The organism is Thalassotalea coralli (assembly GCF_055786205.1).
Genome location: NZ_JBVVBK010000003.1, coordinates 1 through 461,373, shown reverse-complemented (window position 1 = coordinate 461,373; position 461,373 = coordinate 1). Strand labels below are relative to the sequence as shown.

The window sequence follows — 461,373 nt, the reverse complement described above, 5'->3', positions numbered from 1 at the left end:
TCAGTCATTGATATGTTCCATATTCATTAGCGCTTGGCTAATGGCTTTGTTATTGGCGCCATTACTCAAAAATATTTTTCTTATGTCATACTGCTGAGCGAGTTCAGCAATGCGTTTACTAATTACTAGCCAATTAGCATGCTTTAACCAGTAGTTTTTATCATTACCTAATTGCTGAATTAGGTGCCTTAGCATTTCACCACTGGTAATAACTATGGTATTAATCTGGCTATTTAGCCAAATTTTGCTGCTATCTGCGTTAAAGTCTAGCCAATATCGTTGATAACTTTCAAGATAATTCACATTTGCATTACGACTTTTTAGGGTCTCGGCTAACGTTTCTCTGCCACCATTACCGCGAATGATGAGAATATTCTGTTCTGCCACCTGCTCATTACTGAGTTGTGATAACGCGAGCAAACCTTCGCTGTTGTGCTGTTCTGGCGCGATTGCTTCAATGCCCAGAGATAACAGTGCTTGTTGAGTCTTATTACCAACTGCCAGAATTGTTTTAGCGTTGCTACACCAGTGGGCAAGTGGTGTTATCTGATGTGCAAATTCAACAGCCGCTTTACTGACAAAAATTATGATCTTAGGAGGGTGTTGTAAAAGAATATTTTGTAACTGTTCACTACTGCCACATGCTTTGTAACTCAATAACGGTTGTTTTACAAAGTCGAGTTTGTTTGCTGCCAGTAGCTCACAAAGTTGTGTGGCAGCAGGTTCAGGCCGGGTAACGAGAACAACAGGTTTATTGTTCATAAACCTGTTTTAAAATCTCATCAGCGCCTAATGAAAGTAGCTTGTTGGCTAATGATTCACCGAGCTTCTCAGCGTTGCTTACTGAGCCTATTACTTCTTGTTCGATAATGGTTGAACCATCTGTTGCGCCTACTAAGCCACGCAAATGAATTTCTTCACCGTTAATGACAGCATAACTGCCAATTGGCACCTGACAGCCACCCTCGAGTTTTTTATTCATTGCTCTTTCTGCAAGTACGCGATGGCGTGTTTCTTGACATTCTAATGGCGCGAGTAAGGCAAGAGTTTCTTTGTCATCTAAGCGACATTCAATGCCAACAGCACCTTGACCGTTTGCCGGTAATATCACTTCTGGCTCGATAAACTGTTTAATGCGCTCTGGCATTTCTAAACGAATTAAACCAGCAGCAGCGAGAATAATCGCGTCATAATCGCCATTGTCTAACTTGGCTAAGCGAGTGTTCACGTTACCGCGTAAATCGCGAATATCTAGATCAGGGCGCATCGCTTTTAATTGACATTGGCGACGTAAACTTGAGGTGCCAACGATAGCACCCTGTGGTAAAGCGTCCAGAGAATCATGGTGGTTTGAAACAAACGCATCTCTCGGATCTTCTCTAGGACAAATGACAGACAGACCTAATCCTTCTGGAAAATCTACCGGTACATCTTTCATAGAGTGAACGGCAATATCTGCTCTATCTTCTAACATAGCGACTTCTAGTTCTTTAACAAACAGTCCCTTGCCGCCGACTTTTGCAAGCGGCGTGTCTAGAATGATATCGCCCTTAGTGGTCATGGGAACAAGTTCAACAACTATGCCTTGATGATGTTTTTCAAGTTGTGCTTTTACATACTCTGCTTGCCATAGAGCAAGCGCGCTTTTACGTGTCGCAATGCGAATTTTTGCTTGTGCCATTGAGGTACTCTGTTTTGCTATTCTGTTAATTGGATATTAGCTTCTGCTTGGTCTGATACAGCGCTAGAAATAAACTGCCAGAACTCACCGCCGCCGCGCTTATCCATCCAAACATCGTTTTCGAAGTGGAAATGATGGCCGTTGTACTTCGTTGCTACCCAAATTTCATGCAATGGTGCTTGCTTGTTAACAATGATCTTTGAGCCATTTTTAAAGGCTAACGTTAACATGCCACCAACGCCTTCATAGTCGATATCAACGCCACAATCTTCGATGGCTTCTTCTAACTGAAGAAGTAATTCATCAGCCATTAGATTGTATTGCGTGTCATTCATCTTAGTTTCCTTAAATTTTTTTGGTGAAAACCCATGATTCTATTGTATTTGATGGTCAATAGATTATAAAACGTCTATCATGGGAAAAAAATCGATTTGATCAAAAATGCGTAAACAATATTCTATCATTGTGACAGGTTTATTCAGTGTTTTTTTACTGGCAAGCTGTGGCATGCCAGGGCCTTTGTATCAGGAAGAACAAAAAGAAAATAAACAAACCGAGAATTCTACTCAAGACGCTAGCCACCAACAGGAAGAAAAGTAAGTGGATCATTTTAATCGCAAAGCAACAGCGTTATACGCAGAAGAGTGTGCTGTTGCCGATTTAGCTAATCAGTTTGGCACGCCTTTATTTATTTACTCAAGAGCGACAATAGAGCGTCATTGGCATGCCTTTAATGGTGCGGCTGGTGATAGGCCTCATCTGGTGTGTTACGCGGTAAAAGCCAATAGTAATTTGGCGGTGCTTAATATCATGGCTCGTTTAGGTTCTGGCTTTGATATCGTCTCGAAGGGTGAGTTAGCCCGCGTTATCCAAGCTGGCGGTGACCCTAAAAAAGTAGTGTTTTCTGGCGTTGGTAAAAAATCTGATGAAATTGCTTACGCGTTAGATAAAGGCATTTATTGTTTCAATGTTGAATCTGAAGCGGAACTAGATCGCATCCAACACGTGGCAGCGGAAAAAGATATGGTTGCCCCTGTATCTTTGCGTGTTAATCCAGATGTAGACGCAGGAACTCACCCTTATATTTCGACGGGATTAAAAGAGAATAAGTTCGGTGTCAGCTTCCAAGAAGCTGAAGCGATTTATCAACGAGCAGCCAACATGCCTAATGTTGCGGTTAAAGGCGTAGACTGCCATATTGGCTCTCAACTTACCGAAGTGTCGCCGTTTCTTGATGCGCTAGATCGCGTGCTTGCCTTAGTCGATAGGCTAGCAGAGCAAGGAATTAAGCTCTCTCATGTTGATGTTGGCGGTGGTTTAGGTGTTCGGTATCAAGATGAAACTCCACCGCATCCTAAAGAGTATGCAGCGGCAATTGCCGAGAAAATGGCTGATCGCGACTTAACGTTAATTTATGAGCCAGGTCGTGCCATTATGGCTAATGCTGGCATATTGGTTACTGAAGTAGAATTTCTAAAAACCAATGAAGGTCGACATTTTGCCATTGTTGATGCGGCGATGAATGATTTAATACGTCCTTCTCTTTATCAAGCGTGGCAAGAAATCATTCCTGTGACTGAACGTCAAGATACGGAAAAACAGGCATACGACATTGTTGGCCCTGTATGCGAAACAGGTGACTTTCTAGGTAAAGACAGACAGCTTGCCATCGAAGCAGGTGACTTGCTCGCTGTTCGTTCATCTGGGGCGTATGGCTTTACCATGAGTTCAAACTACAACAGTCGTCCTAGAGCTGCAGAAGTGTTAGTGGATAACGATCAAGCTTATTTAGTGCGAGAGCGTGAATCTTTAGCAAGTTTATGGCAAGGTGAAACGGTTTTACCCTAAGTGATATCAGCAGAATGTTAATGAATTTTTCGAAAATGCATGGGTTAGGCAACGACTTTTTGGTGTTGGACAATGTCACTCAAAATGTTTATTTGCCTAACGATCAAATTAAGCAACTTGCTGATCGCAATTTTGGCGTCGGCTTTGACCAATTGTTAGTGGTTGAGCCGCCTTACGATCCCGATTTAGATTTTCACTACCGAATTTTCAATGCCGACGGTAGTGAAGTGAGCCAATGTGGTAATGGTGCCCGTTGTTTTGCCAAATTTGTTAAAATGAAAGGCTTGATTGGCCGCAACAAAATTCGAGTGTCAACCCATTCAGGCAAAATGACCTTGTACATAGAGCGTGATGGCAACGTTACTGTGAATATGCCAGTGCCACAAACAGAGCCACATAAAATTCCTTTTAATGCTCAAAAAGCAGAAGGCACTTATATCTTGCGCAGTGACGAAGACACTGTGCTTTGCGGTGCTGTGTCTTTAGGTAACCCACATTGCGTAATTACGGTGGATGATATCACTACGGCACCATTAGATACCTTAGGCGCTCGACTCTCAACGCATGAGCGATTTCCACAAGGCGCTAATGTCGGCTTTATGGAGGTGGTAGCGCCTGATTACGTAAAACTACGCGTATATGAGCGTGGTGCAGCAGAAACATTAGCCTGTGGTAGTGGTGCATGTGCTGCTGTCGTTGTAGGGCAAATTCAAAAAAAATTAGCAAAACAAGTTACCGTAGAACTTCCTGGCGGAAAATTGCGCCTGTTTTGGAAAGGCCCGGGGAATCCTGTAAAAATGACCGGCCCTGCGGTGCATGTCTTTGATGGACAAATACACATATGAGTGAACAAGAACAACCCATGACAACCTTAACCTCAGACGAGGATATTTCGTTAACAGACGAAATCGTTTTAACCTACCTGCAAGACAACCCTGAATTTTTTAATCGTCAGCCTGCATTGGTGGAAAAACTTCGTATATCAGACATACAGCGCGGAACAGTGTCTTTGGTAGAACGCCAACAGCAATTATTACGAAATAAAGTAGCGACACTTGAAGAAGAAATTACACAACTCATGTCTGTTGCCAATAGCAACGAGCAATTATTTATGCTGTACAGTGATTTGTATTTGCGCCTTATTGATTGCCAGTCTTCGGAAGAGCTATTTGATTGCCTTTTTAAAGCGACAACCGAATTGCTTTCCTTAAAAGATATGAAGCTATGGTTAGCGGCGCCGAGTCAATCTGCGCATTCTATTATTGTAAATAATGACTGTAGTAACGTGCTAAAAAATAGACTGGAAGATGATAATTTCTATTTTGGTCGTCTGCAGCAAAAAGAACAGCAAGCGATATTTGACGATGTGTGTGAAGGTTCGGTCATCTTAATTAAGTTGACCCACCTTGACGATACTTTAGGCTTTTTAGCGATCAGCAGTCGTGATGCCGATCATTTTGACCCAAGAATGGATACCTTATTAATCAGTCAATTTCGCAAGCTTGTTGCTAAGCTTATCGCAAGATTAACTGCGTAAAATAAAGTTCTTCTAGATACACTGTGGTGCAATGAAATTAAGATTCTTTCGTCAATTAAAGCCGATTAAAGCGATTAGCTTTGATCTCGATGATACCTTGTATCATAACGCGCCAGTCATGCTTATTACTGACGCTAAAATGGAGGCTTATTTCGCTGAACTGTTGCCAGCTCAACATGCGCCTTACGATTATCACTTTTGGTTTGCTTTTCGTCAGCAAGCACTCGAAGCAAAGCCTGTGCTAGTGCATGATGTCGGTGCACTAAGAGAGCACAGTTACTTTTTAGGTGCTAGATTTTTGGGCATGGAAGAAAAGCAAGCGAAGCAGTTTGCGACTCAAGCATTGGCTTATTTTGTTAAGGTTCGTAGTGACTTTTCTGTACCTAGCGCAGTACATGACTTACTGACCAAGCTTGCGGAAAAGTGGCCATTATTGGCGATTTCAAATGGTAACGTCGATACTAAAGCGATTGGTTTAGATAAATACTTTTCTGTGATTTTACATGCCGGCCCTGATGGCAAACAAAAACCAGATCCAGAGATGTTTGCTAAAGCTTGTCAGCAGTTAAACATCGTCCCTCATGAGCTATTGCATGTTGGTGATTGTGGCGCAAACGATATTATCGGTGCTATTCGGTTTGGCTGTCAAAGTGCTTGGGTGTCAACTTATGATGTTGGTCGACCAATTAGCGTATTACCAACAGTAGAATTAGATGAAGTAACCGCCTTGGCGCGTTTACTGTAAAAAGAGACTTTTAGTTATGGATGTGTCCGAATTACTGGACTCGTTAAACGATAAACAGCGTGAAGCGGTAGCGGCACCTGTTCAGAATATGCTAGTACTGGCGGGAGCTGGTAGTGGTAAAACACGTGTGTTGGTGCAGAGAATTGCTTGGTTAATGCAAGTTGAAGGCGTGTCACCTCATAGTATCTTAGCGGTAACTTTTACCAATAAAGCAGCCGCAGAAATGCGCAGCCGTGTCGAACAAATCGTTGGTGGCAATGTGCACGGTATGTGGATTGGTACATTCCATGGCTTAGCCCATAGATTACTGCGCATGCACTTTCAAGAAGCTAAGCTACCGCAAAGTTTTCAGGTGTTAGATTCAGATGATCAACTGCGCTTAGTTAAGCGTGTGATTCGCTCGTTGAATTTAGATGAGAAGCGTTGGCCGGCAAAACAACTACAGTGGTATATCAACGGCAAAAAAGACGAAGGTTTAAGACCTCATCATATTGATACGCAGTTTGATCCAACAGAGCAAACTTTTGTTCAGGTTTATCAAGCGTATCAAGACGCTTGCGATTTAGCTGGCTTAGTTGATTTTGCAGAGCTTTTATTACGTGCGCATGAACTGTGGTTGAATCACCCAATATTACTCGAGCATTATCAGCAACGCTTTTCTCATGTATTAGTCGATGAATTCCAAGATACCAACGCTATCCAATATGCTTGGCTGAATATGCTGGGTAAAGAGCGCAGCCATGTCATGATAGTCGGTGATGATGACCAATCTATTTACGGCTGGCGTGGCGCCAAAATCGAAAACATACAACGTTTTCTCGATGACTTTCCGAATGCACAAACGATTCGCTTAGAACAAAACTATCGCTCTACAGGTAATATTCTTAAAGCAGCGAATAAACTGATTGGCAATAACAATAATCGTTTGGGTAAAGACTTATGGACTGAAGATGAACCCGGCGAGAAAATCTCTATATATACAGCGTTTAATGAAATAGACGAAGCACGTTATATAGCGAACCGTATTGAACAATGGCGCAAAGATAATGGCGATTTAGACGATGTAGCGATTTTGTATCGTAGCAACGCACAATCGCGTCTATTGGAAGAAGCGTTATTACAAACACAAATACCCTATCGTATTTATGGTGGCTTGCGATTCTTCGAACGCCAAGAAATTAAAGATGCGTTGGCTTATTTGCGTATTATCAATAATCGTGATGATGATGCAGCTTTTGAGCGTATTGTGAATACACCAGCAAGGGGTATTGGTAATACAACCTTATCCTTGGTAAGAGATGCAGCGCGCAGTTTACAGCTGACATTATGGCAAACGTGTCATAAATTATTGAAAGATGGTGAATTAAAAGGCAGAAGTGCTAAAGTTATTCAACAATTTGTCGATTTAATAGACCAGCTTGAAGATGACTCAGGTAATCTAGATTTAGACCAACAAGCTAATTTTGTGATAAAACAAAGTGGCTTGAAGGCAATGTATCAGGCAGAGAAGGGAGAGCGTGCAGAGGCGCGAATCGAAAACTTAAATGAACTTGTCACTGCGTGTCAGACATTTGAGCAAGAGCCTGAACTTGAAGAAGAGCAGACAAAACTTACCGCGTTTTTAACTCATGCAGCGCTAGAGTCTGGCGAAAGCCAAGCTGATGAGTATGAGAGTGCTGTGCAATTAATGACAATGCACTCAGCAAAAGGTTTAGAGTTTAAGCTAGTATTTATAGCTGGCCTTGAAGAAGGTATGTTTCCGTCACAGCAATCGATGGAAGAAGTCGGTCGTTTAGAAGAAGAGCGTCGCTTGTGCTATGTTGGTATGACGCGAGCAATGGAAAAGCTGTATTTATGTAGAGCAGAAAGCCGTCGTTTGTATGGACAAGAAAAGTACCATCCGGCAAGCCGCTTTTTGCGAGAACTACCTGAAGAATGTGTTGAAGAAATTCGCATGCAAAATCAAGTGTCTAGGCCAGCGTCGACTGGAAGGTTTGCCAATACGATTACCTTAGATACTTTTGAAGATTCAGGATTTAAGTTGGGACAATCTGTATTTCATCAAAAATTTGGTGAGGGTGTAGTCCTTAATTACGAAGGAAATGGTGCGCAAAGCAGAATTCAGGTAAATTTTGCTGAAGCAGGTAGCAAATGGCTGGTAGTCGCCTATGCTAATTTAAAGGCGTTGTAATTTTTAGAGAGCGTATATGACAAAAAAGTTGTTAGTGGTTGAAGATAGCAAAGCCATTGCTAGTGTTATTAAGCAAATTGGCAAAGCTTTGGGCTATGAGGTTTCAATCGCAGCGAGCTTAGCGGAAGTTGAAAGTATCTTGCAAGGAGGTACTAAATTTTTTGCTGCAACGATAGATTATGCGCTCCCCGACGCTGAAAATGGTGAGGCAATTGAAACTGTATTGTCTCATGGCATTCCGGGCGTTGTCATGACAGGTAAAATGGATGAAAAGACACGCGCTCAGATTCTAGCTCAGCCTGTTATCGATTATATTCCTAAAGAAAATAGCCAAGCCTTTATGTATTTGAAACGCATCTTGTATTGGCAACAGGCAAACAGTGGCACTGGTGTACTAGTTGTTGACGACTCTCGGTCAGCACGAAATCATATTGTAGAACTTCTAAAGCGTCGTAACTTTACATTATATGTGGCAGATACTGGCGAAGCTGCATTAGAAATATTGCGTAAACATGAAGACATTAAACTTGTGATTACCGATATGGAAATGCCTGGCATGGACGGTATCGAGTTAACTAACGAGATACGTAAAACCTTTAGCCGCGATAAAATGACGATTATGGGCATTTCTGGTGCTGCCAACCCTATGTTATCAGCTCGATTTATTAAAAACGGTGCGGATGATTTTCTACATAAACCTTTCTGCCCGGAAGAGTTTTACTGTCGAATGATGCAAAATATTGAAAACTTGAGCAATATTGAGCAAATTCAAAAAGCTGCGAACACAGATTATTTAACGGAATTACCAAATAGGCGTGCATTTTTTGCTGACGCGCAACAGTGTATTCTAACCTATGCTAAGAACGGTGTTTCTTATGGCCTAGCGATGATTGACATTGATTTCTTTAAGAAAATTAATGACGATTACGGTCACGACGCAGGTGACTACATTCTAAAAGTACTAGCGGCCTATATGCGCAAACACCTACCGAATGCGTTGTTAGCACGTTTTGGTGGCGAAGAGTTTGCTGTGTTGTTACCTGGTATAGATAACGATCAAATATATGCTCGACTAGACGATTTCAGAAGAGAGTTATCAGTCAATCAGCTCAAGTATGAACAACACCAGATAAACTTCACGGTTAGTATCGGTGTACTCTTTAATAGTGCGGAAAAACTAGAAGCCCAGCTAAATCAAGCTGATGCAGCACTATATCAATCTAAAGAAAATGGGCGAAACCAAATAACTGTCGTTGAGTAAACTATAGCCGAGTAAACGCTAGCCAAAAAATAAGGTACTGAGTTAAAAGGTAAACTCTGCTGATACCTGAAACCAGCGCCCAGTTTGTGGGTAAGGGTGTAACGTGCTGCCGCCTTGCTCTAGCGCGCTGTCAAACAAGTTATCAATTCTTAAATTTAACGACATGGTATCGTTATGCTTATATCTTAGGTTGGTATTCACTAGCCATCCCTGTCCTACATAGTGATAAGGATCTTGATAATTAACGCCTTCATTAGGAAACGGGTCTGTTACTTTTTGACCATCTTGTTGAATGACGATTGGTGAAAATTGCTTGCCAATGTAGCGAATTGCAAGATGTAAGTTAAAGGCTTCTGATAATGATTTGTCGGCAATGAAATTGGCCGTCCACTTAGGCACATTACTAATATTCCCTTTATGGACACCTATTTTCTCACTACTGTCTGATTGACGGTATGTAGCATTAAAACGAATATTTAATTCCGGTGTTAAGTAGCTAAATTCTTGTTCCAAACCAAAAGACGTTAATCTTCCCGCATTACTATAATTATTTTCAGTGGCGTAGTTATCGCGAAAAATAACATCATCTGAAATGTCGTAAAAAAAGTTGCTAGTGACTTGGATATTGTGCTCAGGAAATACCCACGTTGGCGATAACTGCCATGACGCAAAGTGCTCTGGCTTTAAGTTATCTGCCCCTTTGAAAGAAGCTAGGTTGGAAAAGCGATTCCAATACGTCGCATCTACGAATGCTTGTGAGTAGCTTAATTTTATATTGAGGTTTTTATTGGTGTAAATTAAACCAAGCCTAGGGCTAATCTGGTCAACATTGTCAGTTGCTTTTCGGTTTTTGTGATCATATCTGATACCAATATTAGTATGCCATTTATCGGTCAATACTCGTTTGTATTGTGCAAACAATGATGTTTGACTTTCTGACCCGTTTGGCAGCATGTTGTTATCAAAGGTATTAATCTCATAACTATTTATACCAATCGGAAATCTGTCTTTATAGACTTTGTAATATTCCAGTTGTGAGCCTAATAGTAAATCGCCCCCCCATTGTTGTTGTTCCATTGTGGCAAATAAACCATAAGACAAATCTTTCCAAGAAGGACCACCGTATGTAGGTGCATTTGGATCGATTACAACGGCTGTTTTCACTTGGTTGGTATCAAAATAGGTTCTAAACTCTGTCTTCCAATCCGCTAGCTTACCGTTGACCTTGAAATTGACATGGGTGGATTGATGACCAAATCCAGGCCCCCAGCCTTCTATTTTATCGAATCTTTCATAGGGGTAGGGTTCACCACTTAATCCTGCGGCAGAAAATGGTTCAATATAATGGGCTCTGCGTGCATTGACAAAAAGCTCGCCCCAAGGCGATTGCCAATTGAAGCCCACATCATAAGGAGACTTGTCTTTAATTCCTGAAATAATGGCGCTATTTTTTGTTTGAGGTACCGCAGCATAAACGTCTTCTGGTGCAAAGCTGTGTACTTCGCCATCTGCAGAAAAAGTATTTGCCCAAAATAACACTTGGTGGTTATCAGATTGCCAGCTAGAGACTATAGAACCGCCCTTTTGGCCATAGTTGCCTAAAGTTAACTTTACTTTGTCACCCGTTAATTCTTCTGGCTTTTTTAGAATGATATTTATCGTTGCCGTTAAAGATACATTTCCATATAGGGCGGAAGCTGGCCCTCTTAGCACTTCGATTTGTGCAACTTTATCTAGGGAAATACTATGATCAGGAGCAGCCATTGAATAACTGCGACCATTTAATCTGTGGCCGTTGATCAAGATCAGTATTTTTTGCTGAGCAGAGGTAAATATGCCTCTTGCGGCGATATTAACTTCATTTTGGTCTTCGATATTGGTAAAGCCAGGAACGTAAGTTAGTAGTAAGTCTTTGAGCGTATCGGCGCCACTTTGCTGGATCATCTGCTCTGTAATCACGGAAACAGGGACAGGCGTTTCTGCGACGGTTTCTTCAGATAAAGATGCGACGGTTACTTTAGTGTCAATAAGTTGCTGTAAAGAAAAGTTAAGAAAATCGTCCCCTGATACTTCATAATTATCAAGGGGTTCAGTAGCAAAGCTCCGCAAAGAGAATAACAATATCAGGAGACTAAATGCTACAGACTTAAAAGGCATTTATTGAGAACCACGTTTAACATATGATTTCAGACTAAACTATGGGAGATCTAAGGTCAAATTTACAGGTGATTTCTTTGAAAAAAAAACGTAAAGTAATCGAATATTAATTCAATGAGTTAGCAAGTGTATGGAGACGATAAAACGCCTAAAAATCACGTACATTGTTTTAACTATGCTTTTTGCTGTTATGTTTGGTTCGCTCTCTCATGCACAACAACTCAATAGCGAGCAAGTTAAAACGGCTTACTTATATAATTTTTTAAAGCATGTTTCTTTTGCAAACGAAGCTAATAAAGATGTTTACACAATTGGGATATATCAAGATGAAGCCTTTTTTAATATCGTCAGCAAAGAGCTTTCCCAAAGACGCGTAAAAAATAAACCTATCACCGTAATCTCAGTTCAAACGACCGCTCAAGCTAAGCAAGCTGATATGGTATTTGTTTCTGTTAATCAAGAACAAGATATCGCACTGATTGCGTCAGACTTGCGCAAAACCAATACGTTATTAGTGACTTTTAATAGTGTTGATAAGCATAACATTATGCTTAATTTGTTTTTGAATCAGGCCTCTTCAGCCATCATGTTTGAAGTTAACAAGTCTAATATCGTTTATGAAGGCATCACGATGTCAAAAGAACTCTTGTTACTTGGTGGTACAGAGATCGAAGTGGCAGAGCTTTATCGTGAAACAGAGCTGGCGATGCAAAAAATGCGTAAACGTGAGGCAGAGTTAAATAAAGATTTGCGAGAGCAAGACAGGCTATTAAAAGAAACCTCAGCTAGTTTGCAGCGACTAAATAACCAGTTATCAGAGCGCCAGCGTGTCGCAGAACAACGACAAGTAGAGTTGTTAGCATTAAAGAAAGATATCGATCGCCAAAAACAAGCCATCGAGGTAAAAGAGCAACAACTATCAGACACCATTGCTCAACTTGCGAAAGCAAAAGAAGACTTCGTCCAGCAGCAGCAATCGGTTGCTGCTAAAGAACGAGAAAATATGGATATGGAAGAACGTATTGCCTATAACCGAGATGTTATTGACAATCAAAAAGCACAAATTGACCAACAAGGCTTACAGCTTGACCAAAAAAATGTGGAGCTGGAAGAGCGTTCTGAGTTAATTAAACAACAACAGTTTTATCTTATGGTGTTAGCCATCGGGGTTGCTGTCGTCGTCTTCTTTGCGATTTTACTTATTTGGTTGTTTGTAAAGAACAAGCGCACTACGCGTAAGCTGAGTAAAACGCTGACCAACTTGAAAAGCATGCAAGATCAATTGGTGCAGTCAGAGAAACTAGCCTCGCTTGGAAAACTAACCGCAGGTGTTGCACACGAAATTAATACCCCGTTGGGTATTGCAGTAACAGCCACGAGTTCTGCGCTGGAAAGCACTAAAGAAATCAAAAACAATTTTGAGACGAATAATTTAACCAAGTCTGGCATGTCGAGATACTTTACCGCGATTGAGCAAGCAGCAGATTTAAATATGTCCTCGCTTGAACGCGTCATAGAATTGCTTAATAACTTTAAGCAGGTTGCCGCTGATCAGGTGGTAGGTGAAGAGCGCGATATAAACTTAACTAACTATATCAATGAAATTATGCGTACTTTATCGGCAGAGTTAAAACGCCATAAAGTGACTTACCAGTATCTAGGCGATACCGACATTGAAATCTCAACGATTCCTGGCGCTCTAGCGCAAGTCATTACCAACTTAGTGACCAACTCCCTTAGACATGGCTTTGAAGGCAAAGATAAGGGCCTCATTTCCATCGAAGTGCATAAGCACCCGCTAAATGTTGAAATCGTTTACTCTGACGATGGTATAGGAATGGAGCAAGAGGTGTTGCGAAATATTTTTGAACCATTCTTCACCACAAAGCGAAACAGTGGCGGTACTGGTTTAGGCATGAATATCGTGTTTAACATTATCAGTCAGAAGCTTCAGGGTGATATTGCTATCGATAGCCAGCCAAACCAAGGTGCAAAATTCACCTTAACCTTGCCTTACGCCATCGATAACAAGTCTTAATATTAACCTTTTGCTTTGCTGTGTTGGTGATATCGATAAGAGTCCCAGCTATAGAGCATGAGTGCAGTCCAAATAAAAGCGAAAGTGATCAGCTTTTCTATGACAATATCTTCGTTATAGGCCCATGTTGCCAAGAAAAACATAAATGTTGGACCTATGTATTGAAAAAAGCCTAATGTCGCTAAGTTTAAGCGTTTAGTGGCAGCAGTGAAGCAAAGTAAAGGTGCTGTAGTCACGATACCTGCAAACATAAGTAACACGTTAGTATTTATCGTGTTGTTCAACAGGTTGCTAGTATCGGTTTGTAAATGAAAAACCCAAAAATAAAGGGCAACAGGCAGCATCAGTAAAGACTCAACAAGCAGCGCACACAAAGAATCGATTGAAACTTGTTTACGCAATAAACCATAAATGGCAAAAGAGCCTGCAAGTGCCAGCGAGACGATAGGCAGCTTACCTAATGCTATTACTTGAACCGCAACGCCTACTAATGCGAGCAATACCGCCAGCTGTTGCCACTTCCTTAATCTTTCTCCTAAGAAAATCATGGCTAAAGCTACGGTAAACAAAGGGTTAATGTAATAACCTAAGCTTGCATCCAACAGAAGATCATTATTAACAGCCCAAATAAACATAAACCAATTAAACGCTAAGAAGCAGGCGCTAAGAGCAAGACGAGCCACTAATTTTTTATCTGCCACTATGGCAACAAAGGTTTTCCACTTTTTAGAAACGACTATGATCAAGCCAAGAAAAAGACAAGACCAAATAATACGGTGAACCATGATTTCACTCGCGCTGGCAAAATCGACGAGTTTAAAATATACGGGGGCTATACCCCACATAAAATAAGCGGCAAAAGCATTCGCAGCGCCCTTGCGTTGTTCTTGTATCATGGCTTTTGATGGTTAGCGAGAAAGGGCGCATGTTAGCATGATTAGCTGACTTTAGATAATGACCACACATTAAAAGAAAAAGTTATTTTTCTGTGGCCATTGCGGTAAAATGCACGCCTATTTCATTTGAGTTTGCTGTCATATTGTCTTCTTCTTCACCGCAACATCTATTAGCGCAATTAAATCAATACTTTGGCTACCAGTCCTTTAGAACTGGCCAAGAGAAGGTTATTGAAAGTGCATTAAATGGAAGAGATAGTTTAGTCTTGATGCCTACGGGTGGCGGTAAGTCTTTGTGTTATCAATTGCCCGCCGCTATTCTTGAAGGTATTACTATTGTTGTTTCACCGCTAATTGCTTTGATGAAAGATCAAGTGGATGGATTAACGCGGCAAGGTATCCCTGCGGCCTTTGTTAACTCGTCACTATCACAGCAGCAAATCCATGAAGTTTTTCAGCGATTAGCGAGTGGTAATATTAAACTTCTTTATGTTGCGCCAGAGCGTTTAACCAATCACTACTTTTTAGAGGGGCTTCGTGGGCTTGATATAAAGTTGTTTGCGATTGACGAAGCTCATTGTATATCTCAATGGGGTCACGATTTTAGACCTGCTTATACTCGACTCAATGTGATTAAACAGTACTTTCCTCATGTACCTGTTATGGCCTTAACCGCAACGGCTGATGTAACTACGCGACAAGATATGTTGCAGCAGCTTGCGCTAAATGACCCTTATATCCATTTAGACAGCTTCGATCGCCCGAATATTCGTTTAACTATGGCTGAAAAGTATCAGGGAACAGCACAGTTAGCGCGATACATTCAAAAACGTGGTACTGACAGTGGAATTGTTTATTGCAGCAGTCGCTGGCAAGTTGAAAAACTGAGTAAGTCGTTAGGTGAAAAAGGCATTAATTGTGCAGCGTATCACGCGGGCCTAGAGTTGGAGATCCGCAATCACGTACAAGAGAATTTTGCCAAAGATAACATTCAAGTTGTTGTTGCAACCGTTGCCTTTGGTCTAGGTATCAATAAGCTTAATGTACGATTTGTGGTGCACTATGAGCCTCCTAGAACGTTAGAATCCTATTATCAGGAAATTGGTCGAGCTGGGCGAGACGGTCTTGAGGCTGAGGCGCTATATCTACATGACGATAAAGACGTACAGCGTATACAAAAGCGAATTGAAGAAAACGAGAATGAACATAAACGAGAAGTTGAAAGTCAGCGTTTTCAATCGGTTGCCGATTTTATTGAAGCACAAACCTGTCGCCGTAAGCTTGTTTTAAATTATTTTGCTGAATTTACCGATAAGACTTGCGGCAACTGTGATATCTGCTTAGATCCTCCCAGTCAATTTGACGGTCTAAAAGTCGCTCAGATGGTGCTATCTTGCGTTTATCGTGTAGAACAAAATGCCCCTGCGCAATATGTTGTCGACGTACTTAGGGGGGTAAGTTCAGATAAAATAAAGCAACAAAAACATGATACGTTATCGACTTTCGCTTTAGGTAAAGATAAAACGCCAGGCTATTGGCACGATATCATTCGCCAGTTGGTGCATTTAGGCTATTTACAGCAAGATATTAGTCAAAAGAGTAATTTAAAGCTCACCCAAGCCGCGCATGCTGTTTTAACGGGTAAAAGCGAATTAATGCTAGCAACACCAAGGTTGCAAAAAGCCAGTTACTGGCGTCGAGACAAGTCAAGTGGTCAATATGATCGCGCATTGTTTAGTAAGCTAAGAGAATTAAGAAAACAAATCGCTGATCAAGAAGATATTCCACCTTATATTGTTTTTAATGATGCGACTTTATCTGAGCTAGCACGCTTTAAACCAACAACGGCTAGGGAAATGTTGAATATTAATGGGATAGGTGCAACCAAATTAGAGCGCTACGGAAAAGCTTTTATCGAGTTAATTGCCGAACAGCAATAGTGATACAAACAAAAAACGCTCCTACAGGAGCGTTTTTTAATAAGAGATGTGCTTATTTTAAGCCTGCATAGAATGCAGATAAATCAGCCATATCTTGCTCAGATAAAGGCATTGCCATACCTGACATTACTGGATCTTTACGAGCGCCAGATTTGAAGTCTTTTAATTGCTTAAGTAAGTAAGCTTCTTTTTGACCTGCAAGGTTTGGATACATTGGAATAGCTGAAACACCATTAGCACCGTGACATGCTGCACATGTCGCTGCTTTTGCTTTGCCCTTTTCTGCATCACCAGCAGCGAACGCTGACGAAGTCATTATCATAGCAGCAATGGCGAATGTAACTTTTTTCATATCGACATCTCTCTTAAAATAAATTGATTAATTAATATAGCCTGTAACGATTATATGCAAAAAGCTATAACCTGTCTGTTTTTTTTGTATTATATGTCTTAGAAATACGGTATTTATTGGGTCTAGATCAATTGAAGGTTAATTTTTCCATCGAAAGTCGTAGCATCGTAGAAGAAAACATTTTACTGATACACTCTAGAGAATGGTTTCAGGAAGATATACAAGCACTTGCTGACTATATTTTTACGACATTTCACGAGATTAACAAAGGTGAACATACCTTAGGCGCTGACCGAGAAAGTTATCAATGCAGTTGGCACAATGCTTATTTTACGTTGTCATTTGAGTATTATAGCCAATCGATATGGTTTAGTAGTACTGATCAACACGCACTCGAACAGTTACCTAAATTGAACCTCTACATTAGTGAAACGTTAGCGAAATAAAGTAATGAAAATCTTAGTTAGTGGCTGTTTACTCGGCGAAAAAGTACGTTACGATGGCGGTCATCAACAAATGATGGATACGACATTTGCGCTCTGGCGAAAACGAGATTGGTTAGTGTCTTTGTGCCCCGAAGTCGCTGGCGGGCTTGGCATTCCTAGACCACCTGCTGAACAACAAGCCGATGGGCGTATTATTACCATTTGTGGCGTTGATGTTACACGAGCATTTAATAAAGGTGCAGAGCAGGCTTTACGTATTTGCCAGAATTTAAATATTGAGTATGCTTTGCTCAAGGAGTCAAGCCCCTCATGTGGCAGTACCACTATTTACAATGGTGACTTTGCTGGCGTGAAAATCGCCGGAATGGGAGTAACAGCGCAATTGCTTAGTGAACACGGCATAAAGGTTTTTTCAGAAAAGACATTTGCTGAGTTGGTAAAAGCAGTAGAACAAAAAGGCCATTAAGCCGTTGTGGGTTGTTTAGTTGGCGACAGCCACTTGGTTCTGACTATCACGCTGTAAATCAGTAACCATGGTGCGCGTATAGTTAATTACTGCATCCACATTTTGTGCAAGCGTAAAGTCGTTTACACCTAATGAAATGGTCATTTTGGGTAAGCGAACGCCTGATTTACTTGAAACAAAACGAAGCTTCTCAACACCTTGTCGAATTTTTTCTGCGATTTCAACAGCAACGCCGCGTTCTACTTCAGGTAGCAATATCAAAAATTCGTCATGACTTGATCTAACAGGTAAGCCACTGCCATCAACATAGCTACCCACTTTATTGGCGATTTTGCTCAATAATACGTCACCAAGAAGCTGACCGAATTTTTCCGTAACTATTGGCATTTGGTCAACGGTCGCGACAATCGCCGAGATTTGTTTGTTTGGATCGTCTTTTGTCCACGCATCTAAATGTTTGTTGAGTGCCTTGCGATTATAAAGACCTGTTAGTGGATCTAGGTAAATCTCATTTTGAACTTTAGTCAGCTCTTCTTGTAGCGCCTTTGATTGCTTTTGCGTCACTGCAAGTTGCTTTGCAAGCTGTTTTTGTTTTTGCTTAAAAGAACGAGAAGCTTTTTCTATCTGATCTACGGCATTACTGACACGAGCTTTATCTTCAGATCTAAGAGCACTTAAATTCGAGTCTATCTTATTGACTAAGCCGTCCGCATAATTCGCTGATTGCTTACCATGATGTTGAGAGTGCTCTAGGACTTTATCAAGGTCCGACACCAGCTCGTCACGAAAACTACTCTGATTTAATACATAAAGTTGGTATAGCTCGGTAAAAAAGAAGCTATCAAGTTTTCTGCCGAGAGAGAGTTGTTGTTTTATTTGAGCGATAAGCTGGATGTTTTTACCGACAGCATATTCATAGCTTACGGCGAAGTTTATTGGAGAAGCAGGGAGGTGCCAAACTTGCAATTGCTGTAATGCAATTGCCGATAGTTTTTCGGCTTTGTCGATGGAATCATGATACTTCACAATGTCCAATTCCCCTTAATACAGAACGACTTCATTATTTTTATTTTCAATCTATTCTCTAGCAAAATTAAGTAAAGCGCTAGAAAAATTACAGATTAATTGTAACTAATTAGTATTCCTCGATCTTTTTTTTGATATGAATAGAAAATGTGCCATAACGGCGGGTTTCTATGGGATATTTATTTATAAGATTAACGAGGACAAGGGAAGCACGCAAAGTTACTGCTAAAAACCATACTACAACAGCGGAGCGCCTCAGAAGACAAGCCCCCACTATGTCTAAATTCGGTAGTCCCGCTGCCATAGGTCGCCCCTTAGACCGGAAACTTTGCGTCCCTGATTTTCATCAGGTTTGCCCTTATCGAGCTTTAGAAGCTCAAATTCATTATAAGCAGATAAAGTAACTTGTAAACCATAAAATTTCTTTATATGGTAAGTTTTCGTGAATATGTTATGCCTTTTTCAGTTCTTACCAAGGAAGTAAAACCTCAATGATGCGCCATATACTATTGATATTTCTATTTTTATTTCTTGTGTCTTACAAGAGTGTGGCGGAAATTCCTGATGTACAAAAAATTAAACAATTAATTGGTCAAATTGAAGCTTTGTACACGATGGACCCTGAAACCTTAGAAAATATTGAGGTAGTAGATACTGCACAGCAGGTTGTTGCCCATCGAGAATTTTTTAGCGCGGATGTTTTAGCGAAGATGTTCACATTGTTATCTGATGCTGCCGCTAACAAAGGCGAGCTTACTCAAGCGATGCAGTTTTCCCAGGATGGACTTGCCCTTATCAATATAGAAAGCGACATTAAATTGCGCTTAATGTTGCAGGCAGCCGCTGGTTTTTATTATCAGGGAAAATTCCAACTAGCTCTAGAAACTGCACAACAAGCAGTGGAGATCGCCGGAAAAAGTGAATCGGCAGTGTTGCTAATAAAGTCGTTAGGTTATCGCGCCATGGCGAGCAGCTTAACTGGTCAACACCAAGAAGCGATGGCTGATATTGATAAAGTTGAAGCGTTATTAAGGGAAACGCGAGAGTTTTCAGATCATATCCAACTGATAAATGTACTTGCCAGTGCTCGATATTATATCGGCGACAATGCTACTGCCGTCGATTTATACACGAAAGTACTTAAACTTAGGTTTGAACTTGCTAGGTTAAGCAATCTAGACCAAACCTACTATCATTTAGCCCGTTCGTATTTGGAGCTTGAACAGCTCGATGATGCCTATAGCGCCTTTTTAGAAGCGTTAAACTACGCGGAACAAAAGCATGCGAGTATTCCTATCGCTTATGCTCAGTCTGGCTTAGGAAAAGTTCTGTTTAAAAAAGGCAAATATCAACAAGCAAAGTCCTTTTTTCAGCAAGCAGAAAGAACACTAAGCCAGCACAATTTAGCGCAGCCCTATTTGATGAGTATTGTAGATCTCGCCAAAGTTCACCATGAACTAGGAGATAAAGATGGAGCTTACAATTATTTAGCGCAAGCGGAAGAACAATTGGAAATGACAGAGCTAAGTAAACAACACCTAGATTTGCTGTTTTTGTTAGCTCAAAAGTATCAAGAGCAAAACAAACTTGAGCTTGCGTTACATTATTATCTTAATTTTATACAGTTAAATCAGAAGTATGATTTTCAGCCAGCAAAGTCAGAATCATTGTCATTTGTCGAAGGCTCTAGAAAAAAGGGACGAGATTTTTCTCTGCAGTTAGCGAGCCAGTCAACACTTGATCATCAATATCAATTGAAATTTGTTCAGCAAAGTAAAATCATAACGGTTCTTGTTACTCTGCTGCTATTGACCGTGGCTTTATGTGGTTGGTTAGGGTTTCGACTTCGAGCTCAGAGATTGAATGGGGTTTATGATGAAATTGAACCTCCAGCAAACATATTGGCAAGCGCTACACAGACAAAACGTATTTATCAAAGACAATTCAAAATGGCTCGCCACTATGAATACCCATTGGCGGTTGGATATTTTGCCATAGAAAATTGGCATGAACTTTCTTTTCAATTTAGTAAGAAAGTAGTGAATGAAGTGCAGTCAGTAATCGCGACATTAATCAACAGCCAATTTGATGAATATGTACAAGCAGGGATCATTAACGATGGCGAATATTTGTTATTAGCACCTCATCAGTCTCCTGCGCGTTTAGAACAAAGCTGTGAGCAAATTGCGCAGGCTATTAAGGTGCAATTTTTCGCAAATTTGGGTGAGTTTTCGTTAAAAGTCAGTTACGATTGCCAAGCACCAACAGTGCAAGATATTGACCCATACATATTCTTGTCTAGATTAAGCGAATCCACTCGCGGTGAAAAAAGTAGTAGTCAGTTATAGGTATATTCATGATTTTTTCTTTAGTCATTATTGTTCTTTTTGTTGTAGTAAGTATTTACTTTTACTTCAAAGCGGAAAATATGCACCAACAAGTGATTAAACTCACCCGTGAATTAAGACAAGCTAAAGAAGAGAATAAGCTTTTAGCCGACGCCATTAACACTACATCAAATAGACAAGAAGAGTATTTAAGAAATCGCTTTAAGTTAGTAAGAGAGAGACATGGTCAGACTGGACCTGTTGAGCTTTTTACGCCATTTGTCAGTAATTACGGCACGATTTATCGTGAAACTGTTAAAGGGCAAGGTCAACTACACAAAATAACTCAGCAAATATTTGAAGGCTATCACAAGGGTAGCTACCGTAAATTTACGGGTTATGTTGGCAGCCTTGATGCGCAAATTAAACGCGCATGGAGTGCTAATAACCTAAATGGCTTATTAGCGTTTACTGATGCAGTTTTTTATCACTTAGAACAACTTGAAGCACAAGCAAGCTAGCATGAGATCATGCTAGCAATAACTTAGTCCTTTTTCTTAAGCAAATCTCGTAGACTAGCAACGCCTTGCTTAGCTGTGGCTTGTTTTTGTTCTTGCGTTTTTGTGGCGCCTTTACTTTCCCAGTTCAAATCATCTTGCGGTAATTCGTGTAAAAATCGGCTGGTTTCGGTCCGCGCAATTTCACCGAACTGGCGACGCTCTCTCGCATAGGTAAAAGTGAGTTCCCTTTGAGCACGTGTTACACCTACGTAAGCTAATCGTCTTTCTTCTTCGACATTACCTTCATCTATACTGGTTTGATGAGGCAATAAGCCCTCTTCCATGCCTATAAGGTAAACGTATGGAAACTCGAGGCCTTTTGATGCATGTAGCGTCATTAACTGCACTTGGTCAGCAAATTCTTCTTCTTCGCCACGCTCCATCATATCTCTAAGGGTCAGTCGGGTAACCACTTGTGGTAGCGTCATTGGCTCTTCATCGTCAGAGCCTTCTAGCATTTGCGTTACCCAACTAAATAACTCTGTGACGTTTTTCATACGCATTTCTGCTGCTTTGGCGCTAGCAGAGGTATCGTATAGCCAATCTTCGTAGTTAATTTCTCGGATCATCGAGCGCAGCACCGCCGCAGTATCACCGCGTTCTGCATTGTCGCCTGTTTCTACAAGCCAGCGAGTAAAGGCTTGCATTTTCTCTAATCCCCGACCTTTTAAATGTTCTTCAAGGCCATACTCGAAGCTGGCGGCAAACATACTAATTTGACGCTTGTTGGCATAGGTACCTAGCTTTTCCAATGTCGCAGGGCCCAGCTCCCTTTTCGGGACATTGACAATGCGTAAAAAGGCATTGTCATCGTCTGGGTTCACCAAAATACGCAAATAAGCCATAACGTCTTTGATTTCTGCGCGTGAAAAGAATGACGTGCCACCACTAATTTTGTATGGAATACGGTTAGTCATTAAGGCCTTTTCGAGTAAGCGAGACTGGTGGTTACCTCGGTATAAAATGGCGTAATCTTTGTAGTGACTGCGATTTAAGAAGCGATGACCAATTAAGTCACCCACGACTCGCTCTACTTCATGTTCTTCGTTTTTACTTTGAATCACTCTAAGCTCTACGCCGTAATCTAGTTCACTAAACAGTGACTTATCATAAACATGCGGGTTATTGGCAATGAGTATATTGGCGCATTTTAATATTCGGCCACTGGAGCGATAATTTTGTTCAAGTTTGATCAGCTTTAGCGTTGGGTAATCTTCACCTAGTAATACTAAGTTCTGTGGCTTCGCACCTCGCCAAGAATAGATAGATTGGTCATCATCACCAACCACAGTGAGTCTGCCACGACCTGCAGTTAGAAGTTTTACTAACTCGTATTGACTGGTGTTGGTGTCTTGATATTCATCTACTAACATGTAGCGAATCTTATTGCGCCAGCGATCTCTAACTTCTTCGTAATTCTTTAACAACAAGGTTGGGATTAGAATTAGATCATCAAAATCAAGAGCATTGAAAGCTTTCATGTGCTGATGATAGCGCTGATAGAACTCGGCATAGAGCTTAGTATCTGCATCTACCGCTTGCTTTAATGCGCCATCAGGTAATAACAAATCATTTTTCCAGTTGGAAATCATGGTTTGTAATTTATTCAGCAAATCTTTATCGCCATCGAGTTCTTCTTGGGTGAGCTCTTTTAACAATGATAACGTATCTTGGTCATCGAACAGAGTAAAACCCGGTTTATAGCCAAGGGTTTTTAGTTCTCTACGCACTATTTCCAGGCCTAGCGAGTGGAAGGTACACACAGTTAACCCGCGAGTTAAGTCGCGGCCAAGCATTTTGGTAACACGCTCTTTCATTTCGCGTGCGGCCTTATTGGTGAAGGTTACCGCTGCAATATTACGTGCGCTGTAGTCACATTTTTGGATGAGGTAAGCAATTTTTTGACAAATAACCCCAGTTTTTCCGCTACCCGCGCCGGCTAATACTAAGCAGGGGCCGCTAACGTATTTAACTGCTTCTTCTTGTCTGGGATTGAGTCTCATAAATACCGCGTTTTCTTTAAACTGATGACTTTAAATAAAGGTGGCGATTTTAGCGTGTTTTTAACGTTGGCAAAACTGCTAAATAGATTACAATAGCAATATACAACCTCAATAGGTGAAAACATGATCAACGCGAAAAAAATTGAAGATATTGCAAAGCAAGTTACTGATGCGATTCCTCCAGGGTTAAAGAATTTAGCTAACGACTTTGAAGATAAAACCAAAACGGTAATTCAGCGTAAATTATCTGAGTTGGACGTGGTCTCTCGAGAAGAGTTTGATGTGCAAACACAAGTGTTGTTAAAGACACGCGAAAAGCTAGTGGAATTAGAAGCAAAAGTAGCGCAATTAGAAGCAAAAATATCGTCTGACGACACTACTGACGCTTAATACTTCATCTAAAGTCAATATGAACAAAAAACCCGAGTCATGCTCGGGTTTTTTACTTTTAGTCATTCAATAGTGATTGCTTTTTAACTTTTTTATCTCTGGCCGTAAAAGTAATTTGTGGGATTTCGTTGCCGTACACCCACTTATCAAAAAACTCCGTTAGATCTTGAGCTGATACTTGCTCGAACACTTTTTTCAAATCCTGAGTGGAGACTGATTTACCTTGGTACTGAACCGAGTACTGCTTAAGCGCTTGCCAAAATAATGTGTCGCCCAGTTGCTCTCTTAATAAATAAAACATTAGCGCACCTTTGCTGTAAGCCATGGTGCGGTTGATATCTTTTTCAGCAATTACGCTTTTAAAGGCAACGGGCGCTACGCGATCTTGTTGTACTGCTTTTTTGACACGATTTAGCGCCACTTCAAGCTCGTTATGATAAGCATCGTCACCAAACAAATGCTGTTTATAAGCAGCAACGATGAAAACTACTAAGCCTTCGTTTAGCCAAAAATGTGAAAAATTGCTGCTTGTTACGCTGTTTCCCCACCATTCGTGAGCGAGTTCATGGGTGATAAACCAATTTTCATACTTGTTTTTTAATAAGGTATGAACAAACTTTTCGCCAACTAGACTAAAATTCGATGCTTCTTGTGCCATAGACCCTTCAACAACCACAAAGCGATAACGGTTTTCTAATCTAAATCCCGATTTTTCTTGTAAAAATGCGTTTATGTCGGCGGTATTAGCAAAGGCTCTGCGAATGTGGTTTTCCGTCAGTGCTTCATTATCGCGATAGAGGACAGATATTTGAGATTCAGGAGTATCAAACGTTACTTCTTGGAAAGGACCTAGGGCAAAGCCAAACGTATAAGTGGGCATTGGCGTTTTTTGTTGCCACTGTGAAACTGTTCTATTTTTGCTGATAGATTGCTGAGAGAGTAGATGGCCATTACCTACCGATGTCATATTTGACGGGTGAGTGAGTGTTAGCTCGAAGCTTGCCTTGTCTGAAATGTCTTTATGGGCGACTAACCAATAGTTGGTGTGGTACACGGTAAACATGTGATCAGCATAGAACTTTGCCCCTTTTTTTGGGCTGGCTTGATAACTAACGTTTAAGTTATAGCGTTTCCCTACTGCTAAAGGCTGAGCAAAGGAAATGGTAAATGTGTCTTGTTCGATAGTAAAATTAACTGGAGAGCCGTTTAGTGACGCCGCAGATATCGTTTTGTATTTTGCTGAAAATGAAAGTTTAGACAATGGCTGGTGCTGCGGTGAAAAGCTGATGCTAACGTCACCACTTATTGTCTTATTGGCAAGGTTGGGCTCTAATTGAGCATGGTAGTGGATAAAGTCTACGTTTGAAGTATAAATAGTGTCAGCCGAATATACTTTCGCGCAAAAACTACTTAGAAAAAGACTTACTAATAGTACTCTAATGAACATCATCACAGTTACTACCTTTGTTCAACGTCTGTTAACCAGCTTTTTAATGGCTTTACCCATACATCGATTGGCTGATAAAACGCGCCATGATCTTTTCCTGTCGTAATACTAATTTCTTGAAAGGACGTCACTGTTTTGTCATTTTTTTGAGTCAAATCTCCACAAGAGCCAACGGAGTCTGTTGTTTCAAAGATTGAATAGATGTGTCCGTAAATTGAGATGCCTTTGCGTGACGATAAATTGCTTGTGCAGGCGGCGATAATAACAAAGTTAAGAGCAGAATTTTTTAACTCATTGGAAGCAAGCACGGTAATAAATCCACCGCGAGAAAATCCAATTAAGGAAATGTTACGAGCAGGCACGCCTCTGTCTATTAAATATGTGACCTGTCCACTAAGCTGCTTAGCGTATTCGAGAGGGTTGGTATTTTTCGGGCGATGATAGGCGATAAGATTATACTTGGGATCTGAGAGTGCTTTTACGACCGCAGGGAAATCATAAACCCCCCAACTTGTGTGTTCAGGTCTTGGGTTGTCACCTTCAACAATAAGGCCGTGCGAATAAAAGACGAATTTTTCGGCTGGGTTAATATGTTCAGGTAGTTCAGTATAAACCTTTGCAGACTGACTCTTTTCAAACGCCTTATTTGAAAAGCTAATGATTAACAGACTTAACAATATAAATAGATGTTTACTCATGTTTGTTTATAAATCCTTTTCGGTATTCAATTTTTACTAAGCGCTTTTAAAAAGTAGTGATAGTAGCGCATCAATCATTAGGCTGTGAAGGTAGATGAACAACAAACTCAGTGCCGATCTCACAGCTAACGACACTAATTTCGCCACCCATATGTTTAACCAGTTCTTTTACCAAGGTTAATCCTAACCCTGTGCCCTTGGATGTTCTGGTGAGTTCATTGCCTACTCGGTAAAATAGATCAAAAATCCTGGAGAGCTCTTGCGATGCTATGCCGATGCCATAATCTCTTACTTTTATGGCAACTTCCTGACTCGAACAATCAATAATTGATATATCTACTTGGCGCTTTTCCTGTTTAGCAGAATATTTAATAGCATTATCAACTAGGTTTATTATGACTTGCGTAAGGGCATCTTTATCGATATTGAGAAGTCGATTATCTAGGCTAGTGTCGAGGTGTAAGTTCAAGGCAAAATCACTTTGCTTGAACAGAGCTTCCGTCTTAGCGTGAATAAAGTCGGGTAATTCGTTTATTGGAAATGGTTGTAAATTGATATTCACCTGATTACGACTAATATTGGCTGCTTGCAGGACGTTATCAATTAATCGCGTTAAACGATCGGTTTCTTCATTAATGTATTGATAATATTGCGACTGTTTGTCGTCATCTAGCCAACCTTGTTGCAACACTTCACTGTACATTTTAATGGAAGTCAGTGGCGTTTTAAGTTCATGGCTAACGGCTGAAATAAACCCCTGTTGTCTTTCCATTAGTTGCAATTGTTTTACCACTAATTGGTAGAATGCGAATAAACCTAGCGAAATGGCGATGAGTAGCATAACCGATAAGAAGGTGATAAAACGACGGCCTTCTTGCTTGGGAAGATCTTGATAACTAAAAATCAGTATTATCTTATCGAGTGGTGACGATAGCCGATATGTGCCAAGTACTTTGTCATAATACCCTTGTGAAGTTTTTGGGGTATCAATGAGCAAAGTGTCTTGATGATAGGCCGCTAGCTGCGCAAAATTTGCTATGGAAGAGCGCTCAAAACGCTTGGTAATAATGTCGTTCAAAAATAGCACTGGATCAAGGACGCCTCCTTGTATAATACGAGCGCCATTTTGCCAAACTTGGCGATAAAACAAAAAATGTCCACTAGGCAGCATCGTCACTTGGTATGCTTGTGGTTCTTTAGATGCAAAGTCAGTAAATTGAACATTGTTCACCTTACTTTGGTTGATGGCATTGTCTTCTGAACGAGCGGGCAAACGAGGCCTAGGGGCTTTAGGGGCTTTGAAGGTAGCAACTAGTTGTTGATGTGCTTTTGAGGTATTTTTACTGGTGGCGTTAGGTACTTTAGATATCTCTGACGTTTGCTTCGCATTTCGCTCTAATTGCCCCTGAAAAGCAAGCAATTGAGTAGCGCTGTAGTGATCAATTAAGTCATTTCTTTTAAGTAAATTGAATAGGTTTTCGATTCGCTTTACTTTGGCGGCGATATCCGCTTCAGATAAACCATAAGACAACGCTTGTTCTTTTGAGTTGGGCAGTAAAGGAGAGCTAAATTCACTGTTACCACTGATCTGAAAATAACCCAGTAATCCAGGCAAATTTTCTTCTCTTGGTGAACCGCTTGAGTACCCTAAACGGGTATGCACATGATCAAATAAATAGAAGGTTTCGAGCAGTGTTTTTTCTATATCTTGGTGTAGCTCAGCGGTTGCTGATCTGTATTGATTAAGCGCATCATCTTGCATGTTTCTCAGCGCATTATGGCTGATAAGAACAAGAGGAATGGCGATAATCAGAAAAAATGCGATTAGCAGGGCACGCAGGCGGGGACGGGTAAGCTTATTGCCGGATAAACCTTTGGTGGATATTGCAGCGCGTTGCTTTGGGTTGAGAATATTTTTCGTCATGTTTGCGGCTTGGTGTCGATTAGTTGCTGGCGTGAAGTTTGTAACCTGCACCGCGGACTGTTACGAGGAATGTTGGAGCTTTTGGATCTACTTCGATTTTACGTCGTATTCTGGCAATATGAATATCGACGGTGCGTGTTTCTATTTGTAAGTCCTCTGAATACCCCCAAACAACTGATAGCAACTCTTCTCTTGAAACGGGTCTGTGTTTGTTTTCATACAAGTAAGCGATAACTTCGACTTCACGTTTAGTAAAGGTTTGTACTCCGTGACTTGTCTCAGCGCTCAAGTTTACGAGGTCAACAGAATATTCATCGTTTAATTTGATAACTTGCGTTTGACTTGTTTCAGGCATCGTTCGTTTGAGAACCGCTTTAATGCGCAAAATCAGCTGGGTAATTGAAAAGGGTTTAGCGACATAATCATCGGCACCTAACTGCAGCCCTGTGATGATATCTTCATCGGAGGACTTTGCTGTTAGCATGATGATGGCTTGTGATTTATCAGTTTCTCTAATTTTTCCACAAATATCGAAACCATTGATGCCTGGTAACATAACATCAAGGAGTATCAAATCGTATTGACCTGAAAGCGCCTTCTGTAAGCCCGTTTCGCCTTCATCGGCATAATCTACTTGAAAACCGTGATAAATAAGCACGTCAATCAAACCAACACGAATGGCTTCTTCATCTTCGACAATAAGAATTGAGGGGACTTTATTCATACGGCGCTGTTAGCTTCCAAGCTGTGTGTCTTAATTTACTCACTATAACCTTATTTAAATTTCTGTTAGGTAACAAGTTTGTAAACTCTGAGTGGGCAAAAGTTTACAAAACCTTGCCTAATTGTTCAGACAAGCAGGCGCTAAGCTAAACAAACTGTTTAAACATTACTACTAAATATGAATAAGAGGTTTGTTATGAAAGAAGCGTCATCATTAAAACGTTTATTGTCGGTATGGATAATTATTTTCCCCGCTACTCTATGTAGCATTGCCAACGCAGATTCCCTCGCGCATTTATCCGACAATTTGCCTGCTAAAGAGCTAGTACAGAAAAAAATTGTTAAGTCCCTTAAAGTCGCAGAACAAGTGAAAACAGCACGTCCTGATAGGAAAGAAAAAGTCACACTTCCTAATAAGCCTTCTATTTCTGTCGCATTAGCTCAACAAGAAGGAGCTTAGTGATGAAGTACCTTTATTGGACGATTTGTTTACTTACGTTTTGTTGTTCACCGTGGGCAAGCGAAAGTGACTCGTTAGATCCTGATGTAAAAAACATTATTGATGTTTGGTTAGAAGCACAACTTGATTATGAAAAGATTCCCTATCTTTCTGCTAGTTACACAAACGACCAAGCTATTATGTGGCATGGAATTTATGGTCATATAGATCAAGAACAGATGATTGCGGCAACAGAAAAAACGAATGCGAGTATCTGTTCTACGACCAAAGTATTTACTGCTACAGCGGTGATGAAACTCATTGATCAAGGCAAGCTGAGTTTGGACGACAAACTATCTGATATTTTGCCAACATTTTCTATTCAAGGAAAAAGCATTGCTGATATTACCGTAAGAACGCTGTTAACCCATACCTCCGGATTGCCGAGAGATACAGAACACGCCTATTGGAGTGGGCCTAGCCATGATTTCCCAGCAAAAGAAGATTTCTATCAAAGTGTCGCAGGGCAGACGCGCCTGGGGGGGATAGATACTAAGGTTCAATACAGTAATATTGGCTATGCGTTGTTAGGCTTGATAATAGAAGAAGTCGCTAAAACTTCTTACAAACAATATATTGAAGATGAAATATTCACACCATTGGCAATGAATAACTCAGTGGTGGAAATGCCTAGGTCTCAGTACGGGACGACCCATGCTATTGGTTATTCAGCGCAAAAGCGTGATGGTAATAGAACTCCTGCTAGCTTTTATCAAACGCGAGTTATGCAGCCTGCAGCAGGGATCTCTAGCAACGCATTTGATTTAGCAAAATATGCAACCTGGCACTTTCGGGCATCTGAAAGTAAGTTAACCGATGTTATTAGCGCATCGACACTCAATAAAATGTATCAACTTGGCCACCATGAACTTGTCACTAATCGCGGTATTGGTTTTATGATTAACAAAGATAAGCAAGGTGATACGTGGGCAATGCACGGCGGCATATGTCCGGGTTATACGTCTTTCATGTCAATGAACGTTTCGAAAAAAGAAGCGTATTCATTTGTTGTATCAGCAAATAAAGTGAGAGCTATCGCATATATAAATAACCTAAAAGCAATTATCTCGCGCGCTAAAGCAATTGAGGAAGACCCAGCCGTAGATGTTGACTTAATGCAATATCAAGGTTTTTATGATTTACATCCATGGAACAGTGAGTACTACATTGGCAAATGGGGTAGTGGACTGGTGTTATTGTATTTACCTGTGGATTCGATTAAGTACGCGATGCATCAATATCGCAACACAGGTGTAGATACTTTTCAGCGTATTGAAAATGGTGTTTTGACCAATGAAACTATCGTGTTTCAACGAGATGAAAACGGTAAGATAGTTGCAGTTAACAACGAAGGTGGGCTTCACCTTAAGAAGAGCTAAGGGACGTTGTCGATTAAAGGATAAAAAAATGCCCGATTGAGAAGTCGGGCAAGGGTGGCATAACTGATGGGGAGGTTATGCCTTGGTTGGAAACCAAACTTGTTTAGAACCTATGAATATTGGTTATTTTTCTTTCATGTTCCATAAAATGCCTTGGTCGCTTCCCATAACGGTAGTTGGCATTTTGCCATCCCACTGCTGAGCTTTTACGTATTCAACTAGCACCTTACTTTCTTGAATAGCCTGAGCTTTACTCTTCATCGCTTCTGCTTCGGCTAAACCTTTTAAACGTATTGCTTCTGCTTCTGCTCTTGCTTCTGTTAGTGTCGCGTAGGCTGAACCATCTGCACGGGCTTTTTCAGCGTCACGTTGGGCTTCTGCTGTGTTAACTTCACGTTGTGCTTCTAGCTTTTGACGCTCTAATCTATGCTCTTCAGCAGCGGCTAAATTCTTTTCTGTCTGTTTTGTTTCGATACTTTGTAAGTACTTAGGCGGCAACACTAAATTTTCTATTTGAACACTGTCTAGCTTCACTGGAAACTCTGTCATTTCAGCCAGAAGTGTTTCTTCAATTTTTTGAATCACTTGACCACGGTTTTGTACGATTTGTTCTGCTTTAAAGCGCGCTAAGGCGTCTTTTGTCGCAGAGCGCAATCTAGGGTCCAAAATACGGTTTTCAAATTGATCTAAGCCACCGTAGTTTTTGTAAAGGTTGAACGCATCTGAGCGAATAACGGTCCAGTTCACTGATACATCAGCATTTACTGGCATTTGCTCGAAGGTAGAGGCTTTTAATGATTCAGCATTTTTACGTGTACGAATTTCCAATTCTTCAACGCTATCTGCTAAAGGAACTTTTGTGTGTAAGCCTGGATTAACTTGTGTTGTTGCTTCACCGAAACGTTTGACAATGCCTACATGGCCTTCGTCTATGGTGTAAAAAGTATTCCATAGTGTAATAGCGACAACAGCACCGATACCAACTTTGGTAAATAGCTTTCCTATCGTCTTGCTGTCTAACTCAGGGGTTTCATTTGACGTGCTTAATCCGTTCTTGATCATATTCTCTCCGTCACTGGCTTTATCATTATTGTAAGACATAATATGTCACTGTTTGACATTTTATGTCAATAACTAATTTTCATTAGATATAAAAAAAGCCGCTATTGATAAGCGGCTCTTCATCCTGTTATTGGTTAAGGCTATGCTAAAAAGCTTTGATAGGCTTGGTTTGTTGTTTCTTCGTGCCATTCATAGCCTAAGTCTTTTAGGTGACTAAAAAAGCTGAGTTCGTCTTGCTCGCCCACTTCAAAGCCCGCTAACACTTGGCCAAATGCTGCACCATGGTTACGATAGTGGAATAGACTGATATTCCAGCGCTCGCCTAACGTATCTAAAAATCGCTCTAATGCCCCCGGATATTCAGGAAATTGGAAACGGAAAATACGCTCTTGATGCTTCGACTTGTTTTGCCCGCCTATCATGTAGCGCACATGAAGTTTTGCCAGCTCATTATCGGTAAAATCTTCCACTTGAAAGCCCTGGCTTTCTAAGTGAGCTTTTACGCTGGCTCGCTCTTCATCACCCGTTAAGCGAATACCAACAAACACAGTGGCTTGTTGGCCGTCTTTATGTGTTGCTTGACGATAGTTGAACTCGGTAATTGCACGACCTTGTAAGGTGTGACAAAAACGGCGGAAACTACCTTTTTCTTCCGGAATAGAAACTGCAAATACTGCTTCTTTACGCTCGCCTAATTCACAGCGCTCTGAAACATAACGCAACGTATGAAAATTCATGTTAGCGCCTGATAATACCGCCGCTAATGTTTCATCACCTTTACTGGTTTGACAATATTTTTGAAGGCCAGCTAATGACAGAGCACCAGCGGGCTCAGCGATAACACGAGTATGCTCAAAAATATCTTTTATCGACGCGCAAATCTCGTCTGTAGTTACGGTTATAACGTCATCGCAGTACTGTTTGATAAGATCAAAAGTGTGTTCGCCAATACGCTTGACAGCGACACCGTCAGCAAATAACCCCACCTGATCTAAATCGACAGGCGTGCCAGCGTCCATTGCTACTTTTAAACAGGCAGAGTCTTCTGCTTCTACACCGATTACACGGATGCTTGGTTGCAGCTGCTTAAGGTAAACCGCCATACCGGCTAATAGGCCACCGCCACCGACAGGAATAAACACTGCATCGCAGTTAGCTTGCTGTTGTAATAACTCTTTCGCTACTGTGCCTTGACCTGCGATAACGTCGATATCATCAAAAGGATGAATTAGCGTTTTATTTTGCTCTTTGGCAAACTCGATCGACGCTGAGGCTGCTTCGTTGAAGCTTTTACCCACTAAGCGTACTTCAGCGCCTAAGCGTTTTACGTTGTCGACTTTTATATCAGGTGTGGTAATCGGCATAAAAATCGTCGCCGCAATGTTTAAGCGATTTGCGGCAAGCGCTAACCCTTGTGCATGATTACCAGCCGATGCTGCGACAACACCATTGTCACTTTGATCTTTTGGCAAGTTGGCGAGCTTGTTATAAGCGCCGCGTAACTTAAATGAATGCACAGGTTGTTGATCTTCACGTTTGAGTAAAACGTTATTGCCCAAACGTGCCGATAGCTTTTTCAATGGCGTTAATTCTGTCTCTCGTGCCACTTCATAAACAGGCGCGAGCAATATTCGACGTAAATAGTCTAATGCCTGCCCTTGAGTTGCTTGAGAAAGCAATAGCTCTTGTTGCTCTGCATTAGTCATCACTTTCACCATCTAACAAGGCGCGATTACGCACTGCGCCTTTGTCTGCACTAGTTGCCAACATGGCGTAGTTTTTCAGTGCGTAGCTGATTGGACGCACACGATCTTTTGGTTGCCATTTGTTTGGCTTGGCGTTCATTGCTGCTTTACGTGCTGCTAATTCTTCGTCAGAAATTCTTAGCTCGATAGAGCGGTTTGGAATATCGATATCGATAATATCGCCTTGTTCAACAAGGCCGATAACGCCGCCACTTGCTGCTTCTGGAGAAACGTGACCGATTGATAAGCCTGATGTTCCACCTGAGAATCGACCATCAGTTAACAACGCACACGCCTTACCTAACCCCATAGATTTTAGGTACGTAGTCGGGTAAAGCATTTCTTGCATACCTGGACCACCTTTAGGCCCTTCGTAGCGAATAACCACTACTTCACCTGCAACGACAGAGCCGTTAAGAATGCCTTCAACAGCGTCATCTTGGCTTTCAAAAACGTGAGCTGGACCACTAAAGGTTAAGTTGTCGTCGGCAACACCTGCCGTTTTTACAACACAACCGTCCGCAGCAATGTTACCTGATAATACCGCTAAGCCACCTTCCGTTGAAAAGGCGTTGTCGATTGAGCGAATACACCCTTCTGCTCTGTCATCATCTAAGGTGTCCCAACGACAATCTTGGCTAAAGGCTTTTGTCGTGCGAATGCCAGCAGGACCCGCGCGATAAAACTTCTTAACGTCCTCGTCTTCTGTCACTTTAATATCGTATTGAGCGATATGCTCAGCCAACGAAGTACCCAATACGTTGGTAACATCGGTATGAAGTAAATTAGCACGTGCTAACTCGCCTAAAATACCGATTACACCGCCCGCTCGGTGAACATCTTCCATGTGATATTTTTGTGTTGATGGTGCCACTTTACAAAGCTGTGGCACTTCACGAGAAAGTTTATCCATATCTGCCATGGTGTAATCAATTTCGGCTTCTTGTGCCATGGCTAACAAATGTAAGATGGTATTAGTAGAGCCACCCATTGCGATATCCAAACACATAGCATTGTGGATCGCTTTTTTATTGGCGATATTGCGAGGTAGAGCACTTTCATCATCGTTTTGGTAATAGCGCTTGGTTAAATCGACAATTTCTTTACCGGCTTTTAAGAATAATTGTTCACGGTCAGCGTGAGTTGCTAGCATTGAACCATTACCAGGTAAGGCTAAACCTAAAGCTTCTGCAAGACAGTTCATCGAATTAGCGGTGAACATACCAGAACATGAGCCACAAGTAGGGCAAGCTGAACGTTCAACTTGTTTGCTTTGCTCGTCTGAAACCGTTGGATCGGCACCTTGGATCATGGCATCAACTAAATCAAGTTTGATGATTTGATCTGAAAGCTTAGTTTTACCGGCTTCCATTGGGCCGCCAGAAACAAAAATAACAGGGATGTTAAGGCGCATTGCTGCCATTAACATGCCTGGAGTGATTTTGTCACAGTTTGAGATACACACCATAGCATCAGCACAGTGAGCATTAACCATGTATTCAACAGAGTCGGCGATTAAATCACGCGATGGCAGGCTGTAAAGCATACCGCTATGACCCATAGCGATACCATCATCAACGGCGATAGTATTGAATTCTTTGGCAACACCACCCGCTTCTTCAATCGCACCAGCAACCAATTGACCCATGTCTTTAAGGTGAACGTGACCAGGAACAAATTGGGTGAAAGAGTTCACTACGGCAATAATAGGTTTGCCAAAATCTCCGTCGGTCATTCCTGTTGCACGCCAAAGGGCACGTGCGCCCGCCATGTTACGGCCTTGAGTTGAAGTTGCTGAGCGAAGTTTAGGCATAGTATTTTCCGTCTATGAATAATTGAATTTCTTTGTCATAGCAGGCGTTTTCACCTGCTATAGCCTAGAAACTCAGTTAGCAAAGAATCAGCCTTTGCTAACCGTTAGCTAATAGTTACTCTACTGGCTCTAACCAGTTGTCATCGATTTCAGTATTACCATTGAACATACCGAAGAATGCTTCTTGTAATGCTTTAGTAATTGGGCCTCTAGAACCTGTACCTACAGGTAAGCCGTCTACTGTACGAACAGGAACAACTTCTGTTGCGGTACCTGTCATGAAGAATTCATCAGCAAGGTATAAAGACTCACGAGAAATTGGCTCTTCACGTACTTCATAGCCTAAGTTACGCGCTAACTTGATTACGGTATCGCGTGTTAAGCCCGGTAAAATAGACGCTGTGCTAAATGGTGTGTAGATCACGCCTTTACGTACTAAGAATAAGTTCTGGCCTGCACCTTCACTTACCATGTTGTTAACGTCTAACGCGATACCTTCAGTGTAACCATGGCGACCTGCTTCCATTGAAATTAACTGTGAAGACAAGTAGTTACCACCAGCTTTAGCTGCTGTAGGCATAGTATTTGGTGCTAAACGGTTCCAGCTAGAAACACCTACTTCAACACCATTTTCAATCGCTTCCGCGCCTAAGTATGCTTCCCAAGAGAAAGCGGCAACCATTAGATCAGCATCTGCATCTGCAGGTGGACGAAGACCCATACCGACATCACCTAAAAACGCTAGTGGACGAAGGTATGCTGCTTTTAGACCGTTTTTCGCAACTGCGTCTTTACATGCTTGCATGACTTCCTCACGTGTATAAGGGATATTCATGCGATAAACTTTTGCTGAATCGAATAAGCGATCAATGTGTTCTTCTAGGCGGAAGATACACGTTCCTTTATGCGTTTCGTAGGCGCGAATGCCTTCGAAAACAGATGAACCGTAATGCAACGCGTGGCTCATCACATGTACGGTAGCGTCTTTCCAAGGGATTAGACTACCGTTAAACCAAATGAGTTCTGCACTTACTTTTGCCATGATTTTTTCCTAGTTAGTTTTCAGTATTGAGTCTTGGTCAATACCTTAGTTATTGGGTGCTTAATGCAAATAAATTCGCGCTTTCATGTCGCGTCTTACTATTGTCTACTTTGACACCTTTAATGTCGATGAGTTTGTTGATCTGATCGACCAGTAATTCAATAGGTCGATCACTACTAACTTGTAGTACAATTGTCGCAATTTGCGTACCTGTATTTACTTCAGCGGTTAAGCCGTTAATTAAGAAGCCGCGATAGCGAGTCACTTGCAAAATACGCTCTAAGACAACTTGTTTGTCATCAGTTGTGATAACTAGTTGATAATAATTCATTATTTTGTACTCTCCATCATTTTGTCGTTAGCAGTTTCTGGTGGAACTAACGGCCATACATTGTCTAAAGCGTCGATGCATACATGTAATAAATAGGCACCGTCGTGATCTAACATTTCGTCGATTGCTTCACTTACTTGTGACTTCTCAACAATCTGCTTTGCTTTGATGTTGAATGAGCGAGCCAACATTAAGAAGTCTGGGTTATCGGATAAGTCGGTTTCGCTTAAGCGACCATCAAAGAATAAGTCTTGCCATTGCCTTACCATGCCTAGCTTCTCGTTATCGATCAGCAAGATTTTAACAGGCAAGTTGAAGCGCTTAATTGTGCCTAGTTCCTGAATGTTCATCATGAAAGAACCGTCGCCTGTTACTGCGATAACCATGTCATGAGGTCGACTTACTTGCGCACCGATTGCTGCTGGTAAGCCAAAGCCCATAGTACCCATTCCGCCGCTAGTTAAGAAGTTACAAGGATCGGCAAATTCCATGTGTTGAGCAGCCCACATTTGGTGTTGGCCGACATCTGTCGTTACACAAGTGTTATCAGGCATTTTGTCGCTAATTTCTTTAAGCACGGCTGGCGCGTATATACCTTTACCTGGGTGGTTATATTGCCAACCAAATTCATGTTTCATACCAGCTACTTTTTCTTGCCATTGAGCAATATCTAGTTCACGTGAAAGTAGCGGTACGTTAACCTTTAAATCACCTAGAATGGCGGCGTCAGCAAAACGGCGCTTGTTTATTTCAGCGGTGTCAATGTCAAAATGAATAACTTTCGCGTGCGGGGCAAATTCGTTTAGCTTGCCTGTTACACGGTCATCAAAACGAGCACCTACCGCAACTAACAAATCACATTCCTGGACTGCTAAATTGGCAGCCTTTGTGCCGTGCATTCCTAGCATGCCTAAGTAAAAATCATCGTCTGGATTAATCGCACCTAAGCCTTTTAATGTTGAAACACTTGGCATCCCTGTTTGCTTGGCGAAATCACGTACTTCATCGATGGCGTTTGCCATACCCACGCCACCACCAACGTATAAAATTGGCTTTTTGGCACCCTTAAGGACATCAATTGCTTTCGTCACGTCTGCTGGCGGCAGCACAACTTTGTTGGTGATGTTGTCGTAAGTTATTCCTTGTTTTTCAACCGCGGCAAGTTGAACGTCTTTTGGAATATCTACCAATACTGGGCCTTGGCGTCCTTCTAAGGCGATAGCGAATGCTTTGTGTAGCACCTTTTCTAGCTCTTCAACATCACGCACTTGAAATGAATGCTTGGTACACGCTAACGACAAGCCAAATACATCGATTTCTTGGAACGCGTCAGAGCCCATCGCTTTTGTTGGTACTTGACCGGTAATGGCAACCATTGGAATGGAGTCGGCAAGTGCATCAGCAAGCCCTGTGATCAGGTTGGTTGCACCTGGACCAGAAGTCGCCATACAGACACCAATTTTGCCTGTTGCACGAGCGTAACCGATAGCTGAAAATGCTGCGCCTTGTTCGTGTCGAACTAAATAGTGGTTGATGTCGCTATCATACAAGGCGTCATAGATGGGCATAATTGCGCCACCTGGATAACCAAATACGTGTTCAACGCCGTGCTGTTTAAGTACATCGAACAATAAAGAACCGCCAGTATATAAATTGTCACTTGCCATGATTTTTTCTTTAAGATTCCGCTAGTTACGCAGTATCTTTACTCCTTAAGTTAATGATTACCTTTACGTTTAGGTAAGCTTGCCGCCATATACGAAAAACCCCCCGGTCCTTTCGGAGCGGGGGGTTTGTATATTGTATTCGAGTTTAAATTTAGCTCAACAAACGCCCCCGCGATGATTTAATAATCACCACGACGAGAATGTTAATAATCACTAAGCTAAATTGACGCATGTATTTCGTTAAACTCAAAATGTTAATTTTTTGTTAGGCATTTGCCTGTCTTATTAAATTAGTATCATAGCTCTAATTCTTAGTGCAAGCTTTTTTATTAGAGTTTTTTTAGGCTACGGATAGCATTTGGTTATATCACTAAAACTAAACTACCGACGCTATTGATTTTTAACGGTATTTTAAAAAAGTAAATATGATTAGATTGGCAAGTTGTAGATTCAGTGACTACACTGAGAAACAATCAGACTATTTGAAATGGATTTTAATGATGTCTTTAGCCACAGTGTATAGCCGTGCCCGCATTGGGCTCGAAGCTCCGTTAGTCACCGTAGAGGTGCATTTAGCCAATGGCCTTCCCGCCTTTAATATCGTTGGTTTACCAGAAACAAGTGTACGCGAATCTAAAGATCGCGTGCGAAGTGCGATTATTAATTGCGGATTTGAATTTCCGGCAAAACGTATCACGATAAATTTAGGGCCAGCAGATTTACCGAAAGAAGGTGGTCGATTTGACTTGCCGATTGCTGTTGGCATTCTCGCCGCATCAGGACAGATTCCTACAGAAGATTTGAACAAATATGAGCTGGCTGGAGAGCTTGCTTTATCTGGTGAACTAAGGCCGATATTAGGTGAAATCCCTTTAGCAATTGCTTGCCAAAATGCACAACGGACGTTACTTGTGCCAGAGAAAAATGGCCGCTTGGCAAGTTGGGTTGAAGGCGCAAAAGTCATAGGTATGGCGCACTTAGCACAATTGTATCCTCATCTAATGAAGCAAAATACCCTAAGTTTTGTTGAGCAAGTTGACCATATTTCTTTAGCGCAGAATGCTTACCCAGATATGCAGGATGTTGTTGGTCAACCACTGGCAAAACGAGCATTAGAAATAGCGGCTAGTGGTGGTCACAATATATTAATGGTGGGGCCGCCAGGCACGGGAAAAACCATGTTAGCCAGCCGGTTGCCAGGTATCTTACCTAGGCTTACGGAGCAAGAAGCCATCAAGGTTGCAGCGGTGCAGTCTATCTGCCCTCAAGCTGAACAAGAGCTATCCGGCTTAACTCGACCATTTCGCGCGCCTCATCACACTGCTTCGGCAGCTGCGCTAGTAGGTGGTGGTACTGTCCCTAAACCTGGTGAAGTATCACTTGCTCATCACGGTGTGCTTTTCCTCGATGAACTCCCAGAGTTTGATCGTAAAGTATTAGATGTATTGCGTGAACCGATGGAAGCCGGCGAGGTGACGATTTCTCGAGCGCAAAGCAAACAAACCTACCCTGCTAACTTTCAGTTGGTGGCAGCGATGAACCCTTCGCCCACTGGATATTACAATGATAACCGCAGTACGCCAGAGCAAGTGCTTAAATACTTAAATCGCTTGTCTGGGCCTTTTTTGGATCGTATTGATATTCAAATTGAAGTGGCAAGACTACCTCGAGGAGCTTGGAGCCATGCGGATGCGTCAAGTGAGTCAACGCAGCAAGTGAGAGAAAGAGTAGAAGCGTGTCGACAAATGCAATATCAACGACAAGGGAAACCTAATGCGGAGTTAACCAGTGCTGAGGTTAGAGAATTCTGCTCGATGACCAACGAGGACAACGAGTTTCTTGAACTTGCGATTGAGAAACTTGGCATGTCCACTAGAGCGCATCATAAAATGATAAAAATTGCGCGTACTATAGCAGACATGGCGGGTAACAAGTCGATTGAGCATCATCATTTAATTGAAGCCTTGTCATATCGTGCCATGGACAGAATTCTTAGGCATTTAACTGAATCGGTCGCAGTTTAGTGAGATAGAATCTCAACGACTTTATCTTGAAAAGGATGATGTAAACGAAAAAGAGCTTGAGCATGGCGGTTGCTTAACGTCAGTGTTTCAAGCGCTAAATTAAGAAAATTATCAGGCAATTTTGGCTAATCCCGAACTCGAATGTTTTATTGCGTCAGGTAGTTCAAGTATCTGATCTGCTATAGTTTTCATTTCTTCGTTGTGAGAAATAAGAATGATGGTTTTATGGCCTTTGAGTTTGCCAATCAAATCGAAAATGTATTGTTCATTGTTAGTATCTAAGGCAGATGTTGCTTCATCTAACACTAAAATCGGAGCATCGCATAATAACGCTCGCGCAATAGCGATGCGTTGCTTTTGTCCGCCACTTAGTGTCGCTCCTGCTCGGCCAACTTTTGTGTCAAACCCTTCTGGAAAATCTGAAATAAATTGGTATGCGCCGGCAAGTCTACATACTTGTTCAATTTGCTCATCGCTGGCGTCCAGCTTGGCAAACTTTATATTGTCTTTGATCGATCCTGCTAAAAGCTGAATCTCTTGTGGAACAAAAGAAAACAGGCCTCGTTGTTCCGATAAAGATAAGTTATTACTGGGAAGCCCGCTAAATTGAATATCGCCTTTATCTGGCTTTAACAAGCCTGATAATAGTTTTACTACCGTTGATTTTCCGGCGCCACTTTGGCCTGAAATAGCAAAAGTGGAACCTGGTGAAATATCGAAATTGAGTGAATCGATGACCGTATCGCCTGTTTCATAAGTAAAGGTTAAGTCTGTCACGCGAATGCCTACAGGTTTTGACGACGTAACAGGAGCAACAGGAGTGTGCTGTTCTGTGTCTAAATCTAGAATCTCGAACACACGTTCTGTTGAGCCTTTCGCACGAATATAACTGTTGTAACCACTTGATAAGCCGTCAATGCTTTGAGTAAGAAACTGAGAATACATTAAAAATGCCACTAACGTGCCTGCGGTGACTTCACCATGAGTAATTAATGTTGCAGCAAACCAAACGACGATAACACTGGAAATTGAGGTGATATAAGCGATAACTGAGCTAAAGGCTGCGTCTTTGTGGCGCGCTTCTTTCGCCGCATCTAAAAACTTATTAATGTCTTTTTGATATAACGCATTTTGATGAGACTCTCTGGAAAACAATTTGATGGTTTCAATCGAATGTAATGTTTCTTGCAATGTCGCATTACTTTTAGCAATTGTGTCTTGTACACGTTTCGATATTTGATAAAAGGTATTGGAAAATGCGCCAGTGATAAGCGCAGATAATGGCGCTAATACCAGCACCACTAGTGCTAACTTCCAGTTCATGTAAGCCATTACCGTGATAGCTCCAATAAATTGAATAACACTTATAATGGAGGACGTTAACACTGACGTTAGTATGTTACGGATCGCTGAAATATCGTTATTGCAGCGAGACATAAGTTCGCCTATCGAGGTGTCATTGAAAAAACTTAGCGGCAGTTTTTGGAAGTGATTAAATACTTGAACATTGGTCTTAGCAACAATTTTATCGCCGGTCATTTGCAGCAGTAATTGCCCAGCCAAACCAATGACGACCTTCAGTAGATAAACAAATAATAGCAACCCAGCAACAAAAGATATCGACCAAGACAACTCGATACCGGAAGCGATATCTATCATGGTTTTAATACCATAAGGCAATAACATTTGCATCGCACTGGATACTATTAGCACGATTGTACTGAGTAAAATTGCAGGTAGAAATTCTCTACCTGCAAAGTTGATCATCTTTATCATAATGCGCTCGTTATTCTGATAAAGGAATTAGGTCATCTAACATAAATGGCGCTGGTGTATCATTGATATACCTGTGCATCATCCATGCAACCCCCGCACTACCCGTGCCGTAATCACAACTTATACGACTGGCAGACTCGCCAGGGAAAGCGATCCCCTGTTCACGCTCTAATGCGAACAACATAGTGCCAGAGAATAAACGGTTGATGGCTTTGTCAGCAATAACTTCCCAGCGATCGTGCTTACGCAAATCCATGTAAAAATCGGTAATACCACTACAGCCAAAGAAATATCCTGAGAAAATCGTGTACTTACGATTGCAATCGATATGAATTGAGTCGATCAGATCAGCGTATTTTTCGTTATGGGTAACTTCCCAATAACGTAAAAGCACCTTACCAATTCCCGAGCTACCCCAACTCCAATATGGTGTGTAGCTTGGCGTGGTATCACGAGCAACCCAAGTTAAACCGTCTTCTTCGTTGTAATAGCCGTTATCGATAACCCAATCTAGTGCTTTTTCACCTGTGGTTAAATAGGTTTTATCGCCTGTTGCTTTGTATAGGTAAAGTAAGAACATGGCGATACCGGCAATACCATGGCCATACGAGCTAGATTTTCTAGCTTGCGATACCCAATAAAAGCCTGCGTCATCCTCTTGTTTCGCTGCTAGTAGTGTTTGCCCGATATTTACGGCAGCATCTAAGTATTTGTCTTGGTTGAGTGTTTTCCAAAACTTCAAGAAAGTTAGACCAACACCTGACAACCCGTTATAGACGCTGTAAGAACTTGTAGGTAAATCAATTTCCATCAGATAATCGATAACCCGAGTTGCTAGCTTCTCATTACCTAGTTCTAACCAACCCCAAGCGATGCCGGCAAAGCCGTCAAATAAGCCAATAGTCAAGGTGTCTCTTGGCGCTAATGTCTGGGTTTCCATCCAATCTAATGCTGCATAATTGTCATACTTACCAGTAATTTGTTTAATGGTTAAAGCGACACCCATAGCGCCATAGCCAATACTTACTGGGTTTGATTCGAATATTTCTGGATCAGAAGGAAACAGCCTGTCTTCTCTATCAAGAGAAATGTTCGCTTCTGTGTAAGAGACAACCTTCTCGAGGATTTGCGGAATGGTGTTTTTATCAAAGTTACCCGTTTGAATAGCAAAAGGCAAAGCTGTAATGTCGTTTGATAGCAAGGCTTTAGCTTCAGCCATCGAAGGTCTATTTTCGGGCTCTTTGGACATAAGTTTAGCGATTAAGCTAGAAATTTCGTCTGGTGTACCTATATCGCTTTTTAGTTCTTGTAAGTATCTTTCGTGAGCAGCTCTATCTAAGCTCAGAATATTATTCATTGGGAACAAGCCAGACATTAATAGTGCACCAATTGCATAGGCGTCATCAGCGTAATCAGCGGCATTCATGCCTTGATAAGATTCAGAGGCGAAACCTGGCGTATGAATACTTGTTGGTAGGTCAATTCCTTTTTGGTATGCAGACTCAAAATCGATCAGTTTTACGTCCATCTCTTCGATGGATTCGCCAATGATCATTACATTGCCGGCAGACAAATCACCGAAAATGATATTGTGCTCATGAACGGTAGCAATTCGGTCGATAAGAAGCTTGGCGACCTTGATATAAATATCCCAGAACTTTTGCCAATCTTCTTCGCTTGGTTGGGTTTTCAACGTTAAATAAATATTTGCAAAAAAAGAGCGAAAATCGATGCTATCGCCTAGGAACTCCTGCACCATGTAGGCATGCTCCCAGTCTAAAAAGAAGTCGACAGGCTTGGCAGTCACTTCCGTATCTTTCAACATGTTTAATAAACGGTGTTCTTTTTTCACTAACTGCACGGCATCTAAACCCGTTAACGTGATATTGGTATAAGGCCTACCTTCCTTAATAACCACTTCTTTGTTGGTACCCCTTTGGGTCGCTTTGTACACACCACCTGCATTACTAAACGTTAATGCACTTTCGATAACATATTCACCATCTTTTAGTGAGAGCTCATCACCTTCCTGTGCTGTGTCATCGTCTTCAAATGGGTCTTCTATGCCTTCAGGAAGATTAAATACTGCCTCTCGTTTGTCTTCAACAAAGTCACCGTCTGGGCCTTGAATTACATGTTTCGCTTCTCCATCACCAAGGTCTTTCTTTATGGCAATAATGCCGCCGTAGCGATAGTAAATGATCTTGCTATTCTTATAGCGTTTATCAGATAGAATATAAGGGCCCCAGTAGCCAAGTGTTGCACAATAGAGCTCTTCAATAATCTCTTTAAACTCAGCTTCATTTTCGGGGTATATGGTAAAAAATTTACCAGCAGAGCCACGATCAAAGCTCTTACCATTAAACAAGCCAAACAAGTTATGATCAGCAACAAACTTGAATGCTACTTTGTGCTTTATCAATACTCGAGCAACTGTATCGGCAATTGCCGCGGCATGTGCTGGCGTAGCAGAGACGTGAATTTTCCATCCTTGAATAGGTAGTTCTTTGTTTTTAAAAGTACAGCGCCACCAATAACGATACCTTTCCAGCACTGTATCTTCCGTTGCTAATTTCTCGACGACATTATAAAAATCTTCTTTGTTTGGTTGGTATTTCTCAATATCATCATAAAACTCGCGATCAGCTATGGTGAATAGAGTTTTATCTTTTATCACTAATTCAGACATTTCTAGATATCCTTATTGTTTGAAAGTTGATTAAAAGTGAGTTGTTGGTAAACGCTTACTTTTAATCAACCTTAAATTATTCGCTTTACTTCGCCTCAAATATTGGCTTGCGACACTAAGTTATTAAAATAGAGCGCCACTTTAGTAGCGCTATACAGATACTGAAAAGTTACTGCACAGCATCAGGAGTTTGTATATTGCCTTGTCAAATGCATTAACAAGCTTTGAAATCTGCACCTAACACCGGCTTATCAGGTGCAGACTCAGAGCTTTGTACAATCATTAAACTGCCACAATGTCTCTGCCAGGTTGGCCACCTGAACAGCCTGAGAAGCTAGCGGAAGAGCAGCCGCCACAGCCTGCCCAGCTACATGAACTCGTACCTGGAGCGCCTTGAAGCTCATCGCTACTTGCTAACGATTGTAAATTTAGAACGCGATTCATGACTTATACCGCCACAATGTTTTGGCCAGGTTGACCACCTGAACAGCCAGAGAAGCTTGCTGATGAACAGCCGCCACAACCTGCCCAGCTGCATGAACTCGCACCACCGGCACCTTCAACCCCATCGCTTTTATCTAAAGCTTGTAAATTTAATACGCGATTCATGATTTATACCGCCACAATGTTTTGGCCAGGCTGGCCAATTGAACAACCAGTTGCACTTGCAGAAGAACAACCACCACAGCCAGCATAGCTACAAGAACTACCGCCACGAACGCCTTCTAGGCCATCTCTATTTTCTAGAGCTTGTAAATTTAATACGCGATTCATGATTTATACCGCCACAATGTTTTGGCCAGGTTGGCCGATTGAACAACCAGTTGCACTTGCAGAAGAACAACCACCACAACCAGCATAGCTACAAGAACTGCCGCCACGAACGCCTTCTAGCGCATCACCAAACTCTAAAGATTGTAAATTTAATACTCGATTCATTATTCTCTCCTTGTTGAATAATTGTTTTTTAAATGTAAACGCCATGTATATTTCATGGCTGATTACAGAGCAGCGAGAACTGTACCAATCTGAGATTTTTATCTGAAAAAATGTTGCAAAGTGAGAAAAATAGAGGGCGGTAGCGAAGTGGGGGAATAAAATATACACTTGAATTGTGTTGTAAAACTGATCTGTTAGTGTTGCAAAAATGATAATAAAGGTGTCGCAAAATGCATCCATGTCTCATTTTGAAACACATAAATGGAGCGCAAAACTGCAAAAGTGAAAAACTAACGTGATTGGCTGCCTTAATACCAAGTTGCCAATACGTTTTCAGAAACTGTTGCAAAATTGAATAAGTAGGTTTGTCTCAAATAAGCACCAGTAGGCTCATTGTTTAGCTATATAGGCAGAATGGAAGCCAATTTCATCGGTACCTCTTTAGTGTGGTAATGATGATGAGTCTTTATAGGGATAGTTTTGGCTAACTAGAAGCTGTTAATAGAACAAACAAGTATAGCTAATTAACAATAAGGGACAAATGCCAATAAGAAACAAGCTGTGCATATCTGAGGTATTTTGAACTGTCGCAAAATGCGACAAGTTGCATTTTTGCGACACTTTTTTCGTTCACTTGTGCGAATCGCAATAGGGGTAATGAGCTATTTTGGGTGCTAACTTTCTGATTTTAAATGAATTGATGGTGATGGCATCATCCATGCTTTATTCCAATACAGTTTGTTAGATTAAGCAGATGTGAACTATGGATAGAGTAAAAACAAAAAAAGAAATTTTGGCAGCGAAAGGTGCCATTATCGGCAAATACTTATTCGTGCCAGTCGCTTTATTTTCTATTGGATATTGGTTTGTTAATAAGGGGCCAGTAGCCAATGATGTTACTTTTGAGCAGTTAAAAGTGGTTCAGCCTAAGCAAGCAGCGATAAATGAAAACATTTCAATTAGAGCTGTTGTTGAAGCGATGGACTCTTATTACGTTGACACCACAGAAGCAGGTAAGGTTGAGCAAGTTTTTGCAGAAGAAGGTGACTTTGTGAAAAAAGGGCAAAAGTTAATAGGCTTGACCAATACGGCACTGATGCTAAACGTTATTTCAAGAGAAGCTTTAGTAACAGAACAGCTTAACAACTTACGCAATACTCGCATATTAATTGATGAAGGCCGTCTCAATATAAAAAGGGAAATTAGTGAGCTTAATTACCAAAAAAATGATTTGCAAAGCAATATAAAGCGCCTCAAAGCACTGGTTCCTGAGGGTTACGTTTCCGATAAAGACATTGAAGACTTAACGAACAAATTAACCTACACAGAAGAAAGAATAGCGATTAGTAAAGAAAGAGAAAAAAGTATCAATTTACTACGCGATTCCCAGCTTGAGCAATTAGAGGCAAACACTAAGCGATTGAAAAGTAACTTAGAAGTCGTAAAACAGTCGTTGCAAGCGATGACTATTAAAGCACCGCAAAGTGGTTACTTAACAAATTTTAAAGTGATGCAAGGTGAATTTGTTAATAGAGGGACGCGCGTTGGCAAAATTGATGATTTTAGCTTAGTGAAATTAAAGTCATCGATTGATGAATTTTATTTAAGTGATATTAAGGTTGGTAACCCTGCAACGATCAACATTGACGGTCTGCAGTATAAGCTCAAAGTGAGCAAAGTTTACCCCAATGTTATCAATGGGCAGTTTGAAGCCGACCTTAAATTCGCTGAAGAGTTACCAGAGAACTTATTACCAGGGCAATCCTTTGTCACCAACATAGTATTAGGAACGAGTGAGCCGGTAATGACGATACCAAATGACAAATATCTACAAGATTCATTTGGTAAATGGGTGTTTGTTATGGATGCAGAACAAGACATCACCAAGAAAAATATCGTTGTAGGCCGCAAGTCGTCAACATTAGTAGAAGTCGTTCGTGGACTGTCACCACATGACAACATTATTACCAATCACTATGAGTATTTAACTGAATATCAAAAGGGAGTGAACTAATCATGCTTATTTTAAAAAACGTTTCCAGATCTTTTTCAACGCTAGAAACTGAGACAACAGCATTGCAAGATGTTTCACTCACGATCAATGCAGGTGAATTCGTAGCAATCACAGGACCTTCAGGCTGCGGTAAATCAACTTTACTGAATATTATTGGCTTACTTGATAGACCTAGTAGTGGTGATTTATGCATTAAAGGCGACGTTATCCACACGAAAAAATCGTCGGAAATTACTAAGCTTCGTCAACAGCATTTTGGCTATATTTTTCAGAGCTTTAACTTAATAGACGAGATCTCAGTATATAAAAATGTTGAGTTACCTTTGATTTATTTAAATATAAATAAAAAGGAGCGACAGCAACGCGTCGAGAAGGTTTTGCAGCAGACTAATATGCTAGCAAGGCAACACCATTACCCTAAACAATTATCTGGAGGCCAACAGCAACGTGTCGCCGTTGCTCGAGCGTTGGTGGCACAACCGTCTATTATTTTGGCTGATGAGCCGACAGGTAATCTGGATTCTCAAAATGGCTACGAAATCATGGATTTATTATGTGACTTAAACGAACAAGGCGCGACCATCATTATGGTGACCCACTCTGAAAGTCACGCTTCTTATGCCGATAGGATCATTCAAGTAAATGACGGTAGGATTATTCAAGTAAATGCCGGCAGAAACTTTGAAGAAAACGTTATTCTAAAGGAAGCCGTCAATGTTTAACTTAGCTCTTTTACAAAATTATTTATCGGTGCTGGGGTCGAATACAAGAAAGTACTACTTTCAATTTATGTTGGTAGTGATTGGCTTAGCTACTGGTATTTTTTCTGCAGCCACCATCTTGTATTACACCTTGCATGAGCTTAGTTATGATAAGCAATTTAATGATACTCAAAGCATTTTCAGGGTTGCTATTGATTTACCTGAGATAGACTTGGGCAGAGAAGGTATCGCGTTAACTCCGGCGGGGTTAAAGCCATTTATAAATGACATAACAGGATCACAGCATACCATTGCTCGTGCTTTACCGATTAATTCTTTTATCCGACTTTATCATGGGCAGAATAGATTAACTTTCCCTAAGGTAGTTGCCGCAGATCAAGAATTTACCGAGATTTTTGAACTACCCATCATTAAAGGAGAGTTTAAACTTTCATCGCCCGGCACTATGGTGATTTCAGAATCTCTCGCTAATAAAATCTTTAATAGTACTGATGTCCTAGGTAAAACTTTTACTTTAGAAAGCGAAGTAGTGGTAACTGTTACCGGAGTCATGGCAGACCTGCCAAATAATACCCATTTAAGCTTCGACGCTATTATCTCAATGATAACCGTGAAAAGCGTTGTTCCTAATATGCTAGACGGCTTTAGAGGAGGTAATTTTTACACTTACGTAAAAACCAATGGCGATATCGATTTACCTGATTTTGTTGAGCGAGTTAATGAACGCTTAACTGATGCTATGCAGGTAAAAGTCGACACCATTATTCAACCTTTATCAAGCATTCACTTAAATTCACATATGCTCGGTGAAATGAAAACGAATGGCGATAAAAGACTACTGTATTTGCTAAATTTGATCACGATAATGCTATTAGTTATTACCACTGTTAACTTCTACAACACTAATTCTGCCTTTTATTCTTCTAGGCTAAAAGAGTTGTCGGTAAGGAAGGCTATTGGCGCTTCAGATGCACAAATATTTATTCAGTTATTAGTAGAGTCTGTTTGCATTATTACCGTCGCGGTTTTAGTGTCAGCGGTGGTTTTTGAAATGCTAGCCGGTAAATTAGAGAGCCTATTAAATATATCGTTAGTGATTAACTTACAGCTAGTAGCTTCGGTGGTCATTATTGCTACCCTTCTTAATGTACTTGGTAATTTAGTCCCTATGTATAAAGCGTCTAAAACTGACGTTCATTTAGGATTAAAAGGTATTCTAGATAGCCGGTTTAGAAGACAGGACTTTTCAAGAATACTGTTAGTGTGTTTGCAAAGCTTTTTTACCGTAATTTTATTGGTATTGAGTTTTGTAATGTATGAACAGAGCAATTTACTAGCAAATAAAAACTTAGGCTACGATAAATCAGGCGTACTTATCACGCCAGATATCACCGCAGACGAGTATCAGCAACGTTTTTTGTCTTTTAAAACGCGCGCCATGCAACTGCCAAATGTTGAGCATGTTGCAGTAGCTGAGCAATTTCCTACCATGCCATTTAACAACAGCACTTCTGCGATCAGTATTTCAGGCTTACCGAATACTAATTTAGACAAAGTACCTATGGTGGGCATTGGTGTTGATTTTATTGAAACGCTAAATATCAATATTGTTGCTGGACGCTCATTTTCTGATATGTATGTCGCCGATGAATACAGAGAAGATGACCTTGGACAAGCTCATTTTGGTGTCTTGGTTTCCAGTGCCTTTGTTGAACAAGCCGGTTGGTTAATGCCAAGTGAAGCACTTAACAAAACGCTCACTTGGAATGGTGTTGTTGCTCGAGTGGTAGGCGTGTTTGATTATGTTGAATTTAACAACAGTGTTACCGCGAAAACGCCTATTATTTTAGGTCATTCATACAATGTGTTGGCGCGTTGGTCAGTGGGTATTAAGTTGTCTCCAGAAGCCTCTGATCACGAAGTAAAACAACTACAATCCTTGTTTAATGAAACGTTTGAATACCCAAATGCAAATTTTCAGTCGCTTGAATCTTTACATGCAAGTCAGTATCAGAATTTTTTCAGACAATTAGATGCAACGCTAATGTTAACGCTGCTTGTTATCGTGTTGACCTTCTTCGGCATGTTTAGCTTAGCCAAATTTGCCTGCGAAAAAAGTGTGAAAGAAATTGCTGTAAGGCAAATTCTAGGCGCGAAACTATTCAATATTATTGGCTTACTTTCTTTTCGATATTTTTTTCCTGTCGTTATCTCAGCATTTATTGCTTTACCAATTGCTTGGCAAGCAGGCGGTACCTGGTTAAAAGCCTTTGATTTCGGAGGAAGGGTTAGTGGAGGGCAGCTTTTTCTCGCTTTGTTCTCTACCTTATTCATCACAGTAGTGACCGTGTGTTGGGTGATTATTAACGCAAATAATAAGCAACCGGTTGATGTGTTGAAAAACGATTAGGAGTAAAAGAAATGACAGAACTACTCGAATTTATCAAAGCTGAGCCGTGGTTATTAGTGGCAATGCCATTAGTTCAGTTGCTAACACTAGCGGTTTTGTTATATCTTTTGGTTATAGTTCTAAGGGAAATTTGTGGTGTTTTGAAATACATAACGGCGCACTTATTCCGTTTCTTAGGGCGTCGACGTAGGGATAATAACATAAGCAATAAGGATCAACTTTGTGAGAAGTGCTAGTAAAAACTCTCGTATTTTAGTTGCAGATGATAACGAAGATATATTAATTGCGACTCAAGTATTATTAACCAACCACTTTAAAGAAGTAACTACGGTTAACGAAGCGAGCGATATTATGAAGCAGCTTCACAAAGATGCTTATGCCATTGTGTTGCTTGATATGAACTTTGCGCAAGGTGCTGTCGATGGCGAAGAAGGCTTAAATTTGTTAAGGCAAATTAAAGCTTCTTTTCCTCAAGTGCAAGTTGTCTTAATGACAGCTTACGCCGGTGTGAATATTGCGGTAGAAGCAATGAAGCTAGGCGCGTCTGACTTTATTGTAAAGCCTTGGCATAACGAACGCCTTCTTGCGACCTTGTTTTCGGCATTAGAGTCACATCAGCAAAATCAGAAAATCCAAATACTAAAAGAAACCCAAAAAACCTTAATGTCGGACGCTAGAAAAGGATTTGATTTGCTGATTGGTGAAAGTCAGTCGATGCTTGAGCTTAAAGACATGATTGCCGATTGTGCTAATACTGACGCGAGCATTTTAATTACTGGTGAAAGCGGCACAGGTAAAGAGGTTGTGGCAAATTGTGTTCATGAAGAATCGCTGCGCTCTGCTGAATCCTTTATTAGCGTCGATATGGGGGCGATCACCGACTCTTTATTTGAAAGCGAGATGTTTGGCCATGTAAAAGGTGCGTTTAGTGGCGCATACGCCAACAAGGTGGGGCGGTTCGTCTCGGCTAATCACGGCACACTATTTTTAGATGAATTAGGCAATTTGCCTTATGCTTCGCAAGTAAAATTACTACGTGTTCTGCAGGAGCGCACGGTAACTCCAGTAGGTGGTAAGGAAAGCTATGATATCGATATTCGCCTGATATCGGCCACTAATGAAAATTTACAACAAGCCATTAATGGCGGTGAGTTTCGACAAGATTTACTCTATAGAATTAATACCATAGAACTACACTTACCTCCTCTTCGAGAAAGAAAAGAAGATATTCCGCTGCTAGCAGAGCATTTCCTTAATCTATACGCACAGAAATATAAAAAGCCGACTTTGTCGTTAAGTAATGAAGCTAAATATCAGCTACACGATTGGCGCTGGCCGGGTAATGTGAGGGAATTACAGCATATGCTCGAAAGAGCAGTCATCTTATCGAAAAATGAGTTAATGGACTTTTCTCGTATGCTCGCTTTAAGTGAAGGTAGTGATTATGAATCGTCAGAAACCGCAGATATGGTGATGCCAGCAGCTGAATTTACTTCGTTACAAGAAGCGGAAAAACAAACGATTATAAATGCACTTAATCAAACAAATAGCAATATTTGTAAGGCAGCAAAAATGCTAGGTATTAATCGCTCCTCACTTTATCGAAAGAAATTAAAGCATGGCATTGAGTAAATCATTTTCTTGTATCGTTTTTTTTAGTCTGGCTTGTTTTACAGCGAGCTTTTTTGAATATCAAGTGACTGAGTACATCGCCTATTTGGGCTTGTTCCTTACTTTGTTATATACAGCTAGTATTATGAATCAACCACATCTCAGGTTACCGCAGCCGGCAATCGCTAACGAAGTAAATCTTGCGGTTAGAACACATATGCCAGACGGCGCATTATCGGTGCAATCGTTAAATGAAATTTACGCAACGCTGGCGAACAAATTTAAATTTGCTTTTCTGGTGGTGGATGAAGCCGGTCGAGTCGTTCAGTCGAATAAAATGTGTACCACTTTATTTTCCATAGCAAAAATCACCCGAATTAGACAGTTTAATCATGTCAGCCAAGATGTTTTAGCGCTGATTAATGAAGGCAAAGAGCAAGCGAAAATATGCTCTATTCACGCCAATAACGTTACGAGCCAAGCCCTCGTTCAGTTAGTTAATCTGACCATGGAAGGGCAAGCGTATCGCATTGTCATTGTTAGTGATATTCATCAGTTTATCGAGCAGCGACAACATGACTCTTGGGAAAGAGTTATCAAAATTATTGCTCATGAAGTGATGAATAGCCTCGGGCCAATGATTTCGTTAGCTCAATCGGCACAACAATCATTTGATAGTGAAAAAGGCGAAGAAAAAAGTACGGCAGAAATAGCCATTGAAGTGATCAAACGTCGTGCAGAAGGCTTACAGCTTTTCGTCGAAGGTTTTAGAGGGCTCACTCAATTGCCTGAGCCTAAAATTGCATCGGTTGATTTATACCAATTGCTTTCGGAGCTAGCAGACAACAGAACGACTGCAATTGACGTTATTAAAGAACGAAATGTTAAATCAGCAATGGTACACACTGATGCTAGCATGTTGGAGCAGGTGCTAATAAACCTGATAAAAAATGCCGAAGATGCTACCAGTGAATGTGAAAACCCCACAATTAAACTGGTGCTTTATCGCCCCAGCTTAAAACAACTAAATATTGATGTAATCGATAACGGTATTGGTATTCGGCCAGATGTAATCGACAATTTGTTTATTCCTTTTTATACCTCAAAAAAAGAAGGCTCTGGCATAGGTTTAGCGTTATCCAAGCAAATTTGTTACTTGCTAGGGGTTAATTTGAGTGTGACATCATTATTGAAAGAACAAACTACATTTACGTTAAGTTTTGAATACGTGACCCATTAACTTGCGTCATTACTAAGGTTATTAACACAACAAGGAGAAAGTCGTGAAAATACTGAGAGCTTCTAAAGTGTTAGCGTTGTTAGCTGTCTGCGCTAGTGTTTTACTCTTGAATTCAGCCAATGCTACTTCAGAGTATCAAGAAGGAGTACATTTCAAACAAATTCCAGGTGCTAAATTTCAGCAAGATACTGTAGAAGAGTTCTTTTCATTCTACTGTCCAGCCTGTTTTCGTGCTGAAGGGGCAGTAAAAGAAATTAAAGCTAACTTACCCGCCAACCTTACTTTTGTCAGAAGACATGTCAATGGTATGCCTGGTATCCCTATTGCGATGCAAAATGATTTGTCTAAGTTTTTAATTGCCTCTAGAGCGATTAACCAAGAAGAAGCTTTTGTTAAGTCGATTTTTACGCAAATTCACGTTCAAAAAGACAAAGACTTTTCTGGTGAAAAATTGCAGCAGTTATTGAAGGTTAATGCCATCGATACTGAGTCATTTAATAAAGCATTAGTTGAGCAGGGAGTGGAGTCAACACACGATAATCAATTAAAGCGCTTAAAGCAGATGCGCGAAGGCGGCTTTGGCGGTGTACCCGCATTTGTTGTTAATGGTAAATATCAGCTACTGACACATAACATTGCTGGCTTGGAAGATTTTACGGCATTAATTAGCTATCTATCTAAAAAAGACAGCTAATCGTCAGCAATGGCATGGAAAAAGGCGTCTACCAGGGGTTGAGACTTTTGTTGATTTAGGCAAATAATACCTAGCTCAAAAGGCTCTATTTCCCCTACGCCAGTTAAATACTGTACGCGATCTTTTACTGGGCTATTCTCTACCACTACTTTTGGTGCAATTCCTACACCACAGCCCAAGGCAACCATACTGACCAAAGCTTCGTGACCCGAAACACTAGCATAAATATTAGCTTTGCCTTGTTGTCTGCGGCGAAACCAATAGTCAAAGCGTTTTCGCGCAACGCCATGTTCAGGCAAAATCATGGGAACATTGGACCAATTAATCACTGGCTCGTTAACCAATTCTTTTACATGGCATGGGCGGCTTGGGGCGATCACGGCAAGTGGTATATTGGCAATAGGCTGGAAAAAAATTTGTCTTGATAAAGCATCAGGCTTAACGGCGATAGCTAAGTCAGCACCTTGTTCACTCACGTGAGTGATGGCGTCTGCGGCATCGCCTGTACTTAAGACGATTTCCACTAATGGATGCTGCTGACGAAAAGCATCGAGCAATGGCGGAAGGTGACTGTAGGCCGCGGTAACCGAGCAAAAAATCGTTAGCTTACCTTGCAATTGCTCTTGTTTATCATTCAAGCTCACTTGCAGCTGCTGCCAATTTGATAACTGTTGCTCAGCATATAGTTGGAACTTCTTACCAGCTTCCGTTAACACCACCGAGCGATTATCTCGCACCAATAGCTTACAACCGACTTCATCTTCTAAACGTTGTATAGCTCGACTTAACGTAGAGGTACTCACGTAATGCAAATCAGCACACTTACCAAAGTGAAGTTGCTCAGCAAGGGTTAAAAACATCTTTAGTGATTTATGGTCCACGAGAAACTCCTGTCAGTTAAGGTTAATGAATGTGTGTTGCATAATTTGCAATATTATGATGCAAATATATCATTTTAAGCAATAGGACTTTTCTATTATCATGCCTTCATCAAAAATTCACGATACTTGATTAGAGTGTCAGGTATCGATTGCTTGAGGAAAAACAAATGGCAAATTACTTTAATACATTAAGTTTGCGCGAAAAGTTAGCGCAATTAGGCAAGTGTCGCTTCATGAAGCGTGAAGAGTTCAGCGATGGCTGTAACTTCATCAAAGATTGGAACATTGTTATCGTTGGTTGTGGTGCTCAAGGCCTTAACCAAGGTTTAAACATGCGTGATTCTGGCCTAAACATTTCTTATGCATTACGTGATTCTGCTATCGCTGAAAAGCGTCAATCTTGGCAGTGGGCAACTGAAAATGGTTTTACTGTTGGTAACTATCAAGAGCTTATTCCTCAAGCTGACTTAGTACTAAACTTAACGCCAGACAAGCAACACACGTCAGCAGTTAATGCTGTAATGCCATTAATGAAGCACGGCGCAACGTTAGCATACTCTCACGGTTTCAATATCGTTGAAGAAGGCATGCAGATTCGCCCAGACATCACAGTTGTTATGGTTGCGCCTAAGTGTCCAGGTACTGAAGTACGTGAAGAGTACAAGCGTGGCTTTGGTGTTCCAACTCTTATCGCGGTTCACCCAGAAAATGATCCTCAAGGCAATGGTTTAGCGATTGCAAAAGCATACGCTTCAGCTACTGGTGGCGATCGTGCCGGTGTACTTGAGTCATCGTTTATTGCTGAAGTTAAGTCTGACCTAATGGGTGAGCAAACTATTCTTTGCGGTATGTTACAAACAGCCGCGGTACTTGGTCACAAGCACTTAGTTGCTCAAGGCATTGATGCGGCATATGCACGTAAGCTTCTTCAGTACGGCATCGAAGTTGTCACTGAAGGTTTGAAGCACGGTGGCATCACTAACATGATGGACCGTTTATCAAACCCTGCAAAAATCCGTGCCTTTGATATGGCTGAAGAATTAAAAGACATTTTACGTCCTTTATTTGAAAAGCACATGGATGACATCATCGATGGCGTTTTCTCTTCAACTATGATGGAAGATTGGGCTAACGGCGACGCTAACTTATACAAATGGCGTGAACAAACGGCTGAAACAAGCTTCGAAAAAGCACCAGATTGCGACACTGAAATCACAGAGCAAGAGTACTACGACAAAGGTATTTTCGTTGTAGCCATGGTGAAATCAGGTGTTGAATTAGCGTTCGAATCTATGGTTGCTGCTGGTATTATCGAAGAGTCGGCTTACTACGAGTCACTTCATGAGACACCACTAATTGCTAACTGTATTGCACGTAATAAGCTTTATGAAATGAACGTAGTAATTTCAGATACAGCGGAATACGGTAACTACTTATTTACTCACGCTGCACAGCCTATGCTAGAAGAGTTTGTTAGCAAGCTTAGCTTAGAAGACTTAGGTGAAGGCTTAAAAGATACTGCTAATGGCGTAGATAACGTTCGTTTAATCGAAGTGAATGAAGCCATTCGTAGCCACAGTGTAGAAGCGGTAGGTAAAGAGCTTCGTGGTTACATGACTGACATGAAACGTATTGTTGAGTCAGAACTATAACAAATTATCTCTCATATCTTTCTGAAATTAAAAAGCCGATTCGATGAATCGGCTTTTTTTATTGGTTTTGTAGTGTTACTTATTCGCTTTGTTAGGCTTAGCAACAAAGGTTTTGTTAACTATTTTCCATTCACCGTTAAGTTGATGCATCACTAAATAGTCAATGTAATGGGTTTTTGGCGTATAAAAATTTAATTTAACCATCGCCATATTATCGTCAACGATATCAACGGAAATGATATCTGCTTTCCATTCGTCCTTAGTTGCTTGTTTGAAGTAACCAGCAAACTCTTTAAGTGGTACCACTTTCAGTATTTGTTCGCCTGTTTCCTTGTCCTTTCTGAGCATTTTGATGTGACCATGCTTAAAATCGAATGCTTTCTCTAGTAATGCTTGATCAGCATTAGCTGCTCCTTTGAAATAGCTGTAAGCAGTATCAACTACGCGTTGATATTGATCGCTAGTGGTTGCTTTAGCAAAGGCAAATGGTGTGGATAAACAACACATCAAGGTAGCTACTACGCTCAGTTTGCTGAATTTTCTCATGGTATTTTCCTGTTAGATTTATTATCGCCTAATAGCATTAGATAAAATTTAAGAAAACTCAAAGGAATGAACAAATTGATTTGTAAGCAGCTTTGTCAGAAGCAGTGTGAAAAAAACCGATACCACAGGGTAGTATGATATCGGTTAAGGGGTGCTAAGGGTGCCTTAGCGAAACAGGAGTGTTTATAAGTTAGAAAGCTATTTGGTAACCGACAGTTAGCATACTGTCCATTTCCATCTGAACACCATTGGCATCTTGATCAATAGGCACAAGGTATTCAAGCGCTAAGCGATGTTTGCCAGCAACGACGGTATTCACGCCTACTGCGGCGTTTAGCAGGGTGCCACCATAGTTGTCTGGATTTGCAGTAGTGACGGGAGCCATAATATGCTTATCTATACCGTCGATACTGTCTTTGTCTTGATATTGAATACGGCCAGAAAGGCTGAAAGCATCAGAGATGCGATGAGAGTACCAAGCGGTAGCTGCCAAGGTGTCGCCAAGTGTATAGTCATGGTTGTTTTCACCTAAGTAATGGCTATACATAACTTGTGCACCAGCATTGTTATTACTGCCATAGTAGTTGTATGTTAGGCCTAGTTCTAGACCATTAGAGCCACTGCCTAGTTGCATACCGTAAGGCAGGCGCATTTCCATCTGCATATTCATTGGTGTTAATGCGGTACCTTTCTCGTCGGTAGAGCCTGTCGGTATAATCCAGTTGGCATTTAAATGCCATATGTTTTTACCGTCGTCTGAAAGGCGATACAGCAGACCTAGCTTGGTATCTGCTAAACCTGAACTACTCGTTGAAAACTCGCCAAGTGTTTCCGTGCCCATACCGCCTTTGTATGTTAATAAATCCATATCTTTATCAAGAAAATTAACCATCGCCATTAAGGTAATATCATTGGTTGGCGCATACATCATGCCGAACATGTGCATGTTAGTGGTCATATCTTGAGGAACTACGCGCACTGTTGGTGGCGACATAGGTGGATTAGCAAAAGGGTTGGCTACAGTAGTGGCAATTTCATTGTTAGTGATACTGTCGCTACCTTGAAGATTACCTGACATGTTCATATGCATCCAGCGATAAGAAAACATCATTTCGCCTTGCTTGTGCATATGGTCGCCCATCACGCCAATAGGGGCATGTTTTTCTGGCGCTACATAACTGTGGTTACTATCAGCTGAAGCTGAGAACGTACAAGCTAAAGTGATGAGAGATAAGGCTGCGCTGGTAATACGTGTATTCATTATTAATCCCGATTCGTTTAATTGTTTACAAGCTAGAGGCCGTTTTTTTTGTACCAATTTGCTTGCAATACCCACAGACAAATAAGTGCCCGTAAGACAGATGTAGTGTTAAAAAATAGTGTTAACTGTGGAAACTAAACGGTTAATGGAGGTGCACGTGCAGAGCAGCTTGATAGCTTGAGTCTGGTATGATTTTCAGCGAGCGAAAATAAAGCGTTTTGAGTAAATTCTGGGGAAGTAATTGATGATGAAAAGGCAATGTGAGTGTCTTGAGGAGAATCGTTAAGCACACATAAAGTACATTGCATTTGTACTTTAATTTCTTGCTGAGAATCATCTTCAGGTGGTTCAACAAAAATAACCTTGCCAGTTTGATAAAACTGAGACATGGAAACCCATTTAACACCATTTCCGGTACAAACAGGGGCTAAATCAGGGTTACTTAGGCTGGAATGACCTACCATTTGCCAAGCGTTCGCTGGCGCCATCACTGTAAATAAGTGAGCGACAAGAAGCCAAATAAGGGCAATGATATGACTAGGTTTCGTATTGCGCATTTAGGTTTGCGTCATTCCATGAACGTTATTATTCGCATATATACAGTGACAAAAATTTCTAGTTTGCGCAACGGTTTTAGTAACGCATCAAAAGAAAGCGCGTCGTTAATTGTTCTAAATCAAACGACGCGGTATTGCATAAGAGAGTTAGTCTCTTATTTGTCCATCACCGATAACAATAAACTTTTCAGTGGTAAGTGACGCTAATCCCATAGGTCCGTAGGCGTGCAGTTTACTAGTAGAAATACCTATTTCAGAGCCTAAGCCTAACTGTCCGCCATCAGAAAAGCGAGAAGAGGCGTTTGTCATGACCACAGAGGCATTAATTTGGCGCAAGAATGCCTGACAACGACTGGTGTCTTGACTAACAATAACTTCTGTATGATCTGAGGTATATTGATGAATATGAGCCACAGCATCATCAAAGCCTTCCACAACTTTCACAGCAATTTCTTGGGCTAAATATTCGGCATGGTAATCTTCGTCACTAGCTAAGCTCGCTGAATCAAAAAACGGCAAGCTCTTTTCACAAGCATGCACGGTGACTTTTTCCGGTGCAATCTCAGTGGAAAATGCTTGGTTAATTTTAGGCAGTATTTGCTTAGCAATATCTTGATGTATTAGTACAGTTTCCAGCGCATTACAGGCACTTGGTCGTTGCGTTTTACCGTTTAGTAAAATGGCGAGCGCTTTCTCTTCATCGGCAAACTTATCGATAAACAGATGGCAAACCCCTTTAAAGTGTTGAATAACAGGAATACGGCTGTTATTGGTCACATAGCGAATAAGGCCTTCCCCACCGCGAGGAATAACAAGATCTATGCTGTCGTTTAAGGTCAGCATATTTTCAATCACTTCACGACTGGTGTCAGGGACAATACACACCATGTTTGGATTTAAACCTTTATGCTCTATGGCGTCGTGTAAACACTGCGCGATAGCTCGGTTACTGTGAATAGCTTCAGAGCCGCCACGCAAAATAACGCCGTTTCCAGACTTTAAACACAAGGCAGCAGCTTCAGCGGTAACGTTTGGTCTTGCTTCGTAAATCATGGCAACAACACCTAGTGGAATGCGCATTTTTCCCACTTGAATACCGTTAGGTCGGGTAGCGATATTTGCTATGTCGCCAACAGGGTCTGTTAGTCCCGCAATTTCTCTAATGGCATTGGCAATATCTTGAATTCGCTGAGGATTAAGTAATAAGCGATCAACCATCGCATTGGCCAATTGCTTTTCTTTGGCAGATTGAATATCCATAGCGTTGGCGCTGAGAATAGCGTCAACCTGGTTATCGATACGATCAGCGATGGCGTGTAATAAGTCGTTTTTCTGAGCACTGTTAAGTTGTGCTGTTTGTCGTGCAGCGATTTTGGTATTGACGGCTGCTTGGGCAATATTAAATGAAGACATGTCTAATCCTTTTTACTAAATAACGACTAAGTCGTCTCGATGCACAATGACTTTGCTAGGGCAATATCCCAGCTTAAGAGTAATTTCATCGCTTTTAAGGCCTTTGATGCGATCTAACTCGCTAGCACCATATTGACTGATGCCTTTGGCAATAACCTGATTTGTTAGTTGCGAAACAATGTCAATAGATTCACCTGCCGCGAATTTACCGTTAACTGACACTATTCCTGAAGGCAGTAATGAAGCACCTTGTTGGCAAAGTGCGGACTCTGCGCCTTTATCCACGGAAATACTGCCGTGGCTTTTTAAGGTGTGCTTGAGCCAATGCTTTTTCGCTCGAGTTTTGCCTTGTTTGGCGACGAAATAAGTTCCGGGATTTTCACTTCTTAATAGTGCATCAAATCCTTCGCTTTTTGTGCCATTGATAATGTAGGTATCTATGCCATTTTCTGTCGCCTTTTGCGCAGCCTGTAATTTAGTGGTCATGCCGCCAGTGGCAATGTGATTTTTAGTTGCACCTGCCATGGCGAAAATATCATCATTAATCTCACTAATTTCAGGCACAAGCTTAGCATCTGGGTTTTCGCGAGGATCTTGTTCGTAAACGCCGTCGACATCACTCAAGATAAACAAACAGTCAGCTTCACTCACCATGGCAACTAGTGCCGCAAGGTTGTCGTTGTCACCTACTTTTAGCTCTTCTGTTGCAACGGTATCGTTTTCATTAACGATAGGTAAGATGTTGTTATCTAGCAAAATACGCAATGTATTTTTAATATTGATGTAGCGTTGTCTATCCTTTAAATCGCCATGAGTAATTAACAATTGACTACATGGTGCATCAAAGAATCGCTGCCAATTGGCCATCATTTTCATTTGGCCGACAGAGGCCATCGCTTGTTTAGTGGGGATTGAGGGATTGGGAGAGCCATGTTTAACGAGTTGTCGTCCTGCAGCAACACTGCCTGAAGAGACAAGGATGATATCTTTGCCAGCAAGCTGACACTCAGTAATAAACCGTGCAATGGCTAAAATATATTTACCACTACACCCTTTGGCATCTGGTGAAACCAGTGCGCTGCCAATTTTAATTACAGCACGTGAAAAGTTCATTTTTTCCCCCTAATTAATCCTCCACCAGAATGCCTTGAAAACGATAGATAACGCAACATTTATATAACAATTCCTTAGACAAGATCGCTATTTTTATACGTTTTAAGCAATAAGGCGCGCTAAATAGCATTTAGCAAGCGCTAAAAAGTGCGTGTTTGACCTCTATTATCGGGAGAAAAATGAAAATGGTGGCAAAGTAACCACAAATAAAAAGTTGCTGAAAGCCTGAGCAATTCCCTTTATTATAGAGACAAGAACAACACAACTTGATTATTGGTCATGCTCAGTTTTTTGCCAGCGCCTTTGCTGGGGTTTTTATCTTTTTTAATTTATACCGTTAATACCTTGTTTTGGATTATTCCAATTATTATCTTTTCTTTACTAAAGGCTTTGGTGCCATTGGACGGTTGGCGAAAAGTTTTTAGCTATTTACTTGATAGAATGGCCAGCAATTGGGTAGCAATTAATACGGTTAATCAGAAGATTTTCTACAAAACGAAAATTAAGGTAACGGGCCTTGAAAAGCTTGAGAAAAAGCAATGGTATTTAGTTGTTGCTAATCATCAATCTTGGGTTGATATTTTGGTTTTACAGCGAGTATTACGTGGAAAAATACCTTTCTTAAAGTTCTTTTTAAAGAAAGAGCTCATTTATGTACCTTTTCTTGGTATCGCTTGGTGGGCACTCGATTTCCCCTTTATGAAGCGCTACAGTCAAGCATATTTAAAGAAAAATCCTCACTTAAAAGGTAAGGATATGGAAACAACGCGTAAGGCGTGTGAAAAGTTTAAACACAAGCCTGTCAGCATTATGAACTTTATTGAAGGTACGCGTTTTACTGACGAAAAGCACAGTAAACAAAACTCACCTTTTAAGCACCTGTTGAAACCTAAAGCAGGTGGTATTGGTTTTGTTATGACGGCAATGGGCGATCAACTAAATAAGGTACTTGATGTAACGATCTACTATCCTGACACGACACCAAGCTTTCTAGATTTTATTTGTGGCCGAACAGCACAAATCGAGGTTATTATCGACATTAAAGACATAGACGATAGCCTTAAAGGTGACTACATGTCAGATCGAAACTTCAAGATTAGTTTTCAAAAGTGGGTTAATCAACTGTGGCTAGATAAAGACACCTTGCTAGAAGAACTAAAAACTAACAGCAAAGATTAACACGAAAGCGCACAGAGCAATAACATGGAAAACAGATAAGGAATACTTATGATAGCGTGGATAAAAGAGTTCTTAGTCAATTATGGCGTTGGTGCTCAATATTTGGACTTAGCTACGCTATCGATAGGCTTTCTTATTATTTTGTTGGCTGCACTAACCAGCTTTATTATTGTTAATCGTTATGTACTCACTCAAGTTGAAAACTTGGTGAAGTTATCTAGAAATACCTTAGATGACATGATCTTAGATCATAAAGTATTTAGCCGTTTATCCAGTTTAGTTCCTTTGTTGGTGATATGGTTTTTATTGCCTCACCTACTGCTAGATAACACCATAACCCACACTTTAACCATTGTACTGGTCAAAATCGCAATTACCTTTCAAGTCGCGAGAGTATTAGATGCGCTATTGAATGTGATCAAAGCTGCGTATCGACAGCAAGCACGAGAGCGGTACCTGCCATTAAACTCTGCCATTCAAGTCATCAAGTTAATGATTTACTTGGTTGCTAGCATTCTCGCGATTTCTTACGTACTCGATAAGTCACCTATATATTTGCTTAGTGGTTTAGGTGCATTAACTGCCGTTTTATTATTGGTATTTCAAGATACCATCAAAGGGTTTGTCGCCAGTATTCAAATATCCGTTAATCGCATGGTAGCTCCTGGAGACTGGATCGAAATACCACAATACGGCGCTGATGGAGATGTGATGGAGATCGGTCTTACCACTGTTAAAGTTCAAAACTTCGACCGCACTATTACTACTGTGCCTACCTATGCACTTATTAGTGGCTCGTTTCGCAATTGGCGTGGTATGTATGCGTCAGGCGCAAGGCGCATTAAGCGTTGTATGACCGTTGATGTTGCCAGTATTCGCTTCTACAGCGCTCAGGATGTTCAAGCGTTAAGCCACGTAAAATTAATTTCTGGCTATTTATCCGGTAAACAGGCCGATATCGAAAGCTTCCATCAGCAACATGCTATCGATAGTGAAGATCAGCTAAATAGTCGTCAGCTTACTAATATTGGAACGTTTCGCGCCTATATTGAAGCGTATTTGCGCCAACATCCAGATGTAAATCAAGAGATGACTTGTATGGTTCGTCAGTTAAAAGCCACTGCGACAGGCTTACCTTTAGAGTTATACTTCTTCTCAAGAGTGCAGGATTGGGTGCAATATGAAGGCATACAAGCGGATATTTTCGATCACTTATATGCCATGGCGAAAGTTTTCGATGTACGTATTTTTCAGCACCCAAGTGGTGAAGATTGGCGACATAGAAACTAGAGTTACTTATTCACTAAAACTTAGCCGCTTTTACATTAGTCGTTTTTCTCAATCGGAATTGGTTAGCGCTGGCGAATTACACCTTCCTGCATAGTGCTAGCCACTAAATTGCCTTCTCTATCAAATATTTGTCCTTTCACTAGGCCGCGGCCACTTGTGGTGGTTGGACTGTCCATGACGTAAAGTAGCCAATCATCAAACCTAAAGGGACGGTGGAACCACATGGCATGGTCAATCGTGGCAATTTGAAAATTCGGTTGCCAATGGCTGACACCATGACTAAACAACGCAGTCGGCAAAAAGTGAAAATCTGAGGTGTAGGCCAGCATATATTGATGAATACCGGTATCATCCGGTAAATCGCCATTAGCTTTGATCCACATGTGGCAAATTGGCTCTGATTGTTCCGGCTTGATCCAGTTGTATTGTTCCACAGGTCTTAATTCAATAGGCTTTTCAGCCAAGAATTTCCCACGAACGTTCTCGGGAATGTATTGCTGATTGTCGAAGATAAAATCAGTAAATGAGGGAATACCGTCAGGTCCGGCAACTTCAGGCATAGTTGGCTGGTGTTCAAAGCCTTCTTCAGCTTGTTGAAAAGATGCTGTCATGTAAAAAATGGATTTACCATGTTGTATGGCTTTTACACGGCGGGTACTAAAGCTTTTACCATCACGAATGTTTTCAACTTCATATACTACGGGGTGTGTCGCATCACCTGGTCGTAAAAAATAAGAGTGTAAGGAATGTACATGGCGTAAGGGATCAACAGTTTCTTGTGCCGCAGATAAGGCTTGTCCCATTACTTGGCCGCCAAACAAAGCGCGAAAACCTAAGTCTTGGCTTTGACCACGAAACAGTCCTTGCTCTATCTTTTCTAACGTAAGTAGGCTGAGTAAATCATCGAGAACTTGACTCATATTGTTGTGATCTCTTTGTAGAATAATGGCGTAAGTATAATAGATGAGAGCAGTTGTTAAAAGGAACTGGATCTACCAGTTATTTTTACTGAGAATTACTCAGACAATGTGTTGAATTATTAACCTTATTCATATATCTTCGAGTGTGGTTACGTAATTTGATTTAATAACTCATTAACAAAACAAGGAGTCCATGTGTACGCAGTATCTGAAAGAGAAGTATTGCTAGAGCGACGTCATTATGATGCAGAGCAAGAAGCCTTGTGGGACAAATTGTCGTTGGCTCAAAAGTTTGCTGCTAGTAGTTTAAATCAATTCGGTTATGATTTAGCGTTTATTCGTAACAGTAAAGCAGGAAGCATCGCTGTGCTTATTTGTAATGGCAGTGCAGCAACCATATCGGAAGATGGCGAAATAGATACATCACCAGAATTAAAAGTGCGCGTTATGTAGTGCTTAAAAGAATCCAATAAAAAACCCGGCTAATGCCGGGTTTTTTAATTCGAGAAGAAAAATTACTTAATTTTTGCTTCTTTGTACATTACATGCTTGCGAGCTTTTGGATCAAATTTTTTGATTTCCATCTTCTCAGGCATTGTCTTTTTATTCTTGTCAGTAGTATAAAAATGACCAGTGCCAGCACTTGAAACTAAACGAATTTTATCACGCATGATTTATTCCTTAGATTTTTTCGCCACGGGCACGAATATCAGCTAATACTGCATCAATGCCTTTCTTATCGATAATACGCATTCCTTTCGGAGTTAAGCGTAATTTTACGAAACGGTTTTCGCTCTCAACCCAAAAACGGTGAGATTGTAAGTTTGGTAAGAAACGACGACGTGTCGCGTTTCTTGCGTGAGAACGGTTGTTCCCAACTACTGGTTTCTTGCCGGTTACTTGGCAAACTCTAGACATGTGAGTCACTCCAAAATTAATTTCAGCTCGAGCTATGTTTCCCCAAAGGCCGTCGCCATGGGATCCTGAAAAAGGTGGCATATTATAGAGAAACTGCTTAATGAAATCTAGCTTTAATATTAAACAAGTGGATTTTAGTTGAAAAAATCTAGTAAATCATACGCTTAAACTAGCTTTTGTCGCAAAGGATCCGTTTGATCTTTGTCTAACTCTCGAACGTTTTGTCGCCGTAATGGCGTAAAATCGAACAGCTTTAGTTAGTTTTTGACTCTAATAACTTCGTCAATTTAGCTTGTTGCTCTTCGGCACATAACTCGTTAATTAAGATGCGAATAATATGCGATTTTGCTAGTTGGGTCTCTTGCGCTAATTCTTGCAATTGTGCAATTGCCGTTTCACTTAACGTAAAGGTTGCGTGGCGGAAAGGCTTAGTTTGCTTGTCTTTCTGCTCACTTAACTCTTTTGCTGCAGCTAGTGCTTGAGGTAATTCGACAGATTTGCCTCGTTCTTGACTTACTAACTGCGGCGATCCTTTAGCGTAGTTCTCTGCGTCACTGATAAAGTCATCAACACTAAACGCTTTCTTTTTCTTTTTGTTATTGTCGTCCTTGGATTTTTTAAGATCAGTTAAACTCATGAGAGTTATCCGGTTTCATTGCTAATAATTCTTCTGCAATATTAATAATTTCTTGTGCGGCTTTGCCATCAGGCTCAATTTCTAATACAGAAGAGCCTTTTTCTTCACTGTCATCGTAAATATTGCGGTTGTAGGTCACGGAATTTAACACATTGATACCGTATGAGCTACACACGTCTTTGGCTTCTAATATACGGTTTGCTTGCGTTGGCAGTGCAGGACATTGGGTAACAACAAATGAAGCAAGCATTTTTGGGTTGACCATTTTACAGGTGCTTAGCATGTCTTCCATATGAGGAACGGTTTTCAAATCGCGGCGTTTTGGGCGTAGCGGAATCACTACATGGTCAGCAACAGACATGGCTGCGCGTAGCGCTAAGTTATCCTGACCACCACAATCAACAATAACGTAATCGTAGTGCTGATTTAAGCTCAATAAATCATTTCTAATTTTGCCATAGAGTTGAATGCAATTTATTGCGGGTAACGAGGGGTCCGTGTTGCGTGCTTGAATCCAATCGGAGGTGGTACGTTGTGGATCACAGTCAACCATCAACACAATTGCTTGTTTGTGTTTTGCAAAATAAACGGCAAGATTTTGTGCTAAACAGCTTTTACCGCTGCCACCTTTCTCACCACCAACCAAAATCATCATACTGCCAATTCCTTCTATATACTGCTAAAAGTGACGTTTAAAAATTGTACGATCTTTAAGTATAGATTAATTTTAATATTTTACTCGTCGAGTCTCAGCGCAATTTCAAACCAACCATTTTCTTGTTTGAGACAACGAATCACCTGCCCACGTAAAGTACGGCTTTTGGGCTCTGCTGCCTTGAAAATAATTTCTGCTTTCGTGTGTAAAGGAATAGCGTGATCACAATCTAAGCGAACGCCTCCTTTGGAGAAATCTAAACAGGCAATTTTCTTCTTTAAGACATTACCTGAATCGTCTTGCCATTGAATATCGATTAATTCCTTTTCCATATCCAACCGCATTGATTGTCGTCTATCTTCATGTTGCTCAGCATTTGACGTCATGGCTGTTACCTCAAATTCCATGTAATAAGAATAAAATTAACCGTCAAACCTAATAGTTGCAAGAAATTAGTCAAAATTTAATCAGCATTGGTTTGTTTAATGAACGCCATGTATGGTTAGATAAGGCCATGTTCGGCGAAGGAATAACAGTGACTGCCAGCAACAATGATGTGATCGAGTATGGTGACATCTATTAACGCTAAAGCAGATACCAGCTGTTGAGTAATTTGTTTGTCAGCGTTACTGGGCTCGCAAATACCAGAAGGGTGGTTGTGGGTTAGAATGACGCTATTAGCTTGAACAGCTATCACCTTTTCAACAACCACTCTAGGGTAAACAGATGCAGCGTTAATCGTGCCATAAAATAATGGGGCATATTCAATAATATGGTGCTGATTATTAAGTAATAATAGCGCAAAAACTTCGCGAGTTTCTTGGCGAAGTTGTCCGGTTAAATAGGCTTTGCAAGCATTGGAACTGGTTAATTCGTGCCCCTTAGGCAACTCTTCACTAAGATATCGCTTGGTCATTTCTAAACATGCTTGTAGCTGAACATATTTGGCTTGGCCTAAGCCCTTTATTTGACAAATTTGTTGTTGATTGGCTTGGTAAATACCAACGATGCCGCCAAACTCGTTTAAGAGCTTTCGAGCCAGTTCTATAGCACTACAACCGGGTATGCCTGTTCGTAAAAAAATGGCTAATAGCTCTGCATCGCTAAGACTGGCTGCACCTTTATCAATAAGTTTTTCTCGTGGGCGTTCCGATAGTGGGATATTTGCTAGCATGTTCGCATTCCTTGCGTAATGTTGTCCTAAATCCGGCAATAGTGATATTCTTTGCCTCAGACTACTAAAGATAGACAGACTTAATTGTTATGCCAAAACTTGTCGGTAAAAATATTGTGCTGGGTGTTACAGGCGGGATCGCCGCATATAAAACACCTGAGCTTGTTCGACGTTTAAAAGATCAGGGTGCCAATATTCGTGTGGTGATGACATCTGGCGCTCAAGCGTTTGTTACACCGTTAAGTTTACAAGCGGTTTCTGGCAATAGTGTATCGGATGATTTATTAGATCGAGACGCAGAGCTAGCCATGGGGCATATCGAATTAGCAAAGTGGGCTGACCTTTTGTTAATCGCTCCGGCAAGTGCTAATACCATGGTAAAACTTGCCCACGGTATGGCCAATGATCTGTTATCCACTATCGCTTTAGCCACGGCTGCTCCGATTGCAGTCGCACCTGCAATGAACCAACAAATGTGGCACGCAAAGCCAACGCAAGCCAATCTCGGCATACTAAAATCTTTTGGTATGCATATCTGGGGACCTGGTGCAGGTGAACAGGCGTGTGGAGATGTGGGCTTAGGGCGCATGTTAGATGTAGACGATCTGGTTACCTTAACGACAGAGTTTTTTAGCGGCAGTGTTCAAGAATCTCATCCATTATCTTCTTCACTAAAAGGGCAAAAGTGGGTAATTACCGCTGGACCTACACGTGAAGCTATCGATCCTGTTCGCTATATTTCTAATCATAGCTCAGGAAAAATGGGCTACGCTATTGCTGAGCAGGCGTCACTTATGGGGGCTGATGTCACTATTGTTTCTGGCCCAGTATCACTGCCGACACCGCAGGGTTGTGCACGCATCGATGTGGATAGTGCCGAAAATATGCACCGACAGGCTTTAACAAAAGCTGAAGAGGCAACGGTATTTGTCGCTTGTGCTGCGGTTGCCGATTTTAGGCCTGCAACAGTTGCCGAGCAGAAAATGAAGAAACAATCGGGTGAAGATGAAATGACCATCACTTTGGTTAAAAACCCCGATATCGTTGCCGATGTTGCGCGTATGGCCAATAAGCCATTTACTGTTGGCTTTGCTGCTGAAACGCAAGACGTTGAGCAATATGCCAAAGCAAAACTAGCGCGAAAAGGCTTAGATCTCATTGCCGCAAATGATGTGGCTAAACCGGGTCAAGGCTTTAATAGTGACGAGAATGCGTTAACTGTTTTTTCCGCGACAAAGGCTATGCCAATTAGCTTAGCGAGTAAGTCTGAGGTTGCGAAAAAGCTCATTGATATTATCTCGTCGCAATATGATGAAAGTCGTGGTGAATAACGTTACAATCATTGCCCATTCGTTGTCTATTTCAATAAAACAATAATCAGAGAAAGTCATATATGTCTGCAAATGGAAAACCTAATCGTAAGCAACAAATTCTTGAATGTTTAGCATTAATGCTGCAATCAAGCCCTGGTCAGCGCATAACTACCGCTAAATTAGCTGAACAAGTAGGTGTTTCAGAAGCGGCGCTTTATCGCCACTTCCCTTCAAAAGCACGAATGTTTGAAGGATTAATTGAGTTTATTGAAGAGTCTATTTTTTCTCGCGTTAACCTCATTCTCACTGATCACAAAGAAGCATTAGTGCGTTGCCACCATATTCTTCACGTTTTATTGGTATTTGCAGAGCGCAATCCCGGTATGTGTCGTATTCTTTCAGGTGACGCGTTAATGGGTGAAAATGAACGATTACGTGCGCGTGTTAATCAGTTCTTTGAAAAGTTAGAGTCGCAATTTAAGCAAGTACTTAGAGAGCGTAAATTGCGAGAAGGTAAGGGCTTTGAAATCAACGAGCAAGCGCTTGCCAATATTCTTGTTGCCTTTGCTGAAGGAAAAATTAGCCAATATGTGCGCTCTGGTTTTGAGAAAAAGCCAAGTGACGCGTTCAACGAGCAATGGCAATTTTTAATGGCGAGTAAGTAACGCTATTTAGCTAAATATACGGGCTCTTTCATTCCTCTCTAGAGATGCTGAGCTCGTTAAACCCATTTCTAAAGGCCATTAGGTCATTGTTAAATTAACCATTTCACAGAGTTTCTCATGTCTCAATTAAATCAACTTACACCACAACCATTATGGCAATTATTTGGACAAATTTGTTCAATTCCGCACCCCTCTAAACACGAACAACAGTTATCTGAGTGGGTACAAGCGTGGGCGAAAGAATTAGGCTTATATGTTGATGAAGACGATGTCGGTAATCTACTGATTAGAAAGCCAGCAACAAAAGGCATGGAAAACCGCAAAGGCGTTGTATTACAAGCACATTTAGACATGGTGCCGCAAAAGAATAATGACAAAGACCATGACTTTACTAAGGACCCAATTGAAGCTTATGTTGATGGAAAGTGGGTGACAGCCAATGGTACAACTTTAGGTGCAGATAATGGTATTGGCATGGCGTCTGCGTTAGCGGTTTTAGCGAGTGATGATGTGGCTCATGGGCCGTTAGAAGTATTGCTGACTATCGATGAAGAAGCGGGCATGACAGGCGCTTTTGGCCTTAAACCTGATTGGTTTGAAGGTGAGTTGCTGATTAACACGGATTCAGAGCAAGAAGGCGAAGTGTATATGGGTTGTGCTGGCGGTATTGACGGCAGCGCAAAGTTTGCACTTGAGTTAGAAGAAGTACCAGCTGATTACCAATCGCTATTTTTAACGGTTTCTGGGCTTAAAGGCGGTCACTCTGGCGTTGATATCCATACCGGCCGTGCAAACGCGAATAAGCTATTGATTCGTTTTCTTTTTGAAGCAAACCAACAATATGCTTTCAACCTAACAGAGCTTAATGGTGGCAGTTTACGCAATGCTATTCCGCGTGATGCAAGTGCTTGCCTTGTGATTGCTGCTGATAAAGTAGAAGCGTTTAAACAAGATTTTTCTGATTATTTAGCACAAGTTCGCGCTAACTTACATGCTATCGAAACTGACATTGTTATGGAATGTATTCCAGCAGAAACATTCGAAATGTGTTGGTCTAAAGACAGTCAAACAAATGTGCTAAGCGGTTTGCAGGCATGTCCAAACGGTGTTATTCGCATGAGTGACGATATCGAAGGCGTGGTTGAAACGTCTTTGAACTTAGGTGTTATGCGTACTAAAGGAAATAAGTTTGAAGCACTTACTTTGATCCGAAGCTTGCACGACGATGGTCGTAAAGAGACTGAATCTTCTGTGTTGGCGGCGTTTTCATTAGCAGGCGCAAATGTCACGTTTAGTGGTGCTTACCCTGGTTGGAAACCAGATCCAGATTCGAAACTAATGCAAACCGTCCGTGATACTTACCAGTCACTGTTTGGCAAGATTCCTGAAATCATGGTGATTCATGCCGGTTTAGAGTGCGGACTATTTAAAACAGCTTACCCAAACTGGGATATGGTCTCTTTTGGTCCTACGATCAAATTCCCACACTCGCCAGATGAAAAGGTAGAAATCGCTACTGTAGATATGTATTGGCAGCTACTTGTTGGTGTATTGGCGGCAATACCTGAAAAATAAAAGCTCGAATGGATCAAATAAATGGAGATTAGACCTTAGTCTAATCTCCATTTATTATTTTAGGGCGTATACTTAAATTGGGGAAAGTTTAGGAAACCTGATTATGATCCAGCCACAACAAATTATAATAGCTGATGATCACCCGTTATTTAGGCAAGCGTTGCTAGATACGCTGAAAGTTCAATTAACGCACACTGATTGGCGAGAAGCGGAAACCATAGAAGCGCTAGAGCAACAGTTACATCAATGTCCTGAGGCAGACTTGTTGTTACTGGACCTTCATATACCGGGAGCTCACGGCTTTAATACTTTAATCCATGTGAGAAATCATTATCCACAGATTCCTGTGGTAGTGGTATCAGCGCATGAAGACAATGAAACTATCGGTAAAGCGATGGAGTATGGCGCGTCTGGTTTTGTGCCTAAATCGACACCGGTAAAAGAAATCTTTAGTGCTATTCAGCATGTTCTAGGCGGCGAAGTTTGGTTGCCTTCAAGCTACACACCAAGCACAACTCCATCAGAAAGTGACGGTGATATTGGCGAACGTGTCGCAAGTTTAACCCAGCAGCAATATCGAATATTGATGATGTTTGCCCAAGGTATGTTAAACAAGCAAATCGCTTATGATTTAAATGTGTCAGAGGCGACAATAAAAGCGCACGCTACGGCGATTTTTAGAAAACTGAACGTTCGTAACCGCACGCAAGCGGTTATCGCGATTAGTCAGTTAGATTTGGCAGAGTTGCAAATCGCTTGAAAGGAACAAGAGTAAAACAATATAAAAAGGCGAAGTAATGACTTCGCCTTTTTTGTGTTCATGTCACTAATCATCTAATGAATAGTTAGCTTGAAGTTTTTGGGCTAAAAGTGCGCTCATCATGGCTCGCAGCGCAGCAGGTTTAACAAGCTTTCGCAAATAACCGACATCGGCATCATCGGTTTTTTGTTCCATATTCTCGTCAGTTGTGGCGGTGATCAAAATAGCAGGCAAGTAGCGGTTGCTTTGCTCGCGTAAGTTGGCGATTAAATCTAGCCCGTTTAGATTATCTTCCAGCTGATAATCCACTAACAAAATCTCAATATCAGCTTGATGTTGTTCAAACATGACCAACGCTTCTTTGTATGAATCAGCTGCGATGACATTACAGTGCCACGCCGTTAGCAGCTCGATCATGCCATGTAATACATCAGGGTCGTTATCTATGCACATCACGGTAATATCGTGAAAACCAATTGCTTTAGGCGCTGCAGCAATCGCTTGGTTTTGATGTGGCGCAACACGAGGTAACTCAATGGAAAATTTACAACCTCTGTTAGGTTCAGATTCAAGGTGTAATGGATGCGCGAGTATTTGGCTTAGGCTTTGAGTAATACTTAAACCAAGGCCTAACCCTCGGCCGCTATTAGACGATTGAGGAGCACTCAATTGGGTAAACTGTTCAAAGACAAAATCCTGCTTTTCTTGTGGAATACCCGGACCATTGTCTAACACTTGTATTTGAATAGTGTCCTTTTTGCTTCTTGCACCCAGCAGAACAATCCCTGGGCTTGCGTAACGAAACGCATTGCCAACTAGGTTTTGCAAGATCCTGTGGAGCATATGGCGATCAGATTTTACCCACACATGGGTATCGACAACGCGAAAATCGACGCCGCGTTCTTTGGCCATTTCTGAAAATTCATTGGCAAGTTCATTAAAGAGTGCTTGAAGCGGGAATTCACTTTGTTGTGCACGTAAATTACCACTTTCTATGCGGGCAATTTCGCCTAAATCAGATAGTAAGTCGTTAGCAACTTTCAATGAGTGATCGATGTTCGCCACTTGTCGTTGTTGATCAGCCGTTAAATTATTTTGACTCGATAGCGCCGAGGTAAACAGACGTGCCGCTTCTAATGGTTGCATCAGGTCATGACTACACGCTTTTAAATACTGACTTTTCTTGATATGCGCTTGCTCTGCCTTTTCACGAGCTAAGGCCAAAGCATCGTTAGTTTGCGCTAGTTTTTGCGTCCGCTCTCGAATGATGGCTTCTAAATCGACGTTTTCGGCTTTTAATACTTGCTCTGCTTGACGATACGCGGTGATATCCGAAAAAACCATGACAAAGCCGCCATCAGGTAATGGGTTGCCCTCTATGCGAATTACACGCCCGTCTTGATGCACTCGTTCTGAACTGTGAGGGCTACCTTTTCTCAGGTAGTCAATGCGCTTTTGCACTTGCTGTTCAATATCTCCGTCACCAATAAGCCCTCTATCGATGTTGTAGCGGATTAAGCTTTCAATAGGTGCGCCTTTGTAGAGAATACGTTCGGGGTAGCGAAATATATCGACGTATTTGTTGTTCCACGCCACGAGGTTTAGGTCTTTATCGACAATGGATATACCTTCACTGGCGTTTTCAATCGCGCTTTGTAATAGGTTTTCGATATCTTGTTGGCGTTGATTCGACGCGTCTTCTACTAATACTGCGAGCTGATCAAATGCGATATCTTTGCCATCGAGGGCGGAAGACAGCACTAGTTGAGCAGAAGAGCTGCCCATGACACTGGTTAAGGTATTTTCGGTGTGAAGCAAGAGTTGTTGGTTGTGTTCCTCAACAGAAATTTGTTCAAATTCATTGTTGTTAGTAAATGAGTTGAAGCTATCTTTCGCCTTGTTTGCGCCGATAAAACGCGATACTAGTAATTCAAGCTCACGCACTTGGATTTTTCGAGAGCGTTTTGTTTGTTTAAAAGAGGCTTTTGATTCTTGCTCAGCAAAAAGTGATGCCTGCACACGCTCTTGCACACTTTGACGACTAATTAAGGATACAGTCCATAGAACAAAAATGTTGATGGCTAAACTAAGCAAGTTTACTGTACTGGTAGATGGTAAGTAGCCATCAATAAATGGCTGATTGTAAGCAGAAAATTGCGGTAAGAAGTTTAAAACTAACCACAAGGAAAAGCCTACCAGTATACCGGCATATACGCCCGTTAAGCTGGCTTTTCGCCAGTAAAAAGCTGCTACTAATGCTGGCGTTAATTGGGCAAAAGCACCAAATGCTACTTCCCCTAATGAGGCTAAAGTATCTGGAGAGGCTAATAAAAATACGCTATAGCCCAACAAAATTACAAATAACACCAGTATCTTACGTATATTTAGTAAACTATGGCGGAATCCCGCATAGTCTGTTTGTGCCTTGTTTGATGATTTAAATAGCCAAGGGAAGACAATTTCATTACTAAGCATTGTGCTTAAGGCGATAGCTGAGATGATAACCATCGAACTTGCCGCCGAGATCGCCCCTAAAAAGGCAATGAGTGTTAGCCAAGTTTGTTGTTCTACCCAAGGTAAAAAGAGTACGTAGGTGTCGGCTGGTACAGTATCGCCCAATAACAAGTGGCCTGCTAATCCTAAAGGCACAGCAAACAGCGCAAATACTAAAAGGTATAAAGGAAATATGCGGCGACTAAGTTTGGCATCTTTTTCATCTTGTAGCTCAACAACCATCACTTGAAATTGGCGTGGTAACGCTAAGAATGCCGCCATCACAATAATCAACATCGCTAGCATTGAAAGCAAACTTGGCGTCGTAAAGTTCTCATAAAGGGTGATGTTGGCGTCAGATTGTTGCCAAATTTGTTGTGGCGAATCAAACAGCACAAAACAAACAAATAAACCGACTGCCAAGAAAGCGATAAGCTTCACTAAACTTTCAAAGGCAATGGCTAATACCACCCCTGGGTGTCTTTCTGTTACGTCGATATTGCGAATGCCAAACATAATAGTAAACACCGCAAGAGCAATACTGACGATAAGGCCAAAGCCCCAAGTGCTAACCACATGCATAGATTGTAACTGCTGAAATGAATAGACAATGGCTTTTAGTTGCAGCGCTATGTATGGCATGGTGCCAACTAAGGCCACAATGGTAACCACCACCGCAAGACTATGTGATTTACCGTATCGAGCGGCCAGCAAATCAGCAATAGACGTTAAATTAAGGCGCAAGCTCGTGCGAATTATTCGCGTGATAAAGGGCCAGAAAAATATGAACAGGATCATTGGCCCCAAATAAATGGGCAGATGAGAAAGAAAGTTACTGGCAGCTTGGCCTGTGGTCCCCAAAAAACTCCACGACGTACAATACACGCCCAAGGACAAAGCATAGATGATACTTTGCCCTTTCTTGGCGATACGATGGCGGTATTTATCTCCCAAATAAGCGATAAGGAAAAGTATGCCAATATAACCAACGCTTATTAGAGTGAGTTGCCAATTTGGAAACATAGAATGTGACGCGCTTTTTTGCTTAACCTAGGTCATACGGTTTCAAAATTCGATAGTAAAATCAATTAGATTTTTGTCTAATATTGATGGTATTGCGCTATAGTTAATAAACTCAGGATAATTCAGGGATGGTCGCCATGATCCGCAAAGCAAAAAAAGAAGATATGACCGCGATTAGCGAGATATATAACTACTATGTCGCTACGTCTATTGCCACTTTTGATACTAAGCCGAGTCCCCCACAAAAGTTGCTGCTTAAATATGCCAATATTATCGAACATGGCTTGCCTTGGTTGGTGGTTGAAGAGCATGGAAAAATTCTTGGATATTGCTATGCCTCTCCTTGGAAAGAGCGACCTGCTTATCAGTATTCAGTCGAAGTAAGTGTTTACATTGCCCCTCATTCTGAACGACAAGGGTGGGCATCTCGTTTGTATACGGAAATGTTTGCGTTACTGAGTGAAACGTCAATTCATACGGTTATTGCGGGCATTTCATTACCCAATGAAGCCAGCGTAAAACTACATGAAGGCTTTGGTATGAAAAAAGTGGCGCATTTTGAGCAGGTAGGGTTTAAGTTTAGTGAGTGGGTAGATGTAGGCTATTGGCAAAAGATACTTCCCCAATAACCTACGCCTTTGTAGGTATAGATAATCGACAACCGCAAGCGCTAGTCTTCATACATGTTTCTCTCATGAGGAATGTCGCTTAGGTATTGCACAAATTCTACTTCGAAACCATTTGGGTCGATAAAATAGAGATTGTTTCTAAACTTGGCGTCGCTTCCTGTTTGGCTAGGCGTAAAACCAGCATTGTGCATTCTTGTAGCTAAGCCGTCTAAGTCGTTAATCACGAAAGCAAAATGGGATAAGCCAAGTTGGTTACTTTGTAAATCCCGGATTTTATCTTGCCCGCTATCGTTAAAGGTTAAATAGTGCTTATCATCACCAAAATGAACCCATTTTCTTGGGATGCCATACCAGTTGCTATCGCCGCCACCGCGAACCTGCCAATGTGGAAAGGCAGCTTGATAAAACGCTAATGTTTCGTCTAAGTCTTTTACTACTAAATTAAGATGTTCTAAGTACATAATATTCTCCTTTTATGAATTTGGGTTAATCTGTATAAGCCGTCCTATTTCATGGTCATGGCTTGATTAAACAAAGCTAAATACTTGGCAAAAAAGTCACTTAAGTCTTGGTTATTTTCAGTGTTTGTTGATTGATTGTTCATGGTTAACTCTCCTTTTTGTTAGTATGTGAAAACTATAAAACCTCAAGTTCACTTGAGGTAAAGAGTTTTTTTCAATTTATCTAAATTAATTTTTATCTCTATGTATTTATTAGGAAAATATTAGAAAGTTAGCGTTTTAGGCGTTGTGGATAATAAGATAGCCAAAGAAAGTCGTAGATAAAAAAACATAAAAAAAGCATAAAAAAAACCTGCGCTCGATAGTGAGGATAAGCGCAGGTTTGGAAGAAAACTGTGTTTAAAATGGAATGAAAAACTCGTTATTGAATGACCTGAGCGTGATGACACGCAGTGCTAGTTAATAGCGGAATATATTCCATTTCAATTGAATCGACATCGATAGACAAACCAATGGTTTTACAAAGTTGAGTTTCATAAAAAGCTTGTTGTGCTTTTTGCGCACTGGCTAAATTATTCCAGTGAACAATATCAATAAAACTTCCGTCTTCCTGCTGGCACAAGGAGCGGTGAATCATGCCTTCTTGGTTTGATAAAAACTGGTTCATGTCAGGACCGGAAGCCATAAACTCTTCAACCGACGCATCTTTGTCTAAATGAAAACGCACTATTTCTATTACTTTTTCCATGTTTTACTCTCTCGCGAATCAAAAATAAAAACAGCTTAAAACCTCAACCTATATTGAGGTAAAGCACTTTTTTACCTAAACTAAAAAAACTTATTTTTGATGTTACTCAAGGTCAAAAGACGCTATGTCGAAAACGATTGAAGATGCCAAGTTAAGTGTTGGACAAGTTGCTAAACGTGCCGGAGTGAAGGTTTCTACTTTGCACTTTTACGAGGATAAAGGCTTGATTCGAAGCTGGCGTAACAGTGGCAACCAAAGGCGCTACAAACCGGAAGTATTAAGACGTATCGCGGTGATAAAAGCGGCGCAAAAAATGGGCATTAGTTTAGAAGAAGTTAAACAAGCCTTTGCCAGTTTACCTAATAATCGCACCCCAACCACTGACGACTGGGATATGTTAGCAAAAGGCTGGCGTACTCTACTTGAAAAGCGCATTGCTTACCTAGAAAGGCTTAATGGCTTAATCACTGGCTGTATCGGCTGCGGCTGTTTGTCGATGAAAAGCTGCCCTATGTACAACCCAGAAGATGAACTTGCAAAACAAGGTGATGGCGCAGTTATATTAGAAAGGCAGTAGTTTGGGTTTATTTTAACTGCTCATAGTTTTGATTAATGTTGTGGGAGGATTTAGGCTTCTTTCGATAGGCGGATATGAGCTGTTGATTTCTCGGCGAGAAGCTAATTAATCGGGGTCTGTCCCCTTGGACTCGGTAAAGCAGTCATAGAAGGAGAATCAGCTGGAAGAAGGTTATATTGGCTGACGAGGTAAATTATGATTTATGACATATTAAGCCAAGAAGAAAGCTCATGGAGCTTTCTTCTTGTAGGAGGAATGGTTCTTCTATTTATTTCCCTTACGCTCTTTTCAAGATTTAAAAAACCAAATACTTCTGACAAGCTTCGTAATCTGGCTCCAGTAAGTGCTATTTGGGCAGTAATTTTTATAGGCGGATACTTTTTAAATGAACTTGGTAACGGAGAATTAAATGCCTTAAAAAAATTGTTTAATTCAGGCCAACACGAAACTATGCAAGGTGAGGTAAGTTTTTTAACAACTGAGGAAGACGAGAAAAGTAAACTTGATATCTTTCAAATAGGGAAGGATAAAATAATTAGAATTAGTCCTAACCGAGCAGTTCCTAAGAAGGGCTGTTGGAAAGGATTTATAACAGAAAATAAAGAGTTAAAGAACAGAGTTGTGAAAATTGACTTTATTAATTTTCCTAAATGGGATTCACTTCCTTACAGGCTTGGTGGAGAGAAAATCGATCAGCCCTGCATATTGCGCATTGAATTAGTAAAATAAAAAGTAAAAAGGAACGGGACAATTAAAAAGTTTCCGAAACATTTGGCAATGCGATAGGAAACTAGCTTAAACTTCCGCTTCTGGCACTTATGCGACACTCAAATCAGCGTTAATCCAAATTCACCTAACAAGTAGAGCACATTGAAATAATTTAATTGCAGTTTATCGCCACATGGCTTTATTCATACCGACTTAAATAGTGTTTCAGTGACTTTTCGTCAGTGACTTCAAAGTGAATATCCGTGGTAGCAAATTCAGAGATGCGATCTAAGCGAAATTGTCTATAATCTTGGCGCAATAAGCAAAAAGCTACTAGCGTCCATTTACCACCCCAATACACTAATCCTAATGGTTCCAGGTCTCTATCGGTAATATCGTCGTTAGCATCCGAGTAACCGATCTTAATTTGGCGCTTCGTTTCGATGGCATTACGTACTTGATACGCTCGGTTGGCAATGAATTCATCGCGAAAATAATCGGGTACCAGCAATACTTCATCGTTACTTTTTGCCTTTACTCGTTCAGGCAAAACAGACGTAATTTTTTCTAAGGCGGATACAGCGCTTTTCGATAACATGGAATCGCCCCAACCGTGCACCATTTTAGAACCTAGCATTAAGGCGAGTAGTTCTTCTTCGGTAAACATCAGTGGGGGCAATTCAAACGATTTATCTAAGCGATAGCCTATGCCAGCTTCCCCTTCAATAGGAACCCCCGACAATATTAAGGCTTGTACATCGCGATAAACCGTGCGTTCGGAAACTTCCAATGCTTCAGCGAGCTGTTTTGCAGTAAAAGCAAGGCGACGACCTCGTAATAAAGTAATTATTTGAAATAATCGCTCTGCTTTTCGCATGTTTTAATCCTAGCGTTTATGCCGTAGTCACTGTTAGTGGTTAGCTGTTATTTTCAGATTCAGTGCAACTGCTTGTTAATACATTAACGTGTTCTAATTTTACTGAGTTAGCGTCAATGTATTGTCCGAATGTTTTGCAAATGGCTGACTCATAAAAAGCTTTTTGTCCGGCTTTTGCTTTATCCATATCTTCCCAATAAACGATATCAATAAAACTGCCATCTTCTTGCTGGCACAATGAACGATATAGCATGCCTTCTTGCTCGGAAAGGAAAGCCATCATTTCAGGGTTAGTTGTTAGAAAGTCTTCTTTGGTCACGCCTTTTTCTAGGGTAAAGTGTACTAGTTCAACTACGTTTGTCATCTTAATTCTCCTTAATCATATTATTGCTATCGATTGATAGCGGTTTTTATTCGTTGCCTTGCAACGTGGAGAACATCATAAAGTGGGGCTACTGACAGCATAGTGTCAGTAGTGTTTGCTTTTCTTGAAAAAATTATTCAGATAAACCAGCAAACTGGCTTATCTGAATGTGAAAAATTGCTATTCTTTCAATGCTCCTTTAAGCGGCTGCCAAGGTTCACCGTTAAAAAAGTGACGAAGCAATTCTTTTTGGCTTGGGGTCATGGAGCGTGTGATTGGCATATAAAGAGTTGTTGCTAAATACGTGTCATTTATCCGCGTTTCTATTGCTTGCGAAGTCGCTCTGATAGTGCCTTCGTCATTCAACGGGATACGCATATTCATGGCTGGAAAGGTGACGTAATAATATCGCAACGCATACTCGTATGCTTGTGACCAGTTAATCGTTGACCCTGCAGGTATGCCAAAATCTGTTTTAGGGTATTTACGAACATTCAAAAAATATGATCCGCCTTGACTACTCGTTAATAGTAGCGTCGTAAAGCCAAACTTGGACGCGTCACCGTTGTCTTTTATTGTAAAGCTAAATGACGAAGCTTGTTGAGCGACAACTACCGTTTCTGGAAAGTTTAGGAATTCTCCATCGGGAAGCGAGCCAGTTTGTGTCGGCGTAACAGATAACTCAATGTTTCCTCCAGGTTCATCAAATAGCGGAGTGGGTTTGCCAAGCACCGCTATTTGTAAGTCTACGTTGTAGCTACCATTGTGGTTATCAATGTAGATATTTCTTGCATCACCAAAAATTCGTATTAAGTTTTCCTTTGCAGAAAATTGTGTTTCGTTATTTGGCAACAGTGGTGGAATTGTCAGTTGATTGCCTTGAGCTGGGAGGGTTACCGAGTTTTCTCCTGTGATGGTTACCAAGTTGGATGAAACCTCGTCCGTATTTACACCTAGCGGAATATCGAGAATACCGCCATACAAATAGTAATCACTAGGTCTCGCGTCAAATGTAATCGAGGCGCTGCCAGCAGATAACGTGTTAACACCATAATCTACGTTAGCTTCAATAGGGTAATCAGAATTAAACTGCTTACGGTCTTCTCTAAAATAAGCCTTAGGATAAAGTTGCAGTGCGTCTAACGACATCATTTGATTATCATAATCGACGTCAAAATACCCAACTAAGCCAGTCGTCGCCATGACTAATTCTCTGCCAGTAGCATCTGTTTCAGGTTCACCAGGAAAGTGAGGCGCTAACGTGCCAACTACGCGGCCAACACTGGGGTTTGAAGGGTTTTGGTTATCTTTGTATGCTGCAACTAACTCATCTGTGGTTAGCATAGGAAACATTTCAAACATTTGAAAACGTAACGTAATACCATCCATATTATCAGCATCTAGCAGCGCAGCGATTGACGGATCGGAGCGATCTGCTGCAATGACGCTATCTTTACTAAAGGTAACTTGAAATGTGCCACTTGCCCACGCCGATCCTGGACCGTCGGGATCGCGGTAATACTGTCGCATAATTAAGTTTTGATTTACTTCTTCAGAACCACCACTTGATTCTTTGCTCAGTGAAAATACCGAACGACTAAAGGCAACCACATCTTGAACTATGTGTAGTTTTGGGTTGCTGGGCGAGCCAATCATAATACCGCCAATAAATATTTGCGTAGAAATAGAAGCGGTTGGATCAAGATCTACCATAACAGAGCTCATGTAAGGGCCTGCGCCACTTACTGGATCAACAGAACCTAGTAAATAGATAGGTTGTTCAACGATATCTGCGTTGGTGGTTACTGCACCAGGAGCGCCGCTACTAGAGACAACTGTTTTGTCAAAGGTTACTTGATGGTCTCCATAATAATTCCAACCGCCACCCGTGTAATATTCAGGGCGACTTGAAGTTTTTGATGGCGACTTCATTAGCGCGATAATTTGGTCATCTGTTAGGTTTTTACCGCCTTTTCCTACTTCTGCTCGTGCCACGTCGATTAAGTCGCTAGTTTCTCCATTTGCTATTGTCGTGACACTGTCAGAATTGTTCGCGACACAAACGTTGGTTTGAATGCCACCCCAAAAATTTATTCGTGGTCCATTTAAAATACTCATTTTGCGTTTCCTTACTCAGTATCACTAGTTGCTGTTGTTTGGTTTTTGTTCGATGCGTGCTTTTTCGGCGATTGAGCGTGTAAAAATAGGTATGAATAGTCTGAACGAGCATTTGTACCAATGCCACTTGCTATTTGATGGCACGCCATGCAGCTGCTCGTCGTTTGGATATAGCTTTCCATGGTGGTATTTGCAGATATGTTAGGTGTTGGTGTGCCCAATGGGTTGCCAGGGTTGTTAGGATCATTGGCGCGCTGAGTCGTTACTAACTGATAATATTTAGGAAACTCACTGCTAAACTTCGATTGAAATTTGGTATTGATCTGGGCGGTACTCGTAGATATAGGGGTTAACCGCGTGAGGGGATCAGGTGTTTTAAACGTTGAGTTTGGTTTTGGAGTACAAGGCAAGCCGTGGTTTGCGCATGGTGATTGGTTGGGGTTAGAGGCTTTATCATCATAGTAAGATGCAAATGGAGCGTTTGGATCGACATTATCGATTTGTTCAAATGTCGCCCAAACCCATTGCGGAAAGTTTTGAGCTTTATTGATAATGTGTAAGCCAACTAGACCAAGTGTTGCTGCCTTATAGGTACCAAGTGGACGGCCATTATCATCAAATTGTTCTACTTGGGCAGCCATTGTCAGGTATCGGCTACTGTCATCTTCAGGCTCTAAAATTCGCCAACTTGCTTTGATTTCAGCAGATTGCCAAGGGAAACTCATTTGTCCAAAAGATTTCACCGTATCGGCATTGTAAAGGCCATTGGTAACAATGTAGTCATATGATATTTCGTTAGAGGCGATTTGGTAGTAAGTTGGGTTTTTTCGTTGGTCTATAAGCCAGCCACCTACCGGTTGAAGAATAGTAGATTCTTCGGGGTCGGCCGCTAGCGCTTGTTGTGCTTGAAGAGCAAGTTTACTATTAGCTGCTATCTTTATTTGCGCATTTGGTGCCCATCCGCTATTCCAGTTTCCTGGATTTTGAGCGTTTGGCAGAAAAACTTGCTCGGTTGTTTTCCATGATTGCCACACCCTAGGACCGCTGCTAGCTAAATCCTGATTGCAATTAGCTTTACCTCGTTCAGCTGTGCTTGCGACCCAATTAAGCGCTAAAAACATATGCCAACTATAGTCGTCAAATTGACTTTGACTTGAGCCTGCATTTGGCGCTTGTTGTGGAAAGTTACAATACTGCGAATTAGCTACTTTATGCGCTTTACCTTTCTGATTATCTGTTGATTTTTTTGGGGGGGTAGCTTGGCTACAAGCAGCCAAAAACAAACAAATTATCCCTAATTTCTTTTGCATACGATTGTCCTTATCTACGTGTATGTTCAGTACATGAATGATTATTATGTGTGTACCTCCTAAAAAGGTTAGTTTCAATTGTATAATTAGTAAACAATAATTTAACAATTATTATAAGTTGTTAAACCCATGGGCTTAGATCCCATAATGCAGGGCTCTACTTTTATTGCTAAAGTGTTGGCTCATTAAGATATTATTTACCATTGCGATGACAAAAGAAGAAGCAGTTTTAATAGGGAAATGGCAGGTTGATGTTGAAAACTTGCGCTTAAAAAGTCAGCAACAATATCAACATTTAGATATTAAATTGATGCAGCTACTGTTGTTTTTGTTTGCAAACCGAGATCGAGTAGTATCGCGCAATGAATTACTTGATGAGCTTTGGCAAAATCAAATTGTCGCTGACGATGTTCTTAATGTAGCGATTAGTAGTTTGCGTAAGGCGTTAGGTGATGATGCTAGAGCACCTACTTATATTAAAACCGTGCCAAGAAAAGGTTATCAGCTGATAGCACCGATTGAAGCAGTGCCCCCGAAACATCAACCTTTTGCCGTTAATTGGTATGTTGTGCTTGCATTATTCTTCGCTTTTTTAATCGTTTTTTGGGTAACGTTCGATAGTGAAAGTAGTGGTGAACTTGTCGCTTCCGAAACGATTGTGCCTCAACGAATAGCAGTGTTACCGTTTGACTATTATGCAGTAGATAAAGAACGAGAATATATTGCCGAAGGTGTTACACAAACTCTAATTAATCGCCTAGCTCAGTTTGCCAATTTACACGTAGTTTCTCATGCATCTAGCATGCAATTGAAAGCGTCTGAGAAATCAATTGCAGATATCGCTCAAGAACTTAATGTTGATTTAGTTTTAAAGGGGAGTGTGCAATTAGAGGGCGATCAAGTCCAACTATCGGCACAACTGATTAGCACTGAAAATAATGTTCAACTTTGGAGTGAAGCAAAGCAATTCAAACTGCATGATTTATTTGTCAGTCAAAACGTTTTCTCTGCCACGATTGCGAACACGTTGCAAGATGTCTCCAACGGCAGCTCTAAACTCGTTAGAGAAAAAAGCGACCCGATCCCTGTCGCCGCTTATGATAGCTTCTTACGCGGACAGTATTATCATTATCAGGGCGATAGTGATCTGGCCATTGCCGCTTTTGAAAAAGCAATCAAGTTACACCCTAATTACGCATTAGCGTATGCACACTTGTCTCACAACTATTTTCTACGAGCGTATCAACATCGCGAACAAGCGAACCAGATAATTGAAAAAGCAAGCATGTTAGCTGCGAAAGCGCGCCAAATCGACGAATACCCTGCCTATGTACAACTTGTGTCGGCGCTCAGCTATCAATATCTAGAGATGAATTACCAACTAGCTGGGCAATATTTTCAGCGAGCCTTTCAACGAAATAATCAAGATTTACTCTTGTTAGAGTGGTACGTAGATTATCTATTGATGACCACACAGTTTGATCAGGCTGAAGAAATTGCCAAACATATGGTGGCGGTTAGTCCTCTGGCATACAATAAAGTGCGAGCCTTTGAAGTCTTTTATTACCGCGGAGACTATGTAGGTGCTGAGAAAGAGCTTGCCAAAAAAGCGGCTTTGTTACCTGTAAAGCGTGCTCAGGATTTGTATGTTTGGCTAGCGCTAGCAAGCGGCAATGAGAAAGCATTAGGCGAACATATGCCTAAGTTATTAGTCGCGCTTGAAAGGCAAGAGCTGAGTGAGGGGTTTGTTGAAAAACTAAATGCCGATGGACAACAGCAAGCGCTGGGCTTTGTTTTAGAATCGGTTTCTTCTTTTACTCGCTATGACAAAGCGAAATTGTATGCATGGGCTGGCGACAAGGAAAAAGCGATTGCTTTATTGCAAGCGTTAGTGGAAGAAGGAGATTTTACGGTGAGACATTTGGCGGTTGAGCCTGCCTTTGTCGGGTTAGCCGAACACCCAGACTTTGTCACACTAACAGAAAGCTTGAATCTTTAAATTCCATATTTTTCAAAATATTACATCTTAATTAGAAGTTTTTAGATCTAATTAAGGACTTTTTATTGCTGACTTCATTAGTGTTGAGCAAGCGCTAAAGCGTATCAATTACTAAAAACACTTTTTTGAAAATACTGTAAAAAGGACGATGCAATGAAAACACTTCTTTTATCTATTTTACCTTTTGTCGTAACTATGGTTACGGCAACGAATGTTAATGCTCAAAACTATGGTAGTAATCAATTAACAGCACAAGCTGGTGTGGCAGTTAATATTCAGCCATTTAAGTTAGTGTTACCTGCTAGCTGTGAAGTGCAAGTAAAGTTAATGCGGTTAGAATTAAACCCTGAAAAATTCTCTGTGGGTTACTCATGTAAAAATGCGAAAAATGGTAGCTACTATATGGACTTTCGTTTGAATAATTCTGATATAGAGGCTGATTTTGCTAAAAACGGCGACAAGGTAAAAATCAGCAAAACACACTTCAATGGATATACCCTGTTTGACATTGAAGATAACAGTATGGGGGATAAACCTTTTTTCTTCTCGTCGTTTTGTACAGAGAATATTTGCTTAGATTTAGTGGGCGATTACGAACCCTATGTAAAAGCGTCTATTATCGCGCAATTAAAGGGAGCGCAGTAAGGGCAGCTTAGGTTAATTAACTGTCTGGCTATAAAACTCAGCAATATATTTCCCACCCTTTATTTCACCGATAAAACGTAGTTTGTATTTATCGCCTTTCGTTGATAAAAATTCAGCGAGAGGTGTTTCTCGGTGCCAATAATACGGGCTATCTTTCATACCTAATCGATAGGCTGTCGGGTTGTTTTGCTTGTCCACTAAGAATAGCGTGGCAGTATCGAGAGGGAAGGTAGAGTTTACCGTAGAAATGCCATTTTTATGGCTAACATTAATTTCAAAATCGCCCGATCTTAACACGCACTTTTCACGCATGACATCGCAATGGCCATATGGCGAAAGCTCAAATAAACGCATTTCGTTAGCCTGATCTTCGATATAGAAATCAGACAGTATGTAGCCACCCAAAATAAGGAAAGGGGCAAGGAAGAAAGCGAGTTTTGTATGGCGATTCATAAGCGTCCTATTTCTTTAATATGGTTAGAGTTTTAATAAGTTTTAGGATAATAAAGGCTCTAATAGATACTATTAGAGCCTTTAGATTCACCCGTTTACGAGACTCAATTAGTGGTCATGTGCTGCCGCAATTTCACCGTGAGGTGTACGGAAGTTTGTAACCAAATCTTGAATTTCTTGTGGTGCTGGTTCTGTTAATTTCAGTACGATGAACGCGACACCGAAGTTAACTAATGCACCCACTGCACCGAAGGCGTTTGGTGAAATACCTAGGAACCAGTTTGCTTCCATACCGCCTAAGAACGATGTACCAGGGATAAACATAATACCTTTGTGTTGGAATACGTATAACATGGTTACACCAATACCAGAACACATCCCCCAGATAGCCGCCTTGCTATTCATCTTCTTAGAGAAGATACCCATCATTAACACAGGGAAGATACTCGATGCTGCTAAACCAAAGGCCAACGCAACGGTTCCTGCGGCAAAGTCTGGTGGGTTCAAGCCTAAGTAACCTGCCATTAATATCGACAATGTCATAACCACCCTACTGGCGAGCAATTCATTTTTCTCCGACATGTCTGGCATTAATACCCCTTTCATTAAGTCATGGGAAACAGCGGATGAAATTGCTAGTAATAAACCGGCCGCCGTTGATAATGCTGCGGCTAAACCACCTGCTGCCACTAATGCGATTACCCAGTTAGGTAAGTTAGCAATTGAAGGGTTCGCTAATACCATGATATCGCGGTCAACTTTTACCATTTCATTGGTTTCAGCATCTGCAGTGTATTGTACTTTGCCGTCGCCATTTTTATCTTCAAACTTCAATAAGCCTGTGTTTTCCCAATCTTTAAACCATTGAGGACGCTCAGCATATTCAAGGTTTTGACCAGCAACAGGTTCAATGGTGTTCATCAAGTTAAAGCGAGCCATAGCGCCAACTGCCGGAGCTACTGTGTAAAGTAACGCAATAAACACTAATGCATACCCAGCAGACTGACGAGCAGCTTTTACTGAAGGTACAGTAAAGAAACGCATAATTACGTGTGGTAAACCAGCTGTACCAATCATTAATGACATGGTATAGGCAAACATTTCGACGCCGCCGAGGGTGGATGTTGTGTATTCCTTAAAGCCTAAGTCTGTTACTACCATATCTAATTTATCTAGTAGATAAACGCCGCTACCATCAGCTAAGGTAGAACCTAAACCTAATTGTGGAATTGGGTTACCTGTTAATTGTAGTGAGATGAAAATTGCTGGAATTGTGTAAGCGGTAATTAATACCACGTATTGAGCGATTTGCGTGTAAGTAATACCTTTCATGCCACCTAAGGTTGCATAGAAAAATACAACGGCCATACCCCAGTACAAACCTGTGTCATATTCAACTTCTAAGAAGCGAGAGAATGCAACACCAACACCTTTCATTTGACCGATGATGTAAGTGACTGACGCAATAATTAAACATACCACGGCAATAATACGAGCCGTTCTTGAATAGAATCGGTCACCAATAAACTCAGGCACAGTAAATTTACCGTGCTTACGCATGTATGGCGCTAAACACATGGCAAGTAATACGTAACCGCCTGTCCAACCCATAAGGAAAACCGAGCCGCCGTATCCTAAAAAGGCAATTAAACCCGCCATAGAAAGGAAAGAAGCTGCACTCATCCAGTCGGCACCGATGGCCATACCGTTTTGCAATGGCGTAATACCACCACCTGCAGCGTAGAATTCACTTGTTGAGCCAGCGCGCGCCCACCAAGCTAAAAAGAAATATAATCCGAAGGTACCGCCAACGGCGATATAGGTATAGAGTTTTAACTCATCCATTATTCGTCCTCCACATTATATTTTTTGTCTAAGTCGTTCATTTTCTTGCCGTACCAGAAAATTAAAGCAACGAACGTATAAATAGAGCCTTGTTGTGCAAACCAGAAACCTAGTTTGTACCCACCTAGACGTATTTCATTTAACGGTTCTACGAGTAATAGCCCGAAACCAAATGACACCACGAACCAGATAGCAAGACAGATCATAATAAGGCGAAGATTTTCTTGCCAATAATTCAGCTTGTCTTCCATTATATTCTCCTAGCATTGAGCCTTTAGCTCACTCATGCGCTTTTAATAGCGCTTAATGTTTACCTGTTGTTTATCGGGCTAGCCCCTAATTAGGTCGCCTGTTTTGTACGCTGTTCTTGTACAGTGTGGCTTGTACTTTTTTGGTTTTGCCACATAGGAAACTCTAACTAATTACCACACTAGCAAGTAAATTCTGTTCAAGGTATTACACTTTAGTCTAGAGGGGCGGTTTTATGCTTGACCTAAAATGGCAAAGTCTTCTACAGTCAGCATAGACACACAGATTGAGAGATATCTATGGACAACGAACTCGCTGATATTATTAGTTTTATTGGAAGTATCCCGCCTTTTGATCACCTGCCCCAAGAACGGGTAATTCAGCTAACACGTGCCATCGAAATTTGTTATCTCAATGTTGGTACTAAGCTCCCCCCCGACATGCACGATAATTTTATTTATATTGTGAGAAAGGGCGTATTGGTATATCACAATCAGCACGGCGGCTTGATAGGAAAATATGGAGAAGGTGACATATGTACCGTTTTTTGCTCTGCCTACCAAGATGAACCTATAAGTGTTGAAACAGGCGAAGATACCCTACTTTATGCAATTAATTACCTCGAACTTGTCGCGATCACGAAAAGTGATGTTGTAAGCAATTTCTTCGAACAAAGTGCCGAACAACGTTTGCAACAAAAGGTGAGTAAGGTAAACGAAGAAGCGGTTTTAGCCTCTTCATTAATGAATACTGATATTAGTCAGTTTTACCATTCGCCTGTTGCTACTATTGAGCAAGCTGCCAGTATTCAACAAGCTGCACAGCAAATGACAGAGTTAGGTCATTCAAGTTTAGTGGTGGTAGACAAGCCACAAAAAACAGAGCCTGTAGGCATTATTACCGATAAAGACATTAGACGTCGCTGCGTCGCAAAAGGGTTAAGTTTCGATAGCCCAGTAAGTGACATTATGACGGCCAATATGCTGTCAATTGCCAGTGATGCTCGTGCCTATGATGCGCTAATGTTGATGACAGCCAAACGCATTCATCACTTACCAGTTTTGAAACATGGGCAGTTACATGCCATGGTAACTATCACGGATTTGATGAATCACGAAAGTCAAAATGCGGTAAATATTACCCACTTGATTCGCAAAGCTTCAGATATAGCGGCGCTTAAAGATATCAGTGGTATGTTGCCTAAACTACAAATGCGTATGGCAAAAATTGGTACTACTGCCGATCATGTCGGTAAAAGTATCAGCGCCATTACTAGCGCCTTTACTATTCGGCTGATCGAACTTGCAGAGGATAAACTTGGGCAAGCACCGGTACCTTATGCGTGGCTAGCAGCAGGCTCGCAAGCAAGACAGGAGCAATTTGCCCACTCAGATCAAGACAACGCATTAATTATTAGCGACTCAATGAAACCAGAAGATGACACATGGTTTGCTGAGTTAGCCAAATTTGTTAGTGATGGTTTGGCGGAGTGTGGGTTTATCTATTGCCCAGGCGATATTATGGCTACCAATAAGCAGTGGCGACAGCCCCAGAAAATGTGGCATCAGTATTTTGCCACTTGGATAGATACCCCAAGCCCGCAAGCGCTGCTCAATGCCAGTGTTTTTTTCGATTTAACGACAGTTCACGGTGATGAATCTTTGTTGAACGAGGTGCGCACTAAAATGCTCGCGAAAACCAAAGGCAACACGCTGTTTTTGGCGCATCTTTCTAAAAATGCGCTGCTCAATAGGCCGCCATTAGGTTTCTTCCGAGATTTTGTACTAAGTAAGAACGGTGAGAATGAAAAAATACTAAATATTAAAGAAAATGGCATAGCGCTTATTGTCGATCTTGCCCGTATTTACGCGTTAGCAGAGGGCATAAATTCGGTAAATACCTTAGAGCGTTTAACACAAGTTGCGGGTACAAGGTCGCTTACTAAAGCTTCTGCGAATAGCTTAACTGACGCGTTGGCGTTTTTATCGTTACTTCGCATGAATCATCAGGCAAGCCGGATTAAGAGCCAGCAAGCGCCTAATAATGAATTACCCATTACCTCTATTTCTCGTTTAGAGCGAGAGCATTTAAAAGATGCATTTAAAGTAATTAAAACGCTACAAGATGCACGACAAACTAGCTATTCCTAATGTCTTTTTTTAACCACTTAAAACACAAGTTCAAAGGTGTAGAGCGAGAGAAACAAAAGCTATTGTCGAGCATTCAAGCACAATCAATTCAACAAAATCAGCACCCGCATCACGTAGATAAAAGCTGTCTGATCGAGTATTTATCTGCACCTTTACCAAACTTAGACACGCCAATAAATGAAATCCCTTTACTGGCATTAGATTTTGAAACCACAGGGTTGGACGCCAAAGGCGATAAATTACTGAGTGTTGGTTTTTGCCAACTTGATCACCGAAGTATTAAGCTGGCAACTTCATATCATCAAGTAATCAACACTCAAGCTAAGCTTAAAGCTGACAATGTTGCTATTCATCAAATTACTGACGATCAACGCGAACAAGGCGAGCCATTACAAACAGTAGTGGAGCACTTGCTTTCATATTTTGCAGGCAGAGTAGCACTGGTTCATTACCATCATATTGAGGTGCAATTTTTAGCTGAAGCCTGCCAATTACTATATGGTGTTCAACCACCATTTATGTGGATTGATACCATGCTAATTGCTAAGCGAAAGTTAGATAACCGAGATGTCGGTTACGACCCGTCACAACTCAGGCTCGCGGCACAGCGCCAAGCCTTTGATTTACCCCCATATGCTGGGCACAATGCCTTGAACGATGCCATTGCCACTGCTGAGCTATATTTAGCTCAAACTAACAAAGAGATTAGCCAGTTAGTATTGGCGGATTTGTTGGTTTAGTTTATTTTCCTCACATATTTTTATATGTTCGATGCTTTTATCTTTAGGGCATATTTATTACTTATAGTCGATTTCTTAGATAGAAAAAAATCGAGAAATTTGATACAAATAGAGCAACTTGCAAACTTAGCTTGCTCACTGTTCGCCTACTTTTTACTAAGGGAGTTGTTTAAAGTCTGATGGAAATTCGTAATATTTCTTGGGAGCAAACGATCTCACTTCGACAACGTGTATTATGGCCTACCAAGCCACCTCAATTTTGTCATGTTGAAGGTGATCAAGAAGCACTGCATTTTGGTGCTTATATTAATAATGAACTCGTTTGTGTTGCTTCGGTATATTTAAAGTTGGGTAAAGCTCGACTGCGTAAATTTGCGACTAATCCTGAATATCAGGGTCAAGGGATAGGTTCGAAAGTACTGGAGTATATTCTTAGCTCGCTTAAAGATACTGGCGTAGAAACTTTCTGGTGTGATGCTAGAGAGTCAGCTTTAGGGTTCTATCAACGTTTTGGCATGCAAGCAGATGGCGATCGTTTTTATAAATCAGAAGTTGCTTATTTTAAAATGGAACTTTCTTTATAGTAAATTTAGACACGCATATAACAAGCCAATACAGTAATGGGACTGCTAACGCTTTGCTCATGCCCGGCTCTGTCACACAAGTTTAGCTAAGCATTTATTAGCCCTTATTGGGGCGTTATACGGGGTTGGAATAGTCGGTGAATATCGAAGTAAATTTGGTTAGCTCGTTTACAGTTAATGAAAAGGGAGGAAACCCTGCAGGAGTTGTCTTAAATGCTGATAAGCTTTCGGAAAGTCAAAAATTAAAAATCGCGCAAACTGTAGGCTACTCGGAAACGGCTTTTGTTTCGAGCGACAAGGACGCGGACTTCGAAGTTTCTTTTTACACAACAACTGAAGAAGTCGATTTTTGTGGTCATGCCACTTTAGCTACATTTTCTACATTGTTTGAAAAGCATATTTTAACCGCGGGCTCTTATATTCAAAAAACGAAAGCAGGAATGCTTTCAGTACACATAGAGCCAAATGGCAAAGTCGTTATGGAGCAACAATTGCCTCAAAAAATAAAGTGTTTTTCCTATCAAGAAGTCGCAAATGTTATTGGCTTAGAAAGTCATGTATTAGAAAACACTAAGCTGCCTATTGAAGTTATTTCAACGGGTCTTCCTGATGTGATTATTCCTGTTTCAAAGGGGTATTTAGATCTAATAGAACCAGATGATGAACTAATTGCAGCCTTCTGCAAAAAGCATAACGTTATAGGTTTTCATGTTTTTGAGCTTTGTGAGTCTGACAAAAAGCTTACAGCCAGCTGTCGTAATTTTGCTCCATTGTTTGGTATATCAGAAGAAGCAGCTACGGGTAGCTCAAGTGGCGCTTTAGCATGTTATCTTACAGAGCATCTAGCTTTAGGTGGTGATTATATTTTTGAACAAGGTAGAGCTATGAATTCCACTTCCATAATTACAGCAGCTGTTAGCTCTAATAATTCTATGGTGACGAAAGTAAAAGTCGGCGGTTTTGCAACTAACATAGGTAAGATGCAAGTTCCTGTATAACAAAGCAATTATGTGAATGGAGTCACCTTTGGCATCAGTCCCCACAAATAAAGAAGAATTGGAACAAGCCATACAACTAGCGTTTGACAAAATTCTTGTCGACTATTGGAGTATTCCTGAGGAGCTAACTAGAACTATCGGAGTAGAAGGCAATATCAAAGGAACAAAAATAAGTGTTAGTGACACACTTGCCTATCTAATTGGTTGGGGAAAGCTAGTCCTTAAATGGAATAAACTTACAGCAACTAACCAAGCTGTAGACTTTCCAGAGACTGGTTATAAATGGAATGAATTAGGGAAATTGGCGCAAAGTTTCCACTTAGAATATCACGACTGGAACTACAATGATTTAATCTCCGAGTTTAAAGTAACAACAAATGATGTCTTGTCGCTGATTGGCTCATTAAGTGAGCATGAACTCTACGGTGTCGCTTGGTATGAAAAGTATACACTGGGCAAGATGATCCAATTTAATACTTCATCGCCAATGAAAAACATGCGTGCTAAAGTAAGAAAGTTTAAGAAGAGCTATGGCATAAAGTAAAAACTCATATAACAAGCCATTGCAGTAACGTTACAGCTGACAGTTTACTCCGCTTCACAACGCTAGCAAACTGTTTTCAGCTCCTTGAATGTGGCGTTATATTACTCGTCTAACATTGTGCTCTATAAGGAATTAGTAAATGGATTTTGAAGAATTAAGTAATGATGAAAGAACTTGGGGGGCGTTTTGCCATTTAGCAGGATTCCTTTGTTTTGTTTTTCCTTTTGGTAATATTATTGGCACAATAAGTTTGTGGCTGTTAAAAAGGAAAGAGTCTGATTTTATTAATCAGGTGGGTAAGGAAGCTGTAAACTTTCAAATTTTCTGCGCTGTCATTGTGATTATTTGCACTCTTTCATGGCAATTTGTTATTGGTATGGTGATAGCAATTTTCTTCTTAATTTTTGCTGTATTTGAGATTGTAATAGCGGCTCTTAAAGCCAACCAAGGTCAAGTTTATCGTTACAAATACTCACTAAGACTTATAAAGTAATATAACAAGCCAATTAAGTGCGGGACTGCTAACGCTTGATTCGGCTCCGCTTCGCATTTAGCCAAGCAATATCCGCCCTGTATAGCGGCGTTAAGCATTAAGGAAGAATATGTTCAAGTTTAAGGAATTGAGCTTAATTACGGCGTTAATAGCTTTTATATTATGTCTCACTTTATTGTTTATTCCCGAAGTGATTTTCAGTTTATTTAACATTCAAGAGCATAGCTCTGCATTTTTTATCGGCAGAAGAGCTGCAATGCTATTTTTGGGGATTTCAATCATTGCTTGGCTTGGTCGCAATGCCTTACATTCTGAATCAAGACAGGCGATTAGTTTAGGAATGGCTGTCTCAATGTTTGCTCTAGCTCTTTTAGGCGCGCTGGAATATTTTCGTGGTTTTGCGGGCTTGGGGATATCATTAGCCATTGTTACAGAAATTGCACTTGGTGCTGCATATTTTAATGTATGGGTTAGTCATAAAAACGTCTAATAAGAGACTATAAAGAGCTAAAACTATTGGCTTTTTCTCCATCGTCGCTAAAATTAGGTAAGCATTTTATGCCCTTTAATATGGGATTACACAAGGAGTATGGTGTTGATTGAAAGTATTCTAGCTTTATCTGGTTTCGTTGCTACGGTTTGGATTTCGTTAGGTGTTTTTATTGCCGCTAAATACTACCCTAACTACAGTCATTCAAATCAATTTTGCAGTGAGTTGGGTGCAGCAGGAAGTCCTACTGAAAAGTTATCTCCAAGAATAAATAACTATCCTTTAGGTTTTATCTTTTGCTTGTTTGGCTGGTATGTTACGCAACTACCTAATTCTAATACAATTTTAGTGATTGTTGGCTGGTTGGTTGTTCTTCATGGTGTTGGCACTTGGGTAGCAGGTTATTTTCCTATGGATAAAGACCCATATACCACAACGCCTAGCTTTAGTTGCAATGTGCACTCTTGGGCGGGTCTTATCATGTTGCTTTCACTTCTTGTTGCCCCTGTGCTTGTGGCTTTTAGCCCTGATTCTTCATTTATTCCATTTTGGTTCAGAATGTTTTCCTTGCTAACGGTTATAGCGTCAGTTTTTTATTTAGTGAAGTTAGCCAAAGCCTATAAGGCAAGAGAAAATGCAGGTTTATATCAACGTATTTCTTATTGGATAAAGCTTGTTTGGTTAAGTGTGTTTTCTTTTCTATTGGTTCAAATGTAAACCGAAATCTTTGATAGGAAGGCCTTTATGTGCCTTCTTCTCTTCTACAACTGCTCTATTGAAGACATTGTCGACCCAAGCCATTTCTATATGGTGATAAAGCTTGGTGATCTTTTCTCTTTTAGCTTTTAAAAATCTATAGCAGCCAACTCAGAATAATTGCAGTTTATAATTGATGTGCTACATTATGTAGCATATTGTATGTTTGTTGCTGACGTAGGTTTATGGGTATTGTAAAAATTTCAGATGAATTGCATGAAGAAGTGCGTAAAAACAGTGCGGTAATGGAGCGTTCCATTAATTCTCAGGCAGAGTTTTGGATGAAAATTGGCAGAATTGCTGAGCAAAACCCTACCTTGACTTATGAACAGATTATTGAGCGTGAAAAGAAGAAGCAAAATATTGACGTTATACAGTTAGTAAATGACTAACTTTCGATTTGAAGCAAATCTGGGGATGTGAGGCTATGGAAGAAATTCACATAAAAAATACCGAAGAAATCGCGTTAATGCGTGAATCTGGGCGTTTACTTGCTGAGGTATTTCACCGATTAGACGCTTTTGTTGAAGCAGGTGTTTCTACATTAGCGATAAACGATTTTGTTGATAACGTTATTGTAAACGAGCTACATGCGCGGCCAGCTAGTTTAGGCCAATACGATTATCAATACGTTTTAAATTCATCTATTAATGAGGTGGTGTGCCATGGCGTACCAACACCTGCTCGAAAGCTAAAACAAGGCGATATCGTTAATATTGATATTACGCTAGAGAAAAATGGTTTTATTGCAGACAGTAGTAAAATGTATTGCGTTGGAAAAGTAACGCCACTTGCGCAAAAGCTAGTCGATGTCACCTATGAAGCCATGTTTAAAGGTATCGCTGTTGTTAAACCGAATGTCACGTTGGGTGATATTGGCTATGCGATTCAGCAACACGCTGAAAAACATGGTTATAGTGTCGTTCGAGAATATTGTGGTCATGGTATTGGTAGGGAAATGCACGAAGCCCCGCAAGTGTTGCATTACGGCCAGCCAAATACCGGTCTAAAGTTGAAAGAGGGCATGGTTTTCACCATTGAGCCTATGATCAACCAGGGTACACATAAAACAAAAACCAAAAAGGATGGCTGGACAGTAGTTACACGCGACAAAAAGCTTTCCGCGCAGTGGGAACATACTGTTTTAGTAACCGCTGATGGCTTTGAAGTGTTAACGCTAAGGCAGGAAGAGCTAAATCCAACAAAGTAGCCTTTTATAAATTATTTACTCCTCTTTTTGTACTTTGGTGCTGGTTTTACTAATAAAACAGCCACACCAAACAATCTCTGACTATACTTAGCTTTAGTGTAGAAGTTAAAGGCGGTTTTGAGCGAATGGAAGCAAATTATGAGGCGGTTACTAAAGGGCCAATTTCAACCTTAAATGTCGAGTCAGCACGATTCGCTTTAGACCAGCATTCTCTTGTCTCTGTTGCTGATATTGACGGCACAATTGTTTACGCTAATGACAAGTTCTGTGAAGTTAGTGGCTATTCATTACATGAACTACTTGGTCGAAAGCACAATATTCTCAATTCTGGCGAACAAGATAAAAGCTATTGGAAAAATATGCATGATACAGTGCTGTCGGGCGCTGTGTGGCATGATGAAGTGAGAAACAGGGCGAAAGATGGTAGTTTTTATTGGGTTGATACGACTGTTGTACCCAATTATAACGAAAACAAGGTTGTCATTGGCTTTACTTCAATCAGAACTGATATTACAAAACAGAAAAAAACAATTGAGCAATTAGCATTCGCTAACCAGCAAGTTGAGTCAGCAAAATTCGCGTTAGATCAGCACTCACTTGTGTCGATAACTGATTTGGAAGGCAATATTCAATATGTTAATGATAAGTTCGTCAAAGTAAGTGGCTACGCAAAAGAAGAATTAATTGGCCGAAAACACAATATTCTTAATTCAGGAAATAAACCTAAGTCTTACTGGCAGCATATGCACGGTACTGTTTTGTCGGGAAATGTTTGGCATGATGAAGTGAGAAACCGAGCAAAAGACGGCAGCTATTATTGGGTCGATACAACCATAGTACCTAACTACAATTCAAAAAGTGAGATCATCGGGTTTACCTCTATTCGTACGGATATTACCGAGCAAAAAGAGCACTTAAATCAAATAGCAATTGCTAAACAACAAGCGGAAGCCGCCAAGTTTGCGCTTGATCAGCACTCTTTAGTTTCTATTACGGATCTTGAGGGCAAGATACTTTACGTAAACGATTTGTTTGTGAAAATTAGTGGTTATTCAGAACAAGAGTTACTAGGCCGAAAACACAATATCCTCAATTCAGGCAATCAATCAAAAGCATACTGGCAGAAAATGCACGGTACTGTTTTGTCAGGAAAAGTTTGGCGAGATGAAGTGCGAAATCGCGCCAAAGACGGCAGTTATTATTGGGTGGACACCACCATAGTCCCTAACTTCAATACGAAGAACGAGATAACTGGTTTTACCTCAATAAGAACCGACATAACTGAGCAGAAAGAAAATATTGAGCAAATAGGTATTGCTAAGAAGCAAGCGGAATCGGCAAATCAAGCCAAAGAAGAATTTTTGGCTAATATGAGTCATGAGATCAGAACACCGATGAATGGTGTTTATGCTTCTCTGCAGTTGTTAAATCGTTATGAACTTAGCTCAGAGCAAAAAGAGTTGGTAGAACAGTCGCTATTCTCTACAGAATGTTTGTTAACTATTATTAATGACATTTTAGATTTCTCGAAAATTGAATCGGGCAAACTGACATTGGAAAATGTTAGCTTTAGCATCCGCAATACCGTTGAATCTGTGATGAGCGACTTAATGCCAACTATCGACGAAGATAACGTAACGCTATCTTATAACTGTGAAAAGCAAGTTGCAGACTGCTGGCAGGGAGATCCCGTTAGAACAAAGCAGATTTTATTAAATTTGTTGTCTAATGCTGCCAAGTTTACAGAACGAGGGAAGATTTCAGTCGTTGTCTCTCCACTGTGTAATCAACAACCAGAAAGTGGATTGTCTATCCAAGTTACAGATACTGGCATAGGCATGTCTCGTGAAGTAATAGAAGATGTTTTTAAGCGCTTTTCACAAGCTGATATGTCGACAACGCGTAAATACGGTGGTACTGGTCTAGGAATGGCAATAACACTGTCACTAATTAAGCTAATGGAAGGTGATATATCGGTTAAAAGTGAAGAAGGCATTGGCACTCAATTTACGGTTTGTTTACCATTAAAACTTGGTAATGAACAAGAACTGTCTCAATTCAGCAGCGAGTTAGTTTTGTGTCCTGTATTGAAAGGTGTAACAGTGATGGTTGCAGATGATAATCGTATCAACAGGGCAATTATCAAAAAAGCATTAATGCCAACCCAAGCCTCGTTAGTAGAAGTGGAAAATGGTCAACAAGCGTTGGAGAAAGGGTTAGAGTTAAGACCAGCAATAATACTTATGGATATTCAAATGCCTGTTATGGATGGCATAACCGCTTTTCAATTATTAAGACAGAATGGGTTTACCGGAACCGTTATTGCTTTTACGGCGAATGTCTTAAAGCGTGATATTGAAATATACCTTGAGCAAGGCTTCGATAGCTGTATTTCGAAGCCAATTAATATAGATCACTTATATCAATTGTTGAGCAAAATAACTGACCTTTAACCACTTTTTAATGAATCAATTAGTTTTAATGATCGTTTGACACTAACTTTAAGGTTTGATTGATATCACTGACTTGGTTGGCAACGTCTTTTGAGATGTTATCTGCTAAATCACGCGATTGACCCACTTCACTGTTTACGCTTTCCATTGCTTGTTCAAACTCAGCAAAGTGGCGGCGTTGTTGATTGATTTGCTCAAGGGATTCTTCAGCAACATTCGCGGACGTGATGGCTTTGTCTACAACGCTCTCTGCGTTTTCTTTTAGCAAGCCTGCAATTTCTTTTTGCTGGCTAGACGCTTTTTCGATACCAAAAATGTTTTCTTCTAGTGTTTGGCTAGCTTGGTTAAGCTGCTCTAAGCGACTGCTCACTTGATTTAGTGATTCTTGGGTTTTACCGGCTAGTTGGCGAACTTCGTCCGCAACAACTGAGAAGCCTCGACCATGCTCTCCGGCACGCGCAGCTTCAATTGCTGCATTCAATGCCAACAAATTAGTTTGGTCGGCTATCGAGCTTATTACGTCAACAATAGAGCCAACACTTTCTACAGATTGCGCTAAAGAAGAAATCGCTTCTTTACCTGCGTTGGCAGCAACATTCGTTTGCTCACTGGCTTGCAGCACTTCGGTCACTTGATACTGGCTGTCGTTCATCGCTTGTTGTGTGGCTTGCGCATTCTCAACCACCTGATGCGATAAGGTATTTACGTTATCAGTGACTTGCGAAAGTGCCGCCATTATTTCATCAACCACCACTAAATGGTCGCTGGTTGAAGACGATGAATTTAGAATGTTTTTTGCTTGGCTTTCCATGGTTTGCATGGCGTTTGAAACCAAGTTTAGCTGCGTGGCTTTTTCTTTATCTTCTTCAGCAAGTTTGTTTACCATTTGGTTAAAGCTGTGAGAAATTTCACCAAGTTCTGTTTTTAGTGGAATACCGGTAATGTTATCTACTCGGCCCTCGTTTACTAAGGTAACGAAACTATCTCTAAGCTTGCGTAACGGGTTAAGTACGACACTGCGCGTTAGCCAGTAATTTGCGGCTAAAAATATTATGAGAAAAGCAAGTAAGCCGACTACAACCCATTTGAGCTGAGAGTTCACTTTATCTTGCTCGTCAGCGATAGCTTGTTCGCCTGACATAATAATACTCTCGAGGTCGTCGACTTGATTAGTGAGTAGCGAAAGCCCTTGTTGGCGCTGGCGCTGCAGTTTTAACGTATTGTTTAACTCGCCTTGGTAGCGATTAATTAATGATTGCAGATCAGATAAAGCTTCAGCACTAATATCTTCTTTATCGTCTTCGTCATCGAAGAAGTCATCTTCGTCATCCTCAGATGCTAAGAAAATTGCTAATTCTGGAAATGAGTCAAACTGACGAGACAGGCTAGAGAGCTCACGAACGGCTAGGTTTAACGAATCGCTGCCTAGCTGTTGTCGGGCAAACATGGTTTCGCGTGCATCAACCAGATCAGCTAAGGCTTTAGCCACTTGGCTGGTTAATAATAAATACTGTACGCGCTGTTGGTCATTGAGCTCGGTGCTTTGACCTGCATATTTTGCTAAATCTTTGTTGATCGCCGCGATTTCGCGTTCACCATTTCGAAGTAAGGCTAACGGGTCGCCACTGAGTTTACCCATAGCGCGATATTTGGTTTGAATATCGCCTTTTAATTGTGTTGCCTGTACTTCTATCGCCTCCGTTAAAGAAGCAATACCAAGTAGCTTAGCGTGATTAATAATGTCGTCGAGCATGGCTTCAGCTTCATTTAATAAGCTGGCATCACCCGTTCGTAAGTATTGACCCACAGTACGGTTGAATTTAACTGAGGTAAGTGATTTTAGCTGTTGATATTCATTGTACTGAGCACGGCTAGTGGTAAGGGAGTCGCCTACCTTATACATGGTGGCAAGGAAAATAGCTGCAAAAGCACTAATGGCAATTACTGAACCACGGGAGAAACTCGATACACGCACAAATACACCTTATTTTAATTATCATTTAGCTGGCGTGCATTTTGGTGAGCTAATGTGACAGTCTCGTGAAGCTAATGTTACAGTTTTGTGTCAACTTGGACTGATGTGTTAGAAACAAGAATAAGTTCAATAACTAATAGAAGTGTAAAGTCAGACTAGCTGGTAAAGCTATGTTGTCTGACTTTACGGTTGGGACATTACAGTTTAATGAAGGTATTTTGACAAAAAGCTGTTGTTATCGAGCGCAATGTGTTTTTTTACAAAGCGATACAAGCTTTTATCTTGATCTTGTTTAATCGGTTCAATGCCGCCCCCTAAATAGTGTCCTAAGCTTGCTTCCATGAGAAACATATAAGCTTCTACTGTCATTTTAGATTCAGGAGAGTGCATCGCTAGCGGGTCAACAAACAAGGTAATAGGTTTGTTTTGTTGCTTTGCTTTGATGGCATAGTTTTTTACATCGGCAATAAATACGCGTCGGTCGTAATACCCCGCCCACATCAGTAAAGGCGTCTTTAACTGATCAATATGTGCCTCCGGCGACTGCTCAAATGTGTTGGCATAAGCTTCTTTGTCATTCCAATCGACAACTAACTCTTTCATAAAGTGATCTTTAAACTCACCGAACACTTTCTTTTTAAAGCGATAGAAATACTTAGCAGAGCGACCAACATGGCTGGGAGGTGCGCCGGCAAAACCTACCTTAAACACGTCAGGCTCAAAGGTTAACGCTGTTAATGTGCTAAACCCGCCAAATGAATGCCCAGCAATACCTAATTTGTCTTTATCGCCTATACCGTTATTAAGTAAGAAATAAACGGAGTCCATAATGTCAAAGTGCGTGGTGCCGTAACCAAAGTCGTTTTTGGTACCTGCCATAAGGGATTTACCAAACCCGGTTGACGCTCGAAAATTTGGTTGGAAAACGACATAGCCCCGATTAGCTAGAAAAATGGCATGGAGGTTTAACTCTGCGTCGTCCCTAGACCACGGTCCGCCATGAGGAAATACCACTAGAGGCGAGTTTTTAATGTTTTGTCCTCTAGGTAAAGTTAAATAGCCTTGCAACATAAACCCATCTCTTGCTGGGTAGTGTACGGCAAATCGAGGTGCTAAATAATTATCATCAATGATTGGGCGTTTACTATTCGCGGCTTTTGTTTCTTCCTGCAGAATTGGCGTAAGCGTTTGGCTTTTAAGCTCGTATAGGTAATAGTTGCTAACCACACTGTGCTGATGGGTGCTCACAAGCCAGTAGCCATTTTCTTGCTGTTCTTTAACTGTTAGGTGTGAAGGTATTTGCACAAAGTAAGAGTTGTCGTTAAACAGTGTTTTAAGCTTTTTAGCATGATCCTGTGCATATGGTTGGATAGCCTCTGGTCGATTAACATCATCATAATAATTCGCTAGCACCGGCAACCATTTAGCGTTTTGCCAAGAAAACTGAATGGTCGTTAAATCGGAAACATTTTTAGGGTCTTGATGAATGACCTGATGCCCGCCTTCTAAATTAACGTTTACTAATTGATATTTATCAGACCAACGGTTGGTTATCATTAGTAAGGATTGCTGTTGTCGATCATAATTAATGATCTGACAACCGTCATCCCAGTCACATTGCCATATACGCTTTTTATTGCCTTTGGCAATATCATAAATGAATTGTTCGCCTTTGTGATTTTCAGCTTGGTTGTAGATACGCATCAAAGAAGGCTTGCCTTGTTTATCTACCTCGAACCAGTTAAAGGTGTCTTTAGTACGGTAAATTTCGTTAGATTCACCTGAGAACGTTAAACGTTCGACGTAAAATGACTCGTCAATTTCATCCCAGCGTTTTAAAAGCACAGCGTTTTCTTGGCTATCGTCCATACCAAGCCATTTTTCATGTTTGGTGCGGTTAATGCTGCCAATAATAATAGGAGGCTGTTTTTTTGAAATGTCGCTAACGGCTATTTGGTTTCCAGCTTCTAAAAGCAACATCTTGCTATCGTTTGACCAACCAGTGTTTCGAATATCACGATAGGTAAATAACTTTTCATGGCTATGTTCTTTAATCTTGTATAGCCAAATACTATTGATTTTTTTGTCTCGACTGCCTTCCTTTACACGGTATATTAGCTTAGTGCCGTCAGGTGATAGCTGGACACCAAAAACGGCAGACGAATATAAGTATTGGTTGCGACTAATTAAAGGTGCAGGGCTTAACTTCTCGGCTTTTTCAACTTGTGTTTTTAGCCAAGCAGCAGGAGTTTCTTGCATTTCAGCAAAGGCGCTGTTTGTCAAAAACAGGGTGCAAAATGCTAGCCTTAGTAAAAAGGAGTGCTTCATTGCGGTTATCCTTAGTTTGTCTTACTAGGCAGTTTCCTGCCTAGAAGAATACAAATCGTATGTGTTGGGTTACGGAGTTAGCTTATGTTGTAGACTCTGCCAACGTGGGTGAACTTGAACCATTGGCTTGCTGTGTCAGTTTCTTAGGCTTGATGATTAAATGTCGCCAAGGCACTAGCATCAGGAAGCTGACTAAGCCAATAAAACTGAACAGCAATATCATGGTAAGCCAAAACAGCTTGTCACTAGCAGATGCTTTGCGTTTAGTTTGTATCCAGAAAACCGTCACTAAGCTAATGAGCATTAAAATAGCCATACCAATGTAAACGTCTTGATGGAATCTGTGTTGAAGCAGTTCATTCACAGTATAATGTTCACGATCTTCAGGGTGCTTAGACAGACCATCAATCCAGGTAAAAATTAGTCCCATACCAATTGGCGATGCAGCAATTTCTTGATTAGACACGAATGGTGGCAGAGGTCGATATTGCTTAAACGATTTTTCTGTGACGAGAATTTGTTCGCCACTGTGTTTTGCATAGACAAGACCTATCCCTGGCTTTTCTCTACCAAAATAGTCCGCGCTGGGAAACGTCACTAAATAACCGTCTAATAAATCGAAATATGATAAATACTGAAGATTATTCAACGCCCTTGGCGCCTGGATACGCATTTGTGGTTCAATTTCGATATTAAGTTGCTCAAAGGCCTGACGGTTGAATAAATAAATTGCTTTGTTTGACGTCATTGCAACCAGCCCTGAATGTTCTGAATACTGAGCGTATTGAGTATAAAACTCACCTTCAGGAAGTTGGTGCTTTAATTCGAAGTATTTGTCGTCAAAATCAACCGTGTAAAGCTTAGTAAAGGTACGAACATATTTATTTCCCCATTGGATCGGAACTTCATTAAACCTTTGCTTATCGCTAAGTTGGGCAAGTGACGTTGCTGTTTCAATAAATCCTTCAGGTGTTAAGTACCCTACAACTTCCCCTGTACGTTGGTGCTTGCCGATATATACACCTTCATTGTGTGAGAAAAACCATTTGGTTTTGTTTTTCTTGTCCACAATAGCGTAGCTTTCATACCCTTCATCCATATGAAAGATTTGGCCTTTCGTTTTTGGGAAATCAAAACGAGCTTTTACTGAATCTTCTTGCGCATTTTTCACTTGCTTTAACAACATTGCTTTATCAGGGTAGTTATTCTCGTCAACGACAAGTTCGACTAATTCTTCACCGTCAACGTGCCATAAAATTGAGTAATAATCTGTCAATTGCTCTTTTGGGTAGCTATCAGGGTGTTTATCGACGATAAATAGCGGAATATGGTAAAAAATCATTTGGCTAAATAGCGCAAGGAAGCACAAGAATGTGTGGCTAGCTATCACTGCGACAAATAGTGTTTTCTTATCGGTAAAATCTTTCGATAAGTTCACTTTGAAAGATTCTTTTGCCAAGTACCAAACAATAGCTAAGCAAATGACATCTTTAAATAGGGTAGTTTCCGGCAAGACTGGATCTGTGGCAATCATGAAGTACAGTAAACCAATTGCGGCGAATGCGATCCAGCTTGGGTTTAAAATGGTGTAAACACCAATAAAATAGCTCACTAGCGCTAACATAGTGATGTGAATAACAAACAAATAATGCCTGCCTTCGACTATATCGACATTACCGAGATCTAAGCCAACAAATAACGCTAAGAACGGCAAGGTGATTGCTATGGTGATTACGGCAATAGCCGCGCCAGTAATTGAGTAAAATATCTTTTTGGGTTCAATTGGTCGATGGATCAAAAAGGTCCATTGGCTTGGCTTTTTATATAAGTACATTTGATAAATGCCAAAGCTCAATCCTAATAATATGGAAAGTAAGATAAATATATCTACTTCCATCTGTTTCGCCATGATAGGCGTAATACTTGAATAGTAAGCCAGAATTACCAGCACTAAAAAGCCGATAAACATTGCTGGTTTACGAAATCGTGCTAATTCATTTGAGAATAAATCAGACATTAGCATGCTCCTTGGTCACCACTTGGTGACGTTGAGAAGATTTGTTCGCTGGAACAAAAGATAAAACCATTTGTTTTGTCGCATTCCAATTAAGTAGCATTAGCGCTAGTAAGCCAGGAATACCACAAATTAATCCTAATATTGCCCACAAGGTTTGCTGTTTGCTTGAAAGCTGGATATGTCGCGCGACGATAAAACTTAATAGCGCTGACGCTAACAACAAAGATATAGCCAGTGTTTGTACACTACTCGGAATGTCGCGCTGCCAAAAGAATTGATACGGCGCGTAAGGTTCACCTTGTACATGCAAGTTAGAAGTAAATATGCCAGCGAAAACATTCATCACAATTGGCGACAATAACCATGATTGATACGTAATAGGCATGGCGACGTGTGGTTCAGTAAAGGCATACTCTACTAAAGATTCACCTGACTTTTCGTCGCGGTCAGCGAAAATTACGCTAGCACCTGGTTGGTTATAGCCAAAGTAATGGTTATCGAAATAGCCAAGAATGTAGCCACTCATGACTTCTGAAATGACAACTTGTTCATAACGCATTAAATCGTTTGGGTGTTGGATAACATGTTCAGGAACAATGGTTTTCGAACTGAGATTAAAATCTATGGTGTCGAAAAAGTAGGTTGCTTTATTTGACTGAATCACGACTTTATCAAACATAGTTTTCATGTTTTTAACGAAAAATTCGCCCGCTGGCAGTGCAAACTTAGTTACTACCTTTTCGTGTTCAAAATCTATGGTGTAAAGAGTGTCAGCACTTTGAATAAACTTGTTACTCAAAATAGCAGGTACTTGCGTAAATTTGTCTGACGCTTTTACAGTTTGCTCTGGATTAAAGAAGCCATTTGCACCTATGTATTTTTCTATGGTATCTGCTTGGTTATTGCGGCCGACAAACACCATATCTTTGTGAGAGAACACCCATAGTCGATTGTTCGTTTCATCTACCATGGCATAACGTTGAGGCTTCTCTTTAAAAAATAGTTGTTGGCGAGTTGGTGCGTTAAATGTGTGTTTGCGAGTAAAGTTGTACTTCGATAGCGCAAGTTCTTGGGTTATGGTGGTTGCTTTAGGATTTGTACTTTGCTCAAGCAATTGTTCGAAGGCATCGGGTAAGTCTTTACTTCTAAAATTCTGGTAACTGTTAAGCTCGAAGTTCTTACTCGGATGAGTAGAAAATATTGCTAAACCCGTATGATATATAGTGCCTTGTACCATTAATAAGACTATTAATAACGCAGGCTGCAAGGCGAGTACACTTGCCACGGTAAAAACGCTGGTTTGGCTAACGTTTTCAGGATTTACTTTAAAGCAATAGCGTGACAACGCAAACGACGAGATAACAAAGAATAAGTCTACGCTAAGTTCAATTTCTAATGGCAGTGGTGTTTCATGGGTCACGTAAAACATTAACCACAAAGCGGCAAAGCTTGCTTTTGCTGGCGAAAAAACGCCGTAACTGCCTAAGAAATAACCCGTTAGCGCGATGCAAGTTATGTGAACTACTGTCCAATAGTATCTGGCATCAACGACGCTAGTGGTAAACACATCATAAAAGCCAAATATTAAAAATATAGGTAATGCGACTACAAAGATAAGAGCCATAACGTGAGCACCGCTAATTGCTAAATGAATATTACCAGTTGAAATAGGGCGATGGACTAGATACATCCAATGATTTTTGCGACGAATGAGTGAGTTGGCGACAACGCCAAAAGCTGCACCAGCAAGAGTCGCTAATCCAACAAGCACCAAAAATTTAATAGGATGTGGAGCAAGTGCTGGAAATACTTTGGTCATCACAGCCCAAACGATCATATGAGCAAGAAATCCTAGTATAGTGACCTTGCGATAACGTTTTAATTCGTTGATAAATAGATCAAACATCATCAGCTCCTTAGGCCGCTTTGCCTGCGCCACGATGATTTTGTGCAAGCACAGAGCTGATCGCTTTATCTAGGCTAATAGGCGCGAGAATAGGATCGTCTGCACCAAGTGTTGATAAGAACTGACGAAAATCTTGTTCGTTCGCATCTGCTGTGATGATGTGATACTGGTCTTCAATGTATTTAATAGACAACACGCTTGGCAATTTTTCCAGCTCTGCAGTCGAGCCCGGAATATCGCAAATCCAATAACTGATGCGCTGACAAAAATCATCAGGGCTAGCCATGTATTTCACTTGTCCTGCTTCAACGATTATTAAGTTATCAGCAACACGCTCAATCTCTTCCATTTGATGTGAACAGTAGATGATTGTCATGTTTTCATCGGTTTCAGTGTGCATTAATGCTTCTAAGAAAGCCTGTTTTGCAACAACGTCTAAACCCAGGGTTGGTTCATCAAGGATCAATACGTCAGGTGCTTGTGCTAATGCCATTGATAGGTTTAAGCCAGCACGTTCGCCGCGCGAAAGTTCAGAGACCTTTTGAAAGGGTTGAACATCGAAATTTGCAATAACATTTTCGTAAATATCTTGTCGCCATTTCGGGTACAAGTTACGTTGCATGTTAGTCACTTGCTCAGCTGTCATCCAAGTAGGTAAGGTATGTTCTTCGTTAACAAAGCCTATACGTCCTCTGTGCTCTGGCGTTAATGTTTGGCTATCTGTATCGAGAATTTTACTCGAGCCGGAGGTTGGCGCATCTAAGCCAAGCAGTAATCTAAACAGCGTAGATTTACCGGCACCATTAGCACCAATAAACGCGTGTATACCACCTCTAGGAATGGATAGCGTTAAATCGAGCAACGCGGTTTTGCGTCCAAAACACTTGGTCAGGTTTTGTGTCTCAATGATATAATCCGTCATGGTTATCTCTCACATTATTTATGTGGCAACTTGGTCAATTCGCTTACCAAGTGCTGGGTCAATTGCTCTGTTGAATAATCGAGATACATCACATCGTTGATAAAACGGGCCGTTGCCTCATTTAAACGACTCTTTTGTTCTTCTTCACTCAACATTTGTTTGGGCTCTGACACAAAAATCCCAAGACCTTTGCGCGACTCTAATAGCCCTTGAACTGTTAATTCGCCATAAGCTTTTGCAACCGTATTAGCGTTAATTCCCAACTGCATTGCTAAAGCACGCACGCTCGGTAATTTCGCTTCTGGTTGTAAACTGCCTGTGGCAATTTCTTTGCGAATACCATCGACAATTTGTCGAAAAATAGGTCGGGCGTCCCCGGTCACTATTTGGATCGCAATAGCAGATGTTTTTGCCATTATATTAAATCACTAGTGTACTATCTGTACTAGTACACTAGATACAGTGGTACACAAAGTCAAGCATTAGATCTGAGTAGATCACCAAGGTTGTTTGTAAGTTGTTGAATATTAAGGATTTAAAATTTTTTGTTTTTGGTGTTAATTTTTGGAATTAGGGTAGTACACCCCTAGTGTACTAGTTAGGTGTACTAGTTAGGTGTACTAGTTAGGTGTACTAGTTAGGTGTACTAGTTAATGACAGCAGGCTTTGTTGTGTTTTTGTAATCGCCAATAGTTATAAGGCCAAGGGGTTAAAAAACCTGCGAGTAACATAAGGGGAATGGCAGTCCACGTAAGCATAGCCCCGCCAGTGAGCAAGTAATCGGTAATATTCATGGCGAGTTCCATTGCTAGCATCGAAATAAAGCTCATGCCCATTGCGGTTTTTAAAGCTGCTGAGAACATAAAGCCACCTCGCATTAAGATGATGGTTTCTAAAATAATACTGGTTAGCAAGCCATTAAACATCGCTAATGCCATTACTTGCCAGGTCGTCAGTGAATGCTCAATCATCTGAAAGTAGCCAATTGTGCCAAAGTCACCGATTGCACACCCTAACAAGCACCATTTAGTGTTATTGGCACTTTTTAGCCAATTGATTTTGTTAGTCCAAAAACTCATGTTATCTCCTTGTTTGAAGCTAACACGATCATAGGGTTAAGTAACTTAGAAGCCGTTATACAATTTTGGTTGTTTGTTACAGTGTTTTGACTTTGTCTAACGACATTCTGGGTAGATTGGCAAAATCGTGCCTAAACTGGGACAAAGTGAGACCAGTGTGCTTTTTAAATTGAGCGCTTAAATGAGCGACGCTACTAAAACCTAAATCGTAAGCAATTTCTGAAAAAGCGAGTTGCTGATACGCGACCAATTCTTTCACTTTTTCTATTCGAACTGATAAATAGTATTGCTCGATAGATATGCTTTCAACACTAGAAAAGAGTCTACTTAAGTGATGGTAATCTTTGGCAACATGCAGTGAAATATGTTGAGAAAGCGTTCTGTTTTCATTGAAAACTCGTCGGTCAAGGTAAGCTAAACAGGCTTGTTTAATCGCTTCAATCAGCTTTAATTTATTGTCATCTAACAAAGCTAATCCGGTTTCATTTAGCGCTTTACTCAAACTTGCGGTTTGCTCTTTGGTAAGAGGATGTTCTAAGGCGACTTCGCCAAGATTTATCGCTAAAGGATTAAGGTTTAACTGCTTAAAAATGCCTTGAACAACCAAGGTACATCGATGGCAAACCATGTTTTTAATCATCAGTTTAATCATACGTAATAACCTTGGTTTTTATTCAGAACTACCTATTCATGAAGCCCATTTAGTTTTTCGGTATTCCCTGATTTACATAAACATCAAAGCGATTTTTCTTCATTTTGATTTGCGTTGATGGTTTTTTATCAGCTAGAAACTCAGCATAATTGGGGCGCTTTACTACTACACGATATTTAGCCAAATTCAGTGCTGGTGCTAACAGTTGGTCACTGTCGTTATCTTCACCCACCAACGATTGAAAAACGCGCATTTCTTTTTTAACGGCGGCAGACTTTTCACGGTGAGGGTACATAGGATCTAAGTAAACTACATCCGCATCACCTTCGATACAGGCTGTCATATCATCAATACTTGAGATATGTTTTACGGACATATGACGAGTGATTTCGCTTACTTCGGTATGTAACTGAGCACGTTCCAAGCCATCCGTTAAAAGCGCAGCGACAACAGGGTGGCGCTCTAACAGGGTGACTTCGCAGCCCAAACTCGCTAAGACAAATGCGTCTCGGCCTAGCCCAGCAGTACCGTCAACGACACTTGGGGTAAATCCATGCTTTAAACCGACTGCTTTTGCAATGTCTTGTCCTCTGCCACCACCAAATTTTCGGCGATGCGCGACAGCACCTTCAACAAAGTCGACTTTAATTGCCCCTAATTTGGGTTCATCGACTTTAATGAGTTCTAGCACTTGCATGTTTACTTGCAGCACAAACTTAAGTTCTGGATGACTAGACAAAGACGCAATGTCACCAATATAGGTAAATTGCCATTTTTGTGCGATTGCCCTAGCCTTATCAACATCTGAATTGTCGACGTAAGCAACGGCTATATGGTGTAAGTTCGAGGCGGTGGTTTGCGTCATCTTGTAAAGGTTTCCGATTAAAATGTCGTTATTACGTCACTTGAATGTGATTATCACCCGTTGCAAAGGCAATGAGTCGGCTCAATTGCCCTAACGACATACCTGAATCTTGCTGCCAATGATTAAAGCAATTTTGAATGGTCGATAAGCTCGCTTTTGTTTGCAAACCACCTTGAATTAATTCGTGGGCGCGGAAGTAGCCTTCGACATCACGAGATAACAAAAAGGTATCTTTTCCAAGTGTACGTAATGCGTATGGGCCGGTGTTACCACCTAAGCGTTGACCATTTTTTTTCAGCCATTGCCAAAGACCGATAATATCGTTTGACGGCCAATTAGCAATAAACTCAGCGAAGGTTTGACTGTCACTTTGCTGCTCGAAAATCATCTGTGCGTTAGCTTTAATGGTTTTTACTTTATTAAAGTTGCGAATAATCTTTGGATCGGCCGCTTTTCGTTCGAGCATTTCCTCTGGCATCATCAGAATTTTTTCAATATCGAAGTTGAAAAAGGTTTCCTCAAAATCAGGCCACTTTTGCTCGACAACACGCCAAACAAAACCAGATTGGAAAATTTTCTTGGTGAACGCTGACAAAATCCTATCGTCAGTGAGCTCAGCAACCAAGGCGTCAGTTTCCTTTCCACCAAGCAAAAGATTTAGCGCATCAACGCCGCCCTTACGTTTGGCAGCACGTTGATATATGGCGTCAAAAGTTTCCATCTAAATTCGTCGTCTCATTCAATATGTGTCTATCTCCAATATAGTAACCTATATCAACTGCATCCTCTATGCTCACTACTAAGCAACATAAGAGAAAGCTAAACTGGATACATGACGTTTATTTTCCAACTTGTTACGATCTGTCAACCTTGTGAGAGATCACAATCAATATTTACTTAACTTTTTTAATGCTTTTTGGGCTTTTCTTTTCATGCTCTTACTGGTTGCCAACACCAACAGCTCGTTAAAAGCGTTAATTGCATCGGTTGTTTGTTTTGCTTTCACGAGTAATTGAGCATAAAGCTCTAAGCTTTCTAGATATTCATTATCCTTAACACTACTGTGTGCAAGCAATCGTTTACCCGCGGTAATTCCTTGTTCTAATGACAATTCACCATTGTCACTAAATAGAACACTATACCAACAGGCAGCATCCCACTTCAGATAGGCTTCCATTATCGGGGTGGGTAACATGCAGGTTTGATAAAACAATTCTCCTGCCTTATTTTTATCCCCAAATGTCCATAATAGTTGTGCTGCTCGCTCAACTATCTCTGGATTATTTTTGTATTGTTGAGCAATATCAACCGCATAACCAAGCGCTTCTTTCTCTTTTTTGGTGTTTTGCAGTAAGTCCATATAGGCGATTCGAGCAAACTGAGAATCACCTTTTAAAAGCCTTGCTACAATAGGTGCTTGTTTATCGCTATCACCGCCCATCATACTGGGCTGCCCATAGGCTTTGGCTGCTTCCATTTGATATCTAGCATTGTCAGGTGCGAGTTTAGCCGCTTGAGTCATCGCTTTAACATAATGGCTATATATCGACATTTTGGAAAACATCGAACTGTTTTTTGCGATGGTTTGCCATAAGTTTCCCGCCCAATATTGCACTTTCGCATTGTTCGGATGTGCTTTTGTTAAAGCCTCTAAAGTATCAGATGCATCATCTTCATCATGTTGAACTTTCATCGCGACCACTAATAATTGTTCGTCTGCATTGAGGGGTCTGCTGAGCTGTTCTAGTGAAGCTTTTACGGATTGATAATCTCGCTGATAGTACAGTTCCTCTAATACTTGTTGATCAGTGATTCGATGTTCTTTGGAGGTTGCCCATACTGGTTGCGACATAAAAAAGGTGGAAAAGCCAACGGTGAAAAAAGCGAGTGTAAACCCATGAATAAGTTTCATCATGTGCTCCTGTGTATTCAATGAGTGAATGATTAAATGTTTTTGTAGCGGGAGCTAGAATACTCCCGCTGGTGTTTTCAAAGGGACTAGTTGATAGTGAAAATGTTGTCTGACAAGTTCCTGTCTATTCTGCGCAATTTCGGATCAATCTGAACATGCGTAGGTTGTTTGTCAGAGTAAATCGTGACTTCACTGCGATTTTGGTTGAACTTCACTTTTTCAATGATTAATGCGTTGCTATCGTCATACATTGGGTAGCCGTCATAAAGGGCAACATCGATATATTCATTGATGGATGTTGTTTGCTCTTCGTTAGTTTTCAAGTCTAATTCGAATTTCAACGTACTGACATCAATAGTGGTCATAAACTTGCTATTCGCTTTGTTTGACACCTGCTGTGATTTTGCATCATGTATCTCAAAGCTATGGAATATCACTCGCTTAAACAAATCATCTATATATTCTAGTTGCTCATTAGTTGCTTGCTGATTAAAGGCTGCTAATACATCTAATGTTGTCGCTTTGTAAGGGTATCCTTTATCAGTTAACAGTTGCTTTAACGCTTTGTTAATCTTGTCTTCACCTAAGATGTCCAATAAAGCATACATACTGTGTTGACCTTTACCGTAAAATAAGTGAGCGTCGTGCCCCATGCTATATAACGGTTGTTCGATGTCAGACATGTATGGACGAACTTTCAAATAGAAATCCAACGATTGGTTCACCAGATCGAAAGCGGCTGTTTCTCCATAAACATGATTCAACATAACAAGCTCGGTATATTTAGCTAAGGTTTCTGTCACCATTGGAGCACCAGCAATGTAATGTGGCTCTAAATAATCGCCCCAGTATTGATGAGCAAATTCATGTGAAATTCCGCGTAATTGAGGGTTAAATTCCGCAATATCTACATGTCTGCTATCTAGGTTAAACATTCTATTTTCTACACCCACGTACATTCCTGGTTGTGAACTGCCGAATGATTGCATTGCTGAAAAATAGGGAATTTCCACAACAGCATAACGTTTACCCTTATAAGGCATATAATGTTCAGCGAAATAGTCCATTGACTGCATTAAGGCGGCTAAAATCATTTCGTTGTCTTGATTATGCTCAGGCGCATGATACACCGTTAATTCAACACCATTATAACTTTTCGTTTCGGTGATAAATTCAGCTGAAACGACAGCTAACTGTGCTTGAATTGGCTCATCAGACTGATAGTGAAAGAACTGACGTCCTTTATTAACCCAGGTCTTTTTAGGCGTTCCAACTGTGACTACCGTTTGCGGTATTGTGGTTGAAATGACAGCATCAAACATCAACTTATCGTGTGCTTCAACGTGCATATGTTTTTCTGGCATAGTGCGCGTTAATGTTGGTAAATCATGCTCTTTACGATGTTCTGCATCTGTTAATACATAGCTTTCGTTAAAGCCAAATTGTGGTATCACATCTTCAACTTCAATATAACTGCCGCCTTCTGTTACATAGTGTTCACCATCTAAGTCGCCAAACGCGTTATGTGTTGCTGTCACAGAATATTCAACAGAGGTTTTTTTCTGAGGCGCTAAAGGTGTTGTAAACGTAAACAACATGGTTTGATGTTCATGATCATGGTTGGTTAATTTCGCACCTGCTAACGTTACATGGTATTTCACATGGCTTTGACGTAACACCGATACCAATACTTCACTAATCGGCTGATCAGACTGGTTTTCAATGGTGTAGCTACCTCGTATTTCATAGCTTCGGCTCTCAGGAAAAATATCCATTGCTAGCTTAACGTCAATAATTGTAGGGGCTGATTTACCTTGATATGACTGGTATTGTTTTTCGTAGTCTGCCATTAATGCAATCTTCTGTTCCTCAGTCATAAAGATATTAAAAACATTTTTCTGGTAAAAAATATAACCAGCACTCGTGATAAAAACCATCGTTAAGCTTGCTAAAAGAACGCGAGACTTTGTTGTTAAAGTTTCTGCTGTAACTGTACTTCCACGCTGCCAGTATTTAACGGTGATAACACCTAAAATGCCTGTCAATGAAAGCCAGTAGATATTGTACCAATGAGCAGCTTGTGCATGATAAATCGTGTCAGCCATGTCCGAGAACATGAAATAAGGCTGATAAGCAAATACTGTTAATGGATGGTCAAGTAACAAGCCTTTAGCTACGCCATTTAGTACAAATACACCAACACCTAATAACAAGCCAATTGCTTTTACCTTGGCAAAACGTTGCAAAAATAGCGTTAATAAAGCTGCCATTAGCATAGGAACGCCACTATAGTAGAACAATAATAGATACTGTTGAGGTTTAATATCTAAGTAACCTTGAGATAATTGGAATGCAATCGCTGAGATGATGCTTACCAATATTAAAGTAAAACCTATAGCAAGCACGGCTGCTAATTTTGCAATATAAAACGTAAAGTTTTGCGTGGGTGTGCAATCAACTAATGGTGCGATTTTTACTAAGCGTTCGTTCCAATAAAGTTCGACAGTAAAGAAAATCACCACTAACATGCCAATCTTGGCTAATGGTTCTTGTAACCAACCTAAAATCAAAGCCGTTTGAGGCAAGAATGCTTGACCTCCAGCGATTGGGCCATCAAATACACTGTTAATTAAATTGCCCAAAGTAAAGGCGATAGTAGTGATTAACAGCACAATGAATACCTTGCCACGTGTGGCAGTTATGTACTCTATATTGAATTTTGACCAGGTTACGGACCAATTGATTTGGCTAAAATCAATCACAGATTTTAGGCTGGTATAGGACGAAAAACGCTTATTTTTAGGCTCAGGTGCAACAGGTAAATCTCGGTCTTTCTTTTTCGTCTTTATTTTATGTTCAGCTCTAAAACTGAATACTCTATAAGTAAAAACAAATAAACTCAGGCTTATTGCTAGCCATAAAATGCGGTTGAACAACAATGTGCCTGTTAGCGATGGCATAAATGTATTGCGTTGTTCAGCACTCCAATAAGCAGATTGTTCTGCAAAAGCGATAAGACCATAAGGTTCAATTAATGAAGCAAAGCCATATCCCTCTGACAATACGGATGATGTTGCCATTAAAGGGGAATTGCCAAATATCGATCCCACAATGTATATCACGTACAGTACGATGCCAGATACAAATACCGTGATCATACTTTTACTTAACATTGCTGCGGCAAATACTATCGATGTACATAAAAATACGGAAGGTACGATAAACAGCAAATAATTGCTGATGTAGTAATTTAATTGAAATGGACCTACCAATTCAGCCTCTAAAAACAAAGGCGTAATCATCATGCCGATAAGTGCCATGAACAATATCGCACATGTAGCAATAGCAATGCTGAAGTATCTACTTGCTAAGTACTTAAATTTGTCAATTGGTGTGGTGAAAATTAGTGGCTCCATTTTGTATTGATTGTCTCGCAAAACGGTAGCCGACGCTAAGACACAAGTAACAAAAATGATATTAGGTGCAATAAACAATAATGTTTGGCTTATAGCGTGTGCTGAATTTGCAAAAACTAAAGCAGAGCCACGCTGCGTAGTGATCAACACGGCCATCCATATCATGGCAATTGAAGCTGCCCAAAAGCCGCCTTGCTTGATTTGTTGTTTTAATTCAAAGGGTAATAACTTAAGCAACATTTTGGTCTCCTTGATTTACAGGGCCAATTCCACGAGCTTTATTTAATGTAGAAAAGTAAACATCTTCTAAATCTGGAGTAATGGGTTTGAATCCAATTTCTGGTTGGAATTCACTTTCAACGATTAATTGCGTTTTGCCTGTAATTAATCGCTCAGATAAAACGTTGAATTTAGTACGGTATTCTTTTGCTTCCGCTCTATTAACCATTTTTGACCAAACACGACCATCTAATGAGCGTATTAACGTTGCAGGCTTTCCGTGCAATTGAATTTGACCATCGATTAGAATTGCCATGTTTGGACAAAGTTGACTAACATCTTCAACAATATGTGTTGATAAAATAACTACAATGTTTTCGCTGATCTCACACAATAAATTATGAAAACGGTTTCGCTCTTGCGGGTCTAATCCTGCGGTTGGTTCATCAACAATGATAAGTTTTGGGTCACCCAGAAGGGCTTGTGCAATACCAAAGCGCTGTTTCATACCGCCTGAATACGTTGCAACGTCATTGTGACGTTTGTCGTATAGATTGGTTAAATGCAACAGACTTTCTATTTGTGCTTTACGTTGCTCTTTATCAACGATACCTTTTAATAATGCTAAATGATTTAACAATTCGTAGCAGCTAGCTTTCGGGTATACACCAAATTCCTGCGGTAAATAGCCTAAACACTCACGTAATATATTGGGATTTTTAATAATGTCTTTATTATCGAAACTAATTTGCCCGTGAGAAGGTTGTTGTAACGTTGCAATCGTGCGCATCAGAGATGATTTTCCAGCCCCATTTGGACCAAGTAAACCGAATAAACCCGGCTCTATGTCCAATGAAACTGATTTTAGCGCTTGAACTCCATTGTCATAAGTCTTTGATAAATTTCTAATAGTTAACATACATCCTTCCAAGGTGTTTTCTGTTTTTCTGTATAGTACAATCGCTAAAAATTAAATAAATAATGAAATGACGAACGACGTTTAAACATTGTCGAACGACGAATTTCGTTAAAAAGAAGGCTATTTTGAACGTTTGGTTAAAGAGTATTGCGCTAGTTTTTGGTTATGGCGTTAGCCTATATCTTATTTACCTTGTTACAAATCCAGAGGTACTGATTGTATTTTTAACCATTAGCTTGATGTTACCGCTCATTTATTTGATACAAGATAGAGCAAAGCAAAAACAATACATTGATCATTTACATCAAGAAACACTCAAAGCTGAACTTAGTTTACTAAAAAGCCAAATTAATCCACACTTTTTCTTTAATACTTTGAATAACTTATATGGCCTAGCAATTGAAAAGTCAGATTTGACTGAAGAGGTCATTTATCGCTTGTCTCAAATGATGCGCTTTACCATTTATGATGGCCGAAAACATACCGTTTTGGTGGAAGATGAAATCGCATATTTGGAAAACTTCATTGAATTAAACCAATTGCGCCACCAACACAGATTGGATATCCAGTTTAAACGAAATATCACCAATGCTCAGCAACGTATTCCACCATTGTTATTCATTAATTTGCTGGAAAACGCCTTCAAACATGGTGTTGATACCTTAACTGATGGTCAGTATATTCATTTTTGTCTTACGACTAAGCCGGAATTGATAGAATTTACTATTGAAAATAACTTCGATAAAACGGTATTAGAGAAAAATAAAAAGCAACGAATAAGTGGTGGCCTGGGTTTAGATAATTTAAAACGTAGACTTTTTTTACTTTTTCCCGACAAACACCATATTGAAACAAGTGTTACCGATAGCACTTATAAAACGACGGTTTCGATAGACTTAACATAAGTGGATTACCTAAACGGAATATCTAAATGGACAAGATAGACGGATAAATTTGATGAATTATTTGATCATCGACGATGAGCCAGCCGCACATAAATTGATCACTCGATTTGCCCAAGCCCATTCGACATTAAACTTGGTAGGGTCGTGTTTTAATGCCATGCAAGCTGAACAATTGGTGCAATCGAATCAGGTAGATGTGATTTTTCTAGATATCAATATGCCGAAAATGACAGGTTTTGAATTTCTAACTGCACTAAAACAACCACCACAAATTGTTGTTATTTCAGCACACCAAGAGTATGCATTGGAAAGCTATGAATATGAAATAACTGATTATTTACTTAAACCATTTAATGCTGAACGGTTTGCAAAAACGGTTCAAAAGGTAACCGATAAACAAGCCTTGATTGAAAGTCACATACAAAGCGAGAGCGGTAGCAATGCTTTGCAAGAAAGTATCTTTATTAAGGATGATAAAAAACATCATCAAGTGGCATTAAATGAATTGCTTTACGTCAAAGCAAATGGAAATTACACCTCTGTGTATTTAAAAGGCACTCAGTTACTAAGCCAAATGAAAATCTCTGATTTTGAGCAATTATTACCTGAGGAACATTTTTCTCGCGTACATCGTTCATACATAGTTGCCCATCATGCATTGACATTAATCAAGGCCAGTGAAGTTCATATTAATGACGTTGTTGTACCGGTAGGGCGGGTATACAAAGAAAAAGTATCTCAATTAGTTAACAAGTGATAAAGCTCGATTGAATCCTGAGGGTTTTATATTGCACGAATAACTCTTGCTAACTAAGCCAAAAGCCTCTGTTTCTCTGTCGATTGAGCATTTAACCTTAGCCCAATCGACTTTGAATTCATTACAAATCCTAGGCGTTAATACCGCTATGGCGAAGCAAGGCATCTATCTGAGGTTCACGTCCTCTAAAGGCTGCGAATAATTCACTTGGCTCTTGTGAACCACCCTTTTCGAGAATGTTTTCTAAGAAAGATTTACCTGTTTCTTCATTGAAAACACCTTCTTCTTCAAAGCGAGAAAATGCATCTGACGAAAGTACTTCTGCCCATTTGTAGCTGTAGTAACCAGCTGCATAACCACCAGCGAAAATGTGGCCAAAGCTGTGTTGGAAACGGTTAAATGGTACGGTTTCAACTACAGCGTAATCGTCGCGTACTTTGTTTAGAATTTGCTGCACGTAGTCTTTGTTTTCAGCGCCTTCTTGATAGGCTAAATGCATGTTAAAGTCGAATAAACCGAACTCAAGTTGACGCAGCATTTGCATTGCCGATTGAAAGTTCTTGGCGGCTAGCATTTTGTTGAGCATTTCTTCCGGTAATGGTTCACCCGTTTCGTAATGACTGGATAAAAATGCTAACGCTTCAGGTTGGTAACACCAGTTTTCTAAAAACTGGCTTGGTAATTCAACCGCGTCCCACGGCACGCCATCGATACCAGAAACACCTGAAACATCAATTTGCGTAAGCATATGATGAATGCCGTGACCAAACTCATGGAATAAGGTGACAACTTCATCATGGGTAAATAGTGCAGGCTTGTCGCCCACAGGTCCGTTGAAATTACAAGTTAAGTAAGCCACTGGATTTTGCAGCTCGCCGTTTGCACGAATACGACGGCCTTGGCAATCGTCCATCCAAGCACCACCACGCTTTTTGGCGCGTGCGTATAAGTCTAAGAAGAAGCTACCGCGTAATTCACCATTTTTGTCGTGAATTTCGTAGAAATGAACATCTTCGTGCCATGTATCGATATCTTTTACTTCAGACACTGTCATGCCGAATAAACGCTGAACTACTTCAAATAGCCCCTCAACGGCTTTGTCTTTAGGAAAGTACGGACGTAGTTCTTCATCTGAAATTGCATAGCGGTTTTGTTTAAGCTTTTCGCTGTAATAAGGTAAATCCCATGGCTTAAGGTTTTCAGCTTGAAATTCTTCTTTAGCAAAAGCTTTTACTTCGTCTAAATCTTGTTGGCCTTGTGCCTTAGATTTTTGTGCGAGATCTTTTAAGAAGCCCGTTACTTGGTCAGTTGAATCTGCCATTTTTGTAGCTAGAGATTTTTCAGCATAGTTAGCAAAATCTAATAGCTGAGCTAGTTCGTGGCGAAGAGCTAGTGTCTCATTGATAATGTCGCTGTTATCGAATTCACCTGCGTTAGGTCCTTGATCAGACGCACGGGTTACGTAACCGCGATAAAGCTTTTCTCTTAGTTCGCGGTTATCGCAATAAGTCATTACCGGTAAGTAGCTTGGAATATCTAAGGTAAACAACCAACCTTGTTTTTCCTGTGCTTCTGCTTGCTGTTTTGCCGCAGCAATGGCTGATTCAGGAAGGCCTGAAAGTTCGCTTTCTTCTTTAATTAATACGGTATAAGCGTGAGTTGCATCTAATACATTGTTACTAAACTTAGAGGCTAGCTCAGAAAGGCGGCTAACAATTTCACCGTAGCGCGCTTTTTTATCATCTGCCAATGCGATACCACATAGTTTAAAGTCGCGTAGCGCATTAGTGATGAGCTTTTGTTGGCCAGTATTTAACGTTGTAAACTCTTCACTTTCAGAAAGGGCAACATAGGCCTTGTATAAGCCTTCGTGTTGACCGACAAAGGTGCTGTATTCTGACAAAATAGGAAGGCATGCATCATGGGCATCACGTAACTCATCGTTACTGACCACGGAGTTCATGTGAGAAACCGGAGACCATAGTTTACCGAGTTTATCTTCGGCTTCCTCAACAGGCGTTATTAAACCTTGCCAACTAAAGTCGCCAGCAGCCAAGACTTTCTCGATAGTGTCTTTACAGTGGGCAATAGCTTCTTCTACAGCAGGCTTTACATGCTCAGGTTTGATTTTTGAAAACTGGGGTAACGTGGATTCTTGTAATAGTGGATTTTCACTCATGGCGTCTTGCTACTTTCCTTATTAGAGATGATAGTAGATGTATGGTTAAGCTAAGCTTATTCAAGGTTAGTATGCAGGAAAGATCGCACTTTTGCTTGAAAGCTTAAGAAATAATCCGCATATCGTAGTGAAACAACGGGCAAAAATAGGGTAAAGCTCATGACTCAACATTTTGATTTTATTGCCATTGGTGGTGGTAGTGGCGGTATCGCTTCAGCTAATCGCGCGGCAAAGTTAGGTAAAAAAGCGGCGGTAGTAGAAGCGAAATACATTGGCGGCACCTGTGTTAACGTGGGTTGTGTTCCGAAAAAAGCCATGTGGTATGCAGGACAAATTGCTGATGCTGTGCATTACAGTCATGACTACGGGTTTAACCTTTCTGCCGGAGAATTTGATTGGTCACGATTGGTGAAAAATCGCGAGGCATATATAGAGCGCATTCATGCTGCTTATGGTCGTGGCTTTGAGTCAAACGGTGTTACTGTGATCAATGGTTTTGCTAAATTCGTTAACCGCAATACGATTGAAGTGAATGGCGAGCAATACACTGCAGATCACATTGTTATCGCTACAGGTGGTCGCCCGAGTGTTCCTAGTATCCCTGGTGCAGAATACGGCATTGATTCAGATGGTTTTTTTGCCTTAGAAGCACAACCAAAATCAGTGGCTGTTATTGGCGCAGGTTATATTGCCGTTGAACTTGCTGGCGTGTTACATGCCCTAGGAAGTGAATCTCACTTGCTTGTCCGTAAAGAAAAGCCACTGCGCAATTTCGATGAAATGCTGTCAGATACGTTAGTGGAACAAATGGCTAAGCATGGTCCGACTTTACACAACAACAGTGTACCAACGTCTATTGAAAAACACAGTGATGGCAGTTTAACGGTGCATTTAGAAAACGGTAATTCTGTTGGCCCTGTCGAATCTGTTATTTGGGCGATTGGTCGAGCTCCGGCTACAGACAATATTAATATTGAAGCAACGGGTATTGAGTTAGATGAGCGTGGCTATATTCCAACGGATAAATACCAAAATACTGATGTAGAGGGTGTTTACGCGGTAGGTGATAATACTGGTCGTGTACAGCTAACGCCTGTAGCAGTCGCTGCCGGAAGAAGATTGTGTGAGCGCTTATTTAATAACAAACCGTATGAACATTTAGATTATGAAAATGTGGCTACAGTGGTTTTCAGCCACCCTGTTATTGGCACGATTGGCTTAACTGAAAAAGAAGCGATTGAGCAATACGGTGAAGATCAAGTGAAAGTCTATACCTCACAATTTACCGCGCTATACCAAGCAATGACCGAAGACTATCGTGACCCTACGCGCATGAAATTAATCTGTGTCGGTAAAGAAGAAAAGATTGTTGGTTTGCACTCTATTGGTTTTGGTAGTGACGAGTTACTTCAAGGTTTCTCTGTGGCAATGAAGATGGGGGCAACCAAAGCAGACTTTGATAATACGGTGGCGATCCACCCGACATCTGCTGAAGAATTTGTAACTATGACCTAGTTCATAAATATCATTGTGTTAAGCGCCATATCAAAGAGTATGGCGCACCTGTTTTACTACTTAATACTTCCTCGCTTTCTCAAATTTAATCTACTTTCTACGACCTGCCGTTAACTAAATGGTCAATGTTACGTTTGTAAAAAAAATATAAATAAATAACGATTTATTAACACTGTTCAAACAATGTAAATTTTTATCAACCATATAGTCAAAAATATATTGATAATGAGAATTGTTTTCATTAAGATCCGCGCAAAATTAAAAGGATACATGATGAAAACTAACAAAGTCACCCTCTTGCTTTCGGCAGCGATCCTCGTCGGTTGTGGAGGAAGCTCAAATTCGAATACTGCACCGGTATTTAACAATTCTAATTATCAGATTCAATTAGATGAAGATAACAGCACAACCCTTCAAGTAAGCGCTAACGATAAAGATTCAGGTGATACTGTTTCTTATAGCTTAGCTAACGCGTCGGCGAATGCTGTTGTTGAAATCAACACATCGACGGGTTTAATCAGCTACACACCTCATGCAAATTTCAATGGCTCTGATAGCTTTGAAATCAGTGCGTCTGATGGTGAAGCTAATGCTTCAACAACGATAAATGTGACGGTAAATGCCGTAAACGACGCGCCAACGTTAACTGTTAACGAAATTATTGTTTCTGGTGGTGAGATTAAAAAAGGCACAATTCAAGCACAAGACGTGGAAGACGACACGCTAACGTATAGCATTGAAGAAACGACTGAAAATGGTCAGTTAGACATTGACGCAGCAACAGGTGAGGTTACGTATACGCCTACTGGTCTAGTAAATTTAAATGATACTTTTACTCTAAAAGTTACTGATGGCCAAGGCGGAGAATTAGTTAAAGCGTTAGCTATTAAAGCGAGTTTAGCGACGAATACCGACCGTGCTTACTACTATTATGCGAGTGAAGATTCACGCTTGAAACAAGCTGAAAATCTTATTCGAACGGTTAGCGATGACGTTAATCAAGGCTTAATCTTTGGCAATTTGGCGACTGGTTATGCAGAAGCTGGTTTAGTAAATGAAGTGGCTAAATTAGTGACTGAAGAACAGATTGTTCGCGCCGAGCAACGAGCACGCGCTTTATTGGGCGTTTCGCTGATCTATAACCAATTAGGCCTTGTCGATACAGGGGATGAATATAGAGCGTTAGCCAGTAACTTATATGCCGAATATGTTGCATCAAAGGGTATTAATGCATTTGATGCTGCCGACGCGACTTTCTTCACCAACTTAGCTGGTAGTTATAGCCAAGTAGACAACACTGAACAAGCCAACCAAACTTTAGCTATTTTAGACACTTTATTTGCTTCGGCACTTGATGGCAACGCGACAACAGCTGCATTAAGAACCTTCTTTGCTTATAGCGGTTTGGTAGAGTCGGCTATTGAAAACTGGCAAGAGTCACTCACCCAAGCTGATTATGACTTAGCACATAGCATGACAGTGCGATTGTACGGTTACGCAAATTTAATCAGCCATCGTTATGTTAGTAATGATCGAAATGGTAACGAAGGCAAGGAATACCACAGTACACGCCAAGTCGCGTTATCTGAAGTTGTTAATGCATTCATGGAGCTAAACGACTTTGATAATGCAAAAGAAGCATTACACGACGTTTTTGCTTTACATGGCGTTGTTGGAGTAGATGAAGATTATCCAAGAACACCTAGTCCTTATGCGGAAGTAACTAAAGTTGAGTATGAGTATGGCTTATATGGTGTCATTGAAGAATTCGTTGTACTTTATCCTGACACGACATTGGATAAGTATTTAACAGGTTTTCCGGAAGGTAGCTTTTGGGCGTTGTTTGCTGAAGAAGATGCGGCAGATGCTCGCTTGATGGCAAATGTTCGTAACATGGACGATAAAGACGCGGCACTTGAATTGGTAATTGCGGAAAAAGATCCTGAAAACTTAAGAAATCATTTTACTAATCTAGTCGCTTTCAATTCTGCTAATCCAGGTGGCGCTATCCATTTGCGTAAGCAAGGTGAGTACGAGGCTGCAGGAAAGTTTTTAGCAGAAGCACTTAACTTGCTAAAAACAGATGAATACGTTGCAGAAAACTTATCTATAGAACCATTCGTAACTGGTCAAACTGGTTGTCAAATCGTTGTAGAAGAATACTTAGCACTTTATAACATTACGCAAAATGATGCGTTTAAAACGCAAGCGCAATCCTCAGTTGACACTTGTATCGAAATTGCTGCGTCACATTACGGCGATGGTGTAGACGGTACAGACGTTTCTATTGAGGAGGCTATTCACGCAAATTCAAGGTTCTTAGCGTTTGCCAATCAATTAAATATCGAAGATAAAATTGAATCGATTTTATCTGTAGTCGAAGAAAACGTTAAAAAAATCAATGAAAATGATTTTGAAGAGATTTTTACCAAACTTCGAGGCACAGGTATTGCGTTGGCTAACGGTCATAAATTCACGCAAGCCCAAGGCTACTACAACCGTGCGATTGAGCAACTAAACAAGTTTGAAGCAATACTTCCAGTTGAAGAACAAGGTCAGGAAACAAATGCATTTTTTGACAGTGGTCAAAGCTCGTCGAGCGATTACAGTGACTTCTTAACTATTATTGAAAGAAACGCGGGTACTTTGGATAACTATGTTGAAATAAAAGCTACTGCCTATCAGACATGGCTTGACGTTATTGAAAGTAGAACAGCTACTTTAGCAACTCAAGCAGAGCAACAAAAACTCACTTTTTTACCGTTCTACGCAAGTCAGTATATTCGTCTTGGAAAATTTGACGAAGCGTTAGCTATTTCAAATGACTCGGTCTTTGGCGTAGTCGAAAAAGACGCAATAATAACAGCTGTTGCTACTGGCTTAAGTTCGCATGATGATTTTAAACAAACCTTAGTTGCATCAGTAGATACTGACGGTGACGGAAAAGCTAACTTCTTTTTAGAAGCTGCTAGTGACCAAGCTATAGCTAACTCAGGGATAATGTTAGACGAAGATAGTGATAATGATGGCGTGAATGATGCGGAAGACGCATTCCCGCTAGATGCTACGAAACAGTAATATGAATCGTACTTTCATTACGAGCGTGGTCAGCCTAGCGCTGGCTGCGCCGATACTTTTTGCCCAAGAATCTGACATTAATCAAGCGCAGAAACGCGCAGATAAACCTGTTAAATGTACAGACAAATCAGAAGAAAACTGCAAAGATAACATTGAGCATATTGAAGTACTCGGTCGTTATATAACACCAATTTCCTCTAGCGCTGAAGGGGTGTATACCCTAGATAAAGATTTGCTAGAAGCCTATCGCTATGGCAATGGTAACTTGAATGACATTATTGCTATATTACCGGGTGTGCAATTTGGTGAATCAGCGTATGCCGCCAATCAAGTTTCAAACATTAAGCCAAGCGAAGTGTCTATTTCTGGCGCGCAAGGTTTTCAATCTGGTTACCAAGTCGATGGCGTTGGGAATAACAGTAAACTAAACTCGCAAACAGGTAATATTGATAGAAATTTAGCATTGGATGTCTCTGGTCACAGCCAAGAGTCGTTTGTTAATGTGAAGATTCTCGATCAAATTGCTGTTTACGACAGTAATATTCCTGCCAAATACGGCCAGTTCTCAGGCGGTCTTGTTCTTGCCGAAACTAAAAACGCTGGCAATAAAACGCGTTTTGGATTGAGTTACCGGCAAACTGCTGATGACTTCGTGCAGTACCATACCTTCTATAGCCCTAAATTTAGCGGTGATGACATATTAGATACTGCGACTTTCACTAAAAAAGACTTCAGTGCTTACATTGAGATACCCATTACAGATAGCAGTGGTTTAATTGCTCAAGTACAAGCATTAACGTCGTCTGAGTCGTTGAATCAATTGGGCACTATCAGAGAGCAAGAGCAAACAAATTACAATGGATTGATAAAGTACCACATTGATATTTCACCTAACGATGAGCTGAGCTTTCGTTATTTGAACGCACCGTACAAAGGTAACTACTTTAACGTTGATGCTATCGATAGTGACTATGAAATTACCGGTGGTGGACAATCGTTTATGTCGAATTGGCTCGCCTCGCGAGACTGGGGAGATTTCGCCACACAAATTGCTTGGCGTGCGAGTGAAAATTCTAAATCGACTAGCAACACCTGGTATGTATGGGCTAACGTTCCTGGAAAGTCTTGGGGAAGTTATGATGGCTCTGCAACCAGCTTATCTGGTGGCTATGGCGATATAGAGAAAACACAAGATACTTTCAGCTTAACTCAAGACGTTGATTTTACTCCTTGGTCGTTAAAGTCTATTGAGCACAATGTTTCAGTGGGCTATCAAATTGAAAAGCAAACCACTGTTTTTGACCGCTTAGAAGACGCTATTTTTTACAATGGTGCCGTAATATCGCCACAAGTTAACTGTGGGGGCTACATACTTGATTGTATTGAGACGAGCTTTCTTCGCTCAATAGAGGAAATTGAAGCTGAACTTGGCCGACCTTTAGATTTAACTCAGGCTGAGGATTTTCAGCTATACCAAGCAAACTTAATCTCAACGGGTCAGTATTTTCAGTCTCGCCAAGTATCTCCAAAAGCAAGAGTAGAAGCGGAAATTACTTATTTCTCAGTTTACGCAGAAGATGTAATGGACATCGACGACCTACAGCTAACGGTAGGGTTGAGATACGATTACAATGATTTTTTTAAAAACCATAACGTTGCACCTAGAATTCGGGCAAGTTACGAACTTTTTGATCAACACCAGATAATCGCTGGAGCTAACAGGTATTACGAAAGTGATATGGCTAACTACAAGTTAAATCAAGCCATGCAACCTGTTCAAAATGAAGTGCGCTCATCATGGAATAACACGCCGCAGAAGTGGCAAGCTGCCTTGGTGACGTCTGGGTATCGCTACGAATACCAGGATACAAAAACGCCGTTTAGCGATGAATTTGTCGCTGCTTATAGACTGCCTTTATTAGGAGGTATGCTCGAAGCTAAGTGGATACAAAGAGAAAGCAAAGACAGCATTAACAGAATAAAGGGCTATAACGAAGCTGGTGAAGCTATTCTTTATGCCGGTAACGATGGTAGCAGTCAATATCGGCGCTGGTCTTTGTCATGGATGGCGCAATTTGCCAATCAACACGTTGAATTCAACATATCCAAGGCGAGTAATAAAACCAATCGCAGAAGCTTTGACGGTAATACAACGATCGAAAGCAGTGATGATCATACAAACGATGAAACACTCAATTATAGCTACAATGATGACGAATTAGTTTATCTTCGAGTTGACGCGAATGACGAAAAAGGTGAGCTTAAATCGACATATTCACTAGTGACTCGACACGATATCAACCTAGAAAAGCAAGACGCGAATCGCCCTATTGTTGCCAATCTTAGTTGGGGGGGAGATTGGGGAAACTGGCATTTATCTGCTTATGCTCGCTTCAATGGTAAGCAAGACGCTATTTACCCTACTGGACAAACACAAAGTTTAAATGAAGCTGACAGCATCTGTACCGGATGCTTAACAGCTAAACGCGAATATCCTGTCTACCGTCTTGCTGAACGGCCAAGTTTTTGGCTATTAAGCGGCAGTGTTAAATACGATTGGCACTTCACAAGTCAATCTAAAATCACCTTGAGTTTTGACGGTGAAAATTTATTAAATAAACGTACCTATCAAGTGAGCCCTTTTACCACAGGTTTAGAGCTGGGGAGACGGTTTTGGTTAGGTATTCATTATGATTATTAGGAGATAAACATGAGTATAGTTTTAGCAGCATCTATTGGCCTAGGCCAATTGTGTTATGACGCAAAAAAAGACATTCACGCCGATGATTTTATAAAAGAAGCAAATTATTACTCTGCGCCTTTGATGGCTGCTAGAGAAGACAAATCGTCAATTTGCTTACCAATAAAGTCTGAAAAACAATTAGAAGAAGCAAAGAAAATGGTACTAATGGATTCTACGCAAGAAACCTTAACCATTATTGCTGGTTAGGCTTTGTTTGTACAAATGAAACAGCTAGTACACTGTTCATTTGCGATTATTCTATCGCTATTTTTTATAAGTTGTCACAGCAGTGCCCAAAGCGCTGCTGAACTTCGCAAAATATACAGCCAACCTCAAGATAAGTGGCCTAAAGCTAACTTCGAAAAAGATATCGAGGTAAGAGAAATTGGCTTGTTGGATTCAGTTGAATTTCCAACAAATAATCCTTTTAGTTTTGAAAAACTCGATTTAGGTGAGAAGCTATTTCACGATGGTAATTTGTCTCGAACCAAGCAAATTGCTTGTGCTTCTTGTCACGAACCTGAGTTAGGCTGGGGTGATGGTAGACGTACATCTTTTGGTCATGATCGACAGCGTGGTAAGAGAAATGCCCCCACCATTGAAAATATTGCCTTTAGCACACATTTCTTTTGGGATGGCAGAGCGAAAACGCTTGAGCAACAGGCGTTAATGCCCATTCAAGACCCGCTAGAAATGAACTTTACGCTTCCTGAATTGGTGAAGAGGTTGGGTAACAGTGCAGCTTATCGCGAGGCGTTCAAAAAGGCTTTTGGTGATGAAACAATAACACCTAAACGTATCGCTATGGCACTAGCAACCTATCAGCGCACAATTACTTCTAGACTGAGTGCTTTTGACAGGTTTTTACTGGCATCTGAGCAAAAAGATGAGCGGTTTAAACGGATTTACGCCAATGCCATGTCGGATAAAGCGATAACGGGCATGCACCTGTTTCGAACCAAAGCGGGATGTATGAATTGTCATCATGGCCCCACCTTTTCCGATAACAAATTTCACAATATTGGGTTGACCTACTATCAACGAGAATATGAAGACTTAGGCCAATACAATGTAACGAAAAATACCGACGATGTTGGTAAGTTTAAAACGCCTAGTTTAAGAGGGGTAATGAACAGTAAGCCGTGGATGCATAACGGTCTATTTTCCGAAATGCGCGGTATATTGAATTTCTACAATGCTGGAGGAGCAAAATATATCAAGAAAGAGGAAGACCCTATGTCGCCTCATACGTCTGAGTTATTGAAGCCTTTAGCCCTTAATCAACAAGAAATTGATGCGCTTGTAGCATTTCTTGAAGCTATTTCAGGGCCACCGTCAGCGGGGCCTAATCGCGAATTCTTAAGAAGATAATTCTTTGTACTCAAAAAGAAACGAAGTCACTTACATGACTTCGTTTTGCTTACAAGGGATTGTCATTAAATTTTGAATCGATTCAATTTATCGATTAACTCTTGAGATTCGTGCTCAATATCGTTGTTTAGTTTAGAAGTAGATGTTGCCAATTGTGCTGAGTTGTCGGAAATATCAGAAATATTAATGACGTTTTGCGCCACTTCTTGTGCCATAACCGATTGTTCTTCTACCGATGCTGCTATTTGGATGGTTAACTCGGTAATACTGTTTGCAGCATCGTTTGCTTGCTCAAACAAATTGGCAGTTTCTAAGCTTTTCTCTAAGCAGGTTGATGCTAAGTCTTTCCCTTTATCCATAGTGTTCACGGCATTTTTAGCTTCAGCTTGTAACCTGTGAACCAACTCTTGAATATCGACAGTTGAGGTTTGTGTACGCTGTGCTAATGATCTGACTTCATCGGCTACAACGGCAAACCCTCGGCCACTTTCACCGGCACGAGCCGCCTCAATTGCGGCGTTTAAAGCAAGTAAATTAGTTTGTTCTGCAATGCTTTGAATGGTTTCTAACACAGAATCAATACTGTTTGTTTCAATGACTAAGCTTTCAATAACTTTCGATGCATCGTGAATCTGTTGAGTAAGTTGAGAAATATCGTCTTTTGTTGCTAATGCACCTTGGGTACCGTCAGTAACTTTGGATTTTACGTTATCGGTAAACGTTGATGCTTGCTGCGCATTTTGGCTAATTTCTTTAGTGGCTATGCTGAGTTGTTCTATGGCGCTAGCAACAGTGTCGGTTTCTGCTTGCTGAGTTTTAAAGTTATCTACCGTTTCATGCACCGCGATACTCGCAGATTTAGAAGATTCAGATAATTGATTTCCTTGATCGATAATGCTCTTGATCAGGCTTTGTTGTGTTGAAAGATAATGGTTAAAAGCCCTTGCTGCATCGCCCGTTTCGTCGCGATTCTTGTCATCAAGCCTAAATGTTAAGTCGCCGTCACCTTGTGAAGCTTGCTCTAAACCTTGCTGAAGCTTCACTATTGGTTGAGTAATAGCTCTTGCGATTATTAGCGGTAAAATCGCACCTATTAATACCGCAATAATAAACAAATACATGATAGTTTTGGTAGCATCAAGTTCGTGTTCTTCTGCTTTTAATGCGGAATCCAGTGTGAAATTGTGAATTTCTGAAAGGAGTTTAATTAAGTCCGATTCAATTTCTTTTTCATGAGCTTCAACTCTAGAAATTTCGTCTGAAATAGCGCTGACAGATTGAGTATTTACTTTGGATAATGCGCTATCCATTTCATCGCTGAGGCCGAGATAGTTACGTTCAATGTTTGTTAGTAGTCTAAGGTTTTCAAGCAATTTTTCTTTGGTTGCTGGATCTGAAATTTTATTGGTGATATCGCCAATAAAGCGTTTAGTGTCGTTAAAATGCTGCGTTATTTTTTTCGTTTTGTCAGTAACAGCCGAATTTAATTGATTGAATTCTGCTTTGGCTGTATCGCCTTTTAATTCAGCCAATGCAGCCTTGAACAACGCTTTTTCAAAAAGTATGGCCTGTTGTAGCTGTAACTCAGTTATTTCCGTTATTTTGCCTGTTGATGGTATATCGGCTTCTGCAATAGCCACCAATTCTTGACCTATATTATTCATCTGGATAGACGCGTATAGGCCAGTAATTAGCATTAAACTAAGCTGTATTAAGCCTAAACAATAGACTTTATGAGAAATTTTTAATTTACTTAACATGCGATCCTCAAAGGAATAAACCAATAAAACGAGCTTAAATACCTATGCATTCCGTGCAGATTCTTAAACCGAAATAAATTACTACGGTAAAAGGTGAGAAAAAACCGAGAGTTATGTGAACTTTGAAAGGTTTCTATTTCCGAAAACTCAACAAACAATTAACAATTATAGTCATAAAGCGTTAAGTTAATATGAAAAAGAGTAAAATTTTAGAAATATTTTAATAATTTTCTGTAGTTAGCGCTGAATGATTACGCTCAAAAACTAAAACTTGCCTTGATTTAGGCTTTCTTTGAAATAGAACTCTTACTCTTCCTGTCTTATTCAGACGCGCTTATTCATTTCAAATCAATCTAGCAGAGAATTAAGTGGTATCTATGCGATTAACTATAATATTGAAATTTTGCCTGATAGTGGGCTTAAGTCTTTCACTGAGTGAAGGGTATGCTTCGTCTTTGAAGTCAAATTATCAGAGGCCAGCTTCTATCCCTTTTCCCGCTGATAACCCCTATACAGTGGAAAAAGCGGCATTAGGTAAGATGTTGTTTTTTGACCCGCGTTTAAGTAAAAATCGCAATATGACTTGTGCAACTTGCCATAATCCAAGCTTTGGTTGGGAAGATGCAACAAAAACGTCGGTTGGTGCACAAAACTCAGCCTTAGATCGCCATTCTCCTACCATTCTTAATCAAGCATGGGGCAAGTCGTTCTTTTGGGATGGGCGCGCAGCAACGTTAGAAGAGCAAGCAAAAGGGCCTATTGAAAGTAACGTGGAAATGAATCTGCCAATAGGCGAAGCCGTTACTAGGTTAAAGCAAGTTGAAAGCTACCAAAAATGGTTCCGTCGAGTGTTCGGCGATTCGGGCATAAACGCAGACAATATTACTAAAGCAATTGCTACTTTTGAACGTACGGTAGTATCTGGTCAAGCACCTTTTGATTTGTGGGTTGAGGGTGACGAGTCTGCTATTTCAGCATCCGCTAAGAGAGGGTTTGATTTATTTAACGGTAAGGCGCAATGCTCTACTTGTCATTCAGGTTGGAACTTTACCGATCATAAGTTTCACGATATCGGCTTGAATAGCCCAGATAAGGGCCTAGCGGCACGTACGGGAAATTCTCGTGATGATTTTGCCTTTAAAACGCCGAGCTTACGCAACATAAAGCAACGTGCACCCTACATGCATGACGGCTCTATGGAGACATTGACTCAAGTTATTGTTCACTATGTTGGTGGTGGCATTCAACGAAAAAGTTTATCACCTCTGATTAATCCTGTGCCTTTGAATAGTCAGGAAATTCGTGATCTTGAAGCATTCTTGTTAACTCTTACCGGTAAAGATACTGCGGTAAGTTTACCGACCTTACCTTACTAGGAGAAATGACGATGACCATTAAGCAAAAGTTGCTGTTTAGCTTCATTCTTTTAGTGAGTGTGTTTTCTGCAGTCAGTTTATATCTTACCTTTGCTTTAAAAGCGCAAGGTGAGCAAACTATATACGCTTTCAATCAGCCTTTAGAAGCGGTAAATGACAGTAGAGCCGCCGCAGAAACGTTTCGCATGGCGACTAATTTTGCCGATGAAGTGTTAGCTTTTACTTACCCACAAGACAGTAGTCAGGTTTCTCAACAGTTTGCGGAGTTTGAACAAAATTTTGAGCAACAAATTCAGTCTGCGAAAAATAACAAACTCACCAGTGATGCAACAGAACAAACGACGGCTATTATGGAAAACGGTTTAGATTGGTTTTCAAAAGTAAGTGCTCACTTGACAGGAAGTTCTAAGAATAACCTGGTTGATTTGCGCATTCTTAAACGACAAGGTGACGATATTCAGCATCAGTTGGTGACGTTAGCGCAAAATACTCGAGATACAGCACGTCGTATGGCTGAAGAAGTCACCGCTGATATTCAAAAACAAATGGCGGCAGTTTTTAGTCTACTCGCTATTATCGCCATTGGTTCGATCGTCGCTGTATTTTTCTTAACCTCGAATTTGCTAAAACCCGTTAAAGGATTAAAAGAGGCTGTTGTTGAATTATCTCGTGGCGATGGTGACTTAACGCGTCGATTAGATGTGAGCAGAAACGATGAAATTGGTCAGCTGTCTAATGAGTTCAATCAGTTTATTGAAAAGGTGCATCATACCGTTGACGAAATTGCTGGTTCTGTGAATGAATCTACCGCTCATATCGCTCAATTTTCGGAAATTTCTGAACAAACACAGAAAGGCACTGCGCAGCAAAAAACTGAAATTGAAAGTATTAGCTCAGCAATGGAGCAAGTGGTTTTATCTGTGGCATCTGTGAATGAATCAACTAATCAAGCAGAAGGCCAAGCAAATAGTATTTATGATGACACCCAAAGTGGCGTTGAATTGGTTCGTACCAGTTTTGATGAAATGACCCACTTAAATACGCTGATAGATCAAACCAGCCACGCAATCAATGAGCTGAGTCAATCATGTAATGAAATCGGCTCAGTATTAGACGTGATCGAATCTATTACCGAGCAAACGAATCTTCTTGCCCTTAACGCTGCCATCGAGGCGGCTCGAGCGGGTGAAGCGGGTCGAGGCTTTTCAGTTGTTGCTGACGAAGTGAGAAGCTTAGCGATGAAAACACAAGAGTCGACGCTAAACATTCAAGCCACCATTACCCAAGTGCAGCAACAAGCAGTAGACGCTAAAGAACTCATGGATAAAGGACAAGCAGGCGCAAGATCGTGTGCTGATAATAATCATGAGCTCAGTAATGCCCTTGAGCAGATCTTGGCAAGCGCTAGCCAAATTCGTGAAACTAACCAACTGGTTGTCGATCACACACAACAGCAAGACTGTGCTATTACTCATATGAATGAATCGTTGCGAAGCATTGTTTCTATTGCAGATAATACCGCACAAGGCAGTATTCAGCTGCAAGACAATAGCCTTGCTGCTATTTCTTCTATGGAGAAAGTTGAACGTACTGTTGCGGGCTTTAAGGTTTAGGTGTGCATCGGTTACTAAATTAGGGGGAATTCTTGCTCATTCATTTGCAGGATCAGGAATCGCTACTTTTGTGATGGAAAACTTAAAACTTACCCCTTCTTTTTCATTGGAAAAGCACTGGATTGAACCTCGGTGTTTTTCCACGATTCTTTTTGCTGTCGAAAGGCCAAGCCCCGTTCCTTTAATGGTGTCATTGGAATGCAATCTTACTAAAGGATCAAACACTCGGTGTTGTTCTTTGTCAGGAATGCCAATGCCATTGTCTTTAACGCAAAATTGCCAATAACCTTCGAAGGACTTGGCGGTAATAGTAATAACTGGTGCCTGTTCGCAATAGGTCATGGCGTTATCGATCAGTATTTGAAATAGCTGAATAACAAAGCTCGGAATTGCATGGATGACAGGCATGGACTCTACAGAAATCTGCGCATTTTTTTGTTCAATTTTATTGTTTAAGGTTGCTTGGACAATAGCGATGCACTTTTGCACGTCAGTTGATTCAAATACGGGAAGAATCAATTCGAGCTTAGTGTAAGCAACCAGTGCTTTAATGAGTTCGCTCATTTGTGTCGCGGTATCTCGCATTAACTTAACTTTTAGCTGCGCGTCTTGTGGAAGTTCAGTTTGGTATTTCTTTATTAAGATGTCAGCCATCGAGCGAATCGCATTGGCTGGTTGCTTTAGATCGTGAGCGAGTACCCGGGCAAATTGTTCTAATTCATGCTTTTGTGTCGCTATTCTTTGCTCGAGGCTCGCTGAGTTGATGGCGCTATCAACAGCTTTCTCCAACGAGAATGCAGTTAAATCGCCTTTAATTAGATAGTCTGATGCGCCCTGTTTTAAAGATTCAACGGCAATTCGTTCGTTCCCTTGCCCAGTTAACATGATGACAGGGATAAAAGGGTACATTTCTTTAATAACAGATAATGTACTTACCCCATCAGAGCCAGGTAATGAATAATCGAGCAAGATGGCATCGGGTGAAAGCGATTGCAGAAGTGCCAAACCCGATTCTCCGCAGCTTGCTTCGCTAATGTGCCATTTAGACTCGCTTTTGTTTAGTAACCGTTTGTAAAAATATCTATCGTCTTCTGAGTCATCAATCAGTAATACGCTTCGTTCAAACATTACCTAGTCTTCCTTAGGTAAAACAGCAATTTGAAACCAGTATTCTTTCAATTTTTGAATAGCATTGAAAAATGCTTCTAAACGAACAGGTTTTTGAATATAAGTGTTAGCGCCTAGTTCATAACAGGACTCAATATCTTTGGTGTCGTTAGAAGTCGTTAATACGATGACTGGTATATTGATTAATCTAGGGTTTGACTTAATTTCCTGTAAAACCTGGCGACCGTCGATTCCTGGTAAATTAAGATCAAGTAAGATAATGGCGGGTTTTAAATGTTCAGCCCCCCAAGGTTGATTTAAATAGCTCAGCGCCTCTTGACCATCTTCACAGCGTTTAATGGGATTACTCAGATTACCGTCTTTCTTGAAGGCTCGCATGGTGGCGTAGAAGTCATCATCGCTGTCTTCGACGATTAAAATTAATTTATCATTCATTGTTATTGTCGCTCCTTATTGACAGTAAAATAAAAACAGGTTCCCTTGTTTAGTTCAGATTCAAACCATATTTCACCGTGATGCTGTTCCACTATTTTCTTGGCAAACGTCAAACCAGCTCCCGTACCCTCACCGAACTTTTTGCTGCTATTGAGTCGCTTAAATATTCGATATACGTCCGTTTTAAATTGTTCATGAATACCTATACCGTTGTCTTTGACGAAGAAAGCACCATTTTTTGTGTATTCATCAAAACCGATATGAATCTGTTTATTGCTTGATGTGTTGTATTTATAGGCATTGGTAATTAAGTTATAGAAGAGTTCTTCTAAGCGCACTTTGTCACCGTAAATAGTAGGGAGAGTGTTTAAAGTAACAGTTACATGCTGTGCAACAATCGCTTCATTTAACCTGTTTAAAACTTGAGATACCAAATCATTCATATTGACCTCAACGTAGGCATGTTTTTCTCTTCCTAATCTGGAGTAATACATGAGTTCTGAAATAAGTTGTTCCATTCGGCCACTTAAATAAACTAGGCGATTAAGTTTATAAATACCTTCTTCATCAAGTAGAGAAGTATAGTCTTCTAGTAGAAATTGTGCGTGGTTTTGAATGGCTCTAAGTGGCTCCTTTAAGTCGTGAGAAGCGATATAGGCAAAACTATCCAGTTCCTCATTCGAGCGTTTGAGATCAGTGATTAGTTTTTCTTTCTCCTGCTCCAGCGTTAATTGCAAGGTTATGTCGCGAATGACACCACAGAAATACTCTTGATCGTTGATATGAAAACTACTGACACCAAGATCCATAGGGAAAATTTCACCAGACATTCGTTTTCCTTCAACCCTACGTCCTTTTCCTATGATTTTTGCTTCGCGCGTCGACAAAAAATTCAACAGATAATCATCGTGTTCGCTTTGATAGGGTTCAGGCATTAGTATTTTAATGTTCTCGCCAATAAGCTCTTCTCGCTGATAGCCAAAAATAACTAACACTGCGTCATTAATGGTGCGAATGACCCCTTGCGTATCAATGGTAATAATGCCGTCAATCGCATTATTTAAAGTCGCCCTATACTCGGCTTCTTTAATACGCAGGCTTCTCTCTGAGTATGAATATCTCAAGGCAAAAAATAGCGAGAGACCCGCCAGAGCTGAAATTGAAATAGCTAGAATTAAAGAGGCAGTAGGAATAATAGAATTCTCGGCAAAGGCAGTATTTGACTTTGGCCACACCAACAACTCCCACGCGACACCGTATTGAATAAAATGTGAACGAGCTCCTGTTTTTTCATTGTAGGGGACATTGTGTTGAGCTTTCTCAAACATTAGTGCTTCATTTGAATAGACACGAATATTGAAGTTATCGGTGAGTTTAGTGGGTAACAAACTCTCCATCATTTCTTCGATACCAAAAACGCCAAGAATAAAGCCTTCGAATTTATCGTCATAAACGATCGGAAAGTAAGCCAAAAACCCTTTACCACCTTGTACGAGGTCTATGGGTTTCGATATGGTGTGTGTGTTAGTTAAACGAGCTTTATCTAAAGCCTCTTTTCTGTGTTTTTCGAAGGTTAGATTGAGATCAACCGCGGCTTCATTGCCACGAAGTGGCACCACCCATTTTACAATGTACTGTGTATTTACCCATTCAACGGCTCGCAGTCCTGCATTGTCATTTACATAATTTTGCGCATCGAGTTTCCACTCTTCAAATGGCGGGCCTTGGCGTGCTATCCAACGATTTCGCATGCGCTCTAGCGCTTTTAGAATACTTGGTAGTGAATTGAGAAATTGGTGGCGAATAAGCTCAGATTTGGCGGCGGCGGTGTTTTGAATGAGCTTTTGTTCTTGTTGTTGGGATAATTGCCAAAGCCATATGGATGCGCTTATAGCGCAGAGTATAGAGATAAAAACAAAGATCACAGAAACAATAAATTGTCGATTATTGCTGTTCTTAGTTTTATCTGCCACGTTTAATTCCCTTTAAATCAGCCAGTTACTTTTTTCTTATATTGTTACAATAGACAATGTCAGTTATGCCTACTGTTTTTCTCTCCATGTACTACTCTTAATATAAGCAATTGAAGGTGTGATATGTCAAGAAATCGCCTTCACATGTTTATACTGAAAGGGAGTTTGGAAGATATGAATGTCTTACTCGTTGACGATAAACAAATGGACAGAGAGTTGGTCAAAGAGGCTTTATATTCCTCTGGCCGTTCATTTGACATTACCGAAGTAAGTAACGCACAGGATGGCCTTTCTTGTTTAAATTCTGAAGACTTCGATGTTGTTTTGCTCGACTACCAAATGCCGTATATGACTGGTTTAGAGTTGCTGAGTAAAATAAAGAACACAGAGGCAAGCAGAAGAGCTACCGTTGTGGTTATCAGTAACAATCGCGATGAAGAGTTAATGATTTCCTGCATTAACGAAGGAGCGCAAGACTTTTTGTTGAAAGATGAGATCTCTTCTTCTCATTTAGTGCGCTGTATCAAGCAATCTCAAAGGCGCTTAGCACTAGAAAACAAACTCACAGAAAGTTATCACCAAGTAAAAACCTTGGCCGAGAAAGATCAGCTGACGGGTTTGTCTAATCGGCATTACTTTGAACAAGTGCTTTCGTCTTTACTGGCAAACCCTAGAGGCATTAATGGCTTTATTGTCGTCATGCTACTCGATCTAGATGGTTTTAAGATGATTAATGATAGCCTTGGTCATTGTGCGGGAGACGAAATTTTAAAAGAGTTTGCCGACAGGATCAGGCACAGATTTAGAGAAAGCAGACTGTTTGCTCGGTTAGGTGGCGATGAATTCGCTTTTGTTTTCACTGGTATCAGCGAGCCTTTTGGTGCATTCAAAATAGCAAATCGCATTCTAGATAGCTTCGAAAAACCGTTTCTCATAGATGATCACCATATTCCTTGCTCAGCAAGTATTGGCATTACAGTAACCTCTGCCAATGATGGCAATGTTCATGATTTAATTAAACGTGCAGATATTGCCATGTATCACGCCAAAGGTTCGGGGAAAAACAAAGCGTGTTTATATGAAGAATGCTTAGAGAATGAATTTTTAAAAAGCTATAACATAGAAAACGAGTTAAGAAGCGCGATTAAAGAGCAAGAATTTGAATTGCATTATCAACCGATTTTTGAGTGTGACACTCGTCAATTGCAAGGATTAGAAGCACTGGTACGCTGGCCTAGTGCTAAAACATCGAAAAACCCTGAAGAGTTTATTCAAGTGGCGGAAAAAACGCGATTGATTGAGCCATTAGGAAGGTGGATTGTGACTCAAGCTTTTCGTCAGTTTGCGCAGTTAAGAACACAAATCGAGATCACCGATATTCATTTGTCGATAAATTTGTCCCCACTACAAATTCACGATTTGAACTTACCCACTTATATCAAAGAACAAGCTGAATTAAACAAAATTCCTTTGTCGCAAGTGATAGTCGAAGTGACCGAAACTGCGTTGCTCGAGAACAACGATGGCACGCTAGAAACGCTAAAAGCTATTAAGGCAATGAATTGTCATATTGCATTAGATGATTTTGGCACAGGCTTTTCGTCAATATCTCACTTACTCAATTATCCTATCGATATTGTTAAGTTCGATAAATCATTAGTGGAGAGAATTTTAGAAGATGATAAAGCCAAGTTAATGTTAAAAGGGTTAGCGCAGATGTTACATTCTCTTGAAATTACAACAGTTGCAGAGGGCGTGGAGCTTATTGACCATATACAAATTTGTGAAGAGATAAATATTTCTCGATTGCAAGGGTATTACCTCGGTATGCCAATGTCGTATGAGAAATGCTTAACCGAACTAACGAAGAAAAAGAAAGCGCATTGATTTTCATAAAGTAATCAAAAAAAACGCCGCATTATTCGCGGCGTTTTAACAGGCAGAGTTAATTGCCTACATTTCTATTTCCCTACCCCTGAGTTACCTTCAGACATTTTCTCCATGACCTGATCTATGCTGAAACTCGCAGGTTTTTGTCTTGGCGGGAATTCTCTGAATGTCGTTAAAAATTGACCAACATACTGCTGTGCGGGTACTAATAAGAACACTCTATCGATCATCCAGTCGTAATAGGTATTTGAGGTGACGTGCGCACGCTCGTAAGGATCGCGACGCAGATTAAAAATAAGTGGAACACGCAAAGGAGTCCAAGGCTCAATCCAAGCGCGTAATGTATCTGGGCGCTCTTGTTCCATAAATATCATTTTCCAGTCTTGATAACGCAGTGCGGTTAGTTCACCTGTATCAGAAAAATAGAAAATTTCATTACGAGGCCCTTTGTCTGTCTTACCGGTTAAAAACGGTAAAAAGTTATAACCATCTAAATGTACTTTATAAGAGCGATTAATAGAACGTACACCACCTTTTTTAAGGCGCTCCTTAATGTCAGGCGCACCAGCAGCAGCTAAATAGGTTGGAAGCCAGTCCATGTGATGCATAATTTCGTTTGAAACACTTCCTGCTTTGATTTTTCCTGGCCAGCGCACCATTGATGGAACTCGCCATCCACCTTCCCAGTTTGTATTCTTTTCGCCAAAGAAAGGAGTGCTAGCAGCGTCAGGCCAAGTATTCATATGAGGGCCATTGTCAGTTGAATAATGAACAATGGTGTTGTCAGCAATACCTAACTCATCTAGCTTCGCAAGTAACTGGCCTACATGGCGATCATGTTCAACCATACCGTCACCATATTCGTCCTGACCAGAAATGCCTCTTAGTTCAGGCTTAACATGGGTACGAAAATGCATACGCGTGCCATTCCACCAAACGTAAAAAGGTTTCTTAGCTTTATGAGCTTTATCAATGAACTTTAAAGCTTTGGCAATTGATTCATCATCAACGATTTCCATTCTTTTTTTCGTCAATGGTCCAGTGTCTTTGATCGTGCCATCTGAAAAAGAGTTAATAACGCCACGCGGCCCATACTTCTTACGAAATGCTGGGTTTTTAGGGTAATCTTCATTTTCTGGTTCTTCTTCAGCATTTAAATGGTAAAGGTTGCCAAAAAACTCATCAAACCCATGATTAGTCGGAAGGTGTTCATCTTTGTCACCTAAATGATTTTTACCAAATTGCCCTGTCGAATAGCCATAAGCTTTAAGTAAGCCAGCAATAGTCGGGTCTTCAATTTGTAGCCCCAAATCAGCACCGGGTAAGCCAACTTTACTTAAGCCGGTTCGATATACTGATTGACCTGTAATATAAGATGATCGACCAGCAGTACAAGATTGCTCGCCATAATAATCGGTGAATATCATGCCTTCATTGGCAATGCGATCGATATTGGGTGTTCGGTACCCCATTAAGCCCATGGTATAGGCACTAATATTTGATTGCCCTATATCATCCCCCCAGATGACCAATATATTTGGTTTGTCAGTAGCAAATGCACTACTACTAATGAGCAATAAACTAACGGTAAACCAACTCAGTAAAGATTGGATTTTCATTGTTTTCTCCATGTTATGAAAGGACGTCGAATGACCGTTTAAGTATTAGTAGTAAAATAGAGAGATCGCAAACAATAGATAATTAGAAGAGGATTTGTACTGTAACATCGAGGCTTTTTAAGGTTTGAACAACCCGTAACAAATAATTGAACGAGAATCTTGCGCTATTGTCGAAAAAGAATAATATACAGTTATTAACAGATATTAATGCTGAAAAAGCAATGCATTAAGCGATGTAGATTATGACAGATATCCGCTCATTTTTAATAAGCAATGACGTTGGTGACGAAGTATGTATTTCCAACTTTGGTGCGAGAATTATTCAGTGGTATACCGAAGTTGCTGGCGACGAACGTAACATAGTACTTGGCTATTCTTCGTTAGCTGATTATCAAGAAGACCCTTTCTACTTGGGGGCAATTGTTGGGCCTTATGCGAATCGAATCGCGAAGGCTAAAATCAATATTCATGGTGAAGAAATCGAGCTGACTGCCAACGAAGGGAGCAATCAACTCCACGGTGGTCCAAATGCACTCAGTCACATGTTGTGGGATTTAGTTGAGCAGCAAGAAAATTCAATTGCCTTAAGTTGCACGCTAGAGGATGGCCACAATGGCTATCCAGGCGCTGTTACTTTTAATGTCACATACTTGCTATCAAATGATAGTGAATTACAAATTCACATGAATGCGACAACGGAAAAAGCAACCGTTATCGGCCCAACTTCGCATCCGTACTTTAATCTTGCTGGCGTAGAGCAAGATGCTGCCAATCATTTACTCAATCTAAATGCCGACTACTATACAGAGGTTGATGAACGCAACATTCCAACGGGTAATATATTACCTGTAGAGGAAACTCGTTTTGATTTTCGAAAGCCGCGCATTTTAGGGGACGAAGAGCGAGACAAAATAGATCACAACTTCGTTATTAACCAACGAGACGGCTGGCAAGGTATTCTTATTAGCCCAGATAAGCAATTGCAACTTCATGTCAGTAGTAATTACCCAGGTTTGCAAGTGTATACCGGTGATTACTTAGATGGGCGATTTTCGCCGAGACAGGGTATTTGTTTAGAACCGCAATATTATCCAAATAGCCCTAATCAAGATGGCTTTCCTTTTGTATTAACTACGCCAGAGCAACCGTTTTCAGCGCGAATTCATTATCGCTTAGTTAAGCCTCATGACAAATCGACAGAGGCTAAAGATGAATCGGACGTTGATACTACAGAGCTTCAAGACTAAAAAGATAAACAATCTTTTAGCTCGCCACCAAACCTCAAAAAACGGCAATGGTTAGTTGAACATTGCCGTTTTTATTGTGCTTTAAGTCTTTACATAACTTTTCACTTGATGACGTTAGCTTACTTTCTGTTCGCTACAATTAATCTCACTTAAAAAACTGAATTCATTTTGGTTAAAACGAAAAGTGAGGAAATACCATGACTAAAATTACATTACCGTTCTGCTTCGCTATGTTGGCTTTAGTTACCTTTGTGTCTGCGCCTATCAAAGTGTTAGCAAAAGATCAGGGTACAAATTATCAAGAACGAATTGAGCAAGCCAAACAACGACTTAATCTGACTAGTGAACAAGAAAGCGACATTGCACCAATCCTAGAACAAAGTGGCAAACAACGAATCGCTTTGTTAGAGCAACATGGCCTAACACGCTCAGCCAAAGGTGAAAAAAAGCGTCCATCTTTTAGCCAGATGATGGCAATGAAAGAAGATATGGAAAAATTAAATGCAGAAACGAGGGAGCAGCTTGCTTCCATTTTAACTGACGAGCAACTGGAAGAGTGGGACAAAATTCAGCAGGAAAACAAAGAAAAAATGCGTAAAAAAATGCGAAACCGTTAGTGAGAATCTACGATGGAAATGGCTAGTGAACTTGGAAATTTTATCTTCCTCATCGGCTTATTATTGTTAGTTATCCTTGAGGCTATTTGGTTAATCTTGCTGAAAAAACAAAGCTTTCCTTGGCAAGAAGCTAGCGCTAACTTCGGTGTTGCCGTGCTTAAGCGACTAGTGGATTTAGCGACTTATGGAGCGGCTGCGGGTGTATTGTTTTGGGCTTATGAATATCGTCTCTTTACCATTGAAATAAACAGCGTATTTGTTGGTGTAATTTACTTTTTCTTCTTTGAGTTGGTTTATTATTGGCACCATAGGTGGGCACACGAAATCAGATGGATGTGGGCAACGCATAGTGTTCATCACTCCTCAGAGCATATGAATTTATCCGTTTCTGCTCGACTTGGCTTTACCGGACTTATTTCGGGTAGCGTGTTGGTGTTTTTGCCGCTTGTGTTTGTAGGCTTTCATCCATTGTTGGTGATGTTAACCTTGGCGGTAAGCTTGTTTTATCAGGTCTTTTTACATACGGAACTTGTCGGAAAACTTGGTCCATTAGAATGGCTGTTAAATACACCGTCGCATCACAGAGTGCACCATGGTTCGAATAGACAATATTTAAACAAAAACTATGGTGGTGTGTTAATTATATTTGATCGACTATTTGGTACCTTTGCTGAAGAGCAAGAATCGGTAGTATACGGCTTAACCGTGCCGATAAACACGCAAAACCCATTAAAAATTTCACTAAGTGAATGGTTGAATATTTTTAAAGATGTCAGACAAGCAGCAACGATTTCACATGCTGTTGGTTATATGTTTGCACAACCAGGCTGGCGCCCTAAAAAGGGGGATAATGAGCATAAGTCCTAACCCTCCATTTCAATATGTCTGGATGTAGCAGCATTGCGAATCAAAATCGCTCTGGGTAGACTAGGGCGATTATTTTTCGCTGTATCCTGTGAGCCTTTCTTGCTGCCGCTTATTTATCACGACAATTACTCATGCCCGTTCCCTGAAAATCACCGCTTTGTGATGTCAAAATTCGTGCGCTTGTATCAATATCTACAAAAAAATGGCTACGTAAAAAGTAACATCGTAAGGCCGAAGAAAGCATCGATTGATTGTTTAGCAACAACGCATGATAAAGCGTACTTGCAAGCAATGTTTTCAGATTCACTCGATGCTAAAGTTTGGCGTCGTGTAGGGCTGCCTTGGAGTGAAGGGCTCATTGAGCGTACGATGACAGCACCTAATGGTACGTTGTTAACTGCCAGAGCTGCGTTAAAGAAGGGGCTTGCTTGCCATTTGGCTGGCGGAACTCATCACGCCCATTATGATTTTGGCTCAGGCTTTTGCATGGTTAATGATCTTGCTTATGCGGCCAAACAGCTGCTTGATGAAGGGCGGGTGAATAAAGTGCTTATATTTGATTTAGATGTTCATCAAGGGGACGGAACGGCAAGTATTCTTGCTGATGAACCTCGCGCTTACACTTGCTCTATTCATTGCCAGAAAAACTTTCCATTTCGAAAAAGCGATAGTGATCTTGACGTGGGTTTGCCCATTGGTATGCAAGATCAAGAATACTTGGCGGTAGTTAACGATACTTTAGCTCAGCTTATTAGTGAGCAGAAGCCAGACATAGTGTTATATGACGCCGGCGCCGATGTTTGGCAACATGATGAACTTGGTCATTTAGACATTAGCTGGCAAGGTGTTAAAGCGCGAGATGAGCAAGTTATTGCTCAATGTATTAACGCCAATACTCCTGTGGCAACGGTTATTGGTGGCGGTTATGACAAAGATCATAATCGCTTGGCTGAACGTCATGCGATTGTCGTTGAAGCGGCGTATGCCATGTGGAAAAAATACGCTTAATGAAGCAAATTACTGAAAGTAAAATTTGAAACTTTCATTGTTACTTTAGAGTAAAAAGTCAAAAATAGCCGCTAACAAAGACAGAATCACGCTTATGATTTTTAGTTATTTGAACCTTTAATATTTCTTTAAAAATATTTTAATATTCCGCTGGTAATGGCAGAAAATTCTGGTAATCTCTTTTACCCCCAATGAGGAAATTAGATGCTTTTTTGTTCAGCTTTCGGATGCTGTTTAATCATTTATCCACATTGGCCAAAATTAATAATAAAAACAATATTTAAAGGATTAATTCTTACCTTTTTGTATATAAAACAATAGTTTGTGTATTTGTATTTACCATAATTTCGTTTTGGGATTTGTGGGGTTTTTTGATGTTTTTAACAAACTTATCCACAGGTTGACCTTCGCTAAGTTACTCAATATCAGGTAAAAAATTAAGGTACAACGACTTACTCACCAAATGCTGTGCTCAGCTAGACCATTTAAGAGAAAACATCTCGTCATATACTTTTAGGGCGCTAGTTTGTGTTAGTCGCCGTTTTGGCCTTGAGCCTGCTCAATGTCGCACATAATTGCAACAAGCTGTTTAAAAGATATTTAAATCGCGCTAATTCTTTTATTCAACGCTAGAGTGTCTTTGCTGAATATGTCATCCTTAGCAAAATTTTAAATAACAACCTAAAGTGTCATGACTAGCTCTACTCTCTCACCTCTAATTCTCGTTGACGGCTCATCATATTTGTTTCGTGCTTATCATGTGCCTTACCTTCAGGCATTGTCGACAGCAGATGGCCAACCAACAGGGGCTATTACTGGCGTGCTAAATATGATTCGTAGTCTTAAAAAAGATTACCCTAACGGCAATATTGTTGTGGTTTTTGATGCGAAAGGAAAAACCTTTAGAAACGATATGTACCCTGAGTACAAAGCCAATCGACCACCAATGCCTGATGATTTGCGCACACAAATTGCACCACTTCATGAAATAATTGCAGCCATGGGTTTACCATTGCTCGTAATCGAAGGTGTAGAGGCCGATGATGTGATCGGCACCTTGTCAGAACAGGCTTCAAAGTTAGGCATTGAAACGGTAATCTCAACGGGTGATAAAGATATGGCGCAGCTGGTAAATCCTCATGTGCGCTTAATTAACACCATGACCAATGTCGAAATGGATGAAGCCGGTGTTATCGAAAAATTTGGTGTTCGCGCAGATCAGATCATTGATTATCTTGCCTTGATGGGAGACAAGGTTGATAACATTCCTGGTGTTGAGAAGTGTGGACCAAAAACTGCGGTAAAATGGTTAACGCAACACGAAACCCTAGAGCAAGTTATCGCTACCGCTGATCAAGTAAAAGGTAAGATCGGTGAAAACCTAAGAAATGCCTTAGAGCAATTACCGCTTTCTAAGGAGCTTGCCACGATTAAGTTAGATGTAGAACTTGATGAGCCTGTTGAGGCGCTTCAGCCGAAGGAAGCCGATAAAGAAAAGCTGACTGAGTTGTACACTAAATTTGAATTACGTCGATTGTTGCAGGACCTAAATAAAGGCGAGCAAAGCCAAGAACAAGCTTCGGACGCTTCAGAAGATACTACACCAACAGTTGCTGCACCTGAAAAGTGTGAATATCACACTGTGTTTACTAAAGAAGAATTTGCAGCGCTTAAAGCCAAATTAACCGAAGCAGATTATTTTGCCTTTGATACGGAAACCACCAGTATTGACTACATGCAAGCTGAGCTCGTTGGTATGTCATTTGCGGTAGAAGCCGGTCAAGCATACTACATTCCACTTACCCATGATTATGAAGGTGCGCCAGAGCAGTTAGATCGCGATTGGGTCTTGGCTGAACTTAAACCATTATTAGAAAGTACAGAGGTAGTAAAGGTCGGTCAAAATCTTAAATACGATGCTAACGTACTGAGTCATTATGATGTAGAAGTAAAGGGTATCGGCTTCGACACCATGATTGAATCATACTGTTTTAACAGCGTTGCCACACGCCACAATATGGATGCTTTGGCTGAAAAATACTTAGACTACAAAACCGTACATTTTGAAGATATTGCAGGCAAAGGTAAGAAGCAGTTAACCTTTAATCAAATCGATATTGAAAAAGCAGCTCATTACGCGGCAGAAGATGCCGATATTACCTTGCGCTTGCATCAGGCAATTTTTCCACAACTAGAGAAGTTGAAAGGTCAACTATCGGTCTTTCATGAAATAGAGATGCCATTACTACCCGTGTTAGCGCGCATGGAACAACATGGTGTATTGGTAGATAGCGACTTATTAAATGAACAAAGTCATGCCATTGGTATGCGTTTACAAGAATTAGAAGTAGAAGCTCATAATATTGCTGGGCAAAGCTTTAATTTAAGTTCACCTAAACAGCTTCAACAAATTCTATTTGAAGACCTTAAAATTCCGGTTATCAAGAAAACGCCAAAAGGTGCGCCTTCTACAGCAGAAGAAGTGTTGCAGGAGTTAGCGTTAGACTACCCACTTCCAAAAGTGATTTTGGAAAACCGTGGCCTAAGTAAATTAAAGTCTACTTATACAGACAAATTACCGTTAATGGTGTCGCCGAAAACCGGTCGTGTCCATACTTCTTACAATCAAACGGTTGCTGCGACAGGTCGATTATCGTCAACCGATCCTAACTTACAGAATATTCCAATTCGCAGCGAAGAGGGTCGTAAGATTCGCCAAGCCTTTATTGCTCCAGAAAACCACAAAGTTGTTGCCATTGATTACTCGCAAATCGAACTGCGCATTATGGCGCATTTATCAGCTGATCCCGGTTTAGTGGCGGCATTTAGCGAAGGTAAAGACGTTCATAGAGCAACGGCAGCAGAGATTTTTGCAGTAGACCTTGATGATGTCACCAGCGATCAACGTCGCAGTGCTAAAGCGATTAATTTCGGTTTAATTTATGGCATGTCAGCTTTTGGCTTATCAAAGCAACTGGGCATTATGCGTAATCAAGCGCAAGAATATATGGATAAGTACTTTGAACGTTACCCTGGTGTACTAAAGTACATGGAAGAAACGCGTGAGCAGGCAAGCAGCCAAGGTTACGTTGAAACCTTATTTGGCCGTCGATTGTATTTACCAGATATTAAATCTAAAAATGCGATGCGTCGTAAAGGTGCAGAACGCGCTGCTATAAACGCACCGATGCAAGGTACAGCTGCCGATATTATTAAGAAAGCTATGTTAGCTGTTGATGCCTGGATTGAAGAGCAAGGCGATGCTCGTGTCAAAATGACGATGCAAGTACACGATGAGCTTATCTTTGAAATTCATGAAGACATTGTTGATAGCACAGTAGAAAAGCTGGTCGATATTATGAATAAAGCGGTTGAGCTTGATGTGCCGTTAATTGCCGAAGCGGGTTTAGGTGAAAACTGGCAACAGGCGCATTAGAGTTAAACAAAAATTGTTCAATTTAATTGAAAGTTTTTTGAACAATTCCCTGTCTCATTAAATAGCATTACTACACAGCGTAGTATTTGTTCCCTTTACTGTAATGCTTCCGGTTGTTTGGCCTCTTCGTAAGTAGAGGCCATTTTTTTCTCTTTTGTTTACACGCTTTGCTATTTTATGAAATTTTATTACAAAAAACTTGTGTAACTAGAGTTATTACTCTATACTGCTCGCATTCGTTGGAGACAACGTTTTTAAAAGTTTTAGATTCTAGCTTTCCTCAATAGCTGACGAGCCGACACTAAGTTGTCGGCTTTTTTTTACCCTAAAAATGTAATTTAATTACACACATCAATATAAGGTCATTTATTCCTAGGATAGCGAATAAAATAAAAACCCACTGGTGTGCAGTGGGCTTTCAGCATCTAGTTGGCGGCTATTCATCTACCGGGTCGATAATTGGCGTTATCGGTTTAGGCTTACTCCTGCCCGATTTACGTAACGCGTCTCGTAGCACATATTCGATTTGTGCATTCAAGCTTCTTAATTCATCGTCAGCCCATTGTTGCATAGCGCCCAGAATCTCTTCATTGATCCGTAAAGGGTATGCTTTTTTAGCCATGATATTCTCTCAAAAATTCGTTGATAACCTGAATAGAAACGCAAAAGAGAGCCAAAGGCTCTCTTTTGTCATTAGTATAAGCTACCAGTGTTAACAACAGGTTGTGCAGCTTCATCACTACATAATACTACAAGTAGATTACTGACCATAGCGGCTTTACGTTCGCTGTCTAATTCGACAATGTCACGTTCAGATAAATTATGTAGCGCCATTTCTACCATGCCAACGGCACCTTCTACCACTTTTTGTCTTGCCGCGATAATTGCCATTGCTTGTTGGCGTCTTAGCATAGCATTGGCAATTTCCGGCGCATAAGCTAAGTGACTGATACGTGCTTCAATAACTTTTACACCAGCTTTGTCTAAACGTTCTTGTACTTCATTTTTCAACGCTTCACTGATTTCCACTGGGCTACTTCTCAATGAAATCTCTTCGTCTTCATGATTATCATAAGCATAGCTAGTGGCCAAATTACGCAATGCAGACTCACTTTGAATGGAAACGAAGTCTTCGTAATCATCAACTTGGAAAATAGCTTCTGCTGTATCAACCACTTCCCATACGATAACCGCAGCAATTTCTATCGGGTTACCTGATTTATCATTGACTTTAAGCTTGCCACTTTCAAAGTTACGAACACGCATAGATACGTTTGATTTACTGTAAAATGGGTTTGCCCAACGAAGTCCTGGACTGTGTACTGTACCGACATATTTACCAAATAACTGCAGTACTTTTGCTTCTTTTGGATTGACCATAAAAAAACCAAACCAGCAAATAAATACCACGATGAAAACCAATACACCTAGGGCAACCATCAAACCAGAGCTAGCTTTTATGCTCATGATCGTGCCATAACCACTAAGTGCTTGAAGAAACAATAAAACAAAGATAAATCCAATCCCATTAGGGGCTTTTACTTCTTTTTCAGTAAACATAATACTCTCCATGAATATCAATCAGTGTGATATCACTATGATATCATTTTGTGGTTTTTGCAAGCTTTTTTGTCAACCTTGTTGAACAATCATTCGATAAACTAACGTAAATGAGAGGTTAAGTAGCGTTTAAATTTAGTGGTGTTTTGTCTATGCTAATTTGAACAAAAATAAAAATTTATGAGGCATACATGAGAATCAAATCGCCGCTTTTGGCAAGTTTAGTTTTTGCGGGAGGAGCGCTAGTGCAAGCCAGCACATTTGCGAGCACACCTGATACCGAAAAAGGTCATCAATATCCAAAAACAGAAAAAGGCTCAACAATTGATATTTACTTTGGTAACAAAGTTGCTGACCCTTACCGCTGGCTTGAAGATGACATGAGTGATGAAACCGCTAAGTGGGTTAAAGATCAAAATAAAGTGACTTTTGATTACTTAGACAACATTCCATATCGTGAGCAATTAAAAGATCGTTTAGCTGAAATGTGGAACTACGAAAAAGTAGGGGCCCCATTTACACGTGGCAAATACACTTACTTTTATCGCAATAACGGCCTACAAAACCAATACGTGGTTTATCGTCAATTAGGCAATGGTGAGCCAGAAGTTTTCTTAGATCCAAACACTTTCAGTGAAGACGGTACGACGTCATTGTCTACGTTATCGTTTTCAAAAGATGGCTCGATCGCTGCATATGCCATTTCTGAAGGTGGTAGTGATTGGCGAAAAGTGATGGTGATGGACGTTGAAACCAAGAAAATCATCGAAGAGCCATTAGTTGATGTTAAATTCTCTGGTATTTCTTGGTTTGGTAACGAAGGCTTCTATTATTCAAGCTATGACAAACCAAAAGGCAGCGAGCTTTCTGCTAAAACCGATCAGCATAAACTCTACTACCATAAGCTAGGTACTAAACAATCAGAAGATACTCTAGTTTTCGGTGGCACAGCAGCTGAAAAGCATCGTTATGTTGGCGGTCGTGTAACAGAAGATGATAAATACCTATTAATCAGTGGCTCCGTTTCCACCTCTGGTAACCGTTTGTTCATCAAGGATTTAACCAAGAAAGATGCCAAGTTAGTGACCATTTTAGATGACACCAACTCTGATACTTACTTGTTAGATAACCTTGATAGCAAACTATATTTTGTTACCAACTTAAATGCGCCTAACAAGAAAATTGTTACGGTAGACGCAAAAGATCCTAAACCTGCCAACTGGCAAGACTTTATCGCGGAAACTGAACATGTACTATCGCCGAGTAAAGGTGGTGGCTACATATTCGCAGAATACATGGTTGATGCCATTTCAAAGGTGAGTCAGTACGATTACCAGGGTAAAAAAGTACGTGACGTAAAACTGCCGGGCGTTGGCAGCTCAAGCGGTTTTTCTGGCCGTAAAGAAGACAAAACTTTGTTCTATAGCTTCACTAATTACAAAACGCCTTCAACGATTTACTCGTTTGAAGTAGATAATGGTAAAGCGGATGTCTTTAGAAAATCTGGCGCAAAGTTCGACAGCGATCTATATGAATCAAAGCAGGTTTTTTACACTTCGAAAGACGGTACGAAAGTACCTATGATTATTACGTATAAAAAAGGCATTAAGCTTAACGGCAAGAACCCAACTATTTTGTATGGTTACGGTGGCTTTAACGTGAGCTTAACGCCAAGCTTTAGTGTGACTCGTGCAGTTTGGTTAGAGCAAGGTGGCGTTTACGCTGTGGCTAACTTACGTGGTGGCGGTGAATACGGTAAAAAATGGCACAAAGCGGGTACTCAAATGCAAAAACAAAATGTATTTGACGACTTCATTGCTGCTGCAGAGTATCTCATTGATGAAAAATACACGTCTTCTGATTACTTAGCGATTAATGGCGGCTCTAATGGCGGTTTATTAGTTGGTGCGGTAATGACGCAGCGTCCAGAGTTAGTGCGTGTTGCGCTGCCTGCTGTAGGTGTTTTAGATATGTTGAGATATCACACTTTCACAGCTGGAGCGGGTTGGGCGTACGACTATGGCACAGCAGAACAAAGTGAAGAGATGTTCAATTACCTCAAAGGTTACTCGCCAATTCACAACGTGAAAAAAGGGGTAAAATACCCTGCGACTTTGATTACCACAGGCGATCATGACGACCGCGTTGTTCCTGCACATTCCTTTAAATTTGCCGCTGAGTTGCAAGACAAACAGTCAGGTGAATTACCAACGATGATCCGTATTGAAACTAATGCCGGTCATGGTGCAGGTACGCCAGTTGCTAAAACTATCGAGCAATATGCAGACATTTTTGGCTTTACGTTATTCAACATGGGCTTTGAAGCCTTACCTAATTCACAGTAATTACGGTTGAATGAAAACTGGTCGGCACAACTTGCTGGCCAGTTTTTTCACAATACCTTTCCACATTTAGCCCATTTATCCTACTTTCTAGCGCAACTACTAGAAAATGTATGTCATATCCGTTAAATTTTTGTAACAAAAAATAGCAGCTAGTGATGTTTGCTTCGCAAAATAAGCGCTACTATTTCACGTTGGGAGATCGTTCTTAGAACGAAATTAAAAATACATAATTTGCCTCATGGGAACGCAAATTACTTGTTGGAGAAAAATAATGAAGTTACTCAAGGCACTGGTTGCTTGTAGCGCCTTGCTTTTGGCAAGTCATGCGTCTGCTACCAAAGTCGACGACGTTAAAAGCTTCACCCTGAAAAATGGGATGAAGATCATGGTATTGGAAGATCACTCTATTCCAAATGCCAATATGTACTTATTTTGGAAAGTTGGTTCACGCAACGAGTACCCTGGCATAACTGGCTTAGCACACTTTTTTGAACACATGATGTTTAACGGTGCGAAAAAATACGGCCCGAAAATGTTCGACAGAACCATGGAAGCAGCTGGTGGCGCAAACAACGCTTACGCGACTGAGAACTTAACGGTTTACACAGATTGGTTCCCTGCATCTGCCATTGAAACTATGTTCGACCTAGAAGCTGATCGTATTGCTCATTTGGCCATTGACGAGTCTATGGTTGAAAGTGAGCGCGGAGTCGTCATGTCTGAGCGCAGCACTGGCTTAGAAAACTCGAATTACCGTACTATTTCTGAAGAAGTAAAAAATGCGGCATTTCGTGCACATCCATACAGCTGGTCAGTTATTGGTCACGAATCAGATATTGAAAACTGGACCATGGATGATTTGCGTAAATTCCACAAAACGTATTATGCGCCAAATAATGCTGTTGTTGTTATTGCCGGTGATGTAACCGTTGAACAAGTAAAGAAATTAGCGAAGAAGTACTTCGAACCAATTCCAGCACAGCCTGAGCCACGCAAAGTTCATACTATTGAGCCAGAGCAAAAAGGTGAGCGTCGTGTTTACGTAAGAAAAGAATCTGTTACTACGCCTAATATTTTAATGGGCTTTCACATTCCTGAAAACAGACACCCTGACTACTATGCGTTAGATATTTTGTCAGATATTTTAACGTCAGGTAACAGTTCTCGTATGGAGTCTAGCCTAGTAAACGGTGAGCAAATCGCGAGTACGGTATTTAGTTACGTGCCTGAAACGATAGATCCTAACCTTTTCTACATCTACGGCGTTGCCGCGAAAGATGTTTCAGCGCAGCAATTAGAAAAAGGTATTATCAAGCAAATCAACAAAGTCATTAAAGAAGGTGTTACTGAGCGTGAATTACAAAAAGTGAAAAACGCTAAGCTAGTAAACTTCTATCGCACCATGTCTACCATCAACGGTAAAGCCAACACTATTGGCAGTTATGAAATGTACTTCGGCGATTATAAAAAACTATTTAATGCGCCTGAGTATTACAGCAAAGTAACCGCAGCCGATGTACAGGAAGTTGCGAAAAAATACTTAAGAAAAGCAAACCGCACTGTTGGTGTTTTATCATCTGAAGAGGACTCTACTGATGAAGATCTTTAATGTTTTAGCTGCATGTTGTTTATTAGCTACAAGTAGTGCTTCTTGGGCAGGTTATAAGCTGCCAACATATGAAAAAGTAACGTTAGACAATGGTTTAACTTTGTATTTAATGGAGCAAAATGAAGTTCCATTGATAGATGTAAACGTGGTAATCAAAGTTGGCGCTATCGACGATGGTACAGCAGCTGGTCTTAGCTACTTTACTGCACGTAATTTATCGTTAGGGACAAAATCTTTAGATAAAGCTACCTTTGACGAAACTGTCGATTTTGTTGGTGCCGATATTTCTACATCAGCCAACTATGAATTTAGTAGCGTTTCAGCATCATTTGCAAAAAAAGACAGTGATGAAATTCTACCAATCCTGCGTGATGTGGTATTGAACCCTCGCTTTGACGAAACCGAATTTGGTAAGTTGAAAACGCGTCACTTACTTAATTTAACGCAAAGTAAAGAGAGCCCACGTGCGGTTATCAACAATTACTATAACCGTTTGTTGTTCGGTAATGCAGGCTACGGTGTTGCGCCTCAAGGTAATCAAGATTCAATCGAGAAACTCACGTTAGATCAAGTAAAAGCACATCATGCAAAATGGTATGCAGCAAACAACGCCGCGGTTATCGTGGTGGGTGACTTTGATGCCGCTAACATGAAAAAGCGTATGGAAAAGCTATTTGGTAGCTGGAAAGCAAGTAAAGCACCATTAAAACAAGCGACGTTAACTAAAGCCAAACCGGCGAAAAAATCTAACCTAGTATTAGTTGATAAAGGCGATGCGCGCGAATCAACTTTCTTAATCGGCGGCAAAGGCATTACCCGTAGTAACCCTGATAGCGTTGGTATTTCGGTAATCAACACCATTTTAGGTGGTCGTTTCACTTCATGGTTAAATGATGAATTACGCGTAAATGCTGGTTTAACTTATGGGGCTCGTAGTCGCTTCAACTCGTTCAGTAAAGACGGTACTTTCTCTGTTTACTCGTACACGAAAACTTCAACCACCATTGAAACAATTGACCTAGCGTTAGAGACGTATCAGCGTTTATGGAACAAAGGTATTGATGAAAAAACATTAGCTTCAGCAAAAGCCTATGTAAAAGGTCAATTCCCACCAAAGTATGAAACATCTGGCGCGTTAGCTAATTTGCTATCAAACATGTATGGCTACGACTTCGATGAAGCGTATATCAATACCTTTGAACAGCAAGTGGATTCGTTAACGGTAGAAAAAACTAAATCGCTGATTAAAAAATATTTCCCTAAAGAAAACTTACAATTTGTTGTGGTAGGCAATGCCAATGACATTCGCGATCAAGTGAAAAAGTATGGTGATATTTCGGAAGTTAACATTAAAGATGTTGGCTTTAATATTAAATAAATAGAAGGAAGCATAAACGTTGAAAAATTGGACTTTACCGGTGTTACTGGCATGCGCTACGGCTGCGTGTCAGCAAACCTCCACAGATTCGACTACGTCAGCAGCAAGTAAGACAGAACAGTCTGCAATTGCTGGTGTAAACTTGGTTGAGCAAGTAAAAGCGCAGCCGGGTAAAACGGTTATTCCTTATCGTAAGTATGAGTTAGATAACGGGTTAACGGTTATTCTTCATGAAGATAATTCAGACCCGCTAGTGCATGTTGATGTTACTTATCATGTCGGCTCAGGTAGAGAAGATATTGGCAAGTCAGGTTTTGCTCACTTTTTTGAACACATGATGTTCCAAGGCTCAGAAAACGTAGCAGACGAACAACACTTTAAATTAGTGACTGAAGCAGGTGGTACCATGAACGGTACCACTAACTCAGACCGTACTAACTACTTCCAAACAGTACCGGCAAACCAACTTGAGAAAATGCTTTGGCTAGAAGCCGATCGCATGGGCTTTTTGGTAGATGCTGTTACGCAGGAAAAGTTTGAAGTACAACGTGAAACAGTGAAGAACGAACGTGGACAACGTATTGATAACCGCCCTTATGGTCGTTTAAATGAGCGTGTTTCTGAAGCGCTTTATCCAGTAAACCATCCATATTCTTGGCCGGTTATTGGTTACATGGAAGATTTAAATCGTGTAGATGTTAACGATCTTAAAGCTTTCTTCTTGCGCTGGTACGGTCCAAACAATGCTACTGTTACTATTGGTGGTGATATTGACGTTGAACAAACACTGACACTAGTGAAAAAGTACTTCGGCTCTATCCCTCGTGGTCCAGAAGTTGGTATGCCTGAGAAAACAGCAGTAACGCTTGATGCCGACCGCTATATTTCGATGGAAGATAATGTTCACTTACCATTAGTTTACATGTCTTACCCAACAGTATCAGTTCGTCATGAAGACGAAGCGCCATTAGATGTGCTTTCAAGTATTTTAGGTGGCGGTAAAACCTCATTGCTCTATAAGAACTTGGTGAAAAACCAATTAGCAGTACAAGCGTCAGTAAGCCACCCGTGTGCTGAGCTTGCTTGTACGTTTAACTTGTTAGCTTTACCTCATCCAGCGTCAGGTAAGAACTTAGCCGATATCGAGAAGATTATTCGCGATACCTTGGTAGAGTTTGAAACTCGTGGCGTACAAGATGATGATTTAGCGCAAGTAAAAGCAGATATGGAAGCTGGTTTTATCTTTGGCTTACAAAGTGTTTCAGGAAAAGTTAGTGCATTAGCAGCCAATGAAACTTTTACTGGTAACCCTAATTACATTGAGCAAGATATCGCACGTTATAACAATGTAACTAAAGCCGATGTTATGCGTGTTTATAATCAATACATCAAAGATAAGCACGCGGTTATCATGAGTGTTGTTCCTAAAGGTAAGTTAGATCTTATCGCTGCCAAAGATAATTTCACACCACCGAAGCGCGATCTTGATTCTGTTGTTAAGGTAACGGCAAACGATCTTAAAGTGCGTAAAGCAACAGATAACTTTGACCGCAGCGTAATCCCTACAGCAGGCGCCAACAAGGCGGTTGGTGTGCCAGATATGTGGCGCAAGTCGCTTGGTAACGGTATTAAAGTGTTAGCTGCACAGAGCACAGAAACACCAACAACTTCTATGTTGCTCAAGATCCCAGCCGGTAACTACTATGTTGATAAAGATAAAGCAGGTTTAGTGAGTTTATTGGCGCGTACGCTAAATGAGTCAACAACTAAACGTAGCGCAGAAGATATGAGTAAAGAGCTAGACAAACTAGGTGCGTCTGTTTATATCTCTGCAAGCGACAAATACCTTAACGTTAGCATTAATACCCTAACGAAAAACATTGATGCGACATTAGCCTTGGTGAATGAGAAATTGATGTCTCCTGCCTTTGTTGAGTCTGAATTTGCGCGTAACAAAAGTAATGCTATTCAAGGCGCTATTAATGGTAAAAAAGATGCTGGCTACTTAGCTTCAACGGCTTACTATCAATTGCTTCACGCCGATAACATTGCCGCTAAGCCAAGTGGTGGTAGCGAAGAAACACTAGCCAATATTACCCTTGAAGACGTTAAAGCTTTCTACAATGCGCAAGTTAAGCCTGCCAATAGTCAGCTAATTGTTGTGTCTGATATGGATCAAGCACAGGTTGAAAAAACCATTAGTGTTTTTGAACCGTGGAAAGGTAAAGGTAAAGCGTTAGATCTTGAGCTAGCCATGCCTGAAACCAAAATGGGTGTTATTTACTTAGTGAATAAAGATGACGCGGCACAGTCTGCTATTCGTATTGGTAAGCGCTCGATGACTCGTGATATTACAGGTGAGTTCTATAAGTCTTACTTAATGAACTTCCCGTTAGGTGGCGCATTTAACAGCCGAATTAACCTTAATCTACGTGAAGACAAAGGTTATACCTACGGTGCTCGTTCATACTTTAGTGCTGATAAGCTAGCAGGATTCTACACGGCGTCTGCAGAAGTTCGCGCTGATGCTACTGATAAATCAATTGTTGAGTTTGTTAAAGAAATTGAGAACTACAGCAAAAATGGTATCACAGCAGAAGAGTTAGCTTTCATGCGTAACGCGATTAATCAAAAAGATGCGTTAAAGTATGAAACACCTCGCGCTAAATTGAGCTTCTTAGCGCAGATTTTAGAGCATGATTTATCGCCAAGCTTTGTTAAAGAGCGCAGTGACATCGTTGCTAGTATTTCTGCTGACGAGATTAATGCACTAGCTAAGAAACACTTAAACTTAGACGAGATGTTGATGGTAGTTGTTGGCGACGCCAAAACACTTAAACCTCAGTTAGAAGAGCTAGGTTATAAAGTTATTAATCACGAAATTTAAACATTTGTGATAAAAAGCCCCGCCTTTTGGTGGGGCTTTTTTTATGAGCAAAGGAAATTATTAGGAAATAGACCATTACTCTTGTAAGACATTTGCCATTATAACTCCGTGTTAACGATGAATTAACTGGTAATACCTCTGAAAATAGTCAAGAGTTACAGATTGTTACATTTACTAATCAATAATTGTACGATAAGTGTGCAAAATTTTGCTTGTCCTCCCCTCTGAGTCAGGTAAAGTATATGCAGCTGTTAACACTACAGCGCTAAAAAAAGGACAGTAATATTCAGGTATGGAAGCTGATTATTCTATTTTTCTTTTTTAATATGGATGGTTTACTTAGCATCAGGATGATGACTAAAAGAGTCCGGGAGGACGTTAAAGGATAGCTCAAGAAAGTGTCAGGAAGACCGAGAAATACAAAGTAAAGGGAAGCTAGAAACAAAAATCGGGAACATTTGTCAGACAACAGGGACTGTAATTTAGGTTAGGATAACCAGATAAGATTAGGAACATAATATACTTGCTGAGAACAGCAACTATCATTTCCGGAAACGGTGGCATTGCCACCGTTTTTTCTTTTTGGCGATTTAAAAATAATTTCGCTAACTAAAAACCTTCAACTAAAGTAAAATACACATCATTGTTAGTAATTGAGTATTGCGTTTATGACCCGCAAGAAAAAATCCAGAAATCCAAATAGTGCTCCTATTACGCTTTCTAAGGCAGAGCGTAAAAAGCTGGCAGAAATGAAAGAAAAGCGCGTAAGAAAGCCTACCGGTAAAAAGCCAGGTAATCGCCAACAAGAAGGTGCCCAGAAAAAATCGACGACAAATACGTCGAATAAAGCAAAAGATCCAAGAATTGGCAGTAAAAAGCCAATTGAATTAGGCGCACCAATCAAAGCTCAAGCACAGCAGAAGAAAAAGCCAGTTAAACAAGCTGAAAAATCGTCACCGATAGCGAAAATTCGCGTTGTGGAAACCACGCAAAGTGTTGATGCTATTAGCGAGCAAATAGAGGCTATTGAAAACAATGCCGAGTTACAGGCGGTTGTAGAAAAGCAAGAAGCTGGACAAGCGTTAACAGAAGCGGAAGTGGACGTGTTCAACGAATTGATGGAGCAGTATCATCAGTTGCAAGAACAGCTGCTTGAGCTTCAAAGCGATGAAGAAGGTGAAGACGAATATCCAGCAGGCGATTTAGACGATGACGCCTTGTGGGATAAACTAGACGCAGACTTTGACGTATTTGACCCTGATAAAGAGTAAATCCCATCATGAGTACAACTTGGATGATGCTTATCATCGCTGGCGCACTAATTATTGCCGGCTTAGCTTTTTACGCAGGGCGTTTATTGTTTCAAGTAAAAGCTCAACAAAAAAAACGTGAACAAGCCCAACAAGAACATCAAAAAAAACTAGCGGCGCACGACGTTAAGGTGCTCGATAGTGTGGTGATTATCGTGCGTGCAATGAAAGAAGAGCAATGTGATATTTCAGAGGGCTGTTGGCGTTTAAGTGTGTTATTAGATTCATTGAAAACTAGCGAAAATTTGAGTCTTGAATTTCCTGCAATTTTTGAGCTATATCAGCGTATTAGTCATATGCCGATATTAGAGGAGCGTAAAAAGCTCGCTAAAAAAGAGCGAATGAAATTAGATTTAGAGCGCACTAAAATCGAAAACGAATTGTACAGCGATGTTTTTGCTAATTTAGACTTGCTGCACAACTATGCTGAAGAGAGACTAACTGCGTTAAAGCAGTAACCTCTTTTCTCTTCTTAGGTTACAAATAAATACCAAAAGGTTGCGTTTGATCAACAAAGAGCTGACGCAAATGTAATAAAATTGTTCGGTGATTGATGACTAGGAAATTTCATGCAAGCCGAACAGTTTTTTGACCCTACACTTCTGAGCAAATACAACACCAGTGGCCCACGGTATACCTCTTACCCTACTGCGTTAGAGTTTCAGTCGGGTTTTACTAGTGCTGCTTTGGCGTCGGCGATTCAAGCGTCACCCAACCGTGAACTGTCGCTATATGTTCACATTCCGTTTTGTCATTCGCTTTGCTATTACTGCGGCTGTAATAAAGTGGTCACTCGTCATCGTGACAAAGCCGATATCTATCTAGATTATCTAGAAAAAGAAGTATTATCGCGTGCTTCGCTTTTTAAAGATTACACCGTTAAACAGCTGCATTGGGGCGGCGGGACACCAAGTTTCTTAACCAAAGAACAAATTACCCATTTAACTCAGTTGTTAAAAAGCCATTTTAACTTTGCCGAAGATGCTGAGATGGGTATCGAAATAGACCCTAGAGAAATTGAGTTAGACTTGGCAGATCACTTATGGAGTTTGGGTTTCAATCGTTTGAGCTTAGGCGTTCAAGATATCGACGAGAAAGTTCAAGAAGCGATAAACCGCGTACAATCGACCGAATTCTTAGCTGAATTTATCGCTCATGCTAAAACCGTGGGTTTTAATTCTATCAATGTCGACTTAATTTACGGCTTACCGCATCAAACACAGGAAACTTTTGGCAGAACCTTAGCACAAGCGAAAGCAATGGATGTCGATAGAATTTCGCTGTTTAGTTATGCTCACTTGCCGTCTCGCTTTGCCGCTCAGCGTAAACTGAGAGATGAGTGGTTGCCAAATGCCGCACAAAAATTTGCGTTAATGAAGCAAGCGATAGAAACGTTATGTGACTATGGTTACGACTTTATCGGTATGGATCATTTCGCTAAACCAACGGATGAACTAGCCATTGCTCAGAAAAATGGAACGCTACATAGAAATTTCCAAGGATATACCACTCACGGAAACTGCGACTTACTAGGCTTAGGTGTATCTTCTATTAGCGCTATTGGTAATTGCTACAGCCAGAACGAAAAAGACCTAAAAACCTATTATCAAGCCATCGACGATAAAGCACATGCAATCGACAAAGGCGTAACGTTAAGTGAAGATGATTTAATTCGTGGCGATGTTATTCGCGAACTTATGTGTAACATGCATCTAAACAAAGCTGAGATTGAAACTAGGTACGGTATTCAATTTGACCAGTACTTTAGCGAAGAGCTGGAGATGCTAAGGTGTTTTGTTGAAGATGGTATCGTAACCTTAACTGAAGACACTATTCACGTCTCGCAGCGCGCCCGTTTGTTAATTCGCATCATTTGCATGACGTTTGATGCTTATATGAAGCAGCACTTAAATCAGCAGCGTTTTTCACGCGTTATTTAGCTTAAGGCTCGATACTCATTAGATGCTGTGAGCTATAACGCTAGATAAAACCAAGGTTAATAGTTTGCTCGCCACTGGTAAACGTCATGGCGGGCTTACCGTTTACAGCATTTTCTTTCGCTAAATCAACCCACTGATAATAAACATTGCGGTGTACTTTTGCCGTTAAATTGCGCCTTACAGTCACTTCTAACGTACCATCATCATTTAAGATGACCGGGTGCTGTAAATCGAGTAAAAAAGCATCATCTAAATTAGTGGCCACCGCCATGGTTGTATTTGTATCGTCACTCCACTCCCATTGTGAGAGGACAAAAGGGCAGTCATCTACCTGTATTTTTACTTTCTCTACAGGGGTTACTAAAAAGTATTCATCCCCTTCGCGTTTCAAAACAGAGGCAAACAACTTTACCAAAGCAATTCGTTTAAATGGCGTGCCATTATAAAACCAACTGCCATCACTTTTTATTTGCAGGTCAATCTCACCGCAATATGCCGGATCCCATAAGTCAACAGGAGGTAAGGCTGGCTTCCCCTCTTTGTTTAACGAAGAAAGTTGCTCCATTAATTTGTCTAAAGCCATGACGGATCCTCGTAAATATCAATTGCTCTAATTCTAACAAATATTTTCACTTTTTTGATGATAATCCTTGTCAGCATTTCCAATGTGCATTAGAATTCGCGCACTTCGTTGGTATTACTAACGAACGTTTCTCAGTGGTGGCATTAGCTCAGTTGGTAGAGCCCTGGATTGTGATTCCAGTTGTCGTGGGTTCAAGTCCCATATGCCACCCCACTTTTCTCTCTGAAATTCTTATGTTCACGGATTAACATAGCTTTGGTGGCACCACGGCAGGAATCACTGTGTGATTCTGCAAATACCCGTTAGCGCGCGTTCAAGACCCAAGTGCCACCGCGTTTTTCTATCTAAAAATCATTATATGCATAGCGAGCCATTTTCATCTTCGTTAAATAAAACTCTTGGTTTCTCCGAGCCAATATTACGTTGAAGATTGTATAAATTGTTGCTAACGTACTAAAAATATTAAATAAAAATTAGCGTGAAGTGACTAGGTACAAAATATTTTATTTGGTGTTAATGAGAATTCACGCTAATACGCTGTTATACGTTTCTATTGAATGGTGTAAGTTCGGTGTCTGAAGAAGCAATTGAAATAGCGAAGAAGTTGCTGAAAAGCGATGACGATTACTTAAATAATGTAATTAAACTTTTGCGTATTGGTAATAATAAATATGGTCAATGCTGGGATACGGAATATCATATCTTTGGTGAAATAGCTTCTGAAACAGATCATTTGCCGCTAAATCATGTTAGGTCAAAATGTTCAAAAGAGTTTCTAGTTAGAGCTGACAAAGAGTTAGTTGAAACTATCGAATATTATCGAGATTATGTTTTCAAAGCCTGTAACATCATAATAAGTAGCAAAAACGTATAACAAGTCGCTCAATGGGACAAATATCAGTTGGCTTTTGTTCCTGCGTCACTTATTTTAGCCAACTAATATTTGCCCCTTAGCGGGGCGTTATATGAATCTTGGTATGGTTGAAGTCATCATCGTAATTTTCGTTGGTTTTATCTTGATAAAAGCGGTTCGTCATTCGCGAAAAGTTAACAAAGATTTCTCTCAACTTGATAAACAGCAAAAAGATGAGTTGGTTGAATTAGTCAATTCCAATCCAAAAAAGTATTTCCTGTCAGGTGGTTCATATACGAAACTACCTAAGCCGTTAGCAATCATCGGAAATATTCTAGCTATTTGTGTAATTTTGTTTTTTGTGGTCTTATTTATCGCATCACTTTCATAGCGTTATTGGTTTAAATTCATATAACAAGTCAATTAAGTGCGGGACTGCTAAAGCTTGGCTCAGTTCCGCTACGCTACACAAGTATAGCCAAGCGTAATCAGCCCCTTATTGGGGCGTTAGTTGCCTATGGAGAGTCATGAGAAATTTTATAATCTGTGTGCTTTTATTTTTTTGTTCTTCAGTCGCTTTAAGCGACATTGAGTTACTTGCTAAGGCCGCACAAACGACAGATTATTTGAATTTCAATCCTGATTCCAAAGAAGAATTCAATACAAAATCAGAATATCTGGGTGAGTTAAGCGGAAAATTTAAACTCTATAATCATACGTATTACTTTAATAATAATTCTAGAGCTGGTCATAGGTTAGTAATTCTGTCGAAATCTGGTGAACTGATAGGTATGTATGCAGTTAATGACTGGGCTACTTCTGTAAAAGACAAGTGTGTATATTTCCCATTTGAGGAAGACTCTGGAAATAAGATTTGCTTAAACAATGGCTCTTTTCCCGAACAGGCTTGGATCGATGGTGAGCTGCCGCTACTGTTTAAATAGGCAACTAACAAGTCAATCAAGTGAGCGACAAAAATCAATTGGCTTGTAGCTCGTTCCTCGCTAAAGTATAACCAATTGATTTTATGCCTCTTATTGAGGCGTTATGTTTTTTGGATAGTTATGACTCAAATCAATAGTAATGGAATGGTTAAAAAGCAAAGTAGATTAGAAGTAATTCTCAATATTTTAGGCTTTCTTTGCTTTATAGTAATAGCCAACCTTTTTCCTTCTGGCTATCCAATTATCCAAGAGGATAGCTTGGTAGGATTTTGGCTTATTCCTGCGGCTTTTTTATTCGCTTTAAGAAATATTGAAATTTTTATAGAAGACGGAAAAAATGTGCCTCAATATTTAATTATTTTTATAGTTAAAATAGGACATGGTGTATGGATCGGCTTGTCTTTTGGCACAGTATTAATCTTAAATGCTTGGTACGCTAATCCGAATGGTGAAACATTTGAACCATTATTAATAGCTGTAACATTAAGCGCTGGTTCTACATCTTATGTTATTAACGAATTAAGAAAATTAATAAAAAAAACATAACAAGCCAATCAAGCACGGGACTGCTAACAGCTTGCTCGGTTCCGCTTCGCTTCACAGTTTAGCAAGCTATTACCATCCCCTTATTGGGGCGTTAGCTAGCACATGAGACCTCTATATAAATTCTTGATCATTGTTGAGGCCATAATTGGGTTTGGTCCTCTAGTCTTATTGTTAGGGTTTGGCTTGATCACTATTCCCATTTCAATCATGGGTATTTTAGATGGTTATTATGGCGCACTGATTATGCTACTAATAGAGGTCGGCGGCTTTTTAGGTATGTTCGCGTTTATCTCCGTTTTGATGCATATATTAGAGCCTAATAAGTATTTTTTATCTTTTATTAAATTACGTTTATTTATAATTTGCGGCTTTTGCTCAATTTTGGGATTTGTGTTTATGTCAGGTATAAATATAGAGCTTATTTGGCTTTTAATACCTGTAGTTGTAGCCGCACATTTTATTTATTTAGGCCGCAAATATGTGTTTTCTGCTAGCTAACAAGTTACTCAAAAGGACGCAAAACGCTTGGCTTGCGCTCCTTCGTCGCTAATTTTAGCCAAGCATTTATGCGCCCATTGGTAAGGCGTTAGCTGTACAAGGAAATCATGAGTAACATCAAGTTTCACTCAAAATGGGAAGCAGAAATTGAAACCGAAGAAGTGGTCAATTCAGGAACTTGGTATTACCAAAACGAAATCCCATATACTGCGAAATTGATTAAGCAAAAATGGAACTATAAAAGTACTGATTTGCCAATTCTGGATGAAATACTTGAAGCACCATTTTGTGACTACATTGATTACTCTATTAGTGATGAAGGTGTTTTGTACTTTTGGCGTTTTGAAACTAATGGAAATAAGAGTTCTAGCCCTGTTTTTCCAACGTATTTCCTAGCAAGAGACTATATAAATACTTATGGTTATAAATACGAATTGGATAAGAGTTAAGTACAGCTAACAAGCAACTTAAGCGGGACAAATAAAGCTTGGCTTTTGTCACTGCGTTCCAAATTATAGCCAAGCATTAATTTGCCCCTTAGTGGGGCGTTGTATTGCAGGAGAGTTATGCGAAGCCTTTTAATCTTGTTGCTTTTTCCCTTTCTAAGTTTGGCTTCTTCGGTTTCAATTTCGTCCAAAACTTTAACCCCTGAACAAGCAAATGAGTTGGGTATATATAGGTTAACGTCGGAAAATGTTCAAAGTAATTGGATCGTTTTAGTTTATCCAAACAAAACAATGAAAGCTGAATTATCGGAAGTCATTGTTACATTGAGTGAGGATGGGAAGCTTATAACCACTTTTCCTGTCCAAGTTAGAAATTTTGAAATTTCTCCATTAAAAAGGCTTGATGTGGTTCTAGAGGAAAAAACTAAGCGTAATATGGAAGTTTCATTTACTTATGGCGCAATCAACTATGTCATTGAAAATGTAATGGAATTAAAGGGTATTGAATACAATGAGTTTGTTAAGCAATATAACAAGCGCATTAAGTGAAGGGACTGCTAAAGCTTGGCTCGGTTCCGCTCCGCTACACAGTTTAGCCAAGCATTATCAGCCCCTTATTGGGGCGTTAGGTGCCTAGAGTATTTATGATGCTTGACCAGTTAAAGACTAGATATAAGTTGCTTACTCACATGATTTCCTTATTTTGTGTTTTACCTAGTTTTTATGGGATGTATAAGCTACAACCACTTTGGGAGTATTTAGAATCTGAATACTCGAGAGGTGTAGTTGGAATCGTTTTTCTGGTATGTATAATCTTTCTTTTTATCGTAAATACCATTGCTGTGTTTTTTTGCTACAGGGAAATATTGAAGTTTTTCTACCCATTATCTAATAAGCAGTTTTGGGATTTAGCCTGGTGTAGATGGTATCCTAGTAATTGGTTTCAATAAGCACCTAACAAGCGCATTAAGCACGGGACTGCTAACAGTTTGCTCGGTTTCGCTCCGCTTCACATTTTAGCAAACTATTAACCAGCCCCTTATGCGGGCGTTAGGTAGTTACTGGTGTTCGAGTTCTGTATTCAAAAATCCTATACGAGTGATGAGTTGCTTGTATCATTCTTTTCAGACTCAAAAGATAATGAGTTTAGAGAAGCTCTAAAAATGATTATGGAACCGCACGGATTTAGTTGTAGGTTTGATGAATATCATATCTACATTGATATGTGCCGTGGCGACAGAAAGTTAAAGCATTTAACTATTTCATCTGATGAATGGTGTGTTTTTGGTGAAACTAATACATGGGGCAACAATGTAGAGTTGAACCATGAATTAATAAATTGGCTGAAAGCGAAACTACTTAATAGTGGTTATTTCAAGCTTAGAGATAAAACTACCTAACAAGCTGTTAAAGTGCGGGACTGCTAACGTTTGGCTCGGTTTCGCTTCGCTACACATTGCAGCCAAACATTACTTAGCCCCTTATGCGGGCGTTAGGTGCTATGAGCAAGGAAGCCGATGACTGATAACTCGCAAAGCTTAAAACCACTTTTAGATTTGATGCAATGCAGAAAATTAAAAGAAGTAAAAAAGCTAGCTAAAAAAATTGAAATATCTAGTGATGGTCTTTTTAAACTCATATTGTTAGCGCAAGCAGAAAAGCTTGATGTTTTCCCATACTTACACCAAATTCATTGTAGAGAGCATCAACCAGAACACCTTCATTTAACAGATAAAGATTTAAAAGGCATTGCAAATAACGGTGTCGGTAAATTAGAAGGTGGTGCAATCAAAGCCATGTCAAAAGTTAACCAAATGTTCAGAGAGAGAAAGTGGACTGTTGGTCATATGTTTTACACACCAGACTTTAAATTCTGGCATTTTTTCTACTTTGATCTCAAAGATATGGCAACTGAAAATAACCATTGGAAATTTGGCGGGAGCCACGTACATTATATTTCGGACTTAAATCCACAATACACAGCGGAGTCGGCTTGGGAGCAGTTTACTAGTGGTTCAAAGTCTTTCGGTGGTGATGTACATTTAAAATATAGGAAATAGCACCTAATAAGCCAATCAAGTGACGGGACTGCTAAAGCTTGGCTCAGTTTCGCTTCGCTACAGAGTTTAGCCAAGCATTTATCTGCCCCTTATTGGGGCGTTAGGTACACGGGGTTAGTCTTGTATAAATTTTTAACTTTCATCTTGATTCTATTTCTTCAAGGATGCCTGCCAAAGAGTGATACTGAATTGGCTGAATTAATTGTTGGAACATGGTCATACAACTACGAATCTGGTTCATACGGATTTATCGAATACACCAATAGCGGTGATAAATGTGAAATGAACTTCTCTTTTAGTGAAAGTGGTAGATTATCGATAGATTTTTACTGGAATAAATGGCGAATTGAAGATTCAATTATTAAATCAAAAATGCATGCTAGTACTGCAACCTTTATGGAAAAGGGGTATGTCATTCACGACAAAATAATTGAACTCAATAGAAATATATTAACTGTTGATATGATTGTTCCCGAAGGTGACTTCAAAACAGAGTACCATCAGAAAAGCAAAGGCTCTGAAGCAGGTAAGGTATGCTCTATCGTGCAAATGCATCTTACAAGTGCATAAAGTACCGGGACACAAAACAGTTGGTTTTTTGCTTGTCCCTCGCTAGATTATAACCAACTGTTTTTAGCCACTTATGCGGGCGTTAGGTTTCATAGGGAATATTGATGGATTTCTCCATATTTTTGAGTGTCATTATTGTCGCTGTAGTGATCGGTGTATTTATATATCTAAAAAAACGAAGCACCCCCACTGAAAAGAAACTTGACCCAAATAAGTTATATACATTCACTTATGTCTTTGTCTTTGATTCTAAAGCGCAAGCTGAAGCACTTGTATCTTCTCTACAATTGGAAAACGTTGAAGTTGAAGTTACTCAATCACAAAACAAAGCTAAATGGTGGGCAAGGTTTTCAATGAAAGATAGACCTGTTTCTAATTATTACATTGATTTAGAAACTAAATTGATAAATGCAGCAGATAAGTATGAGGGTAAGTACGGCTGGATTGATATCCTTGATCCTGATGAACCAATGGTAGAAATAGTATAAAACCTAAGAAGGCAATTATGCGTGGAAGGCCTAAAGCTTGGCTGGCGCTCATTCTTCGCTAATTTTAGCCAAGCATTACCAGCTCTTTATTGGGGCGTTAGCAGTAAATGAATGTATGGAGTGAAAATGAAGTTTAATGCGATAAACTTTGAAGATAAGTTCTCGAAATTTACTGAGCACTGGTCTCCTCGTGTTGTTGCGGAGATGAATGACTATCAATTTAAGTTAGTTAAAGTTGAAGGTGAATTTGTTTGGCATGACCATCCTAATACAGATGAAGTATTTATCGTTATTGAAGGCACTCTTAATATTGAATTCCGTGATGGGGTTGTTAGTCTTGATTCAGGTGAAATGTTTGTAATCCCTAAAGGTGTAGAACATAAGCCTGTTGCACACAGTGAATGCAAAATTTTGATTGTTGAACCTAAAGGTGTTGTTAATACGGGTGATTCAGGTGGTGAGCTAACAGCCGAAAATGATGTTTGGGTGTAAAGTACTGCTAACAAGAATTCAAAGCGGTACTGCTAAAGTTTGGCTCGGTTCCGCTTCGCTACACAAGTTTAGCCAAGCATTTATCAGTCCCTAATTGGGGCGTTAGCTTTAAAGGGAGTGTCATCAACGATGATGTTTAATCATAAGTTAGTTATTTGTATTGTCGTTTTATTTTTGAGTGCATGTGCTAGTTCTACAAAAAATATGAATGCTAACCAAAGCATTGAAACAAACCAAGGGATTGTGGTAACCAAAATCCATTCAAATTGGGATGGGTATGACAACCCGTTGTTGGCTGATTTGGAATTTGTGTTTAGTCAAAAAGGTGGGAAGAAAAAAAGTTCTAAGTTTGTTCTTTCTAAAGCCGATGATTTGAAAGTTGTTGCGTTACCGGCAGGTGACTATCAATGGTTCCGTATACTTTTCGGAAACTACTATATGGATTTGAATGGTGGATTTACTATTAGGCCAAATGAAATTACTTATATTGGGGATATTCATTCTCAACTGGATCTAGGTGCGTTTAGTATGTCAGGTCAGTCAAAAATTACTGATGAAACAGAAATAATTAAAAATGACTTAAAGACACATTTTCCTAAACTTTTAGATAAACACAAGTTTACTACTGAACTGTCGACTTTAAGGTAAAGCTAACAAGCCAATAAAGTGGCGGTACTGCTAAAGTTTGGCTCGGTTCCGCTTCGCTACACAAGTTTAGCCAAGCATTTATCAGTCCCTAATTGGGGCGTTATATGTATTAGTCGTCAACAAAATATGGAGATTTAAAATGGTTAGGATATTTGTTAGCACTTCACCAAAAGCATTATCAGATCTAGAGCTCGCTAAACATGCAAATGAAATAAGTGGATATATCAACGGTAATAAAATAGTTGGGGCACTAATGCTTGTTTCTGGTGGAGTATTAGCTTATCAAACAGGCTCAATTAGTTACTATTCTTGCCTGTTTGGTTTGGGTGGTGGTTTCTTTATGGCTCAAGGTCGCTTATCTGTTTTAGCTGAACGTATTAAAAGATTAGAAAAGCAATTAGAATTGTGAAATACATATGACATGCCAATAAAGTGACGGGACTGCTAACGCTTGGCTCAATTCCGCTTCGCTATACTAGTTTAGCCAAGCTTTATACGCCCTATTTTTAGGCGTTATGTCTGCCTTAGATTCTGGAGTCTCTATTGAAAACTTTAACTACAGACGAACTTTCTAAAGTTCTTGCCGGTGGCGATTCTTATATTCGAACCAAGAATGGCGAAGTCAAAGGCTTAGCGGTAACTACTGATAAAAACCCTGAGGCTCCAGATATAATAATTGTTGGGAAAGGCCCGAGAAAAATAAGTAATGCTAAGTTGTTCTTAGAATCTGGCTTATTTGTACCTGTTTATGTAAAACAAACTGTCAATTCTTGGAAGTATTTGGGAAATTACAAAGCTGATAAATATCTTCAAGACAAAAGCACTATTGAAAAGTACCGTAAGAATAGGAAAGCGGAAAATATAGATGGTATCTTGTTTCTAACTCAGGAAGATGATGTTGAAGTAACAGTGACTTCTAAAAAGAGTCCTGACGTAAAAGCTAAAAATAGAACAGAAATAGCTGCGATTAATTTTGTTACTGATTTCTATGAAAAATCCCAATATATAGTCACAGATAAACAAAAAGATAATTGTGGTTATGATCTACTGGTCGAGAAAGATAAAGAAGTATTAAAGGTTGAAGTTAAAGGAACTACTTCTCCAGAACAAAGGTTTTTTCTTTCTAGAAGAGAACGGGCAAAATCAGCTGATCCACTTTGGAGGTTGGCTATTGTTACACAAGCAGTAAAAGATCCTGTTCTGGAAGTATTTTCACCTCTAGAAATGGAAGAGAAATTCGATTTTGATGCCTTGTGTTGGGAGTGTAATATAGCGCAAACATAACAAGCCTTTGCAGTAACGGGACTGTTAACAGCTTGCTCGGTTCCGCTTCGCTACGCATTATAGCCAAACATTATCCGCCCCTCATTGGGGCGTTATGCTTATTTCAAGTATTGAGTTAAATGGAAATTATGGATACAAAGCTAAATGTCTTAAATGCTTCTTCAAAATTTGACAATGTATTGGACCTGTTAGAGAAAAAGGGGCAAGAGGCTCTAGGTGAAATAAATACTTATCTTAAATTACCTCAAGTAGATATTGTTTTAAGCCCAGCGCCAAAAGAGTATAAAACTGATAGTGGTATTTTAGGGTGTGTAACAAGCCCTTATGTAATAGACATATTACTAGATACTGACAGGAAAGATCTTCCAGAGATAATCAGGAACGAATTAGCTTCCGTTATTGCTCACGAGATTCATCACTTAGTGAGATCCTCCTACGGTGTTAAAGAAGAAACATTATATCAGGTACTAATTTCTGAAGGTCTTGCTTGTCACTTTGAAACCTACTTCAATGGAAAAAAATTACCTAATATCTTTGAAGAACTTAAAGGGGTCGAGTGGCTCAAGTTATATAAATTAATGGTAAGTGATTTAGGTAATAGTAATTTTGATTATCCGTTATATTTTGGCGGAAAAGATAAGACCAAATTACCTAACCGCGCGGGCTATTGGGTAGGCTATAATTTAGTGTCTACTTACATTAAAAAATATGGTGGTTGTGCGGTTACTCTGGTAGGTAACCCCGCTGAAGATTTTGAGTAATATAAGCATAACAAGGCAATCAATAAGGACATAAAGTCATAGGCTTGCCGCAGGGCGGGAGTGTAGCCTATAACTTTCTGCCTATTATTAAAGCGTTATGTTACAGGTGAGAGTATTTGAGTCAGCAGTGTAAAAAGTGTGGAAGCATAATTAAGCCATTAGAGATAAAAGTGCCTGGTCACTACTCTAGCTTCAAATGTCCTGTTTGCGGTACAGATGTTTCCACTTATAGAGGAAAAGGCATTTTAGCATTAATTGCTTTAGGCTTAGTAGCCTGGGTTCTAGCTTTTGCTTACCATCATTTTATCAATTAGTTTAATCGTTGTAGCTACACTGCAACATAATAAGCCTATTAAGTGCGGGACTGTTAAAGCTTGGCTCGGTTTCGCTTCACCACACGGTTTAGCCAAGCGTACCAGCCCCTGATTGGGGCGCTAGATTAAAGCCAGTCCAAACTATTGTGTTCTAGATTGCTAAATAGTGCTTGTGAATACTGTTCTTTGCTCATTGCTGAAGAACTGGGTAACGTAAGCAAAGTATTGTCATCGTAATTATCGGAAATAAAGTAGCGATGATTTCTCTCATCACTTTCTTCATAATTGACTATTATCTAACCTAAAATGCGCGCTGTCGGGTTAATGTCGGGGTGCTTTCGTACCTGACAGTGGTAAAAATAGGCAATTCTTCTTATCGAGAACCCAGGAGTCATCAGTGATTTTAAAAGAACTACGTATTAGCCGTCGCCTATCCCAAGAGCAACTCGCGCAAATGTCAGGCTTAAATGTCAGAACCATCCAGCGCATAGAAAGTGGTGCGAATGCTAGTTTAGAGTCACAAAAATGTCTCGCTGCAGCTCTCGATGTCAATCTCGAAACATTGAATCAGGAGAATATAGTGATGGATAAAAGCTCTGAAAATTGGAAAAACTTACCTATTTTATTGAAGGTTTGGTTTATCTTTAACTTTCTTCAAATGCGGCCGACCAGACAAACAGCTAAAAGGATGGAAGTCTATTGCCACCCTTTAGGCTTTCTTCTTTGTTGCTTAGGCCTCATTGATGAAGCATCGCTAGTGGGTGGTTTATTAATTTTGGCGACAGGCTATTTGTTTACCTTGTTAAAATGGCAAGGAGATAAGTATCAAATATGGTATGAATCTGAAGCAGAAAGCCAAAGCTAGCAAATATTTATAACGTATTTGAGCTGAAACTCTAAGACGAGCCACTCTTTGCTTTATTGTTTAACACGCTGTTTTTAAAGGCTTCACTTGTGCTGTCGTACTTTTGTCATGCCTTAGTCGTTACTGACAGGTCGAGATTCGGTTATAGTATTTGGGTGAACAGCACTTAGGAGTACTCGCTATGTTGGTGAAATCGTTAAGACAACAAAACAATTGGTCTCAAGAACATCTTGCCCAACTAACAGGTTTAAATATCCGCACTATACAGCGTGCCGAAAAAGGTGAGTCAGTTGGCCTTGAAACCCTAAAGGCGCTAGCATCAGTATTTGAAGTGGATGTGAATGAACTAAAAGACAACTACAGCAAAACCCAAGTTGAGTCTCAAATTCCATCAAATAACGAACTTGAGCAAAGAGAGCAAAGAGCGAAAGCTGAAGTACAAGCTAAAAAGGAGTTTTATTTACTTTCGCTGCTACTGGTAGGCATTTATGTTTTCTTTCTTTTGCCAAATTATAATGGAGGTGAAAACCTCGGGGCTCTGATTGCTTGTGCAGTATCTTTCGGGTTAATCATAGTCGCTCATGCTTGTGTTGTTTATCAACCATTTGGTGAAAAATGGGAAAAGCGAAAGATGAAGCAAGTGATGAAAAGCTACGACGAGGAGTAGTATTTTACGTTAACTGAATTAGCACTCTCTTCCTACATCTTCAAAGAGTAATCTACGCCGCTGTTAACAGCAGAAGAAGTCTTCTTTAATCGTTATTAGGGTAAACGTTTTATTCTATTGATTGCTTTAAAGTTAATGCCTATTTATGTAGTCTATTTGCATTCTAAAATAAGGAGGCATGTCGCAATGTTGCGAAACTTTTTGATTGCAGGCGTAGGACTAACGCTAACTATGGGTGTAGCCGCTAATGAAGTGATGACACCAGAAAAACTTTGGCAGGTAAAACGTGTCAGTGCATTGGGTTTAAATAAAGAAAAGACGCATGTTGTTTATAAAGTGATAACGCCAAGTGTTGAGAAAAACAACTTTAGTAGTAAGGTGTATCAAGTGCCGTTAAAAGGTGGCACATCTCAGCTTATCAGCAGTTCGCATGGCATTGTCCCTGACAGCAATATTTCTCCTGACGGCAAAAAAAAGCTGTTTCATAAAGCGGTGCAAATCGAACAGGTATTAGCAACAGATAAACACAAAGATTTGGCGCAGGCGAATGCCTATGTTTATGACGATCTCAACTATCGCCATTGGGATACATGGAATGACGGTACCTTCAAACATGTTTTCTACCAAGATCTTGAAACGGAAGAAACCGTTGATATTTTAGCTGGCAAACCTTTCGATAGCCCTACTTCGCCTTTTGGCGGCTCTAAAGATTATATTTGGGGACCTAAAGGTGAAAATATCTATTACGTGAGTAAAAAGTTAACCGGTGCAGAATATGCTTCTAGCACCAACACAGATATTTATCGTTATAATTTAGCCTCTAAGAAAACATCGAATCTTACTGCAAGTAACTTAGGTTATGACAAATACCCCGCGTTTTCATCTAAAGGTACTTTTGCTTGGTTACGTATGGACAAGCCAGGTTATGAATCAGATAAAAACGATATCATGATCAAGCTAGGCGATAGTGAAATAAACTTAACTAAGCACTGGGATGGCACAGTAAGTAGCTTTAAATGGAGTCATGACGGCAAACGTATTTACTTTGTCGCACCAACTAAAGGGACGATTCAACTGTTTCAAGTGTCAGTGGTTAATAGCGTAAATTCAACACCTGAAATTAAGCAGCTCACACAAGGTCAATTTGACGTAAATGGCATTGTCGCAGCGCTAGATGGTAAGTTGGTAGTCACGCGCAACAGCATGAATAAAGCGAAAGAAATTTATCGCTTTGATTTAGCTAGCCAAAAGCTTGTCGCTTTAACAAATGTAAATGAAGCCTTGTATGCTGATTTAGATTTACCAACAGTAAAAGAACGTACTGTTAAAACGAAAGACGGTAAAGACATGCTAGTGTGGGTGATTTATCCGCCTAACTTTGATGCGAGCAAGAAATATCCTGCTTTGCTTTACTTGCAAGGTGGCCCGCAATCTCCACTGTCACAGTTTTATTCATTCCGTTGGAACTTCCAAGTGATGGCATCACAAGGCTACATAGTAGTTGCACCTAACCGTCGTGGCATGCCAGGACACGGTGTTAAGTGGAACGAAGCTATTAGTGGAGATTGGGGTGGCAAAGCAATGCAAGATTACCTCGATGCCATTGACGACGTTGCTAAAGAGTCTTACGTCGATAAAGACCGCTTAGGCGCAATAGGCGCTAGTTTCGGTGGTTACTCTGCTTTCTATTTAGCAGGAAATCATGACGGTCGATTCAAGTCCTTTATCTCTCATTGTGGTATTTTTGATAATCGCAGCATGTATGGCACTACGGAAGAAATGTTCTTTGTAAACCAAGATCTTGGCGGTGCGTATTGGGATAAAGATAACAAAGCTGCAAGTAAAGCTTACGGTGAATTCAACCCAGTTAACTTTGTTGATAAGTGGGATGCTCCTATGTTTGTTATTCATGGCGGCAAAGATTATCGCGTACCGTTAAGCCAAGGGATGCAAGCATTCCAAGCGGCGAAATTACGTGGCCTAAAAAGTCGATTTTTATACTTCCCTGAAGAGAACCACTGGGTACTTAATCCACAAAACGGCATCGTGTGGCAGCGTGAATTCTTTAAGTGGTTGGATGAAACCTTATAAAAATTTGATGTAATAGTTTTACATTCATTGATACAAATGCCAGATAGCTTTTGCTTTCTGGCATTTTTTATAAGTACTCACTGATATTGTTCCAGCTAAGTGTGCATTTGCTTTTCTGCTGTTTCTTTTTTAACCTTATGGTCTTTAGAGGCTTTGTTCAAAGGAGGTATTTATGGCACTAAATATCGATTTTGATCCTCTTCAAGGAAGAGTGGCGCTTGATAATGCGTTTCAAAGCTGGCGACCTTCCTCTCCTCTTAATCGTTGGGTACAAAGTTATTGGCAATTGGCGGTACCTAAAGGCACTTTTTCTTACCATAGTATTCCTGATAATTGCGTTGACTGGATTATTAACACCGAAAATTTTGAAGACAATTTCATTGTCGCGCCATTTTTATCCGCTAAGACTTTTGAGTTAGAGGGACCTGTAACATATTTTGGCATTCGCTTTCAGTTGATGGGGCATCTTGGGGTAATTTCCGCACCTATTGGAGAGTGGCGATGGTATGAAACCATAGCTGCGAGTGAAGTTTTATCCACAGAAGTATTGCACTTGGTTTATGATGCCGTAGTACATAGTCACTCTTTTGCAGAGCGCAGCCATAAGGCGTCTCGAGCGCTTTTGTCTAAGGTTAAGCAAATTGATATTGATTCAAGAATTGTGAGATATGTACGTTATTGTCATAAGAATCTAACCTCAAACATTAACCTTTCTGAAAAGCAGTGTGCTGAATTTGGCGTGTCGGCTAGGCAACTTCGCAGATTAACCAAGTTACATCTAGGTCACAGCCCTAAAGACTTTGCCAGAATATTAAGATTTCAATCAGCGTTAAAGTCACTATCACGTTATGAAGATACAGATTGCTGGGCTGATCATTATTATGACCAACCTCACTTTATTCGTGAGTTTAAACGTCTTGCAGGCTATACCCCGAAAGAATTTGCTAACGTGTCCGTTTTGTCCAATCTTTAGTTAGTACCCTAACTCATACTACTCCTGAACATATGATTTATTACGGGAGTCCAACAATGATAGCAATTGATGCAATGTTTCCAGTGATGGTGGCATCAGATTTAGCCGCTTTAAAACAATTTTATGAATCGGTATTTGGCTTTAATGCGGTATTTTATGATCAGAACTTTTACCTGCATTTAGTTTCACCAGACTCTGGTGTTCAGCTCGGCTTTTTAGTACCAGGGCATGCGAGCCAACCTGACTTTCTTCATCCAAAAATGGCAACCGATGGCTATGTTATTTCTTTCGAAGTAAAAGATGCTTTGAGTGCTTTTTCGCAAGCACAAAAAATGAATCTAACTTTAGCAATGGAACTAAAAGAAGAGGCTTGGGGGCAAATTCATTTTATGCTGCAAGACCCAGCAGGTTTTCGCATTGATGTAGTGCAACATGTTGAAGTTGCAGATAAGTAGATGCCCTAAAATAAAACAGCCAAAGCTAGGTCACTTTGGCTGTTGTTAATATGAGCAAGGTGAAAATTAGCCGTTTATCGGATGATATGCCACTTTGTTTGACGGCCCGCTAAATACCAAACATGCTTGCCATCAAATACTGCGTCTTGCTCCAGCTTTATTTGCACCCACTCGTTGTTCCACTCAGGTAATTGCATTCTCACATTACCTTCAATGGCATAGGCGGTATTAGGGAAGAGCTTCCAATCGCCACGAACGGGAGTTGGCCCTTGGTTATCCCACATACCAATTGTTGGGCCAACTGCGTGGCCGACAAAGCCAATCGGGTGAGTATAGGTATTACTGATAATGTTTTCGGCATTACTTTGCTTAATCGTGTTAGCCAAAATTTGATTGCCCGTTAAACCAGTTTTAAAGTTGCTGGTAAGAATATCTTGCCAGCGATTACCCATAGCTAGTGCTTTTTTAAGGCCCACGGGTACGTCAGTTTCACCCATTTTTAATACGTAGGCCATTTCTTGGGTGTCGGTACATTGATTTAAATAACAGATGCCAACATCAGTGTGAACAACATCACCTGGCAAAATGGTGCGACTGTATTTCCCCATAAAGGCCGCATCTTTTTCATTTTTGTCCCCTTTACGTTGAATATTAACGTAAGGTTGAAACCATGGACGAAGTTGTAATTGCTCAAATCGTTCGCGCAAGTACCATGCAACATCGTCAGTAGTCGTAACACCAGGCGTGATAACTTTATTAGAAAAGGCTTCAGCGATGACACCTCTAGCAATCGCGACTGCTTGTGGATATACCTGCAGTTCTTTTTCGCTTCTTGTTTCTAACCAGCGAACGACAAGGCTTTCTGAACTCACTAAACGATCTTGGTACTTTTTCGGTAGGTAGTTTAAAAGCTGCTTATGTAAGCCGATACTTAAACCGTCGGCAAGTGCCCAATCTTCACTAATATTGATACCAATGCGTTTCGGATCGCGCTCGGCAATGACTTCAGCTAAACGCTGCCATTGTTGCTCTTTAGTGCCGCCTTGCCACACCGTTGGGTATAGCGTACCCATAGGGTAACGGCTTACGCTGAAGCGTTCAACGCTACCGTCAGCTTGCTTAGAAAAAACCAGTAACGTGGTGCGTCTAGCGGCAAACGTTGGTTGAGGAACTAGTGTGTAAAACAGTTTATCTTCACCATATTCACGATTAATCACTAGCCACATATCAAGGTCAGCTTCTTCCATCAATTTAGGTAGTAAGTTATCTAGCCTGTCGGTGACCATGTCGTTTACGGGTTTCACTCTCTCCTTGAAAGAAAGCACGTTAGGAAGTTCGGAAATGATACGTCCTTGAGAGAATTCTTCAGCTGTGAGCTGAGTAGATAGACCGGCTAAGGTTAAAAGAATCGCGAAGCGTTTAAACATATTTGCCAACTTTTTTTATTGTGTTTTTTACCCATCATAGGGTACTGACGAAATGGCATCAACTAGTCAAAAAGCATGAAAAATACTATCAATAGATTTTGGGTAATTTTAAGCATTTTTGTAAACTAATCGTGACTAATTTTCGTAGTAGATATCTTTGAGAATCAATAACAACGTATCGTATGTTTAGTAGCGAATCAGAATCTAGAATTATTGAAATGGCATGGGAGGATAGAACGCCTTTTGAAGCAATTGAACGCCAGTTTGGCTTGTCTGAAAAAGCTGTCATTCAATTTATGAGAAGTCGATTAAAGTCGAGTAGTTTTAAATTGTGGCGTACGCGAGTTTCCGGTCGCAATACTAAACATTTGAAACTAAGACATAGCGGTGTATCAAGGGGCTATTGCCCTACACAGTATAAACACCGTTAATTGAATAGCTCACAAAGAAGATGAGTAATCTAGATTAGGCTGTTAAGGATTCGCCTTAATTAATTGGCACTGTTTAATACCATCAAGATCGAGACATTTGCAGAATTGTATACATTTATCTTTAGACAAATCATATTGCTGAAGGTAAAGTATTTCCCTCGAATTTTTCCAGGAGTTCAAATGGATATTGAAGTTATTCGACCCAAGCAATATCAAGATTTAGCTAGAAACTACCAGTTAGAAATAGACGGAGAATATGTTGCTGAACTTGAGCCTAATACAACCACTATTGTCACCATTCCAGATAACGCAAAAATAATTCAGGCCAGAATTGATTGGTGCTGTAGTCCTGAGTTTGCCGTAAAAGATATAAGTTCGAACAAGATTTTGATCAAAAATACGTCGGGTGGAAATTTTTTCAAAGCACTATTTGGCCCCCTGTATTATATTACGCTTGGGCGCAATAACTACCTTACCATCGAAAACAGTCGCCATTAGAGAGTCCTTAGATGAAAAAAACAGTTTGCGCCCTAATAAGCCTTGTCTCTTTGTCTGCTTGCCAAACAACACAAACACCACCTGAAAATTTAGACAATTTTAGTTCGTCGGTAAAAGCTGCGTTTGTCAGTTATAAACATGGTGCGAAAACACATAAGGCCTTTGCTGTAGCTAAGTATCGTCAGCGTAGTTTCTTCGGGTATGGTGCTTCATATCCCAGTGTTGAACAAGCAGAGCAGCGAGCGCTTGCTGAGTGTCAAAATCAAGCTCAACAATATAATGCAGATATTCAGTGTTTTATTTATCACAGCGAATAAGTGTGAAATCTTTACTATAAAAACGCTATATTTATGCTTTATAAGCAACATCGATTACGTAAAGAGTAATGACGCGTCTTGACTATATAAATCAATTTCTTACTGAAGTAGATGGAAGAAGACCTGATCAGGGCTTGGCAAAGCATGTAAAAATGGCAAGCAACCCGTTTGTCTTTTTTCGAGGGTCATCCCAGCTTTTTTATGCCGACATTAAAAATAATGTTTTGCGTTTACCAGAAGCGTTATATCAAGTACCTAATACACTGATTATGGGCGATTGCCATTTGTCGAATTTTGGTTTTTTTACCGAAGAAGGTTCTCATGGTGATCGCGTAATATTTGCCCCTAACGATTTTGACGATGCGTGCGTTGGTCCAGCAATATGGGACATTAGCAGGTATCTTATTAGTCTAATTTTGGCGGCTGACTACGGACATTGGCTTGTTAACAATGAAGAGTTACCTAATAACAAATATTTAGGTAAGCGCGTTGTGAGTAGAGAACAAGCTAAAGAGGCGATGACGCAATTTATTGATGCTTATATCGATACTTGTCAGCAAAGTATTCAGTCTGCTGATGTATTAGCAACGGCGGTGGACTTTTTTAAGGAAGATCATCTTTTAAGTAAACTATATAAAAAGGCCGTTTGTCGTAGCGCTGGTGGCGAAGAGTTTACGACTAAAAGTCGGTTGGCTAAAGCGGTGCAATGGTCTGAGAAAGAGATAGCGTTCAAGGCTGATCCAGAAAAATTTGCGATCCTGCCTGATTCTTTATATCAAGATATCAAAAGTTTTTTTGCACCTTACGTGGATGATGCCATTGTCGATATAGTTGCGCGCAAAGGCGCTGGCACTGGGTCACTTAATCTATCGCGTTATTATTTACTCGTCGGGCCGACAAATTTTGGCGGCGAAACTGAATTATCTCTTTATCACATTGTCGAAATAAAACAGCAAAGAAAAGCGGCGCCTTTGTACTCCTTTGATAAGCTGAGCGAAGTTAACCGACTTAACCCCGCTCATTTAACCATTAATTGTCAAAGACGAATGCAGCGAAGCCCTGACCTAGTGTTAGATGAAGTGAAATGGCAAAACGCGTATTGGTTGGTGAGATCTCGTCATCATGCAAAGGTTGGTGTTGACCCTGAAGATGTTGTGATCGGCAAAAAAGCGACTCAAAAAAATGGCTATATTCAGTTTGCTCAATCATGCGGAAAGGCACTGGCGTTAGGCCATTGCCGTGGTGACAGGCGATCAACTCGGTTTGAGGCTGCCATAGCCTATACATTATTTTTGCATAAAAAAGAGGTGATTAATGCCTGTTTAGACTATGCTTTGCAAGTGAATGCAGATACGGATATTTTAAAGCAGCTTTTGAAGCGTGAATAAAGACGTTAACATTTTTGACGAAACTAAATTTACAATTCGTTCAATGAGTTGCCCAAAAGCCCAGTTTGTTACAAAAATTAAATATTTTGTTGTAAAGATTAGATGGTAGTATTTCACTTGAAGAACTCTAGTGAAGTAGTTAGTACTTGAGGTAATGAAAATGATGAATGAGTGGCTAAAGGAAGCGAAAGAAGCACTCGCAACGGCATTGTCGGTAACAGACGATCGTCAGCCAGCAGATATAGCATTGTATCGACTTGCGCCTGAAATTTTTGCTAATAAGCATCAGGAATTAAATGGTACTTCGTTGCAAGATATGCGCGCCGCAAATGAAGAGCAAATCAAACAAGATTGTTTAACGGATTCTACTGCGATAGAACATTACCGTTTTAACTTTGTTTCTTCTTACCTTTATTGTTTTGTACTGTCGAAAATGATCGACCGATTCAAATATGATGAAGTGATGGAGTATGTAAACGATCACATGGACTTATTTGCTGATAGGTAAACTAAGTTCTTAAATTGATAAAAAACGCTTGAGTTGATTAGTATGTCTAATCGGTTCGAGCGTTTTTTATTTTAATTGGTATAGTCATTATTCGATGTTGATACTTGAGAAAGCGACGAATACGTGGCTACAATGTCGCCTTTTGCATATGAAGTGTTGCTGATGAAAGGCCGTAAGTTCTCACAAGAAGAGCAAGCATTATTCACTGAATTGTTAATGCATCGTCGTGATGTTAGAGGTAATAACTTTTTACCTGATGATATATCTACAGCTGATATTGATGAAATTCTCTATGCCGCATCGTTAGCACCTTCTGTTGGCTTATCTCAGCCTTGGGAATTTGTCGTTATTCGCGATCAAAGTATCAAACAGGCGGTATATAACGACTTTTTAGTCGTAAACGAGCAAGCACAACAAACTTTTTCTGGTGAACAACAGCATCAATATAGTCAGTTAAAGTTGGAAGGAATTCTCGAAGCGCCCGTTAATATTGCCGTTTTTTATAAACCGTCTTCAGAGCCTGTGTTAGGTCAACATTCAATGGAGCAAATGGGTGAGTATAGTGTGGTCTGTGCTGTGCAAAACATTTGGTTGAAAGCAAGAGCGATGAATATAGGCGTTGGGTGGGTGAGCATTATTAATCCTGCTCAAGTAAGCCAGCTAGTAAAAGCGCCAGCCGACCGAAAACTAGTTGCTTATTTATGCGTTGGCCGAGTGAAAGAGTTTTATCAAAGTCCTGAACTAGAAATGCTGCAATGGAATAAGCGAAAAGCCGTAAAATCCGTTACCTTTGATGACAACTTCCCCTCATAAGAAATGTTATCTGTATCACAATGTTACATTTTATTTTCAGTGAATATCTAAGCAACTTTATTCTAATGATAGTATAGGGTTAATCAAAGTAGAGCTTGTAACAATAACCTGAAAATGAAGGAACACAACCCAACATGCAGCGACATATTTTACTGACTTTACTTGCTTTATTGTTTGCGAACTTGAGCTTTGCACAAGAAAAGCTACCCGAACCCGTGATAGAGAAAATCTATCACAATGTTTATTTACATAAATCCTATCAAAAGGTGAAAGGCTTTGGCCTAGTTAGCTCTAATGGCTTAGTTGTTGTTGATGGCGACAACGCGTTTATTATTGACACGCCGTGGTCAGCTAAAGACACCAAAACGTTAGTTAATTGGATTAAGACCAATGGCTATAACGTGGCTGGTAGTGTATCAACCCATTCTCATGATGATACGAGTGCTGGCATCGGTTGGTTAAACGAACATGGCTTTAGCACTTACGCCTCACAACAAACGAATAGGCTATTAAAGCAAGCGGGCAAAGCCCAAGCTAATCATAGCTTTAATGAATCGATATTTACTTTGCCACAGACGGATATTGAAGTTTTCTACCCAGGAGAAGGCCATGCTCCGGACAACGTTGTCGTGTGGTTGCCCAAGCAAAAGCTGTTATTTGGTGGCTGTTTAGTCAAAAGTCTAGCGAGTAAAACCTTAGGGTATGTTGGCGATGCTAATATTCCGCAATGGCCTAAAACTATCAAGAATGTACTAGCTCAGTATCCTAATGTGCTTATGGTGGTGCCAGGTCATGGCCGAGTAGGTGATATCTCTTTGTTAGACAATACTCACCGACTAGCAATGGATAATCAAAAATAATGTAGTAAACGCAATTAACACTGGTTGAAGGATGACAATATGTTAACGCAAGAAATAAAAAATTCGATTGATGAAAGCATTTTAGGCTGGCTTGCTACGGCAAGTGCAACAGGTGAACCTAATTGCTCACCGAAAGAAGTGTTTACTTATCTAGGTGATAGTCATATTTTGGTGGCACATATTGCATCGCCAATCAGTGTTCGTAATGTTAAAGAAAACGCAAACGTTTGCTTGAGCTTTGTCCATGTATATAAACAAAAAGGCTTTAAAGTAACTGGTATAGCTGAGTATATCGCCGAAAGTGATGGTGAGTTTGACGCTCTGTACCAGACAATAAATCCAATCTCTGGAGGTTTCCCAGTAAAAGGTATTATTCGAATTTCGGTGACAAAAGCACAACCAATTATTGCGCCTAGCTACTTTCTAGTAGCGGGCACCACAGAAGAGAGTCAAATAGAAAGCGCTAAACAAGCTTATAATGCTGTTTAGCGATAAAAATGGAGTAAAAATGAAGGTCTTGATCGTTAGTGCCAGCCAAAGAAAGAATTCAATGAGCATGGCACTTTCTCAGTATATTAATCAAAACGCTTTCCAAAAAAAGCCACAGGTAGACACAGATATTATTGAGCTAAGCCAATTTCCGGTTTTACTGGATCATTACGGTGAAAGCCAAGGTAGAGATGACGAATTACAGCAACAAAAAGAATATCTACTAACAAAATTATACGCGTGTGACGCAATCGTTTTTGTGGTACCTGAGTGGGGCGGAATGGTGCCACCAGCTTTAGTGAATTTACTGTTGTTAACGGCAAATGGCTCAGCAGGAGGCTTACCATTAGGCCATAAGCCGGCTTTTGCCATTGGTGTTTCTGCATCAGGTGGTGGAGCAAACCCTATCTCGTTACTTAAGGCTTATGCGGCGAAAAACAGTCATGTAACTTGGTTGCCGTTGCATGCGGTGGTGCAAAACGTTGAGGACTTTATTAACACTCCCTGGCAACCAGATGCATCTGGATCACGCATTTATAATGTACAATCGAGAATTGACGTAGGATTGAAAGCGCTCGCTATTTATGCCGAGCAACTAAAACCAGCGAGAGAGCAGTTGGTTACTTTATCTAAAGTTAACCCTTTTGGGCAGTAAATGAGGATTCACTGATGGGCCAATATGTCCGTAGTTATGTAATTATCGCATTTGCGTTTTTTGCCAGTCTGCCTAACTCAACTTGTGCCGCTCAACATGATAAACAAGCGGCGTTATCTTGCGACATTAACGGCATTTGGCAACATGCAGATAAAGACGCCGCTTTGGATATTAGTTTAGCCGAGGGGACTATTAGTGTTAATCGTCATGCTTCAAACAAAAATGCAGTAGGCCAAGTGGTGTTAAAAGACCTTAAGCATATCCATGCTGGTAATTGGTCTGGACAAATGTACGCCGCAGCAACTGATGGATATGTGGGTGTTGATATAACGAGTAGTGACTGTCAATCGCTTACAGTGACGCACCAAGGACAAACAATTCTTACTTTGTTGCGCACTAAATAGCATAACAGGTGAAGATTAGTTATTTAGAAAAGCACTAGTCAGTGCCGACGGTTATGTAATAAACTTGTTAATATTACAAGATAACTTTCAGATTTGAATAAATTTATTGTGTCAAACCTTACCACTACCGATTATCAGGCCTTTATCGAGCAAGCCGTAGAAAGTAGCAGCCAACTGCCACTTGTTGGTGACGTTGCTTCATACATTCCTCAACTGGTTGAAGTTGATCCTTCATGCTTTGGTGTTCACCTGCGTACAGTGGATGGTAGACAATTCGGTTATGGCGACTCTGAACAATTATTTTCTATTCAAAGTATTACTAAGGTCCTTTCGCTAACCTTAGCCTTTAAGCATTTAGGGGCAAAGCTATGGGAAAGAGTCAGCGTTGAACCATCAGGTTCGCCCTTTAATTCACTTGGGCAGCTGCAATATGAAAAGGGCATTCCCCGAAACCCTTTTATTAATTCAGGTGCCATTGTTGTTTGTGATGTTTTGGTGGGGCTATATGACGATCCATTGGCAGCATTGCTCACCTTTGTACGCCAATTGTCAGGCAACGAATCACTTAGCGTAAATCAGGCAGTGGCTGCGTCAGAAAAAGCACACGCTTATCGCAATTTAGCCTTGGCTAATTTAATGAAAGACTTGGGTAATATCGATAATGATATAGACAAGGTGCTTGATTTGTACTTTAACCTTTGTGCGATAGAAATGAGTTGCAAAGATCTAGCGCAAACATTTGCATTTTTAGCGCATCACGGAACTAACCCTCTGAACCAAGAACAAATATTATCGACAAGTGAAGCCAAGCGTATTAATGCCATCATGCAAACGTGTGGTTTCTATGATGAAGCAGGAGAGTTTTCATACCGTGTTGGCCTGCCAGGTAAAAGTGGTGTAGGCGGAGGAATTATTGCTGTGCACCCTGGGCAGTTTTCGGTAGCTGTTTGGAGCCCCCCCCTAAATAAAAAAGGGAACTCTGAACGAGGTATGAAATTCCTAGAAGCCTTTACCACAGTATCTCAGTCGTCGATTTTCTAGTATTTCCTCTTTTATTTTTTGGGTTTTATCTATAGGGAATATTGGCTAAACAAACCTATTGTTTTCGGGTATGCTAGCGGTAAATAATACCAAAGCGCATACTGGATAAATGTCTCGTCTTGAATTAAAAGTACCCCCTTTACTGTTATTATTTATATTTATGGCATTGGCCTATTTCACGCCCGTTTTGTTGCCTTATGAACTCACAGGCACTTTTAAATATATAATGGTTGGAGCAATAAGTGGTTTAGGCTTAGGGGTGATATTGGCTGGCGTTATTGCCTTTAAGCGACATCAAACTACCGTAAACCCTGTGTCACCGCAGGATAGTAGTTCGCTAGTAACTTCAAGTATTTATCGCTTTACTCGCAACCCTATGTACTTAGGCTTTGCGCTCTTATTACTTGCGTGGACGATTTGGTTACAAGACTTGTTTTTATTAATTTGGGTTGGTGTTTTTATTCAGTACTTAACACACCTACAAATTATTCCAGAAGAGCGTATGCTAAATCAATTGTTTGGCCAGCCATTTCAAGCGTATTGTCACAAGGTTAGAAGATGGATTTAAAGAAGATGAAAAACATCGTTTCGATAGCTTTACTGTCGCTATTAGCTGGATGTTTTAATGGCGGAGAGCCTCATTCGCAAGCCAGCAAAACGCTTGTCTTGACAGATCAAATAGTAAAAGCTGCTGATATCAGTGATGATGGAAAATATTCCCTTATTAGCGATAACAAACAAGTTTGTCTTTGGGATAATATTCAAGAAAAACAAAACTACTGTATAACCACCCCAGATGCGCAGTTAATAGAGTTACTGGGATTCTATTCTACAGGTCGTTACTTTTACACCTCAAACCGCGTTAATGTTCATGTTTACCGAGTAGATACCGGTAGGTTGATGAGTGTTTGGTCTGCTGGCGACAACATCATAAACGATATTGCGGTGTCTGATGACGAGCGTGTGTTGGTGTTTGGTTTTAGAACAGGCCAAGCAAGTGTTGTACAAACCTTTGGAAAGACTGTAAACACTTACACACCTCACAGGCTAGATATTAACAGCGTTAGTATTTCAGCAGACGGTCAATGGGTCTTGTCTGGCTCTAGCGATAAAAACGCAACGCTGTGGCACAGTAGCAACGGTGAAATTAAACGTGAGATTAAGCAAACAACACGTATTAATTTTGTCGCCATGTCTAAAGATGCGAAGTCGGCATTTACTTTAGACGCCGTGAAAGACAGAAATTTTTGGCAATTAGATCAGCAAGAGCCTGCCGCCGAGTTACAAGACATGGTCAACTTTATGGAAGTAAACCAAGCGGGCTTTTCTAAAGACAATAAACGAATGTTAACAGGTTCGCCAAAGCAAAAGCTTCAGCTTTGGGACACAACCACAGGGGAGCGCATTGCGTTTTGGCTAACAGATAGAGCACCAGACAGAATGAGAAGCTCGGTACTGGCTGTTGGCTATCTTAATAACAATAAAGTTGCTAGCCTAACCAGTGACGGTATTTACCAAGAATGGCCTGTTAATCTTTAAAGGTGCTTTTTAGCTCACTAACGTTGCGCTGTTGGTCAAGTCTGATGACAACATCAGCAAGCTTAGGCATTTGTTCTAACGCAGCATTTGTGAGTCGTTCAAAGTAGCAAATAAATTGAGCAACTTCTTCTGGTGACATAATTTTATGGTTAGTCGTTTTAACTCTATTGGCCAGTTTGTTTTCTTGCTCTAATCGCCACTGATACACACAGTCAAAGCTGGGGGCAAGTATAGCAACCCAAGTATTCATCAGAGTATATAAAGGTTGATAGTGCTTGGTCAGTTGCTGATTAACATAGTGTCGCCACTGACCACTTTCATCTTGCTTCTCCTCTAAGGCGTTTATCGGATGAACAAGTGTTTCAGGTGATTGTGGCTCTACACCCCAGCACCAGCCTTCAACAATAACAATATCAACAGGGTCTGTAATTCGCTGCCATTGCGACTTGTCTGCCACATCATCAATCGCCTTATTAAAGCGAGGAATGTCGATGGGCGTTTGTTGCTGGTTGAGCAATTGAAGTACAGAATTTAGCTGTTGGACATTATGAGTACCGGGTACACCGCGTGTTTTTAAAAGCGGATGTATCTCTTTGCTTAAGTTTAAGCGCTCTTTGTGACTAAGGTAAAAGTCATCGAGAGAGAAACTACACACTTTGAGTTGATATTGATCCCTTAAATAACGGGTGAGAAATGCGGTAAGCGTCGTTTTCCCACTTCCTTGACAGCCGTTAAGGCCGATGAAAAAAGGTGCTATTTGTTGCTTGGTAGTGTGTTGTTCGGCTTTGTATTGCTCAGAGCGAGTTGCTATTGCGCTAGCAAGTGGGGCAAAAAACTGCTCTGCAGTGTGCACAAATGATTTGGTCAACTGATGTTTGTCTGCAAAGCCTTTAACATAGGAATTATTCATAACGTATGCGTTTAAGTGGCGAGCTTATAAACCAAATAAGCCCGCCTTAACCATTCTTTAAACTGCGCTGAGTCAAGCTAAGTAAGCAAAACTAAGCCGTTAAAAATTGGTGGTGAAAAGCCAAATGTTCGTCGATAAAGCTGCTAATGAAATAGTAACTATGATCGTAGCCTTCGCGCATATTTAAGGTAAGTGGCGACTGACTTAATTCTGCTGCTGCCACTAATGCGTCAGGCATTAGCTGTTCTTCAAGGAAGTTATCAGCATCACCTTGATCCACTAATATTGGTAAGGAAGACTGTTGATGTGTTAACAGGTAAGTCGCATCGTAATGCATCCAATCGGTTACCGTATCACCTAAATAAGCACTAAATGCTTTTCTACCCCAAGGGCAACGAATAGGGTTAGCTATTGGACTAAATGCAGAAATACTGGTGTATCTATCTGAATTTTTAAGACCGATTGTTAGCGCGCCGTGTCCGCCCATGCTGTGACCTGAAATGGCACGCTTTTGAGAGACCGGAAAATTAGCTTCTACAAGCTGTGGCAATTCATTGACGACATAATCGTACATGTGAAAATGCTTGTTCCACGGCGCTTGCGTCGCATTTAGATAAAAGCCTGCGCCTTGACCAAGATCGTATCCTTCGTCATTAGCGACACCGTCACCACGCGGGCTTGTATCCGGAGCAACAATCGCTATGCCTAACTCTGCAGCTTTACGAAACGCACCTGCCTTTTGCATAAAGTTTTCATCTGTACAGGTTAAGCCTGACAACCAGTAAAGCACTGGCACCGGCTGACCGCTATTAGCATTTGGCGGCAAAAAAATAGCAAAACGCATCGAACAATTAACAGTTTCACTCTGGTGGCTAAACTGCTGATGAGTACCACCAAATACTTTGGTTTCTGACACTTTTTCTAACATGGTTATTTATCCATATGAACAACAGAACGAATACTTTTGCCTTCGTGCATTAAATCAAAAGCGTCATTAATGCCGTTGAGGTCCATGGTATGGGTAATGAATTCCTGAAGGCCAAACTCGCCAGCTAAGTACTGTTCTACAATGCCTGGAAGTTCACTTCTACCCTTTACGCCGCCAAATGCGGTACCGCGCCATACTCGGCCTGTAACCAGCTGGAATGGGCGAGTTGAAATTTCTTGTCCAGCACCCGCTACACCAATAATGACAGACTCACCCCAACCTTTGTGACAACACTCAAGTGCTTGTCGCATCACGTTGACGTTACCAATACACTCGAAGGAGTAATCAACACCGCCGTCTGTAATATCAACGATGTGTTCTTGAATCGGTTTATCCACATGTTGAGGGTTAATCACATCTGTCGCGCCTAACTGCTTGGCTAAATCGAATTTACTTTCGTTAATATCGACTCCGATTATACGGCTAGCGCCTGCCATCCTGGCGCCAATAACCGCTGAAAGGCCGATGCCACCTAAACCGAAAATAGCTACTGTGTCACCTTTTTCGACTTTTGCCGTGTTTAAAACCGCGCCCATGCCGGTGGTAACACCACAACCGAGCAAACAAACTTCTTCTAAAGGTGCTTCTTTACTTACTTTTGCCAGAGAAATTTCAGGTAAGACTGTGTATTCAGAAAATGTAGAACAACCCATGTAATGGTAAATAGTTTTACCGTCTTTTGAAAAACGTGATGTACCATCTGGCATTAAGCCTTTACCTTGAGTTTCTCGAACGGCTTGGCACAAGTTAGTTTTACCTGACTTACAGAATTTACACTCGCCACATTCTGCGGTGTAAAGCGGAATAACGTGGTCGCCAACTTCGACACTAGTAACGCCTTCGCCAACCATTTCTACAATACCGCCGCCTTCATGTCCAAGAATGGAAGGGAAAACGCCTTCAGGATCATCACCTGACAGTGTAAATGCGTCGGTATGACATACGCCAGTCGCAACGATGCGAATAAGAACCTCACCTGCTTTTGGTAGTTCAACATCGACTTCTTCGATTGAAAGGGGCTCACCAGCGGCCCAGGCTACTGCTGCTTTGCTTTTTATACTTGTTTGTCCAGGTTGCAGAGCTAATGCCATGTTTATCTCCTTTGGGGGGTGCATTAATTTTTCCGTGGATCTTACTGTAGCACACTAGGGCGTGTCGATCTTTCAGGGTTAAATTTTGTTCGAATTAAATGCATTTAAACGAATCCTGAGGACAGCATTTATCTTCCCTTTCTAGTGCGTTATCGCTTATTTATGTGGAATAACCACATGAGATAAGATCTGTCTTGTATAAAAACATGATAAATTGCTGCAAAAATAGCCTCGAAAGATCAACACGCCCTAGATAAATAAATGACGGCGACCTAAATCTCAATAAATTGGTAACACTTTAATCTGGTTTAGTTTTATTTTCGTACAAAAATTGAACTACACTTTTAAACAGTAGCCTGTGTTAATCAGATCAGTTAGGTGGTGTTATGGAATATCCTTGGACAACCAAAGCTAATAGCGTGTTTCGTGGCGTTCTTATTGGACAATTTATCTTAACGCTAATCATCGCATTTTTTACTGGAACTTGGGTCATCGGCATAGTACTTGGGTTATTAACAATTGCTTTGCCAATAGGCTTGATTCACTCAATGCCTCACGCACCCATTACTCGTCATGTGGTTGGCATTGCAGTGCAACTTATGACGGCACTACATATTCAGCAAGCCATGGGTCTAACTGAAATGCACTTTGAAATCTTTGTCATGCTCGCGTTTTTAAGCTTTTATCGAGATTGGCGAGTTATTTTAAGCAGTGTTGTTTTTGTTGCTGTGCATCACGTACTGTTTTTCATTACCCAAAGCCAAGGAATGCCCACCTATATTTTTGAGCCTGAACAAGTATTCTTTTACTTGTTGTCGCTCCATGCATTATTCGCCATTACAGAAGCCGGGCTTCTAATGGTGGTCGCAAAAGGTAGCTTTGCCGAGGCGCAAGCAGCGTATACCTTGTCTTCTTCTGTGAAAGAAATTTTGGCTTCGGATGGTCACTTCAAGCTTAATGTCGAGCTAAATAAGGAGAATAAAGAGCTAAGGGAATTTAACGACTTAATTACTTCTTTTTCAGGCTTTATTGGACAGGCAAAGGGCGTTAGTGGTGATGTCATGAATTTGTCTCACGATGTTGCTAAATTAACTGGCAGCGTAAATGACGCCAGTGACGAAAATGCCACACAAATAGATATGATCGCCACCGCGACGGAAGAAATGACTGCTGCTAATGCCGAAGTGGCAACGTTAGCGAATAATGTTAATGAATTAATTAGTAACGCGTTTAATCGTTCAGGTGAGGCCAAAGGTATTATTACAGCTTCAAGTGGCGATATTACGCAATTGAAAGCAGACTTATCGGATACCGCTACCGGCATTGGAGAGCTTGCTGACAAGTGCGATAAAATTGAAGAAGTGATGTCTGCGATTAAAGCAATTTCTGATCAAACCAATCTATTGGCATTAAATGCCGCCATTGAGTCGGCACGAGCGGGTGATCATGGTCGAGGCTTTGCGGTTGTTGCTGATGAGGTGAGACAGTTAGCGCTGAGAACGAGAGAAAACGCTGAGCAAATTAGCGATATAACCGCTTCGTTGATCAGTGACGCATCTCGCTCGGTGGATCAAATGACGAATTGCTTAACAAAGGTGGATACTGCTGTGGATTCTTCAGAGCAAGCATGTCATGTTATCGATAACGTCGTAGAAGATATTGAAAACGTTACTGAAAATGTTGCCTCCGTGGCCGCAGCAGCTGAAGAGCAATCGTCGGTTTCTTCAAGTATTTCTCAGTCAACACAAGAGTTGTCGACTATTGTTGAGCAATTAAAAGGCTATGCCAACGATGCGGGTGAGAACTTTGAACAGTTATATCACCAAATAGAAATTTTAAATAAAGAGCTAGGTCGATTTGATGCTTAGCATTTAATACTATGGTTATGGGTTAATTTTCGAAGAGTGTTAACAACTGAATAAATTATATTTATTGGTGGCAGTGTGGTTAGTGTTAATGCTCGCTGGCATCTTGTATACCACGAATACTAATTTAAAGGTGTTCGACCCTAATGCTGAGCTGATTGATCGGATGCGTCACTTGTCTTTTGATCGTGACGTAGCGCAATTACTACAACAACAAGGAATTGATACGGTAAACACCGTTGTTCATTTTCGCGATGATAACTGTATTTGCAATTTCATTGCTAAGCCCCATATCAACTCAGTAAAAGCTTTAGCGGAAAATTCCGCGAAGAAAAATGTTGTTGTGGCATTTAATGAAATAGCAGACATCGCCAACATCATACCTTCAGTCCCTGCTGTCGCTGTATTTGATGAATTGGGCGCACTATCTTATTTAGGCCCTTATTCGACCGGTATGTATTGTTCGCCTAACCAAGGAATTGTCGAGCCTTTTATTCGAGCGCAAGAACAGGCTTTTCGTCCTGACAGTGCAACGATTATTGCCGAAGCAAAAGGTTGCTACTGTTTGTTAACACCCAGCGAAACATAACCTGTAATTTTTATGATGAACAACCAAGCACTCGTAGATATTTGGGCGGAGTACCGCCATAGCCTAAAACGATTTTTACACAGTAAGATTGCTCAAGAGCAAGATGCAGAAGACTTATTACAAGATATTTTAATGAAGTCTTTTCAACACCACGACTCCTTGCAACAACCTGAAAAGGCTAAGTCTTGGCTATTTCAAATTGCTAACAATGCAGTTATTGATTACTACCGAAAGAAAGGGCGGTATGTCACTGTGGAAGACCATCCTTTGTGGCATACGCAAGAAGAACAACACAACGTAATAACAGAGCTTAATGGCTGTCTACTTCCATTTATTCAATCTTTGCCACCAGAGCAAGCGGAACTGCTTATTGAAAGTGATATTCATGGTCAATCACAAAAAGATTTAGCTAAATCGCTGCAAGTTAATTATTCGACCGTAAAATCGAGAGTACAAGTTGCTAGAAATTCTTTGCGTGAACTATTTGATGCCTGCTGTGGCTTTACGTTAGATGCGCAAGGTAACTTATTGGAAATTAAACCAAAAAAAGAAAGTTGTAAAAAATGCTAATTTATTTTCGTCTTTTCTAATGGTGCTGCGTCTTATAGGGCACATACACCAAGAGGATATTATGATGAAAATTATTAGCTTTAAAATTTGCCCATTTGTTCAACGTGTTACTGCAGCATTGGCGGCGAAAGGTATTGATTACGACATTGAGTACATTAGTTTAAAAGACAAGCCACAATGGTTTCTAGATATTTCACCTAACGGTCAAGTACCTGTACTCATTGCAGATAATGGTGAAGTGTTGTTTGAGTCTGACGCTATTATTGAATATTTAGATGAAGTAACGCCTCTTTTAGAAGAAGGCGTGTCGCCAGAGCAACGCGCTAAAGATCGCGCTTGGAGTTATCTCGCGGCAAAAAATTACTTAGTTCAGTGTAGTGCTATGCGCAGCGCAACTGCAGAAATACTAAGCGAACGCGGCAATAAACTGAGAACAGCGTTTGCGAAAGTGGAACAAGTGTTAGGTGAAGGCCCTTATTTTAAAGGAGAAGTATTGAGCAATGTCGATATAGCTTGGCTTACATTGCTACATCGCGCCGATATTATTGAACGCCATACTGGTTATGACTTTTTACAGGGTTTGCCAAAAGTGAAAAAGTGGCAAGCAGCGTTGATGAAAACTGGCTTAGCTGAACAGTCTGTAGCAGAAGATTTTGAGCAAAAATTCACAGACTTCTATTTATCAAAAGATACGTTTCTAGGCAATGGTTGCCAACCTTGTTCACCAAGTAACGATGTTTGTAAATCAGGTAGCTGCTGCTAACAATTTGCGTGGATAAAATGCCCGAGTGTCAGTTGACGCTTGGGCATTTATTAGGTTAACGCAATGTTGTTTGATTCAGACCAAACTCGCAATTGTTCTAAAATGGAAAGTGCGGAACGACCAAACTCTGTTAACTCATAAGTAACTGCGATGGGCCTGTCGTTGATTACGGTTCTTAGTACCATACCTTCGAGCTCTAATTCCTTTAAACGTTGATCGACCATTTTCTTACTAGCGCCACCTAACATTCGTACTAAATCATTAAATCGAACAGGATCATCTTTCAAATGATAAATAATTGATCCCTTCCATTTTCCGCCGATTAATCGCATACCTTTTTCGATGGCGCATGGCTCCAAGCATGCGTTTTTAACTGTTTTTCGACCGTTATTGTCAGTTTCTACTAGACTGTGCATATCAGTTTTTTATCTCAAAATGGGTGGAGTAAAAAGTAGGTTACTAAAAGTTAACTAATTGAATAAGTAAATTAGGTTACTAAAATAGACCGGTATTCAAAAGCGAGTTTACAGAAAAAAAGGAAAATTAGCGAATGAGTAAAGTTCTTATTATTAATGGTCATCAATACTACCCTTTTTCTGAAGGGCGTTTAAACGCTACCCTAGTGGACAAAGCGGTGAATATTCTTACTCAAAAGGGTCATGAAACACGCGTGGTAACTATGTCCGAAGAGGTAAATGTTGATAGGGAGCTCGAAAATCATCTTTGGGCAGACTATGTCTTGCTACAAACACCAGTAAATTGGATGGGCGTTACTTGGTCATTTAAAAAATATATGGATCATGTCTATTCCGCTGGTATGGCAGGGGCTTTGTGTAATGGTGATGGACGCACAGCTGAACAGCCTAAAAAAAACTACGGTACAGGTGGCACGCTAGCGGGCAAAAAGTACATGTTGTCTCTGACCTTTAATGCGCCGAGTGAATCCTTTGGTGATCCAAATGAATTCTTTGAAGGTAAATCTGTAGATGATTTGCTTTTGCCAATGCATATGAATTTTAAATTTTTTAGTATGTCGGCATTACCTACGTTTGCAGCTTACGATGTAATGAAAAATGCAGATATAGACAGTGATTTAGCCCGTTTCACTCGACACATCCAAGATAATTTCTAAAGGGGATAATGGCCATGTCGTCAAATTATACAGATAAACTTCACGCAGGTGCTGCGTTTCCCTCAATAAACGTGGCATTGTCGAAAGATGAGTCCATTCCTTTGGGAGTACCCGTAAAACAAGGGGATTGGCAGTTAGTACTGGTATATCGAGGGAGACATTGCCCATTATGTACTAAGTATTTGAATCAATTACAAACTTACAAAGAACAATTTAGTGCTTTAGGCGTAGATATTTTAGCAGTTTCTGGTGACAGTGAAGCGCAACTTAGAGAGCACAGATCGCGATTAGACGTCGACTTTCCAATTGCATATGGATTGAGCTTAGAGCAAATGAAAACACTGGGGTTATATATTTCAGATCCTAGATCTGAACAAGAGACGGATCATCCATTTGCCGAACCTGGGCTTTTCATTGTCAATGAACATGGCACTATCCAAGTAGTCGATATTTCGAATAATCCCTTTGTAAGGCCAGAGCTTCAAGCCCTAGTCAATGGTATCGCTTGGATCAGAAATCCTGACAATAATTACCCAATAAGAGGAATGCATCGATAAATTTCGTTTTATTTACTTACATCTTACTTATATTTTTACGTACTTTTCCCTGTAATAATAAACGCAATTCATACATGTGTTTAAATTACAGGGAAGATGATGACGCAGCCTTTGTATTCTATTGAAAATATAGAAAAACCTGCCCTTTCTTCAAATATGAATTGGCCTTTATTTGGGTTAATTCTGCTCGCTACTATTAGTTCAAATTTAGCAAGCCTTGCTTATAATCAGTGGCAACAAGCTGAACCGGTTTTTCCTGTGTTGGTGCCCAGTACGCTATTTCTTACCTTATTAAGTGCACCGTGTATTTATTTTGGTTTAAAGTTTAAGGCGTCGTTAGGCTTAGCGCCGCAAAGTTTCTATCACGTACTTACCAATAAAGCTAACGATGATGAACGGATACTAATTTGGCGTAATATTATTCGTGCCGCCATTTTAGGGGTAATCGTCGGTACTTTTGTTGTATCGCTGCACCTCTTTTTGAAGCCTGATATATCAGGCGGCTTACCTACTTTTGGCTCTCGTGGGCCAATAGGTGGTTTCTTGGTAGCTTTGCGAGCAGGCATTGGTGAGGAAGTATGGTTTCGCTTAGGCGTTATGACCGCAGCAGTGTGGGCGGCTACTCGGTTGGTGAATCAGAAAAAGCCAAGTGATGGCGTAATTTGGGTCGTTATCTTGGTAGCTGCGCTTTTGTTTGCGCTGTCTCATATACCTCAGCTAAACGAGTATGACTCGATAACCCCTGTAGCTATTTTGGGGACGATCATTGGTAACTGCGTTGTCGGCACCTTATTTGGTTGGTGTTATTGGCGCTATAGCTTATTTGCCGCAATAATTGCCCACTTTTCTGTTGATATTGTGATTCATTTTATTCCAGCGTTTTTTCTCTAGGGGGTAAATACCTGTTAATAATTTGCTGAATTTCATTGTTATTCTTCATTGCGGTTAATTGGCTATTGAAGGCGTCGCGTAATGCTCGCTGATGAAACCCGACTGCAGCAGGTACTTCAGGGATAACATAATGCTCTTGAACCGATGAAGGCTCATAGCCTGGTACATGAAGCGCTGCGAAGTAATGGAAAATGTAGTAATCGAGAACTATGGCGTCGACTCTATTACTGAGCAATAGTTTGGGAAAAACAGACATATCATACATCTCTCGATAGTCGTTTTGGGCACTCATTTTGATAAAATCATCGCCAAAATATCCTTGTGCACCTTGAAAAGTCGCGATTTTTAACCCTTTAATCTCACTGAGAGAAGCAAAACTAACTTTTTTATTGCTTAGCGTAAAAACGGTAGGCTTGTAGTTAATTACCGGATCGGACACAAAGAAACTCTTGGTGTCTTGCTGAAAAAAGGTCGGTACGGTGGCGTCTGCTCTTCCTTGCTCAACCATTAGTTTTGCGCGAGCTAACGGCGCATATTGTAGATGTGTATCGACTCCCATTTTAGCGAAAACGGCTTTGACGATATCAATATCAATACCCGCATCCGTTTCTTTTATCATGTGAGGCGGGCCATCATCTGACACTAATGAAACGGTGCGACTATCTGTTAATTTAGCATTGGTAGCAGAAAGCTGAAATGCGCAAACTAGCAGTGTTAAGGTAAGTGCGACTTGTTTAATCGTATCCATGAATAACAATAAGCGAATAAAGCATATTATTTAGCTTATATCATGGATGCTAAGACGCAATGTAAAGTCGGATTTTTCTTGCGTTAAAACAAAAAATGCCAGCGGAAAGCTGGCATTTTACTTTTTATTGAATTGCTAGGGCGTGTTGAACTTTCAGGGTTAAATTTTGTTCGAATTAAATGCATTTTTATCGCGGCACTTGTGATACGCATAGTTATTCTACGCACAGAGCAAGTAACAATGAGAAAAGTGCATTTAAACGAATCCAAAGGACAGCATTTATCATGCTTTTCTACTGCGTTATCGCTTATTTATGTGGAATAACCACATGACATAAGCTCTGTCTTGTATAAAAACATGATAAATTGCTGCAAAAATAGCCTCGAAAGATCAACACGCCCTAAATATTAACGATTAAATTTAGCAGGAATAAATGGTAAACGTTTGCGTAGTGTCACAGGTTCACCATCAACTTCAGCAACAACAGTTACTTCATACCATGCATCGTGGTCGAGTTCTTTCTCTTCTACCGCGAATGAGTGACTTAGCGCCATTTCTTGATATGGTTTAATTTCCAATTCTTCAGTGACGGTTTCTTTTTTACCACTGTGATAGAAATCGTAAGTCACCATGCCTTTGGTTTTGCCGGCAAATGGACCGTGTAGCATCGCGTTGATTACCAGTTTGCCATCAACATATTCCGCCGACAAACTTGGTAATTCGTAGCCGTTATACTTCTTAGTTTTTTGTTCCATTGACTGAGTAATATCGGCACCGTGCCAGTTGTGAGCTAGCTCCGTAGTCACCATTTTTCCTTTATCAAGTAAATCTTGTGGAATGAGTACGGTAACTTTTTCACCTGGTGCTGCGGCAACATCTGCTTTGTGAGAGCTGCCATTTACTGTGAAAGTTAATTGTCCTTTCATTGGCTGCTTACCATGGTTGGTAATGATGGCGTATTCTTTTAAGCCTTTTAAGCTAGTACCTAACCAATCAACTTGTAATTGCACGCCTGAAAGCTCTGCAAGACCTTCGTTTAGGCCTTGACCGTCTTTAACTAAAGCTGGAAGCATAGCTTCGATGGCTTTAATTTCGGCATCAGCAGTATTCGGGTTTAATGGCGCTTTGTTTAAGCGATCAAATGCTTTTCGCCATGAGTCCGGCGTTGATTTACCTGCTTTCCAATTTGCGCGAGCGAAACGTTGTGCAAGTTTGTCACCAGCAAAACCCCAGTAGTTAGTCGCAGTTTGTTTATTGTAATCAGGTTTATTTGGATTTAAATCACGACCATCGTCAATATAAGGTGTAATACCATGTTGGTTGCCATCGGCAACTAAACCAAAATCGCGGTTCACTAATTGTTCATGTTGAGCTGATGAAATGGCTTGCGAGTGAGTAAAAGTGTCAGCATTTTTCGCTTTAACAGTGACGACAAGTGCAGACTTAGTGAATTGCACAGAAACACCCAGTTCAGCGCGATCTTGTGCGCGAATACTTGAGGTTATGTCAGCAGGTAGTGGGATTTCCACTAGCTCGCCGTCTAATGTGCGAGCATCAAGAACAAGTGTTTTACCTTCTTTGATTTCAACACGATATTGCGCATCTAAGTTAGTATCTGCACCTTTCCAACTGCGGTAAGACTCTTCAATAGCTTTGGCATTTTCTTCAGTTTGCTTAACACCAAACGCCATGCCGATTGAACCGTCGTTAATTTCGTCTTTTTTGAATTCAAGTAAGTAAGCAAGTGTTGGCTCTGCGACGCCACGTTTTGCTTTTAACACTAAATCACTGTCATCTTGTACAGGAAAATCTAGCTTTAACAAACCGCCGTAGCTAGGTTTATCTGCTGGTTTCATGGAAAAGCCTACACGTTGAGGTGCGTAATCGTAGCTAGATTTACGCTTGTAGAACATGTTGCCATCAATTTCCCAAGGGCCACGCGTTGCAACAACGTGAGTTTGATCGATTTGAGCAACCCAAGCTTTAAAGTCTGCTTCTAGTTTGTCCCAATCAGGCACTACACTTTGTAAAATTTCTAATGACTCTTTACGACTCGCTGTTTGGCGACGCGTAACTTCTTGCGAGTATATTTTCATGTACTGTGAAAATTCAGGATTGCTATACATGAACTGTACGAATAATACGTTCAAACCACGGTCGAAACGCGGGCGATCATGAATCTCAACAATAGTTGGTTGTTCTTTTTTGTAAGTATCTAAAGACCAACTCATCATATCGAAAATTGGTACATCGTGACCGAACACGGTTAACTGTTTTTTATCTTTATCAAAGATGTGGTTTGATAACGAGTCACCCAATCCTTCGCCATGCCATGAAGGCGTCCATGGGTAATTACCTAACGCCATTTGATACGAGTGCATGGTTTCGTGAATAGAAATATAACGCTGATGCTGATGACGCTCAGTTGGGAAGCTATAACCTACCCAGTTATAGTACATAGCTTCACCACCAGCTGTATGATGAATACCACGGTTAAAACCATCGTCAAACATTGCCATACGTAACTTGTCGTTACTTGTTGCGTAAGTTGACGCAATACGCTGGTTATCAATGTTTGGTGGCTCCATACCAAAATATTCTACGTAGTATGGATAAGAAAGCTCTAATAGCTCTAGAAAGAACTCCGCGCGCTCTGCAGGGTAATCTGTTTTTAAGGCAAAGTGCTTACTCACGTACCATTCAAACCCCTCAGTATTAGCCACTTTTCCTTCACTGTAAGTGAACGGAATTTGTTTACCAACATAAGCCACATCAATATCGACTAAGGTTGAAACACGAGCGTTGGTTATAACATTCGCTTTCATTTCAGACGGCTTAGGAATCGCTTGCACAACTGACAGTGAATAAGAGGATTGTTGCGCTGTGTTGGCTGTATTAGGGGACTTTACTTCTTGAGCGGTTTGGTTACAGGCTGTTAAAAACATTGCTGCAAATAGAACGTTGAGTTTTTTATTCACCATACTTATTCTCTTTTTGTATACAATCTTGTTGAGCCTAGCATAGGCAATAACTTGGTGAATGACAACGAAAAAAAGAAGCGTTGATAGATTGTTGATACTGAATTAACAGATTGGTTACAGATTCAACAATTCACTCACTTTACACGCATTTTCACTAGCACTACAAAGGGATTGGGAATACTGAATTTGCGTATTTTTACCTTACGCGCAAACACGAACGGAGGTTAATAGTTCGTGTTTGCTAGGCTAGTTAGTACAGTGAAAGTATGTTTAAAGTGTTTTACTAAACCACGTGACAACGGCATCTAGTGCTTCTTGACGGTTTGGTCGCATACCGTGATCAGCGCCCTCGAATATCTTCAATTCAACGGAACGGTTGTTGGCTTCTAGCGCGTTAGCTAGTCGCTTACTTTGATTTACATGAACACGCTTATCGCTATCGCCATGCAGTAAGAAAATAGGCAGCTTAGCAGGCAGTTGATCTAGCCAATGGATAACTGAACGCATTTGTAATTGTTGCTGCTTTTGTGTGGCGTACTGAGGAATTCTTGCTTTGTAGACACGTTCCATTTCAGGTCGCTCTTCAATGCTAGCCTCTAAATCACTTACACCTGCCCATACGGCAATAGACTTGATTTGAGGAAGTTGCTTTACTGCCATGTAAGTCATGTGCCCACCGCGACTAACACCAAACATGCCGATTTTGTTTTTATCCACTTGAGGTAATTGCTCTGCGATGTTGACCAACGCGACGACATCGTTCACGTCTTTGCCACCAAACTCGTCTTGTTTGCGATAGTTACTGGCTAAAACGATAAAGCCTTTTTTTGCCAAGGCTAGCTGACCGCCTATTATGGAAAACCTTGTGTTTTCGCCAAAACGACCGTTACCGCCTCGGTTAAAAATGATGGTAGGTGATGCCTTGTTTTCCGCTTGTTTTTTGGCGAAATAAAAGCCATCTACCTCTGTTCCTTTCACGATATAGGTGTATTTATAGCAGTGGTAATTAGTTTTAATTTCTTGAAAAAGTGATGGCGAGAAGCCTTTTTTAAGTTTAGTGGCAAACTTTTCCACAAAGGCTTTTTGCGGCTTTTTACCGCGAGCCCTTATTAATTCAGTTGCGCTTGTTTGTAAAAATTGTTCATAGCTATCCGTCTCTTGAATGCATTGTTGTTGCTCGTTAACTAAGTGCTCGGGCAAAATATTTGCATTCGTTGAACTCGCAACGATAACGAATAAAAATATAACTAGTAGATTCTTATGTAAGTAATTCATTTGTAATGTGCTTTTTGTTAATGACTGTTAGGTGAAAAGTAACAATTGCTACATGCTTATGGTAATCTAATCGACCAAGGTTACAATTCTTTCGGTCAAGGATTCATTATTCCCGATGAACGACATTAGTGCGGCATTAAGCAAATCTCCTTCTACCAGGTCGGTTGCCGCTGCAGTTACCTTTTTCATTATTATTACTTGCGCAATTACGTGGTTTTTTTCGCAACAAATATCGCCGCCTGATCCTAGGTTTACTCACTATTTTAAAGAGATGTATTGGCTTCATTTAACGGGAAATTGGTGCGTTTTATTATTGGGAAGTTTTTATATCACCCGAAAGTCCGCAGACACTAAGGTAGCAATTAGAGTGATCGCTTGTTGTTTTGTCGTTATTGCCGCTACTGCTTTTGATAACGCTATCGATAAGTTATTTTTCTTTGACCAATTATCCGATAAGTCACCTCATTGGTTTTTCGTGTCCATCACTAATGCTACAGCTAACACTTTTTATTTAGTGCTAGGCGTAGTAGCAAGACTAATTTACGACGGCGTATGTCAGCGTAAAGTATTAGTTGCTTTGGAAGTCGCAAAGCTTCAAGCTGAAGTTGCGTTACTTAAAACGCAAACCGCTCCTCACTTTTTGTTTAATGTGCTTAATGCGCTATATAACAAAGCGAGTAACGAGCAGGCACTTGAAACCGCTCAAGGCTTGTTACTGATATCGAATTTGTTGCGCTATTCACTCTATAAAGACATGGATGAGCGTGTTTCATTGCAGCATGAAGTTAAGGCAATAAACGACTATTTATCTTTGGAGCAATTGAGGTTCAATCAAGCGCTGCCTGTTGTTTTTATGACGGATATCGCTGATGAAAACTATCAACTATACCCAATGTTATTGATGCCTTTGATTGAAAATGCCATCAAGTATGGGTCGATGGCATCGACCGACGAGGACATTGTCATTTCTATTGTGCAAAAAGCTGATGGTATTGAGTTGGTCACTTCAAATTTAATACCGGTAACCAAAAGTACAGAGGGGGACGCTGGTGGCCTTGGTCTTACAAATTTAAAACAGCGACTGGAAATGCTGTATCCTAATAATTATGTATTAGCTATTGAACAAGAAAATGGCGTTTTTCACACAAGATTAGAGGTTCGCGGTAATGAACATAGTGATCATTGATGATGAGCAAGCATCTCTTGAGATTATTAAAGGGTACTGCGAGCAGTTAGCGTATGTAGAGAATATTCACTGTTTTGAAAAGCCGCTAGAAGCACTTACTTTTACTAAAGAGCAGCAGGTTGATTTAGTAATATCAGATATTAATATGCCGTTACTTGCAGGTACTGAGTTAATTACCTTGGTACCGCATTCAACCGACGTAATATTTATGAGTGCTCATTCTTCGTTTGCTGTTGATGCCTTTGAATTGAACGCACTTGATTACTTGTTAAAACCGATATCTTTTGCTCGTTTTGTTAAAGCCATGGAGAAAAAAGGCAAGCCACAAGTCGCCACAGAAAACAATCTAGATTCATTTCTGTTTGTTAAAATTGATGGTATAAAAAAACGTATCAACATAGAAGACATACAGTATGTTCAAGCGAATGGTGATTACGTAAATATTGTCACAACTGAACAGAAAACGCCTTTTCTCGCCCTGATGAGCATGAATAAAATTCAATCTTTGTTGCCGAGTAAACAGTTTATTCGGGTCCACCGCTCGAGTATCGTTAATCTTGCTTGTGTAGATGTGATAGATACAGACCACCTATACATTGGTGATAAAGACATAACTATCGGTAAAACTTACCGAAAAGTGGTAGAAGACAAAATAAATTTAGCGACTTAATTAGGAGACATATCTTTTCTAGGGCTGAGTTTTTCTAAAGGGCTTAAAGTCGCTATAGCACCTGTTTTATATCTAGTTAAATAAACCTCCGTAATTAGCTTGCGCCCCTCAAATAAATGTTAACATTTTATTAAATTAATTTGACAGCGTTGTCATAATTATCTACAAATATAAATTAGAGCGCTGCTTTTTTGTTCATCTCTGCGGATTTTGATGCCGTTTATCAATGTTTCACCTCTCGTTTTACAAACGCTTTTTGCTGCGCTAATGACACCTAAATTAGGTAAATAAGTACTTTTCCTCATGACTGCCTTCCTATGTGTATAGGGTAACGCATTGAGTAAGGCAAAGGCGAAAGAACTAATAAACAACTAACAATAATTAAGGAATTTACAATGAAATTCGCGATGTTAAAGACAACATTGATCGCGAGCTTATTTATTAGTGGTATGGCTCAAGCTGTCGATTGTAGTGGCCTGAATGAGTGGAATAGCTCTACGGCGTATCAAGGTGGTAGTGAAGTAAAACAAAACAATAAGGCGTACAAGGCTAATTGGTGGACACAAAACCAAAGTCCGGCTGATTTCTCTGGTCAATGGCAAGAATGGTCGCTTTTAGGAACTTGTGATGGCGGCGGTAACAATAATCAAGCACCTAGTGCCAATGCCAATGGGCCATATAGCGGTCAAGTTAATGCGAATATTGCTTTTGACAGCACAGGATCGAACGACCCTGATGGCAATATCGCTAGCTATTCTTGGGATTTTGGCGATGGCAATAGCAGTAATCAAGCAAGTCCTATTCACAGTTATGTAAGTGCTGGCACGTATTCTGTGACACTTTCGGTAACCGATAATCAAGGTGCTACTGATGCTAGTAATACTACTGCGACAATTACTGATGATAACGGTGGCGGTAATTGTTCTGTGCCTCAATACAATGCAGGCACGGCTTATGCGGCTAATGATGAAGTGAGCAATAACGGCAGAAAATACTCCTGTAAAATTGCTGGCTGGTGCTCCTCATCTGCAGCTTGGGCTTACGAGCCGGGTGTTGGAGCGCATTGGCAAGATGCGTGGACGGACAGCGGGGCATGTTCTGGCGGTGAAAATCAGCAACCAATAGCCAACGCCAATGGCCCTTATTCCGGTAGTGAGAACCAAGCGATTGCTTTTAGCAGCGCAGGCTCGAGCGACCCTGATGGCAGCATAGCGCAGTATTTGTGGGACTTTGGTGATGGCAATACCAGCACAGATCCAAATCCAAACCACACTTACGCTTCTGCTGGTAATTTCACCGTAAGCTTAACCGTTACTGATAACCAAGGTGCCGCAAGCACATCCACTACAGCGGTAACGGTAACAGCCGGTGGTAATTTACCGCCAATTGCTAACGTTAATGGCCCATATTCGGCACAGCAAAATACGCCTATTGTGTTTTCAAGCGCCGGTTCTAGTGATGCCGACGGTAATATCGTTAGTTACCAATGGAACTTTGGTAATGGCGCATCGAGCAATCAGGAAAACCCAACCTATAGCTACCCACAAGCTGGAAACTACACAGTATCGCTAACGGTAACAGATAATGACGGAGCGTCTTCTACCTCAACGGTATCAGCGATAATTACGGGCACTGGCGGTGGTAATGGTGGCGATAAACTGATCGGCTATTTTGTCGAGTGGGGCGTTTATGATCGCAACTATCATGTGAAAAATATTCACACGAGTGGCTCAGCGCAAAAACTAACACATATCATGTATGCCTTTGGCAATGTAACTAATGGTCAATGTGTGATTGGTGACAGTTATGCTGCTTACGATAAGTTCTATGGGGCTAATGATAGTGTTGATGGTGTGGCAGATACCTGGGATGCAGGTGCATTGCGCGGCAACTTTGGCCAGTTGCGTCGCTTGAAACAAATGTACCCTAATTTAAAAGTTGTCTGGTCGTTTGGTGGCTGGACTTGGTCTGGTGGTTTCGGGCAGGCAGCTCAGAATGCGACAGCATTCGCTGACTCATGTTACAACCTAGTGTTTGATCCGCGTTGGGCAGATGTATTTGATGGCATCGATATTGATTGGGAATACCCAAATGAGTGTGGCTTAAACTGTGACACTAGTGGTTTTGATTCTTATCGCGTATTGATGAAAGCACTACGCGATAGATTTGGTAGCGATAAGTTAGTTACTGCAGCGATTAGCGCAGGCAACGCGAAACATAATGCCGCTGATTATGGTGGCGCTTCACAGTACGTCGACTTTTACATGTTGATGACGTACGACTTCTTTGGAGCATGGGACAAAACAGGACCAACAGCGCCACATTCACCTCTTTATAGTTACCAAGGGATTCCTATCAGCGACTTTAATACTGATAGCGGATTGCAAAGCATTAAGAGTAAAGGCGTTCCAGCCAGTAAAATTCTGCTTGGTATTGGCTTTTATGGCAGGGGTTGGACAGGTGTGACGCAAAGTGCACCTGGCGGAAGCGCGACTGCTGCGGCAACAGGTCAATATGAAGCAGGCATAAATGACTACAAAGTATTGAAAAACTCTTGTCCAGCAACAGGAACAATTGCGGGAACTGCCTATGCACACTGCGGTAACAACTGGTGGAGTTACGATACGCCAGCAACCATTGGTACGAAGATGAACTACATGAACCAACAAGGCTTAGGCGGAGCATTCTTCTGGGAGTTAAGTGGTGACACCACGAATGGTGAACTAATTCAGGCTATTAACAATGGCTTGTAGCGTTAACCGACAACTTATCTAGCGCAGTGAATTGGGGCGACCATTTAATTTAAAGAAGCGGTCGCCTCTTCTTCGCTTTTCTTTTCGATCAATGTAGGGAATTGAAATGAATAAAGTTTTTAAGCAAATAACTATGGCTGCAGTCACTTTTTATAGTGTTGAGGCATTGGCAGTTGATTGCTCAAATTTAAGTGTTTGGTCATCGAGCCAAGCTTACTCTGGTGGTGCGGAAGTTCAGCACAATAACGTCGCTTATCGTGCAAACTGGTGGACACAAAACCACAATCCTGCGCAATATTCTGGGCAGTGGCAGGAGTGGACAAATTTAGGTACGTGTAACGGCGGAGGAGGTGGAAACCTTAGCCCTGTTGCGCAAATTAATGGTCCTTATCAAGCTTTGCTAGGTGATGCGATTAGCTTCTCTAGCCAAGGTAGTAACGATCCGGATGGTAATATTGCGAGTTATGCTTGGTCATTTGGCGACAATGGCACAAGTAACCAACCAAACCCTGTCTATACGTATTCGGCGATCGGTGCTTACACCGTGTCACTTACTGTGACAGATAACCAAGGAGCGACATCGATAGCAACCACCACCGCCACTATTTCCAGTGTGGGTAATGGCAATGATTGTAGTGGCGTGACTCAATATGTTGTAGGCAATAGCTATGCAGTGGGAGACATAGTTGCCAACAATAATCATAAGTATCAATGTAAAATTGCCGGTTGGTGTTCCTCGAATGCCGCTTGGGCTTATGCGCCTGGAACTGGCAGCCATTGGCAATCAGCATGGCAAGATGCAGGTGCTTGTGACACTGGGCCGCTGGCGCCTATCGCTAATGCTAATGGTCCTTATATTGGCAATGTAAATGTCCCCATTAACTTTAGTAGTTCAGGTTCCAATGATCCTGATGGCAGTATTGTCACCTACGATTGGAGCTTTGGCGATGGCGCTAGTAGTAATCAGGTAAACCCAAGCCATAGTTACAGTGCTAATGGCAATTATGTTGCTTCGCTTACGGTAACTGACAACGATGGGATGACAGATTCCAGTAGTGCTAGCGTGACCATTTCTGATACTACAACGCCTGATCCACTACCTAAACGTTTGTTAATTGGTTACTGGCATAACTTTGACAATGGGTCTACTACTACCAAGATAAAAGACGTTGATAATGCTTGGGACTTTATCAACGTATCTTTTGCTGAAAATAAACCAGGTGGCGCTGAAGGCGAAGTAGCTTTTTCACCATTTAACGACACAGATGCAGACTTTATCGCTGGCGTTAAAGCCCAACAAGCGAAAGGTAAAAAAGTACTCATTTCTTTAGGTGGAGCTAACGCGCATTTGCAGCTTAAAACCATTACTGCGCGAGATAACTATGTTCGAACCATGGGTGAAATAATCGCTAAATACGGGTTTGATGGTTTAGACATTGATCTAGAAGGTGGCTCCTTAAGTATGGATGCTGGCGATACGATTACTAATGTTCAAACACCAGCAATTGTTAACTTGATCGATGCAACACGTACGTTGAAACAGCGATTCGGTAGTCGTTTTATATTAACAATGGCGCCTGAAACTGCTTATGTACAAGGTGGACTCAATAATTTTGGTGGCATATGGGGAGCGTATTTACCGCTTATTCACGCGCTACGGAATGATTTAACTGTTCTGCATGTACAGCATTACAATACTGGTTCCATGTATGGTAACGACGGCAATATTTATAACGCCGCGACCGTCGATTTTCATGTAGCGTTAATTGATATGCTTATCACTGGGTTTAATGCAGCTAGCCCAAGTAATTCGTTTGTTGGATTAAAGGCCAGCCAAGTTGCCATTGGATTGCCTTCTGGCACTAGCTCGGCAAGTTCTGGCTACACGGTGCCTGCCGATGTGCATAAAGCCATGGACTGTTTGATTAAGAAAAGCCAGTGTGGCAACTATGTACCGGCACAGGCTCACCCAAATTTACGCGGTTTGATGACTTGGTCGATTAACTGGGATGAAGCTAACGGCAAGAATTTTTCTACGCCGCATCGCAGTTATTTAGACCAAAACCCCTAATTGGAAATGTTTAAAAAGGCTAAGGAAATTTGGTTTAGGTTTCCTTAGCCTGTTGTTTAAATGTGGCAAGCTTTTAACAATCAGCAAAGAACTAGGCTTCTTGTTCCTTATTTTGTGCTTTTACAAATTTTTGATTGTCGAGGTTTTCTTTTAACATCTCTTCTTTCATTTGTTGAAGTTGCTCGATCATTTTTTCTTTTTCTTCAGGGCTTAAATTTTCATCTTTGGCGATTTGTTCGATCATGGCGTCTAGTTCTTTAAGCTTATCGCGATCGATACCCATACGCTTATCTAGTATTCCTTGCATCACTTCGGCAAATTTTTCACCACTGCTTTGTGCTTTCACTTCCTCGCCATCTTCGGTGTTTTGATTGGCGCTCAACAATGAAGCTGCTGTTTCGGGCTTAACATAAATCGGTGATATTTTTTCTACTGGCTTTCCTTCGTATAGTGCCTTCGCTTCTGCAGATAAAGTGACTGTATCTTGCATATTGACGACAGTTTGATAGCTTTCTTGACGCTTTGTTTGGCTAAAATCGACATGACTTTTTCCTTGAATCTTTGCCGACTCGACAAGTGAAGAATAATTGATATTGCTTAGCACCGAACTGTCCTTATGTGTTAACTGCTTCATCGTGTTTGTTTGCTAGCTGGTTATAGCAGGTTTTGTACCAAGGCTATAAAGTAAAGAAAGTTAAGTGTTCTGTGCTTTTCTCGTCCGTTTTTTACTAATTTTATGGAAAAAGTTGTCAAATTTTCGGTAAGCATTGAGGAAGAAGTGGCAATCACTTGCCACTGGTAAGGATTTAATTCTATTTAGCGAATTTCATTCACTAAAAGGTTTATACTGTTAACTAGCAAAAATACCTTGATGAAATAGTTTGTTCGACCATGTTACAAATCTCAAATACAGTCACCCTTTCAGAGTGGGAAATAGAGCTTAACGCTATTCGCTCTCAAGGCAGCGGGGGGCAGCGAGTGAACAAAGTTGCTACAGCTATCCACTTGCGTTTTGATATTAAGCGTTCGTCGTTGCCTGTTATTTACAAAGAAAGATTGTTGAAATTGTCGGATAGCCGAATTTCTAGTGACGGGGTGATAGTCATTAAATCGCAATCTCACCGCACTCAAGATATGAACAAGCAAGACGCTTTAGACCGCTTAAAAGCGCTGATACTGTCGGCAATGGTCGTGCAAAAAAAGCGTAAAGCCACCAAGCCGACAAGAAGCTCTCAAGTTAAGCGTGTGGATGCAAAAAAAAGAAAATCAGCAACTAAGTCTTTAAGAGGAAAAGTTTCTTACTAATACGGACTTTCTCGCTTTAGCTAACTACTCTTTGCTCTTTTTCAATGATGAATAAAACGCCGCAGCAATCGCAATTGCTAAGGCAAAGCCTACAGGCAAATTATTCATGGCTACCCCGCAACTAACGCCTATGGCTGTACCTATACCAATGCTGTATGCTAGAGGGGATTTTATTTGCTCAGACTGCTTGCTGCCGCTCATTGTCTCTCCTTAAACGTTGTACTTTTACGTTTTCATACCTACTAATCGCATAGTCTTAGCATGATTCAAAAAATTACAGTGGACATTGCATTTAGTGCAAATGTTAACAGAATGTAAAAATTATTAGTTATAACAATGGATTATCGAGATTTAGTGTGGAATTTGCTATGCTTTGCTTTAGTACTGCAATGTTCAACTTAATATGCTCCAGCTATTCTTTACTTCTTTTTTGTTACGCAAAAATCGATTGCGTTTGCCTTCATTTCTTAGTCTTTTAGGCGTGTTAAGTATAGTAAGCGCAATCCTATCGTTTAGCGCTGCCGCTCATGTAAACACCATTGATTTAACGTCCTTTAACAGTGGTACCTTAGGAAAATACACCGAGTATTTTCAGGAAACTTCTAAGAAGCTAACGTTACAACAAGCGTTAAAAAGATTTGAGCGTGGTGAAATAAAGGTTGGAAGTAGCAACTCTATCTCGCTTGGTATTGACGTAGCACCGGTCTGGATGCTTATCAAAGTTAACAATTCTTCCCGAAACCTAATTAACTATCGCTTAGCGTTGGAGACGCCATGGATTGATTTTATAGATACTTGGCTGATATATGACGGACAAACCATCGATATGATCTCCGGGGGGGATGGTTATCCGTTCGAACAACGGCCAATGCCTTATCGGTATTACGCCTTTGAACATGCGTTTACACCTGGCACTACTCATATTGTAATGCGTATTGAAACTAAAGGACCTATGGCATTACCTGTACAATTTAGTACCCGCGATGCAGCTATTCAACGAGATATCTCAGGTGGTTACCAATACGGCATTCTGTACGGAATTATGGGGGCGTTAGCCCTATATAATCTCGTTTTATTTGTATTTATAAGACAAAGGGAATATGGCTTATATAGTTTGTATTTGATGGGCTTTATTCTTAATAGTTTATCTTATACGGGTCAACTTCATACGATTTTTACCCCAGATTTTGGGCCTTACTTTCAGGATTGGCTCGATATATTTTTAATGATCACTTACAGCATTGCTGGGCTGCACTTTGCGCGAACATTACTTGATACAAGAAGCTATGCACCGAATTTAGATAAATTTGTGATATTAGTAACCGTGCTTTTTCCGTTGGGAATGTTAGTCGGTTTTGTTTTAAATAACCTGTTTCTTTCGATGGCATTGGCGTTTGTCTTAAATACCTGTTTTGTTCTTTTGTTCGTTGTTATGGGGTTAAAAGCATTATCCGAAAGACGTAAATTTGCAAAAGTGTTTTTAGTTTCTTCGGTAACGGCTGCTGTTTGTATCACTATTTCAACGTTAGCCGTAGCAGGTGTTTTGGTCCCTTATAACGACTTTACTTTTAAGCTTATAGAAATAGGGATGACCTTTGAGGCTATTCTACTAGCAGTGATATTGGCGCAACAGTTTCGCTCTGCAAGGCTCGATAAGATGATTGCTCAAAAATATGCGCGAACCGATGTACTTACTCAAATCAATAATCGCCGAGGCTTTCTTGATCTGAGTGAACCTGTTTGGCAAAGCTTAGTGCGTGAAAATCGTGATGTTTCGGTTGTCTTGATCGATGTTGATAACTTTAAGCGTTTTAACGATAAATATGGTCATGATGTGGGAGATGAAGTGCTTAAAATCATTGCTAAAACAATACTTTCTACCTGCCGAAGGGGGGACATTTGTGCTAGGTGGGGAGGTGAAGAATTCATTATCATGTTACCTGAAACGCCGTTGCCCCAAGCAGACAAACAGGCAGAGCGCATAAGAGCGGCAATAGAAAAAACATCGTTTAATATTTTAGACAATTTAATCCCACTTACCGCGAGTTTGGGTATCGCTGGGACTACCAACGGTATTAACGAAAAGACTTCTTCGAAGAGTTTTACGCTAGAGGCGTTGATCAATCATGCTGACCAAGGGCTTTATTTTGCAAAAACACGTGGCAAAAATCAGGTCATTGATATCGATAATGTTACTGTAATAAAGTAAGAAAACCGCGTTACCAAGGTAAATGCCCTGTTTTTACCCAAATGATGGTTTCTTGTTCTACAAAAGGGTGATGTTGGCTTAAATGCGGGCTCCTAATCCAAGTGCCTGCTGGATAGCTACCATATTCATCTTTAAATTCGCCTGATAATACGAATATTTCTTCGCCACCAAAGTGCTTGTGTGGCTTAAATTCTTCGCCTTTAGGCCATTTAACAAGCGCGACATGTTCGCCGAGATGTTCGTGCAAAGGCATAACAGATAAGCCGCCTTGTCCAGGCAGCCAAGGTGAGTTTGCGGTATCGAGTCGAACCTGAGCAAGATCACTTTCTTGAAACTGATGCAACTTAACTAACAACACGCATCCTTTTTCAGAATATGGGGCGTGGATAAAGCCTTTTGGGTTTCGAAAGTAAGTACCCGCGGGGTAGTCTCCGGTATGATCTGAAAACACCCCTTCGAGTACTAAAATTTCTTCACCTAAAGGGTGGTTGTGCTCTGAAAAAGAGGCTCCAGCGTCATACTTAACGACGCTAGTAGCATGGCCTTGTTCAGCGTCCTCTCGTGCTAAAGGTTTACGCCAAACGCCTTGTTTGGGACTTGGCAACCAAGATTGTTCATTCGTATTCACAACGACGCGTTGAGAAAAATCCATGTTCAGATTGGTAATGATACTCATCGCAATTTTACTCGTTCAAGTTTGTTTGGAAAGCTACACAATACGGTACTCGTTCAGATAGGTTTTATCACATTTTCAAAAAAATTTATAAATAGTAGACATCGCGTGCATCCATTCCTTCGTTTTCAACATCTTGTAAATAAGGAATTAATAACAATAGGGTAAATATATGGGTGCAACAATTCAAAAGTGGCTAAGAAATAGTGAAGGGAAGATAAGAAACGGTTGGTGGATGTTATTGTTTGCCTTATTCGTTGTGATTAGTCGACCCATCTTCTTCTTCGTCAATGGCTCACTGAAAGATTTAGGTATCGATGAGCTATGGCTAAAACCGATTCCTTTTATTTTTATATTGGTTATTACTTGGCTGTGTTTAAAACTTAGAAAAGAAAGGTTGGCGGATGTTGGTCTTAGCGTTAATGGGCAGTGGTTTAAACAAGTTTTTGCTGGCCTAGTTATCGGTTCGTTACAAATTGGTATCGTTGTGTTATTCATTGCCTTAGTGGGCGGTGTAGAGCTAAAAATTAAAGAAAATATTGCTTTTAACGTCGTCCTTATTGGCTTTTATAGCATGTTGTTTGCGTCGCTTTTAGAGGAGCTTTTGTTTAGAGGGTTCTTATTTCAGCGATTGATCGCTGGTTTAGGCTTTGTATGGGCGCAAGTCATTTTAGGCGGTTTGTTTGCCTTTGGGCATGTAACGGATCCAGAGCTGAGTCTATCTGCACAAATATGGGGAGGCTTGGATTTAGTTCTTGGGGCGATGGTATTTGGCTTAGCTTACTATCGAACGCAAAGTTTAGCTTTACCTGTTGGGTTGCATTTAGGCTGGAATTGGTTTCAAGGTCATGTTTTAGGCTTTGCGGTTAGCAGCCATGATCAACAAGGCATATTTGAACCTGTTATCACCAATATGCCTGAATGGTTAACGGGCGGCAGCTTTGGGCCTGAAGCGACAGTATTTGCGGTAGCGTCAGAAATTATAATGTTGGTAATTTTATGGCGTTGGAAAGGGATAGCTAAAACGCAGGCGCCGCAAATTGAAAGCAAACTAGAAGTAAGCACCGCAAGTTAAGGGCAATTAGCTAAACAAATGGAGAATACGCTTCTTAATGTGCTTGATCTGTATCATGAAGAAGCGTGTTGTTCTGTGAGGTGCTAAACAATCGCTAGTAACTTTGCTACCAACTGGTAAAATACATGGAAATTTATTCTCTGATCAAAATAACCCTATGAGTGATTCATTACCTCCTTGTCCTAAGTGTCAATCTGAATATGTATATCAAGACCAGTCGCTTCTTATTTGCCCTGAATGTGGGCACGAATGGGACCCAACGGAGCCAGATGAAGATCAGGTTATCGTCAAAGACTTTAACGGCACTATCTTAGCGGATGGCGATAAAGTGACTGTCGTAAAAGACCTTAAAATAAAAGGCAGCTCACAAGTGATCAAGATTGGCACTAAAGCCGTGGTGCGTCGTGTACTTGATAAAAAAGATCATGAACTAGACTGTAAAGTAGACGGTGTTGGTGAAATGATGGTAACCGCAAAGTTTGTTAAAAAAGCGTAGTGTAAAACCCCCTAAGCTGTTTTTTAAAAAGTTAGAAAGCTTTTGCTTTCTAACTTTCCTTCCTCAGAATTGAGCTTTTAAGCCAGCGAAAATTGCTAATAGTTACTAAATGTTTATGTTCAATTACTACGAACCTATTCGTTGCATACGGCTGAAATGCAGTGTATAAAATATACTTAAAATAACTATATTAAAATCAAAAGGATGTTGTTTATATGAAGTATGCATTGTGCGCCTTACTTTTCTCTTTCACTTTGCCAGGGATAGCAGAATCTAACGTTTCTGATGTTAAGCCTGATACACAAAAGCAGCCAATCTCCTTGGCATCTCAAGACAAAAGTTTCGATAACGGTTCTCAGATAACGCTTGAAGACCTAAATAAGGTGTCGATAGAAGATCTGGCCTTGTTAGGCCGAATTTGGGGTTTTCTAAAATACCACCACCCAAAAGTAGGAAGCGGCGATATTCATTGGGATTATGAGTTGTTTAGAATTCTGCCAAAATATACGCAAAGCAAAGATTCAAAACAACGAGATGCACTTCTTCTCGAATGGATAAACAACCTAGGTGAAGTGGCAGCTTGTTCAGAGTGCAAAGAAACTAGTGCTGACGCCTTGTTGAAACCCAATTTAGCTTGGTTAAAGGTACATAAAGTCAGCGATTTACTCGTTGACAAAATTAACGCCATCTATAACAACCGAATTCAAGGTATGCATTATTACTTAGATGCAACACAAAGCGGTAACGCCATTTTTAAAAACGAAGAGAGTTATTCTTCGATGAAACTTCCCGATGCAGGTTTTAGGTTGTTAACGATTTTCCGTTACTGGAATATGATCGAATACTATTTTCCTTACAAGTATCTAACGGGCAATTCTTGGGATACTGTGCTTAATGAATACATAGCTAAATTTATTAATGCACGAAGTAAATGGGATTTTGAGCAGGCGTTGTTAGGCGTTATTGGTGAAGTAAAAGATACGCATGCAGGTCTGTGGTCAGGTAGGGACAAGTTTGCTGAAATGTTAGGGCTAAACTTTCCTCCTGTCGTTACCCATATAGTTGAAGACAAGCTAATTGTTACTGATTTTTACACAGAGTCGAAAGATGAAAACGCAGCCATGTCGGAAGCTGTGGGTTTGAAAATTGGTGATGTCATAACGCATGTTAAAGGTGAGGCGGTTGAAGATATCGTTAACGAAAGACTAGCGTTTTACCCTGCTTCAAATACAGCCGCAAAATTAAGGAATCTTGCACCAGATCTATTGCGTTCTAACGAAAAAGCGATAGAAATTACCTTTGTAAGAGACGGAAAATCCAGTAAGAAAAATTTAAAACTATATCGTCCCAACGAAATCCACCTATTTTTCTTTGACGGTCGAGCAAACTCTACCGAGCCTAGCCATCAATTGCTAGACGACAATATTGGTTATATCACGTTAAAAACCATCAAACAGGGTGACCCAAAGAAAATAATGGATAAATTTGCCAAGACCAAAGGCATTATTATTGATATTCGCAACTATCCTGCGACTTTTGTTCCTTATTCGCTAGGCACTTATTTTGTCAAGGAGAAAACGCCTTTCGTAAAATTCACCGTGCCTAACTATCAAAATCCAGGCGAATTTAACATGATGCCACCAATTGACATACCTAACATTGAAAATCGATATCAAGGTAAAGTGGTGGTTTTAGTCAATGAAAAAACCCAAAGTCAGGGCGAGTTCACAGCTATGGCTTTTCAAGCAGGCGAAAATACTCAGGTGCTTGGCAGTACAACCGCTGGGGCAGATGGCAACGTAACATCAATACCATTACCAGGTGGCGTATTTACTACTATTTCGGGGCTAGGTGTTTACTACCCTGACGGCAGTGAAACGCAGCAAGTGGGTGTATCAATTGATAAGGAAGTAAAGCCAACAATCGCAGGTATTAAAGCGGGTCGTGATGAGTTGTTAGAAGCCGCTATTGAACTCATTAAAGGTGAATAGCGTATACTGATAATAGGCAAAGTTAACGCATTGGATTTAGGGTGTTAGAGCAAGAAATTAACAGCAATAAAAACCTGTATCGAATTACACAATTACCCTTGGTAACTGTTTATGACGATAACTTATTTATTCGCAACGACTATGACGTATTGTCTCCTGGTCAACGTAACTACTTGCTTGCCTTTTTTTCAAAACATGGCTTTAAGCAAAAGTCTGGCAAACTCATGACCGATGCAACGGTGAATATTCACTTCCCGAAACCTCAGTCAAATCTCGCGGTTTCTGCCTTTGAGCCTTGCTTTATAGAAGCATCGAAAACTGATTTATATTGTGTTACTCCAACGCAATTTGCCGAAGCGCTGTTTTACTCTTGTGTTGATGGCGGTGTATCTCAAGATCAGCTTTTAGATGAACTTAAATGTTTAATTAACAAGTGTCCTTTCAATATTGAGTGGTTGCGCGATATTAGCTATCACTCTCCCATCGAATCATTAACACTGCGCACCTTCAATGAACTTAGTGATTATCAAAGTGCCATCATTGAAGAAAAATTTAAGAAGAAAAGAGCGCTATAGTGGAGAACTAGCGCTCTTTGAATTTATTTAACTATTTATTGGTTATTGGCGTTATAGCTCTTTGAATCTCGCGTATTAGGGATTGCGACATAAGCGTCAAAGGCGACGATAAGGTGCTTATCATCCTCCGTCAGAAAATCAAAACGATGTATTTGATCTCTTAATGGGCGTAAGTCGACAACAAAGGTTTGATTCGCTTTGTTTTGAATATATTTGCCAAACATATGCGCGTCTTCATCTGTTTTACCTTGTGCGTTTATCTTACCAAAATAGCTACCACACCCTTTTTTAACATCTGTTTTAGCACCAGTATCTTGGCCACTGGTTTTGTATTCACCGCTAGAGCACTCCATAAAGACATTGAAGGTATATTTGTTATCGAATTTAGCGAATTCTTCAACGAAATTACCCAACATTGTGCGACCCAGATCGGTATCTACGCTCGTTGCGGAATGATACCCACCAAATTTAAAGAATACTTTAGGGTCATGGCTAGTTTCCTTGCGCTTGCGCTTAATGTTTTTGATCAAGGTTTGTTTGATCAATTCTTCTCGCATGATATTGGATTTTGCTAATGGAAACCTCGATGGTGAAGCCCATGGGCCATAAATAATGTTACTTGCTACCATGCCGTCTAGCAGCTCGTTCGCATCTTCTGTGGTGTTGTTACGAAACAGTGAAGTAAAAGTGTTCATTTCATTTGGAAGTAAGTTACCGAATAGCATTTTGTCGTTTGCTAGCCTTTTTTGCATATCTGCTATTGCTTGGTGTTGCTCATTAGTTTTGGCGATGGTTTTTAAGTAAGCAAGCTGCGGCCCTAAGCCAAAAATAAACTCCTGATCTAAGCCCCAAATAACGTCTTTAGCCTTTCCTGTTGCTTGATACATATCAGCCACCATTTGCGCTTCTTCTTGCCAGCGCATAAAAGCGATTGAGTCTTTGCCTAGATCTGATGATAAGTATTTGTTCAAAGCAGGAAACCCACCTTTTGCCAAAATGTTCTCCATTTTTTGGGCGCCAAAAGGTGAAAACTCTAACGCAGCGTGATCAAAGCCATGGTGTTTCGTCAGCCCTTTGTATATATCAGCCGAAAGTTGAGGCACCTGCGCTAATCCGTGGCGCTCTCCAATCATGTAATATTGCGTACCTTGACCTTGGTCGATTAACCAAGCAAGTCCTTGCCCTGAAGCTTTGCCATCTTTAATGGTTAAGTAACTATGGTGTTTAGTGACCAGTTCATCAAATAGTGCCTTGTCTTTGTCTACGCTATTTGCCGAAACGTTAGCAACAACAAAAAGTGTGGTTAGTGCCGTGACCATGCTAGTAATAATGCGTCGTTTCATTTTTATCTCCTTCTTTGAACTTACCACTCTAGTTTTAGTTATGGTTGAGCGATAAAGCTTTAAAGAAACCAGTGAAACGGAGAAAAACACCGGTGAAACGGAAATATTATCTTTTGACCTAGATTAAAGTCTTAATTTGATAGAGATATAAATAGAAAGTTAGCTACCAAACCACTGCTTGAATACTTTGGCTCGCTCTCGACTAACATGAACAGAAAACTCTGGCATGTGTTGTAAGTTGATATTTACTTTGCCGCCAAGGCCGGTTTTGGCACTAACGATAGCGCCGCGGTTGATAATGATTTTACGATTGACGCGAAAGAAGCTGTCGTTATCTAATTCAGATTCTATTTGAGCCAAGGTGCCTTTAATACTGTAGGTTCTACCATTATCGGCAACACAAAAGGTGCTTTCATCAGAATACATATACAAGATGTTATTGGTAGGCAAACTAACGAAGTCATTGCCTGACTTTGCTAACAGCTTCTTTGGGCTTTTCAAACGACTTAGCTCTTGCACTAACTGTTTGTATTGCGATTGAAGGTGGGAATTGTCTTGATACTTTTGATGGTTTTGCAGAAATTTGTTTAGCCCTTTGGCGACCTTTTCAAAGGATAAAGGTTTAAGTAAATAATCAACGCTGTTGAGTTCAAATGCTTTCAGTGCGTATTGATCAAACGCTGTGGTAAAAATGATAGGGCAATTAATATCAGACTCGTTAAAAATAGCGAAAGATTGCCCATCTTGTAGCTGAATATCTAAAAACAATAAATCTGGCATAGAGTGGCTGTTAAACCAGGCTTTACTTTGTTCAACAGACGTAAGCCACTGAACAATATTTAGCTCTATGTTAGCTTCTGCTGCAAAGCGCAAAACAAGGTGTTTTAGGTTTTCATACGCGAGCTTTTCATCTTCGATGATCACGATATTAATCATAATGCTGCACCTTGATTAAAGGCGCTTTCACTATAAAAAGCTCAGGGGTTTCCTCAGTCACTAATTGGCGTTCTGTTAATAATAAAAAGCGCTCATCTAAGTTAGCTAATCCAACTTTTGTGCTGTCTACAGGGGTTGTTACTGTCCGTTTTTCATTGCGAACAATTAAGGTGTCGTCGTCGATACTGACATAGACCTCAAGCGGCGTTTCATTGTCGAGTCGATTGTGTTTAACGACATTTTCCAAGAGTAATTGCAAAGTAAAAGGCGGCAAGTGCCAGTTGTTGGCATTTGGCGTGTCTAAGTTAAGTGTTATGCCATTCTCGAAGCGAATGTTGATTAACGACAAGTATAGGTTGGCGCACTCAATATCTTCTTTTAGTGAGAATAACGGAAATTCGTGACTGGTTAACATCGTGCGTAATAAGTCAGATAAGTTAGCTAAATATGATTGCGCAGCTTTGTTCTCTGGCGTTATTAAGGCTTGTAATGTGTTTAAATTGTTGAATAAAAAGTGTGGGTTAATTTGTGTTTGTAATGCAGACAGCCTAGCTTCGGAGGCTTGTTTTTCTAACTCTTTTTGTTTGAGTAACAACGCTTGTTGGCGTTTTTGAGACAGCACAACAATTGCAAGAAAAGTCACGGCAAAACCAACGACAAACCCTTCTACGATATAGTTGATGTAATGAAGCCCTTTTAATGAATCATTTTGGCCATAGAAGGTAATAAAAATCTGTTTTATCATCGAGTTGATAAAAAGGTTAGCGAGAATGACCCCTGCCACCGAAAAACAAAAATAACGCTTTGAGAAATCTTCTGTTTTACTCATAAAGAAGAGAGCGATTAAACCATAGAGGTACAATTGAGAGATTTCGATAACAATAGCGGTAACGCTAAAAACCTCCGCCCCTGCAAACTGGCTGCCGTAATAGGTGCTTAAATACGTGAATAAACCAACAATGGCAGGTAAAAACCACAGGATCCTATTGTTATTGATGGTTTGAATAAGGCCTGAAAACATCTGTTTTTATAATTTTTGATGAATGAATACAGTAGCTTAAAGTGACCAATTTTCGTTTAAAAAGCAACAAATGAATTGCTTGTGGCGTCTTAGGAATGTCCTAGATCTGCTATTGGGAGCTTTAGCATTAGCCTGAAAGTTACGCATTAATCTAAAAGTTAATGAGCTACGAAAAATTTCGTTGAATAAGTCGTTTATTTGTGAGAGATTGTTTTGTATACAAAATTATCAGCTCTTAAAATTCACTTATAAACTAATAAAAATTAAAGGATTAATATGGCTTTTTCTTTTAAACGTATCACGAAAAATAAGCTTACTTTTGTCGTAACAGTTCTAGCAACTGTATATTTATTGTTGCGCGCTATAGCGGCATTCCAATACGAAACCACGTCGTTTGAAGGGAGTTATTTCAACTTTGAAGGGAAAAATGTGGGATACGTTTGTAAAGGAAATGGTAACCCTTTAGTTTTTCTTGAATCTGGCTTTGGCTCCGATTCGGAAGAAACTTGGTCCGCTATTCTTGAACAGTTACCAGAATCTTTCACTGCATGCTATTACGACAGATTAGGGCATGGGGGCAGCGACGACGTTCCACGCACATTTACCACTGACCAAAAATCTCAAGTTCAAGAAGCACTAATAAAACATATTGCAGGCGAAAATCCCGTCATTTTAGTGGCGAAATCTTATGGAGGGATCATTGCTAGAAGAACTGTTGCCAGAGAAAACATTAATGTGGCGGCCTTAATATTTCTAGACTCTGCACACGAAAATCAACACGAAATCATGCGTGGTAAATTCGACCCGATTCCTGAGTATGTAAAAATTTGGCACTATGTGGATCCAGTGTTAGGACTATCTGCCATTAAAAATATCTTCAAGGACTACGACTCTAAGATTTCTAAACGATTAGACCAGTACTACGGTAGTTTTAGATACGCCCATGTACTTTCGACGTACCGAAATGAGAAAGGCCTTTACACGCCCTTGGAAGACTTTAACTATGATTTTGGCGACCTAAAAATGGTGGTGATGAGTCATGACAAAGAAGCCTACGCACATAGCCCTCGCTTTTCTCAACTAGCAGATTACTGGCCTGATATGCAAAAAAGCATTGCTGCTCTGTCGAATAACTCAGAGCACATTATTGTCAAGGGTGCTACTCATAACATTACTGCCGATGCGCCACAGGCGGTTATCGCCAAAATTACAGAAACTGTAGCGCTTGTCTCAAACGAGGCGGGCAGAAGTAATTCTGATCAAACAGCAAGCGTTGAACTATAACTAGCAGCTGTTTATTTCGAAGTGAGACAGATCATGATTAATGGGCTTTCTCACTGTACTTAGATTACTCACCCACTTATCAATTATTGTCTTATCTAGCAAAAGCTTAGTAATTTTGTTAAAAATGGAATAATAGGAAAAGTGAGCGAGAGCGCAGCAGAAAACATGAAGTTTGCGCACTGTTAAATTGTTATAAGTACTAAGGAGAGTTCATGCATCCGAATAGGAATGCGATCGCATTTGGCGGCCTAATTGGTCTAGTTTTATTTTTTGTTTTATTAATTGTTGCAGCCTTATGGGCTTGGCCAAAATACAAAGTATATAAACTAGAAATGAATGGTATTGCTGCTTTAAAGGAAGCGGAATGGAGCAAACAGATACTTATCGAAGAAGCAAAGGCTCGTGAAGCTGCTGCTCTTATGCAAGCAAAAGCAAGAGTAACTCTAGCCGAGGCCGACGGAAAAGCTAAAATTGTTCAAGCAAAAGCTGAAGGCTTGGCTGATATTGAACGAGCTAAAGCCGCTGCTGAAGCTAACAAAATTATTGGTGAATCATTAAAAAATAATGAAGAATATCTGCGCTACATATGGATCAAAGGGCTACAAGAAGGTAAAGGGGAACGCATTTATATTCCAACAGAAGCAGGTTTGCCTATCCTAGAAGCCGGAAAAGCAGGTAAATAGTAAAGTACTTATAACAAGCGCATTAATCACGGGACTGCTAACAGTTTGCTCGGTTCCGCTGCGCTACACAGTTTAGCTAAGCATTATCAGCCACTTTTATTGGGGCGTTATATTTTTCTATGGATAGATCATTGAGAGCTATTTTTGCATTGTGTTTTTTTAGTTGTTTCGCTAATTCAACAACTTGCTTTCATACAGAAGCGCAAGCGGAAGAGTGGAATAGAAAATACGGTAATCTCTTCAAGGTAGAAACTGCTTTGAACAGCGGTGCATACGACGTAACTGCAGAGTTGCCAAAAAGTATTGATGGTCAACGCTTTGATTCAGTCTCACTATTCGTGAGCAACCTTGAACAACCAACATTTTTTGCTACGTTAAGCACATACGAAGATGATGGTGTTACTAAAGTATGGTTCGTTACAGATCATAGAAACTCTCAAAAGCATTATTTGAGTTTTAGCTACGGTACTGGGTGTGGCATGTATGTGACACTAGAGGTAGATTTTGAGTAAAAATATAACAAACACATTATATTCATTCGCTTCGCTCATTGGGGCGTTATGTTGAAAGGTGATCTGTGAAATACATATTGTTTTTAATGTCTTTATCAAGTTTCTATGCAAGTGCATGCATACCATGCGATAAAGAATTAGCTTTAAAGGTTTCTCATCAGGCGAATCCCAAATTTCAAAAATCATTTTCTAGCACATTAATGACAGGAGAAGTCTCATTCGAAATTGATGTCGACTATAACGGTAAAATTGAAAATGTTGTGATTATAGATATTCAGCCTGAGAACATACCAAAACAGGTTGTCTTGGATATGATAAAACGTTCCAAGTATACGCCTCTATTACCTAGAGATGGCTTTGCCCAGTGCGGGGTAAAAAATTATGCTCTAACAATGGAGTTTTTATTACCTCAAAAAATGGAACTAGAGTTGTAGTTAAGAAGCTAAACATAACAAGTCAATTAAGTGCGGGACTACTAAAAGCTTGCTTGGTTCCGTTTCGCTACGCAATTTTAGCAAGCTTTTAAAAGCCACTGAATGGGGCGTTAATTTTTAAAGGGAATTTCAAATGAATCGGTCTGGTTGGTTGTTTTTGATGGTTATTTTGGTTGTGGGGTGTAGCTCGAAAAATAAAGAGCTACTTAATGAACCTGCAATAACAATAAAAATGCATGAGCTATACAAGTATTGGACCCCGAAACAAAATAGTATTTCGTTTAGCAACGACTTTATACCACCGCAAGAATCGGGTTTTGTTAAAGTAAAAATTTTAATTGATTCAAATGGTAAAGTCTTCAATCCGGTAATCATTGAATCTATTGGGGGTTGGGACAAATTTGCGTTACGTGCAGTAAAAGAAACTGATTACGTTAATACTGAATTCAACACCAAAAAAACTCCTGTTTATGTCATTAAAGAGTATAGATTTTCGGCACCTATAAAAATATAACAAGTCACTACAGTAATGGGGCTGCTCAAGCTTGGCTCAGTTCCTATTCGCTTCACAGTTTAACCAAGCTACTACCAGCTCCCCATGCGAGCCTCACTTACCACAAGGAATGTTCAGTGAAACTTTCAAGTTTAGTATTTTTATTTACATTAGCCTTTATTTCTATTTGTCCTTGTTTGGCTAGCTCCCCTTTAAAGTCCAACTTAACTGAACCTGAAAAGTTGAGCGCGCTTGAGAACAAAATTGAAGAACTGAGTAGAAATAATCAAGTGAGTGGTAGTTTTCTGTTCTATCGCAAAGGGGAAGTTTTATTGAGGAAGGTCGTAGGCAAGGTTCATCCTGATAAGAATGAGCTTATTACCTTCAATTCTTCATTTAATTTAGGATCGGTATCTAAACAGTTTACTGCAATGGCTGTTGTTTTACTTAAACACCAAGGCAAGTTGGAGTTTGATAAGCAAGTAACATCCTATCTGCCTGATTTTCCTTATAAGAATATTACCGTTCGACACTTACTTACGCATACTTCAGGCATGGTAGATTACGAAGAATTAACGGATAAATATTGGAATAAAAGGGATTTTACCAATCAAGATATGATGACTCTCTACCGAGAACATCAACCTGCTTTAGCGTTCACACCTGGAAGTAAATTTGAATACAGCAATACAGGGTATGTTGTTTTAGCGCATCTAGTAGAAACAATCACTAATCAATCCCTTGAAGCTTACTCTGCTCTGCACATATTCAAACCATTAGGTATGAGTAATACACGAATATTTACCATTCTTTCGAAAGATAATCAGTTCAAATCACGTGTTTATGGTCAAGATGGTAACGATATTAACGACTTGTATTACCTTGAAGGGGTGACAGGTGACGGCGCCGTATATTCAACCGTTGATGATTTATTGAAATGGCACAAGGGCTTGTTAGAGAACAAATTAATACCAGCTTCCTTAAAAGCCGAAGCATTTTCGCCGACTACTTTAAACGACGGCTCACTGTCGTACTATGGATTTGGTTGGTCAATAGATGCAGAGTCGCCGTCAATAATCGCCCACTCTGGCAGTTGGGTTGGTTTTAGAGCTTATTTGATCAGGAATATTGAAAAAGATGAAGTGCTAATATTCTTAACAAATAACACTGGAGGAATGAGTTTTACGGAGCTAAGAGAGCTAATTTATTCTGCATTAGATACCGAGTTTAGCTATTTATTGTAGGCTAAAGTAAATACGTGGCACTTGAGCGATTGTCAGGTTTGCTTGATTACTTTTAGTCAAACCCGACAACTCAAAGTTAAGGTTTATATTACTTAACGGATAAACCCTTCTAACGCTTGTTTTGCGTTGTTTTGAAACTGTTCATTTTTTAAATCAGCAAATAATGTGCTTTGTTCGCTTATAGGCCCAGTTAACCCTTTTTTGCTGGCGTAAAAGTGGCCGCTTTTGTACGTGTCATCTGTTAACGCATCAACAAAACGTTTAGCGCCAACTTCGACTCGGTGCACTTTATTAAGCATTAGCATGACTTTCATCATGCTTTTCATGACGACGCGTTTAACCGTGGATAAAGAATTAAAGCCTTCTGTACCTGTGGTTGCACCAGGGCTCATGGTAACAAACTTAACATTAGGGTAATCGCGAGAAATTGAGGCCATCCACAAGGCTGCCATGTATTTGATCGGGCCATAAGGAATAGTCGCGTCTTTTTGGCTGGCAAATAACTCACCGCGGCAAAGGGCTTCAAAATCTTCGACAGAAGAATTAGCAAACTCTGGGCGTTTCATTCCCATTTCTCTTACTCCACGTGCCGCTTCTGAGCCGGCATAGATAGCTGCTTGAGTAAGCTTGTTTGCTGCTAAAAGTTCTTTTGTTAGTAATACGTGCCCAAGTAAATTTACCGCGACTATTTGGGTTACGCCTTCTTTGGTTTTTTGATAAAACGCTTTTCCGCCAGTACCTCCAGCGTTCATAACAAGGGCATCAACAGGCTCTGGTAAGTTTTTTACGGCTTTTCGCACGGAATCTAGGCTAGAAACGTCAATCAGTAAGACTTCAAAGATTTTTCTGCCGGTAACTTTTTCTAATTCATGTTTAGCTGTTTCAGCTTTTGCTTTATTTCGGCAACCTAAATAAATCTTCTCGATGCCGTGAGTTAATGCTAATTGTCTTGCACTTTCTTTGCCTAAACCTGCGTTTGCGCCAGTAATCAATACACTTTTAATCATAACTGTACTCCTGATGGAATGAATCTGTGGTCAATGTGCAACGATTAAGTTGCATCGCTTGGTAGCTACTTTAGGTGATCGCGTTTTTTCGTTTTTGATATTTCTTGCTGTGTTTCTTTTATTCAATGTTTGTTTGAAAAGGTCGCTTATACGTTACTTGTTTAGTGGATAGAGGAGAGGGAAAGTGTAAAAGAGCAAGAAATATCAAAAAACGAGGTGTCGATTTTTCTACCATGTGCTTCAACAATTATTGAACATGAGAGTAAAAAAATGCACAAATCAAACACGATGGAAATTAACGCTATGCCAAGTAAGCCAATCGAGAGAAAGGTATTTCAATTCTTGGTGTTGGTACTCGCAGTGATATGCTTTATTCCAGGTGGCGTCAGTACGTTTGCTGGGATGAATGGCAGTTCGTTATTGGGTGGAGGGCCACTCATATTTTCAGAAGACAGCGTATTGAGAGGTTTTGCTGACAATCAATACCGATTTGGCTTTGGTGTCTTTTTCGCACAAGGCATAGCTCTTTTGTATTTTCTTTCCAATATTGAAAAGCACGCTATTGTTTTTCGTTTTGTTGTCCTAGCGCTATTTATTGGTGGACTGGGTAGGCTTTCCAATATTGTAGAATTTGGCTTAGTAGATCAACAAGTTGTAGGACCTACAGTGATTGAGTTAGTGATTGTTCCTTTACTATTGTTATGGCATCGCAGAGTGCTTAAAGCATCAAACAATATCTCGGTAAAATAACATGGGACATATAAGAAGCAATGACATGACCTTACCCGTATTTTTGCATATTGAAGCGACGCCAGATCCGCAAGAGCGACAAGCAATGTCAGCATATTACGCCAAAGTGCCCAGTTTGATGCGTGCCCATGGTGGTATCCCGATTGCAAATTACGATGTAGAAATGGCGCTTGATGAGTTAGATAGCCCAGCGATGTTTAGCGTAGTGTCGTTTCCAACACGAGAATCCATCCAGCAATTCTTCGACGACGTTACTTATAAGTCGATGATTCCGGTGCGCGATAAGGCCTTTAAACATTTACGTTTTTTTGTCACTAGCGAGCGAATTTAGCTAACGAATAGATACAAAAGATTACTTGAGTTAAGCTTTAATTGAATAGAATTTTTAGGTTTATTTATGCAACGATTTTTTAAAAGTATCGATTTTATTGAACAACACCTTTACGACAAGATATCTGTTCATGAAGTCGCAGCAGCATCACATTATTCAACCTATCACTTTAGCCGAATATTTAAAGCCTTGGTGGGCGATACGCCTAAAGAGTATCTTCGAAAGCGCAGGCTTACTGTCGCCGCTAAACGATTGCTGACGGAAGATATAGCTATATTAGACTTAGCTTTAGATTGCCAATTTGATTCGCAAGAAGCATTTACCCGTGCGTTTAAAGATTTGTTTAACATAACGCCTGCACAATATCGAAAGCAAAACGACCCATTTAGATTGTTATACAAAGACCAATTCAGTCCGCATATGCTTCATTTTTTGCAAAATGAATTGTCGATGGAGCCAGAAATTATTACTCGCCCTGCAGTTAAGCTAGTGGGCATAGCAAATCATTACGACAACAGTGATTTAAGTTTGCCTAAGCTGTGGTCAGGGTTTAGACCTTATCGCGACCTTGTTCAAAATCGTACTGGTGACGAATCGTTTGGCTTATACGAAGCTTATGAAGAAGATGGTGAGGATGTGAAATTCACTTATATTTGCTGTGCACCAGTGGTCAATTGGGACCATGTACCAGAAGGGATGATCACACGAGAATTACCAGAGCAGTTATACGCAAAGTTTGTTCATAAAGGGTCGATTGCAGATCTCGATAAAACCTTGAAATATATTTGGGGTAGCTGGCTACCTAAGTCTAAGTACCTTTATGAAGAAAAGCCTGACTTTGAGTTGTATCCACCGAATTATAATGTGATGGATCCCCATTGTGAAATGGCCATTCACATCCCAATTATCGCAAAATAATCGACAAGATAAACGGTGGAAACAAGCGGTATAAAATATAAATGGCGTTTGTTAACTTATTGATAACGAAAGATATGTGAGTTGGTAACAACTCACTGTTCATCCCTCTTGATTAGTTATTGTTCTATGGACTAAGCTGTTACTTTGTAACATATTCACTAAGGGATAATAATGAAAATAAACGCCTTATTCGCTGCACTCTCACTAAGTCTACCGCTATCATTACAAGCGACTGAATTATCAACGCTTGCTGATTGGATGACAGGCTCTTTCAATAGCAAAGCACAATCTGAAACCAATGAAGCTTATTTTGATATCAACTTAGAAATGGCGCAAATTTGGGTCGAACGCACGGACGCCACTTGGTTATACGTTGAGCAGGCAGTTTCGAAAAGCTTGGATAAGCCGTACCGTCAGCGTGTTTATAAGCTTGAAAAGGTTGGTGACAATCAATTTGTCAGTACTGTTTATTCACTTCCTGAACCAAAGGCTGTTGTTGGTGCCTGGAAAACTCCTGCCAGTTTAAACAGCTTAACACCTGATAACTTGTTATTACGTGAAGGCTGCCATATTAATATCGACGCCAAACAAAAAGGTGGGAAACTCATTTTCACTGGTTCTACCGAAGAAAAAATGTGTTCAAGTAAGTTGCGTGGCGCGAGCTATGCCACGTCACATGTGGATATTCGTGACGATGTGCTAACAAGCTGGGATCAAGGATTTGATGGCGCAGACAAACAAGTTTGGGGAGCTGAGCAAGGCCCTTACGTATTTGATAAAGTGAAAAATTACTCGATCAAGTAAGTTATATAAATGGGCGGGTTTCAAACTAATTGTTGTTCGCCCTCGCTAGCTTTTCCAGAATAAAGCAATTCATATCAACATTTGATCATCAGCACTTCACGAAAAATACTCTATTTGTTTTAACTAGATAAAATCTCGCGATTTACGCTTGATTAACTTGAATAAAAAGACAAACTACTCATACCTTGAAGTTAAATGTTCGATAGATGATAGATAAAGAAGTAACTCCCTCTTTTTTGGGAACCGTTAAAGCGATACTCAGTCGTTCGTCCATTTTCGAGTTGCCACAGCACTTAATGATTAAGGTGTTCTTGGCGAATAGCTTCGTTACTTCTCTGTTTCTATTACTTTTTCAACCGTTTCAGCTATACCGGTCATCGTTTCTTGATTTACTCGGTGTGTCGATGATGACTGCGCTGGCCATTTTTACTTCAGCGACCTTAGTTCATTTGGTTTTTCGAAAAGCTGTTGTTGAGAAGCTCATCGATTACAAATCAACACTATTTTATGAATTATTAGCGTCTTTACTTGTGATGTCCTTAGCGGTTGCATTAATTTATGCTGCAAGGGTTTATCAAGGACAAGTGCCAGCGTCCTACCAGCACTTATTATTGTTTTTTTACTATGGATTATTAGTCGCGCCTTTTCTCATCATAATGAATCGTTTCATTATTGTGTTACGTGTTTTGTTTAGCTTAGCTGTAAGAAAGTCTACTTCTGAACAGCTACCCAATGCGCGAGAAAAGCGAGAGAAAATGGTGATTACCTGTCCAAGCGGTGAAGCGGTCGAATTGACGCCTTCTCTTTTGCTTTTTGTGAAGGCTGAAGGAAATTATTTACAACTCACCATCGAACATGAGGGAAAGTTAACAACCCGCCTAATACGTTGCACGTTAAGTGCTTTTATCTCTCAACTCCAAGAGCATACTTTTCTTTTACAGTGTCATCGTTCGTATGTGGTGAACCTTAAAAAGGTGTCGAAAATGGTGAAAGAACAAAATAATAATTACCTTCAATTGATCGATTCCGACTTCTATGTGCCAGTTTCTAGAGCAAAAACAGCATCCATTAAGATTCAACTAGAAGCAGTTAAAACCTCTCAATAGAAACTTATTTCATTGTTTACATGTTATATGTCTACCACTGGTCACAAAGGCTAACCATTGGTCACAAACGCATTTTAATTTGTCATCAGCGCTTCAATATATGGCTTTAGATATCAACTTGTCATTTGAGGTTTTAATTATCTAATGAAAAAATATATTAAGAGCACAGCAATTTTTGTTGTGTTTACCGCGTTACTTTGTGGCTGCTCGTCTTACAAATATTTACTACCTAAAGGTCCAGATTTAACCAATCCTAAGCCTATAAATTCAGGAAAAGATTTTTTTACCATAAAAGCTTATAAACATAGTGACTTAAAACATGTTCGAGTGTGGACGTATAAACCGCTTGGTTGGAAAGCAACGGATCAAGTGTTGTTTGTGATGCATGGTATGTCGCGAAACGCTGAAGATTATCTCAACGCATGGGTTGAGATTGCCAATCAAAAGAAGATTTTGTTGATAGCGCCAGAGTTTCATAATAGGTTTTATCAATATACAACCAATGACTATCAAGACGGGAACTTATATAACTTCTTTGGCATAGAAAACCCTAGAGAAGAGTGGGCTTTTAGTGTCATAGATAACATTATTGATCACATCAACGATACCAATTCATTTGATATCGATAGCTACAATATTTTTGGGCACTCAGCAGGAAGTCAATTTGTCCACAGGATGGTGTTATTGTATCCAAGTGATAAATTAAATGTAGCCATTGCCGCTAATGCAGGGGTTTACACAGTACCGAATGAACAGGGCGACTACCCTTACCATTTACCACCTAATCATCCGCCGCTTAATCAAGCGTTTACCAAGACGTTAATTGTTCTTGTGGGAGACAACGACACTCTAACCACATCTGGGCGATTAGATGAGTCCTCTGGCGCTCTAGAACAAGGAATGAATCGAAAGCAAAGAGCGAAACATTTCTTCGAGATAAGTCAAAAGCAATCCAAAGCGATTGGCGCTGACTTTAATTGGCAACTGCACACTGTCCCTGATGCAGGGCACAATAAACACCTGATGATTGAAGCGGCTGCTGAATTTCTTAAGTAAAAATAATTAGGCGTGAGAGCGAAGTAAAGTAACCTTGTTTAACTTCGCTCTAGCGGCTCGCAACCGGCTATTTTGTGTCTTCTAACACTACCATGCGAACAATTTTAATCATCTTTTTGGGCACCGTAGGGTAACCTAGCTTATCGTTAAAGCCTACTTCTACTTCAGACATAGCTTCGAGTACTTCATAACCTTCCACTACTTCACCAAATACGGCGTAGCCCCAATCACGGCCAGGGTCTAGGTTAAAATTGTCGTTAAGATTAAAAAAGAATTGTGTGGTTGCTGAGTGAGCGTCTTTTAACTGTTTTGCCATGGCGATCGTACGCTCTTTATTTTTTAAACCGTTCCCTGATTCGTTAAAAATAGGTTTTGCCGGCGTAACTTCTGAGTAGTCGATATTAAACCCGCCACCTTGCACTAAATAGTCTTGTTCTACTCTATGGATTAAGGTGTTGTCATACTCTTTTTTGGCAACATAACTAAGAAAGTTATCTGTTGTGATTCTTGCCTTATGGCGATCTAGCTCGACCACGATATTTCCCATTGAAGTTTCAATACGCACTTTGGGGTACAGATTATTTGGCTGAATATATTGCCCTTGGTTTTGCGTGGCAAAAGAAGAATAAGAAATGAATAACGTTGCGATTAAAAGTAATGCTCTGAACACGAAAACTCTCAACAAAAAGTAAAGTATAAACTTGACGATATCATAACAGCATTTATATCAATTTAATGTAATTGGTATTAAATATTCCGTTGAAGTTTTTAGTGATGAAATTTAAAGGGGAATTTGTCTGTAAAATAACTTCTACTTTGTCCATTTTGTTATTTTTATTCTGGTCTTTGCTCTAGCAGTTTGGCCTTTTTTCTAAGCTGAGCTAACTCTTCTTTGTTTTCTTGGATGAGAGTGAAAATTTTTGAGGTAAACTCATTCGCTTCAAGTGCCATTAAATGAAAAGTCGTTAAGGTAAATGGAAGGTTGTCTGCTAACGCTAGTGGTGGGAGGTTGTGTTTTTTCATTATATGTTGAGCGACGTTGTACTCAATGTCGCCGCCAGTAGCACGCTTGCTAAGTACCATCATATAAACCGCATAGGCGTCGGACACTTCTATAAAATCGATATAGTGTTTCTTTCTTAGTGGATAAAAGGCAATTGGCGTGAACCCTCGAGGAAAAGCGAGACTGGAAAAACTGGAAGGGGTCATTTTTTGATTTGAAGGCAGAACCATGGTTCCGCCCAAGCCGAATGCGAGTGGAGGGCTAAACCAATATTTATTGCTATTATTTTTTGAGTTTTCTGGGTGCCAATCTGGATTTCCGGGATAGATGAAATCAATAGTTTTTCGATCAAGTCTACCTGATAACCGTTTTACTGGAAGCGGTACTAGCTCAAACTGACAATTGGTTTTCTCTGATAACCATTGAATAAATTCATTAAAGAACGTGGGTTTGGATATATCATTGCCATTGTAATGTGGACTATAGTCCATTGCTTGAATGCCAACAGTATATGGCTTTTTCGGGCAACTTTGTGCAGGAAAGCTGGTTGCTAACAAGCTTAAAGTGATGATGATTACCGCTGTTTGATACATCTAATTCTCTTGTGATTCCTGTACTTCCAGTTCAATTATGGGTTAATAAAAAACTATCAATTTACATCTGCTCAACATTAACTTTATCAAAGGGACGTCGTATTTACGATATGTAGTGAATAAACTTAGTTCAATCTTTAGTGTTACCCCTGCGCCACGATGGATACAGTGATAATAAAAAAGCGAACACTGACATTGTGTTCGCTTTCTACTTATTTATTTAAAAGAGCAGGCAGTTATAGCTTTTTAAGAAGTACTTCTACTGCTTTTTCAATTTGCTTATCACGACCTTTTGCAGAAGATTCTGGGTCGTTTTTCACCATATGTGTTGGCATAGTTTGGTTGTTTTCTAGGTATTCACCTTTGGTATTTTTCATACCCACTTGTGGAACACCTGCACGGAAATCACCTGAGATACCAGTTTCCCACCAAACGGCAGTCATAGTACCTGGTACCGGCATACCAACCATTTCACCAAGCTTAAGTTGTTCATATGTATAAGCAAATGCATGGGCATCACTGTAGTTACCTTCATTGATAACTAATACCGACGGCTTATTCCATTGGTCTAACGGATCGCCGTGGTACTGACGACCGCGTACGTGCATAGTGAAGTACTCATTACCGCTTAATAGTTTAGCTAGATCGTTGTGTAACCAGCCGCCGCCATTAAAGCGTGTATCTACTACCACAGCTTCTTTATCAAAGTGCTTACCTAGTAGTCTTGAGTATACTGCTCTAAAGCTTGGATCGTTCATGCCACGAACGTGTACATAGCCTAAACGGCCACCTGAAAGTTCTTCAACTAGCTTCTCGCGTGAAGATACCCAGCGATCGTACATTAAGTTGCTTACTGTGCGCGCCGACGCAGGTTTTACGACTTCATCAAAACGCTCGCCATCAGCTTCGAAAGTAAAGCGAACGCGCTTACCTGTGGTATGGTTTAATAGCTTATGCATGTTTTGGCGTGCCGTTAATTCAACACCATTAATGGCTTTTAGAGTAACACCCGCTTTCACTTTGCTACTTGCCGTATCAAACGGACCTTTAGCGAGTACTTCACTAACGGTAAATGAGTTATCGTTAAAGAATAAGCCTAAACGACCTGTATTGTCGTCACTAGAACTTCTACTTGGACGATATGAAGAACCAATGTGAGAAGCATTAAGCTCACCTGTCATTTCGGCAAACATATTGGCGAAATCACGGCCATGGCCAATTGAATCAAGCTTCTGACGATATTCTTCACCCATTGCATCCCAATCGATACCGTGGAAGTCGTCGCGGTAGAATTTGTCTTTAATAATTCTCCAGCTGTGATCGAACATGAAAGCACGTTCTTGTTTTGCTTTTAATTCGATGACAGGTTGTACGCTGATCGGTTTAAGCGAGATTTTCTTACCAACTTTACCTTGTCTTAAACTACCGTTGGCCAGAATAAAGACGTTTTTCTCGTCTGGACTAAATGACATAGTTGCCCATGGTGCGTTTAACTTAGCGACAAGCTCAGTTTTACGCTCGCGAATATTGTGACGCCACAAGTCATAGCCTTTTTCAAAACGAGCTAAGTAGTATAACTCTTTAGTGTCTTTTGTTAGATAAGCATCACCTAAAGAAGAAGCATGCAAGGTTAAACGTGCAGTGCGTTGCTCGATGTTATCCCACTCAATCTTAAGTGGCTCAACGGCTTCTTCTTTCTTCTCATCGTCTTTTTTCTTGTCGTCAGCAGTCTCTTCTTTTTTATCTTTGTCGGCTTTTTTCTTATCGTCTTTCTTCTTTTTGTCTTCAAGTTCTTTATGAAGCGCATATTCTTCTTTGCTCATGCGGAACTTATCGTAACTGTCTTGCGTTAAGAAAGCGGCCATAACATCGGCTTTACGACCCCAGCTACCGTGGTCACGCATACCGAAACGTGTGCTTCGCCATAAAACGGCTGCGCCGTCAGTGTGCCACGTAGGTGAGCCATCGCTGTAACCTGAAAGGCTAATATCGACTGGCTCTTTTGAGCCGTCAGCAGGGAAAACGCCGACATTAGTGATAAATAAACGGCTACGTGGGGCAAAATCTGCTGTCATCCAGTAACTGTCAGGTGCCCAAGCAAAACTAATATCGCCGTCAGCGTATGAGTAGTTGTGTTGTTTGCCTAATGCAACATTGACCTTTTTTGACTCTCTGTCGATTACTTGAATTTCGTCTCTAGCAGACAAGAAAGCTACTTTCTTGCCGTCAGGTGAGTACACAGGTTGGAAGCTATCGGTATCAGCTTTGTGAAGCACTTCTTCTTTTAACAAAGTCGATGCAAAGAAATATGGCTCGTCTTCATCAACGATTGAGGTTTCGTATAAGCCCCAAACACCATCACGTTCTGCTGTGTAAAGCAGCGTGCGGCCATCTTTGTGGAAGGATACTGAACGCTCTTGCTCTGGTGTATTAGTGATAGCGCGAGTTGTTTTAAACTCTGTGCTAGCAACGAACACTTCACCACGGGCAACGAAAGCAACTTCTTTACCATCAGGAGATACAGAGTATTCAGTGACTTTTCCACCTAATGAAACAGGAAGTAGCTCGTTTTCTTGTCCATCGTTGGCAATGTTAATATTAACGCGTTTAGCCGATTTGCCTTTTTGTGTGAAAATACTGCCGTGGTGAACAAAGGCTAGTGTGCCATTGTCAGCGATAGATAAACTTCTTACTGGATGTTGCTTGAAGTTGGTCATTTGCTTCTTGTTACCGCCGTCTAAATCGGCACGCCACACGTTAAAGGCACCAGATTTTTCTTCTGAGGTGTAAAAGAAGGTATCGTTGTCTTGCCAAACAGGGTTGTGATCCGCGCCTTTAAACGTGGTCAGTTGCGTGTGCTTACCTGTCGTTAAATCGTGTAACCAAACATCACGTGCAAACGCTGAAACGTCATGTTTTCTGAATTGGTTTTCATAGGCTTTTTCATCGCGATACAAGATTTTTTTACCATCAGGCGATAGTTGAATTTCTGAGCCAGGGGTGGTTGTTACCATTGAAGGCGTGCCACCTGCGATGGACACTTTATAGGTTTCAGAAAGACGAGAAGTAGGGAAATACGTTGAGTCTTTTGAATCTTGGCGAGAAGAAGTAAATAGTACTTCGTTGCCATTTTTACTGAAATCTTGCGGAATATCAGACGCTGAATGGTAGGTCAATCGTGTTGCCTTTCCACCGTTACTCGGCATAACGTACACATCTAAATTACCATTACGATCGCTAGCAAAGGCAATTTGTTTACCATCGCGAGACCAGATTGGATGACCGTCCCAGTCGTTATGAATTGTTAGTGGACGCGCTGTTCCACCTTTAGATGAAACTGTGTAGATATCACCCTTGTAAGAAAAAGCAATTTGCTTTCCATCGGGCGAAATACTGCTGTGTAAAAACCATTCTTCATTCGCATTAGCTGTTGCGCTTATCGACGCGAGAGCTAAAGCAGAAATGGTATGCTTAACTAATGACATGTATTTTTCCTTAACTATGAAGTGGTCTTCGCCACCTGAATAATTTTTATAATTGTTAAAGCACGGGTTAAATGCTTTTAGCACTAGAAACACTAGTACAAACTGTTTGTTTGAACAAAGGGGAAGTTCAAGTTTAATACAAAATGACAATTTGGATAGAGAAGGTTAACGCTGTTAACAAAGCGAATCTACCAATATTGACAGCTCATTATCTCAGTTAATCATCAAATTACAAAGGTGTTACATTATAACAATGCCTGTGTTTAAACTAGTGCTATTAATAGGAAAGTGTAAGAAATATTAACAAGGCTTTTACAGGGTGATCATTTAGAGGCGGGTACGGCGAAAAAAGCTAACCGTAATGCAGTAAAACATATGGTAACGGTTAGCTTTGAGTTGAGTCGAACAGGTGTTAAGTTTATACCTGAGTCACATGATACTTTGTTATTTGAATGCCTTTGTCAGTGGTATTGTGCAACTGCCATTTCTCATTAACCACTAGACTTATAGACTCACCGCTAAAGTTAGAGTCTGGAAGAGTTTCTGTTGTGACTTGAACGGTAAGATCTACCTCAAAACCTTGCTCGGTTTGCTTGACGTTCATCGCTTGAATTTGGTGGTCACAACCTGGTTTAAATTGGGTTTTAACAAACGCAAACCAATCGCGAAAACCTTCATGACCATAAAAATCACCCTCTGGCATTAGCCATTTCACATCAGCAGACAGATAATTAGTAAAAACGCTAGTATCTTCTGGAAGTCGATCCATGTTCTTGAACCATTTACGGACAAAATTTTCTACGAACTTCTCGTCCACATGCGATAACGAAGTAAGCTTTTCGATGAGTTCGTTTCCGTGAAATTTTGCTTTGCGTTCAACATCTGCAAGTTCATTGTAAACACCGGGAATATACACCATACCATGCGAATAAATAGGCTTGTGGAAATTCATTCCTGCTAGGTAAGCGGTTTGCTGGAGCGGTTGAATCAGTTGTTCGATGGTAAAATGGTTATAGCCAAGAGGGTCATAAGACTCTTCTGGTCCACCTATAGTAAATGACAATATCAATTCTTTGTTTTGCAGCTTGTCGCCTTGGGTTCCATAAGCAAAATTATAGGCGAAGACATCATCAATCCACTTTTTAAGTAGAGCAGGAACGGAGTACCAATAAAAGGGAAATTGCAGCACAACAATATCAGCGTCTATTAATGCCTGTTGCTCTGCATCTATATCGATATTGTAGTCTGGATAAAGGCTATCTAAGCGTCTGATCGAAACAGAAAGCTCTGAGTTTTCTAAGGTCTGAAGAATAACCTGATTGGTGTTTGATTCAGATAAATTTGGGTGACCTGAAATAACTAATACTTTACTCATTTGTATGCTCCCGCAATGTGTTCTGATATTTACGGGAGAAAGTGTATTCTAGATTATTATTTATTTTTAGATGACAATAAGCTAAAGGATTGTTAGCTTTTGCCTAATAATCGGTGGCGAATTTGTCAGTGAATTAGGTGGTGACGAAAAATGAATGGTAGTACTTATAATCAACTTCGAGTATTTCATGCCATTGCCAAAGAAGGCAGTGTTAGTGGTGCAGCTCGTTCGTTAGAAATGGCACCCCCATCTGTTAGTCAATCTCTTAAAAACTTAGAGCAAGAATTAGGCTTGCCTTTGTTTACGCGCACCACCAGAAAGGTAGAGCTAACAGAGGCAGGACAAATGCTATTTCAACGCACTTTTCAATCTGCTAATGCGCTAGATTTAGCGGTTGAAACTGTCGCTGATTTGAGTCGAGAGCCACGGGGTAAAGTTAGAATTACCTTGCCTCGATTTGTTTATCAGCAAGTACTCGCGCCTATTTATGTCGAGTTTTGCCAGCGCTACCCAGAAATAGAACTAGAAATTTCTTTGTTTGACGGTACGGTTGATATTATCGAACAAGGCTTTGATTTAGGTATTCGTTTTGGCGACAAAATTGCTGAAGGCATGGTAGCTAAGTTTTTATTACCATCAAGAAAGGATGCCTTGTTTGCCTCACCTAGTTACCTGGAGAAATACGGTTACCCCAACAGCATTCGAGAATTAGAAGGCCACAAACTGATTTACTACCGCTTTATCAGTGGCAATCAATTACTGCCTCTCACTTTAGAAGAAAATGGTGAACAAATAACGATAGACCTTGAGCCTGCTTTGGTAACTAACGATACAGATTTAATTAAGGATGCTGCTATTCAAGGACTAGGAATTGGGCGGCTTTTAGTGTCGATGGTAGAAGAGGAGCTAGCTTCCGGTACCCTAGTTCCTATTCTTGAAAACCATTGGCTCGACGTTGCTGGTTTATACCTTTACTTTCATCAGAATGCACAAAAAGCCAAACGAGTGCGTGCACTTATTGATTTCCTGATGGAAAAGCTCGGCTAAGTTTGTCATTCATCTTAACGAAAGTTGGTTCAGTTTATATTCAGCTAAGCTGGTTTATTTTTGTTCAAAATTTGATGGACAAAGGACGCTAACAGATGAAACTTGGGACACTTCTTCAAAGCCTATTGATTATAGGCCTAATGTTAATAACCGCTTGTAACAGTACTGATCACAAAACCATTAAAACGGGGCCGAAAGCGACCCTCAAGGAAACGTTAGACACAGCCATAGACGCTAATATATCGAGTAATGAAGCTGGAATGATTATGAGTGTCTGGCAAGACGGCGAAGTACTGTACACAGGACAAAAAGGCTTAGCGAAATCAGGAACGGAAATTAACAGCCATACAGGCTTTAGGTTAGCATCGGTCAGTAAAACGTTTACGGCAACAGCCATACTCAAGCTTTACGAGCAAGGCTTAATTGACTTACAAGACTCTGTACTTGAATACCTACCTCAGTTAGATACCTCTTGGCGTGATATTACGATTCACCATTTGCTAAGCCATCAGTCAGGAATTCCTGATTTTGCTAATGACTTTGACGATAAGAAGATCCTGCCTAATGGATTGACCAACGCTAATGTCGTTGATTACTTTGTCAGAAACCCTCGATTAGAGTTTTCACCTGGCAGTAGCAGTGATTACAGCAACACAGGCTATGTTTTACTGGCTGAAATTGTTGCCGAAGTCAGCCAGGGGACGTTTTCTGACTTTATGGATAATGAGATATTTCACTTGTACTCGATGGAAGAAAGCTATGTGATTGATGAAGATAGCGATATTTTGGCTACTGCTGCCATGAATCATGCCTACACACATGACCTATTTAACCGCGGTTTTTATGCTACTGGAACGGCGGGGCAAGTAAGCTCTATGGCCGATATGTTGACCTTCTTTTCTGCGTTTGTTCAGGGAGAAGTACTGCATCCTGAAACCCAACAGTTAATGATGACTCAATACGCTATTCCAGTTTTTCGTGGGTATGGCTATGGTGTGGGCTTTTTCAATGATGAGTTAACTGTATATGGCCACACAGGTGGCAATGACGGCTTTAGAACCATGTATGTCGTTAATAAAAACAAAAATGCGATAGTTATTCTACTAGGCAATGGCGGAAACAAGCTGCCTGACTTTAACTATTTAGTGGAATTAGCAGGTGAGTTTATTCAGTAAGTGAATATGTTTGGTGTAGTCAGACATGAAGAAGGGCAATGAGGATTTACTCAATGCCCTTGTTACTTGGTCGCGAATTTTTATCGCTTACTCGACGATTTGAATCACTATATGAGAAGGGTAATCTTTCGAAGTATGAACTTTGTTAGTCGCCACAAACGTTTCTTTGGTGGTGAAGTTGTTCTTACCGGTATTTAAATTACGTTGGAATCGAGGGAAGTTACTTGAAGAGACTTCAATACGTAATTGATGACCTTTCTTGAACACGTTACTGGTAGTAATTGAGCTAACATCTAGCTCATAAACGTTACCTTGTTCCATGAATACCTCTTTGTCGTAGCCTTCACGATAGCGAACACGTTGAATCGTTTCATCTAAGTTCATTGCTTTACCATCAGGGTAAACGTCAAGAAGTTTTACTGTAAAGTCAGTGTCTTTAGCGTTTGAAGAAACATACAGCTTAATTTTGATCTTACCCGTTACTTCGGTGTCTTTTTCAAAAGGTGCTGTTGAGTAAACTAAAACGTCTTCACGCTCTTCGATTTTGCTGTTGTCGTATGAACCTGCTTCGCTTCCCCATAAGTTACCGCCTAATGACGGCACTGGATTTTTAGGGTCATAGTCAAACTGATCGAAACTTGTTTTACCTGACTTAGCGCTCTTAGCTGTTGTTAATAAGCCATCGCCAAAGCGTGTGTTCGCGCCTTTGTTGCTCGACAAGTAGTAAGTTTTGTTTTGTGCTTTCTTTGGTGGCCATTGAGCGGCTTCATTCCATTTGTTATCACCGAGAGAGAAGTATTTTACTTTTGGATAATTATTTTCAAAGCCGTTGTTCTCGTCTTTTGCGAAACGGTCAATAAAATCCCAAAGTTGCTGAGCAAAGTTAAAGCGCACGTCTCCAAGGTTCATATCACCGACCATGTGAGGTGTTTCTAAACGGTATTGTGCACAGTGTTCTGTTGGTGCGATAACGTGATATTGGTTGTCACGAATGCGCTTTTCCGATGCATTTTCAATGATGTGGTTAACAAGTTCTAAGTTTGGTGCTGTTGATAAATCAAACCAAGAGCTAACCCATAATGTAGGTACTTTATAGTCTGAGCCTTCGTGATATAGGCCTCCGTTGCGATCCCACCAAAGAGGATCTGCTGGGCTCATATTGCCCCATGTATTCCATACACCTTTAGGGCCGTTAAATTTCTCATACATTTCTGACATGGGTAAGTGCCATACCATTTCAGCTGGGTAATCGTGCGGCTCAGCCGTTAAGTCAGTGTATGTTGCAAGGCGAATAAGATCTTCACGAGACGTATCTTTTGGAAACCTTGGACGTTGAGTGTTTTGGTATGAATACATCCAAGTTAACAGTGATTTTTGCAATACACCACCACGATACAAGTTACCTTGCTCGTAAAACTCACCTACTTGACCAACACCAGCGCCATAAGCCATTGGAACGGCTGCTGCATGAGCAGGGTGACCCATTTCAGCTAAGGCCATTTGCCACTCTGCTGTTGACGAACAACCTAAAGTCGCCACTTTACCTGCAGACCATTTTTGTTGTTGAATCCAGTCAAGTGCATCCCAGCCATCAGTGCGAGGAAAGCCTAAAATTTCCCATTCACCGTCAGAAAAGTACTTACCGCGTTCATTTTGAATGACAAATACGTAGCCCTTACGCACTGCCTCAAGGGCATAATACAAATAAGCCGATGGACGGTTGGCATTGCCAGGTATCTGTTCGTTAAAGTTGTACGGTGTACGCCAGAATATGGCTGGCATCTTTTCTTTAATGTTTTTAGGAATATAAATTCTTGTTGCTAATCTTTCACCATCGCGCATTGGCATCATAACCATGCGTTCGATATGAGCCTCTTTTTCCAAAGCTTCACGGCGCTGTTCGTCCGTCATATCTTTGATGCTTGATTCCTTGGCACTCAAAGGAATAGAAAGTACTAATGTAAGTGCTAGTACAAACTGAATAAATTTATGCATTGTTAGGCCTTAGTATGCTTTTTATTTTTTGATAGAAACCAAAAATAATAAGTTATTTTTCGGTATACAATATATTTTAATTGAAGAGCATATCATGAGCAGTTCTTGCTCGCTAGTGTCCAGTTAATACTAGCGCATACTTCGATAAACCTCTATTTTTGTTAACTTAATGTAAAGCCACTCAAGCGCTGGGTAATAAAAATATTGGGACGTGTGCATCTTTTTTCTTCCATAGAGCATCTATCTATCGATTTTTCATACTTATAGAGAAGGAAATTTATGAAGTCGGTGATCAAATTGATATGTTGGGGTGTAGTCCTAGTTGTTACATTAGTGTGTGTGAGTGGCATCATTTATGAACAAATTTCACGAGAAAGTGCAGAAAAAAATTTGTCGCCTATCGGGCAATTTGCCGATTTAGGAAGTCACCGCTTGCATTATGTAAAAGTAGGGAAGAACAAATCAACCGTGGTTTTTGAATCTGCTTTTGACCCTGCCGGTCATTTGCAATGGCTTAATATTCAGCACGCTTTAAAGGATAACGCAACCACGATTTCTTATGATAGAGCTGGCTTAATGTGGAGTGAACGCGGTAGTAATCCGAAATCGAATGAAGCCATGGCGAAAGAGCTTTATCAATTATTGCAGCAATCAGGCGCAGCGAAACCTTACATTCTGGTTGGGCACTCTTTTGGTGGCATTTTGCTGAGGAAGTTTGTTGCTAGCTACCCAAACGATGTGGCTGGCGTTGTTCTTATTGACAGTGCTCACCCTAATAGTGAGCTGTTTATGTCGAGTGAGCTTTTTCAAATAACACAAGAAGCTCTGCCTTCAGCGTTCCTCAAGTTCGCTAATCAAGTGGGGTTACTGAGGTTGTTGTTTCAAAACGCATTTCCGCAGGAACCTGAATTTGATTACCACAACAAAATGTACCCGGCGCTGTTATACAAAAGTGCTAATGCAATTCTTGAAGAACAAGAAAACATGACAGCGATTAACAAACACGCTGCGCAAATAACGTCTTTTGGTGATATTCCAGTCACGGTTGTCACTGCATCTGATCCAACAAGATACGATAACCTTTTTGGAGACGAAGCAATGAAGCAGGAAATGCTTTTGGCGTGGCAAAATATGCAACATGATCTACTGAGCTTGTCGACCCAAAGTGAACAAATTTTGGTGGACAAGTCAGGCCATTATATAAATGAAGACAAACCTGAGGTGTTGGTAGAAGTAATCCAAAATATGATAGTTAAAACAGGGGGCGCTAATTAGCGGTTAGTTGAGATAATAATACCGGATCAATTGACTTTGGTGCTGCCATGTAAATATCCGTTTGGCTAATTTTAAATAATGGGATGTAATCGTCTGGCATTAGGTCGCGGCTTTGATCGTAATATGCTTTATCTGCAATAAAAAAGTCGCCACGACCACTTTTAACTATCTCGTAAGCAATTTTGGTTGAGCTGCTTGATACAAATAGCCCTGTGCTGGCATCTTTAAAACCTATTTTCCTAAATAGTTCGCATTGGGCTGAGCCCCGCACACAAACGGCGACTCCACGACTTCTTTTGAGTGTGCGAGGAGTGGCGAATTTCTTGAGGAGTCTAACTGGGCCGAATACGTAATCTTTCTTTGAGCCTAATTTTACCAACCAATGATAGTCATTTTCTCGTTCAGGTGTTCGGTCTAAATAGACTATAAGGGCGTGAGAGCTTTTATTGGTTTTTTCCAAAGCTCTTATCCAAGGCAAAGAGTGAAGATTATAAGCTACCCCTGATTTCTTAAGGAATTGGGTTATTTTTTGATAGTCGGCAGCTTTTCGATGTTTATTACTCTTGGTGTTTTCTAGGTCAGCAAAACCTGGGTAGTAAATATCAATTGCTTGCTGTGTTTGGGCAACGGCAGCACCAGACAACAACAAACTAAATATTAACAACAAAAAAACAGGTTTCACTCAACATCCTTTAAACAGATACTACAAAAGGCCCTTGTACAAGAAACAAAATAATAACATAAATCGCGATACGAGAAAAAGCGTTCTATATTGTCATTCTAGACAATAACTTACTAATAAACCTAATAAAACATGTGAAAGTATACAGCATTCACTAATGAGATATGTTGTACAAAGGTCTAATTGTTAAAATTATTGTTTGTAAAACATAGCGCTAAGCTAAGCTAAGGTGGTTTTATTGTGGTGAATGCAATACATTTATTAAAACTTACCGCTCATTAACGTTAATAAGTTTGTTTTTAAAATAGTCATTTGTGGTTAAACTCGAATCGCTTTCTTTTCCTCTGCTTTAGCAATAGCATTCATGGTTTATATTATTCGTGCTAAATTAATATGAATTTTCTCTCATCTTAAGACTTTGTATTTCATGATCACACTAGAACGGTTAACGTCGTTACAAAATCCTTATTGGCAACAAGTAATTTCGCTATACATAGATAGCTTTCCCGAGTGGGAAAGGGAGCCTATTAACGCGATTGAAACACATATAGCTGAAGATGATAGTTTTTGTGTTGTCGCAATTGAAAATGAGCGCGTTGTCGGTGCTTATATTTGTGATGTGGATCGTGATCTCAAATTTTTGCTGTTGTCTTACGTTTTTGTCGACGAAAAGCACCGTGGAAAAGGTATAGGGAAATTACTTTGCGCCCACCTTAAAACGTTTCAAGAGGAGCATAGTGCAAGCTTTAATTGGCTTCTGTTAGAAACGGAAGACTTTAATATGAGTTTCTACTTTAATTTGGGGTACAGAAAAGTTGCATTAGAGTACCTTTCACCTCACTATGACAGTGAAGAGTCTACTCCGATGAGTCTAATGCTGGCACACCAAGAAGATAAAATCCCGTTAACCCAATCGACTTTAAGACAAATCATCACCAGCATGTTTATTGAGGGCTACGGTTTGACTGAGCATAGTCAGCGATTGGTGGCTCAGTTAGAAAAAGTTCCAGAAAACATCAAGCTGTTAACAGAATAATAAGATAAAAGAATAGGGTTGAAATGGCGCTAGAAAATAAAAATGATCTGCTGATCACCTTTTGTGAATACATTCACAACGAAGCATTTGGTGATGGTTTAATTTGGGCGAAAAGTCGATTAGAGAAGCTTTACAACGGGCAGTTACCATTTGAATTAAATGTGGAAAAAGAACCACAATTTCAAAATCAAGCACAATTAGAACAGAGCCCTGAAGGTATTCTCCTGTATTACTGTGGCTGTTACTTAGCTGCGCGTGTATTGGTTGAAAACAGTTATCTGTATGTAAGAGCCCAAGCCTTTATCAACTGTGCGCAAGGCCTGCTCAATTTGCTGAAACCATCAGACACAATTACTGTTTTATATCACTTTGCTGATATTCAAAATGCTGTTTGTGACGTTGATCGCGCGGTTTATACCAGCCAAGAATTGATGATGTTACAGGCCGTCCAAAACATTAAAGGTAATTTGGCAGAAGTTGATGCTATTAATTGCACTGATCTAGGCTTACCCTATTTTGACCAAGTATTTCATTCTTACGCCCTTTATACCCAAGCGATAGATATTATCGCGCGTTTAAATAGTGAACGCTGGCAGCCAGTGAGTTACTTTAAGCAACTGGTTGAGCAAGAACGTCAACAATTTAAAGACATTATTGCGGCGCTAGAAAATAACAACGACTACATTTTATCTACCGATTTAGCCGCTCAATGGCCAGCGCTTGAACAATTTGCCAATAGGCCAGAAAACCTAAGTGGTGAACTTATTGTTGAAAACGGAACGGTATCTATTAGTTACTTTGCTACTTTGAACCATCACTTGATGGATCAATTTAAACGTCGTCTTGAAGAAAATGTGCAATGTGAAACTGATTGCCCTTTGAACTTAAAGTCATGGGGCTCTGCGCCGCCACAACCGAGTGAGATGTCAGATATTTGGTCGGGTCTTGCCGATTATGAATTTATCGATACTTATTTCTGGCAACTTCCCGAATTAACGATTCCGTTCAGAGTAGAACAAACGCAAATATGCAACTTGGTGTTTGACGTTGAGTTGACGTATTACTCCATGGGGGTTTTTGCTCTTAACTTGCGTAGCCCTATAGAGAATTTTTCTGCAAGTGCTGTACGACATGCGATAACCATTGGTACTCCGTTTGCGACAGAACAAAAGATCTCTTGGAATAAGCAAAAGTTTGGTTTGCTATCTAGCTTTGTCGACGCCCAATTTGATGCCCTTAATAAAATTTTGTCGAGTGTATTAGATTGGAGTAATGAGCGTGAACATGACCCTATTCGTTATCAAATACACGATAATCGTTTTGTCATGTTGCGAACCGACAAAGTAAAAGTAAAGGAAGGGCAAAGCGAGCGAGTACTCAATGCTCAGGAGTTAAGAGAGCATTACGCGTTTTCCGCGTTTTCAATTCCACAACGTGAAGCGCGCTGTGCTATTGATGACTGGTGTTTACGAGACAGGAAGCAAAACTCGTTGCCTGAACTCACCGGTTACTATAATAAAAATGAAGTGTTAATGGTAAGTCAGCACGAAGCTTTACTAGCCTTGACTGAGCAGCCGAACTGGTCACGAGAAACCGCAGAAGAGGTGGTATTAACAGCGGCCATCATTACCAATCTATTCCAGCTTTCAAATATTGTTTTATCGCAAATGCTTAAATCAAGCATCAAAGATGAAGTTGCCAATTTAAATGGCGAAGAACTCAAAACTAAAGCGTTGAAAAAGCGTATTGCTGAATATGAAAAAGAAAAGGAAAGCTTAGAAAAATTTTCGCAAGATGCCCAATGGTTGTTGGATGTTATAGAAGCGGGTGGGATGACCACTTATCCAGATCATACCAAGATGATGGATGAAATATTTACACATCTCAATTTTGAGAATCAATATTACCGAACCAAGCAAACACTGCTACAAATCAACAAGCTGCAAGATAATATTATCCACGAAATTTCAAAGATTTATAATCGAATGAGCAGCCGAATATCAAAGCACGTTAACCGAATTTTGTCGGCAGCAATGGCATTAATATCGATCGGGGCATTAAAAGATGTTTTCGATATTTTTAATGATGCTGACTTTGGCATGACCATTTCCGGTAAAACTCAATTAGGGGTTATCGGCGGCATTGGTTTAGTACTGATTTTAGTCTTTATCTTTAATAAAGAATCTAATTCATAGCCAAATTTCCCCCTATTTTTGAAGCAGTTGAAAGGTTTAGTTGATTGTGGAATATGCGCATCTGTCTGCTTAGCCTTTCAATTTGTGAACCCTTTAATTGTTGCATGTTTGACACACTTTTCATTTACCTCAAAAAAGTGGTTGTTGGTCTTGTTTGTTGAAATATTGACCATGTTTTCTCTGTCTTCGTGAATGTAAGCCATACTTGGTGCATACATTTAGTGTTAAGGAAAAAACAATGACTAATTCGAGGACAAAGACATGTTTCGTAAACGCCTGATTTCATCAATGATGATTACAGTAAGCGTATTATCTTCGTTTAACTCTGCAGCCTTTGCTCAAGGTGGCAATGCAGCAGATAACCAATCATTAACTGAGGTAATAGCTAGTCGAACTCAAGAAGACAAAGCGCGTGATAAATTTCGCCATCCACAAGAAACCCTGGCGTTTTTTAAAGTAGCGCCAGGTATGACTGTTACTGAGGTGTTACCCGGCGGTGGATGGTATAGCAAGATTTTAGCGAATTACTTAGGCTCAAATGGTGCGTTATACGGCCTTAACTACAATGACGATATGTGGGCGCGCTTTGGTTTTTTTGGTCAAGACGTTATCAAGCAGCGCATTGCTGCCACTAAGCAATTTCCAGAGAAAGTTAGTTCCTTTACCAATAACAAGATTAAAAGCGATGGCTACACATTTGCAACCGTGCCCGAATCTTTAAACAACAGCGTTGATCGTGTCTTATTTATTCGAGCATTACACAACTTAAAGCGTTTTGAAAATGAAGCGGGGACATTAACTGAAGCGCTAAAGGTAGCTCATCGCATGTTAAAGGATGATGGCTATGTTGGCGTTGTTCAGCATCAACTTTACGAGTCAGCATCAGAAGAAGGGGCTGATGGTACTAGAGGTTATTTGAAGCTAAGCATGGTCACCAAAGCGTTTGAGCAAGCGGGCTTTACTTTGGTTGCAACTAGCAATATCAATGAAAATCCAAAAGATAAGCCTTCAAATACTGATATTGTATGGCGATTGCCACCAACTTACTTTGGAACAGGAGAGGACGTTAAGAAAAAAAAGCAAGTAGACGCTATAGGCGAATCTAATCGCATGACCCTGTTATTCAAAAAAGCTAAGTGAAAGGGTTAAACAGATTATTCGTAAATAAAAAGGGCAGGAGGAAATTGAAGAAAATTCTCTTGCCCATTAACTAATTATGTGAAGGCGTTTAGATATCGTTTTAGTGAATAGGTATAAACCGTTACTTTGTAATATCGTTAAGCTTTTTTAAAAGGATGTAAACCAAGTAGGCGTTTACGCCAATAATAGTTACTAACAACTTGATTGCGGTGAAAGTATCAGGAGAATTGGCGTAAACTAAGCCGGCCGCAAAAAATGATAATGCCGCCAGAACCATTGAGAGTACTAATCCCAATTTAAAATCACTCTTTTTATCGTTTAGCTCGATTGTTTTTATTGCCTTAAGCATGCCCAATTCCTATTTTCTGTAATACTGTTTGATTTTCAATAAATCAATTGTTTCAAGCAAGTAGTCTGTAGTTAAAAGGATTTATTACACTAAGGGCTAGAAAATTTAACGCTGCCTGCGGTCTTTAATTTTCTCAATATTACTCAAGGTGTTTGACGAACACATCGTAAATCGCTTTATCCACTTCTGTGCCATAACATCTGGTGTGTTTAAACTCACCATCAACTTCATACACGCTGGAGTTATAGATAATGTATTTAATCTCGTGTTTTCCTTTAACACGTGCAGGGTAGTTTTTCAGTGTTTCAAATTTACTAAGTTTATCCATCATGTCAGCTAGGCAGTCAGCATCTAACTGGAACTCTTCTACATGACGACCTACATATTCAGAGTGCTTGTAACCTAGCACATCAAGCTCACACATATTTGCGTAAAGAATAATACCGTCGGAAGATACCGCATGAATTCCAATAGAGGAGTTATCAATAAATTCAGTAGGGTTTTCAATTAACATTTATGATACTTGCTAACTTTTGGTGAATGTCTTTAGTATAGGTCATTTTATTGTATTGGAGTCCAATTATTGGCCTGATGTCTCAAAATAGAAGTAAATTATTAATGTTTATTTGTTCTGTATTAACACTTTGTTGGTTTTCATGTTTAGTGCTTGGGGAAATAGAAAATCAACGCTAGAATTAACTATACACCCTGTCATTTTCTACCTATTACATGTTTCGTAAACTGCTCAGTAAAATCTTTTCTAAGAAAGATAGTAATGCGTCTACCAATTACTTTTATTTTGAAGAATCACGAAGTGAAAGCGCAGAAAGCGAACAAGATATTCAAGAGTCGGTTCAAACCTTTTCTTTTTCTGAGCAATCGACAGAAAGTCATCAGGTAAATGAATCTCTACCTAGTGCGTTTTTTACTTTAATTATGGACCCACCTTCGCAGGGTCCGTCTAATTCCAATATTGCACGTGTTATTGAAAGCAATATCGTTCGCCTTCTGCAACACCCAAAGTACATAGTCAATTCATTACCAATTGTTCCTGCGGCCCTTAGCCAGATCATTGAAAAGTCGCAATCAGATGATTTTGACGTGGACGAACTAATTACTTTGATAGAGCAAGACGCGATTATCGCCGCTAAGGTCATAGAACTCGCCAACTCTGCTATTTATAACCGCTCAGGTAAAGATGTTGTCGATTTACACAATGCTTTCATGCTGCTCGGACAAAAAGGGTTAACGGAAGGTGTTATTAACGGCTTTATCAGTAAAATGGTTCCCACCAAACAAGTCTACTATAAAAGCTACGGCAAACTTATTTGGCAACATAGTCAAATGACAGGGCTAATTGCAAAAGACCTAGCGACAAGCCAGCAGCTTAATCAAAGCGAAGCTTACCTATTAGGGTTACTTACCAACCTAGGAAACATGGTTATCTTTCATTTGTTAGTAGACGCATTTGCTATTGTGAGCCCAGACGATCAGCCAAACAGTGAAGACTTTAAGCGTTTAGTTTTAAAGTATGGCCCAGAGTTAACGTTAAACATTGCAAAACTTTGGGGCTTTCCACGAAACATTCTCAAGCCATTAGTTGCGCAAACCAAAATTATAGATACCGCAAGTTTCAAGGCATATGGTGAAAAGTACCCTATGGCACTAGCAGTATTTGAAGCAAGACAGTTGGCGATGGCGCAATTATTGATAGACCATAAGAAGCTTAAGCTGGATGAGTTGGACACCAACAAGGAGCTTTTGTTACTCAGCGAGAAGGCCAAAGTTTACACGTTTAGTGAAAACTAATTTTAAGCTTGGCGATATTACTCTTTAGGTCTAAGCCTTTCTATTGCTTCGGTACTTACCCAATAAAAGTTTGATAGCATGCCGCCTTCTTCATTATAGCGGCTAAAGAACAGGTATTTGCCGTCAGGTGTCACGCTAGGTACTGTTTCATAGTAAGAAGAGTTTACTGCTTCACCTAGGTTTATTGGAGCTGACCAAGAACCATCGCTCATCTTAAAATAAACATAAATATCTTTGTCTTTCCTGTTTTGATCTTTTGCAACTGCATCAACCAGCAAATAGTCTTGATTAGGTGAAATAAAAGGGTGTAGGCCAAAGGCAATATCTGCGGGGTTAGGTTTCGCGTACTTTCCACCTTTAATTGAAGAATAATACGTTTTAGATTTGAAAATATCGGTGTAGAACAAATCTCCGTTGTTAGCTATGGAGGAATAGAACACTTCTTCATTGTTAACAGGAGAATCTAGTTTAGACGGGCTAGACCAACCTTTATCCTGACGAGCAGCTACCCAAATCTTAGTGTCGGTAAAGTCTGCGTTATATGCGGTGAAATAGATTTTGTTATTGTCTTTACTGACAAAAGGGTGCATTTCACCGGCTTTCTGCCCTTTGGTAAGCGACAATTTCTTAATGGGTTGCCATACACCATTTTTAATCTTAGACGTATAAATAGCCGCAACATCATCTGGCTTCTGAGTTGAGTAATAGATTTCGTCTAATGCAGGAGAAAAAGCCATTCCGTACTCATGACGACCAGTTAATGAAACAATATCAAGAGCGAAAGGCTGTGCAGTTAATCCAGGTGGTTTTTGCCCAAAGTATGCTCCTGTTAATTGAGAAAGTTTGTTTTCTGCATAGCTGTAGCTAGCAAATAGCAAACAAGACAAAGAGACTGAAATTAAACTACGGGATAGATTAGTTGGCATAAAAACCTTCCTTATACGTTAGTGCGGTTAGCAGGCATTTAGTATAAGGAGCGCTGTCAGCAAAAGTAGCTAAACTAGCTTATTAAATAAGCACTTTATCTCATAAATTTTGTAGGAAATGTTTCAGAAAATTTCTAAAGTTTGTCGCCATATTAACAAATTACAACTTTTTTAGAGTAAAGACTTTACTTTTGTAGAGTCTATACTCTATAATTGAATTCGTTCCTAGCGGACGCCTGTTGTAATAATTTTTCTAGCTTTCCCCAAAGCTATCAAACCGGAGATGATTCATCTTCGGTTTTTTTTCGTCTTTAAAAAGGGGGAGGTGATTACTTTAAAAGGATGGCAGCCACTTTTTATCTGCGATTTTAAGTGACTGCTAAAAAATTTATTCTTCGATAATTAGGCTTTCGTCGTCTTCGCTGTTAGCAGAGGCTAACCAGCCACAAATGACTTGATTTGCTTGCGGTAATCCGGTTTTTTTCAGTGAAGAAAATGCTTGGACTTTAACGTCTCCACCTAAAGGTTTTAATGCTTTCTTCACCTTTAACACTTCGGCGCTAGCTTTACCTTGGGATAACTTATCAGCTTTAGTTAATAAAGCGAGAACGGGAAGTTCGCTGTCAATCGCCCATTCGATTAAGTCTTGGTCTAAATCTTTTAGTGGGTGACGAATGTCCATTAACACCACAAGACCTTTTAGTGATTCACGTTTTTCGAGGTATTCACCCAATGCGCGTTGCCATTTTTTCTTCATTTCAAGTGGAACTTTAGCAAAACCATAACCCGGTAAATCGACTAAGCGTTGTTCTGGTGAAACTTCAAATACATTGATCAACTGAGTTCGACCTGGTGTTTTACTGGTACGAGCTAAGCTTTTTTGTTGCGTTAAGGTATTTAGCGCACTTGATTTACCAGCGTTAGAGCGACCTGCGAACGCAACTTCAATACCTGTGTCGGCAGGCAGTTTACGAATATCAGGGGCACTGATGACAAATTTGGCTTTTGATAAATGGATTGCTAATTCAGACAAGCTAAATAACCTCGTTGCTGTTTCTTGGGGCGTCATTATATCTGTTTTTGGAAAAAATTCGTCAAAACCTTACTTTTTTTGCTGTTTTTTTTAACCTCCCACTTAAAAAATCTGTGGTTTCGTGTAAAATGCCGCGATAATTAAAAACTTTAGACTATGCTTGATTGGCTATGAATCAAGCGCAATAAAACAGAGAGCAATCCATGAAAAAAGTCTTATTTTCACTGGTCATCGGGTTGGGTATGGTATCTCAAGCCAATGCCTTTGCTGGTGACGCCGAAGCGGGCAAATCAAAAGCTGTAGTTTGTGCTGCTTGTCATGGTAATAACGGTATCGGTACTACACCTACTTACCCTAACATTGCTGGCCAACACGCTGATTACATTGTTAAGCAATTAAAAGCGTTTAAATCGGGCGAGCGTAAAGACCCTGTAATGGCGCCAATGGCAGTGAACTTAAGCGACCAAGACATGGCTGACGTAGCAGCTTACTTCGCGGCATTTAACCGCGATGGTTCTGCAAACGAATCAGCTTCTACTGGTGGCGGTGCTTCAGCGGCAACTCCTGCAGCTGCAGCAACTCCTGCTTATGTAGCAGACGCTGGTAAAGGTAAAGCTCTTTATGAACACGGTGACAAAGCGCGCGGCATTACAGCGTGTAAAGACTGTCACGGTAAAGACGGTAACAGTGATGTATTAATTAATCCTAACCTGTCTAACCAACACCCGGAATATATTGAAAAGCAACTTAGAAACTTTAAAGACAACGCACGTCATAACGCTGCGATGAACCAAGTTTCAGCAAACCTTTCAGATGAAGATATCGCTAACTTAGGTGCTTACTTTAAAGATCCAGCAGCCGTTGGTGAAGTTAAAGCGTCAGTTGCTAAAGTTGCTGTTAAATCATTTGTTGGCGATGTTGCTTTAGGTAAAGCTAAATCTGCAACATGTATCGCTTGTCACAATGCAGACGGTAACTCGTCAATTGCTATGTACCCGTCTATCGCTGGTCAAAGTGAAGCATACATTGTTAAGCAATTAAAAGAATTTAAATCAGGTGTTCGTGATAACGCAGTAATGGCTGGCATGGTTGCTGGTTTGAATGAAGAAGACATGCAAAACTTAGCGGCATACTACTCTTCTCAAACATTAAAGCCTGCAGCAGCGACAACTAGCGAAGAAGGTCGTAAACTTTTCGTTAGCGGTGATGCTCAACGCGGTATTACAGCATGTATTGCTTGTCACAGTGTAAACGGTGGCGGCATGGACAAAGCTGGTTTCCCTGCAGTTGCTGGTCAGCATGCTGATTACTTAAAAGCGCAACTTGAGTTATTCCGTGCTGGCGGTCGTGCTAATGACTTAAACGCTATGATGCAAGACGTTGCAAGCAAGCTTACTGATGAAGACATTAAGGCGCTAGCTAACTACATGGCCGCTCTTAAGTAAGTTATTCAACTTACATCAATTCTCTTCTAAAAATGCAGCCGATTGGCTGCATTTTTTTATCCCTAAATCATTTGGCTATTAGTTTCTATTCACCTAAACTAAATGTAATACTAGCAAGTATAAATCGCTCTTTTACAATAGCTTATGTAATTGAGGGGAAACGGTTTAGGGAGTAAGCGTGAGTTTAGATCTAGACAAGTTAATAGCGTGCCAGCATTGCGATGCCTTGGTAAAGCTTCCAGTGATTGCACCGGGAGAGAATGCGCTATGTCCTAGATGCGGCTCAAAACTGTTTTCTCGTAAGAAAAATACCGTCAATCGCACATTGGCAATTGCTTTAGCCGGCATGGTGTTATTTTTGCCTGCCATTATGCTGCCAATAATCGGTGTTGGTGCGGCTGGTCAATATAGCGAAGCATCGCTTATCCAATGTATTGCTACTATGATTAACGATGGCTATCCCATCATCGCGATGTGCGTGTTTATGTTTACTATCGCCATTCCTATTATTCGATTAGTTTCAGCGTTTTACGTCGCATTATCTTTAAAATTTAAACGTATCCGTCCTGGGCTTTTGGTTTTCTTTCGTTCTTATCACTTGTTAGATAGTTGGGCTATGGTGCATGTGTTCTTCCTCGGCGTCGTTGTTTCTATATATAAACTTGTTGATATGGCAGATGTAACTGCGGGTACAGGGTTAATAAGCTTCATTGCTTTATTGTTTTGTTCCACTTTAGTGTCGATTACGCTAGATCATCATTATGCGTGGGAGCAGATGGAGAAGGCTATTGAATCTTAGCGCTAAAGAGCTTGGCTTAGTATGTTGCCCGTATTGCCACAAAATGAATTATCTCGAGGGCGAGACGCAACGTTGTACGCGTTGCCATGCCAAGTTTCGTTCGAGAAAAGCAAAAAGTTTGCAATGGACGTTGGCTTGGACGATAGCCGCTATGGTCATGTTCATCCCTGCTAATGTCTATCCAATGATGCGCTTTTATACATTAGGAGTACAAGAGTCCTCCACCATACTTGAAGGCATCATGAGTTTTATTCAGTACGGTATGTACCCTATAGCGCTGATTATCTTTGCCGCCAGTTTTGTTATTCCCTTAGGGAAAATCGTCGGTTTAGGTATTCTCATGCATCATGTACAAAGCCCATGGGCAAAGAATGAAGTAAGAAAAACCAAAATGTACCACTTTGTTGAGTACTTAGGGCCTTGGTCTATGCTCGATGTTTTTGTGGTAACGGTAATGGCTGCCGTTGTGAACTTGGGCTTTATTACCACGATAGAAGCGGCATCAGGTATTACCTATTTTGCTTTAACCGTTATTTTTACTATGTTTGCCGCAGCCAGTTTTGATCCCCGCCTACTATGGGACAAAGATTAAGAAATAAAGATTAGATAACAGAGAAAAAGAACAATATGACATTAGATGCATCGCCACCAGAAGCTGTTGTTAAACCAAGAGAAGGCCTCTCTGCTATCTGGTTAATACCGTTTATCGCCATAGCCTTTGGTGCCTGGCTAATCGTAAAAGCGATTTCTGAGCGTGGTGTATTTATTGATATTCGCTTTGATAATGCTAGCGGTATAGTCGTTGGAAAAACAGAAGTTAGATACAAAGGATTACCCGTTGGGGTCGTCAGTGGCGTTGACGTTACCCAAGATTTAAAAGGGGTGCAGGTTGAAGTAGAAATGGTCGCCAGTACAGAAGCTTTGTTAACAGACAAAACTCAGTTTTGGTACGTAACAGCCGACGTTTCTTTTCAAGGCGTTACCGGGTTAGACACTTTGCTTTCTGGTAGCTATATCAATATGCAGCCAGATATTGACAGTGAAGGCGAATCACAGCGCTCTTTTGTTGCTCTAGGCGAAGAGCCGATTGTCGATCAAGATATTCCTGGGCTACATGTTAGCTTACAAACTGATACTCTTGGCTCGATTCGTAAGAGTTCTCCGGTGAGTTATAAACAAATGATCGTCGGTCATGTGTCTGGTTATAGATACGATGATAATTCCGGCTTAGTGGATATTTTGGTATTTATCGAGCCTGAACATGCCCATCTTGTAAAGGAAAACTCTCGCTTTTGGGATGCTAGTGGCTTTGAATTTACTGGCTCGCTTACCTCTGGGGTCAAACTAAAAACCGAATCGTTAGCCTCTATTTTTGCTGGTGGTATCGCCTTTGGTGACCCTATTTTTGAAGCGGTATTACCGCCAGCAGAAAATGGTCAGCAGTTTACTTTGTTTGCTGATTACCAGTCTGCAGAAATGGGTCACGAAATTACCTTAATATTGAATTGGGATGCCGGTATAGATAGAGGCGCAGCAATTGAATATCAGGGGATCACACTAGGTGTTATTGAAGATTATGAAAAAATTGATCCGCAGGCTCGCCAAATTACCGCTAAAGCGAAAGTGAACCCTAGAGTCGTTCCCTATTTGACGACCAAGAGCCAGTTTTACGTCTCTGCGCCCACCATAGATTTATCTGGTGTTACCAATTTACATAATGTTTTAAAGGGGGCGCATATTAGTCTACGACCATCGTTAGACGGTGAGCCACAGGATGAATTTAACGTTTATAGTTATAAACCTGCTTACAGCTACGACGAGCCAGGTCTTCATTTGGTGTTAGAGGCTAGTGATGTTGAATCATTGCGCATAGGAACGAAAATCTTTTATAAGAAGCAGGCTGTGGGCTCCGTGCAGTCAATTGAAAATGTTGCCATGGACAAGTTTCTCATTCATATCTACATCGAACCCGATTATCAAAATTACGTGAACGAAAAAACACGCTTTTGGAATACCAGTGGCTTTTCAGTCACGGGGGGCTTGCAAAATTTTGAGGTTCAAGCGCACTCAATGCAATCAATTTTGGCTGGCGGTATAGGATTTAGCCACTTTAATGAAGCTGGAAAAGATAGCGTTAATGGCGACAAGTTTCGCTTATTTACTAGTAAATCTATGGCGCAAGAGCAGGTAAATGTCAGTTTGTTGTCAACAACGGCAACAGACTTAGTTGTGGGAACACGTGTTATGTATCGCGGTGAACTCGTTGGCTCTATTCATGACTTACATCGGGATCAAGAAACAGTGAAAGTTTCTCTCGGTATCTTGCCTGAATTTCGTTTTCTATTGAAAGAAAAGTCACAGTTTTGGGTGGTTCGCCCTGACGTCTCTTTAACTGGCTTAAGTGATACTGATGCGTTGTTTGGCGGAGCCTATATCAATATTAATAGCGGCATTGGTGAAGCGCAGAGCCATTTTATGTTGTCTCAGTCGCCACCGGCAAAACACAGTTCATCAGCAGGCCTGCAACTTAGCCTCACTGCATTTTCTGGTAACGTGGTAAATCCTGGCTCACCTATAAGTTATCGTGGCATCTTAGTAGGGCAGGTCGACAATGTTGCTTTGGACAGTAAAGAAGACAAAGTGCTAATTAATGTCACTATTGATGAAGAATATCGTCACCTCATTACAAATTTTACCCGCTTTTATAACGCCAGCGGTATTACCATTAGCGGCGGTATTGGCAACTTTATTGTTAAATCTGAATCTACAGACGCTATTTTACGTGGTGGCATTAGTTTCTATAACCCAGAGAGTAGCAAAGAAGATAAGGTTGAAGAGCTTGCTGAATTTCCACTCTACCAGAATCTGGAATATGCGAGATTAGCGGGAATAGGTATTAAAATCCATTTTAACAATGCCGAAAGTTTAACAACTAATTTAAAGCTCAAATACCAAGATCACGAAGTAGGTGTTGTATCTCGTGTCGTGTTTAATGCCGACAACTTTGGCGCTACTGTGTATGCCTTTTTAAATGATAATGGTCGTAAATTTGCGGTAAAAGGCTCCAAGTTTTGGATGGCGAAAACCGAACTTGGCTTAGTTGGCTCTACCAATGTTGGCTCTTTATTAGAAGGTGGCTTTATTGGCGTTTTACCAGGCAATGGTGAACTCGCTAAAGAGTTTCATGCTGAAGACATTCCGCCCGTTACTAAGCGTAAACCTATTGGTCTTAATATCGCACTTAACTCAGATAAACTAGGCTCTGTGCGTGTTGGTAATCCTGTACTTTATCGCCAAGTAAAAGTCGGTGAAGTTATTGGCGTTGACTTATCGCCAACCGCTGACCAAGTGCAAATCTATATTAATATCGCTCAGCGCTACGCACCGCTGGTTAAAAACAACAGCAAGTTTTGGAATGCAAGTGGCTTGTCGGTAAATGGTGGCTTGTTTTCTGGGGTTAATATCGATACTGAATCGATTGAAACTATTTTGTCAGGTGGCGTAGCCTTCGCTACACCGGACTCTGGCCTAGCAGAGGGAAAAGCGTCAGGTCTGCAAAGAGATAGTTTTATACTTCATGAAAATGCAGATGACGAGTGGCTACAATGGCAACCTAAAATTTATTTAAACGCTGATAACTAACAAGTGAGTTAAGTTAGGGCGTGTTGCTCTTTCGAGGCTACTTTTACAGCAATTTATCATGTTTTTATACAAGACAGAGCTTATGCCATGTGGTTATTCCACATAAATAAGTGATAACGCAGTAGAAAGGCATGATAAATGCTGTCCTTTGGATTCGTTTACATGCACTTTTCTCATTGTTACTTGCTCTGTGCGAAAAATAACTATGCGTATCACAAGTGCCGCGATAAAAATGCATTTAATTCGAACAAAATTAAACCCTGAAAGATCAACACGCCCTAGTCAATTTGCTCGATTTGTGGCGGTTTTGACACATTTGTAAACACTTTGTATGGCTAACTAGTTGGCAAAATCTATATCTATCAATAAGATAAAGTAATGGCATGGTAAATGCTGTTTTGTTTTATCTTGGAACAACTATAAAAGTAGATTTAGTCATGGAAACAAATTTAGCCCCCGTAAGTGGCCAACAACGAATTCAGGTGATGGATTTGTTACGTGGTCTCGCCTTGATTGGCATTCTGTTTATGAATATAGAATGGTTTAATCGCCCTGATGTTAACTTACTTCAATTCGATTACTCACAAACCGGCGGCGATTGGGCCTCTAGTTGGCTAGTTAAAGTTTTTATTGAAGGTAAATTTTATAAACTGTTTTCTCTGTTATTTGGCATGGGCTTTGCCGTTATGCTGCTCAGGGCGCAAGAAGTTGGTAGGCCATTTGGTTGGTGGTTTACCCGCCGAATGGTAGTGCTATTTGTCATTGGCATGGCTCACATGATTTTCTTCTGGGGCGGCGATATCCTGCATGACTACGCCGTTGGTGGTATGTACCTTCTTGGCTTTGTCTATTTACTACGCTGGAAGAAACTAAGCAAATACAATAGTCCTACCGCTTTTGCTAAAACAGGCTTTACTTTACTACTAGTGCCATTCGTTTTCGCTATTTTGGGCGGGATTTTCTTCGGTGTTACACAAGATCATAATGAAACCAAAGAAGTATGGCAGGAATCATATGAAGTTAGAGCATTACGCGATACCTTAATTGATGACGCAAAAGCAGCTGGGACATTTGAGCTAACAGAAGAGCAGTATTTAGCGCGTGAAGCTGAAAAGGAAGCAGAAGCTGCTAAAGAAGATAATGTAAAAGTAGTGACCAAAACTTCGTCTCCAGAAATAGCTGAAGCCAAAACGGCAACAAGTGAGGCGCTAGATAATGCTCAGTTAAACACGGAAGACTCTGCTGGTAGTGAAAGCGCTGTATCGGGAGACGTTAGCACCGACAATACTGAAGTGGAAAAAGAACAAACACGTGAAGAGCGCATAGCAGAGCAAGCTCAAACACGTTTTGAAAATCGCCAAATGCAAGATTATCGCACTCGTGAAGAAGCCGCTGCCTTTACTAGCGATTCTTACGCCACCGCAACTGAACACCGTATTGATAAGGCGATTAATGCACTTGGGAAAACACCCTTCTTTAGTTTCTTTATTTGTTTGCCTTTATTTATGGTGGGCTATTGGTTAGTTGCTAGTAATCGCATTAGACGCCCAGAAGAGCATACCAGCTTCTTTAACGTACTTTGTTATGGCGGACTATTTATCGGCTTAAGCTTAAATATTACTGGCGTATATATTGCGCTTCATCCAGCAGCAAAAGCTGCGCGAGAGCTACAAGCTGTTGGTGGTAACATATTCTTTTTAGGACATTATATCTTGTGTGCCGGCTACATAGGCTTGATTGTGAAACTATCGGCTAAAGCTTGGTTTAATAAAATGTTTGCGTGGTTAGCGCCACTTGGCAAAATGGCACTAACCAATTACTTAATGCACTCTGTTGTATTTACTACAGTATTCTATGGCTACGGTATGGGCTTGTTTGGTCAGGTATCTCGCAGCGAACAGATGTTGTTTGTTGTCGGCATGATTGCCTTCCAAGCTGTGCTTAGCACACTGTGGTTGCGCTTCTTTAAGTTTGGTCCAATGGAATGGTTATGGCGTTGCTTAACTTACGCGTCTTGGCAGCCAATTAAACGTGATCGAGTGCCAGGTGAATTAGCGCACGCTAAATAAAAAGATAATAACTTTAAAAGAGAAAAACCACGCATTGCGTGGTTTTTTCTTTTTTCAGAAAGCTATCGAGCTTTAAAACTAATTCTCTATTGGTTTCAAGATGTCTTTAAATTGATGCACTGAGCTTTGGTAGTCCTCTGCCTTAGTAATGGCAGTAACAACAGCAATTGAATCTACACCTGTCGCCCATACTTGCTTTGCTCTTTCATGGTTAATGCCGCCAATAGCAACAACAGGAATTTCAGTGGTTAACTTTAATAACTGGGCTAAATTGTCGACACCTTGAATTTGTCCTGTCATGTCCTTGGTATTGGTTGGAAAAATAGCACCAACAGCAAGGTAGGAGGGGTTAAGTTGTTGAGCTAACAAAAACTCATAACAACCATGCGTGCTAATACCTAAGCGAAGGCCTGACGCTTGAATCGCTTCAAGATCAGCATCGAGTAAATCTTCTTGGCCTATATGCACACCATAAGCGCCGTGTTTAATAGCGAGTTGCCAATAATCGTTGATAAACAGGCGTGCTTTATACTTTTTACCTAACGCTACTGCTTGACCAATCATGTCATCTAAAACATCTTCCGTTTTATTCTTCACTCTTAATTGAATAATTTCGATGCCAAGTGGCAATAACTTTTCAAGCCATTCGATGGAATCAACAACAGGGTATAATCCGAGCCCTTGTTCGCCTCTAGCACTATTGATAGGTGCAAATGCCGGTAAAGAGTGATATCTCTGGTTAATTTCTCCTTCAACATGCGGGAAAAATTCCGCTAGTTCAGGCCAACAAGTTTGCTCGAATGCGCCGTAGTAGTCGTTTTTTCCGTGTTGTGCTTTTAAGCCACTTTGTATGAAGGCTTTCGTTAGGGTTAGAGCGTCTCTAAGCAAGTAACCATGGGCTATGAAACTTGCGATAGCGCTGGCAAAGCTACAGCCACCACCGTGACTATAGCTAGTTTCTACACGCGAGCTGCTAACTCGGTAAGTCATGGCTGAATCAGCTTGGTAGGCAACGTCTTTTGAAACAGCAGTGCCTTGTGAAATGCCACTTTCCTGACTGCCTTTGCTGTGACCACCTTTAACCACGCAAGCTTTAGCACCTTTGCTGCAAACAAGCTTAGCAAGCTGTTCGGTGCTTTCTGTATCGTTTGAGCAAATAGCTTGTGCTTCTAATAAGTTAGGCGTGGCAACGTCAATAAGTGGCCATACATTTGCTAAAGCGGCTAATTCGAAATCGTTAAATTTACCGCCAACACTGGCTGAGCCCACTGGATCGAAAACCACTTTTAATAAGGGATACTGCTGTTTTAGCTCAGATAGCAAAGTTGTTAGCCACGTAATTTGGGCGCGAGAGGCGACAAGACCAATTTTAATAACATTGGGCACTTTATCTTCTAACAGGGCTTGGGCTTGCTGGCGCAAAATGCCTATCTCGACAGGATTAACCGATACTAATTTATGGGCATTTTGCACTGTATTTGCCGTGATCAAGTGACACATTTCCACATTAAGCGCGTGACCGGTTTTAATGTCTGCAGCGATGCCAGCACCACCAGAGCAATCAGCACCTGAAATACTCCAAACAATGGGTTTGGTTTTAACTGATTTCATCGTGAGTTTACGCTCCTGGGTGATGCCAAAAAGGCGTGTCTAATGTTGGCGTGCTTGGGTGAGCGGTTTGTCTTTCCTGCATAACCCCAGCGACATAACCTTGTTCGCCTGCTTCTAGCGCAAGAGCAAAGGCTTTCGCCATGGCAACGGGGTTATCTGCTAGTGCTACCGCAGAATTTAATAAAATACCGTCATAGCCCATTTCCATGGCGAGGCAAGCATCGGAGGGTTTGCCAATACCAGCATCTAATATCAAGGTAGCGTCTGGCAGGCGCAAACGAATGGTTTCTAAGTTATACGGATTCATTAACCCTTTGCCTGTGCCTATTGGTGAAGCCCAAGGCATGATCACCTCACAACCTAGATCATACAAACGTTGACATAGCACTAAGTCATCGGTGCAGTAGGGAAGTACTTTAAAGCCTTCGGCAATTAAGGTTTCAGTTGCTTGTAATAGCTCAATGGGATCAGGCTGTAAGTTGTAATCGTCGCCAATAACCTCGAGTTTTACCCAGTCAGTTTGGAAGATTTCTCGGCTCATTTGTGCCAAGGTTACCGCTTCTTTTGCTGATTTACAGCCAGCGGTATTGGGTAACAAATATCCGTCTTTTTGCGTCACTACTTCTTGCAGGTATTGCCAAATTTCTTGGCCGCCTTGCGATTGTGGATTTTGCCTTTTTAACGACAATGTCACCACTTGTGAGCCACTAGCTAAAATCGCATTTTTCATAATTTCAGGGGATGGGTATAACGCCGAACCAATTAACATGCGACTTGATAAGGTTTTTCCGTAAATGGAGAGTGGCATTTTTTATCCCCCTTGGATTGGAAACAAAACGTCGAGTGAATCTTGCTCGGTTAACTCAACTGTTTCGTATTGGCCTTTAGCGACAAAGTTTTGATTTAACGCTACTGCAAAGCTCAGTTGTTTTTGCTCTTCCGACAAAAATAAAGCTAATGCGTCGGCAATGTTACTGCTTGCCGCCAGCTCAAATGTCTGGCCATTAATAAATATATTCATGACTAACTTGTATAGGTAGTAAATGTTGAAAGCGAGACTCGCTCGTTTCACCAAAATGGGTGTTCACTGCATGTAACAGCTGTTCTAATACGACAGGGGCAATTAAAAATCCGTGTCGATATAAACCGTTAACTTGAATTAGCCCGCGATTAACTGATACTCGTGGTTGGTTATCGCTAAATGCAGGTCTAAGTTGGCTATTGTGCTGACGAATATTTGCTTCAGCAAAGCCTGGGTGAACACTGTACGCGGCACTTAATAGTTCCATGGCAGAGCGCACCGTCATCGGTGAGGTATCGTCACTTTCAATTTCCGTTGCGCCAACGACATAAAAGCCTTTCGTTTTCGGTGCAATATAAAGTTGATACCTAGGGTGCATTAAGCGCACGGGTCGATTCAAGTGAACATCTGGTGCGAATAACTGAAATACTTCGCCGCGAACCGCACGTAAATCTTTTAGTGGCGCATTGCTTTGGCTTGCTTCATTCGCCCTTGCGCCTGAGCCTCTAGTGTCGATAACTAAGTCGAAATCACGCGTTTGATGATTAAAGGCGACCCGATAGCCTTCGCTATCATTGGATTCCTTTCTCATTGCCTCGACGCGAGTGTTGGTTAACCACTCAATATCAAGAGATCGAATTTCTTCAGTTAAGGCCACCAGCAGTTTACGATTTCCCAGCTGACCTTCTTGCGGTAGAAACATGCCTTGTGAAAAGCTTCGGCCTAATTCAGGCTCTAGCGCTAGCATTTGCTGGCGATTTAAGTGTTGAACTTCATATTCACTAAAGTGATTTTTTAGAAACCTTGCATAGCGCAGGTAATCCCCTTGATCTTGTTCATGACTAACCATTAACGCACCTTCTTGTTGAAAGTAGGTATAGCCAGAAAGTGAGTCTAAGATCTGAGGCCACATTTCAATGGATGCAAAGCCCATTTCAACAATATTGGCTTCACTGTGCATGGCTTCGCCAAGAGGCGTAAGTAGGCCTGCCGCAGCATAAGCAGCACTTTGGTGTGCGTGTTGGTCGTCTTTATCGAACAAGGTAACGGCGTAGCCTTGGCGAGACAAAGTCACCGCAGCTAACCGCCCCATTAAACCAGCACCGACGATAGCGATACTGGTGTTTTGTTTACTCACGTGTGAATAACCTCGTCGTTATTTTGCTACGTGATAAATTTCGCTGCCTGAATCTTTAAACTCTTGCGACTTTTCAGCCATACCTTGTTGCGCCGCTTCTAATGCAGCGGCATCAGCACTTACTGTTTCGTCAAGGAGTTTAATTTCAATAGATTGCCCATCAGCTTCTAATTTAGCCGCGTAATCGCGAACGTCTTGGGTGATCTTCATTGAGCAGAATTTTGGACCACACATAGAGCAGAAGTGAGCAATTTTTCCTGATTCTTGCGGTAAGGTTTCGTCGTGATATTCACGTGCGCGCTCAGGGTCTAAACCAAGGTTGAATTGATCGTGCCATCTAAACTCGAAACGTGCTTTTGACAGGGCATTATCGCGAATTTGCGCACCTGGGTGACCTTTCGCTAAATCGCCAGCGTGAGCGGCAATTTTATATGTAATTAAACCTTCTTTTACGTCTTCTTTATTTGGTAAGCCTAAGTGCTCTTTTGGTGTTACGTAACAAAGCATGGCACAGCCGTACCAACCGATGTTTGCCGCACCAATACCTGAGGTAATGTGGTCATAACCCGGTGCAATGTCAGTGGTAAGTGGGCCTAAGGTATAAAATGGCGCTTCATGACAGTGCTCTAATTGCTCTTCCATGTTCGCTTTTACCATGTGAAGTGGTACGTGACCAGGGCCTTCGATCATAACTTGTACGTCGTGTTCCCATGCAATCTTAGTTAATTCACCTAAGGTATGAAGTTCAGCAAATTGTGCTTCATCGTTAGCATCAGCAATAGAGCCAGGGCGCAAGCCGTCACCTAGTGAGAATGACACATCGTAGGCTTTACAGATTTCACAAATTTCTTCGAAGTGGGTGTATAGGAAGTTTTCTTTATGGTGTGATAAACACCATTTCGCCATGATAGAGCCACCGCGAGAAACGATGCCCGTTACGCGTTTCGCTGTCATTGGTACGTAGCGTAACAAGACACCAGCATGAATAGTGAAGTAGTCAACACCTTGTTCTGCTTGTTCGATTAATGTATCTCTAAATACTTCCCATGTTAGGTCTTCAGCAACGCCGTTTACTTTTTCTAGCGCTTGGTAAATTGGTACTGTGCCAATTGGTACTGGTGAGTTACGAATGATCCACTCGCGCGTTTCGTGGATGTAACGGCCTGTTGAAAGGTCCATTACTGTGTCAGCGCCCCATTTTGTTGACCAAACCAGCTTTTCTACTTCTTCTTCAATAGACGAGCTAACGGCTGAGTTACCAATGTTTGAGTTAACTTTAATTAAGAAGTTACGGCCAATAATCATCGGCTCAGACTCAGGGTGGTTTATGTTCGCTGGAATAATGGCGCGGCCTTCAGCAACTTCTTTACGCACGAATTCAGGCGTAATTTGTTCTGGAATATTGGCACCGAAGCTTTCGCCTTTATGCTGATGCTTTAAAATTTCATCTTTCATTTCAGCGCGCTTGGTATTTTCACGAATGGCAATGTATTCCATTTCTGGCGTTATAATACCTTGGCGTGCATAGTGCATTTGTGTCACGTTTTTACCGACTTTCGCGCGAAGTACTTTAGGTAAGTTTTCAAAACGAATGTGGTCTAAGCCTTCGTCTGCTAAACGCTGTTGGCTGTATCCAGATGACGCTCCAGTCAGCATTTCTGTATCTTGGCGTGCAGCAATCCACTCGCTACGTAATTTCGGTAATCCTTCGTGTACATCAACCGTTACTGATGGGTCAGTGTAAACACCAGAAGTGTCGTAAACGCGTACTGGCTCATTTGGTTCAAATACTGGGTTTTCTTCTGTGCCCCCCACAAAAGTATCGCCAACGGTGATTTCACGCATACCCACTTCGATATCGTGAATGGTGCCTTTTACATAGATTTTTTCGGAATTAGGGTAGCTTTGGCCTGAAACGTTTTTTAAAAACTCTTCAGCCTGTTGACGACGCTCGCGTCTGGATAATGAACTCATGTTCTCTCACCTTGTTATTTTCTTACAGCACGACGTTCAGGTTTGAAACCTAAAAACCATACAAAATGTAAGTGATTGACTAAAAAATAAGGCGGAGTTATTGCGTAGATGAAGCACGATATGACATGTGATTCTTGTTCCCTTCGCTGATATTAATCAGAACAGGTTCTACGGATCCCGCATAAAGCGATCTCAGCTCTAACTCAAGTCAATTGAATTAGTGCACTCCGACAAGTTGCGAGGCTAAGTGTAATGAACCTAAACACCGCCTGCAAGTTAATTTGGTTGGACCTCTATTGTCGACTTTTCTAAATAATCGTAATAACACGGCATATTGTCGATTCTAAGTTGCCTTATTTAGGTAAGTCGGCATACAGTATGTAATAGCTAAAAATACTCATGAGAAAGTAGAAGATATTACAATGAAAATAAAATCACTGTCGTTATTATTAGGCGCTGTGTTAGCGACAACAGCCGCCACCTCTGTGATCGCCGATAGCTTGTTAGGCACATCTAATCAAGGTAGTCGCCAAGACGTACTGCGCGGCTCAATTACACCCGAACGTGCGTGGTGGGATTTGAGTCATTATCACTTAGATATTGAAGTAAATACTGCAGATCGTACTATTGCTGGTACCAATACCATGCGCTACCGTGTGTTGGGTGAAACAAATCGCTTGCAAGTAGAATTGCAAGAGCCGCTTAAACTCACCAAAGTTACCCAAAATGATAAGTCATTAGACATTGAAAAAGATGGCTACACTTACTTCATTACCTTGCAAGACGAGCAGCCAGTAGGCTCTGAACAGTCAGTGGTATTGCATTATTCTGGTACGCCTCATGCGGCAAAACGCGCGCCTTGGGATGGCGGTATTACCTGGACAAAAGACAGTAACGGTATAGATTTTATTGCCTCAAGCAACCAAGGCATAGGCGCTAGTATTTGGTGGCCGAACAAAGACCATGGTTACGACGAACCAGATCAAGGCATTGATATGAGCGTTAAAGTACCAGAGCATTTGGTCAACGTTTCTAACGGTCGCTTAGTGGGAATAGACCATGATCAACAAGCCAAAACCAAAACCTATCACTGGCGCGTGGTAAACCCGATTAATAACTATGGTGTAAATATCAACATCGCCGATTACGTTCACTTTGGGGAAAAGTTTCAAGGTGAGAAAGGTGAACTTGATATGGATTACTGGGTACTTAGAGAAAACCTAGAAAAAGCCAAAGAGCAATTTAAACAAGCGCCTATGACGATTGAAGCGTTAGAGCATTGGTTTGGTCCTTACCCATTTTATGAAGACAGTTTCAAACTTGTGGAAGCACCTTACTTAGGGATGGAGCACCAAAGTTCTGTTACGTACGGTAATGGCTATCAACAAGGCTATTTAGGGCGTGACCGCTCTCTTACTGGCAACGGCTTATTATTCGACTTTATTATTATCCATGAAATGGGGCATGAGTGGTTTGCCAATAATGTTACGGCGAAAGACATTGCTGATATGTGGATTCATGAAAGCTTTACTAACTACTCCGAAAGCTTGTATTTGGAATATCACTTCGGTAAAGAAAAAGCGTTTGAGTACATTCGTGGCCAACGCATTAATATAGGCAATAGAGCACCTATTATTGGCACTTATCACATTCATAGTGCGGGCTCTGGAGACATGTACGATAAAGGTGGCAACATGCTACACACCATTCGTATGATTGTTGATAACGACGAGCTTTGGCGCAAGACCTTACGCGGCTTAGGCGAGAAATTTTATCACCAAACGGTAACCACTGAGCAAGTTGAAAACTTCATCAATAAAACAACAGGCAAAGATTTTTCACTTATCTTTGATCAATACTTACGTGATCATAGAGTGCCTGTGCTTGAATACTTAATAAAAGACGACTTAGTACAAGTAAGATGGAGTAATGTAAACGGTAAATTTACTATGCCGATCCGCGTTGAGATTGCTGGTGAAACGCGCTGGATTGAACCAACGACTCGTTGGCAAAAGCTAGAAGTAAATACCAAGAACCCAAGCTTTAAGGTCGATGCCAACTTTTATGTGAATACCTTAAATCTTTTGGGTGAGTAGGCACAAAAATTTGCACTCGTTTTTTAAAAAAGCCAGCAACAGCTGGCTTTTTTGTCAGTGTTAATTGGCTTGTCCGGAAAACCCCGTTTTACCACTTTTATCTAAAAAGGGCAGGTAGTAAACCGACATATTTTGCACAACATCCTTTTTGTTGCTGTAAGAAATAAAGTGAAGTGAATTATTGGCTTTGTTATTTTTATAAACGGTTAAACCGACGCCATTTTTACTCTCTTCTTTTCTAACAATTTTTTTCTGATTATTGATCAGCATAATGTCAACCTCGCCCTTATTTTGCGGGACGCTAACAAAGGCATAGTAGCCTGGCTTTGCCAAGGTGTAGTTAAACCCTGTTAAATAATACTGCTTTACTTGTTTAGCCATGGCTAATTTATTCGCTTGCTTTACCAGCTTAAACTTCTCGGCGTCTTCACTAAATAACTGTCCTAATGACTCTGTATAAGCACCTACTAATGGGTTAATTTTTCCAGCCCAATAATGTTGGGAAATCTTATAATTTAACTTTCTGGCTTGTCTCGGTGCTTTTTTAAAAGCGACTTTTATTTCTAACTCTCCAGGCTCATTCACTAAGATAAGGCCGTAGCGCACGTAGTTACTGTATTTAATCGGGTAGTTAAGCACGGTGAGGTTTTTATTCCCTTTGGCGATAACATTAAATTTCGTTACTTGATTATCTGTCGATAAAACAACTGCATGTAGCCCAGGGTCTTTGACATAGAGTTTCTCTATATAAGTGGCGAGCTTGGATGTGTCTGATTTCGTTGTTTTATTGCGACTCACAGAATCAACTTGCTTGCCCCCTTTGATAGAAAAAACGTTTTCAATTTTGTCTAACACTGATTTATAAGATTGGCTTCTACCGGCATAGTAGTTGGACATACTGGCTTGCCATTCTTTATCCAGTCTAGCTAGCGCTTGATCTGGATCTGCCATTAAGTCATACAGGAAATCGATGCGCTGGCACATATTAACGTCAGCAGCATTGGGCGCTCTACCGTTGGCGTCATAGGTAATATTCATCGAGCTTATTAAGCCAATGACTTGCCCTTTCGCGTTAAACATTGGGCTACCACTTGCGCCTCCTGTTAATGGTAAACCATGATGGATAAGGCGATTGTTGTTTTGCCTAGTTAAGAAAAAATCTGTTACGCGAATAACTTCATCTTGTTGAGCGACAGGTGCCGGCCTTTTGTAGCTTCCCGGCAATAATCGTTCACCTGGATAGCCAACGTAAGCCACTTTTATTCCCGATTTAATCGAAGCTAGTTGCGAGGTTGGAAGCAGTTTTAAAGGCGGGTTTAAACCCGTAGCATCCACGAGCGATAATACAGCAACATCGGCTGGAGAAGCCGTATGCATGGGTGATAACTTATCGCCCACTTTCTGGGTAGGTAAATATTGTTGCCACAACTTTTGATAGTGTTTATAGCCTGGGTGCAGCAATGCTGATTTCACCACATGTGTTTTGTAAGGCGAGGTTGGCGCACGAACAATGAGTTGTTCATTGGCTTTTAGTTGATAAAAAGCTTCTGCAACGTGAGCATTGGTAGCTAATTGTGCGTCGTTAAAAACCCAAGCCGTGCCAGCGGGGCGCTCTCCACCGTCTTTATTCCTCACTAACACTAGATAAACAGATTGCGTTACTTTCTCTATGGTGGCTGGTGAGATGTTTTCATTTTCATCTTGAACACGTTCCAGTTCAGCGGTTAATGCGTCAAATTTTTCAACGGTTTGATCTATGCTTTCCTGCGATACAGCTATATTAGTTTCTACATCTGACAGGTTCTTTTGGATCAAAAAAGTAAATAGTCCAACCGCAAGAATGCCGATAAAAGCGACTTTCAAAAACTTGCTGTGCTTTTGTACTTTCGCGCCAGGCTGAACATGCTTTTTGCCGAGATCTGCTGGTTGAATGCGATTGTCCATTACCTCGACTTCTATAGTCACTTCTTCACCTAGCACTAAGGTAGAAGTGCCGGAAATCTCTTGCTCTTCAAAAGGTACTTTGCCATCAATTAAAACATAGTGGTGGGTGTTTAGGTCTATTTGGTAATGGCCTAGACTTCGCTTAAAGGCGATATGCTCATTGGCTACACCTGATGCTTTATGGCCTTCGTCAAAGGCAACGTCACATGTTTTCGCATCACTGCCAATAACAATATAATCTTTGGTGTGCTCAAAAAAGTATTCTGTTTGCTCGTCTTGGGTTTTACCCTTCTTTATCGTTATTTTAAGGCCAAGCATATTCGTTCCTTGTTTTTTTTAGCATGGGTTGTTTATTTTATAGGCTATGTATAAAAAATAGACAACGATTGTTTCAGTTTTAATAAAGGTTAATTTGTGATCAGGGTTTTGTTTTTGTGAATATTTTAGAAACAATTCCCTGCTAGGATTGTGGGCGTAATTGGTTTACACTGAAATTTAGTGGTAACAATGTACATTTGTACAAATATACAAACATGAAGTTTCAGAACCGTGTTGTTGGTGTTTTTTTAAGGAGAGCATTAGCGATACTGACAGTTTAGGGTATTGAATGGAATCCAATCTCTTTGTGAATAAAAGAATATTAACCTTTGCTTTATTTACTTTTTTCACTTTTTCGATAAAAGCGTTCGCGTTCGATCACTATAAAAAGGAGCGAGGCAAACTTGAAGAGGTTTGTTTAACTTCTCCTATAGAGTGCTTAGAGATTGTCGAGCACGATCTAGACCATGCACGTAGCAAACGAGTGCAGTTAGATTTAATTCAATACAAGCTAGATGCTTTGTTTAACCTACAGCGATGGCAAGAACTAGAACAGACGATAGCGCCATGGCAAGATAATGAAGACGTGCCACCCAGTTTTAGAATTACTATCTTAATTTACTTCGCTAAGCTCAATTCTATTACCCAGCGAAATGATGCAAAGAAAGTACTGAAAAATGCAGTCGACTATTTAGAGCAACTACAAGAAGTTTATCCTTCACCCATTCGTCTTGTTCAATTAGCCAACACACTTATGGTAATGGGAGATTCTCAGCAAGCTTATGCCTTATTGTCTGATTTGCAGAAGCGTCACGGCAACAGTAACAATAGTTATTTTCAACTAGAGCTTAATGGCAATTTGGGTCATGTCACCAGAAACATGGGTGATTTAGGCTTATCTGAAAAACATTGGCAAGAAACTATTCCTTGGGCGATTAAATTAGGAAACAAACAGCAGATATCCACTGTTTATTTTAATACCGCTCGTTTGTTTCAATTGCAAGGTAAACCTAATCAAGCGCAAGCTAACTTAGCGTTAGCGTTAAAGTACGCGGTTGAATCTAAAGATGTTGTTAAGGAAACTCAAATTCGATTAAGAATGGCGGAAAACTTTCACGGCCTAGAGCGATACTGTGATGCTCAAGCGCAGTTGAATTTAGTTAACACTGAGTTATTAACAGGTTCTTATATCGAACTTCATCGTAAGCTTTCTAACGCTAATCGTTGCTAATTCCGCTCAAAAAGATATTCAGCGCCTTTTTTCTACCTTTAGTCTTAGCCTAGCTGACACACTATTCTAAAACACGCTATCTTTGAAGAAAAATGAGGAGATAGTCGATGAAACTTGCTAAGAATATTGCGCTATTGATGGGTTTGATAATAAGCGTGTCATCACTTGCGCAGGAGCACAGCCGAAAGATTGCGATAGATGAAAGTAATACCACTAAGCACACAACTACCATTCAAGATAAAAAGGTAGCTTACACTGCGACAACAGGTACGCAACCCGTGTGGGACAGTCAGGGGAATCCAAGCGCCACTTTATTTTATACGTATTACCAGCGTACAGACGTTAAAGATAAAGCATCTCGCCCGTTACTAATATCATTTAATGGTGGACCAGGCTCTGCTTCTGTGTGGATGCACGTTGCTTATACTGGACCAAAAGTGCTAAATGTCGATAGTGAAGGGTACCCTTTACAACCTTATGGCGTTAAGACTAACCCGCACTCTGTGCTAGACGTAGCTGATATTGTTTTTGTAAACCCTGTAAATACCGGTTATTCCCGTGTGCTGCCAAACAAAGACGGCAAAATGCCTTCTAAAGATAAACAGAAGCAGCAGTTCTTTGGTGTTAATGCTGACGTAAAATATCTTGCAGAATGGATCACAACCTTTGTTTCCCGCAATAACAGATGGCGCTCACCTAAATACCTCATTGGTGAAAGTTACGGAACTACTCGCGTTTCTGGCTTAGCGTTGGAGCTGCAAAATCGCCAATGGATGTACTTAAATGGCGTTATTTTAGTATCACCGACAGATATAGGTATTAAGCGAGAAGGCCCTGTGAAAGCGGCAAATAGATTGCCGTATTTCGCCGCCGCAGCTTGGTATCACAAGGCTTTGGACGCAAGTTTGCAAAACAAAGACTTGTTGGAGATGTTACCTGAAGTTGAGAGCTTTACGGTTAATGAGTACTTACCAGCTTTAGCTAAGGGGGCGTTTATATCGTCAGAAGAAAAGCTCGCTATCGCAGAGAAGGTTTCTTTGTATTCAGGGCTTCCTTTAAAAGAAGTGTTAGATAGTAACTTGGATATTTCAACGTCATACTTTTGGAAAACTTTATTAAAAGATCGTGAGTTAACGCTAGGTCGATTAGATTCACGCTATTTGGGAATAGACAAGAAAGTCGCCGGTAGCCGCCCCGATTATTATGCGGAATTAACTTCGTGGTTGCACAGTTTTACGCCTGCTATTAATTACTATTTACGTGAAGAGTTAAAGTATAAAACTGATATAAAATACAATATGTTTGGCTCTGTGCACCCTTGGGATCGTAGCAATAACAATACGGGTGAAAACCTGCGATTAGCAATGGCGCAAAATCCTTATTTGAATGTGATGATTCAAGCGGGCTATTACGACGGCGCGACTAATTATTTCGATGCGAAATACACCATGTGGCAACTAGATCCTAGTGGCAAAATGAAATCTCGTTTGTCTTTTAAAGGGTATCGAAGTGGGCACATGATGTATCTTCGAGAAGAAGATTTAAAATTGTCTAATGACGATATTCGTCAATTTATGAAGGCAACACTACCTAACAAAAATACTCCGGCAAAATACTGATTTATGTAAGTTGTTGAACCTTATGCGTAGCCAAGCACTTAGTTGCTTGGCTGACAATCAAACGTCTTACACTTAGATAAGATACTAATCTTGTAATTTTACCAAAGAATAAAAAGCGATATTTAATAGATAAATACAATAACAACTCTGATTTTAACTGCGGTTAATCAATTTAAATTTTTGATTTTCGAGTAAAATATTCCGCGTTTTTGCAAGCGTGTAAAACTTTTTCTGCTCTCTCCTAAAACTTCTATCTGACTGTAATATAACTACAAAAAAGTTACTTGCTCGTTTGTGCAACTATCTAATTGTCATAAAAAGTTTTGAAAATTGTAATATTTTTGTTAACAATCTAGGTGTTCAAAAAGTAACCAGAGGTTAGTGTTGTTAGTGATATTGCGTTAATAGTTTAAAGTTGTTTTATCTTTACTTGACTACTTTCATTAAAATGCCTGAATGACTGAGCTGTAGGAGATTACTCTACACATTTCTTCTTGTTAGTTATCACTCTATACCCTGTAACTGAGAACGCTAGGTTTGCAGCTTGCTGCAAATGTACTCACAAAGCACAACACATTACGTGCTTTAGCAACAGGAAATATTAATAATGTCTAACTTAAATAAAGGCAACTGGGGAAGTATATTCGCAGTGTGTGGGGTCTCTTTTATACTGAATTCTCCAAGCAGTTTCGGTCACGGATTCACGGAAATTCCAAAAGCACGGCAAACCATTTGTAAGGAACAAGGAGGGTATTGGTGGCCAGAAGATGGCTCCGGAATTCCGAACCAAGCCTGCCGTGCTTCGTTTCTAATCTCGGGTCACTATCCGTTTACGCAGGATCATGAAGTTGCGGCAAATGTTGAAGACTACCTCAATCTTGATGCTGTAAAAGCTGCAATTCCAGATGGCACACTTTGCGCTGCGGGCTCTGCTCAAAAAGCAGGGCTTAATGTCGCGTCACCTCACTGGCAAAAAACAACCGTGACTCCAGATTCTTCGGGAAAAATACTGGTAAGATTTAATGCTCAGGTTCCGCATAATCCGAGTTTCTGGCGATTTTACCTGTCAAAGCCGACCTTTAATGCTGATACCGATGTATTGAGCTGGGATGACTTACAATTGGTGTCGTCTTTTGACGATACACCTTTTTATACAGCAGCCAATGGCCAGCGGTATTACGACTTTCAAGTTTCTATACCTTCAGAGCGACAAGGGCAGGCGTTGTTGTTTACTCGGTGGCAGCGCTATGATGCAGCAGGTGAAGGTTTTTACAACTGTTCTGACATTATTATTGATGGCGACGCTACAACGCCTGATGTTTGGCACAATCTAGGTTATTTTGTTCGACAAGATCAAACGGCAGATGTTGGTGATAGTGCATGGTTTAGATTGTTTGATGCTAGCGGCAGTGAATTAATCAATGAGTCTTTTGTTATTACTCAGTCTAACGCTTCTAATTGGCAATCAGCGCTTGCTGCCAAAGTAACGTCTATGTACGCAAGCATCGTTAACATTGGTGTGCGCGACAGCGCTGGTAATATTAATTTCGATGAACAGAGTATTGGAAGCAATCAGGTATGGGCAACGAATACTCAGTATTCTTATCAGCTAACTATTGTTCAACAGTCAGAAAACCGAGCTCCGGTGGTTCAACCAATAAGTGATATTACTTTAACTGAGGGAGGCATGGCGAATGTTCACGCGCATGCGTTTGATGACGACCAAGATCCACTCACATACAGCTGGTCAGTAAGCGGTGATGCGACAGTTTCAGGAGCAAGCGCTGATGCGACAGTCACAGCCAATCAAGTGTCTCAAGATTCGTCAGCTGTTGTTACTGTTAGTGTTTCCGATGGTAAACTTTCAACCTATCAGTCTTTTAATGTCAGTATTTTAAATGATACAACTCAGCCAGATGCACCGCTATGGGACCCATTAGTTATTTATTTAGAAGGCGATCGCGTGTCTTACGATTCGAAAGTTTATGTAGCAAAGTGGTGGAGTCAAAATCATCAGCCTGATTTGGGTGACCCTTGGCAACTAGAGGTGAATTCAAACGGAGAATGGCAGGCAGATATCGCGTACAGTCAAGGTGATGAAGTAATGTATCAGGGACTACGCTATCGCGCCAAATGGTGGACAAAGGGGGAAGCACCCGGCAGTGGTAACGCATGGCAAGCACTGTAGCGGGTATAACACGAGTTTGTTAAACGATTGAATTAAAAAAAGGCCGGTATCTCCGGCCTTAGTATTAATAGAGTATCTGATTCAATTAATCTAACTCGTGTAGCCAAGCTGCGTGCTTTGGTGCTCGTTTGGTTTTAGACCATTCTTCGATCATAGCTGGCGCAACTTCGTTTAATTGCTTGTATTGCTCAGGGGTACCAATATCTGCGGCTAGTTCTAGGCGGTGCCCATTTGGATCGAAAAAGTAAATTGACTTAAATACACCGTGATGCACTGGACCTAACACATCGATGCCTTTTTCTTCCAACGATGCTTTAGCGGCGATCAGAGCATCTACATCTGCCACTTTTAATGCTAGGTGCTGTACCCAAGCTGGGGTATTTTCATCACGACCCATTTCATCGCTATTCGGTAGCTCAAAGAAAGCTAAAACATTACCCATCCCTGCATCTAAAAAGATGTGCATGTATGGATCTGGCGCTTTAGTCGATGGCACTTCGTTTTCAGCAATTGCCAAAACTAGGTCCATGTTTAATTTATCTTTGTACCATTCAACCGTCTCTTTAGCGTCTTTACAGCGGTAAGCAACGTGATGCACTTTTTCAATTTTGATCATGGCAGTTCTCTGTCAGTTCGATTTATCGCTAGTCTATAATAAAGTAACAAATGTTACTAATTCTTGGGGGGTTCACGAGAGTAATTAGTGTCTCGAATTATTTACACTAGAGTAAATCTAGTTCAACTACTGAGGTAGAGGCATTGGTTAAAATACCTTTTGCCAATTCTCAGCCTTGCTAGGATCTGACACTTTTAAACAAATACCCGTTATAGGTGAGTCTTCAATAATTAGCTCGTCTTCGAGCAATATATCGTCTCGAAAACTGTGAATACGTACGGTATCGCCTATCGATAAATTGTTAAAAATAGCTTTGATACTGCTATCTGTTGCTTTAATACCGTCAATCGCAACAACGACGTCATTAACAATAATTCCTGCTTTGGCGGCAGGAGAGTCTTCTAATACTTGAGTTATTTTTAAACCCGACTCATTAGCGTTATACATAGCGCCGAAAAATGGTTGTGTTTGGTCGTTGACAATAGTTTCTAAGCTATTGAGTTGTTTGTATTTACTTGGTTGCCAACTTACCCCAAAATCAGACAGTATTTCACTGAGGTCGAATGCTTCTGTGGCATTTAAGCAGCGCTCTAACGCCGGTGCGATATCTTTGTTGCACAACACATTGGCAATCGCGGCAAAATCTTTCATGCTAGTGCCAATTTGAGGTCGACCAAAATGGATCCACAGCTCGCGCATCAGTTGGTCTAGGCTATACTGGCCATTAGATTCTTGGCGTATAGTTAAATCTAACCAAAGTGCGATAAGTGAACCTTTAGTGTAATAACTAACAATGTTATTTACGGCATCTGGCCCTTGTTGGTAGAACTTATTCCAGGTAAAAAAGCTGGAATCACTCACTGATTGCTTGAGTTGCCCTTTTCCTCGGTTGACGCGAGTTGCAGTTTTGCTTAGCAAGGCCAAGTATGCGTCGAAATCTATAATACCAGCACGATACAGTGAAAAGTCGTCGTAGTAGGAGGTAATCCCCTCATAAGCCCACAATTGGCGTGTGTACACTTCTTGGCTTAGGTCGTAAGGCCTAAACTCTTTTGGTTTAATACGGCAAACATTCCATGCATGAAAATATTCATGAGAACATAACGATAAAAAGGTTTTGTAGTTATCAGATAACTCATCAGGCTTGTTAGGGTTTGGCAAATCAAAGCGACTTGCTTGCAATATCGTTGAATTTTTATGTTCTAGACCACCGAAGCCTTTTGCTTGCAAGTGTGTAATAAACCAATACTCTGCAAACGGTGCCTCGCCAAATAGTGATATATGATGCTGACAAAGCTTACCAACATCTTCTGCCAGCCTTTCTGTATCGCCATAATGCTTACTGGTGAAGACCAAATAATGTTTAATACCTTCAACAGAAAACTCAGTAACGTCAAAATCGCCTATGGCGACAGGGCAATCTATCAGTTGGTGATAGTCTTGAGCTAAGTACTCGCCAAATTCAAAAACGTTGGTTCCTCGCCCTCTAGTTAATCCTGTAGCGACTCTCCAGTTGTCTTTACCTGCGGCATTATTGATGGTTAATGTGCATGGTGAACTTTCTAAATCTGATATGGACAAAAATGTTGAGCTGCCGTTAAAAAAGCCGCGTTGGTTATCTAAGTACGCCGTTCGAACTGATAAATCGAAAGCAAACACTTGGTAAGTAATTTTTACCGCGGAAGAGGTTTGTTCAAGCTGCCAGCTTTGTTTATCCACGGGCTTTAATGACAGTGACTGCCCGTTTTCATCAGTCGCTGCTAATTCCACGATATTTTTGGCAAAGTCGCGGATCATATAACTTCCAGGGAGCCAAGCCGGTAAGCTAAGAATATGTTGGGTATTCGGCTTTGGCGTAAAGTGAAGTTCTACCTGAAATAAATGATGGTTCAGGGCAATAGGTGTTATCTGGTAGTTAATAGACATAAAGAAAGATCAACAATGTGTTTTCTTCCTTATACCTTAACGCCCTGAAAAATCAAACCGTAAAGTGTTAGGGCGTGTTGATCTTCACTTACCTATTTAGCGCTGGGCTATTTTAGAATTACGGTTTTATCTTTGTTTAAACAAATGCGTTGCTCGGCATGCATTTTTACCGCATGGCTGAGTGTGGTAGCTTCGATATCGTGGCCTAAGTGCACCATTTGCTCAATGGTAAAGGTATGATTTATAGGTTTTACTTCTTGGGCAATTATTGGGCCTTCGTCTAAATCAGCCGTCACGTAGTGTGCGGTAGCGCCAATAACTTTAACACCTCGTTGGTGTGCCTGATGATAAGGTTTAGCGCCTTTAAAGCTTGGAAGAAATGAATGGTGAATGTTAATCGCTTTGCCTCGTAGCTGGCCGCATAGGTCATCAGACAAAATTTGCATATAACGAGCAAGTACGAGTAAATCAGAGTCATACTCGTTAAATAGCGACATTAACTTCTGTTCCTGCTGCGCTTTCGTTTCTTTAGAAACCGGAAGATGATGAAAGTTAATGCCGTGCCACTCACTAAGCGCTTGGCAATCGGTATGGTTTGAGACAACGGCAACAATGTTAATGGGTAGCACGCCAGCTTTGTGTTTAGTTAATAAAGATACTAAGCAATGGTCATCTTTAGATACTGCGATCATCACATTGGGTACTTCTTCAGCGTTGCGAAGTTGATACTCCATGTTAAGAGGGCTAGCTAGCTCATTAAGACCTTCAGCAAATTCTTCAATAGGAACGGTTAAATGACGGTCATCAAATGCAATTCGAGAGAAAAAGGTGTCTGTATATGGATCACTGTATTGGCAGGTTTCAGTGATAAACGCACCATGCTCAAACAAATTTTGTGTCACTTTCGCTAACACACCAGATGTATCTGGGCATTGCCAGGTGAGTATGTATTTATGCGTCATTTTATCTTCCTTTGCCTAGTCGCGCTAATAATTAAAGTAAATATTCTAAGTATTTTAGTTTGCCACTATTTATTCGAAACTTGGTATTTTTTAGACTATTTTTATAGAAGTATTTGGAATATGTAATCCTATCAAATTCAATATTTATATAACTAAATCAAAGGTATAAAATATACAAATATACTATTTTGTTAAGTTAATTGGTTTATTATGTAAGCGGTGATATGGTTAATCGTTGCAGTAAAATAGAAGAGAGTAAGACACGTGTTGCAGTTAAAGTTCGCACATAAAATTATTATTGTTAGTGTCGCGTTGTTAATTCTGGCATTGTCAGTTTCAACTACCATTAACTACGTTTCTTTAAAAAACAATACCCAAGAAAATTTATCCAATGCTATTGATGAAATTGGTCACTCAGTGGCTGGCACGATAGCCAATTGGCTTTCAAGTAAGCTCCAAATTGTTTCTGCCATCGCACAAAATACTAATGTTAGCGATAGTTCAGAAGAAATGATGACCTCAGTTCAGCAAGCGGTGAAGGCAGGTCAATTAAAAAATACTTACATTGGTGTAGAAAGTAGTGGCCAGTTTATTTTAGACGATCCGAGCATTCAGCTACCTGCTGGGTTCGACGCTAGGCAACGCCCTTGGTATACCTTAGGTAAAAATGAAGGAAAGCCTTCGTTTACTGAAACTTACCTCGATGCAACGATAGATCAACAAGTAATATCTGCGGTAGCGCCTATTTACTCACAAGGTCAATTTGTTGGTGTTGCTGGTGGCGATATTTTCTTAGATGAGATAGCTAAGATCCTTAACATGATAGATTTCCTCGATTTAGGTTATGCTTATCTGGTCACCGCTGATGGAAAGATACTTAGCCATCCACAAAAAGGCATGGTCAATAAAAATGTTAAAGAAGTATTAGGTGTTAGCCCAAATAGAAGTACTGAGTTACTTGATGTTGGCGAACACGTTGTTTCGTTTATTCATATTGACGGCATAGATTCAGTAGATTGGTATGTTGGTGTTGTCTTAGAGAAAGAAAAAGCTTTTCAGCCTTTAGTTGACTCAAGAAACTACGCCATTATCGTTGGAATTATTAGCTTACTGGTGAGTGTGGTTATTCTACATTTTTGGTTCCAGCACTTAATGAAGCCTATTTACCGTTTAAACGATGCAATTAAAGATATTTCTGAAGGTGACGGTGATCTAACACAGCGCTTGACCATTGATAATAAAGATGAAATTGGTGAGCTGTCTGCTAACTTTAATGGCTTTATCGAAACGATGCACGCATCGGTGAGTCAAGTTCAACAATCGGCTTTGGCACTAGAAGGGCATATTGAACAAGTGAGAAATAGTGCTCATAACGGTATGGATATGGCGGAGCAGCAGCTTAGCCGTGGTACTAGCGTTTCAAGTGCGATTACTGAACTCAATAGTTCATCAGATGAAATCTCCGCCAATGCTCACAATGCTTCAGGGTTAACCTCTTCTATGCGTGATCAATCGTTTGAAGGCACGCAAGCGCTTAATGCGAACATTGAGTCAATTCATCAATTGTCTAATACCATGGAAAGCTCAAGTGGTGATATCGAGAAGTTACGTCAAGAGGCACAAAATATTGCGAGCATCTTAGATGTTATTATGGGGGTTAGCTCACAAACGAACTTACTTGCGCTAAATGCAGCAATTGAAGCGGCACGTGCCGGTGAAGCGGGTCGAGGGTTCGCAGTTGTTGCTGATGAAGTGAGACAGTTAGCACAGCGCACGCAAGAGGCGGCAACTGAAATTGAAAATATGATTGAAAACCTACAATCAGGCACAATTTCCGTAGTAAATGCGATGGAGCAAAGCCAGAAAAACAGCGATGCAAGCGTTGAAAAAGCTAACTTAGCTGATGAAAAAATGCAGGCAATTATTGGCGCGTTGCAAGAAGTTGATAACGAAAACCATGCTGTGGCAGAAGCCACCAGTCAGCAAAGCGATGTTATTAAGTCGATAGACGAAGATATTCTTCAGTTGATGGAGCTAAACGAGCAAGGCGTAACTAATCTGAAACAAACAGAAAACGCTTGCGACAGTTTACAACAAGAGTTCTCAACATTAAGTGGCATCGTTAGCAAGTTTAAGGTGTAACGATTTACGCTAAAAAATGACATGAGCAACTAGCTGATATCTAATTGCTTATAACAAAGAGCAAAAAGCCCGATTTAGTATCGGGCTTTTTGTTGGCGATTAAAAGATGGGGGGTGGCTTAATATCACCCATGATTGAGTGCGTCAGTTGTTGGCTGAAAGTCGTGCTCACTAAGCCACTCCATCACCTCGACAAAAAATAAATCTAAATTAGAGCACAAGGCTAGCACGTTATCTTGAATCGCACCTGAGTCAGCATTGGCAAACTCTAACGTGCAATGATTGACAATTTCTAGCATTTTATCGTGCTCTAAATCTCTAACACTTCGCGCTACTCTTTTTAAGACCTTGGTAAGTTCAAGGGTGTCCATGTTGTCGAGATGGATAAGAAGCTGGCGTTTTTCTTGTGGCCATTCAGCAGAAAATGCTCTGGCTTTTTCTAGCGCAACCGATAATTTATCGCCATTAGCATGCACAAGAATTTCAGGATGAAATATTGCAGGGTGTTCACTTTGTTTAATGGTTTTTAAGATAGTTAAACGACTTTTAAGTAACGCGCGATAGGCATGATTTAATTTATTCGTAATTTCTTCTTGAGGACAAGGTTTTGCCATGTAATCGTCAAATCCTGCGGCTAGGCATTTTTCGGCTGCACCACTTAATGCGTCTGCGGTTACGGCAATAAGCCAAAGCCCAGAATCTTTATCTTTACTTAAGCGTTTTGCCAACTCAAAGCCGTCCATATTAGGCATATGACAATCAGAAATAATAATGTCGTAAGGAAGTTCTAGATGTTTTTCTAGCGCTTGTTGGCCATCGTAAGCAACATCGGCTTTAATGCCTATACGTTCTAGTTGTGCGGTGAGCACTTTAACGTTTACAAGGTTGTCTTCTGCTACCAAGACTCTGATGTCTTTAAACCTATCATCGGGTGGCGGCTGGTTGTGGCGATTACGTTTACGGCGATCGGTTGTTTCTCTCTCAAACCCTGCTTCTTTAAAGGTTAAGTCGAAGAAAAACTCGCTACCTTGGCCAATATCAGAGTTTACTTGAATTTGCCCGCCCATCGCAGAAACGATTTCCTGACAAATACTTAAACCTAAACCCGTGCCACCAAATTTTCGGGTGATATTACTATCGGCTTGGATAAAAGGAGAGAACAGCAACACTTGCTGTTCCGGAGATATGCCGATACCACTGTCTTTCACTGAAATGCGGATCGTATCGTAAATATCAACTTTTTCAGCACGTTGCGCTATGCGTTTAATCGATAAAACAATGCTTCCCTGTTCGGTAAATTTAATAGCGTTGCTGATCAGGTTATTCAATACCTGGTTGAGTCGAGTAGGATCTGTATAGTAGCTGTGGGTGATATTGTTATCTATGTCCAGTTCCAACGCTAACTGGCGTTCGATTTTGACATGATGAAAGCTCTTTATGGCGTTGTTAGCGAGTAAATGCATATTCACAGGCACTGATTCTAAGGTAAGCTTGCCTGCATCCATTTTTGAGAAATCGAGTACGTCATTTAATAAGGCAAGTAAGTGACGTGCCGATCCTTCTAAGGTGTCTAGCAGCTCTTCTTGTTCTTTATTTAACGTGCTGTAAGAGAGTGCTTCAGCCATACCCAAAACACCATTCATTGGGGTTCTAATTTCATGGCTCATTCTCGCTAAAAAGGTAATTTTTGCTTGGGCAGATTTTTCGGCTTCCGAGCGAGCTGCTTCGGCAATAGCTAGCGCATGCTCTATTTTCTTCTGTGCTAGCTTACGGACCTGTAGTTGACGATAGTAAATCCAAAAAACGATCAGGGCGATAAGCAAGATGGTGAGAAATAAGTAACTTGCCTGTCGATAGGCATCTGCGACTTGACCTTGAACATCTGCTTCAGGGAAAGCGGTATGGCTCCATTTAGCATATAAGGCATCCATTTCGTCGTCAGTAAAACTTTTTAACGCTTTGTTGATCATTTCTATCAATGGCTGATTTTCCGGCAATGCAGCAAAAGCAAACTTAGCGTTAGGACGGAAGCTAGAGAGTGGGATAGCGGTTAAGTTAGCAAAGCCTTCTTGTTTTACTATATAGGAAGCGGTAAGAGAGCGACCGATAAACACATCTGCGCCGCCACGGGCAACTTCAGCTAACGCCAACTGTTCGTTGTCAAACGGGAAGAACTGGGCCGAAGGAAATCTTTTTTGTACTAATTGACTAACTTGGTAATTTTTAACTATTGCGATGCGGGCGTTGTCTATATCGGAAACCCGCGCAAAACTGTTTTGATTTGGATTATAAAAAGCACTGTATTTAGCAGGTAAATAAGGCTGGGTAAATCGATACTTAGTTTCACCTAAATTAACCACTTCAGCAAAAGCAAACAGCTCAGCCGTGCCAGAGTTTATTGCGTTTTCAACTTCAGCGATAGAATCAACGCGAAGCGGAACGAACTGTAATCCTAACTTGTCAGAGATTTTATCGAGCAAATCTATGGAAAAGCCTCGATAGGTTACATTGCTATAGTTTTGATCAATGATAAATGGCGGAAAGCCATTAGGACTTATCGGATATTTAATAACATTCGTGTCGATTAGGTAATTTTTCTCTTCTTGGGTAAGGTTTGGCAGAAACTTTCCCAGCGTTAAAACAAAATTGTTGTTTTCACCACTAAAGTATTTGCTACGCCATAGGTTAGCTTGTTCATTGCTAATCAAACGAATGCTGTCGTTGATTAGGGCCATTAACTCTCTACTATCTTTACGTAAGGTAAAGTGAATAGGTAACTCAGGGACTTCTTCTTTGTTAATATGAAATTGCTGACGAATACCTAATTCATCTAGCATTATTTCAAGCTGCCAAGGGCGTATTGCATAGATAGCATTGTAGTCTTTATAGTGCTTTGTTAACTCTTCAACGTCGGAAAAGTATTCTCGTTCAATATGGGTAGGTAAAAATTTTAGTGCCGTTTTAGTTTCATCTAAAATCGCAACTTTGGTTGTGCTGGCTGACGTGGGTAATAGATTTCGATAAATGCGTTGCTCAAATTTCGCATAGGGAATACTGAATAAAAGATCGTTTGCAGCAGGTCTAAATGACGTAATAGCGACAACATCGACTTTTCCTTGCCTTAGCATGTCTAGTGCGTCTGATGTAGAAAGGTAAACAAATCGAATTGATATTTGGTTATCTATTGCCCAAATTTGCCAATATTCTTGTAAAAAATTAACTAATTGCTGAAATCGTTCCGGTGAAGCGGCTTGTACCGACGCCTCGTCTGGTAATGAAATGGTGATAACTTGCGTTTCTGCAGGCCTATCTTGCGTCACAATATTGGGTTGTAAGGAGCTTGGTTGTACATAGTTGGCATGTATTTGGGAAGCAAAAAATAGGTTAAAGGTTAAATACCAGATGCTCAAAACAGCCAGAAGAGTTCTTCGGGAAAATGGGGAAAATTTTAAACGTACAACCTCTTCGAGGCTCAGGCGCATGGAGTAAATAAACATAAATGAATCAGACACTAATATTAACCATATTCGATAACTTAGCTTCCAGCAAATGTTATTTACGAATACTAGGGGCTAAACGCTGCCCTTGTCGCAAGTTTTAAGAATTATGAAAGAAAGTTTAATTGCTCACGGTCACATTTGCCAAGCTCACAACAAAGATAGATAAAATGAAAAAATTTCTTACCATAATAACAGTATTATTCGCCTTTTCTGGATTCGCCAACGCTTATGCAACGAAAGACATTGCTGAAGAAGCAGGATTAGTTTCTCCGTTGCTAAACGGTCAAGAGGTGCCAGATGTTCAAGTTCAAACGATGGAAGGTAAAACGGTTTCTCTTGCCAACATACTAAATGGCGAGAAAACAATATTGTTCTTCTACCGAGGCGGCTGGTGCCCGTTCTGTAATACTCAAATGGGTCAGTTACAGGCGATTAAACCGCAATTAAAGCAGTTAGGTTACCGTTTAGTAGGGATTTCTACAGATTCACCGCAAATGTTACAAGCAAGCCTTAAAGAGCAGAAAGTAGACTATGAACTGTTATCAGATTTTAATTCAGCGGTTAGCCAAGCATTCGGCCTAGCTTTTTTTGCCTCAGAAAAAACCACAAAGCGCTACGTCGCTAAGCTTGATTTGAAGAATCCTCTCAAAACGAATAGCCAAGGACAAGAGCGTTTAGTATTGCCTGTTCCTGCGGTTTACATGATTAATGAAAAAGGGCTGGTCACTTTCAGTTACGTTAACCCGAATTTTAGAGTGCGACTAGATCCACAAGTGTTAATTTCAGCAGCAAAAGTTTATTAAATCAGCTAAGCTGAAACAGACTCTTTAACTTCAGCAGACGGACGATATGAAAACAACGTGGACTAAAGCTTTTTCTTCTTTATGTGTATTAGGTGCATTGTTGCTAACGGGGTGTAAAAGCACCGAGCAACCACCAGAAACTGTGATGGCAAATGATCAGCTGGCGGGCAGTCAATGGCAGCTTGTTACTTTGCACTCAGATGAAAGTATTACGTTACCTGAAGCTAAGCCGATGCTGATGTTTCAGTCTAAAGATCAAGTAGCAGGGTATGATGGCTGTAATCGTTTTCGTGGACCAGTTAAGCTTAAAGAAGATGTTCTAATTTTTGGAATGTTGGCATCAACCAAGCGCTTTTGTCATGATGTTGAAAATGCAGACATGGCATTTATGGCTATGTTGGTGGAGGTACGCTTTGCTAAGGCAACATCGACTTCGTTGACCTTGCTAGATAAAAGCAAGCAACCATTAGCCACGTTTAAGCAAGATAAAAAAACGCCTGCTCAATAAGCAGGCGTTTTTCTTTATATATTTGCTAACTTTAGTAAGCTAAATTAGATACCGTATTGCTCACGGTAGCTTTTAATGCTTTCAAGCGCTTCGCTCATATCACCTTGCTCTTCTAGGTAAGTAATTAAATCACCTAAAGAAACGATAGAAATTACTTGCGTGTTAAAGTCACGTTCTACTTCTTGAATCGCAGACAATTCGCCTTGGCCTTTTTCTTGGCGATCTAATGCGATGAGTACCCCAGACAATTCAGCACCATTCGCTTGGATGATTTCCATCGATTCACGAATTGCAGTACCTGCTGTGATTACGTCGTCAACTAGCATCACTTTACCTTCAAGTGCAGAGCCAACTAAGTTGCCACCTTCACCATGCGTTTTTGCTTCTTTGCGGTTGAAGCAGTAAGGTACGTCGCGATCGTGGTGATCAGCTAGTGCAACAGCCGTTGTTGTCGCAATTGGAATACCTTTGTAAGCAGGGCCAAATAGTAAATCGAATGGCACATTCGCTTCTGCTAAAGCTGCCGCGTAGAAACGACCTAAACGTGCTAGATCTTTACCTGTGTTAAACAAACCTGCGTTGAAAAAATAAGGGCTTGTACGGCCAGATTTCAATGTAAATTCGCCGAAACGAAGAACTTGTTTTTCAATAGCGAAGGCAATAAATTCGCGTTGATATGCTTTCATTTGGGAATCCTTATTAACTTAATGCGCTTTTCTGAGCGTCGAATAATTCGTTAATGGCATTTTTTGCTAACACTAACATTTCTTGCATCTCGTCGAAGCTAAATGGCGCTTCTTCAGCCGTGCCTTGTACTTCGATAAGTTTACCTGTGTCGGTCATGACCACGTTCATATCAGTGTCGGCGGCAGAATCTTCAGGGTAGTCTAAATCTGCTACTGGCTCACCGTTATATACACCCACTGAAATGGCTGCAATCATGTGCTTTAACGGGTTTACTGAAATAATATCTTTAGCGCGCATCATGTTTAATGCATCAACTAATGCTACGCAGGCACCTGTGATTGATGCGGTACGTGTGCCGCCATCAGCTTGGATAACGTCACAGTCGATAGTAATGGTATTTTCACCAAGGGCTTTTAAATCTACTGCAGCACGAAGTGAACGTGCAATTAAGCGAGAAATTTCTAGCGTACGGCCACTTTGCTTACCGCTTGCCGCTTCACGACGCATACGAGTGTGAGTAGAACGTGGCAACATACCGTATTCTGCCGTGATCCAACCTTTACCTTCACCTTTCAAAAAGCGCGGTACACCTTCTTCTACAGATGCCGTACAAATAACTTTGGTATCGCCAAACTCGATTAATACTGAGCCTTCAGCGTGGGCGGTAAATTGACGGGTAATGGTAACCGGACGAATTTGTCCTGGCGTTCTGCCGCTTGGTCGCATAGTGGAAATTTCCTTGGGTCTAAAATTTGCCGCTAATTATATCTGCTTGTTAGTCATTTTTACACCGAAGAATTGAGGCGAATGGCGAGATAGTTGATTTAAATTTTGCTGTTACAGCTTGCTACATTCGATGGACATTTCTTTGACATTGGTCTTGCTACCATGCGCCCATTAATCGTTATAGCTTAAGGTTTTGTCATGAAAAAAATCGGCGCATTGATATTCGTGTCTGTTTCTCTCATCGGTTGCTCTGATAACGGCGGGGGAGATGTTTCCCCTAGGGATTACAGTGCAACCTTCTCTTCTTTACCTAATGAAGTTCCCCATCCACAAGATAACCCGTATTCACAGGAGAAAGAGCGCTTAGGTGAATTTCTTTTTTGGGACCCTGTTTTGTCTGGTGGTGAAAACGTTGCTTGTGCGACTTGCCACCACCCTGATTTTGGCTGGGCTGATGGTAGAGAGTTTTCTATTGGCGTTGATGGTATTGGATTAGGCCCTGATAGATATGGCTCTATAGTAACCCCTATACATTCGCCAACCATTGCCAATACCGCGTTTACCGGAATAGATGTAAATACGGATATAGCTACTTTTACCGCTGGCCCTTATTTTTGGGATTTACGCGCTGATTCACTTGAGGCTCAGAGCTTAGGCCCTATTGCCAATGCGATTGAAATGCGTGGAGAAGAGTACTCTGAAGAAGAGATATTTAGCGTGATTGAACAGCGATTGGCTTTTTATCCAGAATACCAAGCGCTTTTTGCTGAAGCGTTTCCTGAATCTGAAGCCATTACTATGGATTTAGTCGCTAAAGCCTTAGCCACTTATCAACGCACTATTAATGGCACTAACAGTCGATTCGATCAGTTTATGAGTGGCAATACTGCGGTATTTTCTGACGAAGAAGTAGCTGGGCTGAACACCTTTATTGATGCTGGCTGTGCGCGTTGTCACAAGGGGCCATTACTTTCTGATAATTTGATTCATCACGACCAACCTATCTTAGAAAATAGGGCTGCCGTTAGAACGCCAAGTTTACGTAATATCGCTGCAACTGCTCCATATATGCACACCGGTGAGCGCGATACATTACGAAGTGCCATTTCTATTTACGAAGATCGTGGTGACTTAGAAGTAAACCTAGGGGAAGATGCATTTGGCCGAGTTGAAGCCTTTTTACGGACATTAACCACACCTAATGAACCTAAAGAAATTCCTGATTATGTGCCAAGTGGTTTACCTGTCGGAGGCGACTTATAAGGAATTACCCGCTACACTGAAGCTAATAATCATTCACGACTTACATTTGCGTAGGTCGTGAAAGTTTGTATTAAAAGACAGGGTCTTATAGTGCAGATGTACATGACTGGAAGTTCAGTGAATGCGGATAGCGACAATATATTTTTCTTTTTTACTTTTTGTTTTATTTAGCGTTGAAATCAAGGCTGATAGCAAAGCACTTGCCAAAACCCTTAAACACGAATTGCCGGCATACAGCGTCATTTATGATGATAAACGCGATCCCTTCAAAGATGCCACCAACGCTATTGCGTTAGCGCGCGACACTGGCCGTAATATTATTATTGAAATTGGCGGTAATTGGTGTGTTTGGTGTCAAAAAATGGATGTGTTTTTAGAGAAAAACCCTGATATTTATCAAGCACTGCACAATAATTACGTGTTGTTAAAAATTAACGTTAGCGACACTAACGAAAACGAAGCCTTCATGAAGTCTTTGCCTCCAGTGTTAGGTTATCCCCATATCTATGTTTCAACGGGCGCTGGCAAAATGTTACTGTCTAAAGATACTGGAGAATTTCTCGATAATGACGGTGAGCATTCACGTAATGCTTGGCTAACCTTTATTGAGAAATGGCATTTTAATAACAATGCGAAAAATATCGAAAAAGTAGAGGCCAGTGAATGAGCGACTTTATCCGTGATTATCAGCAAATACCTAAATGGTTAGAGAAAAAGCTTCATCGCAGAAAGGTATTAAAAGCTGCCGCTGGCGCGGCAGCCGTTGCTATGTCGCCAGTATGGGCAGTTGCGTCAGAGCAAAGCGCAGAACGTTTTAAAAAAGCGCTAGAAGGTGACGACTGGTCATCTTTAGATGCCTTATTAAACCATTTGCTACCAAGCTCAGATTCTGGCCCAGGCGCGAAAGAGCTTCAAGCGAGTTATTACCTTTATTTATTGGTAAATGAACAACCCACACCTCAGCCTGAAAAAGATTTCATTTTTCGCGGCTTAGGCTGGTTAGAAGGGTATACGCAAAAACGCCATCAAAAGCCGTTTCATCAGCTAAACACTGAGCAAAAACAGGCGACTTTAACTGGTATTAATCGTTCACAAGCGGGCCAAAATTGGCTCAATATGCTGATCATGAATATTTACGAAGCTATGCTGGCACCGCCTTCTTACGGTGGTAATCCTGATGGTATTGGCTGGAAATGGTTAAATCATCCGATGGGCTTTCCTTTGCCACCTAAAGGAAAACGTTATTTTGAACTACCTGCTCGTACAACATACGGCGGCAATACAGAGCAAAGCAAAACGGCCTACATTCAAGAGTTAAACAAAAGTGCTGGTGACCGAATAGGTGAAATTAAGCAGGTACAAGACAAGCAGATACAAGTTAAGCAGGTGAAAGCATGAAGGTAGATATTTGCGTAATTGGCAGTGGCGCAGGGGCATCACCGGTAGCTTACACAATGGCAAAAGCTGGCGCGAAAGTGATAGTGCTGGAAAAAGGGCCTTGGTTAACAGAGAAAGATTTCTATAAAGACGAGTTAGCAGCTAATTATCGCGATAGCTACAATCCAAAGCTTGAGGATGAGCAGCACGTTATCGAAGATTGGCATGAAGATGATGACGGTAAACGTCATTGGACAAAAGAAGCCACATCAGATTCTGGTTGGACATTCTGGAACGGTAATGTCGTAGGTGGCTCATCAAATTTTATGAGTGGCTATTTTCATCGATTAAAACCTGTCGATTTTGCCCTTCGTTCAACCTTTGGCGAGATTAAAGGTGCCAATGTTGTTGACTGGCCGATTAGCTACGACGAACTAGAACCTTATTATGCACAAGTAGAGCGTGAAGTAGGTGTTTCTGGTAAAGTCGTTAAACACCCTCACCTAGAGCCCCGCTCTAGCGATTTTCCATATCCGCCACTGGTGGATCACCCTGTTGCAAGCTGGATTGATAAAGCAGCTAAAGAGATAAACTATCATGCGATACCTGTGCCTAGAGCGATATTGTCTACGCCAGATAAAGGTCGTCGCAGCTGTGAATATTCAGGCTATTGCAGTCGTTATGGTTGTTCATCAGGCGCTAAAGGAAGCGGCAGAGCAGCCTTGTTAAACGACGCTGTTGCCACAGGTAATTTAACCATAGTGGCTAATGCTAAAGCGTATCACCTTGAAAGCGACAATAACGGCAAGGTAACCAAAGCACATTATTATGATGGACAAGGCCGCAAAAAATTCATTGAGGCAGACACTTTTGTGGTGGCATGTCAGGCAGTAGAAACCTGTCGACTATTATTGCAATCTAAGAGTGATTATTTCCCCAATGGCCTTGCCAATAACCAAGGACAAGTGGGTAAGAACCTACTCTTTAGTGGTGGTGGTACAGGAAGAGGTGATTTCTTCTTTGACGATTTAACGAAAGAGCAAGAACAAGCACTTCGTTCCGACGGGCCATTCTTAAACCGCGCGCTTCAAGACTGGTACCAGATAGACGATAAAGATTTTACTGGCGCAAACAAAAACGGCAGAGCCAAAGGCGGCACGGTAGACTTTCTCTTTTATCGCAACCCAATATCTAAAGCTTCAGACAGTCATTGGAACGATGACGGTGAACTTGTTTGGGGTGAAGAGTTAAAAGCGAATTTATACAAAGAATTTAATAGCTATAAAACGCTGCGCTTTGAAGTATTTAACGACTGGCTACCTACAGACGATTGCTTTGTTAGCCTTGATGATGAAGTGACTGATAGATGGGGCGATCCAGTTGCTAAGATCCGCATCGGTGCTCACGAACAAGACTTAGAAGTAGGGCAATACATCGCTGATAAAACGGCAAAACTACTCGAAGCTATGGGCGCTAAAAATGTGTCTACGTCAGTAAGTAGTGCACCTGCCTCTAATTTAATGGCGGGCGGCTGTCGCTTTGGTGACGACCCTAGAACATCAGTGTTAAACAAGTATTGCCAAGCACATGAATCGAACAACTTGTTTGTAACAGACGGCGCCTTTATGCCAACAGGCGGTAGTGTTCCTTACACCTTCACCATTTACGCGAATGCTTTTCGAGTGGCCGATCATATAAAAGCACGTTGGCAGGCTGAACAGAAAGCCTAAATTAGACTTTTTAAACTAGGATATATTAATAATCCTGAGCATTAAAAAAGCCGCTAGTTTTATGATTAACTAGCGGCTTTTTTGAATCTATTTATAAGCTAACGGCGTTTAACTTTCTTGTTCTACCTGTTGAATAGAAGCAGCATCTACAACCTTAGGTTGAACATCTGCGCCGTAATCAAAGGTTACTGCAAGTACTAATACAATAGCTGCCGCCAACATTAACTTACCTAGTAATGGTAAACAGAATCTGAACCAAGTGTGGTAAGGAACACCCGCCATACCGATAATACCCATAAGCACGGCATTGGTAGGAATAATCATGTTAGAGAAGCCGTCACCAAACTGGTAAGCAAGTACCGCGATTTGACGGTTAACACCGATAATGTCGCCTACTGGCGCCATCAATGGCATAGTTACGTATGCTTGACCACTACCTGATGGGATAAATAGGTTCAATAATGTTTGCATAACAAACATACCAACAGATGCTAGCTCAGCACTTAAGTGTGAAAGCGGCATCGACATACCGTGAACTAACGTATGAAGAATTTGACCGTCTTCCATAATTAACGCGATACCACGAGCAACACCAACAAGAACACCTGTCATCGCAAGGTCTTTGACACCCTCGATAAACTCGTCTGCTGCGCGATCAGCACCAATCTTACCTACGATAGTTGTGAAAATACCCCAACAGATAAAGGCAGCACCTAATTCATATAAGTACCAACCCTGCTGAGAGATACCCCAAACCGCTGTCGCGATTGTGGCGACTAGTCCGAATAGAATTAACTGATGACGTTTGTTTAATTTAGGGTAGTTAGCATCTTCTGCATTCGCTAACGGGCAAGGTAGGCCGTAAGTTAAAGACGCTTTCGGGTCTGCATGAACTTTCTTTGCATAGCTCCATACGTGGTGCACACCAATTAATACAAACGGTAGGAAGATCGCTAAACGCACTTCAATACCAGAGTAGACAGGAATGTCGGCAACTTTTTGCGCAACCATTACTGTAAAAGGGTTAAAGGCTGAAACACCGTAACCGATACCGTAACCTGAAATGACCATGCCGACAGCGGTTAGTGCATCTAAGCGCATTGCTTTACACAAGCCCACTAAGATAAGGACAAACGGAATATATTCACCTGCAGTACCAATCGCGCCAGAGGCCATGGCAAAACAGAAAATAACCATGAAAATTAGCATGTTTGGCTTTTCACCAAAGCGCTCAAGTAAGCGGCCAATTAACGCATCAACGGTACCTGTAGCGCGGGCAATTGCTAATACACCACCAACGATAAAGACGAAGAAAATAACGTCTTGCGCTGCAGCAAATGCACGAGGAATGGCGACTAAAAAGTCCATTGGCGATAAACGCGTTTGCTCTTCAGCAAGGGCGTAAGTGCCAGGTACAACGGCTTGACGGCCATTGTCTAAAGTAACTGTTTCGAAAAAACCTTGTGGGACAATCCAAGTTGCGATGTAAGCAACTAGCATCATGCCTAATAACAAGATAAGGGTATGGGGTACTTTGAATCCTTCTTTCACAATTATTCTTATTTATTATTAAAAATTTCACGCATTGTACTAAAAAGCGAAGTTGAAGAGCAATTGAAGAATGAAGAAATTGTATACAATTTTTATAAAGCTATTGAAAATAGGTTAAATTTTAATTGCTGGATTCAGTAAGAAATGAGCAAGTTAGCTAATTGGTGGTGACTCAGGCATAATCCCCCTACCTCATTCTTATAAAACTAGTTAATAGGAAAGATTATGATCCACAGTATGACCGCATTTGCCCGCTTTGAAGTGAAAAAAGACTGGGGCAATGCTATTTGGGAAATTCGCAGCGTAAACCAACGCTTTTTAGAAAACTACTTCCGCTTACCTGAGCAATTTCGTGGCTTAGAGCCAGTACTTCGCGAACGTTTTCGCAAAGCCCTAGCGCGCGGCAAAGTTGAATGTGCACTGCGCTTTAACCCTAACCCTTCTGCCAAAGGCAAGCTGTCGTTAAACAAAGAATTAGCTGAGCAACTACTTGCACACGCTGGCTGGATTAACGAACAAACGTTAAATAGCCAAGTAAACCCAGTTGAAATTATGCGCTGGCCTGGCGTAATGGAAACGGAAGAAGCAGATTTAGATGCGATTCAAACAGATTTACTTGCAGGTTTTGACCAAGCATTAAAAGACTTCATTGCTGCTCGTGCAAGCGAAGGCGCTAACATGAAGGCACTTATCGAACAGCGCTTAGACGCTATTTGCCAACAAGCCGATATCGTAAGCGGTAAAATGCCAGAAGTGGCACAATGGCAACGCGATAAAATCATCGAAAAATTCAAAGACGCTAACCTTGAACTAGACAATCAACGCGTAGAACAAGAGCTAGTAATACTTGCCCAAAAAATGGATGTAGACGAAGAAATCGACCGTTTATATTCACACGTAAAAGAAACTAAAGGCATCTTGAAAAAAGGAGGCCCACAAGGCCGCCGTTTAGACTTCATGATGCAAGAATTTAACCGCGAAGCGAACACCCTAGGCTCAAAATCTATCAATGCTGAAATCACCAATGCAGCCGTTGAATTGAAAGTGTTAATTGAGCAAATGCGCGAGCAGATCCAGAATATTGAGTAGTGTTTATAGGGATTATTTGCTATGAATCGTAATCAAATAATTACATTGTTCTCCTAAGAACGTTCTCTATTCAAAGAGCTATAGTTATTAAGCTATAGCTCTTAGTTGCTTATTTTCAGCTGCTGAATCGGCTTTAACCATTGTCTTTCTCATCTGTTTAGCTACAGCGTCGATGACTTTAGTACAAACTGAATTGCCAAACTGCTTATATATTTGTCCATGGGACACTGCATCGACGATGAAGTCTTTAGGAAAACCTTGAAGATTTGCGCATTCTCTTGGAGTTAATTTTCGAGGATTTTTACCTAAGTCAGATTGGTCTATCAGGATTTCTGACCCATCTTTGTAGTAGCGAGCACTGATAGTATTTGTGTATTCACTGTCTTGATTATAAAGGGTATAACCAAATCCATTTCCTTTAGTTTTATGCTCTGCTTTGCGTCTTTGATGCCCCTGCCACAGCTTGTCTGAAATAGTGTATTTATCGTCTTCATCAGACAAAGAGCTTAGATCCTCTAAAATATCACCAACTCGTGTAGCTTCCATTGTAGGAGTTGGCCAGTCAAAAAGCTTCTCAATATCAAAGTCTTCACCATAGTAATCTTTATCAAAACCAACGATGAAAATTCTTTCTCTATTTTGAGGAATTCCAAAATCTGCAGCGCGTAATACTTTATAGGAAACTGCATAATTTAATTTGTCGGTTAAAGCATGTCTTGCATCTTCACTCATTGGTACATTATCAAGAATAGGCTCTTCATTGTTGCCTTGAAGTATATTCAAGATAGTCTGCAGAGTACGCCCCTTATCGTGCCCTTTAAGTTGTTTTACGTTTTCTAGTAAAAAAGCCTTAGGTCGCTTCTCTACTAATATTCTCTGAATTTCAAAGAACATGGTGCCCCTAGTGTCATTGAAGCCCTGTTTAAGTCCTGCTTGGCTAAAAGCCTGACAAGGAAATCCACCTAGTAATACATCGTGTTCAGGAATACTTGAAGCTTTGATCTGCGTAATATCACCGTTGGGCATTTCTCCAAAGTTTGTTAGATAAGTCTTTTGTGCAAACTTATCCCACTCCGAAGTAAACACACATCGACCTCCCAAACTTTGAAATGGAATTCTTATACCACCAATTCCAGCAAATAAATCTATGAATCGAAACTCAGGGTTGGGATCATTCTGGTAAAAAGGTGCTTTTTCTTTTGCTGAATTTAATTCATCTTCTAAAGCTAAAATTAACTCTACTTTTTTGGCTGTTGGATTATGCTCTCCAGTCTCCCAGCCCCTAACTGTTCTTTCGCCTTGGTTGCCTAAGCCTAGTAGGTTAGCAAACTCAGTTCTTCCTAAACCTAGGTTCTCACGTATACTTTTGATTTCATTCTGATTAATATTAGAAGTATTTTTTTTATTCATGTCCATGGTCAACTTATCCGGTTTTGGTCCTGGATAATTTATCACTGTATGGATGAACAGGCAATAGGAATTTAACAAAATGTCGAATAACACACGGATTGATCTATTTACGGAAGCCTGTCAAGGCCTGAATAGTGCAATGAGAATTCAATATAGAAATGTTAGCCCATCATTTGAATTTTCTAATACGGGAAGGCGAGGGATTAAATATTTCTCCATAACTTTAATCGAACTATTGGCTACTTTGCACGACATTAAAAACAACATCGAAAGATATGAAGCAGCCAATGAATATGTTGAAGAAATAATGAGAGATTTATTCTCTGATACAATTACAACAGGGACAGTTAATGCCCTATCTACAGTGCAGACTTTACCGTTGTTTAGTCTAATTAATAAAGTCATACACACGGCAAATCAGCTAGATACTGAGTTTAATGATAGAACCTTAAATATTAGCGATGAGTATATTGACACAGCAATATCGTATATCGAGTCACAAATTCCTGACAATGAATCTTATTTAGCAAGTATTTCAAATAAACAGAGTTCATCTAATACCTTAGGCGAAAATGTTATTTTTTACGGAGCACCGGGAGTTGGTAAAAGCTATAAGATTAAACAACTGTGTAACTTAGACAACTCCATAAGAACTGTTTTCCACCCTGATTCTCAATATAGTGATTTTACAGGGTGTCTTAAGCCAACTATGTCTGAAGGTGATGTTGTTTACGAATTCAGACCGGGTCCATTAACCTTAGCATTAATAAAAGCATCATCAACGGAAGAGATGATATATCTAGTTATCGAAGAGATTAACCGAGCTTCAGCGGCAGCTGTATTTGGCGAGTTATTTCAACTCTTAGACAGGGATGAGGACGGAAAAAGTGAATATGAGGTAACGCTCTCTGATCCCGATATGATTGCATATTTAAATGAAAAGGCTCCTGATTTATTAGAAGGCAATAATCTAAGAATTCCTAACAACCTTTCTCTTTATGCAACGATGAATAGCAGTGATCAGGCAGTGATGCCTATGGATACAGCCTTTAAAAGGCGCTGGAAGTTTGAGTATGTGCCAATTGATTTTTCAAATTGCCCTATAGGGAGTATTGATATTCCTATAGGCGACAACAAATTTACAGAAAGCTCATGGAAAGACTTAGCTGAGTCTATTAATGACATACTTGAAATCGAAGATATTCCTGAAGATCGACTATTGGGACCTTGGTTCTTGAATGAGAGTGAGCTTCAATCCAAAGAACATAGCTCAAAAGCACTTAAAGGGAAGTTTTTACTTTATCTTTGGGACGATGTTTTAAGGCATGGAGATAAAGGGCTTATTTTTTCTGGTGGCATAAGTACTTACGGCAGTCTAATGAAAAGCTTTAAAGAAGGTGAAAAAATATTCAACGGAGATTTAGAAGCATTACTTTTGAAGAAAGCCTCTTTACTAAAAGAAATAGAAACGAATAACCCTGAAGCAACTGAAACTCAACTTGAATTAGTTAATCCTGAGGAAACCTAATGGACTGGGAAGTTGAATACTTTCATGACCGGTGTGTATTAAGAGATATCCCGACTTCTATCGCGGATGTTTTAAAGCAAAATGGTCTTGTCACCCAATCTGGTGATAAAGTTTCATTTTGCGGCTTGATATCCTCTGGCAAGCGCTTTGCGGTGTTTAATCCACGCAAAACAAAGATGACTCTTCCTAAGTGCAAAGTTTCGACATTTCTTTTTAAAGCTTTGAGAAAGTATGACAAAGAGTTTTCTTCAATAATTAAAAGTGATAGTGATATCTTCGGGCTGATAGGAGGACAAAAGATATCGCTTATTTATAGTCTAATTGAAGACTATAGGAATTATGGAATTTATAGCCAAAGGAATGTTCAGAAAAGGTTTAATTCAGGGAAACCTGACTGGCCGAGAACAATAGCGAAATTCCAACCGCTTTTGTCGAAAAATGGACCTGTATATTGCGATTATGTCGGTGTTAAAAAGAAAGCCTGTGTGGATTCTGAGATTTCAAGAATACATGCTTACATCATTAAGTATCTTGATTCGTTATTTGGGCCAATATTCTTTGGTGAAAGGTCATACAGAGAAGATGGCTTATTAAAGCCCTCCAGTTCTTCACCAGAGCTTTTTAAATCCATAATTAAAAAAGAACTAAGGAACGTTTATTCTGACAGAGATATTCGACTGTTAAAGTTGCTATTAAAGGCCGTTGATAGCGGGGTATGGGAAAATTCAGAGAATATCGTATTGGGAACTCGCAGTTTCCATACTGTTTGGGAGCATATGCTCAAAAAAGTAATCTCAGGTACTGTTGAATTGAACGATAAGCTACCGTTTCCAATTTACAAAGATATTACTGGAAAATCTTTTCCTGCAAAACGAAACAGTCAAAAGACAGATATTGTTGTAGAGAATGCAGACAAGAACTTATATGCTATTGTTGATGCAAAATACTATGACGCGGCAGATTTAAGTAGTTCTCCAAGGTGGCACGACCTCGTTAAGCAGTTTTTCTATGAAAAAGCTATTTCATCCATATATCCCGATAGCACCATCAAAAATTATTTCGTTTTTCCGGGGACTGAACAAGTCTTTAGTAACGCGTATATGGCTGACAGAGATACCTATAATAGGGTCGAAGAATATGCCGAGATCGAATGTTTGTATGTAGACCCTTTGGAGGTTACGCAAGCATATGCCAAAGGTATTAAACTTATAGAACTAAGTATTAAACTAAATACCTGAATTAATGACAGACGTTCATTCTCCTGAAGTGCGCAGCAAAAACATGGCTGCAATAAAGGCTTATGACACAAAGCCAGAAGTACTAATCAGATCAGCTTTACACAATAAAGGTTTCAGATTTAGAAAGAATGTTCAAACACTTCCTGGTAGCCCAGATGTAGTCTTGACGAAGTTCAAAACTTGTATATTCATCAATGGCTGCTTCTGGCACTTCCACGAGGACTGTCATTTATCAAAAATCCCTAAGTCTAGGCGGGCTTTTTGGTCTAAAAAACTTACTCAAAATAAAATAAGAGATCAGAAAAATTACAAATTGCTTCTTGATGATGGATGGAGAGTGTTGCTTATCTGGGAGTGTGCCATTAAAGGAAAAAACAAACTGACTATAGATGAAATTGTGGCGAGAGTTACAAGCCTAATATCTATCCCAATGGTGAAACTTGGAATAGAGGAAATAAGATAACAATTTTCAATTGTTTGCATCTTAAAATTTAGAATGGTGACAAGGCTTGTGATATGATGAAGCCATAACATCGGCACTCGAAAGTAAACTATTGCTTTTAAAGATATTCTGGACATGCTTCGTGAGCAGATCCAAAATATTGAATAACCCCCCCCCAAAAAAAAGCCTGAAAGTTATTCTAAACCTTCAGGCTTTTTATATTTAAACGCTTAATCGAGCTTTATTGATCGGTAATTCTATAGGCTCTTAAGTAATCTGGGCTAGAGTGAATAACAGTTCCGTCGCTTTGGTAACTGCTTTGTGACTCTAGTACATAGTAAATATCACCAATGCCTTTCCCAATTATCTTGTAAACTCTTTCGAAAAATAAATAACAATTATCTTCACTAACATCACAGTAGTGAGTAGGGTTTTCATTTACGCGATAGCGTCTTAATGTATATACGTTGTCGTTCTGTTGCCAAGAGAAGTTAAATGTCGCGTATACTTGGTAGAATATCCAGTCAGCATCAGCACTACGCTCTTCATAAAAGGCAATGCCATCAGAACCAAAGTTAAGTCTCCATTCTGTTTTAGCAACGACATTGTTGATTGGCGGGTTCACGGAAAAGTGGAAGTTTATAGCAGATTTATCCCAGCTAAATGTTTCTTTTTCGAGCAGTTGAAAAACGAAATTATTCTTTAACGTACCGTAATGATAAACATTGCCAAACAATACCGGTTGGTCGTCAAGTGTAGCGACTTGTTGTATATGAATCTCGAGCGCGTCGTCGTTGGTGAGCACTAATCGGTCGTTCACTACTTGCCAGGAGTGTGTTTTCAAATCTTCTCCTTCGATAAGCTCAGTATAAGTGCCTGAACTATTAAAGCGTACAACTCCTGCATGCCATTCAATATCGACTTTTCCTTCGCCAGTAACAGACAATGTATTTGTATAATAGTCTGTATCCAAATCGATTGTGATGGGTTTAGGGTGATATTGGCGAACGGTGTTGTATAGAGTACCTTTAAAGTCGTCATTACACTCATTCGAGTCAAGTGAAGTGGTGTGTATTTTTTGCAAGTACACGTCATACTGGCTCGTTGAATATATTTTGGTTAATTCAAATTTGTCTATATCTATGTCTTCAACATGGTTCCAATAATTTGACTCTTCCAATGAATTACATCTATATTCATGCCTAAAGTTAAATGCTTGTTCCGATGGCTCTATCGTTAAAGCAATGCTTCGTTCTGTGGAATCTATACTTCCTTCAAAGTCCATATCAAAGGCACCGCGATCTCCCATTATTTGGAATGCATACATTCGACCAATTCGACCACTATATCCGGCGAAATGACTAGAGAGCAAAAGGTCATGGTCACCGTCAATTAAGCGTTCAGGGTAGCTGGCGATGTCAGTGTTTTCGAACAAATTATCAAAAGCGGCATGATATTCCGTGTTAAAACCATCTCTAATTTGCGGCAGAAACACCAGTACGTCGTCTACTGAACGCATAAATGCATTGATAGAGTCAAAACCGCTAGGTAGGTTTATCGAGTTTCTGTCGTTAATAAGCTGTGCTGCGATAGCACTGAGAAGTTGAAAGTAATTATCAGCACTTATGCGTGCCGTTTCTAATTCCTCGACTGTGCTTGCGTCACTGCCCTTAAGTACAAAATTAATAACTTCATATTCAGCCGTCGTTAAATAAGAGAAGTTATGAGTAACAATGCCATTGTTTTCTTTGGCTTTTGAGAACAAGTGACCTAATTCGCCTAGGTATGCACGCATACTATAATTGTCTGTTACGTTGTCTACCTTCGCGGTAACGAGTTGGCTTGTATCATCGAAAACAAGGGTGGCTGAGAAATGTCCGTTTTCATCGGTTTCTGCCGTTATCTCATTGTTACCATAGGTAATAGAGACCGTTTTACCCGCTTGCTCAAACCCTACGAGTTTTCCTTGCAGTTGCATAGACTCACCAACGAATACGGTAACGGTTGCCGTTTCAGTTGCGCCTGCCATGTCAGTTACTGTGTATGTGAAGGAGTCTTCACCTGAGAAGCCCGTGCGAGGTGTATAAGTTAATTGAGCGTCGGTGATGCTAACAGTGCCATTTGCTGGTGTGCTATAAGAGTCAATCGCAAGAATGTCACCTTCTACGTCTGTGTCATTAGCTAAAACATTGATGGTTACTGATTTGTTTTGCTCCACATAGGCGCGGTCTGCTAAAGCGGTAGGAGCAATGTTTTCAACCGTTATTGTTAACGTTGCTTCTTGTTTTGCGTCGTAATTATCAACTACTTCATACACAAGGTATTCTGTGCCAGAAAACCCTAGATTAGGAGTGTACACTATCTGGTTATCGTCAATGTTTACCTGTCCTTGTGTGGCACCTGAAACGCTTTCAATTGTTAAAGTATCGCCAAGGGCGTCAGTATCGTTAGCAAGAGGCTCAACGGTTACCGACTTGTTTTGCTCGGTAGTTGCACTATCGTCAATTAAGCTAGGAATAACGTTGTTAACAGTAATGAAAATTGAACCTGTACTTTCGTCGCCAAAACTATCTTGTACTACATACAATAAGCTATCTGAACCAACAAACCCTATCGTCGGGGAGTAAGAGATTGTTTGCCCGTTGTGTGTTGCAATGCCTGATTCTGGTACAGAAATGCTTTTAATGGTTAAGTCGTGCCCACCTACCGATGTATCGTTGGCAAGTGCCGATATATCTAATGCGTCGCTTTGCATTAACTCGACATAATCGTTTTGAGTTGTAGGCGCAATATTAGCGATAGATAGTGTGACAGTGGCCGTAGCTGTCGAGCCATTCGAGTCTTGAATGGTGTAACTGAAGGTATCTGTGCCAGTAAACCCACTAGTTGGTGTGTAAACTAAACTGCTCTGATTATTGATAATCGAGCCATTTTGCGGTGAACTTGTTTCTGAAATATCGAAAGCATCTTGATCGGTGTCATTACTTAGTACTTCCAGAACAGAAGGTACGTTCATGCCGACATCGTAAGAATCATCATTCGCTACTGGTGGGTTATTCACGGCTGGCGTCGGCGTTGTTTTCGTGGGAGTACTTCCACCACCGCCGCCGCCACAGCCAAGTAAAAATAGGGCAACAGCAAAAACAGAATGTCTGTAAAACATCTTTGAAGTTCCTTTTCTTTTTTATTATGAATAAATTAGGAATTATTTAAGTGGACGAGATGTTAAATTAAAGTAATACAAGTGTGAAATAGTAAAAAAGCATATTAAATGAACTATTTGCATCTTTTCGTTGCTATTAGCTAAACAGCAAAGCTAATTTCATCTGATTAAAAATTCTTCGTCGGTTTCTTTTACACATTTTTCAAACCTGTGACGCAACCTTCAAGAAAAGGCATACTGAACAACTGGTTGAACAGTTGGAGTGTTTTTTGCTTAGCCGTGTTATCGAGCGCGTTGCTCATAAACATGATTGTTTTATTTGGAATTTATAAAAGATATGAAGACGTTATCTACATTTTTATTCTTGTTAATACTTACTTTTGCGCAAACAGCTGCAGCTAATCTTATCGTGATTGATTTTGTTGGCGATCCTGAAGGTGAAGGCCAAAACTTGGTTTATCAGGAGTCGGGGATTACGTTGACCGTGTCTGCGTGGACAACCAACGTAAATACTGATCAAGAGCAAGTTCAGCCTTGGACATATATCGACAACGGTTTTGGTGTCTCAGTTCGCGAATTTGGCCTAGGCGTTAAGTCGAGTGCTGGTGATGGCTCTACCTTAGACGGCGGTTATTCTGATGAAGCGGTTGAAGACCCTGATGAAGGGCTATTACTGGTATTTTCTCATCAAGTGACTATATCTGACTTTTTCTTGTCCTCATTGTCGGATAACGACGATGTGAATTTTTCTTATGCTTCACTTCTTTCACCTACTCAAGTAGAAACGACAGATGTATTCCACGATGTTGGCGCTGGCGACGGTCCTTTTGGTATGGTGTCAATGAATGAGCCTGTATCTGGTTATGCGTTCATGCTATGGGTTGACGGTGCCGATGACGACGTAAGACTAGCTGATATCGCATTTACCTACATACCAGAGCCTTCGGCGTTATGGTTGTTTTTATTGGCCGGGTTGATGCTTGGCCGCCGATTTAAATAATCGTTAAGCTTTTCAATTCCTAAAAATTGATGCAGTTCTGGTAAAGCAACTGCATCAACTTCTCTTACTTAGAGGATTATTCTTCTAAGTACGTTATTGTACTGGCGCTTTTTCTTTTTTGGCGTTTAGCCAGTTAAATTTATTGTTGTGCCAGCTTAACAGCACAACGATATAGAACATGCCGACAATAGCAAAATACGGGATCAAATCTTGCTGCGGGATATTAGCTATTTGAGAAAGCGACATCATGCTATTCATGTAGGCGTGCAAACAAACAGCGATAGTCACTGACTTAGTTCGCTCAACGAAGAAACCCATGACGAAGCTGAGTACCAAAGTACCTGCCGAAAGCATTAGCATATTTTCAACAGCTGCGCCGTTAGCTATCGCGCCTAATCGCATGGGTAAATGCCATAACTCCCACAAAATGCCAATTGTTAAAAAGCGCTTAAATGTAGAAAGTGCTGATAAATTAGCTTGCAAAAATCCACGCCAACCTAATTCTTCGCCTAAGGTGTTAAAAAACATCACTAAATTAAACAAAGTTAAGAAAAAGATTATTTGTTGCATGGTTAATACCGACGAAAACATCACGATAAAAAGCAAGCTAGGAACAAGAAAGACAATTAAGTTAGTTGTTACGCCATTTTCAAATAATTTATAGCGTTTAAGAGGGTTTGATTTGCGTTTGTTCAGGGCAAGAACTATTAAAGCTGCTAAGCCCGGCCCCCACATAAATAGCGAAGTTTTTAGTGGTGAGGGCATAGGTATACTGTGCCAGCTTTCACCATAAAATTGCATCCAAATCATAAAAGGCCAAGAAATAATACACGCTAAAAGGTAGAAAAGTGCGAGAGGTTTAAACTGCGTCATAAGGTCACCATGTCGTCCTTGTTTGGGAAAGATATGTTGACTCTAACGAAGGGAGTGGTGCTTGAAAATCACCTTTACGTTTTTTTACACGGTAGTGGAAAAGGCGAGTGACTTAGTTCCACTGATAGCTTATTGAGGCGTAAACACGTCTGTCATAGGCTGGGTAGTCGCCGGAAATAACACCACTTGAGGGTTCAACGTATTGTTTATCTAGTGCGTTCATCGCACCTATTTTCAGGTTAAATGATGCGTTTATTTTGTACAATGCGGCTATATCTAAGGTGTTTATGTTACTAATTGGCTCTCTAGGGTCAGTTAAATCTCTACCAATATCTTTTGCATATAGCCATTGGATATGAAGCGCTAATTTTTCGTTTATCAGCCAGTTAAAGGTAACATCTACTTTATGCTTAGGGACATAAGCTTGTTGATAGTCGTGTTGATTTTTCGTGGATTGATAGCTGTAGTTTGCTACTAATTTGGTATTTTTCGACGGTAAATAGCTTAGTTGATACTCCAAGCCTTTGCCGTCTAATCTCCCCGTATTTTGAGCAACATTTAGCGCATTTTGAGGGTTGATTACGTAGTCGATTAAGTCACTGGCGTGAAATTGGTAAAAATTCAATTGTTGAACAAGTGCATCTGAAAATTGGTGAGTAAAAGAAACCTCCCAAGTTTCTATCTCTTCAGGCATTAATTCACTATTACCCAATTGAATTGGGTTATTTTTCGCGTAAAGTTCGCCAACAGATGGCGCCCGATAAGCCGTGCCGTAGAGTAGTTTCACGGTAAGCGCTTCAGTTGTTTGCCATACTAAACTTACTCGCGGATTAAAGGTGCTACCAAAATCTGAATAATGATCATAACGAAGGCCTGATGTTAGCGTCCAATGTTGATCTAGTTGCCAAATATCTTGAATCAATAGGTGCTTGATATCTCGGGAGGTTGAGTCGGTATAAACATAATCTGTACCGGCAACATCGGTAAGGCTGCCATCAACGACAATGGGGTTAACACCACCAATAGTAATTTTGTCTAAGACACCTGGGCCAAAGTTTTTTTGCTCCGTGGCGTCAAAGGTTTCAGATTTAAAGCCAAAAGAGGTGCGCACTTGATGGTTTTGCCACTTATTTAGCGTGAATGACATCTCGAAACTTGACGATTTATCGGTAGAGCCAGGATTACCGCGCACACCATCGGTAAACTGAGTTAAACAACCAAGGCCAGGAATCACAACTGTTTGGCAGCCCTCGCCATCGTGAGGCTGAAGTAAATTACCATCGTTGCCAATAGGAATTAGTGACCCCGGCGGAAAAATATAAAAGTGAGCGTTAGTATGAGAAACATAGTGGTTAAACTTGGCGTTGAACAAAATGTCTTTCGCTAGCTGTTCTTGATAACTAACCTCGGCTAATATCATGTCGTAATCGTCACCACCCAGGCTATCAAGTGCTTGTGCTGCACCTGCGCCTATCCCCTTATTTCTCGTACTATAGCCATCTATGCTGGCATACCAGTTACCCGCTTGGTAATCCACGCCATAAACAAGAGTGTCTAATTGATCCGACAAATAGGTAGGAGCGAAGCTTGCGTTAGTGCCAAAGCCGCCATCTAAGGTGCTTTGTAAGTCTTGTGTTACCACTCTATCGGTATCATTGTCTTGCTTAAAATACTCGACATAGCCAGACATGCGATGTTGGTTTTCGAATGTATGACTGAAGTTTCCCCAAGCATTATGCGTGTTATTACTGCCAAACTTAGCACCTATTCGATTGTCATTCGTTTCTTCTGAATGAGTAATAATATTCACAACCCCTGCGAAAGCATCTGCACCATAGAGTGCAGAACCTGGGCCACGAATTACTTCAATTCGCTGAATATTATGAATGGGCCAGTGAGATAGTTTATCTAGCCCCATTGAATAGAGTGACCCTTGAATACGGTTACCGTTAAGTAGAAAAAGCACTTGAGCACTGTTACCGGTATAGATGCCTCGAATGGAAAATACAGGGTTCATTCTATTGAGGGTAGAAGAGGTGACATTAAAGCCAGGCAGTGTTTTTAAAATATCGGGTAAGGTGTTAGCTGCCATTAACTCAATATCTTCTTTGGTGATAACGGAAACTATCGATGGTGCTTGAATAATTGAAACTGGTGTTTCTGTGGCAACTTCTACTTGGGTGAGCGCACTTAACGATAAATCAAAAATATCCAATTCCGCTTTTGCTGCGGAAGAAAAACCAAGAGCAATTATGGCACTTATTAGCGCATTGAGCTTCATTGATGGCAAATACTACTACCAGTTTGCGGGTAACTTTTCTAACTTGATTATATTAGTGAACGTGACGAATGCAACAATAATGTAACACCAGTTAATGGAAGCGTTAGTTCCTTTTAGTCTCACGGTTTAGTTTGGCTTCTTCTTGCATCTTCAATTGAGCGACTTTTAATCAGACGTTAACAATATCAACAAAGTGTATCAGCGTAATGACAATTGCAGTTCAATAGTTAATATTTTGTAAATTGTAGACGGTATACCATTGGATGAGTCAAAGTGGTGTGATACTGTTACAGCAATGTATATCCTTCAAGTCACTATATTAGCTATTTAGTAGGAGCTTTTATGAAGAACCTTTCAAGTGTTGTCTTGGCTGGTTTGGCGTTGTCAGCGTGTAATTCGACAACAACCAGTCAGCAAACGCCAAGTACCACAGCACCGCAAGTCACTGTTGCCGATTACCAAAGAGCAGAAGCGTTTTTACCTAACAATGTGAGAAACAAGGTAAGAAATTTAGCGGTTGATCCAAAGTGGATTGGTGAAACCAATAACTTTTGGTTTAGCGAGCAAGATAAGCAGGGCAACAATAGCTACTTCTTGGTTCAGCCTGAATCGGGCAAAGTAAGTCCTTTATTTGATCACGCAAAAATCCAAGCGGCTTTATCCCATGACAGCACCAAGCCGTTCGCGCTAACGATTGATAATGTCGATCTGACGGCAAAACAGGTAACTTTTACCTACAACGACAAAAAGCAGTTGTGTAGCACTGTAGAAAACACCTGTCAGGAACAAGAGACTGAAAAGTCAGAGAATACACCTTGGTATACCTCGCCAGATGGTAAGTACACAGCGTCAGTTAAAGAATGGAACTTGTACTTAACGAATAACGAGACAAAAGAAGTCACTCAGCTAACCTCCGACGGTACCGAAGGTTACCCGTATGCCGTTCAAAACATGAACCCAAGAAACTTTATGGATAAAGAGCCAGGTTCAGTTGCTCAGTGGTTAAGTATTTACTGGTCAAAAGACAGTAAGACGCTTATTACGCATCGCATGAATCGCGAAAAAGTGGGCAAGCTTCACTTACTGCAATCGGTACATGACGGTGGCTTACGCCCAAGGCTTTATAGTTATTACTACCCATTAGCAGGCGACGAACATACCCCTGAAGGTGACATTATTAGCGTTGATGTCGCGAGCAAAAAAGTAACGCACGTTGTAGACGCACCGAAATTATTACAAACCTACTACGGTGGCCCAATTTGGGGTTGGTGGGAAAGTAACAATAAGTTCTACTTCTACGAACAAGCTCGCGCGAAAAAACGCATGGCATTTTTTGAATATAACCCAGAAGACCATAGCGTTCGTAAAATTGTTGAAAATACCACTGACACATTTATCGATCCGTGGACGCAAGATGTTTGGGTGTTGCCAGATTCTGACGAGTTAATTTGGACCAGCCAAAAGTCGGGCAAACAGCAATACTACTTATATGAGTTATCGACAGGTAAGTTTAAAAACAAAATCACCCAATGTGATTGCTTTGTTCGCACTAACCGAGGCTTAGATGCGAAAAACCGTGTACTTTATTATGAAGCGTCAGGCGAGTTTGCTGACCGCGACCCATACTTACGTCACTTGTACCGCGTTAACCTAGATGGCACTGACAACAGACTTTTAACGCCTGAGCCATTAGAGCATTCAGCGACGATATCTCCTGACTTTAAATACTTTGTTGATCTAGCGTCAGATGCGCAAACTGTGCCGACTTCGACAGTACGTAGCACAGAAGATGGTCGCGTTATCACAAAAGTGGGTAACCCAGATATTAGCGATTTAACTGCAGAAGGCTGGAAGCCTCCAACACCATTTGAAGTAACTGCAAACGACGGCAAAACTAAGCTTTATGGTTTAATGTATAAGCCGTCAAATTTTGACGAAACGAAAAAGTACCCTGTGATTGATGCAACTTACACGGGGCCACATAATTTCTTTACCAGAAAGTCATTTTGGACTTACTTTGAACAAGCACAGGCGCTAGCAGAGCTAGGCTTTGTTGTGATTAAAATGGACGGCCGCGGCACCAGTAAGCGCGACCGAGATTTTCACACCGTTGCTTATGAAAACTTAGCTGCTGGTGTTGATGACCACGTACAAGCGATTAAAGATCTTGCAAAGCGTTATAGTTATTTAGATGCAACTCGCGTGGGTATTTATGGATTCTCAGCTGGTGGTTACGATACTGCTCAAGCTATGTTCCGCCATGCAGACTTTTTCAAAGTAGGTGTTTCTGCGTCAGGTAACCATGACTTTAGAACCGATAAAACTGGCTGGAATGAAATCTGGCTAGGCTTCCCGGTACAGCCATTTTGGGATGAGCAATCAAACCTAAATATGGAAAGCGTGAAAAAGCTTAAAGGTAAGTTGTTACTTGCTCATGGTGAATTAGATGACAACGTTAACCCAGCAGCAACGCTTCAGTTAGCCGATAAATTAATTAAAGCGAATAAAGACTTTGATCTAATGATTTATCCAAATGGCGACCATGTACTAAACAAAAACAAGTACTTCATTCGTAAGCGTTGGGATTACTTTGTTGAGCACTTATTAGGTGCAAAACCGGTAAAAGAATACCCAATTGGTGAAGATCCTAAATCAGCGTATTAATCACGCGTTTGATAAGGCTTAACCCTTTAAGTCAATAAGCCCCCTTCAAGGGGGCTGCTTTCTCACACCTTCATGATACCCCGTTGTTAAATACTTTCTAATATCGTTTGCCTTTTGCGTTATATTGTCGGGGTGCCGACAGCACGTTAGAGGGAAAAACCGATTGTTTCCCTCTAACTTTTCGGCAACTGCTCCTGCGTTGCTCTACCACCTACATCCATGTAGGCGCCCTCATCGCCCGACTCAGCGAAAGCCTAACGCCAAATATTTTTGACTGTCCGCCTTCCTGACAAATGCTCATCCATGAGCACGTCAGTGTCAGCCATCCATGGCTGACAGGCGTGAAAGTCTATAAAAATATCTGTCGTTATCGTTTCAACGGGAATAGGTGTTTATTTTACCCACTGTGAAACTAGTGCTGTAAGCCTTAATTGCTTCAAACAATATTTCTAGAATTGGTCTCTACCGGCCAAGCCCCAACAGAGCAATCACTTCATCCAGAGGAAGTGATTTAAATTCATCAATAAAAAAGCCAGCACCTTTGATTAGGGCTGGCTTTTTTAATGAGTAAAGTTAATTCACGCTATGGTGATAAGTTTAACTATTTTGCTCCAACTAAGTCAGGGTCTTGAGCAAATTGTCTTTCTGACTTACCCATCTGCAATAAGCTTGGTAAGAAGATTAAGGTAAATATCGTGCTTACACACATACCACCAACAATTACCGCTGCAATGCCTCGATATAGCTCAGCACCCGCGCCAGGGATAACAAGTAACGGTAACATACCGCAGATACTGGTTAAGGTACTCATTAATATAGGACGAAGCCTCAAGCGCACTGCTTGTTGTACGGCGTCGTGACGTGACAATCCTTCCCCTTCACCAATACGTGTTTGGTAAACCAATAAAATTGCGTTGTTTACTACTAAACCTAACAAGATAACAAAGCCTATCATGGTCAGTAGATCTAACGGTTGGAATATAAACATGTTGGTGACTTGTAATAGTGCGATACCACCAACGGTTGCGAGTGGAATCGTCAGCACAACTAACAAACTGTCTTTAAATGAGCGGAATAACGCCGACATTAATAAATAGAGAATAGCCAGAGCAAGCAAGAAACTTTGACTCATGTTGGCAAGCGCCGTTGTCAACGCTTCTGCTGAGCCTCGATACGAAATTGCACCATCTTCTCCAAGCTGCGACAAGATCGCAGGCTCTGCGTTGGTTTTAATATCGTTAATCGCTTCTTCTAAGCTTATATTTGCAGGCGGCGTAACTTGTAAAGTAATAGTTCGCTTGCGGTCTACGCGGCGAATCGAACTTGGTCCTGCGGTTCTAACAATTTCCACTAGCTCACCAACAGGTTGTACACCTGCACTAGGCGTAAATAGTGGAATAGAGGCTAACTCTTCAGGAGACTCCCAATCGGTTGTGCGTAAGAATACGTCTAATCGTTTTTGGCCATTAAAGTAATCGCCTACGTATAAGCCTGTACCTAATGCACGTGAAATTGACGATACTTGCTGTCTTGTCCAGCCGGCTTCAGCGACACGGCGTTCATCAGGGATCATTCGTAGCTCTGGCTCTGCTAATGAAAGCCCTGGGGTAGGTTGAACTTGCGCGCCTGGTAAAGCTTGACTAACTGCACCAAAACCAACACGAGCAGCAACCAGTAGTTGGTCAACATCGTTACCTTGAATATCAATATCGATTCTACGACCACCACCTAAATTACCGAACAGCTCTTCTTGTGAGGCAAAAGCGATAGTGTCAGGAAAACCCGCTAATACTTCACCATTGATAACATTCACAATGTCTTTGATGTGATCTGAGTTTTCTGCTCGACCGCCCATAAAGCCAAAGTTACCAAAGAAGCCTAGCCAAGTATGCTCAATTTTAGGATCTTTTTCGCCTTGCAGGTATGGCATTAAACGACGGTTAATTTCATCACTCATTTCAAAGCGTGCTGCAGGGTAGCTTTGCCCTGGAGGTGGCAACATAAAGGCATTAAATGAGTTTTGATTGCCTTTTGGCAAATAGTCGACTTTTGGAAATAGCAGGTACGTACCAACAAAGGAGAATAGCATTAAGCCAAATACCCAGCCGTAGCGTTTGGCCGGCGTAGAGGTAATGCGCATAATACCTTTGGTTATGTTTGCCCACCAGTGAGAGTGTGGATCTTCAGACGACACTTCTTTTAATAGTCTTCTTGCCGCAGTAGGAAGTACCGTCACGGCAATAAGTAAGGATGCGACAATAGCTACCGCGATGGTAATTGCTAAATCCGCAAATAATTGCCCCGAAACTTCTTCTAAGAATACGATAGGTAAGAATATGGCAACCGTGGTTGCGGTAGAAGATAACAATGCGCCCCAAACTTGGCCTGTCCCTTTAAAGGAAGCGTCGTGTGGCGTAGCTCCTTTTTCTCGCAGTCGAACAATGTTTTCAAGTACAACAATAGCGGCATCCAATACCATACCTACAGCAAAGGCTAAACCTGCCATGGAAATGATATTAATGGTTCTGCCCGCACTGTACATGATCAATAAAGTCACAATAAGTGAAATTGGAATAGATAAGGCAACAATTAATGTGGCGCGGAATTTTCTTAAGAACCACCAAAGTACGATAACTGCCAAGAAAATACCTAGCATCAAGTTGTTTTGTACTAGGCTCATCGAGCGGCCAATGTAGATGGTTTCGTCATACATTTGGATAAGCTTTAAATTGGCGCGTTTCAGTGGGCCTTCATTAAGCTCCTGCATCGCTTCTTTTAAGCCATCCATTACTTGAATAACATTAACGCCCTGTTCTACCTGAGCGTTCATTGCTATAGCTGGTTCACCGTCTAAGGTTAGGATTCCTGTGCGGTCGGCCAGGGTTAACTCAACATTAGCGACATCTTTCAACAAAATTGGTTTGCCGTCGCGCCAGTCTAAGACCATGTTTTGTAACTCTTCCACGCCATATTTACCAGAAAAGCGAAGAGTGTATTTGCGGCGGCCAACTTCATTAAAACCACCTGAAGTATCAGTATTATTGGTTAATGTGCTGGCAATAAACGGAATGTTTAACCCTAAGTTTGCTGCCTTGTAGGGGTCAAAGGTGATTCTTAATTCTGTGGGTAAACCTCCAAAAGCATTGGTTTGCGATATACCTTCAACGCGTTCTAATCGGGTTTGAACCACTTCTTCTACATAGTCTTGGTAAGAAACGATATCGCGAGTGTTTTCTTTTGTTGGCTTAAGTGCAAACCAAGCGATAGCTTCAAAGGTACTAGCACCGCCTACAGAAATAATAGGTTCGGTCGCATCTGGTGGGTAGTTAGGCACTTGGTTTAGCGCGTTCATTACATCGATAAGTGCGCGCTCTAAATTAACACCGGTTTTATAGCGTAAGGTGATGCTACCACTACTTTGGTTTGAGCTAGATTCTAGTAATTCAAGCCCTTGAAGGCCTTTTAGCACATCTTCCTGTCGTTCGATGATTTCCGCTTCAATTTCTTCTGGCGCAGCTGCACGCCAACTAGTTGAAATAACGATTTGCGGTTTGCTAATTTCAGGGGTTAACTGAACAGGTAATTTAACGATACTGATCACACCAAATAGCGTGATCAGTAGCACCGCCACGATAACGGCGGTTGGGTTTTTAAGTGAAGCTGAAGTTAAGGTCATTGCTAGTTGCTCACTGTTTTATTACCAGAGACTAATGCATCGTTATTGTTTTTGATGGCAACAGCCTGTCCTGGTTGCAAACGCTCAGCACCGCGAATAACCACTAAGTCACCTTCTTTTACATCCCCAATGACTTGCACTAACTCACCTTGGGTAATGCCTACTGACACACTTACTTGACGAGCTTTGTTTTCTTCGCTGATCACAAAGATAGTGGTCGAATTAGGGCGTAATACTAAAGCGTCTCTAGGAATGGCTAATACTCTTTTAGTTTCGCCTGTCGCTACAGCTGCCTTAATATCTAAGCCTATTGGCCAATCAAGTGCAGACATATCTAAACGCACTTCCATTAAGTGAGAGCGAGTATCTGCAACAGGAATAATCGCTTTGATTGGCGCTTGTCCTGCACCTAATGGTGACTTAACAGACAACAAGCTAGTCTCACTTAAAAAGCGGTATGCCGTTAGTGGCGCATGTAACGAAGCCTCTACATTGGCCGTTTCAACTAAGCGAACTATGGCGTTACCGCTGTTGATGAATTCACCTTGGTTACGCAAACGCTCGGCGACTATGCCAGTAAAAGGTGCTTTTAACTGTGTGTACGATAGATCTTGCTCTATTTGATGTAAGCGTGCAGTAGCAGCAGATAAAGAAGCTTGCGCTTTGTTATAGTTGGCTATCGTTTCTTCTAGGCTTTGTTCGGCGATTAATTTTTTCTCCACCAGAGATTTTTTACGCGCAACTTCATTCTTTTCAAAAGACAACTCAGCTTTAGCGTTAGCAACATTAGCCTGTGCCTCTTCTTGCTGAAGCTTTAACGGTCTGTCATCAAGGCGTGCGATAACGTCACCCTTGTTAACTTTTGCACCTAAATCAACGAGGTAAATTAGGCGACCTGATACGTCTGCCGCAATTTGCGAGTTGTTGCGACTGACGACAGTACCTGACACCCAAGCAACGGGTGACAATTGTTGGTGTTTAATGGTGGCGACATTGACATTGGCTGGCGGCATTTGTCTTCCTTGTGCCATAACAGCAGAAGAAATGACAGCAAGACAGCAGATGGAGCTTGTTAGAAGCTTGCGAAAGTATTTATCCATAAGACAGGGCGCTCGTTTCTATGGTTAACATGTTAAGTGTATGCTAACTGGAAAAAAATTCCTGTTTACTTAGCTAATGCGTTTAGCAATATGGGGTCGTTTATTGTGTTCACTTATCGTTGAAGTGTTCTAACACGCGCGTTTTAGCAAAGTAATGCAGGCACAACTAGAGCCACTATAATGAAAAAACGAGTGACCAAAAACAATCTATTTTCGGTAACTCGTCTGGTATGTGAGATGAGTCGCATAAAAGCGAAAATTACTTGTTAACTATCTCTTAGTTAAAGTATTTTTCAGGGTTAGTAAGAAACTTAGAAACCACTTTGACGGTATCGTTTAACTGGCGCTCGACGCGGTTAGGAAACATTTTGTTTAACACGTCTAAACGGTCGAATTCAGTGTGCCAAATTTTGCCCCATTTGCTTTCTTTTTGACGATCGCAAGCGGTTTTTTTCTCTGCATCGTAGCAATCCCAGAACGCTTTATTTGTCGTTTGCGAATATCCGTCATAACCTTCTTCGCCATTAATGGTGAAGTTAGTTGATTCGATATAAGCGATAGGCACGCCTGCGCAAGCAAACGGTGAATGATCAGACCAAGAACCTGTAACACCCTCAGGGTAACCAGGGTAGGCTGGGTGAAGTGTAAACATGTCTGATTCACCTAGTGTTTCTTTAGACAGGTTTAAAATCTTATCTCGCAGGCCTGTCTCAGAATTATAAGGGAAGGCTTCAGAAGCACATCGGTATGGCTTTGTGTGAGCGCTATGAATGTAGGTAATATCGCCACCAGAAATAGTGTCGAAGTTGATCATACCAACAATTGAAGAAAGTAACTCAGGTTGTTTTTTTAATTCAGCGACGTAGTAACGAGAGCCTGCTAACCCTGTTTCTTCCGCGCCAAAAGCGATAAAGCGAACATTGTATTTTTCTGAAATGTTCTGACTCACTTGTTTTGCTATCGATAGCATGGCGGCAAGTCCTGCGCCATTATCTGTTGCCCCTAATGAACCGTGTTTAGCTGCCGTAGAGTCGTAATGCGCAGCTAAAACGATAGTGTTTTTGGCGTTAGGGTTCGAATCAACAATAATATTTTCAGACGCCTGTTGTTTCTTGCCAAAAGTAAACGACTGAACTTGCGGTTTATAACCCATGTTCTTAAATTGAGAGACGATAAAGTTTGCGGTTTCTTTTTCTTTCTCCGTGCCGGCTTCTCGTGCACCTATGCCTTTAGGTGGGGCAACTAACTGCTGTAACAGTTGGTAAGCATCACTTTGACTGGCGTTCGCTGATGAAAATGGTGCAGCCAAGCAAAGAGATGAGACTAAAATAGCAATTTGTTTGTTCACAGACTTTTATCTCCTATGTCATAATCATTTTTCATTGTACTTGATCTATTGGGCAAAACGCAGCGTAATTTGATCAGTAAAATAAAAAGAGAATCTCTAGTATGAATATATCTTGGTTAATCGTTCCAGTATTAATTTTTGTCAGCTTGTATCCTACTGCTCAGGCTGAAGAGGTGGGTGAAGCGCAATGCCCTAGTTATCTGGCAGCAGAATTTAAAAAGTTGCATTCAAGTAAATCAGTTAACCTATGTGAGCTTACACAAGGCAAGCCTGTATTAATTGTTAACACCGCGAGTAACTGTGGTTTTACGCCTCACTTTAAAAAACTGGAAGCTATTCATAAAAAATACAAAGATAAAGGTTTAGTGGTTATTGGCTTTCCATCTGATGACTTTTTTCAAGAAGAAGATGACGAAAAAGACACAGCAAAAGTGTGTTACGTCAATTACGGTGTAACCTTTACTATGCTTTCAACCAGTGCGGTTAGAGGCAGTGACGTTAACTCAGTTTTCAAGTATTTAGCAGATAAATCTACTTCACCAAAATGGAACTTCTACAAGTATTTGGTTGACGGTTCAGGTAAAAATGTTAAAGCCTACAGCCCTAAAGTTGACCCTGAAGATGCAGAGTTTATCGCTGATTTAGAGAGCCTGTTGTAACCGTATATGCGTTCTAAAAAACTATCTATCAGTGCACTTGGTAAAGTGAGTGCACTATTTCTTTTCGTTTCATCTTCTGCTGTTGCTGAATTCGTAAAACAAGAAAGCCCTAACTTTTCAGGTAATTTTCAAGTACCAGTAAGTGATCTTTGTCAGGTTGCAAAAAACACACTTAGTTATATAAAAAAGCACCCACAAGATAAGTTTGCGGTGCATCAGGGCAGTGTGTTACCCAAAGAGATTACCTTGGCAAAAGTCAAAGCGACTTTAGAGGCTGTTTGTACTTTACCTAAACAGCAATTATCCCCTGCTGAGCTAGTAAAAGACTTTGATTTTTATATGTGGCAGCCCGACATAAGCCAAGCAATAGAGTGGGCGAATAAGAGTGACAATGAAGTTAAAAAGCGCTTGCTAACCAGCATTCCCAATGAGCATATTTTTCTGACCAAGTACTATGTGAAACAACTAAATGCAAGCGCTGAAAAAACGGATAGCTTTGCTCATGCGCTATATCAAATCCCTTTTGATGAACAAGCACTGAGTGCAGAACAAGCAGAATTAAAAAAAGACACATTAACGCGGTATCAGTATACGCGGCAACAGGTAATGGCTGGCGTTCTAGATAACAAGCAGCTAGCTAAACCTTTAGTTTGGCTTTCAGAAGAAGCGTTACATGATGTTTTGCTGCAAGGCACAGGTGTGGCCAAAGTTGGTTCAGAATATCGGTACTTTAACGTCCATCGAAACAATGGTATTGCTTATGATTACACCATAGGTAAACGAGAGCAGGCGCGTTACTGGTATTTTGCTCAAGTGGCAGGGATTTTGGGTTACGGCACGGAAATAGAAAATAAAATTCCGTTACTTGCGCAGGTATCTCTGGCAGGTAATGTTAAAGAGTTAGGCTTAGGAAAGCTCTTTTTAATCGAATATAAAAACAATAGCGAAAATGAAATTGCTATGGCAGTGCTGGCTGACCAAGGTGGTGCCTTTGATAACAACCTGTTTCAGTTAGACTGGCTAAAAGGCAGTTACTATGGCTGGAAAGATTATTATCAAGCCAATAAGAGCATAGCTGACTATGCCCGTGTTTGGTTATTAATTAAAAAGTAACGATATTGATATTCTCGTTTACTGTGAACTTGCTTTAGGATACCTGTTCTTCAGCAGTGGAAAGAGAAGGTGCTTCTTCAGTTGAGGCATCTTTTTCTGTTGCCTTCTTAAGCTCATTTAATGATTCTTTGACTTTCAATTCTTCAGGCGCCGAACTTACCGGCTTTTTTTCGTCAGGTCGATACTCTAGTGGCGCTTCTAATAAGATTTTTCTCAGCGTATCAATGTCTTCAGCGCGCATCGCATCATTTAAAGCATTCAATATGCGATTAACTTCAGGCCAACTTAAAGTTCTTTCATTAGCTGTCAGTATACGTCGATGAGAGGTCGGTTGTGCGTGATCATCGATTAGTAACTCTTCATAGAGCTTCTCACCCGGTCTTAAGCCACTGTATTTAATTGCGATGTCGCCATTAGGGTTTTGCTCGTCTTTAATCGTTAAACCCATTAGGTGAGTCATGTTGTAAGCAAGATCGACGATTTTTACCGGTTTGCCCATATCAAGGACAAATACATCGCCACCTTTACCCATTGCACCCGCTTGGATAACCAATTGGGCTGCCTCAGGAATTGTCATAAAGTAGCGAATAATATCGGGGTGAGTAATAGTTATTGGGCCGCCATTGCGGATTTGTTTTTTAAAGAGTGGCACTACAGAGCCTGAAGAACCAAGTACGTTACCAAAGCGCACCATAACAAAGCGAGTGTGATGATCACGTGGTGCTAAAGACTGCAGTACTAATTCAGCTAGGCGCTTGGTTGCACCCATAACATTTGTCGGACGTACCGCTTTATCTGTGGAGATAAGGACAAAGGTTTCAACGTCACAGAATATGGCCGCTTGCGCTATTTCATAAGTACCTAATACATTGTTGGAAATACCCGCCATTACATTGTGCTCAACCAAAGGTACATGCTTATAAGCCGCGGCATGATAGATAGTTTGTACCTTCTGGCTGTGGAAGATGGTGGTCATCAGCATGCCGTTTTGGACATTACCAATAAGTGGTACTATAGGAATATCTAGCTGTTTTTCTTTAACAAAAACACTAAGTTCTTGATGAATTTCGTATAAGAATGCCTCACTAACATCGAGCAAAACAAGCTTGGTTGGCTTGTTCAAGACGATTTGGCGGCATAGTTCTTTACCGATAGAGCCACCAGCACCTGAGACCATCACCACTTTATTTTCGATATTTGCACTGAGTAGTTCAGGAATTGGCGCTACTGCTTCACGTCCAAGTAACTCTTCAACTGATACTTCTCTTAACTGGTCGATGCGTCTTTTACCTGAAACGATATCGGCCATATCAGGCACGGATAGTAGTTCAAGTGCATGAGGTTCAATAGCACCGACGATTTCTTTCATTCGAGACTGACTCACCTGAGAGATAGCAATGAGTACTTTAAAATGGCCAAAGCGAGTGACTAACTTCTCAATACTGTCTAACGAATGAATATTAAGGCCAAGTAATTCGCGGCCATGATAACGGCTTTTTTCGTCGATAAAGGCCAGAGGTTGGTATTCTCGACCTGCCATTAATGTGCTTGCTAACTGGCGGCCGGTTTCCCCTGCGCCGTATATCACGACACCTTGTTTTTCATCAAACCAATGTTGTGAACTAATAATGCCAAAGCCAAGACGAGCACCAGCAATGAGTATACAAGCAAAGGCAAAAAATACGATAGGTACTGAACGAGGAACAAATGCCTCGAAAAATATGCCACTAAAATAAAAAACAAGGGTTGAGGCAATGAGAATAGCGATGACTTTTAGCACCGATTTAGCGGTGAAGTATCGAATGACGGTTCGGTAGATTCCAGCCAGATTGAACATTAACAATGTGCCAAGTGAAACAGTGATAAAAACTGACCACTCAGCCCAATGAATTTCAAAATTGGTGGCACCTAAACGCAAAAAGTAAGCAAGAAAAAATGCAGAGCTTAAGGCAAACAAGTCGTACGACAGCGCCAACAGAAACTTTACATAACCAGGGATCAAATCAATTTTTCTGATCATATCTTGCGTTCACCTTATAACAAAGTGTTAACTAATTTACGCCAATTATGCGTAATAAGACCGCTAAACACGGACATAATTTGTTACTTAATTGTTATCTTACCAGTTTATTTAGCGCTGTCTGCAATTTTATTTAACACCTGTGCTAAAACTGAGGTTGTTTTGTCAACTTCTGCTGACGTTAACGTAGGGTGAACTAAAAACATCAAGCTGATGTCGCCTAACGCTTTAGCATTTGGGAGCGAATTTGCTGGCTTATAGGGTTTGCCATCAAACGCTTTTTCTAGGTAGACCTCAGAACAACTACCGGAATAGCAAGGTACGCCTGCCGAGGTAATTTCATCAATAATTTTATCGCGGCTCCAGCCTTGCGGAAGGGCTGACGGTTCAATCAATACATAACATTTGTATTGAGCGTGTTCGATATAGTCTGGGATCTCTGGCACATGTAGAAATGAGAATTGTCGGCATACTTGAAAAATAGCCTCTGCGTTTTCTCTTCGTTTAGCTGACCATGTTGGCATGCGAGTTAACTGAATGCGGCCGATAGCTGATTGCATTTCGGTTAAGCGCCAGTTGGTGCCGAATGATTCGTGCAACCAACGGTAACCAGGTGGGTGCGATTTCTCATACACGGCGGCATATGATTTTCCGTGGTCTTTAAATGCCCACGCCTTTCGCCATATATCTTCATTATTGGTGGTCAGCATTCCGCCTTCACCGCCCGTCGTCATAATTTTGTCTTGGCAAAACGACCAAGCCGCAACATCGCCAAAGCTACCAACGCTCTTGCCTTTATATTTCGCCCCGTGTGCTTGCGCGCAATCTTCAATGACTTTGAGTTGGTGTTGTTTAGCCAATGCCATAATGTCGTCCATTTCGCAAGGCCAGCCGGCTAAATGAACACAAATAATGGCTTTTGTGTTTGTGGTTAACACTTCACTAATAGATTCTGCTGTAATGTTTTGCGTAATAGGATCGACATCGGCAAATATCGGCGTAGCGCCAGCATTAATGATAGTGCTAATTGAGGCGATAAAAGTTCGGGAAGTAACAATGACTTCATCACCTTTGCCAATATTTAAACTCACTAAAGCCAAATCCAGCGCTAGCGTACCATTGGCAACGGCCACTGCGTATTGGCAGTCGGCAAACTGTGCGAATTCTTTTTCAAACTCTCGTCCTTCTTGACCCGTCCAATAATTCACTTTATTTGACAGTAATACTTGTGACACTTTGTCGGCTTCTTCTTGGGTAAAGTTAGGCCACGGAGTGAAAGGGGTATTTAACACGGTTTACCTCATTGCGTTTTAAAATTAGGTTAATCTATATCTTTTATTCTTTTTGCAGGAACGCCAACATAAAGGCCATTCGCTTCAGTTGACTTGGTAACGGCAGCGCCAGCACCTACTTGGGTGTTTTCTGCAATATCGATTACTTGCACCGTGCAGCTTCCCGCGCCCAACCAACTTCTTTCGCCTACCGTTACTGTACCCGATAAATGTGACCCAGGTGATATGTGGACAGCGTCTGCTAAGCGGCAATCGTGATCAACGGTTGCACTCGTATTGATAATACAGGCGTTGGCAATCGACACGCCAGGGTTGATTACTGCGTTAGCGAAAACGACATTGCCTTGGCCTATAGTCGCGTGCTGACTGATCACCGCTTTTGGATGAACAATGTTTGGTAGTCGAGCAGAGTTAGAATTACTGAGTGCTTTAAAAAGCGCTAGCCGTGCTTTGTTATTGCCAATGGCTAGAGCGAAATCATACTCTTTCTCGTAACATTTCCAAGCAGACGACTTGTCTATAATGGGCCATTCCAAGTTGGTATCACGCTCGGGAAAGCAATCATCTAAAAAAGCGATTTCACTATATACGTTTGTAGCTTGCGCACAATCAGCAATAACTCGGCCGTGCCCGCCTGCACCTATAATTAACAGTTTACTCATGATGATTTCCTGTAAATTTAGTCATTGTTGCTTCACCTTCAGCACTGATGTCTGCCTTAGTGAACACCTTTTTTACTGTAAGAAAGAGTATTTTTATATCAAGCCAAAAGGATTGATTGTCAACGTACCATACATCTAATGAAAATTTCTCTTGCCAGCTAATAGCGTTTCGTCCATTGACCTGAGCCCACCCTGTAATTCCTGGTTTAACATTGTGACGTCTGGCTTGTTCTTTTGAGTATAGCGGTAAATATTCCACTAACAGCGGACGAGGGCCCACCAAACTCATATTTCCAATAAATACATTCCACAGGCCGGGTAATTCGTCTAAACTCGATTCACGCAGCTTTTTGCCAAAAGGTGTAAGTCGTTCACTGTCTGGTAGCGGTTCGCCGTTGCTGTCTATAGCGTCACGCATGGAACGAAACTTTAGCATTTGAAAAACCTGACCATGAAGTCCCGGACGGTCTTGCTTAAATAAAACTGGTGTTCCCAAGTTTTTTGCCACGCGCCAAGCAACTAGCGCGATAATCGGTGACAATAACAACAAAGCCGTGCCAGATACGAGCAAATCAAATAAGCGCTTAAGCATGGCGGCTTCCTACGTGTTCTAAATATTCAACAAATTGTTTTGCTAAGTTAATTCGATCAAAGTTTTGTTGTGCTAATTTTCTAGCGTTCTCTGCCATAGGGATCAGTTGCTCTCTGTTTTCAGCTAATTCAATAAGCGCATTGGCGAAAGCCTTAGGCTGCTCAGGCGGAACGACCACACCACATTGATTATCTTCAATTAATTCCGCCAACCAACCTGGGTAGTTATTAATAACAGGCAACCCAGCTGAAATGTAATCAAAGAATTTATTTGGGGAAGTGCCGTAATAAAATGCGGGTACGTTAGCGAGTATTTGCATGCCGATGTCGGCGCGAACGAAAAGCGCTGATAGTTTCTTTTTATCAACAGGATCTAAAAAGACGATGTTAGACAGTTCATGTGCTATTGCTTTGTCCATTAAGTCGGGCTTGCATTTTCCCTGACCAATGAGGACAAGCTTAATATGTTCAACTTTGCTTTTTCTAAGATGCTTAGCAACTTCGATTAAGCTATCTAGCCCATTTGCCATGCCATGTGTTCCTGAGAATACAGCGACAAAATCTTCATCATTTATTTGTTTAGGTTGCCATGGGCTAGGATGCTGATTAAACAACTCAATATCACAGCCATTTGGGATCATGGCGACTTCTTTATCTTGTTTCAGGTGCTGTTTAATGCCCTTGACTATCCCAGGAGATAGGCCGATATGGCCATGAGCTGAGCGGTATGCCATTTTTTCAAGAACCGCCATACCAAATAAGATAACTGGGTTGGTAATAACGCCCATGGCTTTAGGTAATTCAGGCCATAAGTCACGTACTTCAAAGACAAAGGTTTTGCCCTTTAACCAACGAGCGGCTATGCCTGGCAAAGCTACTGTCAAAGGCGTCGTGGTGGCAAATAACAAATCGTACTTGTGTGTTAATGCGACTTTAATACTGCGGTAAGCAAAGCGTAAAAATGCGATGGCGCGTTGGCTAAACGATTGTACATTCGCATAGGCAAGTTCAAATTCAATCACGTCGATTCCGTCGACGTTGCCTCTACGCTGGCCGTTAACGAAAGGTTGTTTACTTAGCCCCGAATTTCCACCTGCGTATGTTCCACACACCATAGTGACTTGGTGACCTGACTGAACCAGTCTTTTGGCCATTTCGTAGGAACGAATTCCCGTTGAACCTAAAGGTGTAGAAAAATGTTGATGAAAATACAATATTCTCATTAATGCTTACTCACGATGGTCGTTATTGTGCCAGGGTGCTCAATGGTAACTTCTACGACACTAACCGGCTGTTTTTTAAGATAGTAGCGTGACTGCCAGCCCTCAACAAGCCTTATATCTTTAATCTCTACATTTGCGTCAAAGGCTAGTTGCCATTCTTTATTGGTAATCAAAGATTGAGAAACCTGCCAATGTCCTTGAGGTAGGTGCCACCTGAGCGTGGCTTGTCTATCAAAGCCGCTTATCTCGTCAATCACCATTAATTTGTTTTCCTCTATCGCGCACCGTCTCGCATGTTGGTGACCTAGCGTATTTTGGTATGCAGCCTTTATGTTGTTCTTGTCTGTTTCAACTTGGGTTTTTATCCAGTTGGAGAATAGAAAACGAGACAGCCTCGGCATTTGTTCTTTATGGTCAAACTGCACGGTATTTTGCGCGACAACACTAGGGAAATAATCTTGCCATTTAGGCTCGCAGTTATAGCTATAGCTACCTGTACTTAACAGTATATTGTCATTACCACACCATGCATCTAAATGCAGCGCATCACATTGTGCCGGCCTAAAGGTTGCCGTTGGCGTACGCAAATAAAGTTGCCAATTTTTGTTATGCAAAATGTGAAAATCACTAGAAAGTGAAGCAGGATCTTCTGTTTTATTTACCTTTTCAGAAGCAGGAAATAACCAAGCAAGTTGCTGAAATGGCGCTTTTAATTCTCTATCGTGAGTTTTAACGAATAAGCTGTTCGCCCAGTGAACACTGGGTCTAAAGTCAGAGTAATCACAAGAAGTTACTGGAAGAAGCTGAGCACCGTCATTCAAACCAAGGATTGGGACTTCACCGTTTTCTGAGGCAATCATTGCTGCTAACCAGTTCGTTGCTAGTTTCATTTTGTGGTAGAAGCTATGACTAAATTTAGCGTACGCAAATTGTTGGCGAAAAAATTCAGTGAGCGACACTGTGTCTAACATTAATCGATGATAATTCACCGAGTTTTGACTAAAACAACCGTCATTGGCGACCAGCTTATTCACTCGATTCTCTAAAGCAACGCGTCCAACTTTAAGCCATTTCTTTGCTAATTGTTTATCGGTGAAGTGTTCAGACGAAAGTAACAGTAAAGCACCACAGATAAGCGCACATGCTTCACTGGTTCCATGATTGTTATCTTGTGCTTTTGCATAACCAATGGTTGGAGCGATTCGCTTTAAATGCTGCTCAATAGTTTGCGTAAGGGGTAGACTGATATTTTTGTGTTGTGAGAGCAAGTAACTGCATGCTGCCAAGTGTAACACTCGAATAGAGCACTCTTGCCCACATTTCCAGTTAACGCCCTGATTTGCCTTGTTGTGCAAATGCCAATCGATAAGCCAGTTATTTAGCTTGTCTAGGTGCGCTTTATCTTGGCTTTTTAAAAAATCTATCGCGAAAGGGAAGAGCCAGCCAAGTCTAGAGGCTTCCCAAACCGTTTTAATATCACCTAAGCTATTATCGAAGTCGCCAATATTACTCCAGTGCTGCTTATTTTCTCCGATTTTATCGGGCGATAAAATCGAGGCATGCCAGTTAACGGGCGTATCCGCATGCGGCTTATGCCAGCCAAAAGCAAGCCAGGTGACTTCATGCAATTTTTGCTGCTCTTGTGCTCCGGTTTGCTTTTTAGGCTCAACAAAAAACTCATGACTGGAAAAATCTGCGTCTTCAATCGGCATTAAGCGTTTAAAATAGCCAAGTTTTAGCTTAATGCGATATGCAGCGACTGAGGCAACATTAAATAAGCCCAGTCGCCAATATGTTGCTAATTTAGCAATCATTGCCATTGATTAACTGATTGCCTCGTTTAGTTGCTTAGCTGCCGTTAATGTCGCCTGCGATACTTCGAAAATTTCTTCAATGGCGATTGGGCTTGGTTGGCCTTGCTCTATCGCTTGAGTGAAGGTTTTAGCACAGGCTTTTTGGCCTTTGTCTTGTTGCCAAAGATTCATTTTGCTAAAACCTGAAAAGCCATAGCCAGTTAACTTTCTAAAGTTATCGAGTTGCAATACCTTACCATCGGCAAAAACTTCAACTCTTTCTTTTGGAAAATTAGCGGCACCATTAGCAAAATAATGGACGGTGCCGATACTGCCATCTTCAAAGGTTAGCGTGATGGTTGCTTTATCTTCAACGATTCCTTGCTGTTCTTTGTTACCCATACAGCGAGCAACAACGTCAGTAATTTTATAACCGACTAAATGGCGCATTAAATCAATAAAGTGACATGCTTCACCTAAAATTCTGCCACCACCAGCAAACGGATCTTGCGTCCAATGGTCTGCTGGAATATGGCCTGCATTCATGGTCATGATAAGAGACTTTGGTGCGGTAACGCCTTCAAGTAATTGCTTCATTTTGACCACTTGTGGGGCAAAGCGACGATTAAAACCAATCATTAATAGTTGATCAGTTGTTTGGTTATAAGCTTGTTCAACTTTATTAAGTTGTTCAGAGCTAATGGCTAAAGGCTTTTCTACAAAAACATGCTTACCGTGTTCAAGTGCCTGACAGACAAAGCTCGCGTGGCTGTTGTGTTGAGTAACGATAGCTACAGTGTTTATTTCTTCATTCGCTAAAAGCTGTTCAGTATCAGACGTGGCTTGTAGAAAACCATTGTTTTTACCGTGAATAACGCTGGTAACTCCGCTTGAAGTAGCAATGGTGTGAAGTTTAGCTTCAGCCGCTTTAAATGCAGGAATAAGCACCCGAGACGCGTAGTTACCTGCGCCGATAAAACCGATGCTAGCCTTGCTTGAACTGCTCGCTTGCGCATTATCAAAAGTAATGGTTTTAACGGGCTTTGGTTCTGTTTCTTGTGGGTATTGAAGTAAGATGCCAAGAGCAGACTTATTGTCTGAAAGCTCTTGATAAGCAGCCAACGCTTGGTCAAATTCGTATCTATGTGACACTAAGGTGCTGGTATCAAGCTTACCAGACGCCATCATGTCTAAGATAGCAACAAAGTTGCGTTGCTCTGTCCAACGCACAAATCCTAAAGGATAGTCTTGTCCCTTGTTTTCATAATTATCATCATATCGGCCAGGGCCATATGAACAAGAAACTTGAAAGCTTAGTTCTTTTTCATAAAACTCACTGCGATTAAGCTCTAACCCAGTCACGCCAACTAACACGATACGCCCGCGTTTACGCGACATATTAGCCGCTTGTGAAACGGGATCACTCGATGATGTCGACGCAGTAATTAATACGCCATCAACACCTTGGTTGCGACTAAACATCATGCCAGCTTTTACTGGATCTTCACCTTTGGCAGGGTTACAGGTTTGTGCGCCAAACTTTTCGGCAAGTGCTAATTTGTTTTCGTCAAAATCGATGGCAAGGACTCGACAGCCATTGGCGATCAGCAATTGAATACTTAATAAGCCAATCAGCCCCGCACCAACAACGACAATTTGTTCGCCTAAGGTTGGTTGTAAAAGGCGAATACCTTGTAAGCCAATGGATGCTAATACGGTGAATGCAGCACTTTCGTCGTCAACGTTATCAGGAATTTTCGCTACTAGGTTTTTGGGAACGCGAACAATATCAGCATGAGGGCCATTGGAAACGACGCGATCGCCAACCGAAAAGCCTTCTACGCCAGCGCCGACGTGTTCGACGGTACCGACATGGCAGTAACCTAGCGGTATTGGCTGAGCGAGTTTAGATTTAACCGCATCTATCGTAGTAAAAAGGCCATCTGTTTTAACTTTGTCTAGCACCATTTTTACTTTTTCTGGCTGCTGCCGTGCTTTGTCTACCAGCGACGCTTTACCAAAATCGACGAGCATGCGCTCGGTGCCAACGGAAATTAAACTCGTGGAAGAGCGAATAATAAGATGACCAGATTTTTCTTGCGGCTCTGGTGCTTCTACTAGGGAGGTTTCCCCTGAGCCCATATGTTGAAGTATTTGTTTCAAAGTTAGTCTCTCATACGAATAATTTTGGCTGGTGTACCACCAACGATAGCATAGGCAGGCACATCTTTTGTGACGACACTCCCCCCAGCGACTACGGCGCCTTCACCAATAGTAACGCCTGGAAGGATCAGGCAATTTGCCCCTATCCAAACGTCATTTTCAATGGTGACTTTTTTGTGTTGGTGCCCAGACGTGAAAATCATTGCTCTATTGTCAGGGATCTCGTGGTTACTCGATAGGATTTGAGTTCTATACCCGATCAGTGTTCTGTCGCCAATAGAAACGCCACCAGACGTGGTAATAATTACTTGTTTAGCAATATCGACATTGTCGCCAATTTCAACTTTGATGCCTGGAAATATCCAAGCACCGGGATAAAAAATAACGCCTCGGCCAATTTTACTTCTTAATACATGTACGTAAAACAAGCGTTTTAGCCAATTACAAAATGCGAATCTGGGTAAGCTCATCAACAAGGTGATGAAAAACTCTAACCAAATAATACCTATGTTTCTCATTATTTTGTGCCCGAAAAAATAACGTCTTTTACTTTTAACCACCGCTGCTCTAGTGTAGGTAGTAAAGCTAATCTGTCTTTTCCTGCAGCAACTAACTCTGACAATTTTTCAGGATGCTGTGAAAAAGAAACAAGCTGGTTGAAAATATCCTGGGCATTATGTGGTTCACAATAAATGGCCGATTCCTGCAAAATATCGTGCGCAAAATCTCGGTCGCTGGCAATGATTGGTTTAGCCGCTAACCATGACTCCATATAGTTATTACTAAAACTTTCTAAGTCGGCGATATTAATTAAGGCGTCTACGCTGTCATATATTTCTTGAATTTGGCCTTGTGGTATCGAGCCTTTAAATTCAAAACAAGACAGAATATCTTCTGGATATTGACTGATGATATCCTGGTAAGTGCTTCTAAAGAATTCTTCGTTAACAGATATCACGAAAGTAATATCGTGCTCACTTTTATTAATTAGATCTGCTACTTCAATCAAGCGCCAAATATTCTTATGCTCTGCTAAGCCAGACAGCACTAGGAATCGACCGGAGAAAGTTTTTTCTTTATAGGGAACATCTTTTAAGTAAGAAGTCGGCACAGGTGGGATAACGTTGAAACGCTCAATGGGGGCATTTAATCGCTTTGCTAAACGCTTCTGCATCGTCGTGGTTTCAACGATGACAGCGTCTGCTGAATCTATGCGACTTAGTCTGACTTTGTTAAATATGCGTTTTGTAAATTTTACTTTTGGCGCTACATAATTCCAATAAGGAGAATCGTCATAACAAATAATTGGATATGCCACGCTAACAACTTGTCTTACACCACTAATTGGCGGCAAACCTGGACCAAAAAAGGTAAAAATATGAGTAATACCTTTTTCTTTCACGACTTTTTTTAGGGTGACATTTTCTGCGTAGACACGTTTTAGTAATTGCGAAGGAAAAACAACACGCTCGAACTTACTATCAATGTTTTCAACGAGTGGAAACTTATCACTAATTAATACGACTGCATCAGCAAACTCTTCAGACTGGCTAATATAGTCTAAGAAGTTTAATGCTAATTGCACGCCCCCCCCTGCTTTTAATGGGCTAAAGTCGATCAATAGACGATGTTTGCTCAAGATCTTCTCCTTACTATATTGGATATATGTACCCAAATTAAAATAAAAAACATTGGCGTGTTAATCATGATGGTAAACGTGACGAATGACGATAGACCATCCCTGAAAACTTGAATTAAGCAGCCAAATACCATTATCCACATACACATGGATAAGTTGTTTTTGGGATATTGCCTTGCAGTATTAAACCAACGTGACAGTAAAAATGCTAGTAAAGTGGGAACGATTAATAGCCCGAAGTAGCTGAAATTAAAATAAGATTCCCCAATATACGTTATTATTCGCCCCTCAACATCGTATTGCCTAGTACGAGTAGACACTTCAATGGTATGGTCACCCAGCCCCGGCTTTCCGGGCCAAAATAGCCTTGGAATAGGCAGTGTAAACATAGCAATGTAAGTTGATCCGTAATAATACTTATCCTTGTTGTCTCGCATGGTGAGGGCACCAGCATATTGATCTAAGAACTGAATGGATGAGACTTTAGGTTTACTTTCTTCTTGTTCTGAGAAAGGAGACACTAAAATAGTAACTGCTTCTTCATATTCGCCTTTGGACATTGCTTTACCAAAGTACTTTAATTGTGGAAATACCATAGCGCCAACAACGGCGACAATAATCATGTATTTATTTGGCCAGCGTTTGTTTTGTTGGATTAGCAGCAATGAAATCAAAAATAACACCGGTAAAACCAGTTGTGTACGATGATAGCCTTGTATAGCAACCAAAAATAAATAAATTGCAGCTGGAATGGTAAATTTAGGTTTAAATCCGTAGACATAAATTAAAATAAGCAGGCAACAAATAAACCATTGACCAAATGCACCAAAATAGGAGGTGTCGGGCAAAGGAATACCAAGCTTGATGGCGGCAAACAAGACAAAGCCAATAGGCAAACAAAACCAACACACCTTCTTAACGATGTTTGGTTCCATAACATAGTAGTTTTTGGCTTTATTTGGCGGGGTCGGTATTAACGAGAATTGCCCCATCCATGAGCCAATACAAAAGAAGAACATCGCGATGTCAGCCATCCAAATTGCGCGAATAAATTCATTTTCTCTTATATTTTCAAATCGGATATTTTCAGCATACATAGGAGGGCTACCGTAGTACAGTTGCCAACCTCTTAGAGAAACCACTAGAAGGTGAAAGAATAAATACATGGTAAATGGATGAAGAAATACCAACTGCCTTCTCATGATGAGAAACGATATCAAGACAACAAACATGTCTAGCAGTAAGTAAGGGAGTAATCCGTCCATCTAACAAAATCTACAGCAGAAGGTAATCACCAGTGTATAGAAAAATAAAAACAAATACTGATTTATTTTTCAATTACTTCCTTTGTGGCGCGTATTAAATGTATGCTAGTTTAAGTTAATTTTATGATTGCAGTAACAAGGCTATTCTTTTGCGCTTAACTAGCCACTTTAAAAAATTGCTGGGTGCTAACTTTATCGTTGCGTTTTTAGGTGTCGCAACCGGCGTTATTTTAGCACGTAATTTGTCTGTTGAAGACCGAGGGGAACTTGCCGAAATTCTATTGTGGGTGGGCTTTGGTGTAACCGTAGGCTCAGAAAGCGTACGTGAATTCTGCCTGTCCTTTAAATCAAGCGACCAAAATATTAACGCTTCAGTATTAGCGTTAGCGTCAGCTATTTCTTTTATATTGCCTATCGCCTTTTTAATCGATAATAACTTATCGGAGTACATTGGTTACGCGCTTGCATTCAGTGGCGTGAATGTAGTGACTATTTTGTATTTGGCAAAAGTGCAACTACAAGGCGAGTTTGCGCGTTTAAGTTTCTATAAAATGGTGGTGCCTTTAGTTAATTTTGTTTTACTTCTGGCGACCTTTTTCTTTGATTTTGCTATTTGGTTTGCTCTTTTAGCCTTGTTATCTGCCAATTTAGCACTGCTGTGTTTAGTTGTTGTTAAAGAGCCAAGAATAAAAGTCTCTTCGGGCAAGCAATTGGGGAGTTATCTCAATGTATTGTTTTCTATTGTGGTGATAACCGCGATTAGTCAAATGGACAGAATGATCATGGCGAAAGTATCTGACGCAAAGGACATGGCTTATTTTGTTATTGCATTAACCGTTATTGCGACGCCGCTAACGATTATCGGTCAAACAATGTCTAGTTATTTAGTGATAGATATTAAGAATCGTACAGAGAGTATCAATCGGTATATAGAGGTTCGATTGTTAGCTTTATTACTGGTATTAAGTGCCATTGCCATGACGATTTTTTTAGTGGCTGAAGGGTTAATAACACTGGTTTTTGGCGAGAAATATTTGCCAGCAGCAAGCTATGTTGTTTTATGCTCTTGTATCACGTTATTGAACAATACCCGTTCCTTGTACAATTATGCCTTGAGAGGCTTAGGGCTAAATAATTTAGTTAGCGCTTTGCAAATTGGAATGCTATCTACGTTAGTGGTCATTTTTGTCACGTATCTTTATGTCGACTTAAATGTACTTGATACCTTGTGGTTGATGGTAGGCTTACAATTAGTCACTTTCTTATGCTTTTATGGCTACGTACGTGCTAAATACTTAACACGTTATTCAAGTGCTAATCAAAGCAGCTAAAACGATAAAAAAAACAATAGATACGTTTTTCACAGTGGTAAATTTAATATGAAACACGAAGACAGGTTTTTAATTCTTGATTTAATTCGAGGGATTAGCGCGTTAGTGGTCGTTGCAACTCACTTACGAGCAGCAATGTTTGTCAGCTTTTCAGAGCTTGAATCTTCAACTTTGTTTGACAAGGCTTTCTACTTTTTAACCGGTTTTGGTCACCAAGCGGTTATTGTATTCTTCGTATTAAGTGGCTTTTTTGTAGGCGGGTCAATATTGAAGAACCCTCAGCGCTTTTCGTTTATACACTACTTAATTGCAAGGCTTTCACGGCTATGGGTTGTGTTAATTCCTATGTTGGCGATCACTTACTTGATTGATTACATTATTTCAATGAACTTACCTGAGCTGTTGCAAGGCGAACATTTGTCAGCGTTAAATTCGGGTCCAGGGGAAGAGTATTCAACCTCAGGCATTACATTTTTAGCAAATGTATTATTTCTGCAAACTATCTATACACCTGTTTTTGGTTCGAACGGCCCCCTTTGGAGTCTAGCCAATGAATTTTGGTATTACATCTTGTTCCCGTTAATGGCCTTTGCTGTTGGTTATATAAAAATGGCTAAATCGTTGCGTGTGCTAAGTGTTGTCCTAGTTGCTCTTATTTTGTGGCAAGCAACACCTAATATTTTAGAAGGTTATGTCATTTGGTTGTTCGGGGCGGGGGTATTTTATTGGTATGGTCGCTCGGACAAACCAAACCATATATTATTAATACTGGCTGCATGGGGTTTGTTTTTTGTATCGCTTGTCGATAGCAAAGTAAATGTTATTCACCAAGCTTTGCATGTGTCTAGTGACCTGTTAATCGCTTTTTGCTTTAGCGTGTTGCTGATAGCGATAAAAAAATCTGAATTTCCTCATCGCTTTAAAGGACTACTGTCGAAGGTTGGTCACTGGCTTTCAGAAATTTCATTTACTATGTACTTAGCGCATTTTCCGATTGTGATGCTGATCTACAGTTTTGTTTACTCGGATGGGCAAGTAACGCTGAGCGTTAGCAATCTAGCGACTTATTTAGGTTGGATTGTGCTTATTATGGGGTTAAGTTATTTGTTGTGGTTATTATTTGAGAAACAAACGGGCAAGGTTCGCAGGCTCGTTGCTAATAAGTTGATTAAAAAAGTTGAATCTTAATGGAAAACACGCAAGCACCTGCAAACTTGCTGGGCAAGTTTAAACATCGAGAATTTCATGCGACACAAATAGGCTCTCGAGAGTATTATAATTATCCGCGTGTGTTGCACGATTGCGGAAAACTAGCGTCATTTTCTACCGATGTTTGGGTTCCTTGGGCACAGTATTTACCTTTACCTAAGCCCCTTTTAAGACTTAGAGCAAGATATCATTCTGAATTACGCGGTGTGTCCGTGCACTCTCAAAACTTTTTACAGCAATTTTTTGTGGTGAACAAGACCGCAGATTGTCGATTCTCTTTTTGGTTAGAGCAAGGGAAACGCTTTGGTGACTGGGCTGTAAGAAATATTGAACGACAAGGTATCAACGCCTCTCAAGGCACTTTTGGTTTTACTAATGCTAACTATGAAATTATGGCGCTAGCAAAATCACATGGTGCTTTTGCCGTTCATGGCCAAATAGACCCAGGTATTGCTTGGTATAACACTGTTCTTGAAGAGCAAGAGCGTTGGGGGCAAGTGGAAGATAGTATTAAAGAGCCAACAGTAGCTTATGTTCAGCGTTTAAAAGATGAATGGACAATCGCTGATTGCATAATTGCTAATTCTCAACATACTAAAGATTCCATTGTTGCTCATGGTGTTAATGCTGAAAAAGTGATTGTAGTGCCTTTGGCTTATCAGAAAACCCAACTGGAAAAGGTCGAACGCCCACCGCTTGAAAACCGACGGATGCGCGTTCTGTTTGTTGGTAATGTTTCTTTGTCTAAGGGCTTTCAATACTTTGCTCAAGCCGCGGAAAAGTTAAAGAAAGAATTTGAGTTTGCCGCCGCTGGCACAGTTCGAATTAATCAAGATTTTCTTAGCCAAAAGAATTGGCCCATTAAGTATTTACATCATTTAGATAAACGGTCGCTAGCAGAAGAATATAAAAAAGCTGACGTATTTGTTTTTCCGACACTCTCCGATGGTTTTGGCATGGTGCAATTAGAAGCAATGTCATTTGGTTTACCCGTTATTGCAACCGATAGTTGTGCACAAGTCGTGGAAGATGAAAAATCAGGTTTTATTATTCCATCGAGAAATACCGAAGCGATTGTAGAAAAGCTACTGAAACTCAAGCAAGACCAAGCACTATATGATGAACTGTCGGAAAACGCGTTTGCAAGGGCAGATGACTTTTCTTTAGATAATTTGAAGTCATTGTTTCGTTAATAATCAAACGATAACGATCAGCACATGCTAATTATTTATATGGTGTTTGTTTTCGTTTTGCTATTCCTTGCCTACACTTTTCAATAACCATGGTTATTGTTCATTTTTATAAACAGGATTTTTATGTCAGTAAAAGAAACAACAAACTCGTCTGCTAATAGTTCTGATTCAACTTTCAGCTTTAGTACAGAGCAGCTAGAACATTATGCGCAAGTGGTCGGCGAAATGGGGATAAGCTTCGGCTCTAAACTCCTAATGGCGATTATCGTTTTTATCGTAGGTCAATGGCTCATACGCCGGATGATGTCAGTTATCGATAAAGGTATGGAGAAGAAAAAAGTAGAAGTTACTTTAAGGCAATTTCTACACAGTATTTTCAACATTACGTTTACGGCAATTCAGATCATCATATTTGCCTCCATGATAGGCGTTGAAACTGCGTCACTTATTGCTATGTTAGGTGCGGCGGGCTTAGCCGTTGGATTGGCTCTGCAAGGCAGTTTGGCAAATTTTGCTGGCGGTATTCTTATTTTGTTTTTCCGCCCGTTCAAAAATGGCGATTTCATTGATGCGCAAGGATATGCTGGTACTGTTGTTGAAATCCAAATATTCAATACCATTTTGCTGACAGTAGATAATCAAAAAGTGATTATTCCTAATAGTTTGCTATCTAATGGCTGTGTGAAAAACGTATTTTGCGAACCTACCCGTCGCGTTGATATGGTGTTTAGTATTAGCTACGGCGATGATATCGCTAAAGCTAAAGACATTATTGCTCGGGTATTAGCGTCAGATGAGAGAACCAATAAAACTCCTGAGCCCGATATTTATCTGGCAGAGCACGGTTCTAGTTCTATCAACTTTTACGTACGTCCTTGGATTAAATCGGAATTTTATTGGGACTATCGCTTTACCATTACTGAAAAAATGAAAATTGCTTTTGATCAGGAAGGCATCACCATCCCTTTCCCACAAAGAGATGTTCATTTATATACGGTTCCTACGAACGACTAACTGGTTTCAATTAAGCTGTTGTTACGGATGAAATATTTCATCCTAAACAACAGCGAATGATTTGATAGTATATCCCTTGAGACAGAATAAGAGGGAATACTATGCAGCGATATCTGGCGCTTGATGCCTTTAGAGGCCTGACCATTGCTTTAATGATTTTAGTCAACACGCCAGGCTCATGGTCGCATGTCTATGCTCCTCTTTTGCACGCCAAGTGGCACGGCTTAACGCCCACTGATTTAGTTTTCCCATTTTTTATGTTTATCGTTGGCTCAGCGATGTTTTTCGCGTTGAGCAAACAAAACTTCCAGCTAAGCCAAGCGAGCGTTATTAAGATTATTCGCCGTGGTGGCACCATATTTTTCATTGGATTATTGCTTAATGCTTACCCTTTTACTGGTGCTTTGGAAACGCTCCGCGTTATGGGCGTGCTGCAGCGTATTGGTATTGCCTACATATTTGCGGCGCTCATTATTTTGAGTTGTGGGCAAAAACAGGGGTTACTCGTTGGCATACTTATCCTTGTTATCTACCCTGTTTTATTGGCTTTGTCTGGCGACGGAGCTTACTCGCTAGAGTCAAACCTTGTGAGAGAATTGGATTTGGTTATTCTTGGTTCGAGTCATATGTATCAAGGATTTGGATTAGCTTTTGATCCTGAAGGCTTACTTAGCACTTTACCCTCTATCGTTAGTATTCTTGCCGGTTTTGAAGTAACGCGCATTGTTAGCCAAACAGAGTCAAAACAGCAATCAATGGGATTTTTAATCAAGTTAGGTGCGGTTTGTCTAGCGCTTGGCTGGGGGCTCAATTATTGGATCCCGATTAACAAAGCTTTGTGGACCAGTTCTTATGTTGTGTACACCACAGGATTTGCCTGTTTAACGTTAGCGTTTTTTGTGTACCTTATTGATTTAAAAAACGTCACTAAACCTATTCAACCTTTGCTAGTTTATGGCACGAACCCTCTGTTTATTTACGTGTTGTCATGGGTATGGGTTGCCAGTTACGGGTTGTTTACTGTCGGAGATGCTGGTCTTCACGCATTTTTGTTTGAATCGTTAACTCAGGTTTTGCCAGCCAAATTTTCGTCATTTGTCTTTGCCTTGGTACATGTCATTTTCTTTTGGTGGTGTTCAAGGTGGCTATACCGTAGAAAAATATTCATCAAAATTTAGCGATTTATTTAGCACTATTTAATTAAAAGGATTGGGACATGGTTCGTCATTTATATTGCCTATTATTTATTGTGTTTTTAACGGCGTGTCAGCCATCAGATATGCAAAAAGGTAATAGTTCTGAGTCAAGCCAAGGGAGTGATGGCGAAATTGTCGAGATGAATCAGCAAATGTTAGACAAGCTGGCTGGAGCATTGAAAGTAAAGTATCAAGTGCTTAGTAACATCGAAACCGATTGTCCTGAGTTTGAAAACAAGCCGGTAGCTTATTGTTTCAGCGCTAAGCTGCACTTTAGTACCGATATAGATATACCCGCTAACACTTGGCAACTTTATTATTCTCAGGTTTATCCAAACTATACAACACAGTCTACATGGTTTGATTTAACCCATCTAAATGGTGATATTCAACAAGTCGTACCTAAACCCGAGTTTATCGGTTTTGTTGCTGGGCAGGTTTACACGCTTCAGGTATGGATGAAAGCAACCTTGCTTACTCAATCTCAGCTAATGCCTAATTACTGGATAACAGCTGATGGCCTTAAACCACGTGTAATAGCCGGTACACGCACAAAAACAGATCCTGAAACAAGCTTGGAACTAGCGCCCTGGGCTATGCCATTTGATCAACCCCATAAACAAATAAAATCGGCACCTAACGATAATAACAAGTACGCCGATGCGACATGGCTGTTTGACCACAACCAAGCGAAAAAACTTGAAAGGCGCTCTTTGGATACTGCTTTAATTCCAACACCTAAAAGCGTTTCCATCGCTGAAGGGAAATCGCCTATCTCTCTAACAAAAGGCGTTAAAGTTTCACTCCACGGTTTTGTAAATAAAGATGTTCAGGCGGCATTGAATCGACTTGAACTGTTAGGCGTTAAGGTGAGTGATGAAGGTGTAAGCCTATCTATTATTCAAGACCAAGCTGTATCCCACCCAGAAGGGTATCAAGTGGTTGTTAATGGCAATGGTGTGTTGATCAAAGCGTCACATAAGGCGGGTGCGTTTTACGGTGTTCAATCTATCGCTGGCCTGTTAAATGTTGACACTTTACAAGTGCCGCAACTGACCATCGAAGACGAGCCTCATTATGCTTATCGTGGTCAGCATATTGATGTTGCCAGAAATTTCTTCGATAAGGCCTTTGTTTTTCAGATGATCGAACAAATGGCGGCCTACAAACTAAATAAACTCCATATGCACCTTGCGGAAGATGAAGCATGGCGTATCGAGTTACCCAGCTTGCCAGAGTTAACGAATGTTGGAAGCAAGCGTTGTATGAGTCTTGCTGACAAAGATTGTTTGCAGCCACAACTAGGTGGTGCCGATAGCCCAGAACGTGATGGCTTTTATTCAAGCCAAGACTATATCGATATCATAAAGTATGCCGCTTTACACCATATTGAAGTTATCCCGTCATTGGATATGCCTGGTCATTCAAGAGCAGCGATAAAAGCTATGGAGGCAAGATACCGATACTACATGGCGCAAGAAAACGAAGTAGAAGCAAAGCGCAATTTACTCAGTGATTTTGCCGATAAAACTCAATATCGTTCTATTCAAAACTATACCGATAATACGATTAACGTTTGTTTAGAGTCTTCCTATGCCTTTGTCGATCGGGTGTTATCGGATCTGATTGAGTTGCACGAAACAGCAGGACAACCTCTGACTACCTATCATATTGGCGCAGACGAAACGGCAGGCGCTTGGTTAGAGTCGCCAGCATGTCAGGCACTTGTCGCAGATACTAGCAACGAGGTTACTGACTTAAAGCACTTAGGGGCACACTTTATTGAACGCGTTTCACACATGGTTGCGAGCAAAGGCATTAATGTTGGAGGCTGGAACGATGGTTTAGGGGAAACTAGAGCGGAAAAAATGCCTAACCAAGTTGCCTCTTATATTTGGGGAGCGTTACCTTGGGGCGCACATCAAATGGTGAGTGAACAGGCGCACCGAAATTGGCAAGTTGTGCTGTCTATTCCTGACGTCTTTTATTTTGATTTCCCTTATGAAGTCGACCCGCTTGAACGAGGTTACCATTGGGCATCGCGCAGAGTAGATAGTCAAAACGTATTCAATTTTATGCCCGATAACTTACCTATTCACGCGGAGTTTCGATTAGACACCTTAGGAAATCCTTATCAAATCGATGACAGAGTGATAACCAATGAATCAGGCACTATTACTCATCGTCCATTACCTAAAGGGTTTAAGGCGTTTGGCATTCAAGGCCAGCTGTGGAGTGAAACTGTTAGAGACTCTTCACAAGCGCAATATATGATCTTTCCGAGAATGTTAGCCTTAGCTGAACGTGCTTGGCATAGTGCTGAGTGGCAAGTCCCTTATAACGAACAAGGCTATTTATATAGTCAATCTTCCAAAGTATTTAATTCCGCATTAAAACAACAGCGGGATGCACAGTGGCAAGTATTTGCTAATACTATGGCGCAAAAAGAGCTAATTAAACTTGATAAGGCAGGGGTGTTCTATCGTATTCCGACGGTGGGGGCTGCGATAAAAGAAGGGAAGTTACTGATGAACGTTTCTCTGCCTGGCTTACCTTTAGAGTATCAACAACGTAATCAGTCTTGGACTCGCTATAAAGGGCCTATATCTATAAAGCTTCCTGTTAAAGTTAGGGCTAGGTCAGCAGACGGTAAACGAGCGGGTAGATCTTGGGTGCTGAATTAAGTTTTACTTCTTATCGCATTTATCTTGAGACTAAACGGCAAAAGGTGGTGATAAATCACGCTCTGCAATTGAAAATTTCTGGTTAAATTTAGCAATTTCCAGCATTTTTGGTACATTACCTTTAGCGACATTGTGCAATTGAAGAACGATGGAGTGGTCATTGCAAAAGTCTTGCAGAATCAACAGCATGGCTAACCCTGAACAATCGATTTTTTCAGTACGGGTAAAATCTACGACAATGCGCTGTGGCAGTGTTTGAAGGGACAAATATTGCGCCTTAAACAGCTGGTAATCTTTAAAAATGAGTGTGTTGTCTACATGCAAAATGAATGTAGACTCATCACTAATTTTACTTTTATTCTCAGAGTACGTTGCAGTCTCTGGCGCGGCATTTAACATTTAAAAATTCACTCAAACTGTCGACAATAATCAATACTTTTAGTGAATTCCTTTCACGTATACTGAGGCTATTATCGCAATATGATACGAACCTTAGAGAGACAAAACTTGATCTAGATCAAGTTTTGGTAAGATGTAACAAAATGTTAATACAATCATAATTTATTTAACGTGCTGATTATCAAGTATAAACAGGCATCCTACTTTTGTATCAAAAACCTGCTCGTTTTAATGCAATAACAACAGGTACCGGAAGTCGTCCAGTTTCAATAAGGTTTAAGTGCTTCTTCAGGTTGTTGAGGCATCAGAATAACAATGTAAAAACAGTGTTAATTAATCAGAAATATTTATATTTTTTGTTATATTTATTGATTTTATTTAACTTAGAGTTGTCAGTAGAGTGAATAGAAGACTTTTTATTTAATTAACTGAGCTTTGTCTTTGAAACCACTTAATAAACTTCATTGCTATATCGATGGGGCTTTCTGTGCTACTGAGAGCTACTTTGACAATATCAACCCAGTCAATGGTAAAAAAATAGCGGATATTGCCGAGGCGTCAAAGGCGCAAATCGATAGGGCTGCGAATGCTGCTAAGCAAGCATTAAGTGGCGAATGGGGGCAATTAAGTGCAGTAAAACGAAGTGAGTATTTACACAAAATTGCAGATGCTATTGAAGCAAGGCTTGACGACTTTATTGCCGCTGAAATGGCCGACACTGGCAAATCTTTACAGCAATTAACGAGCATAGATATTCCGAGGGCAGCCGCCAACTTTCGATTATTTGCGGATCTTATTAAGTTTGAACATGGCGAAAGTTTTGTTAGTGAAAGCCCTGTTGGCAATCAAGTGCTTAATTACTCGGTCAACAAGCCACTGGGCGTCGTCGCAATAATCTCTCCTTGGAACCTGCCGCTTTTACTAACAACGTGGAAGATAGCGCCGGCTCTTGCATGTGGAAATGCGGTTATTGTTAAGCCTTCTGAAGAAACCTCTTCTACAGCCTACCTTCTTGCGGAAGTTATCCACCATGTGGGTTTACCCAAAGGGGCGTTTAATTTGCTTTTAGGCAGGGGACATGTGGTTGGCGATCATATTACGCAGCATGAACATGTCGATGCGGTGACATTTACCGGAGCGTCTGCAACTGGTCAGCACATAATGAAGCAAGTGGCTGACAAGGTGAAACCTATTTCTTTTGAATTAGGAGGAAAAAATGCTGCTGTTGTCTTTAACGATGCTGATTTAGAGCAAGCTATTGCAGGCGTTGCTCGTTCGAGTTTCACCAATTGCGGGCAAGTGTGTTTATGTACTGAACGAGTCTTTGTACACCGAGATGTTTACTCGACTTTTATTAGCGGGTTAGTAGAAAAAGCACAACAAATTAAAATTGGCTATCCAACCGATGAATCGGTTTTTATCGGGCCTTTGATTTCAAAAGCTCATCAATCAAAAGTACTGTCGTATTACCAAAAAGCAAAACAAGACGGTGCCGAGGTTCTTACCGGGGGAGGTGTACCCATATTTGATGATGAGCGAGATAACGGATCTTATATCCAACCAACCGTTATTTCGGGATTAACAGATGAACACGCTGTAAACCAAGAAGAAATCTTTGGCCCGATATGCCATGTCAGTGTTTTTGATGATGAGCAAGAAGTTATTGACCGAGTGAACAATACCCAATATGGGCTCGCTTGTTCCCTGTGGACAACAAATTTATCTCGAGCGCACCGCGTAGCACCCAAAATCGATGTTGGTTTAGTCTGGGTAAATACTTGGTTTTTACGTGATCTTAGAACCCCGTTTGGCGGTGTAAAAATGTCTGGCATTGGCCGCGAAGGTGGTCGCCACTCGCTGTCCTTCTACAGCGAACCAATCAATATATGTATCAATATAGATCCAAAGGAATAATCATGGATGTAACCAGTAAAGTACTTTCCGAAAAAGCTGTGCCTCGAGGCAAGTTTCCTCATGTTAAACGCGCTGGAGACTTTATTTATATCTCTGGCACCAGCTCGAGGCGTCCTGATAATTCGTTCATTGGCGTGGAAGTTGATGAATTTGGCGCAACCAATTTGGATATTCGCGCGCAAACTGCCGCTGTAATCGAAAACATTCAAGATATTCTTCGCTCTGTTGGTGCTGAACTATCTGATCTTGTCGAAGTGACGACATTCCTAGTCAATATGAATGACTTTGCCGGTTATAACCAGGTATACGGTGAGTACTTTGATTTTGATGGCCCAACAAGAACCACGGTAGCGGTACATCAATTGCCACACCCTCATTTACTCATTGAATGTAAAGCGGTTGCATATAAGCCGCTAGTAAAATAAACCTTGGTTGGAGACAGATAATGGCAAACTCAACCGAAGCAACATCTTTAAAAGCCTTTAATTTTCATCGATGGATTGAAGAGCATAAACATTTACTTAAACCACCCGTGGGTAATGTACAGGTTTGGCAAGATACGGACATGATGGTGACTGTGGTTGGCGGCCCTAACCAACGCACCGATTTTCACGATGATCCTGTGGAAGAATTCTTCTATCAACTTAAAGGCGATATGGTGCTTAAAGTGATTGAAGAAGGTGAGTGTAAAGACGTTTTTATTCGTGAAGGTGATATTTTCTTTTTACCAAAACATGTTCGCCACTCTCCTCAGCGACCTATGGAAGGCAGTATTGGCTTAGTGATTGAGCCCAAAAGGCCGGACGGTTTAAAAGATGCCTTTGAATGGTATTGTTTCGCTTGTAATGCGCTGGTGCACCGCACTGAGGTGCAATTGAAGTCGATTGTTGATGACTTACCGCCTCTTTATCAAGCGTTTTATCAGGACGAAAAAGCGAGAACTTGCCCAAGTTGCGGTGAACTTCACCCCGGTAAACAACCACCTGAAGGCTGGGTAACTCTGCCTGAGCCACTAAACGATTAGGACTGCCCTAAAGATGGATATTATTGATATACATTCGCACTTTTTTCCAAAATCTTGGCCTAGTTTGCAAGATAAATTTGGTGGCAATGATTGGCCTTGGTTAAGACATAGTCCTGAACGTAAAAATGCTGATGGCTATGCAACAGCGATGTTAATGAAAGGCAATCAAGAGTTTCGTCCTATTTATGAAGCGTGCTGGGAGCCAAGCGTGCGCCTTGAAGAAATGGACAAACATGGTGTTAGTCAACAAATCATTAGCGCGACTCCTATTCTATTTGCCTATGAAAAGGCGGTAGAGCAGGCCGTTTATTGCGCGCAATTGTTTAATGATGCCGCGATGGAAATGTGTGAGCAAGGACAAGGTCGTTTGTTTGCCCTTGCACAGGTGCCTTTGCAAGATGCCGATGCCGCCTGTAAAGAAGCCTCTCGTGCCAAACAAACAGGGCACTTAGGTGTTCAAATTGGTAACCATGTGGGCCTAAAAAACATGGATGATCCAGTGGTCATTACTTTCCTACAACATTGTGCAGAGGAAGACATTCCTGTGTTTGTTCATCCTTGGGACATGATGGCTGCTGAGCGTACCAAAGATTATATGATGGGCTGGACGGTTGGCATGCCAGCGGAAACTCAGCTTTCTATCGTGTCATTGATGCTTGGCGGCGGCTTCGATCAAGTGAGCGATAAGCTAAAAATTTGCTTTGCTCATGGCGGTGGCTCGTTTGCCTTCTTGCTCGGACGCTTAGAAAACGCATGGCACTTCCGCGATATCGCTCGTGGTAAATCGAAATACCCGCCAAGTCACTACCTCGACAGGTTTTATTTAGATACTGCGGTTTTTGATCATGATTCTTTGGAGCTGCTAGTGAAAAAAATGGGGACCGACCGCTTAATGTTCGGCACAGACTATCCGTTTCCATTAGGGGAACAAAAAATGGGGAAACTCATTCGCACCGCGCCGTTTTTAGATGACCAAGCTAAAGCAAAGTTATTGGCGACTAACGCCAGTCGCTTCTTTTCGATTTAAAGCGATTGAGCATAAAGCACACGATATAGTTAACGATTAATGTAAGAGCATAACACTATGACCTTTGAAAATACCTTGGCTTTTGCGCAACAACAAGACGCCCAAGATCCACTACGCTCTTTTAGAGAGCAATTCCATCATCCAGTTATCGATGGCAAGTCAGTGCTTTATTTCACTGGTAACTCTTTAGGCTTACAACCCAAAGCCGCTGCCGAGCACATTAAACAAGAATTAAATGACTGGGCAACATTAGGTGTAGAAGGGCATTTTCAAGCGAAAAATCCATGGGTGAGTTATCACGAGCTCTTAACGCCAGCAAGTGCACAGCTTGTTGGTGCTAATGAATCTGAAGTGGTGTGCATGAATTCTCTGACCACTAATTTACACCTATTGTTTGTCAGCTTTTATCGTCCCACTAAGCAGCGCTTCAAAATTATCAGTGAAGCTAAGATGTTTCCGTCAGATCGTTACTTATTAGAGACTCAAGTGCAGCATCATGGTTTTGATCCAGATGAAGCTATTATAGAAATAGCGCCACGTGACGGTCAGCACTTAATCGATGAGCAAGATATTTTAGATGCGATTGCTGAGCATGGCGATGAATTAGCCTTGGTGTTTTTTGGTGGCGTTAACTACTTCACTGGCCAGCTTTTTGATATGGCGCGTTTAACGCAAGCGGCGCATGATGTTGGCGCTAAAGCGGGTTTTGACTTAGCCCATGCAGTTGGCAATGTGCCATTATCTTTACACGATTGGAACGTCGATTTTGCTGCTTGGTGTACCTATAAATATCTAAACGGCAGTGCCGGTAATGTTGGTGGGATCTTTGTCCATGATAAGCATGGTTCTGATACCAGCATTCCTCGCTTTGGCGGCTGGTGGGGACACAATAAAGAGCGTCGTTTTTTGATGGAAAATCGCTTTGAGCCTATGACGGGCGCTGAAGGCTGGCAGTTAAGTAATGTACCTATTATGGGCATGTCGGTATTGAAATCATCATTAGATATTTTCCAACAAGCGGGGATGACGGCTTTAAGAAAAAAAAGCTTAAAATTGACTGCATTTCTAGAATTTGTCTTCAATGATATTGTTGCTAAGTGCGCCAATGTTGATTTACAAATTATCACGCCAATCGATGCAAGCCGCCGAGGTTGTCAGTTATCAGTTAAATTGGTTGGCACGGATAAGTCATTCTTTGAATCGCTCACTAAAGCTGGGGTTATCGCTGATTTTCGTGAACCAGATGTAGTTAGATTGGCACCAGTACCTTTGTATAACAGTTTTGAAGATGTCTTTCAGTTCGGGCAAATTTTACAATCTTTGCTAAGCAATAAATCAGAGCTAAAAGGGTAACCTTATGGACAAAGAACGCATTAATATTAACGGTGCTGGTCCTGTTGGCGCGCTGCTGGCGCTGATGTTGGCAAAACGTGGTTATAAAATCGATTTGTTTGAGTCGCGACCCGATTCGAGAAAAACCAACATCTATCAAGGTAAATCTATCAACTTGGCTTTGTCTGACCGAGGTTGGAAAGCGCTGCAGGCAGTTGGTATTGATGAGGATATTCGCCAAGACGCTATTCCTATGTATTCAAGAGTCATGCATGATATCCAAGGTAACTTAACCGAGCAGCCTTATGGTAAAGAAGGGCAAGCGATTTGGTCGGTTTCGCGTGCAGGCATTAACGAGAAGCTTATCGAGTTAGCGGAAGCAGACGAAAACGTTGATATCTATTTTGATCATAGGTTAGTTCAGCTTAACTTTAACGATCAAACGGCCGTATATCACTACGACGGTGGCAAGATTAAAAACCACGAAGCTGATCTTATATTCGGTGCAGATGGTGCTTTTTCCAAAGTTAGACGGTTAATGCAAGAACTGCCACGAGAACGCATTAGCTATAGCTTAGAGTATATGCCGCAAAGCTATATTGAATTAACGATTCCAGCAGGTGAAAACGCAAGCTTTCGCATGGAAAAACATGCGCTACATATCTGGCCGCGTAAGCAGTTTATGTTGATTGCATTACCTAACCCTGATGGCTCGTTTACCTGTACTTTGTTTATGGATTTGCAAGGTGAAGTCTCTTTCGAAGCCTTAGATACGAAAGAAAAAGTGACGCAGTTTTTCGACGAAAACTTTGCCGATGCTATGCCATTACTTGAAAACCCAGTCGAAGAGTTTATGGAAAAATCGCCAGCGCCTCTATGTTTGGTGCATATTTACCCTTGGCTAGTAAATGACAAAGTAGCGCTTATCGGTGATGCTGCGCACGCTATGGTACCGTTTTATGGGCAAGGCATGAATTGCGGATTTGAAGACAGTCGTGTTCTTGCTGAGTTGGTTGATGAGCATCAAGGTGACTGGCCTAAAGTGTTAAACCAGTACCAACAAGAACGTAAAGAAAATGGCGATGCGATTATCGAGCTTGCTAAGCGTAATTTTGTTGAAATGAGTGATTTAGCGGGTGATGCTAACTTTTTGTTGCGTAAGAAAATTGAAGCGGCGTTTCACCAAAAATACCCTGAACTTTGGGTGCCACTTTATTCTATGGTGACCTTCTCTCCAGATATTTCATATTCCTATGCATTAGCGCAAGGCGATCTTCAACGAGAGATCATGGACGAAGTGATGGCGATGGATAATATCGAAAACTGCTGGGACAGCGAAATAGTGTTTAACAAAATTTATGATTTAGCCGTTCAAAAGCTAGCGACAGGTAAGCTCGTCGAGGCCAAATCAAATAGAAGTAAGGAGGCATAATTATGGTATGCCCACACGCCCAAAACAGTAACTACCGAGCTGTTGAAGACTCTATCCACACTGATTTCAAAGACAATATGTCATACGGCGATTACTTGTGCTTAAACCAAGTACTAACGGCACAGAAGCCCGTGTCAGAACAGCATGATGAGATGCTATTTATAACCATTCATCAAAGCAGTGAATTGTGGTTAAAACTTGCTGGATACGAGCTTTCTGCGGCAATTAGCAATATTCACCAAGCCGATTTTGGTCATGCTTTTAAAGTGATTTCTCGCGTAAAACAAATTTTTAATCAACTGACACAATCGTGGCATATATTGTCAACGCTAACACCAGTCGATTACTTAAAATTTCGCGATGCCCTTGGCCATTCCTCAGGCTTTCAATCCTACAGTTATCGCAAACTCGAATTTTTACTCGGTAATAAAAACAAGGCGCTGTTATCGGTACACGAAGCGACACCGGACATTCATCAAGAGCTCACTAGTGTGCTAGAAGCGCCAAGTTTGTACGATGAGGTGATTCGCGTTTTAGCTGAAAAGGGTTTACCGATTGACAAGAGTACCCTAGAAAGAGATTTCTCTGAACCTTATCAAGCAAACAAGTCTGTGCTAAACGCCTGGTTAAAGGTTTATCAAAATGCAGATGAGTATTTTGAGCTATATGAGCTTGCTGAAAAGTTAATTGATATTGAAGATGCCTTTCAGCAATGGCGTTTTAAGCATATGTATACAGTGCAACGTATCATTGGCAATAAGCAGGGGACGGGTGGATCTTCAGGTGTAGGCTTCTTGAAAAAAGCCTTAGATATAAGCTTTTTCCCTGAATTGTTCGAACTGAGAACACATTTATAAAATTTTCACATATTTATAATTAAAAAGGACACCTTACAGTGTCCTTTTTTACTCAAATTACGCTGGTTATTTTGCTGACAACTTTAATACACTGTAATTGCCGTTGCTCAGTTTTAACCAAATAACCGAGTGATCATCTGAGGCTGTAATACCGTCAATGTCAAGCGGGTCTTCGCCTGAAAACTTGCCAAAATCACCAGAAATAGATGAATCGCTAATAAGCTCCATACCTTGTTCTGTGAGGCGATAAATGCTTAACTCTATCGTTGTACTGTCTTTTACGTGAATAAGAGCAAATTCATCATCTTTTACTTTAAATACATCCCTGTAACCATCAGCTTCTATCGATGCTAATGGCTTTGAACTTCCATCAAATCGATAGAAAGATAATTTTTTGTTGCCTTCAACTGCAATAAAACTATCTTTTAAATAGACGAATTTGTTTGCTGACGTTGGAAAGTCAGCTGCTGCTTGACCTACATGTGTTAATGAGTCGCCAAGTGTAAAGTGATCACCCATCCACACCATATGGTCATTTTGTATAAACGGTAAACTGAAATAGTTTTTAAAATATTCCTCGTGCCAATCGTTTTCAAAGCCACCCAAAGGTACAAGTTGCAAGCTTTCTTGGTTTATAGAAAAAACAAAAATACCATAAACTGTGTTATTTGATTCGTTCCACGATGCCGCTGTGACAAAGTACTTTCCAGATGAATCGACATATGCTAGGAAAATTGAAGCATCTTGTTGTGCGCTAAATAGCTCACCATGAGATACCGTTCCTAGAGCATTGTCCACTTCAGTTACTACTGCAAATTGATATTCATCAGCGTCGTTACGGTAATAGTAAATAGAAGCGTCTTTATTGATAGTGGCCACTCTTCGGTAGTAAATTTCTTCTTCACGATTATGTTGAAAATGTAGCTGACTTGCACTTAACTCATTCGACGGGTTAACTGATACGTGGACTTTAGATAAAAGGTCTCTACTGTTAAAATCGAAAAACTTAGAATTTAACACCACGTTGGTGCTTGTTGCCCCTGCAATCCTGGTATCTTTAAAGTAGTTGTAACCCAGCATGTGATTTGTCACTTCTAATGTTGAATTGTCAATTTCTAACAACATATCGTGATAATACCCCGGCATATATATTTTATTGTTCGCTGCCGCCATACTGAAACCTATCTCAGGAATGGTTGTTTGCTGCCTATTAGTTAACTGTCCACCTACAAGGTCAAACTTAATCAATTCGATGGTACCCGTATATTGGTTTGATGCTATATACAGTGCATTATCTGTTAATTGTATTAATTCCGGCGTACCAGAAGTAAACAGGCTTGTAGATTGCAATATACTCGGCACACCTTCGTCACTTATGTCTATGGTATATAGATATAAGTCAGTTGCCATATAAAACTTATTTCCCGTGTGTGCAGGAACTAAAATAGCTGAACGACTATCGTCAACAAAGGCATGTCCACTGGCAGTGTGAGGGACGAATTTTGTTACTGCGGTAAGAGAGCCTGTTTCTTTATTACGCGTATAAATATTCGCAGTTGTACCACTATCACTCCAAATACCAGGCTCACCTAAAAGAACATAATCGCCACTGGCAGTAATATCAAAATTGTCTGCATCATCAACAGGAACCCTCGCTTCGAGAGCTTCTTTAAAAATGAGAACTCCTGTGCTTGGATCTACGGAAAAAATGAGAATTAGGCTGTGGTTGATTGGTGAATATGCGTATAAATGTCGATTGTCAGGTGAAAGTTTGATAATTTGGGATTCGTGCCTTTCAAAGACAGTGCTTTCAGTAAAGCCGATTTCAGTTAATTCCCCTGTACTTGTATTACGACTGAACGATGCAATGCCAGGATATCTATTTCGTATAGTTGTTCTGTAGAAGTAATTGCCGTCACTAGAGATATCAATACTTAAACCTTTACTATCAGGGTTATGTTGGTCGATCCAAGTGCTAGATTGTCCGTCAAGTGCTCCCGTCTCTGACAGTGGCAAAATTTCAATTCGACCTTTACCACTAATATATAAAAATTTGTTATCAGGGCTAATAACGGTATTCATACTATTAGCTAGCTTTCCATCACTAATTTGGCCGATAGACTTGTAATGTGTTGCCCTATTAGCATCATTCGGAAATACATCAGCGTTATCGCCAGTACCGTCATCGTCAGTATCAGCCCATTCACTGCTATCAGTTGGGAAGGCGTCATCGTTATCGCTATAGCCATCGCCATCGAAATCAACAAAAGGCACGAAATTGCTAATGATGATATCGGTTGTATCATTGGCAAATGCCTGAGTGTCGATGTCATCATTGTTTGTTAAAGCTGTTTCTGCAATAAGCGTCGCTTTTAAACCGGCAATGGTCAGATTATCTGTGTTAGGAATAATTGTGGTTGCCATCGTTGCAGTAAATTCTGCAACATGAGCCATTTGGTAACCGGTTAGTGCTTCATCAGCCTGTTTAGCATCAAGTACACCGTCAGTTAAATCGGCAGTAAGGGTCGTGAAAATATCTTGTGAAGGTGATCCTGAAACATCAGCAATGCGATAAACACTTGCGCCTAAAGCTTCAATGGCTTGACGATAGTAAAGTACGGCTTGTTGGTCAGCTAACTCTGCTGTGGAAGCAGTTAAAATAGCTGAAGTATTAAAAAAGTCGATAGTCGTATCGCGCAATCCCACCACAGTTTTCACTTGTTCAGATGCGACAGCTAAAGCGGCTTCTAGCTCAGCGATAGAGGTTGAGCCATCGTTATCACCTTGATAAAAGCTGTTAGTCATATCGGCATTTGCTAACGCAACTTTTAGCGTTAAGTCTGATAAAGGTGTCGCGAAAATTTCTTTGTCATTTTCAATTTCTGCTTTGGACGCCAAAGTAGTAAAAGTCGAAATAACTGGCCTAGTATCTGTTGTTAAGTCGATGCCGTTATCTCCAGCACTGACTTCGATAATATAGTAATCGCTAAGCGGCTCTTTTAATTCAAGGTCAGCAAACTCTGCTTGTGCGTTCGTGGAACCAGAAGTAACCAATTCACCTTTTCCGTCTGCTTTGCCTGTATCTAGGGTATAGATACTAACAAGCCCGTTAGCGATAGGCCCTTTAATGCCGTAACCATTAACATCGTAAGTTACCGTTGGAGTGGGTGGTGGCGTATCGGTGACAGGTGTTTTAGCAGAGCTACTTGAGCCACCGCCACCACAGGCAGATAATAAGACAGAAGTACATAATGCACTTAACATCAAATGAGAAGATTTCATTCTAAGTCCCTTTATTTTATGGTTATTATTATGAGTGTTGCTTTTTGTGCGGCATTCTAACATTAAAATTTTCAATAGTAAGAAAACCGCGTGAAAATTAGCGTTATTTACAATATTGTATCGCTAAAAAGGACACTTTTATGTGTCCTTTTTAAATACATACTATTTTTATTTAGCTGATAGTTTTATCAGGCTGTTATTTCCTGAATCGAGTTTTAGCCAAATCACACTGTTATCGTCTTGAGCAACCATACCATGGATGTCACTTCTTTCATCTTCTGGTATATGACTATAACTGCCAGTAATTATAGATTTTGAAGTCTCTTCAACTGCTTCTTTTGATATACGATAAGTTATTAATTCAATCTCTGTTTCATTGATTAAGGTGAAAGATGCAAATTCGTTGTCACTTATTTTAAGAAGCTCGACATGGTGAGCTTTGTCAATGAAGAACGGGAGTTTGACCAGAGCTTCAGGTTCAGAATCTACAACATGAAAATTCATCGCGTAAAATCCATCATCGCTCGCTTCATCTTCTACACTAACTACAAAGTTACCCACTTGAGTAAACTCAAATGGTAAGTTTCGCCATGACGGGCTAACGTCCTCTTCAATGGTTAGGTTTTGAGCTAGCGTATACTGACTTCCAAGTAAGAATACACTAGAGCCTTTAAAATAAGGCTGAGCTAAGCTTGGTTCAAAATACCAGTCATTTTTGTGCCTACCTAGTTCAGTTAAGGTGTTTTCTTCTACATTGACTTCGAATGCAATTACTCCAAACGCCCAAAACCTGTCGTCAACAAATCTCGCGTTCGCTAAAAGGTATTTTGAGTCAGGTGATAAATAAAAATTATAGAATTCTACCGGATCTTGTGCGGTATACAGTTGGTGGGTAGCTAACTGTGTGTGTTCTTTCGTTTTCTTATCAATAAATGAATATTCTATGGTTCTGTCTAAATTACGAGTTAAAGACAGAGTCTTACTCTCGTTTATTACTGCATAGTGATAGTTATGTAAGTATTTGTCCCTAGCGACTGCAAAAGAAGAATATTGACCGTTAATGACGTTATCATTAGAGGACATTTTTATATCAACATATCCTCTAGTTAATGTGTTGTACTTCATAAGAGCGGTGTCACTAGCTGAAGCATGTGTCATCGTTGCATAGCGAAGGTTGTTAGAACCAAAAGCTAATGTGTCGATTTCAAGAGAATTTTGTTCTACTTGCAAGATTACATCGCTATTGTGTGTCGGCGTAAATATTGTCGAGTCTGTTAAAGACATTGATGCAGCGTACTCTGATAGCGTTACATGCTTAGCTGGTTCAATCGATAAAGATTCTAATGGATATACAGATAGCTGTGCTTTACGCTGCGGTTCCTCTAATCGACTCATTACCGCAACAAATTCATCGGTAGTTTTGATTAAATAAGGTTCGCTATTTTCTGGTAACTCATTGTGGCTAATTACCGCGGGGTTTCCCTGAACATCGATAGATAGACTATATACATAACGCTGCGAACTCATGAAAAAATCATTTCCTGAAGTTGCAGCAGCCACTATAGAAGAGGAATTGTATTTTTCTTCTTCCAAGTTTAATGCTTCGCTTGGAGCGAAAGTCGTATGGCGATTAAGAGCTCCCGTAATATCATCAATTTTGTAAATAACAATTTCAGCCCCTGAATATAGTTCCCAATTTAATACTGACAGCAGGGCATATTCTCCTGTCGAGGTGATATCAAATACGTCCTCTCTAACACTGATTGGGTCTGTGCCTGGGCTAAAACTATGCGTGCTCGAATGGGCTAATGAGCCGTCAGCTTCGGAAATAGAAAATATAAATATATCGCCGTTATAGTTAAATGGAGAGTACACATAAAGGTGCTTACCATTTGGCGACATTTTTATTAAGTCTGGTCCATTGTATTGTCCTGCTGGGCTTTCAACAAAACCTATTTTAGTTAACGCCCCAGTTTCTAAATCTCGCTTTAGTGATGTTATTACATTTATTCCCTCGACTTTTGTCGCGCGATACAGGTATTCACCATTAGGCGAAATTGCCACACCGTAAGTTTGAACGTCTAAGGCCTCACTTTCCCACCAAGTGGTAGAGCTTTCTAGGGCATTGCCACCTTCATCAAGTGGAATTATTTCGATTCGCCCTAGGCCACCAACATACATAAATTTATTGTCAGGGCTGATTACAGAGGAAGAGCTTTGCTTTAGTGTTCCATCACTAATTTGGGCAACAGACGTGTAATGTGTTTTTCTATTGGCATCGTTAGGGAAAACATCTGCATTATCGCCAGTGCCGTCATTGTCACTATCCGCCCATTCATTGCTATCAGTAGGAAAGGCGTCATCGTTATCGCCATAACCGTCACCATCGAAATCAACAAAAGGTACGAAATTACTAATGATGATATCGCTTGTGTCATCAGCGAATGCTTGGGTGTCGATATCTGTATTGTTTGTTAAATTAGTTTCTGCAATAAGCGTCGCTTTTAAGCCGGCAATGGTCAGATTATCTGTGTTAGGAACAACTGTGGTTGCCATAGTCGCAGTAAACTCAGAAACATGAGCGACTTGATAACCTGTTAGTGCTTCATCTGCCTGTTTAGCATCAAGAACACCGTCGGTTAAGTCCGTAGTAAGCGCATGGAAAACATCTTGTGAAGGTGCGCCTGACACCTCAGCAATGCGATACACGCTTGCGCCTAGAGCTTCAATGGCTTGGCGATAGTACAGCACGGCTTGTTGGTCAGCTAACTCTGTTGTGGATGCAGTTAAAATAGCAGGGGTGTTAAAAAAGTCGATAGTCGTATCGCGCAAACCTACAACTGTTTTTACTTGCTCAGAAGCAACGGCCAAAGCCGCTTCTAGCTCAGCAATCGATGTTGAGCCATCATTATCACCTTGATAAAAATTGTTAGTAATATCGGCATTTGCTAACGCAACTTTTAGCGTTAAGTCTGATAAAGGGGTAGCAAAAACCACTTTGTCATTGTCAATTTCCGCTTTGGACGCCAAGGTAGTGAAACTTGAAATAACAGGCGTAGCATCTGTTGTTAAGTCTATGCCATTATCACCGGAACTGACTTCGATAATATAGTAATCGCTAAGTGGCTCTTCTAGTTCAAGGTCAGTAAATTGTGCCTGCGCGCTAGTGGTGCCAGAAGTGATTAGTTCACCTTTACCATCAGGTTTACTGGTATCTAGGGTATAGATACTAACAAGCCCGCTAGCGATAGGACCTTTAATGCCATAACCATTGACATCATGAGTCACAACAGGGGTTGGTGTTGGCGTATCGGTGACAGGTGTTTTGGAAGAGGTACTTGAGCCACCGCCACCACAGGCAGATAATAAGACAGAAGTACATAATGTACTTAACATCAAATGAGATAATTTCATTCTAAGTCCCTTTATTTTATGATAATTATTTTGATAAGTGTGCCGCATTTTATCAGTAAACTTTTACAATCGTTCAATTAAAATGGAATAATGTATGCAATTTTTTTCGTGGTTTTAGAATATAGAATCGTTGTGAGAATTTAATGAAAACATTGCTGCAAGGTAGTATTGCCTTTCATTTAATAGAGTTAGTGTCATTATTACTATCCAGCTCGAATGACACCAAAGTGAACTGTTAATTGTTTGTAAAAATTAATTGTATTATTCTAGAGCGTATCTTTATATTAGGTAGTTTCAAATGGAATTGCAGGAGTAGTTATGCACGTATCAAAATTTCTATCGTTGGTGTTAGTCACAGCATCATCTTTTAGTTTACTTTCCGCATGTGGCGGAGGTGGCGGCGGAGGGTCTTCCACTGGCTCTTCAACTAATAATGGTAATAATAATTCTGGGAACTCTAACAACGGTTCAACGTTTACTTGGGTGGCCGGAGAATATGACGATTATGACGACTTAGCTGGTTTATGTGAAGCAAATGACACTGGCTCAGCACTTACCGAAAAGCTATGGATCCGCTCTTACAGTAACGATACGTATCTTTGGTATGATGAGTTGCCAGACCCAAACCCTGATAGTTACTCTGTGTCAGATTATTTTCAGGTGATGAAAACTCAAGCATTAACCCCTTCAGGTAAACAGAAAGATCAGTTCCATTCTTCTATGCCTACAGAAGAGTGGATCGCACAGTCGCAATCAGGCAGTAGCTTGGGTTATGGTTTGAATATCTCAATTCAACAAGGATTAGGTATTGAGCGCACTATTACGGTTACCTACACAGATGCTAACTCTCCGGCAAGTGCCGCTAATATTAATCGAGGCGCAAAAATTTTAACCATTGATGGTGTAGACGTTGCAACAGCTAACACACAATCTGAAATTAATACGTTAAATAACGGCTTATTTCCGAGCGATTCTGCAAATCATGAATTTGTAGTTTCTCACCAAGGAGAAGAGAGAACGGTCACGTTAACACCAGAAGAGGTTGTGTCAGATCCTGTTCCTATTGTAAAAACAGAAACGGTTGCAGGGCAAAAAATTGGTTACATCGCTTTTCATTCTCACAATGCTATCGCAGAAAGCGGCCTATTCAATGCGTTTACTGAGCTTGCCCAAGAGAATGTTGACGAGCTTGTGATAGATTACCGCTATAATGGTGGTGGTTATTTAACGCTTGCGAGTGAAACGGGGTATATGATTTCGGGCGAGCAAACTGAAGGCGAAGTTTTTGAAGAACTAACCTTTAACGACAAGCATACAACACATGATCCTATTAATGGTACATTGCTATCGCCAACACCTTTTTACAGCACGTCTTACGGCTTCAGCCCAAGTGATCTAGTCGCTGGTGTTAGTTTACCTACACTAAATTTAAATCGCGTTTTTGTTTTAACGTCTGGTAATACGTGTTCAGCTAGTGAGTCATTAATTAATGGCTTACGTGGTATTGGTGTTGAAGTCATTCAGATTGGTACAACAACTTGTGGTAAGCCTTATGGCTTCTACCCAGCTGACAATTGCGGTACTACGTATTTTACGGTGCAGTTTAGTGGTGAAAATGCTGAAGGCTTCGGTGATTATGCTGATGGATTTACGCCAAGCGAAATGCCGAATTTACCTACTGATATTAAGGGATGCCCAGTTGAAGACGACTTCACTCAACCTCTAGGTAACTCTCAAGAGCAGGTATTTGCTAGCGCGTTACACTACATAGAATATGGTGAATGCCCTGAGTTGCCATTGGTTCAACAGGCAGCGCGCAAACAAGTCAGGGGCAGTTCTTTAAAAGTCATTGATAATAGACCTCACAGCCAAGTATTCAACAATACTATCTATCTAAAGTAGTTTTATCATAAACTATTCATACAATTTTGGTTAATAGCGTAAACTCATTCAATTGCTGAATGAGTTTACGTTGAGAGATTATTGTGGATATTACAAAAAGTCAGTTGTCTATTAGCCACCTAAAAATGATCAGCCAGTTAGCGAAAAGTGGCACGGTGAAAGAAGCTGCTGACGCATTATTTATAACTCAGCCTGCATTAACTAACCGTATTCGTGAAGCAGAGCGTCGTTTAAATGCGTCGTTATTTTATCGCCGTGGTCGCAATATAGTGATGACAAATGCTGGTAAGCGTTTACTCGTTTCTGCAACAAAAATTCTTGATGAGTTAAATCGTGCTGAACATGATATTTCTCGCATGAATCAAGGTGTAGAACAGGTATTGCGAGTGAGTTTACCTCACTATGCGTCTTTTGGTTGGTTGCCACAGTTACTTGAAGGATTTAGTGAGAAGTTTCCTGAAATCGAATTGGAGTTTACCTCACAATCGCCAATTAAACCGCTTGCTTCTTTGTACGCGAATGATGTGGATATGGCGTTAACATCCTCGGCAACGAGTATGCTAGTGCCCGAAAGTCAGGCGTTTGTCGCTCGGCGTTTAGTGGAAGATGAATTAGTTGCTTGTTTATCTACTGCTCATGCGAAATGTCAGTACAAATATTTGAAACCAGAAGACTTTCGTGACGAAACCTATGTCACTAACTCGACGGTGCCAGAAAAAGACAGAGAGTTTGAGTTATTTTTTCAGCCCGCAGGCATAGTGCCACGCAAAGTTTTACAAGTTGGCTTTAATGAAGCTATCTTCGAACTAATTAAAGCAAACCAAGGCATTTCTATATTCACACGTCGTCAATTTGAAAAATACCAAGCAACACTTGCCGATAAATCCATTAAGTTATTGCCCTTAAAAGAAAAAGGGTTACCTCTTTATTGGCATTTAGTATATGCCGATCAAGCTAGTAACATAGAAGCAGCGCGGTTGTTTCGCCAACTATTTGCTCAGTATGTAGAAAGCAAAGGGTAGTTGCACAAATCAATGGTGAGATAATTTGTGCATTCAACTCTCTAAATGTTGACCAATTGGTGATAGACTAGCGCTTTCGTAATACCAAAATACAATACTGCTTTGGGTTGATTTGTGCGTAATTTTCTTTTTACTTTTTCACTTTATTTTTTGTGCTTTTTTACTGCTAGTGTTTTTGCATCACCGATGCTTTCAGAAAACAACACTGAAACAAGCACAACTCATAGTGATGCTGAAGTTAGCCTACCTAAAAATTTAACGCTTTCGATAAGCGGAGTTTCAAAAAAACGCAAAGCGTATATTCAACAAACGTTTCAACAAAATATTGAAAGATTAGGCTACACACTTAATTCATCACAACAAGAGGGTGCTTTTCCCGTTCATATTGATGTTCAGGGCTTGATGACCTTTGTGTTTAATGATGCCGATATTGAGCAAGATGAAACGGTTATAATGACGGTTTCCCCTGAAAAGCTATTTATAGAAAGCCAAACCGAAATAGGCGCGTTACGTGGCTTAGCTGAAATTTCCCAGCTGCTTTTTAAAGCATCACCAGCAAACAAGTTGTCCTTAGGTACTTATGTTATTAAACCTCATCTAAAGTTTAGGGGCTTGTCTTTAAATCTTGCTGAATCCTTTCTTCCTTTGCCTGTACTGAAGCAGCAAATTGATCTGATGGCTTTTAGTAAGCTAAACGTTCTACTGTTAACTTTTACCAGTGATGCGACTACACGAATTGATTTATCAGCCGTGAATGGCGACATTAAGCTAAGTTTACAAGAACCGTTTTATTCGAATGAAGACTTAGCTGAGATTATTCGTTATGCCGCGGTAAGAGGCATAGATATTGTGCCTTCACTTTCTTTGTTTAGTAGTAACAAGCAAGAGTTAACTCAACTGTTAATGCATTATAAAGGCTTATTTCCTGGTAGATATTTGCAAGTGGAAGTTGCGAATATAGCAGGGCTATTGAATAAGGCTCCAAGTGAGCAAAAATTGGCGGTTGACTCTTTAACTCTTGAAGAGAATGAATTAGAAGTAGTTGAGAAAGCTAATATAGAGACAAAGAATGCTCCTGAAACAGAGCTTTTACTTTCTCTGTTAACGCAGGCAGAAAGCTACAATCGTAAACTCATTTTGTTAGACAAAGAAAAAAATGAACGCGCCGTCTTAGGCAACGCTATCGATAATGCCGATACTCTTGATAGTAACGGTGGCGAACTTATTACTGAACAGCGATTTCATCATTTATCGTTAACTTCACAACGCCCTATGGCTCTCGCAAGAGAGAGACTTGTTGATCTAGAGCCGAGGCCTTCTCGTGCTATTACAGAAATTGACAACTTTAATCGTTGGCAGTTTACGGTATTTAGCCAGTCTGGGAAGCAGTATCAAGCAGAGCTGTTGGCACATTTTCGTCAGGGCTTAGCATTAGAAATTTACTTAAGGTTAAAATCAGGACAATTGCTTAAAGCACGCATCAAGCAAGCTCGAGCCGTAAAGCAAGGAAATAGTTTATTTGAGCTTGATACGCCTTGGGGTTATGCCAGTGCAAGTGTGTCCTTCAACGCATCGGACTCTTATAATGGTCGAGTAATTATCGCTGGCCAGTCATATAACATCAGTTTATCTGATTCAGCGCCAATTGCTAAAGAAGAATGGCAAGCATTATGGGCAGCGGAGAGTAAGCCAAAAGCCTACTTAGGTGCAGTTGTTTCACCAGCGCCTGATAGCATTCACGCTAACAATATTGATATTATGCTTTGGCCTCATTTGGCGATTTTGGCACAACAATTGTGGCAAGATGACACGCAAAGTATGCCGGCCTTTTGGTCAGAATATCAGTCGACATTTAACTATTACGCTTTCCTCAAGGCGAAAAATAACACCCAGCAACGTGAGGGCTTTCAGGCTTTGGCATTTAAAAACTCACAAGTACAGTCGTTGGTGGAATTAGCACAGCAGCTAACGCCTGCGTGGAATAGCTTTTCAAACGTTGAAGATCAGGTACAGTTTAATCACTTTCTACCGATAATGACCTCTTCACAACTAGCATTCCAAAAAGGACTAAGCAAATTTAAACAAGGCGATATTTCTGGCTTAAGGCATATATTAAAGCAACTGCATCATTGGCACTTCCAATATGAAGCTGTCATCGATTTAATTCAAAGTGCGCCTAAACTGTCTTTTCTAGCGCCGTTGGCAAAAGACGCACGTACCGTTAATTTGTTAGCACTTACTATTGCGCAAAATTGCTATGTTGGCACTCGTTTGTCAAAAGTGCACGCTAATAGAATGGAAGCTCACCTTCATCGATTATACGATAAACATCAAAGTACTTTGCTACATACTGCCTTAATGACAGAGCAACTTCTTAATCAATGTCGCCGATAACATTTAATCTACACGTGAGATAAGTGAGCATACTGCTGCGCCTAATTCAGAGCGCGTGTTTGCAATGTCCATGATAACGTCAAAGTGATTTCTACCGGCAATCTCAATACAAGTATTGGCAATATCATCATTGGTTAACTGTCGGGATAGAGCATTTGTCTGCTCTTTAAATGATTTCGTTTCGTTTTCGCCATAGGCGAGTAACATTAAGCAGTCTTTTAATTTAGAAAAATCCGATATATTTAACAACGGACTGTGTTTTTCTATTTCTGCCTGCGTAAGTGATAGAGCATCGTTAATGTAGGTATGCTGGATTGGGGAAATATCGTAAATACCGCTGACGGCAATAACGCCTTTGACGGTATTATGATGAGGAGCGTCACCCTCGAAGTATCGAGACCAATCAGTTAATGCTGCTTCTAAGGCTAAATGCGCACCAGCAGAACTTCCCGCGAGTATTATTTTGTTTGCATCGTAATCCCACTTTGCACAATGCTGGTATAGAAAAGCGATTGCTTGACGAACTTCGTTAACGATTTCCGACAAACTTGCCACCGGTGCCAATGTATAATCAAGCACCGCGACATGGTAGCCTTGCTGTTGAAAGCTATTACATGAAAAACTAGATTCTTCTTTGCTTAGTTCCTGCCAGTAACCACCATGAATGTAAACTATTAGCGCCTTTGTATTCTTTACCTGTGCTGATGGCAAATACATATCTAAAGTTGTAGTGGCTTTACTTGAGTATGGAATGCTTTCTTCTATGAGTTGGTTAGCTTGTGCCCAAGATTTATTTTCTCGACTTTCTTCTACGTAACGCTGAATATATTCATTGATGTCTGTTACACAGCTACTTGGTGAATACTCTTTTTCTAATGTGGCTTTATCTAACTCACAGTGCATCGGTCATCCTCTATCTTTTTTAATTATTCTGTCATTAGACATGCCAACAAAAATAATGATATTTACTTCATCAAAACATTCAGTAATTGAATGTAACAATTTTTCTCGGCTAAATCGCCAGCGAGTTTAAGTATAAGAAATAGATATATGCTATAACGAGTCGTTCAGCGTTTTTAAAACAAATTTCCAATAATAAAAAAGAAAGGTATTTCTTCATGACCCCCAAGAGAACTTTAATTAACAGTGCGATAACCTTGGCGTTATCGGCAACTGTAGTGACATTAAGTGGATGTGGTAAACAAGAAACAACTGCAACCGAAGCCGCTCAGCCAGCAGTTGTTGAGTCTGCCTTGCCTTCTGTAGAGAGACAATTGAGTGAATCGCTCTATGAAGACTATGCGAAAATGCGTGCAAAACAGGTGAGTAATGTCAGTTACAATTTGCAAGTGACGCTTAACGGAGAGTCAGCTAACTTTTCTGGCGTTACTGATATTACCTTTGACTTGGCGGCTAATAATCAAAATGATTTAACCATCGATTTTGATGAAGGAACTGTTTCAAGTGTCAAAGTAAATGGTAAAGAAGCTAAGTTCAATTATGAGAAGTGGTTCATTACTGTACCTAAATCAGAATTATCTACGGGCAAAAATACGGTAACTGTCGCTTATGAACGCCCTTATTCAACAGACGGCTCAGGTTTACATCGTTTCGTTGATCCTGAAAATGGCGAAGTGTACTTATACACTGATTTTCAGCCATTTGACGCTAATCGATTGTTTCCGCATTTTGACCAGCCAGATCTTAAAGCCACTTATTCGACTCAAGTAACAGCCCCTAAAGATTGGCAGGTTATCACGTCCGTCCGCGAAACAGCCGTAAAAGAAGTGGGTGATAGTAAAGTTTGGGATTTCCCTGAATCAGCTAAATTCTCATCATACATTTATTCATTACATGCAGGTAATTACGCTGTTTGGGAAGATCAGTATGAAGATATTCCACTGAGACTATTTGCTCGCCAGAGTTTGGCCAAGTATGTAAATACAGAAGAGTGGTTTGTCCCAACTAAGCAGAGTTTTAAGTTCTTTAACGACTACTTCGATGTTCGTTACCCGTTCTTAAAGTACGACCAAGTGGTTGCGCCAGATTTTAATGCTGGAGCGATGGAGAATGTTGCCGCGGTTACCTTTAATGAAGGCTATATTTCTCGCGGTGAAAAATCGACACGCGCAAAAATGAGCCTAGCTAATGTAATTGCTCATGAAATGGCACATATGTGGTTTGGTAACTTAGTTACTATGCGTTGGTGGAATGGCCTTTGGTTAAATGAGAGTTTTGCTACTTATATGGCAAACCTTGAAGTTGCGGAAGCGAGCGACTTTAAAAATACCTGGGATGTATTCTATTCAGGCACAAAACAATGGGCTTATAGAAGTGATGATTCTGTTAATACGCACGCAATTGAACTACCTGTTTCATCAACAGGTGATGCACTCACTAATTTCGATGGAATAACCTACGGTAAAGGGGCGTCAGTATTAAAACAGCTTCCTTATTACTTGGGCGAAGAAAACTTTCGCGTCGGTGTCAGCAACTATTTGAAGAAGTTTTCTTATCAAAATACAGAGTTAGATGACTTTATTAATGAGCTAGGAAAAGCCGCAAATAAAGACATGACACAATGGACGCAAGACTGGCTATATAACGCAGGCCTTAACACCATAAAAGTGAATTACCAGTGTAGTGAAGGCAAGGTGTCGCAAATGTCTATTGCGCAAAGTGCACCTGCAGACTACCCAACATTGCGAGAACAACGAGTTCAGGTGGGTATGTATAACCTTAGCGGCGATTCAATGAAGCTTAGCAAAGCGGTACCGGTTATGTATTCTGGTTCAAGTACAGAAGTAAAGGACGCTATCGGCTTACAATGTCCTGAACTTGTGTACCCTAACGAAGGTGATTGGGGTTTTGTCAAAGTCGATCTTGACGACAAGTCTTTAGAATCGGTAGAAAAGCATATAAATCAAGTTGAAAGTGCCACTATGCGCCTAATGCTATGGCAAAGTCTGTCTGACAGTGTTCGAGATGCAAACCTTTCTGCTGACAAATTTGTGCACTTCGCAATAGCTAACATCGAAGGCGAGCAAGATTACAACGTTATTCGAAAAATTGCGTCGAGCTTAACCACTGCACTAGGTTACCTAACTACCGCGACAAGATTGGATGACAGTAAAGATTACAGCGAGCTATATAAAGAAGTAGAAGATTTATATTTACGTCTTTTAGAAAAATCTCCAGCTGGTTCTGATTTACAGAAAATGTGGTATGGACGCTATGTTGGTGTTGCTAAAACACAAAAGCATTTAAAAAACCTATTGGCTATTCTGCAAGGTGAAAAATCTTATGATGGTTTAACCATAGATCAAGATAAGCGCTGGGGCATTGTTGCTAACTTAAATCGCTATCAATATGCCAATTATCAAGCGTTACTTGAAGCAGAAAAAAATGCTGACAGCTCAGATACTGGTGTTAAAAATGCTATTTATGCTGAGGTAGTTCGTCCAGATGAAGCAGTTAAAGCTAAATGGTTTGATGTCGTAATAAACAATCCAGATAACCTCAAACTTTCTACACTACGCTATGTCATGTGGGGGCTATTCCCGTCTGAGCAGGCGCACCTTGAAGCGCCATATAAAGAGCGAGTGTTAGCGCATATCCCTAAACTAAATGAAGGAAGTGATTTAGGATTGCTAAGTGCATTTGCAAGTAGCATGTTACCTGGTGAATGCACAGCAAGCAGTGAAGCTGATCTTGCTAAACTTGTAGAGCAATATAAAGACATGAAGCCGCAAGTGTTAAAAACGGTAAAAGCGCGCCATCAAAATGTTGGTCGTTGTGTTAAAGCACTAAGTCTTTTATAACGTAATAAAAGCGTTGAGTGAAAAAAAGGGCAGTATATTCTGCCCTTTTTAGTTCCAATTTTATGTGTTTGTAAAAAGTTAACTATTAGCTAGCTTTTGCTTAGTAAGGTCAGAATTTCTTCTTGATACTTCAGTTTTTTTTCTGCGTTAAACCCTACATGAGCACTCACTATTTTGCCTTCGCGGTTAATGATAAAGCTGCTTGGCATCCCTTTTAATTTAAAGGTTTTTGTTAGCGCGCCTTTAGGATCATAGAATACGGGAAAGTTAGCCGGTACTTCCGCCAGAAATGCTTGCGCATTTTTTTGTTGTGCATCTAAATTAACACTGATCACAGTAAAGCCTTTCTCTTGATGTTGGCTCTGCATTTCGTTCATCCACGGAAAAGACTGGCGACAAGGCACACACCACGACGCCCAAAAGTCGACATAAATTACTTTTCCGCTGTGATTATTTATCAATTGTTCAAATTGTTCTATGGTGTCACTTTTGTCGTTTGCCGACAGTGAAAGCGATAAAAAAATGACTATTAGCCCAGCGAGTAGACGCATGTTTTCAACCCTTTTTAATTTTTTATTTACGTATATAAAGCTTGGCAAGTTCACGAAAGATCGAAAATAGCGGCTACTGATACAAATGTCGACACGGTACTCTGTAACAAATTATGAATGTCGAGTTGTTAATTTTGCCAATAAAGGCTTTAATCGTCTAGGACTGTAAAAAATTAAAAGACTTATTTAGCAGTATAACTTTGAACAGTTGCAGGAATATTATTTACTGAAATTATAGCACTTTAGGGGTGATGCAGGCTGATACACCAAGGGCAGGTGAGATGAGCAGGCGCAAGTGTTATCTAAATTAATTATGTGGCTATTATGAAAAATACGATAACGATAAATGGCGAAAAGCAGGAAGTATCCGTTGATGGCAATATGCCATTACTGTGGTTTTTGCGTGATACTTTAGAAAAAACCGGAACTAAATTTGGCTGTGGTGCAGGCTTATGTGGCGCTTGCACTGTACATGTTGATGGCGTGGCTACACGCGCCTGCATAACACCTGTAAGTGCTTTATATGGTAGGGAGATTACCACTATTGAAGGTTTATCCGACAATGGTGACCATCCGTTACAAAAGGCATGGGTTAATAATAATGTGCCGCAGTGCGGTTATTGTCAGGCTGGGCAAATCATGAATGCGGCTAGTTTGTTAAAGCAAAACCCTAAACCAAGCAGTGATGATATCGATAACGCTATGCAAGGTAATATTTGTCGCTGCGGTACCTATCAACGCATTAAAAAAGCGATCGCAGAAGCGGCTGATACCTTAGCCAAGGAGGTGTCGTAATGGATAAGTTAGCAATGAATCGACGCGACTTTATCAAAGTATCGACATTAGCGTCTGGTGGCCTAGCCATTGGGGTCAGTATTCCATTTGCAGGGATGGCGCAAGCGAGTGAGAGCAATTCAGCGCAATTTAACCCCAATGCATTTGTTCACTTGCATGAAAGTGGTGAAGTTGAAATTTATTGTGGGCGCTGTGAAATGGGACAGGGCATTAATACTGCGCTACCTGCTGCCGTTGCAGATGAAATGGAAGCTGATTGGCAGCAAGTTACTGTTCGACAAGCTGATGGTGACGAAGAAAAGTATGGCCCACAAGGTACAGGCGGCTCAGCGAGTATACGCATTATGTTTGTACCAATGCGTAAAGCGGGGGCGGCGGCAAAATTAATGCTAATAGCTGCTGCAGCAAAAACATGGCGTGTTGCAGTAGAAGAATGTGAAGCTAAAAACCATTTTGTTTATCATAGACCTAGCGGTAAGAAGCTATCTTACGGGCAATTAGCGAGTTTAGCGGCGCAACAAGCCGTTCCTGAAGAACCTAAATTAAAAGATAAAGGTGAATATAACTATATTGGTAAATTTATTCCTAACCAAAATATCGAGCAAATTGTTCAAGGACAACTCACTTATGGTGTGGATACAAAGTTACCTGGCCTTAAATATGCTGCGATTACTCACTGCCCTGTGTTAGGCGGTTCACTTAAATCGCTTAACAAAGATAAAGCTTTAGCGATGAAAGGTGTTGAGGATGTCGTTGTTATTGACCGATTAGAAATGCCATTCGGCTCTATTGGCGGGGTTGCCGTTGTTGCCAATAACTCTTGGGTTGCTCAGCAAGCGGTAAAATTACTGGAAATAGAGTGGGATAAGGGCGTAAATGGTAGTTATGACACTAAGTCTTACAAAGCCTCGCTAGTTAAAAATGTTGAAAGCCCTGCTCAGTTAGTTACTGAAAGAGGGGATTTGCAAGGCTCGTTAAAGCAGGCACACAAAACATTAAAAGCAACGTATACGGGCGGACATTTAGCGCACGCGCCAATGGAGCCGAATGCTAGTGTTGTTCATGTAACTAATGACAGCTGTGAGGTGTGGGCTGCGACTCAATCGCCGAAAGCGATTCAAGAAACATTGGCTGCTTATTTAAAGCGTGATGTTAAAGATATATTAGTTCACGTGACCATGGCTGGCGGCGCATTTGGCCGCAAATTCAAATGTGATTATGTTCATGAAGCAGCAGTGATTTCACAACACATAAATGCGCCAGTGCAGTTAACTTGGTCACGTGAAGAAGATATGCGCACAGGTTACTATCACTCGATTAGCGCTCAGCATATGGAAGCGGGGATTGATGAAAATGGCGATATATCTGCGCTCTTACATCGCGTTGCTTTCCCTGCCATTGGTTCATTATTTAATCCTCAGCAAACGCGTCCAGCGGATCGAGATTTTTCGGCTGTTGATAACTACCCTTATGGCATTGCTAATTATCGAAGCGAAAGTGGTGAAGCGCCTGCGCATACACGAATAGGATGGTATCGCGCAGTTTACGCTATTTTTTATGGGTTTTCTTATTCATCGTTGACGGATGAATTAGCTTACTTGGCGGGTAAAGATCCGCTTACTTACTTAAATCAGCTTTATGATAACAACCCTAATGCCGAGCAAAAAGAGCAGGTTGAACGCTCTAAAGGTGTATTAAATTTGGCGGCAAAACATGCTGGATGGGCAAAGCGTGATAAGCTACCAAAGAACCAAGCGATTGGTTTAGCTGTTCATTATAGCTTCCAAAGTTATGTTGCTATGGCAGTTAAAGTCGAGGTGAATGGCGACGACATTAAAGTGCTTGAAGTTGATGCAGCAATTGATTGTGGTCAAATCCTCAATACCAATGGCGCTACTGCACAAATGGAAGGTGCTGTTGTGATGGGGATGGGGTTAACGCTTCGTACTGAGATCTCATTTAAAGAAGGCGCTGTCGTTAACTCTAATTTCCATGACTACCCGGTTATTCGAATTAACGAGATGCCGACCGTGCGTGTTCACATTGTTGACTCAGGCCACAACCCAACCGGACTTGGTGAACCAGGTGTTGCGCCTTTTGCCCCTGCGTTAGCTAATGCTGTATTTGCCGCTAGTGGCAAGCGTTATCGAGACTTGCCATTTAAACCTATGTCGATTTAGCTGAAATCGTCTACGTATTAAGGCCAGTTGTTATACTGGCCTTTTTAATTGCAACAATGTGTCACCCAAAGCAAAGATTCGCTATAACGTCTATAGATTTACGATTATACTTAATAAGGAAGATAACACTGCATTGAGTACGTAATTGAATGAAAGTAAATAGACTTTTTATTTTGATAGGGACGTTAGTATCTAGTTCGATATTTGCTGCGCAAGACGTTGCACCTGAGACATACAAAGAACGATTTGCCGACCAACATGAGAAATTGATCCCAATTGTTGCAGTAGCAGATATGTTTTATGGCTGTAATAAAGCTCGAGGTGTAGATAAAAGTTATCCAAGTATTCCTGATTTAGTGACCAAAGTAGATAAAAATAAGTTAGCTGAAAAGCTGAATAACTGTCTTGAGGGGGCATCACCCAATTCAGATGCGGCATTAAATTTTGGCTTAATTGGCTGTTTTGATGAACAGCTAAAAGATTTACCGGAAGCGGATAGAGCGTTGAAACAAAAGTTAGTGCGTCAGGCAATTAAAAAGCTATCTAAAGAAGAGCGCAAAAAATCCTTTACGCACTGTGTGACTGACCAAGCTATTTCCTATTTGCGTTAACTCGAGACTTCTTTGAGCTTTCGTTAAAAGAGCTAGGTAAAATATCCACACCAACCCACTTTCCTACTTTAATCACCACAGGGATGGTAATTGGCGCAAAGGGGAGTATTGCAAACACGCCTATGCCGACTCCTTTAACCACATCGAAAAACTGCTGATTGGCTTGTTTCATTTCTTCGGCTGTTGCTTGGCGTTTAGTATAGCGTTTATAGATGGCAAGCATTTCACGAGTTTCTTGTTTCTCTTGAGCTAGGGCAAATTTCACCAGCACAAGTTGGCGCTTTAATTTGGCGACTTGTCGGCGGCGACTAATAGAAACAACTCGACGAGGTGCTTTGAATACATGGATCCATACTTTCATTGCACTATTGTACACAGCCTTTCGTATATTAGTATAGTGTTTAAAAGTGATGAGAGTCTTCAGGAATCGTTGGATGAAAAATATACGGGTTTCGTCTAGACACTAAATTCAGCCTTGTAAAGTATTGTAATAGACTACAATGTAAGAGAATATTAACAGAATAGTGCAACTAGCTTGTTTAGTGATTACCGCCTAACTATCAATGATTATATTTTATAACTTTCATTTATAAGTGTTTGGTTTATCATAAAAAAATTGTTTAATAATTTGTAACAAATAGCAGTTGTTTGACACATACTTCTTTTGTTAATTCTACGAAAATTCGCTTATAGTAGATATTATACAAAAGAGCAAAAGGTGAGTTATGGGACAAGAAACACCTAAAATTATCGTTGTAGATGACGACATGCGTTTACGCGCGTTGTTGGAACGATACTTAGTTGAGCAGGGCTTTGTCGTTCGTAGTGCTGCTAATTCAGAGCAAATGGATCGACTACTTGAGCGTGAAAACTTTCATCTCCTCGTATTAGATTTAATGTTACCAGGTGAAGATGGCCTATCGATCTGTCGTCGTCTGCGTCAAGCAAGCAACGATATTCCAATTGTTATGTTGACGGCTAAAGGCGATGAAGTTGATAGAATTATCGGCCTTGAATTAGGCGCTGATGATTATATGCCAAAACCATTTAACCCAAGAGAATTACTTGCGCGAATTAAGGCGGTATTGCGTCGTCGTGTTACAGAAGCACCAGGTGCGCCAGCACAAGAAGAAAACGTCGTAGAATTTGGTGAATATTCGTTAAACTTGGCAACAAGAGAAATGACCAAGGGTGACATTAATATGCCGCTAACCAGTGGTGAGTTTGCGGTATTAAAAGCGCTTATTACCCACCCTAGAGAACCGCTTTCTCGCGATAAGTTGATGAACTTGGCCCGCGGACGTGATTATTCTGCATTAGAGAGAAGTATTGATGTACAAGTATCTCGTTTGCGCAGAATGCTTGAAGAAGATCCTGCTAAACCTCGTTATATTCAAACCGTATGGGGTTTAGGATACGTGTTTGTACCTGAAGGCAAAGCGGTGGCATAACATCACTTTATGAAAATTTTGCCACGTAGTGCTTTTGGGCAAACTATCCTATTAATAGGGGTGCTGTTGCTAATTAACCAAGCAGTATCCCTTATTTCTATTCTTATCTACATTGTTCAGCCTAATTCCGAGCAAGTTGATCAGCTGCTAGCAAAACAAATTCGCGTTATTTTTATCGAGGTCGACAAGCCTGTTGTGAGCACGAGCATGGTGGCTGCGTTTCAGCGTGAGACGGGAATAGGCGTATACGAAGAAGATGACGCCCTACCTGAAGGGCTCGCTGACGCAACTTATTATGAATATCGTTCTAAAGTGATGTCTGAGCTGTTAGGGGGCCCGGCTGAAGTTAGAATTACCTTAGGCGATGAATTTCTATTTTGGATTCGCCCACCTCAGGCGCCACAATATTGGGTGAAAATTCCTTTAACAGGTCTTGAACAAGCCAACTATTTGCCATTAATAATTATTCTGATGATCCTTGGTGGTTTAAGTGTCATGGGCGGGTGGCTATTCGTTAGACAGCTTAACCGCCCCTTGCGTGCGCTACAACAAGCGGCTCATCTAGTAGGGCGAGGTGACTTCCCTGAGCCTTTAAAAGAAAGAGGAACGACCGAAATTGTTTCAGTAACGGAAGCGTTTAATCACATGTCTCGTGGTATTAAGCAGCTAGAAGATGATAGAAATTTATTGATGGCGGGTATTTCGCACGACCTAAGAACGCCATTAACGCGAATTCGTTTAGCGACTGAAATGATGTCGAAAGAAGATGAATTCTTAAAAGAAGGTATCGACGCAGATATTGATGATATGAATACTATTATCGATCAGTTTATCGACTACATTCGCCATGATACACAAGACAAACTTGAATTGTCCGACCTTAACGTGCTGATTAATGAAGAAATACAAGCCGAGGCTATATCTGAGCGTACAATTCATTTTGATGCTGGTGATATTCCACAAGTCGCCATTCGCTATGTTGCAATAAAGCGAGTGCTTACTAACTTGCTGCAAAACGCTATTCGTTACACAGATGATGATATTCAGGTTAGCTCTGGCGTAGAACCAGGTAGTTCTTTGGTGTTTTTTCAAGTGTGTGATTCTGGTCCTGGCATTCCTGAATCAGAAATTGAACGCTTGTTTCAACCCTTTACCCAAGGGGATAAAGCGCGCGGCACTGAAGGCAGCGGGCTGGGTTTAGCTATTATCAAACGTATAGTTGATACTCATGGCGGCCGTATTATCCTTAAAAACCGAGAATCAGGTGGCCTTTGTGCTAAGGTCTTTCTACCTATTAATAAATAGTGATTATTCATCGTTAGTGCTATCAAAGGTTAGCTAACTAAAATTTAAATATAAAACAAAGGATAATGTTATGAACTACAAAAGGGTTTGCTGTGCTTCTTTCTTAACGCTATTAGTTGCTTGTGGATCGGATACAGGCTCCGAACAGAAGGTAAATGGAGCTGTTGAAATTAAAACATCCGCTGAGACTGACTTTTTGGTTCTTACTGATCAAAGCAACTCAGTTAATCAATATTTTACTCATAATGACCTCTTTTACTTTAATAGTGATGGTCACCTTGTATCTGAATCTGGATTCCACTTATTAGCATTCCCAGTAAATCAAGACGGTTCATCAGCATCGACCAGCCTTTCAACGACAGATACGGTTAAATTGAACTATCAGTGGGAACAAGCTAACGCCACAGATAACGTTCGTTTGAGCGCTAATTTGCCAAGTGATAATACAGAACTAGACGTAGGTGATTTTAATATTAGTGATCCGTTAACCTATAATCATTCAACATCGGTAACGTTATTCGACTCAACTGGCGAAGAACATACCCTGTCTATCTATTTTATTCGAGAACGAAACGATTCAAATACCTGGTTATTATCTCTATCTACTCATGATCAAATAGTGAGCTTATCAGAAGATATTAGATTAGATTTCAATGAATCTGGTGAATTAGATTTAAACGATAATGATCTTGATGGATTTTATACGTCTGGAAATGGTTTAGTTCAAGAAGTAATAGTCCCACTTCATAACGGCGCAGATGATTTAGTCTTAACTCTTGATTTTAGCAAAGGTATTACGTCTACCGATCAGTTTTATGAAGTGTCTTCTTTGGCTGTAACGGGAAACAAGGAGGATATGTTCGATAAGTTAACAATCGCATCTGATGGTTTAATAACACTGTCTTTTATAAGCGGTCGAGAAACATATATTGGAAGAGTTGCCCTAGCCAAATTTGAAAGTCCCAGTGAGTTAACTTACATTTCGAAATCAATTTGGCAACAGTCTTCGAGCTCTGGCAAGGCTATTTCAGGAGAGCCAGGTCAAGATAATTTTGATGAAATTAATTCTCTAGTCTATAACTTTTAAAAATTAATCGAAAAGGTGTGGTTGGAATAATATGAGCTTTAAAAACATTGTGTTATCTATTGTTGTCGTATTAATGATAGGAGGTGGATTGACAATGTTTAAGCGATATTTATCTGATTACACTTCTGAGTTTATTGATCATTCGATTTATTCTGCCGTGCTAGAAGAAAAAAGAAAAATCTTTGTTCGTCTACCTGACAATTATGACGCGAATAAGTCTTATCCTCTTATCATCAAATCAGATGGAAATTTTAATTTGGATCGCTGGCATCAGACTATTTCCTCGTTATCTGGTGGCGGGGAAATGCAAGATTCAATTCTTGTGGCAATTCCTAACCAGTTCTGGACAGAAACGCGAAACCGCGATCTTGTACCGCCGTATGCGCGTCAAGATGTGCAAATAGAGGCGCGGCCTAAACACGAAAACGACCCAAATATATTTGGCAAGGCTGATAAGTTTTTAGCCTTTATAGAAACGGAACTATTGCCGTTTATAGAAGAGCAATATGCCATTAATGACAACCGCGTACTAAGTGGTTTCTCAGCAGGTGGCAGTTTTGTACTTTATACCATTACTACTAAGCCTGAACTTTTTAATGGATACTTTGCCTTCAGCCCTGCCGCTTGGTATGACGATTCAGTGGTTGTGAAAGAATTTTCAAAACATTTATCTAAGGTAAAAGGGGCACCTAAATTCTTGTATCTGAGTATTGGTGGCGCGGAGAATTCTATCATTACGGGTTCATTTGAAGGCTTGTTAGCAGCTGTTGAAAGCAAAGCTCCGACAAACTTATATTCAGACCATAGTTACAGTGAAGGTGCGAATCATAGTGAAAACCCTTATGTTTCTGTACCTAAGGCTTTAGCGTCTTATTATAAGTTTCGAATTGAACATTTTTAACCACCGGATTTCAATTGTCTTTGACTCTCACAGTTTGTTGTTTGTGTTGCCTTTTATTTAGCTCAACATTAAGCTTAATTAACTTTCTATGACCAAAGCCGTTGTTCATGTCGCGAATTCTTGCTGAACGTTTGCCTAAAATTATCGCTATAAGCGGTGCATCTGGTGCAGGAAAAACAACTCTAGTGAAACGGTTAGCAAGTCACTTTTCAGCCCCTAGTTTGTTTTTTGATGACTTCGTTGAAAAAACAACTTATCCCTCAGATATGAAACAATGGTTTAATCGAGGCGCTAATGTTTCACAAATAACAACGCCCCAATTTACCGACGCCATACTGTGCCTTAAACAATCTACTTCTAGCAAATATATATTTGTTGAAGAGCCATTTGGCTATTTACGTGACGAAATAAAAGACCATATCGATGTGGTTGTATTAGTAGATACACCTTTGGAAATTTGCTTAGCGCGAATTATCAGTCGTCATTTTCAACAGGGTAATGACGTCGATATTAATAATATCGAGAGCTTTCTAACTAAATACTTGGCGTATTTCAGAGATATTTACAAATTCACTGTAGAGCGAGTTCGAGAAACAAGTGATCTCGTGCTAGCTAAAGAACAGTCGCTTGACAGTACCCTTGATACCATATGTTACTGGTTTGAAAACCACGCGAAGCATTGAAGTTATAAAGTCTTAAATCTTCGTGTTTTTGCTTTAAAGAGTAACTGAGTGTGATAAATTGTATACAAAGTGTGGTATTCTGCATTTGTTACATTTGTATAATCTTTTAACCTTTTTGAGGAGCCTATATGGGTTGTTTTAAAGCTTCTTTACTACCACTTGCTATCGCATTATCTGCATGTGGGGGAACACCAGTGAGCGTTGCATCTAATGCTGCGCAAAATAATGCTCAGCCTAGCGTCGTTAAACCAAGTGGTGCCGTTGGGTCAGTGACTAACCCAGCTAAGCTTTCATTAGAAAAAGCCATTCATGATGTAAGTACTAGTGAGCCTTTGTATTACTCTGTCGATGTTCCTGCTGGCAACGCTTCTTTAGTAATAAGCTTTGCGTGGGGTAAAGATTACAATGTACTCGGCAACCCAAATATTTACGTTCGTCATCAGGAAATGCCAACGACTGAAGCATTTGATTGCCGTGGTGAATGGAAACCGGGTGATTCAGAAATGTGTATTTTAGATAACCCTAAGCCGGGCAAGTACCATATTTTAATTAACCCGGTAAAAGTAGAGCGAGAAGAAGGTGAAGAAAAGCCAGGTGACCATGAGGTTAATGGCGGAATTCTACTTGCTACCACTAAATTATTTACGGTAAGCGACGTTTGTAAAAATGCTGAAGCTGACATTCGAGCACAATCGTTAACACCTCGCCAACGCGATATAGTGTGTGATCGACTTGAGCTAACACAAAAAAGATTTAAAGAGCAATGGCGTGCTATCGATCCAGAAATTGTGCAGCCTATTGAAAAAGATTTAAACCATCGCGTTGTCGCTGAGCTTTATTCAAATATGAGAAATTTCACCACTTGGATGAAGTATCTTCAAGACAGCAGCAACAGTAGTGGCGTCTTTCATGAAGAGAGCCCAGAAGATCCTAAATCTCCGCGTGCAGCGTTTAGAACATTTAACGGTTTACACTGGACAAACGGCATTACTCACTATTGGAATTTAGAGCATGAATTCGCGCACTATTTAGATGGCCGTTATTTAAAGAAAGGTAATTACATGTCAGCGGTTAACCATAAGATCAGTTGGTGGTCTGAAGGGTTAGCGCAACATTTTGGCTTTTGGAATGGGCCAGAACGACTGTTTACTACCGCTCATGGTTCGCTTTATCCAGATAGTATTTTAAGTTGTGACACGGTTGGACAGGCTTATAGTGACACTAGAGGAAAAGCTACTGTAGAAGGTTTTACACTAGTTAACGATTCTCCTTCCGCGATTACTGTTAAACGCATCAATCATGAAACGGGTGAATTAGCTGAAAACTCAATTGTTATCGAATCAAATGCAAGTAACAATGATTTTGCGGAGAGTAATTGGCATGTAAACGACAGGTTTGTTGTCGTTGATGAGGACAATAACTGTCTAGCTTCCGCTGAACTGCGAAGCAATAAGTCGTTAAGTTATGCCAATAACGGATTAATAGCTAAACACAATACCAAGTCATTAACACAAATATTTGGCAAGCAGGCTAATGCTTATACTTGGGGACACCTTGCCTTTACTTTCTTTTTCCAAGAGCAGCCGACGGAGCTTAAAAAGTTCATTGCCTTAACCAAACAAGGTAAATATGAAGAGTCGGATAACTTACTTAAAGAATGGGCGAAAAAGTACGAAGCAGATTTTCAATCCTGGTTAAATTGGGGCACTAAAAAGGGTTTTGTTGATAGTTTTGAAGCTGATGATGCTAAACTTGAATTGGGCCAGTTTATTACCTTACATGGTGCAGGAGACTGGGGCTTTAAAGTATCACTTTCGCAAGATGTTGATAGTTTAACGATTGGCTCTGGTGGTGGTTACGGTAAGTATGATTTATGGGTAGGTAAGAATAAGCCTGTACATTCAGTTGCTGCGCTGAACAGCGAAGCCGTTGTTTGTAAAACCAATGAAACTAAGAATAGACCTAACCAACAATGTGTTATCGAAAATGCGCAAGCTGGAGATTACTACGTAACTGTCGATAACGAAACGGCTGTTACTATATTAACGGAAACGCATCTTTATGCATGTACAGGTAAAGACTGTCAAGCGACCTTACAATTGCCTGAAACACCTGAGCCGGAAACGGTCGATTTATTAAAAACTCCTCGAATTTTAGATTCAGCAGACTTAAACAGTTGTGAATTAATATCGCCATACGAGCTAGAGCGAGATCCTAAATTAGCATTAGAGAACTTTAAGTTAATTAATCACAGTGCATCTGCAATTTCAGCGCAGCGTGTTGATAATGAAACAGGTGAGTTAACTGGCTCTGCAGTTACAATTGCTTCGGGTGATACTTGGAAACCTACTACTGCCTTGTTCGCAAAAGAGCGTCTGTTAATCAAAGACGCTAAAGGTGATTGTTTAGGTACAGTTGTGGCGAAAGATGCTGTTCACATGAACTATTTTGATAGAACGCCAGTCAACGCAGACTCTTGTTCATTGAAAGAAGACTACAGTGATAGAGATAAAAGTGCGACTAATGCTTCTGTTCGTAACGAAACAAATGAAACAGTTTACGCGTTTTGGGTATTCCCAGATCAAATGGCTAATCAAAAAACCAATGGTTTACTTCGTCGCAAGTCATACGCGACACTAGCACCAGGTGAAACGTGGGACAACATTACATGGCGCAATGGCGATCGAATTATGCTTGGCTCATCAGAAGACCCATTTGAAGCTAAGTGTATGGGTATCTTTAAGGTAACAACAGATACCCATATGGCATTACAAGCTAAGTAGCCTTTTCTTACCTAGTAAAAACATGGAAAGCTAACAGTCTTAGGCTGTTAGCTTTTTTTCGCCCTGTTAAACCTCAGCTTATTTTGGGAAGGAGGGAATTAGTGATTGTCACCTATCAAAGAAAAGCAACCGAGTAAGCGTTGAATATCCTAGTTTTACGATTATAGGTAATCATTATCACGCAATTATTCGTGTAACTCTGAACGCTAGATACAAGTTAAGGTAATAGTAAATATTTAAATAATCGATCCCCATTCTATCTAAGAATAAAAAAGCCGGCGGCTGCCGGCTTTCTTCATTAAAACTTTACGTTATGCGCATCAATTATAAAATTGGACCTGCTTTAACTAATGCTTTACCGTTGTCTGTATCTGTAAACTTATCAAAGTTAGCAACGAAACGATTTGCTAGGTCTACAGCTTTGTTATGCCAGTCAGACGCATCAGTATAAGTATCACGTGGGTCTAAGATACCATCTTCCACACCTTCAACACTTGTAGGTACTGATAAATTAAACAATGGTAGAACTTGAGTTTCTGCATTGTCGATTGAACCATCTAAAATTGAGTCGATGATTGCACGAGTCGCTTTAATAGAAATACGCTTGCCTGTTCCGTTCCAACCAGTGTTTACAAGGTAAGCTTCTGCGCCTACAGCTTGCATACGCTTGCGAAGTACTTCAGCGTATTGCGTTGGGTGTAAGCTTAAGAAAGCTGCACCGAAACAGCTAGAGAAAGTTGGTGTTGGCTCAGTAATACCACGTTCAGTACCAGCTAGCTTCGCAGTGAAACCTGATAAGAAGTAGTATTCAGTTTGCTCTGGCGTTAACTTAGCTACTGGCGGTAAAACACCGAAAGCATCAGCTGTTAAGAAAATAACTTTTTTCGCGTGACCGGCACGAGAAACAGGCTTAACAATGTTGTCAATGTGGTGAATTGGGTAAGAAACACGTGTGTTCTCAGTTTTTGAGTTGTCGTCGTAATCAATCTTACCGTTTTCATCAACCGTAACGTTTTCTAATAAAGCATCACGACGGATAGCATTGTAGATGTCTGGTTCATTTTCTTTGCTAAGGTTGATTGTTTTTGCGTAACAGCCACCTTCAAAGTTGAATACGCCGTTATCGTCCCAGCCATGCTCGTCATCACCAATTAGTTCACGCTTAGGGTCAGTAGAAAGTGTTGTTTTACCTGTACCTGATAAGCCGAAGAAAATAGCAACATCGCCTTCTTTACCAACGTTTGCACTACAGTGCATAGACGCGATGCCTTTAAGAGGTAATAGGTAGTTCATCATTGAGAACATACCTTTTTTCATTTCACCGCCGTACCAAGTACCGCCGATTAGTTGAACACGCTCTGTTAAGTTAAATGCAACAAAGTTTTCTGAGTTTAAGCCTTGCTCTTGCCATTTGTCGTTAGTCGTTTTCGCGCCGTTCATTACGACGAAATCTGGTTCGTAATCTTTCAGCTCTTCATCACTTGGGCGAATAAACATGTTTTTCACAAAGTGAGCTTGCCATGCAACTTGAGTAATGAAACGCACTTTTAAGCGAGTGTCTTCGTTAGCACCACAAAAAGTATCAACAACGAATAAACGCTCGCCTGATAATTGAGTTGTCACTAAGCCTTTTAAATGATCCCAAGTTTCTTGCGTCATTGGCTTATTATCGTTTTTACCTTGATCAGACCACCAAACAGTATCCGCTGTTGTTTCATCTTTAACGATATATTTATCTTTTGGTGAACGGCCTGTGAAAATACCAGTATCTACTGCAACAGCACCTGACTCAGTCACTACGCCTTTATCGTAACCTTGGAGATCTGCTTTAGTTTCTTCTGCGAATAAAACATCGTAAGACGGGTTATAAACAACCTCTGTCGTATCAGTGATGCCGTATTGAGTAAGATCTATGGTTTTTTGCAACGTTGTCATAGCAAACTAGCTCCTAAAGTATGACGATATTTAAAGTAAAAACTTTCAGTGTAAATTTGACGGCGCAATTTTAGGCGATCAGAAAGCAAAACGAAAGTAAAATTTGTTTCGAAATGAAAGTTTTCATTGCTTGTTACAGTGCAAATAAGAATTTAACGGTGAAATTATCTAAACAAAGCTAGCAATTTTCTTCAAAAGCCTAGGAAATAAGGGACGTACGTTTAGCCGTGAATTGTATAAAATGTAGGAAAATCACCAAAAAAATCCTTTTCTGGTGACTAAATTCAATAATTTAGCTGACAAAAACTATCGAAACGAAAGAAAGTTTCATCAGAGCTTGATAGTTCAGTTAAAAGATTTCTTCTTCTTGCTGATTATTTCTATTGTTGCTTTCAAATATTTCTTCACTGGTATCTTTAGAAACATATTCTTGTGGCGCAGTGCCTAATGCAAAATATTCGAATATTGCTGATCGGTCTGTTCTATTCGTTAACTTACCCGAGGTTTTGTCAATACGAACAGAAACAACATCTTCAGGTTGCTCAAATGGTTCTACTGGCAACTCCTTTAGGGCGACGTCCATAAAAGAAATCCAAGCGGGTTGGGCCGATTTTGCACCAAATTCTTTACCGTAAATTTGAGTTTTATCTAAATTGTTGTTGTAGAAAGTCTTACCCAAGTTTCTCGCTGGGTTGTCAAAGCCTATCCAAGCGGTAGTCACTAAACGACGACTATACCCTGAAAACCAGGCATCTTTAGCTTCGTTAGTTGTGCCTGTTTTGCCAGCAATATCGCGGCGTTTTAATGTTCTTGCTCTAAAACCTGTGCCCTGCCAGCCAGGCTTGATTGACCAGTCAGCTCCCCAAATAGCTTCGTTTAATGCTTGAGTAATTAAAAACGCATTTTGTTTACTGATAACGCGTTCGGCTGTTACTAAAGGCAACTCTTGTTTATTTGTGTCATCTTTTAATAATGAAAATTGAGATTCGCTGTCGTCTACTGAATGTAGGGCGTCACAAGTGTCACAAGCAACCTTAGGGTTTGCTTGATAAATAACGTTACCAAAGGAATCTTCTATGCGATCGACAATATAGGGTTCAATTAAATAACCGCCGTTGGCAAAAGTCGCAAAGCCTGTGGCGACTTCTAATGGTGTTAATGAAGCAGAGCCAAGCGCAAGCGATTCGTCTTTGGGCAAGTCATCAGGAGCAAAACCAAAAGAGGCGATATGAGGGATCATTTTAGACAAGCCTACTTCTCTAAAAAGTCGAACGGCGACAACGTTTTTTGATTGTGCCAGCGCACGCTTAACACGTATTTCGCCATTGTATTCTTCAGGTGAGTTTTTCGGGCGCCAAACTACACCCGTACTTTTGTCCCATTGATTAATAGGTACGTCATTTACCAGTGAGGCTAGGGTAAATTCATGATCAAGTGCCGCCGAGTAGACAAAAGGTTTTATGTTTGAGCCCACTTGTCTTTTCGCTTGTGTTACACGATTAAATTGAGATTGCTTGTAGCTAAAGCCACCGACTACTGCTTTTATTTCTCCGTTATCTGGTGAAAGAGATACTAGCGCTGAGCTAGCTTCAGGCAACTGGCTTAGTCGATATTGTTGTTGATGGTTAACGACATAAACGACATCACCATAAAATAAGATCTCAGTTGCTGTTTTCGGCGCTGGTCCTTGTTTATCATCATTAATATATTCTCTTGCCCAAGAAAGTCCGTCCCATAAAATAGTGTGGACAGTACCATCTGCTAATTGCACATCAACAGATTTATCTTCTACGTTAACCACAACGGCTGGGAGCAGTGGGTCGAAAGACTCGATTGTGCCTAAAGCCTGACTAATTTCGTCATCAGTTAGAGGTACAATCTCGTCTAGATTAATAGCATCATCTTGGGATTGGTGAGCGACGAGTTGTTTTAAAGGACCTCTAAAGCCATGACGTTGGTCGTAGGATAACAAATTCTCAACCAGTGCGTTTTGTGCTGCATGTTGCAAGGATTCAGTAACAGTTGTAAATACGCGATAACCCCCGGTATAAGCTTGCTCTTTGCCAAAGCGGTTGATCATATCTTGGTGGGCCATTTCCGCGGCATAAGGGGCATGAAGTTCGATTTCTGCGCCATGCTTCTGTGCTGACAGTGGAGTTGCTAGCGCTTCTCTATATTCTTGTTCCGTAATATAGTTAGTAACTCGCATGCGATGTAATACAACTGCTCGTCTATTTTTTGCTCGCTCTGGTCGGCTAATAGGGTTCATTGTTGAAGGCGCTTTGGGTATACCTGCTAGCATGGCTATTTGTGCTAAGGTTAAATCCTTCACATCTTTGTTGTAGTAGACTTGCGCTGCAGCGCCAAAACCAAAAGCACGGTGGCCTAAAGGTATTTTATTCATATATAAAGCAAGAATTTCATCTTTGCTGAGTAAGTATTCAATATGAAAGGCGGTGAATATTTCAGTGAGCTTTCGCGTGTAGGTAACTTCTCTGGTTAGAAAAAAGTTTCGCGCTACCTGCATGGTAATAGTACTAGCACCGCCTTTATTTTGACCCATAATTTGCCCTAGAACAGCTCGTGCCATACCTATTGGGTCTACACCAAAGTGTTGATAAAAGCGATCGTCCTCTGTGGCTAAAATAGCGTTGATAAGCTGGGGGGGCATATCTGATAATTGCAATGGGACACGCTTTTTTTCGCCAAATTGATTCATTAACTTTCCATCGGCACTATAAATTTGCATAGGCGTTTGCCATTGCACGTTTTTAAGTGAGCTTACGCTAGGAATATCGGCTCTTAAAAACCAATAAAGCGCGGCTAGAGTGCAAGTCCCTAAAATTAAAGAAAAAATAAATAATTTGAAGATTTTTCTTACCGAAAACACAACTAAATACTCTACAAAAAGTTAAAAAATAGCCTAATTATTTCTAGTATATCGTGTAAAAGCATGTAATAAATGTATTTATACGGAAAATGTATCTATATTCTTATAATAAAAAAGATTTAGTAGGAAGTTATGCTTAGTAATCTATGGAAAAAGAAAACTTCTCTTATCGTAGGTATTGATATTGGATCTCATGCTGCGAAAGCTGTTTTGTTGAGTCAAAACAATGATGGCTTTACGCTAGAGTCCTTAGCAATAGAGCCTATGCCTCGAGGGGCGATTATCGATAGAGAGATTCAAGACATAGACGCTGTTGGTAAAGTTATTGCCAAATTGCGTACTAAGGTCTCTTCATCTTCTACATTTGCAGCTGCGGCGGTTTCAGGTCAAACCGTTATTACTAAAATTATTTATATGGATGTAGCTTTGAATGAGCAAGAGTTAGCTAGTCAAATAGAAATTGAAGCAGACAGTTTGATCCCGTATCCACTTGATGAAGTTAGTTTAGACTTCGAACCGCTTGAAGTTAACGAATCCGATCCAACAAAAATTAACGTGCTATTAAGTGCGGCTCGCACTGAATCGGTTGAAGCGAGAGTTTCGGCGTTAGAAGCTGGTGGCTTTACCACAAAAGTTGTCGATGTTGAATCGTATGCCATTAATAGAGGCTATGAGTTGATCTTGCCTCAATTACCAGAAGACGCTAACGAAAAAGTGGTTGCCATGATAGACATAGGTGCATTGATGACGCTAATGTCCGTGACAGATCAAGGCGAGCATGTGTACAGTCGAGATCAGCTTTTTGGTGGCGAGCAGTACACTCGTTCAATTGTTTCTTATTACAACAAATCTTTTGAAGAAGCTGAAAAATCAAAAATAGAAAATGATTTACCCCCTAATTTTACTTTTGAAGTGTTAGCGCCTTTCCACACTATTTTTGTACAGCAAGTAAGACGCGCTATTCAGATGTTTTTAACGACAAGTGGTAAGGAAAAAGTCGATTACCTCGTGCTTTCTGGAGGCTGTGCGCTAGTTGAAGGGCTAGAGCCGTTGTTAAATGATGAATTGGGCATTCACACTATTATAGCTAACCCTTTTGTCGACATGAACGTAGCCGCAGACATTGATAAAGAAGAACTTGCAAAAACAGGTTCTCAATATTTAGTGGCAGCTAGTCTAGCGTTGAGGAGTTTTTCTTCATGGCATATATAAATTTACTTCCGTGGCGAGAAGAGGCTGAAAAAGCAAAACAACGAGAATATTTTTCACTATTGGCAGCTGTTGCGTTAGGCGCGTTAGCCATTGTTTTTCTAGTCGGCCAATTTTACCAGATGCGGATCGATGGCCAAAATGCCCGCAACAGTTATTTGCAGACCGAAATATTTATACTTGATTCGAAGATTCAGGAAATCGAAACGCTTAATCAGAAAAAAAGCGATTTAGAGCAGAGAATATCTGTTATTGAACAACTGCAACGCAGTCGTAATGTTGGTACTCAAGTATTAAGCGAGATCGCTCAGATAGTGCCATCAGGTGTATACTTAACTAAAATGGCTAAACAAGGTAATTTATTGGAATTGGCCGGAAAAAGTGAATCAAACAATCATTTAGCAAACATGATTCGCAATATCGAAAATTCCGACCTGTTTGATGATGCTGTACTTGAATCTATTACCGCTAACGATGCTCAAAGTAAATTGCTAAGTGATTTTAAGATGCGAGTGCGTATCAAGGGACTTATTCAAGAAAATGCCGATACAGCGCAAGGAGCGAGTTAATGAACTTAGATCTTTCGCAATTTGACAACTTAGAGCTTGATAATATTGGGCAATGGCCACCTTTAGCAAAATTGGTTTTTACGATATTTGTAGCGGCGGTAGTGTTAGGATTAGGCTATGTCGCCATCGTAAGCGACAAAATTTCACGATTAGATCGTGTTGTTGCTCAGGAAGCTGAGCTGAAATCACAATATCGACAAAAATATCATGTGGCGGCAAATTTAGAATTGTTTCAGGAGCAAATGGTTCAAGCTGAGTCGCTATTTTCTCGCCAGTTAAAAAGCTTACCCGAAAGTCATGAAACGCCAGGTCTATTAGACGATATTACCTTTGTTGGAACAACGAGCGGCTTAGATTTTGTCAAACTTAATTGGCAACCTGAAATTACGCAGGAAATATATATAGAATTGCCAATAGATATAGAAGTTGTTGGTGACTACCATGAATTTGGTAATTTTGTCAGTGAGATAGCTGGTTTACCGAGAATTGTTACCTTACACGATTTTGATATTAAAAGAGTTAAAGCTGGTGAATCATTGTTAGCCTTGAAACTTCAAGCTAAAACCTACCGTTATAGGGAGGCGTCGACAGAGCAATGAGAAAATACTTGATAACGATTAGTGTAACATTAGTATTAACGGGTTGTTTTGATGATACTAACGATTTACAAGCCTTCACGGAGCAAGTAAAGAGTTCGACTACTCAGCAGATTGATCCTATGCCGGAAGTGCCTAACTTTAATCATGTGGTTTACGCTACAAATGACTTACGCAGCCCATTCGATGCACCAAAACCCGAAGCAATCCAAGAAAAGATTCAGCAAATGTCGGGGTGTTTAAGCCCTGATCCGAGACGAAGAAAGCAACCCTTAGAGAAATTCTCATTAAGCGATTTGGTGATGAGAGGTACCTTAGGCGATGTAGATTCAAATTGGGCGCTTGTAGAAGCCTCAGATTCAACACTACACCGTGTTGCTGTGGGTAGTTATTTAGGCTTATATCACGGTAAAATAACTGAAATAAAACAAAATTTAGTTAAAGTTGTTGAACTAATCCCAGATGGTTCAGGCTGTTGGCAAGAAAGAGAAACAACTGTGACCATGGCAAAAGTGACCGACAAGGGGTAAAGGATATAACGATGTTTATAAAATATATAAGAAAATTTACACGCCAATATCGCAAAGTCATGCTTTGTCTCATGTTGTCATTAACCGCGACCCAAGCTTTTGCGTCGACGCTTGATTCGATTCACTACAATACGCTTCAGAATAACGAAATCGAATTGCTCTTTAAGCTTTCTGAAGATATTTCGCAGCAACCCGAAGTAACGACTTTTATGTCGCCGGCTAAAATTGACATTACTTTTGAGAGCGAATCTTTTGCGCAAACCGTTAAAAATACTGTCATTGATCATGCAGGTGTTAAAAGTGTCACAGTCGCCAAGCTCGGCGGAAAGGTGGTTGCCTCCATTCATTTAGATAAACTTGTTGTGTTTGATGTTAATTCATCAGGAAGTGTTTTTTCGTTAACGTTAAATAATAATACGTCTCCGCAAGTAGCCTCTCTAGCGCCGGTGAGTAGTGAGTTTATTAATGAAGTTAATGCTATTGATTTTAGAAAAACGGTAAAAGGAGACGCTGAGCTTCTCGTCGATTTAGCTGACAGCAAAGTGGCAGTCGATGTACGAGACAATTTAGGCAAAGTTGAGCTGGAGTTTTTTAATACGCGTATTAGTGACGATTTTCTTTATCTACTAGATGTAACTGACTTTGGTACTAATGTTACAACGATAGAAACCTTTAGAGATGGTAATAACGCCAAGTTGACCATTGAAGTTGACGGTAACTTCTTGTTTCAACACAACCAAGATAATAATCGATTCTCTCTCGTTGTGACAAAAGACGAGCAAGTACCTGGCTATTTAGGTGACTCTAAAAACTTTACTGGCCAGGCAATGTCTCTAAATTTCCAAGATATAACTGTTCGTACCGTGTTACAGATCATTGCCGATTATAATGGGTTCAACCTGGTTACCAGTGATACGGTCAGCGGCAATATTACGCTCAGACTTGACGGTGTACCATGGGATCAAGCGCTAGATATTATTCTGAAAGTTAAAGGCTTAGATAAGCGCATGGAGGGCAATATTTTAATGGTTGCTCCAAGTGAAGAATTGGCTGCCAGAGAAGCAAGAGAGCTGCAAGCCCGCCAACAAGTAGCAGATTTAGCCCCTCTTTACTCTGAGTATATTCAAGTGAATTATGCCAAAGCTGCTGAATTTGCTGAACTAGTAAAAAATGAAGAAAACAGCATACTTTCGCCTCGAGGAAGTGTAAGTGTTGATGAGCGTACTAATACTTTGCTAATCCGTGATACTGAACAAAGTATTGAAGATATTAAGCGAATGGTATCTGTGTTAGATATTCCTGTTCGTCAGGTGGTTATCGAATCTCGCATGGTTACTGTTAGTGATAACATCAATGAAGAACTGGGTATTCGCTGGGGCGTAACAGATACTGATGGAGAGTATACTTCGGCTGGTACTTTGGAAGGCGTTAACACGGCGCGTGGTGGCAATATACCGATCTTAGACGATAGGCTAAATGTTAACTTGCCCGTTGCTAACCCTGCAGGAAGCATTGCCTTTCAAGTAGCGCGCCTTTCTGACGGTACTATTTTGGATCTTGAATTAACCGCGCTAGAAAAAGAAAACAAAGGCGAAATAATCGCCAGTCCTCGCATTACTACCGCCAATCAGAAAGAAGCTTATATTGAGCAGGGTGTCGAAATTCCATATCAGGAAGCAGCATCTAGCGGTGCTACCTCAACGCAATTTAAAAAGGCTGTTTTAAGTCTTAAAGTCACGCCGCAAATCACACCAGACGATAGAATAATATTGGACTTAGTGGTAACTCAAGATACGGTATCAGAAATTACCAGTGGCACTGCTCCTGCTATAGATACCCAAAGAATTGGTACACAAGTACTAGTAAACAACGGTGAGACCATCGTACTTGGTGGAATTTATCAACAATCTGTTATTAATAGTGTATCTAAAGTACCTGTTTTAGGCGATATCCCTTATTTTGGCTGGATGTTTAGAAACAGCAACAACTTTAATGAAAAGAAAGAACTGCTGATTTTTGTGACTCCACGCATCGTAACTGAAAGATTTTAGTAGGAAAAGGCAACATTCGTTGCTTTTTCTTGCTCCCTTACTTGCAATCTGTAGCCAACAATTGCGATAATTACGCCCTTAAAATTTTCGAGGGAGGTTCCCTCTTACCCATAAACCCAAATTAATTAACGAGTATTAAGTTAGTCTCATGGCAGAAAAACGTAACATTTTCTTAGTCGGCCCTATGGGCGCCGGTAAAAGTACCATAGGTAGAGAGTTAGCTGACAAACTGCATTTAGAGTTCTATGATTCAGATCAAGAAATCGAACGTCGCACAGGTGCTGACATTTCGTGGGTTTTTGATCTTGAAGGTGAAGAAGGTTTTCGTAAGAGAGAAGAAGACGTCATAGACGATTTGACTGAACTTCAAGGTATTGTCTTAGCAACAGGTGGTGGCTCAGTTATCAGTAGCCATGTGAGAAACAGACTATCTGCTAGAGGTATCGTTGTATACCTAGAAACGACAATCGATAAGCAAGTAGCACGTACACAACGTGATCGTCGTCGTCCTTTATTACAAACTTCAGAAGAACCACGTTCTGTGCTAGAAAAATTAGCAGTAGAACGCAATCCATTATATGAAGACGTTGCCGATGTTATCGTTCAAACTGATGACCAAAGCGCTAAGATTGTCGCCAACAAAATTGTTGAACGCTTAGACTTTTAATCATGGCAACTATCGACCTAGATTTAGGCGAACGCAGCTATCCTATATACATTGATAATGGCTTGCTAAGTGAAAAAGCATTACTTAGCAAGCATATTCGTGCCAAGCGCGTATGTATTATTACTAATGATGTGGTCGCTCCATTATATTTATCTTCTTTAGTTCAATTGCTTGAGGGCGATTTTGAATTAGACACTGTTATTCTTCCTGATGGCGAAGCTGAAAAAAGCTTACACAATTTCGAAGTTATTATGTCTAATTTGCTTGAGAAGACTCACGGTAGAGACACTACGCTTATCGCATTAGGCGGTGGTGTAATTGGTGATATCACTGGATTTGCAGCAGCGTGTTATCAACGAGGCGTTGATTTTATTCAGATACCAACGACATTACTATCACAAGTTGACTCTTCTGTTGGTGGAAAGACCGCGGTAAATCATCCTCTTGGTAAAAACATGATAGGTGCTTTTTACCAACCTAAGGCTGTATTGATTGATATTAATAGCTTGTCAACCTTGCCAGATAGAGAGTTCGCTGCTGGTGTTGCAGAAGTAATTAAATACGGCATTTTGGGCAAAGGCGAATTTTTTGACTGGTTAGAGCAAAATATTGACGCGATTAAGGCTAAGCAATCAGACGTATTGATCGAACTCATCGAAGTTTGTTGTCGATGCAAAGCTGACATTGTTTCTGCTGATGAGAAAGAAGCTGGCTTACGTGCTTTGTTAAACCTAGGACATACATTTGGTCACGCTATTGAAGCAGAGCAAGGCTATGGCGTTTGGCTTCATGGCGAAGCTGTTGCAGCTGGCATGGTGCTTGCAGCAAAGCTAGCAGTTCAAATGAATTTGTTAGAAGTGTCAGAACTTCGACGCATCGAAGCACTCATAAGTGCTTTTGATTTACCTACTGAAGCGCCAAGTGATATGGACCTTGCTTCGTTTGTAAAACACATGAGTCGAGACAAGAAAAATATTGGCGGTAAATTAAGATTTATCGTTCCTACCTCAATAGGTCGCTCAGAAATGCGTGACGACGTTACCGAGGACTTGCTTCAACAAATTCTGTAATTGTTAAATACAGAAGGTGAAACATGTCCGCTTTGGTAAACGAGAATACTGCTTCTTCAGTACAAAGCCCAGTTACTGCAATCAGCGCGTTAGCGCGCGTTGATTATATTCTTCGCTTTTCTAAGCATGCTGTGGTCTTAATAGATGAACAGCCTGAAGTTACTGCTGCTATCGGCACGCAATACCTTGCTAACCTTTCTGCTGAGCACAATGCTGCTTATTTAGCTATGTCGCCGCGTCTTGATGACGTTCAAGTTCGTTGCCGAATTGTCGAGCAGCTTTTTGGACATGTGCTGTTTGACCCTGAGCAATCGGTCGCTGTTAGTTTAGTTAACTTACTTAAGCAAAATAAGCTGCCTATTAGCGTAGTTATTGAGAATGCCGAGCTATTATCAATTCAGCTACTTAGTGAACTTACGCAGTTAGCTGAAATTGGACGAAAAGCTAAATACGCGATTGAAGTTGTTTTACTTGCCAAGCCAGAAGTAGGACAAAAAATGGCTTTACATCCTACCATTTTTAATAAAAAGCTCTCGATAGTTCGAGCGAGCAATGGCCAATTAGTAGCGCTTTCTGCGAAAATGTTTGGTCAGAAAAAGCATTGGTATAATCACCAAATAGCTAGAAATTGGCTTCTCTTTTTTGCCGTACTTATTTTAGGTGCGGTTGCTGCTATTTATAGTCTTTATAAAATGGAGTCCTTTACTTTTAGTCAGGTTGAACAAAAACCTTCAGACTTAGTGGTTGAGCAATCGAAAAGCACTAACGAAAACAGTGTAATTCAGCCTGAAAAAACTCAAGCGACAATATCTGAGCCGTTAGCTGAAGCCGAGTTTGTAGAGAGTTCACCAACTTTACCCAATGATGCCGCTAATGCAAAGCCACAGGATATTTTGCTGGCACTGTCAAACGTTGCTGGTAAAGTAGAAGATGTCGCTGAAACTACCACAGCCACTGAAGTATCAATAGCAACTAGCACTGATGTCAACCAGGCACTAAACCTTTCGTTAAATCTAGTGGAACAACAAGCTGATCCAGAACCCGAACAAACGGTTAGTATACAGCCAACACCTGTAGCTGATACAAAACCTGAAAGTGAAATAGAAGCAAAAGTATCGCCAGAAGAGCAAGGCTCAGGTATCGAATATCAAGGTGATGGCTTTGTGGTTCAGCTGGGTGCTTTTACTCAACAGCCAGTGCTTAATCAATTGAAAGCACAGATTAATTCAGTAGATACATTGCAATATCAACGATTAATGTATGGTAGCAAACAAACGGTTTTAACTAGTGCGGTTTTTGCTTCTCGTGATGAAGCGCAAGCGTTCATTGATGCATTGCCAACAGCTGGTTTAACCTCATCACCGTTCATTAAAACAACAGATGCAATAAAACAAGAAATCAAATCGATTCAAAGCTCCCAATCACAATAGAATCACGTTACAATTCGCCTTTCGGAGTGGTTTGGTGGCTAAATGCCAAAGAAGAAAGTAAATACAATGGCAACAAAAAAGCATCGTGCTTTTTTAAAATGGGCTGGTGGTAAGTACAGTCTGATTGAAGAAATTAATAAACTGTTGCCATCTGGTGAGCGTTTAGTCGAACCTTTTGTTGGTGCTGGATCAGTATTTTTGAATACTGATTATAAAGAATATGTGTTAAACGACATCAACAAAGACTTGATTAACCTTTATCAAACCATTCAACAGACGCCTGAAAAGTTTATTGCCGATGCGCGTAAACTGTTTTGTGATCAAAACAATCAAGCGGAAGCTTACTATGAGCTTAGAAAAGAATTTAATGCCACTGTCGATAAGTATTATCGCTCGCTTTTGTTTCTCTACTTAAATCGTCACGGATACAATGGTTTGTGTAGGTACAACCGCTCTGGTGGCTACAATGTGCCATTTGGTAAGTATAAAAAGCCCTATTTTCCTGAAGCCGAACTTGAATTTTTCTCTGAGAAATCACAAAAAGCGATTTTTATTTGTGAAGGTTATCGTCAAACGTTTGAACGAGTTCAAAATAACGATGTCGTCTATTGTGATCCTCCATACGTGCCACTGAGTAAAACAGCGAGTTTTACCAGTTATGCAGGTAATGGTTTTGGTCTAGATGAACAAGCCGACTTAGCCAATGCCGCCGAAGAAACGGTTAGCCGAGTGAAAGCAAGCGTACTGATCAGTAATCACGATACCATTTGGACGCGCAAGATTTACCAAGGTGCGGTAAAACGAAAGTCTATCAAGGTAGCTAGAACCATCAGTCAAAAAGCAACTCAGCGCAAAAAGGTCGGTGAATTACTCGCGCTTTATAAACCTAATAAATAGGAAAATATTGCCTTTTATCCTAGTACGGAAGAGACAATTAGCATTAGTAACGCGACAAATAAGACGACGCCAATAAAGCCAATTATAGCGAAGTGGACGAAATTACCCTGAGTAAAGTCTCGCTCTCGATTTTTAGCACTTTGTACACCTAAAAACGCCCAGCCAACACTTTTGATTGTATCGAGAATAGATTGTTTCTGCTCCATGAGTACGGCCTATTAATGAATCCTATACCACCTTAGCATATTAGATTAAAAAAGGGTAAAAACTGAACAGTTTCTACCCTTAGTACGTTATAAATTTTTGCTGTTGTAAGATTTAGTTTATAAATGTTCTTTTACAGGTTGAAGTCTAAGCTATAGCTAACATAAACCTTTAGATCACCTGCTGCGCCCGACAAGTCCGTTTGTGACGCACCTAATGTAAAGCCCTCATGACTAACACTAACACCATAGTCGATAGAATCTTCAGCTAACCAGTCGCCAGAATATGAGCCAAGGTGGAGAGCCATACTGGTTTTATCAGTTAAGGCAATTTCATAGTCGGCATAGCCATAAATAGTATCGCCAGCGTCGCCACCTTCACCGTCAGCTAATACAGCAACACCTAATGTTAGTGCATCAAAAGAGATTGAAGCGTAAACCTCGGAGAAATCAGCATCACCTGAGGTTTCATCTGGGTAGGCATAGTAAATAAAGCCAACATCGTAAGAAACACTTTCCGATATGCTACCAGTAAATCCACCGTAAAAATCTAGCTCGTATGTCATGCCGTCGGCCCAATCAGCGTTTGACGCCCATGTTCCGACATAAAAGCCACTGTCAGCACTAAAATCGATTCCGCCGGAAATAGCAGCGCTGCCATTGGTTTGTTCCAGACCACGCCATAAATAGTTACTGGTTGCTGCTACATTCGCTGTCCACTCACTTGCGCTTACACTAGGTGCTAGCATCATTGTTGATAGACTGAAAAAAAGTGCGTGTTTAAGGTTTAGTTTGTGTTTCATAGTTCTCTCATTTTTATAAAGGAAAGCTTTTGCTTTTTAGTTTTTCTTTGGACATTGCAATTTGGATGCCCACGGAATTAAAAATACTTTCTTTATAAAAAAACTAATCAAAACAAATGGTAATGTGGTTTTTGAAATGTAATGGTTGGCAGAGAGCATTCTGAATTGACCTAAGCTGGTGCAAAATTAATCTCGATGAGCGAAATATGTGCACGTAGTAAAGGTGATATATAATTGAATTTAGTATAAAGTAGCGCTGATTTTTTTAGAGGTAGCTGAGCATGTCTTCATATTTAATAGCACCATCCATTCTTTCTGCAGATTTCGCCCGTTTAGGCGAAGATGTTGAAAAAGTGCTTAAAGCGGGTGCTGATGTCGTCCATTTTGATGTAATGGATAATCACTTTGTACCTAATTTAACTTTTGGCCCTATGGTATGTCAGTCGCTAAGAGATTATGGGATCACAGCACCGATTGATGTGCATTTAATGGTCAAGCCTGTTGATAGCTTAGTACCTGCTTTTGCTAAAGCGGGTGCAGATATTATCACTTTTCATCCAGAGGCAAGCGACCATATAGATCGCACATTACAACTGATTAAAGATAGCGGTTGTAAAGCAGGTTTAGTGCTTAACCCTGCAACTCCTGTACATATATTAGATTACGTCATGGATAAATTAGATGTAATTTTACTGATGTCGGTCAACCCGGGGTTTGGCGGACAGAGTTTTATTCCGACTACGCTACAAAAGCTACGTGACGTTCGCCAGAAAATTGATGAAAGCGGCTTTGATATTCGACTTGAAGTCGATGGTGGTGTTAAAGCTAGTAATATTGCAGAAATAGCCGAAGCAGGTGCTGATATGTTTGTTGCGGGCTCAGCGATTTTTTCTCAACCAGATTACAAAGTTGCTATTGATGAAATGCGTCAACAATTAGCAAGTGTTAAGAAATAACGAATTAGGTAAACAATAATGACAAAACCAATTGTATTGAGTGGCTGCCAGCCATCTGGTGAGCTTACTATAGGTAACTACTTAGGTGCGTTAAAACAATGGGTTAATATGCAACAGACCCATAATTGCTACTACATGTTAGTAGACCAGCACGCAATTACAGTTCGCCCAGAAGCTGAAGCTTTAAGGAAAGCGACGCTAGACGGTTTAGCGTTATATTTAGCTTGTGGTGTTGACCCAGAGCAAAGTACTATTTTTATCCAGTCTCATGTGCCTGAGCATGCGCAGCTTAGCTGGATACTAAATTGTTATACCCAAATGGGTGAACTTAATCGTATGACGCAGTACAAAGATAAAGCGCAAAAGTCTGAAGCGAATATGAACGCTGGATTGTTTACTTATCCAGTGTTAATGGCGGCAGATATTTTACTTTACGGTGCTAACGAAGTGCCTGTTGGTGACGATCAAAAGCAACATTTAGAATTAGCGCGTGATGTAGCGACTAGATTTAACAACTTATATGGCGAAATATTCGCAATTCCTGAGCCACATATTCCTGAGTTTGGTGCTCGTATCATGAGCCTTCAAGATCCATTGAAGAAAATGTCTAAGTCGGATACCAATGTAGGCAACTTTATCGGCTTATTGGAAGATCCGAAAAAAATTACCAAGAAAATTAAACGAGCAGTTACAGATTCCGACGAACAAGCGCGTATTTATTTTGATGTTGCTGAAAAGCCTGGGGTATCAAATTTACTTTCGTTACTTTCGTGTGCGACAGGTAAATCTGTTGAAAGTTTAGTACCAGACTATGAAGATAAGATGTACGGCCACTTGAAAGGTGATGTTGCTGAAGCTGTTGTCGAGATGTTAACGCCAATTCAAACGCGTTTTAACGAATACCGCAATGACCAAGCCTTTATGGATGAAGTTATGCGTAATGGCGCTGTGAAAGCCTCTGAGCAAGCATCTAAGATTCTAGATAAGGTTTACGATGCTGTTGGTTTTATTAAAAGACCTTAAGCCTCATACCAACATAAAAAAAGCAGCGTCGAGCTGCTTTTTTTATGTTTAGATTATTTTGCGAATTATTAACAATCGTTTGTCATAAAGGAGTCTGGCGTTCTTCTGAAACTGCGATGTTTAACGGGTTTGTTAAAGCCGAAACGCAAAAACATCAGCCCATAGTCGTTTTCACCCACAACTGATTTCATGTTTTCACCGACGGCGTCCATGGCAGGCTGAAGGTTATCTTCTATTTTTAAATGACCGAGAGAAAAAATACCTGGTGCCGCATACGGCTGAACAGCTAAGCCAAGTTGACTTGCTTTAAGCCAAAAGCGTTGGATAGCTCTTCCGCCATTAATCACATCTCGACGACTATTACCTGGAATTTTGATGAGGGCTAAGCCAGGTGATGTCGCAATGGGTAGCCAAACAGAGCGCAAACCTAACATGGATGCCGCACCAAACTTGTTGAATAGGTTCATGGTTTTCCATTTACGCATCATTTTAAAAAATGGCAAGGCTACGGCTTCAATAGCAAGTGTTGAAATAGGCATGCCTTCGAGTGGTTTTTCTTCATCAAATTTAATGGTAGAGAACAACTCTTGATGCAATATTTTGCTTTTAAAGCGAATAGATTCTGCTTGACGAATAATAGGCAATACTTGCTTGCGATTTGTTTTATCGTTAAAGAAGGCTGCACTACAATCTGCTATCTGTGTTGCTGAAGAAAGTTCTTCTAACAAGTTGTTTTCTATCGGGCCTTTAAATGGGAAGCGTCTGTCGGTGCATCTTTTGGGGATCTCATCGGCAAAAAGCTGATCTGCATTATCAACTACTTCTTGTTTCTCAAAAGATATCGTCGCTACATGGTGCGACATAGGGTCTGCATCTGGAAGTAAATCAACATTAGCGAGTAATCTAAGCGCTTTCGCTTGAATCACGATATTTTCGATGACCGTGCCTAAGGCTATATCTGATAGAACAAAGCGTTGGTCAGACGCTTTTCCTGAGCGTGTAGGGTCGATGGCTAAAACCAAATCGCCATTTTCTCTCCAACAGAAGGTGTGAGGCTGACTATTGTCTGCCGATGGCGCTAAGATAGCGGCCTTTAATAAGCTGTCTTTTTCAGTTTCTTGTAATATCAAAAGTTAACCTTTATACCTGTGTTCTAAATGCCGATGAACTAAATGCCCATTTGTTTTTTAGCAATAGAGTACATGATCTTTTGTAAAATATTATTCTTACCACCAGGCCGCCAGGTTTTTTTGTATTGGTTGGTGTAGGCGTCAAAGTGTAACCCCCAAGGAACATTGAGCACTTCGCCACGATTTAAGAAAATTTTCACCACTTGAGCGGCGGCTACACCTGCGGCTAACTGGCAGCCAATAAAAGTTGATGGGCCTTTTTTATTGGCTAAATCGAGTGTACTTGGGTCAACTAAGTATGCGCGTTGCAATGCGGCAGGAGTCAGTCCCAAGAAGAATTTTAAATACTGCTCGTTCTCAGTATGACCTTCCATACCAAAGTACTCTTCAAAGGTCATTTTTCCTGGTAAAAAGTTGAGGTAAGCGGTGCCCATGCCTATAGGCGCAGCCGTTGTTGCTGGAATGCCTTTCTCTGCACATTTACTAAAGACGAGTTTTCGCGCATCTATCGCAAAAAAGTCGAGTGAATCGACATAACAATCTACGCCTTCTAGAAAGTCGTCTATATTGTCGCTGTTAATGCCGTCGGGGTAGGTTTCAATTTCAAGCTCAGGGTTGATCTCTAACGCCATTTTTACCATGGTGTCGAGCTTCTTTTCACCATAAGTGGTAACGTTAGCACCTACTTGTCTATTGGTGTTTTCACAGCCAAATTCGTCGAAATCAGAGACTTTAAATTTGCCGATACCAATGCGAACAAGGGTGAGGAAGTGATCGCCCCCAACTCCGCCCATACCTGCAATACCTATGCACTTGCTTCGTAAAGTTGCTTGTTCGTTTTCAGTAAACCACCCAATATTACGAGAAAACGCTAAGTCGTAGTCAAATTGATTCGACATGTCGGTACCTATCGCTTGTTTTTAATTTAATTTATTTCAGGGATTCTGAAGCTCGTGTTTTCGTCATAGCCTTTGAGCACTATCTGTTCGGCGAGTTCTTTTTCGATAATATCGTATAGTTCGCGCATTTGTTCGTTGAGCTCTACGTAAAAGCTTTCTCTTTTAAGGTAGAACATAGCACGACGACCGTGATAATCCATTTCATCACCGATTTGCTCAAAGGGGAGGCCAAAGCGCTGCAAGCGGCGGTTTAATCGTGGCTCCATCATCACCATGATACCAACATGATCACACATGGCGGCTAGTGCTAGACCACCTAAATACAATCCAATAGCGATATTAGGGAAGTTACGTCGCTCTTCTTCTGAGTACGCTGTCGCGGGATTAACAGAGTTAATGATGAATGGCTGATTTTTTTCTTGTTCACGGCGCCTGAACATTGAAAGAACAGCAAGACGAGAGATTTCACCGAAGCCACCTCGAGGTAGGGTAGTTGTATCTAGCACTTCTTTACGCGCACTCGATAAACAGTTGGCTTCGAAAGGTAGTAGCTTTGATTTGTCATTTGCAGGTGGAATAATAAGTCTTATGCACCCTGCATACACGCCTGTACGTCTATGCTCTAATAAGCAGTGGTAAGCGTAAGGGTCGCATTCGTCGGTTTCTATTTTTTCTTCGTTACTTGGCTCCCAACCCAATTCATCGCTATAGACGCTATACCTAATCTTGTAAGCTTCCTTTTGCAAGTCCTTGGTGCTGGCGAATCTGATCTTAAAATACTGATCAAAATTCTTAGCAATTGAATATTCGCTCATTAGTCCAATAAAGTCTTATAATACCTAATCTTAAATATAACAGTATATCCCGAAAATACATTACTTAATTTATGACATTTTCGTTTACTACAGTAAAATTTCGAATACTTGCGGTTGGCTTAGGAAGTCTTTTGGACTTGCACTAGGCCCGTAAGCCCCCGATTGATATACCACAACATAGTCACCTTCCTCTGCTTTAGGTAAGGTCACGCTATTTGCCAATATGTCTAGAGGGGTACAAAGTGGCCCAACAATATTGACTTTTTCTTCCACACCTGAGGCTTTGTTACCTAATGCTACAGGGTAATTTTTGCGGATAACTTGTCCAAAGTTTCCGGAGTTTGCTAGGTGATGATGCAAACCGCCATCACACACAACGTATGTGGTTTCACGAGATACTTTCTTATCGACAACTTTTGAAACGTATATACCCGCTTCGCCCACTAGATATCGACCTAACTCCATAATGAGCTCAATATTCTCTAATGAAGTATACGATTGGCATAGTGCATTTAGATTACTGCTAACTTCTTCGAGCTCTAACCGTTTGTCACCAGGAAAATACGGGATGCCTAAGCCGCCGCCAATATTGACATAATCTATACTGACTGGGGTTAGCTCAATTAGGCGACTTGCTAAATCGAAGGTTTTGTTATGCATTTCGATGATTGCATCAACGTTTAGGTTTTGAGAGCCTGAAAATATATGAAAGCCTCTAAAATTAATGGCTTCGTAATCAAGCGATGCTAACAAGTCTGGCAATAATTCTTCATCAATACCAAAAGGTTTAGCGCCGCCTGACATTTTCATACCCGAAGCTTTTAATTCAAAGCTAGGATTCACGCGAATCGCAATATTTGGCTTAATCGCCAACGCTTTACCTACTTCAACGGCCTTTGCAATCTCATTGGCTGATTCGGTATGCAAAGTAATACCGGCAATGATTGAAGCTTTTATATCGGCAACAGTTTTTCCGGGCCCAGCAAAACTAATTTCATTAGCTGGCATGCCTGTTTGAATGGCGAGTAGCATTTCTTTTGCTGAAGCAACATCAAAACCGTCAACCAAGTCTTTCATAAAGTGGACAAGAGGAGGGTAAGGGTTTGCTTTAATAGCAAAGTGCAGGCTAATTCGCTCAGGTAATGCCTGTTTCAATTTATCTATTGTCTTGCTAACGACTTTGCGGTCATAAGCATAAAAAGGTGTATTTCCCACCAAGCTTTCTACTTGAGCTAACGTTTTACCACCAACGAGAAGTTGTTCTCCTTCGCGGTTAAATTGATCCATATTTTCGTGAATTGCGGCCATGTTATGCTTGTTCCATAAAGAAATTTTGATAGGTTTTACTTAATAAACTTCGATCTATTTTACCGTTAGCATTGTGCGGAAGCTCATCAAGGATAATGACTTTTAGCGGCACCATGTAGGCAGGCAGTTGACTACGACAAAATTTAGTGACGTCTTGTTCTTCTAGCTGGGTATTAGGTTTTGCCGATGCGACAACAATGATAGCTTGCCCTAAATCTTCGTGCTTAGCGCCGACAACGGCAGCCTCTACGATGCTCTCGTGTTGATATAATGTTTCTTCAATTTCCATTGGGCTCACACGATAGCCAGAAGTTTTGATCATTTCATCTTGACGAGCGATAAAGTAAAGATAGCCTTGTTCATCCTTTCGCACTTTATCACCTGACCAAACGGCAATCTCAGGCAGAATCAAGCCTTTCGTTTTAAATGGTGCAGGTTTAAAGCGCTCATCTGTTTTTTCTTGATTATTCCAATAACCAAGGCTTACCAATGGTCCTAAATGTACTAATTCCCCAGGTTCATTTGCTTGGCATTCTTGTCCATGCTCATTTATTACCAGTACTTCAGCATTAGGTATGGCTTTACCCATCGAGCCTTGTCGGTTATCTACTTCGCTAGGCGGTAAATAGGTTGAACGGAACGCCTCTGTTAGACCATACATTAAATATGGGCTTGCTTGAGGTAATCGTTCGCGTAAAACAGCTAAGTTTGCCAACGTGAGTGCGCCACCTGAATTAGTAAAGTATCGGATGCTACTGGTGTCATAAGCCTGCCAATCTAGCTTACATAATTGCGCCCATAAAGGTGGTACGGCTGCTAAGCCTGTGACTTTATGTTTGTCGATTGTTTTCAACACATCTTGTGGTAATAAGTAATCGAGTAAAACGCAGGTTGCGCCTACAGAGAAGCTAGTCGTTAATTGGCTAAAGCCATAATCGAAACTTAATGGCAAGGCGGCGAGTACTACATCGTCTGCGGTATTTTCTAAATACTCAGCAACCGAGTGGCCACCTAAAACAATATTCTGGTGAGATAATACAACGCCTTTTGGCTTTCCGGTGCTACCTGAAGTATATAAAATCGCAGCCATATCGTGGCTCGTTACTGGAGCAGACGAAATTTTATCCGTGCATCGCTCAGAAAAACTTAACCAACTTAATACCGTTACATGGGCTTCTTGGCTTTCATGAGGCTCGTTAATGTCCACTAAAATGACATGCTCTAACGCCGGCATCTGCTCAATAACATTTTTTAATTGCGCAAAACGAGCTTTATTCGTAATGAGTAACTTAATATCGCAATCAGTCGCAATATGGACAACTTGAGGCGCTTTAAGTATTGGATTAACTGGCACAAAAACACCACCCATCTTACTTGCAGCGAACATGCTAGTGACAGTCGTGAAAGTTTTGTGCAAGTAAACACCAATGCGATCAAATCGAGAAAGCCCAAGCTGGCAATAACCGCTGGCAATTGTGTCAATTTGCTCTGATAACTCTAGATAATTGATAGCATCGCTTTTGTGAACCAATGCAGCTTTGTTGGCAAAATTACGTCGGCCAAAATCGACAAGCTCATGCACAAATTTTGTCATTTTTCTTCCTGAAGTTTACAGCGTATCTAGGCTCTTTTTGTTGATGCTATGTTAATATAAATAAAGAGCCTATGCTAGACGCCCAGCCCATAACAGGATAATAAAATGTACAAACTTAATTATCTATATCTAAAGCAAGTGCATTGACTTTTATTGGTATGATCTTACTCGCTGTGTGATACCCCTTGAAGTATAAGGCCTCTTTTTGTGCGGTGGTCATATTGAAATCAACGGCTGAGGAAAGCCCGGTGTTAACAACAACCGTGTTGTGCCAGAAAGCTTCATTGATATATTCACGTGAAATTGTGGTCATAAAGGTACGAATGAGCAAACTGACGTATTGAACGATCGGAAACATGCCCTTTACCTTGATTTCGTCGTATTCATAGTCGCCCTTTAATCTAAAGCATATGACTGGAGTGCCGTCGTCAGCCCAATCGCGGTGCAAGGCATCTTCGGACAAAATACTACCGTCTACCATTAAGTGCTCTTTAAAGCGCTTAAAGCTAAAAACGAGAGGTATTGACATTGAGAAGCGCACGGCGAGCGACACTTTAACGTCTGGCGTATTCTTTTTGTCAAAAATTACCGGCTTTCCTCGAGCGACATCGGTCGCGACTATATGTAAGTCGTAGTCTAATTCTTTAAAAGTTTTTCCTTGAAGTAGTCGGTCAATCCAGCGCTCAAATACATCACCAGAACTTAACCCGCCATTTCGAATGAGCTTGACCAAAGAAAAACCTCTAAATTGGGTATAGTCAGTATTTAGTGCAATATGTTTGACTTCAGAAAGAGATAACCCTGAAGCAAACAAACTACTAATAATACTGCCACCAGATACACCGACAATATGATCAAATTTTATATCGAACTCTTCTAATGCTTGCAAAATGCCTACGTGAGCAGGCAGTCGAGTTCCTCCCCCTGCTAGGATTGGAACTATTTTCCTTTTTGCCATTGTATAAAACACCTAAACTAACTTATTGTTATCGGTATAATTATGGTAAATAAACTACGATATTGCCTAATTGGGAATAAAAATAGCTTAAAAAAAGGGAAATTACGTGTTTAGCTCTTTGAAATATATACTTATTATCTTTTTTTGTCTTTTGGGTTACAGTGCTTCAGCTCAGGTATTGCCCGAAACTATAAAGAAAGTGAAACCTGCCGTCGTTGGGGTTGGTGTATTTACACCAACGGGGCGCCCTCAAAATAGCTTAAATGGGTCTGGTTTTGTGATTGGCAATGGAGAATATATTGTGACCAATCATCATGTTGTGCCTGAAGAGTTAGATGATGAGCTACTGCAAGAAATTGTGGTTTTTAGCGGTTCTGGAAAAGATGCTGTCGTTCACAAAACTACGCTAGTCGACTCATCGGCTAAATATGATTTAGCGATTTTAAAATTGAAACAAGGAAAGTTACCTGCTTTTACTATGGCTGCCGATTCTTATATAGATGAAGGTCGTGCTATTGCTTTTACTGGTTTTCCAATCGGGTCAGTTTTAGGTTTATATCCAGTGACGCATAGAGGAATTATTGCTAGCGTTACCCCAACAGTGACCCCTGTTATCGATGCCAAGCAAATGAATATTGCGACGTTAAGGAGACTAAGAGATCCGTACCTGGTCTACCAATTAGACGCAACAGCTTATCCTGGTAACAGCGGCAGCGCACTTTATGATGCTGAAACAGGCGAAGCGGTTGGAGTGATAAATAAAGTATTCGTGCAAAAAACGAAAGAAGGAGTTATTACAAACCCTAGTGGTATTACTTACGCTATACCCATCAAGCACGTAAAAGAGCTATTAAAGAAAAACAATATCCGGTTTTAGGTCGTGTATGAGCAGACCTTGTTTAACTGACGTCTGCTCACGTTTACACTTGATAATAATCTTTATACCACTGAACAAATTTAGCGATACCTTCATCGATGTTGACCTTAGGTCTTAATCCCGTCTTTTCAATAAGGGCGCTTGTATCTGCATATGTTTCGTAAACATCACCAGGCTGCATGTCAACGTAGTGCTTAATAGCTGTTTTGCCTGTGTGTTTTTCAATTGAAGAGACAAAATCTTCGAGTCTAACTGGCTGACCATTTCCAATGTTATGTACTTGGTGTAGTTGCTTGCCTGTAGGCGGAAGCGCTAACACTGCTAACACGCCGTCAACGATGTCATCAATGAATGTGAAGTCCCTAGATAATTTGCCATGATTAAAGATATCAATTGGTTTTGCTTGATAAATTGCTTCAGTAAATTTAAACAACGCCATATCCGGTCTTCCCCAAGGACCATATACGGTAAAAAACCGCAGGCCCGTTGCTGGAATCTGATACAAGTGCGCGTAAGTACTCGCCATTAATTCGTTAGACTTTTTAGTCGCAGCATACAGAGATACTGGGTTATCAACTCTTGCATTTGTAGAATAAGGCACTTCGCTATCGTTACCGTATACCGAGCTAGAAGAGGCGTATACTAAATGCTTAACTGGGTAGTGTCGGCAAGCTTCTAATACAGATAAATGACCAGTTAGGTTGCTATGACTGTAAGCAAAGGGGTTGTCTAAGGAATATCTAACACCGGCCTGCGCTGCCAAATGAATGACGTGATCGAAACGGTTACGCTCGAATAGTTCAAGTAACGCTTGATGATCTGCGATATCTTGTTTAACAAAAGTAAAATTATCGAATCGTTCGAGCTGCTTTAAACGGTCATTCTTTAAAGAAACTTGATAATAGTCATTGATGTTATCTAAACCGACAACATCAATGCCTTGCTCGCATAACTTTTGGCTTACATGAAAGCCAATAAAGCCTGCTGCGCCAGTAACTAGTACTCTCACGCGTTAAATTTCTCGACGCTTTCACCTCGGCCAATACCGAAATATTGAATACCTTTGTCTATCATCAATTGTGGATCATACAAGTTGCGACCATCGATGATTACCGAGTGTGTGAGTTGTTGCTTGATGAAATTAAAGTCTGGTGCTCTAAACTGACTCCACTCAGTGCAAATAACAAGAATATCTGCTCCTTTTAGAGCGGCTTCTTTTGTTCCAACGAGTTCAAGTAAAGGTTGATCGCCAAACATACGTTGGCATTCTTCCATAGCTTGGGGATCAAAGGCTTTGACATGTGCGCCAGCATCCCAAAGCGACTTCATTAATTCTATTGAAGAAGCTTCACGCATATCATCAGTGTTTGGCTTAAATGAAAGTCCCCAAACTGCAATTGTTTTTCCAGTCAAATCTTGGTCAAAGTAATTATTAACGTGACTGAACAGTTTTTGTTTTTGTCTAACGTTTACGGATTCAACAGCCTGTAAAAGAGCTGGCTGGTATTCAATTTCTTCGGCGGTTCTTATTAGAGCTTGAACATCTTTAGGGAAACATGAACCACCATAACCACAGCCAGGATAAATAAATTGATAACCAATTCTCGAATCTGAGCCTATACCGTGTCTAACAGCTTCAATATCTGCACCTAAACGCTCTGCTAAATTGGACATCTCGTTCATGAATGAGATTTTTGTTGCTAGCATACAGTTGGCAGCGTATTTGGTTAGCTCTGCAGAACGAACATCCATTATGATCATTTTGTCGTGATTGCGATTGAACGGTGCGTACAGTTCTCGCATCACCGCTTTAGTGTTATCGTTTTCTGTACCGACAATAATGCGATCTGGTTTCAAGCAGTCGTTAACCGCTGCACCTTCTTTTAGAAATTCAGGATTCGACACAACGTCAAAGTCAATCTGTACGTTGCGTTCAGCTAATACTTGATCAATTTTTTCTTTAACCAAATCAGCGGTTCCCACTGGAACGGTTGATTTGTTGATGACGATTTTCTCTTCTTGCATTTCAAGCGCAATAGTTTCAGCCACTTTCAATACATACTTTAGATCAGCTGAGCCATCTTCGTCTGGTGGCGTACCAACGGCAATAAACTGTAATAAGCCATGTTCTACACCCTCTTTCGCACTGGTAGTAAACGAAAGCTGACCATTTTGATAAGTCTGTTCTACGATGGATTGTAATCCCGGTTCGTATATTGGGATGATGCCTTGCTTAAGTTGGTTTACTTTTGCTTCGTCTATGTCGACACAAACAACTTCATGTCCAACCGATGCAAGTACTGCCGCTTGCACTAAACCCACATACCCTGTGCCAAATACCGTAATCTTCATAGAAACTGTCTTTTAATTGAAATTCAGGCGGAATTTTACGTAGGGTAAGGTGTTATATCAAGCGCTTAATCTGTGATTTGTCTATTTATACTAATTATCTCTTGGCGAGGAACTAAATGACTAATACCAACTAGTGAAATCCCTTGCTCTTCTAGCTTAGGGATAAGTTGATGAAGTGCTTGAATTGTTTCGGGATGAGGATGGGCGATTGCCACAACATTTTTATGTTTCTTTGCTAATCGCATCATTTGTAAAAACTGGCCTTCTATGTATTCAGGCGTTAACTGATTATCTAAAAATACGCGACGGCTTAAACTAGGCACGTTTAGAGATTTAGCTATGGTGCTTGCTTTGCTTTTTTGTGTGGTCAAGCTGTCGACAAAAAGTAAGTTTTTATCTTGTAAAAAGCGCATGGTCCACACCATAGGCGAGTATTGAGATGTTAACTTACTGCCCATGTGATTATTAATCCCTTTGGCAAAAGGAAGCTCTTCTAATGCTAATGTTAATGCGTGGCGTACTTCGCTTTCATCCATATCCGACGTTAGTGCGCCTGGTCCCAACAATTTTCCAGACTCTGATTCCATCGGTACGTGAATTAATACGTCCCGATTACTTGCATGTGCTTGAGTCGCTATAGATTTACCAAAAGGTGTTTGTGGTAGAACGGCAAACGTGATCTCGCCTGGCAGTTGTAAAGAAAGGGCGTCGGTTTTTCTGTAGCCAATATCATCGATTATAATGGCGACACGAGCAGTGTCCGCCAGCGCAACAGGTGCGATAAGCATTGAAATCAGAAAACCAATAACTGATGTAAAAACCCTAAACATTATTTATTAGTATTAGTGTTAGGCAAGTAATGTATTGGTCATTATTGATAAGCAATCATGAAGTGTCAACTAGCGGCACCAAAGCTTAGGGTTTACGGCTTGACCATTGTGCCTAATTTCGAAGTAGAGGCCGGATTGAGATTGACCGCCACTTTGCCCAACAAGTGCAATGGGCTCACCAGTTTCTACTCTATCACCAACATTTTTTAACAATGCTTGATTATGACCATATAGGCTCATGTAGCCTTTACCGTGGTCAACAACGATAACTAGGCCATAGCCTTTCAACCAGTCTGAAAACAATACCGTTCCATTGTGTACTGTACTGACAGTACGACCGACAGGGGATTGAATGAGCGCGCCTTTCCATTTTAAGTAACCCTGTTTTCTAGAGCCAAAGGATTTAATGACTTTGCCTTTTACTGGCCAAGACAATTGTCGTTTCAATTTTCCTAACCCGTTGAGCTCAGCAGATTGCCGGCTTAACCTAGCCAAGCGTTCCAACGCTTCGACTAAACTTTGTTCTTCAGCTTCGAGTTTCGCAAGTTGTTGTTCTGCTGTTAGCAGTTTCTGGTTTAGAGCCGCAATGCGTTGCTGGCGCAGTCCTTTGCGTTTTTCAAGTTGGCGTTTGTCGGCTATTTGCTTTTTCTTATTGTTTTCTAATGATGCAACTTGCTCTGCTTGTTCTATCTGCACTTGATTGAGTTCTTCAATAGTGGCTTGAAAGTTTGTGATTTGTTGCTGCCTAGCTTGATTTAAATACTGGTAGTAGCTTAAGTTACGTTGTATTTGATTGGCTTGATCTTGATTTAATAAAAGCTTGAGGTAATCGTGATATCCTGCGCTGTAGGCTGAACGCAGTTGAGCTGCCAGTTGAGATTCTTGTAATCGTTTTTCTTTAGTTAATGTTGCAGAACGTTTTTTCAGGGTAGCGATATTTTGCTCAATTGTGTCGATACGTTTTGCCGTGTCGGCAAGGGATTTAACTGACTGAGCGATAGCGAAATCGTCTTTTTTTATTTCGTTGGTTAGCTGCTCTTTGGTTAGCTTCGTTTGATTGATTTGCTGCTTTTCAGCGGCAATGGCTTTTTTGACTTCTTTAAGTTGCTTAGAGGTGTCTTGTTGAGCGCCTGATTCTTGACCGAAAGCTGCAGTAGCACAAATTAAGCTGACAAAGCATACCTTTGCCAGCTGCCATTTGCTTATGCGTTTAATATCGGTCATAGATTCACAGTAATCGAAAAATTTCGATTATTATGAATCAATTACCATAAGATTAGAACCGGTCATTTCAGCAGGTTGTTCCAAGCCCATTAAGTTTAAAATGGTTGGCGCAAGGTCTTGCAATGATCCTGAAGATGTTGGCGTCGCATGACGACCAACGTATATCAAAGGTACAGGCTCACAAGTATGTGCAGTGTGTGCTTGACCTGTCTCTTCATTGACCATTTGCTCTGCATTACCATGATCTGCCGTAATTAAACATTCACCACCAACCTTGTTTAACGCTTCCACTACACGACCTAAACTAGTATCAACAGCTTCACAGGCTTTTACTGCGGCATCGTAGGAACCTGTGTGACCCACCATATCGCCATTAGGGTAATTGCAAACAATAAAGTCGTAGTCTTGGCTTTCGATTGCCGCAACCAACTTGTCGGTAAGTATTGCTGAGTTCATTTCAGGTTGTAAGTCGTATGTAGCAACTTGTGGAGAAGGTACAAGAATTCTCTCTTCACCTTCAAATGTATCTTCACGACCACCGCTAAAGAAGAAAGTCACGTGAGCATATTTTTCAGTTTCAGAAATACGCAACTGAGTTTTGTTATGCTTTTCTAGCCATTCACCCAATACATTGTTAAGTGGTGCTGGCGGGAATGCACAACTTGTTTTGATGTCGGCTGCATATTCAGTCAACATAACAAAATCAGCTAATTTTACTTCGCGTTGACGGTTAAACCCTGAAAAGTCAGACTCAACGAAAGCACGTGTAAACTGGCGAGCACGGTCAGCTCGGAAATTCATGAAGATCATCGCATCACCATCTTCCATGGCAATTGCTTGGCCATTGTTATCTAAGATAGCGCTTGCTTTAACGAACTCATCTCGTTCATCTCTATCATAAGAAGCGGCTAATGCTTCAACAGCGGAGTCAAATGTAAAATCTGCCTCACCATTTACGATCAAGTTATAAGCAGATTCAACGCGCTCCCAACGCTGATCACGGTCCATTGCGTAGTAGCGACCAATGATTGATGCTACTTGTCCAGTGCCAATAGTAGCGAATAAGTCTTGTGCTTTTTGCAATGAAGGTTCGGCACTTTTCGGTGGTGTATCTCTTCCGTCTAGAAATGCATGTAGATATATCTTTTTCGCACCGCGTTGATGAGCTAGCTCTATCATCGCAAAAATATGATCTTCGTGGCTATGAACACCACCGGGTGACATCAGGCCGCAAATATGTACTGCCTTATCGGCAGCAACAGCTTTATCTACCGCGGCTGTAAGTGCAGCATTTTCTTGAAACTCCTGATCGTCAATGCTTTTGGTAATTCGGGTAAAGTCTTGATAAACAATACGTCCGGCACCTAAATTTACATGACCCACTTCTGAGTTACCCATTTGACCATCAGGAAGGCCTACAGCCATACCTGAAGTACCAATTAACATAGTCGGATATTGTGCATTTAACTTGTCTAATACTGGCGTATTAGCGTGGTAAATTGCGTTGTTCTCTGGGTTTTCTCTGTATCCCCAGCCGTCTAAAATAACTAATACAATAGGCTTTTTACTTGGCATTTTGGCTCTCTGTTGACTTTGGTTACTTCTAATAACTGGTTAGCAATTATACCAATGTATAAGTGCAATTGCTCTAGAAAATTAGCTTCGATGTTAAGGATTTTCTGTTACAAGTAAGATAAAAAAGTAATTTATGTGAAAATCCTCCTAGGTATAGGTATACTGTCGGCAATTTTTAATCAGGAATACTTGACGAAGGTAGTATGGACCAATTTATCGAGTTTTTAGGCAACCACCCAATGTTAACAGCTGCGTGGGTAGGTATATTTGTAGCGGTTATCGTGGTGAGCATTCGTATTAAAATGTCACCGGTAAAACAATTGTCGCCACAAGAACTTACCTTTGTAGTGAACAAAGAGTCTGGCGTTGTTGTTGATATCCGTACAGAGAAAGAGTTTAAAACTAAACATATTCTCGATGCGAAACATGTTGCTAATGAAAAAATCAACAAAGGTGAATTAACAAGCCTTGAAAAATTTAAAGACAAACCCATTATTCTTGTATGCGCTGCTGGTGTTACTGCCTCAGGCGCAGCAGATAAGCTAGTCAAAGCAGGCTTTGCTCAAGTTAACGTGCTAAAAGGTGGCATGAACGCTTGGATTGGGGCTGGGCTTCCTGTAGCTAATAAATAGTTGACATTAAAAGGTAATTGCTAAATATGACTGTTGAAATTTATACGAAAGTCACTTGTGGTTTTTGCATGAGAGCAAAAATGTTACTAGATAAAAAAAATGTCAATTACAAAGAAATCAAAATCGACGGTAATCCTGAGTTGCGCGAGCAAATGATTGAGCGCAGCAATGGTGGCTATACAGTACCGCAGATTTTTTTTGGTGACCGTCATATTGGTGGCTGCGACGATTTATATGCGTTATATGCCCAAGGAAAATTAGACGAGTTACTAGCAAACAGTTAACGAAAAATACCGTAAATTTAAATAAGCATTTAACATGCATCAATAGGATTATAAGACCATGGCTGATGAAAACCAAAGCAGTACAGAAGGTACAGAGCAGCAAGCACCACAATTTGCAATTCAACGTGTTTATATCAAAGACGTTTCTTTTGAAACGCCAAACTCACCAGAAATTTTCCAAACTGAATGGACACCTGAAATTCACTTAGATATCGATACGCGTTCAACCAAGTTAGCTAACGATACTTATGAAGTCGTATTGGCACTAACAGTAACGGCTAAATCAGGTGAAAAAGTTGGTTTCTTAGCGGAAGTTGCACAAGCAGGTATATTTACAATTGGTAATATGCCAGAAGCCCAATTAGCTCACACGATTGGTGCTTTCTGTCCTGCTACTTTATTCCCATATGCTCGAGAAGCAGTGTCTAACTTAGTGATTAAAGGGTCGTTCCCTCAAATCAATCTTGCACCTGTTAATTTTGACGCGTTATTTGCAAATTACATGCAACAACGTGCGGCACAGCAAGGTGCTCCAGAAGGCGCAGAAACACACTAATGGCACTTGAAGGCGCAAAAATAGCAGTATTAGGTGCAGGCTCTTATGGTACTGCACTTGCTATTTGTTTAGCTCGAAATGGGCACGAAACAATACTTTGGGGCAGAGACGCTAGTCATGTAACCCAGATGACGCAAGATAGGGAAAATGCCAAGTATTTGCCAGGCATAACATTTCCTGAAAGCATTGTACTGTCTGATGATCTAGTCGCTGCTGTTCAATCGACTGACACTGTTTTAGTTGTGGTGCCAAGCCATGCTTTTTCTGAAACGTTACGTAAAATTGCGCCTTACTTAACGGCTAATTCCCGCGTTGCTTGGGCGACTAAAGGGCTAGATCCGGATACGGGTAACTTACTTCAGGAAGTTGCACGAGACGTCCTTGGCGAAGATGTTGCTTTAGCAGTATTATCAGGCCCTACGTTTGCTAAAGAAATGGCTGCAGGGTTACCAACTGCTATTTCAGTTTCAGCAACCGAGCAGTCTTTTGTTGATGATTTATCAAAGCTGCTTCACTGTGAAAGAACTTTCCGTGTTTATGCCAACCAAGATTTTGTTGGTGTACAACTTGGCGGTGCGGTTAAGAATGTGATTGCTATCGGTGCAGGTATGGCGGATGGTATCGGTTTTGGTGCAAACGCACGAACAGCCTTAATCACACGTGGCTTAGTTGAAATGACTAGACTAGGTGAAGCATTAAATGCCGAGCCAACCACTTTTATGGGAATGGCCGGATTAGGCGATTTAGTCTTGACCTGTACTGATAACCAATCTAGAAATCGACGTTTTGGTTTAGCGTTAGGCAAAGGTATTGACGTTGAACAAGCGATGAAAGACATTGGTCAAGTTGTTGAGGGCTATCGCAATACCAAAGAGGTACATATGTTGGCGCAGCGTGTCGGTGTAGAAATGCCTATCGTTGAACAAGTTTATCAAGTACTTTATCAAGGCAAAAATGCCAAGCAAGCAGCTTCAGACCTGCTTTCTAGAGATCGAAAATTCGAATAGTCAGCCTTATACCATATAAATTGGTATTAGCGCTTTGTAAGTAAGCTCTTGTGTTTACGCACAGTAAAGGCTGACATTTTATGCTAAACGGCGTTAGGAAAGCCTAGTTGTCGCCACGCTTCATAAATGATAACTGCAGTTGCATTAGATAAATTCATACTGCGGCTATCGGCTAACATTGGAATTCTAATCTTATCTTGGTCAGGAATTTGTGCTCTAACTTCTTCTGTTAAACCAGCAGTTTCTGAACCAAACAATAAATAATCACCTTCGCGAAAATGAACGTCACCGTAATAGTTAGTTGCTTTTGTGGTAATTGCTAGCACTCTATTGGGATTTTCATTGGCGACAAAATCTTCGTAACTTGCATGACGCTTAACAGCGGCAAATTCGTGATAATCTAAACCCGCTCGTTTAAGCTTTTTGTCATCTAGATCAAAGCCTAGCGGTTCAATAAGGTGTAGCCTAAAGCCTGAATTAGCACACAAGCGAATAATATTACCTGTGTTAGGTGGTATTTGAGGTTGGAATAAAACGACGTCCAGCATGCACTTGCCTTGTGAAAATATTATATGAGCGAGATTATACCGATACTCTTAACAAGATAAAATCTTTGCTACCATTGTTATAGTGCAGTTAGGAGAATTTGAAGGTGGAAAACGCAAACCTTTACGCGAATAAAGTAAAGCTTGCTGCTCGTATTGCCGTGCTGGTAGCGGTTATTCAGCTATTAGTAAAAATATACGCTTGGTATAGCACGCAATCGTCAGCAGTATTAGCCTCGGCGACCGACTCTATGCTTGATATATTCTCTTCTGCAGTAAGTTTATTTGTTGTTTCAATAGCAACCCGACCTGCTGATGAAGACCACGCTTTTGGTCATGGTAAAGCAGAAAGTGTCGGTGGTTTGTGTCAAAGCGCTTTTATCCTTGGCTCTGCTTTGCTTTTACTCGTGCATGGTATTGAAAAGCTTGCTTACCCGCAACCGATTAAGCAAGCAAGCGTAGGTATGGCGCTTACCGTATTAACGTTAATAATGACCTTGGGGTTAGTACTTTATCAACGCAGAGTGGTTAAAAAAACGGGCTCGTTAGCAATTGAGGCTGATAGCTTACATTATCAATCAGACGTTCTACTGAATGTGGGCGTTCTTGTTGCTTTGATATTAATGGCTTACGAAATTTATTGGGTTGATGGGGTTTTTACGATTCTCGTAAGTCTATTGCTAGGCTATGGCGCAATTACGGTTACGCGAAAAAGTCTTTCGCAAATATTGGATGAGCAACTTTCCCCTAACGAACTCGATGAGTTAACAAAGATAGTGATGGCAAACGGCAATGTTCGTGGGGTACACGGTATAAAAACCAGAAGAGCTGGGCATCAATGCTTTATTCAACTTCATCTAGAGTTAGATGCAACCCAAACCTTAACAGCCGCACATCAAATTGGTGATGACGTTCAACAGAAGCTGGTTGACAGGTTCGAAAACGCCGAAGTCATCATACATCATGATCCTGTTTAGAAGTGTTAATGGGCTAATCGTAGTAGCTATTCCTCACTTAACCATTTTTCGATGTAGTGAAGTGCCTGATTTCGATAAATATCGAGTTCAAATAGCAGTTCATGGCGTGCATCATCAATAGTAAAAAGTGTTGCCTTTTTGCCATGTTTATTGAGTTGATTAACAAACTTAAATTGTGCGTCATTGTTAACAATAGTATCGGCACCTGCTTGTAGTAATGTTATAGGCTGTTCTATTTTTGCGATTTGTTTAAATATACGATTGTTGCTATCTAATGCTTGGGCTAACCAATTAAAAGTAACGCCACCAAGCTTTAACTGGCTGTGCTTTTCATACAAATTGATAAACCACGCATAACGTTCTCGCGAGTGCATTAATTCATTATCACCAAAGAGTTTTGGTTGATAATCATTTTGTCCGAAAAAATACCAAGGTTCTTTTGCTAACCACTTGTTTATGGCAACTCCGGTATTAGCGACTTTTCTGGCGAGCCATAGTGGAACATTGCCTGTTTCAATCGCGACCATAGGTGAACTTAACAAAACCTTTTCAACTAGCGATGGAAAAAGTTGAAGGGTTCTTATGGCAATAGCGCCTCCCATGGAGTGACCGAGTAGATAGGGTTTACTGTTACTTGGGCAGTATGTTGAAACATGTTCACTAATAAAGGTGTTAAGATCTTCCGCGTAGTCATCAAAATTAACAACAAAACCTTTTTGGCGGTTTTTGGTCATGCGACCAGATAAACCTTGACCACGATGATCTATAACAAAAATGCTGTAACCTAATTGAAATAGCTCAAAAGAAAATTCTTGATACTTTAAATAACCCTCACACCTGCCTGGGGAAATGGCGATGCAAGCTTTTGGTTGTTGATGAATAAATTTAGCAAAGGCAATGTTGACCCCGTCTTTACCTAAGAAGGAAGAAAACTCGCCGGTCTGCCAGAATCGCCTAACGTTTTCAGCTTTGTCTTGTGGAGACTGAAAGTGCTTACTTTCGTTTGCCATTAGCTTACTTACCATCAAATGTACAAGTGAATATGAACGTTAGCTAGAAAAAAGCACTTTGTCACGCCCTAAATTGGCAATTTAATAGTGACAGTTAAACCGCCAGCATTATTGTTAAAAGCAAAAATCTCACCCTGATGAAGATCTACAGCTTGTTTGGCAATGGCTAGCCCAAGTCCTGTGCCACCTGAGCCTCTTTCTCGGGAGTCGCTAACACGATAAAACGCGGTAAATAACTTATCTAGATCTGAGTCATTAACACCTGTGCCAGCATCCGCAATTTCAATGGCCACATGATGTTCGAGCTTGATTAAGTTAACGGTTACTTTATCGCCTTGTTCGCTATACCTAATGGCGTTGTTTAAGATATTAGACACTGCGCTCATTAACAGGTAACTGTCGATATTTAAGATTGGTAGTTGTGCTGATTCAAGGGTGATGGTCACCTCTTTTTCTGTGGCAACAAATTGTGCATCATCACATGCCTGTTGAATTAAAGTTTCTAGCTGGCAAGGAGATTTATTAGCTTCTACGCTGCCGCTTTCGTGACGAGAAAGGCTGAGTACGTTGCCAATCATATCATCTAAAAAGGCGACTTCTTTTTCACCGCGTTGTAGTAATTGCGCAAGTTTTTCCGGATTGTCACTCGATCTTTCAATTAACCCTAAAGTAATTTGTAAACGGGTTAAAGGAGAGCGAAACTCGTGCGATACATCGGCAAGTAAACGCTGGTGAGCATTTATGTGTTTATCTAATTTTTCTGCCATAGTGTTGAAACTACGTGCCATGTCGCCTAATTCGTCTCGACGGGTTGCCGCTTGTAATACTCTTACTTTGTAGTTGCCATCACCTATAGACTCGGTGGCTTTTGTCATCGCTGAAATAGGGCGAGTGAGGTAGCGTGCTAATAACCAACACAAGGCCATACTAATAACAAAAGGTAAGCACAACATAGCCCATCGAGGCAGTGCTATAAGGAACGAAGTGAATTCATGATGCTCTGTTCGTGTAGTAATAAACAGCTGGAACCGTTCGTCGTTAATGTTAACCTCTTTTGGGCCAGTAAGCCGTGCGAAAGGAAACTGGATACTCGTAAGGTTTTCGAAACTGTTTCGGCGTAAATAGCTAGCAACCATGCGAGAATGTCGCTTTTTATGGTAAAACAACTGACCTGTTTTCTCACTTTTTAAAAATAAACTTGACCCAAGTAACTCATGAGAAAACTTTAATATTCTCTTAATATTCGGTTTTTCACGTTTTTCAATCTGGGCTTTTACTCGCTCAAGTATGTTTCTATCGATGTCGTTGACTTCGATAAGCTGGGCTTCTTGGATCAAAAGCGAGCTAATGGCTTGCGATAAAGCGAAAGAGGCAATGGCGATTAACCAGAAGGAGAAGAAAAGTTTAACACCAATAGACGAAAACCAGGTTGTAATACGCTTAAACATCTTATTCTCCAGGCAAAAATAAGTAGCCCGCACCGCGAATGGTCTTGATGGTTTCAAGGTCAGTAAATGGCATCAACTTTTTACGAATGTTACTGACATGCATGTCTATACTTCGATCAAATGTGGTTAATTTACGCTGTAACACTTTTTCCGATATGTCTTGTTTACTAACAATCCCACCAGCGTTTTCCATCAATAACTGCAATACTTGATATTCCGTGCCCGTTAATTCGACATGACTTTGGTTACAAGTAACTTCTCGAGTTGAATGGTTTAAGCATACCTGATTAACATTTAGCTGTTGTGGGTTATTTTGATGATTCTTAACAATGTCGATGCGTCTTAAAATAGCGTTGATTCGCGCCAAAAGCTCTCGATGTTGAAAAGGCTTAGCTAAATAATCATCCGCACCTAACTCTAAACCAAGCACCTTATCAGCTTCGTCTCCTTTGGCTGTTAACATCAATATAGGGGTTGTGTGCTTTCCGCCAAGTGCTTTCAATACTTCAAAGCCATTTAATTGCGGCATCATCACATCAAGTAATATTAAGGCGTATTCAGACTTACGCGCTTCATTCAAGCCAGATAGCCCGTCATGGCATGCTGTTAATTGAAAGCCTTCAAATGATAAATAGTCAGACAACAATTGGGTGAGTTCTTTGTCATCATCTATCATTAATAGTTTAATTTCATTTGCCATTGGGATACCTCAACAATACTGCTCATGGTAATAATATCTAACCTAATCTAGCAAAAGTGTAACTTTACACAACATTTACATTGGTTTGCGTTTCTTTGCACTCAGTTTAGTAGTCTTAATAACGAACTTTGACATAGTTTTGAAAACCTAAGTTGAACCAGGAGACGAATACCATGAAAACTAAATTATTAATAACCTCTATAGTAGTAGCTTCTTCATTATTGCTTGTACAACCAACTATTGCTGCGGTTGATAGTGAGCATAGCGTTGAGCATTCAGGTAAAGATTTTAAGCATAAAGGTATGTTTAAAAAAATGCGTAAGTTAGCTCGTATCTTAGAGTTAGACGACACGCAGAAAGAGAAAATTAAAGCTATTATGGAGCAAGCTCGCGAAGATAGAGGCGAGAACAAAGAATCGCGCAGTGCTTATAGAGAGCAAGTAAAAGCATTAATGGAAGAACCAATATTTGATGACGCAGCGTTCTTAAGCCTTCACGCACAACATCAAAGTGAATTTGCAGATGCTGCGTTACAACGCGCTAAAACTCGCCACGCTATGATGCAAGTGTTAACGCCGGAACAACGCGATAAACTTGCTACGCTTAAACAAGGTAGAAGAGCGGGCCTTTTGAATTAATCGATTTGGTTTTATTGCGTTAAGCTGAAAGAGAAAATCTTCGACATGGTACTTTCAATAGGGCTGCCGTTTTGCATAGCTGGTTGAAAGTGCCATTTTGCCATCGCGTTTCTAATCGCACTTCTAAAATAAACGACTTTATTTTTCTTCTCAAATTCGATGTTTTTAACTCGCCCTTGCTCATCAATAATGAAATTGACTTTTACATCTAATTCGATGCCTTTGCGCTTAGCGGCTGATGGGTAGCGAGGGTCTGGAGAAGAAATTGCTTGAGCAGAGGTTAACATTGGCACTGAATTGGTGAAAACACTTGTATTTTCAGTTTCAGGAATCAATGTAGAAATATCGCTGCGTGCTCTATTGTCAATATTGTTATCTAACGTCAGAGACAGAGCTGTCTCAGGTTCATCTAATAGTGACTTAACCTGTGAAGAGTAAGGGTTATCTAATGCAGGGTGAGCTAGGCTGATTTCAGAATCTAATTTTACAGCCGTTTTGTCGATAGGCTTATCTTCAACGTCTATCGCCGCTAATGTTGTTTGAATAGCTATGTCATTAGCGTCAAGCTCATTGTTGCTGTTGCTGTTGCTGTTGCTGAGCAATTCAGGCTGCATGGTTTGAGTTGTTGCTGCCTTTGAAATCGACGAAACTATAGGTAAGTCGGCTTGTTGAACTGTTTCATTAGCATAAGTACCCGGAACTTCTTCCGATATCGCACCGAAGTTTTCTGGAACATCGTGACTAACATCTGTTGGTGTATTTTTTCGGACTTCGTTGGTATTTGCCGTAAATACCGGAGCCAATTCTTGCTTGCGTAGCAAATTTGCCAAAGATGTTTCAGAGAGGTCTTCTTTTTTCGTCTTAAGCGTATCTGTATATTGTGGAGGTGATTGTAAAAACGATAATTGATCCGCAGAAAAATCAACGACAGGAAAATTAAGTAAAGGCTTCGTTACGATAGCAAGTACGCTAACAATGATAAGCAAAGAAGCGATAAATTTGCCAGACTCTTCTTTGGCGCTGCAATGATGCTGATCTACCAACCTTAAAACGCGTTGTTTGAGGTCTCCTCCAGAAGCTGCCATTGCCATATTTGGAATTGCATGATGCCTATGGTGATTACACAAGCTTGCGGTATCAGCTAATGTATGTGCGTAAGCTAAAGGTTCACCACAAACTTTAATCGCCATGTCATCACTACAGTATTCTCGCTCGACACGCATTTGTTTCGAAATCCAGTGCACGCTCGGATGGAAAAACAACATGGTCTCAACTAGTGTTTGTAAGAAATTGACTAAATAGTCGTGACGCTTAATGTGAGCAAATTCATGGAGAATTAACATATCAAGTTGACTAGGCGTCAACCCTGTAATCATTGACACAGGTAAAAGCACCACAGGCCTTAACCAGCCGATAGCCATAGGAACATTTGCTTTCAAAGATAATACTAAACGAGGTGTCTTTTTGAGCCCTATGTCAGAAGACAGTTGCTTAAAACGGGCTAGTAATTCGTCACTCGGTGTTGCTACATTTGCTGAAGCTAGTTTGTTCACCTGGTAAACTTCAATAAACATTTTACAGGCCAGCAAAGCGACCGCAGAAAGCCAAACAATCGACAAATAAGGTGTTGCAGAGAGCAACTCTACATGCCAAGGCTGGGCTGCAGTAATGTAGGTGGTTTCTAATTGTAATTGTGCGACTGAAGACAGTTGGATGATACTCGAAGCACTAACATTGGGTTCAAAAATGTAGATAAACGTTGCGATTGGGGCTACTAAACAACTCACCATAGCACCGCTTGAAAGTAGATAACGAAGCTGAGCGTTTTTTTGATGAGTGAAGGATAAACAGAGTTTTAAGACGAGCGCAATTACGCCGCCTTGCCAGACAAAGTGAAATAATGTCAGCGCAAGGTGGTACAAAATTGGACTGTCAGTAAAATACTCCATTATTGGCCCTATAAGTACTCAGTGATAAAAAGCTATTATTGGCTTTCTAGCTCATTCAATAGTTTTTTGATATCAGCGATATCTTCTTTAGTTGTTTTCTCGTCTAAAGCTCTCATGACTAACTTCGACGTTGAACCGCCAAAAGCTCGTGTAATTAGGTCTTTAAGAAGAGACGATTGCGTGTAAGTTTCACTATTCGCAGCTGCGTATACGTGTGCACGATTACTTTCGTCACGAATAACTAACGATTTTTCATGCATTATCTGCAATATTTTCAAAACCGTCGTATAACCAGTTTTTTGTGTTTGACTAACTGCTTCATGTACTTGTCTAACAGTTGCAGGGCCTATGCGCCACAATACGTTAAGCAAAGTGAGTTCGGCTTCTGTAGGCTTCACATTTTGGTTGTTTTGAGCCATCGATTTTCCTTAACTCTTTTTATTTATTACTAAGAAATGACAAATCGTTACGATTTTATTACGAACTCAATCGTATCTCTTGTAGAATAAATGAGCAACCAAAAATTACATTTTTTTTTCCAGCAAATTTAAGCTGCTTTAGTTTGTTGCTTATTAATTCTTCAAGTGTGTGTTAATAAATGCAAGCGTGTCGGCAGGTTTATTGGTAATAATAGCGTCAACTTTATTTCGTATGCATCTGACGATATCGTCAGGCTGATCTACGGTATAGACCCATACCTTGATGCCTTGTGCTTTCGCTTCTAAAACTAGCTGAGGATCTAAACAATTAATGTCGATATTTAAATGACTAACACCAAGCTTGTTGAAGTCCAATGCACCAGGTAAAGGGTTGTGCGCGATGAGTGCACCCGTCGAAGCAGGAATGCCTAATTTAGAAAGGTGTGCGACAAGAGGGTGATTAAAAGAAGAAACAAGTAGTTGATTAGGTTTGAATTTTGCACTTTTAAATGCGTGGTCAAAAGCATGTTCTAAGCTGTGGTGCCAAAGTTGGAGTCGTTGCGCATCTGACTGCGCACACTTTAATTCAATATTCACTCGACAGCGACCATTAATCGTCGCCAACACACTGCTTAAGGTTGAAATGTATTGGCCAGATGGCAGCGGTATGGACAATAATTCATCTAAACTAAAGTTGTTAATATGTCCTGAAGCGTTGGCGGTCTTGTCGACATATGCGTCATGGATAACCACCAACTCTTCGCTTTCGCTATGCAATTGAACATCAAGCTCAATGCCATCAGCCTGTTGTGCTATTGCCTGCTCGAACGCTAACAAAGTATTTTCGGGAAAATCTTTGCTGGCGCCTCGATGAGCAATAACTAACATCTTGCTGTTACTTTTTGTCTAATGTTGCGAAAACTTCGCCAAGTCGAGTCACCGTTTCAGGGCCTGCGCTTGGTTCAAAGTCAATCATATTAGGTGAGAAGGTCGCAACCACGGTAGAGCCAAGTTTAAAGCGACCCATTTCATCGCCTTTTTTAAAGACAATAGCGTCTTTTCCTTCTGCAGGGTAATCCCATTGAAAAACATCTTTGCCTGCTGGAGGTGTAATTGTGCCTGCCCAAGTTGTTTCTATGCTCGCGACTATGGTCGCACCAACTAATACCATAGCTAGTTGGCCGTGTTCAGTATCAAAGATTGTCACAACGCGCTCATTTCGAGCAAATAAATCGGGAACATTCTTCGCTGTTAGCGGGTTTACCGAGAATAAATCTCCCGGTACATAAATCATTTTTCTTAAGGTTGCATCCATTGGCATGTGAATGCGATGATAATCTTTTGGCGCTAAGTAAATACAAGAAAATTTGCCGCCCATAAAAGGTTCAGCATCCTTTTCGTTGCCACCTAGTAAACTGGTTAAACGATAGTTAAAGCCTTTAGCTTGTATAAGTTGACCGTCGACAATATCGCCTTGCTGGCTAATAGCACCGTCAACTGGGTAAACAACAACGTTTTCGTCTGAATTAATGGTACGTGCGCCATCTTCTAGTTCGCGTGTGAAAAAGTCATTGAATGTTTTGAAATCTTCAGCGTTTTTTAATTTAGCCTCAGCCATGTTGATATTATAGGCTTTAATAAACCAGCTGATGGCCTTTGTTGTTAACCAGCCTGCTTCTGCCGCGGCAAATTTGCCGACAAAACGAGATAGACCATGCTTTGGCATAGCGTATTGCAGCGCGATTTTAATTTTATCAGTAAGCACTTTAGTTCCTATTAATGAGTTATTCTTAATCTTGAAACCTTGACGTTAAAGTATTTCCGTCAAGGCTTTGTAATATGCGTTGAAAGCTCTCTAATCTTTCTTCGGTAATTTTGCCTTGGTCAGCTGCCTCGATTAGCGCGCAGCCGGGGTCAGTTTGATGTTTGCAATCTCTAAACTTACACAATCCTAAAAAGTCAGCAAATTCTATGAAGCCGTGTGCAACTTCTTCTGGCGATAGGTGCCAAAGACCAAACTCGCGAATACCCGGTGAATCGATCAAATGGCCACCATCTTTGAAGTGATAAAGCCTAGCGACTGTTGTGGTGTGTTGCCCTAATCCAGAGTTTTCCGAAACCTCTTTAGTGAGTGCTCCTATTTCAGGCATCAATGAGTTGGTAAGTGTTGACTTACCTACGCCTGATTGGCCAACAAAGATACTGGTGTGGTTTGCCAATTGTTGTTTTAATACATCAAGACCTTCACCGTCAGCGTTTGAGGCTCTTAAGGTTTGATAGCCAATACTCTGATAAATAGCGAATTGTTCTTCGATAATTTCTTCTAATTCAGGTGACAACAAATCGGTTTTGTTAAGCAAAATAACGGGAGTAATGCCCGTTTGCTCAGCTGCCACAATATATCGGTCAATAATATCTGGATTAAATGCAGGTAATACAGAGCTTACAATAACAATTTGGCTGATGTTAGCAGCGATAGGTTTTACCCCGTCGTATACATCGGGACGAGAGAGTACAGAGTCGCGCTCATGTACAGCCTCAATAACACCGGAAACGCTGTGTTGGGTTTCCTTTCCTTTGCGCCATAATACTTTGTCACCACAGACGAGAGAATCGACAGTACGTCGAATATTACAACGATACACTTCACCCGATTCGTCTTCAATGTCGGCATGTTGGCCAAAACGACTAATAACTGTGCCAGGTTCGATTTCGCCTAACTCGTTATCTTGCCATTGTATAGCTTGCGCTTGAGATTTAAGCTTTTTCGCTTGATTGGCCTTAATTCTGCGCAGTTGGCCCTTTGTTAATTTTTTAGCTTTTGCCACAAGAGTTTTTCATTATCGATACAGTTAATATATAGTGGGTATTAGGATAATTCATTTCATCCGCAGTAATTGTCACGTATTATACTGACAAAATAACTTTTCATCTATGGCTAGTCTGAACAATAACAGACGAAGGGCAATAAGGGATCTGTATGTCAGCAAGTGACACTAATTTAATTTGGCTTGATTTGGAAATGACAGGTTTGGAGCCTGAGCATGATGTTATTTTAGAAATAGCCAGCATAGTTACCGATAGTGATCTAAATATATTGGAAGAAGGCCCTGTGTTTGCCATTCACCAGTCCGATGACGTGTTAGACAATATGAGTCAATGGTGTATTGATACCCATGGGAAATCGGGACTTACTCAACGCTGTAGAGAAAGTCAGATAACACTTAAGGTTGCAGAACAAAAAACTCTGGCATTTTTTGCTAAATGGGTACCTAAAGGGGTATCACCAATGTGCGGCAATAGTATTGGCCAAGATAGACGCTTTATTAATAAATACATGCCTGAATTTGAAGATTATTTTCATTATAGAAACCTGGATGTTAGTACCATTAAAGAGCTTGCTAGGCGATGGAAACCAGAGGTTTTAGCGCAAGTATCTAAAAAGGGAGTGCATTTGGCCTTAGATGATATTCGCGAGTCAATTGACGAGTTAAAAGTATATCGAACGCACTTTTTTAAACTATAAGTTGAATAGATCTTATTATTAAAAAGCACGACAAGTGCTTTTTTCTTTGTTATTGTTTTGTGGTCTGACCAGTTTTCTTGGAGTTTACAAATGACAAATACCGATAACAAGCTAGCAAAATTGATTAAGAAAATTAACTGGCTACCAGTATCGTTGAGGCCTTATTTAATTACTAAAGCTTTTTGTTCAAAAGTGAAGTTTGCTGGTACCAGTAGAATTTGGTTTTCAGCGGTTTCTAAAGATAAAGTTGTTGTCGAACTTAAAAATCGAAAACGCGTGCAAAACCATATTGGTGGTATTCATGCAATTGCCGCTGCGGTAGTTGCAGAATCGGCAACAGGTATGGTTTTTGGCATGAATCTGTCAGATAAATCTTTACCTTTATTAAAGTCTATTTCAATTGATTACAATCAGCGTATGCAAGGCGATATTGTAGCGACGGCGACATTAACAACAGAGCAAAAGCAACAATTACTTGCTGAAGAAAAAGGCAGTATTGAGATCCCCGTTGTTATTGAGGATGAAAGTGGTCAGCAGCCACTTGAATGTTCTCTAGTTTGGGCGTGGGTGCCTAAGAAAAAGTAAATGGTTGTAGATCTGGGGCAAATATCTAAGGTCTAATTTTTAGGCAAAGTAAGCTAATAGCTAATAAACCAATTGATTATTCAGGCAAAATCCATACACTGAGAATAACCGAGCTCTAGCGAGTTTATTGACGGCGTAACAGGTAGTTCGACAAGGTATGGAATCATCACGCTCCTTTAAAGCAAGATTGAGTTGGAAACTCAGTATAGTATTTACGCTTATCGTTATTATTTCGGGTGCGTTTGCTTACTATTTATATCAAAGAGACGCACAACATCACTATTACTCGCAAAAAGTAATCCCTGATTTTCAAACTTATTCGGAATTCTATCGCCAATATACACAGGTTAATGCTGTGTTAGACGGCATTACCCGAGAAACAAATGCTAAAAACCTAGCAAAAGACTATCAACAGCTTATATCCCTGGTTGGAGAATTACATCAGCTTACACTTAACGATAAAAGTCGTTGGCAACGACTAGCCAATAAGCTTAATTCTCAGCAACAGCTTTCTCGCAGAATATCCGAGCCTGCTGAACGAAATGAATTACTACGAAATACCACGCAGTTACAATTACAACTTGTTTTAGATACCTTACGATTGGAAATAGAAAAAACACAGCAAGATATCACAGAGCTACACCTTCAAATAGCACAAGACAATATTAGTGATAAAGTGACGGTTTCTCGCAGCAAAACCTATATTAGAGTGATTCAACTGCTGCACTTTTATCAACAAAGTTATCAAGTATTCGATCAGTATTGGCTCACGGTAAATACGCTAAACATTTATGCCTCAAAAAATGAATTCGAACAAGCGACCGAAGCCATAGAGAGCCTTTTGGTTTTGTGGACAACGGAGCAACATCTAGCAATATCTGGCATTAATGAAAACTCCGAATTATTAATTCAAATAAATAATTTAAATGGCTTGTTATTTGGCGAGCAAAATACTGTTGCTAAATTGCGTGGTCAATTGCGTTTGTCTACGGAGTTCTTTGAACTTATAAAGCAGGATAAAACCGAGCTTATTGCACTAGCTGATCGTTTGGTACCAGCAGCAAACCTTAAAGAGCCTCAATTTGACCTGGTTGCGCAATTAAAAAGCATGGGGATTTCTCATCCCTTGATTAATGGCCAACTTATCGTAGTTTTACTATTTAGCGTTATTTTTCTTGTTTGTTTGATAGGTTATTGGCTGATTCGTCGAGACGTTGCTCGTGAAATAGACGCAACACAAGGTGTTCTGCTTGCTCATACCCAAGGCAAACCTATTGAAAAACGAGATCTGATTTCAGAAGAAACGGTTTGGGTTCACCAGCAAATGACGCAACGTGACGAGTCTGCACTTTCGCCACAAGAGTTGAATGAAGCAATAACCTATTTTCAAGAGCAACTCGATCGTCATCAACAATTCGGTGTTTTTACTTTTGATAAGCAGGTCACCCGAGCAGATTTCTTTCAGTTTTTAGCTGAGCATACTGGCGTAACAGTTGAGCCAACTTGTTCATGGCGATCGATTTTTACTAAAGAGTCGTTACGTCAGACTTTAGCTCTGCTCAAGGAAAGTAAAAATGATGAGACTTCTAAAACTGAAAGTTCTAGTAGATCCTTACGCGCAATATTAGTGCTTACCTCAGGAGAAGAGCTTGAACTCTTGATTAAAATTGTTGATGGCAATTTAATCGGGTCGGTGTTTTACAATAAACCTGTACAAGAACTAGCACGCTCTTTATCTGTGTTAGAAGAAACTACTCAGGTAAATACAGCAAAACTCCACGCACAGTATACAACACAGGTCAATGCTCTTTACTTAACGCTTGAACGCCTATTTATTCAGAACCAGCAAAAAGACAATACGCCTTCATCGATTGCTAATCGTTTTAATACAAAAGCTTGGCACTTGTATTCTTTCTGTCAACAGCAAATAGAGTTATCTGCTAACCAAGCGGATAGACAATCCGAGCCTATGCCTTTTTGCCTTGCCCAGTGTTTGAACGCCATTGTGGCTAATAAAATGGCGCTGTATTTGCGACAAAAGCATCGTATTATTGTCGCTATTGATGCTAGCGTAAAAACAAAAGTTAACAGCTTATATCATGAGCTTGAGCAAGTATTTTCATTAGTCATCGATGCCGCATTGGAAGATCATCTGCAATCGGTGTTAATGATTAGTCTAACAGTAAAAGAAGAAAGTCCGGAACAACAGCAACTCCACGTGACTATTTCGTGTGAACCTGGCGCCAAGGTTGACGAAATACCTACAAAGTTACAATCATTTAGCCTGTTTATTTCCGCGGGTGAAGATGACAATTTGACACCTGAAAGTCGTTACTGGCAAGCGCTACAAAAAGTCTTAAAAATACAGGATGTTGAGGTTGGCATTACTAGTAAGGGATATGAATGCACCTGGTCACTTCCTTTGGTGATTGCTTCAGAAAATGAGAAAGTGCAGTTACAAGAGTTATCGATAAAGTCTGGTGTTGTTGTCGGCGATTGCTCTGTATTTCATCAAGCTGTCGTCGGTGCTGCTGAAGATCTCAACCTTTCTTTCCAAGAAATAACGATGTCTGATGAACAGTCAACGGCTGAACATTTTGCACTGTTAGCTCAATCAAACGATGTAGTCTTTGTCGATGTTGGATCTGATTCTCGAAAGCAAAGGGAGATTATTAGCTGGCTTGAGTCAGCTGAAAAGAGAACCAATGTTATTGTGTTAGTTCCGTTTAAGGGGCTAGCTCAACCGATAAAAGGCGTTGTTTTATCAAATAATTACGGCCTATTTAATCATGTGCAATTGCATAGAATCATTGAACAAGCAAACGCACATAGTGAGATTAAAGCAGAAAATGAGATGCTTTTTACTTCTATACCTAAGCCAAGTTTACCTAGGGTAGAACTGCTGTTTGCTTGTCCTAACGTTGATGAATATCAGGACAAAATAAGACTGCTGCGACTGATTGGGTTAAATGTGACAGTGGTAACAGAAGTCAGCCAAATGCTTGCCTTGTGGAGAACTGGCCGATTCAGCATACTTGCTAATGCATTTCCTTGCTCGCCATTTGTAGAGTTAAATGTGGGAAAAACAGTGGTGAGAGGTTTGATTCCATTGGATGAGAATATTGAATTTCCCAAGTCACCGAAAGAGTTTGCACATTGGCAGATTGTTGATATTTCTGATTGGTTGTCGGTACAGCAAACTCAATTGGCATTGAAAACATGGCTATCAGAACCTAGCGAAGACTTCATTACGCCGAAACCTTTAAGCGGTGCGCCACAGTTTGAATCAACCGATACTCAATCCAATATTGAGTCGAATGATATTAGCGTTGATTTCACGCTTCTGAGCAAGAAATACAAAGCAGAAACACAGAAAATTCATGAATTCGATTATGATGATAATGTGTTTGATATCGTCACATATACTAAACATCAAGGATCTCCTGAGTTAGCGGTGCTAATGCTTGATGAATATTTAGCGGATATTGAGCGCTTGATGGACAATATGTCGACAGCTGTTAGCGTTCGTGAATTTGCAAAACTTGCTGACTTATCTAGAGCGTTACAAGAAACGCTTGTTATTTTGGGTGCTAGAGATTTTATTGCGAAATTAGCCGTATTCATCAAGGTTATTGAGCAAGAGGATGTAAATGAGTTAGACAGTGCTTATTTAACGTTGAGTGAGCAACATCAATGTTTTATCTCTCATAGTATGGCATTATAAAAAGATGAACATAGATCCTAAAACAATGAGCCCATGCGTGAGAAAGTGCTGTTTAGATACTAACGATGTTTGTTTAGGGTGTTTTCGCCACCTAGACGAGATTGTCGGTTGGTCTAAATTAGCTGAGAATGATAAGAAAATCATTTTGAAAAAGTGCGAGCAACGCATGCAATCAAGTAAACAAAGTGGTGTGATAAACACTTAAATTTGGAAGTATTAGATGGAACTGGTGAAGCAACAGTTTTTTGAAGATTTAGATGATCTAAGTGTACTAATTATCGACGATAATACCTTAGTTCACGATACTTTAAAAAAATCGTTATATGACTTGGGTATACGTGAAGTTCGTTGTGCTCAAAATGCGTATTATGGCTTACGCCTCTGTAATGAAACTCAGTTTCAAATCGTTATCTGTGCCTTTAATGTCAATAGTGACAAGGATGGCTTCCACTTATTGGAAGAATTAAAGTTTAAGGCGCATGTTACTCGTAGAACTGTCCTTATTTTTCTCAGCACAGAAACCAAAGAAAGTATTGTTAACTCTATTATTGAGCTACAGCCGGACGATTTTTGGGTAAAACCCTTAGTACCCAAGCAAGTGCAAGAGCGATTGATCCATACTTTAAAGGTTAAAGGTAAAATTTTTAACCTATATCAAGCGATTGATCGCAAACAGTACTCGAAAGTTATTTACTATGCAGATCGTCACCTGTTAAACAAAGAATTAAAGCCGTTTCATGTCAATATATTGCGGATGCGTGGTGAGGCTTTACTGAGTCTATTAGAATTCAAAGAAGCAGAAGCTTTTTACAAAGAGCTACTAAATACCTATAAATTTAGCTGGGTCTATTTAGGGTATGTGAAGTCTTTGTTAAAGCAAGGGAGAATAAGTGAAATTGAAGAGCTTATTGAAACGTTAACAGATAGGCCTGACACACGTTTTGCTATGCATGATTTGCTAGCGCAATATCATATTGAAAAAGAGAAATTTGATTTAGCGTATTTTGAAATTCAAAAAGCGACTGCTTTGTCACCAAGAAACGTAGAAAGAAATAAAAAATCTTGGGACCTTGCTCGATTAAACCACGATCATAAAGGCCAGTATCAAGCAACCTTGAGTATGTTAACTAATGCCAAGAACTCCATTCACGACTCGCCACAGCTAATGTTAAACGTGATACGTGCGGGTATTGATTTGGCACAAACGGTAACAGACGGAAGTGCAGAAAACTTATTGCAAAAAACAGAGCGTTACATCGCGCAGATTAACAGTGAATACAGAGAAGCGGGTGATTTTAAAGAGCAAGTGTTAGTTGCACAGGCTCGATTATATAAAGCTCGAAATCAACCAGCAAAAGCACAACGTATTGTTGATAATCAAATATCTTTGCGTTCTTCAACTGAATTAGAAGACAACTTAGATAAAGTGAAGATTTTTCACGAGTTAGGTATGCGTGAAGAAGCTATGATGCTGCTGGATGTTGTAAAAAACCAAATTTCGGGTGAGTCATTAACCAGTCAAGTTGTTAACAAGTATATTGAACAAGAAATAGATGAGCGAGAGCGTATCCATTTCACTCCTAAGAAGCTCCATGAAATGGCCGTTGAACACTTTGATAAAAAGCGTTATCCGCCAGCCATGGATTCGGTTTTACAAGCAATACAACTTGCGCCAAACAGTGTTCGTTTTTCCATTACGCTGTTGAAAATAATGATCGCCATGAAAGATGCAAATGTGCTTAAGGAAGAAGATTATCCTTTTGCTGATAAAGCTATTGCATTATTTGCGCGTTCAAAATTAGAAAACAAAAACGCTGAAATTGTTGAGCAAGTGGTAACAAAGTGGCAAAGCTTTTTTCGACAAGAAGTGGAATAGCTAACCCTTAGGCCGATCGAAAGACCAACTGGCCCTAATTATGCGTCTCGCGGTAGACCTTTTTCAATTGAGCGCACTAAGCGGGCATTTAAACGCTTTTCTGGTGAGCTATCGGAAAGTTGCAATTGCTGCTCTAACTGTTCAATAGCCCAGTCGATATGAGCCGCAACAAGTTGCGAACATTGCTCACGTTTTTCTTTTAAGGCTGTCAAAATTTGTGGTGTTCTAATACCGTTACCAAGGGCAATGGCGATGTTTCTTTGCCAAGCCTCAAAGCCTATTCTTCTTATAGCTGAACCTTGAGTTTTATTTAAAAACTCTTCTTCAGTCCAATTAAACAGTGTGAGTAAATCACTGCTGTCTAGTTGCTGTCGAGCTTGAAAGTCCACTTCGGCGGAAAGCTCAGCATATTTATTCCAAGGGCAGATAAGCTGGCAATCATCACAACCGTAAATTCGGTTTCCCATTTTAGCTCTATATTCAACAGGGATTTCACCTTTATGTTCTATAGTTAGATAAGAAATACAGCGGCGAGCGTCCACTTCATAGGGGGCTACGATGGCATCTGTTGGACAAATTTTCATACAGGCGACACAAGTGCCGCATTCTTCTTGAACGGGAGTCGATACCGGTAGAGGAATATTCACCAGAAGTTCTCCTAGAAAAAACCAAGAGCCGCCATCGCGATTGATTAATAAGGTATGTTTTCCCGTCCAGCCTAGTCCTGCTTTTTCCGCTAGCGGTCGTTCTAAAATGGGGGCTGAATCAACGAAAGGGCGGTAGGAAAAGTCTTCGCAATATTCACTAATTTTTTCACCCAGACTTTTTAGACGCTTGCGCATAAGCTTATGGTAATCCCGACCAAGCGCATATCGACTAACATATGCTTTCTTTGGGTCTTTTAAGGTTTCGGCGAACTTTGCACTTTGTGGTAGGTAATCCATACGGGCACTGATCACGCGAATAGTGCCTGGGTGCAGCAAATCAACGTTACTGCGCATGTCTCCATGACGAGCCATATATTCCATATCACCATGAAATCCTTTATCCAACCAACCTTGAAAGGCGGCTTTATGGTCGCTCAAATCAATATCAGAGATGCCAATATCAGCAAAACCAAGATCTTTCCCCCAAGACTTGATTTTTTCCGCGAGTTCTAGGTAGTTTATGTCTGACTGAGCCATTTATAAGAGCGAGCGAGATTATGCCGGTTACTGATTATTTGCAAAGTTTACCACAATGCGCTTATCAAGCGACACAAGTGTTGGCGGAGGAAGAGTATGTAGCGACAACACAAGGTATTTCTTTATCAGCGCTTATGGAAAGAGCTGGACAGGCATTTTTTAGTTATTTACAAGAGCAGTGCCCTGATGCACAGCAACTCTTCATTGTCGCAGGCAAGGGAAATAATGGCGGTGACGGTTTTGTCATTGCCCGTCTTGCTCATGAACAAGGCATGCAAGTTACCGTCTATTTTTGCGGTGAAGCTAGCCAACTAAAAGGGGATGCGCTCGCTGCTTTTGAGCAATTGGCTTCTACTCACGTAACTATTATTTATCAAAGCGAACTTACATTAAAAAATGAGTTCTTTACCGAAAACCATTATGACCTGATCGTTGATGCTTTGTTTGGTATTGGTTTTAAAGGGACATTACAAGCGCCGTACATTGAGCTAGTTGAATTATTAAATCACTCAGGTGTTCCTATTATGAGTGTTGATGTGCCCTCTGGCCTTAATGCCTCAACAGGTGGTGTAACTACCGTTGCCATTAAAGCTTGGCAAACTGTCACCTTTATTGTTTTAAAGCAAGGATTACTTACTGGGCAAGCAGCAAAACATGTCGGGCTTTTGAAACTTGCGTCACTCACGCTAAATGACCCCTTTAATGAGCTTATTGACGGGGACGTTTTTATTCAAGGGAAAGCGACTTTACCGCCAAGACCAGCGCGAGATGAAGTAAGCCATAAAGGTGATATTGGGTTACTTTTAACCGTCGGTGGACAAAAAGGCATGCCGGGCGCGATTAGACTTGCCAGTGAAGCTGCTCTTAGGTCTGGTGCTGCGCTGGTTGCAGTTAGTTGTCATCAAGAAAACCACAGTTTAGTGCTGACCGGTAGACCAGAGTTAATGCTTGCCCCTGATAATGCAACGCAATTGGCTGATAGTTTATTTTTTGAAAAAGCTAAGGTGATAATTTTAGGGCCGGGGCTTGGGCAATCTCAATGGTCAGAGTCTTTGTTCAAGCAAGTGGTTGCCTCACCTAAGCCTATGGTGGTTGATGCTGACGGTTTGAATATATTGTCGCGTAATCCAGTAAAGAAAGATAATTGGGTGCTTACGCCTCACCCTGGTGAAGCCGCGAAATTGTTGGGTATAACTGTTGCTGAGGTTGAGTCAGATAGGTTTGCAACGTGTAAAGCCATAGTAAAGCAATATGGTGGAATCTGTGTACTTAAAGGTGCAGGCAGCCTTATATATGACGGTAAAGAAACATGGATAAACACCAGTGGAAATTCAGGTATGGCCTCTGGTGGCATGGGCGATGTATTATCAGGTATAATCGCCGCTATGCTGATGCAAGTACGTAGCCCGTTTGATGCGGTAAGGCTTGCGGTTTATTTTCATGGAAAAGCCGCAGATATTATTGCGCGACAACAGGGTAAAATTGGTATGCTTGCCAGTGATTTATTCCCTGAAGTACAAAGATTATTGAATGAGAAAATATGACACAAGCACGCTTTAGTAAATTGTTAGTGGACGAGACAGCAACAGTTGCCATGGGCGGCCAGCTCGCAAATGCGGTAAAAGACGAGATTAAGTCGGGTATTATTGTCTATTTACACGGAGATTTAGGCGCAGGAAAAACCACATTAACTAGAGGTTTTATCCAAGGGCTTGGTCATAAAGGTGCGGTAAAAAGTCCAACGTATACTTTAGTTGAGCCTTATGAGTTAGCAGATTGGCGAGCATATCACTTTGACTTATATCGTTTAGGCGACCCTGAAGAGCTTGAATTTATGGGAATTCGCGATTATTTCGATCAGCAATCATCTAGTTTTATTGAGTGGCCTGAAAAAGGTCAAGGATTGCTACCAGAAGCGGATATAGACATTTATTTGTCGTATCAGGATGAACAACGAATAATAGAAATTGACGGCAATACTTCCAAAGGTCGTCAGCTTTTGGCACTATTGTCCTAGTGCATTAAAAGAGGTAATCACTATGTTGCGGTGTTTCGCGACTCGCAGTCTGCTGGTTTTGTTATTGTCATTGTTATCTGTTCAGCTACAAGCTGCGCAGAAAAATAGCATTGATGGTGTTCGTATTTGGCCAGCGCCTGAAAATACCCGCATAGTATTTGATCTTAAAAATACCCCAGAATACACCTATTTTAGTTTGAGTGGTCCCAATCGATTGGTGATCGATTTTAAAGACACAAAAAACATCGTCAAACTAAAAGCGCTGGCCTCAAAAGATAAGCGAATCAAACGTATTCGCACCTCTACACCTAAAAGCAAACATGCGACACGCTTAGTGATCGAATTAGAGGACAAATACAAGTTAACGGTATTTGCCCTTGCGCCTGCTGGGCAATATGGTAATCGATTAGTGGTTGATCTGTATGACCAAAATCGCGTTGTGCAAAGTGTGCGAACGCGCAATACCGACAAGCGCGATATTGTGATCGGTATAGACGCAGGCCACGGTGGTGAAGACCCAGGTTCTATTGGTGCTAAAGGTAACTACGAGAAACATGTGACTTTAGCTATAGCCAAACGTTTGAAGCGATTGATAGACAAAGAAAAGGGCCTTCGTGCTGAGCTGATCCGAACGGGAGATTATTACATCACTGTTGGTCGCAGAAGCCAGATCGCACGTAAGAAGCAAGTCGACTTGTTAGTCTCTATTCACGCTGACGCTTTTCGAACACCGCAGCCAAGTGGCGCGTCTGTGTGGGTGGTATCGAACAGTCGAGTAGAAAGTGAATTAGCTAAATGGTTAAAAAATAGAGAGAAAAACTCAGAATTATTGGGTGGCGGTGGTAGCGTTATTAAAAATACCAATGACGATAATTTAGCGATGACTATCGCAGATATGAGTAAAGAACACTCGTTAGAAGTGAGCTTAAGTACCGCTTCTTATATGCTCCGCCAATTAAAAACCGTGACAAAATTACACAAAAAGTCACCTCAACACGGTAATTTCGGTGTTTTAAAATCTTCTGATATTCCTTCAATATTGGTAGAAACTGGTTTTATTTCCAATCACCAAGAAGAAAGAAACTTAACGAATAAAAAACATCAGCAAAAGCTCGCAAATGCAATGTTTAAAGGGATAAAACAATACTTTGCTAATCAACCACCCATGGGATCCTACTACGCTTCTATTGGTTATCGACAGCATAAAATAAGCCGTGGAGAGTCCCTCTCTGTTGTCGCACAACGATACAATGTTTCTGTCAGTAAACTTAAATCTCTAAACAATTTATCTTCCGATGTTGTTCGTATAGGACAAACGTTAAAAATTCCTCGCGCAGACTAGGCAATAATTAATGACCATAGAAATTCTTCCAGCAAGACTTGCCAACCAAATTGCTGCTGGTGAAGTAGTGGAGCGTCCTGCTTCCGTTGTAAAAGAGTTAGTTGAAAATAGTCTTGATGCTGGCGCTACTCAAATAAAAATCGATATTGAAAAAGGTGGCGCAAAGCGCATTCGTATCTCTGATAACGGCAGTGGCATCGTTAAAGATGAATTAACGCTTGCTCTGAGCCGCCACGCAACCAGTAAAATTAAAGATTTAACTGACTTAGAAGGTATAGCCTCTTTAGGGTTTAGAGGAGAGGCACTCGCGAGTATCAGCTCTGTGTCTCGACTAACGTTAACCTCAAAAACCGAGCAACAAGATTCAGCATGGCAAGCGCAGGCACAAGGGCGTGATATGGCCGTAGAGTTAAAGCCTGCTGCCCACGTTAACGGGACAACAATAGATGTTGTAGATTTGTTTTTTAATACACCTGCGCGGCGCAAGTTTTTACGCACAGAAAAAACCGAATTTGGCCATATCGATGAAGTCATCAAGCGTATTGCTCTGGCGAGGTTCGATGTTGGTTTTACCTTGGTACACAACGGTAAAATCATTAGGCAGTACAAGGTAGCAGACACCTATACAAAACAAACTAAACGTGTTGCCATGGTATGCGGACAGGCGTTTATCGATAACGCCATAGAAGTGAGCGTTGAACACGACGGTTTAACGTTAAACGGATGGATAGCTGCCCCTAGTTTTTCGCGAAGTCAAAACGACTTATGCTACAGCTATGTGAATGGTCGCATGATGCGTGACAAGCTGATTAATCACGCCATCAGACAAGCCTATCAAGAGCGGTTACCGCTAGAGCATTACCCCGCATTTGTACTTTTTTTGACCCTTGATGTGCGAGAGGTTGACGTTAATGTTCATCCAGCAAAGCATGAAGTTCGTTTTCATCAAAGTCGTTATGTTCACGACTTTATCTATTCCGCATGTCATAGAAGTTTACAGCAAACACTTAAAACGCAAGAACCAAGTTTTGACCAGAGTGAAGGGCTGCAATCTGAAAGTCTTCACTATGAAAAATCTGGTGTTTTTGCTTCAACTGAGCCGTTAACCGCTTCCGAAGGTTCTTCTCCATATTCAGTTGATTCAAACTATCAAGGAAGTCAGCACGGCAATGCTAATCGTTATAACCGTGATTATGTTCAGCCATTAAGACATGAATCCAATCAACATTCGTACTCCGATAGAGTGTCATCGCAGGCTACCAATATTGGCGAAGCATCACGAAGTTATCAAAACTTGATGACACCGCACCCTAGCTTTAGCGAGCAAGCGCAGCACGAACCATCTAGCAGCAAGCAAGAAAACGTATTGCCGGAAAATCAGGTGAAAGAATGGCACTTCATAGAGCCTAATTACGCGATGATTTTTATTAACGGTCCACGATTGCTTAGCCTTAAAAAACTAGCGAAGGAGTTGGCACTTACTAAATTTGTTAATCGAGGCGCTCAGGGCTTAATTGCGCAGCCATTATTGTTACCAGTAAAGGTTAAAGTAAATGCCGAACAACTTAGCCTTATTAATCTAAGTGAGCAGGGCTTAACTTGGTTAGGTATAAAATTAAACATCTTAAACAAAGATTCTGTTCAGATTAGAGAGTTTCCGACACTGTGGCGCGAGCAAGATGTTACCGCCACGTTCATTGCGCTTATTGAAAATGTGATGGCAATCAACAAAGGTGTTGATTTGACGGTTTGGCAAGAAATGGCAGCAAAAGTAGAAGCAGAGTCGCCTTATTCTCAACAACGGACTGATTTACTACGTATTTCTGCTCAGCAACTACTGCAAGGTAAAATTAATGACAATCTTATCTTGAATTCTGTTGAGGTAGACCTTACATCAGCAATAGAGCGATTAGTATAGGCAATCAACTTGGTAGCGAAAGACAAGCAACCGCCGGTAATCTGTTTAATGGGGCCTACTGCCTCCGGTAAAACAGCATTGGCGTTTGCACTTAAAGATAACTTTCCTTGTGAGATTATCAGTGTAGATTCTGCGTTAGTATATCGTGGAATGGATATTGGTAGCGCTAAACCTACTGCCGATGAGTTGGCAAAGTACCCTCATAGGCTAATAAATATCAGAGATCCTAAAGAAAGTTATTCTGCTGCCGATTTCTGTAAAGACGCGTTAGCTGAAATTGCTGATATTCGCAGCCAAGGAAAAATACCAGTTCTTGTCGGCGGTACTATGATGTACTTTAAAAGCTTAATAGAGGGTATTTCACCGTTACCAGCTGCTAATGCCGATATACGAAAGCAAATAGAACAACAGGCAAAAGAGCATGGTTGGCAGTCGCTACACGATGAGTTGGCAAAAGTAGATCCTGAATCTGCTGAGAGAATTCATCCAAACGACCCACAACGCTTAACACGCGCTATTGAGGTTTTTCGCCTGACTGGAAATACTTTGTCACAATTAACTCAAATTAAAGGTGAAACTGTATCAGGTGATGTTCTACAATTTGCGATAACGCCGAAAAATCGCGCTGATTTGCATGACAGGATTGCGCTTAGGTTTGAGCAAATGCTGTCGCAAGGATTTGAGCAGGAAGTTAAAGCTTTAAAAGCTCGAGGTGATTTACACGAAGATTTACCTTCTATACGGTGCGTTGGCTATCGCCAAATGTGGCAATATTTAGAAGGTGATATAAGCTATGATGATATGGTGTTTAAGGGGATTTGCGCCACGAGACAATTAGCTAAGCGACAATTAACTTGGTTGCGTAGCTGGCAAAATTTAACGTGGCTAGACATGGAAAGTGATAATAATCTTGAACAAATTTCACATGCGCTAAGCAAACTTTAAACATTGATGTATAATTAAATTTGTCTAGGTAGAGTTTATTTGAACATGAAGCTCGCGTTGTTATAAATTTTCACTAGGCATTTTAGTTTTATTTTTCACAACAATAACAAAAGGGGCCAAATAATGGCGAAGGGGCAATCTTTACAAGACCCATTTTTGAATGCGTTGCGACGCGATCGCATTCCAGTAGCAATTTATTTAGTAAATGGTATCAAACTACAAGGACAAGTAGAGTCATTTGATCAGTTCGTAATTTTGTTAAAAAATACGGTAAGTCAAATGGTTTATAAGCATGCCATTTCAACTGTGGTTCCAGCTCGTGCGGTAAACACGGCACCACAAACTAATCAAGGCGGATATAATCAGCCTATGGATGCACCAGAATAATGAAACTGACATGTATTGTTGGGAGTTGCTCATTTGTTTGATCGGTATCAAGCAGGTGAGCAGGCGATACTTGTTCATGTAGACTTTCCAGAAGAAACTGCCCGCGAAGACTTACAAGAATTTGAAATGCTTGTAAGTTCGGCAGGCATTGAATCGCTTTCGGTAATTACCGGCAAGCGAAACTCTCCTCATACCAAATTCTTCGTCGGTAGTGGTAAAGCAGAAGAAATAGCCGAAGCGGTAAAGCTTTATGATGCTAATGTCATTTTGTTTAACCATAGTTTATCGCCGTCTCAAGAAAAAAATATCGAGGCACTATGCCAATGTCGTGTGGTCGATAGAACGACACTGATACTTGATATATTTGCTCAACGTGCGCGTACTCATGAAGGTAAGTTGCAAGTTGAACTTGCCCAATTAAAGCACATTAGTACTCGACTTATTCGTGGTTGGACCCATTTGGAGCGGCAAAAAGGTGGTATTGGCTTAAGAGGACCAGGTGAAACTCAGCTGGAAACTGACCGACGATTATTACGCGAACGTATGGTGAGTATACGTAAACGCCTAGAAAAAGTGGAAAAGCAACGACAACAAGGTCGACGAGCTCGTAGTCGTGCGGAAGTACCTACGGTATCATTGGTAGGTTACACCAATGCCGGTAAGTCGTCTTTATTTAATCGCATTACCCAAGCTGACGTCTATGCAGCTGATCAACTGTTTGCAACGTTAGACCCAACACTTCGCAGAATTGAAGTGGATAATGTTGGCACCACTGTGCTTGCTGATACTGTTGGTTTTATTCGTCATCTTCCTCACGATTTAGTCGCAGCGTTCAAAGCAACCTTAACGGAAACGCGTGAAGCAGAACTACTTTTACATGTTATTGATATTGCAGACGAAAGACGTGCTGAAAATATTGAACAAGTGCAAGAAGTCTTAACTGAAATCGACGCTGGTGAAGTGCCGCAATTATTAGTTTGTAATAAAATCGATAAACTTGAAGACTTTATGCCTCGTATAGACAGTGACGAGAAGGGAAATCCTATCAGGGTTTGGCTTTCTGCACACACTGGTCAGGGAGTAGACATGCTATTTCAGGCGTTGTCGATGCGAATGGCAAGACAAATAGTAAAGCACCAATTAAGAATACCGCCTGCTTATGGCAAATTGCGAGGCAAACTTTACCAGTTAAATTGTATCTCTCAAGAAGATTATGATGAACAAGGTAATTGCCTTTTAAGTATAAAGATGCCACTTCAACAGTGGAATCAATTGATTAAACATGATGAAGCAGCAATAGAACGCTTTATTGAAAATTAACAGCCTGATATATTAAGGCCACTTTTGACTTAATATGTCGCAAATTAACAATTTTGTGTAAATAACGGAGTGCGTTATGGCGTGGAATGAACCAGGGAAAGATGATAAAGATCCCTGGAAAAATAAAGGTGGAAACAATCAAGGTCCACCTGATTTTGATGAGTTATTAAAGGATTTAGGGAATAAATTTGGTGGCGCATTTGGCGGTGGGAAATCGTCGGGTGGCGGCTCTGGAAAAAGCTTCTCTTCTATTGGTATTAGCCTGATCCTTATTATCGCTATTTTGGGTTATGCGTTTACTGGCTTCTATACCATTAAAGAAGCGGAGCAAGGCATTGTGTTGCGCTTTGGCCAATTCGCAGGCACCGTTGAGCCAGGCCTTCGCTGGAAGTGGACGTTTGTTGATAGAATTATTCCTGTTGATATTCAAACAACTCGTGACTTACCTGCGTCAGGGTTTATGTTAACTCAAGACGAAAACGTAGTGCGTGTTGAAATGCAAGTTCAGTATCGAGTTGTAGATCCACGTGCTTATGTATTCAGTGTCACTAATGCTGACGAAAGTTTAAGTGAATCTCTTGATAGTGCACTTCGCTACGTTGTTGGTCATTCTAAAATGGATGACGTTTTAACAAGCGGCCGTGAACAAGTTCGTCAATCTGTATGGGCAGAGCTTGAGAAAATTATCGAACCGTATAATTTAGGTCTTATCATTGTTGACGTTAACTTTAAAGATGCGCGTCCTCCTGAGGAAGTTAAAGATGCATTCGATGATGCTATTGCTGCGCAAGAAGATGAAGTCCGTTTTATTCGTGAAGCTGAAGCCTACGAAAAAAGCATTGAACCACGTGCTCGTGGCCGTGTTAAACGTATGGAGCAAGAAGCGTTAGCGTACAAAGAGCAGACTGTATTAGACGCACAAGGTGCTGTTGCTCGTTTCGAGAAGTTACTTCCTGAGTATCAAGCTGCGCCTGAAGTAACTAGAAAGCGTCTTTACATCTCAACGATGGAAAAAGTTTACAGCAATACCAGTAAAGTGATGGTTGATGTTGATGGTGGCAACAACATGATGTATTTGCCTTTAGACAAGATCATTAACCAACAGCAAACTGTGCCAAGACAGATGAGTCAACAACCTATTACGATTCAATCTAGCCAGCAATCAACGCCGTCAGCGCCTTCGCTTTCAGGTCGTAGTGATAGATTTAACAGTGGGAGAAACTAAGCAATGAAGAACTTTGTAATTGCCTTATTTGCAGTCGTTTTCTTATTAGCTGTTTCGTCTGTATTTGTTGTTTTTGAAGGACAACGCGGTATTGTTTTTCAATTCTCAAAAATTAAGCGTGATGATGCTGGAGAGATGAAAGTGTACGAACCTGGTTTACACTTCAAAGTCCCTTTAATTGAATCTGTACGTAAAATTGACGCACGTATTCAAACACTGGATGAAGCACCTGACCGTTTTGTTACCTCTGAGAAGAAAGATTTGATTGTTGATTCTTACGCTAAATGGCGCATAGTTGACTTCTCAACATACTACTTACGTACATCGGGCTCACTTGAAAATGCGCGCGCCTTATTAAAGCAAAAAGTTAATAATGGCTTGCGTACCGAGTTTGGCTCTAGAACGATTAAAGAAATTGTTTCAGGTACACGTGATGAGTTAATGGATAAAGCGCTACAAAGTGCGAAAAGCAGCCGTGAAGATTTAGGTATTGAGGTTATTGACGTTCGTGTTAAAGCGATTAACTTACCAACTGAGGTAAGTAACTCTATCTATGATCGCATGCGCGCTGAGCGTACTGCTGTAGCGAAAGAGCATAGATCAGAAGGTCAAGAGCAAGCTGAGATTATTCGCGCAACGATTGATGCAAAAGTTACCGTAATGTTAGCTGATGCACAAAAGAGAGCCTTTGAAATCCGAGGTGAAGGCGATGCGCTTGCGGCAAAAGTTTATGCTGACGCTTACCAAAAAGATGCTGAGTTCTATGATTTCTTCAGAAGCTTAGAAGCATACGAAAAAAGCTTTAGCAGCAAAAACGACATCATGGTTGTTAAGCCAGATAACGACTTCTTTAACTACTTGAAAGATAGTACTAAAGCAAAATAGCCTAGGTTGTTTTAATAAGATATGGCCGCGAAGTTCGTTAAGTGCTTCGCGGCTTTTTTATAGGGGATCATATGACATTAGAACTATTCATCACTGCATTTGGCTTGGCGCTTGTTATAGAAGGTTTAGTTCCGGCGCTGTTTCCTAACAAGTGGCGTAACTATGTTTCTAAATTAGCGGCAGAAAGCCCAAGTAATATCCGCTCAATGGGCTTAATCGTTGTCGCGATAGGCGCATTTATTTTACTGGTTAGTTAAACGCGACTTCCCACGATATTATTTCTTTTTGAACTATATAAGTTATTTTCTATTCAATGAATTAGCTCATTTGCTGCAAAATCCATCAAATATTTGCTTGGACTCGTACTGGCTTTTTGATAGAATCCCCGCCTAATTTTCTTTCCACATAGTAAATATGGGTAAAAACGTCGTTGTGCTCGGCACCCAATGGGGTGACGAAGGTAAAGGTAAGGTAGTTGACTTATTAACAGACAAAGCAAAGTTTGTTGTACGCTACCAAGGTGGACATAACGCAGGTCACACTCTTGTGATTAACGGTGAAAAAACCGTTCTCCACTTAATTCCATCAGGTATTCTACGCGATAACGTTAAATGTCTAATCGGCAATGGCGTTGTTCTGTGTCCTAAAGCTTTAATGGCTGAAATCACTATGCTTGAAGAGCGCGGTGTACCAGTACGTGAACGCTTGTTAATAAGTGATGCTTGTCCGTTAATTCTTCCGTATCACAATGCTTTAGATATGGCGCGTGAGAAAGCACGTGGCAGCAAAGCAATTGGTACTACTGGCCGTGGTATTGGTCCAGCATACGAAGATAAAGTTGCTCGTCGTGGTTTACGCGTTGGCGATTTACTTAACACTGAAGCATTTGCAGCTAAGCTAAAAGAAATTGTGGAATACCACAACTTTGCGCTTACGCAATACTACAAAGCTGAAGCGGTTGATTACGATCAAGTATTAGCAGACGCATTAGCGGTAGCAGATATCATTAAGAACATGATCGCAGACATTCCTGAAATGTTAGATCAAGCACGCAAAGCGGGCGATGCAATTATGTTTGAGGGTGCGCAAGGAACCTTGCTAGATATCGATCACGGTACTTACCCATATGTAACGTCTTCAAATACAACAGTTGGTGGTGTTGCTACTGGTTGTGGTTTTGGTCCTCGTTACTTAGATTACGTTTTAGGTATTACCAAAGCTTATACCACACGTGTTGGTTCTGGCCCATTCCCTACTGAATTGGACGATGAAATCGGCAACCACTTAGGTACGGTTGGTCACGAATTTGGCGCGACGACAGGTCGTGAACGTCGTTGTGGCTGGTTCGACGCAGTAGCTATGCACAGAGCGGTTCAAATTAATTCAATTAGCGGTTTTTGTTTAACTAAGTTAGACGTTTTAGACGGCTTATCTACGTTAAAAATCTGCACAGGTTACAAAACAGCTAATGGTGACGTAATTACCGTTCCACCAACGGCGGCTGAAGGTTATGAAGAAGTAACGCCTGTATACGAAGAAATGCCAGGTTGGACTGAGTCAACGGTTGGCGCTACGTCAATTGACCAGCTTCCTGAAAACGCTCGCGCTTATATCAAGCGTATCGAAGAAGTAACAGGCGTTCCTGTAGATATCGTTTCTACTGGACCAGACCGTAATGAAACTATTATCTTGGTTAATCCATTTAGCGAATAGTATTCATTGAAAAATTCTTATATTAAAAACCACCGCAAGGTGGTTTTTTTATACCTTTTTATTGCTACTTATGCCTATTATCGCAACAAGATTTTAACATTTTGCGCATATTCATACAGTTACTGTAGTCCTGATTTTTGTATACTAAATGCGAAATATTGCCGCTAAAAGAAGCGAAAAAGACAAAAGTTATAAGTAAAATCTTTGATATAACAAAAAAGATATATAGAAAGTAACCTATTTATCTCGAATATTCACCCAACTTATTTGTATTAGTTTTCCAAAGATACTAGGTTTTAAGCGGTGTGTAGGCTTATTTTGCCCAACTGGTCAGGGTTGATATTAGGGGGTGAGTTCTCATACCATTAGCGAAAAATAAAACATAATACTTTTTAACGCACTCTAAAGGACACCACTATGACAGATTTGCGCCAGCAAGCATTGGACTATCATCAGTTTCCATCGCCGGGCAAAATTAGTATCGAATTAACAACTCCTGCCGAAACGAGCAAAGACTTAGCTTTAGCTTATAGTCCAGGTGTTGCTGAACCAGTACGCGAAATCGCTGAAAACCCAGATGCAGTTTATCAATACACTGCAAAAGGCAACACTGTTGCAGTTATCACCAATGGCACTGCGATTTTAGGCTTAGGTAACCTTGGCGGTATGGCTTCAAAACCGGTAATGGAAGGAAAGGCTTTACTGTTTAAACGTTTCGCCAACATCGATTCTTTCGATATCGAAGTAAAGCATAAAACTGTTGAAGAATTCGTTAGCACTGTTGCTAATATAGCTGATAGCTTCGGTGGTATTAACCTTGAAGATATTAAAGCGCCAGAGTGTTTTGAAATTGAAAAAGCATTAATTGAGCGTTGTAAAATTCCTGTATTTCATGACGACCAACATGGTACGGCAATCGTAACGGCTGCTGGCATGATAAACGCGTTGGAAATCCAAGGTAAACAATTAAGACACGCTAATATCGTTTGTATGGGCGCAGGTGCAGCCGCTATCGCTTGTATGGAGCTATTAATTAGTTGTGGCGCACAACGTGAAAAGATCTACATGTTAGACACTAAAGGTGTTGTTCATACGCGTCGTGACGATTTAAATGAATATAAAAAGCTTTTTGCTAACAATACTGATAAACGCACTCTTGAAGACGTGATTGATGGCGCAGACGTGTTTGTTGGTGTTTCTGGCCCAGATCTTCTTAGTGAAGAACATGTAAAAATGATGGCGAACAATCCAGTTATCTTTGCTTGTTCTAACCCTGATCCAGAAATAAAGCCAGAAGTTGCCAAGGCTGCTCGTGAAGATGTGATCATCGCAACAGGTCGTTCTGATTACCCGAACCAAGTTAACAACGTATTGTGTTTCCCGTTTATCTTCCGTGGTGCATTAGATGTTCGCGCTCGCACAATTAACGATGCAATGAAAGTTGCTTGTGTGCATGCAATCCGTGAATTGGCGAAAGAGCCTGTGCCACAAGAAGTATTAGCGGCAAGTGGTGAAACTGCATTAGAGTTCGGCAAAGATTATATTATTCCAAAGCCAATGGACTCTCGTTTATGTGGTCGTGTTGCTAAAGCCGTGGCACAAGCCGCGGTTGATTCTGGCGTTGCTGCTTTAGAAATGCCTGAAAACTATATGCAAAACGCATAAAGCTTGATTATTCTATAGTGACACGGCAATGTGTCCTGCCGTTCACTATAGTTTTGTTCAAGTAAGTGATTGTATGGCTAAGCCCAAACTCAAAGCATTTCTATTTAATCTCCTCGTTTATCCTGGCATAGGTCAGCTAACATTAAATCGCCCGAAACGAGGTTGGCTGTTAATCAGCACCTTTACTTTTGCCCTAGTGTTATTCTTTTACGAGGCAGTATCTAAAATTATGCCTTTAGTGGAAAAAGTAAAAACGGGTAAACTTGCGTTAACGCAAACGGCCATAGCGAAGGAAATGCAGTTAAACCCAATTTACTTAGATTGGGAGTTAATTACTTATCTGTTATTGGTATTATTGTTCGGCTGGTTGTTCGGGCTTGTCGATTGCCTAATAACGGCAGAAAGTGATAGCGAAATAAATTGATGGCGACAAAAAAGGAAGCTTAAAGCCTCCTTTTATTACACGGATTTTCGTGAATTGCTACTCGTTTTCGTCAGATTCGTATTGACTAAAATCAGTAATACCTTTTTCTTCAAGAATTTTGCGAACGCTTGCGGGTAACTTTTCTTCGTTATCTTTCGCAAGATCTTCGTCACTCGGAAGTGGTTGACCGGTAAATGCGTGCAAAAACGCTTCACATAGCAACTCACTATTAGTTGCGTGGCGTAAATTATTAACTTGGCGTCTAGTACGCTCGTCAGTTAGTACTTTTAATACTCGTAGTGGAATTGAAACGGTTATTTTCTTAACTTGTTCACTTTTTTTTCCATGTTCAGCATAGGGATTAATATATTCCCCGTTCCACTCTGCCATGCGTACCTCAATGATAAAACCTAATTACAATAAGAGATTTTACCCGTTAGATAGCATGAGTCAATAATGAAAGTGTAGAAGTTTAGAAGTCTAAAGTTGTTGCATGGAAAATTTAAAAGGTTTAGACTTTTGGACGTCCAAACATCTAAAACGGCATTTTTTGGTAAGGTAACGCACATGACAGACAAAAAACTAGCAACAACAGCGGTAAGAGCTGGCATAAATACTGATGAGCATCATGGCGCAGTTATACCTGCGATCCATTTATCTAGCACGTATGCGTTAAAAGGGTTTAACGATAAACGCCAATTCGATTATTCTCGAACGGGTAACCCAACTAGAGCGACTTTTGCTCAAGCTATTGCTGATTTAGAACAAGGTGCTGTTGGTATTGTGACCAGCACCGGAATGTCATCTGTGCATCTTATCTGTCAGTTACTTTCTGTCGACGATACCGTGGTTATCCCACACGATTGTTACGGTGGCAGTTATCGTTTATTTACTCATTTAGCCAAAAGAGGGCAGTTTAAGCTTGTTGTTGTTGACCAATCAGATCAAGATGCATTGGATAAAGCTTTAGCTCAGAAACCTAAGTTAGTGTTAATTGAAACACCGAGTAACCCTTTAATGCGCTTGGTGGATATCAAAGCTATCACAGCGCAAAGCCAAGCAGCTGGGGCGTTAGTTGCGGTAGATAACACCTTTTTATCGCCAGTATTGCAACAGCCGTTGTTACTGGGTGCCGATATTGTTTTCCATTCAACTACAAAATTTATTAATGGTCATAGTGATGTTGTGGGTGGTGTGTTAGTGACACGTGAACAAGCGCTAGGTGAAGAGTTAGCTTGGTGGGCAAATTGTATTGGTATTACAGGCTCTGCGTTTGACAGCTACTTAGCGCTTCGCGGTTTAAAAACATTACCTGTTCGTATGAAACAGCACCAAGAGAACGCTAATCAAGTGGCGTCGTTTTTAAAAGAGCACCCTGCAGTAGAAAAAGTGTATTTCCCTGGATTTGAAGATCATCAAGGTCATGAGTTAGCCAAACAACAACAATACGACTTTGGCTCAATGATGAGTTTTGAAGTAAAAGGCGGTGTCGAGGCTGTTAAGAAGTTATTTGCTAGCGTTCAGTTGTTCACCCTAGCGCAATCCCTAGGTGGCGTAGAGAGCCTAATTAGTCATCCTTCAACAATGACTCATGCAGGCATGGAATTGGAAGCACAAATAGCTGCTGGTATCAGCCAGTCGTTAGTACGATTGTCTGTAGGCATTGAAGACATCGAAGATATAATTGAAGATTTGAATCAAGCTTTGCATGCTAGCCAAGCATAATCTTTTGTAGGTAAACCGAATTAAGTAGTCGTTGGAAGAAAAATGAACAGTCCGTCAAATGCAGAAAATCAGTTAACTGCTCAGCAAAATCAATTGCTTAAACACGCCACTAATGTGCACAAATTTGGTGGAAGTTCCCTCGCAACTGTTCAGTGTATTCAGCGCGTAATTGATATTATTCGACAACATTGTCAGCTACATGACGTAATTGTGGTGTCGGCAAATGGCGATACAACTGATGCGTTATTTGCTTTGTTTCAGTTAGCACTTGAAGAAAGTCATGAGTTGACGGATGCAATATCTGCGCTTGAACAAAGTCAGCTCCTGCTTATTGATGAGTTACTTAATGCAGCAAGTGCTTCTAGATTAGCAGAAGCATTAAAGGCTGATATTTCGCAGCTAGATATTTGGCTGAAACAAAATCCAAAGCAATTCGAATCGGACGTACTGGCTTTTGGTGAAGTCTGGTCAGCTAGATTGCTTTCGGCGGTTTTATCCGAGAGCGTTTGTCCAAGTCAATCAATAGATGCCAGAGATTTTCTTGTCATTGATAGCGAAACAAGCGGCAATGTTGACTATGAGATTAGTAAGCGACAATTTACTCAGCAGCGGTTAAGTAACACCTTAACAATTGTTACGGGCTATATTTGCAAAGACGAAAACGGCTATAGCTGTACTCTAGGCCGCAATGGTAGTGATTATTCTGCAACAATCATGGCTGCTCTTACTAATGCGAGAAATGTCACTTTATGGACTGACGTTGATGGTATTTATAGCGCTGATCCTCGTGTTGTCCCTCATGCGCGCAAATTAAACCGTTTACACAGTGGCGTTGCTCGTGAGCTAGGTAGATTAGGTAACCCGGTTCTTCACGCTAAAACATTAAAGCCGTTGACAAACGTAGCCTCACATTTACATGTGGCAAGCAGCTTTGCTCCTGAAGTTCCAGGTACTGAAATTGGTCAATTTGGTCAAATTGCTAAACAAGAGCTATCAGTTACCTACCTAAATGACCTATTACTTGTAGAGTCGGAAAGTTTGTTAGGTGATGAATGCCTAAAAGCTGCAAAACGATTTGAAGCGATTTGTTTTGATGCTGATCGCGGACAACTTGTTATTAAACAATCGCAACAAAAGCCAATAAGCCAGTGGATTGCAAGCCATGATACTGAAGTTTCTTTTATGCCTGCATCTATCATTGCCGCCGTTGGCCATAAAGTTGTAGAGCAGCGCAAGCTTAAAGCTCGCTTTAAACGAGCTGTTAAGCGCCATGGCTATGTATCAGTAATAGATTCTCCTAGCGGCCATAGCTTAATCGCAATTTTAAAGCAAAGCTGCTCTATCGAGCTTGTCAACAATGTTCATCATCTTATGACCAAAGGCGCAAGACATATAGGGTTAGTTGTTGCTGGGCTTGGCAATATTGGAGAAAGGTTTTTAGAAATGCTGCCTGCTCAGTTAGAGCGAGTGTCAGCATTAGAGAATTTGCATCTTGTTGGCTTAGTGAGTTCGACGCGTGCGCTAATCGATACAGATGGTATAGAAGTAGAGCCTGCATTAGAGCAATTTAACAAGCAAGCGACACCTTATGATCATGATGCATTGTTATCATGGCTCGCTAATCACCCATATGACGAGCTAATTGTCGTTGATATTACGCCTAGCGAAGATTTTAGTCGGTTATATTTACCTCTGTTTGAGCAAGGAATTCATGTGATTGGCGCAAACAAGTGGGCAGCTTCAAGTGATAAACAAACTTTTGCAACCTTGAATGATGCGGCGAATAAATCCAAAAGTTTATGGATGGGAAATACTACAGTAGGCGCAGGCTTGCCGGTAAATTTTGCCATAGACGACTTAATTAAAAGTGGCGATAAAATAACTGAAGTTTCAGGCATATTCTCAGGTACTTTATCTTGGTTGTTTGAAAAATACGATGGAAATGAGCCGTTTTCAGAATTAGTTAAACAAGCGTTAGCCCTTGGATTAACTGAACCAGATCCTCGAGAAGACCTTTCTGGTCGAGATGTACAGCGCAAGCTTTTGATTTTAGCAAGACTCGCTGGTTATGAACTTGCGCTAGAAGATATCGACCGACAAGATCTTGTTCCTGAGCATTTGCAATCTTTATCAAAAGAGGAATTTCTTGCGCGAGCTGATGAGCTAGATGGCTTCTTTTCTAAAAAGTTGTCACTGGCTGAGCAAGAGAATTCAGCGATTCGCTATATCGCAAGTTTTACGGCAAAGGACGACAAAATCGTTGCGGCAAATGTTAAGCTAGTTAACATCGATAAATTAAATGCGTTGGCGACACTGACACCGTGTGACAATATTTTTGTGATCAAAAGTCAGTGGTACCAAGAAAACCCGCTGATAATCCGTGGTCCTGGAGCAGGACGAGACGTAACAGCTGGTGGTTTACATTCAGATCTTGTCGCGATATGTCAGCAACTTGTGGGTAGAACATCGCAAGTGAGTTTAGAGACGTTGTCGTAACCTTATTGTGTTTAAAAAATTCTGATTGCGTTATTTGCAACTTAACTAAAAAGCAAATTGTTATTAAAAATCGACAAGCTCGCTATAGTATTAAATTAATTGTTGTGACATTACTGATAATTAATTAGCATTACTAGTAATTGCGGGCGCTTCTCAACTCTCAAAGTATATGGCAAACAAAGTAGATAGTATCTTCACTGCACAAGTTAAAACACTGCTGGACAAAATATACGGCCGGAGTGTTTTAAAAGATTCTTTGCTAGAGCGCGCGCAACAGTTTTATGAGAACCAACCTTTCAATGACAGCAAACTCGATAAACTTCAGCAAAGAATTGCAGAGCTAAGTACCGAGAAAGAAAACGACAAAGCGCGTAAGCAAATTGACAAAATAGAAAGAGATTTGCGTAATCTTAAGCAAGAGCTTAAAGACGAAAGTGACGAGCGCTGTCAATTTTTGCAAGTTTTATGTAATGACATAATCGAATTGTCTGAGGGCAGCACTTTTGCAGAATCTTGCAGAAAATCTGCTAAATTTCTTGGCACTATCCAGTTACTTAGTCCTACTGAAGGAAGTCGAGTAGCAGACTCAAATGAGCGCAGTAAACCTCTGTATAAAGCGGTTTTAACATTAAGGTTATTGGATCAGCTTTGCATAGATGAAAGTCCAGTTGTTGCTAACGACTTTTTACAAAGTGTATTAGGTAACGCATCTGGTGAGCATTTTAAAAATCTGAAAACGATTGACGCTGAAACATACCAAACCTTTTTATCTGATGTAAAAGTTCCCATATTGATGGCTTCATTGCTTCAGGATATCGGTCATTATCATCCAGAAGCACAAGCAATTGTGTGTGGTGAAGATGGTTCTTTAGATCCTTATCGCACCATTAAAGTCGATGAACGAAAAAATTTACTGCAAATAAATTATCGTGAAACGTTAAAGTTCTTAATTGAAGGTATCGGTGCACCCACATATATCGGAAACTCTAAGACTGAGCGCGATAGGTTTAATATACGAGAGCACAAAAAGTTAGTGTTTATAAAGCAGTTGCTAAAAAGCGCTATTGCACCTCGCAATGGCATTGGTAACGTTATTAAGGTACCTCAGATTTATGCATCGATAATTTTATCGACCAAGTCCAGTTACAACTACAAGTTATTGCCCAAGGTCTACCAAGCGCTGTTTCAAAATGCTGAAAAAGGTACCTGCGATAAAACTGTTGTTGAAACCCTAAGAAGCATTACCGGTGATTACCCACAAGGCTATGGCATTACGTATATTCCGTACGAGGAAGACGGCAAAAGAGTTGAACATTATGAATATGCCATTGTGACACAGCTTTATCCTAAACAGCCTGATCACCCAATCTGCCGGACTGCGACAAGAGGGCTAACTTTTATTGGTCACGGCCAAGACTTGGAAATTAAACCGTCAGTTAACCTATATAATACTGAGGTAGCTCAAGCTTTTGCTCGTCTAAGTAAAGATCGATTAAATGAGATATTAGAGCGCTTGTCTTCTAATTATCTTGAACGAAAGCAGCTCGATTTATTGCCACGCTGTTGGCATGCTCATGATTACTTTGGCATGAAAGATAATCAAAAGCTTTGGAACAAGAGTAGTTAAAAGCCCAATCTAATATCAAGCCTTGTCGTTAAGGTTTGTTGCTGTCATCTAACTGTTAATACCGTAGTCCTTTAATGCGCGTTACTCCTTACTGCGCTTGTCCTTCAGCGAAAAATACTCAGTCAGTAGCCATAGACAGAGTGATTTATAGTTACTGATCTGAGTTACCTTTCTTAAATTCCACCTCAATCATCTCCTACTTTTATTATTTACAGACAATTTGAGGCTTAATTACCTCAATGAAGTTCTCATTTCCTGGGCTATCTTTAAAAAATTTAAAAAAAAGTTGTGGGTATTTATGCTTTATTGTTGCATATCTACCCATATGTGTTTAGAATCCATTTCTGTTGGTTTCAGTAACAAAGCATTCTCCTTCTGACGTTTGTGAAACTACACCCTTGGTTCTTTATAAAAAGGACAACTTGGTGCTTGCGGCTTTTGCAAGCACCTTATTTTATTTTTTATATTGTTTTGAATGAAACAGTATTTATAAGTGCATAAAAATGCATTCTTGTGAGGTTGGGAAATGAAGGTTGCGGTTATAGGTGCTAGTGGTTACGTAGGAGCGGAACTTACAGCGCTATTGATTAAGCATTCAAATATTGATTTGAAGCATCTATTAGTATCTGAACACAGTGAGTCCGCTGGCTTACGTTTTTCAGAGCTATACCCGCGTTTTATAAACCTTTGCGATCTACCATTAGAAGCGTTTTCAGCAAAGTGGCTAGAACAACATGCTCAGTCGTTAGATGCTGTATTTATGGCAACCCCTCACGAATATAGTGCTAATTGGGCCGAATCATTTTTACAAGCGGGTGTTAAAGTTTTCGATTTGTCTGGGGGCTTTAGACTTAATCAGTTAGCTGACTATCAAAAATATTATGGCTTTGAACATCACTTTTCTTGTGGCGTTGAAATGGCTGCATATGGCCTAGCTGAATGGCAAGCCACTGACATTGCACAAGCAAAACTAGTTGCTGTTCCAGGCTGTTATCCTACAGCTAGCTTATTGGCTTTAAAACCAATAACAGCGTTAGGGTATCAAGATGAAAATTCGGTTATTTCAATCAATGGGATTAGTGGCGTTAGCGGTGCAGGTAGAAAAGCGAGCTTAGCAACTAGTTTTAATGAGGTTAGCTTAACGCCATATAATATTCTGCAACACAGACACCAGCCTGAAATCAGCCAAGAAGCTAAAGCCAACGTTATTTTTAACCCGCACTTAGCTCCGTATAAAAGAGGCTTACTCGCCACAGTGACGGTCAAGCTAAACAAAGAAGTGACTAAAGACATGGTGGAACAAGCTTACATTACTCAATATCAGGATTCGCAGATCGTCAGAATGATTGGTTCATGGCCGAAAATAGACAATGTCGCGAATACACCATTTGCCGATCTTCATTGGCAATTTGATGAACAAGAACACGTACTTGTTGCTTGCTGTGCCATCGATAATTTACTCAAAGGCGCTGCATCTCAAGCTGTCCAATGTGCAAATTTAGCACTTGGTCTTCCATCTCACTTTTCTTTGTTAAATAAATAAGCGAACGATCATGAAAAAGACAGTAGTAATTAAAATTGGCGGTGCTATTTTGGCTGAAGAGCAAGCCTTGTCTAATTTGCTTGAATCTTTACAAAAACAGCAAGAATTTCAGGTAGTCATCGTTCATGGTGGCGGCTACTTAGTTGATGAATTATTAGCAAAGGCAGGTTTTCATACGGAAAAACTAAATGGGCTAAGAGTAACTCCGGTGGATCAAATGCCTATTATCGCAGGCGTTTTAGCTGGAACCGTTAACAAATCAATTGTTGCTAAAGCGAATGTTTTAGGCATCAAAGCTACCGGATTATCTCTATTAGATGGAGAGTTGGTTAAGTGCTCGCCAAGCAAACCTGAGCTTGGCGCCGTTGGTATTCCAGAGCCGCACAATAGTAAGCTGATTGATCAGCTCCTGAGCAAAGGTGTTATGCCGGTTATCTCTTCGATTGGCGCTTTGGCAAACGGGCAATTGGTCAATGTCAATGCTGACGACGCTGCTGTTGCAATATGTCAGCTCCTCAATGCGCAACTTGTGTTATTAACGGATGTGAATGGCGTGAAAGGACAAAACGGCCAATACTTACCTCAATTAAACCAACAGCAAGCAGATGTTTTGATTTCTGATGGCGTTATATCTGGCGGAATGACGGCAAAAGTGAACGCTGCATTACAAGCCGCTAAAAAGTTACGACGAAGTATCGCGGTTGCCAGCTGGCATCATCCTGAGCAAATAAGTCAGTTGCTCAATGGTGAACCACTAGGCACCCGCATCGATGCTTGTTAATTAACTAATACATACTTTTTAGACGGAAAATACAAAATGAAAAACTTTTTAGCGGACGATCAATTGACGTCTGACGAATTGATATTGCTTTTAGATTTAGCAAAGAGCATTAAGCAATCACCACAAGACTATCAGCAAGCACTTAAAGGTAAGAATGTTGCGATGGTTTTCGAAAAGCCTTCACTTAGAACGCACGTCAGTTTTGATATGGGCATTGCCAAATTAGGCGGACACGCACTCTATTTAGGGCAACAAAACGGTAAATTAGGCGAGCGTGAACGTGTTTCTGATTACGCAAAAAATCTATCTCGCTATGCGGATGCAATTGTTGCTCGTGTGTTCAACCACTCAGCAATCGAGCAATTAGGTACGTACGCTTCTGTGCCGGTTGTTAACGCTCTGTGCGATTTATATCACCCGTGCCAAGCACTTGCCGATATGCTTACGCTAGCGGAGAACTTTGAAGATTTATCTCGCGTTAAGCTTGCCTACATAGGTGATGGAAATAATGTCTCTAATTCACTGATGTTAATGGCCGCAACGTTGAAAATAGACTTTACTTTGGTCTGTCCACAAGGTCATGAGCCAAGTCAAATGATGCTAGACAAAGTTCAAACAATAGCTAGCGCTAGTGGCTCAATGTTTACGCTTACCAATGACGTGTCAGCTTTAGGAAAGCAAGACGTTGTTTACACTGATACCTGGGTATCGATGGGCGACAACAAGTCTGCGCAAGAAAAAGCGAAGTTTATGCCGTATCAGGTTAACCATGCATTGATGGAAAAAGTACAAGCAACCTATGTTATGCATTGCCAACCAGCACATTTAGAAGAAGAAATTACGACGGCTCTTTTTGACGATGAATCACTATGTGTTGCTTTTGACCAAGCTGAAAATCGCATGTGGGCACAAAACGCAGTCCTCGTTAATTTACTCACATAACTGAATCGATTTATTTACTTTATTGTTAAGACAAGAATTTTAGGAACTATTATGGCTTTAGCTAAAAACAAACAAATTAAAAAAGTAGTGTTGGCATACTCAGGCGGCTTAGATACTTCGGCAATTATCCCTTGGTTAAAGGAAAACTACGACGGTTGTGAAGTAGTCGCTTTTTGCGCAGATGTAGGGCAAGGCGAAGAGGAACTCGATGGTATCGTTGAAAAAGCGATTGCATCTGGCGCATCAGAGTGTCATGTCGTTGATTTGAAAGAAGAGTTCGTTAAAGACTACATTTACCCCATTTTGAAAACGGGTGCTGTATACGAAGGACAGTATTTACTTGGTACTTCTATGGCGCGTCCAGTGATTGCGAAAGCACATGTAGAAGTTGCGTTAAAAGTTGGTGCCGACGCGGTATGTCATGGCTGTACGGGTAAAGGTAATGACCAAGTGCGTTTTGAATCTTGTTTTGCTGCACTTGCGCCAGAGCTTACCGTTATTGCTCCATGGAGAGAATGGGACATGGTGTCGCGCGAAGACCTACTCGATTACCTAGCCGAAAGAAATATTCCTTGTTCTGCATCATTAACAAAAATATACAGTCGTGATGCTAATGCATGGCACATTTCTCACGAGGGTGGTGAGTTGGAAGACCCGTGGTGCGAACCATCAAAAGAAGTGTGGACTATGACGGTTGATCCACTTGATGCGCCAAATACACCAGATACGGTTAAATTAAGTTTCAAACAAGGCGAATTGATTGCTGTTGACGACAAAGAATTAACACCGTACCAAGCGTTAATGTACTTAAATGATAAAGCAGCCGTACACGGTGTAGGCAGAATAGATATCGTAGAAAACCGTTTAGTGGGCATGAAATCAAGAGGGTGTTATGAAACACCAGGCGGTACAGTATTAATGGCCGCTTATAAAGGGCTAGAGACACTGATTCTTGATAAAGAATCATTGAAATTCCGTGAGTCAGTGGGGTTAGAGTTTTCTCATGTGATCTACGACGGTCGTTGGTTTACACCTCTAGCGAAAGCACAACTGGCAGCAGCTGCATCATTTGCAGAGTTAATGACGGGAGATGTTGTCGTAAAAATGTATAAAGGTACTGCTACAGTGACGCAACGTCAGTCGCCGAATAGCTTGTATTCAGAAGAGTTCGCAACGTTTGGTGCGGATGATGTGTACGACCAAAAACACGCAGAGGGCTTTATTCGTTTATTTAGCCTTTCTAGCAGAATCACAGCAATGTCACAAAAAGAGAAGTAGAGGACAATATCATGGCGTTATGGGGCGGTCGTTTTAAAGAACAAGCAAGCATGCAGTTTAAAAAGTTTAATGATTCTTTACCTGTCGACTATCGAATGGCAGTACAAGACATTGTTGGCTCAATCGCATGGGCACAAGCTATTCATGAGGTTGGCGTACTTAGCGAAGATGAATTAAGCCGATTAACGGCAGCCCTTAACGAGCTAAAACTGTCTGTTGAAGAAAACCCAAAGCAGATATTGGCGTCTGATGCCGAAGATATCCATAGCTGGGTGGAGCTTCAGTTAATCGAAAAAACTGGTGATTTGGGTAAAAAACTACACACTGGCCGTAGTCGTAACGACCAAGTCGCGACGGATCTTAAGTTATGGTGTAAAGAAACAGGTGGCGATTTATTGTATGCCTTGGTTAACCTGCAACAAGCATTAATGAATCTAGCTGAACGTGAGAAAGAAACGGTGTTACCTGGCTATACCCATTTGCAAAGAGCACAACCTATTACCTTCGGTCACTGGTGTTTGGCTTATGTGGAAATGTTCGATAGAGACATTGGCAGGCTAAAAGATACTTTATATAGACTCGATGTATCTCCTTTAGGATCTGGTGCTTTAGCTGGCACGGCATATCCTATTGACAGAAATGCTTTAGCACAACGTTTAGGTTTTCGCACCGCGACGATGAATAGTTTAGATGCGGTATCAGATAGAGACCATGTTATCGAACTGTTGTCTTCAGCCAGTATTTCTATGATGCATTTATCCCGTTTTGCGGAAGATTTAATATTCTACAACTCAGGTGAAGCAGGCTTTGTCGAAATGAGTGACTTAGTCAGCTCTGGCTCTTCTTTAATGCCGCAAAAGAAAAACCCTGATGCTTGTGAATTAATCAGAGGTAAAGCGGGGCGTGTTTTTGGATCACTAACCGGCATGCTAACCACGATGAAAGCTTTGTCGCTTGCATACAATAAAGACATGCAAGAAGACAAAGAAGGCCTGTTTGACGCCATGGACACCTGGTTAGAGTGTATGCAAATGGCTGTGTTAGTTGCAGATGGGCTGAAAGTTAACAGATCGAGAACCTTGGCAGCAGCTCAGCAAGGCTACTCAAACGCGACTGAGTTAGCTGATTACTTGGTTGGCAAAGATATTCCTTTTAGAGAAGCTCACCATATTGTCGGTGAAGTTGTATTAGCAGCGATTGATAAAGGCGTGCCGTTGGAAGATTTAACCTTGACTCAGTTACAAGCCTTTAGTGAAAAAATCGAACAAGATGTTTATCAACACCTGTCGATTGAGTCCACGTTAGACAAAAGGGAAGCCTTAGGTGGTACGTCTAGATCCCAAGTCGAGAAGGCGATGGCAGCCATGCAAACGGGTAAAGGTGAAATTCTAAATGAGCAAGTGGCTGGAGCACCGGGTAAGCAGCGAATCAACGTTGCGCTAAAACAAGTCAAGCAACGACTTAATGCACAAAAGGCGGCGGCCATGTCTGTTCGTAGAGCAAAAATGTCAGACGTAAATGACATTCACTCTTTAGTTAACACGTGGGCGGCTAAAGGCGAAATATTACCAAGAACGTTGGATAACATTATTCACGACGTACAAAATTTCGTTGTGGCAGAAATGGATGGCAAGGTTGTTGGAACAGCGTCGCTTTACATCTATCAAACCGGCCTTGCAGAGATTCGTTCTCTCGTTGTTGATGAAGCAGCACAGAAACAAGGTCAAGGTGAAGCTTTAGTTCAATATTTATTGGAATTTGCCCACCAAATGGAACTGGAGCAAATTATAGTGCTTACCTACATCCCAGATTACTTCACGCAATTGGGCTTTGCTTTAATTGATAAGAGTTCTTTGGCGGAAAATATCATCGAAGACAGTGAGCCTAATGAATACAAGAACCCTGAAGACGAAGTCGCCATGGAGTACCTGGTATCACAGCAGTGATATTAGGTACCAAGACGCTAAATCGATAAAGTAGTTGAGATGATGGAAGCACAAAATAGTAACGATCAAAATTATGTGAAGTGGTTTCGTAATGCGGCTCCTTACATAAATGCTCATCGCGGGAAAACAGTAGTATTAATGTTTGACGGAGAAGCGGTTAACCACCCAAGTTTCGCCAATATTATTCATGATATTGCTCTGTTAAGAAGCTTGGGTGTAAAGCTGGTGGTGGTACATGGCGCTAGACCCCAAATTGAAGATCGTATGCGACAGCGCAATATCGAACAAATTTTAGAAAATAATGTTCGTGTTACCGATGCTGATACCTTAGTTGCTGTCAAAGATGCAACCGGCTCTTTGCGTTTACACATTGAGGCGCTATTAACGACTGGTTTAGCAAATTCTCCTATGCATGGCGCTCAAATTCGTGTTGGCACTGGAAACTTTGTCATCGCAAAGCCAATGGGCGTTAGAAACGGCGTTGATTTTAAATATACGGGAGTTGTTAGACGTATAGATTCTGAAGGCATCAAGATGCAATTAGATTATGGCTCTATTGTATTATTGTCGCCTATTGGTTACTCGCCTACGGGCGAGGTGTTCAATTTAGCGTTAGAAGATGTGGCAACCCAAACTGCAGTTGCGTTAAAAGCAGATAAGCTTATCGCATTTACCAAAGAGCAGGGGTTGATAGATGAGCAAGGTAAGTTAATTCGTAGCTGTAGTGTGCGAACAGTGCGCGGTATGCTTGAAAAACAACAGGACTACGTTAAACAACTTCTTCTACGTTCTATTATTCAGTGTGGAGAGCAAGGCGTCGAGCGTTGTCATTGTGTAAGTTATCAAAGTGACACTGCGTTGTTACAAGAGCTATTTACGCGCGATGGCGCAGGCACTTTAATCGCTAAGGATCATAAAGAAGAAATTTCTACAGCAACAATCGATGATGTTGTTGGAATACTCGAGTTAATCCAGCCTTTGGAAGAAGAAGGTGTTTTAGTTAAACGTTCTCGAGAATTACTTGAAATGGAAATTGAGCAATTTACCGTACTGAAAAAAGAAGATGCGATAATCGCATGTATTGCTTTTTATCCTTATCCGGAGCAATCGATGGCAGAAATTGCGTGCGTGGTTATTCACCCCGACTATCGAAAGGGCAATCGCGGTGAAAGGCTAATGCAAGCGGTGGAAATGCAAGCCCAGCAACAAGGAATAGAAACTGTTTTTGTGCTGACGACCGTTAGCGGCCATTGGTTTAGAGAGCAAGGTTTTGTTGAAGCCAACTTAGACGCTTTACCAGAGAGTAAAAAGGAGCTTTATAACTTCCAGCGCAAGTCCAAAGTTTTCATGAAACGTTTTGTTTAGCGATGTAATTGCTAGCAAAACTTACGTTAATAAAATAGCCGCTTTAGCGGCTTTTTTATTTTAAAAGTATTTTTATTTGTCGCTTCTACTTTAGCTTTCTTGTATCGTGCCGATAACAGGATGTAAAAATCTTGTTGCAAATGGATTTGGCGCATTCTTTTAATAATAACGCAGCGTAGAAAGTCTTTATGAAAAAAATAGCATTTGTCGGGTTAATTAGTGTCGCAATGAGTGCTCTTCAGCCTGTTTTTGCCGAGCAGCCGCAAGGAAATCAATTGTCGCTATCAGTTGATGCAGAATATGGCACGATTGATAATTTTTTCTTTTCAGATACTAACGAAATCAGTGAGCAATATTGGCAAATATCTCCTTTGTTAAATGTTCAGCTTCAATCAGAACGTCAACAATTTACTTTAGAAACCAAGATTGATCATACCCAGTATGCTGACTTTGACGAAGACGACCACTCCGACGTACTAATTAAGCCTTCTTACATATATAAATTTTCTCAAAACTCTTCTGTGTATTTCGATGGACGTTGGCAACAAGTTTACGAAGATCGGGGAACAGGGTTGAGCATTGGTGATGGACAGAGCCTCACTCAAGGTGATGAAAGAACAATCTCTAATTTATTAGTGGGTTATTCATTAGGAAGTGATATTTCAACCGCTAAGTTTGATATTTCTTTAGGGCAATATGGCCAAGAATACGATACACGACGTGAACAAACTTACATTCTTGATCAAACTAAATCATTTGCAACGCTTGCTTTTGATTACCGTTTGCCAAGCGGCACCTTTATTGCGTCGAGCGTCAATTATCAAGCAATAGAGTTTGATAATAACCCTGGATTAGATAAAGACAAATGGTCAGTACTTTTAGGTGCAAAGTGGCAAAAATCAACTATTTCTCAGTTTAGTGCATTGGTTGGTTATCAAAAGGTGGCTTTTAAAAATAGCGCTTTTGAGGATGATAGTGCAGTCAAATGGCGAGTGGCCTGGGATTGGAACCCATTAGAAACGATTAAGTTTTCATTTAGTTCCGAACGAGATTTTGAAGAAGCAAACCGATTATCTGATAGTTATCGATTAGTAGACAATTACCAAATGGTATTGACCTCCACATTAAATGATTTTTTCGTCTTATCAGGAAAACTTGGTTTATCGAACCAACAAATTATCTATTTTGAGCGCACAGATGATGAAGATTTTGTTAATGCAGGGTTAACGTTAGAATATTTGGCAAATCAACGACTTTCTGTGTTTGCACGTTATGAATTTCAAGATTTAGATGCAAATGGCTTAACATTGCCTTATCAGAGAAATAGCTTTTCTATAGGAATTAATGTTAGTATTTAACTTTGTTTGGATAAAAAATATGCGATTTCTGACGCTTTTTACGTTGATATTGTCGTTTTGCATGTTATCTGTGCAAGCGAGAGATTATGCCTTAGGTGCCGGAGATCAGATATTAATTTCCGTTTATAACGAGCCAGATCTTACAACTAAGGCTAAAATAAACAAGACAGGCAAGATTTCTTTCCCGTTTCTTGACGATATTCAAGTGATAGGACTGACTGCAAAGCAGCTAGAAGAAACTATTCGCCAAGGTCTTTTAGGTGATTACTTAATAGATCCTCAAGTATCAGTGGTGATAGAACAGTATCGCCCATTTTATATTCACGGACAGGTGAAAAAACCTGGCGGATATCCTTATCAGGATGATCTGACATTAGACAAGGCTATTGCACTAGCTGGAGGATTAGCGGCTAGAGCGTCTAAAAGCGGATGGAAAATTACTCGAACAGTTGATGGGAAAACGATAACGATATCAGGCAATGTTGCCACGTTAGTCCTTCCCGACGACATAATAGAAATAGAGCAAAGTTTCTTTTGACACATAATGAAGTAGATCAAAGTCAACTGGTACAAGATGATGTAGCACTTAAAGAAGTGCTAAGTCCTATTTGGACCAGAAAATGGAAAATTTTGTTTTTTACCCTGTTGTTAACTTCCGGGGTGGTTTTCTATGTGTCTTTGTTAAAGCCTTCATATCAAGCTAGCGCTATTTTACAAATTGGTAATAACAAACCTTCTAATACTTTATCAATTAACGATGCTTTCAATGAATCCAATGCTAGTCAGGAGCAAGTGCAAACACAATATGAGTTGCTGAGATCTCGTAAATTTGCTGAACGTGTTGTATCTAGGTTAAACCTCACAGAGCATGATGAATTTAATACGGGTAAATACAACGATAAACTTCCGTTTTTAGCCGAGATGAAGCGGTTAAAGCAGCAGCCTACTATTGCACATGTTGTTAATGGCTTTCGTAACCGCTTGAATATAGCGCCTATCGCTGGAACTGAGTTAGTTAAGATCACTTTTGTTTCCTACTATCCTGAGTTAGCCCAGCAAGTTGCAAATCAAATTGGACAAACGTACCTTCAATATCAAGATGAGGTACATAGCGCGTCGAAAGAGTCAACTTCTCAGTGGCTTGTAGATCAGCTGGAAGAACTAGGAAAAAAATTAGAAGCGTCAGAAATTGCGCTACAGGCATACCGTGAAGAACAAGGAATTGTTGATATTCAAGGTATTGCTGGTTTAGTTTCTTCTGAGTTAACGGAATTAACGTCTTCTGCTTTAGCGGCGACTAAAAAGAAGGATGATTTAAAAGTAACGTATCAGTATATAGAAAATCAGAAAGGTGACTTAGCTAAGCTGGTTGAGTTGCAACAAATAAGTGATAAACCTGTTTATATTGAGCTACGACGTAACGAAGAAAAAGCCGAACGCAGATTAAGTGAACTTTCACAACGATACGGACCTAAACATCCTAAAAGAATAGCTGCTGATGCAGAGCTAAGCTCCATTCGTTCAAATATCGAAGAGAAAGTGAATGAAATCGTTATTGCTTTGCAAAAAGATTATTACAGTGCAGTAGAAAAAGTAAAAGCAACAGAAGCTCGCTTAGAAAAAGCCAAGCAATCATATTTACGATTAACACGCTTGCAGAACAAATTTTCGCAGCTGGAACGCGAAGTAGAAACAAACAAAGAGTTATACAGTAACTACTTAGTACGTTTAAAAGAAGCTGACGCTATGGGTAATTATAAAGCCAATTTTTATGTGCGCTTTATAGATAAAGCTATTACTCCTAAATCTCAGTTTGCACCAAATAAAACCTTCATTGTTGTTCTAAGCTTTATTCTTTCAGCAGCCTTTATTTCTATTGTTGTCATTATGAGAGAATTATTGATGGATACATTAAATTCTCGTCGTAAGCTAGACAATTTTAACGAGGCGCCAATTTTAGCTGTATTGCCTAAGTTTAAATCGGCAACTAAGAAAGGCAAAGGTGACGAATACTATACTGATAATCGCTTTACCGAAGCAGTGAGAACACTGAGAACCTCTTTACTATTTAATACAGAGAAAAAGCCGCCTAAAGTAATTGCAGTTACGTCATCTGTACCCAATGAAGGTAAGTCAACAGTAGCGCTGCAATTAGCTCGTTCTTTCAGTGAAATGGAAAAGGTATTGCTGATAGAAGCTGATATGCGTCATCCAACCGTCTATAAAAATCTCAATTTAGACGCCCATAGGCCTGGCTTATCGAACCTGCTTGCTAAAACTCATCAGATCAATGAATGTATCGTTCGTGATAAACAAGTAAAACTGGATATTTTGACATCGGGTATTACTCCTGCAAACCCGTTAGCGTTCTTGTCGATGAAGCGCTTTAATATGCTAATTAAAGTGTTTGGTAACTTTTATGATCGCATCATTATTGAAACACCACCCGTTAATGCGGTAAGTGACGCAGTTATCATTTCTCGCACCGTGGATAGCGTGTTATATATTGTTCATGGTGGGAAAACGAAACGAGAGCAGATTTCATCTGGTCTACGCTTATTGAGACAAGTCAATGCACCTGTACAAGGTGTCGTAATTAACCATAGTGAAAATATCGATACCGATAAATACCAAAATAAATATTACAATGATATGGCAAATATCATTAAACTTCCGATGAGAAAACAGGGATAGTGATTTCTTAATCGCGCAATTTAACTTACACTAATCGAGCGTTTAAATTTCCCTTCAACTGATACTATGAAGCAGCTGTCAAATTGCGATCTTTCTAATTTTCATTCTTTTGGATTTTCTAGTAGGTCTTCTAAAGTGTTTCAGCCGTCTACTTTGGCCGAATTAGAAGTTGCATTAACAGAAATTGATCATCCCTTTTATATCTTAGGGGAAGGGACAAATAGTGCTTTTATCCAAGCATCTGCTCCCGCAATTATTCGCCCTAACTTTTTCGGTATAGAGGTTACAGAGCTAAATGACGAGGTAAAACTGGTCGTTAGCGCAAGCGAGAATTGGCATAGTTTTGTACTTTACTGTTTGGAAAACGGTTATCATGGATTAGAGAATCTAGCGTTAATTCCGGGTAGCGTTGGCGCTTCGCCTGTTCAGAATATTGGTGCTTATGGTACTGAAGTCTCTGATGTTATTTCATGTGTGCATTGGTACGACTTTGAGCAAAAGGAAGTTGTCTATTATGCGGCGCCAGATTGTCAGTTTTCTTATCGAGATAGTTTATTTAAACAAGCGTTATTGGGGCGAGGACTTATTGTTGCTGTCGAATTTATCTTATCGAAAAATTGGCGCCCCAAATTAACCTATGCTGGGTTAAGTGAATTACAAGAGCCTGTTACAGCGGAGCAGGTTGTAGACAAAGTGATAGAAATTAGGCAAAGCAAATTGCCAGATCCTAATGAGCTATCTAATGCCGGCAGTTTTTTTAAAAATCCCATTATATCTCAATCTCATGCTGAGCAGTTAAAGCAGCAATTTCCGCAAATGCCAGTTTACTCAGTTCCAGATCAAGAGCGCGTAAAAGTAGCAGCAGGGTGGCTAATTGAACAAAGCGGATTAAAAGGCATTGAAGAAGATGGGGTAGGGGTGCATCATCATCAAGCATTGGTGCTAGTAAACTACAATCAAAAGAATGGACAGTATTTACTCAAGCTTGCTAAAAAGGTTCAAGATGCGGTGAGCGAAAAATTTGCTATTTATTTAGAGCCTGAAGTTAGATTAATTGACGATAAAGGGATCATACCCTCTCTGGAGACTAATTAGTGTCAAATCACGCAAGACATACCATTATTAAAGCGTTGTCAAACGGTAACTTTGTCTCAGGGCAAGCTTTGGGTGATGAATTAGGCATGAGTCGTGCCGCCATCTCTAAACATATTAAGTCGCTATCTGATATGGGCTTAGATATTTATAGTGTTACCGGTAAAGGTTATCGTTTAGCGACGCCGCTGATGTTACTCGATGAAGAAAAAATTCGCCAAGGCGTCAGGAGCAAAAATTTAAGTGCGCCAATTGAGGTGTTCTCTACTATAGAGTCTACCAATAGCTATTTATTAACAAAGGTGGTTGAAGGTCTCGAGCAGGGACATGTTTGTGTTGCAGAATCACAAAGTGCTGGTCGGGGTCGCAGAGGTAGAGCTTGGCAGTCTCCTTATGGATCTCATGTATATTTTTCGATGTATCATTTTGTCGAACAGGGCATGCAAGCCGCAATGGGCTTAAATATTGTTGCTGCTTTAGCGATAACTGATACTCTCAAGGAATGTTTCGATATTACTGCTGAACTTAAATGGCCAAACGATATATACATTAAAGGCGAAAAACTGGCGGGAGTACTGATTGAATTAGAAGGACAAGCGCTTGAGTCATGCCACTGTGTAATTGGCATTGGCATTAATGTAAACATGCCAGCGCAAAGCGCAGAGAAAATTGATCAATCTTGGACTGATATCAATCAACATGTGTCACTACCAATTGATAGAAACGTACTTATTGCGACGTTAATTGACAAACTGCAGGCTAGACTTGAGCAGCATCAAGAATCGGGTTTAACAGAAATGGTAGACGACTGGCATAAGCTGGATAGATTTAGCGGTAAACCGGTCGTATTGCTAACAGGTGCAAGGCGTACCTATGGCGTTTGTCGAGGTATCAATAGTCAAGGAGCATTGATGCTTGAAGTTGACGGCACCATAAAGCCAATTTTTGGTGGAGAGGTGACTCTAAGGGGCGACTTTGATGCTACTTATTGATATCGGGAATACGCGTACAAAATACGCAATCTACCAAAAGGGTGACCTTTCTGAGTTAAAAAACCTTGATATTAACGATCACTCACAGTTGTCGAGCATTATGAGAACGCATGATGTGTCGGTGTGCTTTTATGCGTCTGTAAAAGATAGCGCTATAGCAACGCAACTTGAAAAACAGCTAGCAGCCTTAGATATTGCTTGTCATAGGGTAGAAACACAACGCCAATGTGATTCTTTAGTTAATAGGTATGAAGAATATTCTCGACTAGGTGTTGATCGTTGGCTGGCAATGCTTGGTGCGAGAAAGCTAAACCCCACTAAAGCGTGTTTGGTTATAGACAGCGGAACAGCAACGACAATAGATTTTTTCACCTCAGATGGACAGCACCGAGGAGGCTTTATAGCACCAGGTTTGCCCATGATGGCTAATTCACTATTTGAAAAGACGGATGGTGTTGCGGGACGCTGGCAGGTTGATGATGAAATCGATTTTGGTGTGAACACTGAAGATGGTGTTAACAAAGCAAGTTTTTTGGCCACTATTGGTTTAATTGAGAAAGCTAAACGTATTGCGTTAACCACATATTTGGTACCGGGTGAAGAGCTACAGGTATATATTACAGGCGGCAATGGTTTAAAGCTTAGCCAGCAGTTAATCGGTGAAAATCACTATGTGGAAAATTTAGTTTTCCATGGCCTAGCTAGTTCTGCAGTACAAGACAATCACTCTAAGAAAAAGATTTAGCCGCGTTATATCTTGCTAATATTTGCTCATATCTGGGTAAAAAAGCGTCAATCAAAAATAAAGCACGATTTTTTTGGTTTTTTCTGTTGCAAGCGAGAAAACATTACTCTAGAATTCGCTCCACTTAATGTAGTGCCGACTTAGCTCAGTTGGTAGAGCAACTGACTTGTAATCAGTAGGTCGCCAGTTCGACTCCGGCAGTCGGCACCATTAATACAAGATTTTGGAGGGGTTCCCGAGTGGCCAAAGGGATCAGACTGTAAATCTGACGGCTCCGCCTTCGGTGGTTCGAATCCACCTCCCTCCACCATTTTACTTGGACGCATAGCGTCAGGTGAAAAGATAATAATAACTTTCTTGGTTGTTTATCTTATTCACCAATTTGCAGGGATATTCTGAAAGAATTACTTGCGGGTGTCGTATAATGGCTATTACCTCAGCCTTCCAAGCTGATGATGCGGGTTCGATTCCCGCCACCCGCTCCAATCTTTGTAAACTTGTGTGCTGATATAGCTCAGTTGGTAGAGCGCACCCTTGGTAAGGGTGAGGTCGGCAGTTCAAATCTGCCTATCAGCACCACTACATCGACTTCTCTCAATTATCCTATTAACTTAACTTATAGCTTTATAAACTGCCTAGAGGTATTTAAAAGTGGCTAAAGAAAAATTTGAACGTTCGAAACCGCACGTTAACGTTGGTACTATCGGTCACGTTGACCACGGTAAAACAACTCTAACTGCTGCTATCTCAGCAGTATTAACTAAAACTCACGGTGGTGA

At 40.6% G+C, this 461,373-nt stretch carries 398 protein-coding genes, 5 tRNA genes and 2 riboswitches (1 of these 405 only partly in view); of the genes, 246 read left to right on the top strand and 157 right to left on the bottom strand.

All coding sequences use genetic code 11. The annotated features are described in order from the left end of the window. On the bottom strand, nucleotides 1-8 hold the 5' portion of the coding sequence (locus ACOB80_RS10270; RefSeq protein ID WP_473165727.1) for a uroporphyrinogen-III C-methyltransferase. It extends 1,306 nt beyond the left edge of the window; the window shows 8 of its 1,314 coding nt (coding positions 1-8); its start codon is at nucleotides 6-8; its stop codon lies beyond the left edge, outside the window. Further along, nucleotides 1-762 carry a uroporphyrinogen-III synthase gene (locus tag ACOB80_RS10265; RefSeq protein ID WP_473165726.1) on the bottom strand — a complete coding sequence of 254 codons (762 nt, stop codon included), beginning with the start codon at nucleotides 760-762 and terminating at the stop codon, nucleotides 1-3. The genes ACOB80_RS10270 and ACOB80_RS10265 overlap by 8 nt, the downstream gene beginning before the upstream one ends. Then, nucleotides 752-1,681, bottom strand: a complete 930-nt coding sequence (gene hemC / locus ACOB80_RS10260; RefSeq protein ID WP_473165725.1) for a hydroxymethylbilane synthase — start codon at nucleotides 1,679-1,681, stop codon at nucleotides 752-754. Before hemC ends, ACOB80_RS10265 begins: the two co-directional genes overlap by 11 nt. A gap of 17 nt (nucleotides 1,682-1,698) precedes the next feature. After that, entirely contained in the window at nucleotides 1,699-2,016 is a 318-nt protein-coding gene (gene cyaY, locus ACOB80_RS10255; protein WP_473165724.1) for an iron donor protein CyaY, read from the bottom strand. Between the two features lie 106 nt (nucleotides 2,017-2,122). Between cyaY and ACOB80_RS10250 the strand changes: the two genes are divergently transcribed. Genes ACOB80_RS10250 through ACOB80_RS10220 form a run of 7 tightly spaced genes read left to right on the top strand, consistent with a single transcriptional unit; the run spans nucleotide 2,123 to nucleotide 9,263 of the window. Beyond that, nucleotides 2,123-2,281 carry an LptM family lipoprotein gene (locus ACOB80_RS10250; protein WP_473165723.1) on the top strand — a complete coding sequence of 53 codons (159 nt, stop codon included), beginning with the start codon at nucleotides 2,123-2,125 and terminating at the stop codon, nucleotides 2,279-2,281. Continuing rightward, nucleotides 2,282-3,529, top strand: a complete 1,248-nt coding sequence (gene lysA / locus ACOB80_RS10245; protein WP_473165722.1) for a diaminopimelate decarboxylase — start codon at nucleotides 2,282-2,284, stop codon at nucleotides 3,527-3,529. A gap of 14 nt (nucleotides 3,530-3,543) precedes the next feature. Then, a complete protein-coding gene (gene dapF, locus ACOB80_RS10240; RefSeq protein ID WP_473165721.1) occupies nucleotides 3,544-4,374 on the top strand; it encodes a diaminopimelate epimerase in 831 nt (276 codons plus the stop codon). Then, on the top strand, nucleotides 4,371-5,066 hold the full coding sequence (locus ACOB80_RS10235) for a DUF484 family protein (protein WP_473165720.1): 696 nt from the start codon (nucleotides 4,371-4,373) through the stop codon (nucleotides 5,064-5,066). Before dapF ends, ACOB80_RS10235 begins: the two co-directional genes overlap by 4 nt. Before the next feature lie 31 nt (nucleotides 5,067-5,097). Continuing rightward, nucleotides 5,098-5,811, top strand: coding sequence for an HAD-IA family hydrolase (locus ACOB80_RS10230; protein WP_473165719.1), 714 nt, complete (start codon nucleotides 5,098-5,100; stop codon nucleotides 5,809-5,811). A gap of 16 nt (nucleotides 5,812-5,827) precedes the next feature. Then, nucleotides 5,828-8,002: a DNA helicase II gene (gene uvrD / locus ACOB80_RS10225; protein ID WP_473165718.1), complete on the top strand. Its 2,175-nt coding sequence runs from the start codon at nucleotides 5,828-5,830 to the stop codon at nucleotides 8,000-8,002. Between the two features lie 16 nt (nucleotides 8,003-8,018). Beyond that, nucleotides 8,019-9,263, top strand: a complete 1,245-nt coding sequence (locus tag ACOB80_RS10220; protein ID WP_473165717.1) for a diguanylate cyclase — start codon at nucleotides 8,019-8,021, stop codon at nucleotides 9,261-9,263. A gap of 42 nt (nucleotides 9,264-9,305) precedes the next feature. Here the strand turns inward: ACOB80_RS10220 and ACOB80_RS10215 are convergent, their stop codons facing one another. Further along, entirely contained in the window at nucleotides 9,306-11,420 is a 2,115-nt protein-coding gene (locus tag ACOB80_RS10215) for a TonB-dependent receptor plug domain-containing protein (RefSeq protein ID WP_473165716.1), read from the bottom strand. A 130-nt stretch (nucleotides 11,421-11,550) separates the two neighbouring features. Between ACOB80_RS10215 and ACOB80_RS10210 the strand changes: the two genes are divergently transcribed. Further along, nucleotides 11,551-13,458: a YfiR/HmsC family protein gene (locus tag ACOB80_RS10210; RefSeq protein WP_473165715.1), complete on the top strand. Its 1,908-nt coding sequence runs from the start codon at nucleotides 11,551-11,553 to the stop codon at nucleotides 13,456-13,458. 2 nt (nucleotides 13,459-13,460) lie between these two features. On the opposite strand, the gene rarD is transcribed toward ACOB80_RS10210, so the two are convergent. After that, nucleotides 13,461-14,354: an EamA family transporter RarD gene (gene rarD, locus ACOB80_RS10205; protein WP_473165714.1), complete on the bottom strand. Its 894-nt coding sequence runs from the start codon at nucleotides 14,352-14,354 to the stop codon at nucleotides 13,461-13,463. A gap of 143 nt (nucleotides 14,355-14,497) precedes the next feature. Between rarD and recQ the strand changes: the two genes are divergently transcribed. Beyond that, nucleotides 14,498-16,294, top strand: a complete 1,797-nt coding sequence (gene recQ / locus ACOB80_RS10200) for a DNA helicase RecQ (protein ID WP_473165879.1) — start codon at nucleotides 14,498-14,500, stop codon at nucleotides 16,292-16,294. A 52-nt stretch (nucleotides 16,295-16,346) separates the two neighbouring features. Here recQ and ACOB80_RS10195 read toward each other — a convergent pair whose 3' ends face one another. After that, entirely contained in the window at nucleotides 16,347-16,646 is a 300-nt protein-coding gene (locus tag ACOB80_RS10195) for a c-type cytochrome (RefSeq protein WP_473165713.1), read from the bottom strand. Nucleotides 16,647-16,777: 131 nt separating this feature from the next. Here ACOB80_RS10195 and ACOB80_RS10190 point away from each other — a divergent pair, with 131 nt between their 5' ends. After that, a complete protein-coding gene (locus ACOB80_RS10190) occupies nucleotides 16,778-17,092 on the top strand; it encodes a DUF3630 family protein (protein WP_473165712.1) in 315 nt (104 codons plus the stop codon). A 4-nt stretch (nucleotides 17,093-17,096) separates the two neighbouring features. Beyond that, a complete protein-coding gene (locus tag ACOB80_RS10185) occupies nucleotides 17,097-17,558 on the top strand; it encodes a 2-thiouracil desulfurase family protein (RefSeq protein WP_473165711.1) in 462 nt (153 codons plus the stop codon). 15 nt (nucleotides 17,559-17,573) lie between these two features. On the opposite strand, the gene ACOB80_RS10180 is transcribed toward ACOB80_RS10185, so the two are convergent. Beyond that, nucleotides 17,574-18,584: a GGDEF domain-containing protein gene (locus tag ACOB80_RS10180; RefSeq protein WP_473165710.1), complete on the bottom strand. Its 1,011-nt coding sequence runs from the start codon at nucleotides 18,582-18,584 to the stop codon at nucleotides 17,574-17,576. A 284-nt stretch (nucleotides 18,585-18,868) separates the two neighbouring features. Next, nucleotides 18,869-18,951, bottom strand: a riboswitch (cyclic di-GMP riboswitch). Between the two features lie 124 nt (nucleotides 18,952-19,075). Here ACOB80_RS10180 and ACOB80_RS10175 point away from each other — a divergent pair. Together ACOB80_RS10175 and ACOB80_RS10170 are read left to right on the top strand one after the other, a co-directional pair. Beyond that, nucleotides 19,076-20,932: a tetratricopeptide repeat protein gene (locus ACOB80_RS10175; protein WP_473165709.1), complete on the top strand. Its 1,857-nt coding sequence runs from the start codon at nucleotides 19,076-19,078 to the stop codon at nucleotides 20,930-20,932. 8 nt (nucleotides 20,933-20,940) lie between these two features. Continuing rightward, nucleotides 20,941-21,432 (top strand): hypothetical protein, encoded by a 492-nt coding sequence (locus tag ACOB80_RS10170; protein WP_473165708.1) that lies wholly within the window; start codon nucleotides 20,941-20,943, stop codon nucleotides 21,430-21,432. A gap of 23 nt (nucleotides 21,433-21,455) precedes the next feature. Here ACOB80_RS10170 and rep read toward each other — a convergent pair whose 3' ends face one another. Continuing rightward, complete coding sequence (gene rep, locus ACOB80_RS10165) at nucleotides 21,456-23,474, bottom strand: DNA helicase Rep (protein ID WP_473165707.1); 2,019 nt, start codon at nucleotides 23,472-23,474, stop codon at nucleotides 21,456-21,458. A 123-nt stretch (nucleotides 23,475-23,597) separates the two neighbouring features. On the opposite strand from rep, the gene ubiK reads away from it, so the two are divergent. After that, complete coding sequence (ubiK, locus tag ACOB80_RS10160) at nucleotides 23,598-23,864, top strand: ubiquinone biosynthesis accessory factor UbiK (protein WP_473165706.1); 267 nt, start codon at nucleotides 23,598-23,600, stop codon at nucleotides 23,862-23,864. A 58-nt stretch (nucleotides 23,865-23,922) separates the two neighbouring features. On the opposite strand, the gene ACOB80_RS10155 is transcribed toward ubiK, so the two are convergent. From ACOB80_RS10155 to ACOB80_RS10140, 4 genes are all read right to left on the bottom strand, one after another. After that, nucleotides 23,923-25,314 carry a M1 family aminopeptidase gene (locus tag ACOB80_RS10155; RefSeq protein ID WP_473165878.1) on the bottom strand — a complete coding sequence of 464 codons (1,392 nt, stop codon included), beginning with the start codon at nucleotides 25,312-25,314 and terminating at the stop codon, nucleotides 23,923-23,925. A gap of 8 nt (nucleotides 25,315-25,322) precedes the next feature. Further along, entirely contained in the window at nucleotides 25,323-26,009 is a 687-nt protein-coding gene (locus ACOB80_RS10150) for an alpha/beta hydrolase family protein (protein WP_473165705.1), read from the bottom strand. Nucleotides 26,010-26,079: 70 nt separating this feature from the next. Continuing rightward, nucleotides 26,080-27,933 carry a sensor histidine kinase gene (locus tag ACOB80_RS10145; RefSeq protein WP_473165704.1) on the bottom strand — a complete coding sequence of 618 codons (1,854 nt, stop codon included), beginning with the start codon at nucleotides 27,931-27,933 and terminating at the stop codon, nucleotides 26,080-26,082. A 19-nt stretch (nucleotides 27,934-27,952) separates the two neighbouring features. Continuing rightward, the gene (locus ACOB80_RS10140; RefSeq protein WP_473165703.1) at nucleotides 27,953-28,657 is read right to left on the bottom strand and encodes a response regulator transcription factor; all 705 of its coding nucleotides are present in this window, start codon (nucleotides 28,655-28,657) and stop codon (nucleotides 27,953-27,955) included. Nucleotides 28,658-28,852: 195 nt separating this feature from the next. Between ACOB80_RS10140 and ACOB80_RS10135 the strand changes: the two genes are divergently transcribed. Together ACOB80_RS10135 and ACOB80_RS10130 are read left to right on the top strand one after the other, a co-directional pair. Continuing rightward, nucleotides 28,853-29,116: a hypothetical protein gene (locus ACOB80_RS10135; protein ID WP_473165702.1), complete on the top strand. Its 264-nt coding sequence runs from the start codon at nucleotides 28,853-28,855 to the stop codon at nucleotides 29,114-29,116. Between the two features lie 2 nt (nucleotides 29,117-29,118). Then, entirely contained in the window at nucleotides 29,119-30,534 is a 1,416-nt protein-coding gene (locus tag ACOB80_RS10130) for a serine hydrolase domain-containing protein (protein ID WP_473165701.1), read from the top strand. 123 nt (nucleotides 30,535-30,657) lie between these two features. Here the strand turns inward: ACOB80_RS10130 and ACOB80_RS10125 are convergent, their stop codons facing one another. From ACOB80_RS10125 to ilvG, 6 genes are all read right to left on the bottom strand, one after another. Further along, nucleotides 30,658-31,596, bottom strand: a complete 939-nt coding sequence (locus ACOB80_RS10125; protein WP_473165877.1) for an SPFH domain-containing protein — start codon at nucleotides 31,594-31,596, stop codon at nucleotides 30,658-30,660. A gap of 140 nt (nucleotides 31,597-31,736) precedes the next feature. Then, nucleotides 31,737-33,302 carry a threonine ammonia-lyase, biosynthetic gene (gene ilvA, locus ACOB80_RS10120; protein WP_473165700.1) on the bottom strand — a complete coding sequence of 522 codons (1,566 nt, stop codon included), beginning with the start codon at nucleotides 33,300-33,302 and terminating at the stop codon, nucleotides 31,737-31,739. Continuing rightward, entirely contained in the window at nucleotides 33,295-35,154 is a 1,860-nt protein-coding gene (gene ilvD, locus ACOB80_RS10115) for a dihydroxy-acid dehydratase (RefSeq protein WP_473165699.1), read from the bottom strand. Before ilvD ends, ilvA begins: the two co-directional genes overlap by 8 nt. A gap of 115 nt (nucleotides 35,155-35,269) precedes the next feature. Next, on the bottom strand, nucleotides 35,270-36,196 hold the full coding sequence (locus ACOB80_RS10110; protein ID WP_473165698.1) for a branched-chain amino acid transaminase: 927 nt from the start codon (nucleotides 36,194-36,196) through the stop codon (nucleotides 35,270-35,272). Nucleotides 36,197-36,245: 49 nt separating this feature from the next. Beyond that, nucleotides 36,246-36,527, bottom strand: coding sequence for an acetolactate synthase 2 small subunit (gene ilvM, locus ACOB80_RS10105; protein ID WP_473165697.1), 282 nt, complete (start codon nucleotides 36,525-36,527; stop codon nucleotides 36,246-36,248). After that, the gene (ilvG, locus tag ACOB80_RS10100) at nucleotides 36,527-38,194 is read right to left on the bottom strand and encodes an acetolactate synthase 2 catalytic subunit (RefSeq protein ID WP_473165696.1); all 1,668 of its coding nucleotides are present in this window, start codon (nucleotides 38,192-38,194) and stop codon (nucleotides 36,527-36,529) included. Before ilvG ends, ilvM begins: the two co-directional genes overlap by 1 nt. Before the next feature lie 500 nt (nucleotides 38,195-38,694). Between ilvG and ACOB80_RS10095 the strand changes: the two genes are divergently transcribed. Beyond that, a complete protein-coding gene (locus ACOB80_RS10095; protein ID WP_473165876.1) occupies nucleotides 38,695-40,218 on the top strand; it encodes a YifB family Mg chelatase-like AAA ATPase in 1,524 nt (507 codons plus the stop codon). Between the two features lie 111 nt (nucleotides 40,219-40,329). Here the strand turns inward: ACOB80_RS10095 and ACOB80_RS10090 are convergent, their stop codons facing one another. From ACOB80_RS10090 to ACOB80_RS10065, 6 genes are all read right to left on the bottom strand, one after another. Continuing rightward, nucleotides 40,330-41,994, bottom strand: a complete 1,665-nt coding sequence (locus ACOB80_RS10090; RefSeq protein ID WP_473165695.1) for an ABC transporter ATP-binding protein — start codon at nucleotides 41,992-41,994, stop codon at nucleotides 40,330-40,332. Between the two features lie 10 nt (nucleotides 41,995-42,004). After that, complete coding sequence (gene lanKC, locus ACOB80_RS10085; protein ID WP_473165694.1) at nucleotides 42,005-44,683, bottom strand: class III lanthionine synthetase LanKC; 2,679 nt, start codon at nucleotides 44,681-44,683, stop codon at nucleotides 42,005-42,007. A gap of 282 nt (nucleotides 44,684-44,965) precedes the next feature. After that, nucleotides 44,966-45,127 carry a class III lanthipeptide gene (locus ACOB80_RS10080; protein WP_473165693.1) on the bottom strand — a complete coding sequence of 54 codons (162 nt, stop codon included), beginning with the start codon at nucleotides 45,125-45,127 and terminating at the stop codon, nucleotides 44,966-44,968. Between the two features lie 3 nt (nucleotides 45,128-45,130). Continuing rightward, nucleotides 45,131-45,292: a class III lanthipeptide gene (locus ACOB80_RS10075; RefSeq protein WP_473165692.1), complete on the bottom strand. Its 162-nt coding sequence runs from the start codon at nucleotides 45,290-45,292 to the stop codon at nucleotides 45,131-45,133. A 3-nt stretch (nucleotides 45,293-45,295) separates the two neighbouring features. Continuing rightward, complete coding sequence (locus ACOB80_RS10070) at nucleotides 45,296-45,457, bottom strand: class III lanthipeptide (protein ID WP_473165691.1); 162 nt, start codon at nucleotides 45,455-45,457, stop codon at nucleotides 45,296-45,298. A 3-nt stretch (nucleotides 45,458-45,460) separates the two neighbouring features. Next, on the bottom strand, nucleotides 45,461-45,622 hold the full coding sequence (locus tag ACOB80_RS10065) for a class III lanthipeptide (protein WP_473165690.1): 162 nt from the start codon (nucleotides 45,620-45,622) through the stop codon (nucleotides 45,461-45,463). A gap of 763 nt (nucleotides 45,623-46,385) precedes the next feature. On the opposite strand from ACOB80_RS10065, the gene ACOB80_RS10060 reads away from it, so the two are divergent. The 6 genes from ACOB80_RS10060 (at nucleotide 46,386) to ACOB80_RS10035 (ending at nucleotide 54,313) form a co-directional block, all read left to right on the top strand. Further along, nucleotides 46,386-47,636 carry an efflux RND transporter periplasmic adaptor subunit gene (locus ACOB80_RS10060; protein WP_473165689.1) on the top strand — a complete coding sequence of 417 codons (1,251 nt, stop codon included), beginning with the start codon at nucleotides 46,386-46,388 and terminating at the stop codon, nucleotides 47,634-47,636. A 2-nt stretch (nucleotides 47,637-47,638) separates the two neighbouring features. Then, complete coding sequence (locus ACOB80_RS10055; RefSeq protein WP_473165688.1) at nucleotides 47,639-48,358, top strand: ABC transporter ATP-binding protein; 720 nt, start codon at nucleotides 47,639-47,641, stop codon at nucleotides 48,356-48,358. After that, complete coding sequence (locus ACOB80_RS10050) at nucleotides 48,351-50,768, top strand: ABC transporter permease (RefSeq protein ID WP_473165687.1); 2,418 nt, start codon at nucleotides 48,351-48,353, stop codon at nucleotides 50,766-50,768. The genes ACOB80_RS10055 and ACOB80_RS10050 overlap by 8 nt, the downstream gene beginning before the upstream one ends. A gap of 222 nt (nucleotides 50,769-50,990) precedes the next feature. Further along, a complete protein-coding gene (locus tag ACOB80_RS10045) occupies nucleotides 50,991-52,400 on the top strand; it encodes a sigma-54-dependent transcriptional regulator (RefSeq protein WP_473165686.1) in 1,410 nt (469 codons plus the stop codon). Further along, the gene (locus ACOB80_RS10040) at nucleotides 52,387-53,619 is read left to right on the top strand and encodes a sensor histidine kinase (protein ID WP_473165685.1); all 1,233 of its coding nucleotides are present in this window, start codon (nucleotides 52,387-52,389) and stop codon (nucleotides 53,617-53,619) included. Before ACOB80_RS10045 ends, ACOB80_RS10040 begins: the two co-directional genes overlap by 14 nt. Nucleotides 53,620-53,662: 43 nt before the next feature. Continuing rightward, a complete protein-coding gene (locus ACOB80_RS10035; RefSeq protein ID WP_473165684.1) occupies nucleotides 53,663-54,313 on the top strand; it encodes a DsbA family protein in 651 nt (216 codons plus the stop codon). Here the strand turns inward: ACOB80_RS10035 and ilvY are convergent. Next, nucleotides 54,310-55,194, bottom strand: a complete 885-nt coding sequence (gene ilvY / locus ACOB80_RS10030) for an HTH-type transcriptional activator IlvY (protein ID WP_473165683.1) — start codon at nucleotides 55,192-55,194, stop codon at nucleotides 54,310-54,312. The genes ACOB80_RS10035 and ilvY overlap by 4 nt on opposite strands. Nucleotides 55,195-55,361: 167 nt before the next feature. On the opposite strand from ilvY, the gene ilvC reads away from it, so the two are divergent. Continuing rightward, nucleotides 55,362-56,846, top strand: a complete 1,485-nt coding sequence (ilvC, locus tag ACOB80_RS10025) for a ketol-acid reductoisomerase (RefSeq protein ID WP_473165682.1) — start codon at nucleotides 55,362-55,364, stop codon at nucleotides 56,844-56,846. Nucleotides 56,847-56,921: 75 nt separating this feature from the next. Here ilvC and ACOB80_RS10020 read toward each other — a convergent pair whose 3' ends face one another. The 5 genes from ACOB80_RS10020 to proB all read right to left on the bottom strand — a co-directional run bounded on the left by ACOB80_RS10020 (nucleotide 56,922) and on the right by proB (nucleotide 61,736). Then, on the bottom strand, nucleotides 56,922-57,392 hold the full coding sequence (locus ACOB80_RS10020; protein ID WP_473165681.1) for a nuclear transport factor 2 family protein: 471 nt from the start codon (nucleotides 57,390-57,392) through the stop codon (nucleotides 56,922-56,924). A 190-nt stretch (nucleotides 57,393-57,582) separates the two neighbouring features. Beyond that, nucleotides 57,583-58,653: a transporter gene (locus ACOB80_RS10015; RefSeq protein ID WP_473165680.1), complete on the bottom strand. Its 1,071-nt coding sequence runs from the start codon at nucleotides 58,651-58,653 to the stop codon at nucleotides 57,583-57,585. A gap of 134 nt (nucleotides 58,654-58,787) precedes the next feature. Beyond that, nucleotides 58,788-59,210, bottom strand: coding sequence for a hypothetical protein (locus tag ACOB80_RS10010; RefSeq protein WP_473165679.1), 423 nt, complete (start codon nucleotides 59,208-59,210; stop codon nucleotides 58,788-58,790). A gap of 147 nt (nucleotides 59,211-59,357) precedes the next feature. Further along, entirely contained in the window at nucleotides 59,358-60,623 is a 1,266-nt protein-coding gene (locus ACOB80_RS10005) for a glutamate-5-semialdehyde dehydrogenase (RefSeq protein ID WP_473165678.1), read from the bottom strand. Between the two features lie 15 nt (nucleotides 60,624-60,638). Next, complete coding sequence (proB, locus tag ACOB80_RS10000; protein WP_473165677.1) at nucleotides 60,639-61,736, bottom strand: glutamate 5-kinase; 1,098 nt, start codon at nucleotides 61,734-61,736, stop codon at nucleotides 60,639-60,641. 279 nt (nucleotides 61,737-62,015) lie between these two features. On the opposite strand from proB, the gene yihG reads away from it, so the two are divergent. Further along, nucleotides 62,016-62,915, top strand: coding sequence for a 1-acylglycerol-3-phosphate O-acyltransferase, YihG family (gene yihG, locus ACOB80_RS09995; RefSeq protein WP_473165676.1), 900 nt, complete (start codon nucleotides 62,016-62,018; stop codon nucleotides 62,913-62,915). Nucleotides 62,916-62,963: 48 nt separating this feature from the next. Next, nucleotides 62,964-64,205: a mechanosensitive ion channel family protein gene (locus ACOB80_RS09990; RefSeq protein WP_473165675.1), complete on the top strand. Its 1,242-nt coding sequence runs from the start codon at nucleotides 62,964-62,966 to the stop codon at nucleotides 64,203-64,205. Nucleotides 64,206-64,267: 62 nt separating this feature from the next. On the opposite strand, the gene tesB is transcribed toward ACOB80_RS09990, so the two are convergent. Then, nucleotides 64,268-65,125, bottom strand: coding sequence for an acyl-CoA thioesterase II (gene tesB / locus ACOB80_RS09985; RefSeq protein WP_473165674.1), 858 nt, complete (start codon nucleotides 65,123-65,125; stop codon nucleotides 64,268-64,270). A gap of 195 nt (nucleotides 65,126-65,320) precedes the next feature. Here tesB and ACOB80_RS09980 point away from each other — a divergent pair, with 195 nt between their 5' ends. Then, a complete protein-coding gene (locus ACOB80_RS09980; RefSeq protein ID WP_473165673.1) occupies nucleotides 65,321-65,578 on the top strand; it encodes a hypothetical protein in 258 nt (85 codons plus the stop codon). 62 nt (nucleotides 65,579-65,640) lie between these two features. Here ACOB80_RS09980 and rpmG read toward each other — a convergent pair whose 3' ends face one another. The 6 genes from rpmG to radC all read right to left on the bottom strand — a co-directional run bounded on the left by rpmG (nucleotide 65,641) and on the right by radC (nucleotide 68,509). Next, the gene (gene rpmG, locus ACOB80_RS09975) at nucleotides 65,641-65,796 is read right to left on the bottom strand and encodes a 50S ribosomal protein L33 (protein ID WP_044834320.1); all 156 of its coding nucleotides are present in this window, start codon (nucleotides 65,794-65,796) and stop codon (nucleotides 65,641-65,643) included. 10 nt (nucleotides 65,797-65,806) lie between these two features. Beyond that, entirely contained in the window at nucleotides 65,807-66,043 is a 237-nt protein-coding gene (rpmB, locus tag ACOB80_RS09970; protein WP_189769050.1) for a 50S ribosomal protein L28, read from the bottom strand. 253 nt (nucleotides 66,044-66,296) lie between these two features. Then, nucleotides 66,297-66,680: a hypothetical protein gene (locus tag ACOB80_RS09965; protein ID WP_473165672.1), complete on the bottom strand. Its 384-nt coding sequence runs from the start codon at nucleotides 66,678-66,680 to the stop codon at nucleotides 66,297-66,299. Further along, nucleotides 66,667-67,335 (bottom strand): AAA family ATPase, encoded by a 669-nt coding sequence (locus tag ACOB80_RS09960; protein WP_473165671.1) that lies wholly within the window; start codon nucleotides 67,333-67,335, stop codon nucleotides 66,667-66,669. The genes ACOB80_RS09965 and ACOB80_RS09960 overlap by 14 nt, the downstream gene beginning before the upstream one ends. A gap of 80 nt (nucleotides 67,336-67,415) precedes the next feature. Further along, nucleotides 67,416-67,721 carry a PilZ domain-containing protein gene (locus ACOB80_RS09955; RefSeq protein ID WP_473165670.1) on the bottom strand — a complete coding sequence of 102 codons (306 nt, stop codon included), beginning with the start codon at nucleotides 67,719-67,721 and terminating at the stop codon, nucleotides 67,416-67,418. Nucleotides 67,722-67,837: 116 nt separating this feature from the next. After that, complete coding sequence (gene radC / locus ACOB80_RS09950; RefSeq protein WP_473165669.1) at nucleotides 67,838-68,509, bottom strand: RadC family protein; 672 nt, start codon at nucleotides 68,507-68,509, stop codon at nucleotides 67,838-67,840. A gap of 89 nt (nucleotides 68,510-68,598) precedes the next feature. On the opposite strand from radC, the gene coaBC reads away from it, so the two are divergent. The 4 genes from coaBC to ACOB80_RS09930 all read left to right on the top strand — a co-directional run bounded on the left by coaBC (nucleotide 68,599) and on the right by ACOB80_RS09930 (nucleotide 72,822). Then, a complete protein-coding gene (gene coaBC, locus ACOB80_RS09945; RefSeq protein WP_473165668.1) occupies nucleotides 68,599-69,840 on the top strand; it encodes a bifunctional phosphopantothenoylcysteine decarboxylase/phosphopantothenate--cysteine ligase CoaBC in 1,242 nt (413 codons plus the stop codon). A gap of 62 nt (nucleotides 69,841-69,902) precedes the next feature. Continuing rightward, nucleotides 69,903-70,487, top strand: a complete 585-nt coding sequence (slmA, locus tag ACOB80_RS09940) for a nucleoid occlusion factor SlmA (protein ID WP_473165667.1) — start codon at nucleotides 69,903-69,905, stop codon at nucleotides 70,485-70,487. Between the two features lie 117 nt (nucleotides 70,488-70,604). Then, entirely contained in the window at nucleotides 70,605-72,062 is a 1,458-nt protein-coding gene (locus tag ACOB80_RS09935; RefSeq protein WP_473165666.1) for an aminoacyl-histidine dipeptidase, read from the top strand. Between the two features lie 100 nt (nucleotides 72,063-72,162). Next, nucleotides 72,163-72,822, top strand: a complete 660-nt coding sequence (locus tag ACOB80_RS09930; RefSeq protein WP_473165875.1) for a response regulator — start codon at nucleotides 72,163-72,165, stop codon at nucleotides 72,820-72,822. Nucleotides 72,823-72,888: 66 nt separating this feature from the next. On the opposite strand, the gene ACOB80_RS09925 is transcribed toward ACOB80_RS09930, so the two are convergent. Further along, nucleotides 72,889-76,338, bottom strand: a complete 3,450-nt coding sequence (locus ACOB80_RS09925; protein ID WP_473165665.1) for a hybrid sensor histidine kinase/response regulator — start codon at nucleotides 76,336-76,338, stop codon at nucleotides 72,889-72,891. A 137-nt stretch (nucleotides 76,339-76,475) separates the two neighbouring features. Between ACOB80_RS09925 and ACOB80_RS09920 the strand changes: the two genes are divergently transcribed. Then, entirely contained in the window at nucleotides 76,476-76,967 is a 492-nt protein-coding gene (locus ACOB80_RS09920; RefSeq protein ID WP_473165664.1) for a GNAT family N-acetyltransferase, read from the top strand. Between the two features lie 41 nt (nucleotides 76,968-77,008). On the opposite strand, the gene ACOB80_RS09915 is transcribed toward ACOB80_RS09920, so the two are convergent. Beyond that, nucleotides 77,009-77,431: a VOC family protein gene (locus ACOB80_RS09915; protein WP_473165874.1), complete on the bottom strand. Its 423-nt coding sequence runs from the start codon at nucleotides 77,429-77,431 to the stop codon at nucleotides 77,009-77,011. Between the two features lie 418 nt (nucleotides 77,432-77,849). Further along, nucleotides 77,850-78,176 carry a hypothetical protein gene (locus tag ACOB80_RS09910; RefSeq protein WP_473165663.1) on the bottom strand — a complete coding sequence of 109 codons (327 nt, stop codon included), beginning with the start codon at nucleotides 78,174-78,176 and terminating at the stop codon, nucleotides 77,850-77,852. Nucleotides 78,177-78,300: 124 nt separating this feature from the next. Here ACOB80_RS09910 and soxR point away from each other — a divergent pair, with 124 nt between their 5' ends. Together soxR and ACOB80_RS09900 are read left to right on the top strand one after the other, a co-directional pair. Beyond that, nucleotides 78,301-78,753 carry a redox-sensitive transcriptional activator SoxR gene (gene soxR, locus ACOB80_RS09905; RefSeq protein ID WP_473165662.1) on the top strand — a complete coding sequence of 151 codons (453 nt, stop codon included), beginning with the start codon at nucleotides 78,301-78,303 and terminating at the stop codon, nucleotides 78,751-78,753. Between the two features lie 195 nt (nucleotides 78,754-78,948). After that, complete coding sequence (locus ACOB80_RS09900) at nucleotides 78,949-79,482, top strand: hypothetical protein (RefSeq protein WP_473165661.1); 534 nt, start codon at nucleotides 78,949-78,951, stop codon at nucleotides 79,480-79,482. Between the two features lie 178 nt (nucleotides 79,483-79,660). Here ACOB80_RS09900 and ACOB80_RS09895 read toward each other — a convergent pair whose 3' ends face one another. The 4 genes from ACOB80_RS09895 to ACOB80_RS09880 form a co-directional block, all read right to left on the bottom strand. Further along, nucleotides 79,661-80,338, bottom strand: coding sequence for a helix-turn-helix transcriptional regulator (locus ACOB80_RS09895; protein ID WP_473165660.1), 678 nt, complete (start codon nucleotides 80,336-80,338; stop codon nucleotides 79,661-79,663). Between the two features lie 40 nt (nucleotides 80,339-80,378). Next, nucleotides 80,379-80,702 (bottom strand): hypothetical protein, encoded by a 324-nt coding sequence (locus ACOB80_RS09890; RefSeq protein WP_473165659.1) that lies wholly within the window; start codon nucleotides 80,700-80,702, stop codon nucleotides 80,379-80,381. A gap of 180 nt (nucleotides 80,703-80,882) precedes the next feature. After that, the gene (locus ACOB80_RS09885; protein ID WP_473165658.1) at nucleotides 80,883-82,820 is read right to left on the bottom strand and encodes a hypothetical protein; all 1,938 of its coding nucleotides are present in this window, start codon (nucleotides 82,818-82,820) and stop codon (nucleotides 80,883-80,885) included. 11 nt (nucleotides 82,821-82,831) lie between these two features. Further along, nucleotides 82,832-84,130: a hypothetical protein gene (locus ACOB80_RS09880; protein ID WP_473165657.1), complete on the bottom strand. Its 1,299-nt coding sequence runs from the start codon at nucleotides 84,128-84,130 to the stop codon at nucleotides 82,832-82,834. Between the two features lie 208 nt (nucleotides 84,131-84,338). On the opposite strand from ACOB80_RS09880, the gene ACOB80_RS09875 reads away from it, so the two are divergent. Both ACOB80_RS09875 and ACOB80_RS09870 read left to right on the top strand, forming a co-directional pair. Then, a complete protein-coding gene (locus tag ACOB80_RS09875; RefSeq protein ID WP_473165656.1) occupies nucleotides 84,339-86,129 on the top strand; it encodes a winged helix-turn-helix domain-containing protein in 1,791 nt (596 codons plus the stop codon). A gap of 153 nt (nucleotides 86,130-86,282) precedes the next feature. Then, on the top strand, nucleotides 86,283-86,774 hold the full coding sequence (locus ACOB80_RS09870) for a hypothetical protein (RefSeq protein WP_473165655.1): 492 nt from the start codon (nucleotides 86,283-86,285) through the stop codon (nucleotides 86,772-86,774). A gap of 12 nt (nucleotides 86,775-86,786) precedes the next feature. On the opposite strand, the gene ACOB80_RS09865 is transcribed toward ACOB80_RS09870, so the two are convergent. From ACOB80_RS09865 to ACOB80_RS09855, 3 genes are all read right to left on the bottom strand, one after another. Continuing rightward, nucleotides 86,787-87,227 (bottom strand): hypothetical protein, encoded by a 441-nt coding sequence (locus ACOB80_RS09865; RefSeq protein WP_473165654.1) that lies wholly within the window; start codon nucleotides 87,225-87,227, stop codon nucleotides 86,787-86,789. Nucleotides 87,228-87,335: 108 nt separating this feature from the next. Next, entirely contained in the window at nucleotides 87,336-89,072 is a 1,737-nt protein-coding gene (locus tag ACOB80_RS09860) for a sodium:solute symporter family protein (RefSeq protein ID WP_473165653.1), read from the bottom strand. After that, entirely contained in the window at nucleotides 89,072-89,323 is a 252-nt protein-coding gene (locus ACOB80_RS09855) for a DUF4212 domain-containing protein (protein ID WP_473165652.1), read from the bottom strand. The genes ACOB80_RS09860 and ACOB80_RS09855 overlap by 1 nt, the downstream gene beginning before the upstream one ends. Nucleotides 89,324-89,620: 297 nt before the next feature. Between ACOB80_RS09855 and ACOB80_RS09850 the strand changes: the two genes are divergently transcribed. The 11 genes from ACOB80_RS09850 to ACOB80_RS09800 all read left to right on the top strand — a co-directional run bounded on the left by ACOB80_RS09850 (nucleotide 89,621) and on the right by ACOB80_RS09800 (nucleotide 99,739). Next, a complete protein-coding gene (locus tag ACOB80_RS09850) occupies nucleotides 89,621-91,471 on the top strand; it encodes a DUF294 nucleotidyltransferase-like domain-containing protein (protein ID WP_473165651.1) in 1,851 nt (616 codons plus the stop codon). After that, entirely contained in the window at nucleotides 91,471-92,211 is a 741-nt protein-coding gene (locus ACOB80_RS09845; protein WP_473165650.1) for an exonuclease domain-containing protein, read from the top strand. The genes ACOB80_RS09850 and ACOB80_RS09845 overlap by 1 nt, the downstream gene beginning before the upstream one ends. 179 nt (nucleotides 92,212-92,390) lie before the next feature. Continuing rightward, the gene (locus ACOB80_RS09840) at nucleotides 92,391-92,795 is read left to right on the top strand and encodes a GNAT family N-acetyltransferase (RefSeq protein WP_473165649.1); all 405 of its coding nucleotides are present in this window, start codon (nucleotides 92,391-92,393) and stop codon (nucleotides 92,793-92,795) included. Between the two features lie 137 nt (nucleotides 92,796-92,932). After that, a complete protein-coding gene (locus ACOB80_RS09835) occupies nucleotides 92,933-93,793 on the top strand; it encodes a PhzF family phenazine biosynthesis protein (protein WP_473165648.1) in 861 nt (286 codons plus the stop codon). Between the two features lie 28 nt (nucleotides 93,794-93,821). After that, on the top strand, nucleotides 93,822-94,337 hold the full coding sequence (locus ACOB80_RS09830; protein ID WP_473165873.1) for a ClbS/DfsB family four-helix bundle protein: 516 nt from the start codon (nucleotides 93,822-93,824) through the stop codon (nucleotides 94,335-94,337). Between the two features lie 139 nt (nucleotides 94,338-94,476). Beyond that, nucleotides 94,477-94,830, top strand: a complete 354-nt coding sequence (locus tag ACOB80_RS09825) for a DUF4870 domain-containing protein (RefSeq protein WP_473165647.1) — start codon at nucleotides 94,477-94,479, stop codon at nucleotides 94,828-94,830. 109 nt (nucleotides 94,831-94,939) lie between these two features. Continuing rightward, nucleotides 94,940-95,320 carry a hypothetical protein gene (locus ACOB80_RS09820; RefSeq protein ID WP_473165646.1) on the top strand — a complete coding sequence of 127 codons (381 nt, stop codon included), beginning with the start codon at nucleotides 94,940-94,942 and terminating at the stop codon, nucleotides 95,318-95,320. A gap of 105 nt (nucleotides 95,321-95,425) precedes the next feature. Continuing rightward, entirely contained in the window at nucleotides 95,426-96,037 is a 612-nt protein-coding gene (locus ACOB80_RS09815) for a DUF998 domain-containing protein (protein WP_473165645.1), read from the top strand. Nucleotides 96,038-96,261: 224 nt separating this feature from the next. Next, entirely contained in the window at nucleotides 96,262-96,468 is a 207-nt protein-coding gene (locus ACOB80_RS09810) for a ParD-like family protein (protein WP_473165644.1), read from the top strand. A 35-nt stretch (nucleotides 96,469-96,503) separates the two neighbouring features. After that, complete coding sequence (map, locus tag ACOB80_RS09805) at nucleotides 96,504-97,286, top strand: type I methionyl aminopeptidase (RefSeq protein WP_473165643.1); 783 nt, start codon at nucleotides 96,504-96,506, stop codon at nucleotides 97,284-97,286. 125 nt (nucleotides 97,287-97,411) lie between these two features. After that, entirely contained in the window at nucleotides 97,412-99,739 is a 2,328-nt protein-coding gene (locus tag ACOB80_RS09800) for a PAS domain S-box protein (protein WP_473165642.1), read from the top strand. Nucleotides 99,740-99,764: 25 nt separating this feature from the next. Here ACOB80_RS09800 and ACOB80_RS09795 read toward each other — a convergent pair whose 3' ends face one another. From ACOB80_RS09795 to ACOB80_RS09735, 13 genes are all read right to left on the bottom strand, one after another. Then, nucleotides 99,765-101,714 carry a methyl-accepting chemotaxis protein gene (locus tag ACOB80_RS09795; protein ID WP_473165641.1) on the bottom strand — a complete coding sequence of 650 codons (1,950 nt, stop codon included), beginning with the start codon at nucleotides 101,712-101,714 and terminating at the stop codon, nucleotides 99,765-99,767. 204 nt (nucleotides 101,715-101,918) lie between these two features. Next, the gene (locus ACOB80_RS09790; RefSeq protein ID WP_473165640.1) at nucleotides 101,919-104,042 is read right to left on the bottom strand and encodes an alpha/beta hydrolase family protein; all 2,124 of its coding nucleotides are present in this window, start codon (nucleotides 104,040-104,042) and stop codon (nucleotides 101,919-101,921) included. An 82-nt stretch (nucleotides 104,043-104,124) separates the two neighbouring features. Further along, nucleotides 104,125-106,059 (bottom strand): hypothetical protein, encoded by a 1,935-nt coding sequence (locus ACOB80_RS09785; RefSeq protein ID WP_473165639.1) that lies wholly within the window; start codon nucleotides 106,057-106,059, stop codon nucleotides 104,125-104,127. After that, complete coding sequence (locus ACOB80_RS09780) at nucleotides 106,052-107,965, bottom strand: hypothetical protein (protein WP_473165638.1); 1,914 nt, start codon at nucleotides 107,963-107,965, stop codon at nucleotides 106,052-106,054. Before ACOB80_RS09780 ends, ACOB80_RS09785 begins: the two co-directional genes overlap by 8 nt. Before the next feature lie 10 nt (nucleotides 107,966-107,975). After that, nucleotides 107,976-108,887, bottom strand: a complete 912-nt coding sequence (locus ACOB80_RS09775; RefSeq protein WP_473165637.1) for an ABC transporter ATP-binding protein — start codon at nucleotides 108,885-108,887, stop codon at nucleotides 107,976-107,978. Between the two features lie 14 nt (nucleotides 108,888-108,901). Then, on the bottom strand, nucleotides 108,902-109,303 hold the full coding sequence (locus ACOB80_RS09770) for a GntR family transcriptional regulator (RefSeq protein ID WP_473165636.1): 402 nt from the start codon (nucleotides 109,301-109,303) through the stop codon (nucleotides 108,902-108,904). 234 nt (nucleotides 109,304-109,537) lie between these two features. Continuing rightward, entirely contained in the window at nucleotides 109,538-109,966 is a 429-nt protein-coding gene (locus ACOB80_RS09765; protein WP_473165635.1) for a DUF4396 domain-containing protein, read from the bottom strand. Nucleotides 109,967-110,042: 76 nt separating this feature from the next. Next, nucleotides 110,043-110,618 carry a helix-turn-helix transcriptional regulator gene (locus tag ACOB80_RS09760; protein ID WP_473165634.1) on the bottom strand — a complete coding sequence of 192 codons (576 nt, stop codon included), beginning with the start codon at nucleotides 110,616-110,618 and terminating at the stop codon, nucleotides 110,043-110,045. A 49-nt stretch (nucleotides 110,619-110,667) separates the two neighbouring features. Further along, entirely contained in the window at nucleotides 110,668-111,315 is a 648-nt protein-coding gene (locus ACOB80_RS09755; RefSeq protein ID WP_473165872.1) for a class I SAM-dependent methyltransferase, read from the bottom strand. Nucleotides 111,316-111,514: 199 nt separating this feature from the next. Next, a complete protein-coding gene (locus ACOB80_RS09750) occupies nucleotides 111,515-112,204 on the bottom strand; it encodes a DNA-3-methyladenine glycosylase I (RefSeq protein WP_473165633.1) in 690 nt (229 codons plus the stop codon). 165 nt (nucleotides 112,205-112,369) lie between these two features. After that, nucleotides 112,370-113,398 carry a tetratricopeptide repeat protein gene (locus ACOB80_RS09745; RefSeq protein ID WP_473165632.1) on the bottom strand — a complete coding sequence of 343 codons (1,029 nt, stop codon included), beginning with the start codon at nucleotides 113,396-113,398 and terminating at the stop codon, nucleotides 112,370-112,372. Nucleotides 113,399-113,481: 83 nt separating this feature from the next. Continuing rightward, entirely contained in the window at nucleotides 113,482-117,051 is a 3,570-nt protein-coding gene (locus ACOB80_RS09740; protein ID WP_473165631.1) for a M1 family aminopeptidase, read from the bottom strand. Next, nucleotides 117,041-117,949, bottom strand: coding sequence for an ABC transporter ATP-binding protein (locus tag ACOB80_RS09735; RefSeq protein WP_473165630.1), 909 nt, complete (start codon nucleotides 117,947-117,949; stop codon nucleotides 117,041-117,043). The genes ACOB80_RS09740 and ACOB80_RS09735 overlap by 11 nt, the downstream gene beginning before the upstream one ends. Nucleotides 117,950-118,074: 125 nt before the next feature. Between ACOB80_RS09735 and ACOB80_RS09730 the strand changes: the two genes are divergently transcribed. Together ACOB80_RS09730 and ACOB80_RS09725 are read left to right on the top strand one after the other, a co-directional pair. Then, nucleotides 118,075-118,854 (top strand): sensor histidine kinase, encoded by a 780-nt coding sequence (locus ACOB80_RS09730; protein WP_473165629.1) that lies wholly within the window; start codon nucleotides 118,075-118,077, stop codon nucleotides 118,852-118,854. Between the two features lie 52 nt (nucleotides 118,855-118,906). Continuing rightward, on the top strand, nucleotides 118,907-119,611 hold the full coding sequence (locus ACOB80_RS09725) for a LytR/AlgR family response regulator transcription factor (protein ID WP_473165628.1): 705 nt from the start codon (nucleotides 118,907-118,909) through the stop codon (nucleotides 119,609-119,611). Between the two features lie 130 nt (nucleotides 119,612-119,741). On the opposite strand, the gene prlC is transcribed toward ACOB80_RS09725, so the two are convergent. Then, the gene (prlC, locus tag ACOB80_RS09720) at nucleotides 119,742-121,790 is read right to left on the bottom strand and encodes an oligopeptidase A (RefSeq protein WP_473165627.1); all 2,049 of its coding nucleotides are present in this window, start codon (nucleotides 121,788-121,790) and stop codon (nucleotides 119,742-119,744) included. 159 nt (nucleotides 121,791-121,949) lie between these two features. Here prlC and gorA point away from each other — a divergent pair, with 159 nt between their 5' ends. From gorA to ACOB80_RS09695, 5 genes are all read left to right on the top strand, one after another. Then, a complete protein-coding gene (gorA, locus tag ACOB80_RS09715; RefSeq protein WP_473165626.1) occupies nucleotides 121,950-123,305 on the top strand; it encodes a glutathione-disulfide reductase in 1,356 nt (451 codons plus the stop codon). 273 nt (nucleotides 123,306-123,578) lie between these two features. Continuing rightward, on the top strand, nucleotides 123,579-126,383 hold the full coding sequence (locus ACOB80_RS09710; RefSeq protein ID WP_473165625.1) for a cadherin-like domain-containing protein: 2,805 nt from the start codon (nucleotides 123,579-123,581) through the stop codon (nucleotides 126,381-126,383). A 1-nt stretch (nucleotide 126,384) separates the two neighbouring features. Beyond that, nucleotides 126,385-129,084 (top strand): TonB-dependent receptor, encoded by a 2,700-nt coding sequence (locus ACOB80_RS09705; protein ID WP_473165624.1) that lies wholly within the window; start codon nucleotides 126,385-126,387, stop codon nucleotides 129,082-129,084. Nucleotides 129,085-129,093: 9 nt separating this feature from the next. After that, nucleotides 129,094-129,333 carry a hypothetical protein gene (locus ACOB80_RS09700; protein ID WP_473165623.1) on the top strand — a complete coding sequence of 80 codons (240 nt, stop codon included), beginning with the start codon at nucleotides 129,094-129,096 and terminating at the stop codon, nucleotides 129,331-129,333. Between the two features lie 15 nt (nucleotides 129,334-129,348). Beyond that, nucleotides 129,349-130,497: a cytochrome-c peroxidase gene (locus tag ACOB80_RS09695; protein WP_473165622.1), complete on the top strand. Its 1,149-nt coding sequence runs from the start codon at nucleotides 129,349-129,351 to the stop codon at nucleotides 130,495-130,497. A 65-nt stretch (nucleotides 130,498-130,562) separates the two neighbouring features. On the opposite strand, the gene ACOB80_RS09690 is transcribed toward ACOB80_RS09695, so the two are convergent. Continuing rightward, a complete protein-coding gene (locus ACOB80_RS09690; RefSeq protein ID WP_473165621.1) occupies nucleotides 130,563-132,257 on the bottom strand; it encodes a methyl-accepting chemotaxis protein in 1,695 nt (564 codons plus the stop codon). 455 nt (nucleotides 132,258-132,712) lie between these two features. On the opposite strand from ACOB80_RS09690, the gene ACOB80_RS09685 reads away from it, so the two are divergent. Next, nucleotides 132,713-133,633 (top strand): cytochrome-c peroxidase, encoded by a 921-nt coding sequence (locus ACOB80_RS09685; protein WP_473165620.1) that lies wholly within the window; start codon nucleotides 132,713-132,715, stop codon nucleotides 133,631-133,633. An 11-nt stretch (nucleotides 133,634-133,644) separates the two neighbouring features. Beyond that, nucleotides 133,645-135,246 (top strand): methyl-accepting chemotaxis protein, encoded by a 1,602-nt coding sequence (locus ACOB80_RS09680; protein WP_473165619.1) that lies wholly within the window; start codon nucleotides 133,645-133,647, stop codon nucleotides 135,244-135,246. A gap of 36 nt (nucleotides 135,247-135,282) precedes the next feature. Here the strand turns inward: ACOB80_RS09680 and ACOB80_RS09675 are convergent, their stop codons facing one another. Genes ACOB80_RS09675 through ACOB80_RS09665 form a run of 3 tightly spaced genes read right to left on the bottom strand, consistent with a single transcriptional unit; the run spans nucleotide 135,283 to nucleotide 138,782 of the window. Next, nucleotides 135,283-136,374, bottom strand: a complete 1,092-nt coding sequence (locus ACOB80_RS09675) for an ATP-binding protein (RefSeq protein ID WP_473165618.1) — start codon at nucleotides 136,372-136,374, stop codon at nucleotides 135,283-135,285. A 3-nt stretch (nucleotides 136,375-136,377) separates the two neighbouring features. Continuing rightward, entirely contained in the window at nucleotides 136,378-136,809 is a 432-nt protein-coding gene (locus ACOB80_RS09670; protein ID WP_473165617.1) for a response regulator, read from the bottom strand. Nucleotides 136,810-136,811: 2 nt separating this feature from the next. Continuing rightward, entirely contained in the window at nucleotides 136,812-138,782 is a 1,971-nt protein-coding gene (locus tag ACOB80_RS09665; protein ID WP_473165616.1) for a PAS domain S-box protein, read from the bottom strand. Nucleotides 138,783-138,905: 123 nt separating this feature from the next. Here ACOB80_RS09665 and ACOB80_RS09660 point away from each other — a divergent pair, with 123 nt between their 5' ends. Next, entirely contained in the window at nucleotides 138,906-140,669 is a 1,764-nt protein-coding gene (locus ACOB80_RS09660) for a putative bifunctional diguanylate cyclase/phosphodiesterase (RefSeq protein WP_473165615.1), read from the top strand. Between the two features lie 74 nt (nucleotides 140,670-140,743). Here ACOB80_RS09660 and ACOB80_RS09655 read toward each other — a convergent pair whose 3' ends face one another. After that, nucleotides 140,744-142,291, bottom strand: coding sequence for an arylsulfatase (locus tag ACOB80_RS09655; RefSeq protein ID WP_473165614.1), 1,548 nt, complete (start codon nucleotides 142,289-142,291; stop codon nucleotides 140,744-140,746). Nucleotides 142,292-142,533: 242 nt separating this feature from the next. Between ACOB80_RS09655 and ACOB80_RS09650 the strand changes: the two genes are divergently transcribed. The 5 genes from ACOB80_RS09650 to polA all read left to right on the top strand — a co-directional run bounded on the left by ACOB80_RS09650 (nucleotide 142,534) and on the right by polA (nucleotide 149,466). Beyond that, entirely contained in the window at nucleotides 142,534-143,538 is a 1,005-nt protein-coding gene (locus ACOB80_RS09650; protein WP_473165613.1) for an aldose epimerase family protein, read from the top strand. A gap of 197 nt (nucleotides 143,539-143,735) precedes the next feature. Next, a complete protein-coding gene (locus tag ACOB80_RS09645; RefSeq protein WP_473165612.1) occupies nucleotides 143,736-144,155 on the top strand; it encodes a hypothetical protein in 420 nt (139 codons plus the stop codon). A 12-nt stretch (nucleotides 144,156-144,167) separates the two neighbouring features. After that, on the top strand, nucleotides 144,168-145,022 hold the full coding sequence (locus tag ACOB80_RS09640) for a sterol desaturase family protein (RefSeq protein ID WP_473165611.1): 855 nt from the start codon (nucleotides 144,168-144,170) through the stop codon (nucleotides 145,020-145,022). Nucleotides 145,023-145,184: 162 nt separating this feature from the next. Beyond that, a complete protein-coding gene (locus ACOB80_RS09635) occupies nucleotides 145,185-146,030 on the top strand; it encodes a histone deacetylase family protein (protein ID WP_473165871.1) in 846 nt (281 codons plus the stop codon). 691 nt (nucleotides 146,031-146,721) lie between these two features. Continuing rightward, on the top strand, nucleotides 146,722-149,466 hold the full coding sequence (gene polA / locus ACOB80_RS09630) for a DNA polymerase I (RefSeq protein ID WP_473165610.1): 2,745 nt from the start codon (nucleotides 146,722-146,724) through the stop codon (nucleotides 149,464-149,466). Between the two features lie 436 nt (nucleotides 149,467-149,902). On the opposite strand, the gene ACOB80_RS09625 is transcribed toward polA, so the two are convergent. Next, nucleotides 149,903-150,088, bottom strand: a complete 186-nt coding sequence (locus ACOB80_RS09625; RefSeq protein WP_473165609.1) for a type II toxin-antitoxin system antitoxin — start codon at nucleotides 150,086-150,088, stop codon at nucleotides 149,903-149,905. A 71-nt stretch (nucleotides 150,089-150,159) separates the two neighbouring features. Further along, on the bottom strand, nucleotides 150,160-151,026 hold the full coding sequence (locus tag ACOB80_RS09620; RefSeq protein WP_473165608.1) for an SPFH domain-containing protein: 867 nt from the start codon (nucleotides 151,024-151,026) through the stop codon (nucleotides 150,160-150,162). A gap of 191 nt (nucleotides 151,027-151,217) precedes the next feature. On the opposite strand from ACOB80_RS09620, the gene ACOB80_RS09615 reads away from it, so the two are divergent. The 7 genes from ACOB80_RS09615 to hemN all read left to right on the top strand — a co-directional run bounded on the left by ACOB80_RS09615 (nucleotide 151,218) and on the right by hemN (nucleotide 162,495). Next, the gene (locus tag ACOB80_RS09615; protein WP_473165607.1) at nucleotides 151,218-153,371 is read left to right on the top strand and encodes a prolyl oligopeptidase family serine peptidase; all 2,154 of its coding nucleotides are present in this window, start codon (nucleotides 151,218-151,220) and stop codon (nucleotides 153,369-153,371) included. Between the two features lie 268 nt (nucleotides 153,372-153,639). Then, on the top strand, nucleotides 153,640-154,980 hold the full coding sequence (locus ACOB80_RS09610) for a M16 family metallopeptidase (protein ID WP_473165870.1): 1,341 nt from the start codon (nucleotides 153,640-153,642) through the stop codon (nucleotides 154,978-154,980). Next, complete coding sequence (locus ACOB80_RS09605; protein WP_473165606.1) at nucleotides 154,967-156,358, top strand: M16 family metallopeptidase; 1,392 nt, start codon at nucleotides 154,967-154,969, stop codon at nucleotides 156,356-156,358. Before ACOB80_RS09610 ends, ACOB80_RS09605 begins: the two co-directional genes overlap by 14 nt. 19 nt (nucleotides 156,359-156,377) lie before the next feature. Continuing rightward, a complete protein-coding gene (locus tag ACOB80_RS09600; protein ID WP_473165605.1) occupies nucleotides 156,378-159,245 on the top strand; it encodes an insulinase family protein in 2,868 nt (955 codons plus the stop codon). Between the two features lie 668 nt (nucleotides 159,246-159,913). Further along, nucleotides 159,914-160,516, top strand: a complete 603-nt coding sequence (locus ACOB80_RS09595) for a GTPase-activating protein (protein ID WP_473165604.1) — start codon at nucleotides 159,914-159,916, stop codon at nucleotides 160,514-160,516. A gap of 8 nt (nucleotides 160,517-160,524) precedes the next feature. Then, the gene (locus ACOB80_RS09590; protein WP_473165603.1) at nucleotides 160,525-161,013 is read left to right on the top strand and encodes a DUF2489 domain-containing protein; all 489 of its coding nucleotides are present in this window, start codon (nucleotides 160,525-160,527) and stop codon (nucleotides 161,011-161,013) included. Nucleotides 161,014-161,124: 111 nt separating this feature from the next. Beyond that, nucleotides 161,125-162,495 (top strand): oxygen-independent coproporphyrinogen III oxidase, encoded by a 1,371-nt coding sequence (gene hemN / locus ACOB80_RS09585; RefSeq protein WP_473165602.1) that lies wholly within the window; start codon nucleotides 161,125-161,127, stop codon nucleotides 162,493-162,495. A 40-nt stretch (nucleotides 162,496-162,535) separates the two neighbouring features. Here the strand turns inward: hemN and ACOB80_RS09580 are convergent, their stop codons facing one another. Next, nucleotides 162,536-163,078, bottom strand: coding sequence for a DUF1285 domain-containing protein (locus ACOB80_RS09580; protein WP_473165601.1), 543 nt, complete (start codon nucleotides 163,076-163,078; stop codon nucleotides 162,536-162,538). Nucleotides 163,079-163,215: 137 nt separating this feature from the next. Here ACOB80_RS09580 and ACOB80_RS09575 point away from each other — a divergent pair. From ACOB80_RS09575 to ACOB80_RS09470, 22 genes are all read left to right on the top strand, one after another. Beyond that, nucleotides 163,216-163,291 (top strand) — tRNA-His (locus ACOB80_RS09575). 358 nt (nucleotides 163,292-163,649) lie between these two features. Next, a complete protein-coding gene (locus tag ACOB80_RS09570; protein ID WP_473165600.1) occupies nucleotides 163,650-163,952 on the top strand; it encodes a hypothetical protein in 303 nt (100 codons plus the stop codon). Between the two features lie 91 nt (nucleotides 163,953-164,043). Further along, nucleotides 164,044-164,322 (top strand): hypothetical protein, encoded by a 279-nt coding sequence (locus ACOB80_RS09565; protein WP_473165599.1) that lies wholly within the window; start codon nucleotides 164,044-164,046, stop codon nucleotides 164,320-164,322. Nucleotides 164,323-164,458: 136 nt separating this feature from the next. Next, nucleotides 164,459-164,875 carry a hypothetical protein gene (locus ACOB80_RS09560; RefSeq protein ID WP_473165598.1) on the top strand — a complete coding sequence of 139 codons (417 nt, stop codon included), beginning with the start codon at nucleotides 164,459-164,461 and terminating at the stop codon, nucleotides 164,873-164,875. A 120-nt stretch (nucleotides 164,876-164,995) separates the two neighbouring features. Next, nucleotides 164,996-165,421 carry a hypothetical protein gene (locus ACOB80_RS09555; protein ID WP_473165597.1) on the top strand — a complete coding sequence of 142 codons (426 nt, stop codon included), beginning with the start codon at nucleotides 164,996-164,998 and terminating at the stop codon, nucleotides 165,419-165,421. 183 nt (nucleotides 165,422-165,604) lie between these two features. Further along, nucleotides 165,605-165,919 (top strand): hypothetical protein, encoded by a 315-nt coding sequence (locus ACOB80_RS09550; RefSeq protein WP_473165596.1) that lies wholly within the window; start codon nucleotides 165,605-165,607, stop codon nucleotides 165,917-165,919. Nucleotides 165,920-166,026: 107 nt separating this feature from the next. Then, nucleotides 166,027-166,368, top strand: coding sequence for a hypothetical protein (locus ACOB80_RS09545; protein ID WP_473165595.1), 342 nt, complete (start codon nucleotides 166,027-166,029; stop codon nucleotides 166,366-166,368). Between the two features lie 117 nt (nucleotides 166,369-166,485). Next, on the top strand, nucleotides 166,486-166,914 hold the full coding sequence (locus tag ACOB80_RS09540) for a hypothetical protein (RefSeq protein WP_473165594.1): 429 nt from the start codon (nucleotides 166,486-166,488) through the stop codon (nucleotides 166,912-166,914). Between the two features lie 614 nt (nucleotides 166,915-167,528). Continuing rightward, a complete protein-coding gene (locus ACOB80_RS09535) occupies nucleotides 167,529-167,765 on the top strand; it encodes a hypothetical protein (protein ID WP_473165593.1) in 237 nt (78 codons plus the stop codon). Nucleotides 167,766-167,882: 117 nt separating this feature from the next. Then, nucleotides 167,883-168,425 carry a hypothetical protein gene (locus ACOB80_RS09530; protein ID WP_473165592.1) on the top strand — a complete coding sequence of 181 codons (543 nt, stop codon included), beginning with the start codon at nucleotides 167,883-167,885 and terminating at the stop codon, nucleotides 168,423-168,425. A gap of 189 nt (nucleotides 168,426-168,614) precedes the next feature. After that, nucleotides 168,615-168,995, top strand: coding sequence for a hypothetical protein (locus tag ACOB80_RS09525; RefSeq protein ID WP_473165591.1), 381 nt, complete (start codon nucleotides 168,615-168,617; stop codon nucleotides 168,993-168,995). A gap of 104 nt (nucleotides 168,996-169,099) precedes the next feature. After that, nucleotides 169,100-169,483, top strand: coding sequence for a ribonuclease E inhibitor RraB (locus ACOB80_RS09520; protein WP_473165590.1), 384 nt, complete (start codon nucleotides 169,100-169,102; stop codon nucleotides 169,481-169,483). Between the two features lie 126 nt (nucleotides 169,484-169,609). After that, nucleotides 169,610-169,975 carry a cupin domain-containing protein gene (locus ACOB80_RS09515; RefSeq protein ID WP_473165589.1) on the top strand — a complete coding sequence of 122 codons (366 nt, stop codon included), beginning with the start codon at nucleotides 169,610-169,612 and terminating at the stop codon, nucleotides 169,973-169,975. Nucleotides 169,976-170,104: 129 nt separating this feature from the next. Continuing rightward, nucleotides 170,105-170,623: a hypothetical protein gene (locus tag ACOB80_RS09510; RefSeq protein WP_473165588.1), complete on the top strand. Its 519-nt coding sequence runs from the start codon at nucleotides 170,105-170,107 to the stop codon at nucleotides 170,621-170,623. Between the two features lie 139 nt (nucleotides 170,624-170,762). Next, the gene (locus ACOB80_RS09505) at nucleotides 170,763-171,032 is read left to right on the top strand and encodes a hypothetical protein (protein WP_473165587.1); all 270 of its coding nucleotides are present in this window, start codon (nucleotides 170,763-170,765) and stop codon (nucleotides 171,030-171,032) included. A gap of 134 nt (nucleotides 171,033-171,166) precedes the next feature. Continuing rightward, entirely contained in the window at nucleotides 171,167-171,907 is a 741-nt protein-coding gene (locus ACOB80_RS09500; RefSeq protein WP_473165586.1) for a protein NO VEIN domain-containing protein, read from the top strand. 119 nt (nucleotides 171,908-172,026) lie between these two features. Continuing rightward, nucleotides 172,027-172,668, top strand: a complete 642-nt coding sequence (locus ACOB80_RS09495; RefSeq protein WP_473165585.1) for a DUF2268 domain-containing putative Zn-dependent protease — start codon at nucleotides 172,027-172,029, stop codon at nucleotides 172,666-172,668. Nucleotides 172,669-173,379: 711 nt separating this feature from the next. Beyond that, nucleotides 173,380-173,847, top strand: coding sequence for a helix-turn-helix domain-containing protein (locus ACOB80_RS09490; protein WP_473165584.1), 468 nt, complete (start codon nucleotides 173,380-173,382; stop codon nucleotides 173,845-173,847). A gap of 181 nt (nucleotides 173,848-174,028) precedes the next feature. Further along, nucleotides 174,029-174,514, top strand: a complete 486-nt coding sequence (locus ACOB80_RS09485) for a helix-turn-helix domain-containing protein (protein ID WP_473165583.1) — start codon at nucleotides 174,029-174,031, stop codon at nucleotides 174,512-174,514. A 186-nt stretch (nucleotides 174,515-174,700) separates the two neighbouring features. Beyond that, on the top strand, nucleotides 174,701-176,605 hold the full coding sequence (locus ACOB80_RS09480; protein WP_473165582.1) for a S9 family peptidase: 1,905 nt from the start codon (nucleotides 174,701-174,703) through the stop codon (nucleotides 176,603-176,605). Nucleotides 176,606-176,777: 172 nt separating this feature from the next. Next, complete coding sequence (locus ACOB80_RS09475) at nucleotides 176,778-177,578, top strand: helix-turn-helix domain-containing protein (protein WP_473165581.1); 801 nt, start codon at nucleotides 176,778-176,780, stop codon at nucleotides 177,576-177,578. A 56-nt stretch (nucleotides 177,579-177,634) separates the two neighbouring features. Then, nucleotides 177,635-178,033 carry a VOC family protein gene (locus tag ACOB80_RS09470; RefSeq protein ID WP_473165580.1) on the top strand — a complete coding sequence of 133 codons (399 nt, stop codon included), beginning with the start codon at nucleotides 177,635-177,637 and terminating at the stop codon, nucleotides 178,031-178,033. A gap of 74 nt (nucleotides 178,034-178,107) precedes the next feature. Here the strand turns inward: ACOB80_RS09470 and ACOB80_RS09465 are convergent, their stop codons facing one another. Next, nucleotides 178,108-179,460, bottom strand: coding sequence for a M24 family metallopeptidase (locus tag ACOB80_RS09465; protein ID WP_473165579.1), 1,353 nt, complete (start codon nucleotides 179,458-179,460; stop codon nucleotides 178,108-178,110). A 182-nt stretch (nucleotides 179,461-179,642) separates the two neighbouring features. Between ACOB80_RS09465 and ACOB80_RS09460 the strand changes: the two genes are divergently transcribed. The 13 genes from ACOB80_RS09460 (at nucleotide 179,643) to ACOB80_RS09400 (ending at nucleotide 188,403) form a co-directional block, all read left to right on the top strand. Continuing rightward, nucleotides 179,643-179,891, top strand: coding sequence for a TIGR03643 family protein (locus ACOB80_RS09460; protein WP_473165578.1), 249 nt, complete (start codon nucleotides 179,643-179,645; stop codon nucleotides 179,889-179,891). Between the two features lie 180 nt (nucleotides 179,892-180,071). Continuing rightward, nucleotides 180,072-180,389, top strand: coding sequence for a hypothetical protein (locus tag ACOB80_RS09455; RefSeq protein WP_473165577.1), 318 nt, complete (start codon nucleotides 180,072-180,074; stop codon nucleotides 180,387-180,389). An 11-nt stretch (nucleotides 180,390-180,400) separates the two neighbouring features. Then, complete coding sequence (locus tag ACOB80_RS09450) at nucleotides 180,401-180,706, top strand: hypothetical protein (RefSeq protein ID WP_473165576.1); 306 nt, start codon at nucleotides 180,401-180,403, stop codon at nucleotides 180,704-180,706. A gap of 68 nt (nucleotides 180,707-180,774) precedes the next feature. Continuing rightward, the gene (locus ACOB80_RS09445; protein WP_473165575.1) at nucleotides 180,775-182,094 is read left to right on the top strand and encodes a DUF2252 family protein; all 1,320 of its coding nucleotides are present in this window, start codon (nucleotides 180,775-180,777) and stop codon (nucleotides 182,092-182,094) included. A gap of 160 nt (nucleotides 182,095-182,254) precedes the next feature. Next, complete coding sequence (locus ACOB80_RS09440; RefSeq protein WP_473165574.1) at nucleotides 182,255-182,602, top strand: hypothetical protein; 348 nt, start codon at nucleotides 182,255-182,257, stop codon at nucleotides 182,600-182,602. A gap of 132 nt (nucleotides 182,603-182,734) precedes the next feature. Continuing rightward, a complete protein-coding gene (gene bluB, locus ACOB80_RS09435; RefSeq protein WP_473165573.1) occupies nucleotides 182,735-183,415 on the top strand; it encodes a 5,6-dimethylbenzimidazole synthase in 681 nt (226 codons plus the stop codon). A 134-nt stretch (nucleotides 183,416-183,549) separates the two neighbouring features. Then, the gene (blaDIM, locus tag ACOB80_RS09430; protein WP_473165572.1) at nucleotides 183,550-184,275 is read left to right on the top strand and encodes a DIM/SIM/IMP family subclass B1 metallo-beta-lactamase; all 726 of its coding nucleotides are present in this window, start codon (nucleotides 183,550-183,552) and stop codon (nucleotides 184,273-184,275) included. Between the two features lie 39 nt (nucleotides 184,276-184,314). Further along, complete coding sequence (locus ACOB80_RS09425) at nucleotides 184,315-184,764, top strand: pyridoxamine 5'-phosphate oxidase family protein (protein WP_473165571.1); 450 nt, start codon at nucleotides 184,315-184,317, stop codon at nucleotides 184,762-184,764. Nucleotides 184,765-184,783: 19 nt separating this feature from the next. Beyond that, nucleotides 184,784-185,419, top strand: a complete 636-nt coding sequence (locus ACOB80_RS09420; protein WP_473165570.1) for an NAD(P)H-dependent oxidoreductase — start codon at nucleotides 184,784-184,786, stop codon at nucleotides 185,417-185,419. 14 nt (nucleotides 185,420-185,433) lie between these two features. Beyond that, nucleotides 185,434-185,823, top strand: coding sequence for a hypothetical protein (locus ACOB80_RS09415; protein ID WP_473165569.1), 390 nt, complete (start codon nucleotides 185,434-185,436; stop codon nucleotides 185,821-185,823). A 93-nt stretch (nucleotides 185,824-185,916) separates the two neighbouring features. After that, entirely contained in the window at nucleotides 185,917-186,864 is a 948-nt protein-coding gene (locus ACOB80_RS09410) for a glutaminase (RefSeq protein WP_473165568.1), read from the top strand. Between the two features lie 109 nt (nucleotides 186,865-186,973). Then, nucleotides 186,974-187,432, top strand: coding sequence for a methyltransferase family protein (locus ACOB80_RS09405; RefSeq protein ID WP_473165567.1), 459 nt, complete (start codon nucleotides 186,974-186,976; stop codon nucleotides 187,430-187,432). Further along, entirely contained in the window at nucleotides 187,423-188,403 is a 981-nt protein-coding gene (locus tag ACOB80_RS09400; protein ID WP_473165566.1) for a WD40 repeat domain-containing protein, read from the top strand. Before ACOB80_RS09405 ends, ACOB80_RS09400 begins: the two co-directional genes overlap by 10 nt. Here the strand turns inward: ACOB80_RS09400 and ACOB80_RS09395 are convergent. The 3 genes from ACOB80_RS09395 to ACOB80_RS09385 form a co-directional block, all read right to left on the bottom strand. After that, complete coding sequence (locus ACOB80_RS09395) at nucleotides 188,393-189,313, bottom strand: kinase (RefSeq protein WP_473165565.1); 921 nt, start codon at nucleotides 189,311-189,313, stop codon at nucleotides 188,393-188,395. The genes ACOB80_RS09400 and ACOB80_RS09395 overlap by 11 nt on opposite strands. Nucleotides 189,314-189,404: 91 nt before the next feature. Further along, the gene (gene fghA, locus ACOB80_RS09390) at nucleotides 189,405-190,241 is read right to left on the bottom strand and encodes an S-formylglutathione hydrolase (RefSeq protein ID WP_473165564.1); all 837 of its coding nucleotides are present in this window, start codon (nucleotides 190,239-190,241) and stop codon (nucleotides 189,405-189,407) included. Between the two features lie 2 nt (nucleotides 190,242-190,243). Beyond that, complete coding sequence (locus ACOB80_RS09385; RefSeq protein WP_473165563.1) at nucleotides 190,244-191,392, bottom strand: S-(hydroxymethyl)glutathione dehydrogenase/class III alcohol dehydrogenase; 1,149 nt, start codon at nucleotides 191,390-191,392, stop codon at nucleotides 190,244-190,246. Between the two features lie 386 nt (nucleotides 191,393-191,778). Here ACOB80_RS09385 and ACOB80_RS09380 point away from each other — a divergent pair, with 386 nt between their 5' ends. The 4 genes from ACOB80_RS09380 (at nucleotide 191,779) to ACOB80_RS09365 (ending at nucleotide 195,179) form a co-directional block, all read left to right on the top strand. Further along, entirely contained in the window at nucleotides 191,779-193,260 is a 1,482-nt protein-coding gene (locus ACOB80_RS09380; RefSeq protein ID WP_473165562.1) for a methyl-accepting chemotaxis protein, read from the top strand. A gap of 73 nt (nucleotides 193,261-193,333) precedes the next feature. Further along, nucleotides 193,334-193,846 (top strand): DUF6436 domain-containing protein, encoded by a 513-nt coding sequence (locus ACOB80_RS09375; protein WP_473165561.1) that lies wholly within the window; start codon nucleotides 193,334-193,336, stop codon nucleotides 193,844-193,846. 12 nt (nucleotides 193,847-193,858) lie between these two features. Further along, nucleotides 193,859-194,416, top strand: coding sequence for an RNA polymerase sigma factor SigZ (gene sigZ / locus ACOB80_RS09370; RefSeq protein ID WP_473165560.1), 558 nt, complete (start codon nucleotides 193,859-193,861; stop codon nucleotides 194,414-194,416). Nucleotides 194,417-194,477: 61 nt separating this feature from the next. Further along, a complete protein-coding gene (locus ACOB80_RS09365; protein ID WP_473165559.1) occupies nucleotides 194,478-195,179 on the top strand; it encodes a glutathione S-transferase family protein in 702 nt (233 codons plus the stop codon). A 50-nt stretch (nucleotides 195,180-195,229) separates the two neighbouring features. Here ACOB80_RS09365 and ACOB80_RS09360 read toward each other — a convergent pair whose 3' ends face one another. Beyond that, the gene (locus ACOB80_RS09360; protein ID WP_473165558.1) at nucleotides 195,230-195,595 is read right to left on the bottom strand and encodes a winged helix-turn-helix transcriptional regulator; all 366 of its coding nucleotides are present in this window, start codon (nucleotides 195,593-195,595) and stop codon (nucleotides 195,230-195,232) included. A 134-nt stretch (nucleotides 195,596-195,729) separates the two neighbouring features. Here ACOB80_RS09360 and ACOB80_RS09355 point away from each other — a divergent pair, with 134 nt between their 5' ends. The 3 genes from ACOB80_RS09355 (at nucleotide 195,730) to ACOB80_RS09345 (ending at nucleotide 197,759) form a co-directional block, all read left to right on the top strand. After that, nucleotides 195,730-196,311, top strand: a complete 582-nt coding sequence (locus ACOB80_RS09355) for an NAD(P)H-dependent oxidoreductase (RefSeq protein ID WP_473165557.1) — start codon at nucleotides 195,730-195,732, stop codon at nucleotides 196,309-196,311. Nucleotides 196,312-196,325: 14 nt separating this feature from the next. Then, the gene (locus ACOB80_RS09350; RefSeq protein ID WP_473165556.1) at nucleotides 196,326-196,868 is read left to right on the top strand and encodes a redoxin domain-containing protein; all 543 of its coding nucleotides are present in this window, start codon (nucleotides 196,326-196,328) and stop codon (nucleotides 196,866-196,868) included. 99 nt (nucleotides 196,869-196,967) lie between these two features. Then, nucleotides 196,968-197,759, top strand: a complete 792-nt coding sequence (locus ACOB80_RS09345) for a CPBP family intramembrane glutamic endopeptidase (protein ID WP_473165555.1) — start codon at nucleotides 196,968-196,970, stop codon at nucleotides 197,757-197,759. Here the strand turns inward: ACOB80_RS09345 and ACOB80_RS09340 are convergent. The 3 genes from ACOB80_RS09340 to ACOB80_RS09330 form a co-directional block, all read right to left on the bottom strand. Then, nucleotides 197,737-198,507 carry a substrate-binding periplasmic protein gene (locus tag ACOB80_RS09340; protein ID WP_473165554.1) on the bottom strand — a complete coding sequence of 257 codons (771 nt, stop codon included), beginning with the start codon at nucleotides 198,505-198,507 and terminating at the stop codon, nucleotides 197,737-197,739. The genes ACOB80_RS09345 and ACOB80_RS09340 overlap by 23 nt on opposite strands. A 407-nt stretch (nucleotides 198,508-198,914) precedes the next feature. Then, a complete protein-coding gene (locus tag ACOB80_RS09335) occupies nucleotides 198,915-201,488 on the bottom strand; it encodes a hypothetical protein (protein ID WP_473165553.1) in 2,574 nt (857 codons plus the stop codon). A 270-nt stretch (nucleotides 201,489-201,758) separates the two neighbouring features. Beyond that, a complete protein-coding gene (locus ACOB80_RS09330; RefSeq protein ID WP_473165552.1) occupies nucleotides 201,759-202,763 on the bottom strand; it encodes an alpha/beta hydrolase family protein in 1,005 nt (334 codons plus the stop codon). Between the two features lie 115 nt (nucleotides 202,764-202,878). On the opposite strand from ACOB80_RS09330, the gene ACOB80_RS09325 reads away from it, so the two are divergent. The 4 genes from ACOB80_RS09325 to ACOB80_RS09310 all read left to right on the top strand — a co-directional run bounded on the left by ACOB80_RS09325 (nucleotide 202,879) and on the right by ACOB80_RS09310 (nucleotide 209,443). Next, entirely contained in the window at nucleotides 202,879-203,949 is a 1,071-nt protein-coding gene (locus tag ACOB80_RS09325; protein WP_473165551.1) for a sensor histidine kinase, read from the top strand. Beyond that, entirely contained in the window at nucleotides 203,930-204,619 is a 690-nt protein-coding gene (locus ACOB80_RS09320) for a LytR/AlgR family response regulator transcription factor (RefSeq protein WP_473165550.1), read from the top strand. Before ACOB80_RS09325 ends, ACOB80_RS09320 begins: the two co-directional genes overlap by 20 nt. Nucleotides 204,620-205,014: 395 nt before the next feature. After that, the gene (locus ACOB80_RS09315) at nucleotides 205,015-207,372 is read left to right on the top strand and encodes a glycosyl hydrolase family 18 protein (RefSeq protein WP_473165549.1); all 2,358 of its coding nucleotides are present in this window, start codon (nucleotides 205,015-205,017) and stop codon (nucleotides 207,370-207,372) included. A 106-nt stretch (nucleotides 207,373-207,478) separates the two neighbouring features. Then, nucleotides 207,479-209,443, top strand: coding sequence for a PKD domain-containing protein (locus tag ACOB80_RS09310; protein ID WP_473165548.1), 1,965 nt, complete (start codon nucleotides 207,479-207,481; stop codon nucleotides 209,441-209,443). 91 nt (nucleotides 209,444-209,534) lie between these two features. Here the strand turns inward: ACOB80_RS09310 and ACOB80_RS09305 are convergent, their stop codons facing one another. Continuing rightward, entirely contained in the window at nucleotides 209,535-210,077 is a 543-nt protein-coding gene (locus tag ACOB80_RS09305) for a YdgA family protein (protein ID WP_473165547.1), read from the bottom strand. 257 nt (nucleotides 210,078-210,334) lie between these two features. Between ACOB80_RS09305 and arfB the strand changes: the two genes are divergently transcribed. Next, the gene (arfB, locus tag ACOB80_RS09300; RefSeq protein ID WP_473165546.1) at nucleotides 210,335-210,748 is read left to right on the top strand and encodes an alternative ribosome rescue aminoacyl-tRNA hydrolase ArfB; all 414 of its coding nucleotides are present in this window, start codon (nucleotides 210,335-210,337) and stop codon (nucleotides 210,746-210,748) included. A 24-nt stretch (nucleotides 210,749-210,772) separates the two neighbouring features. On the opposite strand, the gene ACOB80_RS09295 is transcribed toward arfB, so the two are convergent. Continuing rightward, nucleotides 210,773-210,949, bottom strand: coding sequence for a hypothetical protein (locus ACOB80_RS09295; RefSeq protein ID WP_473165545.1), 177 nt, complete (start codon nucleotides 210,947-210,949; stop codon nucleotides 210,773-210,775). Between the two features lie 280 nt (nucleotides 210,950-211,229). Between ACOB80_RS09295 and ACOB80_RS09290 the strand changes: the two genes are divergently transcribed. Continuing rightward, entirely contained in the window at nucleotides 211,230-212,957 is a 1,728-nt protein-coding gene (locus tag ACOB80_RS09290) for a sensor domain-containing diguanylate cyclase (RefSeq protein WP_473165544.1), read from the top strand. Nucleotides 212,958-212,967: 10 nt separating this feature from the next. On the opposite strand, the gene ACOB80_RS09285 is transcribed toward ACOB80_RS09290, so the two are convergent. After that, a complete protein-coding gene (locus ACOB80_RS09285) occupies nucleotides 212,968-213,633 on the bottom strand; it encodes a cupin domain-containing protein (RefSeq protein ID WP_473165543.1) in 666 nt (221 codons plus the stop codon). 169 nt (nucleotides 213,634-213,802) lie between these two features. Here ACOB80_RS09285 and ACOB80_RS09280 point away from each other — a divergent pair, with 169 nt between their 5' ends. From ACOB80_RS09280 to ACOB80_RS09265, 4 genes are all read left to right on the top strand, one after another. After that, nucleotides 213,803-214,705: a CPBP family intramembrane glutamic endopeptidase gene (locus tag ACOB80_RS09280; protein WP_473165542.1), complete on the top strand. Its 903-nt coding sequence runs from the start codon at nucleotides 213,803-213,805 to the stop codon at nucleotides 214,703-214,705. Between the two features lie 157 nt (nucleotides 214,706-214,862). After that, nucleotides 214,863-215,201: a zinc ribbon domain-containing protein YjdM gene (locus tag ACOB80_RS09275; protein WP_473165541.1), complete on the top strand. Its 339-nt coding sequence runs from the start codon at nucleotides 214,863-214,865 to the stop codon at nucleotides 215,199-215,201. A gap of 215 nt (nucleotides 215,202-215,416) precedes the next feature. Beyond that, the gene (locus ACOB80_RS09270) at nucleotides 215,417-217,192 is read left to right on the top strand and encodes a S41 family peptidase (RefSeq protein WP_473165540.1); all 1,776 of its coding nucleotides are present in this window, start codon (nucleotides 215,417-215,419) and stop codon (nucleotides 217,190-217,192) included. A gap of 41 nt (nucleotides 217,193-217,233) precedes the next feature. Then, nucleotides 217,234-217,767, top strand: coding sequence for a hypothetical protein (locus ACOB80_RS09265; RefSeq protein WP_473165539.1), 534 nt, complete (start codon nucleotides 217,234-217,236; stop codon nucleotides 217,765-217,767). Nucleotides 217,768-217,802: 35 nt separating this feature from the next. Here the strand turns inward: ACOB80_RS09265 and ACOB80_RS09260 are convergent, their stop codons facing one another. From ACOB80_RS09260 to ACOB80_RS09250, 3 genes are all read right to left on the bottom strand, one after another. Further along, nucleotides 217,803-219,110, bottom strand: coding sequence for a hypothetical protein (locus ACOB80_RS09260; protein WP_473165538.1), 1,308 nt, complete (start codon nucleotides 219,108-219,110; stop codon nucleotides 217,803-217,805). Between the two features lie 159 nt (nucleotides 219,111-219,269). After that, nucleotides 219,270-220,046 carry a LytR/AlgR family response regulator transcription factor gene (locus ACOB80_RS09255; RefSeq protein WP_473165537.1) on the bottom strand — a complete coding sequence of 259 codons (777 nt, stop codon included), beginning with the start codon at nucleotides 220,044-220,046 and terminating at the stop codon, nucleotides 219,270-219,272. Continuing rightward, nucleotides 220,039-221,067, bottom strand: a complete 1,029-nt coding sequence (locus tag ACOB80_RS09250; RefSeq protein ID WP_473165536.1) for a sensor histidine kinase — start codon at nucleotides 221,065-221,067, stop codon at nucleotides 220,039-220,041. The genes ACOB80_RS09255 and ACOB80_RS09250 overlap by 8 nt, the downstream gene beginning before the upstream one ends. Nucleotides 221,068-221,343: 276 nt before the next feature. Here ACOB80_RS09250 and ACOB80_RS09245 point away from each other — a divergent pair, with 276 nt between their 5' ends. The 6 genes from ACOB80_RS09245 (at nucleotide 221,344) to ACOB80_RS09220 (ending at nucleotide 225,717) form a co-directional block, all read left to right on the top strand. Beyond that, on the top strand, nucleotides 221,344-222,351 hold the full coding sequence (locus ACOB80_RS09245; protein WP_473165535.1) for an alpha/beta hydrolase: 1,008 nt from the start codon (nucleotides 221,344-221,346) through the stop codon (nucleotides 222,349-222,351). A 212-nt stretch (nucleotides 222,352-222,563) separates the two neighbouring features. Then, nucleotides 222,564-223,034, top strand: coding sequence for an SPFH domain-containing protein (locus ACOB80_RS09240; protein ID WP_473165534.1), 471 nt, complete (start codon nucleotides 222,564-222,566; stop codon nucleotides 223,032-223,034). A gap of 119 nt (nucleotides 223,035-223,153) precedes the next feature. After that, a complete protein-coding gene (locus ACOB80_RS09235; protein ID WP_473165533.1) occupies nucleotides 223,154-223,546 on the top strand; it encodes a hypothetical protein in 393 nt (130 codons plus the stop codon). Nucleotides 223,547-223,611: 65 nt separating this feature from the next. Beyond that, entirely contained in the window at nucleotides 223,612-223,980 is a 369-nt protein-coding gene (locus tag ACOB80_RS09230; RefSeq protein ID WP_473165532.1) for an energy transducer TonB, read from the top strand. A 133-nt stretch (nucleotides 223,981-224,113) separates the two neighbouring features. Then, entirely contained in the window at nucleotides 224,114-224,494 is a 381-nt protein-coding gene (locus ACOB80_RS09225) for an energy transducer TonB (protein ID WP_473165531.1), read from the top strand. Nucleotides 224,495-224,610: 116 nt separating this feature from the next. After that, a complete protein-coding gene (locus ACOB80_RS09220) occupies nucleotides 224,611-225,717 on the top strand; it encodes a serine hydrolase domain-containing protein (protein ID WP_473165530.1) in 1,107 nt (368 codons plus the stop codon). Between the two features lie 92 nt (nucleotides 225,718-225,809). On the opposite strand, the gene ACOB80_RS09215 is transcribed toward ACOB80_RS09220, so the two are convergent. Beyond that, nucleotides 225,810-226,724 carry an SDR family NAD(P)-dependent oxidoreductase gene (locus ACOB80_RS09215; RefSeq protein ID WP_473165529.1) on the bottom strand — a complete coding sequence of 305 codons (915 nt, stop codon included), beginning with the start codon at nucleotides 226,722-226,724 and terminating at the stop codon, nucleotides 225,810-225,812. Nucleotides 226,725-226,994: 270 nt separating this feature from the next. On the opposite strand from ACOB80_RS09215, the gene ACOB80_RS09210 reads away from it, so the two are divergent. From ACOB80_RS09210 to ACOB80_RS09185, 6 genes are all read left to right on the top strand, one after another. Further along, the gene (locus ACOB80_RS09210; protein ID WP_473165528.1) at nucleotides 226,995-227,474 is read left to right on the top strand and encodes a DUF4345 domain-containing protein; all 480 of its coding nucleotides are present in this window, start codon (nucleotides 226,995-226,997) and stop codon (nucleotides 227,472-227,474) included. A gap of 1 nt (nucleotide 227,475) precedes the next feature. Continuing rightward, nucleotides 227,476-227,805: a DUF1330 domain-containing protein gene (locus ACOB80_RS09205; RefSeq protein ID WP_473165527.1), complete on the top strand. Its 330-nt coding sequence runs from the start codon at nucleotides 227,476-227,478 to the stop codon at nucleotides 227,803-227,805. Between the two features lie 66 nt (nucleotides 227,806-227,871). Further along, nucleotides 227,872-228,723 (top strand): AraC family transcriptional regulator, encoded by an 852-nt coding sequence (locus tag ACOB80_RS09200; protein WP_473165526.1) that lies wholly within the window; start codon nucleotides 227,872-227,874, stop codon nucleotides 228,721-228,723. 171 nt (nucleotides 228,724-228,894) lie between these two features. Next, nucleotides 228,895-229,527, top strand: a complete 633-nt coding sequence (locus tag ACOB80_RS09195; protein WP_473165525.1) for a chromophore lyase CpcT/CpeT — start codon at nucleotides 228,895-228,897, stop codon at nucleotides 229,525-229,527. 206 nt (nucleotides 229,528-229,733) lie between these two features. Further along, nucleotides 229,734-230,633, top strand: a complete 900-nt coding sequence (locus ACOB80_RS09190) for a LytTR family DNA-binding domain-containing protein (RefSeq protein WP_473165524.1) — start codon at nucleotides 229,734-229,736, stop codon at nucleotides 230,631-230,633. 144 nt (nucleotides 230,634-230,777) lie between these two features. After that, complete coding sequence (locus ACOB80_RS09185; RefSeq protein WP_473165523.1) at nucleotides 230,778-231,689, top strand: alpha/beta hydrolase; 912 nt, start codon at nucleotides 230,778-230,780, stop codon at nucleotides 231,687-231,689. A gap of 67 nt (nucleotides 231,690-231,756) precedes the next feature. On the opposite strand, the gene ACOB80_RS09180 is transcribed toward ACOB80_RS09185, so the two are convergent. The 4 genes from ACOB80_RS09180 to ACOB80_RS09165 form a co-directional block, all read right to left on the bottom strand. Next, nucleotides 231,757-232,359, bottom strand: a complete 603-nt coding sequence (locus ACOB80_RS09180; RefSeq protein ID WP_473165522.1) for a peptidylprolyl isomerase — start codon at nucleotides 232,357-232,359, stop codon at nucleotides 231,757-231,759. Between the two features lie 164 nt (nucleotides 232,360-232,523). Then, entirely contained in the window at nucleotides 232,524-233,285 is a 762-nt protein-coding gene (locus ACOB80_RS09175; RefSeq protein ID WP_473165521.1) for a transporter substrate-binding domain-containing protein, read from the bottom strand. A gap of 236 nt (nucleotides 233,286-233,521) precedes the next feature. Beyond that, a complete protein-coding gene (locus ACOB80_RS09170) occupies nucleotides 233,522-236,770 on the bottom strand; it encodes a S41 family peptidase (RefSeq protein ID WP_473165520.1) in 3,249 nt (1,082 codons plus the stop codon). Nucleotides 236,771-237,188: 418 nt separating this feature from the next. After that, the gene (locus ACOB80_RS09165) at nucleotides 237,189-238,145 is read right to left on the bottom strand and encodes an NAD(P)H-dependent oxidoreductase (RefSeq protein WP_473165519.1); all 957 of its coding nucleotides are present in this window, start codon (nucleotides 238,143-238,145) and stop codon (nucleotides 237,189-237,191) included. Between the two features lie 150 nt (nucleotides 238,146-238,295). On the opposite strand from ACOB80_RS09165, the gene ACOB80_RS09160 reads away from it, so the two are divergent. Both ACOB80_RS09160 and ACOB80_RS09155 read left to right on the top strand, forming a co-directional pair. Beyond that, nucleotides 238,296-239,192, top strand: coding sequence for a LysR family transcriptional regulator (locus ACOB80_RS09160; RefSeq protein ID WP_473165518.1), 897 nt, complete (start codon nucleotides 238,296-238,298; stop codon nucleotides 239,190-239,192). Between the two features lie 95 nt (nucleotides 239,193-239,287). Then, nucleotides 239,288-240,367 (top strand): serine hydrolase domain-containing protein, encoded by a 1,080-nt coding sequence (locus tag ACOB80_RS09155; RefSeq protein WP_473165517.1) that lies wholly within the window; start codon nucleotides 239,288-239,290, stop codon nucleotides 240,365-240,367. A gap of 87 nt (nucleotides 240,368-240,454) precedes the next feature. Here the strand turns inward: ACOB80_RS09155 and ACOB80_RS09150 are convergent, their stop codons facing one another. Further along, nucleotides 240,455-242,362 carry a CocE/NonD family hydrolase gene (locus tag ACOB80_RS09150; RefSeq protein WP_473165516.1) on the bottom strand — a complete coding sequence of 636 codons (1,908 nt, stop codon included), beginning with the start codon at nucleotides 242,360-242,362 and terminating at the stop codon, nucleotides 240,455-240,457. Between the two features lie 279 nt (nucleotides 242,363-242,641). On the opposite strand from ACOB80_RS09150, the gene ACOB80_RS09145 reads away from it, so the two are divergent. Further along, complete coding sequence (locus ACOB80_RS09145) at nucleotides 242,642-243,637, top strand: alpha/beta fold hydrolase (protein ID WP_473165515.1); 996 nt, start codon at nucleotides 242,642-242,644, stop codon at nucleotides 243,635-243,637. On the opposite strand, the gene ACOB80_RS09140 is transcribed toward ACOB80_RS09145, so the two are convergent. Further along, a complete protein-coding gene (locus ACOB80_RS09140) occupies nucleotides 243,630-244,319 on the bottom strand; it encodes a transporter substrate-binding domain-containing protein (protein ID WP_473165514.1) in 690 nt (229 codons plus the stop codon). The genes ACOB80_RS09145 and ACOB80_RS09140 overlap by 8 nt on opposite strands. Nucleotides 244,320-244,746: 427 nt before the next feature. Here ACOB80_RS09140 and ACOB80_RS09135 point away from each other — a divergent pair, with 427 nt between their 5' ends. The 3 genes from ACOB80_RS09135 to ACOB80_RS09125 all read left to right on the top strand — a co-directional run bounded on the left by ACOB80_RS09135 (nucleotide 244,747) and on the right by ACOB80_RS09125 (nucleotide 248,690). Continuing rightward, nucleotides 244,747-245,355, top strand: a complete 609-nt coding sequence (locus ACOB80_RS09135; protein ID WP_473165513.1) for a GNAT family N-acetyltransferase — start codon at nucleotides 244,747-244,749, stop codon at nucleotides 245,353-245,355. Nucleotides 245,356-245,378: 23 nt separating this feature from the next. Further along, nucleotides 245,379-247,550 carry a hypothetical protein gene (locus ACOB80_RS09130; protein ID WP_473165512.1) on the top strand — a complete coding sequence of 724 codons (2,172 nt, stop codon included), beginning with the start codon at nucleotides 245,379-245,381 and terminating at the stop codon, nucleotides 247,548-247,550. A gap of 261 nt (nucleotides 247,551-247,811) precedes the next feature. Further along, nucleotides 247,812-248,690: a class I SAM-dependent methyltransferase gene (locus ACOB80_RS09125; protein WP_473165511.1), complete on the top strand. Its 879-nt coding sequence runs from the start codon at nucleotides 247,812-247,814 to the stop codon at nucleotides 248,688-248,690. Between the two features lie 121 nt (nucleotides 248,691-248,811). On the opposite strand, the gene ACOB80_RS09120 is transcribed toward ACOB80_RS09125, so the two are convergent. Continuing rightward, entirely contained in the window at nucleotides 248,812-249,039 is a 228-nt protein-coding gene (locus ACOB80_RS09120) for a hypothetical protein (RefSeq protein ID WP_473165510.1), read from the bottom strand. Nucleotides 249,040-249,178: 139 nt separating this feature from the next. Then, nucleotides 249,179-249,553 carry a diguanylate cyclase gene (locus ACOB80_RS09115; RefSeq protein ID WP_473165509.1) on the bottom strand — a complete coding sequence of 125 codons (375 nt, stop codon included), beginning with the start codon at nucleotides 249,551-249,553 and terminating at the stop codon, nucleotides 249,179-249,181. A 215-nt stretch (nucleotides 249,554-249,768) separates the two neighbouring features. On the opposite strand from ACOB80_RS09115, the gene ACOB80_RS09110 reads away from it, so the two are divergent. Continuing rightward, nucleotides 249,769-250,848 carry an HDOD domain-containing protein gene (locus tag ACOB80_RS09110; RefSeq protein WP_473165508.1) on the top strand — a complete coding sequence of 360 codons (1,080 nt, stop codon included), beginning with the start codon at nucleotides 249,769-249,771 and terminating at the stop codon, nucleotides 250,846-250,848. Between the two features lie 17 nt (nucleotides 250,849-250,865). On the opposite strand, the gene ACOB80_RS09105 is transcribed toward ACOB80_RS09110, so the two are convergent. Further along, a complete protein-coding gene (locus ACOB80_RS09105; protein WP_473165507.1) occupies nucleotides 250,866-251,774 on the bottom strand; it encodes a TolB-like translocation protein in 909 nt (302 codons plus the stop codon). Nucleotides 251,775-252,162: 388 nt separating this feature from the next. Then, complete coding sequence (yihA, locus tag ACOB80_RS09100; RefSeq protein ID WP_473165506.1) at nucleotides 252,163-252,807, bottom strand: ribosome biogenesis GTP-binding protein YihA/YsxC; 645 nt, start codon at nucleotides 252,805-252,807, stop codon at nucleotides 252,163-252,165. Between the two features lie 203 nt (nucleotides 252,808-253,010). On the opposite strand from yihA, the gene ACOB80_RS09095 reads away from it, so the two are divergent. From ACOB80_RS09095 to ACOB80_RS09075, 5 genes are all read left to right on the top strand, one after another. Beyond that, the gene (locus tag ACOB80_RS09095) at nucleotides 253,011-254,252 is read left to right on the top strand and encodes a c-type cytochrome (RefSeq protein ID WP_473165505.1); all 1,242 of its coding nucleotides are present in this window, start codon (nucleotides 253,011-253,013) and stop codon (nucleotides 254,250-254,252) included. 178 nt (nucleotides 254,253-254,430) lie between these two features. Continuing rightward, on the top strand, nucleotides 254,431-255,051 hold the full coding sequence (locus ACOB80_RS09090) for a paraquat-inducible protein A (protein WP_473165504.1): 621 nt from the start codon (nucleotides 254,431-254,433) through the stop codon (nucleotides 255,049-255,051). After that, nucleotides 255,041-255,643, top strand: a complete 603-nt coding sequence (locus ACOB80_RS09085; protein WP_473165503.1) for a paraquat-inducible protein A — start codon at nucleotides 255,041-255,043, stop codon at nucleotides 255,641-255,643. Before ACOB80_RS09090 ends, ACOB80_RS09085 begins: the two co-directional genes overlap by 11 nt. 35 nt (nucleotides 255,644-255,678) lie before the next feature. Beyond that, entirely contained in the window at nucleotides 255,679-258,693 is a 3,015-nt protein-coding gene (locus ACOB80_RS09080) for a PqiB family protein (protein ID WP_473165502.1), read from the top strand. Between the two features lie 437 nt (nucleotides 258,694-259,130). Continuing rightward, nucleotides 259,131-260,762, top strand: a complete 1,632-nt coding sequence (locus ACOB80_RS09075; protein WP_473165501.1) for a DUF418 domain-containing protein — start codon at nucleotides 259,131-259,133, stop codon at nucleotides 260,760-260,762. A gap of 78 nt (nucleotides 260,763-260,840) precedes the next feature. Here ACOB80_RS09075 and thiE read toward each other — a convergent pair whose 3' ends face one another. Genes thiE through thiC form a run of 5 tightly spaced genes read right to left on the bottom strand, consistent with a single transcriptional unit; the run spans nucleotide 260,841 to nucleotide 266,506 of the window. Continuing rightward, on the bottom strand, nucleotides 260,841-262,373 hold the full coding sequence (gene thiE, locus ACOB80_RS09070) for a thiamine phosphate synthase (RefSeq protein ID WP_473165500.1): 1,533 nt from the start codon (nucleotides 262,371-262,373) through the stop codon (nucleotides 260,841-260,843). Nucleotides 262,374-262,380: 7 nt separating this feature from the next. After that, nucleotides 262,381-263,181 (bottom strand): thiazole synthase, encoded by an 801-nt coding sequence (locus tag ACOB80_RS09065; protein WP_473165499.1) that lies wholly within the window; start codon nucleotides 263,179-263,181, stop codon nucleotides 262,381-262,383. Nucleotides 263,182-263,184: 3 nt separating this feature from the next. Beyond that, the gene (gene thiS / locus ACOB80_RS09060) at nucleotides 263,185-263,394 is read right to left on the bottom strand and encodes a sulfur carrier protein ThiS (protein ID WP_473165498.1); all 210 of its coding nucleotides are present in this window, start codon (nucleotides 263,392-263,394) and stop codon (nucleotides 263,185-263,187) included. Continuing rightward, entirely contained in the window at nucleotides 263,378-264,532 is a 1,155-nt protein-coding gene (gene thiO / locus ACOB80_RS09055) for a glycine oxidase ThiO (RefSeq protein WP_473165497.1), read from the bottom strand. Before thiO ends, thiS begins: the two co-directional genes overlap by 17 nt. An 18-nt stretch (nucleotides 264,533-264,550) precedes the next feature. After that, entirely contained in the window at nucleotides 264,551-266,506 is a 1,956-nt protein-coding gene (gene thiC / locus ACOB80_RS09050; RefSeq protein WP_473165496.1) for a phosphomethylpyrimidine synthase ThiC, read from the bottom strand. A 121-nt stretch (nucleotides 266,507-266,627) separates the two neighbouring features. Continuing rightward, nucleotides 266,628-266,746: riboswitch (TPP riboswitch) on the bottom strand. A gap of 182 nt (nucleotides 266,747-266,928) precedes the next feature. Here thiC and ACOB80_RS09045 point away from each other — a divergent pair. After that, nucleotides 266,929-268,602 carry a M1 family metallopeptidase gene (locus tag ACOB80_RS09045; RefSeq protein WP_473165495.1) on the top strand — a complete coding sequence of 558 codons (1,674 nt, stop codon included), beginning with the start codon at nucleotides 266,929-266,931 and terminating at the stop codon, nucleotides 268,600-268,602. A 60-nt stretch (nucleotides 268,603-268,662) separates the two neighbouring features. Here ACOB80_RS09045 and ACOB80_RS09040 read toward each other — a convergent pair whose 3' ends face one another. Beyond that, on the bottom strand, nucleotides 268,663-270,864 hold the full coding sequence (locus ACOB80_RS09040) for a trypsin-like peptidase domain-containing protein (RefSeq protein WP_473165494.1): 2,202 nt from the start codon (nucleotides 270,862-270,864) through the stop codon (nucleotides 268,663-268,665). Nucleotides 270,865-271,153: 289 nt separating this feature from the next. On the opposite strand from ACOB80_RS09040, the gene ACOB80_RS09035 reads away from it, so the two are divergent. From ACOB80_RS09035 to ACOB80_RS09025, 3 genes are all read left to right on the top strand, one after another. Continuing rightward, nucleotides 271,154-272,095, top strand: a complete 942-nt coding sequence (locus ACOB80_RS09035) for a tetratricopeptide repeat protein (RefSeq protein ID WP_473165493.1) — start codon at nucleotides 271,154-271,156, stop codon at nucleotides 272,093-272,095. 107 nt (nucleotides 272,096-272,202) lie between these two features. Further along, complete coding sequence (locus tag ACOB80_RS09030; RefSeq protein ID WP_473165492.1) at nucleotides 272,203-273,714, top strand: S10 family peptidase; 1,512 nt, start codon at nucleotides 272,203-272,205, stop codon at nucleotides 273,712-273,714. A 607-nt stretch (nucleotides 273,715-274,321) separates the two neighbouring features. After that, the gene (locus tag ACOB80_RS09025; protein ID WP_473165491.1) at nucleotides 274,322-275,902 is read left to right on the top strand and encodes a lytic polysaccharide monooxygenase; all 1,581 of its coding nucleotides are present in this window, start codon (nucleotides 274,322-274,324) and stop codon (nucleotides 275,900-275,902) included. Nucleotides 275,903-275,987: 85 nt separating this feature from the next. On the opposite strand, the gene ACOB80_RS09020 is transcribed toward ACOB80_RS09025, so the two are convergent. The 3 genes from ACOB80_RS09020 to purU all read right to left on the bottom strand — a co-directional run bounded on the left by ACOB80_RS09020 (nucleotide 275,988) and on the right by purU (nucleotide 279,406). Next, nucleotides 275,988-276,518, bottom strand: a complete 531-nt coding sequence (locus ACOB80_RS09020; RefSeq protein ID WP_473165490.1) for a VOC family protein — start codon at nucleotides 276,516-276,518, stop codon at nucleotides 275,988-275,990. A 147-nt stretch (nucleotides 276,519-276,665) separates the two neighbouring features. Beyond that, a complete protein-coding gene (locus ACOB80_RS09015) occupies nucleotides 276,666-278,444 on the bottom strand; it encodes a M61 family metallopeptidase (RefSeq protein WP_473165489.1) in 1,779 nt (592 codons plus the stop codon). Nucleotides 278,445-278,551: 107 nt separating this feature from the next. Beyond that, on the bottom strand, nucleotides 278,552-279,406 hold the full coding sequence (purU, locus tag ACOB80_RS09010) for a formyltetrahydrofolate deformylase (RefSeq protein WP_473165488.1): 855 nt from the start codon (nucleotides 279,404-279,406) through the stop codon (nucleotides 278,552-278,554). Nucleotides 279,407-279,670: 264 nt separating this feature from the next. Here purU and ACOB80_RS09005 point away from each other — a divergent pair, with 264 nt between their 5' ends. Continuing rightward, complete coding sequence (locus ACOB80_RS09005) at nucleotides 279,671-281,548, top strand: methyl-accepting chemotaxis protein (protein WP_473165487.1); 1,878 nt, start codon at nucleotides 279,671-279,673, stop codon at nucleotides 281,546-281,548. A gap of 124 nt (nucleotides 281,549-281,672) precedes the next feature. Here ACOB80_RS09005 and ACOB80_RS09000 read toward each other — a convergent pair whose 3' ends face one another. After that, nucleotides 281,673-284,867, bottom strand: a complete 3,195-nt coding sequence (locus tag ACOB80_RS09000; RefSeq protein ID WP_473165486.1) for an ATP-binding protein — start codon at nucleotides 284,865-284,867, stop codon at nucleotides 281,673-281,675. A 347-nt stretch (nucleotides 284,868-285,214) separates the two neighbouring features. Here ACOB80_RS09000 and ACOB80_RS08995 point away from each other — a divergent pair, with 347 nt between their 5' ends. After that, nucleotides 285,215-285,850, top strand: a complete 636-nt coding sequence (locus ACOB80_RS08995) for a peroxiredoxin-like family protein (protein ID WP_473165485.1) — start codon at nucleotides 285,215-285,217, stop codon at nucleotides 285,848-285,850. 46 nt (nucleotides 285,851-285,896) lie between these two features. Beyond that, nucleotides 285,897-286,358, top strand: coding sequence for an META domain-containing protein (locus ACOB80_RS08990; protein WP_473165484.1), 462 nt, complete (start codon nucleotides 285,897-285,899; stop codon nucleotides 286,356-286,358). Between the two features lie 44 nt (nucleotides 286,359-286,402). Here the strand turns inward: ACOB80_RS08990 and pyrE are convergent, their stop codons facing one another. Both pyrE and rph read right to left on the bottom strand, forming a co-directional pair. Then, the gene (gene pyrE, locus ACOB80_RS08985) at nucleotides 286,403-287,044 is read right to left on the bottom strand and encodes an orotate phosphoribosyltransferase (RefSeq protein WP_473165483.1); all 642 of its coding nucleotides are present in this window, start codon (nucleotides 287,042-287,044) and stop codon (nucleotides 286,403-286,405) included. 13 nt (nucleotides 287,045-287,057) lie between these two features. Then, the gene (gene rph / locus ACOB80_RS08980; RefSeq protein WP_473165482.1) at nucleotides 287,058-287,771 is read right to left on the bottom strand and encodes a ribonuclease PH; all 714 of its coding nucleotides are present in this window, start codon (nucleotides 287,769-287,771) and stop codon (nucleotides 287,058-287,060) included. A gap of 198 nt (nucleotides 287,772-287,969) precedes the next feature. Here rph and ACOB80_RS08975 point away from each other — a divergent pair, with 198 nt between their 5' ends. The 4 genes from ACOB80_RS08975 to ACOB80_RS08960 all read left to right on the top strand — a co-directional run bounded on the left by ACOB80_RS08975 (nucleotide 287,970) and on the right by ACOB80_RS08960 (nucleotide 292,141). Then, nucleotides 287,970-289,034, top strand: coding sequence for a cytochrome-c peroxidase (locus tag ACOB80_RS08975; RefSeq protein ID WP_473165481.1), 1,065 nt, complete (start codon nucleotides 287,970-287,972; stop codon nucleotides 289,032-289,034). 121 nt (nucleotides 289,035-289,155) lie between these two features. Next, on the top strand, nucleotides 289,156-289,701 hold the full coding sequence (locus ACOB80_RS08970) for a thioredoxin family protein (RefSeq protein ID WP_473165480.1): 546 nt from the start codon (nucleotides 289,156-289,158) through the stop codon (nucleotides 289,699-289,701). After that, nucleotides 289,698-290,432 carry a gluconate 2-dehydrogenase subunit 3 family protein gene (locus ACOB80_RS08965; RefSeq protein WP_473165479.1) on the top strand — a complete coding sequence of 245 codons (735 nt, stop codon included), beginning with the start codon at nucleotides 289,698-289,700 and terminating at the stop codon, nucleotides 290,430-290,432. The genes ACOB80_RS08970 and ACOB80_RS08965 overlap by 4 nt, the downstream gene beginning before the upstream one ends. After that, nucleotides 290,429-292,141 carry a GMC family oxidoreductase gene (locus ACOB80_RS08960; protein WP_473165478.1) on the top strand — a complete coding sequence of 571 codons (1,713 nt, stop codon included), beginning with the start codon at nucleotides 290,429-290,431 and terminating at the stop codon, nucleotides 292,139-292,141. The genes ACOB80_RS08965 and ACOB80_RS08960 overlap by 4 nt, the downstream gene beginning before the upstream one ends. A 108-nt stretch (nucleotides 292,142-292,249) precedes the next feature. On the opposite strand, the gene ACOB80_RS08955 is transcribed toward ACOB80_RS08960, so the two are convergent. Continuing rightward, nucleotides 292,250-293,692 carry a YfcC family protein gene (locus tag ACOB80_RS08955; RefSeq protein WP_473165477.1) on the bottom strand — a complete coding sequence of 481 codons (1,443 nt, stop codon included), beginning with the start codon at nucleotides 293,690-293,692 and terminating at the stop codon, nucleotides 292,250-292,252. A gap of 225 nt (nucleotides 293,693-293,917) precedes the next feature. On the opposite strand from ACOB80_RS08955, the gene ACOB80_RS08950 reads away from it, so the two are divergent. Next, a complete protein-coding gene (locus tag ACOB80_RS08950) occupies nucleotides 293,918-294,781 on the top strand; it encodes a YicC/YloC family endoribonuclease (RefSeq protein ID WP_473165476.1) in 864 nt (287 codons plus the stop codon). An 87-nt stretch (nucleotides 294,782-294,868) separates the two neighbouring features. On the opposite strand, the gene ACOB80_RS08945 is transcribed toward ACOB80_RS08950, so the two are convergent. After that, nucleotides 294,869-296,191, bottom strand: a complete 1,323-nt coding sequence (locus tag ACOB80_RS08945; RefSeq protein WP_473165475.1) for a DNA cytosine methyltransferase — start codon at nucleotides 296,189-296,191, stop codon at nucleotides 294,869-294,871. 79 nt (nucleotides 296,192-296,270) lie between these two features. Between ACOB80_RS08945 and ACOB80_RS08940 the strand changes: the two genes are divergently transcribed. The 3 genes from ACOB80_RS08940 to ACOB80_RS08930 are packed head-to-tail and all read left to right on the top strand — an operon-like array spanning nucleotide 296,271 to nucleotide 299,420. Beyond that, complete coding sequence (locus ACOB80_RS08940; protein ID WP_473165474.1) at nucleotides 296,271-297,719, top strand: McrB family protein; 1,449 nt, start codon at nucleotides 296,271-296,273, stop codon at nucleotides 297,717-297,719. After that, nucleotides 297,719-298,957, top strand: coding sequence for an LlaJI family restriction endonuclease (locus ACOB80_RS08935; RefSeq protein WP_473165473.1), 1,239 nt, complete (start codon nucleotides 297,719-297,721; stop codon nucleotides 298,955-298,957). The genes ACOB80_RS08940 and ACOB80_RS08935 overlap by 1 nt, the downstream gene beginning before the upstream one ends. Nucleotides 298,958-298,961: 4 nt before the next feature. Next, entirely contained in the window at nucleotides 298,962-299,420 is a 459-nt protein-coding gene (locus ACOB80_RS08930; RefSeq protein ID WP_473165472.1) for a very short patch repair endonuclease, read from the top strand. 220 nt (nucleotides 299,421-299,640) lie between these two features. Here the strand turns inward: ACOB80_RS08930 and ACOB80_RS08925 are convergent, their stop codons facing one another. Beyond that, a complete protein-coding gene (locus ACOB80_RS08925; protein WP_473165471.1) occupies nucleotides 299,641-302,562 on the bottom strand; it encodes an Ig-like domain-containing protein in 2,922 nt (973 codons plus the stop codon). Nucleotides 302,563-302,899: 337 nt separating this feature from the next. Here ACOB80_RS08925 and ACOB80_RS08920 point away from each other — a divergent pair, with 337 nt between their 5' ends. Continuing rightward, nucleotides 302,900-303,562 carry a PEP-CTERM sorting domain-containing protein gene (locus ACOB80_RS08920; RefSeq protein WP_473165470.1) on the top strand — a complete coding sequence of 221 codons (663 nt, stop codon included), beginning with the start codon at nucleotides 302,900-302,902 and terminating at the stop codon, nucleotides 303,560-303,562. A 93-nt stretch (nucleotides 303,563-303,655) separates the two neighbouring features. On the opposite strand, the gene ACOB80_RS08915 is transcribed toward ACOB80_RS08920, so the two are convergent. Both ACOB80_RS08915 and ACOB80_RS08910 read right to left on the bottom strand, forming a co-directional pair. Continuing rightward, nucleotides 303,656-304,435, bottom strand: a complete 780-nt coding sequence (locus tag ACOB80_RS08915; RefSeq protein ID WP_473165469.1) for a CPBP family intramembrane glutamic endopeptidase — start codon at nucleotides 304,433-304,435, stop codon at nucleotides 303,656-303,658. A 112-nt stretch (nucleotides 304,436-304,547) separates the two neighbouring features. Next, nucleotides 304,548-306,716, bottom strand: a complete 2,169-nt coding sequence (locus tag ACOB80_RS08910; protein ID WP_473165468.1) for a TonB-dependent receptor plug domain-containing protein — start codon at nucleotides 306,714-306,716, stop codon at nucleotides 304,548-304,550. A gap of 342 nt (nucleotides 306,717-307,058) precedes the next feature. Here ACOB80_RS08910 and ACOB80_RS08905 point away from each other — a divergent pair, with 342 nt between their 5' ends. Further along, a complete protein-coding gene (locus ACOB80_RS08905; RefSeq protein WP_473165467.1) occupies nucleotides 307,059-309,380 on the top strand; it encodes a S9 family peptidase in 2,322 nt (773 codons plus the stop codon). Between the two features lie 601 nt (nucleotides 309,381-309,981). Here the strand turns inward: ACOB80_RS08905 and ACOB80_RS08900 are convergent. The 3 genes from ACOB80_RS08900 to ACOB80_RS08890 form a co-directional block, all read right to left on the bottom strand. Continuing rightward, on the bottom strand, nucleotides 309,982-313,056 hold the full coding sequence (locus tag ACOB80_RS08900) for an efflux RND transporter permease subunit (RefSeq protein WP_473165466.1): 3,075 nt from the start codon (nucleotides 313,054-313,056) through the stop codon (nucleotides 309,982-309,984). A 2-nt stretch (nucleotides 313,057-313,058) separates the two neighbouring features. Beyond that, nucleotides 313,059-314,156, bottom strand: a complete 1,098-nt coding sequence (locus ACOB80_RS08895) for an efflux RND transporter periplasmic adaptor subunit (RefSeq protein ID WP_473165465.1) — start codon at nucleotides 314,154-314,156, stop codon at nucleotides 313,059-313,061. Nucleotides 314,157-314,433: 277 nt separating this feature from the next. Further along, nucleotides 314,434-315,504, bottom strand: coding sequence for a M28 family metallopeptidase (locus ACOB80_RS08890; RefSeq protein WP_473165464.1), 1,071 nt, complete (start codon nucleotides 315,502-315,504; stop codon nucleotides 314,434-314,436). Nucleotides 315,505-315,605: 101 nt separating this feature from the next. Between ACOB80_RS08890 and ACOB80_RS08885 the strand changes: the two genes are divergently transcribed. Continuing rightward, on the top strand, nucleotides 315,606-316,163 hold the full coding sequence (locus tag ACOB80_RS08885; protein ID WP_473165463.1) for a glutathione peroxidase: 558 nt from the start codon (nucleotides 315,606-315,608) through the stop codon (nucleotides 316,161-316,163). 6 nt (nucleotides 316,164-316,169) lie between these two features. Then, a complete protein-coding gene (locus ACOB80_RS08880; RefSeq protein ID WP_473165462.1) occupies nucleotides 316,170-317,276 on the top strand; it encodes an MltA domain-containing protein in 1,107 nt (368 codons plus the stop codon). Between the two features lie 34 nt (nucleotides 317,277-317,310). On the opposite strand, the gene ACOB80_RS08875 is transcribed toward ACOB80_RS08880, so the two are convergent. The 10 genes from ACOB80_RS08875 to wzy all read right to left on the bottom strand — a co-directional run bounded on the left by ACOB80_RS08875 (nucleotide 317,311) and on the right by wzy (nucleotide 329,924). Further along, a complete protein-coding gene (locus ACOB80_RS08875; protein WP_473165461.1) occupies nucleotides 317,311-319,296 on the bottom strand; it encodes a polysaccharide biosynthesis protein in 1,986 nt (661 codons plus the stop codon). A 107-nt stretch (nucleotides 319,297-319,403) separates the two neighbouring features. Continuing rightward, on the bottom strand, nucleotides 319,404-320,588 hold the full coding sequence (locus ACOB80_RS08870) for a DegT/DnrJ/EryC1/StrS family aminotransferase (protein ID WP_473165460.1): 1,185 nt from the start codon (nucleotides 320,586-320,588) through the stop codon (nucleotides 319,404-319,406). A 29-nt stretch (nucleotides 320,589-320,617) separates the two neighbouring features. Further along, nucleotides 320,618-321,250, bottom strand: a complete 633-nt coding sequence (locus ACOB80_RS08865; RefSeq protein ID WP_473165459.1) for an acetyltransferase — start codon at nucleotides 321,248-321,250, stop codon at nucleotides 320,618-320,620. After that, the gene (locus ACOB80_RS08860; RefSeq protein ID WP_473165458.1) at nucleotides 321,243-321,842 is read right to left on the bottom strand and encodes a sugar transferase; all 600 of its coding nucleotides are present in this window, start codon (nucleotides 321,840-321,842) and stop codon (nucleotides 321,243-321,245) included. The genes ACOB80_RS08865 and ACOB80_RS08860 overlap by 8 nt, the downstream gene beginning before the upstream one ends. Beyond that, on the bottom strand, nucleotides 321,835-323,064 hold the full coding sequence (locus ACOB80_RS08855; protein WP_473165457.1) for a glycosyltransferase family 4 protein: 1,230 nt from the start codon (nucleotides 323,062-323,064) through the stop codon (nucleotides 321,835-321,837). The genes ACOB80_RS08860 and ACOB80_RS08855 overlap by 8 nt, the downstream gene beginning before the upstream one ends. Continuing rightward, a complete protein-coding gene (locus ACOB80_RS08850; RefSeq protein WP_473165456.1) occupies nucleotides 323,064-324,884 on the bottom strand; it encodes a heparinase II/III family protein in 1,821 nt (606 codons plus the stop codon). Before ACOB80_RS08850 ends, ACOB80_RS08855 begins: the two co-directional genes overlap by 1 nt. Before the next feature lie 3 nt (nucleotides 324,885-324,887). Then, entirely contained in the window at nucleotides 324,888-327,020 is a 2,133-nt protein-coding gene (locus ACOB80_RS08845) for a bi-domain-containing oxidoreductase (RefSeq protein WP_473165455.1), read from the bottom strand. A 2-nt stretch (nucleotides 327,021-327,022) separates the two neighbouring features. Further along, a complete protein-coding gene (locus ACOB80_RS08840) occupies nucleotides 327,023-327,538 on the bottom strand; it encodes an acyltransferase (RefSeq protein WP_473165454.1) in 516 nt (171 codons plus the stop codon). Then, nucleotides 327,538-328,659 carry a glycosyltransferase gene (locus tag ACOB80_RS08835; protein ID WP_473165453.1) on the bottom strand — a complete coding sequence of 374 codons (1,122 nt, stop codon included), beginning with the start codon at nucleotides 328,657-328,659 and terminating at the stop codon, nucleotides 327,538-327,540. The genes ACOB80_RS08840 and ACOB80_RS08835 overlap by 1 nt, the downstream gene beginning before the upstream one ends. Beyond that, nucleotides 328,656-329,924: an O-antigen polysaccharide polymerase Wzy gene (gene wzy, locus ACOB80_RS08830; protein WP_473165452.1), complete on the bottom strand. Its 1,269-nt coding sequence runs from the start codon at nucleotides 329,922-329,924 to the stop codon at nucleotides 328,656-328,658. The genes ACOB80_RS08835 and wzy overlap by 4 nt, the downstream gene beginning before the upstream one ends. Nucleotides 329,925-330,073: 149 nt before the next feature. Here wzy and ACOB80_RS08825 point away from each other — a divergent pair, with 149 nt between their 5' ends. From ACOB80_RS08825 to ACOB80_RS08800, 6 genes are all read left to right on the top strand, one after another. Then, nucleotides 330,074-331,255, top strand: a complete 1,182-nt coding sequence (locus tag ACOB80_RS08825) for a lipopolysaccharide biosynthesis protein (protein WP_473165451.1) — start codon at nucleotides 330,074-330,076, stop codon at nucleotides 331,253-331,255. A gap of 48 nt (nucleotides 331,256-331,303) precedes the next feature. Then, the gene (locus tag ACOB80_RS08820) at nucleotides 331,304-332,443 is read left to right on the top strand and encodes an acyltransferase family protein (RefSeq protein ID WP_473165450.1); all 1,140 of its coding nucleotides are present in this window, start codon (nucleotides 331,304-331,306) and stop codon (nucleotides 332,441-332,443) included. Next, a complete protein-coding gene (locus ACOB80_RS08815) occupies nucleotides 332,443-333,657 on the top strand; it encodes a glycosyltransferase (protein ID WP_473165449.1) in 1,215 nt (404 codons plus the stop codon). The genes ACOB80_RS08820 and ACOB80_RS08815 overlap by 1 nt, the downstream gene beginning before the upstream one ends. A 123-nt stretch (nucleotides 333,658-333,780) precedes the next feature. Next, on the top strand, nucleotides 333,781-334,671 hold the full coding sequence (locus ACOB80_RS08810) for a mechanosensitive ion channel family protein (protein WP_473165448.1): 891 nt from the start codon (nucleotides 333,781-333,783) through the stop codon (nucleotides 334,669-334,671). Between the two features lie 101 nt (nucleotides 334,672-334,772). Beyond that, nucleotides 334,773-335,849 carry an acyltransferase family protein gene (locus ACOB80_RS08805; protein ID WP_473165447.1) on the top strand — a complete coding sequence of 359 codons (1,077 nt, stop codon included), beginning with the start codon at nucleotides 334,773-334,775 and terminating at the stop codon, nucleotides 335,847-335,849. 38 nt (nucleotides 335,850-335,887) lie between these two features. Then, nucleotides 335,888-338,551 carry a beta-N-acetylhexosaminidase gene (locus ACOB80_RS08800; protein ID WP_473165446.1) on the top strand — a complete coding sequence of 888 codons (2,664 nt, stop codon included), beginning with the start codon at nucleotides 335,888-335,890 and terminating at the stop codon, nucleotides 338,549-338,551. 30 nt (nucleotides 338,552-338,581) lie between these two features. Here the strand turns inward: ACOB80_RS08800 and ACOB80_RS08795 are convergent, their stop codons facing one another. Further along, the gene (locus ACOB80_RS08795) at nucleotides 338,582-338,950 is read right to left on the bottom strand and encodes an STAS domain-containing protein (RefSeq protein ID WP_473165445.1); all 369 of its coding nucleotides are present in this window, start codon (nucleotides 338,948-338,950) and stop codon (nucleotides 338,582-338,584) included. Between the two features lie 441 nt (nucleotides 338,951-339,391). On the opposite strand from ACOB80_RS08795, the gene ACOB80_RS08790 reads away from it, so the two are divergent. The 7 genes from ACOB80_RS08790 to kynA are packed head-to-tail and all read left to right on the top strand — an operon-like array spanning nucleotide 339,392 to nucleotide 346,536. Beyond that, nucleotides 339,392-340,864, top strand: coding sequence for a 2-hydroxymuconic semialdehyde dehydrogenase (locus ACOB80_RS08790; RefSeq protein ID WP_473165444.1), 1,473 nt, complete (start codon nucleotides 339,392-339,394; stop codon nucleotides 340,862-340,864). Between the two features lie 2 nt (nucleotides 340,865-340,866). Beyond that, complete coding sequence (locus ACOB80_RS08785) at nucleotides 340,867-341,289, top strand: RidA family protein (protein ID WP_473165443.1); 423 nt, start codon at nucleotides 340,867-340,869, stop codon at nucleotides 341,287-341,289. A gap of 20 nt (nucleotides 341,290-341,309) precedes the next feature. Further along, nucleotides 341,310-341,888: a 3-hydroxyanthranilate 3,4-dioxygenase gene (locus ACOB80_RS08780; protein WP_473165442.1), complete on the top strand. Its 579-nt coding sequence runs from the start codon at nucleotides 341,310-341,312 to the stop codon at nucleotides 341,886-341,888. A 13-nt stretch (nucleotides 341,889-341,901) separates the two neighbouring features. After that, nucleotides 341,902-342,915, top strand: a complete 1,014-nt coding sequence (locus tag ACOB80_RS08775; RefSeq protein ID WP_473165441.1) for an amidohydrolase family protein — start codon at nucleotides 341,902-341,904, stop codon at nucleotides 342,913-342,915. A gap of 57 nt (nucleotides 342,916-342,972) precedes the next feature. Beyond that, entirely contained in the window at nucleotides 342,973-344,268 is a 1,296-nt protein-coding gene (kynU, locus tag ACOB80_RS08770) for a kynureninase (RefSeq protein ID WP_473165440.1), read from the top strand. A 4-nt stretch (nucleotides 344,269-344,272) separates the two neighbouring features. Further along, on the top strand, nucleotides 344,273-345,679 hold the full coding sequence (locus ACOB80_RS08765; RefSeq protein ID WP_473165439.1) for an FAD-dependent oxidoreductase: 1,407 nt from the start codon (nucleotides 344,273-344,275) through the stop codon (nucleotides 345,677-345,679). A gap of 2 nt (nucleotides 345,680-345,681) precedes the next feature. Further along, nucleotides 345,682-346,536 carry a tryptophan 2,3-dioxygenase gene (gene kynA / locus ACOB80_RS08760; RefSeq protein ID WP_473165438.1) on the top strand — a complete coding sequence of 285 codons (855 nt, stop codon included), beginning with the start codon at nucleotides 345,682-345,684 and terminating at the stop codon, nucleotides 346,534-346,536. 66 nt (nucleotides 346,537-346,602) lie between these two features. On the opposite strand, the gene ACOB80_RS08755 is transcribed toward kynA, so the two are convergent. Next, nucleotides 346,603-349,818: a beta-propeller fold lactonase family protein gene (locus ACOB80_RS08755; RefSeq protein ID WP_473165437.1), complete on the bottom strand. Its 3,216-nt coding sequence runs from the start codon at nucleotides 349,816-349,818 to the stop codon at nucleotides 346,603-346,605. A gap of 168 nt (nucleotides 349,819-349,986) precedes the next feature. After that, nucleotides 349,987-353,232, bottom strand: a complete 3,246-nt coding sequence (locus tag ACOB80_RS08750) for a lactonase family protein (RefSeq protein WP_473165436.1) — start codon at nucleotides 353,230-353,232, stop codon at nucleotides 349,987-349,989. A gap of 318 nt (nucleotides 353,233-353,550) precedes the next feature. Here ACOB80_RS08750 and ACOB80_RS08745 point away from each other — a divergent pair, with 318 nt between their 5' ends. The 3 genes from ACOB80_RS08745 to ACOB80_RS08735 all read left to right on the top strand — a co-directional run bounded on the left by ACOB80_RS08745 (nucleotide 353,551) and on the right by ACOB80_RS08735 (nucleotide 358,550). Further along, nucleotides 353,551-355,134: a S41 family peptidase gene (locus ACOB80_RS08745; protein WP_473165435.1), complete on the top strand. Its 1,584-nt coding sequence runs from the start codon at nucleotides 353,551-353,553 to the stop codon at nucleotides 355,132-355,134. An 83-nt stretch (nucleotides 355,135-355,217) separates the two neighbouring features. Beyond that, nucleotides 355,218-356,156 (top strand): LysR family transcriptional regulator, encoded by a 939-nt coding sequence (locus ACOB80_RS08740; protein WP_473165434.1) that lies wholly within the window; start codon nucleotides 355,218-355,220, stop codon nucleotides 356,154-356,156. Between the two features lie 186 nt (nucleotides 356,157-356,342). Then, nucleotides 356,343-358,550, top strand: coding sequence for a family 20 glycosylhydrolase (locus tag ACOB80_RS08735; protein ID WP_473165433.1), 2,208 nt, complete (start codon nucleotides 356,343-356,345; stop codon nucleotides 358,548-358,550). 3 nt (nucleotides 358,551-358,553) lie between these two features. On the opposite strand, the gene ACOB80_RS08730 is transcribed toward ACOB80_RS08735, so the two are convergent. Further along, nucleotides 358,554-359,453, bottom strand: coding sequence for an alpha/beta hydrolase (locus ACOB80_RS08730; protein WP_473165432.1), 900 nt, complete (start codon nucleotides 359,451-359,453; stop codon nucleotides 358,554-358,556). A gap of 215 nt (nucleotides 359,454-359,668) precedes the next feature. On the opposite strand from ACOB80_RS08730, the gene pepN reads away from it, so the two are divergent. Continuing rightward, nucleotides 359,669-362,371: an aminopeptidase N gene (gene pepN, locus ACOB80_RS08725; protein WP_473165431.1), complete on the top strand. Its 2,703-nt coding sequence runs from the start codon at nucleotides 359,669-359,671 to the stop codon at nucleotides 362,369-362,371. 89 nt (nucleotides 362,372-362,460) lie between these two features. On the opposite strand, the gene ACOB80_RS08720 is transcribed toward pepN, so the two are convergent. After that, on the bottom strand, nucleotides 362,461-362,922 hold the full coding sequence (locus ACOB80_RS08720) for a TlpA disulfide reductase family protein (protein WP_473165430.1): 462 nt from the start codon (nucleotides 362,920-362,922) through the stop codon (nucleotides 362,461-362,463). A gap of 324 nt (nucleotides 362,923-363,246) precedes the next feature. Here ACOB80_RS08720 and ACOB80_RS08715 point away from each other — a divergent pair, with 324 nt between their 5' ends. The 3 genes from ACOB80_RS08715 to ACOB80_RS08705 all read left to right on the top strand — a co-directional run bounded on the left by ACOB80_RS08715 (nucleotide 363,247) and on the right by ACOB80_RS08705 (nucleotide 366,508). Beyond that, nucleotides 363,247-363,717, top strand: coding sequence for a (2Fe-2S)-binding protein (locus ACOB80_RS08715; RefSeq protein WP_473165429.1), 471 nt, complete (start codon nucleotides 363,247-363,249; stop codon nucleotides 363,715-363,717). Then, nucleotides 363,717-365,897: a xanthine dehydrogenase family protein molybdopterin-binding subunit gene (locus ACOB80_RS08710; RefSeq protein ID WP_473165428.1), complete on the top strand. Its 2,181-nt coding sequence runs from the start codon at nucleotides 363,717-363,719 to the stop codon at nucleotides 365,895-365,897. The genes ACOB80_RS08715 and ACOB80_RS08710 overlap by 1 nt, the downstream gene beginning before the upstream one ends. Before the next feature lie 149 nt (nucleotides 365,898-366,046). Then, nucleotides 366,047-366,508: a hypothetical protein gene (locus ACOB80_RS08705; RefSeq protein ID WP_473165427.1), complete on the top strand. Its 462-nt coding sequence runs from the start codon at nucleotides 366,047-366,049 to the stop codon at nucleotides 366,506-366,508. On the opposite strand, the gene ACOB80_RS08700 is transcribed toward ACOB80_RS08705, so the two are convergent. Then, nucleotides 366,489-366,869, bottom strand: a complete 381-nt coding sequence (locus ACOB80_RS08700) for a hypothetical protein (protein WP_473165869.1) — start codon at nucleotides 366,867-366,869, stop codon at nucleotides 366,489-366,491. The two genes, ACOB80_RS08705 and ACOB80_RS08700, sit on opposite strands and share 20 nt — an antisense overlap. A gap of 364 nt (nucleotides 366,870-367,233) precedes the next feature. On the opposite strand from ACOB80_RS08700, the gene ompR reads away from it, so the two are divergent. The 6 genes from ompR to ACOB80_RS08670 all read left to right on the top strand — a co-directional run bounded on the left by ompR (nucleotide 367,234) and on the right by ACOB80_RS08670 (nucleotide 374,718). Then, nucleotides 367,234-367,959, top strand: coding sequence for an osmolarity response regulator transcription factor OmpR (ompR, locus tag ACOB80_RS08695; protein WP_473165426.1), 726 nt, complete (start codon nucleotides 367,234-367,236; stop codon nucleotides 367,957-367,959). 9 nt (nucleotides 367,960-367,968) lie between these two features. Further along, nucleotides 367,969-369,264, top strand: coding sequence for a two-component system sensor histidine kinase EnvZ (gene envZ, locus ACOB80_RS08690; protein ID WP_473165425.1), 1,296 nt, complete (start codon nucleotides 367,969-367,971; stop codon nucleotides 369,262-369,264). A gap of 70 nt (nucleotides 369,265-369,334) precedes the next feature. Then, the gene (locus tag ACOB80_RS08685) at nucleotides 369,335-370,351 is read left to right on the top strand and encodes a flagellar hook-basal body complex protein (protein WP_473165424.1); all 1,017 of its coding nucleotides are present in this window, start codon (nucleotides 369,335-369,337) and stop codon (nucleotides 370,349-370,351) included. A gap of 73 nt (nucleotides 370,352-370,424) precedes the next feature. Then, a complete protein-coding gene (locus ACOB80_RS08680; RefSeq protein ID WP_473165868.1) occupies nucleotides 370,425-371,252 on the top strand; it encodes an alpha/beta hydrolase in 828 nt (275 codons plus the stop codon). A 107-nt stretch (nucleotides 371,253-371,359) separates the two neighbouring features. Next, a complete protein-coding gene (locus tag ACOB80_RS08675; RefSeq protein WP_473165423.1) occupies nucleotides 371,360-371,935 on the top strand; it encodes a nucleoside/nucleotide kinase family protein in 576 nt (191 codons plus the stop codon). Between the two features lie 128 nt (nucleotides 371,936-372,063). Continuing rightward, on the top strand, nucleotides 372,064-374,718 hold the full coding sequence (locus ACOB80_RS08670) for a collagenase (protein WP_473165422.1): 2,655 nt from the start codon (nucleotides 372,064-372,066) through the stop codon (nucleotides 374,716-374,718). Between the two features lie 324 nt (nucleotides 374,719-375,042). On the opposite strand, the gene pckA is transcribed toward ACOB80_RS08670, so the two are convergent. Further along, complete coding sequence (pckA, locus tag ACOB80_RS08665) at nucleotides 375,043-376,653, bottom strand: phosphoenolpyruvate carboxykinase (ATP) (RefSeq protein WP_473165421.1); 1,611 nt, start codon at nucleotides 376,651-376,653, stop codon at nucleotides 375,043-375,045. Nucleotides 376,654-377,002: 349 nt separating this feature from the next. After that, nucleotides 377,003-379,543 (bottom strand): penicillin-binding protein 1A, encoded by a 2,541-nt coding sequence (locus ACOB80_RS08660; protein ID WP_473165420.1) that lies wholly within the window; start codon nucleotides 379,541-379,543, stop codon nucleotides 377,003-377,005. Between the two features lie 132 nt (nucleotides 379,544-379,675). Between ACOB80_RS08660 and ACOB80_RS08655 the strand changes: the two genes are divergently transcribed. The 9 genes from ACOB80_RS08655 (at nucleotide 379,676) to ACOB80_RS08615 (ending at nucleotide 388,562) form a co-directional block, all read left to right on the top strand. Further along, nucleotides 379,676-380,755, top strand: a complete 1,080-nt coding sequence (locus tag ACOB80_RS08655) for a pilus assembly protein PilM (RefSeq protein WP_473165419.1) — start codon at nucleotides 379,676-379,678, stop codon at nucleotides 380,753-380,755. After that, a complete protein-coding gene (locus tag ACOB80_RS08650; RefSeq protein ID WP_473165418.1) occupies nucleotides 380,743-381,321 on the top strand; it encodes a PilN domain-containing protein in 579 nt (192 codons plus the stop codon). Before ACOB80_RS08655 ends, ACOB80_RS08650 begins: the two co-directional genes overlap by 13 nt. Next, entirely contained in the window at nucleotides 381,321-381,920 is a 600-nt protein-coding gene (locus tag ACOB80_RS08645) for a type IV pilus inner membrane component PilO (RefSeq protein WP_473165417.1), read from the top strand. The genes ACOB80_RS08650 and ACOB80_RS08645 overlap by 1 nt, the downstream gene beginning before the upstream one ends. Further along, a complete protein-coding gene (locus ACOB80_RS08640; protein ID WP_473165416.1) occupies nucleotides 381,917-382,447 on the top strand; it encodes a pilus assembly protein PilP in 531 nt (176 codons plus the stop codon). The genes ACOB80_RS08645 and ACOB80_RS08640 overlap by 4 nt, the downstream gene beginning before the upstream one ends. A gap of 11 nt (nucleotides 382,448-382,458) precedes the next feature. Then, on the top strand, nucleotides 382,459-384,498 hold the full coding sequence (locus ACOB80_RS08635; RefSeq protein WP_473165415.1) for a type IV pilus secretin PilQ: 2,040 nt from the start codon (nucleotides 382,459-382,461) through the stop codon (nucleotides 384,496-384,498). A 148-nt stretch (nucleotides 384,499-384,646) separates the two neighbouring features. Continuing rightward, a complete protein-coding gene (gene aroK / locus ACOB80_RS08630; RefSeq protein ID WP_473165414.1) occupies nucleotides 384,647-385,165 on the top strand; it encodes a shikimate kinase AroK in 519 nt (172 codons plus the stop codon). Further along, nucleotides 385,165-386,235: a 3-dehydroquinate synthase gene (aroB, locus tag ACOB80_RS08625; RefSeq protein WP_473165867.1), complete on the top strand. Its 1,071-nt coding sequence runs from the start codon at nucleotides 385,165-385,167 to the stop codon at nucleotides 386,233-386,235. The genes aroK and aroB overlap by 1 nt, the downstream gene beginning before the upstream one ends. A 23-nt stretch (nucleotides 386,236-386,258) precedes the next feature. Then, the gene (locus ACOB80_RS08620) at nucleotides 386,259-387,665 is read left to right on the top strand and encodes an SPOR domain-containing protein (protein ID WP_473165413.1); all 1,407 of its coding nucleotides are present in this window, start codon (nucleotides 386,259-386,261) and stop codon (nucleotides 387,663-387,665) included. A 66-nt stretch (nucleotides 387,666-387,731) separates the two neighbouring features. After that, a complete protein-coding gene (locus ACOB80_RS08615) occupies nucleotides 387,732-388,562 on the top strand; it encodes a Dam family site-specific DNA-(adenine-N6)-methyltransferase (RefSeq protein ID WP_473165412.1) in 831 nt (276 codons plus the stop codon). 14 nt (nucleotides 388,563-388,576) lie between these two features. Here the strand turns inward: ACOB80_RS08615 and ACOB80_RS08610 are convergent, their stop codons facing one another. Beyond that, on the bottom strand, nucleotides 388,577-388,768 hold the full coding sequence (locus tag ACOB80_RS08610; protein ID WP_473165411.1) for a DUF2970 domain-containing protein: 192 nt from the start codon (nucleotides 388,766-388,768) through the stop codon (nucleotides 388,577-388,579). 131 nt (nucleotides 388,769-388,899) lie between these two features. Then, nucleotides 388,900-389,568: a TorF family putative porin gene (locus ACOB80_RS08605; protein ID WP_473165410.1), complete on the bottom strand. Its 669-nt coding sequence runs from the start codon at nucleotides 389,566-389,568 to the stop codon at nucleotides 388,900-388,902. A 281-nt stretch (nucleotides 389,569-389,849) separates the two neighbouring features. Here ACOB80_RS08605 and rpe point away from each other — a divergent pair, with 281 nt between their 5' ends. Beyond that, nucleotides 389,850-390,524, top strand: a complete 675-nt coding sequence (gene rpe, locus ACOB80_RS08600) for a ribulose-phosphate 3-epimerase (protein WP_473165409.1) — start codon at nucleotides 389,850-389,852, stop codon at nucleotides 390,522-390,524. Between the two features lie 18 nt (nucleotides 390,525-390,542). Continuing rightward, nucleotides 390,543-391,547 carry a tryptophan--tRNA ligase gene (gene trpS, locus ACOB80_RS08595; protein WP_473165408.1) on the top strand — a complete coding sequence of 335 codons (1,005 nt, stop codon included), beginning with the start codon at nucleotides 390,543-390,545 and terminating at the stop codon, nucleotides 391,545-391,547. 68 nt (nucleotides 391,548-391,615) lie between these two features. Here trpS and ACOB80_RS08590 read toward each other — a convergent pair whose 3' ends face one another. The 6 genes from ACOB80_RS08590 to ACOB80_RS08565 all read right to left on the bottom strand — a co-directional run bounded on the left by ACOB80_RS08590 (nucleotide 391,616) and on the right by ACOB80_RS08565 (nucleotide 398,251). After that, nucleotides 391,616-392,677 carry a hypothetical protein gene (locus tag ACOB80_RS08590; RefSeq protein WP_473165407.1) on the bottom strand — a complete coding sequence of 354 codons (1,062 nt, stop codon included), beginning with the start codon at nucleotides 392,675-392,677 and terminating at the stop codon, nucleotides 391,616-391,618. A gap of 38 nt (nucleotides 392,678-392,715) precedes the next feature. Then, nucleotides 392,716-393,576: a ThiF family adenylyltransferase gene (locus ACOB80_RS08585; RefSeq protein WP_473165406.1), complete on the bottom strand. Its 861-nt coding sequence runs from the start codon at nucleotides 393,574-393,576 to the stop codon at nucleotides 392,716-392,718. A gap of 26 nt (nucleotides 393,577-393,602) precedes the next feature. After that, the gene (locus ACOB80_RS08580; RefSeq protein ID WP_473165405.1) at nucleotides 393,603-394,391 is read right to left on the bottom strand and encodes a PEP-CTERM/exosortase system-associated acyltransferase; all 789 of its coding nucleotides are present in this window, start codon (nucleotides 394,389-394,391) and stop codon (nucleotides 393,603-393,605) included. Nucleotides 394,392-394,478: 87 nt separating this feature from the next. Continuing rightward, nucleotides 394,479-395,699 carry a pyridoxal-dependent decarboxylase, exosortase A system-associated gene (locus tag ACOB80_RS08575; protein ID WP_473165404.1) on the bottom strand — a complete coding sequence of 407 codons (1,221 nt, stop codon included), beginning with the start codon at nucleotides 395,697-395,699 and terminating at the stop codon, nucleotides 394,479-394,481. A gap of 1 nt (nucleotide 395,700) precedes the next feature. Next, complete coding sequence (locus ACOB80_RS08570; RefSeq protein ID WP_473165403.1) at nucleotides 395,701-397,293, bottom strand: acyl-CoA ligase (AMP-forming), exosortase A system-associated; 1,593 nt, start codon at nucleotides 397,291-397,293, stop codon at nucleotides 395,701-395,703. A gap of 115 nt (nucleotides 397,294-397,408) precedes the next feature. Continuing rightward, the gene (locus tag ACOB80_RS08565) at nucleotides 397,409-398,251 is read right to left on the bottom strand and encodes a patatin-like phospholipase family protein (RefSeq protein WP_473165402.1); all 843 of its coding nucleotides are present in this window, start codon (nucleotides 398,249-398,251) and stop codon (nucleotides 397,409-397,411) included. A 106-nt stretch (nucleotides 398,252-398,357) separates the two neighbouring features. Between ACOB80_RS08565 and ACOB80_RS08560 the strand changes: the two genes are divergently transcribed. Next, a complete protein-coding gene (locus ACOB80_RS08560) occupies nucleotides 398,358-399,128 on the top strand; it encodes a S1 family peptidase (RefSeq protein ID WP_473165401.1) in 771 nt (256 codons plus the stop codon). 43 nt (nucleotides 399,129-399,171) lie between these two features. Here the strand turns inward: ACOB80_RS08560 and ACOB80_RS08555 are convergent, their stop codons facing one another. The 5 genes from ACOB80_RS08555 to gpmM all read right to left on the bottom strand — a co-directional run bounded on the left by ACOB80_RS08555 (nucleotide 399,172) and on the right by gpmM (nucleotide 405,109). Continuing rightward, the gene (locus ACOB80_RS08555; protein WP_473165400.1) at nucleotides 399,172-400,137 is read right to left on the bottom strand and encodes an NAD-dependent epimerase/dehydratase family protein; all 966 of its coding nucleotides are present in this window, start codon (nucleotides 400,135-400,137) and stop codon (nucleotides 399,172-399,174) included. Continuing rightward, nucleotides 400,134-401,480: a UDP-glucose dehydrogenase family protein gene (locus tag ACOB80_RS08550; protein ID WP_473165399.1), complete on the bottom strand. Its 1,347-nt coding sequence runs from the start codon at nucleotides 401,478-401,480 to the stop codon at nucleotides 400,134-400,136. The genes ACOB80_RS08555 and ACOB80_RS08550 overlap by 4 nt, the downstream gene beginning before the upstream one ends. Nucleotides 401,481-401,545: 65 nt before the next feature. Continuing rightward, nucleotides 401,546-402,310: a divergent polysaccharide deacetylase family protein gene (locus ACOB80_RS08545; protein WP_473165398.1), complete on the bottom strand. Its 765-nt coding sequence runs from the start codon at nucleotides 402,308-402,310 to the stop codon at nucleotides 401,546-401,548. A 69-nt stretch (nucleotides 402,311-402,379) separates the two neighbouring features. After that, complete coding sequence (locus tag ACOB80_RS08540) at nucleotides 402,380-403,534, bottom strand: murein hydrolase activator EnvC family protein (protein ID WP_473165397.1); 1,155 nt, start codon at nucleotides 403,532-403,534, stop codon at nucleotides 402,380-402,382. A gap of 30 nt (nucleotides 403,535-403,564) precedes the next feature. Continuing rightward, a complete protein-coding gene (gpmM, locus tag ACOB80_RS08535) occupies nucleotides 403,565-405,109 on the bottom strand; it encodes a 2,3-bisphosphoglycerate-independent phosphoglycerate mutase (RefSeq protein ID WP_473165396.1) in 1,545 nt (514 codons plus the stop codon). A 203-nt stretch (nucleotides 405,110-405,312) separates the two neighbouring features. Between gpmM and ACOB80_RS08530 the strand changes: the two genes are divergently transcribed. Genes ACOB80_RS08530 through gpsA form a run of 4 tightly spaced genes read left to right on the top strand, consistent with a single transcriptional unit; the run spans nucleotide 405,313 to nucleotide 407,588 of the window. Then, nucleotides 405,313-405,741, top strand: coding sequence for a rhodanese-like domain-containing protein (locus ACOB80_RS08530; RefSeq protein WP_473165395.1), 429 nt, complete (start codon nucleotides 405,313-405,315; stop codon nucleotides 405,739-405,741). A gap of 26 nt (nucleotides 405,742-405,767) precedes the next feature. Then, a complete protein-coding gene (gene grxC, locus ACOB80_RS08525; protein WP_473165394.1) occupies nucleotides 405,768-406,025 on the top strand; it encodes a glutaredoxin 3 in 258 nt (85 codons plus the stop codon). 58 nt (nucleotides 406,026-406,083) lie between these two features. Then, nucleotides 406,084-406,581 (top strand): protein-export chaperone SecB, encoded by a 498-nt coding sequence (gene secB, locus ACOB80_RS08520; RefSeq protein WP_473165393.1) that lies wholly within the window; start codon nucleotides 406,084-406,086, stop codon nucleotides 406,579-406,581. After that, complete coding sequence (gpsA, locus tag ACOB80_RS08515; RefSeq protein ID WP_473165392.1) at nucleotides 406,581-407,588, top strand: NAD(P)H-dependent glycerol-3-phosphate dehydrogenase; 1,008 nt, start codon at nucleotides 406,581-406,583, stop codon at nucleotides 407,586-407,588. Before secB ends, gpsA begins: the two co-directional genes overlap by 1 nt. 83 nt (nucleotides 407,589-407,671) lie before the next feature. Here gpsA and trmL read toward each other — a convergent pair whose 3' ends face one another. Further along, nucleotides 407,672-408,136 carry a tRNA (uridine(34)/cytosine(34)/5-carboxymethylaminomethyluridine(34)-2'-O)-methyltransferase TrmL gene (trmL, locus tag ACOB80_RS08510; protein WP_473165391.1) on the bottom strand — a complete coding sequence of 155 codons (465 nt, stop codon included), beginning with the start codon at nucleotides 408,134-408,136 and terminating at the stop codon, nucleotides 407,672-407,674. Nucleotides 408,137-408,240: 104 nt separating this feature from the next. Here trmL and ACOB80_RS08505 point away from each other — a divergent pair, with 104 nt between their 5' ends. Further along, nucleotides 408,241-409,110 (top strand): cation diffusion facilitator family transporter, encoded by an 870-nt coding sequence (locus ACOB80_RS08505; protein WP_473165390.1) that lies wholly within the window; start codon nucleotides 408,241-408,243, stop codon nucleotides 409,108-409,110. Nucleotides 409,111-409,136: 26 nt separating this feature from the next. Here the strand turns inward: ACOB80_RS08505 and ACOB80_RS08500 are convergent, their stop codons facing one another. The 3 genes from ACOB80_RS08500 to ACOB80_RS08490 all read right to left on the bottom strand — a co-directional run bounded on the left by ACOB80_RS08500 (nucleotide 409,137) and on the right by ACOB80_RS08490 (nucleotide 412,256). Continuing rightward, nucleotides 409,137-410,120, bottom strand: coding sequence for an alpha/beta fold hydrolase (locus ACOB80_RS08500; protein WP_473165389.1), 984 nt, complete (start codon nucleotides 410,118-410,120; stop codon nucleotides 409,137-409,139). A gap of 68 nt (nucleotides 410,121-410,188) precedes the next feature. Continuing rightward, nucleotides 410,189-411,568 carry an ATP-binding protein gene (locus ACOB80_RS08495; RefSeq protein ID WP_473165388.1) on the bottom strand — a complete coding sequence of 460 codons (1,380 nt, stop codon included), beginning with the start codon at nucleotides 411,566-411,568 and terminating at the stop codon, nucleotides 410,189-410,191. A gap of 1 nt (nucleotide 411,569) precedes the next feature. Next, nucleotides 411,570-412,256 (bottom strand): response regulator, encoded by a 687-nt coding sequence (locus ACOB80_RS08490; protein WP_473165866.1) that lies wholly within the window; start codon nucleotides 412,254-412,256, stop codon nucleotides 411,570-411,572. Nucleotides 412,257-412,441: 185 nt separating this feature from the next. Between ACOB80_RS08490 and ACOB80_RS08485 the strand changes: the two genes are divergently transcribed. Then, nucleotides 412,442-412,906, top strand: coding sequence for a Spy/CpxP family protein refolding chaperone (locus ACOB80_RS08485; protein WP_473165387.1), 465 nt, complete (start codon nucleotides 412,442-412,444; stop codon nucleotides 412,904-412,906). A gap of 11 nt (nucleotides 412,907-412,917) precedes the next feature. On the opposite strand, the gene ACOB80_RS08480 is transcribed toward ACOB80_RS08485, so the two are convergent. From ACOB80_RS08480 to rsgA, 5 genes are all read right to left on the bottom strand, one after another. Further along, entirely contained in the window at nucleotides 412,918-414,855 is a 1,938-nt protein-coding gene (locus ACOB80_RS08480) for a M56 family metallopeptidase (protein ID WP_473165386.1), read from the bottom strand. Nucleotides 414,856-414,890: 35 nt separating this feature from the next. Then, complete coding sequence (locus ACOB80_RS08475; RefSeq protein ID WP_473165385.1) at nucleotides 414,891-415,274, bottom strand: BlaI/MecI/CopY family transcriptional regulator; 384 nt, start codon at nucleotides 415,272-415,274, stop codon at nucleotides 414,891-414,893. A gap of 153 nt (nucleotides 415,275-415,427) precedes the next feature. Beyond that, the gene (locus ACOB80_RS08470) at nucleotides 415,428-416,162 is read right to left on the bottom strand and encodes a glycerophosphodiester phosphodiesterase (protein ID WP_473165384.1); all 735 of its coding nucleotides are present in this window, start codon (nucleotides 416,160-416,162) and stop codon (nucleotides 415,428-415,430) included. 7 nt (nucleotides 416,163-416,169) lie between these two features. Beyond that, on the bottom strand, nucleotides 416,170-417,039 hold the full coding sequence (gene asd, locus ACOB80_RS08465; protein WP_473165383.1) for an archaetidylserine decarboxylase: 870 nt from the start codon (nucleotides 417,037-417,039) through the stop codon (nucleotides 416,170-416,172). Nucleotides 417,040-417,064: 25 nt separating this feature from the next. Next, nucleotides 417,065-418,102 carry a small ribosomal subunit biogenesis GTPase RsgA gene (gene rsgA, locus ACOB80_RS08460; protein ID WP_473165382.1) on the bottom strand — a complete coding sequence of 346 codons (1,038 nt, stop codon included), beginning with the start codon at nucleotides 418,100-418,102 and terminating at the stop codon, nucleotides 417,065-417,067. A gap of 152 nt (nucleotides 418,103-418,254) precedes the next feature. Between rsgA and orn the strand changes: the two genes are divergently transcribed. The 5 genes from orn to ACOB80_RS08435 all read left to right on the top strand — a co-directional run bounded on the left by orn (nucleotide 418,255) and on the right by ACOB80_RS08435 (nucleotide 424,985). After that, nucleotides 418,255-418,800 (top strand): oligoribonuclease, encoded by a 546-nt coding sequence (orn, locus tag ACOB80_RS08455; protein WP_473165381.1) that lies wholly within the window; start codon nucleotides 418,255-418,257, stop codon nucleotides 418,798-418,800. Nucleotides 418,801-418,890: 90 nt separating this feature from the next. Continuing rightward, on the top strand, nucleotides 418,891-419,385 hold the full coding sequence (locus ACOB80_RS08450) for a DUF4442 domain-containing protein (RefSeq protein WP_473165380.1): 495 nt from the start codon (nucleotides 418,891-418,893) through the stop codon (nucleotides 419,383-419,385). 157 nt (nucleotides 419,386-419,542) lie between these two features. After that, on the top strand, nucleotides 419,543-423,109 hold the full coding sequence (locus ACOB80_RS08445; RefSeq protein ID WP_473165379.1) for a hypothetical protein: 3,567 nt from the start codon (nucleotides 419,543-419,545) through the stop codon (nucleotides 423,107-423,109). Between the two features lie 4 nt (nucleotides 423,110-423,113). Then, nucleotides 423,114-423,314, top strand: a complete 201-nt coding sequence (locus ACOB80_RS08440) for a DUF1289 domain-containing protein (RefSeq protein WP_473165378.1) — start codon at nucleotides 423,114-423,116, stop codon at nucleotides 423,312-423,314. Nucleotides 423,315-423,329: 15 nt separating this feature from the next. Further along, the gene (locus ACOB80_RS08435) at nucleotides 423,330-424,985 is read left to right on the top strand and encodes a response regulator (RefSeq protein ID WP_473165377.1); all 1,656 of its coding nucleotides are present in this window, start codon (nucleotides 423,330-423,332) and stop codon (nucleotides 424,983-424,985) included. Nucleotides 424,986-425,023: 38 nt separating this feature from the next. Here the strand turns inward: ACOB80_RS08435 and queG are convergent, their stop codons facing one another. After that, nucleotides 425,024-426,169 carry a tRNA epoxyqueuosine(34) reductase QueG gene (gene queG / locus ACOB80_RS08430; protein ID WP_473165376.1) on the bottom strand — a complete coding sequence of 382 codons (1,146 nt, stop codon included), beginning with the start codon at nucleotides 426,167-426,169 and terminating at the stop codon, nucleotides 425,024-425,026. Between the two features lie 20 nt (nucleotides 426,170-426,189). Here queG and ACOB80_RS08425 point away from each other — a divergent pair, with 20 nt between their 5' ends. From ACOB80_RS08425 to ACOB80_RS08365, 13 genes are all read left to right on the top strand, one after another. Further along, nucleotides 426,190-427,713: an NAD(P)H-hydrate dehydratase gene (locus ACOB80_RS08425; protein ID WP_473165375.1), complete on the top strand. Its 1,524-nt coding sequence runs from the start codon at nucleotides 426,190-426,192 to the stop codon at nucleotides 427,711-427,713. Further along, nucleotides 427,710-428,186, top strand: a complete 477-nt coding sequence (gene tsaE / locus ACOB80_RS08420; protein ID WP_473165374.1) for a tRNA (adenosine(37)-N6)-threonylcarbamoyltransferase complex ATPase subunit type 1 TsaE — start codon at nucleotides 427,710-427,712, stop codon at nucleotides 428,184-428,186. Before ACOB80_RS08425 ends, tsaE begins: the two co-directional genes overlap by 4 nt. Before the next feature lie 22 nt (nucleotides 428,187-428,208). After that, complete coding sequence (locus ACOB80_RS08415) at nucleotides 428,209-429,528, top strand: N-acetylmuramoyl-L-alanine amidase (protein WP_473165373.1); 1,320 nt, start codon at nucleotides 428,209-428,211, stop codon at nucleotides 429,526-429,528. 10 nt (nucleotides 429,529-429,538) lie between these two features. Continuing rightward, entirely contained in the window at nucleotides 429,539-431,446 is a 1,908-nt protein-coding gene (gene mutL, locus ACOB80_RS08410) for a DNA mismatch repair endonuclease MutL (RefSeq protein ID WP_473165372.1), read from the top strand. A 48-nt stretch (nucleotides 431,447-431,494) separates the two neighbouring features. Beyond that, nucleotides 431,495-432,391 carry a tRNA (adenosine(37)-N6)-dimethylallyltransferase MiaA gene (miaA, locus tag ACOB80_RS08405; RefSeq protein ID WP_473165865.1) on the top strand — a complete coding sequence of 299 codons (897 nt, stop codon included), beginning with the start codon at nucleotides 431,495-431,497 and terminating at the stop codon, nucleotides 432,389-432,391. Nucleotides 432,392-432,514: 123 nt separating this feature from the next. Beyond that, on the top strand, nucleotides 432,515-432,778 hold the full coding sequence (hfq, locus tag ACOB80_RS08400; protein ID WP_473165371.1) for an RNA chaperone Hfq: 264 nt from the start codon (nucleotides 432,515-432,517) through the stop codon (nucleotides 432,776-432,778). Nucleotides 432,779-432,811: 33 nt separating this feature from the next. Further along, complete coding sequence (hflX, locus tag ACOB80_RS08395; RefSeq protein WP_473165370.1) at nucleotides 432,812-434,098, top strand: ribosome rescue GTPase HflX; 1,287 nt, start codon at nucleotides 432,812-432,814, stop codon at nucleotides 434,096-434,098. Between the two features lie 76 nt (nucleotides 434,099-434,174). Continuing rightward, nucleotides 434,175-435,323, top strand: coding sequence for an FtsH protease activity modulator HflK (gene hflK, locus ACOB80_RS08390; protein ID WP_473165369.1), 1,149 nt, complete (start codon nucleotides 434,175-434,177; stop codon nucleotides 435,321-435,323). A 3-nt stretch (nucleotides 435,324-435,326) separates the two neighbouring features. After that, nucleotides 435,327-436,208 (top strand): protease modulator HflC, encoded by an 882-nt coding sequence (hflC, locus tag ACOB80_RS08385; protein WP_473165368.1) that lies wholly within the window; start codon nucleotides 435,327-435,329, stop codon nucleotides 436,206-436,208. 71 nt (nucleotides 436,209-436,279) lie between these two features. Beyond that, nucleotides 436,280-436,465, top strand: a complete 186-nt coding sequence (locus ACOB80_RS08380; protein ID WP_473165367.1) for a DUF2065 domain-containing protein — start codon at nucleotides 436,280-436,282, stop codon at nucleotides 436,463-436,465. 157 nt (nucleotides 436,466-436,622) lie between these two features. Further along, entirely contained in the window at nucleotides 436,623-437,921 is a 1,299-nt protein-coding gene (locus tag ACOB80_RS08375) for an adenylosuccinate synthase (protein ID WP_473165366.1), read from the top strand. Nucleotides 437,922-438,338: 417 nt separating this feature from the next. Then, nucleotides 438,339-439,586, top strand: a complete 1,248-nt coding sequence (locus tag ACOB80_RS08370) for a malic enzyme-like NAD(P)-binding protein (RefSeq protein ID WP_473165365.1) — start codon at nucleotides 438,339-438,341, stop codon at nucleotides 439,584-439,586. Nucleotides 439,587-439,659: 73 nt separating this feature from the next. After that, nucleotides 439,660-440,010, top strand: coding sequence for a hypothetical protein (locus ACOB80_RS08365; protein ID WP_473165364.1), 351 nt, complete (start codon nucleotides 439,660-439,662; stop codon nucleotides 440,008-440,010). 57 nt (nucleotides 440,011-440,067) lie between these two features. Here ACOB80_RS08365 and metJ read toward each other — a convergent pair whose 3' ends face one another. After that, on the bottom strand, nucleotides 440,068-440,400 hold the full coding sequence (metJ, locus tag ACOB80_RS08360; RefSeq protein WP_473165363.1) for a met regulon transcriptional regulator MetJ: 333 nt from the start codon (nucleotides 440,398-440,400) through the stop codon (nucleotides 440,068-440,070). Nucleotides 440,401-440,577: 177 nt separating this feature from the next. On the opposite strand from metJ, the gene metB reads away from it, so the two are divergent. From metB to ACOB80_RS08260, 20 genes are all read left to right on the top strand, one after another. After that, a complete protein-coding gene (gene metB / locus ACOB80_RS08355) occupies nucleotides 440,578-441,735 on the top strand; it encodes a cystathionine gamma-synthase (protein ID WP_473165362.1) in 1,158 nt (385 codons plus the stop codon). A gap of 42 nt (nucleotides 441,736-441,777) precedes the next feature. Continuing rightward, nucleotides 441,778-444,231 (top strand): bifunctional aspartate kinase/homoserine dehydrogenase II, encoded by a 2,454-nt coding sequence (gene metL / locus ACOB80_RS08350; protein ID WP_473165361.1) that lies wholly within the window; start codon nucleotides 441,778-441,780, stop codon nucleotides 444,229-444,231. Nucleotides 444,232-444,400: 169 nt separating this feature from the next. Further along, the gene (locus ACOB80_RS08345) at nucleotides 444,401-445,858 is read left to right on the top strand and encodes a hypothetical protein (RefSeq protein WP_473165360.1); all 1,458 of its coding nucleotides are present in this window, start codon (nucleotides 444,401-444,403) and stop codon (nucleotides 445,856-445,858) included. Nucleotides 445,859-446,384: 526 nt separating this feature from the next. Next, the gene (gene argC / locus ACOB80_RS08340) at nucleotides 446,385-447,401 is read left to right on the top strand and encodes an N-acetyl-gamma-glutamyl-phosphate reductase (protein ID WP_473165359.1); all 1,017 of its coding nucleotides are present in this window, start codon (nucleotides 446,385-446,387) and stop codon (nucleotides 447,399-447,401) included. 10 nt (nucleotides 447,402-447,411) lie between these two features. Further along, nucleotides 447,412-448,182: an acetylglutamate kinase gene (gene argB / locus ACOB80_RS08335; RefSeq protein ID WP_473165358.1), complete on the top strand. Its 771-nt coding sequence runs from the start codon at nucleotides 447,412-447,414 to the stop codon at nucleotides 448,180-448,182. A 36-nt stretch (nucleotides 448,183-448,218) separates the two neighbouring features. Continuing rightward, nucleotides 448,219-449,124: an ornithine carbamoyltransferase gene (locus ACOB80_RS08330; RefSeq protein WP_473165357.1), complete on the top strand. Its 906-nt coding sequence runs from the start codon at nucleotides 448,219-448,221 to the stop codon at nucleotides 449,122-449,124. 51 nt (nucleotides 449,125-449,175) lie between these two features. Then, nucleotides 449,176-450,402, top strand: coding sequence for an argininosuccinate synthase (locus ACOB80_RS08325; protein ID WP_473165356.1), 1,227 nt, complete (start codon nucleotides 449,176-449,178; stop codon nucleotides 450,400-450,402). Nucleotides 450,403-450,413: 11 nt separating this feature from the next. Further along, on the top strand, nucleotides 450,414-452,348 hold the full coding sequence (argH, locus tag ACOB80_RS08320; RefSeq protein ID WP_473165355.1) for an argininosuccinate lyase: 1,935 nt from the start codon (nucleotides 450,414-450,416) through the stop codon (nucleotides 452,346-452,348). Nucleotides 452,349-452,387: 39 nt separating this feature from the next. Beyond that, entirely contained in the window at nucleotides 452,388-453,713 is a 1,326-nt protein-coding gene (gene argA, locus ACOB80_RS08315; protein ID WP_473165354.1) for an amino-acid N-acetyltransferase, read from the top strand. A 188-nt stretch (nucleotides 453,714-453,901) separates the two neighbouring features. Next, nucleotides 453,902-455,071, top strand: a complete 1,170-nt coding sequence (locus ACOB80_RS08310) for an outer membrane beta-barrel protein (RefSeq protein ID WP_473165353.1) — start codon at nucleotides 453,902-453,904, stop codon at nucleotides 455,069-455,071. 19 nt (nucleotides 455,072-455,090) lie between these two features. After that, nucleotides 455,091-455,609, top strand: a complete 519-nt coding sequence (locus ACOB80_RS08305) for a polysaccharide biosynthesis/export family protein (RefSeq protein ID WP_473165352.1) — start codon at nucleotides 455,091-455,093, stop codon at nucleotides 455,607-455,609. After that, nucleotides 455,606-457,765 carry a GumC family protein gene (locus tag ACOB80_RS08300; protein WP_473165351.1) on the top strand — a complete coding sequence of 720 codons (2,160 nt, stop codon included), beginning with the start codon at nucleotides 455,606-455,608 and terminating at the stop codon, nucleotides 457,763-457,765. Before ACOB80_RS08305 ends, ACOB80_RS08300 begins: the two co-directional genes overlap by 4 nt. 66 nt (nucleotides 457,766-457,831) lie before the next feature. Beyond that, entirely contained in the window at nucleotides 457,832-458,860 is a 1,029-nt protein-coding gene (murB, locus tag ACOB80_RS08295; RefSeq protein WP_473165350.1) for a UDP-N-acetylmuramate dehydrogenase, read from the top strand. Then, a complete protein-coding gene (gene birA / locus ACOB80_RS08290; protein ID WP_473165349.1) occupies nucleotides 458,860-459,849 on the top strand; it encodes a bifunctional biotin--[acetyl-CoA-carboxylase] ligase/biotin operon repressor BirA in 990 nt (329 codons plus the stop codon). The genes murB and birA overlap by 1 nt, the downstream gene beginning before the upstream one ends. Further along, the gene (locus ACOB80_RS08285) at nucleotides 459,836-460,594 is read left to right on the top strand and encodes a type III pantothenate kinase (protein WP_473165864.1); all 759 of its coding nucleotides are present in this window, start codon (nucleotides 459,836-459,838) and stop codon (nucleotides 460,592-460,594) included. Before birA ends, ACOB80_RS08285 begins: the two co-directional genes overlap by 14 nt. Before the next feature lie 134 nt (nucleotides 460,595-460,728). Continuing rightward, nucleotides 460,729-460,804 (top strand) — tRNA-Thr (locus ACOB80_RS08280). Between the two features lie 15 nt (nucleotides 460,805-460,819). Next, nucleotides 460,820-460,904, top strand: a tRNA-Tyr gene (locus ACOB80_RS08275). Nucleotides 460,905-461,004: 100 nt separating this feature from the next. Continuing rightward, a tRNA-Gly gene (locus ACOB80_RS08270) sits at nucleotides 461,005-461,079 on the top strand. Between the two features lie 18 nt (nucleotides 461,080-461,097). Next, a tRNA-Thr gene (locus ACOB80_RS08265) sits at nucleotides 461,098-461,173 on the top strand. Nucleotides 461,174-461,245: 72 nt separating this feature from the next. Further along, nucleotides 461,246-461,373: GTP-binding protein (locus ACOB80_RS08260; RefSeq protein WP_281561731.1), on the top strand; the 128-nt coding region annotated here is incomplete at its 3' end.

What these genes read in the sequence shown, in the direction of transcription:
- ACOB80_RS09785 (WP_473165639.1), bottom strand. Translation starts at nt 106,059, where the DNA reads ATGTCTGATTTATTCTCAAATGAATTAGCACGATTTCGTAAACCAGCA.
- ACOB80_RS09870 (WP_473165655.1), top strand. Translation starts at nt 86,283, where the DNA reads ATGAAAACACTTCTTTTATCTATTTTACCTTTTGTCGTAACTATGGTT.
- ACOB80_RS09635 (WP_473165871.1), top strand. Translation starts at nt 145,185, where the DNA reads ATGTCAAAATTCGTGCGCTTGTATCAATATCTACAAAAAAATGGCTAC.
- rpmG (WP_044834320.1), bottom strand. Translation starts at nt 65,796, where the DNA reads ATGCGTGATAAAATTCGTTTAGTTTCAAGTGCTGGCACTGGTCATTTT.
- ACOB80_RS08965 (WP_473165479.1), top strand. Translation starts at nt 289,698, where the DNA reads ATGAGCGACTTTATCCGTGATTATCAGCAAATACCTAAATGGTTAGAG.
- gpsA (WP_473165392.1), top strand. Translation starts at nt 406,581, where the DNA reads ATGGCACTTGAAGGCGCAAAAATAGCAGTATTAGGTGCAGGCTCTTAT.
- arfB (WP_473165546.1), top strand. Translation starts at nt 210,335, where the DNA reads ATGTTACAAATCTCAAATACAGTCACCCTTTCAGAGTGGGAAATAGAG.
- cyaY (WP_473165724.1), bottom strand. Translation starts at nt 2,016, where the DNA reads ATGAATGACACGCAATACAATCTAATGGCTGATGAATTACTTCTTCAG.
- ACOB80_RS08640 (WP_473165416.1), top strand. Translation starts at nt 381,917, where the DNA reads ATGAGAAAATACTTGATAACGATTAGTGTAACATTAGTATTAACGGGT.
- ACOB80_RS10140 (WP_473165703.1), bottom strand. Translation starts at nt 28,657, where the DNA reads ATGAATAAAGTCCCCTCAATTCTTATTGTCGAAGATGAAGAAGCCATT.
- ACOB80_RS08500 (WP_473165389.1), bottom strand. Translation starts at nt 410,120, where the DNA reads ATGGCAAACGAAAGTAAGCACTTTCAGTCTCCACAAGACAAAGCTGAA.
- kynA (WP_473165438.1), top strand. Translation starts at nt 345,682, where the DNA reads ATGGTATGCCCACACGCCCAAAACAGTAACTACCGAGCTGTTGAAGAC.
- argC (WP_473165359.1), top strand. Translation starts at nt 446,385, where the DNA reads ATGAAGGTTGCGGTTATAGGTGCTAGTGGTTACGTAGGAGCGGAACTT.
- ACOB80_RS09425 (WP_473165571.1), top strand. Translation starts at nt 184,315, where the DNA reads ATGTTAACGCAAGAAATAAAAAATTCGATTGATGAAAGCATTTTAGGC.
- ACOB80_RS09240 (WP_473165534.1), top strand. Translation starts at nt 222,564, where the DNA reads ATGCATCCGAATAGGAATGCGATCGCATTTGGCGGCCTAATTGGTCTA.
- ACOB80_RS08645 (WP_473165417.1), top strand. Translation starts at nt 381,321, where the DNA reads ATGAACTTAGATCTTTCGCAATTTGACAACTTAGAGCTTGATAATATT.
- ACOB80_RS08415 (WP_473165373.1), top strand. Translation starts at nt 428,209, where the DNA reads ATGTTGCGGTGTTTCGCGACTCGCAGTCTGCTGGTTTTGTTATTGTCA.
- ACOB80_RS08375 (WP_473165366.1), top strand. Translation starts at nt 436,623, where the DNA reads ATGGGTAAAAACGTCGTTGTGCTCGGCACCCAATGGGGTGACGAAGGT.
- trpS (WP_473165408.1), top strand. Translation starts at nt 390,543, where the DNA reads ATGACAAAACCAATTGTATTGAGTGGCTGCCAGCCATCTGGTGAGCTT.
- ACOB80_RS09020 (WP_473165490.1), bottom strand. Translation starts at nt 276,518, where the DNA reads ATGATCAAAATTGAAAAAGTGCATCACGTTGCTTACCGCTGTAAAGAC.
- ACOB80_RS09690 (WP_473165621.1), bottom strand. Translation starts at nt 132,257, where the DNA reads ATGTTAAGTAAATTAAAAATTTCTCATAAAGTCTATTGTTTAGGCTTA.
- ACOB80_RS09015 (WP_473165489.1), bottom strand. Translation starts at nt 278,444, where the DNA reads ATGTCTATTAACTACCAGATAACACCTATTGCCCTGAACCATCATTTA.
- ACOB80_RS09225 (WP_473165531.1), top strand. Translation starts at nt 224,114, where the DNA reads ATGAATCGGTCTGGTTGGTTGTTTTTGATGGTTATTTTGGTTGTGGGG.
- ACOB80_RS09555 (WP_473165597.1), top strand. Translation starts at nt 164,996, where the DNA reads ATGACTCAAATCAATAGTAATGGAATGGTTAAAAAGCAAAGTAGATTA.
- hfq (WP_473165371.1), top strand. Translation starts at nt 432,515, where the DNA reads ATGGCGAAGGGGCAATCTTTACAAGACCCATTTTTGAATGCGTTGCGA.
- ACOB80_RS09395 (WP_473165565.1), bottom strand. Translation starts at nt 189,313, where the DNA reads ATGAATAATTCCTATGTTAAAGGCTTTGCAGACAAACATCAGTTGACC.
- ACOB80_RS09695 (WP_473165622.1), top strand. Translation starts at nt 129,349, where the DNA reads ATGAAACAGCTAGTACACTGTTCATTTGCGATTATTCTATCGCTATTT.
- ACOB80_RS08445 (WP_473165379.1), top strand. Translation starts at nt 419,543, where the DNA reads ATGGAATCATCACGCTCCTTTAAAGCAAGATTGAGTTGGAAACTCAGT.
- ACOB80_RS09680 (WP_473165619.1), top strand. Translation starts at nt 133,645, where the DNA reads ATGACCATTAAGCAAAAGTTGCTGTTTAGCTTCATTCTTTTAGTGAGT.
- ACOB80_RS10065 (WP_473165690.1), bottom strand. Translation starts at nt 45,622, where the DNA reads ATGAATCGAGTATTAAATTTACAATCTTTAGAGTTTGGTGATGCGCTA.
- ACOB80_RS09295 (WP_473165545.1), bottom strand. Translation starts at nt 210,949, where the DNA reads ATGAGCGGCAGCAAGCAGTCTGAGCAAATAAAATCCCCTCTAGCATAC.
- ACOB80_RS08425 (WP_473165375.1), top strand. Translation starts at nt 426,190, where the DNA reads ATGCCGGTTACTGATTATTTGCAAAGTTTACCACAATGCGCTTATCAA.
- ACOB80_RS08905 (WP_473165467.1), top strand. Translation starts at nt 307,059, where the DNA reads ATGAAGAACCTTTCAAGTGTTGTCTTGGCTGGTTTGGCGTTGTCAGCG.
- ACOB80_RS08910 (WP_473165468.1), bottom strand. Translation starts at nt 306,716, where the DNA reads ATGAAGCTCAATGCGCTAATAAGTGCCATAATTGCTCTTGGTTTTTCT.
- ACOB80_RS10135 (WP_473165702.1), top strand. Translation starts at nt 28,853, where the DNA reads ATGAAAGAAGCGTCATCATTAAAACGTTTATTGTCGGTATGGATAATT.
- gorA (WP_473165626.1), top strand. Translation starts at nt 121,950, where the DNA reads ATGACTCAACATTTTGATTTTATTGCCATTGGTGGTGGTAGTGGCGGT.
- ACOB80_RS08580 (WP_473165405.1), bottom strand. Translation starts at nt 394,391, where the DNA reads ATGAGCGAATATTCAATTGCTAAGAATTTTGATCAGTATTTTAAGATC.
- ACOB80_RS08440 (WP_473165378.1), top strand. Translation starts at nt 423,114, where the DNA reads ATGAACATAGATCCTAAAACAATGAGCCCATGCGTGAGAAAGTGCTGT.
- wzy (WP_473165452.1), bottom strand. Translation starts at nt 329,924, where the DNA reads ATGGACGGATTACTCCCTTACTTACTGCTAGACATGTTTGTTGTCTTG.
- ACOB80_RS10250 (WP_473165723.1), top strand. Translation starts at nt 2,123, where the DNA reads ATGCGTAAACAATATTCTATCATTGTGACAGGTTTATTCAGTGTTTTT.
- ACOB80_RS09475 (WP_473165581.1), top strand. Translation starts at nt 176,778, where the DNA reads ATGGCACTAAATATCGATTTTGATCCTCTTCAAGGAAGAGTGGCGCTT.
- ACOB80_RS08960 (WP_473165478.1), top strand. Translation starts at nt 290,429, where the DNA reads ATGAAGGTAGATATTTGCGTAATTGGCAGTGGCGCAGGGGCATCACCG.
- ACOB80_RS09840 (WP_473165649.1), top strand. Translation starts at nt 92,391, where the DNA reads ATGGAAATTCGTAATATTTCTTGGGAGCAAACGATCTCACTTCGACAA.
- ACOB80_RS08485 (WP_473165387.1), top strand. Translation starts at nt 412,442, where the DNA reads ATGAAAACTAAATTATTAATAACCTCTATAGTAGTAGCTTCTTCATTA.
- ACOB80_RS08875 (WP_473165461.1), bottom strand. Translation starts at nt 319,296, where the DNA reads ATGATCAGAAAAATTGATTTGATCCCTGGTTATGTAAAGTTTCTGTTG.
- radC (WP_473165669.1), bottom strand. Translation starts at nt 68,509, where the DNA reads ATGCTAGCAAATATCCCACTATCGGAACGCCCACGAGAAAAACTTATT.
- ACOB80_RS09145 (WP_473165515.1), top strand. Translation starts at nt 242,642, where the DNA reads ATGAAGTCGGTGATCAAATTGATATGTTGGGGTGTAGTCCTAGTTGTT.
- ubiK (WP_473165706.1), top strand. Translation starts at nt 23,598, where the DNA reads ATGATCAACGCGAAAAAAATTGAAGATATTGCAAAGCAAGTTACTGAT.
- ACOB80_RS09330 (WP_473165552.1), bottom strand. Translation starts at nt 202,763, where the DNA reads ATGAATTACTTACATAAGAATCTACTAGTTATATTTTTATTCGTTATC.
- ACOB80_RS09105 (WP_473165507.1), bottom strand. Translation starts at nt 251,774, where the DNA reads ATGCCAACTAATCTATCCCGTAGTTTAATTTCAGTCTCTTTGTCTTGT.
- miaA (WP_473165865.1), top strand. Translation starts at nt 431,495, where the DNA reads ATGGGGCCTACTGCCTCCGGTAAAACAGCATTGGCGTTTGCACTTAAA.
- ACOB80_RS08530 (WP_473165395.1), top strand. Translation starts at nt 405,313, where the DNA reads ATGGACCAATTTATCGAGTTTTTAGGCAACCACCCAATGTTAACAGCT.
- ACOB80_RS08880 (WP_473165462.1), top strand. Translation starts at nt 316,170, where the DNA reads ATGCGTTCTAAAAAACTATCTATCAGTGCACTTGGTAAAGTGAGTGCA.
- ACOB80_RS09135 (WP_473165513.1), top strand. Translation starts at nt 244,747, where the DNA reads ATGATCACACTAGAACGGTTAACGTCGTTACAAAATCCTTATTGGCAA.
- ACOB80_RS09530 (WP_473165592.1), top strand. Translation starts at nt 167,883, where the DNA reads ATGACTGATAACTCGCAAAGCTTAAAACCACTTTTAGATTTGATGCAA.
- ACOB80_RS09275 (WP_473165541.1), top strand. Translation starts at nt 214,863, where the DNA reads ATGAGTGATTCATTACCTCCTTGTCCTAAGTGTCAATCTGAATATGTA.
- ACOB80_RS09655 (WP_473165614.1), bottom strand. Translation starts at nt 142,291, where the DNA reads ATGAAAATCCAATCTTTACTGAGTTGGTTTACCGTTAGTTTATTGCTC.
- ACOB80_RS08310 (WP_473165353.1), top strand. Translation starts at nt 453,902, where the DNA reads ATGAAAAAAATAGCATTTGTCGGGTTAATTAGTGTCGCAATGAGTGCT.
- ACOB80_RS08940 (WP_473165474.1), top strand. Translation starts at nt 296,271, where the DNA reads ATGTCGAATAACACACGGATTGATCTATTTACGGAAGCCTGTCAAGGC.
- ACOB80_RS09845 (WP_473165650.1), top strand. Translation starts at nt 91,471, where the DNA reads ATGTCTTTTTTTAACCACTTAAAACACAAGTTCAAAGGTGTAGAGCGA.
- ACOB80_RS08495 (WP_473165388.1), bottom strand. Translation starts at nt 411,568, where the DNA reads ATGTTTAAGCGTATTACAACCTGGTTTTCGTCTATTGGTGTTAAACTT.
- tesB (WP_473165674.1), bottom strand. Translation starts at nt 65,125, where the DNA reads ATGAGTCAAGTTCTCGATGATTTACTCAGCCTACTTACGTTAGAAAAG.
- ACOB80_RS10040 (WP_473165685.1), top strand. Translation starts at nt 52,387, where the DNA reads ATGGCATTGAGTAAATCATTTTCTTGTATCGTTTTTTTTAGTCTGGCT.
- ACOB80_RS08925 (WP_473165471.1), bottom strand. Translation starts at nt 302,562, where the DNA reads ATGTTTTACAGACATTCTGTTTTTGCTGTTGCCCTATTTTTACTTGGC.
- ACOB80_RS09855 (WP_473165652.1), bottom strand. Translation starts at nt 89,323, where the DNA reads ATGGAAGACAAGCTGAATTATTGGCAAGAAAATCTTCGCCTTATTATG.
- ACOB80_RS10110 (WP_473165698.1), bottom strand. Translation starts at nt 36,196, where the DNA reads ATGGCAAAAGTAAGTGCAGAACTCATTTGGTTTAACGGTAGTCTAATC.
- ACOB80_RS08705 (WP_473165427.1), top strand. Translation starts at nt 366,047, where the DNA reads ATGAAAGTAAATAGACTTTTTATTTTGATAGGGACGTTAGTATCTAGT.
- ACOB80_RS09040 (WP_473165494.1), bottom strand. Translation starts at nt 270,864, where the DNA reads ATGCTTGGCCTTAAAATAACGATAAAGAAGGGTAAAACCCAAGACGAG.
- ACOB80_RS08850 (WP_473165456.1), bottom strand. Translation starts at nt 324,884, where the DNA reads ATGGCAATGATTGCTAAATTAGCAACATATTGGCGACTGGGCTTATTT.
- ACOB80_RS10175 (WP_473165709.1), top strand. Translation starts at nt 19,076, where the DNA reads ATGATGCGCCATATACTATTGATATTTCTATTTTTATTTCTTGTGTCT.
- ACOB80_RS09125 (WP_473165511.1), top strand. Translation starts at nt 247,812, where the DNA reads ATGTTTCGTAAACGCCTGATTTCATCAATGATGATTACAGTAAGCGTA.
- hflC (WP_473165368.1), top strand. Translation starts at nt 435,327, where the DNA reads ATGAAGAACTTTGTAATTGCCTTATTTGCAGTCGTTTTCTTATTAGCT.
- ACOB80_RS08380 (WP_473165367.1), top strand. Translation starts at nt 436,280, where the DNA reads ATGACATTAGAACTATTCATCACTGCATTTGGCTTGGCGCTTGTTATA.
- coaBC (WP_473165668.1), top strand. Translation starts at nt 68,599, where the DNA reads ATGCCAAAACTTGTCGGTAAAAATATTGTGCTGGGTGTTACAGGCGGG.
- ACOB80_RS08545 (WP_473165398.1), bottom strand. Translation starts at nt 402,310, where the DNA reads ATGTTTAGGGTTTTTACATCAGTTATTGGTTTTCTGATTTCAATGCTT.
- ACOB80_RS09185 (WP_473165523.1), top strand. Translation starts at nt 230,778, where the DNA reads ATGAAAAAATATATTAAGAGCACAGCAATTTTTGTTGTGTTTACCGCG.
- dapF (WP_473165721.1), top strand. Translation starts at nt 3,544, where the DNA reads ATGTTAATGAATTTTTCGAAAATGCATGGGTTAGGCAACGACTTTTTG.
- ACOB80_RS09710 (WP_473165625.1), top strand. Translation starts at nt 123,579, where the DNA reads ATGAAAACTAACAAAGTCACCCTCTTGCTTTCGGCAGCGATCCTCGTC.
- ilvG (WP_473165696.1), bottom strand. Translation starts at nt 38,194, where the DNA reads ATGGCAAGTGACAATTTATATACTGGCGGTTCTTTATTGTTCGATGTA.
- ACOB80_RS09165 (WP_473165519.1), bottom strand. Translation starts at nt 238,145, where the DNA reads ATGAGTAAAGTATTAGTTATTTCAGGTCACCCAAATTTATCTGAATCA.
- polA (WP_473165610.1), top strand. Translation starts at nt 146,722, where the DNA reads ATGACTAGCTCTACTCTCTCACCTCTAATTCTCGTTGACGGCTCATCA.
- lanKC (WP_473165694.1), bottom strand. Translation starts at nt 44,683, where the DNA reads ATGTCTGAATTAGTGATAAAAGATAAAACTCTATTCACCATAGCTGAT.
- orn (WP_473165381.1), top strand. Translation starts at nt 418,255, where the DNA reads ATGTCAGCAAGTGACACTAATTTAATTTGGCTTGATTTGGAAATGACA.
- ACOB80_RS08840 (WP_473165454.1), bottom strand. Translation starts at nt 327,538, where the DNA reads ATGAGAAACATAGGTATTATTTGGTTAGAGTTTTTCATCACCTTGTTG.
- gpmM (WP_473165396.1), bottom strand. Translation starts at nt 405,109, where the DNA reads ATGCCAAGTAAAAAGCCTATTGTATTAGTTATTTTAGACGGCTGGGGA.
- ACOB80_RS09485 (WP_473165583.1), top strand. Translation starts at nt 174,029, where the DNA reads ATGTTGGTGAAATCGTTAAGACAACAAAACAATTGGTCTCAAGAACAT.
- ACOB80_RS10150 (WP_473165705.1), bottom strand. Translation starts at nt 26,009, where the DNA reads ATGAGTAAACATCTATTTATATTGTTAAGTCTGTTAATCATTAGCTTT.
- ACOB80_RS09545 (WP_473165595.1), top strand. Translation starts at nt 166,027, where the DNA reads ATGAGTAACATCAAGTTTCACTCAAAATGGGAAGCAGAAATTGAAACC.
- ACOB80_RS10005 (WP_473165678.1), bottom strand. Translation starts at nt 60,623, where the DNA reads ATGTCTTCATTTAATATTGCCCAAGCAGCCGTCAATACCAAAATCGCT.
- ACOB80_RS08915 (WP_473165469.1), bottom strand. Translation starts at nt 304,435, where the DNA reads ATGACGCAGTTTAAACCTCTCGCACTTTTCTACCTTTTAGCGTGTATT.
- ACOB80_RS08615 (WP_473165412.1), top strand. Translation starts at nt 387,732, where the DNA reads ATGGCAACAAAAAAGCATCGTGCTTTTTTAAAATGGGCTGGTGGTAAG.
- ACOB80_RS09065 (WP_473165499.1), bottom strand. Translation starts at nt 263,181, where the DNA reads ATGCCACTCTCCATTTACGGAAAAACCTTATCAAGTCGCATGTTAATT.
- ACOB80_RS09305 (WP_473165547.1), bottom strand. Translation starts at nt 210,077, where the DNA reads ATGAAGCAGTTAACACATAAGGACAGTTCGGTGCTAAGCAATATCAAT.
- ACOB80_RS09115 (WP_473165509.1), bottom strand. Translation starts at nt 249,553, where the DNA reads ATGTTAATTGAAAACCCTACTGAATTTATTGATAACTCCTCTATTGGA.
- ACOB80_RS08950 (WP_473165476.1), top strand. Translation starts at nt 293,918, where the DNA reads ATGATCCACAGTATGACCGCATTTGCCCGCTTTGAAGTGAAAAAAGAC.
- ACOB80_RS10230 (WP_473165719.1), top strand. Translation starts at nt 5,098, where the DNA reads ATGAAATTAAGATTCTTTCGTCAATTAAAGCCGATTAAAGCGATTAGC.
- ACOB80_RS09170 (WP_473165520.1), bottom strand. Translation starts at nt 236,770, where the DNA reads ATGTCATTAGTTAAGCATACCATTTCTGCTTTAGCTCTCGCGTCGATA.
- ACOB80_RS09325 (WP_473165551.1), top strand. Translation starts at nt 202,879, where the DNA reads ATGAACGACATTAGTGCGGCATTAAGCAAATCTCCTTCTACCAGGTCG.
- ACOB80_RS09775 (WP_473165637.1), bottom strand. Translation starts at nt 108,887, where the DNA reads ATGACGGATTATATCATTGAGACACAAAACCTGACCAAGTGTTTTGGA.
- ACOB80_RS08755 (WP_473165437.1), bottom strand. Translation starts at nt 349,818, where the DNA reads ATGAAATCTTCTCATTTGATGTTAAGTGCATTATGTACTTCTGTCTTA.
- ACOB80_RS10010 (WP_473165679.1), bottom strand. Translation starts at nt 59,210, where the DNA reads ATGCGCAATACGAAACCTAGTCATATCATTGCCCTTATTTGGCTTCTT.
- tsaE (WP_473165374.1), top strand. Translation starts at nt 427,710, where the DNA reads ATGACACAAGCACGCTTTAGTAAATTGTTAGTGGACGAGACAGCAACA.
- ACOB80_RS09660 (WP_473165615.1), top strand. Translation starts at nt 138,906, where the DNA reads ATGTCAAGAAATCGCCTTCACATGTTTATACTGAAAGGGAGTTTGGAA.
- ACOB80_RS09965 (WP_473165672.1), bottom strand. Translation starts at nt 66,680, where the DNA reads ATGAGTTTAACTGATCTTAAAAAATCCAAGGACGACAATAACAAAAAG.
- ACOB80_RS09025 (WP_473165491.1), top strand. Translation starts at nt 274,322, where the DNA reads ATGTCTAACTTAAATAAAGGCAACTGGGGAAGTATATTCGCAGTGTGT.
- ACOB80_RS09605 (WP_473165606.1), top strand. Translation starts at nt 154,967, where the DNA reads ATGAAGATCTTTAATGTTTTAGCTGCATGTTGTTTATTAGCTACAAGT.
- ACOB80_RS09215 (WP_473165529.1), bottom strand. Translation starts at nt 226,724, where the DNA reads ATGATTAAAAGTGTATTGATTACTGGCGCAAACGCAGGTTTAGGCAAA.
- ACOB80_RS09445 (WP_473165575.1), top strand. Translation starts at nt 180,775, where the DNA reads ATGACGCGTCTTGACTATATAAATCAATTTCTTACTGAAGTAGATGGA.
- ACOB80_RS09465 (WP_473165579.1), bottom strand. Translation starts at nt 179,460, where the DNA reads ATGTTTAAACGCTTCGCGATTCTTTTAACCTTAGCCGGTCTATCTACT.
- ilvM (WP_473165697.1), bottom strand. Translation starts at nt 36,527, where the DNA reads ATGAATTATTATCAACTAGTTATCACAACTGATGACAAACAAGTTGTC.
- ACOB80_RS09320 (WP_473165550.1), top strand. Translation starts at nt 203,930, where the DNA reads ATGAACATAGTGATCATTGATGATGAGCAAGCATCTCTTGAGATTATT.
- ACOB80_RS09255 (WP_473165537.1), bottom strand. Translation starts at nt 220,046, where the DNA reads ATGATTAATATCGTGATCATCGAAGATGAAAAGCTCGCGTATGAAAAC.
- ACOB80_RS08540 (WP_473165397.1), bottom strand. Translation starts at nt 403,534, where the DNA reads ATGACCGATATTAAACGCATAAGCAAATGGCAGCTGGCAAAGGTATGC.
- ACOB80_RS10215 (WP_473165716.1), bottom strand. Translation starts at nt 11,420, where the DNA reads ATGCCTTTTAAGTCTGTAGCATTTAGTCTCCTGATATTGTTATTCTCT.
- rpmB (WP_189769050.1), bottom strand. Translation starts at nt 66,043, where the DNA reads ATGTCTAGAGTTTGCCAAGTAACCGGCAAGAAACCAGTAGTTGGGAAC.
- ACOB80_RS09315 (WP_473165549.1), top strand. Translation starts at nt 205,015, where the DNA reads ATGAAATTCGCGATGTTAAAGACAACATTGATCGCGAGCTTATTTATT.
- ACOB80_RS09380 (WP_473165562.1), top strand. Translation starts at nt 191,779, where the DNA reads ATGGAATATCCTTGGACAACCAAAGCTAATAGCGTGTTTCGTGGCGTT.
- thiE (WP_473165500.1), bottom strand. Translation starts at nt 262,373, where the DNA reads ATGAAATCAGTTAAAACCAAACCCATTGTTTGGAGTATTTCAGGTGCT.
- fghA (WP_473165564.1), bottom strand. Translation starts at nt 190,241, where the DNA reads ATGTTAGAAAAAGTGTCAGAAACCAAAGTATTTGGTGGTACTCATCAG.
- ACOB80_RS08730 (WP_473165432.1), bottom strand. Translation starts at nt 359,453, where the DNA reads ATGCACTGTGAGTTAGATAAAGCCACATTAGAAAAAGAGTATTCACCA.
- ACOB80_RS09045 (WP_473165495.1), top strand. Translation starts at nt 266,929, where the DNA reads ATGAAAATAAAATCACTGTCGTTATTATTAGGCGCTGTGTTAGCGACA.
- ACOB80_RS08860 (WP_473165458.1), bottom strand. Translation starts at nt 321,842, where the DNA reads ATGCTTAAGCGCTTATTTGATTTGCTCGTATCTGGCACGGCTTTGTTG.
- ACOB80_RS09110 (WP_473165508.1), top strand. Translation starts at nt 249,769, where the DNA reads ATGTTTCGTAAACTGCTCAGTAAAATCTTTTCTAAGAAAGATAGTAAT.
- ACOB80_RS10070 (WP_473165691.1), bottom strand. Translation starts at nt 45,457, where the DNA reads ATGAATCGCGTATTAAATTTACAAGCTCTAGAAAATAGAGATGGCCTA.
- rpe (WP_473165409.1), top strand. Translation starts at nt 389,850, where the DNA reads ATGTCTTCATATTTAATAGCACCATCCATTCTTTCTGCAGATTTCGCC.
- ACOB80_RS09780 (WP_473165638.1), bottom strand. Translation starts at nt 107,965, where the DNA reads ATGTTTGATCTATTTATCAACGAATTAAAACGTTATCGCAAGGTCACT.
- ACOB80_RS08900 (WP_473165466.1), bottom strand. Translation starts at nt 313,056, where the DNA reads ATGACCTTAACTTCAGCTTCACTTAAAAACCCAACCGCCGTTATCGTG.
- ACOB80_RS10050 (WP_473165687.1), top strand. Translation starts at nt 48,351, where the DNA reads ATGTTTAACTTAGCTCTTTTACAAAATTATTTATCGGTGCTGGGGTCG.
- ACOB80_RS08800 (WP_473165446.1), top strand. Translation starts at nt 335,888, where the DNA reads ATGGTTCGTCATTTATATTGCCTATTATTTATTGTGTTTTTAACGGCG.
- ACOB80_RS10130 (WP_473165701.1), top strand. Translation starts at nt 29,119, where the DNA reads ATGAAGTACCTTTATTGGACGATTTGTTTACTTACGTTTTGTTGTTCA.
- ACOB80_RS08785 (WP_473165443.1), top strand. Translation starts at nt 340,867, where the DNA reads ATGGATGTAACCAGTAAAGTACTTTCCGAAAAAGCTGTGCCTCGAGGC.
- metL (WP_473165361.1), top strand. Translation starts at nt 441,778, where the DNA reads ATGAACAGTCCGTCAAATGCAGAAAATCAGTTAACTGCTCAGCAAAAT.
- ACOB80_RS09765 (WP_473165635.1), bottom strand. Translation starts at nt 109,966, where the DNA reads ATGAGTTTTTGGACTAACAAAATCAATTGGCTAAAAAGTGCCAATAAC.
- ACOB80_RS09515 (WP_473165589.1), top strand. Translation starts at nt 169,610, where the DNA reads ATGAAGTTTAATGCGATAAACTTTGAAGATAAGTTCTCGAAATTTACT.
- ACOB80_RS08935 (WP_473165473.1), top strand. Translation starts at nt 297,719, where the DNA reads ATGGACTGGGAAGTTGAATACTTTCATGACCGGTGTGTATTAAGAGAT.
- soxR (WP_473165662.1), top strand. Translation starts at nt 78,301, where the DNA reads ATGTCGAAAACGATTGAAGATGCCAAGTTAAGTGTTGGACAAGTTGCT.
- ACOB80_RS09860 (WP_473165653.1), bottom strand. Translation starts at nt 89,072, where the DNA reads ATGGATGAGTTAAAACTCTATACCTATATCGCCGTTGGCGGTACCTTC.
- mutL (WP_473165372.1), top strand. Translation starts at nt 429,539, where the DNA reads ATGACCATAGAAATTCTTCCAGCAAGACTTGCCAACCAAATTGCTGCT.
- map (WP_473165643.1), top strand. Translation starts at nt 96,504, where the DNA reads ATGGAAGAAATTCACATAAAAAATACCGAAGAAATCGCGTTAATGCGT.
- ilvD (WP_473165699.1), bottom strand. Translation starts at nt 35,154, where the DNA reads ATGCCTAAACTTCGCTCAGCAACTTCAACTCAAGGCCGTAACATGGCG.
- ACOB80_RS09580 (WP_473165601.1), bottom strand. Translation starts at nt 163,078, where the DNA reads ATGGCTTTAGACAAATTAATGGAGCAACTTTCTTCGTTAAACAAAGAG.
- ACOB80_RS08570 (WP_473165403.1), bottom strand. Translation starts at nt 397,293, where the DNA reads ATGACAAAATTTGTGCATGAGCTTGTCGATTTTGGCCGACGTAATTTT.
- ACOB80_RS09955 (WP_473165670.1), bottom strand. Translation starts at nt 67,721, where the DNA reads ATGACGTCAAATGCTGAGCAACATGAAGATAGACGACAATCAATGCGG.
- ACOB80_RS09745 (WP_473165632.1), bottom strand. Translation starts at nt 113,398, where the DNA reads ATGATGAAACTTATTCATGGGTTTACACTCGCTTTTTTCACCGTTGGC.
- ACOB80_RS08435 (WP_473165377.1), top strand. Translation starts at nt 423,330, where the DNA reads ATGGAACTGGTGAAGCAACAGTTTTTTGAAGATTTAGATGATCTAAGT.
- ACOB80_RS09075 (WP_473165501.1), top strand. Translation starts at nt 259,131, where the DNA reads ATGGAAACAAATTTAGCCCCCGTAAGTGGCCAACAACGAATTCAGGTG.
- uvrD (WP_473165718.1), top strand. Translation starts at nt 5,828, where the DNA reads ATGGATGTGTCCGAATTACTGGACTCGTTAAACGATAAACAGCGTGAA.
- ACOB80_RS09800 (WP_473165642.1), top strand. Translation starts at nt 97,412, where the DNA reads ATGGAAGCAAATTATGAGGCGGTTACTAAAGGGCCAATTTCAACCTTA.
- ACOB80_RS09205 (WP_473165527.1), top strand. Translation starts at nt 227,476, where the DNA reads ATGGGACATATAAGAAGCAATGACATGACCTTACCCGTATTTTTGCAT.
- ACOB80_RS08610 (WP_473165411.1), bottom strand. Translation starts at nt 388,768, where the DNA reads ATGGAGCAGAAACAATCTATTCTCGATACAATCAAAAGTGTTGGCTGG.
- ACOB80_RS08475 (WP_473165385.1), bottom strand. Translation starts at nt 415,274, where the DNA reads ATGGCTCAAAACAACCAAAATGTGAAGCCTACAGAAGCCGAACTCACT.
- ACOB80_RS09790 (WP_473165640.1), bottom strand. Translation starts at nt 104,042, where the DNA reads ATGAAGCACTCCTTTTTACTAAGGCTAGCATTTTGCACCCTGTTTTTG.
- bluB (WP_473165573.1), top strand. Translation starts at nt 182,735, where the DNA reads ATGTCGCCTTTTGCATATGAAGTGTTGCTGATGAAAGGCCGTAAGTTC.
- grxC (WP_473165394.1), top strand. Translation starts at nt 405,768, where the DNA reads ATGACTGTTGAAATTTATACGAAAGTCACTTGTGGTTTTTGCATGAGA.
- ACOB80_RS09405 (WP_473165567.1), top strand. Translation starts at nt 186,974, where the DNA reads ATGTCTCGTCTTGAATTAAAAGTACCCCCTTTACTGTTATTATTTATA.
- ACOB80_RS08655 (WP_473165419.1), top strand. Translation starts at nt 379,676, where the DNA reads ATGCTTAGTAATCTATGGAAAAAGAAAACTTCTCTTATCGTAGGTATT.
- murB (WP_473165350.1), top strand. Translation starts at nt 457,832, where the DNA reads ATGAAGCAGCTGTCAAATTGCGATCTTTCTAATTTTCATTCTTTTGGA.
- ACOB80_RS09460 (WP_473165578.1), top strand. Translation starts at nt 179,643, where the DNA reads ATGTTTAGTAGCGAATCAGAATCTAGAATTATTGAAATGGCATGGGAG.
- ACOB80_RS10155 (WP_473165878.1), bottom strand. Translation starts at nt 25,314, where the DNA reads ATGATGTTCATTAGAGTACTATTAGTAAGTCTTTTTCTAAGTAGTTTT.
- ACOB80_RS08700 (WP_473165869.1), bottom strand. Translation starts at nt 366,869, where the DNA reads ATGAAAGTATGGATCCATGTATTCAAAGCACCTCGTCGAGTTGTTTCT.
- ACOB80_RS09900 (WP_473165661.1), top strand. Translation starts at nt 78,949, where the DNA reads ATGATTTATGACATATTAAGCCAAGAAGAAAGCTCATGGAGCTTTCTT.
- ACOB80_RS09910 (WP_473165663.1), bottom strand. Translation starts at nt 78,176, where the DNA reads ATGGAAAAAGTAATAGAAATAGTGCGTTTTCATTTAGACAAAGATGCG.
- ACOB80_RS09200 (WP_473165526.1), top strand. Translation starts at nt 227,872, where the DNA reads ATGCAACGATTTTTTAAAAGTATCGATTTTATTGAACAACACCTTTAC.
- ACOB80_RS08995 (WP_473165485.1), top strand. Translation starts at nt 285,215, where the DNA reads ATGAAAAAATTTCTTACCATAATAACAGTATTATTCGCCTTTTCTGGA.
- ACOB80_RS09935 (WP_473165666.1), top strand. Translation starts at nt 70,605, where the DNA reads ATGTCTCAATTAAATCAACTTACACCACAACCATTATGGCAATTATTT.
- queG (WP_473165376.1), bottom strand. Translation starts at nt 426,169, where the DNA reads ATGGCTCAGTCAGACATAAACTACCTAGAACTCGCGGAAAAAATCAAG.
- ACOB80_RS09890 (WP_473165659.1), bottom strand. Translation starts at nt 80,702, where the DNA reads ATGACAAACGTAGTTGAACTAGTACACTTTACCCTAGAAAAAGGCGTG.
- ACOB80_RS08285 (WP_473165864.1), top strand. Translation starts at nt 459,836, where the DNA reads ATGCTACTTATTGATATCGGGAATACGCGTACAAAATACGCAATCTAC.
- ACOB80_RS09420 (WP_473165570.1), top strand. Translation starts at nt 184,784, where the DNA reads ATGAAGGTCTTGATCGTTAGTGCCAGCCAAAGAAAGAATTCAATGAGC.
- ACOB80_RS08325 (WP_473165356.1), top strand. Translation starts at nt 449,176, where the DNA reads ATGGCTTTAGCTAAAAACAAACAAATTAAAAAAGTAGTGTTGGCATAC.
- ACOB80_RS10015 (WP_473165680.1), bottom strand. Translation starts at nt 58,653, where the DNA reads ATGAATACACGTATTACCAGCGCAGCCTTATCTCTCATCACTTTAGCT.
- ACOB80_RS10075 (WP_473165692.1), bottom strand. Translation starts at nt 45,292, where the DNA reads ATGAATCGCGTATTAAATTTACAAGCTTTAGATAAAAGCGATGGGGTT.
- ACOB80_RS08820 (WP_473165450.1), top strand. Translation starts at nt 331,304, where the DNA reads ATGAAACACGAAGACAGGTTTTTAATTCTTGATTTAATTCGAGGGATT.
- ACOB80_RS08745 (WP_473165435.1), top strand. Translation starts at nt 353,551, where the DNA reads ATGCACGTATCAAAATTTCTATCGTTGGTGTTAGTCACAGCATCATCT.
- ACOB80_RS09175 (WP_473165521.1), bottom strand. Translation starts at nt 233,285, where the DNA reads ATGTATCAAACAGCGGTAATCATCATCACTTTAAGCTTGTTAGCAACC.
- ACOB80_RS08945 (WP_473165475.1), bottom strand. Translation starts at nt 296,191, where the DNA reads ATGAATAAAAAAAATACTTCTAATATTAATCAGAATGAAATCAAAAGT.
- metJ (WP_473165363.1), bottom strand. Translation starts at nt 440,400, where the DNA reads ATGGCAGAGTGGAACGGGGAATATATTAATCCCTATGCTGAACATGGA.
- ACOB80_RS08975 (WP_473165481.1), top strand. Translation starts at nt 287,970, where the DNA reads ATGAAAAAAATCGGCGCATTGATATTCGTGTCTGTTTCTCTCATCGGT.
- ACOB80_RS09705 (WP_473165624.1), top strand. Translation starts at nt 126,385, where the DNA reads ATGAATCGTACTTTCATTACGAGCGTGGTCAGCCTAGCGCTGGCTGCG.
- ACOB80_RS09455 (WP_473165577.1), top strand. Translation starts at nt 180,072, where the DNA reads ATGGATATTGAAGTTATTCGACCCAAGCAATATCAAGATTTAGCTAGA.
- ACOB80_RS09280 (WP_473165542.1), top strand. Translation starts at nt 213,803, where the DNA reads ATGGGTGCAACAATTCAAAAGTGGCTAAGAAATAGTGAAGGGAAGATA.
- ACOB80_RS09400 (WP_473165566.1), top strand. Translation starts at nt 187,423, where the DNA reads ATGGATTTAAAGAAGATGAAAAACATCGTTTCGATAGCTTTACTGTCG.
- ACOB80_RS08345 (WP_473165360.1), top strand. Translation starts at nt 444,401, where the DNA reads ATGGCAAACAAAGTAGATAGTATCTTCACTGCACAAGTTAAAACACTG.
- ACOB80_RS10170 (WP_473165708.1), top strand. Translation starts at nt 20,941, where the DNA reads ATGATTTTTTCTTTAGTCATTATTGTTCTTTTTGTTGTAGTAAGTATT.
- ACOB80_RS09340 (WP_473165554.1), bottom strand. Translation starts at nt 198,507, where the DNA reads ATGGATACGATTAAACAAGTCGCACTTACCTTAACACTGCTAGTTTGC.
- ACOB80_RS09160 (WP_473165518.1), top strand. Translation starts at nt 238,296, where the DNA reads ATGAATGGTAGTACTTATAATCAACTTCGAGTATTTCATGCCATTGCC.
- proB (WP_473165677.1), bottom strand. Translation starts at nt 61,736, where the DNA reads ATGAACTTTTCACGTGCTGTAATTAAAATTGGCAGCGCACTGGTTTCA.
- ACOB80_RS08470 (WP_473165384.1), bottom strand. Translation starts at nt 416,162, where the DNA reads ATGTTAGTTATTGCTCATCGAGGCGCCAGCAAAGATTTTCCCGAAAAT.
- ACOB80_RS09130 (WP_473165512.1), top strand. Translation starts at nt 245,379, where the DNA reads ATGGCGCTAGAAAATAAAAATGATCTGCTGATCACCTTTTGTGAATAC.
- ACOB80_RS08675 (WP_473165423.1), top strand. Translation starts at nt 371,360, where the DNA reads ATGTCGCGAATTCTTGCTGAACGTTTGCCTAAAATTATCGCTATAAGC.
- blaDIM (WP_473165572.1), top strand. Translation starts at nt 183,550, where the DNA reads ATGCAGCGACATATTTTACTGACTTTACTTGCTTTATTGTTTGCGAAC.
- ACOB80_RS08565 (WP_473165402.1), bottom strand. Translation starts at nt 398,251, where the DNA reads ATGGCAAAAAGGAAAATAGTTCCAATCCTAGCAGGGGGAGGAACTCGA.
- pyrE (WP_473165483.1), bottom strand. Translation starts at nt 287,044, where the DNA reads ATGAAAGCATATCAACGCGAATTTATTGCCTTCGCTATTGAAAAACAA.
- argA (WP_473165354.1), top strand. Translation starts at nt 452,388, where the DNA reads ATGATGGAAGCACAAAATAGTAACGATCAAAATTATGTGAAGTGGTTT.
- ACOB80_RS09210 (WP_473165528.1), top strand. Translation starts at nt 226,995, where the DNA reads ATGCACAAATCAAACACGATGGAAATTAACGCTATGCCAAGTAAGCCA.
- ompR (WP_473165426.1), top strand. Translation starts at nt 367,234, where the DNA reads ATGGGACAAGAAACACCTAAAATTATCGTTGTAGATGACGACATGCGT.
- ACOB80_RS08970 (WP_473165480.1), top strand. Translation starts at nt 289,156, where the DNA reads ATGCGGATAGCGACAATATATTTTTCTTTTTTACTTTTTGTTTTATTT.
- ACOB80_RS09700 (WP_473165623.1), top strand. Translation starts at nt 129,094, where the DNA reads ATGAGTATAGTTTTAGCAGCATCTATTGGCCTAGGCCAATTGTGTTAT.
- ACOB80_RS09510 (WP_473165588.1), top strand. Translation starts at nt 170,105, where the DNA reads ATGATGTTTAATCATAAGTTAGTTATTTGTATTGTCGTTTTATTTTTG.
- sigZ (WP_473165560.1), top strand. Translation starts at nt 193,859, where the DNA reads ATGATGAACAACCAAGCACTCGTAGATATTTGGGCGGAGTACCGCCAT.
- ACOB80_RS09415 (WP_473165569.1), top strand. Translation starts at nt 185,434, where the DNA reads ATGGGCCAATATGTCCGTAGTTATGTAATTATCGCATTTGCGTTTTTT.
- ACOB80_RS10125 (WP_473165877.1), bottom strand. Translation starts at nt 31,596, where the DNA reads ATGATCAAGAACGGATTAAGCACGTCAAATGAAACCCCTGAGTTAGAC.
- ACOB80_RS10235 (WP_473165720.1), top strand. Translation starts at nt 4,371, where the DNA reads ATGAGTGAACAAGAACAACCCATGACAACCTTAACCTCAGACGAGGAT.
- ACOB80_RS08710 (WP_473165428.1), top strand. Translation starts at nt 363,717, where the DNA reads ATGGATAAGTTAGCAATGAATCGACGCGACTTTATCAAAGTATCGACA.
- ACOB80_RS09645 (WP_473165612.1), top strand. Translation starts at nt 143,736, where the DNA reads ATGACTAAAATTACATTACCGTTCTGCTTCGCTATGTTGGCTTTAGTT.
- ACOB80_RS09565 (WP_473165599.1), top strand. Translation starts at nt 164,044, where the DNA reads ATGAATCTTGGTATGGTTGAAGTCATCATCGTAATTTTCGTTGGTTTT.
- metB (WP_473165362.1), top strand. Translation starts at nt 440,578, where the DNA reads ATGACAGACAAAAAACTAGCAACAACAGCGGTAAGAGCTGGCATAAAT.
- ACOB80_RS09670 (WP_473165617.1), bottom strand. Translation starts at nt 136,809, where the DNA reads ATGAATGATAAATTAATTTTAATCGTCGAAGACAGCGATGATGACTTC.
- ACOB80_RS09450 (WP_473165576.1), top strand. Translation starts at nt 180,401, where the DNA reads ATGAAAAAAACAGTTTGCGCCCTAATAAGCCTTGTCTCTTTGTCTGCT.
- ACOB80_RS09250 (WP_473165536.1), bottom strand. Translation starts at nt 221,067, where the DNA reads ATGTTTTCAGGCCTTATTCAAACCATCAATAACAATAGGATCCTGTGG.
- ACOB80_RS10220 (WP_473165717.1), top strand. Translation starts at nt 8,019, where the DNA reads ATGACAAAAAAGTTGTTAGTGGTTGAAGATAGCAAAGCCATTGCTAGT.
- ACOB80_RS09650 (WP_473165613.1), top strand. Translation starts at nt 142,534, where the DNA reads ATGACAGATATCCGCTCATTTTTAATAAGCAATGACGTTGGTGACGAA.
- ACOB80_RS08365 (WP_473165364.1), top strand. Translation starts at nt 439,660, where the DNA reads ATGGCTAAGCCCAAACTCAAAGCATTTCTATTTAATCTCCTCGTTTAT.
- ACOB80_RS08330 (WP_473165357.1), top strand. Translation starts at nt 448,219, where the DNA reads ATGAAAAACTTTTTAGCGGACGATCAATTGACGTCTGACGAATTGATA.
- rph (WP_473165482.1), bottom strand. Translation starts at nt 287,771, where the DNA reads ATGCGACCAAGCGGCAGAACGCCAGGACAAATTCGTCCGGTTACCATT.
- ACOB80_RS09925 (WP_473165665.1), bottom strand. Translation starts at nt 76,338, where the DNA reads ATGTTTCCAAATTGGCAACTCACTCTAATAAGCGTTGGTTATATTGGC.
- ACOB80_RS08750 (WP_473165436.1), bottom strand. Translation starts at nt 353,232, where the DNA reads ATGAAATTATCTCATTTGATGTTAAGTACATTATGTACTTCTGTCTTA.
- ACOB80_RS09920 (WP_473165664.1), top strand. Translation starts at nt 76,476, where the DNA reads ATGATCCGCAAAGCAAAAAAAGAAGATATGACCGCGATTAGCGAGATA.
- ACOB80_RS10185 (WP_473165711.1), top strand. Translation starts at nt 17,097, where the DNA reads ATGAAAATCTTAGTTAGTGGCTGTTTACTCGGCGAAAAAGTACGTTAC.
- ACOB80_RS09865 (WP_473165654.1), bottom strand. Translation starts at nt 87,227, where the DNA reads ATGAATCGCCATACAAAACTCGCTTTCTTCCTTGCCCCTTTCCTTATT.
- ACOB80_RS09740 (WP_473165631.1), bottom strand. Translation starts at nt 117,051, where the DNA reads ATGTTGCTTAAGTTATTACCCTTTGAATTAAAACAACAAATCAAGCAA.
- envZ (WP_473165425.1), top strand. Translation starts at nt 367,969, where the DNA reads ATGAAAATTTTGCCACGTAGTGCTTTTGGGCAAACTATCCTATTAATA.
- ACOB80_RS09095 (WP_473165505.1), top strand. Translation starts at nt 253,011, where the DNA reads ATGAAAAAAGTCTTATTTTCACTGGTCATCGGGTTGGGTATGGTATCT.
- ACOB80_RS09590 (WP_473165603.1), top strand. Translation starts at nt 160,525, where the DNA reads ATGAGTACAACTTGGATGATGCTTATCATCGCTGGCGCACTAATTATT.
- ACOB80_RS09725 (WP_473165628.1), top strand. Translation starts at nt 118,907, where the DNA reads ATGAATTATTTGATCATCGACGATGAGCCAGCCGCACATAAATTGATC.
- ACOB80_RS09350 (WP_473165556.1), top strand. Translation starts at nt 196,326, where the DNA reads ATGTCGTCAAATTATACAGATAAACTTCACGCAGGTGCTGCGTTTCCC.
- ACOB80_RS09990 (WP_473165675.1), top strand. Translation starts at nt 62,964, where the DNA reads ATGATAGCGTGGATAAAAGAGTTCTTAGTCAATTATGGCGTTGGTGCT.
- ACOB80_RS08370 (WP_473165365.1), top strand. Translation starts at nt 438,339, where the DNA reads ATGACAGATTTGCGCCAGCAAGCATTGGACTATCATCAGTTTCCATCG.
- hflK (WP_473165369.1), top strand. Translation starts at nt 434,175, where the DNA reads ATGGCGTGGAATGAACCAGGGAAAGATGATAAAGATCCCTGGAAAAAT.
- ACOB80_RS08650 (WP_473165418.1), top strand. Translation starts at nt 380,743, where the DNA reads ATGGCATATATAAATTTACTTCCGTGGCGAGAAGAGGCTGAAAAAGCA.
- ACOB80_RS08550 (WP_473165399.1), bottom strand. Translation starts at nt 401,480, where the DNA reads ATGAAGATTACGGTATTTGGCACAGGGTATGTGGGTTTAGTGCAAGCG.
- yihG (WP_473165676.1), top strand. Translation starts at nt 62,016, where the DNA reads ATGCTCAGTTTTTTGCCAGCGCCTTTGCTGGGGTTTTTATCTTTTTTA.
- ACOB80_RS08855 (WP_473165457.1), bottom strand. Translation starts at nt 323,064, where the DNA reads ATGAGAATATTGTATTTTCATCAACATTTTTCTACACCTTTAGGTTCA.
- ACOB80_RS09540 (WP_473165594.1), top strand. Translation starts at nt 166,486, where the DNA reads ATGCGAAGCCTTTTAATCTTGTTGCTTTTTCCCTTTCTAAGTTTGGCT.
- ACOB80_RS09030 (WP_473165492.1), top strand. Translation starts at nt 272,203, where the DNA reads ATGAAACTTGCTAAGAATATTGCGCTATTGATGGGTTTGATAATAAGC.
- ACOB80_RS10060 (WP_473165689.1), top strand. Translation starts at nt 46,386, where the DNA reads ATGGATAGAGTAAAAACAAAAAAAGAAATTTTGGCAGCGAAAGGTGCC.
- secB (WP_473165393.1), top strand. Translation starts at nt 406,084, where the DNA reads ATGGCTGATGAAAACCAAAGCAGTACAGAAGGTACAGAGCAGCAAGCA.
- ACOB80_RS08635 (WP_473165415.1), top strand. Translation starts at nt 382,459, where the DNA reads ATGTTTATAAAATATATAAGAAAATTTACACGCCAATATCGCAAAGTC.
- rep (WP_473165707.1), bottom strand. Translation starts at nt 23,474, where the DNA reads ATGAGACTCAATCCCAGACAAGAAGAAGCAGTTAAATACGTTAGCGGC.
- ACOB80_RS09825 (WP_473165647.1), top strand. Translation starts at nt 94,477, where the DNA reads ATGGATTTTGAAGAATTAAGTAATGATGAAAGAACTTGGGGGGCGTTT.
- ACOB80_RS09620 (WP_473165608.1), bottom strand. Translation starts at nt 151,026, where the DNA reads ATGTTTACTGAAAAAGAAGTAAAAGCCCCTAATGGGATTGGATTTATC.
- ACOB80_RS09810 (WP_473165644.1), top strand. Translation starts at nt 96,262, where the DNA reads ATGGGTATTGTAAAAATTTCAGATGAATTGCATGAAGAAGTGCGTAAA.
- ACOB80_RS09155 (WP_473165517.1), top strand. Translation starts at nt 239,288, where the DNA reads ATGAAACTTGGGACACTTCTTCAAAGCCTATTGATTATAGGCCTAATG.
- ACOB80_RS09625 (WP_473165609.1), bottom strand. Translation starts at nt 150,088, where the DNA reads ATGGCTAAAAAAGCATACCCTTTACGGATCAATGAAGAGATTCTGGGC.
- kynU (WP_473165440.1), top strand. Translation starts at nt 342,973, where the DNA reads ATGACCTTTGAAAATACCTTGGCTTTTGCGCAACAACAAGACGCCCAA.
- thiS (WP_473165498.1), bottom strand. Translation starts at nt 263,394, where the DNA reads ATGAATATATTTATTAATGGCCAGACATTTGAGCTGGCGGCAAGCAGT.
- ACOB80_RS08780 (WP_473165442.1), top strand. Translation starts at nt 341,310, where the DNA reads ATGGCAAACTCAACCGAAGCAACATCTTTAAAAGCCTTTAATTTTCAT.
- thiC (WP_473165496.1), bottom strand. Translation starts at nt 266,506, where the DNA reads ATGAGTTCATTATCCAGACGCGAGCGTCGTCAACAGGCTGAAGAGTTT.
- ACOB80_RS08885 (WP_473165463.1), top strand. Translation starts at nt 315,606, where the DNA reads ATGAATATATCTTGGTTAATCGTTCCAGTATTAATTTTTGTCAGCTTG.
- ACOB80_RS10195 (WP_473165713.1), bottom strand. Translation starts at nt 16,646, where the DNA reads ATGAAAAAAGTTACATTCGCCATTGCTGCTATGATAATGACTTCGTCA.
- prlC (WP_473165627.1), bottom strand. Translation starts at nt 121,790, where the DNA reads ATGAGTGAAAATCCACTATTACAAGAATCCACGTTACCCCAGTTTTCA.
- ACOB80_RS08930 (WP_473165472.1), top strand. Translation starts at nt 298,962, where the DNA reads ATGACAGACGTTCATTCTCCTGAAGTGCGCAGCAAAAACATGGCTGCA.
- ACOB80_RS09760 (WP_473165634.1), bottom strand. Translation starts at nt 110,618, where the DNA reads ATGATTAAACTGATGATTAAAAACATGGTTTGCCATCGATGTACCTTG.
- ACOB80_RS10055 (WP_473165688.1), top strand. Translation starts at nt 47,639, where the DNA reads ATGCTTATTTTAAAAAACGTTTCCAGATCTTTTTCAACGCTAGAAACT.
- ACOB80_RS09560 (WP_473165598.1), top strand. Translation starts at nt 164,459, where the DNA reads ATGAGAAATTTTATAATCTGTGTGCTTTTATTTTTTTGTTCTTCAGTC.
- ACOB80_RS08815 (WP_473165449.1), top strand. Translation starts at nt 332,443, where the DNA reads ATGGAAAACACGCAAGCACCTGCAAACTTGCTGGGCAAGTTTAAACAT.
- ACOB80_RS10090 (WP_473165695.1), bottom strand. Translation starts at nt 41,994, where the DNA reads ATGATAAAGATGATCAACTTTGCAGGTAGAGAATTTCTACCTGCAATT.
- ACOB80_RS09270 (WP_473165540.1), top strand. Translation starts at nt 215,417, where the DNA reads ATGAAGTATGCATTGTGCGCCTTACTTTTCTCTTTCACTTTGCCAGGG.
- ACOB80_RS09440 (WP_473165574.1), top strand. Translation starts at nt 182,255, where the DNA reads ATGATGAATGAGTGGCTAAAGGAAGCGAAAGAAGCACTCGCAACGGCA.
- ACOB80_RS09360 (WP_473165558.1), bottom strand. Translation starts at nt 195,595, where the DNA reads ATGCACAGTCTAGTAGAAACTGACAATAACGGTCGAAAAACAGTTAAA.
- ACOB80_RS09310 (WP_473165548.1), top strand. Translation starts at nt 207,479, where the DNA reads ATGAATAAAGTTTTTAAGCAAATAACTATGGCTGCAGTCACTTTTTAT.
- ACOB80_RS09755 (WP_473165872.1), bottom strand. Translation starts at nt 111,315, where the DNA reads ATGCAAGTGCTAGAACTCATTAAAGTCGATGAACCCAAATTAGGGGCA.
- ACOB80_RS08895 (WP_473165465.1), bottom strand. Translation starts at nt 314,156, where the DNA reads ATGGATAAATACTTTCGCAAGCTTCTAACAAGCTCCATCTGCTGTCTT.
- ACOB80_RS09190 (WP_473165524.1), top strand. Translation starts at nt 229,734, where the DNA reads ATGATAGATAAAGAAGTAACTCCCTCTTTTTTGGGAACCGTTAAAGCG.
- ACOB80_RS09495 (WP_473165585.1), top strand. Translation starts at nt 172,027, where the DNA reads ATGGAAATTATGGATACAAAGCTAAATGTCTTAAATGCTTCTTCAAAA.
- ACOB80_RS09675 (WP_473165618.1), bottom strand. Translation starts at nt 136,374, where the DNA reads ATGTTTGAACGAAGCGTATTACTGATTGATGACTCAGAAGACGATAGA.
- ACOB80_RS09120 (WP_473165510.1), bottom strand. Translation starts at nt 249,039, where the DNA reads ATGCTTAAGGCAATAAAAACAATCGAGCTAAACGATAAAAAGAGTGAT.
- ACOB80_RS09960 (WP_473165671.1), bottom strand. Translation starts at nt 67,335, where the DNA reads ATGATGATTTTGGTTGGTGGTGAGAAAGGTGGCAGCGGTAAAAGCTGT.
- ACOB80_RS08715 (WP_473165429.1), top strand. Translation starts at nt 363,247, where the DNA reads ATGAAAAATACGATAACGATAAATGGCGAAAAGCAGGAAGTATCCGTT.
- ACOB80_RS08720 (WP_473165430.1), bottom strand. Translation starts at nt 362,922, where the DNA reads ATGCGTCTACTCGCTGGGCTAATAGTCATTTTTTTATCGCTTTCACTG.
- pckA (WP_473165421.1), bottom strand. Translation starts at nt 376,653, where the DNA reads ATGACAACGTTGCAAAAAACCATAGATCTTACTCAATACGGCATCACT.
- ACOB80_RS08450 (WP_473165380.1), top strand. Translation starts at nt 418,891, where the DNA reads ATGACAAATACCGATAACAAGCTAGCAAAATTGATTAAGAAAATTAAC.
- ACOB80_RS10080 (WP_473165693.1), bottom strand. Translation starts at nt 45,127, where the DNA reads ATGAATCGCGTTCTAAATTTACAATCGTTAGCAAGTAGCGATGAGCTT.
- ACOB80_RS09235 (WP_473165533.1), top strand. Translation starts at nt 223,154, where the DNA reads ATGGATAGATCATTGAGAGCTATTTTTGCATTGTGTTTTTTTAGTTGT.
- ACOB80_RS09880 (WP_473165657.1), bottom strand. Translation starts at nt 84,130, where the DNA reads ATGCAAAAGAAATTAGGGATAATTTGTTTGTTTTTGGCTGCTTGTAGC.
- argB (WP_473165358.1), top strand. Translation starts at nt 447,412, where the DNA reads ATGAAAAAGACAGTAGTAATTAAAATTGGCGGTGCTATTTTGGCTGAA.
- ACOB80_RS09770 (WP_473165636.1), bottom strand. Translation starts at nt 109,303, where the DNA reads ATGGCAAAAACATCTGCTATTGCGATCCAAATAGTGACCGGGGACGCC.
- pepN (WP_473165431.1), top strand. Translation starts at nt 359,669, where the DNA reads ATGACCCCCAAGAGAACTTTAATTAACAGTGCGATAACCTTGGCGTTA.
- ilvA (WP_473165700.1), bottom strand. Translation starts at nt 33,302, where the DNA reads ATGACTAATGCAGAGCAACAAGAGCTATTGCTTTCTCAAGCAACTCAA.
- ACOB80_RS08305 (WP_473165352.1), top strand. Translation starts at nt 455,091, where the DNA reads ATGCGATTTCTGACGCTTTTTACGTTGATATTGTCGTTTTGCATGTTA.
- ACOB80_RS09150 (WP_473165516.1), bottom strand. Translation starts at nt 242,362, where the DNA reads ATGCATAAATTTATTCAGTTTGTACTAGCACTTACATTAGTACTTTCT.
- ilvC (WP_473165682.1), top strand. Translation starts at nt 55,362, where the DNA reads ATGGCAAATTACTTTAATACATTAAGTTTGCGCGAAAAGTTAGCGCAA.
- aroK (WP_473165414.1), top strand. Translation starts at nt 384,647, where the DNA reads ATGGCAGAAAAACGTAACATTTTCTTAGTCGGCCCTATGGGCGCCGGT.
- ACOB80_RS10020 (WP_473165681.1), bottom strand. Translation starts at nt 57,392, where the DNA reads ATGAGAAAATTCAGCAAACTGAGCGTAGTAGCTACCTTGATGTGTTGT.
- ACOB80_RS08765 (WP_473165439.1), top strand. Translation starts at nt 344,273, where the DNA reads ATGGACAAAGAACGCATTAATATTAACGGTGCTGGTCCTGTTGGCGCG.
- ACOB80_RS09260 (WP_473165538.1), bottom strand. Translation starts at nt 219,110, where the DNA reads ATGAAACGACGCATTATTACTAGCATGGTCACGGCACTAACCACACTT.
- ACOB80_RS09735 (WP_473165630.1), bottom strand. Translation starts at nt 117,949, where the DNA reads ATGTTAACTATTAGAAATTTATCAAAGACTTATGACAATGGAGTTCAA.
- ACOB80_RS08670 (WP_473165422.1), top strand. Translation starts at nt 372,064, where the DNA reads ATGGGTTGTTTTAAAGCTTCTTTACTACCACTTGCTATCGCATTATCT.
- ACOB80_RS09820 (WP_473165646.1), top strand. Translation starts at nt 94,940, where the DNA reads ATGTTCAAGTTTAAGGAATTGAGCTTAATTACGGCGTTAATAGCTTTT.
- argH (WP_473165355.1), top strand. Translation starts at nt 450,414, where the DNA reads ATGGCGTTATGGGGCGGTCGTTTTAAAGAACAAGCAAGCATGCAGTTT.
- ACOB80_RS08775 (WP_473165441.1), top strand. Translation starts at nt 341,902, where the DNA reads ATGGATATTATTGATATACATTCGCACTTTTTTCCAAAATCTTGGCCT.
- ACOB80_RS09850 (WP_473165651.1), top strand. Translation starts at nt 89,621, where the DNA reads ATGGACAACGAACTCGCTGATATTATTAGTTTTATTGGAAGTATCCCG.
- ACOB80_RS09480 (WP_473165582.1), top strand. Translation starts at nt 174,701, where the DNA reads ATGTTGCGAAACTTTTTGATTGCAGGCGTAGGACTAACGCTAACTATG.
- ACOB80_RS09595 (WP_473165604.1), top strand. Translation starts at nt 159,914, where the DNA reads ATGACCCGCAAGAAAAAATCCAGAAATCCAAATAGTGCTCCTATTACG.
- ACOB80_RS10210 (WP_473165715.1), top strand. Translation starts at nt 11,551, where the DNA reads ATGGAGACGATAAAACGCCTAAAAATCACGTACATTGTTTTAACTATG.
- ACOB80_RS09470 (WP_473165580.1), top strand. Translation starts at nt 177,635, where the DNA reads ATGATAGCAATTGATGCAATGTTTCCAGTGATGGTGGCATCAGATTTA.
- ACOB80_RS08605 (WP_473165410.1), bottom strand. Translation starts at nt 389,568, where the DNA reads ATGAAACACAAACTAAACCTTAAACACGCACTTTTTTTCAGTCTATCA.
- ACOB80_RS09895 (WP_473165660.1), bottom strand. Translation starts at nt 80,338, where the DNA reads ATGCGAAAAGCAGAGCGATTATTTCAAATAATTACTTTATTACGAGGT.
- ACOB80_RS10265 (WP_473165726.1), bottom strand. Translation starts at nt 762, where the DNA reads ATGAACAATAAACCTGTTGTTCTCGTTACCCGGCCTGAACCTGCTGCC.
- ACOB80_RS10095 (WP_473165876.1), top strand. Translation starts at nt 38,695, where the DNA reads ATGTCTTTAGCCACAGTGTATAGCCGTGCCCGCATTGGGCTCGAAGCT.
- ACOB80_RS09355 (WP_473165557.1), top strand. Translation starts at nt 195,730, where the DNA reads ATGAGTAAAGTTCTTATTATTAATGGTCATCAATACTACCCTTTTTCT.
- ACOB80_RS09195 (WP_473165525.1), top strand. Translation starts at nt 228,895, where the DNA reads ATGAAAATAAACGCCTTATTCGCTGCACTCTCACTAAGTCTACCGCTA.
- ACOB80_RS09615 (WP_473165607.1), top strand. Translation starts at nt 151,218, where the DNA reads ATGAGAATCAAATCGCCGCTTTTGGCAAGTTTAGTTTTTGCGGGAGGA.
- ACOB80_RS09535 (WP_473165593.1), top strand. Translation starts at nt 167,529, where the DNA reads ATGATTATGGAACCGCACGGATTTAGTTGTAGGTTTGATGAATATCAT.
- ACOB80_RS08680 (WP_473165868.1), top strand. Translation starts at nt 370,425, where the DNA reads ATGATAGGAGGTGGATTGACAATGTTTAAGCGATATTTATCTGATTAC.
- slmA (WP_473165667.1), top strand. Translation starts at nt 69,903, where the DNA reads ATGTCTGCAAATGGAAAACCTAATCGTAAGCAACAAATTCTTGAATGT.
- hemN (WP_473165602.1), top strand. Translation starts at nt 161,125, where the DNA reads ATGCAAGCCGAACAGTTTTTTGACCCTACACTTCTGAGCAAATACAAC.
- ACOB80_RS08795 (WP_473165445.1), bottom strand. Translation starts at nt 338,950, where the DNA reads ATGTTAAATGCCGCGCCAGAGACTGCAACGTACTCTGAGAATAAAAGT.
- purU (WP_473165488.1), bottom strand. Translation starts at nt 279,406, where the DNA reads ATGACGCATAAATACATACTCACCTGGCAATGCCCAGATACATCTGGT.
- hemC (WP_473165725.1), bottom strand. Translation starts at nt 1,681, where the DNA reads ATGGCACAAGCAAAAATTCGCATTGCGACACGTAAAAGCGCGCTTGCT.
- ACOB80_RS09035 (WP_473165493.1), top strand. Translation starts at nt 271,154, where the DNA reads ATGGAATCCAATCTCTTTGTGAATAAAAGAATATTAACCTTTGCTTTA.
- ACOB80_RS08810 (WP_473165448.1), top strand. Translation starts at nt 333,781, where the DNA reads ATGTCAGTAAAAGAAACAACAAACTCGTCTGCTAATAGTTCTGATTCA.
- ACOB80_RS09245 (WP_473165535.1), top strand. Translation starts at nt 221,344, where the DNA reads ATGGCTTTTTCTTTTAAACGTATCACGAAAAATAAGCTTACTTTTGTC.
- ACOB80_RS09285 (WP_473165543.1), bottom strand. Translation starts at nt 213,633, where the DNA reads ATGAGTATCATTACCAATCTGAACATGGATTTTTCTCAACGCGTCGTT.
- ACOB80_RS08620 (WP_473165413.1), top strand. Translation starts at nt 386,259, where the DNA reads ATGTCCGCTTTGGTAAACGAGAATACTGCTTCTTCAGTACAAAGCCCA.
- ACOB80_RS09640 (WP_473165611.1), top strand. Translation starts at nt 144,168, where the DNA reads ATGGAAATGGCTAGTGAACTTGGAAATTTTATCTTCCTCATCGGCTTA.
- ACOB80_RS08480 (WP_473165386.1), bottom strand. Translation starts at nt 414,855, where the DNA reads ATGGAGTATTTTACTGACAGTCCAATTTTGTACCACCTTGCGCTGACA.
- trmL (WP_473165391.1), bottom strand. Translation starts at nt 408,136, where the DNA reads ATGCTGGACGTCGTTTTATTCCAACCTCAAATACCACCTAACACAGGT.
- ACOB80_RS08585 (WP_473165406.1), bottom strand. Translation starts at nt 393,576, where the DNA reads ATGTCGAATCAATTTGACTACGACTTAGCGTTTTCTCGTAATATTGGG.
- ACOB80_RS09365 (WP_473165559.1), top strand. Translation starts at nt 194,478, where the DNA reads ATGATGAAAATTATTAGCTTTAAAATTTGCCCATTTGTTCAACGTGTT.
- ACOB80_RS08685 (WP_473165424.1), top strand. Translation starts at nt 369,335, where the DNA reads ATGAACTACAAAAGGGTTTGCTGTGCTTCTTTCTTAACGCTATTAGTT.
- ACOB80_RS10145 (WP_473165704.1), bottom strand. Translation starts at nt 27,933, where the DNA reads ATGACGAAAAATATTCTCAACCCAAAGCAACGCGCTGCAATATCCACC.
- ACOB80_RS09505 (WP_473165587.1), top strand. Translation starts at nt 170,763, where the DNA reads ATGGTTAGGATATTTGTTAGCACTTCACCAAAAGCATTATCAGATCTA.
- ACOB80_RS09885 (WP_473165658.1), bottom strand. Translation starts at nt 82,820, where the DNA reads ATGAGTATTTTAAATGGACCACGAATAAATTTTTGGGGTGGCATTCAA.
- ACOB80_RS09520 (WP_473165590.1), top strand. Translation starts at nt 169,100, where the DNA reads ATGGATTTCTCCATATTTTTGAGTGTCATTATTGTCGCTGTAGTGATC.
- ACOB80_RS09345 (WP_473165555.1), top strand. Translation starts at nt 196,968, where the DNA reads ATGACGCAGCCTTTGTATTCTATTGAAAATATAGAAAAACCTGCCCTT.
- rarD (WP_473165714.1), bottom strand. Translation starts at nt 14,354, where the DNA reads ATGATACAAGAACAACGCAAGGGCGCTGCGAATGCTTTTGCCGCTTAT.
- ACOB80_RS08735 (WP_473165433.1), top strand. Translation starts at nt 356,343, where the DNA reads ATGCTTTCAGAAAACAACACTGAAACAAGCACAACTCATAGTGATGCT.
- ACOB80_RS09335 (WP_473165553.1), bottom strand. Translation starts at nt 201,488, where the DNA reads ATGGTGAATAAAAAACTCAACGTTCTATTTGCAGCAATGTTTTTAACA.
- ACOB80_RS09080 (WP_473165502.1), top strand. Translation starts at nt 255,679, where the DNA reads ATGACATTAGATGCATCGCCACCAGAAGCTGTTGTTAAACCAAGAGAA.
- ACOB80_RS08990 (WP_473165484.1), top strand. Translation starts at nt 285,897, where the DNA reads ATGAAAACAACGTGGACTAAAGCTTTTTCTTCTTTATGTGTATTAGGT.
- ACOB80_RS09875 (WP_473165656.1), top strand. Translation starts at nt 84,339, where the DNA reads ATGACAAAAGAAGAAGCAGTTTTAATAGGGAAATGGCAGGTTGATGTT.
- ACOB80_RS09385 (WP_473165563.1), bottom strand. Translation starts at nt 191,392, where the DNA reads ATGGCATTAGCTCTGCAACCTGGACAAACAAGTATAAAAAGCAAAGCA.
- ACOB80_RS08920 (WP_473165470.1), top strand. Translation starts at nt 302,900, where the DNA reads ATGAAGACGTTATCTACATTTTTATTCTTGTTAATACTTACTTTTGCG.
- ACOB80_RS08805 (WP_473165447.1), top strand. Translation starts at nt 334,773, where the DNA reads ATGCAGCGATATCTGGCGCTTGATGCCTTTAGAGGCCTGACCATTGCT.
- ACOB80_RS09750 (WP_473165633.1), bottom strand. Translation starts at nt 112,204, where the DNA reads ATGGAAACTTTTGACGCCATATATCAACGTGCTGCCAAACGTAAGGGC.
- ACOB80_RS08575 (WP_473165404.1), bottom strand. Translation starts at nt 395,699, where the DNA reads ATGGCCGCAATTCACGAAAATATGGATCAATTTAACCGCGAAGGAGAA.
- ACOB80_RS08865 (WP_473165459.1), bottom strand. Translation starts at nt 321,250, where the DNA reads ATGAGTAAACTGTTAATTATAGGTGCAGGCGGGCACGGCCGAGTTATT.